At 37.6% G+C, this 461,373-nt stretch carries 319 protein-coding genes, 10 tRNA genes, 4 rRNA genes and 111 pseudogenes (1 of these 444 only partly in view); 206 read left to right on the top strand and 238 right to left on the bottom strand.

Going from position 1 to position 461,373, the window contains the following annotated elements:
• Together BTN50_RS04390 and BTN50_RS12205 are read right to left on the bottom strand one after the other, a co-directional pair.
• On the bottom strand, window positions 1-261 hold the 5' portion of the coding sequence (locus tag BTN50_RS04390) for a co-chaperone GroES (protein WP_096619167.1). It extends 30 nt beyond the left edge of the window; 261 of the gene's 291 nt are visible here — the first part of the coding sequence; the start codon lies at window positions 259-261; its stop codon lies off the left edge, out of view.
• Between the two features lie 724 nt (window positions 262-985).
• The gene (locus BTN50_RS12205; protein ID WP_394336777.1) at window positions 986-1,153 is read right to left on the bottom strand and encodes a transposase; all 168 of its coding nucleotides are present in this window, start codon (window positions 1,151-1,153) and stop codon (window positions 986-988) included.
• 192 nt (window positions 1,154-1,345) lie between these two features.
• On the opposite strand from BTN50_RS12205, the pseudogene BTN50_RS10085 reads away from it, so the two are divergent.
• Window positions 1,346-1,516, top strand: a pseudogene (locus BTN50_RS10085) (IS5/IS1182 family transposase); the annotation flags it as partial.
• A gap of 129 nt (window positions 1,517-1,645) precedes the next feature.
• Entirely contained in the window at window positions 1,646-3,010 is a 1,365-nt protein-coding gene (mnmE, locus tag BTN50_RS04385) for a tRNA uridine-5-carboxymethylaminomethyl(34) synthesis GTPase MnmE (protein WP_096619166.1), read from the top strand.
• Between the two features lie 132 nt (window positions 3,011-3,142).
• On the opposite strand, the pseudogene BTN50_RS09400 reads toward mnmE, so the two are convergent.
• Window positions 3,143-3,314, bottom strand: a pseudogene (locus tag BTN50_RS09400) (IS5/IS1182 family transposase); the annotation flags it as partial.
• Window positions 3,315-3,427: 113 nt separating this feature from the next.
• Here BTN50_RS09400 and BTN50_RS04380 point away from each other — a divergent pair.
• From BTN50_RS04380 to BTN50_RS04320, 14 genes and pseudogenes are all read left to right on the top strand, one after another.
• Window positions 3,428-4,224: pseudogene (locus BTN50_RS04380) on the top strand (IS5 family transposase); the annotation flags it as partial.
• 142 nt (window positions 4,225-4,366) lie between these two features.
• Complete coding sequence (gene mioC / locus BTN50_RS04375; RefSeq protein WP_096619165.1) at window positions 4,367-4,813, top strand: FMN-binding protein MioC; 447 nt, start codon at window positions 4,367-4,369, stop codon at window positions 4,811-4,813.
• A 415-nt stretch (window positions 4,814-5,228) separates the two neighbouring features.
• A complete protein-coding gene (mnmG, locus tag BTN50_RS04370; protein WP_096619164.1) occupies window positions 5,229-7,118 on the top strand; it encodes a tRNA uridine-5-carboxymethylaminomethyl(34) synthesis enzyme MnmG in 1,890 nt (629 codons plus the stop codon).
• Window positions 7,119-8,082: 964 nt separating this feature from the next.
• On the top strand, window positions 8,083-8,265 hold the full coding sequence (locus tag BTN50_RS12200) for a ParB N-terminal domain-containing protein (protein WP_394336741.1): 183 nt from the start codon (window positions 8,083-8,085) through the stop codon (window positions 8,263-8,265).
• A 780-nt stretch (window positions 8,266-9,045) separates the two neighbouring features.
• Complete coding sequence (locus tag BTN50_RS04365; protein ID WP_096619163.1) at window positions 9,046-9,432, top strand: F0F1 ATP synthase subunit I; 387 nt, start codon at window positions 9,046-9,048, stop codon at window positions 9,430-9,432.
• Window positions 9,433-9,440: 8 nt separating this feature from the next.
• Window positions 9,441-10,226, top strand: coding sequence for a F0F1 ATP synthase subunit A (gene atpB / locus BTN50_RS04360; RefSeq protein ID WP_096619162.1), 786 nt, complete (start codon window positions 9,441-9,443; stop codon window positions 10,224-10,226).
• Between the two features lie 70 nt (window positions 10,227-10,296).
• A complete protein-coding gene (gene atpE, locus BTN50_RS04355) occupies window positions 10,297-10,554 on the top strand; it encodes a F0F1 ATP synthase subunit C (RefSeq protein ID WP_096619161.1) in 258 nt (85 codons plus the stop codon).
• Between the two features lie 45 nt (window positions 10,555-10,599).
• Window positions 10,600-11,070, top strand: coding sequence for a F0F1 ATP synthase subunit B (gene atpF, locus BTN50_RS04350; protein ID WP_096619160.1), 471 nt, complete (start codon window positions 10,600-10,602; stop codon window positions 11,068-11,070).
• A gap of 14 nt (window positions 11,071-11,084) precedes the next feature.
• The gene (gene atpH, locus BTN50_RS04345) at window positions 11,085-11,618 is read left to right on the top strand and encodes a F0F1 ATP synthase subunit delta (RefSeq protein ID WP_096619159.1); all 534 of its coding nucleotides are present in this window, start codon (window positions 11,085-11,087) and stop codon (window positions 11,616-11,618) included.
• A 16-nt stretch (window positions 11,619-11,634) separates the two neighbouring features.
• Window positions 11,635-13,176, top strand: a complete 1,542-nt coding sequence (gene atpA, locus BTN50_RS04340) for a F0F1 ATP synthase subunit alpha (RefSeq protein ID WP_096619158.1) — start codon at window positions 11,635-11,637, stop codon at window positions 13,174-13,176.
• Between the two features lie 47 nt (window positions 13,177-13,223).
• On the top strand, window positions 13,224-14,090 hold the full coding sequence (gene atpG / locus BTN50_RS04335; RefSeq protein WP_096619157.1) for a F0F1 ATP synthase subunit gamma: 867 nt from the start codon (window positions 13,224-13,226) through the stop codon (window positions 14,088-14,090).
• Window positions 14,091-14,124: 34 nt separating this feature from the next.
• Entirely contained in the window at window positions 14,125-15,528 is a 1,404-nt protein-coding gene (atpD, locus tag BTN50_RS04330; RefSeq protein ID WP_096619156.1) for a F0F1 ATP synthase subunit beta, read from the top strand.
• A gap of 24 nt (window positions 15,529-15,552) precedes the next feature.
• Complete coding sequence (locus tag BTN50_RS04325; RefSeq protein WP_096619155.1) at window positions 15,553-15,969, top strand: F0F1 ATP synthase subunit epsilon; 417 nt, start codon at window positions 15,553-15,555, stop codon at window positions 15,967-15,969.
• Between the two features lie 1,032 nt (window positions 15,970-17,001).
• Window positions 17,002-17,858, top strand: a pseudogene (locus BTN50_RS04320) (IS5 family transposase).
• 132 nt (window positions 17,859-17,990) lie between these two features.
• Here the strand turns inward: BTN50_RS04320 and BTN50_RS04315 are convergent.
• The 5 genes and pseudogenes from BTN50_RS04315 to BTN50_RS04295 all read right to left on the bottom strand — a co-directional run bounded on the left by BTN50_RS04315 (window position 17,991) and on the right by BTN50_RS04295 (window position 24,034).
• On the bottom strand, window positions 17,991-18,362 hold the full coding sequence (locus BTN50_RS04315; protein ID WP_096619154.1) for a helix-turn-helix transcriptional regulator: 372 nt from the start codon (window positions 18,360-18,362) through the stop codon (window positions 17,991-17,993).
• A gap of 1,198 nt (window positions 18,363-19,560) precedes the next feature.
• A complete protein-coding gene (glyS, locus tag BTN50_RS04310) occupies window positions 19,561-21,642 on the bottom strand; it encodes a glycine--tRNA ligase subunit beta (protein WP_096619153.1) in 2,082 nt (693 codons plus the stop codon).
• A 1-nt stretch (window position 21,643) separates the two neighbouring features.
• Window positions 21,644-22,561 (bottom strand): glycine--tRNA ligase subunit alpha, encoded by a 918-nt coding sequence (gene glyQ, locus BTN50_RS04305; protein WP_096619152.1) that lies wholly within the window; start codon window positions 22,559-22,561, stop codon window positions 21,644-21,646.
• Window positions 22,562-22,683: 122 nt separating this feature from the next.
• On the bottom strand, window positions 22,684-22,944 hold the full coding sequence (ubiK, locus tag BTN50_RS04300) for a ubiquinone biosynthesis accessory factor UbiK (RefSeq protein ID WP_096619151.1): 261 nt from the start codon (window positions 22,942-22,944) through the stop codon (window positions 22,684-22,686).
• A 216-nt stretch (window positions 22,945-23,160) separates the two neighbouring features.
• Window positions 23,161-24,034 (bottom strand): annotated as a pseudogene (locus BTN50_RS04295) (IS5 family transposase).
• Between the two features lie 131 nt (window positions 24,035-24,165).
• On the opposite strand from BTN50_RS04295, the pseudogene BTN50_RS11050 reads away from it, so the two are divergent.
• A pseudogene (locus BTN50_RS11050) lies at window positions 24,166-24,343 on the top strand (IS5/IS1182 family transposase); the annotation flags it as partial.
• A 232-nt stretch (window positions 24,344-24,575) separates the two neighbouring features.
• Here BTN50_RS11050 and rsmD read toward each other — a convergent pair.
• Window positions 24,576-25,211, bottom strand: coding sequence for a 16S rRNA (guanine(966)-N(2))-methyltransferase RsmD (rsmD, locus tag BTN50_RS04290; protein ID WP_096619150.1), 636 nt, complete (start codon window positions 25,209-25,211; stop codon window positions 24,576-24,578).
• A 408-nt stretch (window positions 25,212-25,619) separates the two neighbouring features.
• Between rsmD and ftsY the strand changes: the two are divergent.
• From ftsY to rpoH, 4 genes and pseudogenes are all read left to right on the top strand, one after another.
• A pseudogene (gene ftsY, locus BTN50_RS04285) lies at window positions 25,620-26,543 on the top strand (signal recognition particle-docking protein FtsY); the annotation flags it as partial.
• Between the two features lie 5 nt (window positions 26,544-26,548).
• Entirely contained in the window at window positions 26,549-27,217 is a 669-nt protein-coding gene (gene ftsE / locus BTN50_RS04280; RefSeq protein WP_096619148.1) for a cell division ATP-binding protein FtsE, read from the top strand.
• On the top strand, window positions 27,210-28,118 hold the full coding sequence (gene ftsX / locus BTN50_RS04275; protein WP_096619147.1) for a permease-like cell division protein FtsX: 909 nt from the start codon (window positions 27,210-27,212) through the stop codon (window positions 28,116-28,118). Before ftsE ends, ftsX begins: the two co-directional genes overlap by 8 nt.
• 138 nt (window positions 28,119-28,256) lie before the next feature.
• The gene (rpoH, locus tag BTN50_RS04270) at window positions 28,257-29,114 is read left to right on the top strand and encodes an RNA polymerase sigma factor RpoH (RefSeq protein ID WP_096619146.1); all 858 of its coding nucleotides are present in this window, start codon (window positions 28,257-28,259) and stop codon (window positions 29,112-29,114) included.
• A gap of 363 nt (window positions 29,115-29,477) precedes the next feature.
• On the opposite strand, the gene yihA is transcribed toward rpoH, so the two are convergent.
• On the bottom strand, window positions 29,478-30,113 hold the full coding sequence (yihA, locus tag BTN50_RS04265) for a ribosome biogenesis GTP-binding protein YihA/YsxC (protein WP_096619145.1): 636 nt from the start codon (window positions 30,111-30,113) through the stop codon (window positions 29,478-29,480).
• A gap of 963 nt (window positions 30,114-31,076) precedes the next feature.
• Between yihA and BTN50_RS11045 the strand changes: the two are divergent.
• Window positions 31,077-31,181 (top strand): annotated as a pseudogene (locus tag BTN50_RS11045) (IS5/IS1182 family transposase); the annotation flags it as partial.
• Between the two features lie 56 nt (window positions 31,182-31,237).
• On the opposite strand, the pseudogene BTN50_RS04260 reads toward BTN50_RS11045, so the two are convergent.
• Both BTN50_RS04260 and efp read right to left on the bottom strand, forming a co-directional pair.
• Window positions 31,238-32,156: pseudogene (locus BTN50_RS04260) on the bottom strand (IS5 family transposase).
• A gap of 849 nt (window positions 32,157-33,005) precedes the next feature.
• The gene (gene efp, locus BTN50_RS04255; RefSeq protein WP_096619144.1) at window positions 33,006-33,572 is read right to left on the bottom strand and encodes an elongation factor P; all 567 of its coding nucleotides are present in this window, start codon (window positions 33,570-33,572) and stop codon (window positions 33,006-33,008) included.
• A gap of 34 nt (window positions 33,573-33,606) precedes the next feature.
• Here efp and epmB point away from each other — a divergent pair, with 34 nt between their 5' ends.
• The 3 genes and pseudogenes from epmB to BTN50_RS11040 form a co-directional block, all read left to right on the top strand.
• The gene (epmB, locus tag BTN50_RS04250; RefSeq protein ID WP_096619143.1) at window positions 33,607-34,629 is read left to right on the top strand and encodes an EF-P beta-lysylation protein EpmB; all 1,023 of its coding nucleotides are present in this window, start codon (window positions 33,607-33,609) and stop codon (window positions 34,627-34,629) included.
• Between the two features lie 149 nt (window positions 34,630-34,778).
• Complete coding sequence (gene ilvD / locus BTN50_RS04245; RefSeq protein ID WP_096619142.1) at window positions 34,779-36,620, top strand: dihydroxy-acid dehydratase; 1,842 nt, start codon at window positions 34,779-34,781, stop codon at window positions 36,618-36,620.
• Between the two features lie 128 nt (window positions 36,621-36,748).
• Window positions 36,749-37,065 (top strand): annotated as a pseudogene (locus BTN50_RS11040) (transposase); the annotation flags it as partial.
• A 28-nt stretch (window positions 37,066-37,093) separates the two neighbouring features.
• Here the strand turns inward: BTN50_RS11040 and cysQ are convergent.
• The 3 genes and pseudogenes from cysQ to BTN50_RS11035 form a co-directional block, all read right to left on the bottom strand.
• Window positions 37,094-37,909 (bottom strand): 3'(2'),5'-bisphosphate nucleotidase CysQ, encoded by an 816-nt coding sequence (gene cysQ / locus BTN50_RS04240; RefSeq protein ID WP_096619141.1) that lies wholly within the window; start codon window positions 37,907-37,909, stop codon window positions 37,094-37,096.
• 77 nt (window positions 37,910-37,986) lie between these two features.
• Window positions 37,987-38,538 carry an ADP compounds hydrolase NudE gene (nudE, locus tag BTN50_RS04235; RefSeq protein WP_096619140.1) on the bottom strand — a complete coding sequence of 184 codons (552 nt, stop codon included), beginning with the start codon at window positions 38,536-38,538 and terminating at the stop codon, window positions 37,987-37,989.
• 69 nt (window positions 38,539-38,607) lie between these two features.
• Window positions 38,608-38,774, bottom strand: a pseudogene (locus BTN50_RS11035) (IS5/IS1182 family transposase); the annotation flags it as partial.
• Between the two features lie 89 nt (window positions 38,775-38,863).
• On the opposite strand from BTN50_RS11035, the pseudogene BTN50_RS04230 reads away from it, so the two are divergent.
• A pseudogene (locus BTN50_RS04230) lies at window positions 38,864-39,694 on the top strand (transposase).
• Window positions 39,695-39,769: 75 nt separating this feature from the next.
• On the opposite strand, the gene BTN50_RS04225 reads toward BTN50_RS04230, so the two are convergent.
• From BTN50_RS04225 to BTN50_RS04160, 14 genes and pseudogenes are all read right to left on the bottom strand, one after another.
• The gene (locus BTN50_RS04225; protein ID WP_096619139.1) at window positions 39,770-40,516 is read right to left on the bottom strand and encodes a type II secretion system protein N; all 747 of its coding nucleotides are present in this window, start codon (window positions 40,514-40,516) and stop codon (window positions 39,770-39,772) included.
• A 2-nt stretch (window positions 40,517-40,518) separates the two neighbouring features.
• Window positions 40,519-41,004, bottom strand: coding sequence for a type II secretion system protein M (locus BTN50_RS04220; RefSeq protein WP_096619532.1), 486 nt, complete (start codon window positions 41,002-41,004; stop codon window positions 40,519-40,521).
• On the bottom strand, window positions 41,004-42,209 hold the full coding sequence (gspL, locus tag BTN50_RS04215; RefSeq protein ID WP_096619138.1) for a type II secretion system protein GspL: 1,206 nt from the start codon (window positions 42,207-42,209) through the stop codon (window positions 41,004-41,006). The genes BTN50_RS04220 and gspL overlap by 1 nt, the downstream gene beginning before the upstream one ends.
• The gene (gspK, locus tag BTN50_RS04210; protein ID WP_201260725.1) at window positions 42,202-43,188 is read right to left on the bottom strand and encodes a type II secretion system minor pseudopilin GspK; all 987 of its coding nucleotides are present in this window, start codon (window positions 43,186-43,188) and stop codon (window positions 42,202-42,204) included. The genes gspL and gspK overlap by 8 nt, the downstream gene beginning before the upstream one ends.
• Window positions 43,188-43,874 (bottom strand): type II secretion system minor pseudopilin GspJ, encoded by a 687-nt coding sequence (gspJ, locus tag BTN50_RS04205; protein WP_096619136.1) that lies wholly within the window; start codon window positions 43,872-43,874, stop codon window positions 43,188-43,190. The genes gspK and gspJ overlap by 1 nt, the downstream gene beginning before the upstream one ends.
• Window positions 43,858-44,220 carry a type II secretion system minor pseudopilin GspI gene (gene gspI, locus BTN50_RS04200; RefSeq protein ID WP_096619135.1) on the bottom strand — a complete coding sequence of 121 codons (363 nt, stop codon included), beginning with the start codon at window positions 44,218-44,220 and terminating at the stop codon, window positions 43,858-43,860. The genes gspJ and gspI overlap by 17 nt, the downstream gene beginning before the upstream one ends.
• Entirely contained in the window at window positions 44,217-44,699 is a 483-nt protein-coding gene (locus BTN50_RS04195) for a type II secretion system protein GspH (RefSeq protein WP_223825574.1), read from the bottom strand. The genes gspI and BTN50_RS04195 overlap by 4 nt, the downstream gene beginning before the upstream one ends.
• A gap of 87 nt (window positions 44,700-44,786) precedes the next feature.
• A complete protein-coding gene (gspG, locus tag BTN50_RS04190) occupies window positions 44,787-45,227 on the bottom strand; it encodes a type II secretion system major pseudopilin GspG (RefSeq protein WP_096619133.1) in 441 nt (146 codons plus the stop codon).
• A gap of 44 nt (window positions 45,228-45,271) precedes the next feature.
• The gene (gene gspF / locus BTN50_RS04185; protein ID WP_096619132.1) at window positions 45,272-46,495 is read right to left on the bottom strand and encodes a type II secretion system inner membrane protein GspF; all 1,224 of its coding nucleotides are present in this window, start codon (window positions 46,493-46,495) and stop codon (window positions 45,272-45,274) included.
• Window positions 46,495-48,018 (bottom strand): type II secretion system ATPase GspE, encoded by a 1,524-nt coding sequence (gspE, locus tag BTN50_RS04180; protein WP_096619131.1) that lies wholly within the window; start codon window positions 48,016-48,018, stop codon window positions 46,495-46,497. Before gspE ends, gspF begins: the two co-directional genes overlap by 1 nt.
• A gap of 5 nt (window positions 48,019-48,023) precedes the next feature.
• Window positions 48,024-50,039, bottom strand: coding sequence for a type II secretion system secretin GspD (gene gspD / locus BTN50_RS04175; RefSeq protein WP_096619130.1), 2,016 nt, complete (start codon window positions 50,037-50,039; stop codon window positions 48,024-48,026).
• 20 nt (window positions 50,040-50,059) lie between these two features.
• Window positions 50,060-50,974, bottom strand: a complete 915-nt coding sequence (gene gspC, locus BTN50_RS04170) for a type II secretion system protein GspC (protein ID WP_096619129.1) — start codon at window positions 50,972-50,974, stop codon at window positions 50,060-50,062.
• A gap of 116 nt (window positions 50,975-51,090) precedes the next feature.
• Window positions 51,091-52,016: pseudogene (locus BTN50_RS04165) on the bottom strand (IS5 family transposase).
• A 524-nt stretch (window positions 52,017-52,540) separates the two neighbouring features.
• Window positions 52,541-53,455, bottom strand: a pseudogene (locus BTN50_RS04160) (IS5 family transposase).
• A 262-nt stretch (window positions 53,456-53,717) separates the two neighbouring features.
• Here BTN50_RS04160 and pckA point away from each other — a divergent pair.
• Entirely contained in the window at window positions 53,718-55,349 is a 1,632-nt protein-coding gene (gene pckA, locus BTN50_RS04155; RefSeq protein WP_096619128.1) for a phosphoenolpyruvate carboxykinase (ATP), read from the top strand.
• 817 nt (window positions 55,350-56,166) lie between these two features.
• Here pckA and BTN50_RS04150 read toward each other — a convergent pair.
• The 4 genes and pseudogenes from BTN50_RS04150 to BTN50_RS04135 all read right to left on the bottom strand — a co-directional run.
• Window positions 56,167-56,946: pseudogene (locus BTN50_RS04150) on the bottom strand (IS5 family transposase).
• Between the two features lie 422 nt (window positions 56,947-57,368).
• The gene (gene glpX, locus BTN50_RS04145) at window positions 57,369-58,376 is read right to left on the bottom strand and encodes a class II fructose-bisphosphatase (RefSeq protein ID WP_096619127.1); all 1,008 of its coding nucleotides are present in this window, start codon (window positions 58,374-58,376) and stop codon (window positions 57,369-57,371) included.
• 162 nt (window positions 58,377-58,538) lie between these two features.
• Window positions 58,539-60,044 carry a glycerol kinase GlpK gene (gene glpK, locus BTN50_RS04140; RefSeq protein WP_096619126.1) on the bottom strand — a complete coding sequence of 502 codons (1,506 nt, stop codon included), beginning with the start codon at window positions 60,042-60,044 and terminating at the stop codon, window positions 58,539-58,541.
• Window positions 60,045-60,659: 615 nt separating this feature from the next.
• Window positions 60,660-61,427, bottom strand: a pseudogene (locus BTN50_RS04135) (IS5 family transposase); the annotation flags it as partial.
• A gap of 369 nt (window positions 61,428-61,796) precedes the next feature.
• On the opposite strand from BTN50_RS04135, the gene BTN50_RS10080 reads away from it, so the two are divergent.
• Complete coding sequence (locus BTN50_RS10080; protein WP_161492947.1) at window positions 61,797-61,934, top strand: hypothetical protein; 138 nt, start codon at window positions 61,797-61,799, stop codon at window positions 61,932-61,934.
• Between the two features lie 137 nt (window positions 61,935-62,071).
• Here BTN50_RS10080 and BTN50_RS04130 read toward each other — a convergent pair.
• The 15 genes and pseudogenes from BTN50_RS04130 to BTN50_RS04065 all read right to left on the bottom strand — a co-directional run bounded on the left by BTN50_RS04130 (window position 62,072) and on the right by BTN50_RS04065 (window position 77,657).
• Window positions 62,072-62,881: pseudogene (locus BTN50_RS04130) on the bottom strand (virulence factor BrkB family protein).
• Window positions 62,882-63,109: 228 nt separating this feature from the next.
• On the bottom strand, window positions 63,110-63,250 hold the full coding sequence (locus BTN50_RS11030; RefSeq protein ID WP_235610957.1) for a hypothetical protein: 141 nt from the start codon (window positions 63,248-63,250) through the stop codon (window positions 63,110-63,112).
• A gap of 112 nt (window positions 63,251-63,362) precedes the next feature.
• Complete coding sequence (locus tag BTN50_RS11780; RefSeq protein WP_256386958.1) at window positions 63,363-63,488, bottom strand: hypothetical protein; 126 nt, start codon at window positions 63,486-63,488, stop codon at window positions 63,363-63,365.
• A 920-nt stretch (window positions 63,489-64,408) separates the two neighbouring features.
• Window positions 64,409-65,725 carry an adenylosuccinate synthase gene (locus tag BTN50_RS04120; RefSeq protein WP_096619124.1) on the bottom strand — a complete coding sequence of 439 codons (1,317 nt, stop codon included), beginning with the start codon at window positions 65,723-65,725 and terminating at the stop codon, window positions 64,409-64,411.
• A gap of 165 nt (window positions 65,726-65,890) precedes the next feature.
• Window positions 65,891-66,477, bottom strand: a pseudogene (locus BTN50_RS04115) (transposase).
• Between the two features lie 437 nt (window positions 66,478-66,914).
• Window positions 66,915-67,139, bottom strand: a complete 225-nt coding sequence (locus BTN50_RS04110) for a DUF2065 family protein (RefSeq protein WP_096619123.1) — start codon at window positions 67,137-67,139, stop codon at window positions 66,915-66,917.
• A gap of 72 nt (window positions 67,140-67,211) precedes the next feature.
• On the bottom strand, window positions 67,212-68,099 hold the full coding sequence (hflC, locus tag BTN50_RS04105; protein ID WP_096619122.1) for a protease modulator HflC: 888 nt from the start codon (window positions 68,097-68,099) through the stop codon (window positions 67,212-67,214).
• Between the two features lie 2 nt (window positions 68,100-68,101).
• Window positions 68,102-69,244, bottom strand: a complete 1,143-nt coding sequence (gene hflK, locus BTN50_RS04100; protein WP_096619121.1) for an FtsH protease activity modulator HflK — start codon at window positions 69,242-69,244, stop codon at window positions 68,102-68,104.
• A gap of 36 nt (window positions 69,245-69,280) precedes the next feature.
• A complete protein-coding gene (gene hflX, locus BTN50_RS04095) occupies window positions 69,281-70,588 on the bottom strand; it encodes a ribosome rescue GTPase HflX (RefSeq protein ID WP_096619120.1) in 1,308 nt (435 codons plus the stop codon).
• 26 nt (window positions 70,589-70,614) lie between these two features.
• Window positions 70,615-70,884, bottom strand: a complete 270-nt coding sequence (hfq, locus tag BTN50_RS04090; RefSeq protein ID WP_096619119.1) for an RNA chaperone Hfq — start codon at window positions 70,882-70,884, stop codon at window positions 70,615-70,617.
• 95 nt (window positions 70,885-70,979) lie between these two features.
• Window positions 70,980-71,906 (bottom strand): tRNA (adenosine(37)-N6)-dimethylallyltransferase MiaA, encoded by a 927-nt coding sequence (gene miaA, locus BTN50_RS04085; RefSeq protein WP_096619118.1) that lies wholly within the window; start codon window positions 71,904-71,906, stop codon window positions 70,980-70,982.
• Window positions 71,899-73,875 (bottom strand): DNA mismatch repair endonuclease MutL, encoded by a 1,977-nt coding sequence (mutL, locus tag BTN50_RS04080; protein WP_449240176.1) that lies wholly within the window; start codon window positions 73,873-73,875, stop codon window positions 71,899-71,901. The genes miaA and mutL overlap by 8 nt, the downstream gene beginning before the upstream one ends.
• Before the next feature lie 57 nt (window positions 73,876-73,932).
• A complete protein-coding gene (locus tag BTN50_RS04075) occupies window positions 73,933-75,651 on the bottom strand; it encodes an N-acetylmuramoyl-L-alanine amidase (RefSeq protein WP_096619116.1) in 1,719 nt (572 codons plus the stop codon).
• A 4-nt stretch (window positions 75,652-75,655) separates the two neighbouring features.
• Window positions 75,656-76,123, bottom strand: a complete 468-nt coding sequence (gene tsaE / locus BTN50_RS04070) for a tRNA (adenosine(37)-N6)-threonylcarbamoyltransferase complex ATPase subunit type 1 TsaE (protein ID WP_096619115.1) — start codon at window positions 76,121-76,123, stop codon at window positions 75,656-75,658.
• Window positions 76,116-77,657: an NAD(P)H-hydrate dehydratase gene (locus BTN50_RS04065; RefSeq protein WP_096619114.1), complete on the bottom strand. Its 1,542-nt coding sequence runs from the start codon at window positions 77,655-77,657 to the stop codon at window positions 76,116-76,118. Before BTN50_RS04065 ends, tsaE begins: the two co-directional genes overlap by 8 nt.
• 305 nt (window positions 77,658-77,962) lie before the next feature.
• Between BTN50_RS04065 and BTN50_RS04060 the strand changes: the two are divergent.
• Window positions 77,963-78,811, top strand: a pseudogene (locus BTN50_RS04060) (IS5 family transposase).
• Window positions 78,812-78,968: 157 nt separating this feature from the next.
• Here BTN50_RS04060 and glnA read toward each other — a convergent pair.
• Window positions 78,969-80,378 carry a glutamate--ammonia ligase gene (gene glnA, locus BTN50_RS04055; protein WP_096619113.1) on the bottom strand — a complete coding sequence of 470 codons (1,410 nt, stop codon included), beginning with the start codon at window positions 80,376-80,378 and terminating at the stop codon, window positions 78,969-78,971.
• Between the two features lie 575 nt (window positions 80,379-80,953).
• Between glnA and typA the strand changes: the two genes are divergently transcribed.
• Complete coding sequence (typA, locus tag BTN50_RS04050) at window positions 80,954-82,792, top strand: translational GTPase TypA (protein ID WP_096619112.1); 1,839 nt, start codon at window positions 80,954-80,956, stop codon at window positions 82,790-82,792.
• A gap of 240 nt (window positions 82,793-83,032) precedes the next feature.
• Here typA and BTN50_RS10075 read toward each other — a convergent pair whose 3' ends face one another.
• Both BTN50_RS10075 and nfuA read right to left on the bottom strand, forming a co-directional pair.
• The gene (locus BTN50_RS10075; protein ID WP_161492946.1) at window positions 83,033-83,170 is read right to left on the bottom strand and encodes a hypothetical protein; all 138 of its coding nucleotides are present in this window, start codon (window positions 83,168-83,170) and stop codon (window positions 83,033-83,035) included.
• Between the two features lie 1,007 nt (window positions 83,171-84,177).
• On the bottom strand, window positions 84,178-84,762 hold the full coding sequence (gene nfuA / locus BTN50_RS04045) for a Fe-S biogenesis protein NfuA (RefSeq protein ID WP_096619111.1): 585 nt from the start codon (window positions 84,760-84,762) through the stop codon (window positions 84,178-84,180).
• 484 nt (window positions 84,763-85,246) lie between these two features.
• On the opposite strand from nfuA, the pseudogene BTN50_RS04040 reads away from it, so the two are divergent.
• The 4 genes and pseudogenes from BTN50_RS04040 to BTN50_RS12195 all read left to right on the top strand — a co-directional run.
• A pseudogene (locus BTN50_RS04040) lies at window positions 85,247-85,873 on the top strand (transposase).
• Window positions 85,874-86,394: 521 nt separating this feature from the next.
• Window positions 86,395-87,857 (top strand): annotated as a pseudogene (gene aspA / locus BTN50_RS04035) (aspartate ammonia-lyase).
• A 209-nt stretch (window positions 87,858-88,066) separates the two neighbouring features.
• Window positions 88,067-89,374 (top strand): anaerobic C4-dicarboxylate transporter, encoded by a 1,308-nt coding sequence (locus BTN50_RS04030; RefSeq protein ID WP_096619110.1) that lies wholly within the window; start codon window positions 88,067-88,069, stop codon window positions 89,372-89,374.
• 60 nt (window positions 89,375-89,434) lie between these two features.
• Window positions 89,435-89,983, top strand: a pseudogene (locus BTN50_RS12195) (transposase); the annotation flags it as partial.
• Between the two features lie 644 nt (window positions 89,984-90,627).
• Here the strand turns inward: BTN50_RS12195 and ilvC are convergent.
• Together ilvC and BTN50_RS10070 are read right to left on the bottom strand one after the other, a co-directional pair.
• On the bottom strand, window positions 90,628-92,112 hold the full coding sequence (ilvC, locus tag BTN50_RS04015) for a ketol-acid reductoisomerase (protein WP_096619108.1): 1,485 nt from the start codon (window positions 92,110-92,112) through the stop codon (window positions 90,628-90,630).
• A 429-nt stretch (window positions 92,113-92,541) separates the two neighbouring features.
• On the bottom strand, window positions 92,542-92,682 hold the full coding sequence (locus tag BTN50_RS10070) for a hypothetical protein (RefSeq protein WP_161492945.1): 141 nt from the start codon (window positions 92,680-92,682) through the stop codon (window positions 92,542-92,544).
• A 1,397-nt stretch (window positions 92,683-94,079) separates the two neighbouring features.
• Here BTN50_RS10070 and ubiA point away from each other — a divergent pair.
• The 3 genes from ubiA (at window position 94,080) to BTN50_RS03995 (ending at window position 100,289) form a co-directional block, all read left to right on the top strand.
• On the top strand, window positions 94,080-94,940 hold the full coding sequence (gene ubiA, locus BTN50_RS04005) for a 4-hydroxybenzoate octaprenyltransferase (protein WP_096619107.1): 861 nt from the start codon (window positions 94,080-94,082) through the stop codon (window positions 94,938-94,940).
• A gap of 550 nt (window positions 94,941-95,490) precedes the next feature.
• Window positions 95,491-97,035 (top strand): 16S ribosomal RNA (locus BTN50_RS04000).
• A 363-nt stretch (window positions 97,036-97,398) separates the two neighbouring features.
• Window positions 97,399-100,289 (top strand): 23S ribosomal RNA (locus tag BTN50_RS03995).
• Between the two features lie 845 nt (window positions 100,290-101,134).
• On the opposite strand, the gene ffh is transcribed toward BTN50_RS03995, so the two are convergent.
• The 3 genes and pseudogenes from ffh to BTN50_RS12185 all read right to left on the bottom strand — a co-directional run bounded on the left by ffh (window position 101,135) and on the right by BTN50_RS12185 (window position 103,431).
• Window positions 101,135-102,499 carry a signal recognition particle protein gene (gene ffh / locus BTN50_RS03990; protein WP_096619106.1) on the bottom strand — a complete coding sequence of 455 codons (1,365 nt, stop codon included), beginning with the start codon at window positions 102,497-102,499 and terminating at the stop codon, window positions 101,135-101,137.
• 522 nt (window positions 102,500-103,021) lie between these two features.
• Window positions 103,022-103,249 (bottom strand): annotated as a pseudogene (locus BTN50_RS12190) (IS5/IS1182 family transposase); the annotation flags it as partial.
• Window positions 103,250-103,260: 11 nt separating this feature from the next.
• A complete protein-coding gene (locus tag BTN50_RS12185; protein WP_394336740.1) occupies window positions 103,261-103,431 on the bottom strand; it encodes a hypothetical protein in 171 nt (56 codons plus the stop codon).
• Window positions 103,432-103,974: 543 nt separating this feature from the next.
• Here BTN50_RS12185 and BTN50_RS03980 point away from each other — a divergent pair.
• The 4 genes and pseudogenes from BTN50_RS03980 to BTN50_RS11025 form a co-directional block, all read left to right on the top strand.
• Entirely contained in the window at window positions 103,975-104,472 is a 498-nt protein-coding gene (locus BTN50_RS03980) for a hypothetical protein (RefSeq protein ID WP_235610956.1), read from the top strand.
• A 387-nt stretch (window positions 104,473-104,859) separates the two neighbouring features.
• On the top strand, window positions 104,860-106,134 hold the full coding sequence (locus BTN50_RS03975; protein WP_096619105.1) for an HlyC/CorC family transporter: 1,275 nt from the start codon (window positions 104,860-104,862) through the stop codon (window positions 106,132-106,134).
• A 2,545-nt stretch (window positions 106,135-108,679) separates the two neighbouring features.
• Window positions 108,680-109,399 (top strand): two-component system response regulator ArcA, encoded by a 720-nt coding sequence (gene arcA / locus BTN50_RS03970; protein ID WP_096619104.1) that lies wholly within the window; start codon window positions 108,680-108,682, stop codon window positions 109,397-109,399.
• Between the two features lie 863 nt (window positions 109,400-110,262).
• Window positions 110,263-110,927, top strand: a pseudogene (locus tag BTN50_RS11025) (transposase); the annotation flags it as partial.
• A 93-nt stretch (window positions 110,928-111,020) separates the two neighbouring features.
• On the opposite strand, the gene BTN50_RS03960 reads toward BTN50_RS11025, so the two are convergent.
• From BTN50_RS03960 to BTN50_RS11020, 8 genes and pseudogenes are all read right to left on the bottom strand, one after another.
• Window positions 111,021-111,683, bottom strand: a complete 663-nt coding sequence (locus BTN50_RS03960; RefSeq protein ID WP_096619102.1) for a sugar transferase — start codon at window positions 111,681-111,683, stop codon at window positions 111,021-111,023.
• A gap of 44 nt (window positions 111,684-111,727) precedes the next feature.
• A complete protein-coding gene (locus tag BTN50_RS03955; RefSeq protein ID WP_096619101.1) occupies window positions 111,728-112,903 on the bottom strand; it encodes a glycosyltransferase family 2 protein in 1,176 nt (391 codons plus the stop codon).
• 3 nt (window positions 112,904-112,906) lie between these two features.
• Window positions 112,907-113,974, bottom strand: a complete 1,068-nt coding sequence (locus BTN50_RS03950; protein WP_161492943.1) for a glycosyltransferase — start codon at window positions 113,972-113,974, stop codon at window positions 112,907-112,909.
• Window positions 113,975-114,131: 157 nt separating this feature from the next.
• Complete coding sequence (locus BTN50_RS03945; RefSeq protein ID WP_096619100.1) at window positions 114,132-116,492, bottom strand: hypothetical protein; 2,361 nt, start codon at window positions 116,490-116,492, stop codon at window positions 114,132-114,134.
• Between the two features lie 51 nt (window positions 116,493-116,543).
• The gene (locus tag BTN50_RS03940; RefSeq protein ID WP_096619529.1) at window positions 116,544-118,040 is read right to left on the bottom strand and encodes a GumC family protein; all 1,497 of its coding nucleotides are present in this window, start codon (window positions 118,038-118,040) and stop codon (window positions 116,544-116,546) included.
• Window positions 118,037-119,161: a glycosyltransferase family protein gene (locus tag BTN50_RS03935; RefSeq protein WP_096619099.1), complete on the bottom strand. Its 1,125-nt coding sequence runs from the start codon at window positions 119,159-119,161 to the stop codon at window positions 118,037-118,039. The genes BTN50_RS03940 and BTN50_RS03935 overlap by 4 nt, the downstream gene beginning before the upstream one ends.
• On the bottom strand, window positions 119,158-119,880 hold the full coding sequence (locus BTN50_RS03930) for an acyltransferase (RefSeq protein WP_096619098.1): 723 nt from the start codon (window positions 119,878-119,880) through the stop codon (window positions 119,158-119,160). Before BTN50_RS03930 ends, BTN50_RS03935 begins: the two co-directional genes overlap by 4 nt.
• 469 nt (window positions 119,881-120,349) lie before the next feature.
• Window positions 120,350-120,509 (bottom strand): annotated as a pseudogene (locus BTN50_RS11020) (IS5/IS1182 family transposase); the annotation flags it as partial.
• An 87-nt stretch (window positions 120,510-120,596) separates the two neighbouring features.
• Here BTN50_RS11020 and BTN50_RS03925 point away from each other — a divergent pair.
• Window positions 120,597-121,379, top strand: a pseudogene (locus tag BTN50_RS03925) (transposase).
• A gap of 73 nt (window positions 121,380-121,452) precedes the next feature.
• On the opposite strand, the gene BTN50_RS03920 reads toward BTN50_RS03925, so the two are convergent.
• From BTN50_RS03920 to nfo, 8 genes and pseudogenes are all read right to left on the bottom strand, one after another.
• Window positions 121,453-123,963, bottom strand: coding sequence for a penicillin-binding protein 1A (locus BTN50_RS03920; protein ID WP_096619097.1), 2,511 nt, complete (start codon window positions 123,961-123,963; stop codon window positions 121,453-121,455).
• Window positions 123,964-124,644: 681 nt separating this feature from the next.
• Window positions 124,645-124,878: a transposase gene (locus tag BTN50_RS12180; RefSeq protein ID WP_263363293.1), complete on the bottom strand. Its 234-nt coding sequence runs from the start codon at window positions 124,876-124,878 to the stop codon at window positions 124,645-124,647.
• 87 nt (window positions 124,879-124,965) lie between these two features.
• Entirely contained in the window at window positions 124,966-125,187 is a 222-nt protein-coding gene (locus tag BTN50_RS12175) for a transposase (RefSeq protein ID WP_263363294.1), read from the bottom strand.
• 490 nt (window positions 125,188-125,677) lie between these two features.
• Entirely contained in the window at window positions 125,678-126,697 is a 1,020-nt protein-coding gene (locus tag BTN50_RS03910) for an extracellular solute-binding protein (protein ID WP_096619096.1), read from the bottom strand.
• 420 nt (window positions 126,698-127,117) lie between these two features.
• Window positions 127,118-127,615: pseudogene (locus BTN50_RS03905) on the bottom strand (transposase); the annotation flags it as partial.
• Between the two features lie 516 nt (window positions 127,616-128,131).
• Window positions 128,132-128,764, bottom strand: a complete 633-nt coding sequence (locus tag BTN50_RS03900) for a flavin prenyltransferase UbiX (protein ID WP_096619095.1) — start codon at window positions 128,762-128,764, stop codon at window positions 128,132-128,134.
• A gap of 378 nt (window positions 128,765-129,142) precedes the next feature.
• The gene (ung, locus tag BTN50_RS03895) at window positions 129,143-129,829 is read right to left on the bottom strand and encodes a uracil-DNA glycosylase (protein ID WP_096619094.1); all 687 of its coding nucleotides are present in this window, start codon (window positions 129,827-129,829) and stop codon (window positions 129,143-129,145) included.
• A gap of 71 nt (window positions 129,830-129,900) precedes the next feature.
• Entirely contained in the window at window positions 129,901-130,752 is an 852-nt protein-coding gene (nfo, locus tag BTN50_RS03890) for a deoxyribonuclease IV (protein WP_096619093.1), read from the bottom strand.
• Between the two features lie 207 nt (window positions 130,753-130,959).
• On the opposite strand from nfo, the pseudogene BTN50_RS03885 reads away from it, so the two are divergent.
• From BTN50_RS03885 to BTN50_RS03875, 3 genes and pseudogenes are all read left to right on the top strand, one after another.
• Window positions 130,960-131,847: pseudogene (locus tag BTN50_RS03885) on the top strand (IS5 family transposase).
• 432 nt (window positions 131,848-132,279) lie between these two features.
• Complete coding sequence (gene tldD / locus BTN50_RS03880; protein WP_096619092.1) at window positions 132,280-133,731, top strand: metalloprotease TldD; 1,452 nt, start codon at window positions 132,280-132,282, stop codon at window positions 133,729-133,731.
• Window positions 133,732-133,881: 150 nt separating this feature from the next.
• Window positions 133,882-134,753 (top strand): annotated as a pseudogene (locus BTN50_RS03875) (IS5 family transposase).
• 84 nt (window positions 134,754-134,837) lie between these two features.
• Here the strand turns inward: BTN50_RS03875 and BTN50_RS03870 are convergent.
• From BTN50_RS03870 to BTN50_RS12170, 10 genes and pseudogenes are all read right to left on the bottom strand, one after another.
• Window positions 134,838-135,314: pseudogene (locus BTN50_RS03870) on the bottom strand (transcriptional regulator ArgR); the annotation flags it as partial.
• Between the two features lie 294 nt (window positions 135,315-135,608).
• A complete protein-coding gene (gene can, locus BTN50_RS03865) occupies window positions 135,609-136,259 on the bottom strand; it encodes a carbonate dehydratase (RefSeq protein ID WP_096619091.1) in 651 nt (216 codons plus the stop codon).
• Between the two features lie 66 nt (window positions 136,260-136,325).
• Window positions 136,326-137,147, bottom strand: a pseudogene (locus tag BTN50_RS03860) (IS5 family transposase).
• Window positions 137,148-137,593: 446 nt separating this feature from the next.
• A complete protein-coding gene (locus tag BTN50_RS03855) occupies window positions 137,594-138,208 on the bottom strand; it encodes a TIGR04211 family SH3 domain-containing protein (protein WP_096619090.1) in 615 nt (204 codons plus the stop codon).
• A gap of 168 nt (window positions 138,209-138,376) precedes the next feature.
• Window positions 138,377-139,248: pseudogene (locus BTN50_RS03850) on the bottom strand (IS5 family transposase).
• A gap of 337 nt (window positions 139,249-139,585) precedes the next feature.
• Window positions 139,586-140,095, bottom strand: a complete 510-nt coding sequence (gene crr, locus BTN50_RS03845; RefSeq protein ID WP_096619089.1) for a PTS glucose transporter subunit IIA — start codon at window positions 140,093-140,095, stop codon at window positions 139,586-139,588.
• Window positions 140,096-140,135: 40 nt separating this feature from the next.
• A complete protein-coding gene (gene ptsI / locus BTN50_RS03840; RefSeq protein ID WP_096619088.1) occupies window positions 140,136-141,863 on the bottom strand; it encodes a phosphoenolpyruvate-protein phosphotransferase PtsI in 1,728 nt (575 codons plus the stop codon).
• A 54-nt stretch (window positions 141,864-141,917) separates the two neighbouring features.
• Complete coding sequence (locus tag BTN50_RS03835; RefSeq protein WP_096619087.1) at window positions 141,918-142,175, bottom strand: HPr family phosphocarrier protein; 258 nt, start codon at window positions 142,173-142,175, stop codon at window positions 141,918-141,920.
• Window positions 142,176-142,840: 665 nt separating this feature from the next.
• Window positions 142,841-143,706, bottom strand: a pseudogene (locus BTN50_RS03830) (IS5 family transposase).
• A gap of 691 nt (window positions 143,707-144,397) precedes the next feature.
• On the bottom strand, window positions 144,398-144,601 hold the full coding sequence (locus BTN50_RS12170; RefSeq protein ID WP_223823256.1) for a transposase: 204 nt from the start codon (window positions 144,599-144,601) through the stop codon (window positions 144,398-144,400).
• Between the two features lie 381 nt (window positions 144,602-144,982).
• On the opposite strand from BTN50_RS12170, the gene BTN50_RS10065 reads away from it, so the two are divergent.
• The 6 genes and pseudogenes from BTN50_RS10065 (at window position 144,983) to BTN50_RS03795 (ending at window position 150,570) form a co-directional block, all read left to right on the top strand.
• Entirely contained in the window at window positions 144,983-145,129 is a 147-nt protein-coding gene (locus tag BTN50_RS10065; protein ID WP_161492941.1) for a hypothetical protein, read from the top strand.
• Window positions 145,130-145,559: 430 nt separating this feature from the next.
• The gene (locus BTN50_RS03820; RefSeq protein ID WP_096619085.1) at window positions 145,560-146,267 is read left to right on the top strand and encodes a YggS family pyridoxal phosphate-dependent enzyme; all 708 of its coding nucleotides are present in this window, start codon (window positions 145,560-145,562) and stop codon (window positions 146,265-146,267) included.
• Between the two features lie 173 nt (window positions 146,268-146,440).
• Window positions 146,441-146,757: pseudogene (locus tag BTN50_RS12165) on the top strand (transposase).
• 1,548 nt (window positions 146,758-148,305) lie between these two features.
• Complete coding sequence (locus BTN50_RS03805; RefSeq protein WP_096619082.1) at window positions 148,306-148,512, top strand: hypothetical protein; 207 nt, start codon at window positions 148,306-148,308, stop codon at window positions 148,510-148,512.
• A gap of 79 nt (window positions 148,513-148,591) precedes the next feature.
• Window positions 148,592-149,498: pseudogene (locus BTN50_RS03800) on the top strand (IS5 family transposase).
• Between the two features lie 502 nt (window positions 149,499-150,000).
• A complete protein-coding gene (locus BTN50_RS03795) occupies window positions 150,001-150,570 on the top strand; it encodes a YggT family protein (protein ID WP_096619081.1) in 570 nt (189 codons plus the stop codon).
• 100 nt (window positions 150,571-150,670) lie between these two features.
• Here the strand turns inward: BTN50_RS03795 and BTN50_RS03790 are convergent.
• Window positions 150,671-151,542, bottom strand: a pseudogene (locus tag BTN50_RS03790) (IS5 family transposase).
• 567 nt (window positions 151,543-152,109) lie between these two features.
• On the opposite strand from BTN50_RS03790, the pseudogene BTN50_RS12160 reads away from it, so the two are divergent.
• The 3 genes and pseudogenes from BTN50_RS12160 to BTN50_RS09395 form a co-directional block, all read left to right on the top strand.
• A pseudogene (locus tag BTN50_RS12160) lies at window positions 152,110-152,452 on the top strand (transposase); the annotation flags it as partial.
• A 456-nt stretch (window positions 152,453-152,908) separates the two neighbouring features.
• Window positions 152,909-154,696, top strand: a complete 1,788-nt coding sequence (locus tag BTN50_RS03780) for an aminopeptidase P family protein (RefSeq protein ID WP_096619080.1) — start codon at window positions 152,909-152,911, stop codon at window positions 154,694-154,696.
• Window positions 154,697-154,947: 251 nt separating this feature from the next.
• Window positions 154,948-155,747 (top strand): annotated as a pseudogene (locus tag BTN50_RS09395) (transposase).
• A gap of 47 nt (window positions 155,748-155,794) precedes the next feature.
• Here the strand turns inward: BTN50_RS09395 and hemG are convergent.
• The 6 genes and pseudogenes from hemG to BTN50_RS03755 all read right to left on the bottom strand — a co-directional run bounded on the left by hemG (window position 155,795) and on the right by BTN50_RS03755 (window position 163,423).
• Complete coding sequence (gene hemG / locus BTN50_RS03775; protein ID WP_096619079.1) at window positions 155,795-156,319, bottom strand: menaquinone-dependent protoporphyrinogen IX dehydrogenase; 525 nt, start codon at window positions 156,317-156,319, stop codon at window positions 155,795-155,797.
• Between the two features lie 39 nt (window positions 156,320-156,358).
• Complete coding sequence (locus BTN50_RS03770) at window positions 156,359-157,816, bottom strand: TrkH family potassium uptake protein (RefSeq protein WP_096619078.1); 1,458 nt, start codon at window positions 157,814-157,816, stop codon at window positions 156,359-156,361.
• Window positions 157,817-158,541: 725 nt separating this feature from the next.
• A pseudogene (locus tag BTN50_RS03765) lies at window positions 158,542-159,313 on the bottom strand (transposase).
• A gap of 421 nt (window positions 159,314-159,734) precedes the next feature.
• Window positions 159,735-162,530, bottom strand: coding sequence for a DNA polymerase I (gene polA / locus BTN50_RS03760; protein WP_096619077.1), 2,796 nt, complete (start codon window positions 162,528-162,530; stop codon window positions 159,735-159,737).
• Window positions 162,531-162,784: 254 nt separating this feature from the next.
• Window positions 162,785-162,958, bottom strand: a complete 174-nt coding sequence (locus BTN50_RS10060; protein ID WP_161492939.1) for a hypothetical protein — start codon at window positions 162,956-162,958, stop codon at window positions 162,785-162,787.
• A gap of 15 nt (window positions 162,959-162,973) precedes the next feature.
• On the bottom strand, window positions 162,974-163,423 hold the full coding sequence (locus tag BTN50_RS03755; RefSeq protein ID WP_096619076.1) for a transposase: 450 nt from the start codon (window positions 163,421-163,423) through the stop codon (window positions 162,974-162,976).
• 48 nt (window positions 163,424-163,471) lie between these two features.
• Between BTN50_RS03755 and BTN50_RS10055 the strand changes: the two genes are divergently transcribed.
• On the top strand, window positions 163,472-163,615 hold the full coding sequence (locus BTN50_RS10055) for a hypothetical protein (protein ID WP_161492938.1): 144 nt from the start codon (window positions 163,472-163,474) through the stop codon (window positions 163,613-163,615).
• A gap of 276 nt (window positions 163,616-163,891) precedes the next feature.
• Window positions 163,892-164,431, top strand: a complete 540-nt coding sequence (locus BTN50_RS03750; protein WP_096619075.1) for a hypothetical protein — start codon at window positions 163,892-163,894, stop codon at window positions 164,429-164,431.
• Here BTN50_RS03750 and BTN50_RS03745 read toward each other — a convergent pair.
• Window positions 164,400-165,234: pseudogene (locus tag BTN50_RS03745) on the bottom strand (transposase). The gene BTN50_RS03750 and the pseudogene BTN50_RS03745 sit on opposite strands and share 32 nt — an antisense overlap.
• Window positions 165,235-165,749: 515 nt before the next feature.
• Here BTN50_RS03745 and mutM point away from each other — a divergent pair.
• Window positions 165,750-166,562 carry a bifunctional DNA-formamidopyrimidine glycosylase/DNA-(apurinic or apyrimidinic site) lyase gene (mutM, locus tag BTN50_RS03740; protein WP_096619074.1) on the top strand — a complete coding sequence of 271 codons (813 nt, stop codon included), beginning with the start codon at window positions 165,750-165,752 and terminating at the stop codon, window positions 166,560-166,562.
• 146 nt (window positions 166,563-166,708) lie between these two features.
• On the opposite strand, the pseudogene BTN50_RS10390 reads toward mutM, so the two are convergent.
• Window positions 166,709-167,618, bottom strand: a pseudogene (locus BTN50_RS10390) (IS5 family transposase).
• Window positions 167,619-167,791: 173 nt separating this feature from the next.
• Here BTN50_RS10390 and waaA point away from each other — a divergent pair.
• On the top strand, window positions 167,792-169,051 hold the full coding sequence (waaA, locus tag BTN50_RS03735) for a lipid IV(A) 3-deoxy-D-manno-octulosonic acid transferase (RefSeq protein ID WP_096619073.1): 1,260 nt from the start codon (window positions 167,792-167,794) through the stop codon (window positions 169,049-169,051).
• 817 nt (window positions 169,052-169,868) lie between these two features.
• On the opposite strand, the gene BTN50_RS03730 is transcribed toward waaA, so the two are convergent.
• Window positions 169,869-170,576 (bottom strand): 3-deoxy-D-manno-octulosonic acid kinase, encoded by a 708-nt coding sequence (locus BTN50_RS03730; protein WP_096619072.1) that lies wholly within the window; start codon window positions 170,574-170,576, stop codon window positions 169,869-169,871.
• A gap of 133 nt (window positions 170,577-170,709) precedes the next feature.
• On the opposite strand from BTN50_RS03730, the gene BTN50_RS03725 reads away from it, so the two are divergent.
• The 3 genes and pseudogenes from BTN50_RS03725 (at window position 170,710) to BTN50_RS03715 (ending at window position 173,571) form a co-directional block, all read left to right on the top strand.
• Complete coding sequence (locus BTN50_RS03725; RefSeq protein ID WP_096619071.1) at window positions 170,710-171,780, top strand: glycosyltransferase family 9 protein; 1,071 nt, start codon at window positions 170,710-170,712, stop codon at window positions 171,778-171,780.
• Window positions 171,781-171,833: 53 nt separating this feature from the next.
• A pseudogene (locus BTN50_RS03720) lies at window positions 171,834-172,720 on the top strand (IS5 family transposase).
• Between the two features lie 68 nt (window positions 172,721-172,788).
• Complete coding sequence (locus BTN50_RS03715) at window positions 172,789-173,571, top strand: glycosyltransferase family 2 protein (protein ID WP_096619070.1); 783 nt, start codon at window positions 172,789-172,791, stop codon at window positions 173,569-173,571.
• On the opposite strand, the gene BTN50_RS03710 is transcribed toward BTN50_RS03715, so the two are convergent.
• Window positions 173,568-174,608, bottom strand: a complete 1,041-nt coding sequence (locus tag BTN50_RS03710) for a glycosyltransferase family 9 protein (protein ID WP_096619069.1) — start codon at window positions 174,606-174,608, stop codon at window positions 173,568-173,570. The two genes, BTN50_RS03715 and BTN50_RS03710, sit on opposite strands and share 4 nt — an antisense overlap.
• Before the next feature lie 546 nt (window positions 174,609-175,154).
• Between BTN50_RS03710 and BTN50_RS03705 the strand changes: the two are divergent.
• Window positions 175,155-176,024, top strand: a pseudogene (locus tag BTN50_RS03705) (IS5 family transposase).
• Window positions 176,025-176,076: 52 nt separating this feature from the next.
• On the opposite strand, the pseudogene BTN50_RS09385 reads toward BTN50_RS03705, so the two are convergent.
• The 3 genes and pseudogenes from BTN50_RS09385 to rpmB all read right to left on the bottom strand — a co-directional run.
• Window positions 176,077-176,235 (bottom strand): annotated as a pseudogene (locus BTN50_RS09385) (transposase); the annotation flags it as partial.
• 628 nt (window positions 176,236-176,863) lie between these two features.
• Window positions 176,864-177,031 carry a 50S ribosomal protein L33 gene (gene rpmG, locus BTN50_RS03700; protein WP_096619068.1) on the bottom strand — a complete coding sequence of 56 codons (168 nt, stop codon included), beginning with the start codon at window positions 177,029-177,031 and terminating at the stop codon, window positions 176,864-176,866.
• Window positions 177,032-177,042: 11 nt separating this feature from the next.
• Window positions 177,043-177,279 (bottom strand): 50S ribosomal protein L28, encoded by a 237-nt coding sequence (rpmB, locus tag BTN50_RS03695; protein ID WP_096619067.1) that lies wholly within the window; start codon window positions 177,277-177,279, stop codon window positions 177,043-177,045.
• 914 nt (window positions 177,280-178,193) lie between these two features.
• Here rpmB and coaBC point away from each other — a divergent pair.
• Both coaBC and dut read left to right on the top strand, forming a co-directional pair.
• A complete protein-coding gene (coaBC, locus tag BTN50_RS03690; protein WP_096619066.1) occupies window positions 178,194-179,420 on the top strand; it encodes a bifunctional phosphopantothenoylcysteine decarboxylase/phosphopantothenate--cysteine ligase CoaBC in 1,227 nt (408 codons plus the stop codon).
• Window positions 179,421-179,440: 20 nt separating this feature from the next.
• The gene (dut, locus tag BTN50_RS03685) at window positions 179,441-179,896 is read left to right on the top strand and encodes a dUTP diphosphatase (protein ID WP_096619065.1); all 456 of its coding nucleotides are present in this window, start codon (window positions 179,441-179,443) and stop codon (window positions 179,894-179,896) included.
• Window positions 179,897-180,475: 579 nt separating this feature from the next.
• Here the strand turns inward: dut and BTN50_RS12155 are convergent.
• Both BTN50_RS12155 and BTN50_RS12150 read right to left on the bottom strand, forming a co-directional pair.
• The gene (locus tag BTN50_RS12155) at window positions 180,476-180,640 is read right to left on the bottom strand and encodes a hypothetical protein (RefSeq protein ID WP_394336739.1); all 165 of its coding nucleotides are present in this window, start codon (window positions 180,638-180,640) and stop codon (window positions 180,476-180,478) included.
• A gap of 219 nt (window positions 180,641-180,859) precedes the next feature.
• Window positions 180,860-181,075: pseudogene (locus BTN50_RS12150) on the bottom strand (transposase); the annotation flags it as partial.
• A gap of 717 nt (window positions 181,076-181,792) precedes the next feature.
• Between BTN50_RS12150 and BTN50_RS03675 the strand changes: the two are divergent.
• Window positions 181,793-182,968 carry a glycosyltransferase family 4 protein gene (locus BTN50_RS03675; RefSeq protein ID WP_096619064.1) on the top strand — a complete coding sequence of 392 codons (1,176 nt, stop codon included), beginning with the start codon at window positions 181,793-181,795 and terminating at the stop codon, window positions 182,966-182,968.
• Window positions 182,969-183,050: 82 nt separating this feature from the next.
• Here BTN50_RS03675 and BTN50_RS03670 read toward each other — a convergent pair.
• Both BTN50_RS03670 and uvrD read right to left on the bottom strand, forming a co-directional pair.
• Window positions 183,051-183,945: pseudogene (locus tag BTN50_RS03670) on the bottom strand (IS5 family transposase); the annotation flags it as partial.
• 640 nt (window positions 183,946-184,585) lie between these two features.
• The gene (gene uvrD / locus BTN50_RS03665; RefSeq protein WP_096619063.1) at window positions 184,586-186,763 is read right to left on the bottom strand and encodes a DNA helicase II; all 2,178 of its coding nucleotides are present in this window, start codon (window positions 186,761-186,763) and stop codon (window positions 184,586-184,588) included.
• A gap of 746 nt (window positions 186,764-187,509) precedes the next feature.
• On the opposite strand from uvrD, the gene BTN50_RS12145 reads away from it, so the two are divergent.
• Window positions 187,510-187,665, top strand: a complete 156-nt coding sequence (locus tag BTN50_RS12145) for a transposase (protein ID WP_096619062.1) — start codon at window positions 187,510-187,512, stop codon at window positions 187,663-187,665.
• 930 nt (window positions 187,666-188,595) lie between these two features.
• Here BTN50_RS12145 and BTN50_RS09380 read toward each other — a convergent pair.
• Window positions 188,596-189,474: pseudogene (locus BTN50_RS09380) on the bottom strand (IS5 family transposase).
• A gap of 136 nt (window positions 189,475-189,610) precedes the next feature.
• Between BTN50_RS09380 and BTN50_RS10050 the strand changes: the two are divergent.
• The 4 genes from BTN50_RS10050 (at window position 189,611) to rrf (BTN50_RS03640) (ending at window position 191,300) form a co-directional block, all read left to right on the top strand.
• Window positions 189,611-189,751: a hypothetical protein gene (locus BTN50_RS10050; RefSeq protein WP_161492937.1), complete on the top strand. Its 141-nt coding sequence runs from the start codon at window positions 189,611-189,613 to the stop codon at window positions 189,749-189,751.
• A gap of 934 nt (window positions 189,752-190,685) precedes the next feature.
• Window positions 190,686-190,762, top strand: a tRNA-Ile gene (locus tag BTN50_RS03650).
• A gap of 45 nt (window positions 190,763-190,807) precedes the next feature.
• Window positions 190,808-190,883: transfer RNA gene (locus tag BTN50_RS03645), tRNA-Ala, on the top strand.
• Window positions 190,884-191,184: 301 nt separating this feature from the next.
• Window positions 191,185-191,300, top strand: a 5S ribosomal RNA gene (gene rrf / locus BTN50_RS03640).
• Between the two features lie 1,370 nt (window positions 191,301-192,670).
• Here the strand turns inward: rrf (BTN50_RS03640) and accC are convergent.
• The 3 genes from accC to aroQ are packed head-to-tail and all read right to left on the bottom strand — an operon-like array spanning window position 192,671 to window position 194,945.
• Entirely contained in the window at window positions 192,671-194,017 is a 1,347-nt protein-coding gene (gene accC / locus BTN50_RS03635) for an acetyl-CoA carboxylase biotin carboxylase subunit (protein WP_096619060.1), read from the bottom strand.
• Between the two features lie 12 nt (window positions 194,018-194,029).
• Complete coding sequence (accB, locus tag BTN50_RS03630) at window positions 194,030-194,464, bottom strand: acetyl-CoA carboxylase biotin carboxyl carrier protein (protein ID WP_096619059.1); 435 nt, start codon at window positions 194,462-194,464, stop codon at window positions 194,030-194,032.
• Window positions 194,465-194,489: 25 nt separating this feature from the next.
• Window positions 194,490-194,945 carry a type II 3-dehydroquinate dehydratase gene (gene aroQ, locus BTN50_RS03625; RefSeq protein ID WP_096619058.1) on the bottom strand — a complete coding sequence of 152 codons (456 nt, stop codon included), beginning with the start codon at window positions 194,943-194,945 and terminating at the stop codon, window positions 194,490-194,492.
• A 689-nt stretch (window positions 194,946-195,634) separates the two neighbouring features.
• Here aroQ and hemE point away from each other — a divergent pair.
• Window positions 195,635-196,696: pseudogene (gene hemE, locus BTN50_RS03620) on the top strand (uroporphyrinogen decarboxylase); the annotation flags it as partial.
• Window positions 196,697-196,980: 284 nt separating this feature from the next.
• On the opposite strand, the gene spoT reads toward hemE, so the two are convergent.
• From spoT to BTN50_RS03600, 4 genes are all read right to left on the bottom strand, one after another.
• Window positions 196,981-199,086 carry a bifunctional GTP diphosphokinase/guanosine-3',5'-bis pyrophosphate 3'-pyrophosphohydrolase gene (gene spoT, locus BTN50_RS03615; RefSeq protein WP_096619056.1) on the bottom strand — a complete coding sequence of 702 codons (2,106 nt, stop codon included), beginning with the start codon at window positions 199,084-199,086 and terminating at the stop codon, window positions 196,981-196,983.
• Window positions 199,087-199,108: 22 nt separating this feature from the next.
• Window positions 199,109-199,384 (bottom strand): DNA-directed RNA polymerase subunit omega, encoded by a 276-nt coding sequence (rpoZ, locus tag BTN50_RS03610; protein ID WP_096619055.1) that lies wholly within the window; start codon window positions 199,382-199,384, stop codon window positions 199,109-199,111.
• Window positions 199,385-199,423: 39 nt separating this feature from the next.
• Window positions 199,424-200,047 (bottom strand): guanylate kinase, encoded by a 624-nt coding sequence (gene gmk / locus BTN50_RS03605; protein ID WP_096619054.1) that lies wholly within the window; start codon window positions 200,045-200,047, stop codon window positions 199,424-199,426.
• 998 nt (window positions 200,048-201,045) lie between these two features.
• On the bottom strand, window positions 201,046-201,909 hold the full coding sequence (locus tag BTN50_RS03600; RefSeq protein WP_096619053.1) for a YicC/YloC family endoribonuclease: 864 nt from the start codon (window positions 201,907-201,909) through the stop codon (window positions 201,046-201,048).
• Window positions 201,910-202,086: 177 nt separating this feature from the next.
• On the opposite strand from BTN50_RS03600, the gene rph reads away from it, so the two are divergent.
• Window positions 202,087-202,803 (top strand): ribonuclease PH, encoded by a 717-nt coding sequence (gene rph, locus BTN50_RS03595; RefSeq protein WP_096619052.1) that lies wholly within the window; start codon window positions 202,087-202,089, stop codon window positions 202,801-202,803.
• Window positions 202,804-202,934: 131 nt separating this feature from the next.
• Window positions 202,935-203,576 (top strand): orotate phosphoribosyltransferase, encoded by a 642-nt coding sequence (gene pyrE / locus BTN50_RS03590; protein ID WP_096619051.1) that lies wholly within the window; start codon window positions 202,935-202,937, stop codon window positions 203,574-203,576.
• Window positions 203,577-203,631: 55 nt separating this feature from the next.
• Here the strand turns inward: pyrE and BTN50_RS03585 are convergent.
• Window positions 203,632-204,512, bottom strand: a pseudogene (locus BTN50_RS03585) (IS5 family transposase).
• A 719-nt stretch (window positions 204,513-205,231) separates the two neighbouring features.
• Between BTN50_RS03585 and crp the strand changes: the two are divergent.
• Window positions 205,232-205,864, top strand: a complete 633-nt coding sequence (crp, locus tag BTN50_RS03580) for a cAMP-activated global transcriptional regulator CRP (protein ID WP_096619050.1) — start codon at window positions 205,232-205,234, stop codon at window positions 205,862-205,864.
• A gap of 562 nt (window positions 205,865-206,426) precedes the next feature.
• Entirely contained in the window at window positions 206,427-206,936 is a 510-nt protein-coding gene (coaD, locus tag BTN50_RS03575) for a pantetheine-phosphate adenylyltransferase (RefSeq protein ID WP_096619049.1), read from the top strand.
• Window positions 206,937-207,261: 325 nt separating this feature from the next.
• Here coaD and BTN50_RS12140 read toward each other — a convergent pair whose 3' ends face one another.
• On the bottom strand, window positions 207,262-207,402 hold the full coding sequence (locus BTN50_RS12140; RefSeq protein ID WP_394336738.1) for a hypothetical protein: 141 nt from the start codon (window positions 207,400-207,402) through the stop codon (window positions 207,262-207,264).
• 224 nt (window positions 207,403-207,626) lie between these two features.
• On the opposite strand from BTN50_RS12140, the gene BTN50_RS10045 reads away from it, so the two are divergent.
• Window positions 207,627-207,770 (top strand): hypothetical protein, encoded by a 144-nt coding sequence (locus BTN50_RS10045; RefSeq protein ID WP_161492936.1) that lies wholly within the window; start codon window positions 207,627-207,629, stop codon window positions 207,768-207,770.
• 279 nt (window positions 207,771-208,049) lie between these two features.
• Here the strand turns inward: BTN50_RS10045 and tyrS are convergent, their stop codons facing one another.
• Window positions 208,050-209,237 carry a tyrosine--tRNA ligase gene (gene tyrS / locus BTN50_RS03565; RefSeq protein ID WP_096619048.1) on the bottom strand — a complete coding sequence of 396 codons (1,188 nt, stop codon included), beginning with the start codon at window positions 209,235-209,237 and terminating at the stop codon, window positions 208,050-208,052.
• A gap of 594 nt (window positions 209,238-209,831) precedes the next feature.
• Window positions 209,832-210,112 (bottom strand): annotated as a pseudogene (locus tag BTN50_RS03560) (IS5/IS1182 family transposase); the annotation flags it as partial.
• 156 nt (window positions 210,113-210,268) lie between these two features.
• Between BTN50_RS03560 and BTN50_RS03555 the strand changes: the two are divergent.
• On the top strand, window positions 210,269-210,463 hold the full coding sequence (locus BTN50_RS03555) for a hypothetical protein (RefSeq protein WP_096619047.1): 195 nt from the start codon (window positions 210,269-210,271) through the stop codon (window positions 210,461-210,463).
• A 787-nt stretch (window positions 210,464-211,250) separates the two neighbouring features.
• Here the strand turns inward: BTN50_RS03555 and motX are convergent.
• Together motX and BTN50_RS10385 are read right to left on the bottom strand one after the other, a co-directional pair.
• Window positions 211,251-211,871 (bottom strand): flagellar protein MotX, encoded by a 621-nt coding sequence (gene motX / locus BTN50_RS03550; RefSeq protein ID WP_096619046.1) that lies wholly within the window; start codon window positions 211,869-211,871, stop codon window positions 211,251-211,253.
• Between the two features lie 214 nt (window positions 211,872-212,085).
• A pseudogene (locus tag BTN50_RS10385) lies at window positions 212,086-212,953 on the bottom strand (IS5 family transposase).
• A 666-nt stretch (window positions 212,954-213,619) separates the two neighbouring features.
• On the opposite strand from BTN50_RS10385, the gene BTN50_RS10040 reads away from it, so the two are divergent.
• Window positions 213,620-213,766 (top strand): hypothetical protein, encoded by a 147-nt coding sequence (locus BTN50_RS10040; RefSeq protein WP_161492935.1) that lies wholly within the window; start codon window positions 213,620-213,622, stop codon window positions 213,764-213,766.
• Between the two features lie 47 nt (window positions 213,767-213,813).
• Here the strand turns inward: BTN50_RS10040 and BTN50_RS10035 are convergent, their stop codons facing one another.
• Window positions 213,814-213,960, bottom strand: a complete 147-nt coding sequence (locus BTN50_RS10035; protein ID WP_161492934.1) for a hypothetical protein — start codon at window positions 213,958-213,960, stop codon at window positions 213,814-213,816.
• A gap of 160 nt (window positions 213,961-214,120) precedes the next feature.
• On the opposite strand from BTN50_RS10035, the pseudogene BTN50_RS03540 reads away from it, so the two are divergent.
• The 3 genes and pseudogenes from BTN50_RS03540 (at window position 214,121) to BTN50_RS03530 (ending at window position 217,700) form a co-directional block, all read left to right on the top strand.
• Window positions 214,121-214,908: pseudogene (locus BTN50_RS03540) on the top strand (transposase).
• 421 nt (window positions 214,909-215,329) lie between these two features.
• The gene (gene zipA / locus BTN50_RS03535) at window positions 215,330-216,346 is read left to right on the top strand and encodes a cell division protein ZipA (RefSeq protein WP_096619045.1); all 1,017 of its coding nucleotides are present in this window, start codon (window positions 215,330-215,332) and stop codon (window positions 216,344-216,346) included.
• Between the two features lie 536 nt (window positions 216,347-216,882).
• A pseudogene (locus tag BTN50_RS03530) lies at window positions 216,883-217,700 on the top strand (transposase).
• 53 nt (window positions 217,701-217,753) lie between these two features.
• On the opposite strand, the gene hmpA reads toward BTN50_RS03530, so the two are convergent.
• A complete protein-coding gene (hmpA, locus tag BTN50_RS03525; RefSeq protein WP_096619044.1) occupies window positions 217,754-218,935 on the bottom strand; it encodes an NO-inducible flavohemoprotein in 1,182 nt (393 codons plus the stop codon).
• A gap of 452 nt (window positions 218,936-219,387) precedes the next feature.
• Window positions 219,388-219,531 carry a hypothetical protein gene (locus BTN50_RS10030; protein ID WP_161492933.1) on the bottom strand — a complete coding sequence of 48 codons (144 nt, stop codon included), beginning with the start codon at window positions 219,529-219,531 and terminating at the stop codon, window positions 219,388-219,390.
• A gap of 291 nt (window positions 219,532-219,822) precedes the next feature.
• Here BTN50_RS10030 and BTN50_RS09375 point away from each other — a divergent pair.
• A pseudogene (locus tag BTN50_RS09375) lies at window positions 219,823-220,417 on the top strand (IS5 family transposase); the annotation flags it as partial.
• Between the two features lie 172 nt (window positions 220,418-220,589).
• Here the strand turns inward: BTN50_RS09375 and BTN50_RS11000 are convergent.
• Window positions 220,590-221,111 (bottom strand): annotated as a pseudogene (locus BTN50_RS11000) (transposase); the annotation flags it as partial.
• 679 nt (window positions 221,112-221,790) lie between these two features.
• Between BTN50_RS11000 and rnr the strand changes: the two are divergent.
• Window positions 221,791-224,310, top strand: a complete 2,520-nt coding sequence (gene rnr, locus BTN50_RS03510; RefSeq protein ID WP_096619043.1) for a ribonuclease R — start codon at window positions 221,791-221,793, stop codon at window positions 224,308-224,310.
• Window positions 224,311-224,313: 3 nt separating this feature from the next.
• Window positions 224,314-225,051 (top strand): 23S rRNA (guanosine(2251)-2'-O)-methyltransferase RlmB, encoded by a 738-nt coding sequence (rlmB, locus tag BTN50_RS03505; protein ID WP_096619042.1) that lies wholly within the window; start codon window positions 224,314-224,316, stop codon window positions 225,049-225,051.
• Between the two features lie 485 nt (window positions 225,052-225,536).
• On the opposite strand, the gene BTN50_RS10995 is transcribed toward rlmB, so the two are convergent.
• From BTN50_RS10995 to BTN50_RS11680, 3 genes are all read right to left on the bottom strand, one after another.
• Complete coding sequence (locus BTN50_RS10995) at window positions 225,537-225,896, bottom strand: 3-hydroxyacyl-CoA dehydrogenase family protein (RefSeq protein ID WP_223823234.1); 360 nt, start codon at window positions 225,894-225,896, stop codon at window positions 225,537-225,539.
• Between the two features lie 147 nt (window positions 225,897-226,043).
• Window positions 226,044-226,238 (bottom strand): 3-hydroxyacyl-CoA dehydrogenase NAD-binding domain-containing protein, encoded by a 195-nt coding sequence (locus BTN50_RS11685; protein WP_250645021.1) that lies wholly within the window; start codon window positions 226,236-226,238, stop codon window positions 226,044-226,046.
• A 16-nt stretch (window positions 226,239-226,254) separates the two neighbouring features.
• Window positions 226,255-226,365 carry a hypothetical protein gene (locus BTN50_RS11680; protein WP_250645022.1) on the bottom strand — a complete coding sequence of 37 codons (111 nt, stop codon included), beginning with the start codon at window positions 226,363-226,365 and terminating at the stop codon, window positions 226,255-226,257.
• Window positions 226,366-227,818: 1,453 nt separating this feature from the next.
• On the opposite strand from BTN50_RS11680, the gene BTN50_RS12135 reads away from it, so the two are divergent.
• Entirely contained in the window at window positions 227,819-227,995 is a 177-nt protein-coding gene (locus BTN50_RS12135; protein WP_161492932.1) for a transposase, read from the top strand.
• Between the two features lie 223 nt (window positions 227,996-228,218).
• Here the strand turns inward: BTN50_RS12135 and BTN50_RS03490 are convergent.
• The 5 genes and pseudogenes from BTN50_RS03490 to BTN50_RS12125 form a co-directional block, all read right to left on the bottom strand.
• Window positions 228,219-228,792: pseudogene (locus BTN50_RS03490) on the bottom strand (transposase).
• 322 nt (window positions 228,793-229,114) lie between these two features.
• Window positions 229,115-229,306 carry a hypothetical protein gene (locus BTN50_RS03485; RefSeq protein ID WP_096619040.1) on the bottom strand — a complete coding sequence of 64 codons (192 nt, stop codon included), beginning with the start codon at window positions 229,304-229,306 and terminating at the stop codon, window positions 229,115-229,117.
• Between the two features lie 301 nt (window positions 229,307-229,607).
• Window positions 229,608-230,096, bottom strand: a complete 489-nt coding sequence (locus BTN50_RS03480) for a Tex family protein (protein ID WP_256386984.1) — start codon at window positions 230,094-230,096, stop codon at window positions 229,608-229,610.
• A 447-nt stretch (window positions 230,097-230,543) separates the two neighbouring features.
• A pseudogene (locus BTN50_RS12130) lies at window positions 230,544-230,714 on the bottom strand (hypothetical protein); the annotation flags it as partial.
• Window positions 230,715-231,511: 797 nt separating this feature from the next.
• Entirely contained in the window at window positions 231,512-231,613 is a 102-nt protein-coding gene (locus tag BTN50_RS12125) for a hypothetical protein (RefSeq protein ID WP_118779924.1), read from the bottom strand.
• 490 nt (window positions 231,614-232,103) lie between these two features.
• Here BTN50_RS12125 and ompR point away from each other — a divergent pair, with 490 nt between their 5' ends.
• The 5 genes and pseudogenes from ompR (at window position 232,104) to astA (ending at window position 237,058) form a co-directional block, all read left to right on the top strand.
• On the top strand, window positions 232,104-232,820 hold the full coding sequence (ompR, locus tag BTN50_RS03475) for an osmolarity response regulator transcription factor OmpR (protein ID WP_096619038.1): 717 nt from the start codon (window positions 232,104-232,106) through the stop codon (window positions 232,818-232,820).
• Between the two features lie 297 nt (window positions 232,821-233,117).
• Window positions 233,118-233,311 (top strand): annotated as a pseudogene (locus BTN50_RS10980) (transposase); the annotation flags it as partial.
• A 474-nt stretch (window positions 233,312-233,785) separates the two neighbouring features.
• Complete coding sequence (locus BTN50_RS03465; protein ID WP_096619036.1) at window positions 233,786-235,003, top strand: aspartate aminotransferase family protein; 1,218 nt, start codon at window positions 233,786-233,788, stop codon at window positions 235,001-235,003.
• Between the two features lie 155 nt (window positions 235,004-235,158).
• Window positions 235,159-235,941, top strand: a pseudogene (locus BTN50_RS03460) (transposase).
• A 100-nt stretch (window positions 235,942-236,041) separates the two neighbouring features.
• Window positions 236,042-237,058, top strand: a complete 1,017-nt coding sequence (gene astA, locus BTN50_RS03455) for an arginine N-succinyltransferase (RefSeq protein WP_096619035.1) — start codon at window positions 236,042-236,044, stop codon at window positions 237,056-237,058.
• A gap of 1,896 nt (window positions 237,059-238,954) precedes the next feature.
• Here astA and BTN50_RS03450 read toward each other — a convergent pair.
• The 4 genes from BTN50_RS03450 to BTN50_RS03435 form a co-directional block, all read right to left on the bottom strand.
• A tRNA-Asp gene (locus tag BTN50_RS03450) sits at window positions 238,955-239,031 on the bottom strand.
• A gap of 106 nt (window positions 239,032-239,137) precedes the next feature.
• Window positions 239,138-239,252 (bottom strand): 5S ribosomal RNA (gene rrf / locus BTN50_RS03445).
• A 757-nt stretch (window positions 239,253-240,009) separates the two neighbouring features.
• Window positions 240,010-240,085, bottom strand: a tRNA-Lys gene (locus BTN50_RS03440).
• Window positions 240,086-240,087: 2 nt separating this feature from the next.
• Window positions 240,088-240,163: transfer RNA gene (locus BTN50_RS03435), tRNA-Glu, on the bottom strand.
• Window positions 240,164-241,964: 1,801 nt separating this feature from the next.
• On the opposite strand from BTN50_RS03435, the pseudogene BTN50_RS03425 reads away from it, so the two are divergent.
• The 6 genes and pseudogenes from BTN50_RS03425 (at window position 241,965) to BTN50_RS03400 (ending at window position 248,270) form a co-directional block, all read left to right on the top strand.
• Window positions 241,965-242,839, top strand: a pseudogene (locus BTN50_RS03425) (IS5 family transposase).
• Between the two features lie 351 nt (window positions 242,840-243,190).
• On the top strand, window positions 243,191-243,703 hold the full coding sequence (gene def, locus BTN50_RS03420; RefSeq protein ID WP_096619034.1) for a peptide deformylase: 513 nt from the start codon (window positions 243,191-243,193) through the stop codon (window positions 243,701-243,703).
• A gap of 7 nt (window positions 243,704-243,710) precedes the next feature.
• The gene (gene fmt, locus BTN50_RS03415) at window positions 243,711-244,667 is read left to right on the top strand and encodes a methionyl-tRNA formyltransferase (protein WP_096619033.1); all 957 of its coding nucleotides are present in this window, start codon (window positions 243,711-243,713) and stop codon (window positions 244,665-244,667) included.
• Window positions 244,668-244,763: 96 nt separating this feature from the next.
• Window positions 244,764-246,044: a 16S rRNA (cytosine(967)-C(5))-methyltransferase RsmB gene (gene rsmB, locus BTN50_RS03410; RefSeq protein WP_096619032.1), complete on the top strand. Its 1,281-nt coding sequence runs from the start codon at window positions 244,764-244,766 to the stop codon at window positions 246,042-246,044.
• An 84-nt stretch (window positions 246,045-246,128) separates the two neighbouring features.
• Complete coding sequence (trkA, locus tag BTN50_RS03405) at window positions 246,129-247,508, top strand: Trk system potassium transporter TrkA (RefSeq protein WP_096619031.1); 1,380 nt, start codon at window positions 246,129-246,131, stop codon at window positions 247,506-247,508.
• Between the two features lie 161 nt (window positions 247,509-247,669).
• Window positions 247,670-248,270 (top strand): annotated as a pseudogene (locus BTN50_RS03400) (transposase).
• Between the two features lie 71 nt (window positions 248,271-248,341).
• Here BTN50_RS03400 and glmS read toward each other — a convergent pair.
• A complete protein-coding gene (glmS, locus tag BTN50_RS03395) occupies window positions 248,342-250,177 on the bottom strand; it encodes a glutamine--fructose-6-phosphate transaminase (isomerizing) (protein ID WP_096619030.1) in 1,836 nt (611 codons plus the stop codon).
• A 653-nt stretch (window positions 250,178-250,830) separates the two neighbouring features.
• Between glmS and BTN50_RS03390 the strand changes: the two are divergent.
• Window positions 250,831-251,383, top strand: a pseudogene (locus BTN50_RS03390) (transposase); the annotation flags it as partial.
• 294 nt (window positions 251,384-251,677) lie between these two features.
• Here the strand turns inward: BTN50_RS03390 and BTN50_RS03385 are convergent.
• From BTN50_RS03385 to BTN50_RS03350, 8 genes and pseudogenes are all read right to left on the bottom strand, one after another.
• A tRNA-Leu gene (locus BTN50_RS03385) sits at window positions 251,678-251,764 on the bottom strand.
• Window positions 251,765-251,846: 82 nt separating this feature from the next.
• Window positions 251,847-251,923 (bottom strand) — tRNA-Met (locus BTN50_RS03380).
• 10 nt (window positions 251,924-251,933) lie between these two features.
• Window positions 251,934-252,008: transfer RNA gene (locus tag BTN50_RS03375), tRNA-Gln, on the bottom strand.
• Between the two features lie 36 nt (window positions 252,009-252,044).
• Window positions 252,045-252,129, bottom strand: a tRNA-Leu gene (locus tag BTN50_RS03370).
• 357 nt (window positions 252,130-252,486) lie between these two features.
• Window positions 252,487-253,256, bottom strand: a pseudogene (locus tag BTN50_RS03365) (transposase).
• Between the two features lie 145 nt (window positions 253,257-253,401).
• Window positions 253,402-254,763 (bottom strand): bifunctional UDP-N-acetylglucosamine diphosphorylase/glucosamine-1-phosphate N-acetyltransferase GlmU, encoded by a 1,362-nt coding sequence (gene glmU / locus BTN50_RS03360; protein WP_096619029.1) that lies wholly within the window; start codon window positions 254,761-254,763, stop codon window positions 253,402-253,404.
• A 187-nt stretch (window positions 254,764-254,950) separates the two neighbouring features.
• Complete coding sequence (gene hemF / locus BTN50_RS03355) at window positions 254,951-255,868, bottom strand: oxygen-dependent coproporphyrinogen oxidase (protein ID WP_096619028.1); 918 nt, start codon at window positions 255,866-255,868, stop codon at window positions 254,951-254,953.
• A gap of 30 nt (window positions 255,869-255,898) precedes the next feature.
• On the bottom strand, window positions 255,899-256,456 hold the full coding sequence (locus tag BTN50_RS03350; RefSeq protein ID WP_096619027.1) for a Sua5/YciO/YrdC/YwlC family protein: 558 nt from the start codon (window positions 256,454-256,456) through the stop codon (window positions 255,899-255,901).
• A 1,262-nt stretch (window positions 256,457-257,718) separates the two neighbouring features.
• Between BTN50_RS03350 and BTN50_RS12120 the strand changes: the two genes are divergently transcribed.
• Entirely contained in the window at window positions 257,719-257,802 is an 84-nt protein-coding gene (locus BTN50_RS12120) for a hypothetical protein (RefSeq protein ID WP_394336776.1), read from the top strand.
• A 1,164-nt stretch (window positions 257,803-258,966) separates the two neighbouring features.
• Here the strand turns inward: BTN50_RS12120 and BTN50_RS03340 are convergent.
• The 10 genes and pseudogenes from BTN50_RS03340 to BTN50_RS03300 form a co-directional block, all read right to left on the bottom strand.
• Window positions 258,967-259,443, bottom strand: a complete 477-nt coding sequence (locus BTN50_RS03340; RefSeq protein WP_096619026.1) for a DUF494 family protein — start codon at window positions 259,441-259,443, stop codon at window positions 258,967-258,969.
• Between the two features lie 31 nt (window positions 259,444-259,474).
• Complete coding sequence (locus BTN50_RS03335; protein ID WP_096619025.1) at window positions 259,475-260,113, bottom strand: transposase; 639 nt, start codon at window positions 260,111-260,113, stop codon at window positions 259,475-259,477.
• A gap of 16 nt (window positions 260,114-260,129) precedes the next feature.
• Window positions 260,130-260,438, bottom strand: a complete 309-nt coding sequence (locus tag BTN50_RS03330; RefSeq protein WP_150137198.1) for a hypothetical protein — start codon at window positions 260,436-260,438, stop codon at window positions 260,130-260,132.
• A gap of 437 nt (window positions 260,439-260,875) precedes the next feature.
• Window positions 260,876-261,505 (bottom strand): aminodeoxychorismate synthase component II, encoded by a 630-nt coding sequence (locus BTN50_RS03325; protein ID WP_190319693.1) that lies wholly within the window; start codon window positions 261,503-261,505, stop codon window positions 260,876-260,878.
• Between the two features lie 156 nt (window positions 261,506-261,661).
• A pseudogene (locus tag BTN50_RS03320) lies at window positions 261,662-262,555 on the bottom strand (transposase).
• 1,443 nt (window positions 262,556-263,998) lie between these two features.
• Window positions 263,999-264,665 (bottom strand): annotated as a pseudogene (locus BTN50_RS03315) (hypothetical protein).
• Window positions 264,666-264,905: 240 nt separating this feature from the next.
• Entirely contained in the window at window positions 264,906-266,048 is a 1,143-nt protein-coding gene (gene mltC, locus BTN50_RS03310; RefSeq protein ID WP_096619023.1) for a membrane-bound lytic murein transglycosylase MltC, read from the bottom strand.
• A 187-nt stretch (window positions 266,049-266,235) separates the two neighbouring features.
• Window positions 266,236-266,508, bottom strand: coding sequence for an oxidative damage protection protein (locus BTN50_RS03305; protein WP_096619022.1), 273 nt, complete (start codon window positions 266,506-266,508; stop codon window positions 266,236-266,238).
• Between the two features lie 474 nt (window positions 266,509-266,982).
• The gene (locus BTN50_RS10025) at window positions 266,983-267,144 is read right to left on the bottom strand and encodes a hypothetical protein (protein WP_161492931.1); all 162 of its coding nucleotides are present in this window, start codon (window positions 267,142-267,144) and stop codon (window positions 266,983-266,985) included.
• A gap of 45 nt (window positions 267,145-267,189) precedes the next feature.
• A pseudogene (locus tag BTN50_RS03300) lies at window positions 267,190-267,468 on the bottom strand (transposase); the annotation flags it as partial.
• A 1,454-nt stretch (window positions 267,469-268,922) separates the two neighbouring features.
• Here BTN50_RS03300 and BTN50_RS12115 point away from each other — a divergent pair.
• On the top strand, window positions 268,923-269,027 hold the full coding sequence (locus BTN50_RS12115) for a hypothetical protein (RefSeq protein ID WP_096619020.1): 105 nt from the start codon (window positions 268,923-268,925) through the stop codon (window positions 269,025-269,027).
• 435 nt (window positions 269,028-269,462) lie between these two features.
• Here BTN50_RS12115 and tatA read toward each other — a convergent pair.
• The 7 genes and pseudogenes from tatA to BTN50_RS03255 all read right to left on the bottom strand — a co-directional run.
• A pseudogene (gene tatA, locus BTN50_RS12110) lies at window positions 269,463-269,693 on the bottom strand (twin-arginine translocase TatA/TatE family subunit).
• A gap of 109 nt (window positions 269,694-269,802) precedes the next feature.
• On the bottom strand, window positions 269,803-271,437 hold the full coding sequence (ubiB, locus tag BTN50_RS03280) for a ubiquinone biosynthesis regulatory protein kinase UbiB (protein WP_096619017.1): 1,635 nt from the start codon (window positions 271,435-271,437) through the stop codon (window positions 269,803-269,805).
• Window positions 271,434-272,087, bottom strand: a complete 654-nt coding sequence (locus BTN50_RS03275) for a ubiquinone biosynthesis accessory factor UbiJ (RefSeq protein WP_096619016.1) — start codon at window positions 272,085-272,087, stop codon at window positions 271,434-271,436. Before BTN50_RS03275 ends, ubiB begins: the two co-directional genes overlap by 4 nt.
• A gap of 9 nt (window positions 272,088-272,096) precedes the next feature.
• The gene (gene ubiE, locus BTN50_RS03270; RefSeq protein ID WP_096619015.1) at window positions 272,097-272,876 is read right to left on the bottom strand and encodes a bifunctional demethylmenaquinone methyltransferase/2-methoxy-6-polyprenyl-1,4-benzoquinol methylase UbiE; all 780 of its coding nucleotides are present in this window, start codon (window positions 272,874-272,876) and stop codon (window positions 272,097-272,099) included.
• Between the two features lie 66 nt (window positions 272,877-272,942).
• Entirely contained in the window at window positions 272,943-273,572 is a 630-nt protein-coding gene (locus BTN50_RS10965) for a transposase (RefSeq protein ID WP_235610987.1), read from the bottom strand.
• A gap of 482 nt (window positions 273,573-274,054) precedes the next feature.
• Window positions 274,055-275,563, bottom strand: coding sequence for a DNA recombination protein RmuC (gene rmuC, locus BTN50_RS03260; protein ID WP_096619014.1), 1,509 nt, complete (start codon window positions 275,561-275,563; stop codon window positions 274,055-274,057).
• A gap of 124 nt (window positions 275,564-275,687) precedes the next feature.
• Window positions 275,688-276,017: pseudogene (locus BTN50_RS03255) on the bottom strand (transposase); the annotation flags it as partial.
• A gap of 121 nt (window positions 276,018-276,138) precedes the next feature.
• Here BTN50_RS03255 and BTN50_RS10020 point away from each other — a divergent pair.
• Window positions 276,139-276,291 (top strand): hypothetical protein, encoded by a 153-nt coding sequence (locus tag BTN50_RS10020; protein WP_161492929.1) that lies wholly within the window; start codon window positions 276,139-276,141, stop codon window positions 276,289-276,291.
• Window positions 276,292-276,561: 270 nt separating this feature from the next.
• On the opposite strand, the gene cyaY is transcribed toward BTN50_RS10020, so the two are convergent.
• The gene (gene cyaY, locus BTN50_RS03250; protein WP_096619012.1) at window positions 276,562-276,873 is read right to left on the bottom strand and encodes an iron donor protein CyaY; all 312 of its coding nucleotides are present in this window, start codon (window positions 276,871-276,873) and stop codon (window positions 276,562-276,564) included.
• A 74-nt stretch (window positions 276,874-276,947) separates the two neighbouring features.
• On the opposite strand from cyaY, the gene lptM reads away from it, so the two are divergent.
• From lptM to trmB, 4 genes and pseudogenes are all read left to right on the top strand, one after another.
• Complete coding sequence (lptM, locus tag BTN50_RS09365) at window positions 276,948-277,085, top strand: LPS translocon maturation chaperone LptM (protein WP_118779914.1); 138 nt, start codon at window positions 276,948-276,950, stop codon at window positions 277,083-277,085.
• A 375-nt stretch (window positions 277,086-277,460) separates the two neighbouring features.
• On the top strand, window positions 277,461-277,712 hold the full coding sequence (locus BTN50_RS03245; RefSeq protein ID WP_096619011.1) for a type III PLP-dependent enzyme domain-containing protein: 252 nt from the start codon (window positions 277,461-277,463) through the stop codon (window positions 277,710-277,712).
• 296 nt (window positions 277,713-278,008) lie between these two features.
• Complete coding sequence (dapF, locus tag BTN50_RS03240; protein ID WP_096619010.1) at window positions 278,009-278,839, top strand: diaminopimelate epimerase; 831 nt, start codon at window positions 278,009-278,011, stop codon at window positions 278,837-278,839.
• Between the two features lie 722 nt (window positions 278,840-279,561).
• A pseudogene (gene trmB / locus BTN50_RS03235) lies at window positions 279,562-280,277 on the top strand (tRNA (guanosine(46)-N7)-methyltransferase TrmB).
• 51 nt (window positions 280,278-280,328) lie between these two features.
• On the opposite strand, the pseudogene BTN50_RS03230 reads toward trmB, so the two are convergent.
• Window positions 280,329-281,180 (bottom strand): annotated as a pseudogene (locus BTN50_RS03230) (IS5 family transposase).
• 190 nt (window positions 281,181-281,370) lie between these two features.
• Here BTN50_RS03230 and glsB point away from each other — a divergent pair.
• Window positions 281,371-282,291, top strand: a complete 921-nt coding sequence (gene glsB / locus BTN50_RS03225) for a glutaminase B (protein WP_096619009.1) — start codon at window positions 281,371-281,373, stop codon at window positions 282,289-282,291.
• 44 nt (window positions 282,292-282,335) lie between these two features.
• Here glsB and BTN50_RS03220 read toward each other — a convergent pair.
• A pseudogene (locus BTN50_RS03220) lies at window positions 282,336-283,241 on the bottom strand (IS5 family transposase).
• A 509-nt stretch (window positions 283,242-283,750) separates the two neighbouring features.
• On the opposite strand from BTN50_RS03220, the gene rsd reads away from it, so the two are divergent.
• The gene (gene rsd, locus BTN50_RS03215) at window positions 283,751-284,233 is read left to right on the top strand and encodes a sigma D regulator (protein WP_096619008.1); all 483 of its coding nucleotides are present in this window, start codon (window positions 283,751-283,753) and stop codon (window positions 284,231-284,233) included.
• Window positions 284,234-284,489: 256 nt separating this feature from the next.
• Here the strand turns inward: rsd and pmbA are convergent, their stop codons facing one another.
• Window positions 284,490-285,830 (bottom strand): metalloprotease PmbA, encoded by a 1,341-nt coding sequence (gene pmbA / locus BTN50_RS03210; RefSeq protein WP_096619007.1) that lies wholly within the window; start codon window positions 285,828-285,830, stop codon window positions 284,490-284,492.
• Window positions 285,831-286,232: 402 nt separating this feature from the next.
• Here pmbA and BTN50_RS10955 point away from each other — a divergent pair.
• From BTN50_RS10955 to BTN50_RS03195, 3 genes and pseudogenes are all read left to right on the top strand, one after another.
• Window positions 286,233-286,921: pseudogene (locus BTN50_RS10955) on the top strand (IS5 family transposase); the annotation flags it as partial.
• 93 nt (window positions 286,922-287,014) lie between these two features.
• Window positions 287,015-287,563 (top strand): ribosome biogenesis factor YjgA, encoded by a 549-nt coding sequence (yjgA, locus tag BTN50_RS03200; RefSeq protein WP_096619005.1) that lies wholly within the window; start codon window positions 287,015-287,017, stop codon window positions 287,561-287,563.
• 293 nt (window positions 287,564-287,856) lie between these two features.
• Window positions 287,857-288,716 (top strand): annotated as a pseudogene (locus tag BTN50_RS03195) (IS5 family transposase).
• Between the two features lie 857 nt (window positions 288,717-289,573).
• Here BTN50_RS03195 and fbaA read toward each other — a convergent pair.
• From fbaA to BTN50_RS12105, 3 genes are all read right to left on the bottom strand, one after another.
• Entirely contained in the window at window positions 289,574-290,650 is a 1,077-nt protein-coding gene (gene fbaA, locus BTN50_RS03190) for a class II fructose-bisphosphate aldolase (RefSeq protein WP_096619004.1), read from the bottom strand.
• A gap of 222 nt (window positions 290,651-290,872) precedes the next feature.
• Window positions 290,873-292,036 (bottom strand): phosphoglycerate kinase, encoded by a 1,164-nt coding sequence (locus BTN50_RS03185; RefSeq protein ID WP_096619003.1) that lies wholly within the window; start codon window positions 292,034-292,036, stop codon window positions 290,873-290,875.
• 879 nt (window positions 292,037-292,915) lie between these two features.
• Complete coding sequence (locus BTN50_RS12105; RefSeq protein WP_394336775.1) at window positions 292,916-293,116, bottom strand: hypothetical protein; 201 nt, start codon at window positions 293,114-293,116, stop codon at window positions 292,916-292,918.
• Between the two features lie 408 nt (window positions 293,117-293,524).
• On the opposite strand from BTN50_RS12105, the gene BTN50_RS03170 reads away from it, so the two are divergent.
• A complete protein-coding gene (locus BTN50_RS03170; protein ID WP_096619001.1) occupies window positions 293,525-294,793 on the top strand; it encodes a cation:proton antiporter in 1,269 nt (422 codons plus the stop codon).
• Window positions 294,794-295,141: 348 nt separating this feature from the next.
• Here BTN50_RS03170 and BTN50_RS12100 read toward each other — a convergent pair.
• Window positions 295,142-295,261: pseudogene (locus tag BTN50_RS12100) on the bottom strand (IS5/IS1182 family transposase); the annotation flags it as partial.
• A 55-nt stretch (window positions 295,262-295,316) separates the two neighbouring features.
• Complete coding sequence (locus BTN50_RS10015) at window positions 295,317-295,457, bottom strand: hypothetical protein (RefSeq protein WP_161492927.1); 141 nt, start codon at window positions 295,455-295,457, stop codon at window positions 295,317-295,319.
• 423 nt (window positions 295,458-295,880) lie between these two features.
• On the opposite strand from BTN50_RS10015, the gene BTN50_RS12095 reads away from it, so the two are divergent.
• The gene (locus BTN50_RS12095) at window positions 295,881-296,057 is read left to right on the top strand and encodes a hypothetical protein (RefSeq protein ID WP_161492926.1); all 177 of its coding nucleotides are present in this window, start codon (window positions 295,881-295,883) and stop codon (window positions 296,055-296,057) included.
• A 171-nt stretch (window positions 296,058-296,228) separates the two neighbouring features.
• On the opposite strand, the gene BTN50_RS03165 is transcribed toward BTN50_RS12095, so the two are convergent.
• The gene (locus tag BTN50_RS03165) at window positions 296,229-297,098 is read right to left on the bottom strand and encodes a phosphoribulokinase (RefSeq protein ID WP_096619000.1); all 870 of its coding nucleotides are present in this window, start codon (window positions 297,096-297,098) and stop codon (window positions 296,229-296,231) included.
• Window positions 297,099-297,887: 789 nt separating this feature from the next.
• On the opposite strand from BTN50_RS03165, the pseudogene BTN50_RS03160 reads away from it, so the two are divergent.
• Window positions 297,888-298,533: pseudogene (locus BTN50_RS03160) on the top strand (transposase).
• Between the two features lie 687 nt (window positions 298,534-299,220).
• Here BTN50_RS03160 and rplS read toward each other — a convergent pair.
• From rplS to rpsP, 4 genes are read right to left on the bottom strand one after another with little or no spacing between them, the layout of a single operon-like run.
• Window positions 299,221-299,574 carry a 50S ribosomal protein L19 gene (gene rplS / locus BTN50_RS03155; protein WP_096618999.1) on the bottom strand — a complete coding sequence of 118 codons (354 nt, stop codon included), beginning with the start codon at window positions 299,572-299,574 and terminating at the stop codon, window positions 299,221-299,223.
• Window positions 299,575-299,610: 36 nt separating this feature from the next.
• Window positions 299,611-300,357 carry a tRNA (guanosine(37)-N1)-methyltransferase TrmD gene (gene trmD, locus BTN50_RS03150; protein WP_096618998.1) on the bottom strand — a complete coding sequence of 249 codons (747 nt, stop codon included), beginning with the start codon at window positions 300,355-300,357 and terminating at the stop codon, window positions 299,611-299,613.
• A gap of 37 nt (window positions 300,358-300,394) precedes the next feature.
• Window positions 300,395-300,922 carry a ribosome maturation factor RimM gene (gene rimM / locus BTN50_RS03145; RefSeq protein WP_096618997.1) on the bottom strand — a complete coding sequence of 176 codons (528 nt, stop codon included), beginning with the start codon at window positions 300,920-300,922 and terminating at the stop codon, window positions 300,395-300,397.
• Between the two features lie 32 nt (window positions 300,923-300,954).
• Window positions 300,955-301,203, bottom strand: coding sequence for a 30S ribosomal protein S16 (rpsP, locus tag BTN50_RS03140; RefSeq protein ID WP_096618996.1), 249 nt, complete (start codon window positions 301,201-301,203; stop codon window positions 300,955-300,957).
• A gap of 430 nt (window positions 301,204-301,633) precedes the next feature.
• Between rpsP and BTN50_RS03135 the strand changes: the two are divergent.
• Window positions 301,634-302,426, top strand: a pseudogene (locus BTN50_RS03135) (transposase).
• 182 nt (window positions 302,427-302,608) lie between these two features.
• On the opposite strand, the gene BTN50_RS12090 reads toward BTN50_RS03135, so the two are convergent.
• The 6 genes and pseudogenes from BTN50_RS12090 to hemC form a co-directional block, all read right to left on the bottom strand.
• Window positions 302,609-302,695: an OapA N-terminal domain-containing protein gene (locus tag BTN50_RS12090; protein ID WP_223823260.1), complete on the bottom strand. Its 87-nt coding sequence runs from the start codon at window positions 302,693-302,695 to the stop codon at window positions 302,609-302,611.
• 233 nt (window positions 302,696-302,928) lie between these two features.
• Window positions 302,929-303,851 (bottom strand): annotated as a pseudogene (locus tag BTN50_RS03125) (IS5 family transposase).
• Window positions 303,852-303,929: 78 nt separating this feature from the next.
• Window positions 303,930-305,129: a heme biosynthesis protein HemY gene (locus tag BTN50_RS03120; protein WP_096618994.1), complete on the bottom strand. Its 1,200-nt coding sequence runs from the start codon at window positions 305,127-305,129 to the stop codon at window positions 303,930-303,932.
• 5 nt (window positions 305,130-305,134) lie between these two features.
• Entirely contained in the window at window positions 305,135-306,352 is a 1,218-nt protein-coding gene (locus BTN50_RS03115; RefSeq protein WP_096618993.1) for a uroporphyrinogen-III C-methyltransferase, read from the bottom strand.
• Entirely contained in the window at window positions 306,336-307,109 is a 774-nt protein-coding gene (locus BTN50_RS03110; protein ID WP_096618992.1) for a uroporphyrinogen-III synthase, read from the bottom strand. Before BTN50_RS03110 ends, BTN50_RS03115 begins: the two co-directional genes overlap by 17 nt.
• The gene (gene hemC, locus BTN50_RS03105; protein ID WP_096618991.1) at window positions 307,106-308,041 is read right to left on the bottom strand and encodes a hydroxymethylbilane synthase; all 936 of its coding nucleotides are present in this window, start codon (window positions 308,039-308,041) and stop codon (window positions 307,106-307,108) included. Before hemC ends, BTN50_RS03110 begins: the two co-directional genes overlap by 4 nt.
• 222 nt (window positions 308,042-308,263) lie before the next feature.
• Between hemC and BTN50_RS12085 the strand changes: the two are divergent.
• Window positions 308,264-308,463, top strand: a pseudogene (locus BTN50_RS12085) (transposase); the annotation flags it as partial.
• A 951-nt stretch (window positions 308,464-309,414) separates the two neighbouring features.
• On the top strand, window positions 309,415-311,976 hold the full coding sequence (locus BTN50_RS03095) for a class I adenylate cyclase (protein WP_096618990.1): 2,562 nt from the start codon (window positions 309,415-309,417) through the stop codon (window positions 311,974-311,976).
• Window positions 311,977-312,148: 172 nt separating this feature from the next.
• Here BTN50_RS03095 and BTN50_RS03090 read toward each other — a convergent pair.
• The 6 genes and pseudogenes from BTN50_RS03090 to BTN50_RS03065 form a co-directional block, all read right to left on the bottom strand.
• Window positions 312,149-313,052 (bottom strand): annotated as a pseudogene (locus BTN50_RS03090) (IS5 family transposase).
• 421 nt (window positions 313,053-313,473) lie between these two features.
• The gene (gene panC / locus BTN50_RS03085) at window positions 313,474-314,352 is read right to left on the bottom strand and encodes a pantoate--beta-alanine ligase (RefSeq protein ID WP_096618989.1); all 879 of its coding nucleotides are present in this window, start codon (window positions 314,350-314,352) and stop codon (window positions 313,474-313,476) included.
• A gap of 14 nt (window positions 314,353-314,366) precedes the next feature.
• Window positions 314,367-315,161: a 3-methyl-2-oxobutanoate hydroxymethyltransferase gene (gene panB / locus BTN50_RS03080; RefSeq protein ID WP_096618988.1), complete on the bottom strand. Its 795-nt coding sequence runs from the start codon at window positions 315,159-315,161 to the stop codon at window positions 314,367-314,369.
• Between the two features lie 50 nt (window positions 315,162-315,211).
• A complete protein-coding gene (folK, locus tag BTN50_RS03075; RefSeq protein WP_096618987.1) occupies window positions 315,212-315,694 on the bottom strand; it encodes a 2-amino-4-hydroxy-6-hydroxymethyldihydropteridine diphosphokinase in 483 nt (160 codons plus the stop codon).
• 3 nt (window positions 315,695-315,697) lie between these two features.
• Complete coding sequence (pcnB, locus tag BTN50_RS03070) at window positions 315,698-317,056, bottom strand: polynucleotide adenylyltransferase PcnB (RefSeq protein ID WP_096618986.1); 1,359 nt, start codon at window positions 317,054-317,056, stop codon at window positions 315,698-315,700.
• Between the two features lie 184 nt (window positions 317,057-317,240).
• Window positions 317,241-318,140 (bottom strand): annotated as a pseudogene (locus BTN50_RS03065) (IS5 family transposase).
• Between the two features lie 55 nt (window positions 318,141-318,195).
• Between BTN50_RS03065 and BTN50_RS10940 the strand changes: the two are divergent.
• Window positions 318,196-318,365, top strand: a pseudogene (locus BTN50_RS10940) (IS5/IS1182 family transposase); the annotation flags it as partial.
• Window positions 318,366-318,592: 227 nt separating this feature from the next.
• Here BTN50_RS10940 and BTN50_RS09715 read toward each other — a convergent pair.
• From BTN50_RS09715 to BTN50_RS03055, 3 genes and pseudogenes are all read right to left on the bottom strand, one after another.
• On the bottom strand, window positions 318,593-318,781 hold the full coding sequence (locus tag BTN50_RS09715) for a hypothetical protein (RefSeq protein WP_150137204.1): 189 nt from the start codon (window positions 318,779-318,781) through the stop codon (window positions 318,593-318,595).
• A gap of 68 nt (window positions 318,782-318,849) precedes the next feature.
• Window positions 318,850-319,299 carry an RNA polymerase-binding protein DksA gene (gene dksA / locus BTN50_RS03060; protein ID WP_096618985.1) on the bottom strand — a complete coding sequence of 150 codons (450 nt, stop codon included), beginning with the start codon at window positions 319,297-319,299 and terminating at the stop codon, window positions 318,850-318,852.
• A gap of 238 nt (window positions 319,300-319,537) precedes the next feature.
• Window positions 319,538-320,394 (bottom strand): annotated as a pseudogene (locus tag BTN50_RS03055) (IS5 family transposase).
• Window positions 320,395-320,567: 173 nt separating this feature from the next.
• Between BTN50_RS03055 and BTN50_RS12080 the strand changes: the two are divergent.
• Window positions 320,568-320,693: pseudogene (locus BTN50_RS12080) on the top strand (IS5/IS1182 family transposase); the annotation flags it as partial.
• A gap of 68 nt (window positions 320,694-320,761) precedes the next feature.
• Here BTN50_RS12080 and rnhA read toward each other — a convergent pair.
• Complete coding sequence (rnhA, locus tag BTN50_RS03050) at window positions 320,762-321,229, bottom strand: ribonuclease HI (protein ID WP_096618984.1); 468 nt, start codon at window positions 321,227-321,229, stop codon at window positions 320,762-320,764.
• A 51-nt stretch (window positions 321,230-321,280) separates the two neighbouring features.
• Between rnhA and dnaQ the strand changes: the two genes are divergently transcribed.
• The 3 genes and pseudogenes from dnaQ to BTN50_RS03035 all read left to right on the top strand — a co-directional run.
• Window positions 321,281-322,012 carry a DNA polymerase III subunit epsilon gene (dnaQ, locus tag BTN50_RS03045; protein WP_096618983.1) on the top strand — a complete coding sequence of 244 codons (732 nt, stop codon included), beginning with the start codon at window positions 321,281-321,283 and terminating at the stop codon, window positions 322,010-322,012.
• Window position 322,013: 1 nt separating this feature from the next.
• Window positions 322,014-323,273, top strand: a complete 1,260-nt coding sequence (locus tag BTN50_RS03040; RefSeq protein WP_096618982.1) for a TIGR03503 family protein — start codon at window positions 322,014-322,016, stop codon at window positions 323,271-323,273.
• A 35-nt stretch (window positions 323,274-323,308) separates the two neighbouring features.
• Window positions 323,309-324,070 (top strand): annotated as a pseudogene (locus BTN50_RS03035) (transposase); the annotation flags it as partial.
• Between the two features lie 247 nt (window positions 324,071-324,317).
• Here the strand turns inward: BTN50_RS03035 and BTN50_RS03030 are convergent.
• Window positions 324,318-325,205 (bottom strand): peptidoglycan DD-metalloendopeptidase family protein, encoded by an 888-nt coding sequence (locus tag BTN50_RS03030; RefSeq protein ID WP_235610986.1) that lies wholly within the window; start codon window positions 325,203-325,205, stop codon window positions 324,318-324,320.
• A gap of 263 nt (window positions 325,206-325,468) precedes the next feature.
• Window positions 325,469-327,007, bottom strand: coding sequence for a 2,3-bisphosphoglycerate-independent phosphoglycerate mutase (gene gpmM / locus BTN50_RS03025; RefSeq protein ID WP_096618981.1), 1,539 nt, complete (start codon window positions 327,005-327,007; stop codon window positions 325,469-325,471).
• A gap of 437 nt (window positions 327,008-327,444) precedes the next feature.
• Between gpmM and BTN50_RS03020 the strand changes: the two genes are divergently transcribed.
• From BTN50_RS03020 to gpsA, 3 genes are all read left to right on the top strand, one after another.
• Entirely contained in the window at window positions 327,445-327,885 is a 441-nt protein-coding gene (locus BTN50_RS03020) for a rhodanese-like domain-containing protein (RefSeq protein ID WP_096618980.1), read from the top strand.
• Between the two features lie 99 nt (window positions 327,886-327,984).
• The gene (gene secB / locus BTN50_RS03015; protein ID WP_096618979.1) at window positions 327,985-328,449 is read left to right on the top strand and encodes a protein-export chaperone SecB; all 465 of its coding nucleotides are present in this window, start codon (window positions 327,985-327,987) and stop codon (window positions 328,447-328,449) included.
• 25 nt (window positions 328,450-328,474) lie between these two features.
• A complete protein-coding gene (gene gpsA, locus BTN50_RS03010; protein WP_096618978.1) occupies window positions 328,475-329,494 on the top strand; it encodes an NAD(P)H-dependent glycerol-3-phosphate dehydrogenase in 1,020 nt (339 codons plus the stop codon).
• Between the two features lie 122 nt (window positions 329,495-329,616).
• Here gpsA and BTN50_RS03005 read toward each other — a convergent pair.
• Window positions 329,617-330,449 (bottom strand): annotated as a pseudogene (locus BTN50_RS03005) (IS5 family transposase).
• 986 nt (window positions 330,450-331,435) lie between these two features.
• Between BTN50_RS03005 and BTN50_RS12075 the strand changes: the two are divergent.
• On the top strand, window positions 331,436-331,636 hold the full coding sequence (locus BTN50_RS12075) for a transposase (RefSeq protein WP_223823239.1): 201 nt from the start codon (window positions 331,436-331,438) through the stop codon (window positions 331,634-331,636).
• A 965-nt stretch (window positions 331,637-332,601) separates the two neighbouring features.
• Here the strand turns inward: BTN50_RS12075 and purN are convergent.
• The 3 genes from purN to BTN50_RS09710 all read right to left on the bottom strand — a co-directional run bounded on the left by purN (window position 332,602) and on the right by BTN50_RS09710 (window position 334,615).
• Window positions 332,602-333,237 (bottom strand): phosphoribosylglycinamide formyltransferase, encoded by a 636-nt coding sequence (gene purN / locus BTN50_RS02995; protein WP_096618977.1) that lies wholly within the window; start codon window positions 333,235-333,237, stop codon window positions 332,602-332,604.
• The gene (purM, locus tag BTN50_RS02990) at window positions 333,237-334,283 is read right to left on the bottom strand and encodes a phosphoribosylformylglycinamidine cyclo-ligase (RefSeq protein WP_096618976.1); all 1,047 of its coding nucleotides are present in this window, start codon (window positions 334,281-334,283) and stop codon (window positions 333,237-333,239) included. The genes purN and purM overlap by 1 nt, the downstream gene beginning before the upstream one ends.
• Window positions 334,284-334,408: 125 nt before the next feature.
• Window positions 334,409-334,615, bottom strand: coding sequence for a hypothetical protein (locus tag BTN50_RS09710; protein WP_150137208.1), 207 nt, complete (start codon window positions 334,613-334,615; stop codon window positions 334,409-334,411).
• A 270-nt stretch (window positions 334,616-334,885) separates the two neighbouring features.
• Between BTN50_RS09710 and upp the strand changes: the two genes are divergently transcribed.
• Entirely contained in the window at window positions 334,886-335,512 is a 627-nt protein-coding gene (upp, locus tag BTN50_RS02985; protein ID WP_096618975.1) for a uracil phosphoribosyltransferase, read from the top strand.
• A gap of 692 nt (window positions 335,513-336,204) precedes the next feature.
• On the opposite strand, the gene BTN50_RS02980 is transcribed toward upp, so the two are convergent.
• From BTN50_RS02980 to BTN50_RS09350, 3 genes and pseudogenes are all read right to left on the bottom strand, one after another.
• Window positions 336,205-336,948 carry a ferredoxin--NADP reductase gene (locus BTN50_RS02980; RefSeq protein WP_096618974.1) on the bottom strand — a complete coding sequence of 248 codons (744 nt, stop codon included), beginning with the start codon at window positions 336,946-336,948 and terminating at the stop codon, window positions 336,205-336,207.
• Between the two features lie 1,115 nt (window positions 336,949-338,063).
• Window positions 338,064-338,246, bottom strand: a complete 183-nt coding sequence (locus BTN50_RS09705; RefSeq protein ID WP_150137209.1) for a hypothetical protein — start codon at window positions 338,244-338,246, stop codon at window positions 338,064-338,066.
• A gap of 108 nt (window positions 338,247-338,354) precedes the next feature.
• Window positions 338,355-338,621: pseudogene (locus BTN50_RS09350) on the bottom strand (transposase); the annotation flags it as partial.
• Between the two features lie 704 nt (window positions 338,622-339,325).
• Between BTN50_RS09350 and BTN50_RS02970 the strand changes: the two are divergent.
• From BTN50_RS02970 to BTN50_RS02765, 44 genes and pseudogenes are all read left to right on the top strand, one after another.
• Window positions 339,326-340,187, top strand: a pseudogene (locus BTN50_RS02970) (IS5 family transposase).
• A 224-nt stretch (window positions 340,188-340,411) separates the two neighbouring features.
• On the top strand, window positions 340,412-342,346 hold the full coding sequence (gene thrS / locus BTN50_RS02965) for a threonine--tRNA ligase (protein ID WP_096618973.1): 1,935 nt from the start codon (window positions 340,412-340,414) through the stop codon (window positions 342,344-342,346).
• A 3-nt stretch (window positions 342,347-342,349) separates the two neighbouring features.
• Entirely contained in the window at window positions 342,350-342,895 is a 546-nt protein-coding gene (gene infC, locus BTN50_RS02960) for a translation initiation factor IF-3 (protein WP_096618972.1), read from the top strand.
• 117 nt (window positions 342,896-343,012) lie between these two features.
• Window positions 343,013-343,207, top strand: coding sequence for a 50S ribosomal protein L35 (gene rpmI / locus BTN50_RS02955; RefSeq protein ID WP_096618971.1), 195 nt, complete (start codon window positions 343,013-343,015; stop codon window positions 343,205-343,207).
• A gap of 41 nt (window positions 343,208-343,248) precedes the next feature.
• Complete coding sequence (gene rplT / locus BTN50_RS02950; RefSeq protein ID WP_096618970.1) at window positions 343,249-343,602, top strand: 50S ribosomal protein L20; 354 nt, start codon at window positions 343,249-343,251, stop codon at window positions 343,600-343,602.
• Between the two features lie 694 nt (window positions 343,603-344,296).
• Window positions 344,297-345,187 (top strand): annotated as a pseudogene (locus BTN50_RS02945) (IS5 family transposase).
• A gap of 225 nt (window positions 345,188-345,412) precedes the next feature.
• A complete protein-coding gene (locus BTN50_RS02940) occupies window positions 345,413-346,546 on the top strand; it encodes a flagellin (protein ID WP_096618969.1) in 1,134 nt (377 codons plus the stop codon).
• Between the two features lie 68 nt (window positions 346,547-346,614).
• Entirely contained in the window at window positions 346,615-347,037 is a 423-nt protein-coding gene (locus tag BTN50_RS02935; protein ID WP_096618968.1) for a flagellar protein FlaG, read from the top strand.
• A 14-nt stretch (window positions 347,038-347,051) separates the two neighbouring features.
• Window positions 347,052-348,419 (top strand): flagellar filament capping protein FliD, encoded by a 1,368-nt coding sequence (gene fliD / locus BTN50_RS02930; protein WP_096618967.1) that lies wholly within the window; start codon window positions 347,052-347,054, stop codon window positions 348,417-348,419.
• 107 nt (window positions 348,420-348,526) lie between these two features.
• Window positions 348,527-348,724: a hypothetical protein gene (locus tag BTN50_RS02925; protein WP_223823240.1), complete on the top strand. Its 198-nt coding sequence runs from the start codon at window positions 348,527-348,529 to the stop codon at window positions 348,722-348,724.
• 12 nt (window positions 348,725-348,736) lie between these two features.
• Window positions 348,737-349,141 carry a flagellar export chaperone FliS gene (fliS, locus tag BTN50_RS02920; RefSeq protein ID WP_096618966.1) on the top strand — a complete coding sequence of 135 codons (405 nt, stop codon included), beginning with the start codon at window positions 348,737-348,739 and terminating at the stop codon, window positions 349,139-349,141.
• Window positions 349,142-349,315: 174 nt separating this feature from the next.
• The gene (locus tag BTN50_RS02915; protein ID WP_096618965.1) at window positions 349,316-350,788 is read left to right on the top strand and encodes a sigma-54 dependent transcriptional regulator; all 1,473 of its coding nucleotides are present in this window, start codon (window positions 349,316-349,318) and stop codon (window positions 350,786-350,788) included.
• Window positions 350,789-350,951: 163 nt separating this feature from the next.
• A complete protein-coding gene (locus BTN50_RS02910; protein WP_096618964.1) occupies window positions 350,952-351,980 on the top strand; it encodes a sensor histidine kinase in 1,029 nt (342 codons plus the stop codon).
• Window positions 351,980-353,431 carry a sigma-54-dependent transcriptional regulator gene (locus BTN50_RS02905; RefSeq protein WP_096618963.1) on the top strand — a complete coding sequence of 484 codons (1,452 nt, stop codon included), beginning with the start codon at window positions 351,980-351,982 and terminating at the stop codon, window positions 353,429-353,431. Before BTN50_RS02910 ends, BTN50_RS02905 begins: the two co-directional genes overlap by 1 nt.
• A 130-nt stretch (window positions 353,432-353,561) precedes the next feature.
• On the top strand, window positions 353,562-353,873 hold the full coding sequence (gene fliE, locus BTN50_RS02900) for a flagellar hook-basal body complex protein FliE (RefSeq protein ID WP_096618962.1): 312 nt from the start codon (window positions 353,562-353,564) through the stop codon (window positions 353,871-353,873).
• 15 nt (window positions 353,874-353,888) lie between these two features.
• Window positions 353,889-355,649: a flagellar basal-body MS-ring/collar protein FliF gene (gene fliF / locus BTN50_RS02895; RefSeq protein ID WP_096618961.1), complete on the top strand. Its 1,761-nt coding sequence runs from the start codon at window positions 353,889-353,891 to the stop codon at window positions 355,647-355,649.
• Window positions 355,649-356,689, top strand: a complete 1,041-nt coding sequence (gene fliG / locus BTN50_RS02890) for a flagellar motor switch protein FliG (protein ID WP_096618960.1) — start codon at window positions 355,649-355,651, stop codon at window positions 356,687-356,689. The genes fliF and fliG overlap by 1 nt, the downstream gene beginning before the upstream one ends.
• A gap of 134 nt (window positions 356,690-356,823) precedes the next feature.
• On the top strand, window positions 356,824-357,780 hold the full coding sequence (locus tag BTN50_RS02885; RefSeq protein ID WP_096619524.1) for a flagellar assembly protein FliH: 957 nt from the start codon (window positions 356,824-356,826) through the stop codon (window positions 357,778-357,780).
• A gap of 107 nt (window positions 357,781-357,887) precedes the next feature.
• Window positions 357,888-359,207: a FliI/YscN family ATPase gene (locus BTN50_RS02880; RefSeq protein WP_096619523.1), complete on the top strand. Its 1,320-nt coding sequence runs from the start codon at window positions 357,888-357,890 to the stop codon at window positions 359,205-359,207.
• Between the two features lie 7 nt (window positions 359,208-359,214).
• On the top strand, window positions 359,215-359,664 hold the full coding sequence (fliJ, locus tag BTN50_RS02875) for a flagellar export protein FliJ (RefSeq protein ID WP_096618959.1): 450 nt from the start codon (window positions 359,215-359,217) through the stop codon (window positions 359,662-359,664).
• Window positions 359,665-359,754: 90 nt separating this feature from the next.
• Window positions 359,755-361,704: a flagellar hook-length control protein FliK gene (locus BTN50_RS02870; RefSeq protein ID WP_096618958.1), complete on the top strand. Its 1,950-nt coding sequence runs from the start codon at window positions 359,755-359,757 to the stop codon at window positions 361,702-361,704.
• A gap of 71 nt (window positions 361,705-361,775) precedes the next feature.
• Complete coding sequence (locus tag BTN50_RS02865; protein WP_096618957.1) at window positions 361,776-362,267, top strand: flagellar basal body-associated FliL family protein; 492 nt, start codon at window positions 361,776-361,778, stop codon at window positions 362,265-362,267.
• Between the two features lie 7 nt (window positions 362,268-362,274).
• Window positions 362,275-363,327 (top strand): flagellar motor switch protein FliM, encoded by a 1,053-nt coding sequence (gene fliM, locus BTN50_RS02860; RefSeq protein ID WP_096618956.1) that lies wholly within the window; start codon window positions 362,275-362,277, stop codon window positions 363,325-363,327.
• A 20-nt stretch (window positions 363,328-363,347) separates the two neighbouring features.
• On the top strand, window positions 363,348-363,737 hold the full coding sequence (fliN, locus tag BTN50_RS02855) for a flagellar motor switch protein FliN (RefSeq protein ID WP_096618955.1): 390 nt from the start codon (window positions 363,348-363,350) through the stop codon (window positions 363,735-363,737).
• 229 nt (window positions 363,738-363,966) lie between these two features.
• Window positions 363,967-364,253: pseudogene (locus tag BTN50_RS12070) on the top strand (transposase); the annotation flags it as partial.
• Between the two features lie 288 nt (window positions 364,254-364,541).
• Window positions 364,542-364,907 (top strand): flagellar biosynthetic protein FliO, encoded by a 366-nt coding sequence (gene fliO / locus BTN50_RS02845; RefSeq protein WP_096618953.1) that lies wholly within the window; start codon window positions 364,542-364,544, stop codon window positions 364,905-364,907.
• Between the two features lie 33 nt (window positions 364,908-364,940).
• A complete protein-coding gene (gene fliP / locus BTN50_RS02840; RefSeq protein WP_096618952.1) occupies window positions 364,941-365,786 on the top strand; it encodes a flagellar type III secretion system pore protein FliP in 846 nt (281 codons plus the stop codon).
• A gap of 9 nt (window positions 365,787-365,795) precedes the next feature.
• Complete coding sequence (fliQ, locus tag BTN50_RS02835; protein WP_096618951.1) at window positions 365,796-366,065, top strand: flagellar biosynthesis protein FliQ; 270 nt, start codon at window positions 365,796-365,798, stop codon at window positions 366,063-366,065.
• Window positions 366,066-366,078: 13 nt separating this feature from the next.
• On the top strand, window positions 366,079-366,888 hold the full coding sequence (gene fliR / locus BTN50_RS02830) for a flagellar biosynthetic protein FliR (RefSeq protein ID WP_096618950.1): 810 nt from the start codon (window positions 366,079-366,081) through the stop codon (window positions 366,886-366,888).
• Window positions 366,875-368,008 (top strand): flagellar biosynthesis protein FlhB, encoded by a 1,134-nt coding sequence (gene flhB, locus BTN50_RS02825; RefSeq protein ID WP_096618949.1) that lies wholly within the window; start codon window positions 366,875-366,877, stop codon window positions 368,006-368,008. The genes fliR and flhB overlap by 14 nt, the downstream gene beginning before the upstream one ends.
• 110 nt (window positions 368,009-368,118) lie before the next feature.
• A complete protein-coding gene (gene flhA / locus BTN50_RS02820) occupies window positions 368,119-370,221 on the top strand; it encodes a flagellar biosynthesis protein FlhA (protein ID WP_096618948.1) in 2,103 nt (700 codons plus the stop codon).
• A gap of 32 nt (window positions 370,222-370,253) precedes the next feature.
• Window positions 370,254-371,900 (top strand): flagellar biosynthesis protein FlhF, encoded by a 1,647-nt coding sequence (gene flhF, locus BTN50_RS02815; protein ID WP_096618947.1) that lies wholly within the window; start codon window positions 370,254-370,256, stop codon window positions 371,898-371,900.
• Window positions 371,893-372,780, top strand: coding sequence for a MinD/ParA family protein (locus tag BTN50_RS02810; RefSeq protein ID WP_096618946.1), 888 nt, complete (start codon window positions 371,893-371,895; stop codon window positions 372,778-372,780). The genes flhF and BTN50_RS02810 overlap by 8 nt, the downstream gene beginning before the upstream one ends.
• On the top strand, window positions 372,773-373,495 hold the full coding sequence (locus BTN50_RS02805; RefSeq protein WP_190319696.1) for an RNA polymerase sigma factor FliA: 723 nt from the start codon (window positions 372,773-372,775) through the stop codon (window positions 373,493-373,495). The genes BTN50_RS02810 and BTN50_RS02805 overlap by 8 nt, the downstream gene beginning before the upstream one ends.
• Before the next feature lie 49 nt (window positions 373,496-373,544).
• Window positions 373,545-373,913, top strand: coding sequence for a chemotaxis response regulator CheY (locus tag BTN50_RS02800; protein ID WP_096618945.1), 369 nt, complete (start codon window positions 373,545-373,547; stop codon window positions 373,911-373,913).
• 627 nt (window positions 373,914-374,540) lie between these two features.
• Window positions 374,541-376,559 carry a chemotaxis protein CheA gene (locus BTN50_RS02795; protein WP_096618944.1) on the top strand — a complete coding sequence of 673 codons (2,019 nt, stop codon included), beginning with the start codon at window positions 374,541-374,543 and terminating at the stop codon, window positions 376,557-376,559.
• Window positions 376,560-376,574: 15 nt separating this feature from the next.
• On the top strand, window positions 376,575-377,723 hold the full coding sequence (locus BTN50_RS02790) for a protein-glutamate methylesterase/protein-glutamine glutaminase (RefSeq protein WP_096618943.1): 1,149 nt from the start codon (window positions 376,575-376,577) through the stop codon (window positions 377,721-377,723).
• A 9-nt stretch (window positions 377,724-377,732) separates the two neighbouring features.
• Window positions 377,733-378,512 (top strand): ParA family protein, encoded by a 780-nt coding sequence (locus tag BTN50_RS02785; RefSeq protein WP_096618942.1) that lies wholly within the window; start codon window positions 377,733-377,735, stop codon window positions 378,510-378,512.
• Window positions 378,502-378,639 carry a hypothetical protein gene (locus BTN50_RS10005; protein WP_161492924.1) on the top strand — a complete coding sequence of 46 codons (138 nt, stop codon included), beginning with the start codon at window positions 378,502-378,504 and terminating at the stop codon, window positions 378,637-378,639. The genes BTN50_RS02785 and BTN50_RS10005 overlap by 11 nt, the downstream gene beginning before the upstream one ends.
• Window positions 378,640-378,674: 35 nt before the next feature.
• Window positions 378,675-378,938 carry a hypothetical protein gene (locus BTN50_RS02780; RefSeq protein WP_096618941.1) on the top strand — a complete coding sequence of 88 codons (264 nt, stop codon included), beginning with the start codon at window positions 378,675-378,677 and terminating at the stop codon, window positions 378,936-378,938.
• A 249-nt stretch (window positions 378,939-379,187) separates the two neighbouring features.
• Window positions 379,188-379,445, top strand: a complete 258-nt coding sequence (locus BTN50_RS09700) for a hypothetical protein (RefSeq protein WP_150137214.1) — start codon at window positions 379,188-379,190, stop codon at window positions 379,443-379,445.
• Window positions 379,446-379,643: 198 nt separating this feature from the next.
• Entirely contained in the window at window positions 379,644-380,132 is a 489-nt protein-coding gene (locus BTN50_RS02775; RefSeq protein WP_096618940.1) for a chemotaxis protein CheW, read from the top strand.
• Window positions 380,132-380,557, top strand: a complete 426-nt coding sequence (locus tag BTN50_RS02770) for a DUF2802 domain-containing protein (protein WP_096618939.1) — start codon at window positions 380,132-380,134, stop codon at window positions 380,555-380,557. The genes BTN50_RS02775 and BTN50_RS02770 overlap by 1 nt, the downstream gene beginning before the upstream one ends.
• Window positions 380,558-381,399: 842 nt before the next feature.
• Window positions 381,400-381,606 carry a hypothetical protein gene (locus BTN50_RS02765; RefSeq protein WP_096618938.1) on the top strand — a complete coding sequence of 69 codons (207 nt, stop codon included), beginning with the start codon at window positions 381,400-381,402 and terminating at the stop codon, window positions 381,604-381,606.
• Window positions 381,607-383,023: 1,417 nt separating this feature from the next.
• Here BTN50_RS02765 and BTN50_RS12065 read toward each other — a convergent pair.
• The 10 genes and pseudogenes from BTN50_RS12065 to BTN50_RS02725 form a co-directional block, all read right to left on the bottom strand.
• Entirely contained in the window at window positions 383,024-383,116 is a 93-nt protein-coding gene (locus tag BTN50_RS12065) for a CheR family methyltransferase (protein WP_096618937.1), read from the bottom strand.
• Window positions 383,117-383,185: 69 nt separating this feature from the next.
• Window positions 383,186-383,770 carry a hypothetical protein gene (locus BTN50_RS02750; protein WP_096618936.1) on the bottom strand — a complete coding sequence of 195 codons (585 nt, stop codon included), beginning with the start codon at window positions 383,768-383,770 and terminating at the stop codon, window positions 383,186-383,188.
• Window positions 383,771-384,039: 269 nt separating this feature from the next.
• A pseudogene (locus tag BTN50_RS02745) lies at window positions 384,040-384,447 on the bottom strand (chemotaxis protein CheW).
• Between the two features lie 189 nt (window positions 384,448-384,636).
• Entirely contained in the window at window positions 384,637-385,041 is a 405-nt protein-coding gene (locus BTN50_RS02740; RefSeq protein ID WP_235610984.1) for a chemotaxis protein CheW, read from the bottom strand.
• A gap of 167 nt (window positions 385,042-385,208) precedes the next feature.
• The gene (locus BTN50_RS10915; RefSeq protein WP_223823243.1) at window positions 385,209-385,361 is read right to left on the bottom strand and encodes a hypothetical protein; all 153 of its coding nucleotides are present in this window, start codon (window positions 385,359-385,361) and stop codon (window positions 385,209-385,211) included.
• Window positions 385,362-385,536: 175 nt separating this feature from the next.
• On the bottom strand, window positions 385,537-385,869 hold the full coding sequence (locus tag BTN50_RS10910) for an ATP-binding protein (protein ID WP_223823244.1): 333 nt from the start codon (window positions 385,867-385,869) through the stop codon (window positions 385,537-385,539).
• Window positions 385,870-386,142: 273 nt separating this feature from the next.
• A complete protein-coding gene (locus BTN50_RS10905; RefSeq protein WP_235610983.1) occupies window positions 386,143-386,430 on the bottom strand; it encodes a hypothetical protein in 288 nt (95 codons plus the stop codon).
• Between the two features lie 249 nt (window positions 386,431-386,679).
• Window positions 386,680-386,913: a hypothetical protein gene (locus tag BTN50_RS09340; protein ID WP_235610993.1), complete on the bottom strand. Its 234-nt coding sequence runs from the start codon at window positions 386,911-386,913 to the stop codon at window positions 386,680-386,682.
• A 161-nt stretch (window positions 386,914-387,074) separates the two neighbouring features.
• A pseudogene (locus tag BTN50_RS02730) lies at window positions 387,075-387,368 on the bottom strand (response regulator).
• Between the two features lie 64 nt (window positions 387,369-387,432).
• On the bottom strand, window positions 387,433-387,624 hold the full coding sequence (locus tag BTN50_RS02725) for a hypothetical protein (RefSeq protein ID WP_235610982.1): 192 nt from the start codon (window positions 387,622-387,624) through the stop codon (window positions 387,433-387,435).
• A gap of 514 nt (window positions 387,625-388,138) precedes the next feature.
• Between BTN50_RS02725 and BTN50_RS10900 the strand changes: the two are divergent.
• Window positions 388,139-388,727, top strand: a pseudogene (locus BTN50_RS10900) (IS5 family transposase); the annotation flags it as partial.
• Window positions 388,728-388,874: 147 nt separating this feature from the next.
• Here the strand turns inward: BTN50_RS10900 and BTN50_RS02715 are convergent.
• A pseudogene (locus BTN50_RS02715) lies at window positions 388,875-389,688 on the bottom strand (IS5 family transposase).
• A 389-nt stretch (window positions 389,689-390,077) separates the two neighbouring features.
• Here BTN50_RS02715 and BTN50_RS02710 point away from each other — a divergent pair.
• A tRNA-Phe gene (locus BTN50_RS02710) sits at window positions 390,078-390,153 on the top strand.
• Between the two features lie 438 nt (window positions 390,154-390,591).
• On the opposite strand, the gene BTN50_RS10000 is transcribed toward BTN50_RS02710, so the two are convergent.
• Window positions 390,592-390,732 (bottom strand): hypothetical protein, encoded by a 141-nt coding sequence (locus tag BTN50_RS10000; RefSeq protein ID WP_161492922.1) that lies wholly within the window; start codon window positions 390,730-390,732, stop codon window positions 390,592-390,594.
• A gap of 160 nt (window positions 390,733-390,892) precedes the next feature.
• On the opposite strand from BTN50_RS10000, the pseudogene BTN50_RS02700 reads away from it, so the two are divergent.
• Both BTN50_RS02700 and BTN50_RS02695 read left to right on the top strand, forming a co-directional pair.
• A pseudogene (locus BTN50_RS02700) lies at window positions 390,893-391,761 on the top strand (IS5 family transposase).
• Between the two features lie 402 nt (window positions 391,762-392,163).
• A complete protein-coding gene (locus tag BTN50_RS02695; RefSeq protein ID WP_096619521.1) occupies window positions 392,164-393,024 on the top strand; it encodes a PA4780 family RIO1-like protein kinase in 861 nt (286 codons plus the stop codon).
• Window positions 393,025-394,177: 1,153 nt separating this feature from the next.
• Here the strand turns inward: BTN50_RS02695 and BTN50_RS02690 are convergent.
• Entirely contained in the window at window positions 394,178-395,590 is a 1,413-nt protein-coding gene (locus tag BTN50_RS02690) for an alanine/glycine:cation symporter family protein (protein ID WP_096618933.1), read from the bottom strand.
• 433 nt (window positions 395,591-396,023) lie between these two features.
• On the opposite strand from BTN50_RS02690, the pseudogene BTN50_RS02685 reads away from it, so the two are divergent.
• Window positions 396,024-396,871, top strand: a pseudogene (locus tag BTN50_RS02685) (IS5 family transposase).
• 524 nt (window positions 396,872-397,395) lie between these two features.
• On the opposite strand, the gene cysS reads toward BTN50_RS02685, so the two are convergent.
• The 3 genes and pseudogenes from cysS to BTN50_RS02665 all read right to left on the bottom strand — a co-directional run bounded on the left by cysS (window position 397,396) and on the right by BTN50_RS02665 (window position 402,179).
• Window positions 397,396-398,781: a cysteine--tRNA ligase gene (gene cysS / locus BTN50_RS02680; RefSeq protein ID WP_096618932.1), complete on the bottom strand. Its 1,386-nt coding sequence runs from the start codon at window positions 398,779-398,781 to the stop codon at window positions 397,396-397,398.
• Window positions 398,782-398,985: 204 nt separating this feature from the next.
• A pseudogene (locus BTN50_RS02670) lies at window positions 398,986-399,844 on the bottom strand (transposase).
• Between the two features lie 220 nt (window positions 399,845-400,064).
• A complete protein-coding gene (locus BTN50_RS02665; protein WP_096618930.1) occupies window positions 400,065-402,179 on the bottom strand; it encodes a tetratricopeptide repeat protein in 2,115 nt (704 codons plus the stop codon).
• Window positions 402,180-402,988: 809 nt separating this feature from the next.
• On the opposite strand from BTN50_RS02665, the gene BTN50_RS12060 reads away from it, so the two are divergent.
• Window positions 402,989-403,123 carry a hypothetical protein gene (locus tag BTN50_RS12060; protein ID WP_394336769.1) on the top strand — a complete coding sequence of 45 codons (135 nt, stop codon included), beginning with the start codon at window positions 402,989-402,991 and terminating at the stop codon, window positions 403,121-403,123.
• 1,677 nt (window positions 403,124-404,800) lie between these two features.
• Window positions 404,801-405,943, top strand: coding sequence for a flagellin (locus tag BTN50_RS02655; protein ID WP_096618929.1), 1,143 nt, complete (start codon window positions 404,801-404,803; stop codon window positions 405,941-405,943).
• Between the two features lie 255 nt (window positions 405,944-406,198).
• On the opposite strand, the pseudogene BTN50_RS10895 reads toward BTN50_RS02655, so the two are convergent.
• Window positions 406,199-406,522 (bottom strand): annotated as a pseudogene (locus BTN50_RS10895) (IS5/IS1182 family transposase); the annotation flags it as partial.
• Between the two features lie 205 nt (window positions 406,523-406,727).
• On the opposite strand from BTN50_RS10895, the gene BTN50_RS09995 reads away from it, so the two are divergent.
• A complete protein-coding gene (locus BTN50_RS09995; RefSeq protein ID WP_161492921.1) occupies window positions 406,728-406,868 on the top strand; it encodes a hypothetical protein in 141 nt (46 codons plus the stop codon).
• 300 nt (window positions 406,869-407,168) lie between these two features.
• On the opposite strand, the gene BTN50_RS12055 is transcribed toward BTN50_RS09995, so the two are convergent.
• Complete coding sequence (locus BTN50_RS12055; RefSeq protein WP_161492920.1) at window positions 407,169-407,489, bottom strand: DUF520 family protein; 321 nt, start codon at window positions 407,487-407,489, stop codon at window positions 407,169-407,171.
• A gap of 16 nt (window positions 407,490-407,505) precedes the next feature.
• Window positions 407,506-408,597, bottom strand: coding sequence for a 3-deoxy-7-phosphoheptulonate synthase (locus BTN50_RS02645; protein WP_096618927.1), 1,092 nt, complete (start codon window positions 408,595-408,597; stop codon window positions 407,506-407,508).
• A gap of 113 nt (window positions 408,598-408,710) precedes the next feature.
• Between BTN50_RS02645 and BTN50_RS12050 the strand changes: the two are divergent.
• A pseudogene (locus BTN50_RS12050) lies at window positions 408,711-408,833 on the top strand (hypothetical protein); the annotation flags it as partial.
• A gap of 817 nt (window positions 408,834-409,650) precedes the next feature.
• A complete protein-coding gene (locus tag BTN50_RS02640; RefSeq protein WP_096618926.1) occupies window positions 409,651-410,007 on the top strand; it encodes an outer membrane protein assembly factor BamE in 357 nt (118 codons plus the stop codon).
• A gap of 267 nt (window positions 410,008-410,274) precedes the next feature.
• On the opposite strand, the pseudogene BTN50_RS02635 reads toward BTN50_RS02640, so the two are convergent.
• The 3 genes and pseudogenes from BTN50_RS02635 to BTN50_RS09990 form a co-directional block, all read right to left on the bottom strand.
• Window positions 410,275-411,133 (bottom strand): annotated as a pseudogene (locus tag BTN50_RS02635) (transposase).
• Window positions 411,134-411,356: 223 nt separating this feature from the next.
• Complete coding sequence (gene fldA / locus BTN50_RS02630) at window positions 411,357-411,884, bottom strand: flavodoxin FldA (RefSeq protein ID WP_096618925.1); 528 nt, start codon at window positions 411,882-411,884, stop codon at window positions 411,357-411,359.
• Between the two features lie 724 nt (window positions 411,885-412,608).
• Complete coding sequence (locus tag BTN50_RS09990) at window positions 412,609-412,749, bottom strand: hypothetical protein (protein WP_161492919.1); 141 nt, start codon at window positions 412,747-412,749, stop codon at window positions 412,609-412,611.
• A 1,221-nt stretch (window positions 412,750-413,970) separates the two neighbouring features.
• Between BTN50_RS09990 and fabB the strand changes: the two genes are divergently transcribed.
• Window positions 413,971-415,185: a beta-ketoacyl-ACP synthase I gene (gene fabB, locus BTN50_RS02625; RefSeq protein WP_096618924.1), complete on the top strand. Its 1,215-nt coding sequence runs from the start codon at window positions 413,971-413,973 to the stop codon at window positions 415,183-415,185.
• A gap of 287 nt (window positions 415,186-415,472) precedes the next feature.
• Here the strand turns inward: fabB and BTN50_RS02620 are convergent.
• Window positions 415,473-416,283: pseudogene (locus tag BTN50_RS02620) on the bottom strand (IS5 family transposase).
• A gap of 225 nt (window positions 416,284-416,508) precedes the next feature.
• A complete protein-coding gene (locus BTN50_RS02615) occupies window positions 416,509-417,537 on the bottom strand; it encodes a porin (protein WP_096618923.1) in 1,029 nt (342 codons plus the stop codon).
• Between the two features lie 856 nt (window positions 417,538-418,393).
• On the opposite strand from BTN50_RS02615, the gene priC reads away from it, so the two are divergent.
• The 7 genes and pseudogenes from priC (at window position 418,394) to adk (ending at window position 427,941) form a co-directional block, all read left to right on the top strand.
• The gene (gene priC, locus BTN50_RS02610) at window positions 418,394-418,942 is read left to right on the top strand and encodes a primosomal replication protein PriC (protein ID WP_096618922.1); all 549 of its coding nucleotides are present in this window, start codon (window positions 418,394-418,396) and stop codon (window positions 418,940-418,942) included.
• Between the two features lie 505 nt (window positions 418,943-419,447).
• Window positions 419,448-420,212 (top strand): annotated as a pseudogene (locus BTN50_RS10885) (IS5 family transposase); the annotation flags it as partial.
• A 672-nt stretch (window positions 420,213-420,884) separates the two neighbouring features.
• Window positions 420,885-421,022, top strand: coding sequence for a hypothetical protein (locus BTN50_RS09970; RefSeq protein WP_161492915.1), 138 nt, complete (start codon window positions 420,885-420,887; stop codon window positions 421,020-421,022).
• A gap of 707 nt (window positions 421,023-421,729) precedes the next feature.
• Window positions 421,730-424,006, top strand: coding sequence for a formate C-acetyltransferase (pflB, locus tag BTN50_RS02600; protein ID WP_096618920.1), 2,277 nt, complete (start codon window positions 421,730-421,732; stop codon window positions 424,004-424,006).
• Between the two features lie 259 nt (window positions 424,007-424,265).
• Window positions 424,266-424,568 (top strand): annotated as a pseudogene (locus BTN50_RS02595) (transposase); the annotation flags it as partial.
• Window positions 424,569-425,243: 675 nt separating this feature from the next.
• Window positions 425,244-427,151, top strand: coding sequence for a molecular chaperone HtpG (gene htpG / locus BTN50_RS02590; protein WP_096618919.1), 1,908 nt, complete (start codon window positions 425,244-425,246; stop codon window positions 427,149-427,151).
• Between the two features lie 130 nt (window positions 427,152-427,281).
• Entirely contained in the window at window positions 427,282-427,941 is a 660-nt protein-coding gene (gene adk, locus BTN50_RS02585; protein WP_096618918.1) for an adenylate kinase, read from the top strand.
• Window positions 427,942-428,003: 62 nt separating this feature from the next.
• On the opposite strand, the pseudogene BTN50_RS02580 reads toward adk, so the two are convergent.
• A pseudogene (locus tag BTN50_RS02580) lies at window positions 428,004-428,739 on the bottom strand (transposase).
• 414 nt (window positions 428,740-429,153) lie between these two features.
• On the opposite strand from BTN50_RS02580, the gene BTN50_RS02575 reads away from it, so the two are divergent.
• The 3 genes from BTN50_RS02575 (at window position 429,154) to BTN50_RS02565 (ending at window position 431,473) form a co-directional block, all read left to right on the top strand.
• Window positions 429,154-429,894, top strand: a complete 741-nt coding sequence (locus BTN50_RS02575; RefSeq protein ID WP_096618917.1) for a hypothetical protein — start codon at window positions 429,154-429,156, stop codon at window positions 429,892-429,894.
• Window positions 429,895-429,896: 2 nt separating this feature from the next.
• Window positions 429,897-430,712 carry a hypothetical protein gene (locus BTN50_RS02570; protein WP_096618916.1) on the top strand — a complete coding sequence of 272 codons (816 nt, stop codon included), beginning with the start codon at window positions 429,897-429,899 and terminating at the stop codon, window positions 430,710-430,712.
• A 179-nt stretch (window positions 430,713-430,891) separates the two neighbouring features.
• Entirely contained in the window at window positions 430,892-431,473 is a 582-nt protein-coding gene (locus tag BTN50_RS02565; protein ID WP_150137221.1) for a hypothetical protein, read from the top strand.
• A gap of 299 nt (window positions 431,474-431,772) precedes the next feature.
• On the opposite strand, the pseudogene BTN50_RS02560 reads toward BTN50_RS02565, so the two are convergent.
• From BTN50_RS02560 to BTN50_RS12045, 3 genes and pseudogenes are all read right to left on the bottom strand, one after another.
• A pseudogene (locus tag BTN50_RS02560) lies at window positions 431,773-432,723 on the bottom strand (IS5 family transposase); the annotation flags it as partial.
• Between the two features lie 158 nt (window positions 432,724-432,881).
• Entirely contained in the window at window positions 432,882-433,412 is a 531-nt protein-coding gene (gene ssb, locus BTN50_RS02555; protein ID WP_096618914.1) for a single-stranded DNA-binding protein, read from the bottom strand.
• Between the two features lie 436 nt (window positions 433,413-433,848).
• Window positions 433,849-433,995, bottom strand: coding sequence for a hypothetical protein (locus tag BTN50_RS12045; protein ID WP_394336768.1), 147 nt, complete (start codon window positions 433,993-433,995; stop codon window positions 433,849-433,851).
• Window positions 433,996-434,824: 829 nt separating this feature from the next.
• Here BTN50_RS12045 and BTN50_RS10880 point away from each other — a divergent pair.
• From BTN50_RS10880 to BTN50_RS10870, 3 genes are all read left to right on the top strand, one after another.
• Window positions 434,825-434,962, top strand: coding sequence for a hypothetical protein (locus BTN50_RS10880; RefSeq protein ID WP_223823248.1), 138 nt, complete (start codon window positions 434,825-434,827; stop codon window positions 434,960-434,962).
• Entirely contained in the window at window positions 434,943-435,116 is a 174-nt protein-coding gene (locus tag BTN50_RS10875) for a hypothetical protein (protein WP_235610981.1), read from the top strand. The genes BTN50_RS10880 and BTN50_RS10875 overlap by 20 nt, the downstream gene beginning before the upstream one ends.
• 77 nt (window positions 435,117-435,193) lie before the next feature.
• A complete protein-coding gene (locus tag BTN50_RS10870; RefSeq protein WP_235610980.1) occupies window positions 435,194-435,427 on the top strand; it encodes a response regulator transcription factor in 234 nt (77 codons plus the stop codon).
• A 518-nt stretch (window positions 435,428-435,945) separates the two neighbouring features.
• Here BTN50_RS10870 and BTN50_RS09965 read toward each other — a convergent pair.
• Together BTN50_RS09965 and BTN50_RS02540 are read right to left on the bottom strand one after the other, a co-directional pair.
• Window positions 435,946-436,095 carry a hypothetical protein gene (locus tag BTN50_RS09965; RefSeq protein WP_161492914.1) on the bottom strand — a complete coding sequence of 50 codons (150 nt, stop codon included), beginning with the start codon at window positions 436,093-436,095 and terminating at the stop codon, window positions 435,946-435,948.
• A gap of 60 nt (window positions 436,096-436,155) precedes the next feature.
• A pseudogene (locus BTN50_RS02540) lies at window positions 436,156-436,416 on the bottom strand (transposase); the annotation flags it as partial.
• Window positions 436,417-436,541: 125 nt separating this feature from the next.
• Between BTN50_RS02540 and BTN50_RS10865 the strand changes: the two are divergent.
• From BTN50_RS10865 to BTN50_RS02515, 5 genes and pseudogenes are all read left to right on the top strand, one after another.
• Window positions 436,542-436,957 (top strand): annotated as a pseudogene (locus tag BTN50_RS10865) (IS5/IS1182 family transposase); the annotation flags it as partial.
• Between the two features lie 192 nt (window positions 436,958-437,149).
• On the top strand, window positions 437,150-437,881 hold the full coding sequence (gene pdxJ / locus BTN50_RS02530) for a pyridoxine 5'-phosphate synthase (protein ID WP_096618911.1): 732 nt from the start codon (window positions 437,150-437,152) through the stop codon (window positions 437,879-437,881).
• Window positions 437,881-438,261 (top strand): holo-ACP synthase, encoded by a 381-nt coding sequence (gene acpS / locus BTN50_RS02525; RefSeq protein ID WP_096618910.1) that lies wholly within the window; start codon window positions 437,881-437,883, stop codon window positions 438,259-438,261. The genes pdxJ and acpS overlap by 1 nt, the downstream gene beginning before the upstream one ends.
• A 635-nt stretch (window positions 438,262-438,896) precedes the next feature.
• A pseudogene (locus tag BTN50_RS02520) lies at window positions 438,897-439,752 on the top strand (IS5 family transposase).
• A gap of 366 nt (window positions 439,753-440,118) precedes the next feature.
• A pseudogene (locus BTN50_RS02515) lies at window positions 440,119-441,325 on the top strand (ROK family protein).
• A 404-nt stretch (window positions 441,326-441,729) separates the two neighbouring features.
• On the opposite strand, the pseudogene BTN50_RS02510 reads toward BTN50_RS02515, so the two are convergent.
• A pseudogene (locus tag BTN50_RS02510) lies at window positions 441,730-442,618 on the bottom strand (IS5 family transposase).
• A 111-nt stretch (window positions 442,619-442,729) separates the two neighbouring features.
• Between BTN50_RS02510 and BTN50_RS09955 the strand changes: the two are divergent.
• Entirely contained in the window at window positions 442,730-442,873 is a 144-nt protein-coding gene (locus BTN50_RS09955; protein ID WP_161492912.1) for a hypothetical protein, read from the top strand.
• A 366-nt stretch (window positions 442,874-443,239) separates the two neighbouring features.
• Window positions 443,240-443,530, top strand: coding sequence for a hypothetical protein (locus BTN50_RS09695; RefSeq protein WP_151897950.1), 291 nt, complete (start codon window positions 443,240-443,242; stop codon window positions 443,528-443,530).
• Between the two features lie 364 nt (window positions 443,531-443,894).
• Here the strand turns inward: BTN50_RS09695 and purF are convergent, their stop codons facing one another.
• The 4 genes from purF to folC form a co-directional block, all read right to left on the bottom strand.
• Window positions 443,895-445,409: an amidophosphoribosyltransferase gene (gene purF, locus BTN50_RS02500; RefSeq protein ID WP_096618908.1), complete on the bottom strand. Its 1,515-nt coding sequence runs from the start codon at window positions 445,407-445,409 to the stop codon at window positions 443,895-443,897.
• 17 nt (window positions 445,410-445,426) lie between these two features.
• The gene (locus BTN50_RS02495) at window positions 445,427-445,915 is read right to left on the bottom strand and encodes a CvpA family protein (protein WP_096618907.1); all 489 of its coding nucleotides are present in this window, start codon (window positions 445,913-445,915) and stop codon (window positions 445,427-445,429) included.
• Between the two features lie 61 nt (window positions 445,916-445,976).
• On the bottom strand, window positions 445,977-446,525 hold the full coding sequence (locus BTN50_RS02490) for an SPOR domain-containing protein (RefSeq protein ID WP_096618906.1): 549 nt from the start codon (window positions 446,523-446,525) through the stop codon (window positions 445,977-445,979).
• 2 nt (window positions 446,526-446,527) lie between these two features.
• Window positions 446,528-447,796, bottom strand: a complete 1,269-nt coding sequence (gene folC, locus BTN50_RS02485; protein WP_096618905.1) for a bifunctional tetrahydrofolate synthase/dihydrofolate synthase — start codon at window positions 447,794-447,796, stop codon at window positions 446,528-446,530.
• Between the two features lie 414 nt (window positions 447,797-448,210).
• On the opposite strand from folC, the gene BTN50_RS12040 reads away from it, so the two are divergent.
• Window positions 448,211-448,348, top strand: coding sequence for a hypothetical protein (locus BTN50_RS12040; protein WP_394336767.1), 138 nt, complete (start codon window positions 448,211-448,213; stop codon window positions 448,346-448,348).
• A gap of 536 nt (window positions 448,349-448,884) precedes the next feature.
• Here BTN50_RS12040 and BTN50_RS02475 read toward each other — a convergent pair.
• The 8 genes and pseudogenes from BTN50_RS02475 to BTN50_RS12030 all read right to left on the bottom strand — a co-directional run.
• Entirely contained in the window at window positions 448,885-449,637 is a 753-nt protein-coding gene (locus tag BTN50_RS02475) for a glycosyltransferase family 2 protein (RefSeq protein WP_096618904.1), read from the bottom strand.
• Window positions 449,637-449,975, bottom strand: a complete 339-nt coding sequence (locus tag BTN50_RS02470) for a cupin domain-containing protein (RefSeq protein WP_201260738.1) — start codon at window positions 449,973-449,975, stop codon at window positions 449,637-449,639. The genes BTN50_RS02475 and BTN50_RS02470 overlap by 1 nt, the downstream gene beginning before the upstream one ends.
• Window positions 449,953-451,047 (bottom strand): nuclear transport factor 2 family protein, encoded by a 1,095-nt coding sequence (locus tag BTN50_RS02465; protein WP_096618903.1) that lies wholly within the window; start codon window positions 451,045-451,047, stop codon window positions 449,953-449,955. Before BTN50_RS02465 ends, BTN50_RS02470 begins: the two co-directional genes overlap by 23 nt.
• Entirely contained in the window at window positions 451,040-451,675 is a 636-nt protein-coding gene (locus tag BTN50_RS02460) for an HAD family hydrolase (protein WP_096618902.1), read from the bottom strand. The genes BTN50_RS02465 and BTN50_RS02460 overlap by 8 nt, the downstream gene beginning before the upstream one ends.
• The gene (locus BTN50_RS10860; protein ID WP_235610978.1) at window positions 451,665-451,970 is read right to left on the bottom strand and encodes a PI-PLC domain-containing protein; all 306 of its coding nucleotides are present in this window, start codon (window positions 451,968-451,970) and stop codon (window positions 451,665-451,667) included. Before BTN50_RS10860 ends, BTN50_RS02460 begins: the two co-directional genes overlap by 11 nt.
• 47 nt (window positions 451,971-452,017) lie before the next feature.
• Entirely contained in the window at window positions 452,018-452,302 is a 285-nt protein-coding gene (locus tag BTN50_RS10855; RefSeq protein ID WP_235610977.1) for a PI-PLC domain-containing protein, read from the bottom strand.
• 197 nt (window positions 452,303-452,499) lie between these two features.
• The gene (locus BTN50_RS12035; protein ID WP_161492911.1) at window positions 452,500-452,778 is read right to left on the bottom strand and encodes a hypothetical protein; all 279 of its coding nucleotides are present in this window, start codon (window positions 452,776-452,778) and stop codon (window positions 452,500-452,502) included.
• A gap of 53 nt (window positions 452,779-452,831) precedes the next feature.
• Window positions 452,832-453,011 (bottom strand): annotated as a pseudogene (locus BTN50_RS12030) (hypothetical protein); the annotation flags it as partial.
• A 554-nt stretch (window positions 453,012-453,565) separates the two neighbouring features.
• Between BTN50_RS12030 and BTN50_RS02445 the strand changes: the two are divergent.
• The 5 genes and pseudogenes from BTN50_RS02445 (at window position 453,566) to truA (ending at window position 460,979) form a co-directional block, all read left to right on the top strand.
• Window positions 453,566-454,651: a 4-phosphoerythronate dehydrogenase gene (locus BTN50_RS02445; protein WP_096618901.1), complete on the top strand. Its 1,086-nt coding sequence runs from the start codon at window positions 453,566-453,568 to the stop codon at window positions 454,649-454,651.
• 56 nt (window positions 454,652-454,707) lie between these two features.
• Complete coding sequence (locus tag BTN50_RS02440; protein ID WP_096618900.1) at window positions 454,708-455,733, top strand: aspartate-semialdehyde dehydrogenase; 1,026 nt, start codon at window positions 454,708-454,710, stop codon at window positions 455,731-455,733.
• Window positions 455,734-455,922: 189 nt separating this feature from the next.
• The gene (locus BTN50_RS02435; RefSeq protein WP_394336766.1) at window positions 455,923-458,844 is read left to right on the top strand and encodes a FimV/HubP family polar landmark protein; all 2,922 of its coding nucleotides are present in this window, start codon (window positions 455,923-455,925) and stop codon (window positions 458,842-458,844) included.
• 225 nt (window positions 458,845-459,069) lie between these two features.
• Window positions 459,070-459,988 (top strand): annotated as a pseudogene (locus tag BTN50_RS02430) (IS5 family transposase).
• A 205-nt stretch (window positions 459,989-460,193) separates the two neighbouring features.
• Window positions 460,194-460,979 (top strand): tRNA pseudouridine(38-40) synthase TruA, encoded by a 786-nt coding sequence (gene truA, locus BTN50_RS02425; RefSeq protein ID WP_096618898.1) that lies wholly within the window; start codon window positions 460,194-460,196, stop codon window positions 460,977-460,979.
• Window positions 460,980-461,373 lie beyond the last annotated feature (394 nt).

Genomic DNA, 461,373 nt, shown 5'->3' with positions numbered 1-461,373 from the left:
AGACAGGATCAAGACTTCTTTACCATCTATTTTCTCAACCTTAGTGCTATAGCCTTCAGAAAAAATAACAGTGTCGCCAACTTTTACATCCAAAGGTTGTACGTTACCGTTTTCGAGGATACGGCCTTTACCAGCCGCGAGCACCATGCCTCGAGTAGACTTCTCAGCAGCAGAACCCGTTAAGACAATGCCACCAGCAGATTTTGATTCAACTTCTTTACGTTCAACGATTACCCGATCATGTAGTGGACGAATGTTCATTGGTCGTCTCCTGAATTAATGTAATGATCCATTTATGGAATTAAAAAAAGAAACTACAAGGTTTGTGGCTTTGTGGTTCCCAAAGTACCTCTTAAGTGGGGATGGGTTATCTCAATCCCAAGGGGGAGAGTACAAAAAAAATTTTTTTTACACAACTTTTTTTACGTCATCACATTCTGTTGATTAGGATAGCTCTGCTTTTGTAATAACAAAATATTTTAATAAAATTTTCTGTTTCGTTTTCTTATCTTTATATGAAAGAGAAAAATTGTCAGAATGCGATAAAAAAAGAAGTTCTATTTCCTAAATTGAGTTCAGATAGCCAATCCAATATGGGTGACTATTAAATGAGTACTTTCGTTTTCAGCCTTCCTAGTTTTGTCAGCTTATTTAATTCTTTTATTATGAGATAAGCTTTGCTAATCTGAGCATTATGATCTCTTAAGCTCAATGTTCCTCCAGGTAGTCTTTCAACGCGAATATTACCATCTCTACTCTAATAGAAAATATTTATGGAAACCATACTTCGTTTTTCAATACTTATTTGAACCATATAACTTCTGGTAACCGACCGTTACATGGCATATATAACTTCGTTTTCAAACAGTTACTCCTTTTCTTGGTAGTATGGTTGGAACCGCTCATTTAATACGAACGAGTTTTAAATTCGTCTAAATATTTCATTCACTGTCCACAAGTCTCTTTGAACAAATCAGATAGCGTTTCACCAACAAGTCACATTTGATGCGCTAAATTCAACCATAATGATTGCATGCGTATTGAAACCTATCGCTAAATGTAACTTGCACCAAACTCGCCACTTCCCATCAGCACAATGCTTTTTTACTTTCCATCCACTTGCACCATAGACTTTAAACCTTGTAACATCAATGGTTAAGTACTGAATGATTTTTTAAAAAATACAGAATATTAGTAAGCCACGATTCATAAAAGCTTAATTATACTGCTTCCAGTTATTATTCTGTGGTTAAGTTTGCTCATAGACCTGAATATTTAAATGAGCCTAACTGTTTCAGGGTATTAATTGAAAATTTAGTTCCCTTATTTAGGAAATAAAGCCTGTTACCATAAACGTTCCCTAGCAGAGACAGCAATGGTTCGAGTTAAAAAAACTCCTGGGAGGGAATTAAGCCTAAGGGAGCACACAACTCAAATTAGCGAAACCTACTCCATAATAAAAGCGCTAAATAAACTGACAGGACTGAGTATGCCTAACACGAAAGCGATTGTCTAATAGTAAATCATATTAGGATTTACTATCTAAATTAGAATGAGGAAACCAAGTCAAATGGTATTGAAACCTCTATTTTAGTGAAGTTTAGGTATACACTATCAACAATTTAAATCAGCAGGTTTAAGCACCATGCGTTATACAGACACTATCACCGCACACGCAACACCAGCAGGACGTGGCAGTATTAGTATTATTCGCGTTTCTGGACAAAAAGCTAAAGACGTCGCTATAGCTGTTACAGGACGAGAACTAACCATTCGTCGCGCTGAATATCTTCCCTTTAACGATGAACGAGGTAAAGCAATCGATCAAGGTATTGCTCTTTATTTTCAAGCACCCAACTCATTCACTGGTGAAGATGTACTCGAACTTCAAGGTCACGGTGGCCCCGTCATTATGGACATGCTGATTAAGCGTATCGTCAGTATTGAAGGTGTTCGTACAGCCAAGCCAGGTGAATTTTCAGAACGCGCATTCCTTAATGATAAACTAGATTTAACGCAAGCTGAAGCCATTGCAGATTTGATTAATGCAAGCTCAGAGCAGGCAGCTAAAAGCGCCCTTCAAAGTTTACAAGGTGCATTCTCTCGAAAAATAAATTATTTGGTTGAATCACTAATTAACTTGCGAGTTTATGTCGAAGCTGCGATCGATTTCCCTGATGAAGAAATCGACTTCTTGTCTTGTGGAAAAATTGCAACGGATTTAAATTGCATTATTACTTCACTTAATTCAGTACGTAAAGAGGCAAATCAAGGATCCATAATGCGAGAAGGCATGAAAGTTGTCATAGCAGGACGTCCTAATACAGGAAAATCCAGCTTACTCAATGCATTATCAGGCAAAGAAAGTGCAATTGTGACCAACATAGCTGGTACAACGCGAGACATATTGAGTGAAGATATCCACATTGACGGAATGCCGCTACATATCATAGATACAGCTGGTCTACGTGATGCATTAGATGAAATCGAACGCATTGGTATAGAAAGGGCGTGGGATGAAATTGCTCAGGCTGACCGTGTGCTCTTCATGGTTGATGGCACGACAACCGATGCGACTTCTCCAAAAAAAATTTGGCCAGAATTTATTGACCGTCTACCACCGAACGTAGGCATGACTGTCATTCGTAATAAAGCGGATCTAACAGGCGAAAAGCTTGGTATCTGCCATGAAAATGAATTTACACTCATTCGGTTAAGCGCCAAATCAGGAGCTGGAATCGACGCCCTACGTGAACACTTAAAAGCATGCATGGGCTTTTCAGGAGCAACTGAAGGGCGCTTTATGGCACGTCGGCGTCACCTAACAGCATTAGATGCAGCTTTCATGCATCTAGACATAGGTCGCTACCAACTCTCAGAGTATATGACAGGAGAAATTTTGGCGGAAGAACTTAGAATTGCACAACAACACCTCAATGAAATAACAGGTGAATTCAGCTCCGCTGATCTTCTCGGTAGAATCTTCAGCTCTTTCTGTATAGGCAAATGATTTAACTGGGCCATTTATTCAAAAAGTTGATTATTGTTTAAAGATAATACTTTCGCCATTAAATGACTTCATTTTACTAGGCTTTATTTTTTTAATTTGAGTTCAGATAGCAAATCACCACATGGTTTACCATTAGACAATCACTTTCGTTTTAGGCATACCTAATCTGATCAGTTTATTTAACGTTTTTATCATGGCGTATGTTTCACTAATCTGAGTAGCATGCTCCCTTAAACTCAATGTCCTTCCCAGGAATTTTTTAACTCGAACCATTGCTGTTCTCTGCTAAAAAATGTTTATGGTAACAGGCTTTGTTTCCTAAATCAGGGCACTAAATTTCTACCAACACTCTAAACTGTTAGGCTCATTGAAATATTCAGGTCTATGAACAATCTTCGCTATGAAACAACTAAGAAGGGTAACCATGGGAGACCTAGTTTATTTAGCGACTTAGCCATTACGACGGCCCTCGTGGCTAAATGCGTATTTTCAATGCAATTGAAAAGTTTACAAGGATTCATTAATTCTATGTTCAAACCTGTTCAACTACCATTATCATACCCTCACTATTCATACATTAGCAAGCTAGCAAAAACAGTTAGCATCGTGTTCAAGAAGAAGAATAAAGGCAGCATCCAGCACTTAACCATTGATTCTATGGGGCTCAAAATCTACGATGAAGGGGAATAGAAAGTAACAAAGCATGGTACTGACGGGAAACAGTGAGTCTGACACAAGTTACATTTAAAGATAGATATAAATACGTATGAAATCATTGCTGTTGAGTTAAGTGCATCAAATGGAACTGATGGTAAGGTGCTACCTAACGTACTTCAATAGACTCGCCAAAAAATCAATGAAATATCAGCCGATGGTGCTTATAACACCAGATAATGCTACGCAACCGTTCGTATTAAACGAGCGATTCCACTCATCCCACCAAGAAAAGAGCCACTTTTGGGGAACAAGGTCATCTGCGTAATTTAGCTGTCAGTGATCAGAAATTATACGGTTACAATCAGCATTGAAAAACAAGATATGATTACCATAAATGTTCCCTATCATAGACGACAATGTTTCGAGCTAAAAAACTACTGAGAGAGACATTAAGCCTAAGAAATAACAATACCTTCATTGACGAAATCTATCCAATTATAAAAACATTAGATAAGCTGACCGGGCTATATATATCTAACATGAAAGCGATCGTTTAATACTTGATCATATTGAAGTTAACTATCTGAGTTCGAATGAGGCAACAAAATCATGAATATGACAAGACAAGTGAGCTTGACTTGTCATTGCACTCCCGCCAATATTATTCTCCATTACTAGAAAGAATAAGCAAACAATGCTATGAACTTAATTACCTTACTAACAGGAAGCACTTCAGGGGGGACCGAATATATTGGTGATTACTTAGCTAATTTACTCACCCGTAATGGTCATGATGTTAATATCACCAATATGGGTGAACTGTCAGATATCCTTTATGCAAAAAGGCTTCTTCTAGTGACATCAACCCATGGAGCAGGAGACTATCCAGAAAGCATTGCGCCGCTAATGGATAAATTAGAATACCAATCTCCAGACTTAAGTCACCTACACTTTGCCGTAATTGCTATCGGTGATTCAAGCTACGATACCTTTTGCGGGGCGGGTAAGCGCGCTGATAAATTACTTGAAAAGTTAGGTGGTCAACGTGATATTAAGCATTTAGAAATAGATGTTCTTGCTTATGAATTACCAGAAGAACTTGCTGAAGTCTGGTTATCCAGGTGGGAAAAGACATTTAATAAATAAGCTTTCACAATTTATTTCCTTTTTATTCAAATTAAAGCCTCAAAATAAAACTTATATATTGTGGATAACTATAGATATAAACAGTGATTAACCTATAGTTATTCTGGTAATAACTTTGATTATAATATCTCCTTGTGTATAAAAAGCTATTTTAATCTCAGGATTTACCAACGTTAATCCAAACAAACACACAAGAAATGATCATTACTAAACAAATGATCATATTGAATATTTAATAGTTATACATAAAGATCATATAGATTAATAAAAGATCTAATAAAAGATCTATTAATATTAAAAATAACTACATTATAATCTCCGAATATACTTTTAGTTCTCTCACTGTTTAAAAAATGATAAGATTATTTTCTTTGCTAATTTAATTAATCAATATTCTTTTTCTAGAGGTCATACGATGTTTTACCCAGACCACTTTGATGTTATTATTGTTGGTGGTGGTCATGCAGGTACGGAAGCCGCGCTTGCTGCAGCACGGATGGGACAAGAAACCCTTCTGCTAACACATAACATAGATACATTAGGACAAATGTCATGTAATCCTGCCATTGGTGGAATTGGAAAAGGACATCTGGTGAAAGAAGTCGATGCACTGGGTGGCCTAATGGCACAAGCTATAGATAAAAGTGGGATTCAATTTCGTACGCTAAATGCTTCTAAAGGTCCAGCTGTAAGAGCTACTCGCGCACAAGCTGACAGAATGCTGTATAAAACCGCAATTCGTAAAACCCTAGAAAATCAAAAAAATCTCTTTTTATTTCAACAAAATGTTATTGATTTGATCATTGAACAAGATAATGTGACAGGTGTTATTACGGAAATGGGTGTAAAATTTCACACAACATCTCTGGTATTAACAGTTGGTACTTTTCTTAATGGAAAAATTCACATTGGCTTCAAAACTTACTCCGGAGGTCGCGCAGGTGATCCACCATCAACAGCGCTAGCTAATCGTTTGCGAGAATTACCATTTCGTGTGAATCGCCTAAAAACAGGTACCCCCCCACGTATTGATGCTCGAACTGTTGACTTTAGCGTTATGCAAATACAACAAGGTGATAATCCATGCCCTGTTTTTTCATTCATGGGAAACACATCTGACCATCCGGACCAAATACCTTGTTACATTACCTACACTAATGAAAAAACACATGATATAATCCGAAAAAATTTCAATCGTAGCCCAATGTATACTGGTATAATTGCAGGTATAGGTCCACGCTACTGCCCATCTATTGAAGACAAAGTAATGCGCTTTGCCGACAAAAAGCAACATCAAATTTTTGTTGAGCCTGAAGGTCTGACAACAAATGAACTTTATCCAAACGGAATCTCAACGAGTTTACCGTTTGATGTTCAAATGGAAATTATTCATTCAATATCTGGATTTGAAAATGCACGAGTGATTCGCTCTGGTTATGCTATTGAGTATGATTTCTTCGATCCTCGTGATCTCAAGCAAACTTTTGAAACTAAATACATCAGAGGTCTATTTTTTGCTGGCCAAATTAATGGTACTACCGGATACGAAGAAGCAGCAGCGCAAGGTTTATTAGCTGGAGTTAATGCGGCGTTGTTCTCACAAGGTAAAGATGGCTGGTGTCCACGTAGAGATCAAGCTTATATAGCTGTATTAATTGACGATTTATCAACTATGGGTACTAAAGAACCATACCGTATGTTTACCTCACGTGCTGAATATCGTTTGTTATTGCGTGAAGATAATGCAGATCTTCGTCTTACTGCAATTGGCCGTGAGCTAGCATTAGTTGATGACACACGTTGGGCTCGTTTTAACGAAAAGCTCGAAAATATTGAGCAAGAAACACAACGCCTTCGTAGTACTTTGATTAGTCCAACATCCAAGCATGTAGAATATATCAATTCAATTTTAAAAAGGCCATTAATGCGAGAAACAAGCGGTGAAGATCTTCTGCGTCGTCCTGAAGTGACATATGATCAATTAGTTGCACAACCTGCGTTTTCACCTGCTCATAGCGATAAGCAAGCGCGCGAACAAGTAGAAATTAAGCTGAAGTATGCGGGTTACATTGACCGTCAAAAAAGTGAAATTGAGAAATCTATTCGTCATGCTAATATTTTATTACCGCTTAAATTAGAATACCATAAAATCAAGGGTTTATCAAATGAATCCGTGGCTAAACTGCAAGATGTTCGCCCAGAAACCATTGGTAAGGCTTCTCGTATTTCAGGTGTTACGCCTGCAGCTATCTCGATTCTTTTAGTACACTTGAAAAAACAAGGCATGCTGACAAAAAAAGCCTAATAGGTTGCGCAACAGCAACAATGTTTTGACAACACATTGAATAAGTAGAAATTAATATCTCTATGTATAAGCGAACCCAATTAATTGACTAATGTGAAACACTATACAAATAGGGAAAAACTTATAACTTAATGTTCATCAGGGTCCACAAACATTAATACAACACATAATGGATAATATGATAATTAACTAACTTATTTAAGGAGTAACTTTCATTGATGTAAGGACAGGTTCAAGTCTAGCGAAGATTATACTTGCAATTATTAATTATTATAAATGGTTCATCTTAATGAAAAACTTAGGTAAGCGTGTTCATTTTATTCAGTAGGTTATTTTTAAGCTTACTATTGATAATAGTTACACCAGTGCATAATTACATTATGGAAAAGTTTACAAAAAAATACAGTTATGCAGCGCAGTAGTAAATGTTCGTGAAAACTATGATTTTATTTTATTGATTGCTACCAACTCTATACTTCTACCTGTGTGGTGCGAATATTTTGTCTTAGAAAGTCTCACAGTATTAATGGATACTATTAGTAAGTTTATTAGCGTAGTGAATGTCACTTCCATGTGGAAGGCTTATTAAAACTAGATATGATCTATGAAATAGATTAGCAACGGAAGTGTCTGATCAAATTCAGTAATATTTTGGAGATAAAGTGTATCGTACTCTTATCCCAGGTAATATTCACTTCACTTCGCAAAAGTGCTTAGGCATGGTAAAATTGCTATGTCTTATGATAAGTATTCTAGTGACGCTAAAGCATATTTGGCATTGGTGAAAAAAATTCTTCATCGTGAAGAACAGATGATGCTTACTTAAAACACTGCTAACACTTCTGAAGGAATAAACCGAATGTTTCAAAACATGGATTGGGCAAAGTACTCGATGTTTTTCTTGTGATAAACGCAAAAGCACAAGAGTATGAGTATATACATATAAAACGCCAGTAAGCCATTAATGACAATGAACTGCAACAACCTTACTTTTACGATTTTAAGACCTAGTAGTTATCAATTTGTATCATATATGAATACAGATGCATTAAATGAGCTTGCGGAGTTAATTTATGCACAAGGCATTATTCAATCACTAGTTTTGCAGCAAACTTGTACGCAGCAATATGAAATTATAGTAGGTTAGCGTTGTTGAAGAGTATCCAAATTAGCTGATTTATCTTACGTATCTTGTTTAATTAGAGTATATAATGACCTAGCAGCTAATGTGACAGCTCTTGTTAGAGAATATGTAACGTGCAGCTCTCAATGCAATGGAAGAGGCAGAAGCTCTCAACCGATTAGTACATAATTTCACATTTACTCACCAACTGTTGGTTAAAACATTAAAAAAATTCGTATCGTAATCAGTAATTTATTGAAATTAAAGAGTTTAAAAAGTAGTATTAAAAATTTATTGCTTGGTTGCCAGCTGGAAATAGATTATTTTATGCTTTTTTTTAAAAAATGAGGCGTAAATTGAAGTTGCTATATTGGCCACGAATAAAAATTTAACCGTGAGGCAGCTCAAAGCTCTCTATGAAAAAATGCAAATATTAGATAAAGAATGTGTATCTCAATTAAGTTTTGCACAGTTTTTAACTGTGCAAGATAGACTCGTAGAAAAGCTAGGTACTACGGAGATTATTTCATAAAATGGAAATGACAATAGAAAATAAGTGAGTAATTTCAGTCAAAGTAACAATCTATGTAGATTTTTTATAATCTTTGGTAAAAATTATGAGATCATGTGTTGAATGTTAAAAATATATTTTGGGTTACTATAATAAGATTACTATGTTGTAAAAATTAACCTAAATTTTTGAAGTGATGAATGAAAGTACATTCAAAAAGTAATTCATAAAAATTTTTAAACTTACCTGGCATAACCAAGATACTTTACGCAAAGGATTCGAGGAATTAATACATGGTATCGACGCTCACGCAATCTGGTCGCAATTTTGCTAAAAAATTGCTTCTGTTACAGGTGCGCGTTGTGTTAGTAACAGCAATTTTAATGGTGACTATTGTCAATATCAAATGGGGAATTTCTGTACTCATAGGCGGTGGCATTTTTGTAATAGCTAACGCAGCTTTTGCAGTGTGGGTATTTTTATTTAGTGGAGCAAGAGCTGCAAAACTCATTATGGTATCTTTTTATAGCGGTGAAATATTTAAAATTGTTTTAACTATTATTTTATTTTGTGTTGTTTATTTGTATGCAGAGGTAGAGCTTGTTCCCCTCAAACTAGCCTATTTACTAATACTTGGAGTGAACATCTTTGCGCCAATTTTATTCACTAATAATAAATAGGAAGAATTATGGCTGCACCAGGTGAAACGCTAACGCCCTCGAGTTATATTGTTCATCATCTTCTAAATTTATCAGTGGGAGAAGGATTCTGGATGGTTCATATTGATAGCCTCTTTTTTTCTGTCCTGATTGGTATTGCTTTTTTATGGTTTTTCAGCTCAGTCGCAAAAAAAGCAACCACAGAAGTTCCTGGCATGATTCAATGTGTGGTTGAAATCATAGTTGAATTCATCGATAGGAATGTCCGTGAAACATTTAAAGGTAATAATCCACTGATTGCACCTTTAGCTTTAACCATTTTCGTGTGGATATTTTTAATGAATATGATGGATTTAATCCCTATCGATTTTATTCCTCATTTTGCAAGTTTGGCTGGCATTCCTTATCTTAAAGTGGTGCCAACTGCTGACGTGAATATTACCCTGGCAATGGCGTTAGGAGTATTTTTTTTAATAATTTATTATAGCCTTAAAATTAAAGGTATAAGAGGTTTTACTAAAGAATTGGCTCTGCATCCGTTTAATCACTGGAGCATGATCCCTTTTAACTTATTACTAGAAGTAGCATCACTACTTGCTAAACCTATCTCCCTTGGTATGCGTTTATTCGGTAATATGTTTGCTGGTGAAGTGGTGTTTATTCTTATTGCAGCATTATTACCGTGGTGGGCACAATGGTTAGGTTCAGTACCATGGGCAATATTCCACATTCTAGTCATTACGATTCAAGCGTTTGTATTTATGATGCTGACTATTGTGTACCTGTCTCAGGCACACGAAGTTCCAGAGCATTAATTATTTTAAAAATACTTTATATGTTAAACTTTAAGGCTATTTAGCAAACAATAAAAAACTGGAGATAGTGATGGAAATTTTATTAAGTTTTTCTGCAATTGCGGTAGGCATCATTGTAGGTCTTGCTTCTCTAGGTACTGCGATTGGTTTTGCACTGCTTGGCGGTAAATTTCTTGAAGGTGCTGCGCGTCAACCTGAAATGGCTTCAATGTTACAAGTTAAGATGTTTATAATTGCGGGGTTGCTGGATGCGGTTCCAATGATTGGTATTGTTATTGCGCTACTGTTTACTTTTGCAAATCCATTTGTAGGTCAATTAACTGGTTAATTTATCTTAATAGATCCTGTCGTTAACTCGTGAGGAATTCCGGTTATGAATATAAATGCAACTTTATTTGGTCAGGCAATTGTATTTTTCATTTTTGTTTGGTTCTGCATGAAGTATATATGGCCACCATTGACGCAAACAATTGAAAAGCGTCAGGAACTAATAACTGATGGTCTTGTGGCCGCTAAACGTGCTGTGAAGGAGTTAGATTTGGCTAAAGCTAATGCTTCTGATCAATTGAAAGAAGCAAAGCATATTGCTGCTGCAATCATTGAGCAGGCTAATAAACGTAAAGTTCAAATTTTGAATGAAGCTCATACTTCAGCTATAGCTGAACGTGACAATATCCTTTATCAAGGTAAGGCCGAGTTGGCAGCTGAACGTAATCATATACGTGATCATTTACGTAAGCAGGTTGCATATCTAGCTGTTATTGCGGCTGAAAAAATTTTGAAGCGTTCAATAGATGCAAATGCTCATCGAGATATTTTTGAAAAAATTACTACAAAACTGTAAAAAAAGGGGTAAATATGTCTGAACTGACTACTATTGCTCGTCCTTATGCTAAAGCGGTCTTCGATCTTGCAGTATACAAAGGTGAGTTAGACAAATGGTCAGAAATGCTTGCCTTTGCAGCCGCAGTTGCCAGCAACGAAACCATCATTCATTACATCAGTAGCATGCATTCAGCGAAAAAGGATGCAGAAATATTTATTTTCGTATGCGGTGAACAGCTCAATGAGTCTGGCCAAAACCTGATAAAAGTAATGGCTATCAATGGTCGCTTAAACGCGTTGCCAAATGTGTATACCCAGTTTAAAACGTTACGTTATGAACATGATAATCAAATGGATGTTGATGTGCTCTCTGCGATTGCGCTAGATCAAACACAATTAGATATTATCATAAACAAGCTAGAAATACGCCTTGAACGACAAGTGCAGTTGCACTGTAGTATAGATGAAACCTTGATTGCAGGGGTTATTATTCGAGCTGAAAACCTAGTTATTGATAACTCGGTAAGCGGATATATCCGCAGATTGAACAATGCATTGCAGTCTTAATGTAGGCAATTTTAGTATGCAACTTAATTCCACGGAAATTAGTAATTTAATTAAAGAACGTATTGAAAAATTCAACGTTATTAGTGAAGCTCGTAACGAAGGTACTATCGTGTCAGTCAGTGACGGTATTATTCATATCCATGGCCTTGACGATGCTATGCAAGGAGAAATGATTGAACTACCGGACAACCGCTATGCGTTAGCACTTAATCTGGAGCGTGATTCGATAGGTGCCGTTGTCATGGGACCTTATGCTGACCTTCAGGAAGGCATGAAAGTGACTGGCACCGGTTGCATTTTAAAAGTTCCAGTCGGTCCAGCTTTACTTGGACGTGTGGTTAATACTTTGGGTGAACCCATTGACGGTAAAGGTTCAATTGATACTGAGTTTTTTTCTCCAGTTGAAGTTATTGCTCCAGGTGTTATTGCGCGTCAATCTGTTAATAAACCCGTTCAAACTGGTTACAAATCAGTTGATGCGATGATTCCTATTGGCCGTGGTCAGCGTGAATTAATAATTGGTGACCGTCAAACAGGTAAAACTGCATTAGCAATTGATACTATTATCAACCAAAAAAAGTCTGGTATATACTCTATTTATGTTGCCATAGGGCAAAAAGCTTCGACTATTTTTAACGTAGTTCGTAAACTTAAAGAACACGATGCACTGAAGAATACGATTGTTGTTGTTGCATCTGCTTCAGAAGCAGCAGCCCTTCAATATTTGGCGCCTTACTCTGGCTGTTCCATGGGTGAGTATTTTCGTGATCGTGGTGAAGACGCGTTGATTGTTTATGATGATCTTTCTAAACAAGCTGTTGCTTATCGTCAGATCTCATTGTTGCTACGTCGTCCACCAGGCCGTGAAGCATATCCAGGCGATGTTTTTTATCTTCACTCTCGTTTGCTTGAACGTGCTGCGCATGTGAATATAGATTACGTTGAAAAATTCACCAATGGTGAGGTAAAAGGTAAAACTGGTTCTCTAACTGCGCTACCAATCATTGAGACCCAAGCTGGTGATGTCTCTGCATTTGTGCCAACTAACGTGATTTCAATAACTGATGGTCAAATTTTTTTGCAGTCTGAACTGTTCAGTGCTGGTATTCGCCCTGCTGTTGATCCAGGGATTTCAGTGTCACGCGTAGGTGGCTCCGCTCAAACTAAAATTATGAAGAAACTTTCAGGAGGTATTCGTACTGCACTGGCTCAATACCGTGAACTTGCTGCATTCGCTCAATTTTCATCAGACCTTGACGATGCAACAAAAAAGCAACTAAATCATGGTCAAAAAGTGACTGAGCTAATGAAGCAAAAACAATATGCACCCATGTCTGTTTTTAAACAATCGATGGTCATTTTTGCCGCAGAAAAAGGTTATTTAATTGACGTTGCAATTGATAAAATTAGCGCTTTTGAAGCTGCTCTGTTGTCATACGCTAAGTCCCAACACGCTGAACTTGTAGCCGAAATAGACGAAACTGGTGATTTCAACAGTGAAATCGTCGCTAAGCTGACTAAGCTTATGGAAAATTTTAAAACAACCCAAATCTGGTAATGCGTAAGAAAACTGCTGTAATGGACTTTTAAAAACGGAGAGTCATGATGGCCGGAATAAGAGAAATTCGTAATAAAATTGGAAGTATAAAAAACACGCAAAAGATCACTAAAGCAATGGAAATGGTTGCTGCATCCAAGATGCGTCGTTCGCAAAATGCCATGGAAGCATCACGTCCATATGCTGTTACAATGCGTAAAGTGATTGGTCATATTACCCTTGGTAAACTTGAGTACCGTCATCCATATCTGACAGAAAGGCAAGCTAAACGAGTCGGTTATATTATTGTGTCATCCGACCGTGGTTTGTGTGGAGGTTTGAATATTAATATATTCAAAAAGGCTATTCAAGATATGCAACGTTGGAATCAACAAGGCATTAAAATTGATATGGCACTGGTTGGTGCTAAAGCTGCGGCATTTTTTAATAACTATGGTGGTAAAGTTTCAGCACAAACATCTGGTTTTGGGGATCGTTCATGTTTGGAAGACATAATCGGAACGGTTGGAATTATGTTGAAAAAATACGATAAAGATCAACTAGATCGCTTATATCTAGTATACAACCAGTTTGTAAACACCATGAGTCAAGAACCAGTAGTAGAGCAACTGTTACCTTTACCTAAATCGAAAGATGAAGAGATGCAGCGCAACCATTCTTGGGATTATATTTATGAGCCAGAACCAGAACCTTTGTTGGATACTTTATTGGTGCGTTATGTTGAATCACAAGTATACCAAGGTGTGGTAGAGAATCTGGCTTGCGAACAATCTGCACGGATGGTGGCGATGAAGTCTGCGACTGATAATGCTGGAGATTTTATTGATAATCTACAACAGGTGTATAATAAAGCTCGTCAGATGGCAATTACTCAAGAACTTTCGGAAATTATTTCCGGTGCAGCTGCAGTGTAGGTAGAGATTTACAAACTAGTTTAAAGGAATTACGATGACTACAGGTAAGATCATACAGATCATCGGTGCAGTCGTTGACGTAGAATTTCCGCAGTATTCGGTACCTCAGATATACGATGTTCTTGAAGTTAAACGTGAAAGTGACTGTTTGGTACTGGAAGTACAGCAACAACTTGGTGGTGGTGTAGTACGTACCATTGCTATGGGGTCATCAGATGGTTTGCGCCGTGGATTGATTGTAAAAAATACTGGTAAATGTATTGAAGTACCCGTAGGTACTGCGACATTGGGACGGATTATGAACGTTCTGGGTGATGCAATTGATGGGCGTGGTAAGATAGGTGAACAAGAGCGTTATGCTATTCATCGCCCTGCACCCAGTTATAAAGATCAAGCGAGTTCAACTGAATTGCTGGAAACTGGTGTTAAGGTTATCGATCTGATTTGTCCATTTGCCAAAGGTGGTAAAATAGGTCTTTTTGGTGGTGCTGGTGTAGGTAAAACCGTCAATATGATGGAACTTATCAACAATATAGCCCTTCAACATTCTGGTTTGTCTGTATTTGCCGGTGTTGGTGAGCGCACTCGTGAAGGCAACGATTTTTATTATGAAATGCAGGAAGCTGGTGTTGTTAACGTTGAGAAGCCTGCGGAATCAAAAGTAGCCATGGTTTACGGTCAAATGAATGAGCCGCCTGGTAACCGTTTGCGGGTTGCACTCACTGGTCTAACTATGGCTGAGCATTTTCGTGACGAAGGTCGTGATGTACTATTATTTATAGATAATATTTATCGATACACACTTGCGGGTACTGAAGTCTCTGCACTATTAGGACGTATGCCATCAGCGGTAGGTTATCAGCCTACGTTAGCTGAAGAAATGGGTGTATTGCAAGAACGTATTACATCAACTAGTTCTGGTTCTATTACGTCAGTTCAGGCTGTATACGTACCGGCAGATGATTTGACTGATCCATCACCTGCTACAACATTTGCTCATTTGGATGCAACGGTTGTATTATCACGTAACATTGCATCACTAGGTTTGTATCCTGCGATCGACCCATTGGATTCAACTTCTCGCCATCTTGATCCTCTTATTATTGGTCAAGAGCATTATGATGTAGCTCGTGACGTTCAGTCAGTTCTGCAGCGTTATAAAGAACTAAAAGACATCATTGCTATTTTAGGTATGGATGAACTGTCAGAAGCAGATAAGATTGTAGTATCACGTGCGCGTAAAATTGAACGTTTTTTGACTCAGCCTTATCATGTAGCTGAAGTTTTTACAGGTCAATCAGGTGTTTACGTTCCATTGAAAGAAACCATTATTGGCTTTAAAAGTCTTATGAATGGAGAGTATGACGATATCCCTGAACAGGCATTCCTGTATTGTGGTGGAATTAAAAAAGTACTTGAAAAAGCAAAAAATTTGTAATGATTATTAGGAGTTGGAGGAGACATGGCTGCTATAACTTTTCATCTGGATGTAGTAAGCGCAGAGAAACAATTGTTTTCTGGACGTGCTGAAGCTATTCAGGTAACTGGTAGTGAAGGTGAGCTAGGTATACTTCCTAATCATACTCCGCTACTGACCGCAATTGCACCAGGCATGATCCGCATTACTAAACAGCAGGGACATGAAGAGGTTATTTATCTTTCTGGTGGTATGCTAGAAGTGCAACCTAGCACGGTCACCGTACTGACAGATACTGCAATCCGTGGTGTTGATTTGGATCAAGCGAAAGCAGAAGAAGCTAAGCGCTGTGCTGAAGAGCATATCCTCAATAAACATGATGATATAGACTTTACTCAGGCATCTAATGATTTGGCAAAAGCAATTGCTCAGCTACGAATTATTAAGATAATGAAAAAATAATATAAATTGCATAGGTAAACTTAGAATAAAATTTAATGATTGATGCTGCTAATTTTACATGATGGCACGATTCTAGATAAACGCTATAATAGGTTTCAACACTATGGAAGAAGATTGCTGATATATTAAATTTTACAATGAAAAATTACTGCTGACTGTTGCTAAAATTATTATATTAATGATTTTTAGAAAGATATTCTTAAAGTGAATGAAGCGACTATGAAGTAAAGTGAGTTTCTTCATGAGCAGGTTGTTTGGTTAGTTTTAAAAATTGGGTTATTTTGTAATTGCTCAACTTCAAGTATCGGCAATTAACTTGAGTTAATTTTGCCTGATGCCAAAGATGAACAGGCTCTATTTTAAGAATAAGTAGCCTCATCAATAGACAAAAAACTAATAGTTGAGCTTATCGTGTGCTACATCTCAAAGGTAAGGAATATTAATCATAGATCCAGTACAACCGTGGAGGTTTAAGAAAAAGTTATTATCGGATCTGTCATTAAAATTCATACCTCTGATTAGATACCTGAGTGTTCATTGAATGGATTAATTAAATTTTTTCAGCTGTATGTATCCTACGAAAAGATTTACAGTCCTTGAACGGCTTTGTTGCTTAATTCGAGTTCAGATAGCAAATTGCAACATGATGTGCTGTTACACTATTGCTTGTTTTTTTAGACATACTTGGCTTTGTAAGCTTATTTAATGCTTTTCTCATTGCATAGATTTAGTTAATTTGAATATCGTAATTTCTTAGGCGTAATGTTTTTCCCAATAGTTTTTAACTTGAAACATTGTCGTATTTGGTAGAGCACTTTTATGATAACTGTACTTTATTTTTCAAGGCTAATTTAAGTCGTGTAACTTCTGATAACTGCTTGCTAAATTATGCGGATGATTGACTGTATTTCCTAAATAAAGAAACTAAATGATTAATCTGCGCTTTAAACAACTAGGTTCACTTAAATATTTAAGTCTAAGAATAAGTTTTGCTACAAAACAACTAACCGAAAACAGTATAATTAAGCTTTAATCAATTGTAGTTCACTAACATTCTGGATTGATGAAGAAGCCATTCACTTATGGAACCAAACTAAGTAAGCCAATAATGGGAAACCTAGTGTATTTAACAACTTAGTTATTATAATGCCTCTTATGGTCAAAGGTGTATTTTCAATATTATTAATAAGTCTGCAAGGATGTATTAATTCTGTTTTTTAAACTTGCTTAACTGCCGTTGTCATGCTTTCGCTATCCATGTGTCAGCAAGCGAGTTAAAATAATGAACATCACATTCAATACGAAGACTAGAGGAACCATCCAGCACTTATCTATTAATTAGACAAGACTAAAAAGTCCGCGGTGAAAGTTAATGGCAAGTAAAAAAGTATGGCATTTATGGGAAGCGGGGAGTATGGATAAGTTACATTTAGCAATAGACATAAATATGCACGCAATCATTGCTGCTGGGCTAGGGTTATCAAATGTGATTGATGGTGCAGTGCTACCTAACTTGCTCAAACAGACTAACCAAAAAAGTAATGAAATATAATGCGATCGTGCTTGCGATGCTAGACAGTGTTACGCAATCATTCGTATTAAACGAACGGTTCCACTCATCCCACCAAGAAAAGGTTTTATTTTTGGGGAGCGAGATTATTTGCGTAATTGAGCGATTAATTACTAAGAATTATATCATTCAAATTATCGTTGCAAAACGAAGTATGGTTCCCATAAAGATTCCCTATTAGGAACGGTAATATTTTAAGTTAAAAAACTACTTGAAAAAACAGTGAATCGGAGGGATTACAATGCCCAAATTAACGTAATTTTCACTATGAAATAAGCTTACAGGGCTCAGTATGCCTAAAACGGAAGCACTAGTTTAATAGTGAATCATGTGGGGATTTGCTCTCTGAACGTGCATTAGGAAACAAAGGGCAAGATTTATCATAAAAATTCATAAAATAACTGTTTTGAAAGATAAAGTATAACTTTAGCCCTACTGAATAAGTAAGTGCTTAACTTCTTTGAGCATATTTTGAATAATTAACTAAAAAAGAAGCCATGTTTACGCTTTGATTTAAGATGGCTATACGTGCTTCATGAGGCAGTTTAGAAAAATACTCTAGTAGTCGATTGACATCCTGCTTATATTGTACATCATGTAATGTTACGCCTCTATCGCCATAAACAAACCATACCAATGGGCGTTCTGTTATTTCGGCAATTTCAGATAAAATACGAATACGTGGTTCAGTTTTACCGGTTTCGATATCTAAATATGTTTGACGCGCTACTTCTAGCAATTTCGCCATATTCACCTGAGTAATCCTTTTCCACTCACGCGCTTCTTTAATACGTTGTGCTACCTGTGATTTTGAATCGATCATATTTCACCTTTACTCCCTACGATATATAGTTTTAGTGATGTTTTTGCTGATTTAGCTATAATGTGCACAATACACGCCAATTGCTTCGACAGGATATAATAGAAGTAAAATCAATAAAGTATATAAATAAAATAGCGTAGTATTGATCTTTCTAGAGGACATATCTAATTATTACTGCAAAATAATTTGCACAATGCAAAATATAAATTTTTTGTACATTGCAAATAGCAACTGTAAAAAATATTTATTGTTTTATGGTGATTATTTTAATCACTGTGGACATTAAATATTATTTTTATTCATTTAAAAAGTAATGAAAATTTGAAATTATTAAACTTGAATACACATATATAATATATCAGGCAAGAATAAAGGAGCAAATTATTGAGTTTTTTTATTAATAATATGAGTGTATATGATTTCTTTCGAGTGTTATGTATCAACGTTCTATAACGTTGTCTTGATTTTTGTACAGGAAGCAATAAAAGTCTTTGAAGTAAATAAGCATGGCTCTTCATGGGTGCTAAGTAATTTATTTCTGTATTTAAGTTCAAATCAAAAAATTTTTTTATTGTATAAATGACTATTGCTCTCACTTAACTGCAATATATGTAAGTGATCCAGCATTTCTGCAGTCAGTATTGTATCATCAGTGCATAAGGTTGGTTCTTGTCAAAATTACAAGTGGTGAATTAACCTAATATTTCATGCGTATAGCTTTTATGTGCAATCAACTTGAAAATATTAGAGTGATCGTTTGAATATGAATATATTTGCGCTGGTTATTTGAACTCAAATTAGGAAATAAAATTCATAACAACAGCAGTTGATCAAAAGTAAAAATAGAATTGATACATCTTTGCCGGCTGCGCAACTGTATTACCAAAACTCGTTTGACCAGGAGAGTGATCGTAATGGCTAACTCATTACATAAATAAAATTTTATACGATTATTCTGCTGCATTTAATTTTATAACTGAATAACTTATTAATTGATTCATAGTGTTAACTAACTGTGATTACTTAAAACTTGATTATACAAATTTTGGTTCGCTGTATTGTAGTGGAACTTACTCAGGAACCTAAATATTTAAGTGAATTTAGCTGTTCTATAGAGTATCGACGGATGATGTGCATGTTCCACGTGAAATAAAATTATGAAAAATAAAGAAAGTTTCATCAATGCGAGTAATTAAGATTATTTATGAAGCAGAGAAATATCTGCAACGTTCAAAAACTGGCTATGTAATATATTGAGTAATGCTAAACGGTTAGCTTTAAGTGCTTCATCATCCGTCATGACCATAACGTTCTTGAAAAAAATATCGACTGGTTCATAAAGATCTGCTAATTGCGTCAATGCGGTTTTATAATCGCTAACAGCAAACAATGGAACTAAGTTATTAACTAAAGCAATCACTTTATTTGCTAGTACTTTTTCTGCGTCTTCAACCAAAAGGGTTGTATCAATAGTAACTGGTAGTTGGCCTTTAAATTTATTAAGTATATTTCCTACACGTTTGTTAGCAGCAGCTAATGAATTTGCTGTATCAAGTGAACGAAAATAAGTCACTGCCTTAATACGTTGATCTAAGTCAGCTGGTTGAGTTAAGTGACGTGCAAGCACCGCCTGAATAACATCTATACTGTATCCTTTATCTTGGTACCACGCCCGAAAACGACCTAACATGAATTGAATAACATCTGTTACTACGTTATTATTAGTCAAGCGGCTAGTGCCATCTTTAAGGGTAAAAAAAGATTTAGATTTAGGAATCAAATCTGCTAGATCTAAGTCATAACCGTATTCTATGATAATACGTAGTACACCTAGTGATGCGCGGCGCAGTGCGAATGGATCGGAACCTTTTGGTGCTTCGCCAATGCCAAAAAGTCCAACTATAGTATCAATTTTATCCGCCAGTGCTATAGCTGAAGAGATCCCGTGACTTGGTAGACTATCGCCCGCAAAACGAGGCATGTATTGCTCGTTAAGAGCAATTGCTACTTCTTCTGCTTCGCCATCATGGCGTGCATAGTGCATGCCCATACTGCCTTGAGTTTCAGTAAACTCAAAGACCATAGAAGTCATTAAATCACACTTTGCTAATAGACCTGCACGTTTTACTTTTTTTATGTCAGTGCCGATTTTGTCTGCAATGTAGCCAGCAAGCTCAGTAATACGGTCTGTTTTGTTTTTGAGGGTACCAAGATCTTTTTGAAAAATAGCGGTTTCTAGTTGTGGAAGAAAATTTATTAAAGGGAACGTACGATCAGTATTGAAGAAAAATTCCGCATCTGCTAAACGAGGACGAATGACCTTCTCGTTACCTTCGATAATATGTTTAGGCTCTTTTGATTCGATATTAGAGACAAAAATAAAATTTGGTAGAAGTTGTTTGTTTTCTCTGTAAACAGGAAAGTATTTTTGGTCCCTTTTCATAGTATAAACTAAGGCTTCTGTTGGAATTTTTAAAAATTTTTCTTCGAAGGTTCCGGTTAACACTACTGGCCATTCAACTAAGGAAGTGACTTCTTCTACTAAATCGTCGTCTAAGTCAGCTATGCCGCCAATCAACTCTGCTGCTTTTTTAGCGCCAGTAAGAATGATGGCTTTACGTGCCTCGTAATCTGCTATAACTTTGCCGCGTTCTTCTAAAATGGCTGGATATTGATCTGCATTATCGATGGTGAATTCTGCTTCACCCATAAAGCGGTGACCACGAATGATCCGTGATGATGATACACTCATGATGGTGCCTTCAATTAACTCGTCACCCATCAAAATAGTAAGTGTTTTTACCGGACGGATGAATTGGGTGTCTTTATCACCCCAACGCATAGGTTTAGCTATTGGCAGGGTAGTCAGTGCTTTGTCAGCCAGTGCTACAATGATATCATTTGCATTTTGACCTTTAACTTCATGTTTATAAAAAAGCCGTTCTCCTTTATTTGTTACTATACGGTTAGCTTGTTCAAGAGTAATACCATTACTATGTGCCCAGCTTTGAGCTGCTTTTGTTGGATTACCATTAGCATTAAATGCCACTGCGATAGCTGGTCCATATTTATCAATCAGCTTATTGGCTTGTTGTTCAGCAAGCTCTGCAACTTTTAATGCAAGACGTCGAGGTGTTGCATACCAAGTAATTTCTTTATGCATTAATTTAGCATTTTTTAATTCTTTTTCAAAGTTCGCAGAAAATGCTTCAGCAAAAGTGCGAAGTCGTATTGGTGGCAATTCTTCTGTGCCTAATTCAATCAAAAAATTTTTTACCATTTTACTTATTTTCACCCTTTTTTAGCATCGGAAAGCCTAATGTTTCTCGAGAAGTATAATAGACTTTTGCAACTGCTTTAGTTAAATTACTAATACGCAGGATGTAACGTTGACGCTCAGTCATTGAGATAGCTTTACGTGCGTCTAGTAGATTGAATGTATGACTTGCTTTTAAAATACGTTCATAAGCTGGTAGTGGGAGTGGCTTTTCAAGAGCAAGAAGATGCCAACATTCTTTCTCACACTGCTCAAAATAAATAAATAAAAAATTTATATCAGCATGTTCAAAGTTATAAGTGGATTGGTCGGCTTCATTTTGGTGGAAAATGTCTCCATAGGTTATTTTACCTAATGGACCATCTGACCACACTAAGTCATATACAGAATCAACGCTTTGAATGTACATAGCAAGACGTTCAATACCGTAAGTGATCTCTCCGGTAACTGGCTTACACTCAAGACCACCAACCTGTTGGAAGTATGTTAATTGTGTTATTTCCATTCCGTTTAACCAAATTTCCCAACCTAGACCCCAGGCGGCTAATGTTGGGTTCTCCCAGTTATCTTCAACGAATCGAACATCATGCACCTCTAGATCAATGCACAATACACGTAATGAATCAAGATACAGTTCCTGAATATTGTCTGGAGACGGCTTCATTATGGTTTGAAACTGATAGTAATGTTGAAGGCGGTTCGGATTTTTGCCATATCGACCATCAGTTGGACGGCGTGAAGGTTGAACATAAGCTGCAGCAATTGGCTCAGGGCCAATTGCACGTAAACAAGTCATTGGATGAGAGGTGCCAGCACCTACTTCCATGTCGAGAGGTTGCACTATGGTACAACCTTGCTTGGCCCAGTAATCCTGCAGCGCGAGGATCATGCCCTGAAAAGTTTTTACATTAAATTTCTGCATCATTAGGTTCGCGCGATCTATGGATGGGAAATCACATATAGATTATAACGCGTTAGCTGTACGATAAACAGTATTGCTTTAGTAAGACTCTTAAATTTTAAGTAGTTGAAATACCATATTCATTAAAAATTAGATTTATTATTTATATTTTTTTCCAATTCAGCAAATTTAAGTGCCATTTCGTTCAGTTTTTGACGAGTACAAAAAAGAACTTGTGTATGAATATCAAATTCTTCGCGGCTTACTACATCCAGTTTTGTTAATTGAGATTGGATTACTTCACGAACTTTTTGATCCACATCATTTCCTAGGTCTTTTACTGATTGCGGCATGCACTCCTGAATTTGCTTAACAACTTGTTCTAGCTTCTTTGGATCGAACATGCGCATCTCCTTATCTTCATGATGTGATTCTCAACAGTCTGCAGATTATTGTGAAAATACTATTGTGATAGTATTTGATAAAAAATTCACCAAAATAATACGGGTTATTTTAAGTTGATGGTCAAGACTAACTGTAAATAAATTTATTTTTATAATATTTCACCGGCTTTATTGCTTCATTTGAGTTCAAATAATAAATTTCAACGCAATTCACGATTAAATTCTTTCTGTTATTGTAGATAGGCTGAGATCTGTCAGCTTATTTAATGCTTTTATCTTGGCGTAAATTTCGTCAATCTGTGCGCTATAATCTCTTAGGTTAAATTTTCCTCTGAATAGTTGTTTCGCTCAAAATATTGCTGTTTTTGACAAAGAATTTTTATGATAGCCATACTTTATTTTCCAATGCTGATCTGAACCTTATAGCTTCTGATTATTGACCGCTAATTTACACGGATGACCTCGTTCCCAAAAAGTTGTTCCTTCACTTGGTGGAATGCGTGAAACCGCTCGTTTAATATAAACGGTTTCGTAGCATGCTCTGGTGTCATAAGTACCATCGGCTAATATTTCATTAGTTTTGCGAAGAGTCTATTTGCATAATTTAGATAGCATTTCACTGTCAGTCATATTTGATGCACTTAATTCAGTAGCAATGACTTCATGCGCATTTATATCTACTTCTACATGTCATTGCTCCGGGTTCATTGTTTCCTCATCAGCACTATGCTTTTTACTTTCCATTTTTCTTCACTGTAGACTTTGAACCCCGTAGAATCAATGGCTAAATGCTGGATGCTTTCTTTATTCTTCATTCTTCGTCTTGAACGAGACGTTAGCTGTTTTGGCTCGCTTGCGAATGAATAAATAATCGTGAGGGCATGCCAATGGCAATTAAATAAATTTTACAATAGGATTAATGAATCCTTGCAGACCTCTCAATGGTATTAAAATATGCATTTAACCATGCGGCCATTGGAATGGCTAAATTGCGAAATAAACGAGGTCTCCCACGTTTACCTGGCTTAGTTTAATTCCATAGCGGAATGACTTTTTCATTAATCCAGAGTGTTAGTGAGCCACGATTGATGAAAGCTGATTATACTTTTTCTATTTAGTTGTTTTGTAGCAAAGATTTTTTATAAACCTGAATATTTAAGTGAGCCTAATTGTTTAGAATGTTGAGTGAAAATTTAGTTCTCTTTTTGAGGAAATAAAGCCGGTTACTACAAATATTTTTTAGCAGAGAAAGCAATGGTTCGAGTTAAAAAAACTACTGGGAGGGACATTGAGCCTAAGGGATCACACAACTCAGATTAATGAAACTTACAGCATGATAAAAGCGTTAAATAAGCTGACAAGGCTAAATATGCCTAATACTAAAGGGATTATCTTATAGCTCATCATATTGGAATTTACTCTCTGAACTAGAATTAAAAAATATGATTATGGATTAAAAATTTTGCATCGTATATAGTGTGGTCATAAATTTTAAAAAATATAGAATCTACAATGCTACACAAATATAGATAGAGCTATATTTGCAATGTCCATAAGTGGATTACATATATTGATGATCAATATTAATCAAATGGATTCAATATAGACTTGTGTTCATAATATGAATGCTATCATTTCTCTTTTCTTTGATATAATCGAAAATTTACTTGTCCGGCGTATTTTTCTTGAAGCATCTCCCAATGCATTGGTACATTAATGTTACTAAGTTCTTTTTCCGCTTCAACATAAATTAATGCATTTTGACTTAGCCAACCGTTCTGCTCTAATTGTGAAATAGCATCGTTGAGTAGCTTTTTTCTAAATGGCGGATCAATAAACGTCACATTAAAAGCTTGGCCTGGCTGTGATAAATAAGTCAGCGCATCAGTATTCAAAACCATGGCATTATCTGCTTTTAACGTGTTGATATTTAATTTTATTTGTTCAGCAGCCTCTGTGTTTAGTTCTAAGAGGGTGACATGCTCTGCATTGCGAGACAAAGCTTCCAAACCTAGGCCACCACTACCGGCAAATACATCCAAACACTTCGCTTGATAGAGATTGGTTGCCAGCCAGTTAAACACTGTTTCCTTTATACGATTAGTTGTGGGTCGTAGGCCTTCAATATTTTTTACAGGCAGTTTGCGACCTCGCCATTTACCACTAATTATACGAATAAAACCGGAGCCATTACCGACTGACAGTGATGAATTTTTACATGTTCTCGTGTTCCGTGTTGCAAAATTTTTAGGATTACGTATGACCATAAAATTTTGGTCCGTTAAAAGGTGTTAGTATATGTTGATTAGGTAACGATCAGTGTCTCCTCTGCAATTTATAAGTTAGCTACTTAATGGTTAATAATTAATGATACCGGCTACTTTCGTTGATATCACTCTGCTTTAAAAAATGCATTAATACTTAATGATCGCCCTGCATTTATATACGTGGTATGAATCGTCTTTTATTAGTTCACTATGATTGTGTTGATTGTACCAACTATACTATAGGATTTGTCAATGGTAGAAAAAAAGAAACGTGAATTTATGTTCTGGCTGTGTTCCGGTGGCAAGAAAAATGACCAAGAAAAACAGCTTCAAGTAGAGAAAGATGCTCGTTTAGAAACTGAAGATGTGTCGACTAAAGCAGTAAAAATAGAACAAAAAAAACAAAAAAAAGAAAGTTTTTTGGTACGTTTGAAGAGTGGTCTTCAAAAAACCAAGCTCAATATTGGTACGAGTTTCTTTCGTTTATGTAGTGGCAAAAAAATTGATGATACTCTGTTTCAAGAACTGGAAGAACAACTGCTTATTGCAGACGTTGGTATGGATACCACCACTCAAATAATCAGAAGCCTAATTGTTAAAACAAAGAATCATGATCTTAAAAATGGTGCAATTTTATACGGTTTACTTAAGCAGGAAATGAAAGAGATCTTAAGTACAGTTGAAAAACCATTAAAAGCGCAGTGTAGTAATGACCCATTTGTTATTTTGATAGTTGGCGTTAATGGTGTAGGTAAAACTACGACCATCGGTAAGTTGGCAAAACAATTCCAGCAACAAGGTAAATCCGTGATGTTGGCTGCAGGTGATACTTTCCGTGCAGCTGCAGTAGAGCAGCTCCAAGTGTGGGGCGATCGTAATAATATTCCTGTTATTGCTCAACATACTGGAGCAGACAGTGCCTCTGTTATCTATGATGCAATTGAGGCAGCAAAAGCACGAAAGATTAATGTCGTGATTGCAGATACTGCTGGTCGTTTGCAAAATAAAGTGAATTTAATGGAAGAATTGGGAAAAATTGTTCGCGTGATGAAGAAGCTCGATCCGAATGCACCGCATGAAACTATGCTGATTATTGACGCAGGCACGGGTCAGAATGCCATTAGTCAAACCCGTTTGTTTAATGACATAGCACCTTTGTCTGGTATTACCTTAACTAAGCTTGATGGTACAGCGAAAGGAGGGATAATTTTTGCGGTGGCCAAGCAGTTTAATATTCCACTGCGTTACATTGGGGTGGGAGAAGAGATTGACGATTTAAGCCCCTTCGTAGCTGCAGACTTTATAGAAGCTCTATTCAGTCAGGAGGATTGACCAGCATGATTCAATTTCAGCAGGTAAGCAAAGTTTACAGTGGTGGGCAGCAAGCATTACAAAAAGTAAACTTTCATCTACCAAAAGGTGATATGGCGTTTCTGACTGGTCATTCAGGTGCTGGGAAAAGTACTTTGCTGAAGTTGCTCTGTGCAATAGAACGACCAAATGATGGGCAAATTTTGTTTAATGGTCACGATATCACCAAAATGAATCGTAAAGAAATACCTTTTTTACGCCGCCACATTGGAATAATTTTTCAAGATTATCAACTTTTGACGGATCGCAGTGTGTTTGACAATGTGGCTTTGCCACTTCGCATAGAGCAAGCCGATGAATTTCATGTAAAAAAGCGTGTATCGGTAGCGCTAGATAGAGTAGGTATACTCGATAAAATTGCATGCTTTCCGACTCAACTATCTGGCGGTGAACAGCAGAGAGTTGGCATTGCTCGTGCGGTAGTGAACCAGCCACAAGTACTGCTTTCAGATGAGTCATCAGGTAACTGTGATATCACATTGTCGGCACAAATTATGGAGTTATTCTGTCAGTTTAATCAGGCTGGGGTAACAGTATTAATGGCCACAAACGATACATCTTTGCTGTATCGCTATGACATGCGTCGTTTTGATTTGAATGGCGGACATTTATTTGAGGTGCCTCTACATGACTAACTTCATTGCGTTACACAAGCAGCAGGGTGGTCAAGCATTTCGCGATCTACTCAACAGGCCTTTGGGTAATATGCTTACGGTGTTGGCACTTGCATTTTCACTCGCGCTACCAACGACATTATTTATGCTGGTCAAAAATGTCATGATGATGGCTGAAGCATGGCGAGTTCAAAACCAACTCACTGTGTATATGAACCAAGATGCTTCTGATTCGGCCATTGACTCGTTCTATAATAAGCTCTCGCAATGGGAAGGTATTGACAGTGCGGCATTTATTTCTCCTGATGAAGGTCTTACTCAACTGAAGCAAATTCAAGGGTTAGATGAAGCCATCAGTTTATTAGACAGCAATCCGTTGCCTTCGGTCATTGTGGTAACTGCAACTAATGATGATGTAGTTCTTACTAGAGTGCTTGCCGCTAAGCTTCTTGCTGAATCATTAGTGGAGGAAGTCCGTTTCGATAGCGATTGGTTGCAACGTATGGTAGCGATTAAATCCTTGGTGTTAACCTTAACTTTGGTATTTGCTAGTTTAATGTTAATAGGGGTATTTTTGATCATTGGTAATACTCTGCGTTTGCAGGTGTTGAACCAAAAAGCGGTAATTCAAGTCTTAAAGCTAGTTGGCGCAACGGATAGTTACATAATTCGACCTTATTTGTACACTGGCGTATGGTTGGCACTTGCAGGTGCATTGGTTGCTTGGGTGGTGACACTAATCAATGGCCTGCTTTTAAACACGGTGGTGACAAAATTAGCTACATTGTATAATAGTAGTTTTTGCTTATACGGTTTGCGGATGGATGAAAGTCTTATTTTATTGATGGTCACTGGTTTTATAGGATTATTTGCCGCGCGATTGGCAGTAAGCAAATATTTACGTGAGATTGAACCCATATAAAAATTGAAATTTTAGAAATAATAGTAGTTACAATAGTAACGTTATTCTACTGGAGTTGGAATTTTGTTGATTTTAAGTAGAGTATGATAAAGTTGAAACTGGTTCATATATATTCGATATATTTGGGAAGAAATGAGAATGATAACTGAGTCGTATGCAATAGTCCCGATCTCAAAGGATAGCCTAGATAGCTACCTACAACAGGTAAATAGTTATCCAATGTTATCACCTGATGAAGAACGTGTGTTTGCAGAACGACTTCATTACGCTGGAGATCTGAATGCGGCGAAAAGTCTCATTCTTTCTCATCTGAGATTTGTTGTTCATATTGCTCGTGGTTATGCTGGCTATGGTTTACCTGTTGCTGACTTAGTACAAGAAGGTAATATTGGATTGATGAAGGCGGTTAAACGTTTCAATCCAGAAGTGGGTGTTCGTTTAGTGTCTTTTGCCGTGCATTGGGTCAAAGCAGAAATTCATGAATATGTTCTACGTAACTGGCGTATTGTGAAAGTTGCTACCACTAAGGCGCAGCGTAAATTATTTTTCAACCTGCGTAAGGCAAAAAAGCGTCTTGGTTGGTTTAATGCAGAAGAAGTTAAAATGGTTGCCGAACACCTTGGTGTAGGTACTGCAGAAGTGCGGGAAATGGAAAGTCGTCTTGCAGCGCAAGATGCAGGCTTTGATGTCGGCAATGATGACGATGATCGTGAAGGATCTGTAGCACCAGTCTTCTATCTGGAAGATAAAGCGTCAGATGTCGCTATGAATCTAGAGTCTGCAAACTGGGAACATCATGCTAACCATAGACTTTCGAATGCGATATTAGGGTTAGACGAGCGAAGCCAGTATATAATTCGTTCTCGTTGGCTAGATGACAATAAAGTGACTTTACAAGCGCTTGCGGAATATTATGACGTATCAGCTGAACGTATTCGTCAGTTGGAAAAAAATGCAATGCGTAAGTTGAAAGAAGCAGTAGGTGACATTTTTTAAGCGTAATTCTGCATTTGCTATTGAGCAAGTTTAAAAACAGGATTCATGAATCGTTGAAGATCACTCAATGGTATTGAAAATAATCATTTAACCATGAGGACCGCCGTAATGGCTAAGTTTTTAAATAAACGAAGTCTCCCATGATTACCCAGCTTAGTTTAATTTTATGGCTAAATAGCCTTTTCATGACCTCAAAAAATTAGCGAGCTATGATTGATTAAAGCTTGATTATGCTGTATTTTATTAGTTGTGTTGTAGTGAAACTTATGCATAGACTCTGAATATTTGAGTGAACTTAGCTGTTTAGAGCGTGAATTTATAATGAATTACTTTGATTTAGGAAGCCAAACTAAACAAAGTCTCTTATTTTACGTCTGTATTAACACTGTTTTCATGGTATGGGGAATACCAGCCATTAAGTTTTTTGAAAAGTTTATTTACCCCAATGCCTTTTAGTGATGAATAGAGCTCGACTTCAACATCACCACCAAAGTCTTTAGAGGCTTCACGTACTTTAACCAACTTCGCCTTATATGCACCTTTTTTTAACTTGTCGCATTTAGTTAGCAAGACAAGTACAGGTAACTTGCTATTTACTGCCCAAAAAATTAATTGCTGATCGAGATCTTTAAGTGGGTGACGAATGTCCATTAACACTACCAAGCCTTTGAGTTGATCACGTTTTTGCAAATATTTTCCCAGTGATTGTTGCCATTTTAACTTTACTTTCAAAGGTACTTGAGCGAAACCATATCCAGGTAAGTCAACGATGTGAAATCCCTCATCCACTTTAAAAAGGTTAATTAATTGTGTACGGCCAGGTGTTTTACTCACCTTTACCAGACTCTTATGATCGCATAGCCTATTAATAGAGCTTGATTTGCCAGCGTTCGATCTGCCAGCAAAGGCAATTTCGATCCCGGTATCAGTAGGCAGGGCGTGTATGTCAGGTGCACTGGTAATAAAGTGGGTGTTACGATAGTTAAGTGCAAAATTCACTGTTAACTCCGTTTTGACTGTATGTAGTTAACTGATTATTTTTATATGAAATAATGTAGAATAATCATGCTTAGTTTTGACTCGATAATAATACCATTATGACATGCGTGTATATCGTGATATTGACTTTGTTTCCTAAATGAGAGAATTAAATTATTAATCTACTCTCTAAACAGCTATGTTCACTTAAATATTTAAGTTTATAAGCAAGCTTCGCTACACAAGAACTAACTGAAAGTAATATAATCAAACTCTAATTAAGTGTGGTTAATTAACATTCTGAATTGATGAAAAAGTTATTAAGCTATGGAATTAAACTAAGCAGGATAATCATAAAAAATTCGTTTATTTCGTAGTTGAGCCATTGATCTTATGGGGTCAACAGTCTACGATGACGGCGAATAAAAAATAAAAAAGCGTGACACTAATGGTATATGGTGAGTTTAGCGCAAGTTACATTTAGCGGTAGATATAAATGCAAATGAAATAATTGTAGCTGAGTGAAACGCATCAAATTATTACTGACGGTAGCAGTGCTACTTACCTTGCTCAAACAGACTTGGCTGAACATTAATGAAGTATCATGCTTTTCGCTTATGACACCACTTTTGCCTTTTAATTCAAGTTTAGATAGCAAATCTTAACATGATTTACTATTAGGCATTCTCTTTTGTGTTAGATATACTTAATCGTTATTAACGTATGTAATGCTTTTATCATGATGCAAGTTTCGCTAATCTGAGCTGTATGTTCCCTTAGGCTAAATGTCTTTACCGGTAATTCTTTAACTAAAAACAGTGCTGTTTCTGCTAAAAAATATTGATGGTAATCAGCTTTATTTTCTAAATTAGGGAGCTAAATTTTTAAGCAACACTCTAAACAGCTAGATTCACTGAAATATTCAGGTCTATGTAGAGACTTCGCTACAAAACAATTAATTAAAAACAGTGTAATCAATCTTTAATCAATAGTGGTTCACTAACATTCTGGATTGATGCAGAAATTATTCAGCTATGGAATCAAACTAAGCAGGTCAATAATGAAAGACCTCGTTTATGTGGCGACTTAACCAGGATTTATTGGCTAATTCGAGTTCAGAGAGCAAATACTAATATGATTAACGATTAAACAAGCGCTTTTATTTTAGGTATACTTAATCTGGTCAGCTTATGTAATGCTTTGATCATAGCGTAAGTTTCGCTAATTTAGGCATTGTGATCTCTTAAGCTCAATGTTCATCTAAAAATTTTTTAATTCGAAACCTTGCCCGCCTCTGATAGGGCAACGTTTATGGTAGTTATACCTAGTTTTTCAATGTTGATTGGAATCGTATAATTTCTGGTAGCTGACCGATAAATTACGTGAATGACAGTGTTACTAAAAAGTGCTTCTTTTCTTGGTGGGGTGAGTGGAACCGCTCGCTTAATCCGCATGGTTTCGTAACATGGTCTGATGTCGTAAGTATTATAGGTTGGTATTTCATTCATTTTTTGACAGATCTGTTTCAGCAAGTTAGTAGTACTTTACCGTCAGTCACATTTGATGCATTTAACGCAGCAGCAATAATTGCATGTGTATTTATATCTATCGCTAAATGTAACTGGCGCCAGACTAGCCGTTTCCCATCAGTGCCATGCTTTTTTATTTTCCATTCTCTTTCACCGTAGATTTTGAGCTCTGCAGACTTAATGGCTAAGTGCTGGATGGTTTCTTTATTTTCGTTTTGAACGTGACGTTAACCATTTTGGTTTGCTTGCTAATGCATGAATAGTGAGGGTATGACAACGACAGTTGAGCAAGCTGGCAAACAAAATTAATGAATGCTTGCTGACCTCTCAGTGACATTAAAAATATGCATGTCACCATGAAAGCTGTCGTCATGACTAAGTTACTAAATAAATGAGGTCTGCCCTAATTACCTCGCTTAGTTTGATGCAATAGCTGAATGGCTTCTTCATAAATCCAGACTATTAGTTAGCTACGATTAACTAAAGCTTCATTATGCTGGTTCCAATTAGTTGTTTTGTAGAGAAGCTTGTTCATAGGTTTGAATATTTAAGCCAGCCTAGCTGTTTAGAGCGTAGATTAATGACTTAGTTCCCTGATTTAGGAAGCAAAATTTACAATATCAGACAATGCTACGAACCCGTCCGTATTAAATGAGATGATCCGCGTAATTTAATGGTCAGTTACAAGTAGTTAGATGGTTCAAATCAGCATTGGAAAATGAAGTATTATTACCATAAACATTACCTACCAAAGACGTCAATGTTTCGAGTCAAAAAAATTACTGGGAAGGACAGAGGACCTAAAGGAACACACAATTCAGATTAACGAAACCTAAGCCATGATCAAGGCATTAAATAAGCTAACAGAGCTAAATGTACCCTACAACTAAAGCGAGTCTCTAATAATTAATCATTTTGAAATTTGTTATCTGAATTTGAAGTAGGAAACCAAGTACTATGTTTAATAGGATATAGTGGTCCATGAGCCCGTTAAAAATGCAAGTAGTAATAAAGAAAGTTGTCGCGGTGGTGAGCTGACGTGGCAAACATTAGGTTCATGTAGTACGTTAATTGTTATTGGAAGGTAATACTCGCGTTTAATTTAATGAAGACGTAACTGTAAGGTAAGTATTATTGTTGACCTTACCTGTGCACAGGTAGAGTTTAGGCTCGTTATCACCGGCAAAAATGAGATGATATTGCACGGTATTAATGTAAAAAATTTTCAGCTTACACAGCGTACACAAACAACAGAGAAAGAAGAAATGATTGGGGAATGTGAGCCGAAGATTTCCTGCGTAGCTAATAGATAAAACGTATCCCCCCTTTTTCCACCCTAAGAATAAAAAAGGCCATCAATATGGCCTTTTTTATTGTTGCATAATTACTTTACGCGGCTTACGTATTCTCCAGAACGAGTATCTACTTTGATTACTTCGCCAACCTGGATGAATAGAGGAACACGAACCACAGCCCCGGTGACCAGAATTGCAGGCTTACCGCCAGTACCTGCTGTATCACCTCTGAGACCAGGATCAGTTGTTATAATTTTCAGTTCAACAAAGTTTGGTGGGGTAACTGCTATTGGATTACCGTTCCATAGTGTCAAAGTGCAACGATCGTTTTCTTTCAACCACTTAATATTATCGCCAACAGCTTTTTCATCAGCATCAATTTGTTCAAAAGATTCTGCGTCCATGAAGTGCCAGAATGCGCCATCAGAATACAAGTAATCTAACGCGCACTCCATAACGTCAGCAGCTTCCACTGTTTCACCCGATTTGAAAGTCTTCTCCAGAACTTTGCCTGAAAGTAACTTACGAATTTTAATGCGATTGAAAGCTTGGCCTTTACCAGGCTTAACAAATTCGTTTTCGATAATGACACAAGGCTCATTATCAAGCATAATTTTCATTCCACCATGGAACTCATTAGTGCTAAAAAATGCCATATTTATCCTCTTAACATCAGCGAAGTTATCATAAATGTCGTACATAATAACTCGAGACACCTCGTCTGTTGAGCAAAACTGGCTTAAAGAGTTGGGAAATTCTGTCTCAGATCCTAGAATGCTTCTACAACAACTTGATATAGAACCTTCGCAATGGACGTCCGGTTTTTCTGCTCAAGTCTTATTTGCACAACGTGTGCCACAGAGTTTTATCGATAGAATGGAAAAAGGAAATCCTAATGACCCACTGCTGCGCCAAGTACTACCCGTGGTAAACGAGTTTGAAAACACGAAGAATTTCAGCACAGATCCGCTCGAGGAGCAAAGTAATTCACTTGCGGGTCTACTACACAAATACAAAAATAGGGTGCTCATCATAGTGAAAGGTGGTTGCGCTATTAACTGTCGTTATTGTTTTCGTCGTCACTTTCCTTATCAATATAATAAAGGGAATAAAAAAATTTGGCGCGAAGCAATCAATTACTTACATAAACATCTCGAGATAGATGAAGTTATCCTCTCTGGCGGTGACCCGTTGATGGCAAAAGACCATGAGCTTGAATGGCTAATAGATGCTATCGAAGAAGTATCACATGTAACCCGCCTTCGTATACATAGCCGCTTACCTGTCGTCATACCTTCACGTGTGACGTCAGCACTTATTCACATACTAGGTTCTTCGAGATTGAATGTCGTACTGGTGACTCATATCAACCATGCTAATGAAATTAATGAAGAGTTGAGGGGGGCAATGGCAAAACTCAAACAAATAGATGTCACGCTACTAAACCAAAGTGTGCTGCTTCGTGGCATCAATGATTCCGTAGATGCGTTGAAAAAATTAAGTAATACTTTATTTGATGCGGGCATCCTGCCTTATTACTTGCATGTCTTGGATAAGGTAAAAGGTGCAGCACATTTTTTGGTGGAAGATGAAGAAGCTAGAGTCTTAATGGCTAGATTGATACAAGAAGTTTCTGGGTATGTTGTCCCTCGATTAATGCGTGAAATTGGCGGCAGAAACAGTAAAACCCCATTAGACTTACATTTAGAATAAGTAGCACAAAAATAACATATATTCTTAATTATCTTATGTAGTTCCCTAAATCAAGAAACTAAATTATTGATTTACGTTCTAAATAACCAGGCTCACTTAAATATTCCAGTCTATGGATAAGCCAAATACACTGTATTGAAGGATAAAAAATGCCTAAATACCGTTCAGCCACCACTACTCATGGCCGTAATATGGCTGGAGCGCGTGCTCTTTGGCGTGCAACAGGTGTTAAAGATGAAGATTTTGGTAAACCAATCATAGCAGTGGTTAATTCATTCACTCAATTCGTTCCAGGTCATATTCACTTAAAAGATATAGGCCAATTGGTTGCACGAGTGATTGAAAAAACGGGAGGTATTGCAAAAGAATTCAATACCATAGCGGTTGATGATGGTATTGCTATGGGTCATGGAGGCATGCTGTACAGCCTACCTTCACGTGAACTCATTGCCGATTCTGTTGAATATATGATAAATGCACACTGTGTCGATGCCATGGTATGCATCTCAAACTGCGATAAAATAACCCCTGGCATGCTGATGGCAGCCATGCGTATTAATATTCCTGTAATCTTTGCGTCTGGCGGACCAATGGAAGCAGGTAAAATAAAACTTTCCGATCAAATTTTAAAATTGGATCTGGTTGATGCCATTATCCAAGGCGCGAATGCCAAAGTTTCTGATGAGCAAAGCAAGCAAATTGAACGTTCAGCATGTCCAACCTGTGGTTCATGCTCAGGTATGTTTACCGCGAATTCCATGAATTGTTTGACCGAAGCACTTGGTCTTAGTCTACCTGGCAATGGTTCAATGTTGGCCACTCATGTCGACCGCGAAAAGCTATTTTTTAAAGCAGGCCAACTTATTGTTGAATTAACGAAGCGTTATTATGAACAAAATGATGTTTCTGCCTTACCACGTAATATTGCCAGTAGATTATCTTTCGAGAATGCCACAGCGGTAGATATTGCTATGGGAGGGTCGAGTAATACGGTTTTGCACTTAATAGCTGCAGCTCAAGAAGGTGAAATTAATTTTAATATGCATGATATTGATCGCATATCTCGTCGCGTTCCTTATCTCTGTAAAGTGTCACCATCGACTCAGCAATACCACATGGAGGATGTACACCGAGCTGGCGGTATTATCGGTATCTTGGGCGAATTAGCGCGAGCACACCTTCTGCATACCAATGTTCCTACTGTATTAGGTCAACCCATGGCAGACACCATTATACAATACGACATAATGGTGACTGAAGATGAAGATGTACAAACTTTTTTTCGTGCGGGTCCAGCTGGTATTCGTACGACCAAAGCTTTTTCACAAAACTGTCGCTGGGATACACTAGATAAGGACCGTAAAAATGGTTGTATCCGTACACGTGAAAATGCCTTTAGCCAAGATGGCGGTCTGGCTGTTTTAAGTGGCAACCTTGCTCTAAATGGCTGTATAGTTAAAACTGCTGGTGTTGACACAGATAGCCTTGTTTTCCACGGTCCAGCACATGTGTTTGAGGCTCAAGAAGATGCCGTCGATGGAATTTTGTCTGGTGCAGTAAGAACTGGCGAAGTAGTGGTTATTCGCTTTGAAGGCCCTAAAGGAGGTCCTGGTATGCAGGAAATGTTATACCCTACCACTTACCTCAAATCCATGGGATTAGGTAAAGCCTGTGCATTGATCACTGATGGTCGTTTTTCTGGTGGAACCAGTGGTTTATCTATTGGTCATATTTCACCAGAAGCGGCTAGTGGTGGTATTATTGGTTTAGTTCAACAAGGAGACATCATTATCATTGACATCCCTAACCGTTCGATTGTATTAAAAGTGGATGACGAAGAACTTGCTATGCGTCGTATTCAGGCTGATATACGAGGTTGGAAACCTGTTTCACGTGAGCGTGTCGTATCCCTCGCCCTGAAAGCGTATGCTAGCTTGGCCACCAGTGCAGACAAAGGCGCTGTACGTGATAAAAGCAAGTTAAAGGATTAATTTTGACACAGACCCACAAGCTGCAAGAGCACATTTCACTCAGCAATACTAAGTATTTATGCAAAATATTACGCGTATTTTACAGGGGTTGGGTAATACAATTCAACTGAAGCTATAAGATCATCACCCAGTACTTAGCCATTGATTCTACGGGGCTCAGAACCTACGGTGAAGGCAGATTACAAGTAAAAAAGCATGCCACTGGTAGGAAATGATGAGTTTGGTGTAAATTATCTTTAGTGGTAGATATAAATACGCATACAATTATTGCTGCTAAGTTAAGTGTATTAAATGTGACTGATGCTGAGTGTTACTTAACTTGCTCAAACAGACCCGCCTCCAAACCAATGAAATATCAGCTGATAATGTTTACGACATCAGACAATATTACGAAGCTATTTTTATTAAACAAGCGGTTCCACTTATCCCACCAAGAAAAGGAGCAATATTGAGAATAAGATTATTCGTACAATTTAGAGTTCTAAACGTACAATCTCTTGCCACGGCAAACTAGTATCACCTAAGACTATAAAATTTGGGTTTTTGAGAGAATCACGTTCGTTGTATGATAGTGGCGATAAAGTCATATCGAGAATGCATCCACCAGACTCTTCTACAATGCATTGCGTTGCTGCTGTGTCCCACTCACCTGTGGGGCCTAAACTGAGGTAGCAATCTACTGTGCCTTCAGCAACCAAGCATGATTTAAGAGCAGCAGAGCCCAGAGGCACTAAATCGTACTCTCGTCTAGGGTCTAAACGTTCTGTAATCGCACTAATGTCCTGTCGCCGGCTAATCGCAATGGAAAATGACAACATTGTATCACTGTGTTTAAGGGTGGACAGGCGAATTTTTTCACTTGTGGCTATTATCTTCCAAGCTCCATGTCCTTTTGTTGCATAATACAATACACCAGATACGGGGCCATAAATAACGCCCATCACAGGCCTATTATTTTCCACTAATGCAATAATTGTTGCAAAATCACCACTTCCTGCAATGAACTCTTGCGTACCATCAAGTGGATCAACCAGCCAATAACGCTGCCATTGCTTACGCAAATAAAATGGTACGCTTGTGTCCTCTTCTGAAAGTACTGGAATATTAGGAGTTAATATCGATAATCTTTTTATCATCAGCTTATGTGCTGCTATATCGGCACTGGTTACGGGTGTATTATCACTCTTTACTGTTTTTGTAAAATGCCCTTGCTGGTAAATATTTAAAATAACTTGACCCGATTCGTGGGCAATTTCAATTACGGATTTCAGCAGCTCTGATAGCTTCACGTAATGCTCCTTTAGGGCCTTCACACCAGTACTGCTTTTAATACCACAAGGTTGCTGCAGAAACACTAATAGTGCGATTAGCCGGAAAGCTGTTTAAATGCCAGAAGTAAAGCTGCAATACTACGGGCTTCCCTAAAATCAAGGTGAGACAGTAATGCTTCAGTATTATGAACTGGCCAACGTATTAATTCCAGTGGCTCGGGTTCATCGCCTTTGAGTTTATCTGAATACAAATCCTTCGCGAGAAAGAGTGTCATTTTGCTCGAAAAATACGATGGAGCCAATACTATTTCCTTTAACTGAATAAAGTGGTTAGCACCAAATCCTATTTCTTCTTTTAACTCTCGATTTGCTGCTTCTAAGGCGGTCTCACTCAGATCGATCAAGCCTTTTGGAAAGCCTAGTTCATAGCGCTCCGTTCCGGCAGCATATTCACGAATCAAGATAAGATCATTATTCTCAGCTACTGGTACGATCATCACAGCATGCCTGCCACTTGGCTTCATTCGCTCATAGGTGTATTCAACGCCGTTACTAAAGCGAAGATCTAGTGATTCAATTTGAAATAAACGCGATTTGGCAACAACTTTCGCATCCAAAATTTCAGGAAGCGTGAGTTTTTTCGTCATTTCTCTCTCCTATAAAAGGACTTTGTTTTATAATGCAAGTTTAAATAAAAATTCCAACACTATGAATTATTAGACAATCGCTTCCGTGTTAGGCATACCTAGTTCTATCAACTTATTTAACATTTTTATCATTGCATAAGTTTCGCATATCAGGGCATTGTAATCCTTGAGGCTCAATATTCATCTGAATAATTCTTTGACCCTAACCATTGCGCCTCTGCTAGGGAACGCTTATGTTATGGAAGTTAGCTTTATTTCCTAAGTTAGGAACCTAAATTTTTAATCAACACTCGAAACAGCTAGGTTAACTGAAACATTCAGGTCTATGAATAAGCTTCGTTACAAAAGAACTAACTGGAAGCAGTATAATCACGTTTTAATCAATAGTGGTTTACTAACATTTTGGATTAATAAATAAGGCATCCAGATATGGAATTAAGTTAAATCAGGTAATAATGGGAAGCCTAGTTTATTTAGCTACTTAACTATTGTGACGGTTCTCATAGTTAAGCATGTGTTCTTAATGCTCATTGAGATGTCTGGAAAGATGAATTAATTTTAGTGTTAAAATTACTTAATTGCCATTCTCATGCCCTCATTATTCATGCATTAGCAAGTCAGCTAAAATAGTTAACGCCACATTCAAGATGAAGACGAAAGGAACTATCAAGCACTTACTCATTGATTCTACGGGCTAACAGTCTAGAATGAAGACAAATCGTGAGTTAAAATAGCAGAGCACTGATGGGACACAGTGAGTCTAGCACAAGTTACATTTAGTGGTAGATATAAATACGCATGAAATCATTCCTGCTGTGTTAAGTACATCAAATATGACTGCCGGTAAAGTGCTACCTAACCTGCTCCAATAGACCTGCCGAAGAATTAATGCAATATTAGGCGATGGTACTGATGACACCAAACAAGGTTATGAAACCATCGTGTTAAAGGAATGTTTTATGAGGGAACGATATTATCCGCGGAATGTAGCGGTTAATTACCATAAACGTTCCATAGTAAAGACGGTAATATTTTTAATCCAAAACTCCTCGGAGGAACATTGGGCTTAAGGGATCATCATGCTCAGGTTAGTGCAATCTACGTAATAATAAAGGTGTTAAATAAGCTAACTGGACTAGGTATGTCTAATATGTAATCGATTATTCAATAGTGAATAATGTTGAGATTTGCTATTTGAACTTGAATCAGAAAATAAAGCCTTACATAGGCATTAATAACTAGTATTCAGTTTATAACGACCTTCATTGTCCAGTTGTCCAAGCCAGCTGAGCTGACTTTTAATACCTTCTGGTAATTCCTCACCAGGGATAAACCAGCCATTAATGCTATAATGTTGGTCCGGATTAAATACTACATTGAACTTTGTTCGCAATGCTCCAGATTCATTGTCACTCGCGATGACTAAATGGCCCTCATTGCAGGAAAGTTTAGCGGCAATAAGTCCATAATCTACCTCGCTCAAAGGTGTAATAATATTACTTTGTGACCATACTAAACGGCCATCTAAGGTATCGCAAAATGCTTTTTTGAATGTGTAATTACGTATTGCTAAGTCAAATTGGCCAGATAAGTTCACAGGCAGTGTATAAGGTACATAAGGTTGAATAAATGTCGCGGGCACAGATAAAAATAAATTACTAACATAAAGCCCATTGATTTCATAGCCTACATTACCGCAGCCAGATAACCCAGGTAAGCCTGATAGACACAGTGATACACCAGCATTTCCTATTAACACAGACAGCCAATTAAACGTCCAGTGTAGGTTTCCAAAGGACTGGCTTTGCCAACGAAATTCTTGTACGGTACCATTCCATACTGTTCCCGATATGCTATGAAATTCTAATCCTGGTATTTGCGGTATGTAGCGGAGTGCAAAATTGGCAGGAATGTGCGCAATGACGCTAATTAATAACACGAGAACAAACACTACACTGATATGACCCTTGTCTTTCACAATTATCTTCGCCCTAATTGGAGCCCTTTCACTTCTACCACTCCATCCATATCTGCTTTGCTAAGATTGAGAGATTTCACTTGAATATCGTGCGATGTTGCGAGGAAATTTAGCCATATAAGTAAGGTATTAAATGGTATAGGTTTCAACCAAACTTGCAATTCATCTTGTTGAGATTGTAGCCGAATGATTTCCAAGTCGTAGCGCTTTACACTGGCGGTCACTGCTTGGTTCAACGACAATGCCATCACTTGAGCATTGTTTCCTGTTGCGGCCCGTAACGTCGTAATTTCAGTTGCTTTTGCAGTCACCCACGTAAGCAATATTTTTTCACTTGATAATCGTTGCTGCGCCTGCTCAGTACGGTTTTGTAATGGGCTAATAATGCTCCAATAAAACGCACCTAATAGCAGCGCACCGCTTGTTGTATTCAGCAATAGCTGTTCGCGACGAGACAATCTTTGCCAGTAGGCTAATATTGCTTTCATCATGGTGCCACCTTCAATACAAACTCGCCTGTCACATTTTCCTGCTCTCGGCTTGTTTGGCCAACTTCGGTTTCGTATTTAGTGGCAAGCATCTCTCTTAATTTATCCAAATCACCGAAATTTTTTCCCCGTGCCTTGAAGTATAATGTCCCCAATTTTTGATCGTAACGTATCGAGTCTAGTAGAATACCAGAGATACTTTTCAATGATAGCCCTAATTCAGAGAGCCACATAATAAATCCCATCTGTTCGCTGCTTCTAGACAAACGGCTGGTTTCATTGTTCATTAAATGACGAAGGTAACTAACCGTTGGAATGCGTTGGTTATTAGGAAGCACTGAACGTAATGTAGCTTCACTTTGTGTGCGGTATTGGTCTGCCAATGCTTCTATTTGGTAAATATCAGCAACTTTTTCTAGACCAAGCACGGATATTAATATGCCCGCAGTAAATGCCACATTACGCCAAAGCTTAAGGTGTTTATAAAATTGATTTTGAGGTTTATAGCGGCCAGTCAATAACGAATAATGACTTTGGCTTGCTCCTTGTGCTAGCATTAAAATAATCAAGTCTGACGGTACAAAGCGCCAATTTTCAGGGGCATCCTTGAGCAACTCGGAATAGCAAACCACAGGCATGACTTGCTGCGTTTTACTGTTTGACGCTGTTGCACTTTGCAGCCAAATAGGTAACCACATTGCTTCAGCCGCACAGCCCTGCATTAAGCCAACACGTACAATCCAGCGATTATTAAAAAAGGCTACACTATATGCATCATCATGTTGCGGTAAGCATAGACAATCCGGCACCAAACATTTTAGGGATATACCGACCTCAAACAGATTGGTTAGCCAGCGTTGGATAATACGTTGCTCGATAACAGCAACGTGAGCCTGCGTCCCTGTTTTGCCTAACAAAGTGACATGTACTTGATCGATATCCTGTGCTAAATCGTCCTCAAGTAAATAAGGGAGGACAGTTTCTAATTGCCGTTCACTACCAGAAGGAATAGCTACAGAAACTAGGGTTAATGCAGCACTATCTGCCAATGCCATGACTTCACGGTCCTTGGCATACTCTACTAATTGTTTTAAACGTTCAGCTTCTCCAGATGCAAGTATATTTTTTTGATTTGGCGACCATACCAACCACGGTATTGTTTCCTGCGGATCACTGTTAAGCCTTATTGTTAGTATTTCATGCATTGATTCCTCCAAAACGGCGGCGGATAACTGTGACCGTGCCATTATCATCTCTTATCAATAGTGCGCGCATTCGCAACGTTGCACTGTCAATGGTAATCATGGTGTCTAATTCAAAAAAGCGACTGTGAACAGCGAAAAAATTTTGAACACGTTTTCTGTCTTCTTTCTTAATGTTACTAAGGATAGGTTCATCCATAAAGCTTACGATATTTTTCCATCCATGAATAGCATTTCGTTCATTAATCAACCGTTTAGCTTTGTGATTATTTAAATTTGGATAAAAAATAGCGCTTAGTATTGGTGCATCCATTTCAGTCAAAGTATTAACGTTTATGAGTAGAGCATTGCTTGGTATAGCGCACAAAAATGGACTGACCTTTTCAAATATTTCTTGTGAAACACCATTAATAGCACGCCACTCTGATATATCCGCAATAAAATTATTTGGAGTAATGTGGGCGAGAGAACGAGTTTCATATTCGCTGTCTTCAACACCTAAAGGTGATTGTACATTCGTATTGGTATCAATGTATTCCCACGTTGATGCCGCTGCAGTTTCCGCTTCAAAGCTATTAATGCCTTGCGATTCAATTAACTGCTGCAGCACCGTGACTAACAGTGGATTTGTATCATTTTTCTGGGGTTTAATGTCCCGTAACCCATTTAGATTGAAGCAAGCCTGACGGTCAGATATACTACTGGTTGCTTGTCCGTCATCTAACTGATAAATTTTATTTTGTACTGTCCAAGGTAGGTGGAGCGTTACTGTTTCTTTATTCTTAATGTTTTTGGCAATGCTGTAACGGGCAAGGGACTCGACTGACCAGGCATACCAATAAGCCTGTTGATAATGGAGAAAGTTCTCAGTACGGTGGAAGTTCATGAACATCCTACTAGACATACTCACCGCAACCGTGGTCATCAACGCCATCATGAGCAAAACTATCAATAACGCAACCCCTAGTTGAGAACGTCTCATTATTGTCTTTTAACCACAGGTGTATTAGATAACACCTGACTTGGCAGTAGATAGATCCGAGTAAAATCACCATAATGATCAGTTCTTAACGTTACACGAATAGCTTCCGGCAGGGCATGGGGAGTATTCCAATGTGTTTGCCACCTTGCATCATCAAACACTTCAAATTGTAAATTTGTCACGTCTTCCATTAATGTTATAAATGCAGGTTCTGTTGAAGAACTATCATCGGCAAACATCCAACGGATGCGTTCTAGTTTCTTGTTTTGTAAGCGATAACCGACTTTTACCACTTCTCCTCGAGGAAGCAATTGCTGTGGATTAGCCCAACCTCCTCTGACAAAACGAATGCCGGCAGCTTCCGAATTCAATAAATTATCACCCATTTCAAGTAAAATTTCGTCGGATTCATTACCACCGTTGCGATAGTAGCGTGCGAGTATCTGGCGAAAATCGCTGTCCATAATCACTATGCTACGTTGCAGAGCGATCAATGCATCACTTACTTTTTTAGTTTGTTGATTAGCGGCGTTCACGTTATGGAAAATTTGGTTAGCTGATATGCTTAACATGGCAAAAATCATTAATGCCAACATCACTTCTACCAGCGTGAAGCCATGAATTTTCCACCGTTTCGGGAGTCTAAATTTTTTAGCTCGTCGATCTATATTAATCGGCTGGAACATACATTTTAACTGATACAATAGAGTTACGTTTATCTTCATGTTGCCAAACAATAAGCTCTACTACTTTTAATGTATGATCTGTCGTAATAGTGGGTTGTACCGTCCAATACCATGTACGACCTGCCAATTTGGACTTACCATTTGTAACAGATGTTGGCACTTTTTCTTCAAGCACAAGCAGTGCCAGTTGGTTATTAGCAACCATGGATGCAAAAATTTTTTCTTCTAATACTTTAAGTGTATTCATGTACTGACTTGTCGAATTAAGCACAGTCATAGCAGCAACAGCAAACACCGCCATGGCAATAAGTACTTCGATCAGAGTAAAGCCATGCGCTTTTTTCACATTGTATCCTCATTAAGCGCTGTTAACTCAAAGATTGCGATATCATTACCTGTCACTTGCCATAAACGTTTTTTATTAGTTAAAAAAGTTAGCGTAAAAGGAATAATTTCTCCATTACCCATTAAAATCACTTGAGGTGACTTAGGTTTAAGTTTGTCTTTTTTTTCGTTAGTAAATAATTTTAAATTAAACAGGTTTTCACGGTTGAATAAGCGATTTCCTTCAGTCACAAACCCCGTGACTTCCCAATGTAGCTCAACGCCTTTTGGCATCGTTACTGCATAGGCATAACGTCTATTCGAGACCAGTACCCAATTATCTAGCGTCAATTCATGCAAAGCATAATGATCATTATCAAAATGCAGACCAAAAGTTTGACCCGTTAACAATGCTTGCTCGGTCCACAACTTAACTAACTGATAGAAGCGCAATGCTTCTTCTTTTGCCTCATCATTGCGATTTTGAAGTAGATTAGGCACTACAATCACCGTACTGGTTGCTATTAGAAGTAGTACTAATAAAATTTCCAGTAAAGTAAACCCAGCTGAATATTTTTTCATGATTAGTTATCGAATGTCCATCATGTTCCAGTTACCAATATCTTGATTGATGCCTCCCCCGCCTTCTTGGTGATCCGCACCTAAAGTAAAAATATCAATGATGCTATGCTCACCAGGATTCAGGAATTGGTAATCATTACCCCATGGATCTTGTGGAAGTCGTTTGATGTAACCACCTTCGCGATAGCTGATCGGCTTTGGTGAGCTATGTGGTTTTTTTATTAAGGCCTCTAATCCTTGGTCTGTGGTTGGGTGAACACTGTTATCTAATTTATACATATCGAGGGCTTGTTCAAGCACGCTAATATCCGTGATCGCTTTTTGTTGATCAGCTTTATCTTTGTTACCCAGCAGGTTTGGTATAACTAAACTTGCAAGCACGCCCAAAATAACGATAACAACCATGATTTCTAGTAAGGTAAAACCTTGTTGACGATGACGTTGCATGCTCTATCTCTCTTGACTATGCTGCTAAGCAGCGGATGTTATGATTAAATGCTAATAATATTATTAAGCTGGATAATGGGCATCAATGTTGCCACGACGATAAAAAGAACTATGCCTGCCATACCAATAATCAACAGCGGACCGAAAATACCAAGCGCAATATTAACCTGTGCTTCAAAATCTCGATCTTGATTATCTGCTGCCCGTGTGAGCATTTGTTCAAGTTCACCACTGCGTTCACCACTGGCAATCATATGCAGTATCATGGGCGGGAATAGTTGGGACTTTTCTAAAGATACACGAAGGCTTGAGCCTTGGCGCACTCTGTCTGATGCTTCTAATACTTTTATTTGCATCCAGGTATTAGTCATGACATTCGTCGCTACTTTCATGCCATCTAGCAATGGAATTGCACTAGATGTACAAATTGATAAGGTGCGTGCAAACCGTGAAATGTTTAAGCCTCGAGTAACACGTCCTATAACGGGTATGCTTAACATCCGATGATCCCAATCTAGCTTATGCTGTTCGTTTTTCAATAACGCCTGCGTAAGAACAATAAGACCAATAAAAGCCGCTAAAACAAGCAGACCCCAACTGGTGATAAAATGACTCGTGTTCAGCAGGACTTGCGTAATTACCGGCAGTTCAGAACCTGTGCGGAGAAACTGTCCAACAATGTCTGGCACCACAGTGGCTAATAAGAAAGCAACAATTGTAACAGCTGCAACTGTTAGTACAATGGGGTAAACCATCGATTGGATTAATTTACTTTTGACCTGCTGACGGTTTTCAACGAAATCAGCCAAATGTGTAAGAACGGGTCCTAAATGTCCTGATTGTTCACCAGCCGTAACCATGGCGCGAAAAAGCTGATCAAATACTTGCGGATAGTCACTCAAGCTATCCGACAAAGTATAACCTTCAATAATACGTGCTCTAACACTCATCAGGACATTTTTTAATCGCTGCTTATCGGTCTGTTCTGCCACGGCTTTAATGCATTCCTCTAGCGGCATAGCAGCGTGTACTAAGGTTGCAAGTTGACGCGTGATCAGCGCTAATTCATTGGTACTGATTACGCGTTGAAAACGTACTGATTGTGTTCGTTGGTGCTGTTGTTCTCTTTCACGGGTTTGAATGATATCAACTGGAACCAATGTTTTTTCGCGCAACATTTGTCGCGCTAAGCGTGCCGTATCCGCTTCGATCACGCCTTTAACAGTACGACCTTTCGTGTTTAATGCTTTGTATTCAAATGCTACCATTAGTCCTCCCGCGTAACCCGAAGAACTTCTTCAAGTGTTGTTTGCCCTTGTTTAACTTTAATTAGGCCATCGGCACGAATACTTGGAGAATGTTGACGGATGTAGCGTTCAATCATTTGTTCACCTTCTTCACTGTGGATAAGTGCTTGCACATGAGTATTAACCACCAACAACTCATGAATACCAGTACGACCGTGGTAGCCTTTGCTATTACATTGAACACACCCTTTAGGACGATAGAGTATTAAAGGTTCATTTTCAGACGCCCCAAGCCATGATTTACTCGGAGCATCAGCTTCATAGGGCTCTTTGCAGTTTTGGCATAAGGTTCTCACAAGACGTTGTGCGAGTACGCCCAGTAAGGAGGAAGAAACAAGGAACGGTTCAATACCCATATCACGCAGACGCGTGACCGCACCAATCGCAGTATTAGTGTGCAGTGTTGATAACACCAAGTGACCCGTTAATGATGCTTGAATTGCAATTTGTGCAGTTTCTAAGTCACGGATTTCACCGATCATTACTATATCAGGATCTTGACGCAAAATAGCTCTGAATCCACGAGCAAAAGTCATATCGACCTTAGTATTTACTTGCATTTGGCCAATGCCATTGATATTAAATTCGATAGGGTCTTCAATCGTTAAAATATTTTGTTCAGTATTGTTTAATTCTGTTAAACCAGCGTATAAGGTAGTTGATTTACCGGAACCAGTAGGACCTGTAACCAGTAATATCCCATGAGGGCGCTTGATAAGCACTTGAAAATTATTTTGCACTGTTCGAGTCATACCCAGGCTTGCAAGGTTGAGGTGCGTGGTATTTTTATCCAGCAGACGTAATACCACACGCTCACCATGTGATGATGGCATGGTAGAGACACGAACATCCACGGCTCTACCTCCAATTTTCAAAGAGATGCGTCCATCTTGAGGTATGCGCTTTTCGGCAATATCAAGACGTGCCATTACTTTGATACGAGATACTAATAATGGCGCTAATTTACGGTTTGGACTCAACACTTCACGTAATACACCATCGACACGAAAACGAATTGTCAGAGTTTGTTCAAACGTCTCGACATGAATATCCGATGCCGTTTCTTTGATGGCTTCGCCTAGCATGGCATTAATTAGCTTAATTATTGGGGCATCATCTTCTGATTCTAATAAATCTTCGCTTTGTGGCAGCTCTTCTGCTAATGCAAAGAAATCATCATTATTTGCACCAATGTCTTCCATCAATTGTTGAGCTTCTGAAGAATTGCGCTGATAAAGCTGTGTGAGTTTGAGATCGAAGTCTTGAGTACGTAGTTGGATAGGAGTAAACGTTTGTCCCAAGACTCGACGTACTTCCATTAATATTTCAGGTTTTGGATGATTTCGGTAGTATAGCAACCAACCATTCTCTGTGCGTTCTACAACGACACCATGACGTTTAGCAAAACCAAAAGGTAAGCGTGTTGCCATCATAGTCACCATTTGCTCTACGGCATCATCTGATACTACGGGCAGCTCATTCATGTGGCTTACCTCAGTGTCGAGATGATAGCTCGCACTTCAGCTGGCATCGCCAGATCTGCACCAAATTCAGGCAATACGGGAGGTGTTATACCTGGCATCAATTTCACTTCTTCTTGAGCACGATAAATTTGCTCTGCTCGGATGTAATTGTATTTACGTTGAGTAATTCCATCGGCCGTCAGGCCTGTACGAATAATGGTTGGCTTAATGAACAACATTAGATTACGCCTTGTTTTATCTGAAGAGGTTGATTTAAATAAATGACCAAGGATTGGAATATCCCCTAAAATTGGTATTTTATACTCCCTTTCATTAGTTTGTTCATCGATTAAACCACTTAAGACAATCATTTGTTTATCCGCAGCTAAGATTGATGTCATCAGCTGGCGCTTACTAAAGCGAATATCCACAGCACCACTGGCACCCATTACATTCGAAATTTCTTGTTCAATGTTGAGTTGAATAGAGTCTCCTTCATTAATCTGTGGTGTTATTTTTAGCTTGATGCCCACATCTTTACGCTCAACCGTCTGGAATGGATTCTTGTGATTGGCACCGGTCAATGAACCTGTAACGACGGGCACTTCTTCACCCACAATAAATGATGCTTCTTCATTATCTAGTACCATCAAACTAGGAGAAGCAAGAATATTAGAATTACTATTCGATGATACAGCAGTGATAAGTGTAATCCAATCACCAAACATCACTCCGGCAGCTAAACCACTTATCTCGCCAAGCACTGTAGAAATAGCAGTCGGATCACCAGATTTTGTGATCGGTACAGATACTAATTGATTGTTGTTATCAAAGTGCGACCCAGTGATTATGGCATTTTTTGCTTCCTTTTGTGCTGCCAAGTACTTGGTGATCGGTACACCAGTGTTACCAAACTGCATTCCACCACGACCCAAAGACCCCCACTGAACACCAAGATTTGCACCGTCACTGTCAGAAATTTCAACTATCATGGCTTCAATAAGCACTTGCGCACGACGAATATCAAGTTGTGAGATAATTTTTTCTATCGTTCGCATGATGTCTTGAGGAGCCGTGATAACCAGTGCATTGGTGCCTTTATGAGCAGAAATTTGTACATTTTTATCTACTTGTGTTCCTGACGTTTTTTGACCTCTTTGCTTTTCTGCAATCAGGTTATCAGATACACCTTTAAGTACATCCACGATGTTTTCTGCTTTTGCATATCGTAGATAAATAACTTGATTATTGCCAGTGGTCGCCATTTCACGATCAAGCTGAGAGATCAGTTTACGAACACGTTTGCGCACATGCGGCTCACCTGAAATAAGAATGGCATTCATGCGTTCATCTGCAACAAAACTTGGCTGCAATAAAACAGGTGTATTTTTGCCGTTTGCTTTCCTATGTAAGCTGTCAACAATGCGTACCATTTCAGAGGCTGAAGCGTATTTCAGTATTATAATCTCAACTTTAGTGTTACCAACTTGATCAACCAGTTCAATGATTTCTGCTAGTCGGTTTACCACTGCAGCACGACCTGTGATCATAATGACATTCGCGGGGTCATAATGAACAACATTACCTGCTCCAGCGTTATCAATTAGTTGGCGTAATAATGGGGATAGTTCACGTACGGTAACATTTTTCACCGGAATCACACGAGTGATAACTGCATCACCTCTGATTTTATTATCTCCAACTAAAGGAACCGCAGCCTGTTTCGCATCTTTGTCACGGATAACCTTGAGAATACCGTTTTCCATTTCAACAACGGCAAAACCGTAAACTTCTAACACATTGAGAAAAAACTGATAATACTGTTTATCATTGAGCACGTCATAACTACGCACATGAACCTTACCCCGCACGGTAGGATCAACAATGATGGTTTTTTCAAGATTCCTGCCTACGCTATAAATGAATTCTTGGATGTCAGTCCCTTTAAAATTAGCACTGAATTCGGCTGTCCACGCTCCCATGCTTTGCATTGCTAGTACGCCGGTAATTAGCCACGTTTTATGCTTCTTCCATGTACCCACTTTGTTCTCCGTTTTCAGGCCTATTCGAGGCTGATATAAATGTCGTGCAACTGACCTTCACGCTTAACAGTAAGACTAATCTCTGATACATGAGACAAACTTAGCCAAATACGGTTCATTTCTGCTGGGTTAGTAAGGTCTGCACCATTAAGATTGACGGCAATATCTCCCGATTGCAGTCCTGCTTCTTGAAACAAGCGACTATCGTTTCCCGGATCAATACGGTAACCAATCAGTCCATATTGATTGCGCTCTTGTGACCAGGTGATGTATTTCAAAAGTGCCTGAGGATCATTCATGATTTCTGCTTTTACATTACTAAGATCCGGTTGCCCTGTGTTTTGTTTAACCGATACTGCCTCTTTTCTATGTGTAGCAGGATTAGTCTGTTCTGCTGGATTGTAATCCAAACCATTAAGCATCAATGTTTCATCACGACCATTATTACGTAGAATCACATGATTGCTTTGTACCTGATGCAAAATTATATTCGTCTCCTCAATCGTTTCACCAATACCATAAATTTTTTGCACACTTCGATTAGCAATCACTGCCAAACCATGCTCTGGCTCTGAACTCGTGACGACTCCAACCAAGGTGAAATGAAGACGTGTCTGGGGTGCATCAATGATTGGCTTAAATTTTGTTTCACCAAGTGTCGCTTCTTTACTGAAACGTCCAAAAAAGTGTTGATTGATGATTTGCTCTATTTGATGCGAGGGCACAACATGTCCTACCGACCACTGGTCGGAAGATGACAATGGAATTGAATTAGCCGGAGGTATTACCCAAAACCACACTAAGCGTCCAAGCGTCCAGGCGAGCAGAAGCAGCAAAACATACGTAAACCATTTTGTCGCAATCGTAGGTGTGTTTTTTCCTAATAGTGGTGACATCCATATAACTAAGTGTTTCATACCGAAATTTGCAAACATGCTTTCCCTATCGCTTTAACAGTAGTATTACATTAGCAACAAATATGCTGACTATTTTTAGTGCTTGGATGGGCTTTGTTTCCTGATTTGAGTGCAGACAGTAACTCCCAAAATGATTAGCGATTAAACAATACTTTTGTTTTAGGCATCCTTAGTCTGCTTAGTTTATTTAAAGCTTTTATCACGGCGCAAGTTTCGCCAGTTTGAGCATTATGATCTCTTAAGTTCAATGCCTTTCTAATTAGTTTCTTGACTCGTAACATTACCGTCTCTGATAGGGAATATTTATGGTAACCATCCCTCGCTTTCCAATACTCATTTGAACCGTATAATTTCTGGTAACTGACCGCTAACTTAAGTGTATAATTCCGTTTCCAAAAAGGTGCTCCTTTTCTTGGTGGGATGAGTGGAACCGTTCATTTAATACGAAGGGTTTCGTAATATTATCTGGTGCCACCAGTACCATCAGCTAATATTATCATTGATTTTGGGAGGGTCTGTTTGAGCAAGTGGGGTAGTACTTTACCGGCAGTCACATTTGATGTACTTAACTCAGCAGCAATTATTTCATGCGTATTTATACCTACCGCTAAATGTAACTTGCGCCAGACTCGCCGTTTCCCATCAGTACCATGCTTTGTTACTTTCAATTTTTCTTCACCGTAGACTTTGGGTCAGATTGAAGCCAAGGTTAAGTGTGTATGCTTTCATTATTCTTCGTTTTGTATGTGACGTTAACCGTTTTGTCTGGCTTACTCATGCATGAATAGTGAGGACATGATAATGGCAGTTGAACAAGTTTGAAAATAAAATTAATGAATCCTTGCAGATCTCCCAATTGTATTGAAAATACGCATTTAACTATGAGGGCCGTCGTAATGGCTAAGTCGCTAAATCAACGGGATCTTCTATTATTACCTTGTTTAGTTTGATTCCAGAGCTGAGTAAATTTTTCATCAATCCAGAACGTTCGGGAGCCAGGATAGATTAAAGCTTGGTTATACTGCTCCCAGTTAGTTGTTTTGTAGCGAAGATTGTTCATAGCCCTACATATTTAAGTGAGTCTCACTGTTTAGAGTGTAGATTGAAAAATTAGTTTCCTTATATTAGGAAATAAAGCCGGTTATCTTAAGCGTTTCCTAGCAAAGAAAGTAATGGTTCGAGTCAAAAGATTACTGGTAGGGACATTGAATCTAAGGAATCACACAGCTTAAATTAGTGGAACCGATGCCATGATAAAAGCCTTAAATAAGCTGGCAAGACTAAATATGCCTAACACGAAAGTGATTGTCTAATAGTGAATCATGTAAAAATTTGCTATCTGAACTTGCATTAGTCAACAAAACCGCCTGAATACAAGAATCATTAGTATGGCGCAATAATCTACTTTTTTTCAGGTAATTACTGATAATATGAAGACTCTTTTGACGGATACTTTTATCCTGACTTGAAAGCTAAACGGGTTAACACCATATATGATACTGATCGAAGTATGATAAGTGTAGTCATTTAAAAGCTTTGTTTCCTAATTTGAGTTTAGATAGCTAATCTCCACAGGATTCACTGTTAGACAATCATTTTCGTGTTAGGTATACCTAATTTTTCAGTTTATGTAACACTTTTATCATGGCATCGGTTTCACTAATCTGAGTGGTGTGATGCCTTTGGTTCAAGGTTCCTATCGATAAATTTTTTGACTCGTACCATTGCTGTCTCTGCTAGCGAACGTTGATGGTAACCATATCTCATTTTCTAATGCTAATTTGAACTGTATAATCTTTAGTAACTGGCTGCTAAATTATGTGGGTGACCTTCTTCCCCAAAAGTTACTCTTTTCTTAGTAGGATGGGTAGAACCGCTCGTGTAATACGAAGGGTTTTATAATATTATCTGGTACCGTAAACACCATCGGCTAATATTTCATTGATTGTTTGGAGGGTCTGTTTGAGTAAGCTAGGTAGTACTTCCTCGTCAGTCATATTTGATGTACTTAACGCAGCAGCATGATTTCATGCGTATTGATATCTACCGCTAAATGTAACTTGAGTCAGACTCTCCGTTTTCCATCAGGGGGCATATTTATTTATTGTTTATTCATTTTCACCGTAGACTTTGAGCTCCGAAGAATCAAGGGCTAAGTGCTGGATGGTTCCTTTAGTCTTCGCCTTGAATGTAACGTTAATTGTTTTGGCTCGTTTGCTCATGCATGACAACGAAAGTTGAATATATTTGAAATGGAATTAATGAATTTTACAGAGCTCCTAATGGCATTGAGAATATGCATTTAACCATGAGGACCGTCGTAATATTTAAGCTGTTAAATATACGAAGCCTCCTATGATTACCATGCTTAGTTTGATTCCATAGCTGAATAGCTTCTTCATCAAATTAAAATGTTAGTGAACTACAATTGATTAAAACTTGATTATATTGCTTCCAGTCAGTTGTTTTGTAGCTAAGCTTATCTATAGACCTGAACATTTAAGTAAATCTAGCTGTTTAGAGCGTAGGTTTATAATTGAATTCCCTGATTTAGGAAACAAAGATAGCTGATTATATATAGCAACCGATATTGTATGACGCAATACATTAACAAGATAATTATATAGCCAGTATAAATTAGTTAAGAGTATTAGATTCCCTTAATTAGTTTCTGGTTGTTATTTGAATGAATTCTCTAAATTACTTAATTTAGGTTGCTAATATGGATGATAGTTAAAAACATTTGACTCAAGGGGCATCTATGACTGTTATGAACGTCGAAAGAAAGGTTATAAGTAATGTTGATTTGTCAAAACACGGACTACATAATGTTAAAGGCGTAATCCGTAACCCAAGTTACGAGCAACTTTTTACTGAAGAAACTAGAACTGAACTGCAGGGATATGAGAAAGGTATTGTTACTGAATTAGGTGCAGTATCAGTCGATACTGGTATTTTTACTGGTCGTTCTCCGAAAGACAAATATATTGTTCGCGATGCCACTACCGAAAATACCATATGGTGGTCGGATCAAGGGGCCAATGATAATAAAGCGATTGGTCTCAATGTTTGGGACGATCTTAAAGCCCTTGTTATTAATCAATTGTCTGACAAACGTTTGTTTGTTATTGATGGATATTGTGGCGCAAATCCTGATACTCGCTTATGTATTCGCGTTATCACTGAAGTTGCCTGGCAAGCACACTTCGTTAAAAATATGTTTATCCGCCCAATTAAAGAAGAACTGAAAAATTTTGAGCCTGATTTTGTAATAATGAATGGCGCTAAGTGCATTAACGAGAAGTGGGCAGAGCATGGTTTAAACTCTGAAAACTTTACTGTATTTAACTTAACTGAAAAAATGCAACTGATCGGTGGTACTTGGTACGGCGGAGAAATGAAGAAAGGCATGTTCACAATGATGAACTATTTTTTACCTTTGCAAAACATTGCTTCAATGCACTGTTCTGCAAATATGGATAAGAAAGGCAATGTAACGATTTTCTTTGGCCTTTCAGGCACAGGGAAAACCAGCCTATCCATAGATCCTAAGCGTCAGCTGATTGGTGATGATGAACACGGTTGGGATGATAACGGTGTCTTCAACTTTGAAGGTGGTTGTTATGCTAAGACCATTAAACTGTCGAAAGCAGTAGAACCTGATATTTATAATGCGATTCGCCGTGATGCTTTACTAGAAAATGTGACAATTCGTAATGATCATTCAATTGATTTTGATGATAGTTCGAAGACAGAAAATGCCCGTGTTTCTTACCCAATCTACCACATTGAAAACATTGTTCAACCGGTGTCTAAAGCCGGCCATGCCAACAAAGTGATTTTCCTATCGGCTGATGCATTCGGTGTTTTGCCTCTCGTGTCTAAATTAACATCAGAACAAATTAAGTACCACTTTTTATCTGGTTTTACTGCTAAACTTGCAGGTACTGAATGCGGTATCACTGAACCAACGCCCATTTTTTCAGCATGTTTTGGAAAAGCATTTTTAGCGCTGCACCCAACTAAATACGCAGAAGTTTTGGTTAAGAGAATGGAAGCGGTGAGTGCGGAAGCGTATTTAGTCAATACTGGCTGGAATGGTACGGGCAATCGTATTTCCATTAAAGATACTCGCAGCATAGTCAATGCGATCCTTGATGGTTGTATCGAAAAAGCGGAAACTAAGGTTATTCCAATTTTCAACCTTGAAGTACCGACTAATCTTCCCGGTGTAGATTCCAGTATTCTGGATCCTCGTGATACCTATGTGGATCCCCTACAATGGGTCAGTAAAGCTGAAGATCTGGCTCACCGCTTCATTAATAACTTTGTGGAGTATACTGATAATGCGGAAGGCCAAGCATTAGTTAAAGCTGGTCCACAATTTGATTAAATCAGCCACTCAAGCAAAAGCTCCAATTCGTGACGTTTTTTTAAATTTCTTTCCTAAATCAGGGTGTTCAGTCAGTAATCTATATTTTCAATAATTAGGTCCACTTAAATACTTAGGTCTATGGATCAGCTTTGCTACAAAATAACTAACTGGAAATAATGCCATCAAGCTCTAATCAATCATAACTCACTGATATTCATGGATCCATGAAGAAGTCATTCAGCTATGGAATCAGACTAAGTGGGGGGCAATAGTGGGAGACCTCGTTTATTTAACAACTAAGACATTATAATGGCTCGTGTAATTCAACGCGTATTTTAATGTTATAAAGAAGTTTGCAAAAATTCATTAATTTTATCTGCAAACTTGCTCAATTTCTGTTGTCATGCCCTCATTATTAATGCCTTAGCAAACGATCCAAAACAGTTAAGATTGTATTCGATACAAATACTAAAAGTACAGCTGAATGCATTATACTTAATCTATTTGCTTATTCCCTTTAAAAATTTTTATTGATATAGATAATAATCTGATAAATCAGGCAGTAAGTGAAAACGCAGAAGGACTTAATTTGGATAATTTTTGGGTTATGGACAGAAGGCTGTTGGAGCCCCTATTTTTTAGCTTCGCAGACTGTTCGTAATTTTTGAGATAATGTAGAACCGTTGTTTCATGGATACATAGAGTTTGATGAATAATGACTGTACTCCAATCTTCTGATGTGCAGAATACTGTTTTTATGCGATCATACACTAGACTATTAAGAGCTTTATCGTGCTGGCTGTTAAATTTTTATTTGAGACATGCTTAGCCGGATCTACTTATTTAACGCTTTTATTATTGAGTCTGTTTCATTAAGGGGAGCATTTCTATCTCTGAAACTCAATGTTCTTCCTAGTAGTCTTTTGACTCGAAACATCACTGTGTTTAATAGAGGACTGTGTATGGTAATTGACCGCTAAATGACGCGGATAACCTCGTTCTCAAAAGTTGCTCCTTTTCTTGGTGGGATGAGTGGAACCGCTCGTTTCATACGAACGATCTCGTAATATTATTTGGTGCCGTAAGCACCATGGGCTAATATTGTATTAATTTTTTGTCGGATCTGTATGAGCCAGTTAAGTAGTACTTCACCGTAAGTTGCATTAGATGCACAGAACGCAGCAGCAATAATTGCATGCATATTTATATCTACCTCTAAATGTAACGTGTACCAGACTTGCCATTTTTCACCGGTGACCTGCTATTTGATTTACTATTCGTCTTCACCGTAAACTTTAAGTCCCGTAGAATCAATAGCTGAGTGCTGGATAGTTCCTTTACTTTTTACTTTGAACGTCATGTTAATTGTTTTAACTTGTTTATTAATGCATGAATAATTAGAGCATAACAATGGTAGTTGAACAAGTTTAAAAACAGAATTAAGCAATTCGTACAGACCTATCAATAGTATTAAAAATAAGCATTTCACCATGAGCGCCGTCGTAATAACTAAGTTGCTAAATACAAAGGTTTCCTTATAATTACTCTGCTTAGTTTTATTTCATGGGTGAATGGCCTCTTTATTAATTCAGAATGTTAGTGCACCATGATTGATTAAAGCTTGATTATACTACTTTCCGTTAGTTATTTTGTAGCGAAGCTTGTTCATAGACTTAAATATTTAAGTGAATCTAGCTGTTGAGAATATAGATTGAAAATTTTGTTCCCTCATTTAGTAAATAAAGCTGGTTACCATAAACGTTTCCTAGCAGCGACAGTAATGGTTCGAATTAAAAATTACTGGGAGGGACGTTAGGCTTAAGGGATCACAATGCTCCGACTAGTGAAACGTATGTAATGATAAAAGCATTAAATAAGATGATAGAGCGAGGTATTCCTAACATGAAAGCGATTGTCTAATAGTTTATCATGTTGGGATTCGCTATCTGAACTTGAGTTAGGAAACAAAACGGCTCATTGTCTATGTTATTACTGTATGTAGAATGGCTCAGCTATCGCATGATCTGTTTGCTATCATTATAAAATAATTTTTTTTACAGCGTCGTCTTTACGATCGAGATAGTGAATAGATTTGATACGACGGATGGTGCGGCATTTACCACGGATTAATAGGGTTTCTGTGGTAGCAATGTTACCCTTGCGTGTGATGCCTTCAAGCAGATCTCCTTTAGTGATACCAGTTGCAGAAAAAATAATATTATCGCTACTGGCCATGTCTTCCATTGTTAAACGAACATTCGTGATGATGCCCATTTCTGTGCAGCGTGCTATTTCAACTGTACCCATCCTGCGATTATCTTGATTATCTTCTTTTACCTCGTGGCGAGGAATTAAACGACCATTCATGTCTCCGCCCAGTGCACGAATAGCTGCCGCTGACACAATACCTTCAGGTGAGCCACCAATTCCATACATAACGTCGACTTCATTGTCAGGTATACAGGTCAAAATAGACGCAGCTACGTCACCATCTGGAATAGCGAATACTTTTATGCCCATCTTCTGCATGTCATGAATGGTGTCATCGTGACGCGGTTTAGCCAATGTAGTCACCACTAATTCATCCAGTTTTTTACCCAGTGCTTTGGCAATATTCATCAAATTATCATGTAACGATAGGTTTAGATTGATTACTCCTTTTGCTTCTGGTCCGACACATAGTTTTTCCATATACATATCAGGTGCTTTTAAAAAACTGCCTTTTTCGGCTGCTGCTAACACAGCCAGTGCATTCGATTGACCCATTGCGATCATGCGTGTGCCTTCGATTGGATCAACCGCAATATCAACGGCATCACCACCAAGACCAATTTTTTCACCAATGAAAAGCATCGGTGCTTCATCGATCTCTCCTTCACCAATAATAACTTCACCTGCGATGTCGGTTTTATTTAGAAGAATGCGCATTACTTCTACTGCAGCACCATCAGCAGCGTTTTTATTTCCGCGGCCAAGCCATTTATAGCCTGCCAGTGCAGCCCCCTCTGTGACGCGTAAAAAAGCCATCGCTAAATCGAGTTTCATCTGCTCTCCAGTATTCTTATATGAAATTGGGAGCTACTTACGCCTTTTTCTTACTCCTATTAGGTTTGACGGTTCAAGTAGCTGAAAAACTTGGAGTACATTCTATCATAAGCAAGAGAAAAAATTTACGTTTTGGGAGTTATAAGTATCATGAGCCGGTTCTTAATAGTCTGCCCAACCCTTTGAACATTCAACGGCACGTTGCCAACCCCGGTGGCGGCGCTCTCGTTTCCCATCGTCGTCACAGGGTGTGAAACGGCGATCTAGTTGTGCTTTATTTTTCAGCTCGTCAATGCTTCCCCAAAACCCTACGGCGAGACCGGCTAGGTAGGCAGAGCCTAATGCGGTGACTTCTGTTACTTTAGGACGTTGCACCTCTGTATTCAGCACATCAGATTGAAATTGCATTAAAAAATTATTTGTTACTGCCCCACCATCTACTTTCAGGAAACCCAGTCGAATATCGGAGTCAGCTTCCATGGAAGTGAGCACGTCTAGTGATTGATAAGCAATGCTTTCTAATGTAGCACGAATTATGTGATTAGCGTTTACGTCACGAGTAATACCTACAATGGTACCACGAGCATAGGGGTCCCAGTGTGGTGCGCCTAATCCGGTAAACGCAGGCACAACATAGACACCGTTGCTTGTGTCAACTTTTGTTGCAAAGTATTCAGAGTCGTGAGTATTGCTGATGAGTTTCATTTCATCACGTAGCCATTGAATGGAAGCTCCTCCCATAAATACCGCGCCTTCGAGAGCATAAACCACCTCTCCTTTCGGGCCGCAGGCCAGGGTAGTGAGCAATCCATTGCAGGATTTAACTTTTTTTTTACCTGTGTTCATCAGTAAAAAACAGCCGGTGCCATAGGTATTTTTGGCTTGCCCTGCTTCAACACACATTTGACCAAATAACGCTGCTTGTTGGTCCCCTGCGATACCTGCAATAGGAATATCTGTCCCACCTTCGCCGCCAATATTGGTCTGTCCATACACCGCCGTAGAGGACTTTACTTCTGGCATCATTGAAACTGGAATATCAAGTACCTTGAGCATTTTGCTGTCCCATTCAAGGGTGTTGATGTTGAACAACATAGTGCGGCTGGCATTTGTGTAATCGGTGACGTGAACACGCCCTTGAGTCATCTTCCAAATTAACCATGTATCTACCGTACCAAATAGGAGGTCGCCTTTTTCAGCAAGCTCGTGTGCCCCTTCAACATGTTCAAGTATCCATTTTACTTTGGTACCTGAAAAATAAGGGTCCACAAGAAGGCCGGTGTTTTCACAAATGTAATCCTCATACCCATCTAATTTTAATTGTTCGCAAATTGCTGCGGTTCGGCGGCATTGCCATACGATGGCGTTATAAATGGGTTTCCCTGTATGGCGATTCCACACAATTGTTGTTTCGCGTTGGTTGGTGATCCCAATGGCAGCGATTTCGTCTGAGCGAATGCCGCATTTAGCGAGCGCTTCGACCAATGTGGAACTTTGTGTGGCCCATATTTCGAGAGGATCGTGTTCTACCCAGCCTGATTGAGGGTAAATTTGCCTGAATGTGCGTTGTGCGGTAGTCACTATATTGGCGTTATGGTCGAGGACCATCGCACGTGAGCTTGTAGTTCCTTGGTCTAAGGCTACGATATATTGTGGTTCTGTGCTCATAGAGCATCCCCCCCCTTTCTGTACTATACTCAATCTACTTGAATACGTAGGTTTGAGTACTTGAAACGTATCATTTAGGGACATCAAAGAGCCTATACTTTCTGGAAAAGTCCCAGTAAAAAAAGTATTCCATACCTCTTTGGATAATATTTATTTTTAAAGTAGATGTTGTTTTTAGACTATTTAGTCATCACCTGGCATATTCGCTTTATTGGGTTGAAATGTGGGCTATAATGAGGAAATTATGAAGCTTAATATTGAAAATAAATGCTGCATATTTAGTAAAGTCATTTCAATGGTATTTAGCGCCATCGAGAACGTATGGAACTGACGGGGTAACTTTCATGATTTACATAAAATGAACAATATTTTCATTGTTTATTGTATTATAGTTGCTAACTACGGTCCTCGCAATACCGCGAAAATTTTGGATGTCAGAAAGCTTAAAATAACTATAGCTATCTGTAGTTTCGAGGGCTTAATCGTCCCTTGGCATATTCATACGTCATTTTTGTTGCTTAGGTTGGATGCACAGCATTAATAAATAGAATCGATGCATTCTTGAATTCTATTTCCTAATTCGAGTTCAGATAGCAAATCCTAACATGACAATGATTAAACAATGGCTTTTATTTTAGACATCCCTAGCTCTATTATCTTATTTAACGCTTTTATCATAGCTTAAGTTGCGCTAATCTGAGCATTATGATCTCTTAAACTCAATGTCCCTTTAAGTAGTTTTTTAACTTGAAACATTCCTGCCTTTGATAGAGAACGTTTATGGTAACCATACCTCGTTTTTCAATGCTGATTGGAACTATATAACTTCTGGTAACTAATCGTTCAATTATGTGGATGATTCCGTTCCCAAAAAGTTATTCGTTTTTTTGGTGGTATGAGTATGAGTGGAACCGTTCGTTTAATCCGAACAGTTTTGTAATATTGTTTGGTGTCGTAAGCACAATCGGCTGATATTTCGTTGATTCCTCGGCCGGTCTGTTTAAGTAGGCTAAGCAGTATTTCACCGTCAGTCATACTTGGTGCACTTAACTCAGCGGTAATGATTTCATGCGCATTTATATCTACTGCTAAATGTAACTTTTGCCAGACTCGCCGTTTCCTATCAGCACGATGCTTTGTTACTTTCAATTCTTCTTCACTGTAGACTTTTAACCACGTAAAAGCTAAAGCTAAGCGCTGTATGTTTTCTTTGTTCTTCGTTTTGTTCGTGACGTTAACCGTTTTGCCTAGCTTGCTTATGCATGAATAGTTAGGACATAACAATAGCATTTGAGCAAGCTTGAAAACAGAATGAATGAATTTTTGTAAACTTTTCAATAGTGTTGAAAATACGCATTTAACCATGAGGGCCGTCATAATGGCTTTCATGGACAGCGGTGAGTCTAGCTCAAGTTTATATTTAGCGGTAGATATCAATACACATGAAATCATTGCCGCTGAGTGAAGTGCATCAAATGTGACTGAAGGTGCGGTGCTATCTAATTTGCTCAAATAGGCTCATCGAAGAATAAATGAAATACCAGGCGATGGAACTGATGAAGCTAGATAATGTTACGCAATCGTTCGTATTAAATGAGCGGCTCTTATTTTTTTACCAAGAAAAGGAGTAGCTTTTTGGAAACGAAGTCACTCGCGTAGTTTAGCAGTCCGTTATCAATAATTATAAGGTTCATACCAGCACTGCAAAATGAGGTATGGTTACAAAAAACGTTCCCCCCATTAAAGACGGTAATGCTTCGAGTCAAAAAAATTACAGGAAGGGACATTGAGCCTAAGGTAGCACAAGGCTCAGATTGGCGAACACTACGAATAATAAAAGTGTTAAGTAAGCTGCTAGTAGCTTTAGGCATGCTTAAAACAAATGTCTAATAGCTCATTATGTTGGGATTTGCTATTTGAACTAAAATTAAGGAATATAGTCCTCTACAATTAAATTATTATTATCATCCCAACGACATCACCATAGATAACAATATGTGCTTTACTGACCCGCAGGGGTAGCGTGGTCATATCAGTATCTCTTGTATCATCTTAATTATCAAGTAGTTGCTTTTTTGGTGCGGTTTCGAGTTGCCATAATTTTTTTCACCGAGCGTTGCCGTCACCTCTGCGCCCAACAGCACAATGCACCAACTTAGATAGATCCAAATAAACAACAGTGGCACAACAGCTAATACGCTGTATATTAACTCATAAGAAGAAAATTTTGTTATATACATTGTAAAGCCTTGCTTACTGAACTCAAATAATACACTGGCGGTGAGTGAGCCAGCTAATGCATGTCATAGTACTATGCGACGATTAGGCACCAAAGTGTAAAGCCCGAAAAAAGCAATAGCGGTTAAAATAAAAGGAAAAGTACAAAATAATGATGGTATCCACACTTCATTGCCTTCTATCTGCAATATATTCAGTGAACTCAAATAAGTACTCACACCAAAACTGGCGCCTATCAATGCTGGAAAAAGCGTCAGTATCATCCAGTAAATTGAAAATAACATTACTAATGTACGTTTATGCTTTACGCGCCAAATATAATTAAGGCTCTTGTCGATGGTAGAAATCAGCATCAATGCCACAACAAATAAAAACACAATTCCTACAGTCGTCATTGCCCTTGCATTGGCTACAAATGTTTCTAAATGCCGTTCAAATGCAACGCTAGAAGCAGGCACAAAATTATGAAGCACAAACGATTTAATCGTAGCAGCTGTCTCTTCAAAGCTAGGAAAGATTGATAGAGTGGACAGTACTACCGCAATAAGAGGGACCAATGAGAATAAAGTGATATAGGCCATATAACCTGCATTTACCATTAACTGATCGTGACTGAGTCGCAAAATCAAGTGTTTGGTGAAGGCTAATAAAATCTGCCTTACTTTAGATAATGAACACTTCAGTTGTTTTACTAATTCCATCATTTTAGTATAATAATTTTATTATTTAAAAATTTAATCATACACGAATACGTAAAGACATGTAGCTTGCGTCTGGCTTTGTTTATTAATGCGAGTTTAGATAACAAATTCCCGCATGATTTACTATTAGACAATCGCTTTCATGCTAGGCATATCTAGTCTTGTCAACTTATTTAAAGCTTTTATCATGGTGTAGGTTCCGCTAATCTGAGCATTGTGAGCCCTAAGATTCAATATTCCTCTGAGTAGTTTGTTTACGCAAACCATTGCCGTCTCTGCTAGAGCATGTTTATGATAACTATACTTCATTTTTTAATGTTGATTGAACTCGTATTACTTTTAATAACTGACCGTTAAATTACGCTGATTATTTTATTGCCTAAAAGTTGCTCCTTTTCTTGTGGAGTGATTGGAACAACTCGTTTAATCCGAACGGTTTCGTAATATTGTCTGGTGTTGTAAGCACTATATTCTGATATTGCATTGATTCTTCACCGCCAGTCACATTTGATGCATTTAACTTAGTAGTAATGATTTCATGTGTATTTACATCTTCCGTTAAATGTAACTGGCGCGAGGTTCGCTATTCCCATCAAAACCATGTCTTTTTACATTTTATTAGCATGCATTGTAGACGTTGAGACTCGTAGAATCAATTGTTAAGTGCTGGATGGGGTTCCTTTAGTCTTAGTCTCGAACATGATGCTAGTCATTTTTGCTCGCTTGCGAATGCATGACAACGGCAGTTGGGCAAGTTTGCAAACAAAATTAATGAATTTTTTGTTAGACCTTTCAATGGCCTTAAAATATATCTTTAGCGGTGAGGATCGTGGTAATAATTCCGCAGATAAATAAACGGATTTTTCATGATTCGCTTGCTTAGTCTGATTCCATAGCTGAATGACTTTATCAGCAAGCTAAAATGTTAGTGAGTTATGATTGGTTAAAATTTGATTATACTGGATCAAGTGAATTATTTGGTAACGAAGCTTATTCATAGATCTGAATATTGAAGTGAGTCTAGCTGTTTAGAGCGCAGATTGATAATTTAACTCTCTAATTTAGGAAATCAAGCCAATATATCAGTATTATCCAAGTAATAAAGCTTAAGTAATACTAAAATAGATTATTTTGTGATGGCATTAGTGGACCAGTTTTTTACTGTTATTGCTCCGCAAAAACTATGAATAGAATAATTTTACAGTGATTCTATGCCTCAAATCAACGGCATAGCCTGCTCAGTAAAAAAATATTATTTATGTACTGAGGTGTGCATTCAGTTTGCTTCATAACTTCTTTGAACCATTTTAAGGCGAATATATTTCGCGTAAGCATCAGTATAGTAATGTTGACAACATTCAACAGTCATATGTAATTTTTTTAAAATTAAAACATAAAAATTGGTCTTAACTGTGTTGGAACTGATTAAGACTGAAAAGGATGAACTTTAATAATAGTTTCATTGCGATCAGGTCCCGTTGAAACAATATCAATCGGCACACCAGTCAGCGCTTCGATACGTGCGATGTAATCAAGCGATGCTTGTGGCAGTTCTTCAATAGCCGTGGCACCGCATGTTTTTTCGCTCCAACCTGAAACAATTTCATAAATTGGGGCAATATTTTCATATTCGTCAGCCGCCATTGGCGAAACATTCAGAACAGTGTCGTCCGCTTTCAGATAACCAGTACAGATCTTGATTTCTTCTAGACCGTCCAGAACGTCCATTTTAGTCAGGCAAAAACCAGAGATAGAATTAATCTGAATGGCACGACGCATAGCAACTGCATCAAACCAACCTGTACGGCGCAGACGTCCGGTAGTCGCACCAAACTCGTTACCAACCGTACCTAAATGCTTACCAACTGGATCTTGCTTGTCCTGACCATCATATAGTTCAGTCGGGAAAGGGCCAGAACCTACACGGGTGCAGTATGCTTTAGCGATACCTAAGATGTAACCTAAGTGGCGAGGACCAAAACCAGAGCCTGAAGCAACACCACCAGCTGTTGTGTTAGAAGAAGTTACATACGGGTAGGTGCCATGGTCAATATCAAGTAGTGTGCCTTGAGCACCTTCAAATATAATTTTATCGCCACGTTTACGTGCATCATCCAGCTCTTGGGTTACGTCTATAACCATGTTGGTAAGAATATGGGCTTGTTCCATAATCTTTGCAAGTATCTCTTCATATTTCACCGGTTCTACTTTGTAGAAATGTTCCAACTGAAAATTGTGGAACACCATAACTTCTTTAAGCTTCTCAGCAAACGTTTTTTTATCAAAAAGATCACCAATACGGAGACCTCGACGAGCAACTTTATCTTCGTAAGCAGGCCCAATACCACGACCAGTAGTACCAATAGCTTTCTTGCCACGTGCAGTTTCACGTGCAACATCAAGCGCAATGTGATAAGGAAGAATTAATGGACAAGCTTCTGACAAAAACAGGCGTTCACGGACTGGAATACCGCGTTCTTCTAGATCGTTCATTTCTGTTATCAGTGCGTCAGAAGACAAAACAACACCATTACCAATGATACATTTAACATTGTTACGTAGAATGCCAGAAGGAATCAAATGTAACACGGTTTTTTCACCGTCAATAACTAAAGTGTGACCAGCATTATGACCACCTTGGTAGCGGACTACATAATGTGCATTTTCAGTTAGAAGATCAACAATTTTACCTTTACCTTCGTCACCCCACTGGGTACCAAGAACAACTACATTATTACTCATTTTTTCCAGTCAGTTGCTGATTAAAATGGAATTTTAGCACCTTCATTTAAGCTATGCAGTTATTTTTTAACCATTGTCAGTGGTCATGTATTCAATGGATTGAACGTAGTATTTTATACACATTTTGTGAGCTCTGTTTCCTAATTTGAGCTCAGAGAGCAAATTTCAGCATGATTCACTATGAGACGAGTGTTTTGTTTTAGGCATATCTAGTCCGATTAGCTTATTTAACGCTTGCATTATTGCGCAAGTTAAATGTTCCTCCAAGTAGTTTTTGGACTCAAAACATTGCAGTTTTTGATAGAGAACGTTTATGATAATCATACTTCGTTCTCCAATCAGCATTACTTTTTTTTGGTGGTATGAGTGGAACAGCTCGTTTAATACGAACGGTTTCATAACACTGTTTAGTATTGTAAACACTATTGCTGATATTTTATTGATTTTTCGGTGGGTATGTTTGAGTAAGCTAGGTAGTACTTCACCGTCAATCACATTTGAGGCACTGAACTCAGCAGTAATGATTTCATGCGTATTTATATCTACCGCTAAATGTAGCTTGCACCAGACTTGTCGTTTCCCATCAGTACCATGCTTTTTTACTTTTCATTTTTCTTTACCGTAGATTTTGAGAGCCGTCGTAATGGCTAAGTTGCTAAATAAACGAGATCTCCCATGAATACCCTGCTTGTGTGATTCCATAGCTAAATAGCTCCCTCATCAATCCAGGATGTTAGTGAGCCACGATTGATTAAAACTTAATTATACTACTTTCAGTCAGTTGTTTTGTAGCGAAGCTTGTTCATAGACCTGAATGTTGAAGTGAGCCTAAGCGTTTAGAATACTGATTGAGAATCTAGTTCCGTTATTTAAAAAATAACGCCGGTTGCCATGAACGTTTCCTAGCAAAGACGGCAACGGTTCGAATAAAAAAAATTACTCAGAGTCACATTGAACCAAGGGATTACACAACTCATAATATAAGCGTTAAATGAGCGGATAGAGCTAGGAATACTTAACACGAAAGCGATTGTTTCATAGTAAATCATGTTGAGATCTGCTATCTGAACTTGCATTAGGAAACAATACTAATGCGTAATTAAACTTTTGGTATATGCATTGAATGTAAGTATTATTTTTGAAGCGTGAGTAAGCCATCTAAACATGATTTCATCGTAAACATTAATATTCAGTTGTTACAAAGTTTTGAGCTTGTAATTGACTTAGATGGCCACATTATATATGCAATGATGGCACCAGACACGACTAAACATTCTCCAATTCGCATTAATGTAGCATTAGGTAGCTGACTCATCTCACTTACCAGTGTGCTCCATTTTTCAGGGATCAACATTGGTCCTAATCCCTTCACTACCAGAACTAAGCCTAACGCCAGCAATATTTCGTTGCTCATGTTTAATCTCAATTTATTCAAGATAAAAAAGACAAGACACTTGAGGCCTTGTCTTTTTTATAAAACTACAAATTAATTAATACTGCTGTGTGGTTCTTTCATATAACGGAAGAATTCACTATTCGGGTCAATTACCATAATGTCACTTTTATTGTTGAAACTATTTTCATAAGCTTGCAAAGAACGCAAAAAATTGTAAAATTCAGGCTTTTTACTGTATGTACCCGCATAAATACGAGCTACCTCCGCATCAGCTTCACCACGTGTTACACGGGCTGTTTTTCCCGCCTCTGCCAATATTGTCGCAACTTCCAATTCAGCCTGAGCACGGATAATTTCTGCTTTTTCACGACCTTGTGCACGATGTCGACGAGCAACAGTTTCCCGCTCCGCACGCATACGTGCATAGATAGAATCACTTATTTTATCAGGTAAATTGAGTTTTTTAATACGAAGATCAATCACTTCGATACCAATATCGCTGGCACCTGATTGAACTTCATTCAAAACATCATTCATTACCTGTTCACGTTTTTCTGAAATAATTTCTTTGATTGTTTTTGAACCAATTTCAGCACGTAGACCATCTGACACTTTACGTTGCAGCAAAGCTTCTGCCGTCATACGATTGCCACCGCCTGTTGACAGGTAATATTGACCAAAATTTTTAATACGCCACTTCACGTAAGAATCAATGATAACGTCTTTTTTTTCTGACGTGACGAAACGATCTGATTGGTCATCCATCGTCTGAATACGTGCATCTAGCAGTTTCACACTGTCAAACAGAGGCACTTTGAACTTTAGGCCAGGATCATAAATATGAGCTGTATCGTTATTAAATTTTAGAATTCTACCGAATCTAATAACAATACCTTTTTCGCCTTCGTCTACAACGAAAACAGACGTTAAGCCAACCACGCTTGCAACGATAATAAGAGAAATTAATAATTTACGCATAATTAGTATCTCCCCTTCCGTGGCTCTTGGCGAGGCGAAGCCGTGCCTGGTATGATTGTGGAGTTTTCAATTTGAATGCCGTAGTCTGAGGCATTAGTATCAGTCGTTGAATGTTTAGGAGGCACTTGATTCATTAATTTATCCAAAGGTAAATAAAGTAAATTACTACTACCTTCCTTAAAATCAATCAATACTTTACTGGTGTTACCAAATACCTTTTCCATCGTTTCTAGATAGAGACGCTTACGTGTTATTTCAGGCGCCGCTTGGTACTCCGGCAATAGTTTTTCGAATTGAGCAACATCACCTTCAGCACGATTAACAGTTGTTTGTTGATAACCTAGAGCCTCTTTTTTTAGACGTTCAGCACGGCCTGTTGCTTTTGGCAAAACATCATTCTGATATGCTTCTGCTTCTTTGATAAAACGCTCTTCATCTTCACGGGCTTTGATTGCGTCATCAAATGCTTCTTGGACTTGTTCTGGTGCCCGTGCACCCTGTAAGTTCACATCGACAACCAACAGACCCATATGATAACGATCAATAATGCGGTTAATTTCAACCTGAGTGCGTTCACGAATTTGTTGGCGACCCGTAGTGAGGATTTCATCCATTACAGCGTCACCAATAACAGCACGCAATGCAGAATCAGTCGCCTGACGCAGGCTATCATCCGCATTTGTTACCGAATACAGATATTCACTTGGATTAGCAACGCGATACTGTACGTCCATATCAACGCTAACTACGTTCTCGTCTTTGGTCAGCATTTCACCAGAGCTCCGTAGAGAACGAATAGCTTCCACATTGACGGCTGTGACTTTATCAATAAAATTTGGTTTCCAGTTTAAACCGGGTGATACAATACGATTATACTCACCCAAACGCAATACAACACCGCGTTCAGCTTCACCAATAATATAAAAGCCGGTAACACCCCAAATTATCACACCAATAAGAAGAATCAATCCAATAACATTATAGTTACTAAAAAAGGGACCTTTACCTCCCAATAAGCTGTTTAGCTTGTGACTCAATTTATCAAATACCTCATCTAAATCAGGTGGTCCTTGAGCACGACCACCGCGATTACCCCAAGGGTCTTTGCCCTGACCGCCGTTATTTCTTGGTTCATTCCATGCCATGAGAACACTCCATCAATGTAATATGATGATAGTTGGTTATACTGTAACAGTCTGCTCGTTGACGATAAAGTCACCTAACTTACTGCCTTCCCGTTTTTTTAGCCTCATCCAATGAGTCTGAGGTAACCGCACATCTACCAGTAAACTTCCATCAGATTCGTATTTTTCATATATGATACATTGTAACTGGCAGAATTCACTGTATATTTTGCCAATGGTTGCGGGTGGAACACGTAAGCGATAGCTTGCCATTGTCCCCGCTAGTCTTTCGGTCAGCGCTTCAAAAAGAAGATCTATGCCTAGATTTGCAAGTGCTGACACCCAAACAATACGCGGAATACCTTCATGATCACGCTCAATGCGAGGGTATGTATTCCCTATACTATCAATTTTGTTCATTATGAGCAAAGTTGGTACTTCACTAGCCTGAATTTCCTCTAAAATAACATTAACTGCCTTAATATTACCTCGAACATTTTCGTTACTTGCATCAATTACATGCAGCAATAGTGTTGCTTCTTGTATTTCCTGAAGTGTAGCTTGAAATGCTGCGACTAAGTCATGCGGCAAATGACGAATAAATCCGACGGTATCCGCCATAATAGTTTTCCCAACATTTTTTACTTCAATTTCACGTAGCGTAGGGTCTAATGTTGCAAACAATTGGTCTGCAACATAAACACCAGCTTTGGTAATACGGTTAAAGAGGGTCGATTTACCTGAATTAGTGTAACCTACCAATGAAACCGTTGGTACCTCAGCACGGGTTCGTGCTCGACGCGCCTGCTCACGTTGTTTCACGACTTTATGAAGTCTACGTGAAATAACCTTCATACGCTCACGTAATAAACGACGATCCGTTTCAAGCTGACTTTCGCCAGGACCGCGTAAACCAATCCCGCCTTTTTGACGTTCAAGGTGCGTCCAGCCACGAATCAATCGTGTCGACAGGTGACGAAGCTGAGCAAGTTCAACTTGTAACTTACCTTCGTGAGTTCTGGCTCGTTGGGCAAAGATGCCTAAAATCAAATCTGTACGACTTAATACGCGACATTGTACCAAACGCTCTAAGTTTCGTTCTTGCGCAGGCGATAGCGAATGATTGAAAATGACTATTTCAGCATCGAGCATTCGGACTGTATCTGCAATTTCGAGGGCTTTACCTTCACCAATGAAGTATTTGGCATGCGGAGACTGACGGCGGCCTATTACTGTTTGCAGCTTTGTCATACTAGCAGACAATACTAACATTTCAAATTCGCTAAGATCTTCCCATTCATCTTCTTGGGTGAAGTTGATGTGAACTAAAATAGCCTGTTCACCGGCTTCGTAACAGTCAAACAAGAGCTCAACTCCTCACTAAAGGCTGGTTATTCCTCAATTTTATTTTGTGTACGGTCGTTCTGATAACGTTCGTTAGTCGTATCGTAATGATTTACCGAGCGAGCTGGTACGACTGTAGATATAGCGTGTTTATAAATCATTTGATTCACGACATTTTTGAGCAGTATCACGAATTGGTCAAATGACTCAATCTGGCCTTGAAGTTTGATACCGTTAACAAGATATATTGAGACAGGTACGCGTTCACGCCGTAGTGCATTCAGAAATGGATCTTGTAGCGATTGCCCCTTAGCCATGTTTAATTTCCTTTAGTAGTTCGTAGTTGTATATTGCAAAACAAGATCAATAACATTGCCTACAATAATTCAAGTATAGCTTGGTCCATCAGTGATTAGCCCAAACACTTTGTGACTGTTTGTAACGATAGCAGAGCTTTATCACTCTCAAGCCATGTCAATTGATCCCAGCCCTTCAACCAAGTAATTTGGCGTTTGGCCAACTGCTGAGTAGCATACACTCCACGATAAACGACATCACCCAATGAACTTCTACCTAATAGATAGTCCCACATCTGACGATAACCTATGCATCGCATTGATGGCATATCTGAGTGCAGATTGCCTCGTTCAAAAAGTGCACGCACTTCATCTTCAAAACCGGCGTCTATCATTTTTTGAAAACGAAGCTTAATCTGCCGATGCTGTTTTCTCCTCTCTCTAGGGATTATAGCAAACTGGTGAACCTCGTATGGCAATGGGTCACTTTGGATTTGAGTTAATTCAGTGATAGTCTTACCCGAAATACGAAACACTTCCAGCGCTCTCGATAATCTTTGAAAATCATTAGGGTGGATTCTGATTCCTGATGCAGGGTCGAGACGACAAAGCTCATAATGTAATGTGTGCCATCCATTCGTTTGAGCTTCCTGCGCTATTTCAGCTCGGATTACAGGATCTGCTGCTGGTAAAGGTGACAGGCCTTTCAATAATGCGTTGAAGTAAAACATTGTACCACCAACTAAAAGTGGAACTCTTCCTCTAGCAACAATCTCTGCCATTTCCCGTACGCCGTCTTTACGAAAATCATCGACAGAGTAAACCTCGGAAGGATCCCGAATATCAATTAGACGGTGTGGTGCTAAAGCTAATTCTTTTGTTGTTGGTTTCGCCGTACCAATATTCATATCACGGTAGATAAGCGCACTGTCCACACTAATGATGTCTACTGGACATTGCTGTCTCAAAGCAATTGCTAAATCAGTTTTACCCGATGCAGTTGGGCCCATTAAAAATATTGCTTTAGGCAGCGCATTACTCATGCTGGAAGGCTGCTATTGCGGTTGCTATATCTACCGGACGTAACAACTTTGGATAATGCTCTGCCAGCTCTCCTTGCCAGTAATGTTCCAGTTCGGTGATCAATGTAACAGCTTGCGGCAATCCATAGTCATCACTGCTTTGTGTCACTTTCTCCGCCAACCATGTAGCTAAATTATAGGTAAAAAACGGAGTTTGGTGGTTTAGTTGCTGCAATAAGAAGCCCAATAATTCTGGAATAAGCGTCTGGAGATTATGTGTGCACAGTGCCTGACACATAGCCATCACCATCAATTGGCTTTCTGATTTTTGACGCAAAACAATGCCAAATTGTTGTAATAAAGGGTTATATTCCGACAACAAAGTAAACTCTTGAGGTGTTGTGGGTATTACCTGTGGAATTAATAAAGGTTGTGCTTTTAGACCTGGTGAGTTTATACCAATACGCATTTGTCCAAAAGCATGCAAATATGTTGCAGCATTTAAATCCAGTAAGACAATCTCTTCAGCGCGCTGAAGTAACAAATAACAAGAGTTAACAATAGCTAATGCTTTACCTAGTTCATTGTCCGCGTAACCAACAGGTACAGTTTTAAATGAAGTTTTGGCTGGTACTGCAGTACTTTCATTCGCCATCGGCGCATGAGGTATTTTTGTGAAATTTTTATTGATGTGTTGTGTAGACTCTGAAAAAGTAGACTGTTTTTTAAGCATGGGAAATCGTCCACCACTGCTGACTGAAAAAGCATTGAATTGGCGCTTATAACTGCTGCTCATTGTTGCACCTGGTTGTGAATACCATTCAGTACGATCTGCTTGTCCTAAATCGGACATTTCAGAGCTTTCATTGATATTGGATGACATACCCGATGAAATGGCAATATTTGAGGCGCATAAAGGTGCGGATACGACTTCTTCTATTACTGCAACATTTGAATTATATTCAATAAATGCAAATTCATGGCTCTGACATGTGTTATTTATTTTCGTAGAATCTACTATATTAGATAGCGGCGTATACGATGCCATTACTTGTTGCAAAGCATCAGACACTGCTTGGTAGATAAAGTCATGCACTAAACGTGCTTGATGGAAACGTATTTCATGCTTAGCCGGATGCACATTCACATCTATCTGATGCGGATCAATATTAATATACAACACATACGCAGCACATTGATTGGACTTTAATATTGTTTCATAACTTTGACGAATTGCATGATTAATGAGTTTGTCTTTCATCATACGCTGGTTAACAAAGCAATGCTGTATGTCGTTTTGTGCTCTCGCACCTTCTGGCGTGCAAATCCAACCATGCAAAGATAAACCATTATGCTCCAGACTAACTTGCGCAGCTGTTTTAATAAATTGAGTTCCACATACTGCCGCCAACCGACGCTCACGTTGAGTATTATTCAATGCCGCACAGTATCGCCTGATCACCGTACCATTATGGCGTAATGTAATTGCCACATCAAAGTGACTTAATGAAATACGTTTAAGTAGTTGATTAATATGGCCAAATTCAGTTTTATTGGCACGAAGAAATTGACGCCGGGCTGGCGTATTGAAAAATAAATCAACTACTTCAACCGTTGAACCAACGGGGTGTGCTGCAGGTTTAAGTCGGACTGACATGTCACGCCCCTCTGCATACACAGACCAAGCTGTAGTTTGTTCTTCGGTACGAGAAATTAACGTTAAACGAGACACTGAGCTGATACTGGCTAGTGCTTCGCCACGAAAACCAAGGCTTATGATTGCTTCTAGATCATCAAGACAAGTGATCTTAGAGGTTGCATGACGACTAAGTGCCAGTTCAAGTTCATCTTGTTTTATGCCGCAACCATTATCGCGAATGCGAATTAGTTTGCTGCCACCATTTTCAATATCAACATCAATGCGCGTTGCACCAGCGTCTATACTGTTTTCGACCAATTCTTTGACGACAGAAACTGGTCGTTCAACCATCTCACCTGCAGCAATCTGGTTTGCTAGCCGTATTGGTAGTATCTGGATTGCCATGGCTTAACTCTCAGGAATTATTAATTTTTGACCAATTACCAATTTATCTGAACACAAGCTATTTATTTTACGGATGCTCTTAACTGTCACGCCATAATTACTAGCAATTTTACCTAAATATTCGCCACGTTTCACTTGGTGATTTGTACCTTTGTGTCGTCTTCTAACAATTTGTAATTTTTGCCCAATAGTGAGCTCATCTGTTCGGAGTCTGTTGACACTTCTAATACTGGATACAGTCACACAATAATTGGCGGCTATCTTACCAAGGTATTCTCCTCTCGTCACTTTATGCACAAGCATCAACATTTTCGATGGAGCAGAAAAAATAAATTTGGGTTTCTTTTTTGAGAATGTTTCGGATGATAACGTTGATGCCGGTGTACGCACATTGATGTCAGGCACCATCAATATTTGACCGAGGTTAAGTAAATTAGATTTTAGTCCATTTGCCGTCTTAATTATTGATATCGAACTATTATATTTTTTTGCAATCACGAACAATGACTGCCCAGACGCAACTTTGTGTTTAATCCAGTTTTTACTGACTGCCATCAAAGTGCCGACAGGTGGAAAATCCTCGAAATACGTCAACACACCGTTAAAGACTGCATTTGCAATTTTTTGTTGGTGATTTAAATGCATTAATAGCGTTTCTTCTTGTGGGTTAGTGATAAAACCTGCCTCCACCAGTAAGGAAGGAATATCTGGTGATTTCAATACCGCGAGACTTGCATGCCCAGGACTTGACTTATGAAGCTTGGTTACATGCCCCATTTCCTTCAATATCTGAACGGCTACATCATGCCCTACTTTTTGCGAGTTACTGAATTGTAGATTCAGTACTGCTCGACTTAAATACTCATCGGAAGTGTTATCTAACAATGCGCCGCCGCCTAATAAGTTTGATTGTTCTTCGTGCTTTTCAAGCCAGCGACCAATTTCACTGTTTGCGCGACGACGAGACAACACCCATACTGATGCACCTCGAGGCTGAGGTTTGTGGAAACCGTCTGCATGTACAGAAATAAGCAGATGTGCTCCATGCTTTCGTGCAATTTCAGAACGTTTATGTAAATCAAGGAAGTAATCACCATTTCTCGTCATTACCGCTTTCATACCAGGAACCGCATTAATCTTATTCGCCAAGAGACGCGAAATGGATAAAGTCACGTATTTTTCGTATGTATGACGAGGTCCCACTGCGCCTGGATCATTACCACCGTGGCCAGGATCAATAGCAATAAGTATATCGTCAGTACCAAATGGCAGTGCAATTTGTGCTTTGATTATTTTAGGTTTATTTCGCTTTATAATATTTTCAAGTAATTTATTTGGTAAATCAAACACAAGCCTATATCCATATGCTCCAGCAGGTTTTAACATAAAGGCACGAGGTTGGATTTGCTCTTTTAATTCAAAGACTAAACGTAATGTACTTTGAATGGGAGGATTACTCTTGCGGACGCGATTCAATATTGCGCTATTTTGAACCTCCATGGGTAATTTAATTTTTGACGCTGTGTCTTTAAGATCAATAATAAGACGATTAGGTTTGGTAAGTGTGAAATAGGAAAATTTTGGCTGGTTTGTCATATCAATAACTATCCGAGTTTCATCAGGTGCAGGCCAAACACGAATATTTTCAAGCGCATTGGCCCATGTAGTGGGGGTTATGCCCAGCCAACACAATAGTCCTATCAGCATTCCTAGCCAATGCATATTGCTAATTCCACTTGAGTCTTTCAATCAACTCATAACCAGCATGAGTCTTGGTTTTAACTTGCACCGCTCGCTGTTTGCCGTCGTACTTTAATGTAATATTTAGATCTGGTTCTGGGAGTAAATCCTTGCCTTTTTCCGGCCATTCAACTAAACATAATGCATCTGGTGTAAAGTAGTCTCTAATTCCTATGAATTCAAGTTCTTCAGGATTATCAAGCCTATACAAATCAAAATGATAAATTTGCCATGCAAACAATTGATAAGACTCAACCAAAGTATATGTAGGGCTCTTTACTTGACCGGAATGACCGAAAAATTGAATAAAGCCTCTTGAAAACGTGGTTTTACCAGCACCAAGATCACCGTGAAGGTACAGAGTTGTGCGCGCGAAGCATGATGCTGCAATTGCGGCGCCGAAAGCTACAGTTGCCTGCTCATTGGAAAGCTTAGTGTTAAAAATATTAGCCATGTTTCTCACTACTCTTTTGTTTGGGAGTTATTTTTTCACAGTTCGACATTTGTTCGATATTTTTTCCCAACACAGGAAGTAGGTCACTAGCAATTAGGCCACGAACACCAGACTGTTCAACGACAATATCTGCTGCATGACTGTGCAGAAAAGTACCAAAAATTGCTGCATGTGCAATGTGTTTTGTTTGAAAAATGAGGGCTGCAATCACGCCAGCTAATACATCACCCATTCCTCCAGATGCCATTCCTAGATTACCAGCTCTAATAACAGTAAAAATATTACCATCGTAAACAATTGTGCCTGCACCTTTAAGCACAACGACACCACCATATCGATTTTGTAACTCTTTGATAGCAGTAAATCTATCTTGTTCAATCGTATGCACACACACATTCAAGAGTTTTGCTGCCTCACCTGGGTGCGGTGTTAACACCCAATTTTCATATCGATGTGGATATTTCGCTAAAAAGTGCAACGCATCTGCATCTAATACCATGGGTAGCTTCGTAGCTAGAGCACTATTAAATAACTGACGGGCCCAACACGAACGGCCTAAACCTGGACCAAGAGCAATGGTATCAGCCCACATGAGCATGCGTTCAAGTGCTTCAGTTCCCTGACTGCGCTTCCAAAAACACGTCATTAATTCAGGTTGGCGTACGAGTATGCCGATCAAATTTGACTCTGATGTTAATAAAGATACTAATCCTGCACCACTTCTCAGTGCTGCTTGTCCACACAACAAAATGGCACCACCCATGCCTTTTTGCCCACCAATACAAAGCAATCGTCCCATAGCGCCTTTATTAGAAGAACGTGACTGAATAGGATTAAGAAATTTCGCCTGACTACTTTGTAGTAATGTGGCGGAAGCAGAAGTTTTAAATGTAAAAACATCATTGATTCCTAATCCATTAAAGATAATATCTCCTGTGTAATCTGCAGCTTTTCCAGTGAAAAGTCCCTGTTTCAATGCAACAAAACAGATAGTCACATCAGCAACAATAGCATTACCAAATACATTTCCTGTATCAGCGCATAATCCTGAAGGTACGTCGATTGATAAACACGGCACATTCAGTGCATTCACCACATTAATGGTCTTTTCAAAGCTACCTTTGATTGAACGATTTAACCCGGTGCCAAAGATCGCATCGACAACAACATCAGGAGGATCATTAATATTAAGCATGCTATCCACATGTCCGCCGGCCTGTTCAAATGCCATTTTGGCCGCTAGTACATCGCCACGTAATAAACATAGATCAACCACGGAGTAGAGTTGAACACGCAAGCCATTTTTTTTTGCTAATTTCGCAATAACATAGCCATCACCACCGTTATTACCGCCACCACAACAAACAAGAATGCAAGTTGCTTCAGGCCAACGTTTCCGCAACAATTGATATGCAACAAAACCAGCACGCTCCATCAAAATGTGCATACTGACACCAAGCTCCTCTATGATCTTGCGTTCCCCGTCCCTTACTTGAGCCGATCGGTAAAGCATAGGTGGTAAATTTGACATCATCTGCAGCTATCCCAATTTAATACTTGAATCTTATACTTAATTTTTAATCTTCATCATTGATTAATGCTAACTTTCTTAAACTATCAGGCTTTAAGAACATGAACTACATCTGTAGCACATTAGTATTACTAATGTTGATCCTAGTCAACATACAGCACAATGACAGCCCTGGACGGTTTTGTCTCCTAAGTCAGTGCACCTAATGATTAATCTACATCTTAAACAGCCATCTTCACTAAATTATCAAACTTAGAGAGAAGCTTAGCTATAAAGCAACCAACTGGAAGTAGTATCATCAAGCTTGAATCCATAATGGCTCACTAGCATTTTGGATTGATGAAGAAGCCATGTAGCTATGGAATTAAACTAAATAGAGTAATCATGGTAGAGCTCATTGATTTAGTGATTGAGCCATTACGACGGCTCTCATGATTAAACATGTATTTTTAATGCCATTGAGAGGTCTGTAGGGATTCATTAATTCTGTTTTCAAGCTTGTTTAACTGCCGTTGTTATGTCCTCATCATTCATGCATTAACAGACGACCCCAAACGGTTAACGTCACGTTTCAGGCGAAGAATAAATGGACTACGTCGTACTTAAGCATTGGTTTTACAGAATTAAAAATTTATGGTAAAGATAAATGGTAAGTAAAAAAAAGCATTTCACTGATGAAAAATGGTGAGTCTGACGTCAGTTATATTTAGCGGTAGATATAAATACGTATGAAATCATTTTTGCTGAATTAAGTGCATCAAATATGATTAGCGATGAAGTGCTGTCTAACTTGGTAAAACAGGTTCTTCAAAGAATTAATGAAATATTAGGTGAGGGTGCTTACGACACCATTCGTATTAAACGAGCGGTTTCACTTATCCCACGGAGAAAAAAAGTAACTTTTAGATCTAGGTTATCTGCGTAATTTAGCAGTTAGTTACCAGCAGTTATACAGCTTAAATCAGTATTAAAAAATAAAATATGGTTAGTATAAACGTTCACTATCAGAGACGACAATGTTTTGAATCAAAAACTTTCCTGGGGAGACATTGAGCCTAAGGGATGACAATGTTTAGGATAGAGAAACCTACTCCATAGTAAAGGCATTAAATCAGTTGATAGGACTAGGTATGCCTAAAACGCAAGCTATTGTTTAACCGTGAATTATGTTGGTATTTACTATTTGAACTCGAATGAGGCAACCGATCCGTCTTGAAGTATAAAATATATATTTTATACGCATGCTTATTTATAACAATAGAAAAGGGCTCGTACGTAAAGCGAGCCCTGTAAATTGATATGAAATTGAATGGATTAGACAGAGTAGTAAAGTTCAAATTCTAGTGGGTGTGTGGTCATGTTTATTTTCTTAACATCCTGCAATTTCAATGCAATATAAGAAGTGATGAAATTGTCGGAGAATACGCCGCCTGAAGTTAGGAATTCACGATCTTCGTTAAGTGCTTTTAATGCCATTTCTAGTGATTCAGCAACTTTTGGAATTTCTGCTGCTTCTTCTGCGGGAAGATCATATAAATCTTTGTCCATTGCATCGCCAGGGTGAATTTTATTCTTAATACCATCAAGGCCAGCCATGAGCAACGATGCAAATGCTAAGTATGGGTTTGCTGCTGGATCGGGGAATCGTGCCTCTATGCGACATGCTTTAGAATTTGGGACCACAGGGATACGGATAGCAGCAGAGCGGTTACGTGCAGAATATGCAAGCATAACTGGCGCTTCGAAACCTGGGACAAGACGCTTGTATGAGTTCGTTGACGGATTAGCAAATGCATTAATCGCACGTGCGTGTTTGATGATCCCCCCAATGTAGCAGATGGCTATTTCTGAGAGGCCACCATACTTATTGCCAGCAAAGAGGTTTTGATTATTTTTTGATAGTGATTGATGAACATGCATACCAGATCCATTATCGCCAACTAATGGCTTAGGCATAAAAGTTGCTGTTTTACCGAATGCGTGCGCTACATTATGAACAACGTACTTGTAGATTTGTATTTCATCTGCTTTTGACGTTAGGGTGTTGCAACGCGTTGCAATTTCGTTTTGACCAGCAGTTGCTACTTCATGGTGGTGAGCTTCAACAACTAACCCCATTTTTTCCATGATTAAACTCATTGCCGATCGGATGTCTTGTGATGAGTCAACTGGTGCTACTGGGAAGTACCCACCTTTAACACTAGGACGGTGACCTTTATTACCGCCTTCGAAAGTAGAACTGCTATTCCAGCTCGCTTCTACATCATCAATTTGATAGAAAGAACCTGACATACTTGTTGAAAATTTAACGTCATCAAATAGGAAGAACTCTGGCTCTGGACCAACAAGTATAGTGTCTGCAATCCCAGTAGAACGCATATAGTCTTCAGCGCGTTTCGCTATTGAACGTGGGTCACGATCATAGCCTTGCATAGTTGCGGGCTCAAGAATGTCACAACGAAGATTCAATGTAATGACTTCAGTAAACGGGTCCAGTATAGCAGTCGATGTGTCAGGCATCATGACCATATCGGATTCGTTAATGCCTTTCCAGCCTGCTACAGATGAACCATCAAACATTTTTCCGTCTTCAAAGAAATCAGAGTCAACTTGATGTGCTGAGATTGAAATATGCTGTTCTTTACCTTTGGTATCGGTAAAACGTAGATCAATAAACTTTACTTCGTGCTCTTGAATTAAGGCAAGTACATTTTCTACTGACATGTGATTAAATCTCCGGTGTTATTATTTTATAAATTGGCTAAACTATACACTTCATTCAGACAAAGATTAATTCTGCCTGCTATTAAATAAATGCAAAGTATGTCAAATTAAAAATTTTTAGTAATATTAAATTTTATGTTAAATAAACCACAAAATAATGGTTATTATTGAATAATATTGGTCCGTATTCACACCAAGTTGATGTGATAAAAATGGCGTATCTAATTCTGTCATTCAGCAGCGGTTGCGTCATGTTGTCAATCAATGTTCGAGGCAAACAATAGAGTGATGCTGAAGCTGTGATCTTGCTCGTAAAGCTAAAGCATGGTGCTATTTAGTACCGAGCCAGTCGTGATCAGTGTAAAGATAGAAAAAGTGGCTATCTTGAAGGGAGTGAAATTGTGCCATCGCTAAGCTGTAATGAGTATAAATTAGTTACAGGTCACATTGTTGAAGTGTTTTGAATAAAAATCTGTTAAATTACGGTCGTTTTTTTAATCAAGTGGCGATGAATTCTTTTAGCAATATAGCTATTGGGCTTTGGCGGCACATCTTTTGTGAGTGAAAGAAAACCCATGTGTACGTTACAAATAGCTAAATTGAGAAATATTGCGATTATTGCGCATGTTGACCACGGAAAAACTACCTTGGTTGATAAACTGCTGCAGCAATCTGGCACCTTGGAAACCCGTGGTGTGCACAAAGAGCGTGTTATGGACTCGAACGACATCGAGAAAGAACGTGGTATTACTATTTTGGCGAAAAACACCGCTATTAATTGGAATGACTATCGCATTAACATCGTAGATACTCCAGGACATGCTGATTTTGGTGGTGAAGTTGAGCGTATTATGTCGATGGTTGATTCTGTTCTGCTAATCGTTGATGCTGTTGATGGCCCAATGCCACAAACTCGTTTTGTAACGAAAAAAGCATTTGCTCATGGTCTGAAGCCAATCGTTGTTATCAATAAAGTTGACCGCTCAGGCGCACGTCCTGATTGGGTAATTGATCAGGTATTTGATCTATTCGATAATCTAGGAGCTAGTGATGAGCAGCTAGATTTTCAAGTTATTTATGCATCAGCACTAAACGGCTGGGCAACACTGAAAGAAGGAGAAATTGGTGACAATATGGAGCCATTGTTCCAAGCGGTGGTTGACAACGTTACAGCTCCGGTAGTTGATGCGTATGGTTCAACACAGATGCAAATTTCTCAGTTGGATTACAGTTCATACGTAGGTGTAATTGGTATTGGTCGTGTAACTCGTGGTTTAGTTAAACCTAACCAACAAGTTATTATTATTAGCGCTGATGGAACAACTCGTAATGGTAAAATAGGCACTATTCTTGGTTACTTTGGCCTTGAGCGTCATAATATAAATCAAGCAAACGCGGGTGATATCGTTGCAATTACAGGTTTGGGTGAGTTGAAAATTTCTGACACCATATGTGATGTGACCGCAGTTGAAGCTCTTATTCCTTTGTCCGTTGATGAACCAACCATAACAATGACTTTTCAGGTAAATACTTCTCCATTTGCAGGTAAAGAAGGTAAGTACGTAACGTCACGTAACATCCTTGAGCGTTTGCAAAAAGAATTGGTTCACAATGTTGCATTACGCGTTGAAAAAACTGGTGATCTAGATCGTTTCCGTGTGTCAGGTCGTGGTGAACTTCACCTATCTATCCTCATTGAAAACATGCGGCGTGAAGGCTTCGAACTGGCGGTATCTCGCCCTGAAATTATCGTCAAAGAAGAAGACGGTCAGAAAATGGAACCGTTTGAAACTGTAACTATCGATGTGGAGGAAGAAAATCAAGGAGGTGTGATGGAGAGAATTGGTTTGCGTAAAGGCGAACTAACCAACATGACGACTGATGGTAAAGGCCGTGTACGTATGGACTTCATGATGCCTTCACGTGGCTTGATCGGTTTCCAAACAGAGTTCTTAACGTTAACGTCAGGTTCTGGCCTGATCTACCATACGTTTGATCACTATGGGCCAATGAAATCTGGTATTATTGGTCAGCGTAAAAATGGCGTGCTGATTTCTAATGCAACAGGTAAAGCATTGACTTACGCACTGTTTAATTTACAAGAACGTGGTCGTTTATTCTCTGAACATGCTGATGAAGTATATGAAGGCCAAGTTATTGGTATCCATAATCGTTCTAATGATCTGACAGTAAATTGTTTGAAAGGTAAGCAGCTGACCAATGTACGTGCGTCTGGTACTGATGAAGCTCAAACGCTTTCGCCTGCTATTAAATATACTCTTGAGCAAGCGTTGGAATTCATTGATGACGATGAATTGGTAGAAGTAACACCAGAAAGCATTCGTATTCGTAAAAAATTACTTACTGAACATGACCGTAAGCGTGCAAACCGCAGCGATACTCAACTAACTTAAAGATGCAGGCGTGAGCACCTGAAACTTAGCATTGATTTTGAAAGTTCCAAGACCTGCAAGTTTGGAAAAATTTACAGCAAAAATTATGCAATAGTCTCTTTGAAACAGCGTTCATGGTTGAAGTGAACGTTGTTTGTAAGTAGTTATTCATCATATTCCATAGCTGATCTATCGAGTTAAAATTTGGCTGGGGCTTTATTACCTCATTCAAGTCCAGAGAACAAATTCCCCCCACATTCACTATTGGACAATCGTTTTCGTGTCAGGGAGACCTAGTTCTGTCAGCTTATTTAATGTTTTTATCATGGCATCGTTTCGTTGAACTGAGTTGTGTGCTTCCTTAGGATCAATGTCTCTCCCAGTAGTTTTTTGACTCAAAACATTGCCGCTTCTGCTAGGGAACGTTTATGGTAACCGGCTTTACTTTCTAAATCAGAGAACTACATGCGCAATGAAGACTCTAAACAGCTAGGTTCACTTAAATATTCGGATCTGTGAATAAATTTCGTTACAAAACTATTAACTGGAAGCAACCTAAGCAAGGTAATTATGAAAGATTATATGCTTTAGCAAACAAGCAAAATAATTAACGCCACGCTCAAGACGACAAATAAAGGAACTATCCAGCACTAGCCATTCATATTACGAGGCTAAAAATTTATGGTGAAGGCTAATTGCAAGTAAAAAAGCATGGTACTGATGAAAAACAGCGAGTCTAGTGCAAGTTACATTAAACTGTAAATGTGAATGCACATGAAATCCTTACTACTGAGTTACATGCATTAAATTTAACGGACGGTGAAGTGTTATCTAACTTACTCAAATAAAATCGCTGAAAAATCAATGAAAAATCAGCCGATAGTGCTTACGAATCAGACAATGTTACGAAACAGTTCGTATTAAACGAGCGGTTTCACTCATTTCACCAAGAAAAGGAACCACTTTTGGGGAAGTTGTTATTGCGCTAATTTAGCGGCCAGTCACTAGCAGTTATACGGTTCAAATTAGTATTGGAAAACGAGATATAGTTACCATAAACGCTTCTTATCAGAGTAGGGTAATATTTTGAATTAAAAAGCTCCTAGTAGGAACAATGAGTTTAAGGGAGCGTAATGCTCAGGCTAGCGAAATTTACGTGTGATAAAAGCGTTAAATCAGCTGATAGGACTAGGTCTGCTTAAAACGAAAGCGAGCGTCTAATAGTTAATCATTTTTGGATTAGCAATCTGAATTCGAATTAGGCAATAAAGTTTCAAAGAGCCTGTATTTTTAAGTTGATTAAGCATGTTATTCTGCTCATATAGTAAAAATTTTTAATACGCTTTTAATTGGGTGCTATACAATATTTAATCAAAAGGTTTCTCTTAGTAGCGATTGCTTTACTATTAATAGTATGAGTGTTTACCTGCAGCATGTTCAGTCAAGTCGTGAACGGCCGTCAATTCACCGTTGAACTCTTCGAGTAGTTGTTTTTCAATGCCATTCTTTAGGGTCACATCAACCATTGAACAACCGTTACAGCCACCACCAAATTGGATTACAGCGATCCCTTCTTCAGAGATCTCGAGTAGGTTAATATTCCCGCCATGGCTAGCAAGGTGAGGGTTAATTTGTGTTTGGATCATGTATTCAACGCGTTCCATCAATGATGCATTATCGGATACTGTACGTATTTTTGCATTTGGTGCTTTGAGGCTTAACTGTGAACCCATTTTATCTGTAACAAAATCAATTTCTGCATCTTCTAAAAATGGAATACTTAGTTCGTCAATGTACGCAAGGAAACCGTTAAAAAACAGTTCAGTGTCGCTTTCTTCTATTGTATCGTGTGGGCAGTAAGACACGCCACATTCTGCATTTTGCGTACCTGGATTCACCACGAATACGCGGATATTAGTACCTTCCGGTTGCTGAGCCAGTAACTTAATAAAATGATTGCGTGCATTAGCTGTAATTAAAAGTTTAGACATAATTTTTACCTGAATAACCTTGTTTGATAAGAATAGTTTACTCTTTCTTGTTTGCACTATCACTCTCAATATACTCAACCAACTTTAAGATACAAGTGAGAACATTTGAAGCTAGTCATTATTCTGGAAGCTGTGTTCCTAATTTTAGTGGAGATAGCAAAACCTGATATAATTATGATTAAATAATTATTTTGTGTTAGACCTACTTTAGCTCAGTCAGCTTGTTTAGTGCTTTTATTATGGTGTAGGTTTCACTAAGCCGAGTTGGGTGATTCCTTAGGCTTAATGTTCTTACAAGTTATTTTTTGACTCAAACCATTGCCGCCTTTACTAGGAAATGGTTATGATAACTGCCTTTATTCCCTAAATAAGAGAACTAAATTTTTAATCGACACTCTAAACAGTTAGGCTTCCTTTAATATTCAGGTCTATGAATAATCTTTGCTACAAAACAACTAACTGAAAGTAGTGTAATCAAACTGTAATCAATCGTGACTAACTAACATTTTGGATTGATGCGAAAGCTATTCGACTATGGAATCACACTAAGCAGGATAATCATAGGAAACCTCATTTATTGAGCGGCTTAGCCATTACGATGTCCTCATGGTTAAACGCATATTTTTAATGCCATTGAGAGGTCTGCAAGGATTCATTGATTTTGTTTTTAAATTTACTTAACTGCTATGATTATACTCTCACACTTTATGCATTAGAAACGAGTTAAAATGGTTAACGTCACCGTTCAAGATTAAAAATAAAGGAAGCATTCAGTGCTGAGCCATGGATTGTACGAGGCTCAAAGTCTATGGTGCAGGAGAATGGTAAGTAAAATAGCATGGTACTAATGGAAAACAGCGAGTCTGCCGAAAAATTAATGAAATGTTAGTCAATGGTGCCTACGACATCAGACAGTGTTATGAAACCATTCATATTAAACGAACCTTTCCTATTAGAGACTGCAATGTTTAGAGTTAAAAACCTCTCAGGAGGAATATTGAGCTTAAGAGATTGCAATGTTCAAATTAGTGAAACTTACTCCATAGCAAAAGTATTAAATAAGCTGACCGGACTAGGTATGCCTAAAATACAAGCGTTGTTTAAGAGTTAATCATATTGAAATTTGCTATCTAAGCGTAAATTAGGAAATAAATCCTTCCAGTTAATAAACTTCATGAGCATATCTCAGCTGGAAAGTTCGACAACATTGCATACAATGGTAGTATTGGTGCTTACCTTTACTGATCCTGTACATTTTAACTATACTTATTGGTCGACAAAACAGCATTTAATATTAGTGATAGTCACAATAATAACGCCGCAAAATACAGTCTATTACACTAAGTTCAATTGTGAAAATACATGACCATTTTTAACTGTAGCAATACATGCCAACATGAGAAACTTTCTAAAAGGAATATACTACGATCAAAATGACATAATAATGCAATTCAATGCACTTCGTTTCGAGTGGTGATCTCACGCATGTTTTTGCTGCAATAGACGAGTTAAATTCTTCATGTAAAATGGATGCAGTAAATGACTTACTCAGCCAATCATCTCTGATGAATAAACTCTACAGTAAAGTTTATGGCTAAAGAATAATAAGTTATAAGTTCATTAGGCTAACTCATGTGTCAAACGATTTATGTTGAGAATAATTTGACTGAATCTCTTTTTACTACACGCATCGCAGAAGATCTACTTGGCGCGCGCCACGTCCCTGCTGGTGAATACTACGATATTCATACGTAACGTGCTGTCGAAAACTTTAACATTTTACGTACAAGGATCTCGGATGTATCAGAGTTTGTTCGCGACATGGTTTTCACCAAAAAAGCGACTGCGAGGGCAAATAAAGAATTGAGTGTGATACCTGCTGATGTGGGCGAATACATGATTAAAGCATGTGATTTGATCTTAGACACAGGGAAATGCATGGATCAGTTTCCATCTGATATTTACCAAGATGGTGCAGGTACTTCAGTCAACATGAATACGAACGAAGTTATCACTAATTTTGCTTTTGAACTAATGGAGAAAGAGGAAGGTGATTACAATGCAGTTAATCCAAATGACCATGTCAATAAAAGTCAATCTACCAACTGCGCATATCCAACTGGTTTCCGTGTGGCCGTATATAACAGCATTCTTATATTGATGAAGTCTATTCAATATTTACAAAACGAATTTAATAGTAAGTCCAATGAATTCAAAACGGTATTAAAAATGGGCCGTACTCAATTGGAAGACGTAGTACCAATGACCGTAGGTCAAGAGTTTTTCGCGTTCGCCGCTCTTTTAAAAAAAGAAATGAAAAATTTAAAATATACAGCTGAGCTTTTGCTTGAAGTAAATTTAGGTGCGACAGCTATCGGCACCGATTTGAACGCTGTTACTGGCTATCAGCAACTAGCCGTTAAACATTTGGCGGAGATAACAGGTCTTAATTGTACTCCCGCTGAAGATTTAATTGAAGCTACTTCTGACTGTGGTGCATACGTGATGGTTCACAGTGCACTGAAGCATCTAGCTATGAAATTATCGAAGATCTCCAATGATCTTTGGCTGCTGTCTTCAGGTCCTCGCTCTGGTTTGAACGAAATACACTTGCCGGAAATGCAAGCGGACTCTTCAATAATGCTAGCTAAAATTAACCCAGTAATACCCGAAGTCATAAATTAAGTGTGTTGTAAAGTATTCGGCAACGATACCACGGTGACATTCGCAGCAGCAGCGGGGCAGCTTCAGTTGAACGTAATGGAGCCAGTGATTGATCAAGCATTATTTGAAGCTATCGAAATACTATCAAATGCTTGCGTAAACTTTGGCGAGAAATGTGTAAGCGACATCACAGTGAATAAAGAAGTGTGCGAGAACTACGTTTATAATTCTATCGGTATCGTAACTTATTTGAATCCGTTCATCGGTCACCATGAGGGTGACATTGTCGGTAAAATTTGTGCTGCAACAGGCAAACGCGTCTGTGATGTTGTCTTGGAGCATGGGCTATTTACCGTGTAACAACTTGATGATATTTTTCTGTTAAGAATTTAATGAATCTGCAGTATAAAGCCAAGTTTTATAATTTATAAACTTACAATGGGTATCATCTGTCAATATCCATTTTTTATGATAGCTATTAAATGTAGTTACTTTTAAGTACTAGACATTATCCTTTAAAATAAGATAATTAACGCATGGTATGACGTCAATACACTTGAATACAATGAGATGCTTGTTGTCGGATATAAAAAAGTGACTCCATTTATTTTTACGTTTAACATTGACATAGGAGCGGTCCATGATAGCAGTGGAGTTATTCGTTGTGCTTGCTTTCATATTTTTAGGAGCACGTATTGGTGGCATTGGTATCGGCTTGGCCGGTGGTGCTGGTGTTATTGTTCTGTCGTTATTTCTTGGTATGCCTACCAGGCAAAGTTATATTCCTATCGACGTTATTTTGATTATTATGTCTGTGATCACTGCTATTTCCGCTATGCAGGTGGCGGGAGGTATGGATTGGTTAGTTGAACTAGCTGAAAATTTTCTTCGTAAAAATCCAAAACATATTACCTTTTACGCACCAATTGTGACCTATATGATGGTCATCATGGCAGGTACTGGACACACAGCATTTTTAACACTACCTGTTATCGCTAAAGTAGCAAAAGAACAAGGGGTGCGTCCTTCTCGTCCACTTTCTATTGCTGTTGTTGCTTCTCAAATTGCCATAACCGCATCACCAATTTCAGCAGCAGTAGTCTTCTTCTCCGGCATTCTTGAACCAATGGGTGTGGGTTATCTCACTTTTATTGCAATCTGTATCCCAACTACTTTTATGGCATGTATGGCTGGTGCGTTTGTTGCAAATTTTATGGGCTGCGAACTAAAGGAAGATCCGGTTTACCAAGAGCGACTAGCAAAAGGCCTGATTTACATTCAAGGCATCACCAAGCTAGAAATTGCACCAAGTGCGAAAAAAGCAACTTTTATTTTTTTTATTGCAATAGTATTAGTCGTTGGTTACGCTGCTGTAATTTCAAGTTCTATTGGTTTAGTTGAAAACCCAATGCTTGGTCGCAATGAAGCTATCATGACTTTTATGCTGGCAGCCGCGACAGCAATAGTGTTCACTACGGGAATTGATGCATCAAAAATTGCAACAACGGCAACATTTCGCTCAGGTATGACCGCATGTATTTGTGTTTTAGGTGTGGCATGGTTGGGATCAACTTTCGTTAATGGCCACGTAGAAGACATTAAAGAAGTTGCTGGCACTTTGCTGGCGAACTACCCATGGCTGCTGGCTATTATCTTATTTTTTTCCTCTATATTACTTTACTCACAAGGCGCAACCACTATAGCTCTGATGCCGGTAGCATTAGCAATAGGTGTGGCTCCGTTAACGGCAATCGCATCTTTTGCAGCCGTGAGTGCGTTATTTGTTCTGCCAACTTACCCAACGCTACTGGCAGCAATAGAAATGGATGACACAGGTTCAACTCGAATTGGTAACTTTGTATTCAATCATCCATTTATTGTACCCGGTGTGGTGACTATTTCAACATCTGTTGCTCTGGGCTTCATAGTTGGAAAGTTAATCCTGTAACTTATTTTATTCTTTAAATCATGGAACTTAATTATTAATTTATGTTCTTAACAGCTAAGTTCACTAACATTCTGGATTGATGAAACAGTTATTCAGCTATGGAATCAAATAAAGTCGGGTAGTCGTGAGAGCCTATGTTTATTTAGTGATTTAATAATTATAACGGTTCTTATTGTTAAACAAATATTTTCAATTCTACTAGAAAGGTCGGCAAAAATTCATTAATTTTATTTGTGCATTTGTCATTATTATGCCTTCATTACTCATGTATTAGTAAGCTAACCAAAGTGATTAATGTCGTGTTTAAAACTGAAACTAAAGGGACCATTCAACATTTAGCCATTGATGTTATGGGGGCTTAAAGTCTACGGTGAAGGCAATTGAAAGTAAAAAACATGCAACTGATGCAAAACTTCGAGCATGGCTTACGTTACATTTAGTGGTAGATATAAATACGCATGAAATAGTTGCTGCTGAGTTAAGTGCATCAAATATGGCTGACGGTAAAGTCCTACCTAACTTTCTCAAACAGATTGATCGAACAATTAATGAAATATTAGTTGATAGTACTTTTAGGATACCAAAAAATGTTACAAGTCAAACAATTTTTTAGAGGAACATTGAGCTTAAGAGATCATAATAATTAAATTAGCGAAAGTTACGTCATAATAAGAGCGTTAAATAAGCTGATAGAATTGGTATGCCTAAAATAAAAGCGATTGCTTAATTGTTAATTATATTAGGATTAGTTGTTTAAACTGGAATTAGGAAATAAAGCCATCCAGAATGTTAGTAAGCCATAATCAATTAAAGTTTGATTATACTGTTTTCAGTGATTTTTTTGTAGCGAAGATGGTTCATAGATGTGAATATTTAAGTAAGCCTCGTTGTTTAGAGCGTAGATTGTTAATTTTTTCTCTGATTTATGAAATCATACCCCTATAAGATGATGAAATATATTCACTAGTTATGGTTACCGAGATGCTGGAGCAATCAAGAGTGTCAATATCACCAGAGTGCTTAGAAAAAAATTATTAAACAATAGGCTTGAAGACGATTGGAAATTTTTTTACTTTATTGAAGATAATAACGTATCTTGAATACAGTTTCCAGCGGACTCTTGAGTTGATTCAAAAGCTTGAAGCACATATCAAGGACCATAACACTGATAGATTTTTTGACTAAAATATTCAACTGCAATGGGATTGTTTGATAAAGTAAAATTATGTGTATTTCACTGAAGTATTAGGAGATTACTCGTTTCCAATAATAGGTTTCATGCCAGCCATGTAATTACGAAGTTTGTGACCAATCAATTCAAGTGGATGGCTTCTAAGTGTTTTATTCACCGCAATTAATGTTGCGTTATCAGCATCATTACCTGCGTTACCTAAACCTTTGCCTATAACATCAGTGTCAATATCTGGCATGAATTTCTCCCTCAACAATACCTTCGCAACATTTGTAAATACATAGCTACCATACTCTGCAGTATCAGAAATAACTCTATTCATTTCATATAAACGCTTACGCGAAATAGTGTTCGCAAGAAACGGTAATTCATGTAGTGCTTCGTAGTATACAGATTCTGCAATAATGCCTGATGCTGTCATTGTTTCGAACGCTAGCTCAATACTCGCACGAATCATTGCTACCATCAAGATACCGTTATCAAAGTATTCTTGCTCAGTAATTTTTACATCAGACTCAGGGTATTGCTCAAATGCCGTACCTGCCATTTCTTCACGCCAACCTAATAGTTCAACATCATTATTTACCCAATCAGCCATCATGATTGATGAAAAATGACCAGAAATGATGTTGTCCATATGTTTATTATACAGTGGTCGCATTAGATCTTTCAAATCTTCTGATAATTTGAACGCAGTAATCTTCGCTAGATTAGAAAGACGATCCATCATATGCGTAATGCCACCATATTTAAGTGCTTCGGTGATGGTTTTCCAACCAAATTGGAGTAATTTACCTGCATAATCAGGCTCAATACCATTAGCAACCATTTTTTCATAGCACACGATAGAACTAGCTTGTAGCATGCCACACAGAACGGTTTGTTCACCCATTAGATCCGATTTAACTTCTGCTACAAATGAAGATTCAAGTACGCCAGCACGGTGCCCACCCGTTGCAACAACCCAAGCTTTCGCAATTTTATGACCTTCACCTTGAGGATCATTTTCTGGGTGAACCGCCATCAATGTAGGCACACCAAAACCACGTTTATATTCTGCACGTACTTCAGTACCAGGACATTTAGGTGCAACCATCACAACAGTGATGTCTTTACGAATCTCCATGCCTTCTTCAACGATGTTAAACCCATGTGAATACCCTAGTGCAGCACCTTTTTTCATCAAAGGCATGATAGTGCTAACAACGCTAGTATGTTGTTTGTCTGGTGTAAGATTAATAACGAGATCAGCTTGAGGAATTAAATTTGCGTAATTATCTGCGTTAAAACCATTTTTTTGAGTATTTTTGTAAGACTGACGCTGCTCGTCAATTGCAGTCTGGCGTAACGCGTAACACACATCTAGCCCTGAGTCACGCATATTCAAACCTTGGTTTAAACCTTGCATTCCACAACCAATAATAACCACTTTTTTACCTTTTAAGTGATTTGTTTTGTTGGTAAATTCCGCTTTATCCATAAAACGGCAAACACCTAGTTGAGCAAGTTGCTCACGCAAGTTCAACGTATTGAAATAGTTATACATGTCGAAGACTCCATAAAATTTTTCATTAAGCAATGCGCACATAATAAAATGACGCATCAAACTGAATTTATAATAGATTAGGTCTAAGATTACTTAATGTGATATATTTATAATAGATGATTGAAAATCATATAATATAGTAATTTTATTTCCTAATTCAAGTTCAGATAGCTGATTCGAATATAATGAAAAATTAATACTTATCAGCTTATTTAATGCTTTTATCATTTTGCAAGTTTCTCCCATCTGGACATCATTATTTTTTAGGTTTAATATTCCTCTAAGCAGTTTTTTGACTCGAATCCTTGCCGTTTTTAATAGGGACTGTTTATGATGACTATGCTATGTTTCCCCTTGCTAATTTGAACTGTATAATTTTTGGTAGCGGACTGCTAAATTGCACGTATGATGTCGTTTCCATAAATCAGCTTATTTTCTCCGTGGGATGAATAGAAATACTCGCTTAATACGAACAGTATTCATAATACAGTCTTGTGTGGCAAGCACTATCACTTGATATTTCATTAATTTTTCAACTGATTTGTCTGCGTGAATTAGGTAGTACTGCACCGTACATCATATTTGACTCACTTAATTCAACAGTAACAGTTGTATGTGGATTTATACCTATCGTTAAATGTAACTGATACTTGACCCGATGTTTCCCGTCCGTGCTATGCTTTTTTATGTGCTGCGGAGCTAAAAGTACAGTACAGGTGTATAGTACGGCTTTGCTTCCTGAATAAGGGAACTGAATGATTAATCTACGCTCTAAACAGTTAGGTTACATAAACATTTAAGTATATCGACAAGCTTCGCTACAAAATCACCACTTAGAAACAGTATGATCAAACTTTGATTAAACGTGGAAGATCTTCGTTTATTTAATGACTAAGCTATTACAACGACTTTCATGGTCAAACTAGTATCTTCAATGTTGTTGAGAGGTCTGCAAGGGTTCATTAATTCTGTTTTTTTAAATTTTTGTAGCTGTCAGCGTGATGTCTTTACTATTCATGCATTAGCATGTGAGCCTAAACGGTTAATATTGCGTTTAAAACGAAATAAAAGGAATTCGTCCGACACTTAACAACTAATGCTATGACGTAGGCGAATGGGCAACAAAAAAATGACATGGACTGAAAACGTTAAATTTAGAGGTAGATATAAATCTAGATCTGTATGCAATTATTGTTGTTGAATTAAGTTCATCGAATGTGACTGATTGTGAAATACTGCCTCACTTATTCAAAGAGACCCCCCCTACATAATCAATAGAATATTCGTCGACAGTACTTACGACACAAAGCCGTATTATGAATCGTTTGTATTAAACGAGTGGTTCCACTTATATAACCAAGAAATAACGAAGCTTTCTGGGAACGAGATTATCCGAGTAATGTAACGATTAGTAATCAACAATTATATGATTCAAATAAACATTTGAAAATAAAGTATGACTACCATAAACGTTTTTTATCAAAAATAGCAATATTTAGAGTCACAAAACTATTCGAAGAAACATTGAATCTAAGAGATTGCAATGTTTAAATTAGTGAAATATACGCAATAATAAAAATGTTCAATAAGATGACTGGGCTCAGTATACCTAAAACGCAAGCGCTCATCTAATAGTGAAGTATTTCGGGATCTGCCGTCTGAACTTGGATAAGAGAACAAAGCTTGTTTTAGGCAACAATGTTCCTTGATTATGCGCACGAACCTTGGTGTAGGTGTCGACACTAACAAAACAAAAAGAAGTGATTGCGCAACTAGGTGAAGTGTCATTGGTACCACATGTGTTTCCTTGAGCTAATGTGCGTCAGGATGTTATCGAAGTGGTTATGGTTGACAACTATGGAGAAGTCCTATTGCTGCGTAGCTCTTATCTATGGGTGAATAATGACCCTATGTAGGTGTCTAAATTATTTGTACCTTACGCTTAAATGTATCAGGAGAGCGATGAAATGGATGTGGTTAAAGCTAAGGCATATTGGCGGCTCACCAGAATGGATCGGCCCATTGGTAGTTTCTTGTTGCTTTGGCCTACAATGTGGGCGTTATTTCTCGCTGCTGATGGTATGCCTGACCTGAAAGTGCTGGTGGTATTTATTTTTGGTGTTGTGATGATGCGAGCTGCAGGTTGCGTCATCAATGATCTTGCAGACCGCAATTTAGATGGTCATGTAAAACGAACGAAAACGCGTCCATTACCATCTGGTTTGATTACACCTAAAGAAGCGTTGGCCTTGTTTATTTTTTTAGTACTTGGCGCTTTTATTCTGGTGTTAACTTTAGATGCGCTAACAATACAATTATCAGTTGTTGCTTTATTGCTTGCTTCTGTTTACCCTTTTATGAAACGTTTTACTCACATGCCTCAGTTAGTGTTGGGCATGTCGTTTGGCTGGGCGATACCCATGGGTTTTGCTGCACAAGCAGGAGAACTCCCGCCTGTTGCTTGGATGCTGTTTCTCGCGAATGTCCTATGGACTCTGACGTATGACACTTTGTATGCTATGGTTGATCGTGATGATGACATAAAAATAGGTATTAAATCTTCAGCCATTTTGTTTGGTAAATACGATAAGGTCGCCATAGGTGTATTACAATTACTTACAGTGCTTGTATTGGTGTTTATCGGGCATTTAATGCAATTATCGACATTGTATTATTCGTTTTTGTTGGCAACATCAGTATTGTTTGTTTATCAACAATGGCTAGCACGAGACCGAGATCGTGATGCGTGTTTGAAAGCGTTCTTGAATAATAACTATGTAGGTATATTGGTGTTTACGGGCATCGTAGTGGGTGTATTAATCAAGTAAGGTATTTGGGTTGTACTGTTTGAATGCTTAGTAAAATAAAAATGGTGTAAATTCTGGTATGGATAGGAACCTATCTATCAGATACACGTAATGACTCCACAGAAATAAAAAATTTTACAATACGTTTAATATGGAAAACAACGTTAAAATAATTTCAAATATTGCTTGACGTATATGTTTGAATCCATATAATGACAACTTGATTTTAAGAAATCATTATTATGTTGCAAGTAAAAAGTTGTGAAATTTTTAAATAATAAAAAATTTTCTTGACTTCATTGTACAGCAGTATAAAATGCGTACTTACTTAACTAAGAAGGAAGTATTGAAGCAATTATTTTTTATAATCATGTATTACTGTTCTTTAATAATTTAATCTATGCAATTTGTGTGGGCACTCGTACTTAATATATATATATAGTGTACTGAGTGACCCAAGATAATAAATTTCTTTTGAGATGATTTATCAATAAAGTCAATATAAATTTACCTTAGGGTAAAGATAATCAGTAGTCATTAATTATTTGTTACTTATTAGTAATAAAAATTATAATTGAAGAGTTTGATCATGGCTCAGATTGAATGCTGGCGGCAGGCCTAACACATGCAAGTTGAGCGGTAACATTTTAAGAGCTTGCTCTTGAAGATGACGAGCAGCGAACGGGTGAGTAATGGCTGGGAACTTGCCCTGATGTGGGGGATAACAGTTGGAAACGACTGCTAATACCGCATAAAGTCTTCGGACCAAAGAGGAGGCTTATTAAACTTCTTGCGTCAGGATAGGCCCAGTTGAGATTAGCTAATTGGTGAGGTAATGGCTCACGAAGGTTACGATCTCTAGCTGGTCTGAGAGGATGATCAGCCACACTGGAACTGAGACACGGTCCAGACTCCTACGGGAGGCAGCAGTGGGGAATATTGCACAATGGGCGCAAGCCTGATGCAGCCATGCCGCGTGTGTGAAGAAGGCCTTCGGGTTGTAAAGCACTTTCAGCAGTGAGGAAGATAATATAATTAATACTTATATTATTTGACGTTAGCTGCAGAAGAAGGACCGGCTAACTCCGTGCCAGCAGCCGCGGTAATACGGAGGGTCCGAGCATTAATCGGAATTACTGGGCGTAAAGCGCATGCAGGCGGTTTGTTAAGCAAGATGTGAAAGCCCTGGGCTTAACCTGGGAACTGCATTTTGAACTGGCAAACTAGAGTTTTGTAGAGGTGGGTAGAATTTCAGGTGTAGCGGTGAAATGCGTAGAGATCTGAAGGAATACCAGTGGCGAAGGCGGCCCTCTGGACAAAAACTGACGCTCAGATGCGAAAGCGTGGGGAGCAAACAGGATTAGATACCCTGGTAGTCCACGCTGTAAACGATGTCTACTTGGAGGTTGTAGTCTTGAACTGTGGCTTTCGGAGCTAACGTGTTAAGTAGACCGCCTGGGGAGTACGGTCGCAAGATTAAAACTCAAATGAATTGACGGGGGCCCGCACAAGCGGTGGAGCATGTGGTTTAATTCGATGCAACGCGAAGAACCTTACCTACTTTTGACATCCACAGTAACTAAAAGAAATTTTAGTTTGCCTTCGGGAACTGTGAGACAGGTGCTGCATGGCTGTCGTCAGCTCGTGTTGTGAAATGTTGGGTTAAGTCCCGCAACGAGCGCAACCCTTATCCTTGTTTGCCAGTGAGTTATGTCGGGAACTTCAGGGAGACTGCCGGTGATAAACCGGAGGAAGGTGGGGACGACGTCAAGTCATCATGGCCCTTACGAGTAGGGCTACACACGTGCTACAATGGCATATACAGAGAGTAGCAAGGCAGCGATGTGGAGCGAATCTCAAAAAGTATGTCGTAGTCCGGATCGGAGTCTGCAACTCGACTCCGTGAAGTCGGAATCGCTAGTAATCGTGGATCAGAATGCCACGGTGAATACGTTCCCGGGCCTTGTACACACCGCCCGTCACACCATGGGAGTGGGCTGCACCAGAAGTAGATAGCTTAACCTTCGGGAGGGCGTTTACCACGGTGTGGTTCATGACTGGGGTGAAGTCGTAACAAGGTAGCCCTAGGGGAACCTGGGGCTGGATCACCTCCTTAACGATATTATTAATGCAAGTGTCCACACAAATTGTATAGGTTTAAGTAGTGAAATTGTAATAAACTTTAATAAGTAGTGCATGATTAATTTATGTATAAAATACTATTTTTTAAAAATGTTCTTTAATAATTTGGAAAGCTGACTAGTAGATTTATTTCTTACTTTTTTACTCGGAATGTAAAGAAATAAAAATTCTTAACATATTAATAATAAGTTAACACAAAATACATTCATATGTTTTCAGTTTCATCGAAAGATGAATATATTTGAGTTCAGCGAAAAACAACTCATTATTATGAGTTTGTTCTTTAATGAGAACACTTTGGTTGTTTATTCATACGAGAGACCTCTTGGGGTTGTATGGTTAAGTGACTAAGCGTATATGGTGGATGCCTTGGCAGTCAGAGGCGATGAAGGACGTAATTACTTGCGATAAGCGTAGATAAGGTAGTTGTAACCATTTGAGTCTACGATTTCCGAATGGGGAAACCCACGTGCATAAGTACGTATCATGGCGTGAATACATAGCGGCATGAAGCAAACTCGGGGAACTGAAACATCTAAGTACCCGAAGGAAAAGAAATCAATTGAGATTCCGGCAGTAGCGGCGAGCGACCCCGGACTAGCCCTTAAGTAGTTTAAGCATTAGTGGAATAGCCTGGAAAGGCTAGCGATACAAGGTGATAGCCCCGTACACGACGATGCCTTTACTGTGAAAACGAGTAAAACGGGACACGTGATATCCTGTTTGAACATGGGGGGACCATCCTCTAAGGCTAAATACTCCTGACTGACCGATAGTGAACTAGTACCGTGAGGGAAAGGCGAAAAGAACCCCTGTGAGGGGAGTGAAATAGAACCTGAAACCGTATACGTACAAGCAGTAGGAGCCCTTTTATGGGTGACTGCGTACCTTTTGTATAATGGGTCAGCGACTTACTTTTAGTAGCAAGGTTAACCATATAGGGGAGCCGTAGGGAAACCGAGTCTTAACTGGGCGTTATAGTTGCTAGGAGTAGACCCGAAACCGAGTGATCTAGCCATGGGCAGGTTGAAGATTGAGTAACATCAACTGGAGGACCGAACCGACTAATGTTGAAAAATTAGCGGATGACTTGTGGCTAGGGGTGAAAGGCCAATCAAACTCGGAGATAGCTGGTTCTCCCCGAAATCTATTTAGGTAGAGCCTCGGACGAATACTACTGGGGGTAGAGCACTGTTAGGGCTAGGGGGTCATCCCGACTTATCAAACCTTTGCAAACTCCGAATACCAGTAAGTACTATCCGGGAGACACACGGCGGGTGCTAACGTCCGTCGTGGAAAGGGAAACAACCCAGACCGCCAGCTAAGGTCCCTAAGTTATTACTAAGTGGGAAACGATGTGGGAAGGCTTAGACAGCCAGGATGTTGGCTTAGAAGCAGCCATCATTTAAAGAAAGCGTAATAGCTCACTGGTTGAGTCGGCCTGCGCGGAAGATGTAACGGGGCTAAGTAATGCACCGAAGCTGCGGCAATATGCTTAGGTATATTGGGTAGGGGAGCGTTCTGTAAGCCGTTGAAGGTGATCTGTAAGGATTTCTGGAGGTATCAGAAGTGCGAATGCTGACATAAGTAACGATAAAGGGAGTGAAAAACTCCCTCGCCGGAAAACCAAGGGTTCCTGTCCGACGTTAATCGGGGCAGGGTAAGTCGACCCCTAAGGCGAGGCTGATAAGCGTAGTCGATGGGAAACGGGTTAATATTCCCGTACTACTTATAACTGCGATGGGGGGGACGGAGAAGGCTAGGTGAGCTTGGCGTTGGTTGTCCAAGTTTAAGTGTGTAGGTGGGTGTCTTAGGCAAATCCGAGATACTTTTAACACTGAGGCACGATATCGAACCATTAAGGTGGTGAAGTCATTGATGCCATGCTTCCTGGAAAAGCCTCTAAGCTTCAGGTTATAAGAAATCGTACCCCAAACCGACACAGGTGGTTAGGTAGAGAATACTAAGGCGCTTAAGAGAACTCGGGTGAAGGAACTAGGCAAAATGGTACCGTAACTTCGGGAGAAGGTACGCTTCTGTTGGTAACGTTTCTTGCGAACAGAGCTGACGGAAGTCGAAGATACCAGGTGGCTGCAACTGTTTACTAAAAACACAGCACTGTGCAAAATCGAAAGATGACGTATACGGTGTGACGCCTGCCCGGTGCCGGAAGGTTAATTAATGGGGTTATCTTCGGAGAAGCTCTTGATCGAAGCCCCGGTAAACGGCGGCCGTAACTATAACGGTCCTAAGGTAGCGAAATTCCTTGTCGGGTAAGTTCCGACCTGCACGAATGGCGTAATGATGGCCACACTGTCTCCACCCGAGACTTAGTGAAATTGAAATCGCAGTGAAGATGCTGTGTACCCGCGGCTAGACGGAAAGACCCCGTGAACCTTTACTATAGCTTGGCACTGAATATTGACCCTATATGTGTAGGATAGGTGGGAGCCTTTGAAGCATTGTCGTTAGATGGTGTGGAGGCACTGTTGAAATACCACCCTTGTATGTTTAATGTTCTAACGTTGACCCCTTATCGGGGTTGCGGACAGTGTCTGGTGGGTAGTTTGACTGGGGCGGTCTCCTCCTAAAGAGTAACGGAGGAGTACGAAGGTGGGCTAATCACGGTCGGACATCGTGAGGTTAGTGCAATGGCATAAGCCCGCTTGACTGCGAGAATGACAATTCGAGCAGGTGCGAAAGCAGGTCATAGTGATCCGGTGGTTCTGAATGGAAGGGCCATCGCTCAACGGATAAAAGGTACTCCGGGGATAACAGGCTAATACCGCCCAAGAGTTCATATCGACGGCGGTGTTTGGCACCTCGATGTCGGCTCATCACATCCTGGGGCTGAAGCTGGTCCCAAGGGTATGGCTGTTCGCCATTTAAAGTGGTACGCGAGCTGGGTTTAGAACGTCGTGAGACAGTTCGGTCCCTATCTGTCGTGGGCGTTGAATGATTGAGAGGAGCTGCTCCTAGTACGAGAGGACCGGAGTGGACGAACCTCTGGTGTTCGGGTTGTCACGCCAGTGGCATTGCCTGGTAGCTAAGTTCGGAATTGATAAGCGCTGAAAGCATCTAAGCGCGAAGCGAGCCTCAAGATGAGTCATTCCTAGACCTTAAAGGTCTCTAAAGGGTTGTTGAAGACTACGACGTTGATAGGCAGGGTGTGTAAGTGCTGCGAAGTATTGAGCTAACCTGTACTAATTACCCGTGAGACTTAATCATACAACACCCAAGGGGTTTTAGTGGACTTAAAAAAATAGTGAATGTATGTTGTAAAACTAGTTAGTGTTTCTTAAATTAGGACTTTATTAAAATTATATAAAGAGCGTATATATTATTCAATTATAACGTATAATAGAATAGTTTGAATTTATATTTTATGTAAAAAACATTAGGAACATAATGTTTTTTACATAATAACTATATAATGTAGTAATATCTTTTCAAAATATTTCATTGTGATAAGTTATTTTATTTTTTATTGTTAGTAAGCTAAGTTATAGAGTTTTTGAAAGAATGTTTTTAACATTTGTTACAGTTTTATTTATATTATAAGCCATAAGGTGAACTATTTTTCACTCTGGTGTATAGTGTAAAATTTATGTTACGTAAAAGCTAACGATTATTATTTAACTGCAGGATATACGTATGGTAAAGTAGATAATTAAGTATAATTATAATTAATATTAGATTATTCATAAATCTTATTATTTATTTTTTTCATGAACAATATAAGTTAAAGTAATATTTGCATGAGTAACATAAAAATAATTTAATTTATTAAAAATTAAGGACTTTAATACTCTTAGATATATGTGCTTTATTTTTAAATTTAAGTTTAGATAGTAAATTTTAATATAATTAATGATTAAATAATGATGTAAATTTTGTTAATTTGAATATTATGACCTCTTAGGTTCAATATCCTTCCAAATAAATTTTTAGCTCAAACCATAAAATACTTCGTATTATAAAATGAAGTTCTCTCCTAGTTAATCATGGTGAAATTTATTATCTGAATTCTAATTAGAATAATTAAGCCTCTCTTACCCGTTAGTGTAGATTCATTAACGGGGAAACAAAGTACCTCTATTGCTTATACTACGCATATTACGCATCATTGTCTTCAAGCCACTTTTTTGCATTTTTTGCATTATTTTTTGTATTTGGGCGAATTTTTTAAGTAAACGGTTTACATCTTGAACTTGTGTACCAGAACCTGCAGCAATACGTTTTTTACGCGAACTTTTAATGAGCTCAGGATGAGAACGTTCTTTAGCAGTCATTGAGTCAATAATAGCTTCCATCTGAACAAGCATTCTATCATCAAGTTGATCTTTTATATTTTTAGAAAGGTTAGAAATATCAGGCAGCTTGTCAAGCACATTCATCATGCCGCCCATGTTCTTCATCTGTTGAAGTTGGTCTCGAAAATCTTGCAAGTTAAAGCCTTTTTTTTCTTTAAATTTTTTCGTCAATTGTTCTGCTTTATATTTATCTACATTACGTTCAAGATTTTCAATAAGTGACAGTACATCACCCATTCCAAGAATTCGGCTCGCAATCCTCTCCGGATGAAATGGTTCTAATGCATCTGTTTTTTCACCCACTCCAAAAAATTTAATGGGCTTGCCTGTTATATAACGAATTGACAGTGCACTACCACCACGTGCATCACCGTCAACCTTGGTTAGGATTATACCAGTGAGTGGCAGAACATCATTGAATGCTTTTGCTGTGTTGGCAGCATCTTGACCAGTCATTGAATCTACAACAAACAGGGTTTCAACTGGATTGATTGCTGCATGAAAATTTTTAATCTCGTTCATCATTACTTCATCGACATGCAGGCGACCTGCAGTATCCACGATAACTACATCATAAAATTTTAGCTTTCCGTGTGCCAATGCATTTTTTACAATATCAAGTGGCTTCTGAGCAGTGCTAGATGGAAAGAAGTGAATACCGACTTCTGATGCGAGTGTTTCCAATTGTTTAATTGCCGCAGGGCGGTAAATGTCAGCAGACACAACCAATACTTTCTTTTTTTGACGCTCTTTAAGCATCCTACCTAGTTTACCAACACTAGTTGTTTTGCCCGCACCTTGCAAACCAGCCATTAAAATAACCGCAGGTGGTTGCGCAGCAAGATCTAATTCTGTGTTAGACTCCCCCATTACACGGACAAGTTCAGATCGAATAATTGTGATGAATGTTTGGCCAGGAGTCATATTTTTTGATATTTCAATGCCCACTGCATTTTTTTTTACACGCTTAATGAATTCTCGCACAACAGGAAGTGCAACATCGGCTTCCAGTAATGCCATACGTACTTCACGTAACGTGTCTGCAATATTCTCTTCTGTAAGACGGCCCCGACCACTGATATTTTTCAGCAGGCGTGATAAACGGTTTGTTAAATTATCAAACATGTCATAGTTGCTCCCTACGTGATGGTGCCACAACTCTAAAATCTGCAGATTAAGTGGCAATAAACATAAAATTATAATTATAATTATAATTATAACGTATTATCACTCTACTTATATGATGCCTCCACTAATATATTCGTAATTGCTGAAAGTTCTTTATTTTTTAATTATTCAGAATCAGGTTGTAGATAGTAATTTATATTCAGTTAATGATTTTATTTCCTCATTTGAGTTCAGATAGCAAATATTTACATAGTGCATAACTAAAGAATTGCTTTCGTTTTGGGTATACTTAGCCCTGTCAACGTGTGGAACGCTCTTGCCATGACGTAGATTTCGCTAATCTGAGTATTATGATCCCTTAAGCTCAATGTACCTTCAAGTGGTTTCTTGGCTCGAAATATTATCTGCTCTGATAGGCAATAATTATTATAATTACATCTTGTTTTTCAATGCTTATTTGAAACGTATAACTGCTGATAACCGAGCATTAAATTACGCGGAAAACCATATTTTTAAAAATTACTCCTCTTTTTGTGGGACGAGTGGAACCGATCGTTTAACACGAATGGTGTCGTAAGCACTATGGCCTGATGTTGAATTAATTCTGCGGTGGATCTGTTTGAGTAAATGAGGTAACACTACACCACCCGTCACATTTGATGCACTTAACTCAGCGGCAATGATTTCATGCATATTTATATGTATCGTTAAATGCAACTTGCACCAGATGTATCGTTTCCCATTAGTGCCATGCTTTTTTACTTATCATTCGTCTTCACCGTAGACTTCAAGCCTCGTGGAATTAATGGCAAGTACTGGATGCTGCTTTTATTCTTGGTTTTGAGTGTGGCGTTAACTGTTTTGGCTCGTTTGCTCATGTATGAATCGTGAGGGCATGACAATGGCATTGAAAATATACATTTAACCATGAGGGCCTTCGCAATGGTCAAATAGCTAAATAAACGATGTCCCTCATGATTACCCTGTTTCCAGTTAGTTATTTTGTGGCAAAGCTCGCTTATATTACTTGAGTACTTAAGTGAACCTAACTGTTTAAAGCATAGATTAATAATTGAGTTTCTTAGTTAAGGGAACAAAGTTGCATACATTTGCACGAAAGTATTACTTTTAAGTTATAATCAATGATTGAATAGATGATCGACAGTAATATTATCATCTTCGTTAGCAGTGATACTGACGATCTATCCTTCGCCATACTTATAAAATAAAAAAAATAATTGTGAGTACTTCTTTTATCTTCAATGCACATTTACTCAGTTCAGCTGATATAATACGTTATGCACATGTTGCTAATACATCAAGTACCGTAGGAGTTAGTTGCCTGCAGAGTGAGGAAAATATTGACTTGCGTAAGGGCATGTCCGCAAGATTAAACGCCTTCAATAATGATTCTGAGTCTGGACAAGTATACTCGATGTTTTAATTTTTAAGTAAATAATGCTGAAAAATTCATGTATATTCTAATTGTTATTACTGCTTCCCTGCTTTATTTTGCAGTGTTTTCACAGATTATCCCTGATTTGTTTGGCTCTAACAATATTCCTGCTAGGTTCATTTTTTTTAGTGCATGCGGTGCACTGGGGTTTCATGTCTATTTGCTCATTGATTTAATTTTTCCAGTAAGCGGGCAAAACCTCCGTATTTTACATGTAGCTTCGTTCATTAGCTTCATCATTGCAGCAGTAACTACTGAATTAATGTCCAGAATACGGATGTTGGTATTGTCACCCATTGTATATAGCTTTTCAGCAATAACTTTCACAGCAGCAGCAAAAATATTTGGTATATTCGTTACATATTTTGTAGCCAACCCGCAGGTCTTCATTCATATATTTTCAGTTTCATTGTTTTATGCCACATTAATGATTGCAACATTATTTTTTACCCGATTGGTATGGCTTGACCATCAATTAAAAAAACTCGTCATGAATCAAAATTTACCCCCTTGAATGGTTGTTGAACAATTAATTGTTCAACAACCATTCTTACTGGTGAGGTATTACTTACGTTGACGTTAGTGATCGATACCGTATTCGTAAACGATATAATAGCCAATGTAAAAAATATAAAACCGTTTTGTCAGTTATGGTATGAGGTGTTTATAACAGCATTACTGTGGGGGACATTACCAGTCAGGATGGTGAGGTAGATGCGTTCTTTGGAACAGCATTATCGATGCATGATCGTTTATGTTTGTCTACTTTGGCAGTCGCTTTGTGCGTAAAAATGATAATTGCTCCCGTGACTGCCAGAATGAATCATTATCTTTGAACGTGATAGTCTGTATAATTTTTGCTCTTAATGAGAGTTGAACATAATAAGAAGGAAATTATAGTTTGGACGACATATCGACGGGAACGCTCGTGTCCCTATTGGTATTGCTCATCGTCATTTCAGCTTACTTTTCCGGTTCTGAAACTGGGATGATGGCGTTAAACTGTTACCGACTGAGACACCTTGCAAATCAAGGTCACAAAGGTGCTAGGCGTGTGGAGAAATTATTAAATCGTCCAGATAGATTGATTGGCCTTATTTTAATTGGGAATAACCTCGTTAATATATTGGCCTCTTCAATTGCCACCATCTTAGGTATGCGTTTATATGGCGATGCTGGTATGGCAATTGCAACAGGTGGTCTCACTTTAATCATTCTTGTGTTTGCAGAGGTCATCCCCAAGACGTTAGCAGCGATTTATCCAGAGCGTGTTTCGTATACGAGTAGCATACTTCTTAATATTTTAATGATGCTACTTTATCCATTAGTGTGGTTAATAAATGGGATAACAAATGGTTTTCTCCGTTTGGTTGGCATTACAGCCATCCACGATGGAAAAAACCACCTCAGTTCAGAAGAATTACGAACAGTGGTAAATGAAGCTGGCAGTTTGATTCCTCGCCGACACCAAGATATGTTGATTTCTATCCTTGAACTTGAGAAAATAACTGTTAATGACATCATGGTGCCGCGTAATGAGATTACAGGCATTAATATCAATGATGATTGGAAAGCGATCATGCGCCAACTGACCCATGCTCCACATGGTCGCATGGCACTTTATCGCGATAACATTGATGAAGTAGTAGGGATGCTACGTGTAAGAGAAGCCTATCGTATGATGGTTGCGAATGAATTTAATAAAAAGCATTTGTTACGTGCAGCTGATGAAGTTTATTACATTCCAGAAGGAACACCACTTAATGTACAAATACTTAAATTTCAACGTAACAAAGAACGTATTGGTCTTATTGTGGATGAATATGGTGACATAATTGGTTTGGTAACATTAGAAGATATACTAGAAGAAATCATCGGTGAGTTTACTACATCATTGTCGCCGAGTCTAGCTAAAGAAATTATCACTCTACCAGATGGTAGCTATATAGTGGACGGTAGTGTAAACATCCGGGATTTGAATAAAAGTTTAAATTGGACGTTACCAACAGATGGTCCCCGTACTTTAAACGGGCTGATTCTGGAGCATCTTGAAGACATTCCAAACTGCGAAGTCAGCATTGAGGTAGAAGGTCACCAAATGAAAATTATAGGTGTTGCTGAAAACATGATTAAACAAGTAAAAATTCTTCCTATCCCCAAAAATATTCATACTTAATATTTTTTTGTCGCTCAATTATAATTGGGTGCATCCTCCTCTTACCAATCTATTTCCACCAAAATTGCATTTATTAATGTATCATTATTCCTATGGGACAACTGTTGTATTGAATTTCTAGTTTTTCTATGCAATCAATTATTATTGAAATAAGGATTCGTTTTTTAATGCAAGTTCAGATAGCATATGCTAAAATGATTGACGATTTGATGATTGTTTGAGTTTTAGGTATTCTTGGTTCTATCAGTTTATTTTACACTTTTATTATTGCGTAGACTTTTTTAATCTGGGCATTGAAATTTTTTAGGCTTAATTCTTCTCAGAGTAGTTTTTGAGCCGAAATATAACCTATTAAAGATAGGTTATATTTATAATAATTAAGCGTAGCTCACGAATACTATGGATTAATGCAGAAGCTATTTTGCCTGCATTGTAGAACTGTTAGTTCCGTAAAATCAATGGTTAAGTGCTGGATAATTTTTTGAGTCATCATCTTGAATTCGATGTTAATCATTTTGACTCGCTTACTAATGCATGGATAGCAAGAAAATGATAATGGCAGTTGAGCAAATTTACAAACAAAAATAATGAATTTTAACATCTGCTGGATGGCACTAAAATTGCTTATTTTACTATGAATAACTATATGAATGATTCAGTCACAAAACAAATGAAATCTTTCACAATTACTTTATTTAGTTTTATTCCATAGGCACGATTGATTAAAGCTTTATTATACTCCTTCCAGTTAGTTTTTTGTAACGAAGCTTATTCATAAGCCTGAACATTTAAGTGAACCTAGATGTTTAGAACGTAGATTAATCATTTAGTTTTCTGCCTCAGGAATCACAGCCTATCCCACTAAAAAATGAATAATTTTGGGGGACTGAAGTATGGTTACTAAAAACATTTTTATTAAAAATTGCAATGTTTCGAGTCCAAAAACTTCTCGGAGGAACATGGAGCCTAAGGGATTATAATACCTGTATTGATAAATTATGGCATGATAAAAATTTTACATAAGCTGACCGGGCTAGGTATGCCTATAATGAAAGCTATCGTTTAATAGTTTATTACGTTTAAGTTTACTATCTGCACTTGAATTAGTAAATAAAATTTTTCACCGTATAGTTCAAGTTTTCATTCGATGGTACGGCAATAGAAGGTGATTAATCAGAAGTTTCAGATGCTTCAGACTGCATCAAATTGATTAGGTATATATCAACAGAAATCTACAAAAATATTTATGTCAATTACTATTTATTACAACCCACATTATTCAAAAAGTAAAAAATTTTAGGCTTATTGACCATACGCAGCATAGAATTAAATATTATTGTTTATTTAAATAACCCTCCTGTAGCAGAAACGTTTTCTTCTCGGCCCGGAACGTGAAATTATGATGTACCACGAAAAATGATGCGAACGAATGGTGAGTTATATAAAAACTTGAAGTTAGATGATGCCCTCGTAGCTGACAAATAATTGCTTCAAACAATCACTGATAATTCAAAATTACTTGAACGTCTAAGTGTTGTTACGAACGGAAAAGCTGCAATGTGCTGTCCTCCCGAAAAAGTGCTCTACATTTTTTAAGCATGGATTAACGTTTATTGACTTAGATTTAAATTCTTTATTACAGGGGGCTTTGTTTCCTAATTCGAGCTCAGATAGTAGACTCCAGAATGATGCACTATTACACGATTATTTTCTTTGTAGGCATACCTAACCTGGCTAGCCTATTTAACACTTTTATTATAGCTTAAGTTGCGTTAACCTGAGTACTGCGATCTCTTAAGCTGAATGTTCCTCCGAGGAGCTTTTTGACTCGAAGCATTGCAGTCTTTTATAAGGAATATTTATGGTAACTATACTTCATTTTCAAAAGTTATTTCTTTCCTCGGTGAGATGGGGGCTTTGTTCCCTGATTCAGGCAAAAAAATTCGAGTATGCAACTATAAATTATATAACTATTGTCCATTTTTTAGCACACTGAAAAAGTTATCTAGTCATTCCTCAGTCCAGTATAATTTATGAGGATGTGGAGCTTCACCGCAGTAACTTTGTTAAAGATGCAGCATTCATATTCGATTTTGCAAAATGACTTTTCAGAAATTATAGTTTTTTGACGTCCCGTATAAAGAACACGTTTTAGGGTGTGCAAATCTACATTTTCAAATTAATTGAGTATAATATTTTATGAAATTACCGAATGTCAGACTATTTTAGCTGATATTAATGTATTTCAATAAAAATTAAAAAAGTAACATTAGTTACTTACTAATTATTGTTAGTATGCTGCTAAATAAATATGATTAACATCATTCGTAGGATGTATTGACTAAAATAATTTAACCAATAGCATGCAGCGTAAACTTTGGCTTATGTGAAAACCTTTTATCAAGGATGGCGTTTGTATCAGAGGAGTATACTTCAAGAGTTCAAATAAATTTTTGATTTACTTTCTGTCTGTAATTTTTTTCATAGACCTGACCTGTTCTGTGATTGTAAATACCAAATTTTTTAAAGAAATTAGGTGACGTCAATGCAAAATCCTCACATTTTGATTGTAGAAGACGAACACGTAACTCGTAGCGTGCTGAAAAACATTTTTGAAGCGGAAGGTTACATTGTGCTGGAAGCCAATGATGGCGAGGAAATGCACCAAGTACTTTTGAATAATCAAGTAAACTTGGTGATCATGGACATTAATCTTCCGGGTAAAAACGGCTTACTATTAGCACGTGAATTACGTAAACAAGGTGATATGGCTTTAATGTTTCTGACTGGTCGTGATAGCGAAGTAGACAAGATCTTAGGATTGGAAATTGGTGCTGACGATTACATCACAAAACCATTTAACCCGCGTGAACTGACTATTCGTGCGCGTAACTTATTAACCCGTGCGATGAGTCAAGGTGTGTCGCCAAAAAACAAATTTTCAGTGGAGCGCTATGTATTCAATGGTTGGGTACTGGATATAAACAGTCGTTCCTTGATTAGCCCAGGCAAAGAGCAATTCAAACTTCCACGATCTGAGTTTCGTGTGCTGCTGCATTTTTGTGAAAACCCTGGCAAAATTCAAACTCGCACTAATTTATTTCAAAAAATGACTGGTCGTGATTTGAAGTCACATGACCGCACAGTTGACGTAACGATTCGTCGTATCCGTAAACACTTTGAATCTTGTGGCGATACGCCAGAAATCATTGCAACTATCCATGGTGAAGGCTACCGTTTTTGTGGCAAACTAGGTGAAATTTAATCATCTCAGACTAAATAATACTGACTTAAACGTTCTGAATTACAGTAATTCTGATCGTTTTCAAATGAAGGAATGCTTTTAAAAAAATGCATAATAGGTTGCAAGACTGTTGAGACCTATTGTTTACCTCAATAATTTACAGCCGAAACCAAAGTTGCTCAATTTGATTGATTGTTATACGATATCTGTTTTTCCATGGGTCATGCACTGAAGTAAGCTCGTCCGATAACTTTTAAATATCTAAAATAATTAGCTTAAATTCTTCTAATCAAACGTCTCTTAGTTCAGACAGGTAGCAATTGAGAACGTCACTACAATGCTTGCCGGTGGCATGGCTGCTTGTGGATCTCAATAATTTGAACCGCCCATAAAAAGGCTGTGCCTAACGGTAAAGTAAAGTAAGAGCAAAGTGGAAATGGTGGAGTTTACATAAGTTTGGACATTCGCATCTAAATGGTTAATTTAGGGAATTCATTAATGAGGTAACGGCAAATAAAATGGATATAAAGATTCTGTAGTCTCTATACGGTAATGTATTCAACCATTTGACTGCAATTTGAAGATAATATAGATTTGTTTCCTAATTCGAGTTTAGATAGTAGATTTCAACATGACTAACTATTAGATAATTGTTTTCGTGTTAGATATGCCTAGTCTTATCAGCTTATTTAATGCTTTTATCATTGTGTAGGTTTCACGAACCTGAGTTTTTTGACTGAAGCTATTGCTGTCTCTGCTAGGGAATGTTTATGGTAATAAGCCTTAATTCTTTCAATAAGAGAACTAAATTTTCAATTGATTGTAAACAGTTAGGTTCACTTAAATATTCAGGTCTATGAATAATTTTGCTACAAAAAAACCACTGGAAACGGCATAATCAAATTAAACAAAATAATTATGGAAGAGTGCGTTTGTTTAGTGGCTTAGCCATTACGACGGCCCTCATGATTACATGCGCATTTTCAATGTTATTAAGAGGTCTGCAAGAATTCATTAATTCTGTTTTCACATTTATTCAACTCCATTCTCATGCTCTCGCTATTCATGCATTAGCAAACAAGCTAAAATAGTTAACGTCACGTTCCACACAAAAAATAAAGAAAGCATCAATACTTAACTATTGATTCTACGGGCTAAAAATTTACGGTGAAGTGCTATCTAGCTTACTCAAACAAACCAGCTTAAAAATGAATGAAATATTAGCTGATGGTGCTCACGACACCTGATAATGTTACGAAACCGTTCGTATTAAACGAGCGGTTCTACTCATGCCACCCAAAAAAGGGAAAATTTTTTGGGAATGAGGTCATCTGTATTATTTAGCGGTCAGTTGCCAGAAATGACACGGTTCAAATCAGCATCAAAAAATGAAATATGGTTACCATAAACGTTCTCTTTTCGAGACGGCAATGGCTCTAGTCAAAAATTTACTTGGAGGCAAATTGAGCTTAGGAGATCATAATGCTGAGATTAGCGAAACTTATGCCATGAAAAAAAGTTAAATAAGCTGACAGCTCATAGTCTTTAAGGTCGTACTACACCGCAGTTTCATGGATGTGTAGAGCTTGAAAGATTATAGTTGTATTCCAACCTTATGGAGCAAATAGCATGCTTTATACGGTTACTGTCCACTTCCTGTCAGCATCACCAACATGGTTTTGAATATGATATAACAATCCATCTGAAGCCAGGCTTTGGTGGATGATAGGGACAGTGCATAAGAGTGATCATAACTGACTTTAGAACGAACATCTTCAATGCAGGTATCGTAGCCCTGATTTATTTGTGCAAGGCCAGTGATTCCAGGCGTAACAAAATATGTGCGGTCAGCAAAATAAGGAATTTCGTTTTCTAGTTTTTGATAGAAACCTGGCCGTTCAGGACGAGGACCAATTAAAGACATGTCTCCACGCAGCACATTGAAAAATTGTGGTAGTTCATCCAAGCGGGTTTTACGAAGGAAGTGGCCGACACGAGTAATGCGTGAGTCTCGGTCAGTCGCCCATGTCGCTCCAGTTTTACTTTCAGCATTCGTGCACATAGTGCGAAATTTTATGATGCGGAAAATGGTGCTTATTTTTGGCGTTAATCGACCAATGCGTATTTGGTAGAAGAAAATAGAGCCTGGGCTATCAAGTTTGATTACAATGGCTACCAGTGGAAAAATAGGAAGTGTTAGCCCAAGCCCAATAAGGGTTAGTATAATGTCAAAAGTACGTTTAGCTTTAGCTGTTGTTGGATTAATATTACTATGAGTGTTGGGTTGTAAAATTTGTATATTCATTGTTTATTTCTCAATAGAGTCTATACAGTTGAGCAAAAATATTGCTAACGCCAGGATTTAGGACTGACAATGTATTTAAGAGTCCCAATCATATTGGCGGCATGACCGGAAACTAAGTAACAAAGAGTTACGATTAAGGTGTTCTTCGGCGCTACGTTTAGCATGGTAATTGCGGCAACAACTGCATAAATAAACAATTGAACTGCTGTGCCAATGGCGAATAATATATGATATTGTGCCAACCACATCCATCCCCCTAAAGCAATCAGCATGAAAAATGGCATTACAACGCGAAGTGCTTTACCTGATGCAAATGTGAATGCCACGCCTCCGTATTTTGGGTTTAGTAGTGCCGTCAAACGGATCAGTTGTTGATAATTGCCTGCACCGATGCGGATGCGGCGATTAAAATCTTGGTTAGCATTCGTGGGTTCTAGTTCTATTGCATTAATTGTGTCATCACTATTGACGCGATAACCCTGAACCATAATGCTCATTGGCAGCACGAAATCATCATTGATGGTATCTGCAGCCAGTGGTGCGAAAAGACGGCGTCGTATTAAATACAGAGCTCCATGCGCTCCTAATGTTGCTCCCATTTTGGCTTCCCGGTGTTGCAGTGTATTTTGGTAGTCCCAGTATTTTTTTTCGCCGTTGGTAGGTGATAACAAGTGATAGCAGCTGTTTACCACGCCTACGCTCAGATTTTCGAAGTGTTTGGATGCAATTAAAAGTGCATCAATTGAAATGAGAGATGATATGTCACTCATGGCGACAATATCTTCGTGTACTAAAGACATAGACTTATTAATAATGGATACTTTGCCTTCATTAATGGCGTATTCAACGACGGTTATGTCAAGATGTTTACAAGCATCTTCTTTGCCTGTTTGTCTTGTGATTTGTGCTGTATCATCTGAACAGCCATCACAGACGACGATTACACGTAATTTGTTGTTTGGGTAATCCACGCTAGCGAGATTACGTATTTTATCTGCTATCCATTGCGCCTCGTTATAAGCTGGCATCAGTATGGCAATGGTAGGTAGAATATTATCTGCTTTTGTGTTTCTGTAGCCACGAATAGGAGGTATTAACCCTTCATGTGTTGAAAAAAAACAGTACACTAGTATCTTCAGCAATAGGGGGTAGCCAAGGTGATGGTAAATTACCAATAAAGTACTGATGGCTATAAACCAAAAAATTAAGGGATTCTCCATGTTTTACCCCTCTACCAGGGCATCGTAAGCACTCGCCATTGTGCGAATGTCAGCCATTGAAGTAACAAATTGACGTGGGCTTATAGCCAAGCATTGATTAAATAGAAGTGAAATCTTTGTTGCCATATTTTCAGCATCACCTGCTTTTAACACGACGCCTGTCCGTGGGCACAGTGTTTCTGTGGCGCCACCAACGTTGGTAACGGCGGTAGGGATACCACACGCTTGTGCTTCAAGAGGTGCAAGTGGGTAGCCTTCATTGAAGGATGGTAAGCAAAATAGATCGAGCGCTTGGTAGAAGCGAGGCATGTTATCAATATAGCCTAAAAAACGAACACGTTCAGCTACGTTGAGATTACTAGCTAGTTCGCGTAATTTATTTTCAAGTGAGCCTATTCCTGCGATAGCAAGGTAGGTACTTAATGGTAAGTACATCATGGCTTCAATTAATATGCGATGGCCTTTAACGTCTTCTAAACGACCGCTTGTACCAATGAGTTTCATATCCTGTGGTAAGTTTAGACAGTCGCGAGCTTTGTTTTTATCACCAGGTGAATACAAGTCGATGTCTACACCGTTTTTAATCACTTGAATATTAGACGTTCCAGACATGGCATTTACTGCGTTAGCAACGATATCTGCGTCTGCAACTAATTTAGGTGTTGTAATCATGCTGATGACTTTGTGTAATAATTGATGTCGCTTGTCGCTGTAATGCCATGCATCATGTTCAGTATGGATGAGTGATGCCCCAGCTAAACGTGAAGCTATACCTGCATAGAAATATGGGCCAATGTGGTGAGTGTGTATAATATCTGCGCTTAGTTCAACAAATAGTTTGTTTAATCGACGTATCAAAGACAGTGAAAAACCTTCAGATTTATTGAGAAAAATTAGTTTATTTTGTAATGTATTAAGACGAGGCCATGCTTTAATTGCTTTCGATTTATTACCTTCTAAGCTAATTATTTTCATACATTTTTTATAATTAGAAAATCGCATTAATTCAAGAGCCATTACTTCAATTCCACCCGGTTTTAAGTGTTGTACTACTTGAATGATTGTTTTCATTGAAGCCTTTAATATTTAGGTAGATGCTTGAAGCAAAGCAGAAGGTGTGCCAAAATTTTTATGTAATTAATTAATTGATATTAAAAGAATAAATTTAGATGCAATTTAGCAATTATGTATTTTTTCATTTTGAGAGTCTATCTGAGCAATTTTTTCGTTAATCTACTAAATTGATGATTTGTTGCCTCCACTGAGAAAGGAGAGAATCATCGATGTCTCGCATTGCATTCCATGTGCTAGGGATCTCATGACGTAGTTGGTTCAGTAGAACTTTGGCATTACTGTTCGAATTTGCTTTCTGTTGTAACCAAAGCATCCAGCGATGATCGACAATGCCATTCATGATGTCATAAAGCAGTATATTTATATCTGGTTCCTGTGGACATGGGTTTTCTGAAGGATACAAAAATTGCACATCAAATTCGCGTCCATCGGTTGGATCAAAAGGGTCAGCAGTAGGCATGCGGCCGTGCCATTGGATAAATCCATCGGCTTGAGTTTGCCAAAGGTAGAACCCAGCAGCAGCTCGAGGGTTAGGCATGTTGTATAGCCATACTTTAAGGTTTTGATCTTGTGCGTCTTGAATGTCCTTTTTATTCGCTCCATAACCGTCATTAATGAGGATCATATCGAACATAGGAAGGTATGCTTTGTCGGCAGAGTGGTTTAAGTGTCCGGCTAGTTTGGCTGTTGGTGCGAACAGAGTAAAGTATCGGTGGATGCTTTTAAATAAATCAGTGTTACCCGGATTGCTGGGTTCATCGGCAATTGACCAGTATGGCATATTTTGCAATTTTTGTTTGTATTCTGCCTCTATTTCAGCAACAATATTAGCGGCATTACCTGCTCCTAATCTTTGACTAAGCCGTTTAGCTGATGTATACGCCATGGAATCTACAAAACCCAGCTTATTGAGTTCGCCTGATAATCTATTAAATTTAATACGTTTTTCATCATCACTTGGTGTTGGGTAGGGAGGAGATATTCCTGTTAAACCTAATTTACGTAAAAAACGAAGGTCACATATCATTGCTTGGTCACCTAGCATCTCCAATTCTTTAAACCAGCCGAAATGGACAGGTTTTTCTAAATAAATACCAATAGGTTTCGTGAGTTCTGGGAGTACAGCGTCAACCACATTAATGTGAAAAGGAAGGGTAAAATTTTTGCCTGGTATCATTATGCGCATCTCACCTTTATATAAACCCTTTGCGAGGCCTTGAGGTAAATCAAAACGAACAACTAATTGGCGGGGCATGGCTACACCTTTGTTCGCTGGCATTAATCCATGCCGCAAATATGTGTCGTGTGCTTCTAATAGTGTGGATGCAAGGTGCGTGCGGGTCAGCTGCCATTGACTCCAGTGCCAATGTGCCGGAATTGAGTGGTTGTTTAGGGTGGGTTGACTGAGCATAATCATGGGTGCACCAGGGAGATTGCCTTGTTCGAACTCGAATATGGCGGTAACAGAGGTGCCAGGTGCAGCTTGTAATTTGGCGTTCTCTATGGTTAAGCTTGGTTGACCAGTAGGCCATTTTTTCCAGTTTGCGATTGCCCAATTTTTTTCCCACCATGCCTTACGTTGACGCGTGAGTATGTCAAGGATCAGTGCATTTTTGCTGGGAATAGCCAGAATGGCACTGATAAATTGCGCATCCGTGGAATCACCGTATAGGCGCAGAATAATGGGGGTACCATCACTATAAATATCAAATGTAACACGGTCACTTTCTCTTTTACCGAAAAGCTCCCAACTACTGCTAGCTGGGGTAGCTTCAATATCTCGACGCCCAAGATAAATACGCTGTATCCATTCACTTGGTGTCAGGTCTTTCACGTAAATACGTTTTCCGTTTGCGTAAATTTTTCGTTTAAGCGGGTGAGGAAGGTATTCCCATTCCCCTGCATCTCTGAGCCACAAGGTGATTTGCCAATTACCTATAGGCAAAGGGAGGCTGGCAGTCTCAATTCCACGGATTCCATCGCAGGTCAGACTGTCAGCCGCTTGCATTTTTGCACTACGGTCCACTGGTGTCATGTTTTTCCCTGAAAGAAGACCCATATTGATGGTGAGTGGTTTAAACCCAGGCCAGATAGCGCTTTCGGCTGGACCAAGATCCCACGCATAGACATTTTTGCCTAATGGCTCCGGGATTTTAACTTGCACAGAGATAAGGGTAAAACCTGGTGTTATTTCTCCAGGAAAGAGAATGATTTGCTCAAGAGTATCGAGTTTTAGTTGGCGCCCACTGGGTGTTCTTAAACTGGCGAATGACACTTGCAGCTCAAACTTTCCTTTTGGAATAACTCTCTCTATATTAGCGCGGTCAGCATATCCTGGGTCTTGGCTATCATCAGCTCGAATTACCAGTATGACGTCTGAGTTTGAGAAATTTGTACCTTGAATAATTAACAGGCTACTTTCAGACACTATGCTTAGCTCGGACTTATTAATACGAATTTTGGGATATGCTGGTGCAGTAAACATCAGTAATAGAAGTAGTAGCCAATATTTCACAGATGATGTACCTGGTTATTTAAATGTGATTATATAGGAGCATGTATTTTTTTATTTAATGGCAATATGTTTATTTCCATTAAATATAGTGTTTGTAATATTTGGGGATGGTATGAGTACGTTTCTAAACTCAGGTATACGCGTCAAAACTGGGGCGCTAGTAATTTTTTCTAAGGTTGAAATTCTACGAATAGTTGTGTCTGTTAGCTCAAGAAGCATGGACACTCCACAGCCAAGAAATATACCGCCAATTAAACCCGCGACAGTAAAGATCGTCAGAGGCATGTTACTGGGCGTAGCTGGTGAAAATGGAAGGTCTATGACTTTGATACGTTTGTCTTGCTCGAACACGCTCAGTGAGCTGGTTAGTCTAGCCATTTCATAGCGTTCAAGCAATTCATTAAATAGTTCACGTTTCACATCTAAATCACGCTCTAGTTTTTTAATTTTTTGCTCTTTTATTCCTGATTTACTAGTTTTGACTTCAAGTTCAATGATCATGTTTCTTAGGCTAGATGTTTCTTCTTCGAGCATTGCTACTGTGCTACGTGCGAGTTGTAGATTTTCAAGTTGAGAAATTAATAGTGGTTGATGGGACTCGCCCTCTGTTGCCATGGTAGTGCTGCTCGCGATGGCCCAAAGCTGGTCGGCATTTACAGTTTGCGAAGTATTGGATAATAACTGCGAACGTTGTTCCTCTAAACGACGTAGATTGCGCATTGAGTTTTTTACAAGGCTATGCTGGTCAGTATAGCGTGCTTTGAGTAGTACCAACTCACTGCGTATTTTTACGATCTGCTCTTCAATTTTACCAAGTATGGGGTTGGTGGTGGAAAGTTGTTGGTCAAGGCCACCCAGCCCACGTTGTGCACCAGCTTTTTCGGCTTCCTTTTCAGATAAGCGTTGCTTTAAAGCTTCAATACGGGAGAGGTTTGCCAATTGAAGTGCTGGGAGCCCATCAGAGTTAAGGCTCTTAAATTTTGATAGTACAGTTTCTGCTTTATTGAGGTCTTCACGACGGAACTTAATGTGTTCGGATAAAAAGTAACTGGAGTCTTTCATGGAAGAACGTTCGGGAGCGAGTAATTCTTCGATGACATGTTGACTGACAATCTCTAACGTTTCTTTCATCCCTTCGGATTGATTAAATTGGAAATCGATACGAATAACATCTCTGCCAATGGTAGACATGGATAACCCGTTTGAAAGGGTTTCAATGGTTTCATCAATTAGCTTAAGTTCCGACTCTTCGGTGATCAGTTTTCGATCTAATGCAACTTTACCGAGAATATGGCGGCTATGTAATAAAGTTTGAAGTCCATTAAAGCGTTCTTTCATCATAGAGGATACTGCGAGATCTTCTAAAAATGGATTCATGTTGGCAGTTTCTTGAATAAGCATACTGGTATGAGAATTAAATTGTTTCGGGCTGAGTAAACCGATAGCAATGCCAATTAAAGGCAATATAATGATAGGCAGCATAATGACATAGCGTCGACGCCATGCACCATCAAGTAAAATGAGAAACTTATACGTTAGCGAGTTCATAAGGTACTCAGCCATCTCTCTAGCTCTTTTGCTCTGGCTGCCCATGTATGAGACTTAACAGCATTTTGTTGTGCTTCATTGCGGCGTTTGAATTGTGCTTTTATTAGCGCTTGAATCATTTCGTGTGGAGTTTTCACCTTGGATACAAAATCAGAGTAACTTTTTAGTGCAGGGAAAGGTGTGCTGATTACGGGTATGCCGGTTGCGAGGTATTCTCTAAGTTTCAACGGATTACATGCATTAATTTGTGCATTATCTGTGAATGGTAACAAGCTTGCTGTCCAGTGTTGGCTGTAAGTTGGTAGTAAATGATGAGGACGAGAGCCAAGCAGTATCACGTTGTTATGTTCCTTGAGTGCGACAGCGCGCTTACATATTTGGCCGATAAAGACGAAGCCCCAATTTGGTAATGCAGAAATAACAGCATCTAACAAACTGTAGTTTAACCATTCGGATAATGAGCCATAAAATCCCGCAATGGGACGTTGGCTGTAAGGCATATCTCCAGCGCGTAGTACAGGTGTGGAAAATAATTTGTAATCAACACCATGTGGCAATAAATGTGTGCGCGATTTAGGGAAACGATTAAACAATATTTCGCTAGATGCTAAAATGAGGTCAGCTTTTTCAATCAGTTCTACTTCACGTTTCGTGACTGTGTCATGATCGACGCCGACCAGTGATGAAAAATCATCACAGCAGTAATACACTAAAGATTTTGCGCCTAATTTGTTAGCCATATCTACAGCAGTAGGAATTGATGTCCATAGAATAGGGTTGTGTAGTTTTGTTTGCTTAATGATGGGTAACAATTGTTTCGTCAACCAATTTGCTGCTAACTTACGGCTGTATTGTGCTCTTGGTGCGGGCAATGTGGTTGGATTGACCACTGTAATATTGTGGGGTGTGTTGGTTATTTGAACAGAGGCATCAATGACAGTGGGTACTATTAATTTATACCATGCACGTTTTATATCATGGAAAGACAAGCGTGGTTGGCGTAAACCAATAGAATTAATCCAAATCACTTTACGTTGCGGCGCAAGATGTTGGATGAGATGCTGGGTGCTGGAAGGTAGTCCTCCCCAGTCTTCTCCAAAAACAATCAGATCTCTATTCATCTCTTCTGTTCCTCGGTTGTTAATGTGCGGAGTATTTTTGCAGGTATACCGCCAGCTATTACAAAAGGAGGTAAATCAGAGGTCACCACACTACCAGCAGCAATAATCGTACCTTGTCCTATTGTGACACCAGCCAAAACGGATACACCTGTTGCAAGCCATACGTCACGTTCCAAAATAATGTCACCAACTTGGCTATCCAACTCAGGCAATCCTGCAGCGCGATCTGAAGCGTTCATAGGATGACCGGGGTATCCCGCAAGAAAAGTACAACCAGCGATGCGCACGTTATCATAGATTATAATTTTGGTGCCGACAGCAATGGTAGTTTGCCATCCTATATCTACATTGTTTCCCACTGTTAGCAATGGGCATGCGGAGCTAGTTGACCTTCCCGATAAGGTCGTTTGACCAGATACGCGACAGTTATCACCAAATTTTAAGGAAATAGATCCACTGACAAAAGGCATGCCGCCATAAAGATAAAAGCCTTTACCAATGTGATTGATGCGACCTTTAAAAATAGGTGTCCACCATAATACACGTGTGAGGGTAGTCCAAAATTTCATAATGGTGATTGTGGCAGCATAAAGTGGAGATGTGATGATTTTTGGCGCTGGTACACTTATTTGAATCATGAGCTGCAGGATTTTAAAAAGACTACGAGCGACTGGATTGGAACTATGTTTAATCCATTGGTGGGTTGTTTGCATGTTCATAGAATTATTTCAATACTATGAACTAATGTGCACAATGAAAATTCAACCGTAAAAACTACACACATGGTATTCTCCTTCTTATTCTTTTGAGTGATAGTCAGCCGTCAATGCAATCAATAAGAAGCATAAAATGGACCACATTTTTTTATTATGGAATCATACTGTTATGGTGGATACTACTTTTTGCGTACTGTCTTTTTTCAGAATGACTTGTAAAATGAATACATTGCTTGGAGTTTGGTTTCCTAAATTAGGCCAATCAATTATTAATCTGCGCTCTAAATAGCTAAGTCACTCAAATAGTCATGTCTATAGACAAATTTAATTGCAAAACAGTCAACTGGCAGTAGTATAATTAAGCTTTAATTAAATAGCAGTTCACTGACATTTTGAATTGATAAAAAAGTTATTCAGTTAAATTTTGTTTCCTAATTCTAGTTTAGATAGCCAAACTCAGCGTGATTCACTATTAGATAATCGTTTTCGTTTTAGGCATACTGAGGCCTGTCAGCTTATTTAACGCTTTTGCCATGCCATGAATTTCGTCTTAGGCTCAATGTCACTCCCAGTAATTATTTGACTTAAACCATTGCCGTCTTTGTTAGGGAAGATTTATGGTAACCGACTTTATTGCCAAAATTAGGAAATTAATATTCAGGTTTATGAACAAACTTAGTTACAAAACAATTAACTAGGAGCAATATAATCAAGTTTTAATCAATTGTGGCTTACTAGCATTGTGGATTGGTGAAAAAATAATTCAGCCATGGAATTAAACGAAGCTGGGTAATGATGGTAGTCCTCGTTTATTTTCGGCTTGGCAATTGCGACGGTTCCCATGGTTACGTGCGTATTGTTAATGCCATTGATAGGTCTACAAGGATTCATTAATTTTGTTTTCAAACTTATTCAACTGCCGTTGTCATGCTCTCATTATTTATGTATTCACAAGCGAACCAATATGGATAATGTCACGGTCAAGACAAAAAATAAAAGGAGCACTGAATACTTACTCATTGACTTTACAGGCTAAAAGCCTACGGTGAAGGAACATGAAAAGTAAAAAAGGCATGGTACTGATGGAAAATTGAGAGTTTGGCGAAAGTCACATGTAGCGATAGACGTAAACACGTATAAGATCATTGCTACCGAGTTACATTCATCAAATGTAGCCGATGGGGCTTACGAGACTGTTCGTATTAAGCGAACGGTTCCACTGATCTTTCCAAGAAAGGAGTAATTTTTAGGAGCGAGGCTATCCGCGTGATTTAGCGGTCAGTTACCAGCCTCTATACGTTTAAATGAATATTGTAAAATAAGGTATGGTTACCATAAACGTCTTCTATTAAAAAACGGTCATATTTTGTGTAAAAAAACTATTCAGAAGAACATTGAATCTAAGGGATTATCATGCCCAAATTAGTGAAACCTACGTCATAATAAAAATTTTAAATAAACTGATAGAACCAGGTATGCCTAAAAGAAAAGCGGCCGTTTAATAGTGCATCATGTTGGGATTTGCTATCTGAACTTTAGTAAGGAAATAAAGTCCGTTTTTGCTTGCTTAAAACGTTAAAATAACTCTTCACCTTCACTTTCGTAGATATTGCCATGACTAGACGCTGCAGACACGTACTCTGTTGGTTCTGTGCCTTGTTCAAAATACTCAAACATAGCGCTACCATCTGCTTTACGGGTAAGCAGACCAGTATGTCTGTCGATGCGTACCTGCACGATGCCAGATGGAATTTCTTTGCGTTGTTCAGGCACATGAGCAATCGCATTTATCATAAAGTCGATCCATGCTGGTTGAGCTGTTTTAGCTCCTGATTCTGCACCCGAAATTTGAATTTTTTTTAAGTTAGTATTGTTTGATGTTCGACCTAAATTGCGAGCGTTATTATCAAAACCTACCCAAACAGTGGCGACTAAGCCTGGCGCAAAACCTGAATACCATGCATCTTTTGAATCATTAGTGGTACCTGTTTTACCGCCTATATCGCGACGATTTAGTGGCTTTTGCGCACGCCAACCCGTGCCATTCCAACCTGTGCCATTGCGCCAACTACCGCCACCCCAAATGTTTGCTTGAAGCATTTCGCGGACAAGGAAAGCATTTTGCTCGCTAATCACTTGTGGGGCGAGTTGAGATGTGTTTGCTATGTCATCGGTTTGATCGAGTAGATTCTCTTCCTCTTGTAGATTCGAAGAGTTGCGTTTGTTTATGTGAACGTTACAATTGTTTTTGCAGATACTTTTAGGTTTAGCTTTATGTAATTCTTTACCGAAGGGGTTTTCGACCTTACTGATGTAATATGGTTTAATGTAATAACCGCCGTTAATAAATATACTGAAGCCTTGTGCGACTTCGATTGGTGTTAAGCTACCAGCTCCTAAGGCAAGAGCTTCTGACCGTGGAAGATTGGCTCTGTTGAATCCAAATTTGGTTAAAAAATTGATGGTTTTATTCAAACCAATACGACGTAGTACACGTACTGCCATGACATTTTTGGATTGTGCTAAACCAATACGAAGACGTGTCGGACCGTCATATATTGGTGGAGAATTTTTTGGACGCCATGCCGTACCTTGGCTTGAATCCCAACGGTTGATAGGTGCGTCATTTATGAGGGTTGCGAGCGTCATACCTTGGTCGATGGCTACCGAGTAGATAAAAGGTTTAATCCCAGAACCCACCTGACGAATAGATTGCGTGACGCGGTTGAATTTACTGTGAGCAAAATTAAATCCACCGACTAATGCTTGCACAGCACCATCTTTTGGAGAAATGGCAACCATTGCAGTATTTGCAGCTGGCATTTGGCTTAGATGCCATTCTTGGTTTACGTATTGCACCCAAATTTGTTCACCAGCACTTAGGATATCGCTCGCGCGTTGTGGTGCACTACCTTGGAGCGTATCTGTCACATAGCGACGAGCCCATTTGATGCCATCCCAAGAGAGTATTATATTCTTATTATTTTGAAGTTTTACTTTAGCAGTTTTATCTGTAACTGTCATGACTACTGCGGGTTTTAACTCACCATAACTTGGTTGATTCTTTAGATGAACTTCAATCTTTATTGTATCCCATGCAATGCTATTTTTGTCCCATAAGATTGCGACGGCTCCACGATAGCCATGACGCTGATCGTAAGACAATAAATTTGAAATTGCGACATGTTGTGCTAAATTTTGTAAGCGTGAATCAATGGTAGTGTACACCTTCATACCAGATTTATACACATTGTCACCATATTGTGCAACTGCCCATGCACGAGCGAGCTCGGCAACGTAAGGAGCATTCAATTCTATTTTAGGTTCGTGATAACTAGCTACGATATTTTTGTTTTTTGTTTGTTCGTATTCTGAATGCGTAATGTAACCTTCAGTTAGCATGCGTCCAAGGACGACATTACGTCGATTGGTAGCACGTTCAATAGAATATAATGGGTTCATGGTTGACGGGGCTTTTGGCATTCCTGCTAGGGTAGCGATTTCGCTCAGTGTCAGCTTATCGAGGTCTTTGCCGAAGTAAACACGCGCTGCTGCACCAAAGCCATACGAGCGGTATCCCAAGAAGATTTGATTGACATATAGCTCCATTATCTCTTGTTTAGATAATAATGTTTCGATATGGATTGCAATAAATATTTCTTTTATTTTACGCATTATTTTCTTTTCGTTAGAAAGAAAGAAATTCCGCGCAAGTTGTTGCGTGATGGTACTGGCGCCTTGTTTTACAGATCCAGACATTATGACAACTAAAGCAGCTCGAATGATACCGATTGGATCGATACCTGAATGCTCATAAAAACGATGGTCTTCAGTTGCGATCAGTGCTTCAATTAAATTTTGAGGAATTTGATCATACATAATAGGAATTCTTCGTTTTTCACCAAATTGAGAAATTAGTTTTCCATCAATACTATAAATCTGCATTGGTGTTTGGAGCTCAATATCTTTTAAAGTCGCCACATCTGGCAGCTCTAGTTTTACGAAGAAGTAGAACCCGAAAACTGTACCCAATCCAAGTAACATACAAATGAATGCAAGGATAATCAGTCGCTTAATAAACTTCACTAGATATGCTCCATTACGTTTTTTGTCGGGCTGGTCAATAGATTACTATCTGCAGTATAAAGATAACTGTCTAAAAAATAATAAACCTGCGGAGAGAACTTGCAAAAAAATTACTTGATGCTGACTTTTAAGCAGGTATATATTTCAAATATTAGGTCAATCTACTGTACGTGGCATGGTGTTTGGCAACTCTTTATAAAAGCCGCACTTATTTCAATACGAGTCAATTGCTTCCAATGGAGTGAATGAGCCTTATAATCGTGTTTCTCATCCTCTAACGGAGTCATGTATATGTCGTACACATTGAAGATGCTTGATTTTCAAATAATTCAGCTTTTATTCCCTAATTTAAGTTTAAATAACAAATTTCAACATGATTAACTATTAGACCATTGTTTTTGTTTGCAGCATACCTAGCTTTGTCAGCTGATTTAATGTTTTTGTCGTGGTATTGATTGCCCTAATCTGAACATTTTGATCCTGCAGGCTCAATGTTCTGCCGAGGAGTTTTGTGATTCAAAACATTGCAGTCTTTGACAAGGAACGTTCATGGTAATCATACCTCGTTTTTTAATGTGTATTTCAGCCGTGTAACTTCTGATAGCTGACCGCTAAATTATGCGGATGATTACGTTCCTCAGAAGGTATTCTTCTTCTTAGTGGGATGAGTGAGCCGTTCGTTTAATGCGCACTCACTGCTTCGTAACATTGTATGGTGTCGTAAGCACCATCGCCTGGTCTTGCATGGATTCTGCGGTGAGTCTGTTTGAATAAGTGAGGTAGCACTTCATCATTAGTCACATTTGATGCACTTAATTCAGCAGCAATCATCTCATGGGTGTTTATATCTGTTGCTAAATGTAACTTGCACCAGACACATTGTTTCCCATCAGTGCTATGTTTTTTACTTGCTATTTGTTCGCACCGTAGATTATTAGCTCCGTGGAATCAATGGATAAGTGCTGGATGGTTCCTTTATTCTTCGTTTGAACGTGATATTAATTATTTTGACTTGCTTACTGATGCATGAATAGTGAAGACATGACAACGGCAAGTGAACAAATTTGAAGCTGAACTAATGAATACTTGCAGATCTCTCAATAGAATTGAAAATACGCGTCTAACCATGAGGGCTGTCGTAATAGCTAAGTCATTAAATAAACGAGGTCTCCCATTATTACCTGGCTTAGTTTGATTCCATAGCTGAATAGATTCTCCATTAATCCTGAATGTTAGTAAGTCGCTATTAATTAAAGCGTGATTATACCTCTTCTAGTTAATTGTTGTGTAGTGAAGCTTGTCTATGAACTTGAATGTTGAAATGGGTCTAGCTGTTTAAAGCGCATATTGCTTATTCGTTCCCTCATTTAAAAAATCAAGTGGGTTACTATAAATGTTTTTTAGCAAAAATAGGAATGGTTCGAATGAAAAAACTACTGGGAGGGATATTGAGCCTAAGGAATCACACTGATCAGATTAGTGCGAAATCTACGCCATGACAAAAGCGTTAAATAAACTGACAGGGATAAGTACGTCTTAAACTAAAGCAATCATCTAGTAGTTCATCATGCTAAAATGTATTATCTGAACTCAAATTGAGAGATACAATTTTGTATTATGATGACATACTAGGCGATAATATCGTATCATTTAGTATAAGGAGGAAGATTATTTCCCCCTAAACCTAATTTGAATATTTAAAAAATACAGAGAATTATAAGTCGAATTCAACTTCATCAAGAAGCTTCATGGCTTTTGTGTGATTTTTTGCAATGGCTGTTAGTGGCAGTTGATCCGCAGTATGCTGACCCCAAGAAGCGACCAAATCAGAACGTTTGATACCGGACTTCACTGGCTCTTCAAAGTTAACTTCTGCATACATTTTCTGCGCTATATTTGACGTCAAAAATTCCATCAATTTTCGTGCATTTTCTTTATTTGGGGCATATTTGGCCATTGCCATGCCGCTAATATTCACATGCGTACCATTAGCTTTTTGACCTGGATAATTCAGGTAAACACTGTTAGCCCAATTTTTTTGGTTATTATCGTTCAGCATTTTACCTAAATAGTAACTATTTCCTAGCGAAATATCACAAAGTCCTTCTGAAATAGCTTGAACTTGACCTCGGTCATTCCCCTGAGGTTTACGCGCAAGGTTTGCTTTTACACTTTTCAGCCACATTTTTGCCTCTGCTTCACCATGATTTGCAATGATAGAAGAGATTAGTGACACATTGTACGCGTGTTTACCAGGGCGGGTACAAATTCTTCCCTTCCATTCAGGCTTTGCAAGATCCATGTAGTCAAACTCTTCTCCCAGTCTACCCACACGCTCACGTGATGAGTAAAGTACGCGAGAACGAGTCGTTAGAGCAAACCAAAGGTCATTACTATCGCGATATTGTGCGGGAATATTTTTTTTAATGATGTCATTATCAATTGGCTGAACCAAGTCTTTATTCACTAGTTCGATCAGGCGAGATATATCAACCGTCAGCAGTACGTCCGCTGGGCTGTATTTACCTTCTTGCTCAACCTTTTCAGCTAACCCACTATTGGCGAACTTAATGTTTACCTCAATGCCAGTTTCTTTAGTGAATTCATTTAACAGCGGTTTAATTAAAAATGGTTGACGGTAGGAGTATACATTCACTTTTTCCGCTGAATTTGTAGCGTTACTAGCACCCACAAATCCAAGCACCAATATAGATGCTAACAATAATTTTTTCATTTTTTCTCCTGGATAGACCGAAATTATATTAAGAACGCTTATTAGCGTATATATTGCAAGAATGTATACAATAATACTGATTGTGTGCATAAGATAAAAGGCCTGCATCATGATGGTACAGGGCTATTAAGCCTTATATTTTGTAACAGTTTATTTCAAACTTTAACTATTAGGTACTTACAAACGGAGAATAAGTATTTACGAGGCTTTTTTCTTAATTCGAGTTCAAGTAATAAATTTCAGTTGAATGAACTGTTGGCTTATTTAACGCATGTATCATGACGTATGTTTCACCAATTTGAGCATTATAATCTTTGATAGGAGACGTTAAAAGTAATCATATTTTGTTTTAATTTTAACTATTTAGTAACATTGTCTGGTGTCGCAAGCACCCTAGGCTGATATTTCATTGATTTTTCAGCGGATCTGTTTGAGTGAGTTAGGTAGCACTTCACCGTTAGTCACATTTGATGCACTTAACTTAGCAGCAATGATTTCATGAATATTTATATTTGCTGCTAAATGTAACTTGTGTCAGATAGGTCATTTCTCATCAGCACGATGCTTTTTAACTTTTCATTCTCCTTTACCGTGGACCTTAAACCCCGTAGGATCAATGACTATGTGAAGGATATTTTCTTTATTCTGCGCCTTGAACGTAATGTTAGCTGCTTTGGCTCGCTTGCTAATGCTTGAATAGCGATGGCGTGACAATGGTAGTTGCGCAAGTTTGAAAACAGAATTAAGGAATCCTTGTAGACCTCTCAGTGGTGTTGAAAATAAGCATTTAACCATGAGGACCGTCGTAATGGTTAAGTCGCTCAATAAACGAGGTCTACCATGATTATCCTGCTTAGTTTGATTTCATAACTGAATAGCTTCTTCATCAATTTAAAATTTTAGTGAGATACTATTGATTAAAGATTGATTATACTGCTTTCAGTTAGTTGTTTTGTAACTAAGCTTGTTCATAGACCTGAATATTGAAGTGAGCCTAACTATTTAGAATATTGATTGAAAATTTAGTTTTCTTATTTAGGAATTAAAGAAGGTTACTATAAACGTTTCTTAGCAGAGACAGTAATAGTTCGAGTCAAAAAACTATTGGGAGGGACATTGAGTCTAGGAGATGACACAACTTAGATTAGCGAAACCACGCCATGATACACTCATTAAATAAGCTGACAGGACTAAGTATGCTTAATATGAAAGCGATTATTTAATCATTAATCATGTTGGGATGAGCTGTCTGAGCTCGAGTTAGGAAACAAAGCAGATAAAAATGGTATTCGATATTAACGGTAGTCACAATAATCACTCCTTAAAAAACGGTACACTACGCCAAATATATTAAATGTATGACCTCATAGTATATCTGACTCAAAATGGGCTATGTTAAAAGTATGTGATTTATAAATATGTAAAATTTATTAATCACTTACGTTGATCATATCCCCAGCGTGGTACCAATTTTTGTTCAATACCAAGATGATCTAAAATACGTGCGACCATGAAATTCACTAGATCATCAATCGTTTGTGGCTGATAATAAAAACCCGGTGCAGCTGGCATAATAGTGACTCCCATAGTTGATAGCTTCAGCATATTTTCTAAATGTAACGTCGAAAATGGCGTTTCACGTACTACCAACAACAGTTGACCACGTTCCTTTAACACCACATCAGCCGCACGTTCAGCGAGGTTATCCGATATTCCATTTGCAATTGCCGCAAGCGATCCCGTAGAACAAGGGCACACTACCATTCTCCTTGGAGCCGCCGAACCGGATGCGACGGGCGACAACCAATCTTCTTTTCCACATACAATGAGTTGCTTAGTTGACACATTCAGATGTTTTGTTAGTGTCTCTTTGGCTGTATCGGAGTCCGAGGACAGTGTTAAGGCATGCTCAGTCGCAAGCACCATGCGCGCAGCAGAAGAGATAAGAAGAAATACTTCATACTCTGCTGCCAACAAATATTTCAACAAACGAACACCATAAGGTGCGCCAGACGCGCCGCTCCAAGCTAACGTTATACGTCTATTATTTTTTACGTTACTAGTCATTATGCTCCAAAGTACGATTGTTTAATGCATTGTGTAGCTTAACGTAAATATTGCTAAAATTCTTCTTACACATGACTCGCATAATACCCCCGTACTAGTATTGTGAACAATACCCATGATTAATGCATCTATGTTAATTAAAGTACTGAACAGGCTCTTTATACGCATCGAAAACTTCTTTTATTAACTAGCTTTAGTTTCTTAAGTTAGGAAATCAAGCAGCGTTTACACGACCTTTTGTAGCACACGCATGATACAAAATGAAAAAATTATGCGGCACTATTTATTAAATAGCAGTTAAAAAAATCAGCAACCTATTTTACCCATTGCTGGTTTTGCATGGTGGTTACATTACTCAATTAATAGTAAAAATACCGCCTAGTCTTTGATAACTGGCACTAACTGCCAATCGATCGGCGTTTTATTCATCTCTGATAGGAGTTGATTGGTTTGCGAGAAATGACCGCAACCAAAAAAACCTCTATGCGCAGAAAGAGGTGATGGGTGCGACGCTTCAAGGATATGATGACGCTGATAATTAATCATGCGGCTTTTTTGACGGGCATGCGCTCCCCATAGTAAGAACACTACCCCGTTGGTGTATGCATTTACTGTTTCAATCATGTGGTCTGTAAATATCTCCCAACCTAGATGTGCATGAGAGTGTGCGTTGCCTTGCTCAACGGTTAATACCGTATTGAGTAATAATATACCTTGGTCTGTCCAGTGTTTTAGATAACCATGACTAGGAATTGTAAAGCCATCGATATCCTGTGTTAATTCTTTGTAGATATTCATCAAAGATGGAGGGATTTTAACACCAGGCAGAACGGAAAAACATAGACCATGTGCTTGACCAGAAACGTGATAAGGGTCTTGTCCTAAAATGACCACTTTCAGAGCACTCAACTTAGTAAAATGAAATGCGTTAAATACGTCGCACTCAGGTGGATAAACTACCGTACCTTGCTTACGTGCATTGGCCACATAAGTCATGATCTGTTGAAAGTAATGCTGCTTTTCTTCTTGAGCAATAACGTCATGCCAAGTCATTACTTGTATCATCTATTTGTCACCTTTTCTTCTTTTCGCATGAACCATGTCACAGGATGACATGACTTTGTACTAATCAAGAATCACATTGGCATAGTTTCAAACTGACGTAGGAGTCGAATTTCATCCATCCATTGTTCTGGCTTTGTAGTTTCCAAAATAAGTGGTATCCCATTAAAACGTTCATCCTGCATTAACACTTCAAAACATGCCAATCCAATTTCGCCTTCACCTAATGCCTGATGGCGGTCAACACGGCTACCAAGTACTGTTTTTGCGTCGTTCAAATGCATGCCTCGAAGAAATTTAAAACCAATGATATCACCAAACGCATTAAAGGTAGCTTCTGCGGCAGAATGCGTGCGTAAATCATACCCTGCGGCAAACGCATGACAGGTATCAATACAGACACCAACACGTTGTTTGTCGTCAACATGAGAAATAATCATGGAGATTTGTTCAAATGACCAACCTAAATTAGTGCCTTGACCCGCTGTGTTCTCGATCACGGTTACCACGTTAGGCACAGCCTTATGTGCTATATTAATTGACTCTGAAATCAATGATAAGCCATCTGCTACACTTATTTTTTTCAAGTGACTACCTGGATGGAAATTTAACAGTGGTAAACCTAATTGTTCACAGCGTTGCATCTCGTCAATGAATGCATTACGAGATTTTTTCAATTTATCTGCTTCCGGGGTGGCCAGATTAATTAGATAGGAATCATGTGGCAAAATTGCTTCAGATACAAAACCAAGGGCTTTGCAATTTGCTTTAAACGCTAAAACTGTGTTGGTTTTTAGTGGTTTGGCTTGCCATTGACGCTGATTTTTAGTAAATAATGCAAATGCATTAGCTCCAATTACGGCTGCGTTCACAGGTGTTTTATCAACACCACCAGCCGCAGAAACATGCGCTCCGATATATTTCATTTTTTCTCGCTCGTTTCATGCACAAATCAATTGAACATAAGTAATGAATAACATTTTAAGTGATAGCGTTCACGATTAACAGTGGCTCGTTATTCATTTTCATTCTTTAAACTACGGTAGTTTATTTATCTGAGTGCGATGTATTTATAGTGATAAGATCCTAAATCTACGCTCTAAATAATTAAGTTGACTTAAATATTCAAGTCTATTGATAAGCTTTGCTACAAAACAATTAACTTGAAGCAGCATAAGCAAACTGTAATCAATCATGGTTCATTAATATATTATGGATTGGTGAAGAAGTCATTTAGCCATGAAATTAAACTAAGCAAAGTAATCATGGGAGATCTCGTTTATCTAGCGACTTAGCCATTACGATGGTTCTCATGGTTAAACACATATTTTTAATGCCATTGAGAGGTTTATAAGGGTTCATTAATTCTGCTTTTAAACTTGTGCAACTGCTATTATCATGTTCTCATTATTTATGCATTAGCAAGCGAGTCAAGATGGTTAATGTCGCGTTTAAGCTGAGAACTAAAAAATAATCCGGTACTTGATTATGGATTCTACAGCGCAGGCCAATAGTAAGTAAAAAAGTATGAAACTGACGGTAAACGGCGAGTTTGGTACAAGTTACATTTAGCTGTAGATACAAAGACGCATGAAATCATTGCTGTGGAGTTAAGTATCTTTAATGTGCCTGACAGTTAAGTGCTATCTAACTTGTTCAAACAGGCCATCTTAAGACTCCATGCAATATCAGGTGATGGTGCTTATAGTATAAAAGTATATTACTAAATTAATCGTCTAAAACGAAGGATTTCACTCATTTCACCAAGAGAAGGGTAGCGGTTTGGAGACGCGGTTATTCAAGCGCTGAAGTGGCCAGTTGCTTAAATTTATATGGTTCTAATATGCATTGGAAACGAAGTATAGTGATCATAAACATCTTAACAGAAAAAGTAATGTTCTGCGCTAAAAAATTATTTGGAGGGACATGATTCTAAAGAATTATAATGCCAAGATTGGTGAAACCTACACTATGTGATAAAAGTATTACAAAAGCTGACAGGATTAGGCTGCTTAAAATAAAAGTAAGTGCCTAATAGTGAATCATGCTGAAATTAATTTTGTTCCCTAAGTTAGAGAACAAAGCTTAACTTTAATCAAAGTGATGAGTAAAATACATAAGGACGTTGTACTTTAAATTCAAGCTGTTGAAACTGAGTGCTTATCGCAGTGTAATGTGGCAACAACTAAGATGAATGTGGAACCTATAGATATTCGATGATTATTGCTCCATAGGAGGCAAGAGTCGAGTGGACTATGAAAATAAATTGGTAATGCATGTCTGATATATACCTTACCAGCCATCGTTAAATTGGAACCAAAATATTGGTATCACAGTACGTTTAGTTGCAATGCATGCCGAAATAGCGCAATCTTATTTTATTATTGATCCCGCTGCAGTGAGCTGAATGCTCGGGATGTCTATGATTTTCAGAGTTAAAGAGCAGCCAACACATGAGTCTGGAACATGTCGAAGAAATGATGCTGCACCTGTCGGGTGTTAGTAAGAGTCAACTTGGTGAAACACTAGAACATCTAACAACAAGAAATATCGATTACGGGGATGTTTACTTCCAGTCATGCTGGCATGAATCGCTTGTGCTTGAAGACAGCATAATTAAAGATAGCTCGTTTAATATTGACAGTGGTGTTGGTGTGCGTGCTATCAGTGGTGAGAAAACAGGTTTTGCTTATTCAAACCAAATTAATGCTGATGCGTTAATGCAGAGTACCACAGCAGCAAGTAGTATCGCAGACAAGGGTGGAATACTTAAAGTGCCTGCGTTTATAACGCGTCAATATCCAACTATTTATCATGCCATTGACCCGCTTCAAAGTATGAACAGAGAAGATAAAATGGCATTGCTTCAGGAAGTCGATGCTTATATTAGGGCTAAAGAACCATTAATCCAAGAAGTGTCTATCAGCATCAGTGGGGTGTATGAACAAGTGCTTATTGCCGCAACAGACGGCACTTATGCAGCAGATATACGTCCATTGGTACGGTTATCTATTAGTGTTTTGGTGGAGAAAGATGGCAGTCGTGAACGTGGTTCTTCCGGTGGTGGTGGCCGTTTTGATTATCAGTATTTTTTGATTGAAGAAAATAGTAAGATGATTGCACTAAACTATGCTGATGAAGCAGTTCGTCAGGCGTTGGTGAATCTTAATGCGAAAGGTGCGCCAGCAGGCTCAATGCCTGTGGTACTGGGAGCAGGCTGGCCGGGTGTATTGCTTCACGAGGCGGTCGGTCACGGCTTAGAAGGTGACTATAATCGTAAAAAGTCTTCAGTCTTCTCTGGTCAAATAGGCCAGCAAGTGACATCGCCGCTTTGTACTATTGTGGATGATGGTACGCTGCAGGGCCGTCGTGGTTCATTAAACATAGATGATGAAGGTGTGCCAGGTCAATACAATACATTGATTAAAAACGGTATTTTGAAAAGTTACATGCAAGATAAGCACAATGCATATTTAATGGGTGTTGCACCAACTGGGAATGGTCGCCGTGAATCTTATGCGCATTTACCTATGCCTCGTATGACTAATACATATATGTTGTCTGGTCAGAGTACCCCAAAAGATATTATTGGCAGTGTTGAATATGGCTTGTATGCATCTAATTTAGGTGGTGGTCAGGTTGATATTACCTCCGGAAAGTTTGTGTTTTCAACTAGTGAAGCCTATTTGATTGAAAATGGTAAAGTGACAAGACCAGTTAAAGGCGCAACCTTGATCGGTAGCGGAATGGAAGCCATGCAGCAAATATCAATGGTTGGCAATGATTTAGCAATGGACCGTGGTGTTGGCGTGTGTGGAAAAGCAGGTCAAAGTATTGCAGTGGGTGTGGGGCAGCCTACATTGAAGCTGGACTTAATGACTGTTGGTGGTACGGAGTCAATGTAAAGATAAAAAAAGCAGTGTTTATAATAGTAAAAGGTCGAAATTCTCTTTAGTGCGTACGCAACTTTCGTTGATTATGAACTTATGATCTTACAAATGGCTTTGTTTCCTAAATTATCAATCTATGCTCTAAACAGATAGATATTTAGATCTATGAACAAGCTTTGTTACCAAATAACCAACTGGAAACACCATAATCAAACTTTAATTAATAGTGACTCACTAACATTATGGATGGATGCAGAAGGTCATCTAGCTATGAAATCAAACTAAGCAGAGTAATGATGAAAGACTTTGTTTATTTGGCGACTTAGCCATTACGACGGTCTTTATGGTTAAATGTATACTTTTAATGTTATCTAGAGGTCTGCAAAAATTCATTAATTCTATTTTCAAATTTGTTCACTGCTGTTGTTATGTCCTCATGATTTATGCATGAACAAGCGAACGAAAACGTTTAACATCGCGTTCCAAATAAAGACTCAAGGAACCATACGGTACCGAAGATTGATTATACAGACTCAAAGTTCTACGGTGAAGGAAAACAGCAAGTAAAGAAGCATGGTATTGATGGAAAACGACGAGTATGGCGCATGTTACATTTAGCAGTCGATATACATATAGATGAAATGATTGCTACTGAGTTAAGTGCATCAAATGTGACTGACGGTGCAGTGCTACCTCATTTGCGTAAACATACTCGCCAGATCAGCAAGGAAATATCATACGGTGGTGCTTATGATACCAGACACTGTTACGAAACCGTTTGAATTAAACGAGTGGTTTTACTCATGTCACCAAGAAAAAGAGCAACTTGTTGGGAATAAGATAAGTTGCTTAATTGAACGGTTAGCTACTAGCAGTTATATGGTTTAAATAAGCATTGTAAAACGAGGCATAGTTGTCATAAACGTCCCTTATTAAAGACGGCAATCTTTTTAGTTAAAAAACTACTGGGAGGGATATTGGGCTTAAGGGATTAGAATGGCTAAGTTAGAGAAACTGATGTCGTGATAAAACCGTGAAATAAGCTGACATGGTTAGGGATATCTAATACGAAAGCGATTGTTTAATAGTGAATCATGTTGAAGTTTGCAACGTGACTCGAATTAAGAAATAAAGCTGGAGGATGTAAATGACATGTTAGCGGGTGTAGTCTCGAATAGGTTGCCTACAGTATGAAAAAGATCTTCAGTGGTGATTACGCTCGTTGGCGTGATGAAAAATGTATAATTTCCTGCAACGATACCCATAATACCTTCAGCTTTTCCTAAAGAATCGAGTAGACGAGCGATTAATTATGTTGCATCTGAGCCAGTATTAACGACAACAAGAGTTTCATTGTAATCAATGTTTATCACTAGTTCTTTAAGTGAGCTGTTGATGATCGGTACATTGAGTTCTATAGGTAGACAGTAATCTATGTTCGTTTTTGCATTACGTGTACGTACTGCTCCAAATTTAGTAAAAATACGTAAAATTTTCGACTGATTAATGTTTTCAAAGCTTTGTGCTTTTAATACATCAATAATTTCACCCTGAGCACTAAATTTTCCTTCTTTTAAAATTGCTTTAAAGGTTTTTACTCATTGATCTTATTTATCTGAATTACGCATATTTTATATTTTCTAGCGCTGGGATGGTGTATTTTTGCACAGTTATTCAGTCTGGAGTAACAAAAATCAGTAGTAAAGAGCCTTGTTTCCTAATCTGAATCCCGATAGTAAAGTACAACTTGCATTAAAAAATAAAACTTAAAAAATATTAGCATACTAAAAATCAACTAAAATGCATGATAAAGAGATTGGCACATTCATTGAACACACAATCTAACTATACTATTTACTATCATCTTAATTTCGCTTATAATCATATTAAGGTTAGTTGCTAAGCATTATTTGTGCCATTACCGATGAATAACCAGCTTCTAACATTTCTAAATTGTTTGCTGTGATGCCTAAGTCTTTTAATATACCGTCATTAATATCGTAAAACCACCCATGAATTTGAATATCCTGTCCTCGTCCCCACGCATCACGTAAAATTATGGAATTTCCTAAATTATATACTTGTTCAGCCACATTTATCTCGCACAGCAAGTTGCCTTGTTCCTCCAAACTCAATGTACTGAGATGACGATTGTGTTTATGATAAAGAGTACGAATGTGAAGAAGCCAATTATTGACGAGCTCAAGTTCTAAATTTTCAATAGAAGCATGTACACCACCACAACGATAGTGGCCGCATATTATGATGTGCTTGACTCTGAGTATGTCGACGGCGTATTGTATGACTGATAGGCAATTTAAATCAGTGTGAATAACTTGATTTGCTACGTTGCGGTGAACAAAAAGTTCTCCCGAATTAAGCCCAGTTAAACGCTCTGCTGGAACCCGACTGTCTGAGCAGCCAATCCAAAGATATTCAGGATGCTGAGCTTTGGCGAGTTCAGAGAAATAGGCTGAATTATTTTTTTTTATAGTCTTTGACCATTTTAGGTTATTTACAAAAAGCTGTTTTATCTGTGTCATTACTCCCTCCAATAGGTTCTATTCTCTAATTTGAGTTCAGATAGCAAGTCTTAACAAGGCTAGTTATTAGATACTCACTGTTGTTTTAACCACACTTAGCCTTCTAAGTTTATTTAAGACTGCTATCATGGGGTAGGTTTCACTCATCTAAGCGTTGTGATGCCTTAGGCTCAATGCCGCTTTGAGTGGCTTTTTTACTCAAAACATTGCCGTCTCTGGTAGGAAGTGTGTATGGTAACTATACTTCGTTTTTCAATGCTGGTTAGAACCGCTCGTTTAATGCGAATGGTCTCGTAACATTGTATGGTGTCGTAAGTCCTATTGGCTGATATTTTATTTATTTTTCAGCGAGTCTGTTTGAGCAAGTTAGGTAGAACTTCACCGTCAGTCACATTTAACGCACTGAACTCAGCAGCAATGACTTTATGCGTATTTATCTTTATGCTAAATGTAGCTTACGTCAAACTAGTTATTTTCCATTAGATCTATATTTTTTTACTTTCCATTCGCCTGCACCATAGATTTTGAGGCCTGTAGAATTAACGGCTAAGTGCTGTATGGTTCCTTTATTCTTCATTTTGAATGTGAAGTTAATCTTTTTGGATCGCTTGCTAATGTATGAATATTGAGAGCATGACAACAGCAGTGGAGCAAGTTTAATAATAAAAATTATGAATCCTTACGGACTTCTCAATAGCATTGAAAATATGCATTTCACCATCTAATGACTAAGTCGCTAAATAAATGAGGTCTTTCATGATGACTCTGTTTAGTTTAGTGCCATAGCTGAATGGCTTCTTTATCCGTTTAGAAGGTTAGTAAACCACGATTAATTAAAGCTTGATTATACTGCTTCCAGTTAGTTGTTTTGTAGCTAAGCTTCTTCATAGACCTGAATATTTAAGTTAACCTAGCTGCTTAGAGTGTCGATTGAAAATTGAGTTTCCTGATTTAAAAAATAAAGCTATATATCATAAACGTTCTTTAGTAGAAACAGCAATAGTTTGAGTCCAAAATTACTTGGAGGTGCATTAAACCTAAGGGATCACATTGCTCACATTAGCGAAATCTACGCCACAATAGAAGTGTTAAATAAGCTGACATAGCTAGGTATGATTAAAATAATTGCCGAATAGTTCATAATGCTAGGATTTGCTACCTAAACTCTAATTAAAAAAAAAGCCTCAGATCAACGGAAATGCATAACGAAATTATTAGTATATCCATTGAGCGTGAGTATTATTTTTGCAAGACAATGATCAATTTATGGAATACATGACCGTTTTAAAATTAAAAAGTTGCGTTAATTAACTTTTTTTAGTTTTAGGTAATGCTCATGTCCAATCATTATTGCGTTTTTTATGATGTGGAATTAAATGCGAAAGAATTAGACCGAGCAATAAACCACCACCCGCAACGATTGCGCCATACGTAAACCAGCTCATGAGTAAATTATCCTTCTGCGTATCAATACGTGCATGTAATGCACGAATTTCACTCTGTGCATTTATCAGCTTGTGGTGGAGGTCATTAGTGTATATTTCGAGCTTTTTAAGCTGCGCATTACGTTGGTCCAGAGATTCAATTAAACTTTTGGTTTTTATTTTTGAATTATCCTTCGCATTTGCGAGCATTAATTTTACTTGTGCTAGTTCTTTTTCAAGCGAAGGTATACGTATTTTTAGACCTGGCTGGCGGGATACATGTTTATTGCTGACCCAACCTTTACGTCCGCGTTCATCGATAACTTGTGTATAATCCGCATTAGCATCTCTATCTACAATCGTAATTTTTGTGCCCGCGTTGATACTGCCGATAATACGGAACTGTGTACCTGGACCTGAATGCATGTAGGTGAATAATTCATCGGAGATGTAGTTATCCTGTGCATTTGCAGTTGGGGTAGAAAGCATTAATATCATTGTTAGGGTAAAAAAAAGTTGTTTCACGGTTTATTCCTTTGGCTGGTTGCGAATATCTAGTTGTAATAAAGATTAAAAAATTTTGTTCCTCAGATACAGCAAAAGGGAGACATCACCTTAAGGCCATTCATTTAAAAGCGAACGGTATTGTTTCCTAATTTGAGTTCAAATAGTGAACCCTAACATGATTAACTATCAAACAATCGCTTTCGTGTTAGGCATACCTAGCCCGGTTAGCGTATTTAACGCTTTTATCATAGCGTAGGTTTTGCCAATTTGAGCATTGTGATCTCTTAATCTCAATGTTCCTCTGAGTAGTTTTGTGATTTTTAACATTGCGGTCTCTGTTAGGGAACGTTTATAGTAACCATATTTTATTTTTCAATATTGATTTGAATCGTATAACTTCGGGTAACTAATTGCTAAATTACACGTATGATTTCGTTCTTCAAAAGTTGTTTCTTTTCTTGGTGGGATGAGAGGATTCGCTCATGTAATACGAATAGTTACGTAACATTATCTAGCGTCGTAAGCACCATTGCCTGATACTTCATAGATTCTGCGGTGGGTTTGTTTGAGTAAGTTAGGTAGTATTTCACCATAAGACACATTGAATAAACTTAATTGGGCAGCAATGATTTCATGCGTCTTTGTATCTAGAACTAAATGTAATTTACGCTAAACTCAATGTCGCCTATCAACGTTATGCTTTTTTATTTTTCATTTTCCTTCACCGTAGCCTTTTAGGTTCGTAGAATCAATGGCTAAGTGTTGGATGGCTCCTTTGATTTTCATCTTGAACGTGACGTAAACCGTTTAAGCTCGCATGTTAACGTATGGATAATAAGAGCATGACAACGGCAATTGAGTAAACTGGAAAACATAACTATTGAAGTCTGCATACAGCTCACCGGTATTTAAAGTACGTGTTTAATCGCGATTACCGTGCTTAGTTTTACTCCATAACTAAGTTGTTTTTTCATCAATCGAGAATGTTAGTGAGCCACGGTTGATTAACGCTTGATTACACTGCCCCAGTTAGTTGCTTTGTAGCGAAGATTACTCATAAACCTGAATATTGAAGTTAGCCTAACTGTTTGGAATATTAATTAAAAATTTAGTTCTCTTATGTAAAAAATAAAGTGGGTTACTATAAACGTTTCTTAGCAAATACAGCTATGATTCGAGTAAAAAAACTACTGGTAGGGGTATTACGCCTAAGGTAAATTTAGTAAAATCTGTGCCATGATAAAAATATTGAATAAGTCTAGTAAGATTAGGTATGCCTAACGCGAAAGCGATTATTTAATAGTGAATAATGTTAGTATTTGCTATTAACTGAAATTCAACCGTAGGTAACAAAAAACGCAGCCAAAGCCACGCTTTTTTCATACAGAAAGAATATTACTTTTTGATGCGCAGTACTGGTGTTACGCCAACAGTGACAAGACCAGAAAACTTATGCAGCTCTTTAATTTCATCCATATTTGAGATAATAACAGGCGTTAGGGTAGATTTAGCTTTTTTTTCTAGCATTGCTAGATCGAACTCTATGATAGTGTCACCTGCTTTAACGGTTTGGGCTTCTTCAGCGATACGTTTGAAACCTTCACTTTTCAATTCAATAGTGTCGATACCGAAGTGAACAAACATCTCGATGCCATCATCAGATTCGATAGAGAATGCGTGGTTAGTTTCAAAAATTTTACCAATAGTACCGTTAACAGGTGCAACCATTTTGTCGCCAGTTGGTTTGATAGCGATGCCATCACCAACAATTTTTTCAGCAAAAACGACGTCGGGCACGTCTTCGAGATTTACGATTTCACCAGACAATGGTGCAACTATTTCAATGACATTCGCATCGCTGCTGTCATCAGAAACCAACTTCTTCAGTTTGTTAAATAGACCCATAGTGTGTGCTCCTAAGCGTTATTAATACGTTGCTGCTATATTAGCAGACAGTTCTCCTTGCAATGAATTTTTCCACATGTTCAGTGATTTCCGCAGCTGTAGGCATTGTGAGTGCTTCTTCTGCCATGGCTTGAACATCAGCAAAGTTAGCATTACGAATAATTTTTTTTATGCGTGGGATAGAGATGCCACTCATACTGAATTCATCCAGACCCATACCCATTAGCAATAAAGTTGCACGCTCATCGCCTGCTAGTTCACCACACATGCCAGTCCATTTCCCTTCGTTGTGCGAAGCATCAATAACATGTTTTATAACAGTAAGTACTGCTGGAGATAATGGATTGTATAGATGAGAGATCATCTCATTGCCACGGTCAACCGCAAGAGTATATTGGGTCAGGTCATTTGTACCAATGCTAAAGAACTCCACTTCTTTTGCTAAGTGGTTAGCAATCGCTGCTGCTGCTGGTGTCTCAACCATTACACCGATCTCGATGTTTTCGTCAAACGCTAAACCTTCCGCCTGAAGTTCACTTTTGTATTCTTTGATGGCTGCTTTCAGCTCCCGTATTTCTTCTACAGAGATGATCATAGGAAACATCATACGAAGTTTGCTGTGAGCAGATGCGCGAAGCATTGCACGAAGTTGAGCACGTAGAATGTCACGACGATCCAAACTGATGCGAATTGCACGCCAACCTAAAAAGGGATTCATTTCTGTTGGCAAGTCCATATACGGCAAATTTTTGTCACCACCGATATCCATAGTACGGATAATCACTGGGTGGCCTTTCATTGCCAAAGCAACGTCTTTATATGCTTTGTACTGCTCTTCTTCAGTAGGCAGTGCATTTCGGTCCATGAACAGGAATTCAGTTCGATAAAGACCAATGCCTTCGCCACCGTTGCGGTTAATACCATCACAATCTTTTACAGTGCCAATGTTGCCGCAAACTTCTACATGATGATCATCAAGAGTAGTAGCAGGCAGCTCTTTTAGTTTTGCTAGCTCTTCTTTCTCCGCGATAAATGTGTCACGGATCTTTTGGAATTCAATCAGTTCGTTTGCACTTGGGTTGATAATAATTTTATTATTAATTGCATCAAGAACTAGCATGTCACCATTTTCTACACGCGAAGTAATGTCGATAGTGCCAATAATAGCAGGCAGTTCTAGTGAGCGTGCCATAATAGATGTGTGAGATGTGCGACCACCAATGTTGGTGATGAAGCCTAGAACGTAATCTAGATTAATTTGCGCAGTCACAGACGGTGTTAAATCGTTAGCAACCAAAATTACTTCTTCACTGATAGTACTTAGAGACTCAATGTTGAGACTTAAAGCATTCTTGACAAAGCGTGAACTGATGTCGCGAATGTCAGTTGCGCGTTCTTTGAGGTATTCGTCATCTAGAGATTCTAGAGTCATTGCTTGTTCTTCGAGTACGCTATAGATAGCATAATCAGGAGAAGCATTGTTGTCTTTAATGAAAGCTATGATTTCTTTTTCTAGCTCCTCATCTTCCAATAACATTATATAGCCTTCAAAGATAGCTTCTTTTTCTTTACCGAAAGTAATGAGAGCCTCTGCTTTAATGGCTTCAAGCTGTTGTTTAGATTTTTCACGTGCATCGTACAGGCGCTGAATTGCCGCATCCCGCTGATCCACTGGAAGTGGGTTTTTATTGATTACGATGTCGTCTTCTTGAAGTAGTAGCGCTTTACCGAATGCAATACCTGGAGATGCCAGAATACCTGAAGTCATAGCTTTACCTTACGTTGATCAATTTTAAGAGCTGATGGATAGAGCAAAGCTAGATTATTTTAATTCATCCATCAGTTTCACTAGGTAATCAACAGCTTCTTGAGCTTGTGCACCATCAGCTTTAATCGTGACTACAGTACCTTTAGTCAGGCCTAGAGTTTGAAGTTTGAATAAGCTAGTTGCGCTAGCTTCTTTACTGCCACATTTAACAGTAATTTTTGCATCGAAGCTTTTTGCCTCCTTAACAAACTGAGCTGCAGGACGAGTATGCAGACCATTCTCAGCAGTGATTTTTACTTGCTTTTGATACATGATTTACTCCGATACATGATTTATTTAAGTTTATATATTAAATTTGTGGATAGCTTAAACTGAATGATCTGTTTTGGCTATCAGTGGACGTTAAACTAAGCTGAACTATGTATAAGACATAAATTAAATGTTAAAATCGTGATCTGCTTATTTGAAAAAACTATAGATTGCATAAAGATTTGAGTATGAATAACAATAGACACTGTTTGTTGTAGATGTCGTATACTTCTGATAAATTTTTTTCGAGATGGGAAAAATACTTAATTTTTTTGTGTCAAATAAAGAAACAAGTCTTTTCTCTTTCCTATTAGCGAAGTGATAATGATAGTAATAGTTTTCCATTAAGCATGACATCGAGACTTCAAAATCTATTACGCAAATTTGATTTATCATTATCTCATCAACTGATTTTATGAATGAACTTTGAATCTGTATAAGTACTCGTTTATTAAATTTAGTTTTCTTGATGCTCGGTTGCTTTGGTTGCAAGGTATGCTCTATGAGCTGGGCCGGCTTTATTTTCTGAATCAGGGACTTAAATTACCAATCTATGCTTCAAGCCGCTGTGTTCACTTAAATGTTTAGCGATTTAGATATCACGATCATTTTCATGAGTTTTACTTTCTGATTTGAGTTCAGACAGCAAATCCAAAGATCATTAATTATTAGACGCTCACTTCTGTTGTATGCATAGCTAGCCCAGTTAGCTTATGTAGTGCTTTTATTATGGCTCAAGTTTCGCTAATCTGAGGATTGTGATCTTTGAAACTCAACGTCCCTCCAAGTATTTTGTTGACTTGAAACATTGCCGTCTCTGATAGGGAACTTTTATGGTAACCATACCTCATGTTCCAATGCTCCTTAGAACTGTATAATTTTTGGTAATTGACCGCTAAATTACGCGGATGATCTCGTGTTTAAAAAACTACCCCTTTTGTGGCGGGATGAGTGGAGCCGCTTGTTTAATACGAATGGTTTCGTAACATTGCCTGGTATTGTAAGCACCATTAGGTGATATCTCATTGATTTTCGGTGGGCCTGCTTGAACAAGTCAGGCAGCACGTGACCGCCAGCCACATTTGATGCGCTTAACCCAGCGGTAATGATTTCATGCATATTTATATCTTCCGCTAAATGTAATTTTTGCCAAACTCGCTGTTTTCCATTAGTACCATGCTTTTTTACTTTCTATTTTCCTTTACCGTAGGCTTTGAGCCTACGTAGAATGAATGACTAAGTACTGTATGGCTTCTTTATTTTTTGTTTTGAACATGACGTTAATTGTTTTGGCTTGCTTGTTAATGCATGAATAGTGAGGGCATGACAATAGTAGTTGAGTCAGTTTAACAACAAAATTATGGGTTCTTTGCAGACCCCTCAATGGCATTGAAAATACGCATTTAACTATGAGGGCCGTCGCAATGTCTAAGTCGCTCAATAAACGAAATCTCCTATTATTATCCTGTTTAGTTGGATTCTATAGCTAAATAGCTTCTTCATTAATCAAGAATATTCTTGAGCTATGTTTGATAAAAGCTTGATTATACTACTCTTAGTTAGTTGTTTTGCCGCAAAATTATTCATAAACTTGAATATTTAAGTGAGCCTAACTGTTTAGAGTGTTGATTGAAAATTTAGTCCTTTATTTAGGCAATAAAGCTGATTACCATAAACGTTTTTTAGCAGAGATAGCCATGATTTAAATCAAAAACTATTCAGAGGAACATTGGAGCCTCAGTGATTACAATGCCCAAATTGACGTAAACTAAGGCATGATACAAACGTTAAATAAGCTGACTGGGCTAGATATACCTAAAACGAAAGTGCTCGTCTAATAGTGAATTATGTGGCATTGGATATCTGAACTTAAATTAGGAAACAAAGCCTAATGAGTTGTTAAATTATGCGAATGATCTCGTTCTCCAAAAGTTATTCCTTTTCTTGGCGGGATGATTGAAACAACTCGTTTAATCTGAATGGTTTCGTAACTTTGTCTGGTGTCGTAAGTACTACCGCTTTATATTCCATTGATTTTTCGATAAATTTATTTGAACAAGTAAGATAGCATTTTATGGTCAGTCAGATTTGATGCACTGAACTTAGCCATAATGATTGCATGCGTGTTTATATCTACCATGAAATGTCACTTGCACCAAATCAGCTATTTTCCATCAATACCATGTTTTTTACTTTATATTTGCCTTTATCGTAGGCTTTTAGCTTCATAAAATCAATGGTTCAGTGCGGGATGGTCTTTTAGTTTTCGCCCTGAGCGAGACACTAGTCGTTTTGACTCGCTTGTTTATGCATGAATAATGAGGAAATGACCATGCCAGTAGAGCCAGTTTGTAAACAGAATTAATAAATCCGTGCAGACCACTTATAGGTATTGACAATATACGTTTGATAATTAGAGCCGTCGTAATAATTCAGTTGTTAAATAAATGAAGTTTACCATGACTATTTAGCTTGGTTTGATTCCATAACTGAATGTCTTCTTCATGGATCCCGAATATTAGTGAGTTATGATTGCTTAAAACTTAATTATATTGTTTCCAGTTGGTTATTTGGTAGTGAAACTTGTTCATATACTTGAATATTTAAGTGAACCTAGCTGTTTAGAACATAGATTTATAATTTAGTCATTTGATTTAGGAAATAAAGCTCGTTCAAGACGTAAATTAAAGGAATAATCCTGCACTTAGCCATTGGCTCTGCGAAGATAAAAGTTTACAGTGAAGACGAATGGTAAATAAAAAAAGTATGGCACTGATGAAAAATAGTGGGTTTGGTGCAAGTTACATTGAGTGGTAAATATAGATATGCATGAGATCATTGCTGCTGAGTTAAGTGCATCAAATGTTATTGACAGTGAAGTGCTATCTAACTTGTTTAAACAGACTTGCCGAAAAATTAATAAACTATTAGGAGACGGTGTTTACGACATCAGATAATGTTACAAAATTATTCGCATCAAACGAATGGTTCCAATCATCCCACCAAGAAAAGGAGCAACTTTTAGGAGTTAGATTATTCATGTAATTTAGCGGTCAGCTACCAGTAGCTATATGGTTCAAATTCACACTGAAAAATGAGGCATGGTTGCCATAAGCATTCCCTATCAGAGATGGCAATGTTTCGAGTCAAAAACCTACTGGTAGAGATATTGAGGTTAAGGGCGCATAATGTTCAGATTATCGAAAGCTCCTCCCAAGATAAAAACGTTAACATAAGCTGGCCGGGCTAGGCATTCTTCAAACGAATGTGATCGCTTAATTGTTAATCATGTTGGGATTTGCTATTTGAACTTGGATTAGACAACAATGCTATTACAGTCTAGTAATTTAGTAATATTCATTTATTTATATCTTTGAAAAATTAATCATGTGTAGTATCAAACAAAATTTAGAAAAAGTTATCAAACAAATAGACAGCGCAACACAAAAATGTGGAAAAAAATTATCTGATGTGCAACTTATTGCGGTAAGTAAAACCAGACCTCTCAATGCAATTGCTGATGCAGCAGCAGCAGGCCATCGCCAATTTGGTGAAAACTACGTTAAAGAAGGGGTAGATAAAATAACTTATTTCAGAGAACAATATCTCAACCTTGAATGGCATTTTATTGGACTAATACAGTCTAATAAAACCCGTATAGTAGCTGAAAATTTCGATTGGGTTCACTCAGTTAGACACAGTAAATTCGCCCGTCGATTGAGCGAACAACGCCCAGATTATATGCCCCCTTTGCAGTTATTAATTCAAGTGAATACCAGTGGTGAATCTTCTAAATCTGGCATTGAATTTTATGATGTCAAAGAACTGGCGGATGAAATAGATCAGCTACCTAACCTAGAGCTTCGTGGGTTGATGTGTATTCCACAGCCAGAAAATAATCATGATAGTCAACTCACCGCGTTTGCGCCACTTTCTCAATTATTTAAAGAAATGAAGGCATCACGTGCGCGTTTTGATACGCTGTCAATGGGTATGAGTGGAGATATAGATGCCGCCATAGCATCAGGTAGCACAATGGTGAGAGTTGGTACCGCTATTTTTGGTGCGAGAAACTATGCTACACACAAATACTAAGAATAACTACATAGTACGATTATCTTATCTATATCAATAGGGTGTAGATTTATGGAGTAATGTACGATGATTTTGTTTCCCAAATCAGGGAACTAAACTATTAATTTATGCTCTAAACAGGTAGGTTTACTATTATTCTAGATTGATGAAAAATTATTTAACAATGGAATCAAGTGAAGTCGGGTAATAATGGGAGGCCTCATTTGTTTAACGACGTAGCCATTACGATGGCTCTCATGGTGAAATGCGTATTTTCAATGTCGTTGCGAGGTTTGCAAGGAGCCATTAATGCTGTTTTAAAGTTGCTCAACTACCATTGTTATGCCCTCACTGTTCATGCATTAGCAAGCGAATTAAAACGATTAACGTTACGTTCGAGACGAATAATAAAGGAAGCATCCAGCACTTAGCTATTGATGCTACGGGACTCCAAGTCTACGGTGAAGGTAAATGGAAAGCAAAAAAGTACGGTACTGATAGAAAACTGTGAGTTTGACGCACATTATATTTGGCGATAGAGATAAATACGCATGAAATCATTGCTGCTGAGTTAAGCACACCAAATATGACTGACGGTGAAGTGCGACCTAACTTACTCAAACAGATCCGCTAAAAAATTAATGAAATATTAGTCGGTGGTGTGTATGACATCGTTCGTATCAAACGCTTGGTTCCACTCATACCTCCAAGAAATGAAGCATCTTTTGGAGAATAGGGTATGGTTGCCATAAACGTTTCCTATTAGAAGTAGCAATGCTTAGAGATAAAAATTTTTTCGAAGGACACTGAGCCTAAGGGATCGCAATGCTTAGGTTAGCGAAATCTCCGCTGTATAAAAACGTTAAATAAGTTGACTGGGCTAGGTATCCCTAATACGAAAGTGATTGACAAAAATTAATCAGTTAGGATGTGCTAACTGCACTTGGATTAGGAAACAAAACTATGTGCAATCGTTTTTATTGGTGCATATAATATGCGTGCTCTATCATTACCAGTTTGATAGCATTAGGTAACTTCGCGGCAGACATTACGGCAGTAAATTTAACACCAAAAAAATGCTTTTTTTATAATACCTCTGGCATTAACACCAATGAGGATACAATTGAAATCGTAAATAGTGCTAACGTCGAGGTGCTAGGTGTGAATCAATAAGATATGGTTGAACTGCTTGTAGCTCTAAAAAACATTAATTGGCATTATAAACTGTTCATATCTATTACCGCGGGCATTTTCGTTGCATATTTGTGTGAAATGACCGTAGCACTATTTAACCTTATTCGTGTGATGCCAAATACATTTCCATTGGTCAGAAAAAACTGAGATTAATGGTATTATAGCTACAGCTTGTACCTCGCAAATGTATTACTTCCTTATCATGAAAGTAATACAAGCGGAAGCAAAACATTAAAATTTTACAAAAGCTACTGTTTATGGACGAGTTCAATAAAATGCATTCGGGAGTAGCTAAAATGATGATTGACAACTTAGACATAGAACTAGCAACTTTAAGAAACTTTGTTTCCTAAATTAGGGGATTCAATGATTAAGTTTCGTTTTAAACAGCTAGGTTCACTTAAATATTCAGGTCTATGGGTAAGCTTTGCTACAACACAACTAACTGGAAAGAGTATAATCAAGCTTTAATTAATTGTGGTTCACTAGCATTGAATTAATGAAGAACCATTCAGCTATATATAATTGTGTAAGACAACATTTATTTGGTGACTTAGTAATAACGATAATGTCTGTAATCAAACGAGGGTAAACAATGTTACTGAGAAGTCTGTAAGGATCAATTAGTTTTATTTTCAAACTTGTTGAACTATCGTTATCATACTTTAACCCTCTATAACATTGTCAAGTAAGTCAAAACGGTGAATGCCGCATTCAAAGTAAGACTAAAGGAACCGTCCAGCACTTAGCCATTGGTTCTACGAGGTTGCAAGTGTACTGTGAAGGTGAATGACAAGTAAAAAAGCATGGGACTGACGGGAGACGTTGAATCTGGCACAAGTTATATGTAGTAGTATATATAAACATGCATGACATTATTATTGCTGAGTTAAGTGTACTAAATCTGACTGGTGGTGAAGTGTTACCTAATTTGCTCAAAGAGACCAGCCGAAAAGTGAATAAAATATCAGGAGATGGAGTTTACGACACCCGTCAGTCTTATGAAATAATTCGTATTAAACGAGCAGTTTCACTCATTCCGCTAAGAACAAAAGCAATTTTTGGGGCATGAAGGCTTTATTTTTTAAGTTAAGGAATTTAATTAGTAATTTACGTTCTAAACAGCTAGGCTCACCTGAATATTTAGGTCTATGAATAATCTGCATTACAAAACAACCAACTGGAAGCAGTATAATCAAGCTCTAATTAATCGTGGTTCATTAACATTTGTGATTGATGCAGAGGCCATTCAGTTATGGAATCAAACTAAGCCGGTTAATAGTGGAAGATCTCGTTTATTTAGCGATTTAGCCATTACGACGGCTCTTATAGTTAAACGCGTATTTTCAATGCTATTGAGAGGTCTTATAGGATTAGTTGATTCAGTTTTCAACCTTTTTCAATTGTTATTGTTATTGTTATGCCTTCATTATTTATGCATGAGCAAGCGAGCCAAAACGGTAAACGTCGTGTTCAAGACGAAGAATAGAGGAAGCATACAGCACTTAGCCCTTGATTATACGGGGTTCAAAATCTATGGCGAAGGTGAATAAAAGTGAAAAAGTATGGTACTGACGGTAAACTACGAGTCTGGCGCAAGTACATATAGCGGGAGATATAAATGCGCATAAAATTATTACTGCTAAGTTAGGTTCATCAAATGAAATTAGCAGCGAAATGTTACTTAACTAGATCCACTCAAGAAGCAATGAAATATCAGGGATGGCGCTTACGGCGGCAGATAATATTACGAAACCGTTCGGATCAAATGAGCTGTTCTATTAAGTTCACTAAAAAAAATTTTTTTGGAATGAATCCGTCTGCGTAATTTAGCGGTCAGTTACTAAAAGTTATATGGTTTAAATAAGTATAAAAAATGAGGTATGATTACCATAAGCGTTCCCTGTTAGGTACGACAATGTTTCGAGTCAAAGAACTATTTGGAGGGCATTTAGTTTAAGGGATTACAATGTTCAGATTGACGAAGTTTAGACAATAATAAAAAAGTTAAAACAGTTGACAGGGCTAGGGATACTTCAAATAAAAGCAAGCGTCTAATAGTAAATCATGCTGAAACTTGCTATCTGAACTAGAATTAGGGAAAAAAGCTGGAACGAAGTGATCCGCATAATTTAGCTGTCAATAACTAAAAATTATACAGTATAAATAGTATTGGAGAATGAAGCATAATTACTATGCATGTTCCTTATTAGAGGCAGTGAGGTTTTGAGTCACAAAATTACTCGGAGGGACATGGATCCTAAGAGATTGCAATGTCTCGAGTGACGAAATTTCAGTAATAATTAAAGTGTTAAACAAGAAGATAGGGCGATGTATGCCTAAATTAAAAGCGATTGTCTGATAGTGAATTGAATTGAGATTTGCTATCTCAATTCGAGTTAAGAAACAAAACCATCGTACGTAAAAAGCGACGTTAAAATGCAACAATTACTTAAATTTTAAGCATTATTTAATCATAATCCACTATCAAAAAAATCGTAAAAGTCATGCAAACCACGTTACACGTGCGAAAAATTCAATTTTATTTTAGGGCAACTCTATGAATTCAATGAACTTCCTTGTATCAACACTATTTGATCTTTATATTATGGTGGTGTTACTGCGAGTTTGGTTGCAATGGGCACGCGCAGATTTTTATAATCCATTTAGTCAGTTTGTGGTGAAAGCAACACAACCTGTGGTTGCACAGCTTCGTCGTATGATTCCATCTATTGCTACCTTCGACCTTGCAACAGTTGTGTTTGCTTTTGTGCTGTGCGTAGTAAAGTTTTTTGTATTGCAATTGGTTGTGTCAGGAGGGCTTCCTCTGCTTAATGTCAGTTACCTGCTGATAGGTTTCATTGCATTAAGTAAAGCCGCTGGTAGTCTACTGTTCTGGGTCTTGATTTTGCGTGCAATTCTTAGTTGGGTAAGCCAAGGTCATAATCCCATTGAGTTTATTATGATCCAACTAACTGAGCCATTGGTAGCGCCGATACGTCGTGTACTACCATCATTTGGTGGATTAGACTTGAGCGTACTAGTATTGTTTGTTGTTCTGCAGTTTCTCAATTTTTTAATTGGTGATTTACTTAGCCCATACTTTGGTAATTTGTGGTTTGTATTGTAATTGATGTTTTGAACGGTACGTCCTGTTTGGTTAGCAAATGGGGCTTAAATTCATTTTGTCTCCTCATTCGAGTTTAGATAACAAACCCAAACATTATTAACTATTGGGCAATAGCTTTTGTTTTAGGTATATCTAGTTTTACCAGCTTATTTAATGCTTTAATCGTCGCATAAGTTGCGCTAATCTGAGTGTTATGATTTCTTAAATTTAATGTCCTTTCGAGGAGTTTTGTGATTAAAAATATTGCTGTCTCTGATAGAGAACGTTCATGGTAATCATACCTAGTTTTCCAATACTGATCTGAACAGTATAACTGTTGGTAACTGAGTGCTAAATTACGTAGATGAGCTCGTTTCCAAAAATTGTTTTTTTGATGGGATGAGTGAACGTGCTCGTTTAATCCGAATGGTTCCGCAATATTATCTGGTATGCTAAGCACTACCGTCAGATATTTCATTGATGCTTCGGCGAGTATGTTTGATAAAATTAGATAGCACTTCATCAGTAGTTACATTTGATGAACATAACTTAGTAGTAATGATTTCATAAGTATTTAGATCTGCTGCTATATACAACTTGCGCTAGACTTGACGTTTCCTATCAGTGGCATACATTTTTACTTCTCATGTATCTGCACCGTAAATTTTTAGTTCTGTAAAAATCAATGGCTAAGTACTGGAAGATTCTGTTAGTTTTAGTCTTAGTCTTGCATGCGACGTTGCCCATTTTAACTTGTTTGCTAATGTATTAATAGTGAGGGCATGACAACAGTAATTGAGCAAGTTTGAAAACAGAATTAATAAATTTTTGCAGAGTTATAAAGGGCATTGAAAATATGCGTTTAATCATGATAGCCATCGTAATGTTTAGGTTACTAAATCAATGAGGCCTCTCACGATTGCCAAGTTTAGTACGATGTCATAACTGAATGGCTTCTTCATCAATCTAAAATATTAGTGAACTACGATTAATTAAAACTTAATTATATTATTTCTAACTGGTTATTTAAAGCGTAGATTAATAATGGAGTTCCCTTATGTCTTTAATAAATTAATTATGATCTGAAGGAACTTTGTTTGCTAATTCAAGTTCAGTTAATAAATTACCAATGGTTAACTATTAAATGCTTGCTTAGGTTTCGTCAATCTAAATATTTTAATTTCTTAGGTTTCATGTCCCTTCGAGTAGTTTTTGACTCGGAATATTACCGTTTTAGATAGGGAATTTTCATAGTAATTATACCTCGTTTTCCAATGCTCATTTGAACTGTATAATTTTTGGTAATTAACCGTTAAATGACGCGGATAATATCGATCCTCAAAAGGTCCTCCCTTTTTTGATGAAATGTGTGGAACTACACATTTAATACGAACGACTTCGCAACACGTCCTTGTGTCATAAGCACTATTGCCTGATATTCTACTGGCTTTTTTTTTAGTTAGGGAATTCAATTATTCATTTTCGTTCTAAACAGCTCAGTTTACTTAAATATTCAAGTCTATGGATAAGCTTTGCTACAAAAGAACTAACTGAAATTAGTATAATCAAGCTTTAAGCCATTGTGGTTCACTAACATTCTGGATTGATGAAGAAGCTATTCAGCATGGAATCAAACTAAGTAGGGTCATTAAGTAAGACTCATTTATTTAGTCATTGAGACAGCCCTATGGTTAAATGCATATTTTTAATGCCAGTGAGAGGTTTGCAAGGATTAATTAATTCTGTTTTCAAATTCGCTCAACTACCATTGTAATGCTCTTACTATTCATTCATTAGCAAGCGAGCCAAAACGGTTAATATCACGTAAAAGACGAAGAATAAAGGAAGCATACAGCACTTAGTCCTTGATTCTATGGGACTCAAAATCTACGGTGAAGAAGAATGAAGTCATCTGCGTAATTTAGAGGCCAGTTGTCAGAAGTATATGGCTTCAAGCAGTATTGAAAAATGAAGTATGATTACCATAAATGTTCTCTATCAGAGACGGCAATATTTTGAATCAAAAAACTACTTGTAGGAGTATTGAGTTGCAGAGATCATAATGCTTAGATTAACGAGATTTAAGCTATGATAAAAGCATTAAATAAGTCGACCAGGTTAAGTGTGCTTAAAACAAAATCGATTGTTTAATAGTGAATCATGTTGGGATTTCCTATCTGAACTCGAATTAGGAAACAAAGCCCTAATAAATGCAGAATCGTCGATTATTTTACGATGACTCCATATGACAGGAATTGTAGCCGTAGAGAAAAATGCATAGGATAGGAGCATTGAAATCATTTAACTTAATTATATTAAAATGTTACGATTAATCAAACTGGTGATAAGAGGATGAAATATGCATGCCACTATTACTGAACGTGTTGATGCTCTGCGACGTTGGTTAGATGATAAAGCACTGGACGCTTTGATCATTCCGCACGAAGATGAATTTCTTGGAGAATACATTCCATCCCACAATGAACGCCTCCACTGGGCAACAGGATTTACAGGTTCAGCTGGTGTCGCAGTGATCACACGTGATAAGGCGGCTGTTTTCGTTGATGGCCGCTACCAGGCTCAAGTGCGTAAACAAGTCCCAGCAGGTACATTTGAATATCGACATTTAATCGATGCGTCTGTTCTTCAATGGTTGCTCGAAATATTACCAGCAGGAAGTAAAATTGCTGTTGACGCAAAATTGCATAGTGTAAGCTGGTTAGCTCAGGCAGAAAAAACTGTTGCAGATACACTAATCTTAACTTGCATTGACAGCAATCCAATAGATATACTCTGGCGTGATCGTCCGGCGCCATTATTAACTCAAGCGAAATTGATGGGTAACGAATTGGTTGGTCAAAGTAGTGAATCTAAACGTCAACAAATTGGTCAAGCCATTGCTAAAACGGGGGCAGATGTTGCGCTCTTAAGTCAACTTGACAGTATTTGTTGGCTACTCAATATTCGTGGTGACGATGTACCGCATCTACCAGTATTGCTTTCAACTGCGCTTGTCGAATCAAACGGTAATGTCCACTTTTTCATTGATTTATTACGTTTACCTGCTGTATTTTTAAACCACATAGGTAATGGAGTTTTCGTGCGACCACCAGGCTCAATAGCTGCATCATTGGCTGCAATGACAGGTCAAACTGTATTAGTTGATCCGCAAACCAGTAACGCATGGACGAGCCAAGTATTGAATCAAAATAACATTAATATAGTGCATGCTGTTGACCCATGTTTATTGCCAAAAGCTATCAAAAACAGTACTGAAATCTCTGGTATAAAAGCTAGCCACATTCGTGATGGTGCCGCTGTTAGCCGTTTTTTAGCATGGTTAGATGCACAAGTTACAGCGGGCATTCTTCCAAATGAAGCAAAGCTTTCTGACAAGATCTATAGTTTCCGTACATTGGATGAGACGTTTGTCGGCTTAAGTTTTGACACCATTTCTGCCGCAGGCGAAAATGCCGCTATGTGTCACTATAACCACCTCAATCAGCCTAAATCTAGTGAGCTTGAGTGGAATAATGTGTATTTAGTGGATTCTGGTGGTCAATACTTAGGTGGCACTACCGATATAACCCGTACCATTGCAATTGGTGATTGCAATGATACCGTTAAAATTGCGTTTACTTTAGTGCTGAAAGGCCATATTGCGTTAGGTGCTGCACGTTTTCCGAAAGGTACTTGTGGCAATCAATTGGATGTGCTTGCTCGTCAGTACTTATGGGCGCATGGGTTCGACTATGATCATGGAACAGGCCATGGTGTGGGTCATTTTTTGAGCGTTCATGAAGGCCCTCAGTCCATTGCAAAAGCGTCTAATACTATTCCTTTACTTCCAGGAATGGTGCTGTCTAATGAACCGGGTTATTATTGCGCAGATTCATTTGGTATTCGTATCGAAAATTTGGAACTAGTGGTAGAAGTGCCAACTCAGGGTGATGTGGCAATGATGGGCTTTGAGTCTTTAACGCGCGTCCCAATTGATCGTCGTTTAATCAATACATCTCTGTTGACAAGCAGTGAAATTGCTTGGTGGAATGATTACCACCACAAAGTGTGGCAAGACGTAAGTCCATTACTACAAGGTGATGATTTAGTGTGGCTTGAGCAAGCTACAACATCTTTGTCATGTTAATTTTCGCTACAAGAGAAAGATCCCTAGAGAGCTTTTTTTGTTAAATTAGTTTTAATTACGCAGAGTACCAGTGATGACAATCTTTCCAAATTACGTCTAAGTTAGCTTCTTTAACGGCTAATGGCTGTGTTTCTCCAATTAAGGCACTAAATTATCAAGCTATGTTCTGAACAGTTAACTTTATTTAAATATTTAGAGTTATGATCAAACCAGATTATCAAATAACTAATAAAAAGCAGTATCAGTAAGCTATTCAGCTATGGCATCAAACTGAGCCGTATAGTCATGGTAGATCTTGTTTATTTAGCGGTTTAGCCATGACAACGGTTTTCATGGGCAACTGCGTATTTTTAATGTTATTGAGAGGCCTGTGCAAGGATTCGTTAATTTCATTTTTAAACTTGTTCAATTGGCGTTATTATGCTCTCGTTACTTATGCCTTATTAAGTGAGCCAAAACGGTTAATATCGCACTCAAGACGAAGACTAAAGGAGCTATCCAGTACTTAGTTATTGATACTACAGGGGCTCAACTTTATGGAAAAGGCAAATTAAAGTAAAAAAGCATGGCTATAATGGGAAACAGTGAGCAAATTCTTGCTGCTGAGTTAAGTGCACCAAATGTAACTGGCGGTGAAGTGCTACATAACTTACTCAAACTGACCCGTAAAAAAATCAATGATATATTAACTGATGGTGCTTACGATATTAGATAGTATTACGAAATTGTTCGAATTAAACGAGTAGTTTCACTTATCCCACGACAAAAAAGGCGTACGTTTTTAAAACGTGATTATCCGCATAATTTAACGGTTAGTTATTAAAAATTATACGGTTCAAATTAGATTGGAAAAATGAGGTATGGTTATCATAAACGTTTCTTATTAGAGACGGCAATGTTTTGGATCACAAAATCCCTTGGAGGAACATTCAGCTTAAGAAAGCATAACGCTTAGATTAGAGAAACCTACGCTATGATAAAAGCATTAAATAAGCTGGTAGGACTAGGTATGTCTAAAATAAAAGATTATTTCATTGTTGACTATGTTTGAGATGTGCTATCTGAACTCGAATTAGGAAAGAGAATCTTGATATAATGCTAAAGTGCACTGAAGTTTATGGAAAGTTGCTTCACGCGGTCCCAGTTTGTGTATTCAACTTCCTTTGTTCTGTCGGTTTCACCACCTGTTATCTTCATAATGAATTGAATCATAACTTGATCAACGAATCTATAGCGCGGATAGTAGAGGGCACCTGCAAAGACATCTAGAAGCTTTGGTTTCCAAGGTGAAAGGGACAGGAACTTCTTCATATAGAAGTTTGTTTCAGGCGTATCTTTTTCTAGTTTTCTAGCAGTTAAATTTACGCAAAAAAATGCTGCTTGTGATTTATTTAATGCAGAGAGATTATTTTTTATAAATTTATATAATTTTTTATTCAGATGTCCATAGTGAATTGAGGATCCAATCATGATTGCATCGTATAATGTAAAGTTAATTTCTGGCATACTATGTAAGTTTATAAACTCACATTGATGAGTCTTTGCCAATTCATGTTCTATATAACGAAGGATCTTAACTGTCTGGCCTTCACGGCTTGAATGAAGCAAAAGTATTTTTTTCATAAGTGATCCTTATATAGATGTGATGAGTACGTTAATAGACTAGCTTCGCCAGAAAGTTGGAGTGCACAAGACCAACAACGTAAATACCTCAAGACGACCAAATAGCATAGACACTATTAAGACCCATTTTGCTCCGTCATTAATATCACCAAAGTGAGCCGCCACTTCTCCTAATCCAGGCCCCAGATTATTAAGAGTTGATGCCACCGCAGAAAACGCAGTTAGTTCATCAATCCCTGTTGCAATCAATGCCAACATGCAGAGTACAAATACTAACGCATAGGCCGAGAAGAATCCCCACACAGCATCAATAACTTGTTGTGGTAATGCTTTATTCCCGATTTTGATTATATATACCGCACGTGGGTGTACCAAACGCTTCAATTCTCGCGAACCTTGTAGTGATAGCAGTAGTATTCTAATCACTTTCATACCACCACCTGTTGAACCTGCACATCCGCCTATAAAAGAGGAAAACAGCAGTAGCACTGGTAAAAACAGTGGCCATTCAAAAAAACCTGTCGTCGTGTAACCTGCAGTTGTACTGATAGAAACAGTTTGAAATATAGCTTGGTTAAATGTTTCGAACTTAGAATTATAGACATTATGGCTCATGAGTATCCAAAATACAATTACCAATAAAATCACTTGAATCAGCACAAACGCCCGAAATTCAGGGTCCTTAAAATAGTAACCAGGATGCAACTTACCACTCGAAAACGCCGCAAAGTGCAGTGAAAAGTTGCATGCTGATATAAAGAGGCAACAAACTGTAATGAGATTAATAATCGAACTATTGAAATAGCCCATGCTTGCATCATGTGTGGAAAACCCTCCAATAGCTACCGTTGAAAAGCTATGACTTATTGCGTCAAAAACAGACATGTCAGCCAACCAATAGGCAAATGCACAGGAAAGTGTTAATGCTAGATAGATGTACCACAGTGCTTTTGCTGTTTCCGCAATACGCGGTGTCATTTTACTATCCTTAACTGGCCCAGGAATTTCAGCTCGATACAACTGCATACCACCGATACCTAACACGGGCAGGATTGCGACAGCAAGCACTATTATCCCCATCCCCCCAAACCATTGAAGAAGTTGACGATAGAACAAGACTGCTTTTGGTAGATCGTCAAGTCCCATCATCACCGTTGCACCAGTCGTTGTAAGTCCAGAAAATGATTCAAAAAAAGCATCAGTAACTGACATTGAAAGCTGCTCAGAGAGCATAAATGGTATCGATCCAGAACTACCAATCACGGTCCAGAACAAAACGACAATGAGAAAGCCATCTCTGGCTTTAAGTTCGTGACGATAACTACGATTCGGAAACCACAGCACGCCTCCGCCTGCAAGTAACAGAATAAAAGTCAGAACAAAAGGGAACCCCTCACCGTCTCGATAAATAAACGCCACCACTGCTGGTGCCAGCATGGTGATACTGAATAATGCCAGAAGCAGCCCGACGATTCGGATAATTGATCGAAATTGCATAGCCTGAGACGGCTCAATCCTCGTATTCAAGCGTTAAGCCTGAACCATTAATTATTATCTTGCACGATATCGCTTGCCTGATCGCGAGTACGATTTGCTATATCACTAGCAATCTAACCAGCACTTCGTGCATCCACTTCCACTGCCATCAACACATTATGGCTGAATCCAGCATTAACCTGAACCGCGTTATGGGATTTCAATATTGATTCTATTAAGCCAATATGCGAACATTATGAACTTAATTAGCGTTTGTTGAATCCTTCCATTCTATGCTTTTACTAAGCCGTCTGTATCCAATTGGATGCCATTATTGTAACTTGTTATCATAGCAGTAATCGAACCAACTCTGCTGCTTGTAAGCTGAACAAGTATTAGCTTATTGGATTTGTAAGATACTACGCGTCATTATTTAAGAAAGACTTTGTGTCCTCTTCGAAAATGACTAATGCAGCCGATATTCAAAAAGAGGGATACTCATTTCATGGTTATATGTTTTATAAGTGGGTTGTAATTTAAAGGTAATACTCACATTCAATGAAGATATCACTCATGTTGCTCTGCATTTTTATTAATTTTGAATACCTAATTATTTTTGGATTGAATTGTCTCAAACTAATGTAGAGGATAACATTTTTCCTCTTAATGAGCTGCGTACTTAGTTTCCTAATGTTAGTTAAGGTCACAGCTTTCAATGTAATTCATTACTAAACGATGGTTTTTATTTAATACACACCTAGCTTTGTAAGCTTATTGATGCTTTTATCATGGCGTAAGTTCGTTAATATGGACATTATAATCCTTTAGGCTTAACGTTCCTATGAGTAATGTTTTGATTTAAACCTGCTGTTCTGACAGGGAACGTTTATAGAACGACACTTTATTTCCAAAAAATTGCTTTTTTGGGTGGGATAAGTGGAATCGCTCGCTTAGTATGAACAGTTTCGTAATGTTGTCTGGTGTCGTAAGCACGATCGCTTGATATTTTATTGATTTTCAGTGGGTTTACTTGAGTCAGTTAGGTAGTACTTTACTGTTAGTCACATTTGATGAACTGAATTCAGTAGTAATGATTTCATGCGCAGTTATATCTACCACGAAGTGTAATTTGCGCCAGATTAGATATTTTCCGTTTGCACCATGCTTTTTCACTGGCTATCCTTCTTCACTGTAGATTTTGAGCTCGTAGAATAAATGGTACAGTGCGGGATGATTTTTTTAATCTTAGTCTTGAACTCGACATTAGCCGCTTGGGCTCGCTTGTGAATTCATGCATAGCGATGGCATGACAATGGCAGTTGAGGAAATGTGAAAATAAAATTAATGGTTTTTGCAGACCTCTCAATGGTATTAAAAATCTGCATTTGACCATGATAACTGTTGTAATAGCTAAGTTGCTAAATAAATAACATTTCTTTTATGATTACCCAGCTTAGTTTAATTCCATAGTGAAAGGGATGTTGCATCAATTCAAAGTATTAATGAGGCATAATTGATTAAAGCTTCATTATACTGATTTCAATTAGTTGTTGTGTAGTGAAGCTGGTCTATAGAGCTGAATATTTAAATGAATTTAGCTGCTTAGAACGTAGGTTAATAATTTAGTGCCATGATGTAGGAAACAAAGCATCGTAAAGACGATAGTGTTCCGAATCGAAGATTATTCGGAGGGATATTGAGACTAAGGGATCATCATCCTACATTTACTAAACCTACACAAAGATAAAAGCGTTAAATAAGCTGGCAGGGAGAGGTATGCTTAAAATAAAAGCTAACAACTAATAGTTGATTATTTTAAAATTTGTTGTCTGAACTCACATTAGGAACTAAAGCTACTTGTATAATTTATTATGTAATTTCGAATTTTTAAAAAATCGAATACTTTTAATTATTATGAGTATATTATAAAAAAGTTAACTTAATGCTTACATGAGTCCCAGTTTTTTCCGCTACCAGGCTCAGCAATTAATGGAATATCCAATATCGCCACAGATTCCATGAGTCTGCAGATCTGCGCTTTCACTTCTGCCAGATGTTCAGTATCGACTTCCAATACCAATTCATCATGTACTTGCATGATTAATGCAACACGTCCTTCCGGTTGTTGTTGAATCCAACGGTCGACAAAAATCATAGCACGTTTAATGATATCAGCAGCTGTTCCCTGCATTGGTGCATTGATTGCAGCACGCTCAGCTGCTTTACGACGCAAATTATTGCTCGAATTAATGTCAGGCAAATACACACGACGACCAAAGATAGTTTCAACGTATCCTTGTTCTGAAGCTTGAATGCGTGTCTTTTCCATGTATTGCAGAACATTAGGATAACGCTCGAAGTAGCGTTCCATATATTGCTGAGCTGCACCACGTGGAATTTTTAACTGTTTCGCCAGACCCATTGCACTCATCCCGTAAATCAAACCAAAATTTATCGATTTTGCATGACGGCGCATTTCTAATGTAACGTCATTAATATCAATTTTCATTACTTCAGCTGCAGTTGTACTATGGATATCTTTTCCATTACGGAATGCATCAATCAGCGCTTCATCACCAGATAAGTGTGCCATGATTCGAAGTTCAATCTGAGAATAATCAACAGCCAGAATAGTTTTGCCTTGCGGAGCAATGAACGCTTGGCGAATACGACGGCCCTCTTTATTACGAATAGGAATATTCTGTAAATTTGGATTGGTTGAAGCTAAACGTCCTGTCGCCGTTGCTGCTTGGTTATACGAAGTATGCACGCGCTTTGTCGCAGGATTGACTACTTTCGGTAACTTATCCGTGTACGTTGATTTCAACTTTGCCAAACCACGATATTCCAAAATACATTTCGGTATGGGGTAAGTCAAAGCTAACTTTTGCAGCACCTCTGCATTCGTTGATGGTGTACCTGACGATGTCTTTTTAATAACAGGCATATCCATTTTTTCAAACAGAATAACTTGAAGTTGCTTAGGAGAGTTCAAGTTGAATTTTTCACCAGCCAGCTTAAAAATTTCTGTTTCCAGAATTTTAAGGCGTGCTGTGATTTCCAACGATTGTTTGGCTAGCATCCTGCTGTCAACCAAGACACCATGACGTTCAATGCGTGAAAGCACTGGCACCAGTGGCATTTCATATTGTTCAAAAATGATTTTTAAATTATTATTACTATTAATATGCTGCAGCAATGCAAGATGTAAATGCAAAATAATATCTGTATATTCAGCAACATATTCAGTAGCTTGCTCTAGTTTAATCTGATTTAAGGTCAGTTGTTTTTTGCCTTTACCTGCAATTTCTTTAAAGCTAATGCAGGTATGCTGTAAATAACGCATTGATAGGCTGTATATGTCATGACGACCTGCAACACTATTATATACATATGATTCCAGCATGGTATCAAATGCAATACCCTTCAGATTGATGTCATACTGCGTCAGTATACTTGCATCATATTTTAGGTTTTGACCTACTTTCAGTGCGCTCGCATCTTCCAACCAGCTTTTCATTTCAGCCAGGACCCAATCACGATCTAGCTGTTTAGGTACACCCAGGTAATCGTGAGCCACAGGAACATAAGCTGCAACACCAGGTGCAATCGCGAAAGACAAACCAACTAAATTTGCTTTCATATAGTCGAGATTATCTGTTTCAGTATCAAATGCAACAACATCTGTTGAACGTAATTTATTCATCCACGTATGAAAGTCTTCTTCCATTAAAATGGTATTATATTTACTGCAGTTAATGGCTGTGACTTCAAAATTAGTACTGTTAGCTTTTGCTTTTTTTGGTGCGTTACCCATCGTTATGTGATCTGTAACTACATCTATACCTGTGTTACTACTTTGTGCTTCTGCCAACCAGCGTGTAAAATTTAGTTCAGTGAACAGCTCCACCAGTTTGTTGTTATCTGGCGTGTCGTTGATTAATTTTTTTGGATGAGTAAAAAATTCGTAATCTAGTTTGATTGTTGCTAACGCATAAGAAAGGTAGACTTGCTCACGATTATTTTCGAGCTTTTTGGCTATAGTTTTAGAACCACGGAACCCAAGATCCGCAATCTTATCTAGGTTATTGTAAAGTTTATTCAAACCACCGATACCTGTGATCAATGCCGTTGCTATTTTATCACCAATACCTGGCACACCAGGAATGTTATCGACTGTATCGCCCATCAATGCCAAGTAATCTACAATGTGTTTTGGACCAAAACCATACTTATTATATACACCTTGCAGGTTCATAATAATATTAGTCATGGTGTTGATTAAATTAATGTTTTTGTCTACTAGTTGTGTCATATCTTTATCACTAGTACTGATCAGGATAGACATGTCTGCAGCAGAACCCTGAGTTGCCAAGGTTCCAATTACGTCATCGGCTTCAATACCCTCGATCATTATCATAGGGAAACCCATGGCTTTTATGATCTGATGTAGTGGCACAATTTGACCGCGTAGATCGTCAGGCATTTGAGGTCGGTGTGCTTTATATGCAGAATACATATCGTCTCGAAATGTTTTCCCTTGAGCATCAAAAATTACCGTTACATTGGATTGTGGATACTGCTTAACTAAACTGCGTAACATGTTAATAACACCATACACTGCTCCTGTTGGTTCACCTTTCGTATTGGTGAGCTTTGGAAATGCGTAGTATGCGCGGTAAAGATAGGAAGAGCCGTCGACCAAAATCAACGGAGTTTTAAAATTCACAACCATAGCTATTGAAGTTAACCGGAAAATAATGGGTAGGTAAGGATGCCACGTCTAGAGAGCTCTGTTAACCTGCGATTGAGATATATTTTAAAATTTTTATAACATGCTGGATTGTAGCGACATTTTATCAGTATGACTGTCGAAAAATTACACTTAAAATGTTAAGATGCATTGTGGTTGAATGGTTTGTAATCATAGTCTAGACTAGATCTTGTCCCTTAAAATTATTCCTTCTGGGGTGGGATGAGTAGAGTCGTTTATTTAATACGAATGATTTTGTAACATTGTTTGGTGTCGTCAATACTGTAGCCTGATATCACATTGATTCTTCGGTGGGTCTGTTTGAGCAAGTAAGGTAGAACTTCACCGTCAGTCATATTTAATGTACTTAACTCAGCAGTAATGATTTTATGTGTATTTATATTTATCATTAAATGTTACTTGCACTAAATTACCCGTTTCTCATCAGTGTTATATTCTTTGTACTTTCCATTCGCTTCATCGTAAATTTTGAACCCTGTAGAATCAATAGCTAAGTGCTGAATGGTTCGGTTATTAGTCGTCTTGAACATGATGTTAATCGTTTTTGCTCGCTTGCTCATGCATTCATAGTGAGAGTATAGTAACGATAGTCGGGTCAATTTAAAAACAAAATGCATGAATCCTTGAAGCTCTCTCAACAACATTGAAAATACGCATTTAATCATTAGGACCGTTGTAATGGCTAAGTATCTAAATAAACGAAGTTTTCTGTGATTACTCTGTGTAGTTTGATTCCATAACTGAGTGGCTTCTTCATCAATCCAGAATGTTAGTGCGCGATGATTGATTAAAGTTTGATGATACTGCTTCCAGTCAACTGTTTGGAGTATTGATTGAAAATTTAGTTTTCTCATTTAGGAAATAAAGCCGGTTACCATAAAGGTTATCTAGTAGAGACCGCAATGGTTCGCATCAAAAGACTACTGAGTGGCATATTGAGTCTAAGGGAGCACACAACTCTGATTAGCGAAACCAACGGCATGATAAAAGCGCTAAATAAGCTGACAAAATTAGGTATCCTTAACACGAAAGTGAATAGCCAATAGTGAATCATACTGGAATTTGCTATTGCACTCAAATTAGGAAACAAAGCCCGTAGATCTAGGAAACCATGAGTATTTTTTGATAAAAAAGAAATTTCACCATAGAGTCCTGTGCTAAAGAAAACAATGGAATACCCGACGAAAACAGTGGATAAAAAAATCACTTGCTTTTAAGTGAGCAACTTTAAATTTAGGTGACATTTTGTATATTTGTACATCAGTCAGTTCGAAATATACACTGTTAATATCATGTAATAGAATAAGAATGGACGGATCATAATGGGAAGATTTTCCCGCCGCACGTTTAATAATTTTCTGATCGTGGGCCCTTTAATATTCATCGGAATAATGCACTTACCCGACTATATCAAAGAACAATTGACTGCAAATAATTTGGCACAAAATGCCGCTGTACTGTTTTCGGATGGAGTGATTGCGCTAATACCAGAAGACATATCAGTCACAGCTTTGCGTTTTCCAACATTTACATTAACACAAGGCTTTCCATGGGAAACCGATTTTCCACTAAATATTTCCGCGACTGAATTGGCCAATCGTTGGCTGCATATCTCTGGTACTGAAATTAGCGGTGAAATATATGAACAGTTGAAAAGAGATCTTGGCTCACCGTCAACTTTAGTGGTGGGCTTGGGGGAAGAGTTAAAACCTTATCGGTTAACGTTCTATGAATTACCTCAGTTTTGGCTTATGCAAAACTGGGAAAGTCGTTGGCTTGCTGTATCGGTTGAGTCACACTACTTGTTTCCTTTCACTAAGACTCAGTTTCCTAATTCAAACTCAAACTCAGATAGCAAATGACATTTATTTTAGGTAAACTGAATCTGGTAAGCTTATTTAATGCTTTTAACTTGGCATAGGTTTTGCTAATCTGAGCATTATCATCCCTTAAGCTCAATGTCTTTCCTAGTCGTTGTTTGATTAAAAACATTGCTGCCTCTGCTAGAGAACGTTTATGGTAACTATATTTTATTTTTCAATACTGATTTGAACCATATAATTGTTGGTAAATGATTGCTAAATTACACGGGTGACTTCGTTCTCCCAAAGTTGCTCCTTTTCTTAGTGGTATGAGCACCATTGCATGATACTTCATTAATTCTGCGACGGATCTGTTTAAGTAAATTAGGTAGTATTTTATCGTTAGTGACATTTGATACGCTGAACTTAGTAACAATTATTTTATGCGTATTCATATCTATTGCTAAATGTTACTTGCACCAGACTTGCTGTGTCCCATTAGTGCTATGTTTTTTTACTTTTCATTTGCCTTCACCGTAGATTTTGAGCTCGATCGTATCAATGGTTAAGTGCTTGATGGTGCTTTTAATCTTCATCTTGAACGTAATATTCACTGTTTGATCTTGTTTGTTAACCCATGAATAGTGAGGGCATGACAATGGCAATTGAGCAAATGTCTAAACAGGATTAATGAATCCTGGCAGACTTCCCAATGGTATTACAAATAGGCATTTAACCATGAAAACTATCGTAATGGCTAAGTCACTAAATAAAAAAGATTTTTTACAATTATTAAGCTTAGTTTGATTCCAGAACTGTATGGCTGCTTCATCAATCTAAAGTGTCATCGAGCCACGATTAATTAAAGCTTGATTATATTACTTTTAGTTAGTTCTTTTGTAGCGAAGCGGCTCCATAGACCTAAATATTTAAGTGAACCTAGTTGTTGAAAGCGTAGATTAATCATTAAGTTCTTTAATTTGGGAAATAAGGCTTAATTTAGCGGTCAGTTATCAGCATTCATGCGTCTCAAATCAGCACTGCAAATTGAGATATAGTTACTATAAACGTTTTGTGTCAGAGATGGCAATGTTTCAAGCTAACAACTATTGGAAGGGACCTTGAGCTTAAGAGATTACAATGCTCACACTAAAGAAACCAACGCGATAATAAAAGCGTTAAATAAGTTAAGAGGATTAAGTACGCCTCAAATGATAGCAATTGTCTAAGAATAAATAATGTTGAGATTTGCTATCTGAGCTTGAACTAGGAAATAAAGTCCTGTAACTTTGCTACAAATAGTAAATTTTTTAATGTTTAAAATATATAATAGGTTTCAGGTGTTTAAGTCTGCATTTTCTGACCGATTGAGCATAGTATGCCAGAATTACCCGAAGTAGAAGTGAGCCGCATGGGAATAAAACCGCATGCGGTAGGGAAAAAAATTACTCAACTTAATGTGAGACAACCTAAGTTACGTTGGGTAGTGCCTGCAAAATTGTATGATATTGAAGGTCAAATTATTCGTTCGGTGAAGCGCCGAGCTAAGTATTTGATTTTAAAAACTGACGTAGGATATGCGCTAATTCATTTAGGTATGTCGGGTAGTTTGTGTATTGTTTCTGAAGGGACTATGCCTGCTAAACATGATCATATTGACCTACATTTAAGTTCTGGTCAAATGATCCGCTATAATGATCCGCGCCGTTTTGGTGCTTGGTTATGGCAGCCAAATAATGGTTCAGAGCACCCTGTTTTAGACAAGCTTGGCCCAGAACCACTAACGGCTGATTTTACAGGGGAGTATTTGTTTGAAAAAAGCTGTAATAAGCGAACGACAATTAAACAATTCATTATGAATAATGCTGTAGTGGTTGGTGTGGGAAACATATATGCTAATGAATCTCTGTTTATGTCTAACATTCATCCCAAACGTCCAGCAGGTCACTTAACACGAGAAGAAGCCGCCCGTTTTGTAGCAAATATAAAGTCGGTGCTTCTTGCAGCGATTGAGCAAGGTGGCACTACACTCAAAAATTTTACGCAAGTCGATGGAAAGTTAGGCTATTTTACACAAAAATTGCAGGTCTATGGTAAGCAAGGTAAGCCTTGTTCCATATGTGGTATAAAGCTTGAAAGTGCTAAAATAGGGCAGCGTAATACGGTATTTTGTTCAGCGTGTCAAGTGTGATATATTTGCAATTATTAAGGGTACTTTATTCCTCAATTTTTAGGATCATACTATAGAATATGAATGTTTTTTAATCAATAGCTAAAAGTAAAAACTTAGAATAATATAATTCGTGTTGGTTGAGTGTATGAGAATGGGATTGTCCACTAATTCAAGTTCAGAAAATAAATTTTTACATGATTAGCTATGAGGCGCTTCACTTTCATTTCAGGCATATCTAACCCTGTCAGTTTATTTCATGTTTTGTCATGGAATAGGTTTAGCTAACTTGAAGACTATGATCCCTTAAATTCAATGTTTCTTCCAGTATTCTTTTGGCTCTAAACATTGTCGTTTTTAATAAGGAACGTTTCTGGTAACTATACTTAGTTTTTCAATGTTGATTGAAACTGTATAACTGTTGGTAACTGACTGCTAAATTACGTGGATAACCTCATTTCTCAAAAATGCTCTTTTTTGATTGAAATGAGAGGAACAGTTCGTGTAACACGAACTGTTTCATAATACTTTATGGTGTGTCGTAAGCATTATCGCTTGATATTTCATTGATTCTTCGGCGTGCCTGTTTGGGCAAGCTAAGTAGAAGTTAACTTTTAGTCACATTTGATGCACGTAACTCAGCAAAAATTATTGATGCGTATTTATATCTACCACTAAATGTAATTTACGCCAAATTCGCAGTTTTTCATCAACACCATGTGTTTTACTTCTTATTTTCCTATACCGTAGATTTTGAGTCTTATAGAAACAATGGCTAAATATTAGATAGATCCTTTAGTTTCCGTTTGGAATGTGATGTTAACCGTTTTAGCTCGCTTGCTAATGCATGAATAGTGTCGGTATGACAACGACAGTTGAACAAATTTAAAAAAAATTAATGAATCCTTACCGACTTCTCTATGGCATTGAAAATACGCATTTAACCATGAGGCCTGTCGCAATGACTAAGTTGTTAAATAAATGAGGATCTCTCATGATTATTTGGCTTAGTTTAATTGTGCAGCTGAATGGTTTCTTCATCAACCCAAAATGTCAGTGACCATGACTGATTAAAATTTGATTATACTACTTCCAGTTAGTTGTTTTGTAGTGAGGTTTATTTATAGATCTAAATGTTTAAGTGAGCTTAGCCGTTTAGAGTGTAAGTTGGTAATTTAGTTCTCTGATTTGGGAAACAAAATCACTCTTTGTTGTAAATTAGCTTTAAATTGTTCAAACAAGGTTTTTGTGTGCGCTTTCTTTATACTTTTTTATTGATTATTGCAGCTCCTTTCCTCCTTTTTGGGCTTTTCCGTACAAAATATGGAAAGCTTAGAGTTGGAAAGCGATGGCTTGAATATTTTGGCATAATGCCTTCACTCAATGTCGTGAGTCCGTTTTGGATACATGCAGTCTCTGTTGGTGAAGTTATTGCCGCTAAACCAATTATTTATGCGCTTCGCGAAAAATATCCAGATTCTTTGATTCTAATCACCACCACTACAGCAACTGGAGCGGCGATTGCCTGTAAACTTGGTAACGGAACTAAACATTGCTACATGCCGATTGATTTCACATTCGCGATTAATGGTTTTCTTAAGCGCATCAACCCTAAAATTATGCTGATTATGGAAACGGAATTATGGCCTAACACCTTAAATGCTGTTAAAAAAGCCGGTATTCCAATAATCGTGATAAATGCACGATTATCAGAACGATCAATGCGTGGCTATCGATGGGTGCAACCCTTTTTCCATCTCTTTGCTAAGAATATAGACCATATTCTCTGTCAATTCGAAGATGATGCGGATCGCTTTGTGCAGCTCGGAATGGATGAGCAGCACATTTCAGTCTCAGGGTCTGTTAAATTTGATGCGCCTATATTTGATACGATGTGCGTGCGTGTTTTCGAACTTAAGCAGCAAATCAAGCAACGACCCGTCTGGATAGCTGCAAGTACGCACGCTGGAGAAGACGATATTTTGCTTGATTCTCACCAAGCAGTACTATCTAAAAAATCAGATGCTTTAATGATTTTGGTCCCAAGACACCCAGAGCGTTTTAGTGATGTCGCAAAATTGATCGAGCAAAAAGGTATGTCACTATCGCGTCACAGCCAAGACCACGTTATTGATGATAATACACAAGTATATCTTGGTGATACTATGGGAGATATGATGACTTTACTTGCTACGTCAACTGTGAGTTTCATGGGAGGGAGTCTGGTGGGTGATAAGCTCGGAGGGCATAATTTACTTGAACCAGCCTTGCTGGCTAAACCTCAAATTATTGGTCCAAGCTATTATAATTTTCAAGTGATCGCTGATCAATTAATAGATGCTGGTGCATGCGTAGTCAAGGCAGACGCTTCAGCTATTGCAGAAGCATTATTGGCATTTTTCAATGATCCAGAAAAATGCCGAAAGTCGGGTGCAGCTGGCTTATCAATTGTTGAAAAAAATCGTCGGGCGCTTACCAATACACTCACGACGATTGCACGTTGGATATAAGAGCAGTATAGTGCGGAAAATTTTATTTTTTAATTCTAGTTCAAATAGGGAGAGTCCTAAACATCATTCATTATGAGACGTTCGCTATTTGAACTCGAATTAGGTAATAAATTCAGTAGGATGAGCGGAATTGCTTTCTTAATACGAATAGTTTCGTAACACAGTTTGGTGTCTCGTAAGCATCAATATCTAATATTTTTTTGATTTTTTTGGTGGGTCTGCTTGAGTAAGTAATGCAACAGTAATCTCATGCGTATTTGTATCTATCACTAAATGTAGCTTATACTAGACTTTACATTTTCCATCAGCTCATATTCTTTACTTTTTATTTGCCTTTATTGTAGACTTTAAGCTCCGTAGAATTAATGGCTAAGTGCTGTATGGTGCCTCTAGTTATAACCTTGAACGTGATATGAATCACCTTGAATCACTCATTAATGAACGAATAATGAGGGCATGACAATGGTCGTTAAGCGAGCTTGAAAACAAAATTAATGAATTTTGCAGCCATATTAACGTCATTGATAATGTTCGCCTGACCATGGGAGCCGTCATAATGGTTAAACCGTTAAATGAGCGAGATCTTCGACGGTTGCCCGGTTTAGTTTAATTGCATAGCAAAATGACTTTTGGATCAATTCAGGATGTTAATAAGCCACGATTCATTTAAGTTTGATTACACTGCGTCCGATGGGTTGCTTTGTAACTAAGTTTACCCATAGCTCTAAATATTTGAATGAACCCTACTATTTATAGCATAGATTGGTAGTGCAGTTCCATAATTTAGGAAAGAAAGTCGTGCGTAAGTAGTACCCTATTAATTCATAATTTCATAGCCTTGCATGAGTGCTTTCCAATCAGATTCTTGCCAATTAATTTGTCGTTTACTCCGCTCTTTTCGAAAGGAACGAAGCAAACGCCTGAGATTTGAAGCCTTCCAATGCTCGCCATTTTTTTTACCGCATTTATCAAAGTCTATCAGCCAACATTTACTGTTAGCACCAAGTAAAATATTGTGGATATTCAAATCAGCGTGACAAACGCTAGCATCGTGAAGTTTTCTAATTAGTACGCCAATCCGGCAGTAATATTCGGTATTAAGGGCTGATTCCATTAGCACAGTAACTAAATTTTTTACATTATCTACTTTTTCCATGAGTAAGTCAGCCTGATAGGTCAATCCAGCGCGCATGGCTCGTGCTGCTAATGGACGAGGTACTGAAATGCCTTTTTCTTGCAAGAGATTTAACAGTTTAAATTCTTGAGCCGAACGGGTATCTTCCCAGCCTGTAAAAAAGTAGTTATCTAGAACCAACTTACCCAACAACCCTCCACGATAATAATGACGAAGGGCCGCTGGAATAGTATTAGTCTGTACAAACCACGTGGTACCCCGCCCAGTCGTTGAACCAATGACTGCATTGCGTTGCTGCCAGAACTTGATGTCAAAACATTGTTTAGGATCTTCACTAAGCCAAGTTTTATTATACCAAATGTGAGTAGCATTATTAATTAATAGGTCCACGTCGTCCCTCTTTTAGTGCTGCACTCCATCGTACTGTGGTTTCCATATTCCTAACCATTGAGATACGGTCATATTTTACATTACATATTGATAACTGCATAATTACAATAATTAAAATCACATAAGCGTTATTATGTCTTTATTCTCAGTCCCACCACAATCACTTTGTATTTTACGCCTTTCTGCAATTGGCGATGTATGCAATGCCATTGCAGCAGTGCAAGCGATTCGAGCACAATGGCACACGACTCAAGTCATCTGGATAGCAGGCAAAGTTGAAGCTGCAATGCTGACACCATTATTACCCGATATTACCGTAATTGCTTTTGATAAGAAGCAAGGCCTCAAAGGGATGCAAGCGGTCTGGAAGGCATTGAAAGGACAACGCTTTGATGCACTACTTCATATGCAAAATTCAATTCGAGCTAGTATTTTATCTGTGGGCATAAAGACAACGTATAGACTAGGTTTTGATAAAACCCGTGCTAGTGAGTTGCAGCAGTGGTTTACCAATGTAAAAGTACCGTCGCCAACTTCGCCCCATGTGTTAGATGGTTTTATGGCGTTTACTGAAACCTTGGGACTGGAGCCTCAGACTCCAACATGGACACTTTCCCTCCCAGAAAGCGACATCATATGGGCAAAAGATCAGTTAACCTCTAAACCCAGTCTAATTGTTGCGCCTACGGCCAGTCAAGTTTTTAAAAATTGGACTGTGGAAGGCTACACGGGAGTCATTGAGCATGCAATCGGCAAAGGGTTTAATATAATTTTAGCGGGTTCTCCTAACAAAATTGAAATTGAGTTAGGCCAAGTAATCGAAAGTAAGTTTCCACACGCCATAACTAATTTAATTGGCAAAACAACGCTGTTGCAATTACTCGCATTAGAGAAAGAAGCATCACTAGTATTAGCATTAGATAGCGGTCCAGCACACTTAGCAAATGCTGTGCACACTCCAGTTATTGGTTTATATACTCACCATAATCCTGACCGCACCGGCCCTTATAATTGGCGTCAGTATGTGGTCAGTACTTATGAGGATGCAATCAAAGACGAAAAAAGCCAAGCAGTAAGAGACATGTCTTGGCGTATGCGCGTGAAAAATAATACTGCCATGCAAAGAATAACTGTTGATGAGGTAATTTCTCGCTTTGATGAAGTAATCCAAAAAGAGGCTTTACTTTTTAAACTAGGGAACTAAATTATCAATTTTTCTCTAAATAGCTAAGCTCACTTAGATATTCAGGTCTATGGATGAGCTTCGCTGCAAAAAAATTAACTGGAAGTAGTATAATCCAGAGTGGCTCACTGGCACTCTGGATTGATGCATAAGTTATTCAGCTATGGAATCAAACTAAGCAGGGTAATTATGGGAGACCTAGTTTATTTAGAGCGACTTAGTCATGATGATGGCCTTCATGGTTAAACTCGTATTTTCAATACCATTGAGAGGTCCGCAAGGATTCATTAATTCTGCTTTTAAATTTGCTCAATTGTCGTTGTTATGGTCGCAATATTAATGCATTAGCAAGCAAGCCCCAATGGTTAACGTCACGTTCAAAGCGAAGGATAAAGAAACCATCCAACACTTAGTCATTGATCCTACGGTAAAGGCTAATGTAAAGTAAAAAAAATATTGCACTGATGGAAAACAGTGAGTCTGGCGCAATTTACATTTAGCGGTAGAGATAAATACGTATGCAACTATTACTGTTGAGTTAAGTGAGTCAGATGTAACTGTCGGTAAAGTCCTACCTAACTTGCTCAAACAGACCTGCCGAAGAATCAATGAAATATCATATGATAGTGCTTACAACACTGGACAATGTTACGAAACCGTTCGTATTAAACGAGTGGTTCCATTCATTCATGAAGAAAAGGAGCAACTTATTGGGAACGAGGCTATCCGTGCCATTTAGCGATCAGTTACCAGTAGTTATACAGTTCAAGTAGGCATTGCAAAAGAAAGTATGGTTACCATAAACGTTCTCTATCAGAGGCGGCAATGTTTCGAGCCCAAAGACTTCTCGAAGGGACATTGAGCTTCAGAGATCACAATGCTCAAATTAAAAATCTACACTCTGATAAAAGCGTTAAATAAGTTGACAGGGCTAGGTATGCCTAAAATAAATGTCTCATAGTGAATCATGTGGAATTTATTATTTGAACTCAAATTAGGAAACAAAGCTCAAAAAAAGGAAATTAGTTAATGAATCAGAGCAAACAACGCGCATCCATTAGCGCCATTATCATCACCAAAAACGAAGAACAAATTTTACCCAAATGTTTAGCATCTCTCGATTGGTTTGATGAAATTATCGTAGTGGACTCAGGAAGTACCGACAATACGATAGTTATTGCGGAACAAGCAGGAGCAAACGTTTATGTAAGCACAAAATGGGCTGGATTTGGTAAGCAAAAGCAATTAGCTCAACATTATGCAACCAAAGAGTGGATTCTAGCTATTGATGCCGATGAAGTCATCAGTGAGTCTCTCAAAAATAGTATTTTAGAAGTACTTGCAGCGCCTCCAGAGAGAACTATTTTTAGTTTATGGCGTACAACCTGGGTGTTCGGACGATTCCTAAAATACTCGGGTTGGTACGATAAAATTATTCGCTTTTATCCACGGAAATTCACTGGTTATAATGATGCAGTAGTGCATGAAAAGATCATTGAACCGAAAGGCAGCCAAAAACAAATTTTAGACGGTGACATGTTACATTACCCATACCGAGATCTTCACCAGTACCTTGAAAAATCAGCTTTTTATGCAAAATCTTGGGCTGATGTATGCCACGCTCAAGGGAAGAAAAGCAGTATAATCCAAGGTATCATACATGCGACTAGCTGTTTTTTGAAGATGTATATATTGAAATGTGGCTTTCTTGACGGTAAGGAAGGTTTTTTAATTGCTGTGCTTTCTGCGCACTCTACTTTTGTGAAATATGCAGACCTTTGGATTCGTAAAAATGATCGCTTAGCAAACTAAGAAAACGGAATTACGCGGGCAATGAACGACATGACATCGGGTAAAATTTTTTCGATATTAATATTAAACATGTCCGATCTGATGTCTTTACTTATTGGTGGAGCAAAGGCAAGATGATGACCATGACTATTGATAGACTGCCATCGTAGAGGTGTTGCACTGCGTTTTGCAGAAAAAAAACCAATGGTGGGCACATCAACTGTTGCCGCAATATGTAATGGTCCTGTTGAACTAGCAATGAATGCACTCGCACAGGCAATGGACCGCGTAAAATCTTGCAGGCCATCATTTTTGTCATATACCACTGACGGCAGACCATGATTATTCAGCAATTTCTGAAGTTCCGCTGCTTTTTGTTCTTCACCAGGCCCAGCAGTTAATACCACCTCCAACGGTTTTGGATTACACATGCCAATCACTAAATTAGAATATTGGATTAAAGACAAGTTATTTGCCGAACCCCCATTCCCTGCGTGCACATATAACCATGGTTTATTTTCGTCGAGATCTAGTAAAACCGAAAGTTTAGTACGTTGTTTAGCCAAGACTTCCGTACTAAATCGTAAATATGGCGCCGTTGGTTCAATAGGTTGTATGTTCTGCTTTTCGAGGAATACTCGAATAAGATCAAGGTTGTATTGATATTCAGGTTTTTCTGATTTAGAACGGTGCTGTGTTACGCGATGGTTATATAGAAATTGAAATATCTTAGTGGCAGGAGCTAAACGAAAAGGAATTTCGGCCTTCCACACCAAGGTTGCATTGTGAGCATTTAAAAAAAAACAGATTACCGCATCAAAATGATGTGAATTGATTTTTTTTATTAATGTTTTTTGATTTAACTGATCTGCATTTTTTTCACAATCTACCAATATCCTGTCAATTGATGGACACAATACTGCTAGTGCTTTGGTGTATGACGGTATTAATGCAGTAATTTCAGCATCTGGCATCGATTGCTTCAACATAGCAAACGCAGGCCAAGCCAACATAAAATCACCAATTTTATCATTCCGAATAACAAGAATTTTTTTCATTATGTGTTCCAGTTTATGATTATTCGTATAGGTTATACTGCATAGTATTGATTAAAGTGGCACACAATAATTTGGTTAACGTATGTAACTAACTGATTATGCTTTAAAATTAATATTAATATTTAATGAACGCACCAATCTCTTTATCGTGTATTTGCATTAATTTTGAAAATTATACATGTAATATGTTATATACAGTTCAATTAATTGACACATGATGGGAAAGCGAATGAAAAGTAAAGTAAGAGAGCATGATACTGATTGTAAATGATAAGTTTGATGTAAGTTACATCTAGCAGTCAATATAAATTTACATGAAATTAGTGGCTAAGAGCTGGATAATTTCTTTATTCTGTGTTTTGAACGCTACGTTAACCGTTTCGGTTCGCTTATTCATGCATGACTAATGAGAGCATGACAAAGTTTTATTTTTTAATAAAGAAACCCAATTACTAATTTATGCTTTAAATAGCTAGGATCATACTAGTATTCAGGCCTATGAATAAGTTTCGTTACCAAATAATTAACTGGAAGTAGTATAATCAAATTTTAATCAGTCATGGTTTATTAACATTGTGGATGAATGAAGAAGTCATTCAACTGTGTAATCAAACTCAGCAGGATAATCATGGGAACCCACGTTTATTTAGCGACTTAGCTATTACGACAGCACTTATAGTTAAACGCGCATTATTCATGCCATTGAGAGGTCCGCAAGGATTAATTAATTTTGTTTTCAAACTTGTTCAACTGCCTGCCGTGGCCATGCCCTCACTATTCATGCGTTAGTAAACAAACGAAAACGGGTAACATTTCGTTCAATAACGAATATTATAGGAAGCATCCAGTTCTTAACCATGGATTTTACGGGGCTTACAGTATACGGTGAAGGAGAATCAAAGTAAAAAACATGATATTGGTGGAAAATTATGAGTTTGGCGTCAGTTACATTTAGCGGTAGATATAAACACGCATGAAATCATTGTCCTGAGTTAAATACGTCGAATGTGACTGACGGTTAAGTGCTACTTAATTTGCTTAAATAGACACACTGAAAAATCAATGAAATACTAGCCGATGGTGCTTACGAAATGAGATAATGTTACGAGACTGTTCGTATTAAACGAACGATTTTTATTCGTCTTACTAAAAAAGGAGCAACTTTCTGGAAATGAGGTCATCTGCGCCATTTAGCGGTCAGTTGTTAAGAGTTATACGATTTAAATATGCATGGAAAAGTGAGGAATAGTAACCATAAATGTTATTTATCAAAGTGGGCAATGTGTCGAGTCAAAACTCCTTGGAGGAACATTGAACTTATGGGATTACCATGCTCAGATTAGTGAGACTTGCTCCATGATAAAAGCGTTAAAGAAGCTGATCGAGCTAGGCATGCCTAAAAAAGCAATTGATTAATCGTTAATTATGCTGAAATTTGCTATCTGAATTTGAATTAAAAAACAAAGCCTAATGGCATTGAAAATATGCGTTTGATCATGAGTGCTGTCGTAATGGCTAAGTTGTGAAATAAACGAGACGATCCATGATTACTTTGCTGAGTTTGATTCCATAGCTGAATAATTTTTGCATTAATCTAGAATATTAGTGAGGCAAGATTGATTAAAATTTAATTATACTGCTTTCAGTTGGTTATCTTGTAGCGGAGCTTGTTCATAAATTTAAATATTCAAGTAAAATTAGGTGCTTACAGTGTGGATTGATTTAGTTTCCTGATCTAGGAAACTAAATCAATAAGAACAGAACTTAACATTTAGGGTAAGAGTAATCAGCATAACTCTGTCGCAAAAGATGGTATCTTACGTTAAGTTCCATTGATGGAATTCATGTCCCACTTGGCTAAAGGCATACTGTTTGATTAGCAAAAAGATTTGAAGAGGGAACGTATGAACTCTGCACTTCGTTTTTCTTCCTCGTGATGATCTTACTGGTTGCTCAAAGGAATAGTTCCTTCTTATCATCAGGAGAACACTGCTCGAAGTAACCTAATGATGAAAACTAATCATTAGTCTGCTCAGCAGGAGGATAGCATTTATGTGCTGAAGTACATTCAGTTTGCTTAAAAATATTTTCAAACCACTTGAAGAAGATTTATTTTAAAAGAACGTGAATATGGTGGTTTTAGTAAAACTTAGTAGTAGGATACAATCCTGTTCAAAACTACAAAAAATAATAATAGGTTACAACAATACTGAGACCTATCATGATCGCTCTTTAAGATCAGAAGTTGAAACGTATTATTTAATTTTAGCTTCCTTATATATTACGTGCTGGCGAATAACTGGATCAAATTTTTTGATTTCAAATTTGATTGACATGTTACGTTTGTTTTTATCAGTGGTATAGAAGTGACCTGTACCAGCAGATGATACTAAACGAATTTTTTCACGAATGCTTTTAGCCATTTTAGATCCTCTTAAACGTTCCCACCACGAGCACGAATGTCTGTAAGAATCACATCAATGCCTTTCTTATCGATGATGCGCATACCTTTAGGGGTTAGGCGCAGTTTAATGAAGCGGCTTTCGCTTTCTACCCAAAAACGATGAGTTTGTAAATTTGGTAAAAAACGACGCTTGGTGGCGTTACGTGCGTGAGAACGGTTATTACCCGTCATAGGACGCTTGCCAGTTACTTGGCATACTCGAGACATAAATGTTTCTCCAAATTGGTTTTAGCTCACTATTAACCTTGTTCACTAGTTCTATAGGAATAGAGTTTACCTCTAGATCAAGATTATTATGAGGTTGCATATTATACTAATTACGATTCCATTGCTCAAGTCCCAAGCAGATCCTTTTTGTTATTTTTTTTAATTATTTTAGCCATTTTGACTAGCTTTGCTTCCTAAATGAAAAAACTCAAGTGGTGATTTACGTTCTAAACAGTTAGGCTTACTGAAATATTTAGTTCTATTGGCTCGCTTCGTCATAAAATAATTAATTGAATGCAATATAATTAATCTGTAACTAATCGTTATTCACTGATATGTTGGATTGATGCAGAGACCATTTAGTTGTGGAATTAAATCAAGTAAGGCTATTGGGGGGAGACCTTATTTATTCAGCGGCTTAACCATTACACTGGTTCTTCTGGTTAAACAGTATTGTCAATTCCGTTCAGAGATCTGCAAGGATTCATTAATTCTGCTTTCAAACTTATCGAATGACCATTGTATGCCCTCATCCTTCATGCATTAGTAAGTCAGGAAAAACAGCTACCCTTGTATTTAAGACATTTTGTTTCCTCATTCGAGTTCCGATAACAAATCCAAACATGATTTACTATGAGATAATTGCTGTTATGTTAGGCATACCTAGTTCTGCTAGCTTATTTAACACTTTTACTATTTCGCAGGCTTTGTTAATTTTGGTATTGTAATACTTTAGGCTCAATAGCATTCAGAGGCGCTTCTTAAACAAGACTATAATAGTCAACGATGTTGGAACTTACTGTCGGAACTCTAATTAAGAAACAAAACGCTTTTTATAATCAATAGCGCCTGAAAAGTAATTAACGCTTATTTGTGATATCTTAAAGTGTATTTATTCATTGGCTTATTTGGTTATGATTCAGACAAGCTTACAATCTTTATCTGGAAAACGCATTGTGCTTGGTATTGGTGGTGGTATAGCCGCCTATAAGTGTGCAGATCTTTCCCGTCGTCTTATCGAACGTGGAGCGCAAATACGTGTAGTAATGACGCATGCAGCAAAAAAATTTATAACTCCGTTGACCATGCAGGCCGTATCAGGACATCCAGTGTTAAAAAGTTTGCTTGATCTTGGAGCAGAAACAGCAATGGACCATATTGAAATCGCTAAATGGGCTGATTTCGTATTACTGGCCCCTGCAACTGCAGATTTAATAGCTCGTATTGCTGCTGGTATGGGCAACGACTTACTCACCACTATTTATTTAGCAACTGATGCGCCCGTTGCATTTGCACCCGGAATGAATCAGCAAATGTATCGCGCTATTGCTACTCAAGAGAATATTGCGACACTTTCTCGTCGTGGTCACCCTATCTGGGGCCCTGCTAGCGGCAAACAAGCGTGCGGCGATATAGGTATTGGTCGTATGCTTGAGCCACTCCAATTAGTTGCATTGATTGAAAATTACTTTATAGATACTGATCTATCGGGTCTTTCTTTATTGATCACTGCTGGGCCAACACGTGAAGCTATCGATCCCGTACGTTATCTATCAAACCACAGCTCAGGAAAAATGGGTTATGCGATTGCAGAGGCGGCATCAAAACGTGGAGCAAGAGTCACACTTGTAAGTGGTCCTGTAAATTTGCCGACACCTGCCAATGTTAACCGCATTAATGTACAAAGTGCAGAAGAAATGCATGTAGTCGTTCAGCAACATGCAGGCGTGCATCAAATTTTCGTCGCATGTGCCGCAGTAGCGGATTTCAAGCCTGCTACCATGGCAAACCAAAAAATGAAAAAAAAAGATGGTCATGATGAAATAACATTATCTCTTACAAAAAACCCCGATATTCTTGCCTCAGTCGCAGCCATGACTGATAATAGACCATTTACAGTAGGTTTTGCAGCAGAAACACAAGATGTCGAGCAATATGCACGCGATAAACTTGCGAAAAAAAATCTTAACTTGATCTGCGCTAATGATGTTTCGCAGCAGGAGCAAGGTTGTGACAGTGATCAAAATACATTGCATTTATACTGGCCTAATGGAGACAAGATATTGCCACTAGCAAGTAAAGTAAATATTGGCCATCAGTTAGTTGGTGAAATTGTATTGCTATTTCACGGGGATAAATGAGAACTCAGTGGAACCTTATTATGAAAAAAATTAACCTTAAAATTCTTGACTCACGCGTTGGTACAGAATTTCCACTGCCAGTTTATGCGACTGAAGGATCTGCAGGCTTAGATTTGCGTGCATGTTTAGATGAACCTATGACTTTAGAGCCAAATCAAACACAACGGATCCCAACAGGCTTTGCCATGCATATTGGTGACCCGTCATTAGCTGGAATGATTCTTCCACGTTCTGGTCTTGGCCATAAGTATGGAATTGTTTTGGGGAACCTTGTGGGTTTGATCGATTCGGATTACCAAGGTGAATTGATGGTGTCTTGCTGGAACCGTAGTAAAGAAACTTTTGTTATTGAATCTGGTGAGCGGATTGCTCAGATGGTTTTTGTGTTTGTTATGCAAACAGAATTCAACATTGTTGAAAATTTTGATGTAACTGAACGTGGTGCCGGAGGATTTGGGCATTCAGGTACTAATTAATAGTGTCAACTTAGTAAAAAAATAACAAAAACGTCACTGAACCGTGGCGTTTTTTGTGTGTTATTCATATTTTTATTATTGGCCAGAGGCAAAAACTAGGCGAAGGTACGCCATTGAGGTAGACGCGACATAGCCGAGATTTGAACTAAGAGCCCGTTGATAACAACAAAGACGCTATCTATTCATGATTAACTAAAAAAAGCATAATTGCTACATTGCTACGAAAATTTTTTTAAACTTTAGCATAAATGCTGAAATTGACTCAAGGCAGTTAACGTATTATTATCAGTAAGTTTGCTACACAAGTGGGTGTGCCCGAGGTAGTGCTTTATCACTATTTTCAAGTAAAGCCGATTTGTTTCCTAATTCAAGTTTAGATAGCAAATCCTAACATGATTAAATAATCACTTTTGTGTTCGACGCATCTAGCTTTCGATCAGCTTATTTTAGTGCTTTTATCATAACGTAAGTTTCGCTCAATAAAAATTATAATTTTTTAAGCTCAACGTTCCTCCGAAAGATTTTTTGACTCGATACATTGCCATTTTGATAGGATACATTTATTATGGTAATTATACCTCATTTTTCAATGCTGATTGGAACTGTATAACTTCTGGTAACTGCTCGTTTAATCCGAACAGTTTCGTAACATTGGGCACCGTAAGCACTATTGGCTAATATTTCATTAATTTTGCGGCGGGGGGTCTGTTTGAGTAAGTTAGGTAGCACTTTACCGTGAGTCACATTTGATGCACTGAATTAAGCAGCAATGATTTAATGCACATTTATATCTATCGTTAAATGTAACTTGCGTCAAATTTACTGTTTCTTATCAGTGCTATACTTTTTTACTTCTTATTTTCCTCTATCGTAAATTTTGAGCTTGATAAAATCAATAGTCCAGTGTTGGGTGGTTCATTTGCTCTTCGCCTTGAACTGACGTTAATCGTTTTGGTTTGCTTGCTACTGCATGGATAGTGAGGGCATAGCAATGACCGTTGAGCAAGTTTGCAAACAAAATGAATTAATTAATCCTTGCAAATTTTTCAATGGCATTGTAAATACGCATTTAATCATGAGGGTCGTCGTCATGGCTAAGTCGTTAAATAAACTAGATCTTCCATTATTACTCGGCTTAGTTTGATTCCATAGCTGAATAGCTTCGTTATTAATCTGGAATGTTAGTGAGCCTAGCTATTTAGAGTGTTGATTGAAAATTTAGCTCCATGGTTTAGGAAATAAAGCCAGTTATTGTAAGTATTTTTAATGAAGATAACAATGATTTAAATCAAAAAACTACTCGAAAGAATATTAAGCCTAAAGGATTGCACAACTCATATTAGTGAAACCTACGCTATGATAAAAGCATTAAATAAGCTGATAAGACTAGGCATGCTTAACACGAAAGTGGTTGTCTAATAGTGAGTAATGTTGGGATTTGTCATTGAAACTCGAATTAGGAAACAAAGCCTTGTAACCTCGTTTCCTCTGTATATGCAAGAAGTGGTGCTTGTTTGCAAAATAGATAAATAATATTTTTTGTGGGTAATAAAAAACCTGGCTAACTATGGAATGCCTGGAAACCTAGATAAAAAATTATTGCTCACGTCTTTCGTTGTCGCAAAAAAACATTTAATGTACTTTGCGATCGTTTATCTATATTTAAAATTGTTTTGCGGTGTATACAATATCTCTTGCAGATAATAAACACATTGTTGACCAGTGCTATACGCAATGACTGAAAACATAATGTGGCCCTATGCACCCGCCTGAAATAACTCATTGAATGCATGAGTAAAAATTTCACATGCAATGATAAATTACGGACATTTACTCGCTAAATTTACGCTTATCTTGAGTATCATTAACCATAACGCAATACATTGGAAAGACAACATGGAGTACACAGAAGTTACCAGCTACCTCCACAATATTAGCAACGATTATAAGCCTGCTATTTTGCATATTTGTCTTTCTACTGGCTGTGGTGGGTTAGAAATGTATCCTTCACGCGTGGGTGGGCAATTCCTGCAAAAGGGTTATTGCGTGTTTGGTTTGGCATCAAAAAATTCTCGTGTTGCAAAATTTATGAAAAATGCGGGTATGAATGTTTTTACAGTGAAAAATAAATTTCAGCTATTTGGCCCCAAACTATTTGAGCTTACCAGATGGCTGCAAAAAAATAAGATTAAAATTATTCATAGTCACAAGTCTGGAGACATACTGATTTCCATGTTGTTGAGCTTGTTCACGACACGGTTCAGTGTTTTTACAGAACATATAGGCGTAAAACATTCAAAAAAAGATGTCTACCACCGATTAGTGTATCGTCACATTAATCAGGTGCTATCTGTTAGTAATGAGACTTATCAACGTAATATGAATACGCTTCCTGTGTCAAAAACTAATATTCAATGTTTATGGTTAGGTACTCACATTGATGCTCGAGATATTTCTACCCCTTCAATTAATCACAAACTGAAAAGTGAACTTAATCTATCTAAAGACACCATGTTGATTGGTACTGTTGGTCGCATTTGCAAAGGTAAAGGCCAAAGTGAATTGTTGACTGCATTCGAGCTTATTGCAGATGAGTACCCAAATGCGCATTTAATCCTGATAGGTGGTTTGCTTGAAGATGAAGGGGCAGATGTTGGTTTTTCGTTAATATTGCAATCTCAAGCAGTAGCATCTGCACATACTGCACGTATTCATTTTGTTGGTTACCGTCTAGATGTATCTGAGCTACTAGATGAAATCCAAATTGTATGCTTACCATACTATAATGAAGCCTTCGGATTAACGGCCATTGAAGCTATGTCGCAGCGATGTGCCATTGTAGCAGCTAATACTGGTGCATTGCCGGAGATTCTAGGAGATACGGGAGTGTACTGTGACCCACAAAGCTCACTGTCTATTGCAATAGGATTAAAACAATATTTAAGTATGCCTGCCCTCATTCATAAAAACGCCACAAACGGTTATTTGCGAGTTACGAAGCATTTTTCGATGCAAGGACATGTTGACAAATTAGAAAGCATTTATTTAAATGGCGTGGCACAACTTGTATGATTCAAGAAGTGATATATACTTATAATGAGGTTCTATTTTTTAATTTAAGTTCAGGTAGTAAACTCAAAATGCTTAATGATGAAACAATTATTTTTACTTTAGGTATACCGCGTTTGTCAGCTTATCTACCACGTTCATTATGGCGTAAGTTTCGCTAATCTGAGCAGTATGATCTCTTAAGCTGAATGTCCCTCCCAGTAATGTTTTGATTTGACACATTGTCGTTTTTCATTGGAAACGTTTATGGTAATTATATTTCATATTTTCAATATTGATTTGAATCGTATAGCTTCTGGTAATTGATCGTTAAATTATGCGGATGACCTTTTTTTGCGGGATGAGAAGAACCGTTTGTTTAATATGAACGGTTTCGTAACATTGTCTAGTGTCGTAAACATTATCGGCTGATATTTTATTGATTTTTCGGCTGGTCTGTTTGAGTAAATTAGGTCGTACTTCACCGTTAGTTACATTTGATGCACTTAACTCAGCAGAACTGATTTCATGCGTATTTATATCTATCACTAAATGTAATTTACGCCAGACTCGCCGCTTTCCATCAGCACTATGCTTTTTTATTTGCTATTCTTCTTCATCGTAGATTTTGAACCCCGCAAAATCAATGAGTAAGTGCTGGATGTTTCCTTTATCCTTCGTCTTGAACGGTGACATTAATCGTTTTGGCTTGCTTGCTAATGTATGAGTCGTTCGGGCATCACAATGGCAGTTGAATAAGTTTGAAAAGAAAATTAATGAATTATTATAAATTTTTTATGGCATTGAAAATATCTATTTAATGATGAAGGTCATTGTAATGACTACGTGGCTAAATAAACGAGGTTTTCTACGATCACTTTTTTTAGTTTGATTTATAGCTGAATAGTTTTTTCAGTAATACAAAATGTTAGTGAGCCCTGATTGATTAAAGCTTGATTATACTGCTTCCAATTAGCTGTTTTGTGGCGGAGATTCTTAATAGACCTGAATATTTAAGTGAGCTTAACTGTTTAGAACATTGATTAAAAATTGAGCTACCTAACTTAGTAAATAAAGCCGATTGTCATAAACGTTCTCTAGCAGAGAAAGCAATGGTTTGAGTCAAAGCGTTACTCAAAAGTATATTGAACCTAAGGAATCACACAACTCATATTAATAAAACCGTTGCCATGATAAAAGTGTTAAATAAGCTAATTGAGTAGATATTTCTAAAATAAAAGTAATTATTTAATAGTGAATTATGTTGAAATTTACTATTTGAACTCTAATTAGAAACCAAGGCCTGTTTGAAAATGCGTAGGTTGTGACTAATCTGTAGATTGGACGGAGTAACACAGTTAGCTCCTGTTGGCCTTATCTGGATGTGAGTGAGATAAGGCTTTTTTGATATGTAGTGCAGGTTACATAACATGTAATCGGTGAATAAAGTCTTCAGTGTATTGAGGTTGAATTGTGCTACAATGTATACGCCCTGGGGGTCTTAAAGAAAGGAGGACGAGCAACTCACTGTTTAACTCACAGTCTGGTCTGAGGAAAAGATATTTTAATCACTTTGCTAGCAAATCTTATGCATGAAAAAAAGAGAAGAGAATCGTCTCTTTTCTTATCGCTGTCGTTAGTTTACATTGCTTTAAGCTTGGCATATTGCGTCACTAACCACTTAATGCCTGCACTGTTAAAGGCTACTTGCACGCGGCTTTGGTTACCACTGCCTTCAAAATTAATGATGGTTCCTTCACCAAATTTAGGATGCTGAACGCGTTGACTCAATGCAAATCCAGTTTGGTTAAAATTAGACTGTTTTTGTATTTGCGAAAAACGACCAGTTGCCGCAGCAGGACGAGATACCTGTACTCGCATGCGTACTTCTTCCACACACTCTTCAGGTAGCTCACGAATGAATCGAGAGGCCTTATGAAACATAGTTTTACCATACATGCGACGTGTTTCTGTGTGAGTGATAAAAAGTTTTTTCATTGCGCGCGTCATACCTACGTAGCAAAGCCGACGCTCTTCTTCCAAGCGCCCATTTTCTGCCGATAACATTTGTCTAGGGAACATGCCTTCCTCAACACCGACCATAAACACCAGTGGAAATTCTAGACCTTTGGCACTGTGCAGAGTCATCAATTGCACTGCGTCGTCAAATTCATCAGCCTGCCATTCGCCCGCTTCAAGTACTGCATGAGATAAAAATGCCGATAATGTCGACATAGTTTCTTTTACCTCTTCAGGTACTTCATACTGGCGTGTTGCAGTCACCAGTTCTTCCAAATTATCGATTCGTGCTTGGGCTTTTTCACCTTTTTCTGCTTCGTACATCGCACGTAAGCCTGTGTTTTTAATCATATAATCTGTTTGCTGGAACAAGGCCATTTCACAAGTATCATTTTCAAGCGTATTCACTAGTTCGATGAAACGTCGCAATGAATGTGCCGTGCGTCCAGCTAGTACTTGTTCTTCTAATAACTGTACACTGGTTTCCCACATAGTCGCTCCGCGATCACGGGCTGCCAAACGAATGGTTTCTAACGTTCTATCACCTAAACCTCTTGTTGGGGTATTAACCACGCGTTCGAAGGCTGCATCATCCAAACGATTTGCCATTAAGCGAAGATATGCCAGAGAATCTTTGATTTCTTGACGTTCGAAAAACCGCATACCGCCGTAAATACGGTACAACAAACCAGCTTGAATTAGCGCTTCCTCGAGAATACGCGATTGAGCGTTATTACGGTACAACATGGCGCAATCGTTCAGTGTGCCACCATAATTTTGCCATGATTTGATTTTGCCCACAATAAAACGCGCTTCATCCAACTCGTTAAACGCACAGTATACTGAAATAAGTTCTCCTTCTGAACCGTCTGTCCATAGGCTTTTACCCATTCGTTCGGTATTATTTTCAATTAGATGATTCGATGCTTTTAGAATGTTGCCTGTAGAACGGTAATTTTGCTCTAAACGAATAGTTTTTACTTCTGTGAAATCATGGATAAAACGTTGAATGTTCTCTATTTGTGCACCACGCCAACCGTAAATTGACTGGTCGTCATCACCAACAATCATCACGTTTGCTTGAGTACCGACCATCATGCGTAACCATGCGTATTGGATATTGTTAGTATCTTGGAACTCGTCAACTAGGATATGCTTAAAACGCTTTTGATAATATTCACGAATATGCGCTTTATCTCGCAGCAATTCATGGCATCGGAGCAACAATTCGGAGAAATCGACTAATCCTGCACGATTGCATGCTTCTTGATATGCGCTATAAATATTCTGCCATGTTTTATCAATAGAGTCGAATTGAGAATCAATGTGTTGTGGGCGTAAACCTTCATCTTTCTTGGTATTGATATACCACGATGCCTGACGTACAGGCCATGATTTTTCATCGAGATTTCGTGCTTTGATTAATCGGCGTAACAGACGTTGTTGGTCATCCGAATCCAAAATTTGAAAATCTTGTGGCAAGTTGGCATCCAAATGATGTGTACGCAGAATACGGTGACACAATCCGTGGAAGGTACCACACCATAAATTCGACGCGGTACCGTGCATCAGACGCTCGATGCGGCCTCGCATTTCTGCCGCAGCTTTATTGGTGAAGGTCACAGCTAGCACAGAGAACGGAGCTGATAGCTCCTCTTGCATCAACCAGGCAATGCGATGAACAAGAACCAGCGTTTTACCACTCCCTGCACCTGCTAAAATCAGATAGTTACCGAGCGGAGCAGCTACGGCTTCGCATTGTTTATCATTAAGACCGTCTATGAGATGGGATACGTCCATTTTTCATTCAATTATTATTTATATATTATTTGAGGATTATATACCTAAATACAGCTGAGTTATTCATTTTTAGCTAAGTTTATGAGGTAAACGCGGACTCAAGATTTATTTTTTTCGCCCGAATAACGCAAAATAATCAGCAACATCTATGCTTAATTAACTGAAAAATACGGAATTAAACATCTTAAACTTGTTATTTGTTTTGGATGTCAAAGAGTATGTAAATTTTAGGAGAATCACTGTAAAAATTATTTAAGTGCTTGTGTTTTGAGCATACCGAGTCTGTGCAGCTTATTTAATGTTTTTAGAATTGTGCAGACTTCGTTACAATGGGCATTGTAATCCTTCAGGTTCAATTATTCCTTCCAGGAGTTTTTTGACTTGAAACAGTGTTATCCCTGCTAGGGAACGTTGATGGTCACCATACGTCGTTTGCCAATGCTGATTTGAACCGTATAATTTTTGGTAACTGACCGCTACATGACGCGGATGATCTCGTTTTCAAAAAGTTGTTCCTCTTCTTAGTGAAATCAGTGGAACCGCTTGTTTAATAAAAACTATTGATCTTATTTCGACTTTGTTTTCTACATCATGAAACTAAATTATTAAGCTACGTTCTAAACAGCTAGGATCACTTAAATGTTAAGGTCTATAAACAAATTTTCTTACAAAACAACTAATTAAATATAGTATAATTAAGCTTTAATCAATCGTAACTAGCTAATATTCTGAATTGATAAGAAGCTATTCAGCTATGGAATCAAACTAAGCAGAGTAATCATGGGAGATCTCGTTTATTTAGCAACTTAGCTATTACGATGGCCCTAATGGTTAATAACGTATTTTCAATACTAATGAGAAGTCTGCAAGGAGTCATTAATTTTCTTTTCAAATTTGTTTAACTGCTGTTGTTATGTCCTCATGATTCATGGAGGAGCAGGCGAACCAAAACGAAGAGTAAAAAAATTGTCCAGCACTCATCCATTGACTCTGCGGGGCTTAAAGTTTATGGTGAAAGTGGATGAAAAGTAAAAAATATGGTACTGCTGAAAAATGGTGAGCTTTGTTCAAGTTACATTTAGCAGTAGATATATAGATGTGTGAAATAATTGCTGCAGAGTTCAGTGAATTAAATGTGACTGATGGTGAGGTACTATCTAGTATACTCAAACAGACTCATTAAAAAATTAATAAAATATTAATTGATGGTGTTTATGATACCAGATAATGTTACAAAATCGTGCATATTAAACGAGTTATTTTACTTGTCTTACCAAAAAAAAGAAACCATGTTTGGAGACGAGGTAATCTGCGTAATTTAGCGGTTAGTTACCAGAAGTCAGATGGTTCAAATCAGCCTTGGAAAAGAAGTGTGTTTACCATAAGCGTTCCCTATTAAAAGCAGTAATGTTTTGAATCAAAAAATTACGTGGAGTTGATAATTTTTTCCACAGTTGATAGTTTGATCATGATCTTAATCACAACCAATTTTTCTTATAATTAACTACATAAAACAAAAGGTATTAATTTTAATTATTTTAATAATTAAACAAATAATTTATAGGTTAAAAATAAATATCCACACACTTATCCACCGTATGTTGTGTTTTATATAAATCCACGATTAACTTTGTTTGTATTGTTACATGACTGTTTATTTATCATCATTCATATTCACTATATTAAATTTAAATTTGAGCCATAGAGAGGAAGATATTGAAATTCTATACTGAAAATGCATGTCATTTCTTTGATGAAGTCACTCCGATAACATTCTGCTGGCTCTGTTTCTTAATTCAAGTTCAGATAGTGAATCATGTTAGGATTCATTATTAGATAATCGTTTTCGTTATAGGCATACCTAGTCTTGCCAGCTTATTTAACGCTTTTATCATGGTATAAGTCTCGCTAATATGAGTATTATGATCTCTTAAATGCAATGCCTTTCTGAGTAATTTTTGGACTCGGAACATTGCAGTTTTTGATAGAGAATGCTTATGGTAAACATACCTCTTTTCCAAGGCTGATTTGAACCATTTGACTTCTGCTAACTGACCGCTAAATTACTCGTCTCGTCTTCAAACATTGCTTCTTTATTGGTGGTATGAGTGGAACCGCCCGTTTAATGTGCATGGTTTTGTGACATTATCTGGTGCCGCTAGCACTATCGGCTAATATTTCATTGATTTTTCGGTGGGTCTGTCTGAGTAAGCTAGATAGCCTTTCACCGTCAGTCATATTTAATGCACTTAACTCAGCAGCAATGAATTCATGCGTATGTTTATCTACTACTAAATGTAACTTCCACCAAACTAGCCGTTTCCCATCAATGTCATACTTTGTTTACTACCATTATCCTTCACCGTGCACTATGAGTCCTGTAGAATCCATGACTAAGTGCTAGGTCTTTTCTTTATTCTTTATATTGAATGAAACGTTAACCGTTTTGGTTTGCTTGCTAGTGCATGAATCGTGATGGCATGACAATGGCAGTTGAGCAAGTTTGAAAGCAGAATTAATGAATCTTGCAGACCTTTTCGTGGCATTAAAAATACGCATTGAACCATGCAGACCGTCGTAATGGCTAAAGCGCCAAATAAACGCAGTCTTCCATGATGACCCTGCTTAGTTTGATTCCATAGCTGAATGGCTTTTTTACCAATCCAAAATGTTAGTGAGCGACGATTGATGAAAGCTTTATTATACTGCATTCAGTTAGTTGTTTTGTAGGGAAGCTTGTTCATAGACTTTAATATTTAAGTGAGTCTAATTATTTAGAGTGTTGATTGAAAATTTCGTTCCTTGATTTAGGCAATCAAGCCGGTTACTATAATAGCAGGGACAGCAATGGTTCGAGTCAAAAAACTACTGGTAGGAAGATTGAGTCTACGGGATCACATAACTCAGACTAGTGAAATTGACGTCATAGTGAAAACGTTCAATAAGTTGACAAGACTAAGTATGCCTAACATGAAAGCGATTGTCTAATAGTGAATCATGTTGTAATTTGCTACCTGAACTCAAATTAGACAATAAAGCCACTTTAATAGGAAGTTCAGTGTTGATCGTGGTTAAAAGGAGTTACCATGACATTTTAAAGGTTGTGAAAGCAACGCTGCAAATATTATAATTTTTTTCTTGACTTGATTGCGAAACAATGGATAATGTATCTCTAGTAGTAAGAATGATCCTTCTATAGTCATGTTCTTTAATAATATAATTTTTATTAATAGTTATCTATTGTAAATAAAAAAATTGATTAAAAATTTATTATATGGTTAATGTAGCTTTATTTTGAAACAAAATTTATGCAATACACAATAGTATTACCTTCTGGCAACAATAAACTTATAATTAAATAGCTTTTATATGATGGCGAACTTAATACGCGCAAATTAAGTTATAGATATACGAGTAGTAACTTACTTAAATAATAATTATTAGTTAATCAGATATAATAAAATAAAAAAAGTTGAGAGAAATTTTAGTTTATTATTTTGTAGTTTAAGATAAATTAATACATGAATACCATTCAATTCATGTGTTACACTATCGTTAAGTTCTTAAACGAGTACAAACCTTCTTCTTATTTAGCAGTGGATAATATCAAAAACTGCAGAGGGACTGTCACTATCATTAGTTAACTGAAGTTAAGATAAAATTTTGTTAAATTGTTGCATTATTGTATAATTTTAAAAAAACATGCCTTAGCCTAGCTGCCTAGCTCAAAGCCTATAAAAATAATTAATTTATATTGAAACTTAGCATGTATAATCAGTCACAATATAAGGTGGACTATTCTAAAATAAATAACTTAACTTATGAATAAACGTTTACCTCAGTATAGATAGCTTATAGTTATATTATTTCCGTAAAATACTATTAATGTATATTGTTTAGATTAAAAAACTAAAGACTTAGTGGGTCTGTAGCTCAGGCGGTTAGAGCGTACCCCTGATAAGGGTGAGGTCGGTGGTTCAAGTCCACTCAGACCCACCAACATTGTTTTCTAGATAATGTTGGCTATTACTAAGTACTGATGATGGGGTTATAGCTCAGCTGGGAGAGCGCCTGCCTTGCACGCAGGAGGTCTGCGGTTCGATCCCGCATAGCTCCACCACTTCTTCAGTATCTTCATAAAGTGAATGTATTCTACAGAAATAATATTATTTAGTAATTAAGTTTAGAATTAATAAGCATAGAAAGTATTTAAATGCTAAGTAAGCTTTGAATAAATCATCCCTATGATAACGTAAATAGATATTAAAATTGATTACGTATGAGTTTTACTCATACAATATCTAAAAAATTTAAGCATACACAAAAATAGTCTATGTGTGTTTTACTAATAAGCTGAACTAGGGAGACGAACATCATCGTATCCAAAGTGAAAATTAATGAGTGAAATACTACAAAATTTGCTTGGCAACTATAGCGTTATGGACCCACCTGATTCCATGCCGAACTCAGAAGTGAAACGTAACAGCGCTGATGGTAGTGTGGGGTTTCCCCATGTGAGAGTAAGACATTGCCAGGCTCTAAATTATAAATATATGTATGAATAAACATGTATTGAATGAATATCCAGCAATAGTTCAGTTGATTAAGATACAGGCTTTTTATATTATTGGTTGAAGTCCTTTTTGTTTTGCTTTTTGTTAAGAAGCCTCGCTAGTAATAGTGCGGCTCTTTGTCTCCATGAAAACCCCGGCGTTTATTTTCATGGCTTTATTTCTTCATTTTAATTCAGATAGCAAAACCTTATATGATTAACTATTAGATGATTATTGTCTGTTTCAGACATATTGAATTTAGTCAATTTATTTAACGTTTTTACTATTGCATAGGTTTAGTTAAGCTGAGCATTGTAATCCCTTCGGCTCAATGGTTCCCCCCCTGCATAGTTTTTGATTCTAAACAAAGCTAAAACGATAGTAACAAATGAATCCTTGAAGACAGCTCAATTGTATTGAAAATAGTCGTCTGACTATGAGAATCGTTGTAATGGTTCATTCGCTAAATACACGAGGTCTTCTATGCTTACCTTTCTTCATTTCATTCCATATCTGAATGGCTTTTGCATTAATCCAAAATATTAGTGAGCCATGATTGATTATATAATTTTCAGTTGGTTGTTTGGTAGTAAAGTTTATTCCTAGGCCTAAATGTTTAAGTTCACCTAGTGGTTTAGAGAATAGATTAATAATTAAGTTCCTTCATTTATGGAATAGAGTCGAAATTTGCTACAAAGATTTATTAATTCTTTTTTAGGTTTGCTTAATTGCTATACTCATATCTTTCAGGCATTAGCAAATGGACCAAAACGGTTAACTTCATGTTTAAGATTAAGACTAAAAAAACTATTTAGCACTTGGATATTAATGTTATCAGGCTAAAAATTTACGGTGAAGGTGAATGACAAGTAAGAAGATGTTACACTCACGTGTAAGTGCTCCCTAATTTGTTTAAATAGACTCGCCGAAGAATCAATGAAATATCAGGCGATGGGGCTTACATAATATAAAACAATGTTACGAAACCATTCGTATTAAACGAACTATTTCATGCATCTTACCAAGGAAATAATTTTTTAGGAGCGGTTTTATCTGTGTAATTTGAGCGATCAATTGCTAGAAATTATACAGTTTAAATCAGCATTGGAAAATGAAATATGATTATTATAAATGCACGTTTATTAAAAGCGATCATATTGTGATTTAAAAAACTACTTGGAGGAATATTGAGTCTCAGAAATGACAATAGCCAGATTGGTAAAATCTATGCAGTAATTAAGGAGTTACATAAGCTGATTAGGCTAGGTAAGCCTAAAATAAACGTGATCGTCTAATGGTGAATCATGTTATAGTTTTACTATCTGAATTAAGCTCAATCAATAGTATACATGACCTACTTGTGCATACCTAGTTTCTTTTCTAAGTAGTGGATATTCGTACCACCGTGTTGGAAGTTTTCGTCGGTCATGATTTTTAGCTGCAGTGAAATGTTGGTTTTGATTCCATCGATAATCATTTCGCTTAGAGCATTGCACATACGAGCAATTGCCACTCCGCGATTTTCACCGAAACAAATCAATTTACCGATCATTGAATCATAGTGTGATGGAACCGTGTAACCAGAATAAATGTGTGATTCCCAACGCACACCCATGCCACCTGGTGCATGGAAGCGGTCGATTTTACCTGGACAAGGGAGAAAGCACTCTGGATCTTCTGCATTGATGCGACACTCGATTGCATGGCCATGAATTTGGATATCATCTTGTGTAAATGACAATGGTTGGCCAGCTGCAATACGCAATTGTTCTTTGATTAAATCAACGCCAGTGATCATTTCGGTGACTGGATGTTCAACCTGAATACGAGTGTTCATTTCAATGAAGTAAAATTCTCCATTTTCATAGAGGAACTCAAACGTACCTGCACCGCGATAACCGATTTTAATACATGCTCGGCAACAACGTTCACCGATGTACATCCGCATCTCTGTTGTCATATGTGGTGCTGGGGCTTCTTCAACCACTTTCTGGTGTCGACGTTGCATGGAACAGTCACGCTCACCAAGATGGATTGCACTACCTTGACCATCTGCAAGTACCTGAACTTCAATGTGACGTGGGTTTTCAAGAAATTTCTCCATGTAAATAACGTCATTATTAAAAGCAGCTTTTGCTTCAGCGCGAGTCATCGCAATGGATTCTATCAGTTCAACTTCTGAGTGAACAACGCGCATACCACGACCACCACCACCACCCGAAGCTTTAATGATAACAGGGTAGCCGATGTGTTTGGTAACAAATTTGTTTTGTATTTCATCATCATTTAGTGGACCATTAGAACCAGGTACGCAAGGGATGCCAGCTTTTTTCATGGCATTGATGGCTGAAACTTTGTCACCCATCATGCGAATAGTTTCAGCGTTCGGTCCAACAAAAATAAAGCCTGATTGTTCGACTTGTTCTGCAAAATCGGCATTTTCTGATAAAAAGCCATAACCCGGGTGAATCGCAACAGCACCTGTGACCTCCGCTGCACTGATAATGCGCGGGATGTTTAGGTAGCTTTCACTGCTTGATGCAGGACCAATACAGACTGTTTCGTCTGCTAACAGCACGTGTTTGAGTTCACGATCTGCCGTTGAATGAATTGCAACGGTTTTAATGCCTAATTCTTTGCATGTACGCAAAATACGTAGTGCAATCTCACCGCGGTTAGCGATAACAATTTTGTCTAGCATAGCAGTCCTCGGTTATTCGATAATGATCAATGCTTCGTCGAATTCAACGGTTTGGCCGTCTTCAACCAGAATAGCTTGCACCACGCCTGATTTATCGGATTGAATCTGATTCATCATTTTCATTGCTTCAATGATGCAAAGAGTGTCACCCACGTTTACTTGTTGTCCTACTTCAATGAATGATTTTGATTGTGGGCTGGGAGAGCGGTAAAAAGTCCCCACCATGGGAGACAGTACTGTGTGACTAGAGACTTTAACTGGTACTGCAGTTTCAACGGTGGCTTGAGCAATAACTGCTGCTGGTGCGGTCATGTATTGAATTGGTGGTGTTAATGGAGCAATGGCACGTCTGATGCATACTGACTCCTCACCTGCTGAAATTTGTAATTCTGCAATGCCTGACTCTTCAACCAGGTCAATAAGTTTCTTGATCTTACGAATATCCATGGTGTCTTATCTCTTCAAAATTAGTTTAGTTAGCATCTGATTGTAGGCGACGAGAAGCTGCCATCAGAGCAAATTCATATCCGTCTGTTCCTAACCCACAGATAATTCCAATGGCTTTGTCTGATAGGTATGAGTGATGACGGAAAGATTCACGTGCATATACATTGGACAAATGAACCTCAATAAATGGAATGCCCACAGACAGCATGGTATCTCTTAGTGTCACACTAGTGTGAGCTAATGCGGCAGGATTAATGATGATGAAATCAACGTTGCCCATGGCCAGATGTATGGTATCGATGAGGACATGCTCGGAGTTGGATTGCACATGATTAAGCTGAATATTGAGTTGTGTTGCTTGCATTGTCAGATCTTCTACAATGCACTTCAATGTTTGTTGTCCGTAGTACCTAGACTCTCGAACTCCTAACATGTTTAGGTTAGGGCCATTAATGAGTAAAACTTTACGTTTTGGCATCATATGAATCACTGTGTTCCTGTTCCTGTTCCTGATTGCTGCTATCTTCTTATTTTGAGTGCTGAATCATACACTAAAAACACAAGTATAGAGCAATCACTGCAAATGGCAGCAAAATACTTATTGAATCAGATTAAATTTAATATTTAAAATATAGGTCATGCGATTATGAAAAAATTTCAGAGCAATAGTTCACTATTTAACTATGCGTATTAATAAAAGAGCTATGTTTCCATAACTGAATGGTTGCTTCACCCATTCAGAATGTCAATGAGCCGCGATTGATTAAAGCTTTATTATCTTTTTTGTAGTCGGTTGTGTTGCCATGCCGTTTTTCTATAAACATAAAGATTTAAGTGAACCTGGTTGTTTAGAGTGTAGGTAAATGATTTAGTTACCTGATTGATGACATGAAACTTTAAAACCAACGGAAATGCACGACAAAGTGAACGATACATTTCTTGAACGTGTGTATTAGCTTTGAGTTACATTGGATTCATTGAATGTCATGAACATTATATAGGTAGTCCTTGTAGACTTTTCTTATTAAGCCGCATGTTTAACATGTCATTACACTTTTGACAATTGACTGTTGTTATTTTAGGATATATATAATTATCTTCCAAAAATATCACTTTTGTTACGACCTGAGAATGATACAATAACCCTACTCTAATTTCAGGCTGTAGATGATGATAAAATTAAAAAATAATTGCTACTTGCGCGCTTTGTTGAAAGAGTCGGTTGAATACACGCCGGTATGGATGATGCGTCAGGCTGGTCGTTATTTACCTGAATATAAAGCAATACGAGCGGAAGCTGGCGATTTCATGTCATTATGTAAGAATGCAGAATTGGCATGCGAAGTGACTCTTCAACCGCTACGTCGCTTTAATCTTGATGCAGCTATTTTATTTTCAGACATCCTAACTATTCCCGATGCGATGGGACTTGGTCTATATTTTAAAACTGGAGAAGGTCCTAAGTTTGAGAGGCCTATTACTTGTAAGGCAGACGTGGATAAAATTGGTATCCCTGATCCAGAAGATGCGCTGCAGTACGTGATGAATACTGTACGCACTATTCGTAAAAATTTGGAAGGTCAGGTGCCATTGATTGGTTTCTCTGGTAGTCCTTGGACATTGGCTACTTATATGGTGGAAGGCGGTAGCTCTAAAGCATTCACTAAAATTAAAAAGATGATGTATACTGATTCTCAGACGCTTCACCTTTTATTGGATAAATTAGCCGATAGTGTGATCGAGTACTTGAATGCCCAAATTAAAGCTGGCGCACAAGCTTTGATAGTATTTGATACATGGGGTGGCGTGCTAACACCGCGTGGTTACAATGATTTATCGCTGCAATACATGCATAAAATTATTGATGGTTTGACTCGTGAAAACGAAGGTCACTGTGTACCAGTCACTTTGTTTACTAAAAACGGCAGTATGTGGTTAGAAAAAATTGCAGCGACAGGTTGTGATGGTGTAGGTCTAGATTGGACAATTGACATTGCAGAAGCTAAGTGTCGTATAGGTGATAAAGTTGCGCTACAAGGCAATATGGATCCATCTATATTATATGCATCACCCGAGCTTATTTGTCAGGAAGTAGGTACAATTCTTGAAGGGTTTGGGACGGATAATGGTCATGTATTTAACCTTGGCCATGGTATTCACCTTGATGTTTCACTTGAAAACGTAGGTGTGTTTGTTGATGCTGTGCATGAGCTTTCTAGGCCATACCACAAGCGAAGTTATGCTGATTCATCAATGGATAGAATGTGCTGTCCATCAAACCTAAGGGATTACAATACCCAGACTGGAAAACCTACGTAATGATAAAAGCGTTAAATAAACTGACAAGTTTGGATATGCCCAAAATACAAACTTTCGTTTAACAGTGAATCATATTGGGATTTGCTATCTGAGCGTGAATTAGAAAACAAAGCCTCAATTATGGAATGTTTTATTCATATATAAAAAACCGTTCATGGAAAGCAGATATTATGATTCTTATTTACCGGAATAAGACCTTAATTTTTCTGTCGGCTGACTTTCACTATGTTTGGCATCACGCGGATACGACGCATAATGTTAGCTAAATGTACACGGTTCTTCGTTGTTAACTTAACATAAATGGTGTATAAACGACCATCACGTTCTTTGGTGGTTAAACCTTGGATATTGGAACCTGTTGATGTGATAGTATTGGTTAGATTAGCTAACGCACCTTGGTGATTAAGCATGTCTACGCGAAGGCCAGTTGCAAATTCTTGATTAATATCATTGTCCCACTCAACCGGCATGTATTTATCAAGCTCCTGACGGTAACCGCGGATATTAGCACATTCTTCTCGATGAATAACTAAGCCTTTACCCGGGCTGACATGCGCGATCACTGGATCGCCAGGAATAGGACGACAACAATTGGCGTAAGTTAGCAAAATGCCATCGCTGCCACGAATTGGCAAACTACCACCTTGTTGTTCTAGGCTATCAACATTACCTAAAAGACGTTTAGCAATCACCACGCTCATCAGTTCACCAAGACCAATTGCAGCAAGAAGATTATCTATTGTTTCAAGTTTTAAGTCTTTCAAAACTTTGTTAATATTTGATATATGAACGTCTTGAATATTCACGCTACCTAGTGCGTGATGCAAGAGACGACGACCAAGAATAACAGATTCTTCACGATGTCTGGTTTTTAAAACCTGACGTATTTTAGTACGTGCGCGTGATGTCACGACATAATTTAACCACGCTGCATTGGGACGTGTTCCTGGTGCAGTAATAATTTCAATAGCCTGACCATTTTTTAGCGGTTGGCTTAGTGGGTAAGATTGGCGGTTTACACGGGCACCAACGCACGAGTGACCTACATCGGTATGTACGGCATAGGCGAAGTCGACTGCTGTTGCACCAACGGGTAATTCAATAATGCGGCCTTTTGGTGTAAAAACAAATAATTCATCAGGAAATAAGTCAGATTTAACGTTTTCAATAAACTCGAAAGAGTTGCCAGCACTTTGTTGAAGCTCAAGTAAACTTTGCATCCAACGCCGTGCGCGAATTTGCGCTGTTGTACCACCTTGGATGTTATCAATACCATCTTTATAAGCCCAATGTGCAGCGATACCTGTGTCAGCCATCTGATCCATGTCTGTTGTACGAATCTGTACTTCTACGGGTACACCGTGTGGACCAATCATTGAGGTATGCAATGATTGATAACCGTTAGCTTTTGGTACGGCTATGTAGTCTTTCATACGACCTGGTCGAGGCTTATACAGATTGTGCATTTGTCCAAGTGCACGATAGCAGGTATCTAAATCGTTGACAATCACGCGAAAAGCATACAAATCCATGATAGTGTGAAAGCGCTGCTCTTTATTTTTCATCTTATTGTAGATGGAATAAAGATTTTTTTCGCGGCCTAATACTGATGCTTTGATGCCGGCATCTTCGAGGCGACCTTCAATTTCAGCATGGATTTTCTGGATCATAGCTTTACGATTGCCACGTGCTTGCACAATCACTTTTTTCAATACGCGGTAGCGCGTTGGGTATAAAGCTTCGAAGCCAAGTTCTTCAAGCTCAACTTTGATGTTATGGATACCGAGACGATGTGCCAGAGGGGAAAAAATTTCTAGTGTTTCGCGTGCGATGCGACGACGTTTATCAGGGCGCAGAGCACCCAGTGTACGCATGTTGTGCGTGCGGTCAGCCAATTTGATAAAAATTCCCCGTATGTCACGGGCCATCGCCATGATCATTTTGCGGAAGTTCTCCGCTTGAGCTTCTTTTCGATCGCGAAATTTGAGCTTATCAAGTTTGGATACGCCGTCAACAAGATCGGCGACGTTGTTCCCAAAGCGTTGCTGCAAGTCTTCTTTCGTTATCTTGGTATCTTCAATTACATCATGAAGCAAGGCGGCCATTAATGTTTCGTGATCGAGACGCATTTCAGCAAGAATGCATGCGACAGTAATTGGATGAATTATATAAGGCTCGCCACTAGAGCGACTTTGTCCTTCGTGGGCGTCACGCGCAACCAAATACGCTTGCCGGAGTGCTTCTAAGTGCAACTTCGGCAAGTACTGTGCAGCCACTTTTTTCAGGCTATCAAAAAGATACAAATGGCCTGCTTCCTGAAGTCAATTAGCGAAGTAAGCCTGAAATCGTATTAACAGCAGCCATCTCAGCAACTACTTGCTCCTTTTGCTCTTGGCGCTCATAAGCATCTAGAATATTTTTTGTAATTAGACCTTCTTCGATTTCGCGCAAAGAAACAACAGTTTGCTTATCATTCTCTTCCTGAATCAGTGCGTCTTTACCACCAGTTTGCATTTGGCGTGCGCGACGAGCTGCGACCAACACTAAATCGAAACGGTTACCAATTTTTTCAACAGCGTCTTGAACGGTTACACGAGCCATGAAGCACTCCAATAAGTAAAAAATTATACAGACAAGATGTTATTGTGCCAGTAATCTGTCTAGCATGTCATGATATTTTCTAGTTTGCTTGTTTTGGGTCATTCGCTCAGCATGAAGAATGACTTTCATATCCATTAATGCAACGTTGAAATCATCATTCACAATAACGTAATCGTATTCATTATAGTGTGAAATTTCAGAACAGGCTTCTGCCATGCGTTTTGCGATCACTTCATCAGCATCTTGACCGCGTGCATTTAGGCGATGTTCCAGCTCTTCTCTGCTTGGAGGCAAAATAAAGATGCTTTTTGCATGTGGCATTTTTTTGCGAATTTGTTGAGCACCTTGCCAATCAATATCGAGAAAAATATCGATACCTTTTGCGAGCATTCCTTCAATCCATAGACGTGATGTGCCGTAAAAATTGTCAAAAACTTTTGCATATTCCAAAAACGCATCTTGTTTAATCAGCTCTTTAAATTCACTCACAGGCACGAAATGGTAATGAATACCGTTTTCTTCACCTTTGCGGGGAGCTCGAGTGGTGTGAGAAACGGATACTTGCACGTCGTAACATGAGTTATCTTTTAATAGTGCTGAAATCAGGCTTGATTTACCTGCACCACTAGGGGCTGAAATAATATAAAGCGTACCTTGGCTCATGGTTTTGATCACTGTCAGGTTAAAGGGAGTTGTTTCCCAATTCGAGCTCAGATCGAAAATTTCAGTATAGTCAACTATTAGCCGAGGGCTTGCATTCTAAGTATACTTAGTTTTGTCAGCTTATTTACACTTTTATCATTGTGTAGGTTATTTTGCTAATCTGGATATTGTAATTTTGTAGGTTTGCTCTTTATGCTAAACAGCGTTTTGACGCAGGACATAACAGTTTCTGATAGGGAACGTTTATGGCAATCATACCTCGTTGCCCATATTGATTTTAACTGTGTAATTTTTGGTAGTAACCGCTAAATTATGCGTATGTACTCGTTCCCTCCAAAAGCTGCGTCCTCGCTTAGTGGCATGTTTTTTTACTTGTTATTTGTCTTTACCGTAAACTTTCAGCCCCCTAGAACTAATGGCTAAGTACTTGATTATTATTTGCTGTTTTCTTTTGTTTGATGAATCGTGTTCCGTCCCATATTGTCCTAAGTAACTTCTATAATTGCTAGTGTAATTGCTTTTTGTTAATGTCCGAGTGTTGGAGTATTTTAAGAAGCAGAGTGACTAATTAAACGAAGACAATTGTATGCCTATAATCTTCGTTTCCAACGCGATGTTAGCCTTTTTTGTTTACTTGTTAATGCATGAATAATGAGGGCATAGCAACTGCAGTTGAGTAAAAATAAAAACAGAATTAATGCATCTTTATAAATTTTTCAAGGGCGTTGAAAATATTCGTTTGACCATGAAAGTCGTCATAATAACTAAGTCTATCAATTAATGAAGTTCGTTCATAAACCTAAATATTTAAATGAATTTTACTGTTTAGATTATGTATTTGTTATTTAGTTTTTTGCTTTAGGAGATAAAACCGATTAAAGGACACCAGACTATCAAGGATTGCGTAAAATTCACATCTTCCTTCTCAGGATAACCTAAAAATTGAAGAAATTTTAGTCAATCAATGATCAATTGGACTCTAGAAATAGGAGTTATGATTACTCGATATTCTGAATTTGTTCTCGCATTTGTTCGATCAATACTTTCAGCTCAACACCAGATGCAGTGATTTCAGTGCTGATTGATTTAGATGTTAACGTATTTGATTCGCGGTTGAACTCTTGCATCATGAAATCTAAACGCCGGCCACAAGAGCCGCCTTTTTTTAAAATTTTGGTAGTCTCTGATATGTGAAAGTCCAGACGATCCAATTCTTCTGTAACATCAGTTTTTTGTGCTAGTAGGATGATCTCCTGTTCGATGCGACTTGAATCTAACTCAATTTTTGCATCCTGCAGTTTGCTGATAAGACGTTCACGTTGCCAATTGATAACTTCTGACATTTTAGTTCGCACTTTTATAATTTCAGCATTAATCGAGTTCAAACGCTGCTCAATTAAGGCTTTCATGTTATCGCCTTCGCTTGCGCGTGCAGCAGTGAAATTGTTAATAACTTCGTTAAAGCCTGCTAATAATGCTTTGTTTACGATATCCATATCTTGTTCTAATGCTTGCATTACTCCAGGCCACCGCAAAACTTGGAATGGACCGATGTGCCCTTCACCAGATATCTCTCTGATCCGCTTAGCAGCGTGAATTACTTGTTTCGCTAATTTTTCGTTGATTTTGAGTTCTGTGTTAGCGGATGCCGTAGCTTCAAAACACAGATTACATTCAACCTTACCGCGAGCAAAACGTTGGCGGAAACGCTCACGGATGATAGGTTCAAGACTACGGAACTGCTCTGGCATTCGAATACAGGTTTCTAGATAGCGTTGGTTTACCGAGCGAATTTCCCAAACGGCAGAGCCCCATGTATCCTTAATTTCCTGATGAGCATAGGCTGTCATACTATGAATCATTGAAGTTTACTCTTTTATTAAAGTTGTTCTGAGTATACTCAGTTGTTGTAAGCATGTGTAAGCAACTCATCTTGAAAATGATGAAAAATGTAACTGGTGCTTAATGTTAGCGTGTATGAGCTAAAATCGCTATGATTAAGGCAATGAAATTTAGTAGTTTATAATAGGTGAAAATTTATGCGTCCTAGCGGCAGAGAAGTTGGTCAAATTCGTCCAGTGGTCATGACACGTAATTTTACCACGTATGCAGAAGGTTCTGTGCTGGTGGAATTTGGTGACACTAAAGTTATCTGCACCGCAACCGTTGAAGATGGTGTACCATACTTCTTGAAAGGCAAAAGTCAAGGCTGGATCACGGCTGAATATAGTATGCTACCTCGTGCGACCAATATCCGTAATCGTCGTGAAGCGGTGAATGGCAAGCAAAGTGGTCGCACAATGGAAATTCAACGTCTTATCGCGCGCAGCCTACGTGCAGCGGTAAATCTTGATCAACTGAGTGATTTCACGATTACTGTTGACTGTGATGTTATTCAAGCGGATGGTGGCACACGCACAGCGTCTATTTCCGGTGCTAGCGTGGCAATGGCTGATGCTCTGAATACATTAGCTGCTGATGGCAAACTGAACGCTAACCCCATGAAAGGTCATGTTGCTGCAGTATCTGTGGGCATTTATAAAGGCACGCCAATTTGTGATCTTGATTATCTAGAAGATTCAACTGCAACAACAGATATGAACGTTGTAATGTTGGAAGATGGTCGCATGATTGAAGTGCAAGGAACCGCAGAAAGCGAACCGTTCTCCGCAGAAGAATTGAATGCTATGTTGTCATTGGCCACTAAGGGCATTAAAGACATCATTGTTATTCAAAAAAAATCACTAGCAGATTAGTGAAAAAAAGCATTTCTATTAGCGGCTTTCTTAAATAAATTTTGGTAAAAGTAGGTCTAAAGTGTTAAATGACATTCTACACCTCCGAAATATTAGCATATAAGCCGTTTTTTAGTGCGATAGGAGAGGAAATGAAGGCTTATCAACATCAATTCATTGAGTTCGCATTGAAAAAACATGTTTTAAAGTTTAGTAAATTTACTTTGAAGTCTGGCCGTAGAAGTCCGTACTTCTTTAATGCTACTCTGTTTAATACGGGACGAGATTTGGCACGCCTAAGCCGTTTCTATGCAGCGGCATTGGTGGACGCGAATATTGATTATGATCTTTTGTTTGGTCCTGCTTACAAAGGTATTCCTATTGTAGCAACAACTGCGGTAGCGTTGGCTGAGCATTATAATATTGATATACCTTATTGCTTTAATCGAAAGGAAAAAAAAGATCACGGTGAAGGCGGACATTTTGTTGGGAGTGCACTTGAAGGCCAAGTGATGTTGGTTGATGATGTGATTACAGCAGGAACTACAATTCGGGAGTCAATGGAAATTATTCAAGCAAATGGTGCGGATTTAGCTGGTGTACTTATTGCTATTGACCGCCAAGAGCGGGGCAAAGGTAAACTTTCTGCGATTCAAGAAGTGGAGCGGGACTTCGATTGCAAAGTGATTTCTATCATTAGTCTCGGTGATCTAGTAACGTATCTTGCAGCGAGAGGTGATAATCTAGAACAACTGGCAGCAGTGAAAACATATCGAGCAGAATACGGTATTTGATATTCTTTCCTGTAATGATGCATTAGACGATCACGTTTATTTTAGGCATACCTAATTATGTCAGTTTATTTAACGTTTTATTATGATCTAGGTTTTACTAACGTGGGTACTGTGATTTCTTAAGCTCAATGTTCTTCCGAATACTTTTTTGACTCGGAATATTGCCGTCTCTGCTAAAAAATATTTATGATAACTATACCGCGTTTTTTAATGCTGATTTGAATCGTATAACTGCTAGTAACTGACCGTTAAATTGCGCGGATAACCTGTTTTTTAAAAGTTGCACTTTTTTTGATGGTATGAGTGGAACCGCTCGTTTAATACGAACGGTTTCGTAACATTATCTGGTGTCGTAGGCGCCATCGGCTGATATTTGGTTATTGATTGTTGGGTCTATTTGAGTAAGTTGGGTAGTACTTCACCGTCAGTCATACTTAATGCACTTAACTTAGCAGCAATAATTTCATGTATTTTATATCTACAGTTCAATGTAACTTACGCCAGACTTGCCGTTTCCCATTAGTGATATGCTTTTTTATTTGTCATTCGCCGCCACTGTAAATTTTGGGCCCTATAAAATGAATAATTGAGTACTGGATGGTGTCTTTAGTCTTAGCCTTGAACGCGTGGGTTAACCATTTTGACCCGCTTTTTAATGCATGAATAGTGAGATATGACAACTGCAGTTAAGCAAAGCAAAAACAGAACTAATAAATACTTACAGACCTCTCAATAGCATTGAAAATGCGCGTTTAACCATGAAAGTCGTCGTAATGATACGTTGCTAAATAAACGAAATTTTTTATAATTACCCAGCTTAGTTTGATTCCATAGTTGAATCACTTCTTCATCAATCCAAAAAATTAGTTAACCCTTATTGGTTCAAGCTTGATTATACTGCTTGCAATTAGTTGTTGTGTAACGAAGCTTATTTATAGACCTGAATATTTAAGTTAGCTTAGCTATTGTTTGGGCATAGATAAAAAATTTAGTTCCCTGATTGAGGAAGCCAAGCTCAAGAAAAGACATAGCTTTTGAAGAACTAGGTTATCTGCGTAATGTAGCGGCCAATTACCAGAAGTTGTACGGTTCAAGTAAGCATTGAAAAGCGAGGTATGGTAATCATAAATGCTCTCTATCAGAGATGGTGAGGTGTTGAGTTCAAAAATTACTGGGAGGGATATTGAACCTAAGATATTAAAGTGCTTAAATTAACGAAATTTACACCATGATTAAAGCGTTACATAAGCTGACAGGGCTAGGTATGTCCCAAATAAAAGTCATCATCTCATAGTTAATTATATTGGGGTACGCTATCTGAATCCACATTAAGAACCAGAGTGACTATTATTTGATGATAACCTGAATTAGGCAACCAAAAATATTTCATTTTCGTTCTATTTGATACGTGCGCACATATTGTTTCTCTACTTACTTTCAAGGGCGTGAGCTTGTTCACGATTTTAGACTTTTATTAAAGAGAAAGTTTATATTAAAAGCAAGAAATTATTCAGAAAAAGGGATAAACTTAATGACTAAATAGAGAACTTATAGCTTAATTGCTAATACTTTATGTGATCCCACGGACTTGTGCCCCGCAGGACGGTGGGCTAAGGAAGACTCATCAGGCAACAACTGTAGAGGAAATGAGATATATGGTTTCAGGAAAACTTCAAACAGACCCGACACTAGAGTGGTTCCTTTCACACTGTCACATCCATAAGTATCCTTCTAAAAGTACACTTATTCATGCTGGTGAAAAAGCTGAGACACTATATTACATTGTTAAAGGCTCTGTGGCTGTACTTATTAAGGACGAAGAAGGTAAAGAAATGATTCTCTCTTATTTAAATCAGGGAGATTTTATTGGCGAACTAGGCCTATTCGAAGAAGATCAAGAGCGTACAGCGTGGGTTCGTGCTAAAGCACCGTGCGAAGTCGCTGAAATTTCATTCAAAAAATTCCGCCAGCTGATTCAAGTGAATCCTGAAATTTTGATGCGTTTATCTGCTCAGATGGCCCATCGTCTTCAGATTACTAGCCAAAAAGTGGGTGACTTGGCATTTTTGGACGTAACAGGCCGTATTGCACAGACTTTACTAAATTTAGCAAAACAACCAGACGCAATGACACACCCGGATGGTATGCAAATCAAGATTACGCGTCAGGAAATTGGTCAAATTGTGGGTTGTTCACGCGAAACCGTTGGTCGCATCTTGAAGATGTTGGAAGAACAGAATTTGATCTCTGCGCACGGTAAAACCATCGTAGTATACGGTACTAGATAATTTACTATTAATCATAAAAAAGCCACCTGCACGATTAGCCTACCAGCTTCCGGACGAGTGGCTTTTTCTTGATTATACTGTTTCCAGTTAGTCACTTTATAACTAAAATTGATAATTCAGTTACTAGCAGTTATACGATTCAAATTAGCATTGCACAATGAGATATAGTAACCATAAATGTTCTCTATCAGAGACGGCAATATTTAGAGTTAACAAATTCCTGGGAAGGACATTCAACCTAAGGGATTACACTGGTTAGATTAAAAAACTTATGCCATAATAAAAGTATTAAATAAGCTAATAAAGTTAAGTTGCTTAAAAACGCAAATAATCATCTAATAGTTAATATGATTGAGATTTATTATTGAAATTTTAACTAGGAAACAAAGTCTGTACAAAAAGTGCTAGAATGACCTTCTTACTGTGATTTTGCCAGAGATTACAAGGTCTTTGACGTCCCGAATAAATAATAAATTTTATATGCTCAAACAGGAATTTTTAAGTGCATTGAGTATACCGTTGTATTTTGGTAGCATGTCATTAGTTTAGATAATTACAGGAAATGCCTGTGAGCAAAAAAGTGATGACCCGAGTAATTTACCCTGGTACTTTTGATCCAATTACCAATGGTCATACAGAGATCTTAGGGCGAGCGGCATCTATATTTGATGAAGTGGTTGTTGGTATTGCAGTAAATCTAAGTAAAAAACCATTATTTGAACTCGATGAGCGTGTTGCCTTGGCTAAAGAAGTAACTAAACACATTGATAACGTCACTGTTGTTGGCTTTTCTGGCTTGTTAATTGATTTTGCTAAACAATATAATGCCAATATTTTAGTACGCGGCCTGCGTGCTGTCTCGGATTTTGAATACGAATGCCAGTTGGCCAACCTGAACCATTGTTTGATGCCGGAACTTGTAAGCATTTTTTTAATGCCGTCAGAAAAAAATTCGTTCATTTCTTCGACGCTTGTAAAAGAAGTGGCGCTTCATGGCGGGAATACCAGCGAATTTGTTCATCCCTCAATACTCAAAGCAATGAGCTACCACATTAAAAAAGCCAGTTATTAGCGGGCCTTGAGTGGCTTTATTTCCTAATTCAAGTCCAGATAGCAAATTTTAATCTTATTAACTATTAGATGATCCTTTGCGTTTTAGGTATTAGACCTAGTCTTGCCAGCTTATTTAACGCTTTTATCAGGGCATAGATTTCGCTGATCTGAGGATTGTGATCTCTTAAGATTAATGCCCTGCCGAGTAGTTTTGTGATTTAAACCATTGCCGGCTTTGATAGGAAACGTTTATGGTAACCATATCTGTTTTTCAATGCTGATTGGAATCATATAACTTCTGGTAATTAACAGTTAAATTATGCAAATGACCTGGCTTTCCAAAGTTATTCTTTTCTTAGTGGGGTGAGTGGAACTGCTTGTTTAATGCTAACAATTTCGTAACATTGCCTGGTGCTGTAAGCATCACCGACTGCTAAATGTAACTTGTGCCAGACACGCCGGTTTCTAGCATTATCCTGCTTCATTTGATTCCACAGCCGAATAGCTTCTTCATCAATCTAAAATATTAGTGAGCCATGGCTGATTAAAACTTGATTATACTGTTTCCAGTTAATTATTTTACAGTCGAGATTATTCATAGATCTGAATATTGAAGTAAGCCTAACTGTTTAGAATATTGACTAAAAATTTAGTTCCTTATTGAGGGAATAAAGCTAATTACTATATGCGTTCCCTAGCAGCGACAGCAATGGTTCGAGTCAAAAAATTACTGAGAGGAACATTGAGTCTAAGGGAGTACAAGGCTAAGGCTAGTGAAACCTACGCCCTGATGAAAGTATTAAATAAAATGACAGAGTTAAGTATACTTAAAATGCAACTGATCATCGAATAGTTAATAAGGTTTGAACTTGTTATTTGAACTCAAATGAAGAAATAAAGTTGGTTTTGCATCTTAATTTTGGTGACGTTTGAATTAGCTGATAGACACAGGGTTGAGAATCTATTAATTATCATTAATTGGAGACGTCAATGAGTCGGCGATCTATGTAAAAGTCACAACGAAAATATTTTAATTATATTGTTGAATGGTTTGTTCTTCAATGTGCTGTAAATATGTGGAAAAAAAGGCGCTAATATGCGCCTTTTCTTTTTTTAGCGACTTAACAGCACATTATGCCAGCGTGATACGAGCAAACTTGTGTTTACCTACTTGATAGACTGCTGTGCCTGTCGTAGGAATTAGTTTTATATCTTCGATTTTTTTGCCGTTAATCTTTACTGCGCCTTGGCGAACCATACGCATGGCATCTGAAGTGGAGCGGACCAAAGCAGTATCTTTCAGAAGGTTAGTAATCGCTACACCTTGTTTAAATGAAAACTGCGCCATCTCATTTGGTAGTACACCTTTTTGGAAGCGATTAATGAATGCTACTTCTGCAGTTTCTGCATCTGCTTCGGAATGGAAGCGTGCGATTATTTCTTTTGCCAACATGATTTTTATATCGCGTGGATTCTTACCACTTTGGATGTCGACTTTAAATTGCACAATATCTTCCAGTGGACGAAATGACAATAATGTATAGTAATTCCACATAACATCATCAGAAACTGACATAATTTTGCCAAATATCTCATTGGGTACGTCATTAATGCTAATATAATTGTGCGCAGATTTAGACATTTTTTTAACGCCGTCTAAACCAACCAGTAATGGCATAGTAATTACAACCTGCGGAGGTTGATTATTTTGCTTCTGCAGGTCGCGTCCCATCAAAAGGTTGAATTTTTGATCAGTACCGCCTAGTTCCACATCTGCTTTAAGCTCAACAGAGTCATAACCTTGCAATAACGGATAAATGAATTCATGAATAGCGATAGGTTGGTTGTTTCTGTAACGCTTTTTAAAATCGTCCCGTTCAAGCATGCGTGCAATCGTTGAGCTAGCAGCCAAACGGATCATGCCATCAGTACCAAGCTTACTTAGCCAACTTGAGTTGAATTTAATACATGTTTTAGCAGGATCCAAAATTTTGAAAATCTGGTTTTTGTAGGTTTCAGCATTACTCAAAACCTGCTCACGTGTCAGCGTTGGGCGCGTCGAACTCTTACCACTTGGGTCTCCAATCATTGCGGTATAGTCACCGATCAGACAGATTACTTCATGACCCAACTTTTGAAACATACGCAATTTATTTATGATCACAGTGTGACCTAGGTGAATATCTGGTGCTGTTGGATCCGCGCCCCACTTAATACGAAGTGGATGATTCCCTTTCAGTTTTGCAATCAATTCTGCTTCAGGAATTAATTCCTCCACATTACGTTGTATTTCGACTAGCGTAGTTTCAATGCTCGCCATAGCTTATTGCTCCCACAGAATCAGCAATTTTCCGTAAAGCAACATACTACTTGAATATTGACGGTTTTTAAAAGCAATTAACTTTATATATGAGGTGACATTTTAAGTGTATATTTTAGTAAAGTGTAACAATGATAGCAAATTAAAGATGACTTGACAAAAATGTAATATTTTTAAACTCATTATGCATTCAATAGATTGTTTTGTATGTAAAACATATATTTTTTTGATGGGTATTATAATACGTTATTAATGTAAAATATGATTTTGTCAGTACACAATAACGGTTTTCAAGCATAGTATTGCTGGCTTTATTTTTTCACTCAGGGAACTAAATTATTAATCTACGCTCTAAACAGTTAGGTTCCATTTGACATTCAGGTTTATTGACAAGCTTCGCTACAAAACAATCAACAGGAAGAAGTATAATGAAGCTTTAATTAATTGTGCCCATTAATATTTTGGGTTAATGACGAAGCCATCCTGCTATGGAATTAAGCTAAGCCGGGTAATCGTGAGAGCCCTGATTTATTTAGCGACTTGACTTTATTTTTTAATTTAAATTCAGATAATAAATCCTAATATAATTAACGATTAAATAATTGCTTTTATTTTAGGTATACTTAACTCGGTCAGTTTAATATAATGCTTTTATTGTAACGTAAGTTTCGTTAATCTGAGCATTGTGATCTCTTAAGCTCAATGTCCCTCCGAGTAGTTTGTTAACTTGAATCATTGCTGTCTCTGATAGGGAACGTTTATGGTAACCATACCTTATTTTTAATGCAATTTGAACCGTATAACGTCGGATAACTGACCGCAAAATTACGCGTATGGTCGTGTTCCCCAAAAGTTGCTTTTTTCGTGGGATGAATGAACCACTCGTTTAATCCAACTGGTTACGTAGATTGTTTGTTATCGTATGCGGGGTAATCATTCAGAAACTTAGTTGATTTAGTAACTAAATTATTACGACGGTTTTTATGGTTACATACGCATTTTTAATGCCATTGAGAAGTCTGTAAAAATTCATGAATGCTGTTTTCAAATTTGCTCAACTGCGATTGTCATGCCTTCACTATTTATGCATGAGCACACGAGTCAAAATGGCTAATGTAGCGCTTAAGACGAAGATTAAAGGAATCATCCTGCACTTAGCCAGTGCTGCTGAGTTAAATGCATCAGATGTAACTGCCAGCGAAGTGCTACTTAACTTGCTCAAATAGACTCGCCCAAGAATCGATGGAATATAAGGCGATGGATCTGACGTGACCATATAATATTACGAATCCGTTCGGATTAAGTAAGTGATTTTACTCATCTTACTAAGAACAGGAGTAACTTTTGGGAAACTAAGTCAGCCGCGTAATTTAACGGTTAGTTACCGGAAGTTATACAGTTTTAAGTAGCCTTGGAAAATGAAGTATGGTTACCATAAATGTCCCCTATTAAATACGAGAATGTTTCGAATTAAAAAATTATTTTATGAGGGACATTAAGCCTTATGAATTATAATGCCTATATTGGCGAAGCCTACGCCATGATGTAAGCATTAAATGATCTGATAGGACTAAGCATGCCTAAAAGGTAAGCGATCGTCTAATAGCTTATGATATTGGAGTGTGCGATCTGATCTTAGGTTAGGAAATAAAACGAAACAAAGTCGCTGAATGGCTTCTTCATTAATTTAGAATGTTAGTGAGCCCGATTGATTAAAGCTCGATTATACTGTTTCTAGCTGGTTGCTTTGTAGTGAAGCTTGTTCATAGACCTAAATATTCAAGTGAACCTAACCGTTTAGAGCGTAGATTGATAATTTGATTCCCTGATTTAAAAAATCAAGCTGGTTTAATGTGCCTCCAAGCAGCTTTTTAACTTGAAATAAAGCCGTTATTAATTTACATCACGAGCATCCAGTGAGGGGGCACTTTTAAAGAGCCTTCGCATGCTGACTACCTTTAAACTGAAAGTAAACAAAATGCCATGTCAGTGCGGAGCTTTCATTAAAGGATGTTACCAAAATGTATCATGTCGCTTTGCACGTGCAATAACGTTGCGAGGCATTTTATTTTCGAGAGATTTACGTAGCATGGTGACTTTTTGGTGAGTAGAACTGTCAGTTGTAATGGTTTGATAGAGCCAGCGGTATGCGTCTTCATAATCAAGTGGGCTACCATAATCCGCCACTAATAATTCCGCTAACTGTAATTTTGCGCGCGTATTACCTAAAGAGGCTGCTTCGCGTAAATAAAATATTGCTCGTTCTGTATCTTGTTGTACTAACGTACCCCGTGAGTAATATCGACCTAATTGTTCTAATGCGGCTGGTAAACCTTGTTGAGCAGCGAGCTGCATGTAATACACTCCCTGCGCCGCATCTCTCTCTACACACACGCCCCATGCTAACATATCGCCATATAAAAATTGGTAAGATGGTGATTCAATACGAATAACACGCGCTTCGATATCTTGTAACAACTGGCATTCATCTGCTTTCACCTTTTTAAGGTGACTGTTGGTTTCAAACAACCGGAAGAGTTGGGAATTTTCATATACAGGCAATGCAGGACCAATGTCTGCTTTCGTTGCAGAACTGGCTAACATGATGGATATAAATAAGATTCTCAGTTCCATGCATTCCTACTATATGAACGTACCTGGATGCAATTGCATTGTTTTGCCTAAATTATATCGACAATCCAATCCATAACTTTACTTTTTTTTGGTCATGTGCTTAATCGATTAAACTGAATGTAATACGCCATTTTTATGAAGTGATTATGACGGTTACTGCTGGGTTTTATTTCCTAATTCGTGTTTAGATAGAATATTCCAACAGGATGAATTGTTAGAGAATTACTTGCGTGTTAGGCATACTTAGTCCTGTTGACATTATTTTATGCATTTATCATGGCGTAGGTTTCGCTAATATGAGCATTGTGATGCCTTAGGTTCAGTGTTCCTTCTAATAATCTTTTGACTCGAAACGTTGCTGTTTTTGATAGGGAACGTTTATGGTAAGCATACGTTATTTTTTAATGCTGATTGGGACCGTATAAAGGCTGGTAATTAACAGTTAAATTATGCGAATGACTTCGTTCTCCAAATGCGTTTCTTTTCTTGGTGGGATGAGTGAAACCGCTCTTTTAATACGAACGGTTTCGTAACATTATTCGGTGTTGTAAGCTCTATCATCTGAATTCTACGGCGGGCTGTTTGAGTAAGTAAGTAAGGTAGCGTTATACCGGCAGTTACATTTGATGCACTTAACTCAGTAGCAATGATTTCATGTGTATGTATATTTATCGCTAAATGTAACTTACACCAGACTTGCCTTTTGTATTCGTACTATGTTTTCTTATTTTTTATTTACTGAAACTGTAGACTTTGAACTAGGTAGCACCAACCGCTAAGTGCTGTACGGTTCCTTTATTCTTTATTTTGAACGCAACATTAGCTATTTTAGTACGCTTGTTAATGTATGAATAGTGGGGGCATAACAACACTGGTTGAGCAAGGTTAAAAAGCAGAATTAATGAGGCATTACAAATCTTTCAATGGCATTGAAAATACGCATTGAGCCATTAAAACCATCGTAATAACTCAGCTACTAAATAAATGAGGTTTACCCTATGATTACCCCGCTTAGTTTGATTCCATAGCTGAATAGTTTCTTCATCAATGCCTAATACTAGTGAATCACAATTGATAAAAATTAAATTATACTACCTTTAATTAGTTGTGTTTTAACGAAACTTATTCATAAACCTGAATATTTAAGTGAGGCTAGTGGCCTAGAGCATCGATTGAAGTTTAATGTTTTAGTTTAGGAAACAAAGCTGGTTATCATAAATGTTCCCTAGCAGAGACAGCCATAGCTTGAGTAAACAAATTACTGAGAAGACATTAATCCTAAGGGATCAGAATGTCAAATTAGCTAAATCTATGCCATTATAAATGATAAATAAGCTGATAGAACTGTGTATGTTTAACACAAAAACGATCGTTTAATAGTGAATCATATTGGGATTTGTTATCTGAACTTGGATTATGAAACAAAGCGTAACAGCATTCAAAATGCGTGTTTAACCATGAAAGTCATGATAATGGTTAAGTAGCTAAATACATGAGGTCTTCTATGATTATTTTGCAAAAATTCATGAGATCTGCTTTTAAATTTGCTCAACTGTTATTGTCATGGCCCTCATTATTTATGTCTTAACAAACGAGCCAAGAAGGTTAACGTTGCGTTTAAGACAAAACTAAAGGAGCCATCCAGCATTTAGCAATTGATTCTCTGGAGCTCAAAGTTTACGATGCAAGCTAATGGAAAGAAAAAAAGTATGGACTAAAAGTGGAGAGCTTGGCGTAAGTAACATGTAGTGTTAGATATAAATTTGTATGGAATTATTGCTATTGAGTTGAGTGTACCAGATGTGACTGTCGATGAAGTGTTACCACACTTACGCAAACAGCCCACCAGTAGAATCAATGAAATATCAGATAATGGAGCTTACAATACCAGATAATGGGCTGTGTTTCCTAACTCGAGTTCAGATAGCAAATTTCAACAAGGTTAACGATTGATAACTACTTTTATTTTCAGCATACCTAACACTGTCAGTTTATGTAATACTTTTATTATGACGTAGGTTTCTTTGATCTGAGTTGTGTGATTTCTTAGGCCCAATGTCTCTACCAGTAATTTTTTGGCTCTAATCATTGCTACCTCTGCTAGGGTACGTTTATAATAACTTCCTTTATTTTTTCGATCAGAAACCTAAATTTTTAATCTATAGCTGTTAAACAGCTAGGCTCGCGTAAATATTCAAGTTTATGAATAAGTTTCACTAAAATACAACTACGGAACGCAGTATAATCCTATTTTTATCAATCGTGTCTCACTAATATTTTCGATCGATGGGAAGGCTCTTTGGCTATGAAATTAAACTAAGCATGGTAATTATGGAAGACTCTGTTTACTTAGCGATTTCATCAGCACGGCGGCTTTCATGGTTAAATGCGTATTTTCAATACCACTGAGCGGTCCGCAAGAATTCGTTAATTCTATTTGTAAACTTGTTTCACTACCGTTGTCATGTCTTCGCTATTCATGCATTAACAAACGAGCCCAAACGGTTAATGTAACGTTCAAGACGAAGAATAAAGGAAGTATCTAGCATTTAGCCATTGATTCTACGGGACTCAAAGTCTACTGTGAAGAAAAATCAAAAGTAAAAAAAGCATGGTACTGATGGAAAATGATGATTCTGATGCAAGTTACATTTAGCAGTCGATACAAATATGTATAAAATCATTGCTGCTGAGTTCAGTATATCAAATGTGACTGACGGTGAAGTGTTATCTAACTTGCTCAAACAAGCTGACCGAAAAATTAATGAAACATCAGCTGATGGTGCTTATACGATGCCAGACAATGTTGCGAAACCGTTCTCATTAAACGAGCAGTTTCAACCAGTCATGGAAAACGAGGTATGGTTAGCATAAATGTTTTTTGTCATAGAAGGTAATGTTTCGAGTCAAAAAATGACTTGGAGGGACATGGAGCTTAAGAAATGACAATATCTAAGTTAGAGAAACTTGCGCTATGATAAAAGCAATACATAAGCTAACTGGGCTAGGCATGCCTAAAATGCAAGCCATTATCTAATAGTTCATCATATTGAGATTTGCTATCTGAACTCGAATCATATAACACAGCCCGTGAAAACTATCGTAGTGGCTAAGTCTCTAAATAAACGCAGTCTTCCATGATTAACCTGCTTAGTTTGATTCCATAGCTGAATGACTTCTTCATCAACTCAGAATTTGAGTGAACCTAGTCGTTTTGAGCATAGATCAATAATTGACTTTCCTGCTTTAGAAAATAAAATAAATTGAACGGATCACAAGTCAGATAGAACCGACACTTTTTTATTGCTCTTATGGGTTTGAGCGTTAACTTTTATATGCTTTTTGGTACAGTAATCAGCAAAATGTGTGTACGGTATTGTCAAAGCGAGTTTTTTAATGTTTATATGAAAACTTGACTTATGATTATTAGTCGTTAATTAAATAAATACTGAGATTAAATAATGCAGGAATTGCGCCTTGTATTGATTATTTTGGGAGTGGTAGCGATTGCTGCACTTCTGTTGCATGGTCTATGGACCAGTAGGAAAGAAAAGCCAATTACATTTAGTGAAAAGCCTATTGGTAAGTTGACAGGCAAAGATGATACTGATCTTGATCAGCATAATATTGGCTCTGTTAGGATTGTTAAATCTGGTGATACCGAGCCAAAAACTGCTAGAAAAGAACCGGGCCTTAGTTTTGATAATAAGCCTCATATAGATCCTTTATTTGCACATAAGAATGGTAAGCCATTAACGGCATGTAATGAAGCGCCAAATTACGCTTTTATTGAATCAACTTTAAATAAAGTAAAATCATTTGATCTGCCTGTACCATCTACTTTAGACAATAACACTGCTCCTGAGTCAGCGAGGTTGGTTAAGCCTGTGCTTACAAAAGCAAAAGTTAAATCTAATAAAGCTTCAAATGATTTTTACCAAGCGGCATCTATGCATGATGAAAATGTTGTTGATGTGGGTACGAAGAAAGAATATGCGTCAAAACTATCGAATGCCATGAATTTGCAGGAGGAGCTTATCGTTGAAGACGTTCAGCCACAATTGCAGGTGTTAAACATTAATGTTCAAGCTGGTAACAATCAAGAATTTGATGGTACTAAACTTATTAATTGTCTGGAACAGCATGGTTTGTTTTACGGTAAAATGGAAATATTCCATCGCCATATGGATTTGTCTGAAACAGGTAAAGTACTCTTTAGTGCCGCTAACATGTTTGATCCAGGTAGTTTTCCTGTTGCTACTATTCATCAGTTCACAACGGCTGGTATCTCACTTTTTATGACATTACCTTGTTATGGTGAAGCTGAGCAAAATTTCAAGTTGATGCTTCAAACCGCACAGCAAGTTGCAGATGAGTTAGGTGGGCTGGTGACCGATGATCGTCGCAACATGATGACTCCGCAACGTTTAGACGCATATAAAAAAATAATTCAGCAATTTTATTCACATGTATGAATGAGAGAGAATACTAGATAAAATGTTCGATCAAGTGTTTTTTGGCTAAAAAATAGGCAGAGCGCATGGTAAAAATATACTTATAATTTTTTAATGCCGTATTAACTAGAAGTGTTAGTCTGTCTAGCGTCAGCGTTGAATAAAGCTGTTCAGCTCTACTCAATGCCACTCAGAGTAATATTCCAAGATATTAAGTCTAACATTTAACTATCTACTGAACATTTGAGCAACTTAGCTTTGCTTCCTACTTCACGTTCAGATAACAAATTCCAACATGATGTACTATTCAACAATCGCTTTCGTGTTAATAATACCTAGCATTATCAGCTTATTTAACACTTTTATCATGACGTAAGTGTCGCTAACTTAAGCAGTGTAATGTCTTAGGCTCAAGGTCCCTTCCAGTAGTTTTTTGACTCGTCCATTGCTGTTTCTGTGATAGAAGGTTTATAGTAACCGATTTTATTTCCTAAATTATGAAGCCGAATTTTCAATTAACATTTTAAACAGTTAAACTCACTTAAATGTTCAAGTTGATGAATAAGTTTCGCTACAAAATAACTAACTCGAAACAGTATAATCAAGCTTTAATCAATTGTGGCTCACTAACATTCTGGATTGATGAAAAAACTATTCAGCTATGGAATCAAATTAAGCAGGGTAATCATGGAAGGTCTCGTTTATTTAACGACTTAACGATTGTGACGGCCCTCATGGTTATATTCATATTTTCAAAACTTTTGAAAGGTCGGTAAGGATTAATTAAATTTGCTTAACTGCCGTTATCATACCTTCATTATTTATGCGTTAGCAAGCTAGCTAAAACGGTTAACGCCAGCCATTGCTTCTACTGCTCTGAAAGTCTACGGTGATGGTGAATGGCAAGCAAAAAAGCATGATATGAACGATAAATGTAGAGTCTGGCGCAAGTTACATGTAGCAGTAGATGTCAATATGCATGAAATCATTATTGCTGAACAAAGTTTATTAAATGCGACTGATGGTAAAGTGCTACCTAACTTACTCAAACAAACCTGTTTAAGAATCAATAAAGTATCAGGCAATGCTATTCATTTTACCAAAAAAAGGATAACTTTTGCGGAATGAAGCCATCCACGTCATTTAACGGTCAGTTACCAGAAAAGTATACGATTCAAATCAGCGCTGGAAAATGAAGCACGTTGTCATAAACCTGTCCTTATCAGAGACAGTAATGTTTCGAGTTAAAAAATTATTTGAAGGAACATTGAGCCTAAGGGATTACAATTGCCAGATTAGCCCAACATATGCAATAATAAAAATATTAAATAAGCTGGTAGGGTCAAATATGCCTAACATGAAAGTGATCGTTTAATAGTTTATCATGTTGGGACTTGATATCTGAACTCGAATTATGTAACATGGTCATTAATTAATCATTTTGTGTGGGCCGAAGCATTCGTAGTGAATGTTATCTTTAGTAATGCCGGCGCAGACGAGCTGTTGTACGGTAGCTTGCATAAAATTAATTGGACCGCAAAGATAAAATTGACGCGCAGGATGACTTGTTAATCCTTCAACAAGGCTAAGATCAATAAAGCCATAATAATCAAAATTTTTATCACTAATTAATGGTTTATTATACCAAATACCGCGTTTCACACGAGGGTTTTGTTGAATCAGATGGTTAATATCATCACCAAAAGCATGATGTTGACTATTTTCGGCGGCATGAAGCCAGTGAATATCGGCATCATGCGTGTTTACAATGCTTTCAAGCATAGATAACATAGGTGTTAAGCCTATGCCACCAGAGATCAATGCAATAGGAGTTTTTTTGTTCACATCCAAGAAAAAATCACCACTTGGTGGAGCCAGCTTGACTGTATCACCAACATTAAGATGATTATGTAGGTAACGCGACACGATTCCCTGAGGATGACGTTTAACGGAAATACGATATGTCTTGATATTAGGTGCACTAGACAAGCTATATTGGCGAATTTCTTGGTATTCAAATTGTTCAGGATGAAGATAGATACCGATGTATTGCCCCGGTTTGTAGCAAGTGACAGGTTTATCATCTATTGGTGCAAAAATAAAACTAGTGATTAGGTCGCTTTCTTTAATTTTGCTGACTAGCATAAATTGACGAGTACCACGCCAACCACCATCTGTGCTTTCTACTTCTCGATATATCTCTTCTTCGCGATTAATAAATATCTGCGCGAGGACATGATAGGCTTCAGTCCAGGCATTAAGCACAGTTTGTTCTGATGATAGCATTTCAGCAATAGAAGCAAGTAAATTTTCTCCTACAATAGCATACATAGTTGGTGTTATGTTGAAGTTTGTGTGTTTTTGTGCAATTTTTTCAACGATAGGTAGCAAAACCTCTAGGTTGTCAATATGGGCCGCATAGCTGTAAACCGCATGAAATAATGCTTCATGTTGGGCACGCGTGAATTGATTACTCATATTAAAAATATCTTTAAGTTCAGGGTGATGTAAGAACATACGTTCATAAAAGTGAGCGGCTAGTGCGGGGCCTATTCTAGCAATTAAAGGTGCAGTCGACTTAACAATCTCTATGGTTTGTGAACTTAACATATTAATCTCTTTGTAAGGTTATTCCTAAACTACGCATTATAAGCTGTATTTAAGGTGTATTTAAGGTGTATTTGTACATTACCTGCAAATATTTTTGTTACCATGAAAACATCGTTTTTTCATGCAAATGCAGATAGCAAACCCAAAAATAATAAACTATCAGGCATTAGTTTTCGTGCTGGGCATACCTAGTGCTGTCAGCTGATTTAATACTTTGATCATTGAGTAGATATCCTTAATTTGAACATTGTGATCCCTTAAGTTCAATGTTCCTTTGAATAGTTTTTTGATTCAAAATATTGCCTTCTTTGATAGGGAAGGTTGATGGTAACCATATCTCGTTTTCTAATGCTGATTTGCATCGCATAACTTCAAGTAACTAACCTGTTACATTGCACGGATGACCTGTTCTCAAAAAGTTGTTTTTTTCTTGGTAAGATGATTAGACCCACTCATTTAAGACGAATGGTTTTGTAACATTGCCTGGTGTCGTCAGTACCATCGGATGATATGCCATTGATTCTGTGGCGAGTCTGTTTGAGCAAGTTAGGTAGGATTTCACTGGCTTTGTTTCCTAATTCGAGTTCAAAGGGCAAATCCTGACATGATTACTATGAAAGAATTGCTTCGTGTTATGCACACCTAATCCTGTCAGCTTATTTAACGCTTTTATTATGGTTGAGGTTACGCTAATCTGAGCAGTGTCATTCTTTAAAGTTAAAGTTCTTTCCAGCAGTTTCTGATTCGAACTATTATTGTTTGTGTTGGGGAACGTTTATTATCATCCGCTTTATTTTTTAAATCAGAGAACTTAAATTTTAATTAATACTCTAAATATTTAGGTTCACTCAAATACTTAGTACTATGAACAAGCTGCGTTAAAAACAATTCACTGGAAGCAGAAGAATCAAGCTTTCATTAACCATAGCTCATTAACATTCTGAGTTGATGAAGAAGTTATTTAGCTATAAATTAAACTAAGTAGGATAATCATGGGAGACCTCATTTATTTAATGACTTAGCCATTACGACGACTTTCATGGTTAAATGCGTATTCTCAATGTCATGGAGAGGTCTGCAAGGATTCATTAAATGTATTTTCAAACTTACTTAATTGTCGTTGCCATGTTCTCACTACTATGCATTAGCAAACGAATCAAAATGATTAACGTCGTGTTCAAGGCGGAGAATAAAGGGACCATCCAGTATTTAATCATTGATTCTATGAAGCTAAAAGTCTAGGGTGAAGGCGAATGGCAAGTAGGAAGGCATGGCACTGATGGGAAATGGCGAGTCTGACGCAAATTACCTTTAGCGTTAGATATAAATGTGCATGAAATCATTGCTGATGAGTTAAGTGCACCAAATGTGGCAAACGGTAAAATACTACTTAACTTGCTTAAATAGACCTGCCAAAAAATTAATGAAATATTAATCGGTGGTGCTTACGATATCAAACAATGTTACGAATTAAAAAATTTTTAGAAGGCACAGTGAGCTTAAGAGATTACAATGCCTAGATTAATAAAATTTACGCTATGATAAAGGCGTTAAATAAGCTGGACTTTACTAAGTATGCCTAAAGTAAAAACAATTATTTAATCATTAATCATGTTGAAATTGGCTATCTGAATTAAAATTAAGAAACAAAGCCGACTTTCTTATCAGTCACATGTGATGCATTTAACTCATCAGCAATGATCTCATGTGTATTTATATCTACCGCTAAATGTAACTGGCGTTAGACTTCTTGTTTCCCATCAGCGGCATGCTTTTTTACTAGCTATTCGCCCTCACCGTAGACTTTTAGCTCCATAGAATCAATGGTTCAGTGCAGGATAGTTCCTTTAATTTTCATTTTGAACGCAATGTTAACCGTTTCAGTTTGCTTGCTAAGATATGAATAATGAAGGCATGACGGTGGTAGCTTGTAAGTTTACAAATAAAATTAATGCATCCTTGCAGACTTTTTAAAGGCCTTGAAAATACGCGTTTAACCATGAAAGCCGTGTAATGGCTAAGTAGCTAAATAAATGAGGCATCTCATGATTATTTTGCTTAGTTTAATTTCATAACTGAATGGCTTTTTCATCAATCCAGAGTGTTAGTGAGTCACGATCGGTTAAATTTGATTGTACTGTTTCCAGTGAGTTGTTGTGTAGCAAAATTTTTTCATAGACCTGAATGCTTAAGTGAGCCTAACTGTTTAGAGCATAGATTGATAACTTAGTTCCCTGATTTAGGAAACAAAGCTCAGTTCAGGGTATAATCTTGCGGAGGAAGTCTGGCGGAGAAAGTCTGGGAATATACCATTAACTAGTGGTATAGACCTTGGCTTTGGTGTGTTTATGTATGTGTCTATGCTGCCACCTGAAGAGTTAACCAGTATTATTGTAGTCACGGAAAATATGGTATGTCCCAAAATCATATGGTGAAAATTATTCAATGTATAAGTAAGGCAGGTTATGTAGAAACCGATCGTGGAAAAATGGCGGAATATGGTTAGGTAAGTCAGTCGGATCAATTATCATCAACACAGTGATAATAGCTCTTGAACCTTTGTACATTGTTAATGGAAGTGAGAATTAGTTGCATATTATCTCAGGCTGTTATCAACGTGGATGCGATGGGTGCGTCCCTTGCTGAGCTAGACAGACATTTTACGATATGGTGATAGGTAATAATGACTTGCATCGCCTTCTTATCCTCATTAGCCTGGTTTAACTAGTTCTATTGGTATCGTATTGTTACATGGTATTTTGGAGCAAAATATTTTAAGTAATTCCGCTGGACACCCATTTTCATTTATTTAAAGCGATATACTTGCTATTAAGTGTCGCTAACGAGAATCTTATATGTCTCAGGACAAAAATCAATACGGCAATGATCCACACTTGGTTCGTGAAGCAGAAAAATATGATAATCCAGTACCAAGTCGCGAGTATTTGTTGGACGTTATTAAAGGTTTCAGCACACCAGTGAATCGCGACCAACTGTTTGAAGTTTTGGGTATGCGTACGGAAGAAGAATACGAAGGTCTTCGTCGTCGTCTTCGTGCTATGGAACGTGATGGCCAACTTATTTTTACTCGTCGGCAGTGTTATGCTTTGCCAGAACGCCTGGATTTAGTGAAAGGTACTGTCATTGGTCATCGTGATGGTTTTGGCTTTTTACGCCCTGAAGGCAAAGGTAACCGTGAAGATTGGTTGTTGCCGCACCATCAAATGAAAAGTGTTATGCATGGTGATTTCATTCTTGCACAACCTGCTGGCATTGATAAGCGTGGTCGTAAAGAAGCGCGTGTTGTGCGTGTTCTGGAAGAACGTAAAGGACAAATTGTTGGTCGGTTTTTTTTAAAAAATAACAATGGCTATGTCGTACCTGATGATTCGCGTTTGAGTCAAGATATTATTGTTTTTAAGGAAAATCGTAATGGTGCACGTATGGGTAATGTTGTTGTTGTTGATGTTTTTCAACGGCCTACACGTCAACAGAATGCGATGGGTCATATTGTTGCAGTGCTGGGAGAAAATATGGCGCCAGGTATGGAAATTGAAATTGCACTCCGTACTCATGATATTCCCAATGTGTGGTCTCATGATATCGAGAAGCAAATAAAAGTATTCGCAGAGTCTGTGCCTGAAGAAGCAAAAAAAAGTCATGTTGATTTGCGTGATCTGCCATTGGTCACTATTGATGGTGAAGACGCTCGTGATTTTGATGATGCAGTTTTTTGCGAAAAGAAAAAATCAGGTGGTTGGCGTTTGTGGGTTGCGATCGCAGACGTCAGTTATTATGTCCGTCCAGACTCAGCTCTCGATAAAGAAGCCGTTAATCGTGGTAACTCAGTGTATTTTCCATCACAAGTTATTCCTATGCTGCCTGAAGTGCTATCTAATGGTCTGTGTTCATTGAACCCACAAGTCGATCGTTTGTGTGTGGTCTGTGAAATGACGATTTCTGAAACAGGTAATCTCTCTGGATATAAGCACTACGAAGCAGTCATGAATTCTCATGCCCGTCTAACTTACACCAAAGTGGCTCAAGTGTTGAATGGTAATGAAGAGCTCCGAAATCGTTATATATCTTTAGTGCCGCACCTTGAAGAACTCAACAGCATGTATAAAGTGTTAAGAGGTTCACGCGAACAACGTGGTGCAATTGAGTTTGAAACGATTGAAACTAAGTTTTTATTCAATGCAATGCGTAAAATTGAACGTATTGTGCCGGTTGAGCGCAATGATGCGCATAAAATTATCGAAGAGTGCATGATTTTGGCGAATGTCGCGTCTGCACGTTTTATTGAAAAACATAAAGAAGCGGCATTGTATCGTGTGCACGAAGCACCAAGTGAAGAGCGCCTTATAAGTTTCAAAAATTTTTTGTGTGAGATAGGTCTTTCGTTGAATGGTGGTTTGTCACCTTCGTTGACGGATTACGCGCAGTTAGCTAATTTAATTCAAAACCGCCCTGATAAGGAGTTGATCCAAACTATGTTGCTCCGCTCAATGAAACAAGCAGTGTATCAAGCTAAGAACCAAGGTCACTTTGGCCTAGCTCTGAAACAATACGCGCATTTTACATCACCCATTCGTCGCTATCCTGACTTATTGTTGCACCGTGCGATTAAATACTTAATTTCCAAACAAGGTGGACAGAACACAGATCGCTGGACTCCAACTGGCGGCTATCATTATTTTTTCGATGAAATGGATGCGATGGGTGTGCAGTGTTCGATGACTGAGCGTCGTGCTGATGATGCCACCCGTGATGTGTCTGACTGGCTTAAGTGTGAATACATGCAAGATCACGTTGGCGATATCATGAATGGTACAATCGCAAACGTGACCGGTTTCGGTTTTTTTGTGCGCTTGAACGAGCTTCATATTGATGGTCTTGTACACATCTCAAACTTAGATAATGACTATTATAATTATGACATCGTAGGTCAAAAGCTGGTGGGTGAGAGCTCTGGTCGTGTATTTCAGCTTGGCGATCAAGTGAAGGTTAAAGTGCTCTCCGTTAACCTTGATGAAAGAATGATTGATTTTGAAATTGAGGGCACTATTCGTAAACCTCGAGGTGTTGGGAAAACGGTACGTCAAAGTGCCAAAAAAAATCGTATAAAGTTTGGTACAAAACCAAAAGAAAGTAAAGATCATTCATCGGTTTGTCAGCAGTTGAATAGCAGTTCAATCCGACAAATAGGTGATAGTAAAGCGTCTATAAGCACAGAAAAAAACCATCGTAAAGGTAATGCTATGAACAAAGAGGATGCAGGAAACTCTGTAAAGAGAAAGAGCAGATGCGAGAAGGTGCGTAAGCAACAAATGCAGCGAAATAAATCCACCCAAGCAGGTAATTCAAAGAAGTAATCCATGAGTAATGAAATAATTTATGGCATTCATGCCGTTAAAGCTGCATTAATCAACAAGCCAGAATTTTTTATTGAAGTTTATGTTAGTAAAGACCGTGAAGACGAACGTCTAATGCCAATACTGAATGAATTGGCTGAACTTGGCATTACCACGTATGAAATGGGACGCAAGGCGCTGGATCACAAGGCTCAATGTGCATCGCATCAGGGCTTGATTGCCCGTGTTAAGGTTGGGCGCAAGTACAATGAAAATGACATTAATTTAATCTTAGGTAGGCAAAAAAACCCATTATTGCTAGTGCTAGATGGTGTTACTGACCCACACAATCTTGGTGCATGTTTGCGTAATGCTGATGCGGCAGGTGCGTGCGCGATTATCGTACCGAAAGACCGTACTGCCCCGCTAAGCGCAATAGTACGTAAAGTGGCTGTAGGTGCAGCAGACGTGGTGCCTCTAGTTCGTGTAACCAATCTTGTTCGAACTATGCGTGCGTTACAGGAAGAAGGCGTATGGCTCGTTGGTACTGCGGGCGAAGCCACGCATGATATTTATCAAAGTAAAATGGCAGGTCCTCTGGCCATCGTGATGGGTGCAGAGGGGCATGGGATGCGTCGTTTAACACGTGAAAATTGTGACGAATTAATTAGCATTCCAATGATGGGTAACGTTTTAAGTTTAAATGTATCTGTAGCTTCTGGTATCTGTCTGTTTGAAGCTGTTCGCCAACGTCGTGGTTAGATATTGCATGTGGATGATGTAAATGTGAGCGTAAAATTTTTTCTTTTTAATGTCAATTTTGGTGAGTTAATGCCGTAAAATAGTAAAAAATTTGTATGCTTTATTTTTAAATCAGGAACCTAAATAATCAAGCTATGCTCTAAACAGCTAGGTCCCTTAGATCTATGGGCAATTTTAGCCGCAAAAAAACCAACTAAAAGCTGTATAATTAAACTTTAATCAACAGTGGTTTAGTGATATTTCTGATTGATACTGCTTGCTATCTGAACTCTACTTAAGAAGTAAAACCGGCTGTTGTTGAACATCGAAATAGCTTGTGTCATTAAAGGCCTTATCACACAGACCCTGAGGTACGTAATATATAGCACCAAGGTTGATTAATTTATTTGTTATTTGTACATAATTTGTTAATTTAATGGTATCTAAATAGTGGAAAACATCACGACGGAATGGAGGGAACCCAAAACTATAAATCAAGGCCATATCTACTTTTTGTGGGGTTGCGATAATGCCTTTTTTAAGCAACGGGCCATTCCGTTAATTATGGGTACCATCATGCGGTCTATTGTGATGGCTTCGTTATAGTTTGCGCGGCTGTCAACGATAGACGTTAGTAAAATTTCTACATCGTCATCCATGCCTTTTTTTGGCTTGCCTTTGTGATCTATCGAGTAACGGTAGAAGCTTAACCCACTCTTCTGACTAAAACGTTTGTTATTGAACATGACGTTTATGCAATAATGATAATTCTTTGCCATACGCTTAGGAAAAGCTCCAGCTATTACTGTTTGTGCATGATGTGCGGTATCAATGTCAACAAAATTTAATAGATAAGCTGGACCCATTGGCTAGCCAAAATTTTTTTCATTGCTTGATCTATGCTCTTAAAGCTAGCCCCATTATGAAGTAGTAAGTTAAAGCCTGCGACATAAAGGAAAAATATCTGATTAACAAAAAACCAGGACAATCATTGGCGACAATTGGGTACTTGCCTATTTTATTCGCGTAAAAAAATTTGAAAAAATTGTTTCTTCTGATGTGTCTTTATCTCGAATAACATCAACCAATGGTATGCGATGCACTGGGTTGCAAAAATGCATACCACAGAAGCTGATTGAACGCTTCAATGGCTTCGCCGGCAAATCGTTAGGAATGGTTGAAGTATTTGAAGTGAATATTATTTTCACTTATTAAACCTTCAATTTATCCCAACATGGTGACTTTAACTTGCAAATTTTTAACAATTGCTTCGATGATAACATCAGCTTGTGTGATACCTGCGTAATGCACATTTGGTGTGATAAAGGCAAATATTTTTGTTATTTTAGTACTTTTGTTCAGTAGTTTAGATGCCTTTTCATGCTTATTCTTAGCGAAGCTGGGTTGATATCTTTCATTAAAACAGGAACGCTATGACTTGCCGATTGGTAAAAGATATCTACGTCCATAATACCAGTGTTAAGTACTGCAACATGTTTAATTTTTTACTTTTTTGATGCTTTTTTAGCTTTGAATTTTAGGTATTGATCGTTAAGGCAGAGGTCTACAAATACTTGCGTGACTGGCTATTTTACGAGATAAAAGGAGTCTTCATTTGTAATTAATAATGCTTCTTCTCTAGCAGCATAAGACGCTTCTTCAAGTGTTAGAATAGAAGCTATTGGTGCTAGGTATGTTTATCTGTAATTTGTGTCACCATGGCTTTAGCTTTGGTAAAACTTCTTGTTGCTTCTGTGTTATTCGGTTGAAAGGGGGCTTTTTTTGGTTACGATGTTTTGTCAATCAAATTTTCCTGCGATTGCTTGTTGTGCGAGTTGAATAACTACATCACTCAGATCTTTATCTGCAGTGATGAGTTCCATCACAGTATCAGAATAAATAAGGCGTGGCATTCTAACTGTACGACCGAAACCAGAGATAATCTTTCATTTAGTTTCCGGAAGATCGGTATGGGCTGTGGAATTAGCAGTACGGAAACCTGTTGAGAAGATGCATTCACAACCACTGCCAAGCGAATAGGCAGAGATTACCGAAATAATAGGGGAAGGGAGGTCTTCAATTTTTAAAAAGACTGCATTTGCATCCTTTATTCACTAAGTCATCCTTCTGTAAGACGAAAAAATATAGCTAAAAACTTAGTGATATTAGCTTTTACAATGAATTGTTGATTTTGTTAGGGTCAGTAATACAGCGCATACGTTTGCTTTTGATTCGATTGCTATAAATGTATCAGCTAAGTTTTTTTTAGTGTTGCATGATTGAATTTATTAAAAAATTTAGTCGTCTAAGTTGAGTTTTGCGAGACCATCTCCCAGATAACTTACGGATAGAGTGTTATCTTGATAAATAATATTATATCTCCGTATTGGTACGTCTATGTTTGGGGGTTGGTTTTTCGTGTGCAGAGATCAGTGTAGTAAGATCTGCATCGATTGGTTTAAGTTGAACTAATTGAAAGGTAACAATAATATTAAATGATTATTTAAACTTAGTATTTGACCTATCTTTCATTGTCTGTGGGTACGTACCGTGTAGCCAGGATTTATTTTCTGAATAATGGACCTAAATGATCAAGCTATGTTTTTTTAAACAGCGAGGTTAACTTAACTATTTAGATTTATGAATAAGCTTCGCAATAAAGCAACTAATTGGAACCGGTATAATAATGGAAGACCTCGTTTAGTTAGTAATTGAGCCATTGCGACGGATCTTATGGCATATGTATGTTTTAATGTCTTTGAGAGGTCTGTAAAGATTCATTAATTGTGTGTTTAAATTTACTCAACTGCCGTTGTCATACCCTTACTATTCATGCATTAGTAAACGAGTCAAAATGGTTAGCATTGCATTTAAGACGAAAACTAAAGGAACTATCCAGCATTTAGCCATTGATACTACTGAGCTCAAAGCATACGATGGAGGCGAAATGGTAAGCAAAACATGACACTGATGGGAACCGATGAGTGTCGAGGTGACATTTATTGGTAGATATAAATACGTATGCAATGATTGCTGCTAAGTTCAGTGCATTAAATACGATTTATGGTGAAATACTACTTAGTTTGCTCAGTTTTGTTTCCTAATTATAGTTCAGATAGCCAATTTTAATATAATTAATGATTAAACACCCGTTTTTGTTTGAGACATACCTAGCCCGGCAACTTACTTCACACTTTGATTATGGCGTAAGTCTCATTAATCTGAGCATTATTCTCTCTTAAGCGCACTATCCCTCCCAGTAGTTTTTTGATTCGAAATATTGCTGTCTTTGATAGGGAACGTTTATGGTAACTATCCTTCGTTTTTTTATGCTGATTGGAACCGTATAATTTTTGGTAACTGACCGCTAAATGTAACTGGCGACAGACTCTTCTTTTTCCATCAGTACCATATTTTTTGCTTTTTAGTTACCTTTATTATAAATTTTGAACCCGACAGACTGAATGGTTAAGTGCTGGATACTTCCTTTACTCTTTGTCTTGAACGTGATGTTAACCATTTTGGATTACTTGCTAATGCACGAATAGTGACAGTATACCAATGGTAGTTGAATAAGTTTGAAAGCAGAATGAATGAATTGTTGTAGACATCACAATGGCATTAAAAACACGCGTTTAACCATGGGGAGCCGCTGTAATGACTCAGTTACTAAATAAACGAGGTCTTCTATTAGTATCCGGCCTGATTCCAGAGTTAAATAGCTTCTTCATCAATCCAGAATGTTAGTGAGCTATGATTGATTCAAGTCTGATTATACTGCTTCCAGTTAGTTACTTTGTAGCGAAGATTGTTCATAGACCTGATTGTTTAGAGCTTTGATTCAAAATTTAGTTCTCTTATTTTAAAAATAAAGCCGATTATCCTAAGCTTTTCCTAGCAGCAACAGCAATCATTCAAGTCAAAACCTATTGGGGGACATTGAGTCTAAGGGAGCACGTAGCTAAGATTAATGAAACCTATGGCATGATAAAAGCGTTATATAAGATGATAAGACTAGGCATGCCTCACACGAAAGTGATTGTCTAACAGTGAATCATGCTGGGATTTGCTATCTGAACTTGAATTAAAAAACAAAGCCTATTGATAGTGTGATATACTTACGTATCAAATTATGTTCACCACTTTGTGTTTTAATTGCTTCATCCACTTTTACTACTTCACGTAAGTCTAAAATAAATTCATCAGATAGGTCAAAGATATGCACCAAACCGTCTTGATAAACACCAATATCGACACATGCTCCAAATGTAATCACAGTTGGTCACAGTGTCTTCTAGCACTAGGTCGGGAATTAAGTCTTTCACTGCGTTAACATTGGCTGCAAAGGTAATGGTATGAAATTATGGATGCTGACTTCGTTTAAAATGGGCTAATTTTGTCAGAATATTAGTCACAGCTGGAATTTTAAAAAGTTCTGTAAGTATAATTAGATGCTTTTAAGCTGTGTATGAAGTCATAGTTGCTAATCATATCACCACAGGATAGGCTTCTGAGTGAACGCATGAATCGCTTAACTAATTTTACCGTTAATAATGCGCAGGAGACTTGCGTGTTATTTATAAGCTTTTTGGGCCTAAGCGAAGTATTTTAAATAAGATTTTACGGCCGCCAAACTGGCGGTGTGCACCATGAAATTCGATAATATTGGTTATAGCAGTGATAAAAAATTTTGTAACTAGAGTTAGTAATGCTGCAGAGACGCTATTAATGTCAATATTAACGATACTTACACAATCTTTTACAGCAGCATCTAAACATTTCGCAAGTTGTTTTTGGTTAATGTTATGTTGATATTGGCCCATATCAATTGATTTCGGATTAAGTGCCACTAACTTTGCAAGTACATTTTGAAGACGATGAGCAATGAATACTGCTTTACGAAGTGACACATCTAGTCCAAGTAATTTGGTCACAGCTAGTTTTGACACAGAATAGATGAAAGTTTCAGCTTCACTTACAATCATAGTTAGAATTTTGTTATTAGTACTCTTTAGTATATCCACCACACAGGCATCCGTTTTACGTGATTCTATTTTTTCATCGATACTATTACGATTTACGAGGATCTGGTAATAGTATTTGACGGTAGTTGTGGGTAAATGGTGGCAGTATCTAAAAGTTAAAAGTTAAAAGTTAAAAGTTAAAAGTTAAAAGTTTACATGTGTTATGAACGATAGCTCCTTTATAGCCAGCATGTAAACTTGAGTCAATACCTAACGTGCAGCGAGAGCTAGCAGGTCTGCTATTAATAAATCTTTTAGGTGCTTGGTAAATATATCCATTGCGTGGGTTACCTATTAATTCAGTGCCTATGTGCATTAAGATTTTAATGTGCCATGCGAAACTTACTATTTGCTTACGCTAATTATCTGCTGGAGTAGTAGCAAGCATAATGTCGCAGCCATTATAGATAATGTTTGTACAGTATGAAGCAGTCAATCTTTTATTTTTTAAAGGCTTGCATTCAATGCTAGTTGAAAAATATCTTTGTTTCAACCGTGGAATATGGCTAATGTACGGTATAATGGGACGTGAGCCAGTCGTGCATCATGTTTGCAGTAGTCTTTAAATTTTATGCTCTTATGCTCTTGGCTTGGGATAATACAGGCTTGAAGTTCTGCGTTCTGAATTAAATAATAATGAATTTTAGGCAGTAAGAAAGCATCTGTGACGAATTATTCTATCAAGATAGCACGAACACCATTAAGTACAGTCTTGTTATTAACGAATTGTTTTGCGACGTCGATATAAGTCATTGCTTCTACGTCAAAATTGTTTTTAGGGTATTTATAACAACTGTGCTTAAAAATTTATACCCGCTGCAATGGCTCTTAGCCCTTTGGTGCACCGCTTTTTCTTGTAAGGAAAATAAAATTTTTAGCCAATTTTTTGTATTGGTACTGAAAATGTTTTTTTGAGTAGATTGTTCAATTCACATTGATCTTCAATTGACTTAAGAATAACCTAATAATATTTTTTAGCTCACGTATATAACTAAGTCGTGATTTCAAATTACGTAATTGGGTATCATCTCGTCATGGTAGTGAGAAATGAACAGCATAGTCTTGCCATCATTCATTAGAGCAACCGCTGCAATCATTTTCGTGCCGCATATATTTAGTTCACTAGTAACCTATTAATAAATTAAAGTAGTCATTACGTTCCTTTGAAAGTCACTCCTGCGGACAGCAGGATGAAAATTCGTCTTATTGATAGTGGATGGTATGGATGTGCCAAATCAGGTGACCTTTTATTGTTGACACAATGGCTGTATTATTAATTTTTTTGTATTCATATGTGAGACATATTGGGCTGTCAATTGATGTGTAGTCTTTGTGACTATATGTTTTATTTAGGTCAACAATGTGGAATTTGTATGTCTTGTCTTCATCGTTTGTAATGCTTACTTAGGTTTTGAAGAAAATTTCATCATTTCGCTGGGGGTGGTAATCGACAACTGTTAGTCTTCGATATGCTTACATAAGTAGTGAATTAAACGGTCTATTTCACGGAGAATATGCTTATTATAAGCATAGTTTGCGTTTTCTGAGCGATCACCAATATTAGTTGTTTAAGATATAATTTTGGTGATCTTGTGGCATCACCTTCTTTAAAAAAATAGCATTTTTATTTTAGCTTTTATAACATTTTTTAATGATGAAATGGATTTTGTCTATAACATTATTCACTGTCTTATTTGCCATATTGGTAAGATGCCTTTTATACACCCAAACATCGTTGAATTGAGAGGTTAAGGCGTTTATGTTGACTAGTACCGAATTACAAAAAAATAGCACCAAATTAAATCATTTACAGTCACGTAAAAAACTGCATGAACTGACATTGAGAGAGTGTAAGAGTTTATATTTCTAACAATTAGTAATAATTTTTTCTCTCTACCATGTCGAGCACTGATGTTTCATAGATTTGTCAGAAGATACAATTATTGATACATTTCAGACATTATGGGCTCGTTACTCTTTGCTTGTTATATGGAAGGGCTAGTCCGTGATATTGGATATAACACTACCATCAAATAAGAAAGGTACGTCATGCAAGATAATTACAAGATCCTGATTATTGATGATGATATGCGTTTACGTGCATTGCTCGAACGTTATTTATCTGAGCAAGGTTTTCAGATTCGTAGTGTAGCTAATGCAGAACAAATGGATCGGATATTATCTCGAGAAAATTTTCATTTGATGGTGCTAGATTTAATGTTGCCTGGTGAAGATGGCCTGTCAATTTGCCGTCGTTTACGTCAAGCAAACAACAAATTACCTATCCTGATGCTGACAGCTAAGGATGATGAAATCGATCGTATTGTTGGGTTAGAAGTTGGTGCTGATGATTATTTGCCAAAACCATTTAACCCGCGCGAATTATTGGCACGTATTCGTGCGGTACTGCGCCGTCAAACCATTGAGACACCTGGCGCACCGTCTAGCGAACAGATAGTAGTCGTGTTTGGTCAATTTAAACTGAATTTAGGTACCCGCGAAATGTTTCACAGTGATGAGCCACTATCGTTGACGTCAGGTGAATTTTCGGTACTAAAAGCGTTGGTGACTAACGCACGTGAACCTATGTCTCGTGATAAGTTAATGGATATGGCGCGTGGGCGTGAATATTCAGCTATGGAGCGTTCTATTGATGTGCAAATTTCACGCCTTAGACGAATGATTGAAAAAAATCCAAGTAAGCCACGTTATATTCAAACTGTATGGGGTGTGGGTTATGTATTTGTACCTGATGAGGAGACATAATTCATGCTTTTTTTTCATGGAGCAATTGCATACGTACTTTCGTGGGTGCTGGCTGGCCTCTTAATGACCAGCCAGCTTTTTTTATCTGACCACTTTTAATTATATTTTACTGCCAGGTAACAAGCCGTTCAATAAAATTTTGGTTCACACAATATTGAATAGACTGGTTTTATCTCATCAATTCGGGAACTAAATTATTAATTGATGTTCTAAATAGCTAGGTTCACTTAAATATCTAAGTCTGTGAATAAGCTGTCCTATAAAACAACTAACTGAAAGCAATATAATTAAGTTGCAATTAATAGTGATTCACTAACATTTTGGATTGATGAAGAAGTTATTCAGCTATGGAATGAGATTAAGCAGGTAGTTATGTAAGATCTCGTTTATTTAACGACTTAGCCATTACGATGGCTCTCATGGTTAAACGAGTATTTTTAATGCCATTGGGAGATCTGCAAGGATTCATTAACGCTGCTTGTAAACTAACTTAGCTGCCATTGTCATGCCCTTACTATTCATGAATTAGCAAGCGAACCAAAATGGCTTTGTTTTCTCATTCAAGTTCAGGTAATAAATTTCAACATGATTAGCGATTAAACAATCGCCTTTATTTTAGACATGCAACTAAGATTAGTGAAACCTGCGGTATTATAAAAGCGTTAAATAAATTGATAGGACTAGGTATTTTTAACATGAAAGAGATTGTCTAATAGTAAATAATGTTGAAATTTGCTATTTAAACTCGAATTAGGAACCAATGCTCTTGTTTGCTGAAAAAACGGTATTCAACATTAAGGTTAGCAACAATAATCACTCCAAAAAATGGATATATTACGCTGGGTTCAATTTAATGAACACATAACCATCTTGATCACTAATGACATTAAAATTATCTGCTAATGATGTGGTTACCGAAATATAAATACTATGTTTATAACAAAATTAACAGAAGGCTATGAGCAATGATAACCGAGTATAAAGTAAATCGTAAACTGTTCGATGAAGTGATGGTGCCATGTTATGCACCCATGACTATGATTCCAGACAAAGGAAAAGGATCACGTATCTGGGATCAAGAAGGAAATGAATATATTGATTTTGCTGGTGGTATTGCTGTGAGTTGCTTGGGACATTGTCATCCGGTGATGGTTAAGGCATTGAAAGAACAATCAAAAAAATTATGGCATTTAAGCAATGTAATGACGAATGCACCGGCGCTGCGTTTGGCCAAAAAATTGACAGAAGTTAGCTTTGCTGAACGTGTATTTTTTACTAATTCTGGCGCCGAAGCGAATGAAGCCGCGTTGAAGCTTGCTCGCCGTTGGGCTGTGGATGTTTATGGTCCTGAAAAAAATGAAATTATTGCTTTTACTCAAGGGTTTCATGGTCGTACATTTTTTACTGTTACTGTAGGTGGTCAAGAGGCATATTCTGATGGATTTGGCCCTAAGCCAGGTAACGTTATCCATGTGCCATACAATGATCTAGATGCGCTTGCAACAGTGATGTCTGATAAGACTTGCACTATCATAATGGAAATCTTACAAAGTGAAGGCGGTATTATCCCATCAAATCCTGTGTTTTTACAAGGTGCACGTGAGTTATGTAATAAGAATAATGCACTGTTAATTTTTGATGAAGTGCAAACTGGTAATGGTCGTACTGGTACTTTTTATGCTTACGAACAAACTGGTATTGTACCTGATATTCTGAGTACTGCAAAATCTCTTGGAGGTGGCTTTCCGATTGGCGCAATGTTGACAAGAGGAGCACTAGCAGCACACATGAAGGTTGGTACTCATGGATCAACCTACGGTGGCAACCCGTTGGCATGTGCGGTAGCCGAAGCTGTTGTTGATGAAGTGAGTAAACCTGAAGTTCTCATGGGTGTGAAAGAGCGTGAAAATTGGTTCCGTGAAGGGCTTGAAACGCTCAATGTAAAATACAATATGTTTAGTGAAATTCGAGGTCAAGGCTTATTAATTGGTGCTGTATTAAATGATGCATGGAAAGGCCGTGCGCGGGACGTTGTGAGTGCTGCAGGTGACGAAGGTTTGTTAGTGCTAGTGGCAGGGATAGATGTTGTTCGTTTTACACCTTCTTTAGTGATCACCAGAGAAGAGGTTGAGGAAGGCTTAGCGCGTCTCGATCATATACTTGCAAAGCTGGTTTCCGTGTAAGCTGTCCCGATTGTGACGACGCATGGCTTTGTTCCTAAATTAGAGAATTAACTTATCAATCTACGCTCTAAACAGTTAAATTCACTTAAATATTTAGGTCAAGGAAGAAGCTTCGTGACAAAATAATTAACTGAAAGCAGTATAATCAAGCTTTAATTAATAGTAGTTTATTAACATTCTGGATGAATGTAGTTTCTATTCAACTATGGACTTAAATTAAAGGAAATAATCGTAGGAGATTTCATTTATTTAGTGATGGTCATTACGATGATTTTTATAGTTGAACGTGTATTTTCAGTGTCATTGAAAAAATTTGTAAGAGTTTATTAATTCTGTTTGCAAATTTACTTAACTGCGATCGTTATGTTCTCATTATTCATGCATTGGCAAGCGAGCCAACATGGTTAACGTTACGCTCAAGACAAAGAATAAAGGAAGTATCCAACACTGAGTCATTGATTCTACGGTCTGAAAATCTACAGCTAAGGAGCGTGAAAAGTAAAAAAGCATGATACTGATGGAAAACGGTAAGTATCACGCAAGTTATATTTAACGATAGATATAAATACGTATTAAATCATTGCTGCTAAGTTAAGCGTATCAAATGTGACTGACGGTGAAGTGCTACCTAGTTTAACTCGAATATACCCGCCGAAAATTTAATGAAATATCAGCCAATGGTACTTATGACACCGTTTGCATTAAACGAGTGGTTCTACTCATCCACGGCAGAAAAGGAATAATTTTTGCAAAATGAGATATGGTTGCCATAAACGTTCCCTATTAGAGACGGCAATGTTTTGAGTTAAAAATTATTGAGAGGAACATTGAGCTTAAAAAATTATGCTGCTCAGATGAGCGAAACTTGCGGCATAATAAAGACATTAAATAAGCTGATGACAGGGCTAGGTATGCATAAAACAAAAGCGGTTGTTTAATTGTTATTTATTTTAAAATTTGTGATTTAAACGTGAATGAGGAAACAAAACTGCGTTGCATTAAACGCTACGAAAGTTTACTGCATCAGGAGGGAATAGGATGCTAGTAGTACGCCCAATAAAGGACTCTGACTTTGATGTATTGATGTTGTGTGCTGAGGAATCTGGGACTGGCTTCACTTCGTTACCTGTTAACTATGAATTGCTCCGTGACCGCATCAATCATTCGATTGATAGCTTTGCTCGAAATGCGATATCGCCGGGAACAGAAAGCTACTTGATGGTGGCTGAAGATACTATAACTGGTGAAATTGCAGGAACGACCGGCATTGAAGCCGCTATTGGGTTAGAAAATTTTTTTTATAGCTATCATATTAGTAAAGTCATGCATTATTCTCATCGTCTGAATGTTCATAACATTGTTGAAGTACTAACTTTCGTGAATAACTACATAGGAGCAACGAAAATTTGTACCTTGTTTTTACGTCCGAGGTTTAGAGGTGGTTTGCATGGGCGTTTATTATCAAAATGTCGCTTTTTAATGTTTGCTCAGTTTCCCGACAAGTTCTCTGACATTATTTTCGCTGAAATGCGTGGTGTCTCAGATAACGAAGGTCATTCCCCTTTTTGGGCGTGGTTGCAAGCAAACTTTTTTTCTATAGAATTTACATTGGCGGATTATCTTACTGGTATTGGTCAAAAAGATTTTATTGCTGATTTGATGCCTAAGCTACCTATTTATGTCAATTTATTGAGCGATGAAGCCCGAGAAGTGATTGGCCAGGTACATGAAAAAACACGTCCTGCCTTGCGATTACTACAAAAAGAAGGCTTTGCATGCCGTGGATATATTGATATTTTTGATGCCGGTCCAACCGTAGAGTGTATGCGTCAAAATATCGATTCTATTCGTCGTTCTTTTACGGCAAGAGTCAAAATTGCCGAACACAACAGCGCACAAGACTACCTTATTTGCAATAATGATTTTCAATTATTCCGTGCGATAGAGACTCAACCTGGTGTTGATCAAAAGCGAAATGAAGTTCTGATTAAACAAGAAGTAGCCAATGCATTGCTTGTCAGTGAGGGTGACATTGTGCGACTGGTTGCGGTCTGAAATAAACATAATTCGTGGCGGTGGTGGGAGTAACTAATGACATAATGGATTAATAATCAGGTTATTATCGGTGACGAAAATATAGTCACAACATAGCAAGTTGAAACAACTGTTTAGTCCGTGCATCATGTCTTTCTGAGTTGAAAAGTACTGTTTTTTGAATATCAGGCATTGATTGAAGTATTTACGTGAACAAGCAAAGAAAACAGTGAATATATCGCGAAAATAATAACAGAAGAAACAGGTAAACCTCTTTAAAAAAGACGAATTGAATCAGAGACTATTGTGGATAACATAGCAATTTTATTGCGAGCGCATAAAGAACGAACTGGATAACGAAGCAAAAATGTTGCTGGTATACACTCTATTTTGTCATCGTTTTTTTTGGTATGAGGATGGTCCTTGGTCTTTATAATTTTTTTGAGCATCTTTCAAATGGACATATTATTTTTGTCTTATTAATGAGAAATAAGGCGGTACTAGAAATAGGAGGTAATAATTTTTGGCTATTTTTGAATAATTTGATCAAATAGCTGTAAGTATATAGCATTATTTACTATTAGACAATTGTTTTTATTGTAGGTATGTGTAACGCTATTAGCGTATTTTATAGTTTTATCATTTGATAGATTTCACTAATCTGAGTATTGTGCTCCCTTATAGAGGTTCAATGTCACTCCTAGGAATTTGTTAATTAGCAATGGCTTTGTGCCTGAACCAGGGAATTAGCTTATCAATCTACGTTCTAAACAGTTAGACTCATTTAAATATTTTGATTTATGGATAAGTTTCACTATAAAGTAATCATAACTGGAAGCAGTATAATCAGGCTCAGTTAGGTAATTGTGGGAGATCTTATTTGTTTAGCGACTTGCTATTACGATGCCTTTCATGATCTAAAAGTTATTTTGAATGCCATTGAAAGATTTCATTAATTTTATTTTAAACTAGTTTATAATTGCCGTTATCATGCCCTTCCTATTCATGCATTAGCAAGCGAGCTAATAACAGTTAACGCCGCGTTCAAGATGAAAATTAAAGACACCACATCGTGTTTAGCCATTGACTCTATGGGGCTAAAAGTCTATGGTGAAGATAGAATAATAAGTAAAAAATCCAGCAATAAAGTTTAGTACGAGTCACATTTAATGGTATTTATAAATACGGTAAAAACATTCCTCTTGAGATAAGTGCACCACATGTGACTGATGGTGAAGTCTTACCTCATTTGCTCAAATAGTCCAACCGAAGAATCAAGGAAATATTAAGCAATAATGTTTGCGAAACCAGATAGTGTAAAAAAACTGCGCGAAGTAAACGAACAGTTTCATTCATTCCGCTAAAAAAAACAGCTTCTTGGGAGTGAAAGTACCCGCTAAATTAAGCAATTATTTATCGTAAATGATACGGCTCAAGTAAGCCTAGAAAAAATTACATTTTGTAGAAGAGCTTGGTCAGTATATTTAAGTTAAAAATTTTAATAACATTACCCATCACAATCACTTCATACAAATGAGTATACTACACTAAATGTAATCCCTTGAATATATGATCCATGCGTAAGACTTGAAAAATGATGGAACTTCCTTTCTACCAACTCTCCAGGGAAAATTTATTAAGCCTGTATTTAATTAACCAAAAACATATTTTAATTGAATATTATCGGCATAATAGTTGTATTTATTATATAGTGGACTTATTGGTTAGACTCAACCGTGGATTTGTTTAAATCAAAATAGCCAAACACCAGCATCTTTTTACAACGTTGTGAAGCCGTTCCATAGGTCTATATTTTGTCGAAACGAATGCTTTAAAAGCTTGATCTGAGTTACAGCATTGAATGCTATACTCGATAGGCATAAAAAAGCCTATAATATTAGTTGAACTTTTTATAAATGGCGGAGCGGACGGGACTCGAACCCGCGACCCCCGGCGTGACAGGCCAGTATTCTAACCAGCTGAACTACCGCTCCACATGAACATGAGTATCTCCATTCTATATTATTACTATCGTTCAGAACGAAAATTTATTTTTCTATGATCTTCATCATTTTATTAAAAGATGATGCTAAATTAGAAGCTTGATGATGTCCTACTCTCACATGGAGAAATCCACACTACCATCGGCGCTGTTACGTTTCACTACTGAGTTCGGCATGGAATCAGGTGGGTCCATAACGCTATGGTCGTCAAGCAAATTTTGTTATTGTATCGTGTCTTTGACTTTACTCTAGATGTATTACCGGTTTTTTCACTCGGTTATATAATAGCAAAATATAAAAATTTATTACAAATTTAACTTGTATATCAGCATACACTTATTATTTTGTCTTGAGTTTACTATAATTCTACAAACATTACATGGTTAAACTTAAAAAAATTAGTATAGGCCAGTTTAAGACTTACACATTTCATCTCTTATATCATGGTCTTGAATAACCTTTAAAAACTATTCAGATTCAGATATCAAATTTTGCAGTTTATATTAGCTCGTAGGTGAAAAATGTTATTTGATTAGACGTTCCTTATATATGTTGAGTCTATAGAGACTGCCCCATGAACTATTTTTACATCTATTCAAAAGAGTGCATGCACACTAACCGAACGCCTATGTTTCATAGCTATCTTACACATGTAGGCTCAATATTCAAGCTAAGCTACGTTATAAAAACCTAAATGGTATTTTTTTCATATAAATTAAATTTTTCTCTCACTAATTTAGAGGAGTAAATTTATTAATACTATCGGTTTTGTAAATTATTAAAGCATAATGTCATATTTTTCCTTACGGAAAATTACATTCACTTCTTAAAGACATTTCATAAATGTGTTTAAGAAGTGAATTATAGCAGGTTGAAAGTATATTTCCTGTGTTTAAGAGACCCCTTACCCGATTAAATTCAGTGCTACAATTATAAAAATATAAATAATTTATCTTCTTGTGAAGAGAATGGTGGGTCGTGCAGGATTCGAACCTGCGACCAATTGATTAAAAGTCAACTGCTCTACCAACTGAGCTAACGACCCGATGGTGTCCCATAGGGGAGTCGAACCCCTGTTACTGCCGTGAAAGGGCGGTGTCCTAGGCCTCTAGACGAATGGGACACGCAGTTGTTAGCAAACGAATTACTAACGCATTCAAGTTCTTGAACTTCTCCACTCTATTACTGTTCAATCTATATAAATTCTGTGAATACCTGAATCAATAGTATTGTTAAGGAAGTGCCCAGCTTTAGGTTACCTTGCTATAGTTTCAGTTCTAGTTATGTCCTCCGTAGTAAACGTCCTTCTTAAGGTTAAGTTATTTACTTATGAGGCAATGTACTCCTATGGTGTAATTGTCAGTGTGTACAAAGTTTTGTAACGTGTTTCCTGTAGCACACTGATCTACGATTACTAGTGGTTACTATCTCATGACATCGCATGCATTTAATTTGGACTACAATATACTTTTTTGAGATGTATCCTATATTATAGGATATGTGTAGTCTTACTACTGCTAATCGGGTGTCATCCTTACATTTTTTCCAACTTATTTGCCGGTAGTTTTTCTGAAGTTATCGATATAACTAGCGGGCAAATAAGAATACGAGTTACGCTCGTTATGGAATGTACAATAATATTGTACAGCATGAAATGACGAAACCATGCTGTACTCGTTTCACGGTTTCTGACGGTCTACTCCATGCGTTAGCTTCGAAAACTAAAATTGAAGATTACTTTCGCATCTGATCGTTAGTTCTTACCTAAAGGGTAAGCTTTTCCTACCATCAGTATTTCTTAAGAGTTTTATGAATTTTTACACTATACATGAAACGCTACTTTTTTGCAAAATGCTAGCTTACTAATTCAAAATATTGCTCTAAATTCAGCCTGGGGACTTTTCACATCTTTGCTGAACAAACCGTCTGCATGTGTTTTGTGTTCATTAACTTTAATTAATGTTCGAACCTTCCGTATTATCCATGGTTGCTGCAATGGAGTGAGCTAGCCCTTCTTCTGCAGATAACGTCAAATAATATTAAATATTAATCATACTATTTTTCCACTGTTAGAAGTATATTGTGCAATATGCTTTACTGCTACTACTCAATAAAAATTTAAATTCTATTTTAGTTTTAGTTTAACTAATTCATCTTTATCAAATGAACTAATTTACATTGGGTCTATTCTTAACGTAAAATATTTAAAAATTATTTTTTATTCTAATGGTAAGTGTTTAGTTATTAATAATTTATTTGCTATTCGTCATTAGTAAATGAAAGCTCCTAAAATCTTACCGTTACACTTGCATGTGTTAGGCCTGTTGTAGCGCTTAATCTTAGTTATAATTCAACTCTTCAAATAAATTTAAATTTTATTATAAAGAAAAGGTTAAGTTTATATTTAATTATTTTTTCCTATGTAATAAAATCACATTGACCGTATTGATGCGCTTACTCTGACGAATCTAGTTATCTTATGTTGCACTGTCTACTGATAAATATTATGTCTATTGAAAAATACAAGTACTTACACAAATTATATAAGCTAAATTATTAAAGAACACTAATACAAAATAAATTATTTATATGATTAAAAAATGAATTTTACACGATTAAGTTGTGAAGTCAATAAAAATTTTAAAATTTTCTGCATTGCTTGCGTAACTTTCATGATATTTTACTATAATCGACATTAAAAGTTTTCATTGTTATAAAATAGTAAATGAATATTTTACTGACTAAAATATATCCGTCCAGAGGCTTTGTTTCCCAATCCGAGTTTAGATAAATTTTATCTCTTAAATGAGTGGACTAAATTAGTAACCTACACTTGAAGCATAGCTAGACTAACTTAAATATTTGGATCTATGAACAAGTTTCGCTACAAAACAACTGACTGGAAGCAGTATAGTTAAGTTTTAATTAATAGTGGTTCACTAATGTTCTGGTTTGATGAAAAAGTCATTTAGTTATGGAATCAAACTAAATGGGGGGGTCATCATGGAAGGCCTCATGTAGTTAGCGACTTACCTATTATGACGGTTCTCGTGGCTAGATGCGTATTTGTAATGCCATTAAAAAATCTGTAAGGATTCATTAATTTTCTGTTCAAACATGCTGAACTGATGCTGTTATGCCCTCATCATTCACGCATTAGTAAGTAAACTAAAACAGTTAATGTCGCGTTCAAGCAGAAGATAAAAGGAACCATCCACTGCTTAATCATTGATTTTACCGAGTTAAAAATTTACAGTAAAGAAGAGAGGGAAAGTAAAAAAGCATTGGACTGACGATAAACGTCGAGTTTGATGAAAGTTATATTTGGGGATAAATATAACTACGCATGAAATAATTGCTGCTGAGTTAAGTGCATAAAATGTGACCTATGGTGCAGTTCCACTTCACTTACTCAAATAGACCCGCTGAAGAATTAATAAAACATTGGGCGATGGTGCTTACGACTCTAGACGATGTTACGGGACGAGTTGTCTTAAACGAGCAGTTTCACTCATCTCATCAAGAAAAAGAGCAACTTTTTGGGAATGAGGTTATCTGTGTAATTTAGCGGTTAGTTACCAGAAGTTATATGGTTCAAATTAGCATTGGGAAATGAGGTATAATTACCATAAACGTTCCTTATTAAAGGCGACAATGTTTCGAGTTAAAGGATTCCTAAGGGGGAACATTGAGCCTAAGGGATTATATTGCTCAGATTAGTGAAACTTACGTTATGGTAAAAGAGCTAAACACGTTAACAGGGCTAGGTATGCTTAAAATGAAAACGCTTGCCTATTAGTTAATCATGTTAAAGTTTGCTATCTGAACTAGAATTGAGAAATACAGTCATGATTAATTAAAGCTTGATTAGACTTTTTTTAGTTAATTTATTGTGTAGCGAAACTTGTCTATAGACCTAAATACTGTAGGTGAACCTAGTTGTTTAGATCGTAGGTTGATGATTGAGTTCCCTGATGTAGGAAATAATACTCAGATCCATCAAATGAAGTATGATCAGCTTTTAAAATATTCTTTGTTTCCAAAAGTATGCTTTCTATTTTGATGCTGTCATTTGATTTGCAAAATGTCTAAAATTAGCCCAATCATTGAGGCTGGATATGGCACAAAGCAACCTATTTAAGAGACATTTATGAGTCTATTGCAGGTTTTGACCTTCCCGGACGATCGCTTACGCACCGTGGCGAAGCCAGTAGAAAGCATAACACTAGAACTTCAAAAAGTTATCAATGACATGCTTGAAACAATGTATGAAAAAGAAGGTATTGGCCTTGCGGCGACGCAAGTCGATATTCACGAACGTATCGTTGTAATGGATATTTCTGACTATCGGAATGAATCTATAGTGCTGATTAATCCTGTCATTCTAGATAAACGAGGAGAAGATGGTATTGAGGAAGGTTGCTTATCTATACCAGGCGTTCGCGCATTGGTATCTCGTGCATCAGAAGTGACGGTGACAGCGCTTGATCGCCATGGCAAAGAGTTTCAATTTGATGCTGATAATCTGCTAGCAATCTGTGTTCAACACGAACTTGATCATTTAAAAGGTAAATTATTTGTCGATTATCTGTCACCATTGAAGCAACAACGTATCAAACAAAAGTTCGAAAAAATAAAACGCACTAACGGAAGAACCAACTGAGGTTTTCTTGAACCAATCATTACGTATTATATTTGCTGGTACGCCGAATTTTGCTGCTCGGCATTTAGTAGCATTATTATCTTCACATCATAACGTGGTCGCGGTATATACGCTGCCTGATCGTCATGCAAATCGGGGGAAGAAATTAACAGTTAGTCCCGTAAAAATGTTGGCAATAGAAAAAAATATTCCAGTTTATCAGCCTACGAGTTTGAAATCTAAAGACGCACAACAAACATTAGCCGCTATTGAAGCCGACATCATGGTTGTTGTAGCTTACAGTTTGATTATGCCAACGGAAGTATTAAAAATACCTCGATTAGGTTGTATTAACGCTCATGGTTCCATTCTTCCGCGTTGGCGTGGTGCAGCACCCATTCAGCGTGCTATCTGGGCGGGAGATGTAGAAACAGGAGTTACTATCATGCAGATGGACGAAGGCCTTGATACTGGCAACATGCTAAGAATAGCAACCCTCAGTATTGAAGAGAAAGAGACTAGTGCTACGCTTTATGAACGGTTGGCTGAATTAGGGCCAAATATACTGATTGATTGTTTAAATGATATTGCAAGTGGCCGCTCTTTAGCTGAAAAACAAAATGATGCACTTGCAAACTACGCGAAAAAACTCAGCAAAAAAGAAGCTTTGGTGGATTGGACGCTAAGTGCTGTTGAAATTGAACGTTGTATTCGTGCTTTTAATCCATGGCCAATGAGTTATTTTTTTGTGACTGTACATGGTGTTGAACATAACATTAAAGTGTGGAATGCAGAAGCCGAACCAGGAAAGAGTGATTATGCACCGGGTATTATTTTGTCTGCTGATAAAACAGGTATTCGTATTGTAACTGGTAATGGCATATTACGTCTCACTTCAATTCAGCCACCTAGTAAAAAAGAAATGAGTGCAGCGGATATTTTGAATTCCCGACGAGAATGGTTTGTACCTGGTAATACTCTATAATTTGGAAACGAGCTTGCTAGTTTTTGCTAGTGGCTCGTAATAAGTTTTTTGTAGGTAAGTTTTGAATTATGAGCACTCCCTGACGCAGGTACCTTTATGAATGTAAGAGCTGTTGCCGCACAGGTTATCTATCAAGTGGTAGATCAAGGGCAATCATTAACTGTAGTACTACCATCAGCTCAACAAAAAATTTTACCACGAGATGGCGCACTATTGCAAGAGATCTGCTACGGTGTACTTCGTTGGCTTCCTCGCCTTGAATCCATCACTCAAAGTTTGATGAATAAACCACTGAAAGGTAAACAACGTGTATTCCACCACTTGATTTTAGTTGGTCTATACCAAATGGCCTTCATGCGCATTCCACTATATGCTATTGTTGCTGAAACAGTTAATGCGACCAAAGTATTAAAAAAACCTCAGCTGCATGGTTTGGTTAATGCAGTCTTGCGCAGTTATCAGCGCAACCAAAAAATTTTAGATACCGCTGCGGTAACCCATGCTTCAGGTAAATACAATCACCCAGACTGGTTGTTGGCATTACTGCAGAACGCTTACCCAACACAGTGGGAACAAGTGGTTGAAGCCAACCATGCAAAAGCACCCATGTGGCTACGCATAAATCGCGTTCACAACACACGTGATAGTTATCGAACTCTTCTAACTGCAAATGGCACAGAGACTTACACTCACTCGGAAGCTAACGATGCACTCATGCTTGCTTCTCCGTGTGGTGTCTTAGAACTTCCTGGCTTTGCTGATGGTTTAGTTTCTGTGCAGGATGCCGCCGCACAGCTTGCAATTAACTACCTTAATCCACAATCAGGTGAATTAATTTTGGATTGTTGTGCAGCTCCGGGCGGAAAAACATGCCATATATTAGAGCACCAAAACGGCGTCAAAGTGATTGCGATGGATGTTGATTCGACTCGTTTGACTCGTATAAAAGAAAATTTAACCCGTTTAAAACTTAAAGCTCAGGTTATTTGTGGCGATGCTCGCTATCCAACTGATTGTTGGCATGGCGAACAATTTGATCGCATTTTGCTTGATGCACCGTGTTCAGCAACTGGCATTATCCGCCGTCACCCGGATATCAAATGGCTACGTTGTGCTGATGACATTACACGACTAGTATCACTTCAATCTGAAATTTTAGATGCAATGTGGGCACAGTTAAAACCTGGTGGCACGCTGGTGTATGCGACGTGCTCAATTGCGCCACAAGAAAATGGAGAACAAATTGCCGCATTTCTTGCACGCACAAATAATGCCACTCTTAAAATAGGTACACCAGACGCACCAGGACGCCAAATTATTTCTGGACAAGAAAACATGGATGGTTTTTACTACGCCACAATCAGCAAAACTTTATAATTTACGATTTTTTATTAAATATAAAAAAATCATTTTGCTGTTAATTATAGCAAGTCAAAATATATTGAGGGTCATACAAGCGTTATGAAAATCATTATTTTGGGGGCTGGGCAGGTCGGCGGGACATTGGCAGAAAATTTAGTTGGTGAAAATAATGATATTACTATCGTAGATAAGAATCCCGAGCGCCTCAGAGAACTACAAGATAAATATGATTTGAGGGTAGTTCAAGGCTATGCAAGTCACCCGGGCACACTGCTAACAGCAGGCGCAAAGGACGCTGATATGTTAGTTGCTGTCACCAACTTTGATGAGACCAATATGATTGCTTGCCAAGTGGCCTTTACCCTGTATAATACTCCTAATCGTATCGCACGAATCCGAAGCCCTGCATACCTTGCTACCAAAGAACAATTATTTCAAGTCAATGCTTGCCCAGTAGATCACCTTATCGCCCCAGAAGAATTAGTGACGCGTTACATTCATCGTTTGATCGAATATCCTGGTGCATTACAGGTAGTGAACTTTGCCGATAATAAAGTCGGCCTAGTGGCAGTAAAAGCATATTATGGTGGCCCGCTGGTCGGAAACGCTCTCTCAGCTCTTCGTGAACATATGCCGCATATTGATACCCGTGTTGCCGCTATTTTCCGTCATGACCGTCCGATACGTCCACAGGGCACAACTATCATTGAAGCAGATGATGAAGTGTTCTTTGTTGCAGCCAGTAATCACATTCGCTCTGTAATGAGTGAACTACAACGTCTTGAAAAACCATATAATCATATAATGATTGTTGGTGGTGGTAATATTGGTGCTGCCTTAGCAAGAAGCCTTGAGTGTGCATACAGCGTCAAATTGATTGAACGCAACCCAAAGCGTGCAGAATATCTATCAGAAATTTTAGAAAATACAATTGTATTCTGTGGTGATGCCGCCGATCAGGAGCTATTGAGCGAAGAGCAGATCGATCAGATGGATGTTTTTATTGCGGTAACTAATGAAGATGAAGCCAATATTATGTCAGCCATGTTGGCAAAACGCCTTGGTGCTAAGAAGGTGATGGTGCTTATCCAGCGTGGCTCTTATGTTGACTTGGTACAAGGCGGTGTTATTGATATCGCAATATCACCACAACAAGCAACAATTTCAGCGTTGCTAACGCACGTACGTAAAGCTGATATTGTTAACGTATCATCTCTCCGTCGTGGTGCAGCTGAAGCCATTGAAGCCATTGCACACGGAGATGCTAGTAATTCTAAAGTAGTTGGGCGTGCTATAGGTGAGATAAAGCTACCACCAGGCACAACAATTGGGGCAATAGTTAGGGAAGAGGAAGTTCTAATTGCACATGATAAAATTATTATACAACAAGATGATCACGTGGTGATGTTCTTGGTAGATAAAAAATATATCCCAGATGTAGAGCGACTATTTCAACCAAGTCCTTTTTTTTTTAAATAATCCATATCATATGACTGATCTAAAATGTATATGACTTATTATTAAGCTGGTATTATTTATACTTGATCTACGATTTGAACAATTAAGTTTACTTAAAAATATGGGTTCATGGAAAAGTTTAGCTATTAAACAACCAACTGAAAAAAATATAATTAAGTTTAATCAATAGTGGCTCACTAATATTCTGTATTGATGAAGAAGCCACTCAGTTATGAAATCACATTAAGCAGGGTAAACATGGGAGACCTTACTTGTGTAGTGACTTAGCCATTATTACGGTTTTTAGAGTTAAATATGTATTTTCAATGCCATTGAGAGGTCTGCAAGGATTCATTAATTCTATGTTAAAATTTGCTCAACTGCCGTTGTAATGTGCTTACTATTCATGCATTAATCAGCTAAAATGTTTAATATTATGTTCAAAATGAAGACAAAAGAAATCATACAGTATTTAACCATTAATTCTACGGAGTTAAAAGTCTACGGTGAAAGCGAATGGAAGTGAAAAGCATGGCATTGATGGGACAGGGAGAGTCAACCGCGTAATTGAGCAGTCAGTGATCAGGAGCTATACGGTTCAAATAAGCATTGGAAAGTGAGGTATGGTTACTATAAGCGTTCTCTATTAGAGACGGTAATATTTTGAATTAAAAAACTCCTCGGAAGAACATTGCGCGTAAGAGATTATAATGCTCAGATTAATAAACCTCTTCCACAATAAAAGCGTTAAGTAAGCTGATAAGACTAAGGTGCCTAAAATAAAAATGATTATCTAACAGTGAATTATGTTTGGATTTGCTATCTGCATTTGAATCAGGAGATAATCATTTCATTTACTCAACTGTTACAGCTTTCGCTAAATTACGTGGTTGATCAACATCTGTCCCTTTGATCAGGGCTACATGATAAGATAACAGTTGCATAGAAATAATATAGAAAATAGGTGCACATATTTCTTCAACATGTGGCATTGTAATAATGGTCATACCTTGACTTGCTTGGAACCCAGCAGACTCATCCGCGAAGACATATAATTGACCACCGCGCGCACGCACTTCTTCAATATTCGATTTCAGTTTCTCTAGCAGCTCATTGTTAGGCGCGATTACAATAACAGGCATGTTTGCATCAATAAGGGCTAAAGGCCCATGCTTTAATTCTCCTGCGGCATAAGCTTCAGCATGAATATATGAAATTTCTTTAAGCTTCAATGAAGCTTCAATTGCTATAGGATAAAATTCCCCTCGTCCCAAGAATAATGCATGCTGCTTATCGGCAAATCCTTCAGCCAATACTTCAATTCGTTTATCAAACATCAGTGCTTGCTCAATGTGTGCAGGCAAGAGATGCAACGCTCTTATGATTTCGGCTTCTTTTTTTGCACTCACAGTACCTTTTTGTTTTCCTAGTGCCGTTACCATTATCAGCAATACTGTGAGCTGTGTCGTAAACGCCTTAGTAGATGCAACACTTATTTCGGTGCCAGCACGCGTCATTATGGCGATATCAGACTCACGCACTAATGAAGAACCAGCAGCATTACATACTGTCATCGTCGCCATAAAACCGCGCTTTTTCGCTAATCGAAGTGCTGCAAGCGTGTCTGCGGTTTCTCCCGATTGCGAAAGCGTGATGAGTAAACTGTTTGAGCGAGTAACGAAAGTTCGGTAGCGAAACTCCGATGCAATTTCGACATCGCAACTTACGCCAGCAGTAGACTCAAACCAATAACGCGCGACCATACCAGCATTATAAGAGGTGCCACAGGCAATGATTTGAATGTGTTCGGCTTTTTGAAAAATTTTTTTTGCACCGTGACCTAAGCTTTCGATCAATACAGAATTAGCATTGATTCGACCTTCAAGAGTACTTATAATCGCTTTTGGTTGTTCAAAAATTTCTTTTTGCATGTAATGGCGGTAAGGGCCTTTATCAGCTGCATCATGCTTAACCGTCGATTCTTGGACGTTTCGCTCAACCAGCATCCCCTCGACATCGTGAATATAAATATTACGACGAGTAATCTCAGCAATATCCCCTTCTTCTAAAAAAAGAAAACGACGAGTAACATGTAAAAGAGCAAGTTGATCAGAAGCAAAAAAATTTTCACCGATACCTAAACCAATTACTAATGGGCTACCTGAACGAGCAGCAATCAAGCGTTCAGGATCACGTCGATCCAACACAACAGTACCATAAGCACCTTCTAGTTGTTTAATCGTCCGCTGGAAGGCTTCAAGTAATGAATCACCTTGCGCTAATTCCCAATGAACAAGATGCGCAATAACTTCAGAATCAGTTTTAGACGTAAAAATATAGCCTCGTTGAACAAGGGTATTATGGAGGGATTCATGATTTTCAATAATGCCATTATGAACAACAGCAATATGTTCACCAGATATGTGCGGGTGAGCATTATTTTCACTCGGTTCACCATGTGTGGCCCACCGAGTATGAGCTATGCCAGTACCACCAGTTATAGGCTGTGCGTCTAGTGCATCTGATAATACCTGCACTTTTCCTAAGCTGCGTAAACGATTGAGTTGATGCTGATCATTAATAACTGCTAAGCCTGCAGAATCATAACCACGATATTCTAATCGACGTAAACCTTCAATTAAAATTTCCGCCACATCTCTTTGCGCCACCGCGCCAACAATTCCGCACATAAATTTCTCCGTATTTAATTGAGAGTATTGAACACCTCTATGCCTATTTTGTAATAATAAGTTTTGTGGCACTGTGGATATCATTATTGGTGATAAATAGTGTAATTTTTTGTTAAAGTAATTCGTAAGTATGAATTTTCCATTCGATCTTCCTTGACTCAATCATTACAATCACTCCTCAAAATACTTCAGCTATTACTTGGCTAAGTCCAATAAGCTAATTTAAAGTTATTGCCCTCGATTTACATCCAGGCTACCCGTCCAGCAAAGAATCGATAAAAATCATATGCACACAATGCTTGTTTTGCTATTTTTTCCTGAAATGCTTAGAAGTTTGTATCCCAAGTGCCTCTTATTTTCAATAATGTAGACTCGCTTTTAGATAGCTTGCGCAATATTAAGAAAGTTAGTGATCATAATTACGCTGCATTTTTGATGTAGTGACAGAATAACAGCGAGTATTATTGAACTATACTCAACCACAATACAATTATGGTCCTAAATATGATTTACTGCCATTTGATAAGCGACTTTTACTCCGTGTTAATTGTGCAGTAAGTTTAATATCATTATGATAAAAAATAACTTTAGTATCTAAATTAGGGGGCTTAAATTATCATGCAACTAACTGAGGGTAATATAATTAAACTTGAATTAATCTTGGTTTACTAACACTGTGGTTAATGAAAAAGTCATTCAGCGATGGAGTCAAACTAAGCAAGGTAATCGTGGAGACCCTCATTTATCTAGCAACGTAATAATTACGACGGTTTTCATGGTTAAGCGTGTATTTTCAATGTCATTGAGAGGTCTGCTAAGATTTATGAATTATGTTTTCAAACTGGCTCTTCTGCCGTTGTCATGTCATTATTATTCATACATTAGTAAGTGCGCCAAAACGTTTAATGTCGCGTTCAAGACGAAAACTAAAGAAATGATTCAGCACTTAGCCATTGATTCTACGGGGAAGATGAATAAAAAGTAAAAAAATATAGTCCAGATGGTAAACGTAGAATATAGCGTAAGTTATATTTAGCGATCAGTTACCAGCAATTATACGGTTCAAATTAGCATTATGAAATGAGGTATAGTTACAATAACCGTTTCCTATCAAAAACGGTAATGTTTAGAGTTAAAAAGCTATTCGGAAGAACATTGAGTCTAAGGGATTGTAATGCTCTGGTTGGTGAAATCTATGCAATAATAAAAGGATTAAATAAACTTATAGGAGAGGAATACCTAAAATACAAGCACTTATCTAATAGTGAATTATGTTTAAGCTTGCTGTCTAAACCAAAATTTAAAAAACAAAGTCAAAAAAGATAACAAAACATATAAACACAAAGCTTGATGCCATAAACCTATTTTTTGTATGGTACGGAAGGAAAAATTTAAATTTTTATAGTATATGACACCAGAACCTAAACTTAACGTAACTATTAAGTGTATTTCTTCTGTATGTTTTTAACATTAATGTTATGAAAGCGAAGTAAATAAAGTTGGTGCGGAGGAAGGGACTTGAACCCTCACATCCGTTAGGATATTAGCACCTGAAGCTAACGCGTCTACCAATTCCGCCACCACCGCAAATTTTTTTCAAGTAAAGGTCTTTGCTGTTAGACACTTGATAGTGTGTCTATATGTTTAAAGTAGAAGGCTTTGAAATAAGTGGTGGCTACAACGGGATTCGAACCCGTGACCCCATCATTATGAGTAATGTGCTCTAACCATCTGAGCTACGTAGCCAAATAAAATATGGCTGGGATACCTGGATTCGAACCAGGGAATGGCGGCATCAAAAGCCGCTGCCTTACCGCTTGGCGATATCCCAACAGTAATCATGCAGTGAAGCATGATTCCTAAATAATGGTGCGGAAGGAGAGACTTGAACTCTCACACCATGCGGTGCCAGAACCTAAATCTGGTGCGTCTACCAATTTCGCCACTTCCGCAAACTAAGTTTTATAGTCACTTAAAATAAAGATAATACGTGTAAAAATTTTTAACTTATAACCGCCTAATGCGTAGCCAAATATTCTATTCTGCTAAGCTATACTCACATCGTTAATAAGGAGTACTTATATTTACATATAGATGCCTAATATTACAAGATGACTATCCTACTACTTGACTATGCTTGAATAGAATCGCGTATAATATGGCGGATTCAGAAGGTCGTCAACCCTCTATTTCTAGTTTGTTAGCTATTCAATTATTTCCATGCAAAAACAGCTCGTTTACGATGTTTTCAAATGCTTTAAGTTTTGTTTCCTAACTCGAGTTCAAATAACTAATTTCAACATGAATAACTATTTTGTGTATGTTTTCATTTTTAGCTCACTTAACTCTACCAGCTTATCCAACGCTTGTATCATGGCATAGGTTGCACCAATTTGGGCATGGCAAGCCCTTAGGCTTAATGTGCCTTCAAGGAGTTTCATTACTCGAATCATTGGGGTTTTTGATAGGAAATGGTCATGGTAATCATACCTCATTTTATAATGCTAATTTAAATTGTACTACTGCTGGAAAAGAACTGCTAAATTACGCGGATAAGATCGTTCTCAAATAGTTGCTTTTTTTGATGACATGAGTAGCATTGCTCGTCTAATATGATTGGTTTCATAACATTGCCTAATATTTCATGGGTTCTCCGGTGAATATGTTTGAGTAAGTTAGGTAGCACTGCACCGTTAGTCACATTTAATGAGCTTAACTTAGCAGCAATGATTTCATGTGTATTTATACATTTTACTAAATGAACTCACGCCAAACTAGCCGTTCGTCATTACCGTAAACTTTGAGCCCTGTAAAATCAATGGTTAAGCACTGGATGGTTCCTTTATTAAAAGTATAAATAGTGAGGGCATGACAATGGCAATTGAGCAAGTTTAAAGCAGAGTTCATGAACCTTGATAGATCTCTAAACGATACTGAAAATACTCGTTTGACCATGAGGCCAGTCGCAATGGCTAAGTCGCTAAATAACGGAGGTCTCCTACGATTTGCTCTACTCAGTTTGACCAAACATCTGAATAATTTTTTCATTAATCTAAAATATTAGTGGACTACGATTCATTAAAGTCTGATTATATTACTGTAAGTTTGTTGTTTTATAGTTATAGTTGTATAGAAACCTAAATTTCAAATGCACCTCTTTGTTTAGAGAGTAAATTGGTCAGTTAGAGATCTGATTTAGAAAATAAAACCATGATTTAATGAAATTATTTTATTTTAACTGGTCGTTTCCAACCCTCTAACGTGCGAGATTTTGCACGGCGAATAACCAATTGACCTTCTTCAACATTACTTGTCAATGTTGTACCGGCACCAATGGTTGCGCCTTTTTTGATAGTAATAGGTGCAATCAATTGACTGTTAGAACCAACAAACACATCATCTTCAATGATGGTCTTATGTTTATTTGCACCATCGTAATTACACGTAATAGCACCAGCACCTATATTCACTCGATCACCAATTTCTGCATCGCCAATATATGCTAAGTGATTCGCTTTAGAACCATTACCTAACCGAGCATTTTTAATTTCAACAAAATTACCTACGTGAGAGTCTCTCACCAGTTCCGCACCAGAGCGTAAGCGGGCGAATGGACCTACAGTACAATCTTTACCAATAGAAGTACTTTCAATAATGCTATAAGGGTGCACAACCGTATTATCGTCAATTTCGCAGTCCTTCAATATACAACCCGCACCAATCATTACGTTGTCACCAATCTTCACTGTCCCTTCAATAACCACATTGGCGTCGATTTCGACATCTATACCACATTGGACTTGGCCTCGAAGATCAAAACGGGAAGGGTCACGCAACATGACACCACTTTTGAGTAACTTTTCAGCTTTTTTTTCTTGAAATGCACGCTCTAAACGTGCAAGTTGAATACGGTTATTAACACCTTCAACTTCAATAGTCCTTTCAGGCTGTACTGTTGCTACTGTACGATTTTCATTGTGCGCAATGTTAATCACATCAGTAAGGTAATATTCGCCTTGTGTATTCTCATTATTAAGCGCTGATAACCACCGTCTCAAATCACCACCTGTTGCTACCATTATACCAGTATTGATCTCCTTAATGAGTTTTTGCTCTTGGGAGGCCTCTTTTTCTTCGACAATAGCAACTATAGAACCATTAAGACGAACAATGCGACCGTAACCAGATGGTTCATTCAATACCACTGTTAGCAACGCAATGCCGCCATCAGGTTGGGCGTCTAGAAGATTCTTAATAGTCTGTTCACTTATCAGAGGAACATCACCATAAAGAATAAGTACCTGTTCTTTATCAGCAAACTTACTTGCTACTTGGTTAACTGCATGTCCCGTGCCTAGTTGTTCCGCTTGAAGCACCCAATTGACTGGTTCGTGGGCAAACATTGTCTTCATGCCTTCACCGCCATGACCATAAACCAAATGCAGTTGTTGCGACCTCAATGAGTAGCAAGTGTCAATTATATGCTTAATCATCGGTTTGCCTGCAAGTGCATGAAGCACTTTAGGCATGTTTGAGTACATGCGAGTGCCTTTGCCCGCAGCTAGAATGACAACACTAAAATTCATGAGATGAAGCGTCCTTAATTTTTAATATTGATGACAATTTTATGCCGCGTGTTTTACCGATTGAGTGAGATAAATGTTATCCAAATAATGAATTATGATGGGATTTACTATTTGAGTTTGAGTTAGGCAACAAAGCCTGTGTAATATTAAATTACAATGATACATTCATCCGTCTACGGAATTAGCCTCACCAATCCCTTGGCATTAAATAACTTTTATAAAGTTCAGCTTCCGGTGAATTAGCTTCCGGTTCAAAAGCATATTCCCATCTAACTAATGGTGGTATAGACATAAAAATTGATTCTGTTCGCCCGCCACTTTGTAGCCCAAACAGTGTGCCACGATCATACAACAAGTTAAACTCTACATAACGACCACGGCGATAAAGCTGGAACTGACGCTCACGCTCACTGTATTTTGTTGCCTTTCGTTTTTGCACGATAGGTTGATAGGCATCCAGGAAGCCTTCACCAACAGCTTTTATATAACTAAAAGATGCGTCAAAACCCCAGCTATTCAGATCATCAAAGAAAAGACCTCCGATACCACGCGTTTCATTACGATGAGGTAAGAAAAAATAACGATCGCACCAAGCCTTATGCTCTGTATAAACGGACTCACCAAATGGTCTGCAAATTGTTTTTGCTGTATTATGCCAATAAAGGCAATCTTCTTCGACAGGGTAAAATGGTGTTAGGTCAAAACCGCCACCAAACCACCATACAGGTGCTTCATCTTTTTTTTCGGTAATGAAGAAGCGTACATTGGCATGAGATGTAGGAATATGCGGATTTTTTGGATGAATCACTAGAGACACGCCCATGGCTTCAAAATTGTGCCCCGCTAGTTCAGAGCGATGTACGGTTGCAGAGGCAGGCATCTTGTTACCAAACCAGTGAGAAAAGTTAACGCCAGCTTGCTCAAACACAGAACCTTCGCGCAATATACGGCTACGGCCACCGCTACCAGCTTCGAGTTTCCATGCATCTTCAACAAAGTTTCCGTCGTCATCTTCTTGAGATAACGCGTCGCAAATACGATCTTGAAGTGTAAGGAAAAAACATTTTACGGCATCTTTATCAATGGGTTGAGTGTAAGTTTGCACAGTAGTTCCTTCCAAATTAAACAATTATATTTAATCTTCTCGAAGCACTTTACCAGAACACGCGTCCCGGATCTTGGTTGGCTTATTAAGGCCACCAATTTTACCATTTAAAATATAAGTAATTTTATTACCAAATTGAATGTTGACTTCCCTTTGAACTCGACACGGCTCTTTGCCACTGAGGTTGGCGCTAGTCGAGATGATAGGTTTGCCAAATGCCATACAAAGCGCTTTAACATCTGGATGGTTAGACACACGTACAGCAACCGTATCAAATTGTCCAGTAACCCAATCTGTGATTTTTTTGCCTGCTGGTATTACCCATGTAACCGGGCCAGGCCAACTAGAGAATATATCGGCTTTTATTGTTTTGTTTAAATTGTCAATATTAATATACCCGTCTAATTGTGTGGACTGTGCTGCGATAAGGATTAATCCTTTCGCTTTATCGCGCTTTTTGATGGCAAGTAAAGTTTGAATAGCCGTTATGTTATCAGGATCACACCCAACACCAAAAACACCCTCAGTTGGGTATCCAATGACTTCACCACGCAAAAGTGCAGCAACACACTGCTCAACACTGGCCAATATTCCCCTTTAAAAATTTTTATTCGGCATACCATACTCAACTTACGTTTTAAACAGTTGGATGCACTTAAATATTTAAGTTTATGAGTCAAATGAGTTAGCAAACGACCAGCAGAAAGTATTATAATTGAATTGTAATCAATCGTATGTTACTGATATTTTGAATTAATGAGGCCTAGTGTCCTCATTTGAGTTCAGATAGTAAGTCCCAACTTGATTAACTATTAGACAATCGCTTTCGTATTAGGTATAACTATCTTAGTCAGCATATTTAACGCTTTTATTATTGTGGAACTTTCGTTAATTTGGGTATTTTAATGCCTTAGGCTCAATGTTTTTTTCAAGCAATTTTTTAATTTTGAACATTAATACGGATTTGAATCGTATAATTTTTGGTAACTGACTGTTAGATTTCACGGGTAACCTCGTTTCTGAAAAACTACTCCCTTACTTCGTAAGATAAGGGGAACTACTCGTTTAATACGATCAGTACTGCTTCACTTTCTTAGGTCGTAAACATCATCACCTGATATTGCATTGATTCTTCATTGGGTCTGTTTGAGTAAGCTAGGCAGTACTTCATCGCTAGTGACATTTGATGAATCTAACTCAAAAATAATGATCTCATGCGTATTTATACATTTACCACCAAATACAACTTGTACTATATTCGATGTTTACTGTCAGTGCCATGTTTTTTTACTTGCTACTAGTTTTCACCGTAGGCTTTGAGCCTTGTAGAATCAATGAATAAGTATTGAATGGTTGCTTCATTAATACAGTATGTTAATAAGCTATAATGGATTAAAATTTGTCCATAGTCCTTAATATTTAAGTGCACTTAGCTGTTTAGAGCGTAGATTGGTAATTTAGTTCCTAATTCAAGTTTAAATAGCTAATCCCCGTATGATTTACTATTAGACAATTGCTTTAGTGTTAGGTACACCTAATTTTGTCAGCTTATTTAACGCTTTTATTATGGCGTCGGTTTTACTAACCTGAGTTGTGTGATTTCTTAGGCTCAATGTTCCTTTTAGTAGTTTATTAATTAAAACGATTGCTGTTTCTGCTAGGGAACATTTATGGTAATTGGCTTTATTTTTTTAATAAGGGAACTAAATTTCCAAGCAACACTTTAAACAGTGAGGCTCACTTAAATATTCAGGTTTATGAATAATTTTCGCTATAAAACAACTAACTGGAATCAAATGAAGTAGGATAATCATGGGAGGTCTCGTTTATTTAGTGACTTAGCTATTACGATGGCCCTGATGGTTAAATGCGTATTTTCAATGCCATTAAGAAGTCTGCAAGAATTCATTAATTCTGTTTTTAAACTTGTTTAACTGCTGTTGTTATGCCCTCACTATTTATGTATTAGAAAGCGAGCAAAAATGGTTAACGTTTCGTTCAAAACGAAGAATAAAAACAGCATCTGATACTGAGCCATTAACTCTATGGGGCTCAAAGTCTACTGCGGAGAAAAATGGCGAGTCTGGTGCAGGTTACATTTAGTGATAGATATTAATACGCATGAAGTCATTGCTGTTGAGTTAAGTGCACCAAATGCGACTGGCGGTGAAATGTTACCTATAAAATATTAGCTGATGGTGCTTACGACACCAGATAATGTTGCGTAACCGTTTGCATTAAACGAGCGGTTTCACTCATTCTACCAATAACAAGAGGAATTCTTTGGACACGAGGTCAGCTGTGTAATTTAGTGGTCAGCTACTAGAAGTTATATGGTTCAAATTAGCATCGGAAAATGAGGTATGGTTCCCATAAACGTTCCCTACTAGAAACGGCAACGTTTCGAGTTAAAAAATCACTAGGAGTAAGATTGAAATTAAAAGATCATAATATTTAGATTAGCAAAATTTACGTCATGATAAAAGCGTTAAATAAGCTGATAGGACTAGATGTGTTTAAAACAACAGTGATTGTTTAATTGTTAATCATGTTGGGACGGGCTATCTGAACTCGAATTAGGAAATAAAGTCAATTATACACTTAATGCTAAACTGTTTATGTTAATATTTGTTACAATAAAGTATTTCTACATACTTCACATTGACTGTTGATGAGTTTGAATAATCAATTGTGAATTGGCACTTAGAAGAAATTTGGTACGGATAAAAAGTTTCTTTAACCGTGATTTATTTTCGTAGAATTGTATTCTATACGCTCAGGATAGACGAATAATTGATAAACATGTCCAATTAAAATTGTTACCGTATTAATTCATTGTTACATTCAGGATAATGTAACCTTCAGCTCTTTAACAATGTGTCCACTTTTATGATTCAAGAAGATTGTACACTTACACACAGGGTGGCTTGTGTGATTTTTTGACAGAGTGCATATTTACTGTAATTAATAATAAGAGTTCTATAATATAGAAAGCAGTATTCTATTTGCTTAAGTGTATGTTTATACGCGCTAAAAAGCAATTTATTTATTTTTTTAATTAAAGCTGTATTACCTTAAACAGACGAAAATAGTCAATCTTAATGCAGAAATTCATTTTCTGAAGTGCAGTAAAGTAACTTTTCCATCTGATTATATGCGTATTCATTGTTAGGTATATTAAATAATACGATTAAGACTATCCATTTAAGGTCGTTTAATATAAGTTCTTGGGTTTCTAATGCCATCACATGATCAATAACCATTTCACGTGTTTCCGGATTCAATACGTTGGTTTGTTCTAATAACATGAGAAAACCACGACTTTCTGTATCTAAGCGTTCCATCTCCTTTGACGTGAAAATACGTACCGAAGTGAGCATGTTTCCCGTCACATATGGAGTTTTATTATCTTCTTGCAAGAGCGCTAGTTTTTCGAGCCAATCTATTGTTTTATATATATCTTCTTGATGAAAACCTGCTTGAAGAAGTTCATCAGTCAATTCATTATGATCTACTATTAACGCTACATCGCTATGGATGTAAATTTCAAATAGATATATTAGGATATTTATCATGGCTAGCCTCTCCTCGTTTTAATATATTCGATTAACTTGAAGATGCAGGCTTGAAAACCTGAAACTTATTATTTATTTGGAGCGTTAAAAGTTTTATAATTTTTAAAAAAAGCACAGTAAAAAAGTCTTCTATGATCTTATTGAAACAACGTTTGCTTTTAAAGTAAACGTTGTTTTTTGATTTTTTATTAATCACCGTCCAGAGTCGTTTTATTAAATTGATATTTAAGCTATAAGAAGGAAGGTAGTGAAGCTGAATATTAAAAATAAATGCTGTATTTTTGACGAAATTATTTTGATGATATCTGGTTCTATTAAAAACCATATGGAGCTGATAAGTTAATGAAAAATTTTTTCTTAATTTACTGAAAAAATAGGCAATGTTTTTGCTATCGGTTGTCTCATGCTGACTAACTATGATACCTGCAATGTTGTTAAGATCAGGGATGTCAATAATGCTGAGATGATTATTGATTCCAGTTGTTGTGAGGACTGTGTTTTGCCCTTTGTGTATCCATTTATGTATGATTTTTATTGCTTGTATTGAGTGAGTGGCATTAAGTAATAACATGGATACATCCTTGATGTTAGCGCCTTTCAATGTATCATTGCGACGGATAAAATCCTCTTGCGCTCTGGCATCAAGTTTGTGTGAAGTCCCTTTTAGCATCGTATAACCTAAAGTTTTATTTATAATAAAGCCACTTATTCATACCTACTACCGTGTATTGCACCCAAAACTGCTTATCAACATAGACAATAATTTGATAGGTATGGTGGTAAATAATCTTGTTGAAGTGTTTATTAAGGACTATTATCACGGTAGTGACAAGAAGACTATCTAAATTACTATTTTCAGGTTGTAGTTGCTTAGACTGTTCGTGATTTTTGAGGTGACGTAAACCCGTTGTTTCATGGATACGTAGAGCTTGAAAAATCATGGCTATATTCCAACCTCCGGATGTAAGAAGTACCACGTTTATGTGGTCACACACGAGACTATCACAAGTCTTATCGTGTTAAATCTTGAGTTTTAATTTTTGACCATCGGTTAAAAAATTTTTATGCTCTATAGCATGAGCTTGAATTATTAAAAAATCAAGCACCTTCAATGCGTATTAGTGTATCATTACCAGGAGCGACAGATATAATTTCTTGTAACGTGAATTTGCATAACTTTATTATTATTTCATGAACGGATTGATCACAGATCTCTGCAGGCTCCTGGACACATAGTATCTCATTTTCTACGTTAGCCAAGCGTGAAAAAAATGGTAAATTTTCTTAGCATTATTGCTTAATCCGAGTTCAGATAGCACAGTCCGTCATGATTAACTATTAAATTATTGTGTTCGTTTGAGGCATACTTACCCCCCCTTAGTTAATACTCACTCCCATCTGAGTAATAACGCATAAATGCTAACTAAGTGGATTACTTTTCGTTGGGAATTAGTGGATTAATGTTGACTGTTGCTGGCATATAACAGCTTACAGACAAAAAATTAGCAAGCAGTTGATGCCCTTGTTCAGTCAGGATACTTTCTGGGTGGAATTGCACGCCTTCTAGCGGTAAATAGTGATGGCGAATGCCCATGATTTCATCAAACTCACCGTTACACGCTGTCCATGCCGTGATGTCAAAATCATGAGACAAGGATTCGTGATCAACCACTAGAGAATGATAACGTGTGACCGTTAAAGGGTTATTGAGGCCATAAAATACTCCCTCATTAGTGTGCTCTACAGAACAAATTTTTCCATGCATTACCTGACGTGCTCGTACAATGTTCGCACCAAATACTTGTGCTAATGCCTGATGACCTAAACATACGCCAAGAATTGGCAGTTTTTTGGCAAAATGCTGAATGGCAGCAAGAGATAAACCTGCATCATTTGGTGTACAAGGACCAGGCGAAATGACGAGATGAGTCGGTGCTTTAGCTTCAATATCGGCAAGGGAAATTGTATTATTACGGTGAACTTCTACTTTCGCGCCCAATTGACAAAAATATTGATACAAGTTGTAGGTGAAAGAATCGTAGTTATCAATAATTAACAGCACAAATATTCCTATCACGTTATTCTCATAGCACGTCAATGAGAATAGAAATGAATGCTATCACAGCAAGTTCTTAACTGCACTACATTACGCGGTTAACACTCGTCAATAGGCAAGGTAAGGGTTGGTTAAAGTTAGGCTTTGTTTTCTAATTAGAGTTTAAATAACAAATTTCAACATGATTGACGAGTAAACAATTGCTTTCGTTTTAGACATAGCTAGTCCTGCTAGCTTATTTGATTTTTTCCTCATGGCGTAAGTGTTTCTAATGTGAGTATTGTGATCTCTTAAGCTCAACGTTCCTTGGAGTAGTGTTTCAACTCGAAACATTGCCGTTTCTGACAGGGAACGTTTATAATAACGCTACTTCATTTATTAATGCATATTTGAGCCGTATAACTTCTGGTAACGGATTATTAAATTACGTGGATGGTCTTGTTCCTAAAAAGTTGTTCTTTTCCTGATGAAATGAGTGGAACCACCCATTCAATACGAATAGTTGCGTAATATTGTCTGGTGTCGTAAGCACATAGAGTGATGTTTATTAATTTTTCAATGGATCTGTTTGAGCAAGTTAAGTAGCATTTTATCGTCAAGTACATTTGATACGTTTAACTTAGCAGAAATAATTTTATGCGTATTTGTATTTATCTCTAAATGTAATTTGTACCAAATCCGTCGTTTCCCACTAGCACTATGTTTTTTTACTTTCCATTCTTCTTCACTGTAGATTTTGAGTCCTGTAAAATTAATGGCTAAGTGCTGGATGTTTCTTTTATTTTCGTCTTGAACGTGACGTTAACCGTTTTGGTTCGCATTGCTAATGCATGAATAGTAAGAGCATGATAATGGCATTGAAAATACGCATTTAACCATGAGGGTCGCCATAATGGTTAAGTCGCTAAATAAATAAAATTTTTCATGGTTACCCTGATTGGTTTTATTTCACAGCTGAATAGTTTCTTTATTAATCCAGAATCTTAGTGAGCCATGATTGAGTAAAGTTTGATTATACTGCTTTCAATTAGTTGTTTTGTAGTGAAGATTGCTCATAGACCTGAATATTTTCATGAGCCTAATTGTTGAGAGTATTGCTTGAAAAATTGAGCTTCCTTATATAGGAAATAAAGCCGGTTACCATAAACGTTTTTTAGCAGAGGCAGCAATCTTTCTAATTAAATAACTATGAGAAGTGATATTGAACCTCAGGGATTACAATATTCAGATTAGCGAAGCCTATGCTATGTTAACATTTACTATCTGAACTCGTATTAGGAAACAAAACTTTAAAGTTTTTGAAGCCCATCATAATGTAGACTTGTTAGTTTTTCATAATTGTTATCACTTAAATGAGTTAAATGTGGGTCAACCATAGCGCCTTTCTCTTCAGTTAACACATCAATGTTGTTGTACATTGTCTGCTCTGAGCTGCTAAAAATTTTTTTATCGCATAGTCTAGTAATTCAACAGCAGTAACAAAACGATATTCTTCAAAATTTTATAATATTATATTTCTTGACAAACAAAATTATTTTAATGCGTATTATTGCACGTTACCAACATCACTGACATTGCTGTAACATCTTGAATGATTTTTAAAAATAGTAAAATATTAATGCATGCTGTTATCGTATGGCCACCACTATTACTCTCAAAATTTTTACCATATACAGTTGAGTATGTGAGCCTTATATTATTTGCTTTAGCTTTTGCCAGACACCTACTTCAACGTTAACTATTCACCGCACTGTACAATGCGAAGCGCACCAATTTCAAGGCCATTATTGTACAGAGCGCCCACAGCAATAATTTCACTCATCACCAGCTAATAAAATTTATGCATACTTGGCGAGGTGCTTCGCCAATCAAATATTCTAACATGATTTTTTACCAATTCAGATAACATGGGTTGATGAGGCAATTTTTAGCCTTTTTTTTAAATTTTTCATTTCATTTGGTATTCATATAATGCTGATACGATAACAAGAGGGTTGTGATTAACTGTGCGTTCCTGTTTCAAAAACTGATACTCTTCGGAGCCATGCATGGCATCAATGATATTGAGTATAATCAAATCCGATTTTTATCGTATGCTAAGTTCAATTACTCATTAATTATTTCTAGGGACTTTATTTTTCCAAATGAAAGAACTAAATTATCAGTTTACACTGCTAAACAGCCAGATGTACTTAAATATTCAGGTCTATAAATGAGCTTAAGTACAAAATAACTAACTGAACACAACATAATAAAGCTTTAATCAATGGTGGCTCACTAACATTCTGGATTGATAAAGAAGCCATGTAGCCATGAAATTACACTAAGTAGAGTAATGATGGAAGATCTCATTCATTTTATTTTTAAATTTACTCGATTGCCATTGTCATGCCCTTACTATGCATGCATTAGCAAACGAGTCAATATGGTAAATATCGTGTTCAAAATGGTTGTTTTTTTAATCCGAGTGCAGATAGCAGCCCCTAACATAGTTCATTATTAGATAATTGTTTTAATGTTAGGTATAGCTAGCCCTGTCAGCTTATGTAACGTTTTTATCATGGCGTAAGTTTCACTAATCTGGGCATTATGATTCCTTAGGCTCAATGTTTTTCAAAGTAGTTTTTTAATTGGAATCATTGCTGCTTTTTATATGAAACGTGTATGATAATTACACTTCGTGTTTCAATGCCGATTTGAAACGTATAATTGTTGATAACTGACCGCTAAATTATGCAAATGATATCGATTTTTAAAAATTGTTTTTTGGGGGGAGGCATGAGTGGAATCGCTCGTTTAATATGCATGTTTTTTTAATATTGTTTGGTGCCGTCAACACTATTGCCTGATATTTTATTAATTTTTTAGTAAATTTGTTTGAACAAGTTAGGTAGCACTTCACTGTCAATTACATTTGACGAATTTAATTCCGCAGCAATGCTCTCATGCGTATTTATAGTTATCGCTAAATGTCACTTACGCCAGATTTATCGTCTCCCATAAATGCCATGCTTTTTAATTCTCCTTCACCGTAGATTGCTAGTCCTGTAGAAGCAATAGCTAAGCTGCTAAATAAACGAAGTATCCCATAATTACCCTGCTTAGTTTGATTCCATAGCTGAATGGCTTTTTTATAAATTGAGAATGTTAGTGAGTCATGATTGATTAAAGCTTACTTGTACTTCTTCCGGTTAGCTGTTTTGTAGCTAAATTTGCCCGTAGATCCGCATGTTTAAGCAAACCTATCTGTTTAGAGCGTAGATTGAAAAAAACTGAGTTCTTTTATGTAGGAACAAAGTCGATCATAATAGTAAGTACTTTATACGCAAAATAATCTATGAAATACATAACTGTGTTTTGTTTCTTTGCATTGAGAGTACTTTACTGTAAAAAAGTCACCGTAATTCTATGGTAAAGTATGAAATTTTTTTTGGTATGTAATGACCTTTTGTAGGTAACGTCGAGATTCCGATGAGGGGTGCTTATTTGTCAGCGCCCAATACACTTGGTTAGGCTTTAGCCTGTTAAGGTTGTGAATTGCTCGTTTTTGATCGTAGCGATGGAAAGTTTTAAGTACATTCCCAGTGCCGCCGTTATATGCAGAAACCATGCTGTAGTATTTTGATTGTGGATTTAGTACATCTTTCAAATAATGATTTTTTAGTATGTAGAAATAGGCGGTTCCAGTGTCAATGTTACTTGCAGGGTCAAATAAATATTCTGGTGAAGGAATACCAGAACGTTTTTTTATAAACTTAAAAACATCTCGTCCTGCTGTTTGCGGCACCACCTGCATCAAACCATATGCGTTGGCTCGACTAACAGCATAGGGGTTAAAGCTGCTTTCTGTTTTGATGATTGTGTAAATAAGTTCTTCTGAAATACCATATCGACGTGAAGATTGATAGATTAAATCAGCATATTGATACTGACGTTTATTTGAATGATCCGATACCATCGGAAGCTCAACATAGAATATATTTTGTAAGCGTAATGATTTGATTTTGATTTTTTTGTTAATTAAATAATCAGCATAGCGATTTGCGCGCCATTCCCATGAAATTTCTTGTCCATCCTGATCTAGCACTTGTCCCTGCAAAAAAGGGCGACCTTCAAGTGTAATATCTGCTGCAGAATATAAGTCAACGGCTGTTGGGTTATTTGGAGTAAGCAAAGTTGTTACAATGGCTTGTTTTAAATGCTGTTGTGGATGCGTGGTTGCGACGGTTTCTATTGTAACTAAGCCGTTTGTGAAATCTACACGTGCTCTACTTTGATAGTTGTCTGTGTATTTGACGTAGTCGCGTTTGCCTGTAATTAATATATTGTTTTTCCCCCAACGCATGGCAATATCGTCATAAAAGCCATTAATTAGCTTATCAAGCACCACAGTGTCTTTTTCAAACTGATCTGATAATGGTGCCAAATTTTTAGCAAAGCGACTGGTAGATGCATAGTTAACATCATAAATGGACTCAATCATTTCACGTGTACACCCGAAGGATAAGAATGTTAGTACCAGTAGAGTTGATAAGTAGTGTCGTCTCATGAAGTATCATTTATGAGTAATAGAGTAATAGAGTAATAGAGTAATAGAGTAATAGAGTAAACGTGAATACGATACTAAAACAAAAGGTAGTAAAACAAAAAATAAAAAAGGCATTTTAACTAAAAAAATTAGATGTCCTTTTTACAAAGCAATGTGGCTAATATATCATGTATCTTTGACTTGCAATTTACAGTGATGGTGGAATGTAGCCATCAATTATAGTGTCTTGACCTTCAAACAAAAATTTTATCATCATTGTTTCCAAGAATTTGCGATGTTCAGAATCCATCATATTAAGTTTTTTTTCATTAATTAGCATGGTTTGTTTATTCTGCCAAATGGTCCATGCTTCTTTTGAAATGTTGTTGAAAATACGCTTACCAATATCACCTGGATACAATTGAAAATCAAGGCCTTCACCTTCCTTCTTTAGCCATTCGCAAAAAATAATTCGGCTCATTTTTTAGTTCCTTAATTACATTATTCGATTGTAGCCTAATGATTCACTTTTTTATAGGTGCGGCGAACCCAACTGTTACTTAATGACCTGAATTATACCAGAAATTGTCATTACTTTTCATCTTTTGTGCGGTAATTCTTTGTTTTTTAATCTGAATTTAGATGGCAAATCTCAACATGATTAACTATGATATGCTCGCTTTTGTTATAGGTATACATAGTCCTATTGGTTTATTTTATGCTTTTATCATGCCTTATGTTTTGCTAATGTGAGCATTGTAGTCTCTTAGGCTAAATGTCTCTCCAAAAGTTTGTGATTTGAAATATTGCTGTTTTTGACAAGGAACATTTATGGTAACTATACTTCGTTTTTTAATGCTGATTTGAACCGCATAATTGCTGGTAACTGACCACTAAATTACGTGGATGAACTCGTTCCCAATAAGTTGCTCTTTTTTTGTGGGACGCGTGGAATCTATCGTTTAATACGAATGGTTTGGTAACATTGTCTGGTGTTGTAAACTCCAGCGCTTGATATTTTATTGATTCTACGACGGGTCTGTTTGAGTAAATTAAGTAGCGCTTTATCTTCAGTCATATTTGATACACTTAACTCAGTAGTAATGATTGCATGCATATATATATTATTTACCGTTAGATGTCATTTGTGTCAGGCTCACTATTTACTATCAGCGGCATGTTTTTTTACTTCCATTCGTCTCCACCGTAGACTTTGATCTCCTGTAGAGTTAATGACTAAGTGCTGTATGATTTCTCTAGTTTTGGTCTTGAATGTGATGTGAGCCATCTTGGCTCGCTTGCTAATGCATGAATAATGAGGACATGACAACGGGAGTTGAACAAATTTGAATACAGATTTAATGAATTCTTGCAAGCCTTTTAATAGCATTGCAAACACGTGTTTAATCATAAAAAACATCGTAATGATTAAGTTGCTAAATGGCTTTATTTTTTGAATGATGGAACTAAATTTTTGAACAACACTTTAAACAGCCAGACTAAATTAAATGTTCAGATTTATGAACAAGTTTCGCTACAAAAAAGCTAACTTGAAGTAGTGTAATCAAGCTTTAATCAATCGTGGCTCACTAATGTTCTGAATTAATGAAGGAGTTATTTAACTATGTAATCAAACCACGCATGGTAATCATGGGAGATCTAGTTGATTGGGTGATTTAGCTATTACGACAGTTTTCATGGTTAAACGCACATTGTCAACGTCATTGAAAGGTCTGTAATAATTCATTAATTCTGTTTTCAAAATTACTCAAACTTACTGTACTGCACTGTCATGCCTCTACTATTCACGCATTAGCAAGCAAAGCCAAAAAAGTTAACGTAACGTTAAAAAAACTAAGATTCCAGGAATGATACAGCACTTAGTTATTGTTTCTAAGTTAAATGTATCAAATGCGACTGACGGTGAAGTGTTACCTCACTTGCTTAAACAGACTCCCGCTGCAGAATCAATGATACATTAGACGATGAAGCTGATGATACCCAACAATATTACGGTACTACTCGTATTAAACGAGCGGCACGATTCATCACATCAAGGAAAAAACAATTTTTGAAGCGTAATTATTTGCGTAATTTAGCTGTCCGTTACCAGAAGTTATATGGTTTCAGACAGCATTGTAAAACGAAATATATTAACTATAAATGCTCCCTATCAGAGACAGGAATGTTTTGAATTAAAAAATTACTTGGAGAGGCATTAAGCCTAAGGGATGATAATGCTCAGGTTTACTAAACCTACGGTATGATATAAACATTAAATAAGCTGAAAGTGCCAAGTGCGCCTAAAAAGAAAGCAATTGTTAATAGTACATTACATTGGGATTTGCTATTTGAATTCGAATTAGGAAAGAAAGTCGTAAACAAGTGCAGTTTAAAAGTACATAATGACTATGATGGACACTCACGTTACCATTGTAAGCAATGCTGTCGAACCTTTTTGCTTGAATATCTTTACAACATTTGTTAATAATAATAAAAAAGTGCGTATTGTTGAACTGCTATGAATACTGGCATTATTCATAGCAGTTCAAGTGTTACATATCAGTATTAAGATGGTTATTCGTGTTTTAAAAACCTCAAGTTTTGCTGCGTAATCACGCTTACTTTTGACGTGTAGACTATTGTGCTTATCTGTGAAAGGGGGTGAGTAATGGTCTTGCGTGGATAAAAAATAAAAATCTTTTGACTTTGGCGTGCATAGAAATCTGGATTAACGCAAGTAATTTCATTTACTTCTTAATTGTTCAGCCATATCAAAATTGCTTTTGTGATGTACGATTGATTTTAATGTATACGACCTCTCTGTTAGAGAATAGAAATTTTTTGGGCAGCATTATACGCAACATATTGAGAAGTATAATTTGAACCTGCCGCATGCGATTGAATCAATCTAATAAAAAAGCGATCTGGTATTCAACATCAACAGAAATCCATGACAGAATGATTGGTACATTCATCGGATGTGAATATTATATTTAAATCACGATCACTTATTGAATATATGCTTATATGCGTAATAAACTGTAGCCATATGAGATGCTTGTTATTCAGTTTTATTCTTACTTGAGCCAGGAGTATTATCCGTTTTTGAACTGACGATATGAGCGCTTATGTTCTTATCGCCATAAAAACGTTGCACACCTTCCGCTCTTTCTTTTAGGTCACCAATAGACTGCTGTGGATCTAATGATTAATCTTTCATTTTTATCTGCTCAACTTTTTTAGATTGTTTTTTTGCTCTTGTATTCTAAGCTCATGTTCAAACGTACCACGCATAGAATCTGTTATCCACCGCACTGAACTCATCCAAAGAAACATATTACGAAGAACAGGTGGAAATTTTTCAGAACCAACTACTACCAAACCGATAACTATGCTAAGAATCAGTTTCCAAAAACTAATGCCAAACAAAACTCAAACATGCTCTTTGTTTTTTGTTTTATTTTTTTGAGTCATGTGATCTTTCTCTTTCTGTTTTCTATGACTAGAATCAACATCTTATTTTTTATCGGTAGTCATAACTTTTTTAAAATCTTTAATCGCTAAACCTAAATTTCTCCTTATATTGCGCAATTTTTTAGTGCCGAATAAAAGTACAACAATTACCACAACAATCAACAGTTGCCAAATACTCATACTACCCATACTAATGCCCTTTGCATCATGTGGAATAAAAAAGTAACATGAATTTACTGGCTTAATGTATTAATATATTTAATGTACTCTAATTTACCTGACATTAAGAGTAATGCTCTCATTTGTTAAATGTACGCCATGCAAATAACCAACTGCACAATGATGTGACACCTGCAACCTGAGAAAAAATCTCCGCTTGATTATTATACAGTATGGCAGAGGTAATCAGCAGTGTAGCACCCATTCCTAGTAAAAAATATGCGCGGTTATACTGCTTACGTGCGAATATAAATTTTTTATAAATGGCTTCGATACGCTGATTTGCCTGCTGTTTTTGTTTTAGACTGTTGTAAATAAGCTCCGGTAGCTCTGGCAATTTTTCAGTCCAAAATGGTGCTTTTCTCTTAATTGCATTTAATATTGCTTTCTGGCCAAGCTGATGCGCCATCCACTCTTCGAGAAAAGGTTTAGCGGTATCCCATAGATCCAACTGTGGGTAGAGTTGACGGCCCAAGCCTTCAACATAAAGCAATGTTTTTTGGAGTAAAATTAATTGTGGTTGTACTTCCATATTGAATCGACGTGCCGTATTAAACAGGTTTAACAACACATAACCAAATGAAATTTTACATAGCGGTTTCTCAAAAATAGGTTCGCACACAGTCCGAATTGCAAATTCAAATTCATCGACATCTGTCTCATGCGGCACCCAACCAGAGTCAACATGTAATTCAGCTACTTTGCGATAGTCACGGTTGAAAAATGCTAAAAAATTTTTCGCTAAGTAGCGTTTATCTTCTTGGTTCAAAGTGCCCACAATACCGCAGTCTAATCCAATCCATTGTGGATCTTCAGGATGCTCATAAGCAACAAGCACATTTCCAGGATGCATATCTGCATGAAAAAAACTGTCACGAAAGACCTGAGTAAAAAAAATTTTCACACCGCGTTCGGCAAGCAGTTTTAAATTTATACCGTTTTGTCTTAATTTATCAAGATCTGAAACCTGAATCCCATAAATACGCTCGGAAACCATTAAATTGGTACGGCAATAATCACTAAATATTTCTGGTACATATAGTATGTGATCATTTTCAAAGTTACGCCGCAGTTGAATACTGTTCGCTGCTTCGCGCATTAAGTTAAGTTCCCCGATTAGCGTTTTTTCATAGTTATATATGATTTTAATAGGTTTTAGGCGACGCACTTCAGGCAAAAATTTAGCGGCAATACGAGCAATACAATACATTAATTTAATATCAGCTTGAATAACCGGAAAAATATCAGGACGAATAACCTTGAGTACTATTTCGCGACCATTTTCTTTTAATGTTGCGGTATGCACTTGCGCAATAGATGCTGAGGCCAATGGCGTTTCATTAAAATCATCAAACCAAATTTCTAATGGTCCTCCTAGCGCTTGTTCTATTTGTGCTCTTGCTAATTTTCCATCAAATGGGGCAACGTGGTCTTGCAGCATAGCTAGCTGATCAAAAATCGTAGGCGGGAACAAATCATGACGCGTCGACAGCATTTGTCCAAATTTAATCCACACTGGCCCTAATGCTTGCAACGCTAACCTCAATCGCTCACCAAGTACTTTGTCTTCATGACGATTTTTAAGCCAGAACAGCATTTTTCGTATTAAATGAGGCGCACTGGTTAATGGCCGGTTTGATAATAATTCATCAAGTCCATAGTTGAGCTGTACTTTGATAATCTGATAAATGCGTTTAATTTCATTTGGTGTCATGCATCCTCCGTGAAATGAGAGATTGATGCTTGCTGACTATGTCTTTTTAATGACTTTTTAAAAGTTTCAAAGCATGTTTGTAAATGCAACGTATGACTTTGCACTTCATCAACTTGGTTAGCAAAATGTGCCATTTCCAATGCTCCAGGTGCTAAACGCCATTCTTCAGTCACCAGCTCTGACGCATAGTTTTGCTGACGACGGAGCATGTTTTTCAACAAAGCAATACTTTGTTGCACAAAACGTGCTAAAGTATATGCTACTATATCACCAGTATAGTGTGACAACCATTCCGTAACATCAGGATTGAAACTATTAAGCAAACCATAAAAATGATAGGCTATGTCGATATCACCGTCCAATTGCAATTTATCTTGCGTGATAAGTTTAGTCAGATTCGCTTTGTCTTTTAGTTGAGGGATAATTGATACTCTAAGCGCTAATTTACAATCAATCTTGCCGTCAAAGGCTGTCAATACATGAATTTGTTGACTAAAAACGAAGATTAATTGTTTATTAATGTCGGTTAGCATAACACGTAGCACCTTGCCTTTTAAACGCGCTAAATGATTTTGATTGTTGGTATCTGGTCGAATCAAGGTATTGAGGCTGATTTCAACAACGGCGGTTACTAATAGATCAAGTGGCATAGCAGTACCTTAAAATTTATAGCCTCGGTGTAAGGCAACAATGCCACCGGTTAAGTTAAAATATTTGGTTTGTTCAAATCCTGCATCTTCCATCATATCCTTTAAAGTCTCTTGGTCAGGGTGCATGCGTATAGACTCCGCTAAGTAGCGATAACTTTCACTATTATTTGCAATGATTTTACCTATCTTCGGCAGCACATGAAAAGAATACGCGTCATAAATTTTAGAAAGGGGTGCAATAACAGGTTTAGAAAATTCTAACACCAACAGACGGCCACCCAGCTTTAACACGCGATACATAGAACGCAGTGCACTGTTTTGATCGGTAACATTGCGAAGGCCAAATCCTATAGTTATGCAATCAAAACAATCATCAGGGAACGGCAATTCTTCTGCGTTGGCTTGAACGTAAGTGACGTTACCAACGATACCGAGATTGCGTAGTTTATCGCGTCCTACGTTTAGCATTGAGTTATTAATGTCAGCTAGAATGACTTGTCCTGTACCGCCCACGATACGTGAAAATTTTGCAGTTAGATCGCCAGTCCCACCGGCTAAGTCTAATACATGTTGACCCGGTCGAGCACCACTACAATTAATCGTGAAACGTTTCCAAATTCGGTGCATACCCATTGACATAATATCATTCATCAAGTCATACTTTGCGGATACATTATGAAAAACATCAGCAACTTTGTTGATTTTGTCTTCTTGAGCCACCGTTTGAAAGCCAAAGTGAGTGGTATTTTTATTTTTGTCTTGCGTCACACCTTGTGTCGTATCTATCATTGTAAACTCCTGAAAAATTTTTGGCGTAATATAAGAGGTGCCTATAATTTTATTGTATATACTGGATCATCTTAAAGATACAAGCTTGAATACCTGATACTTATCATGGATTTTGGGTGTTAAAAAGCCTGTTATCTCTGGAAATATTTTAGTAAAAATTTGCTCTATAATTTTTTTAAAATAATATTTACTTTTGGAATAAATATTGTTTCTTGACTGTTTGTTCATCACCCGCAATAGCCGTTCAATCAGGTTGAGCTTTGGGTTATAAGGAGGAAAGTAGTGAAGCTCAATGTTCCGAGTAAATGCTGCATTTTGTATGATAGAATTATAGTGATATCCTGTTCCATTTAGAATAATATGGTGTGGATGAGCTGATGGATTATATTCTCTTAGTGCGTCGAAAGAAAGGTCACTGTTTATTATTTCATATTCGTTGATTACAATACCAACAATATCACGAAGATCTAGGGCGTCAATAAAATTAAAATGACTACGGCTCTCTGTCGTGTCGAGGACTTTATTTTGTCCTGTGTGTATTAAGCCTTGTGTTATTTTGTCGTCTGTATTGAATGAATGGCATCTGTGAATATCATGGATGCATCTTTGATACAAGCGGCTTTCAATGCATCGCAGTACGAGAATCCCTTTCGGTATCTTATAATTGAGCGCATTATGGCTAAGCCAATTGCTCATTCACACTACCGTATATTTCACCCCCCCAAATTAGCCATCAACATAAGTAATAATTTGATAGGTATGGCAGTGAATGAATTTATTGAGATATCTAATAAGGATCATTTTGTTACCTGTAAAAGAGTAGCGGGTTGAATTACCATTATCAGGTTTCAACTTCGTAGATTTTTCGCAATCTTTGAAGTGAGATAGGACTATTCTTTCATGGGTACGTAGAGCTTGATATATCATGACAGTATTCTAACTTTTGGTTCTAAGAAGTACCACATTTATATGTGTCAGATACTCGACTATCACGCGTTTTATCCTGCTGGATTTTTAATCTTTATTTTTGACTATTGGTTAAAGAAGTTTGCATAGTTTATTGCATGATCTTAAAATATATCAAGCACATTAAATGCTTATAAGTATAGTATATTGTATACTCACAACAGTGAAAAGTAGCTAATGCGGATGATAGCAGATCACGTTTAATTTTGTGATTATGGCATGGCGGATGTATTATCAATCTCTTCTGAAGCATTCCTGTTCAATATCGTCGGATTGATCTCTCGTTTTGTTTCAACTCCTAATGATCTAAAACCTTCAGCCTGACGTAATATATTACCGCGGCCTGTAGAAAGCTTGTTTAATGCTCCTTGGTAGCTATTAGAAGCTTTATCTAATGCACTGCCCAACATTTCCATGTCTACAACAAATAATCGAATTTTATTATAGAGTTTCGCAGCTTTATCTGCGATTAAGTGAGCATTTTTATTTTGGTGCTCATATCGCCAAAGGTTGTTAATGGTACGTAGCGCCACTAGTAAAGTCGTTGGACTAACTAACATTATGTTATGATCGAGCGCTTCACGGATCAACGAAGGTTCTGCTACAATCATAATTTGAAATGCTGGCTCAACGGGTATAAACATTAACACATAGTCTAGACTATGAATACCATGTAAGTGATGATAATCTTTCCGACCAAGCTCACGAATGTGTCCACGAATTGATGCCACATGCTCACGCAACGCACTGTCTTTGTCCATAGATGTTTCTGCATGATAATAGCGCTCATAAGCCACCAGCGCCATTTTTGCATCAATCACGACATCTTTCCCGTGTGGTAAATGCACTATAACGTCGGGCTGATAGCGCTTACCTTGTTCGTTTTCAAGACTGACCTGCGCTTGGTATTCGTGCCCTTCGCGTAGCCCTGATTCTTTCAATACGCGTGCTAGTATGATCTCCCCCCAGTTGCCTTGTTGCTTGTTGTCGCCTTTCAGAGCTTGAGTTAGGTTCACTGCTTCTCGAGTCATGTCTTTGTTCAATTTTTGCAAACTTTCAATTTCATGGATTAGCGTATGACGTTCTTTGGCCTGCTCACCAAAACTATCCGATACTTGCTTATGAAAGCCTTCTATCTGGCTTTTTAATGGCCCTAAGAGGGAGTTTAAACTTTGACGGTTTTGTTCATCAACAGTTTTGGTTTTATGATCAAAAACTTTGTTAGCAAGACTTTCAAATTGCACGTGAAGCCGCTCTTCCGCACCTTCTAATATACGAATTTTCGCATCAGCAGCTTCTAATTGTGCTTGAGTTCGTGTTTGTTGCTCACGAAGTGATAGCTCTAAAGCCGATTTATGGTTACGAAGTGTTTCTACGATAATGACCAAACGTTCTTTTTCAAGGCGTAACACTTCCATCTGACACAGCTTTTCTGCGGTAGCGGAAAGTTTTCCATATTGATTACGAAGTTCATTGTTCAGTCGATCATGCTCTAAGTTCATACCATCTAGCTCATATTTCAGAGTACGAGTTTTTAATTGTAAATGTTCAATAACAGCCTGACTCACCTTGCTATCTGCATCACTTTTCTGAGTCATGAAATCATGCAAATTTTTTTGAGCCATGCGGTGAAATAACATGCCAAGTAATATAATTATACTTGCTCCTGCCCCTGCTGCTATCCAGAGTATTCCGTCTGAAAGTAGGCTTTCAATCTGCATATTAATAACCTTTTGATTCCACTTTATTACTCGTAATGAAGGCTAATAAGATACTGAATAAATGTCCAGCTTTTATAATGTCTACATATTTATATCTTTCACTATATATAACATAAGCCTTTTATTCTCCTTCACCGTAGACTTTGAGCCCCGCAAAATCAATGGCTAAGTGCTCGGTGGTTCCTTTATTCTTCATTTTGAGCGTAACGTGAACCTTTTTGGTTTGCTTATCAATGCATGAACAACAAGGGCACAACAACGGGAGTTGAGCACGTTTGCAAACAAAACTAAGGAATCCTTGTAGACTTCTCAATGGCATTGGAAATACGCATTTAACCATGAAAGTCGTCATAATGGTTAAGTCGTTACATAAACGAGGTCTTCCATGATTACTCTGCTTAGTTTTATTTCACAGCTGGATAACTTCTTCATCAATCCAAAATGTTAGTGAGCTTAGTTGTTTAGAATATTGATTGAAAATTTAGTTCCTGATTTAGGACATAAAGCTCGTTACCATAAACGTTTCCTAGCAGAGACAACAATGATTTGAGTCAAAAAAATTACTGAGAGGGGTATTGAGCTTAAGGAAGCATATAACTCAGATTAGTGAACCCTACACCATGATAAAAGCGTTATATAAGCTGACAAGACTAGATGTGCCTACACGAAAGCGATCGTCTAATAGTAAATCATCAAGTTTGCATATACTTACAAAGCTTATCAGTTAAGTATAAAAAGCGTATTAGTAAACTTACTATGCGCAATACCGATATTAATATGATTGTTGTGTTTTAAAAATCTCGAATTACGCTGTGTAACTATGTTCCTTTTTGATGTGGAGAACTTGATGCTTATTTACGTTACTTGATTTAGGAGATAAAGCCGATAAAATACTAAAAATTAACGAAAATGCATGACAAAGTCATGGGTACATTCATTGCAGTAAATATTATTTTTAAGCTGCAATAAATTTATTGAATACATGATTTGATGGTGTCTTACCAGCTCACTTCTTTGTCAGCATGCTTACTGCACTCTTGTTTCACAATGTCCATGAACTCAGTACCAGTCTTGCTGCATAGCCACTTATTGTTGGTATAAGTAAAGTGAAAACCACCAAATTTTGATGCTAACCAAATTTCAGAGATTGCTTCCTGACGATTGATAATGATTTGGCTGCGGTCTTTAAAATCAATACTTAATACATTTTCGGATATTTCATAATCGATATCTGCACCGCTCTCGTCGATACCTGCTTCAATGGTTATCCATTGAGCATCAACTAGTTCGTGATATTGACTTGCATTCATTCCATTCCGCCCTATTGCTTTTCAGTGTATTGATGAGATTATAGGTGACATTATCTTTAGGAGCACTAACATAAATGATGCGAACTACCCTGAAATTCTTTGTGTTGGCAGTTATCACGCTATTGTCAGCCTGTGGCCAACAAGGCCCACTTTACTATCCAGAATACACACCTGCGCAGAATAGCATGCCTACAAATCTGAATAACATGTAGGATACAAGACTTCAGAATATCAGTCAGACATAACTCAATTTAGACAGGGAAGGATAATGTTGGACTGTTTTAAATATGAAAAGGAGGATCAGTTGTGGGCAAATAGTAATCTAAGTGTGTTGAATGTACTCATTCATTTAGGCTCTAGCTTTTGCATTGCGTTGCTTGGTACACTTCCACTGGTTTAAAAGGCAATAAATTTAGCATTGCGTTTAGTTATGCTTGTGCTGTGTATATCTAAGCAAATAGTCTACCAAATTTTAACGTGCGTAGCATTGATTACCAAACTAGGTCTCAGTTAACCGATCTTGCTCCCTTCATTGAGTCAACGGATCGTTTGTTAGCCTTATTTTATCAATTAGAAGAAGTGGTATAATGATTGCGCATCTTAATATGGATAGTAGTCTTGGTATTGTCTATCGTGATGAAAAACCGTCAGAACCGTCTAGTTATACAAAATGTTGCTCGAACTACCAAGGAATTGAATTGCTATTTGAATCACGTTGTACGATTACCGGTATCTTGCCTACGCATATTGAGTTTTTTAAATATCATGAAGAAAATTTAGTAATTATTAATGTAACAATGAATAATTTACTCCGCCTTGCACTTTACCAAGTTTGGTAAGACATAATATTTTTTATATTTCGCTCGGATGATACTAAGACCTATGACTAGATTCGTCTTATCAGTGAAACGAGTGATTATCTAAAAAAAACAGAATGTTAAATATTCAACTGGATGCTTTATTAGCAGTACTTTCATTCGGGACGTATGGATTTGTGATGTCTTCGAACTACAACACCAGTAGTGGAGCAGCGGGAGTGATAATAAATCATTACACTGCCTATGGTGCGCGTAAGCATGAATCACTTGAGTCATAATAGTAATTAAAGCCAGTCTTGCTTAGATAAAGGATTAGGATGCAGATACAATTTTCAAAAATGCATGGTCTCGGCAACGATTTTATGGTCGTTGATTGCGTGACCCAAAATGTGTATTTTTCGCCAGAACTGATTCGCCGTCTATCGGACAGGAGCACCGGTATTGGTTTCGACCAATTGTTGATTATAGAGCCTCCGTATGATCCCGTGAGTGATTTTCACTATCGAATTTTCAATGCTGACAGCAGTGAAGTAGAACAGTGTGGCAATGGTGCCTGCTGTTTTGCTCGCTTTGTTAAAATGAAAGGTTTAACCAATAAGCATCAAATCAATGTCAGTACGAAATCTGGCAAAATGGTACTAAAAATTAATAAAAATGATGCAGTGACGGCGAATATGAGTGAACCAATCTGGGTGCCGATAAAAATTCCATTCCGTGCACACACGGAAGAAAAAGCCTACATCTTACGTGTCAACGATAAAATTTTATTGGTTGGTGCGGTTAGCATGGGTAACCCACATTGTGTAACAGTTGTTGATGATGTTAATACTGCTGACGTGGAAACCATTGGCCCACTGGTTGAATCACACCAGCGGTTTCCTGAGCGGGTGAACGCTGGTTTCATGCAGGTCGTGTCGCGTAACAAAATTCGATTGCGCGTCTATGAGCGTGGAGCAGGTGAAACTCAGGCATGTGGAAGTGGCGCGTGTGCAGCCGTGGCAATCGGTATTATCCAAGGGCTTCTGGATGAATCCGTAAATGTGTTTCTGCCTGGAGGTGCGCTTCACATACGTTGGTGTGGTGCTGGTCATCCACTTTTTATGTCGGGTCCAGCTTCTCATGTATATGATGGCCAAATAACAATATGAAGACGTTTTTCTAAATTCGAAGTGCTATTAGCATAAGGATTTATTAGTGACATAGTGGTTAGCTGTTTGAAAGATAGATAATAGTTCTTCCTCCGCCACCAGAAGTTATTGGTGCAATTGTGTGTTCCGCATGCTGAACGTGGTGCCGTGTCTTTGGCAACAAGCCAGTTTAGCTGGTTATGCTAGTGTATAGTGGACCTAGTTTTGTTTCTTAATTCGCGTTCAGATAGCAAACCCCAATATGATTCGTTATTAAACAATCATTTTTGTTTTAGGCGTACCTAGTGCGATTAGTTTATGTAACGTATGTATCATGGCGCAAGTCTCACTAATCTGACAGAGTTAGGCATGCCTACAAAGAATGCAATAGCCTAATAGTTAATTATATTGGCATCTACTACCTGAATTGGAATTAAGAAACAAAGCTCATGGCGACCATAATTTTACATACGGCACAGGATAAGTCCATAACATCAATAATTGGTGTTAAAAACTCGCCATTATAACTTATTATTTTCTATGTAATTTTGTGTAGATTGCAAGCGTAAGTGTATAGCAACCAAATTCTGTCTATAAATACAGAATTTCATCAAGATCAGCTGTGGGATTATTTCAGGGAAGATACAAATCGTCATGTGTTTAGGTTTACACAGAGGCGTAATCTTTGGGTGATGTGTGATCCGCTTAATTTTTATGCATTACAGTGTTGCAGGCATAACAGCATGACTGAAGTCACCAAAATCGAATTAATCAAAGGCGTCAAAATTATTCATAAAATCAGAAGCTTTGTACGTCAAAAAGGTCGTCTAACCAAAGGCCAAGAACGTGCACTGAATGACTGTTGGCCAATAATGGGCATTAATTTTGAAGAAAAACAATTAAATTGGACTCAAATCTTTGAAAATAATAATTCGGTTATTGTTGAAATTGGTTTTGGGATGGGTGCATAGCTTGTTGACATGACAAAGAATACGCCTGAAAAAAAATTTCATCGGCATTGAAGTGTATAGTCTAGGCTGGGGCCTGTTTGATGGCCACACGTGATGCTAATGTAATCAATTTGCGTATAATGTGTCACGATGCGGTTGAAGTGTTCGAAAGAATTCTGCCAGTGACAAATTTGCAAGCGATACAATTGTTCTTCCCTGATCCATGGCAAAAAACACGTCATCACAAGCGTCGTATTGTACAGTCAGCATTTGTTCAGGTGCTGCGTGGTAAGCTTAAAATTGGTGGCATCTTTCACATGGTTACCGATTGGAAAAACTGTGCTGAACATATGGTCGGAGTGGTGAATGTAGCGTATGGTGATAAAAATGCAGTAACTAGTGGTACATATATTCCTCGTCCAGAAGATCGTCCATTGACTAAATTTGAAGCACATGGATACCGTTTGGGGCACGGAGTATGGGATATAAAATACGTTCGTATAGAATAAATTTTATTTCGTAATTCGAGTTCAGATAGCAAATCTTAATATGATTAACTATTAGACGATCATTTTGGTCTTAGGCATATTGAATCCTGTTAGCTTACGTAATACTTTAATTATTACGATGGCTTCGCTCACTTTAGTATTGTAATCCCTTAATCCCAATGTTGCTCCTATCAGTTTTGTAGCCCCAAACATTACTGTTTCTGATAGGGAACGTTTATGGCAACTATATCTTGTTTTTTTATGTTTATTTGGACTATATAATTGTTGGTGACTAACCGCTACATTACGCGGATAACTTTATTCCCCGAAAGTTATTTCTCTTCTTCGTAGGATGAGTGGAATAGCTCGTTTCATACGAATGGTTACGTTACGCTGCTTGGTGTCATAAGCATTATTGGCTGACATTTTTATTGATTGTTCGGTGGGTCTGTTTGAGCAAGTTAGGTAACACGTCACCATCAGCCACATTGAATGCGCTTAATTCAGCAGTAATGGTTTTATGTAAATTTATCTCTGCTGTTAAATATAACTTGACCACACTCGACGTTTACTGCCAGTACCATGCTTTTTTATTTACCCTTATCCTTCATCGTAGACTGTGGGTCCTGTAGAATCAATGATTAAGTGCGGTTCCTTGATGCTTATTCTTGAACGTGACATAAACCCTTGTGGCTCGCTTGCCAATGCATAAATAGTGATGCTATGACAACAGCAGTGGAACTAGTTTAAAAAACAGAATTAACGATTCCTTACAGACCTCATAATGGAATTGAAATAGGTCTTTGAACATTAGAGCCGTCATAGTGGCTAAGTCGCTAAATAAATATGGTTGCCTTGCTTAGCTTGATTCCATAGCTGAATAGCTTTTTTATCAATCTAAAATATGAGTGAGCTACGATCAATTAAAACTTGATTATACTACTGTCAGTTGGTTGTTTTGTAGCTAAACTTGTTCGTAGACCTGAATACTTAAGTTATCCTAGCTGTTTAGAGCATAGATGGAAGATTTAGTTCCTTTAGCAACATAGTAAATGTGTTACAGGAAACAATCTAAAGTCAATTTTATGTTAATTTTTCTCCGTTGGAGAGCAGGATGAAACTAAGCCCAGAAATTTTGAACAACATTTTAGATGAAGTCCGTCTGTTAATAGGGCAAGGTCGTGTTGCCAATTATATTCCAGCACTTAAGAATGTGCCGGCAGATAAATTGGGTATAGCAGTGTGTTACAATGACGGAGAAATTATCACGGCAGGCGATGCGTCTGAGGCATTTTCTGTTCAATCTATTTCCAAAGTGCTAAGTTTGACACTAGCATTACAAAATTACCAACCCATTGAAATTTGGCAGCGGGTTGGCAAAGAACCATCCGGTCAAGCCTTTAACTCAATGATTCAATTAGAAATGGAATATGGGATCCCTCGTAATCCGTTTATTAATCCTGGTGCGCTGGTGGTGTGTGATATGCTACATAGCCGATTGTCTGCTCCACGTCAGCGCATGCTTGAATTTGTTCGTATGCTGTCTGGCAACTCTCATCTTTGGTATGACAAAACTGTAGCAACGTCAGAAATGGATCATGGCGATCGCAATGCATCTATCGCATATCTTATGCGTGCATTTGGTAACTTCAATAATGCTGTAATGCCTGTTTTATCTAATTATTTTCATTACTGCGCACTCCGTATGAACTGTATAGATCTAGCGAAAACATTTAATTATCTGGCAAATAAAGGACTTTCTTTAGGTGCAGGCAAAACAATCCTTAGCCAAACGCAGAGTAAGCAAGTGAATGCGTTACTTGCAACATGTGGGTTGTACGATGGTGCAGGAGAATTTGCATACCGAGTTGGGATGCCGGGTAAGTCTGGAGTAGGTGGTGGAATCATAGCAATTGTGCCTGGTGAAATGTCCATTTGTGTTTGGTCGCCTGAATTGGATTCTTCTGGTAACTCTCTTGCAGGGACAGCAGCATTAGAACTATTAGCCAAACGTGTCGGACGTTCAATATTTTAGAGCATGTTGGAACTTTGTTCCTGGGTTAGGTAAGGCTTTGTTTCTTAATCCGAGTTGAGATAGTCAATTGCAACAAAATTAACCATTGGATGCTCATTTTCCTTTGAGGCATCTCCTAGCCCCTTCAGCTTATTTAATACTTTTATTATGGTGTAGGTTTCACCAATCTGGGCATGGTAATCTCTTAGGCTCAATGTTCCTCCTAGTAGTTTTTTGACTTGAAACACTGGCGTCTCTGATAAGGAACATTTATGGCAACAATGCCTCATTTTTAATGCTAATTGGAACAGTATAACTTATGGTAATTGACCGCTAAATCACACGAATAACCTCGTTCTCAACTAGTTGTTCTTTTTTTGTGGAATGAGTGGAACCGTTTATTTAATAGGGACGGTTTCGGAACATTGTCTGGTATCGTAAGCACCATTGGCTAATATTTCATTGATTCTGAGGCGAGTCTGTTTGAGCAAGTTAGGTAGCACTTCACCGTTAGTCACATTTGATGCACTTAACTTAGCAACAATACTTCCATGTATATTTACATCTACCGTTAAATACAACTTGCGTCAGACTAGCCATTTTCCATCAGTGCTATGTTTTTTTACTTTTCATTTGTCTTCACCATAGACTTTGAGTCCTTTAAAATTAATGGATAAGTGCTGAATATTCCCTTGATTCTTCGTCTTGAACGTGATGTTAACCGTTTTGGCTCATTTTTTAATGCATGAATAGTAAGGGTATGACAATGGTAGGTGAGCAAGTTTGCAAACAGAATTGATTAACTCTTACAGGCCTCTCAATGGCATTGAAAATACGTATTTAATCATGAGGGCTGCCGTCATGGCTAAGTTGTTAAATAAAGGAGGTCTTCCATGATTATCCTGCTTAGTTTGATTTCATAGTTAAATGGCTATTTCATCAATCCAGAATGTTAGTGAGCCACGATTGATTAAAGCTTGATTATACTGCTTTCAGTTAGTTGTCTTGTAGCGAAGCTTGTGCATAGGCGAGAATATTGAAGTTAGCCTAGCTGTTGAGAGTCTTGATTGCAAATTGAGTCACATGATTTAAGCAATAAATCCGGTTACCATAAATCTTCTTTAGTGGAGACAGCAATGGTTTGAGTTAAAAAGCTACTGGTAAAGACATTGAGCCTCAGGGAGCACACCACTCAGATTAGCGAACCCTACGCCAGGATCAAAGCGTTAAGTAAGCTGACCGGTTTAGGTATGTTTAACACGAAAGCGATTGTCTAATAGTGAATAATCTTGGAATTTACTACCTGAACTTGAATTAAGAAACAAAGCCATTAGACATAACAATACTTCTACCCTTGATAAGCGAGACGAATACTGGCACTCTAAATTTAAGTAACTGGATATTAGTAAATTAATGGCCTGAAAGATATGGCTGAATCTGAGTAAAGTGCTCAACTGCGCTGATCATGAGGAACGTAGTCATGCTCAATAAATTAGAACAAGCACAGCAGCCATGGGAAGGTTACAGTGACGTAATTGACTACTGGTTGACTCTAAGAAAGCAACTACTTGTGGAGTATTCTAAGGTAGCCGGGTTGTTAGGTGACAGTAAAAAATCTTTGCCTACAGAAAAAAAATTAAAACAATTCTGTGGATCATTAGTGGATTATATTTCTGCGGGGCATTTCAAAATTTATAGCATGATCATGGAACGTTGGAAATCTACCGGTTTTTCTTCTAACACAGAGATTGATTTATTATATGCGCGCATTGTCGAAACTACTGAACCTTTGTTGAACTTCAATGATAAATACAATGACTTAGTACTCGATGAAGATAATTTTTCTGGATTTGATAGTGAAATATCTGTTGTTGGTGAACTTATTGAGTTTAGATTTGCGCAGGAAGACATGCTAATGCAGTTGATTGTTGACAGTTTGTATATTTCTTCAGAGCTTAGTTAACAAAGTCAGAAAAGGCATAAAACCTCCATGAAAATAAGGGTTAATAAAGCCACTAGTTTTTAGGTAAGTGGTTTTAAGGCTCACTTCTGACTTTCTGTGTCCAGAATATCAAAAAATGGAAGTTTAGTAATTTTTTAGAGTGACATAATATTAGGTCTTTAGCGCTGCAGCTAGGAAACGATCGGATACGCTTTCATTAGCTTAGTAGGCTAAGTAGTTGTGGTCTGTGGTAAGAACCAGAAATCGAAGGACGACGCTATGCTCCGCCGATTTTAATCGATTCAATTAATATAGAACCAGTCTGAATCTGGCAACGGCATTCAGTATCTGTACCAACCGCAATAATCTGCTTAAACATATCCGTTAAATTACCTGCAATGGTAATTTCGCTCACTGGGTATTTAAGTTCACCATTTTCAACCCAAAAACCCGCAGCACCACGTGAATAATCACCCGTAACGATATTTACACCTTGACCCATTAATTCAGTCACCAACAAGCCAGTGTTGAGACATTTCAACATCTGCTCATAAGATTGCCCTGTATTACCAATAAACCAATTATGAATACCACCAGCATGACCAGTCGGCTCCATACCAAGCTTACGTGCTGCATAGCTCGTGACAAGATAAGTCTGTAGCTCACCGTTTTTAATAATATCGAGGTTACGAGTAATCAAACCTTCATGATCAAACGGTAAACTTGCTATGCCCTTTAGGATGTGAGGACGCTCATATATTTGAAACCACTTAGGCAAAATTTGATGGCCAAGCTTATTTAAAAGAAAGGAAGATTTACGGTATAGGTTCGAACCGCTGATACCCATAACTAAATGACCAAGTAATCCAGTAGCAATATCCGCCGAAAACATAACAGGAGCGTAACAGGTACTGACACGACGTGATCCCATACGAGCAATAGTACGTTTAGCAGCCTGAATACCCACTTTTTCAGGAGTCCAAAGATCTAGTTTGTCTCTCGCCACAGTATAGCTGTAATCTCGCTCCATACCTTTGCTATCTTTTGCAATCACGCTGCAGCTGAGATTGTGACAACTTGAAGCATAACTTCCCAACATGCCATGGCTATTCCCATAAATTCGAACACCATAGTGACTATCATAACTAGCGCCATGATTAAATTTAATTCGTTTATCGTAGCCTAATGCAGCGCGCTCAGCAGCAATTGCTTTTTTTGCTGCATGACCAGGCTCTGACTCATCAGGGTAAAATAGATCCAATTCTGGGTAATCGTACGCCATCAGTTTGGCAGGTGCGGGACCAGAAAAAGGATCTTCAGATGTATAATTTGCTATATCTAATGCTGCTGCAACTGTCTGTGTAATTGCTTTTTTTGATAAATCAGACGTAGATGCACTGCCTTTACATTGACCGCGATACACTGTGATCTCCAGCATACCATCACTATTAAATTCAACACTTTCTACTTCACACATGTGTGTAGCTACGCTAATACCCGTGGTTTTAGTGATTGTCACTTCTGCAGTATCAGCTTTTTTGCATGCCATCTCTAATGCGTAATTTACTGCAACTTCAAGTTCAGTTCGTTGCAGAGCCACCTGTTCTTTCACGTTCATAAAGTTTTCGATTATTGTGTATTGTGCTATAAGCATACCACTCGTAGAGAAGAGAATACTTAAAAAACGCCCGCATAATTCGATATTCTTGGTAAGGCTTTGCTTCCTAATTCGAGTTCATATAGCAAATCCCCACATGATTCACTATTAGACAATCGCTTTCGTGTTAGATATACCTAGTCTTGTCAGTTTATTTAACGCTTTTATTATGGCATCGGTTTCATTAATCTGAGTTGTGTGCTGTCTGAGGCTCAATGTCTCTACCAGTAGTTTTCGACTCGAGCCATTGCTGTGTTTGCTAGGGAACGTTTATGGTAACCGGCTTTATTTCCTAAATAAAGGAGCTAAATGTTCAATTAACACTTCAAACAGGCAGGTCCACTTCAATGTTCATGTTTATAAATAATTTTTATCACAAAACAACTAACTGAAAGCAGTATAATTAAGCTTTTAATCAATCGTAATTCACTAATATTCTGGATTAATGAAGAAGCTATTTAGCTATGGAATCAAACATAAGTACGGTAATCATGGGAGATCTCTTTTATTTAGTGATTGAGCTATTATGACGGTCCTCATGGTTCAATGCGTATTCTCAACGCCATTGAGAAGTCTGCAAGAATTAATTAAGTCTATTTTCAAGCTTATTCAACTGTCATTGTCATGTCCTCACTATTCATGCATTAGCAAGCGAGTCAAAACGGTTAACGTTACGTTCAAGACTAAGAAGAAAGAACGTATCCAGCACTTAGCTATTGATTTTACTGGGCTCGAAGTTTAGGGCAAAGGCAAATGGAAATTAAAAAAGTATGGTACTAATGGAAAACGGCGAGTCTGGAGTAAGTTGCATTTAGCAGTAGATATAAATCTGCATGAAATCATTGTTGCTGAGTTAAGTGCATTAAATGTGACTGACGGTAAAGCGTTACGTACATTTACTCAAATAGACGCGCCAAAAAATTAATGAAATATCAGCCTATGGTGCTTACGATACCAGACCATGCTGTGAAACCGTTCGTATTAAACGAGCGGTTCTACTCATACCACCAAGAAAAGAAGCAATTTTTTGGAAACGAAATTATCCGCGCAATTAAAAGTATGAAGAGAACATTGAGCTTAAGAAATCACAATTTTCAGATTAGGAAACAAAGCTAATTAAGTAACAAACAACCTTAGGAAAGATTATGAGCCGTAAAAACAAACGTGAACCTTGGGAAGATAAAGATGAAATCATCTGGGTAAGCCGCTCCGAGATGAAACGTGACATGAAAGCATTGCAAAAGTTAGGTGCGCAATTGGTAGATCTTAAGCCAGCTATTTTGGCTAAATTTCCCTTGGAAGAAAATCTTCGCATTGCAATTGTAGATGCGCAGCACTTTAAAAAAGAAGCAAGGCGTCGTCAACTGCAATTCATTGGTAAAATCATGCGAACGGCTGACCTAAAGTCAATTCAAGTTGCATTTCATTTGTTGAATAATAAGCATGGCCAACAATCAATAGAACTGCAAAAATTAGGAAAGCTACGTGATCGTTTGATAACAGAAGGTGATAAAGTTATTAACGATGTGGTAAAACAATACGCATCTACTAATCGTCAAAAGCTGCGTCAACTTGTTCGTCAAGCGAAGAAAGAGCTCGAAGCCAATAAATTTTCTAAAGCATCGAAAGAAATTTTTCATATGCTGAGAATACTTAAAACGGAAAGCGAAGAACAATCATCTTTTCGCTCATAACTATTGTATTTCCCAAGTTGAGTTTAGATAGTAAGCTTCAATATAATTAGCTATGAAAGAACTATTTTATGTTAAGTATGATTAGCCTTATTGGTTTACTTAACGCTTTTATTATTGTGCAAGCTGTATTAATTGATCATATATCAATTATTATTTTCACACATTATGCGCGCGTGTAATGAATGTATCTATAATGTTGTCATATATTTTCGTTGATTTTGAATAAATTTTATTCTCTAAATTAGGGAACTACATTGTTAATCTCAGCTTGTAGAAGCTAAGTTCGCTTAAATATTCAGGTTTCAATTAATCGTGGCTCGTTAATATTTCGGGTTGATGAAGAAGCTATTTAGCTATGGAATCAAACTAAGCAGAGTGATCATGGGAGACCTCGTTTATTTAGCGATTTAGCCATTATGATCACCTTCATGGTTAAATGCATATTTTCAATGCCTTTGAGAGGTCTGCAAGGGTTAATGAATTTTATTTTTAAACTTGCTCAACTGGCATTGTTATGCCTCACTGTTCATGCATTAGCAAGCAAGTTAAAATAGTTCATGCCACGTTCACGACGCAGAGCAAATGAAGGATCTAGCACTTATCCGTTGATTATACAGGGCTAAAAATCTACGGTGAAGGAGAATGGAAAGTAAAAAAAGTATGGCACGGACGGAAAACAGCGAGTCTATCGTAAGCTACATTTAGAGGTAGATATAAATACGAATGAAATTATTACTGCTGGGTTAAGTGCATCAAATGTGACTAACGACGATGAAGTGCTATCTAACTTGCTCAAGCAGACCCACTCAAAGCATTAAATAGCGGCCGAGAGTGCTTACGACACCGTTCGTATTAAACGAACGGTCCATTTAGCTCGCCAAGAAAAGGAGTAACTTTTTGTAAACAAGATCATTCATGTCATTTAGAGGTTAGTTACCAGAAGTTATATGGTTCAAATCAGCCTTGGAAAACGAGCTATGATTGCCATAAATGACCCTTATAAGAAATGGCGATGTTTCGAGTCAAAAAACTTTTTGAAAAAATATTGAGTTTAAGAGATCATAATGGTCAGGTTAGTGAAACTTACGGCATGCTAAAAGCATTAAATCAGTTGATCGAGTTAAGTGAGCCTAAAATAAAAGTGATTATGTAATCATTGATCATGCTAGGATTTGCTATCTGAATTCTAATTAGGAAACAAAGCCAATAAATATTATATAATATATTATGCTCTCGATAACATGAGTAATAATTTGGCTCAGTTTTTACTTGTTTAACAAACCTAATGATCAGTAAGTATAATAATCATAGCTGTCTGTTAATATCTTAGTATTATATACTCAATTAAAATATGATGAAGGCTTGAGTGCTTGTAATTCATAATTATTGCAAAAATTTAGGCATAATAAAGAAAATGGGTGTATGCTTATAATGAAGAATAGAGTCCTCTTGTTCTTCAGCATTGTACTTGTATGGAGTCTTTTTTGGCATTTTATAATTGAACGTATTATGATGAAGCGGTTTGTTCATTTTAACTTCCACGTATTTCCTCCTCAGAATAGCTTATGAATATAGGCAACAATTTGATAGATGAGTGGTAAGTAAATTCGTAGAGGTGTCCTATGAGGGTTATTGTCTAGGCGGTAGAAAGGTGATTGTTTGAATTACGACTTGCAGATTTTAGCTTTTCAGATTGCTACATCAACTTTAAAGTGACATAAAATTATTATTTTATGGATACGTAGAGTTGGGTAAGCTAGAGTAGTATACTGATTATTAACTCAGAGATTAATGCTAGCAAACTTATTGATACAGTTGTAAAATTTTTAACAGTTTAAATAATACTTTACTTAGTTATCTCTGCTCTCATTGTATTGATTATACGAGCCAATATATTTTATTATAAATGATTTCAAGTATTAGTTTCAGCATATAACTCAATTTCCGTTACGAAAGAACTCATTAATTTGTCAGATTGAAAAAATTTATAATTCGTTTTTAAAAACTAAACTACAGAACATCAATTGCGTTTAAGTCAAAAAATGCTTTTTTTAAACGAGTTACCATTGAGGTTTGACCAGCACGTAGCCATACTCGTGGATCGTAATATTTTTTATTTGGTGAAGCGTTGCCTGTTGGGTTACCAATTTGACCTTGCAGGTAATCAAAATTCTCTGCATAGTAAGTACGAATACCGTTCCACGTTGCCCACTGAGTATCCGTATCAATGTTCATTTTGATAACACCATAACTTATAGACTCTTGAATTTCTCCTTCAGAAGAACCAGAACCACCATGGAATACGAAGTTCAACGAGTTCGGAGCGAGACCAAATTTCTTAGCACAGTAAGTTTGAGAGTCACGCAGAATAATAGGAGTTAATACAACGTTACCCACTTGGTAAACACCGTGTACATTGCCGAAAGATGCAGCAATCGTAAAACGTGGGCTGATTTTGATCAATTTTTCGTATGCATATGCAACGTCTTCTGGAGATGTATAAAGCGCAGATGCATCTATATTGGAATGATCAATGCCATCTTCTTCGCCACCAGTACAACCTAGTTCGATTTCTAATGTCATCCCCATCTTTTCCATGCGAGTAAGGTATTCAGTACATATTTTAATGTTTTCTTCGAGTGATTCCTCAGACAGATCAATCATGTGTGAAGAAAATAGCGGTTTACCTGTTTCTTTGAAATGCGTTTCTCCAGCATCTAATAAGCCGTTGATCCATGGCAGCAATTTCTTAGCAGCATGGTCAGTGTGCAGAATAACTGGAACACCGTATGCAGCAGCAATGATGTGAACGTATTTCGCACCAGCAACAGCACCAAGGATTTGTGCAGATTGGCCTTCTAGTTGAACGTGTTTACCCACAAAAAAGCCTGCACCACCGTTAGAAAATTGAATAATAACTGGGGCTTTAACTGTAGATGCGGCTTCTAGAACACCATTAATTGAGTCTGTGTTTACTACGTTTACCGCTGGAAGAGCGAATTTATTCGCTTTTGCAATTTCAAACACTTTCTGTACGTCCTCACCAGAGATAACCCCAGGTTTTACAAAATCAAAAATTTTAGACATAATAATAATCCCATTTACTCTGTAGTCTTTGAATGGCTTAGTGTCGAGCTGGGTATCTCCCCACTAACTTAGCTCAATCACAAATATTTACGATCAAGACTACACATTATACCCAAACGTTACACCAAACACATTAAAATTTAGGTTTGGTCTCTACACTTTTATGTCCATCACAAGTAAAGATGCAACCAAAAGCAAGTGTAACATTCCTTGTGTTTCATATTATGCTTTTGCACGCGCTTCTAGCATTGCAACAACTGGTAGTACTTTACCTTCAACAAATTCAAGGAAAGCACCACCACCAGTTGAGATATAAGATACATCTGCTTTAATACCAAATTTGTCGATAGCTGCTAGAGTGTCACCACCCCCAGCTACAGAAAAACCTTCAGATGCAGCAATCGCGTCAGAAATACTCTTAGTACCAGCTTCAAAATTTTTGAATTCGAAGACGCCTATGGGACCGTTCCAAAGAATTGTTTTTGCGGTTGCGATGATTTCAGTAAGCGCTGCAGTTGATTGAGGACCAAGGTCAAAAATAATATCGTCATCTTGAACGTCAGAAACGTGCTTGATTTCAGCTTCCGCGTTTGCATCCAAGGCTTTGGCACATGCAACGTCAGTAGCAACTGGAATTGCGCACTTTTTCATTAATTTTTTAGCTGTTTCAACCAGATCTGCTTCGTACAGTGATTTGCCAATATTATGACCTGCAGCTGCAATGAACGTGTTTGAGATGCCACCACCAACAACTAATTGATCAGCGATTCTAGATAATGACTCAAGAATAGTTAGTTTGGTAGAAACTTTTGAGCCACCAACGATAGCCACTAATGGACGCGCGGGATTATTCATTGCTTTATCGAGTGCTTCAAGCTCAGCCACAAGTAGAGAACCAGCACATGCGATTGGAGCAAATACGCCTACACCATAGGTAGATGCTTGAGCTCGGTGAGCAGTGCCGAATGCATCCATCACAAAAATATCACACAATGCAGCGTATCGCTTCGACAACTGATCTTCATTCTTTTTCTCGCCTTTATTAAAGCGAACATTTTCAAGAATAACTAATTCACCCGAGTTTAATTCTAGGCCATCCAAATAATTTTTTACGAGTTTAACGTTGCAATCAAGCGCGTCATTTAAATAGTTAACGACAGGCTGTAGCGAAAATTCTTCTGTGTACTCACCCTCAGTTGGACGACCAAGGTGAGAAGTAACCATTATCTTCGCACCAGCTTCTAGGCATAATTTGATAGTTGGAAGAGATGCTAAAATACGAGCATCAGAAGTTATTTTACCTCCTTTTACTGGGACGTTTAAGTCAGCACGAATAAATATGCGTTTGCCTGATAAGTCTAGATCGGTCATTTTGATTACAGACATTATGGTCCTTCCTCCTTAAGTTACGAAAAGTAAAAATTTTACAGCGATTTTCAATGCTTTAAAAGTCGTTGTTTAAGCATTCTAACCACTGGACCTGATCCCAGGGCTAATGAAGCATTAAACACCCGGTTAGTAAAGCCTCATTCGTTATTACAGTACACTAATACTTTTATCAGATTATGGTTACGAACTCATGTCTGTGAATCATTAACAATGATATTGTTGTGGTCATGGTTAAAATAAATTGAAATGAATGGATTTTCGGTATAGTAATGATACTGTTTAATGTACGCTGATTAGCATCTTCGAATGATCGATTTACGTTATTAACTTTCACTTTTGTGGGCTCTGTTCCCTAATTTAAGTTCAGATAGCATATTTTAACAAAATGTACTATTAAACAATCACTTTTGTTTTAGGCATACCTAGCCCTGTTAGTTTATTTAATGTTTTTTATTATGGCGTCAGTCTCACTAATCTGAGTAATGTGATCTCTTAGGCTCAATGTTACTCTGAAAAGTTTTTGACTTGAAATAGTGCCATCTTTGATAGAGAAGGTTTACGTTAACCATACCTTCTTTTTTTATACTGCTTTATATTGTATAACTTATGGTAACTTGAGCGCTATATTGTGTAGATGACCTTATTCTTAGAAAACTGAGCCCTATCTGGTGAGATGAGTGAAACAGCTTGTTTAATATGAATAGCTTTATAATATTTTTTTGTGCCGCAACAACTATTTCTTTATATCTTATTGATTATTAGACGGATCTGGTGGAGCGGGTTCAGTATTACTGCGCAGCCAGTCATATTCAATGAACTTAACTCAGTAGCAATAATGGCATGCATATTTATATTTACTACTAGATGTAATTTGCGTCAAATTCTAAGTTTCCCGTCAGTGCAAGGCTGTGTTACTTTCAATGCGTCTCTCTTGTAGACTGTTAAACTCGTAGAATAAATGTTCAAGTACTGTATAGTTCCTTTATTCTTCGTCTTGAACGTGACGTTAACCATTCTGACTCGCTTGCTAATGCATGAATAGCAAGGGCATGGCAATGGTAGTTGAGCACTATTAATTAAACCTTGAGTATACTGCTTCCAGTTAGTTGTTTTGTAGTTAAGCTTGTTTATAGGCCTGGATATTTAAGTTAACCTCTCTGTTTAGAGTGTTGATTGAAAATTTAGTTCTCTTATTTAGGAAATAAAACCACTCTGAAGAATTGCCCATACTGCGATCGATAATTAAAATATTTTCAGTCAACAGTTTCCCTAATACATTCTTACTACTCACATTCATAAATTCCTTTTGATCTTGCTCTATATTGGCATAGTATCATAGCCCAATTGGGAGTCTAGACGTCTATTACGAGTCGACATCTGGCAGATACCTAAAATGCACAGATTTATTATAGTTTTTTTTTGCATATAGACTTATATTCCGTAACAAATTTTTTGAATTGTAAATTCTTTAACATGGGTTCATGAATGACCGTCTATACAACGTTTTGCTTTCTCGCTGCTGCAGCAATGATTATTGCTTTTATTAATAGCAAAATTGGACAAATACAAACAACCATAGCCCTCACGGCTGGTGCTCTAATATTTTCTTTAGGTGTTGTAATATCAGGCCAAAACAACTGGTTTGACCTGAAAAATTTTGCAGAGAAAACACTAAATGAAGTTCATTTTGATGATTTTCTTTTGAAAGGTGTACTTGGTTTTTTGTTATTTGCTGGCGGGTTAGGCATAAAATTACCGAACCTTAAAGATCAAAAATGGGAAATAACCATACTTGCCTTTGGTGCAACGCTGATATCGACGTTATTCATTGGCGGAGCGACATGGCTATTTTTCCAACTTATTAATATACAATTTAACGTTATATACTGCTTGTTATTTGGTGCACTTATCTCACCGACAGATCCTATTGCAGTGATGGCTATCGTCAAAAAATTAAACGCACCAAAACGCATATCTACTCAGATTGAAGGGGAATCATTATTCAATGATGGTTTTGGTTTAGTTATTTTTATCACTTTATTCACTGCGGCTTTCGGCACTGAAGCGCCAACCATTATGGGTGTTATCACACTCTTCTTGCACGAAGCTATTGGTGGCATTTTTTATGGTTTTTTTCTTGGACTTTTCGTTCATTATATGATATGCAATACTAATGAACGTTCAATGGAACTATTGTTCACCTTAGGAATTCCAACCGCAGGTTATGTGTTTGCAAGTTTAATCGGCGTGTCAGGTCCTTTAGCTATGGTTATTGCAGGTATCATGATTGGTAATTGGACTCGTTATATTGGTTTTTCAAAAGAAAGTGAAGATCATTTAGACTATTTTTGGGAACTAGTTGATGAATTCCTAAATGGAGTTCTTTTCTTACTCATCGGATTGAGCATGTTGACCTTTAGCTTCCACAAGGAAGACTGGATTATTATGGCTTTCGCTATTCCTCTTGTTCTCATCGCTCGTTATATTAGCGTCAAATTATGTTACGTAGGTTTCAATCGTTATCGAGACTATAATCCGCATTCGGTGCGTATCTTGACATGGGGAGGATTACGTGGTGGTTTAGCGATTGCCATGGCAATGGCTATTCCTACAGGCTATATGATTCTACCAGAAAAAAACATTGACGTACGCGAGGTCATCTTGGTGATGACGTATGCCGTGGTAGTTTTTTCTATACTCGTGCAAGCATCAACCATCACTAAGATGATTGAAAAAGCAAAAGTTGCAGAGTGAGACATGAACATTAAGCCTAGCTCATGAGCAAATAAGGATAACATTATTGAAACGATGCCTAAGAATGGGCTTTATTTTTTACTTTGAGTTCAGATAGTAAGTTTCAACATAATTAATAATTAGCCAATTATTTTTGTTTTAGGCATGCTTAGTCTTGTCGATTTATTTTGTGCTTTTATCATGACGCCTGTTTCGCTAATCTGAGTATTGTAATCTCTTATCTTCTATGTTTCTTCAAGTAGTTTCTTGACTCATAACATTGCCTGGTGCCGTAAGTACTATCGCGGATATTTCATTGATTCGGTGGTGTGGTGTTAGAGCAAGTTAGGTAGCCCTTTACGGTAGACTCTTAGTCTTCGTTTTAAACGAGACGTTAACCCTTTTGGTTCTCTTACTAATGCATGAGTAGTGAGAATATGACAATAGTAGTTGAGTAAATGTGAAGACATAATTAATGAGTCCTACAGACTGGCTTTGTTTTTTTGATTTGAACTCAGATAGTAAATTTCAGCATGACTCACTATTAGACAATCACTTTCGTGTTAGGTATGGCTAGTCTTACCAGCTTATTTAACGCTTTTATCATGGCATCGGTTTCACTAATCTGAGTTGTGTGATTCCTTAGGTTCAATGTCCCTCCCAGCAGTTTTTTGGCTTGAACCATTCCTGCCTTGCTAGGTAATATTTATGGTAATTGGCTTGCTTTTCTAAATAAAAAACTAAGTTTTAAATGAATACTCAAACAGTTAGGCTTGCCTAAATATTTAGGCTTATGAATAATTTTTGCTGTAAAATAACTAACTAGAAGCAGTGTAATCAAGCGTGGTTCGCTAACATCGTGAATTGATGAAAAAGCAATTCAGTTATGAAATTAAATTAAGCAGAGTAATTATGGAAGACCTCGTTTATTTAGTGACTTAGTCATTGATCTTATGGGGCTCAAAGTCTACGGTGAAGGAAAATAGAAAGTAAAAACGCATGGCACTGATGAAAAGCGGGGGAAGTCTAGCGTAAGTTACATTTAGCGGTAGATATAACACGGATGAAATCATTGCAGCTCAGCTAAGTGTATAAAATATGACTACCGGTGAAGTGCTACTTAACTTGCTCAAACAGACCCTTTATAGAATTCATGAAATATCAGCTAATGATGCTTATGATACGAGACAAAGTTACGAAACCGTTCGGATTAAATGAGCTGCTTCACTTATTCCACCAAGAAAAGGAGCAATTTCTTTGGAAGGAGATCATCCGCGTAATTTAGTGCTAAGTCACCAGTAATTATGCGGTTCAAACAAAAATGATCATTTAATAGTGAATTATATTGAGATTCTGCTATTTTAACTTAAATTAAGATATTACATTATCATTAAGACTGTTGTTTGTCACGAATCAATTTACTTGTCACTGATGTTATATAATGTTAAATTTATTATTAACTGGTTTTGCTGGTCTCAATAAGTTGTTGTATTAGTGGGCGCGTAATTATCTCCATAGCAAAGTTCATTTTACCGCCTGGTACCACAATGGTGTTATGCTTTGACATGAAAGATCCCTGGATCATGGAAAGTAGATATGGAAAGCGAACCTTTTTGACGTCGCGAAAGTGAATTATCACAAAACTTTCATCTAAACTAGGAACAGTTGTAGTGTTAAGCGGGTTGGAAGTGTCCACGGTTGGCACACGTTGGAAATTAATGTGTGTTCGACTAAATTGAGGTGTTATATAATGCAAGTAATCAGCCATTGATTGTACAATGGAGTTCATGACATCTTCACGTGAATGTCCTCTATCATGCGTGTCACGGACAAATTTTTGAATCCATTCCAGATTTACAATAGGGGCCATGCCGATCAGTAAATCAACATACTGAGCAACATTAACGTGACCATTCACAATTCCCCCGTGAAGACCCTCGTAGAACATGGTATTTGTGTTCTCTGGCAAATCTTGCCATGCTGTGAATGTGCCAGGCATTTGGTTATATGGTGCTGCCTCGTCAAAAGTATGTAGATAACGGCGAAATTTACCTGTACCGTGTTCAGCATATTCACGGAATAAGGCTTCAAGCATTGGCAGATGATTGGCTTGCAACCCGAAATAGCTGATATAGCGACTTTGTTCACAAGCTTTTCGAATTTCAACGTCCATTTCTGGACGAGTGAAGCGGTGAAAACTGTCACCTTCCACCCATGCTGACTTTATACTGAGCATGTTAAATAACTTCCGAAAAGCATCGGAAGTTGTTGTCGTTCCGGCGCCGGATGAACCGGTGACTGCAATAATAGGATGTTTTACAGACATGATAAGCCCTAAAAAATTTACGAAGATGTCAAATAATTAACAGGGTGTTGGGCTTAGGTCAAGCAAGTGCTATGGCTGAATGATTTGGTTAGTTTGATATCGACGCTTGCATAATACTATCTGGTGTCGTGAGCATCATAAACTGATATATTATGGATTTTTCGACTAGTTTGTTTGAGCAAGTTAGGTAGTACTTAATGGTAAGTCATATTCGATGAATTTAACTCAGCAGTAATGCTCTTGTGCGTGTTTATAGATGCCACTCAATGTAACTTGCGCTAGATTCACTGTTTCCTTTCAGTGCCATTCTTTTCTTTACTTTTTATTCATTTTTATCATAGGCTTTGAGCCCTATAAAATCAATGGCCACGTACTGGATAGTTCCTTTATGTTTCGCCTTGAACGTGACGTTAACCGTTTTGGTTTGATTGCTAATGCATGAATAGTTAGGTCATGACAATGGCAGTTGAGCAAGTTTGAAAACAGAATTAATGAATCTTTGTAGACTTCTCAATGGGATTTAAAATACGCATTTAAAGGATTTTATTTCCTAATTTAAATTCAAAAAATAAATTTTTACATGATTAATTATTAGATAATCACTTTCATGCCAGGCATACCTAGTCTTGTTGGCTCTACTATGGAATCTTTATGATAATTGGTTCTATGTCCTAAATAAAACTAAATTTTCAACCAATACTCTAAACAGTTAGACTTACTTAAACATTCATGTTTATAAAAAATATTCGCTGCAAAAAAACTAACTGTAAATAGTATAATCAAGTTTTCATCAATAGTGGTTCACTAATATCCTGGATTGATTAAGAAGCTATTAAACTATGGAATCAAACTAAGCAGGGTAATCATGGAAGATTTCGTTTATTTAGTGACTTAGCCATTGCGATGGTCCTAATGATTAAATGCGTATTTTCAATGTCATTGAAGAGTTTGCAAGAATTAATTAATTCTGTTTTCAAATTTATTCAACTGCAATTGTTATGCCATCACGATTCATGTATTAGCAAGCGAGCCAAAACGGTTAGCTTCATGTTCAAGACGAAGAATAAAGGGAAGTATTCAACACGTAGCCATTGATTCTACGGGGCGTACAGTCTCTTATGAAGGCGAATAAAAAGTAAAAAAGCATAGTACTGATGGGAAAATCGATGCAACATTCGCTGATGGAGCTTACAACACCAGACAATGTTACGAAACCGTTCGTATTAAACGAACGGTTCAATCAGCACTGTAAAATGGAGTATGGTTACTATAAACATTCCCTGTTAAAAACGGCACTGTTTCGAGTTAACAACTACTTGGAAGGACAGTGAGCTGAAGAGATTATAATGCTCAGATTAACGAAACTTATGTCCTGATAAAAGTATTACATAATTTGATAGGGATAAGTATGTTTCAAACAAAAGCAATTATTTAATTGTTAACCATGGTAGGATTTGTTGTCTGAACTCTAATTAGGAGATAAAATCGTTCACAGATTTAATCATAATGCTGCACGTCGTTGTAAAATACACTACATGCTCTTCTAATATATCAGCTGCTTGGTTATGCCTGCTTTCTGAATTTTTTAAAGCACAATGTAAAGTCAGGCATACTTTTCATTTTGCTTACTGTTTCTGCATGGCAAAAGTCACGAGAAAACTTGATGCCTACGCAGGTTTCGTGGAATGGTTAAGTAATATGATTTTGTTTAAATTGGAGTGATTTTTTAGAAGCTTTTGAGCTGCTGATTTTGGTGCGGTAGGCTATCTCCTGTCTTGATAGGTCACAGTTATATTTGAGGAACAATATATTTTATCTATACTCTCTGTGTTGTTATTGTCACTTTTTGACTTCATATTAATAAAGAGAGAGCTTAATAATTTCTGAATAACCGAATAGTAATTCCAAAATCCGTGAAAAAATGAAAGTCTCTTCTAGAGATGGTGTTTAATTTAAAACGGAACAGATACCTGAATAAATATGACATTAATGTCCGGATCGCTCTGGAATATACAAGAGGTCAGACTAAACAGTAGAGTTTTTTTTAAAACTCAGATATTTTTAAATTGGCCTCAATAGTAAGCTCTTAGTTATTCCATAAAGGAAATAGACGATGAAGCAATTATTTTTTAGCTAGACGCTCTTTAATTCGAGCTGCTTTACCAGAACGCTCACGCAGGTAGTATAATTTAGCACGACGTACTGCACCGTGTCGTTTGACAGTGATACTGTCAATAACTGGAGAGTGAATTTGGAATACACGCTCAACGCCTTCGCCATTAGATACTTTTCGTACGGTGAAGGCAGAATGTAGACCACGATTACGTTTGGCGATTATAATACCTTCGTAAGCCTGAAGACGTGAACGTTCACCTTCTTTTACTTTAACCTGAACAACAACGGTGTCACCCACTTTGATTTCAGGAAGATTTTGTTTAAGTTGTTTTTCTTCAAGTTTTTTTATTATATTACTCATTTGCTATACCGTAGAATAAACTGATATTAAGTATGTTTAGGTACTTGCTCTTTGTTCATGAATAAACGCAGCAAGCAGTAATTTTTGTTCGTCAGTCAAAGTTAAATTTTTCAAAAGTTCTGGTCTTCTAAGCCAAGTTCGCCCGAGTGATTGTTGCAGTCGCCAGCGACGGATATTCTGATGATTACCAGATTTAAGTACCGCAGGTACATACCATCCATCCACTACTTCAGGTCGAGTGTAGTGTGAACAATCTAACAATCCATTTGTAAAAGAGTCTTCTGCTGCTGATGCGAAGTTTCCTAGTACACCCGGAACAAGCCGAGCAACTGCGTCGATCAACACCATCGCAGGTAACTCACCTCCACTGAGTACAAAATCACCGATAGATAATTCTTCATCGACTTCGGTTTGTATAATCCGTTCATCTATCCCTTCATAGCGTCCACAAATAAGAATTAACGTCTCATTTTTTGCCAGCTTCTCAATGCCAGTTTGCTCAAGTTTTTTGCCTTGAGGCGATAGGTAAATTACTTTCACCTTACCTTTGACGGCGTTCTTGGCTGTATGAAGAGCGTCACGTAAAGGTTGTACCATCATCAACATGCCCGGACCGCCACCATATGGACGATCATCAACTGTCCGGTGTTTATCGTGAGTATAATCACGCGGATTCCACGTTTCTACTTCGAGTAAGCCTTTCCTAATCGCTTGACCAGTTACCCCAAAGTTAGTAATAGCGCAGAACATTTCAGGGAAGAGGCTGATGATACCAACCCACATATTCCTTCTCCCATCACTTTAATTATTATCGGAGAGTTTAAAATCTAGGATCCCAGTCGACTTCAATCCGTTGAGTGGAGCGCTCAATCATCTTAACGACTTGTCCATCAAGAAACGGTATTAGTCTTTCTTTCTTGCCAAAAGTATCTTCTACGTTCGCAATAATGACCAGCACGTCGTTAGAGCCTGTTGCTAGAATATTAGTAACCTTACCAAGATTGTACCCCTGTGAAGTGAATACGTTCATACCGAACAACTCACGCCAATAGAACTCTTCATCTGACAACGAAGGTAATGTGTCTGCATTAATTGCTATTTCAGCATTCGTTATGGTTTGTGCATCTTCACGTACGTCAACTCCTACCAATTTGCTAACCCAATTTTTACCGTGACATTTCCAGCTTTCGACTTGAAAATTTTGCCATTCTTTACGTACCTTAATAAACCAAGGTTTGTAGTCAAAAATGCTTCCAGCATTTTCAGTGTAAGAAAAAATTTTCAGCCACCCATGGATACCATGAGAAGCACCTAGCTTACCTACTATTACTTTTTCTTGCTTATGCATGTCTTTTTCTTTAAATCAGTAATACTGATTAATTATGTTATTTTCGCTGCGTCTTTGATTAATCGTGCTACGCGGTTAGAAACAGATGCACCTTCATTAATCCAATGTTTGACGCGAGGCAGATCTAAACGCAGCGTCTCTTCTTGGCCCTGTGCAATAGGATTGAAAAAACCTACTTTTTCGATGAAACGACCGTCACGTGCTACACGGCTGTCAGCAACAACAATTTGATAAAATGGACGCTTTTTAGCGCCGTGACGTGCCAAACGAATGGTTACCATATTATCCTCGATTACATTACCACATTAAATTAGTCCATAGTACTACGGAATCTAATGCCAAAATAAAGCCTTGAAATTCTACGCTTTTTATAATCGAATGCAACTGCTTTAGTTAAAAAATCACTATCGGCTATAAGTATTTAATCATTTAGCAAATTTTTATAGTTGTAGTCTTCTTCATTTAAAGGGATAATTATATAATGAATCTAAATTGCGCATATAAAAGGTCGTGTCTGAGGTGAGTGAAATAAGCGCAAAATAGAACTATAATACTTTTCATGAGTTGGAGTATGTAGCAACTTTGTTTCCTAGATTAGGTAACTAAATTATCAATCTATGCTCTAAATAGCTAGGCTAACTTAAATATTTAGGTTTACGAAAAAACTTTACTACAAAAATAAGCAAATAGAAGTAGTATAATTAAGTTTTAATTAATTCTGGCTTACTAATAGACTGGATTAATAAAGAAGCCATTCAGACATGGAATTAAACTAAGCAAAGTAATTGTAGAAGGTCTTGTTTATTTAGCGACTTATCTAGTACGACGGCTTTCATGGTTAAATGCATATTCTAATGCCCTTGAAAAGTCTGCAAGGATTAATCAATTCTGTTTGCAATTTGTACAACTGCCATTGTCATACCCTCATTCACACATTAGCAAACGAGCCAAAACGGTTAATGTTGCATTCAAGATAAAAACTAAGGGAATCTTCTTAGCATTGAAATATTTAGTCTATAGGATTAAAAGCTCACGGTGAAGGTAAGTAGAAGTACAAAAGTATGGCGCTGATAGAAAATGGTGAATCTGGTTTAGTTACATTTAGCATAGATATAAATATGCATGAAATTATTGCTGCTGAGTCAAGTACATCAAATATGACTAACGACGCGAACGACACAAGATAGTGTTGCGAAACCTTTTCTATTACATAAACGATTCCATGCATTCCATCAAAAAAAATAATTTTTTAGGAATGAGGGCATCTGTGTCATTTAAGCGTTAGTTACCAGAAATTATACGGATCAAATCAACATTAGAACATGGGTATGGTTACCATAAACATTTTCTACTAATGATAGCAATGTTTTGAATTAAAGAACTACTGGGAGGGATATTGAGTCTCAAGGATTATACAATTTAGATTAGCGAAGTCTACGCCATGATAAAAGCGTCAAATAGGTTGACAGGACTAGGTATGCCTAACAAGGAAGCAATGGTTTAATAGTGAATTCTATTGTTAAAATGATCCTCTTTGGTGCGATATTGGCAGCATTGATGTCGCTTGCAATGTGTATCTATCGAAATCAATATTTTTTGAAGCACCTTAGCCATCTATTTAAAGCTGGATAAATACCTACTTTCATTAATATTTTATGCTGTTGTCAATGTTTCATCACTCTAAGATTAGAGTAGTAGCATAATCAGTATCCCTATCAACACTAAAATTCCTATGCGATGCGGTTTTGGCAATATTTCCCAATACAGAGTCATCCGCAGCATATATAATTTAAACGCTGCTAATGCTTGTCTTGTAGCAGCTTTCACGGTCTCGCTAAGAGGCAATGCAACTGATTGTCTCTTTGTAGATTTTTTTTGTAAAATCATAATCTCTTCCAATTTCTCCATTAGGTATTTGAGTAATGCCTGAATCTATCTGCATAGTAAAAATAAGTTAGGCTTTGTTTCCTAATACGAGTTCAAATAGTAAATTTCAACATGATTCATTATCGAACACTGGCTTTCGTGCTAGGAATGTCTAGCCCTATTAGCTTATGTAATGCTTTTATCATGGCGTCGGTTTCGCTAGTTTGAGTATTGTGATTTCTGAAGCTCAATGCCCTTTCGAATAATTTTTTGACTTGAAACATGGCCGTCTCTGATATGGAACATTGATGGTAACCATTCCTCGTTTTTCAATGCTGATTTAAACCGTATAATTTCTGGTAACTAGTTGTTAAATTACTTGGATGGCTTCGTTTTTAAAAAGTTGTTCCTTTTCTTGGTGGAATGAGTGAAACTGTTCGTTCAATACGAAAGGTTTCGTAATATTGTCTGGTATCGTGAGCACCATTGGCTGATATTTCATTGATTTTGCAGTGGTCTGTTTGAGCAAGTTAGGTAGCGCTTCACAGTCAGTCACATTAGATGCACTGAACTCAGTAGTAATCATTTTAGGTGTGTTGATATCTATTCCTAAATATAATTTGTGCTAAATTTGCCGTTTTTCATCCGCACCATATTTCTTTTATTTTCTATCCATCTTCACCGTAGACTTCGAGCCCTGTAAAATCAATGTCGAAGTGCTAGATGGTTCCTTTATTCTTTGCCTTGAACTTGACGTTAACTGTTTTGGTTTGCTTCCTAAGGCATGAATAATGAGGGTATGATAACGGCAGTTGAATAAATTTGAAAACAGAATTAATGCATCTTTGCAGACTCTTTAAGAGCATTGAAAATACTCGTTTGATCATGAAAACTATCGTAATTGGTCAGTTGCTAAATAAACGAGGTATCTACGATAACCTTGTTTAGTTTAATTATATAGCTGCATGGCTTTTTGAGCAATCCAAAATATTAGTGAGTCACGATTGATTGAAACTGAATCATACTGTTCCCAGTTAGTTATTTTGTAGTGAAGCTCGTTCAGAGACCTGAATATTTCAGTTAACCTAACTGTTGAGAATGTAGGTTAATAATGGAATTCCCTGATTTAGGAGACAAAGGCCTATGAAGGCGACAATGGTGAAACGGGCAGAGCTAATTTCAAGGCTTCACGTGATACACTGTTTGCAATGCTTGATTCATTCAATTTCTCTAGCGTATCGACTAACCATGCGTAATCTGTCACGTCAGGACGAGCAGCTAATGCTCGCTCGAAATGTTGACGAGCATCTGTCCATTTTCCTTCTCGAAAATAGAGCTGACCAAGAATGCTGTGAATAACAGGGTTGTTTTCGTTATATCTAAGCAAATCTTGTAGCTTAAAAATTACGGGATGATAATCAGGTAGAGAGAGCTTAGGCACTAGACTAATCAGTTTTTCATCTGGCTGTTTTTTGAGATTTTTACGTAAAATTGCATAAGCCTCTGAGTCTGCATGGCGTGCGATAAGTTCTTTGATTAAACAGGTAATTAAGGGTGTTTGTTGACGTGTTACACGTGATAAACTATGCCAGTGTGCTAACAAACCATCACTGCCTTTTTGGGCAGCAATATAAGCCATTAAACCGCACTCAGCATTTATCTCTAGACTATGTGCTTCTTTTTTTGTGATTGCTTTGACACGTTTAAGTGCTGGTAATAGTCGCAGTAACGCTTGCCAATCTTGCAGTTGTAAGTAGCTATCTTTTAATAGTGAAAGTAGAATGGCATTGTGAGGATGTTCGTCAATTAGTTCCTGTAGGCTGGCGAGAGCTTCTTCGTATTGCCCTTGACGGTATTGTAGTTTAACGCGCGTAAGAGTCGTTGCTAGATGGTCTGAATCAAAGGTGGCGGCTTGCTGTAAATAGCAATCACGGCTTTCCACATCCCCTCTACCTTGCGCCGATTCTGCCGCTGCTAAGTAATTTATCAAAGGTGCATCACTATGTGATGCGCCTTTGATAACCAGTTTCTCAGCTTGTTTCCAGTCTCCTTCTAATAATTTCATTAAGCCATCATTAGTCAGTTTACGTGCTTTTTTGTACTTACGACTAGAGACCCAGTTTTGAACTGAGTATGATAGCGTAAACAGTTTACGCAATACAAATTCAAACCAGAACAGTACTATTAGTAACGAGAATACGAGAAAGATTAGTGTGGTAAAACTCATCTCAACGGTTTGATTCGCTACGGAGAACAGGACATAGCCTTGGTTACCTGCTAGATCTGAACCGAAAATTATGCCTGTTACCAGTGAAATAAGTAGTAAAAAAATTTTTATCATTGGCTTTACTCCTCGGTTAGTTGTGTCTCTGTAGAGCTGTTTTCAGCTGGCAATGGTGGCAAATAGCGTCGTAGGCGATCAGCCAATATTTCACTGATCATTTTTTGACTGTGCAGAACTTTAGGATAATTCACCGAGATAGTTTGTTCACCTAAGTGTGTTAGAGTTGTTAAAAAAGCTGCTGTCAATTTTATATCTTGATTGTAAAAACGCTCAACCCATGCTTTTGCTGTATTAATTGATTCAGAATAAAGGTGACTGTTTTCACGGTACACGGCAGTAATAGCCTGATCGAGTTTTGTTTTTAAATTTTCTTGTAAATAAAAAGTTTGTGCAGATGTTAACAAAGGTACAATATTGCCATCACGTTTGTGGTAAGTAATGAATTGACTAACGAAATTATTTATAGATATTTTGAAATTTTGTGCCCAATCATTTACGTCCGTTGAGACTGTTTGCAGTCCTACTGCTGCGGCCTTAGGCATATTTATTAAAGGTAGTTTGTCCACTTCTTGTTGAAGGCTATTGAGGCGTAGCACAATACCATCGCGATCAATATGCTTAACGGTTTTAAGTTGCATGATGTCTTTCGTTATGGCTTGACGGATTGACGTTAAAGATGGGTCATTAAGTGTTGCAATTCTCTGATCTGCGGTTTCCATCAAGATTATTGCAGTTAATACATCGTGCAGGAGCCATAATTGATGGCCTGCTTGGTTCACTAAATGTTCCGCTTCGGCTAATAACCAGTCATTAGGTTGACGACCTTGCATGTCAGCTAAAGCGAATTGAAGACTGAGGATTGTTTGATTCTGCTGGTTAATCAGCACTTGTGTGTTTTGAGTTACACTTTGCAGCGCATTTTGATTCTGTTGTTTGTTATCAGTTAATGTAGTTTTTAATGCTTCCACCTGCGTTGTTAGTGCAAAAATCTCACCACTGTATTGTTTGGAATGCTGATAATTGTAATAATAAAGGCCGACATTGAGCATGATTGCCAAAATAAGGGCAACCGTCGTGAGTTTATTGCCAATGTGTTTTTCTGTTTGAGTTGGTTTTGTTGATTTAGAAGCAGAGCATGAAGAAGCTTTGCCGGATGAGGTTGAGGCATTAAACGATTTCTTGGCTGTTGTGCTCGACACAGCTATCGGCTCCTTGTCTATTGAGGATGCTGGCGGTGATGTGTCTTTATCTGTACCTAATGTTTTATTCTTGTCTGTCATAAGAATGTCTCGAGTTATTCATCTTGCATAAAATGTGAAATATCGTGCTATTAGAGGCACTATTTACACAAATAATATTATGAAAACCAAGGTCAATTGCTTGATTATAAATCCGTTTGCTAGGCACCAGTATATGGCATTGGCGCAACCATTGCTGGTTACACTCTGAGATTGTCTGGCACAAAAATGTTAGTTGCCCGCCACTGGTTATAACAAGGGTATCGATGTTTTGCTTTCTCCATTGACTGGCAAGAAATGATAAATTGTCACTTTGCCAGTGTCTTTGATACGCTTCAAGATAGTGGATGTGAGCACCATTTGATTGAAGCGTATCACCTAATAATGCTCGTCCACCATTGCCACGTAAGATCAGCACTGACAAAGAATTAGGATCGGAAAATAGTGGCATACTTAAAATGCTTTCGCTATCTTCTAGGGGCGGTTGATATGCGTGCACATCACTTTCTTCTTGCCACGTGATTGCGGTCTTTTTACCTATCGCCACGTAATGCAAATCAATGCGCCAAGATATCTTGAGGTCGCGTAAATAGCTTATGGCGTAAACTACCGCACGAGGGCTTATAGCTACAACAATGCTACTTTTAGGAAGAGCTTGTAATGTTGCAGAAAGGGTGGGTAAATCTCGGCCCTCAGAAAAAGACAATAAAGGCGCGGGTTGTGCCTTTATGCCTGCTTGGTTGAGAGAATTAACTAGTTCAAAGCATGAAGGAGCGGGTCTAACAATCAGTACAATCATATTTCGGCCTGATAAAATTTTTTTAAAATCGTACGCGCACCTGCTTCGAGTAACTGTTCTGCAAGGCATGTTCCAAGTTCTTCCGCTTTTTCTAGTGGGCCAGTGACTTCACCATGAATGATTTCGCTGCCATCAGGTTCACCAACAAATGCGCGGAGGTAAAGTTGATTAGCTTGTACGATCGCATAACTACCAATAGGTACCTGACAGCCACCTTGAAGACGATTATTCATAGCACGTTCACACAACACACGGTAAGTTGTAGTGGCATCAGACAATGGCTCTAGTAAAGTACGAATGCGTTTGTCATTTAAGCGGCATTCAATACCAACTGCGCCCTGACCAACCGCGGGCAACATTTCTTCAGGCTCGATTGCTGTGCGAATGCGGTCATGTAGGTTCAAACGTTTTAAACCTGCGGCTGCAAGGATGATAGCGTCGTATTCGCCGTTATCCAATTTAGTCAGACGAGTTCCTACGTTGCCCCGTAAATTTTTGATGACAAGATCGGGGCGCATTTGACGCAGCTGGCACTGACGACGTAAGCTGGACGTCCCGATAACTGCGCCTTGGGGCAAATCACTAATATTCGCATAGATATTTGAAATAAATGCATCACGTGGGTCACCCCGTTCGCAAATAGTGACGAGACCTAAACCTTTAGGAAACTCTACGGGTACATCTTTCATTGAGTGCACTGCGATGTCAGCATAACCGTCTAGCATGGCTTGCTCAAGCTCTTTTACGAATAATCCTTTACCACCGATTGTAGCCAATGGAGTATCAAGGATAATGTCACCCTTGGTGACTACGGGGACTAATGCAACCACCAAATCACTATGAGTTGATTTCAGTGCGGTTTTTACATGTTTCGCCTGCCAGAGTGCGAGAGGGCTTTGTCGTGTTGCTATACGAATAGGCATTGAGTTCATTATTGTATCCAATTGTATCTATTAAGTTAATCGTATCATCGATTCTCAATACTGGATAATCGCAGATTATAGCGATGTGTAAAACGTATGGAGTCAAGTTGTGTTTCCTCAATCAGGAAACTTAATTGTCAACCTACGTTTGAAACCGCTAGGTTTATCTAAAGATTTAAGTATATGGATAAGTTTTGCTACAAAATAACTAATTGAAAGCAGCATACTCAAATTTTAATCAACCGTGGCTCACTAACACTCTGGATTGATGAAGAAGCTATTCGGCGATGGCATTAAATTAAGAAGAGTAATTATGAGATACCTCGTTTATTGAGTGATTGAACCATTATAATGGCTCTCATGGTCAACCATATATTATCAATGCTATTGAGAGGCTGCAAAGATTTATTAATTCTGTTTTTAAACGTGCTTAACTATTGTTGCCATGCGGCTTTGTTTTTGATTCCAGTGCAAATAGTAAATCCCAACATAATGAACAATCAGATGAACGCTTTTATTTTAGATATCTCTAGTCCTGCTAGCTTATTAACGTTTGTGTCATTGCTGATGTGTCACCAATCTAAGTATTATCATCTACTAGACTCAATGTCATCCCCCAGTGGTTTTTTAACTCGAAACATAGCTGTCTCTGATATGGAACATGTACAGGAACCAGTCCTCGTTTTCCAAAGTTAATTTGAACCGCCCATTTAATACGACCAGATAATGTGACGAAACTGGCTGTATTAAATGAGCGATTTAAATCATTCCACTAAGAAAAGGAGCAATTTTTTGAAAACGAGATTATCTGCTTAATTTAGTAGTCAGTTACCAGAAGTTATACAGTTCAAACCAACACTGGAAAAGGAGGACTGGTTCCTGTGCATGTTCCATATCAGAGACGGCTATGTTTCAAACTAAGAAACCTATTAGAGGAACATTGAGCCTAAGGAATTACAATGTCCAAATTGGTGACATTTCCGTAATGATGAAAGGGTTAAATAAGTTGACTGAGTTAGGCATGCTTAAAATGAAAGTGAGTATCTAATAATTAATTGTGTTGAGGTTGGCTATTTGAACTCAAATTAAGAAAGAAAACCGCACAATGAGGTAGTATGGGCTATGCTTGTGTGATGAAGATCTGTTTTTTGAATCTGATTCATAAGTGAATACTATATAACTTATTTTTTTGATTAAATTTTAAACAAAAAGTATTTATTTCATTATTTTGTTCATAAAATGAACGATACTATAAAAAATAATACGTTTTGTTTGCTTTACGTTCCAAAAAAAACTGTTAAATTGCTCACGTTTTTATCCATGGGTACCGATGTTATTAGTTATCGGTTTAGCTACGTTGACTTGGATGTCGGCAACTTTGGATGTTTATCTTGCAAAACTATGTTGATCGGCAAATAGAGCGCCTTAATTCTTCCAACCACGTAAGGTTGGAACGCGCACGAAGTGCTATGCATTCGCAGGCCATGAATGTGTTTGATGTATTGCCTGTCTTGCTGCACTTTAACCATCCGGCCATGTCTGGTTATTTGGAGCCCAATGTCATCCATGGAATTTCTAACTTTTCGCTTTCTGACTTTCAACGCCGTTTTGTCAACGAATGTTCGTTAGCGATTGATAGTTCTGCTCCTGAAAAAAACGAGTCTTCCGATTGTCCTATCAAAGGTCTGTTTTCCATGGGCAGTACTGCGTCGATGGGTCAAAGCCTGTCTAGCGATCTTGATATTTGGGTTTGTGTCCAGCAATGGGTAAGTGCAGACCAACGGGCAATGCTCGATAGTAAGTGTGCACTAATTTCTGATTGGGCTATGACTCAAGGCATTGAAGTTAACTTCTTTGTAATGTGTGAACAGCGTTTTCGCCAAAATTTAGCACAAAAAATGACCTCTGATAACTGTGGGTCTAGTCAACATTACCTTTTACTTGATGAGTTTTACCGTTCAGCTCTTCATTTAGCCGGCCAGCAGTTACTGTGGTATCTGGTACCACCAGAAATGGAAGATTGCTATGAAGCTTATACTGGAAAGATGATCACCAGCGGTGCAATTTGTCGTGACGACTGGATAGATTTCGGCGGACTACCATCTATTCCTGCTGAAGAGTACTTTGGTTCAAGTTTATGGCAGCTCTATAAAAGCATAGATTCACCTTATAAATCTGTTCTTAAAGCTATTTTGCTTGAAGCTTACTCATGGGAATACCCAAAAACACAGTTTTTAAGCGTGGATAGGAAACGTCATTTCTTCTCTGGTATGGTGGATGCCTATCAATCTGATGCCTACTATTTAATGTTAAAAAAAGTAACGCGCTATTTAGAGTGTATCAATGACTTCCGTCGTTTAGATTTGGTGCGTCGTTGTTTCTATTTAAAAACTCATGAAAAGTTGACTCAGGAGTCGGAATCTGGCTCTGTGCCTTGGCGTCGTGAAGTGCTTTGCATGCTAGTTCATGAATGGGGTTGGAGCCAAGATTATGTTGCGCATTTGGATAATTGCCGTAATTGGAAAGTTGAAGAAGTTAAAGAAGCGCACAATGAGTTGCTCGAAGCACTTATGTTGAGTTATCAAAATTTGATTTGTTTTGCGCGTCATAATGACATTACTTCTGCTATTAGTCCAGAAGATATTAGTATTCTGGCGCGTAAGCTTTATGCTGCGTTTGAGGTATTGCCGGGTAAAGTGACATTACTTAACCCACAATTGTCTCTAGATTTGCATGAGCCTAACTTGACGTTGATCCAGGTGCTAGAAAATCGGACTAACCCTGCGGGATGGTACTTGTATAAGCAATCGTTGAAGCCTGAGGCCATCATTGGTTGCTCTCCGCTTGAGCATAACAGTTATCTATCGAAGTTGGTGGCGTGGGCGTATTTTAATGGCCTGCTGACGGTGTCAACGTGTCTGCATTCGGTGGTGCGTTCCAGCAATATTGATACTAATAAATTATATCAATTTGTGAATGATATGCGTAATACCTTTCCGGTTCGCCGCCCTAACCCATCATTGCAAGCATTATCAAGTCCATGCGAAATTCATAAATTGGCGCTGTTTATAAATCTTGATCAAGATCCAACCTTTGAACTGAAACAATCTATAACACGGTTTGATTTTAAAAATACTAATATTTTTAGTTACGGGTCTGAACAGCAATGTTTAGTAGGGAGTATTGATTTAGTTTACCGTAACAGTTGGAACGAAGTGCGAACCCTGAATTTCAAGGGTCAAAATGCTATGTTGGATTTGCTAAGAGCCTTGTTAGGTAAAATGCATCAAGATGCGATTCCTCCAGAATCGGTCGATGTATTTTGTTATGCTGGTAAAATGCGTGGATTGATCCGTAATTTAGTGTATCAGCTGGTAGCTGAATGCATAGATATACGTTTGAAACCTGTCGATCATGAAACATGCCGTCGCTTTAAAGCTATTTGTATTGCAAATCAAACCTTCGGACTTTTTTTTGAACGTCGAGGTGTTTCGGTGCAAAAACTAGAGAATTCGGTTGATTTCTATCGTTCTATTTCCACCAATAAAATTCATGGTTCACCAATTATTGTGTTAGATAAAGACGGAGAGATACATCCTCCAGAAGTGGTTGATGCCTATGCGAGCGAGGGATTAATTCAATTTTTCTTTGAAGATTGTAATCAAGGATTCAATGTTTACGTGCTAGATGAGAATAATCGAGTGGAGGTCTATCGCCAGTTCAGTGGCGTTAAAGATGAGATGGTACAAAGTGTGAATCGCTTTTATACTTCATCCCAAGCTAAAGTATTTTTTACCGGACAAGTCGTGAACTTCAATTTACCTCAATTTTATGATATTGTGTATCATGATAATGGTAAAGCGCAGGTTATTCCTTATAAAAGTGGCCCTTGGCAACGCAACACGAATACCGGTACCGAAATAACACAGTATGCGTCTCGCTAAATTTTATAGTGTTACACTGGTAAGCATAGAAGATGCTTAATTTCTTCATAATTAGGGTCACACGATAGACTATAAAAAATTTTTAAGCTGAAAGTCAAAGACATAAATTTGACGTCCAGTAGGCTTTGTTTATAATGCAAGTTCAGATAACAAATCCCAATACTATTAACTTTTAGATGCTTACTTGCGTTTCAGGCATACTTAGCCTGGTTAGCTTATTGAATGCTTTTATCCTGGCGTAGAGTTCGTCAATCTGAGCATGGTAATTTCCTGGATTTAATGTTCCTCCGAGTAGTTTTTTGATTCAAAACATTGTTGTTTTTGATAGGAACCATTTATGGTAACTATACTTTGTTTTCCAATGCTGACTTGAATCGTATAATTTTGGTCACTGGTTGCTAAATTACACGGATGATCTTTTGCCTAAGGAGTTGTTCCTTTTTTTGGTGGGATGAATGGCACCACTTATGTAATACAACCGGTTTCGTAGTATTGTCTGGTATTTTAAGCACTCTCGCCTGATATTTCATTGACTTTGCCGTGTGCTTGTTTAAGTAAATTAAATAGCACTTCACCGTCAGTCATATTTGACGTATTTAATTTAGCAGCAATCATTACATACGCATTTACATCTACCGCTAAATGTAACTTGCACCAGACTCGCCGTTTACCATTAATGCCTTATTTTGTACTTTTTATTCATCTTCACCGTGACTTTTAGTCCTGTAGAATAAATAGGTTAATGCTGGATCGTTCCTTTAATTTTCGTTTTGACTGCGACGTTAACCGTTTTGTCTCGCTTATTAATACGCGTATAGTGAGAATATGACAACGGCAGTTGAACAAGTGTGAAAACATAGTTCATTAATTCTTGCAGATCTCTCAATGGCATTGAAGATATGCGTTTAACTATCAAAGTCATCGTAATGAGATCCCTCACGATTATCCTGCTTAGTTTGATTTAGTAGCTACATGGGTTCTTCTTCAATCCAGTATATTAGTGAGTTATAATTTATTAAAGCTTGATTATATTGCTCATAATGAGTTGTTTTGTATTGAGGCTTATCTGTAGACAGGAATATTTAAGTGAACCTAGTTGTTTAGAGCATAGGTTAATAACTGAGTTTCCTTATTTAGGAAATAAAGCCGGTTACCATAAACGTTTCCTAGCAGAGACAACAATGGTTTGAATCAAAAAAATGACTGGTAGGGACAGTGAGTCTAATCGATTATAATGCTTAGATTGATGAAAGCTACATAATCATCAAAGCGTGAAATAACCTGATAAGTTTCAGTATGTTTAAAACGCAAGTAATCATTAAATAATGAATTGTGTTGTAGTTTACTATTTAAATTTGAATTTGAATGAGGAAATAAAATTATAAAGAAACTTTACTTTGAGAGAGCATTGAAATCAAGTCTTGCAAGTTTATGAACTATAATATTCAACTTAATAGAATTATTCTCCATAGAGTGTTCTATTGAAGTGTTTGAAATTTATTCTTTCTTGTCATCAGTCATAGGAATAGTATATTCGACGATTAAGTTATCGATAAGACGTACTTGACCAAGAATAGTTGAGGCAAGGATCACGGCTTTCGTCGTCTGATCTGTGACTGGCTGTAATGTAATTGCATCACGAATAAAAATTGCATCCGGTTCTAGACCTGCTGCACGTAACTGGTCATTACCATCCAACACTAACTCACTGTAGTTATTACGACCACTACGCATTTGGCTGCTAATCCAACGCAGTGTTTTGGCAAGTACTGGCGCACGTTGGCGTTCATCAACAGTTAAACGAGAATTACGACTACTTATGGCGAGACCATCCATTTCACGTACGGTTTGTACGCCAATGATACTAATTGGTAGCGCCAAATCGAAAACCATTTTGTTTATCACTGCAAGCTGTTGAAAGTCTTTTTCACCAAACAAAGCAACGTCTGGTTGAATTATGTTAAATAACTTACTAATAATAGTAGCAACGCCATTAAAATGATTCGGGCGTGATGCACCTTCAAGAATGTTAGAAAGGCTTGGAACGCTAACAAATACGTGGTTGTCTATGCCTTGAGGGTACATAATATCTATACTTGGTGTGAAAACAACCGCAACACCTTCCATGTTCAGTTTGCTAATGTCCTCATCAATGGTACGAGGGTAAGCTGCTAAATCATCAGGATTATTGAATTGCATTGGATTGACGAAAATACTAACAACAACTACATTGGCGTTTTCGAGTGCTTTTTTGATAAGAGCCAGATGACCATCGTGAAGGTGTCCCATAGTAGGAACGAACGCAATACGTTGCCCCTCATGACGCCATTGAAGGATTTGGTCTCGTACTGAGGCAATTTCAGCGATTACTTGCATATTTTCAGCATTCCTTAATTAAATGTCTGTTCATGGCTTGGGAATTCACCTGTTTCAACTTCTTTAATATAGAGAGAAATGGCCTGACGTAAGTCACCTGTTTTTGAAAGATAATTTTTTGAAAAACTAGGAATATAGTTGGTTGAAATCCCAAACAGATCATGCATAACAAGAACTTGGCCATCAGTAGCGTTACCGGCACCAATACCAATTACAGGAACACGAACAGTATCTGTGATGCGTGCTGCTAGTGCTTTAGGCACACATTCAAGAAGAATAATTTGCGCGCCAGCCATTTCAAGCGCTAATGCATCTTGCACTATCTTTTCAGCTTGCTCATCACTCCGACCTTGTACTTTAAAACCACCAAATATATTAACTGATTGTGGTGTCAGACCAAGGTGAACGCACACAGGTACGGCCCGTTGCACAAGCATAGTGATGGTTGGAGCTAGCCAGCATCCAGCTTCAATTTTCACCATATTAGCACCTGCTTTCATTAGTTCTACTGCATTATTACAAGCTTGCTCAGGTGTGGCGCAAGTCATAAATGGCATGTCGGCTATAAGAAGGCAATTGGGACTGCCAGCACGGACACTGCGAGTATGATATGCCATTTCTTCTAGTGATACTGAAAGCGTATTGTTTTTACCTTGCAGTACCATACCTAAAGAGTCGCCCACCACTAACAATGGTATTTCTTGTTGTTCAAAAAGCTTCGCAAAACTCGCGTCATATGCAGTTACTGAAGCAAATTTACGTCCTTCCTTCTTCCATGCCATTAAGGTATTAATAGTCACTTTTTTCATCTTATTACCTAAAGTTTACTGGTTATTTGAAAGGCACCTTCGCCTTGTGATCACACGAGAACGGTAAGTTCATCTTTATCTATTACAGCTACTAAATTGGTGATTATACTCCCATCTGGTAATTGCAAACCCGGGGCAATTTCGGCGAGAGGGCAAAGCACGAATCCGCGTACTTTCATCCCGTAGTGTGGAACGATTAACCGTTCACTTTTTATTTGCAGATTACCAAAGAGAAGTATGTCTAAATCCAAGATTCTTGAATCCCAGCGTGCTTCTTTACGTTCTCGACCAAATTCTAGCTCAATACGTTGAGTTTGATCAAGAAGATCTAACGGTTCGAGTAATGTATTAATCATTGCAACAGCATTGACGTAATCCGGCTGCTCATAAGCTCCCATTGGTTTGCTGCTGTACAAAGAAGAGCAGCAAATAAACTGTGTACCCGGGAGGTGTTTTAAAGCTTCAATGGCTAGTTTAACCTTCATTACCGGATTTTCCAGATTACTTCCAATTGCTAGATATACACATTGCATTCGTTAATTATGATTCGGTTGTGTCTTATGTTTGCATGATTTAATTTTATGGCAACGACGTACTTTGTTGGTAGAATGTTCTTTATTGAGTACGTGTACCATATAGTTGCGATCATCACTATCTGCCTTTTCAAATGCATCCCACCATAGGGCGAGTTCTTTAAGCTGTCCACTTTCTACTTGGGCACGCATTTCAAGGAAGTCAAACGCAACTCGAAATTTTGGCTGTTCCAGTAGTTTGTATGCTTGGGTGCCCGAGCAAAGGCTTAAACGAAGCTGTAATTGCCACATGTCTCGGATCATTGCCGTAAAGCGGCGAGGAATTGCAGTGTATTTCACTTGTTCATATAGGATATCATTGGCTGCTATCATAAAAGCATCATAGTAACTAAGATCACTGTTAAAAGCAATGCTTTCTGCTCGCGTTTCTACCGGATACCACAGCATGGCTGCGTACATAAATGCAGTGTTAATACGCTGTTCGCTTACAACACCTTTATCTGTGGACTTAAACACGAGCGCCATCATTTGTTCACACTTACTGCTGTGATCTTTCGTGCAGTGTTCTTTAAAACTTGGGAATAGCGGCAAAAATAAATTGTATTTACGCAACATGGCATAAGTTGCGTATCCGTGGCCTGATTGAAGTAGTTTTAAACTTTCTTCGAATAGACGCGCTGATGGAATTTCTTGCAGTAGATGTGAAAGTGCCGGGATCGGTGCTGCTGTTGTTGTATTTATCTTCATGTTGAGTTTGGCGGCAAAGCGGATGGCTCGCAGCATACGTACCGGATCTTCACGATAACGTGTTTCTGGATCGCCAATCAATCGGATTACTCGATTTTTAAGGTCTTCTACACCACCAGCATAATCACGGACGGAGAAATCATTAATATTATAATATAGTGTATTGACGGTGAAGTCACGACGCTGTGCATCTTCATCGATAGAACCATACACATTATCATGCAGTAGCATGCCATCGGTGGATTGGTTCGTGTTCTTTTTATTTTTATCACCCGGATGGTGACCACGAAATGTTGCTACTTCAATCACGTCACGGCCAAATAGAATATGTGCTAAACGGAATCGGCGCCCGACCAAACGGCAGTTACAGAAAAGATCATTCACTTCGTCAGGCGTTGCATCGGTTGCGATATCAAAGTCTTTTGGTTGTATCTCCAACAGTAGATCGCGAACACCTCCACCAACAAGGTATGCCTCATAGCCTGCTTTATTCAGGCGATATAAAACCTTCAGCGCATTTTGACTGATACCTTTTCTTGATATACCGTGCTCTTGACGAGGAATAATTTCTAACTTAAGGTCATCGATATTGCGTATTTTATTATTACGATTCAGTACCTTGCGGTAAAAGCTGGTAACTTGATTAAAGATAATTCACCCCATTTTTGATAGGTCGTAGTATAATAACGACAGCATATGATATAGTATGTCCCTATATTTTAAAAAGATGTAATAATTTCCGTTGCTGTAGACTGACTCTTAATCTGCTAATGCTTCACGCTTCAAGTGGCTTTCTTTTCTAATTCGAGTTTAGATAGCCAATCTCAACATGTTTTATGATGAAACAGTCGCTTTTTATATTAGACATACTTAACCAGGTTAACTTATTTAACACTTTTATTATGGCGTAAGTCTAGTCAATCTGAGCATTATGCTCTCTTAAGTTCAATGTTCCTCCAAGTAGTTTTCTTACTCGAAACATTGCTGTCTCTATGAGGGAACGTTTCTGGTAATCATACCTGGTTTGTCAATGCTGGTTGGAATCATGTAACTTCTGGTAACTTATCGTTAAATTACGCGGATGACCTCGCTTTTAAAAAATTGCTCTTTTTCTTGGTGGTATGAGTGGAACCGTTCGTTTAATCCGAACAGTTTTTGTAACATTATCTGGTGTCATAAGCACCATTAACTGAGATTTTATTGATTTTTCGACGGACTTGTTTGAGTAAGTCAGTAGCACTTCACCATCAGTCATATTTGATGCACTTAGCTCAGCAGTAATAATTTCATGCGTATTTATATTTACCGCTAAATATAACCTATGCCAGGCATGTCGTTTCCCATTAGTACCATGCTTTTTTACTTTTCATTCTCCTTTGCCGTAGATTTTGAGCCCTGTAAAATCAATCGTTAAGTGCTGTATGCTTCCTTTACTCTTCTTGAACATGATGTTAATCGTTTTAGTTCGCTTGCTAATGTATGAATAGGGAGGACATGACAAGGGCAGTTGAACAAGTTTGAAAACAGAATTAATTAACCATTGCAGACCTCTCAATAGCATTGAAAATATGCATTTTATAATGAGGATCATTGTAATGGCTAAGCCGCTAAATAAACGAGGTCTTCCGTAATTACTCTGCTTAGTGTAATTTCATAGCTGAATAGCTTTTTTAGTAATCCAAAATGTTAGTGAGCCCAACTGTTTAGAGTGTTGATTAAAAACTTAGTTTCCTTATTTAGGAAATAAAGTCGACTACCATAAACGTTCCCTTGCAGAGACAGCAATGCTTCGAGTAAAAAATTACTTGGGGGGGAAATTGAGTCTAAGGGATCACATGACTTAAATTAGTGAAACCGACGCTATGATAAAATACTAAATAAGTTGAGAAGACTAGGTATGCCTAATACGAAAGCGATTGTCTAATAATAAATGATATGGGGATTTGCTATCTGTACTAAAATTAAAAAAACGCTTGTAATATAAGTAGTACTGTTTCTATACGGTCACGTCTTCTACCATTACAACTCAATTGAGTTAGGCTTCTAATTTTTATGTTTGACTGTCAGTTAAAAAAGTTTTATTACCTATAGTCTGATTATACAGATTAATAAATTAAGTATCTTCAATGATTAGGAGTATATATGGATAAATTATTTACCTATACATGTCCGTACATGAAGATCACTACCTAGTGCAACAACTAAGTTATTTAAATGCAGTGGACCGGAAGGAGAAGAAGCAAGTTGCCCAATATATTGCGTTTGAGCATAACTAAAATTTATATTTATACGCTTTTCTATAAAGTGAAATTGAATATTAAAAGCTGCTCTAGCAATCAATAGTGAGATCTATAAATAAAGCAAAAAGGGAGCTTGAACTCCCTTTTTGCTTTATTTACTAAAAAGTCTTAGCCAGCCATTTGCTTTTCTTTGATTTCTGCTAGCGTTTTACAGTCAATGCAAAGGTCGGCAGTAGGGCGAGCTTCAAGACGACGCACGCCAATCTCGATATCACAAGAATCGCAGAAGCCGAAATCATCGTCTTCTAAACGTTGAAGCGTTCTCGCAATTTTTTTAATCAGTTTACGTTCACGGTCACGATTACGTAGCTCAAGGCTAAATTCTTCTTCTTGAGCGGCGCGATCAACAGGATCTGGAAAATTTGCTGCTTCATCCTGCATGTGATGAACAGTGCGGTCAACTTCTTCACGTAGTTGACTACGCCATGCATGAAGGATTTTACGAAAATGATCAACTTGAAGATCATTCATGTATTTTTCGCCAACTTTTTCTTGGTATGGTTCTAACCCGGCGGTAGCCAGGATGCCCAGCGATTTTTTAATTTTGCTTTCTGGCATGTAAGCGTTCTCCTCAATACATCCTGACCTGCTAGGTCAAAAGAAGGCAGTATCTATATCAGAAACCTAAATACGAGGCAATCTTTGTTTTCGTATTGTGTTACTCGAGTGTGAACATGTCTGCACTTTTTCTTAGTTTAGGTAAAATAGAACCTTATTTTTATGTACCTGTGGATTGGTGACTGCATCATTTGATTGCATAGTATTTTCACACTGGATCAAGCTACATCTATATGCATTACTGTAGAAATTTTGAGGATACTAAAATGAAACACCATGTACTATAAGTACTATGTAAAAAAGCATTGTGATCTCTTAAGCTCAATGTCCCTCCTAGGAATTTTTTGATTTGAAACATTATCGTCTCTGATAGGGAGCGTTTATGGCAACCATACCTTGTTTTCCAATGCTAATTTGAACCGTATAACTTCTGGTAACTGACAGCAAATTACGCGGATGATCTTGTTTCCCCAAAGTTGCTCTTTTTCTTGGTAGGATGAGTGGGATCGCTTGTTTAATATGAGCGGTTTCGTAATATTGTCTGGCGTCTTAATAAGCATTATGGATTGATATTTCATTGATTTTTCGGTGGGTCTGTTTGAACAAGTTAGATAGCACTTTACCGTCAATTACATTTGATGCACTTCACTCAGCAATAATAGTTTCATGCACATTTATATCTACCGCTAAATGTAACTTGCGCCAGACTTGCCGTTTTTCATTAGTACCATGCTTTTTGACCTTCCATTATCTTTCACCATAGACTTTGAGTCCCGTAGCATCAATGGCTAAGTACTTGATGCTTCCTTTATTTCTCGTCTTGAACGTGACGTTAGCTGTTTTGGCTCGTTTACTAATGCATGAAGAGTGAGAGCATAGCAACGGTAGTTGAGCAACTTTAAAAAAACAGAGTTAATGAATGTTTGCAGATCTCTCAATGGCATTGAAAATACGTATTTAACCATGAGGGCCGTCGTAATGGTTAAGTCGCTAAATAAACGAGGTCTCCCACATTCAGAATGTTAGTGAACCACAATTCATTAAAACTTTATTATACTGCTTTCGGTTAGTTGTTTTGTAGCGAAGATTTTTCATAGACCTGAATATTCAAATGAGCCTAACTATTTAGCGTGTTGACTAAAAATTCAGGTCTTTTCTTTAAAAAATAAAACCGGTTGTCATAAACGTTACCTAGCAGAAATAGTAATGGTTCGAGTCAAATGATTACCTAGCATCGCTTGATTCTATAGCTAAACAGTTTCTTCATTAAACTTCTGGGAGGGACATTGAACCTAAAGGATCATGTAATTCAGATTAATGAAATTTACGCCATGGCAAAAACGTTAAATAAGCTGACCGGGCTAGGTATGCCTAACATGAAAGCGATTGTCTGATAGTGAATCATCTTGGGATGCGCTATCTGAATTCAAATTAAGAAACAAAGCCTACCTAATAGGCAAGATTACTCGTTTGGCAGATAGCCATTATCAGGCTGAATAGGGTTTTCAGCAGCAGTGCGAGCTAGTTCATCGCATCGTTCATTTTCTGGGTGACCAGAATGACCTTTAATCCATTGCCAATAAATAGTATGCTGTTTGACTTCTGTGTCTAAACGCTTCCATAAATCTGCGTTTTTAACGAGTGTATTGTTAGTCGTTTTCCATCCTCGATTTTTCCAGTTATGGATCCATTGTGTAATGCCTAGCCGAACGTATTGACTATCTGTTGTAAGAGTAACATTACAGGGTTCTTTTAGACAGGTGAGTCCCACAATAGCGGCTAGCAGTTCCATACGATTATTGGTCGTAAGACTGAAGCCTTCACTAAGCACTTTTTCATGTTCTTTGTAACGCATTACAACTCCATATCCGCCTGGACCAGGATTACCGAAACAAGAACCATCCGTAAAAACTTCTACTTGCTTGACCATATTTGTTAGTATCTATTTAATTTAATCATTAAGTGTTACACAAATAATGCAATGAATGCTAATTATAATAAAATAATCGTTCTCGATACAGAAACTACGGGCATCAACCGTGAAGGCGGTCCTGTTAATGTAGGGCATAAAATTATTGAAATTGGAGCAGTAGAGATTGTAAATCGTAAACTAACGGGTAACTATTTTCATGTGTATATTAAACCAGATCGTAAGATAGATCTTAAAGCAATTGCTGTTCATGGTATTACGGATATATTTTTGGTTGATAAGCCGAAATATTCGGTTATCCATAAAGAGTTTCTTGAGTTTATTAAAGGCACTGAGTTGGTTGCACACAATGCACCCTTCGACGTCAGCTTTATAGACGGAGAATTCCAGGCGCTTGATCCTAAAATTGGTAAAATTGAAGATTACTGCAGGATTACCGATACCCTTGCAATGGCAAAACAGATATTTCCTGGTCAGAAAAATAATTTGGATATTCTCTGCGAACGTTATGGTATAGATAACTCTCATCGAACCATGCACGGTGCTTTGCTTGATGCCAAAATATTAGCTGATGTTTATTTGTTAATGACAGGCGGACAAACTACATTGGCATTCAGCGGTACTGATAAAAACGAGCAAGATGGGGGGGAAATTAGGCGTGTAGAAATAGGAACAAAAGGACTAAAGATTATCCATGCATCAGCCGATGAACTGATTGAGCATAATTCTCAGTTAGATATAATTGAAAAAAAAGGTAGCTGCTTGTGGGGCAACGGGAGATGATATGAGAACAAAGTGGGCATGGTTTTTGCTTATTTTGCTGATAGTATGTAACCCTTCAGTCGCGAATACATCCGATCGTGATATTCGATTATTAAATAATCGTTTTAGAGTTGATTCCACGATCTCTCAAGTTGCTTTTATTATTTACCGCAAGCAATCGAGTCATCCCGTTGTGCTTATCCAGCCAGATGGAACGAAACTTTATGCTTGGCGACATCCAAAAAATGTGTCTTGGCACCAAGAATCTGATAGGGACATCGTGTCAGTGCTTGCCCCCATGCCTGGACCTTGGCAGGCTATCGGAAAGGTGACTCCTGAAAATAAAATTCGTATCCTTTCTGAACTGAATATGAAGGTTAATAGCTTCCCTGCGCGCTTATATCAAGGGGAAACGATTAAATTCACAGCACAGCTAATGCAGGCTGATAGCCCATTAAATTTTCATGATTTTTTGAATAGCGTTGAGTTAACGGTTACCTTTACAGAGTTGATTGACGGTATTAATGATATTCCTGTTGATCAGAGACCACAAGAAAGACTTCTTGGGAAGTTTAAAGATACTGGAACAGAACTTGATGAAGTGGCTGGAGATGGCATCTTTACCGTTAAATTACCAATTAATGTTCAACCTGGTAAATATCATGCCCGAGTGGCGTCAGGCAATAATATTTTTTTGCGCACGCTTGAACAAGAAGTGTTTGTGTATCCAACACCACTGATGGCGACGTTTAAACAGAGTAAACAAAAAGCCTTACCTCATAATTTTTTTGTAGAATCAGATGCTGCAAGTATTGAGCCAGGCACCATTGCAATGCATGTTGAATTTTTAGATACTAACGGTAAACTTTCAGTTTATCAAGGTCAGGCAATAAAAGAGTATACGCGAATGACTGTTGATATTGATAATTTTGATGTATCTGGAAGGCATAAGTGGCATGCGTGGCTTTATGGAACGGATAAGCTATTAGGACGTCCTCTTGTTTTTGCATTACCAGAACAAACATTTGTGGTGGCTGACTACGAAGCCATAGAGAAAGCTACCTTTGAGCGTGAAGTGCGAGAAATTGAACGAGCACAAGAAGAAGAGAAGCGGCTTGCTACTCAAAGGAGAGAAAATCGCACAATAGTGCTGATTACTATTATTGTAGGAAATATTTTTGTATTAGCATTAGCGCTATTGACGTGGTTTATTAACCATAAAGTTAAAGCGAATAAATTGGCAATTGAAATAAAAAATGAGCTTAAAACGTCTTCACCATAAGAATAAGCAGCGTGATTACTTGATATAAAAAAATTATGGCTTTTTTTGTGCGGATACTCAAGCAAACTTTAATCAATCGTGACTTACTAGATATTCTCGGTTGATGGAGAAGTCATGCAGCTATGGTATGAAACTAAGCAGGGTAACCATGGGAGACTTCGTTTATTTAGCGATTTAGCCATTACGAGGGTCCTCATTATTAAATGTGTATTTTCAATGTTATGAAAGATCAGCAAGAATTCATTCGCTCTGTTTTCAAACTTGCTTAACTGTCTTTGTCATGCTCTCACTCTTCATGCATGAGCAAACGAGCCAAAACGGTAACGTCATGTTCAAGACAAAAAATGAAGGAAGCATACAGCATTTAGCCATTGATTTTACTGGCTCAAAGTCCACGGGAAGATAAATAAAAAGTAAAAAAGCATGGTACTGATGGGAAATGGCGAATCTGGTGCAAGTTATATTTAGTGGTAGGTATAAATGCGCATGAAACCATTGCAGCTGAGTGACGCGCATCAAATGTGACGGACGGTGCAGTGCTACCTAACTTATTCAAACAAACCTGCTGAAAAATCAATGAAACATCAGCTTATGGTGCATACTACACTAGGTAATTTTATGGAAACGAGGTTATCCGCGTAATTTGGCGGGTTAGTTACTGAAAGTTATATGATGCTAATAAGCATTGGAAAGCGAAGTATAGTTACCATAAACATTATCTATCAGAGACGGCAACGTGTCGAGCTAAAAAACTACTTGGAGGGACATTGAGCTTAAGAGAGTATAATTCTCAGATTAGCTAAACCGACGCCATAATAAAAGCGTTAAAAAAGTTAGTAGGGCTAAGTATGTGTAACAAGAAAGCTATTATCTAATAGTGAATCATGTGAAATTTATTTTTTGAACTCAAATTAGAAAAGAAAGCTGACTTTAAGCACTATTGTTTTATAATGATTAATTGATCGAATACATAACCTCTAAGGTCAGTAGTGGAAGAGTAGGACGATGACAGTGATCACCTTTTGCACCTGTATTCAGCGGCATTTACTGAACTAACCAGAGGCTGGGATTGGTAGCATTACCCTGGCGCCGAATTTCGAAATAGAGGCCCATATTTGTTTGCCCGCCACTATTGCCGATCAGGGCAATAGGGTCACCTGCTTTCACTGTTTCCCCTATATTTTTCAACAATGCTTGATTATAGCCATAGAAACTCATGTCACCTTTACCGTGGTCAATTACCAGCATTAAGCCATAGCCACGTAACCAGTTAGAAAGCACCACTATACCATCGTGGGTGGCGTTGACTGTGGTTCCTTTTTCCGCAGCAACTACCATGCCATTCCAGTGTAGTTCTCCTGTTTGTGCGCTACCAAAACTATGTAGTACTTTGCCTTTAACTGGCCAATGGAGTTTACCTTTGTATTCACCCAAACCATTCATTTTTATGTTGGCTTGTTCGGCAGCTTTATCTAGTTCTACTTTAAGGCGATCTGCGTTGCTGCGAAGTTCAGATAAATAGTTTTTATTACTGCGTATTTTGCGTTGAACCGCATTGATCATTTTATGTTGTGCGTTTTGTCGTTTTTCAAGTGTAGTTATGTTAGTTTTTAGTGTGTTTAGTAGTACCGTTTGTTTTTGTTTTTGCTGATCGAGAATATGGCGCTTTAATTGCAACGTTGTGTTTGTTGTGACTAGTATATTTGTTGCATCAGTCCTGGCTTTGGAAAGATGTTCTGCGTATACTACCATACGGTCAAGATTGTAGCTGTCTTTACCATTTAAAAATGTATTAATTTGGTTATTTTTGCCTTGGTGATATTGGCTGTTTAGAAGTTCTTTTAATAATTCAATTTGGCCGAGTTTAAGTTGCTTAAGATGCTGACTTGCTTCGTTAAGTGTGGCAATTTCGTTTGTAAGTGCTCTTAACATGAAAGATACAGTATGAACTTTAGTCGCGAGTACGCTTATTAATTGTTTTTGTTTTTTTAGGTTAATTTGAAATCTGCTTAATTTTTTGTTGCTGATGTTAAGTTCCTGCGTTTGATGAAAAATTTCGTCTTTTATGCTAAATAATTGTCTATCATCAGCTAAGGTTATTCCATTTAAAAAATGGTATAATAAAACACCAGTGTATAATGCACTGGTGTTAATGTGAAAGGTGAGCCGTTTGACTATTGCTCGCATAAGCTGCATTATTTTAAATTAAACAATAGTTTACCCGTCATGTCTGATGGGATTGAGGTATCTGTTAGTGCCAACATGGTGGGTGCTAGGTCAGAAAGTTTACCACCGTCAACCAGTTTCAGATCTTTGTCACCTACATAGATTAAAGGGACAGGTAGGTTGGTGTGTGCTGTATGAATATCACCCGTTTCAGGGTTAACCATCATTTCAGCGTTGCCGTGGTCAGCAGTGATCAGCAGTTGGCCACCAATTTCTTTGATTGCTTCCACCACACGACTAATACAATAGTCAATCGTTTCACAAGATTTAACTGCTGCATCATATATACCCGTATGGCCAACCATGTCGCCATTTGGGTAGTTACAGATAATCTGGTCGAACTTACCGCCCTTAATAGCAGCAACCAACTGGTCAGTCAGCTCTTTAGAACTCATTTCAGGCTGCATATCATACGTAGCTACTTTTGGCGAAGCAATCAATGAGCGTTCTTCACCTTCGAAAACATCTTCAACGCCACCATTAAAGAAAAAGGTCACGTGCGCATACTTTTCCGTTTCAGAGATACGTAGTTGTGTTTTGCCTTTTTTTGATAGCCATTCACCTAGAGTATTCACAAGGTTAACTGATGAGTACGCGCAAGCAGCATCAATATCAACTGCGTATTCAGTTAGCATCACGAAATTAGATAGTGTAACTATTTTTGAACGGGTAAAGCCGTTGAAAATAGGCAGAAACGCACGCGTGATTTGGCGAGCACGATCAGCACGAAAATTCATAAAAATCAGGCTATCACCGTCGTTAATAGATGCAACAGGTTGGCCCTCAACGCGTATTTCAGATGCTTTAACAAACTCGTCGCTTTCTTCGCGAGCATATGCAGCTTCGAGTGCTTTGACTGATGACGCATAAGTAAATGCACTTTTTGGTTGAGTTAGCAGGTCGTAAGCTTGCTCTATTCGATCCCAGTTGTTATCGCGATCCATTGCATAGTAACGTCCAATAATAGATGCAATGCGACCTTTACCTAATTTTTTAAATAATTCATCAAAATAAATTAAAGAATTTCGTGCGCTACGTGGTGGTGTGTCACGACCGTCTAAAAAACAGTGAAGGTACACATGTTCAGCACCACGTTGAACGGCCATTTTTACCATTGCGACTATGTGGTCTTCATGACTATGTACACCCCCTGATGATATCAAACCCATGATGTGAACCACTTTGTCTGCTTGTACTGCTTTATCAATAACACTAGTTAGTACAGCGTTGTTAAAAAATTCTCCATCAGTAATATCTTTGGTAATTTTTGTTAAGTTTTGGTAAACTATGCGACCGGCACCTATGTTAGTGTGACCAACTTCTGAGTTGCCCATTTGACCGTCTGGTAGACCAACATCCATGCCTGATGCAGAGATTAAAGTGCTGTTACTTATCATCAACTCATCAATAGTTGGTGTGTTTGCGTTAGCAATGGCATTGTTGTTATTATCTTCTCGATAACCCCATCCATCTAGGATAACAAGTACCAAAGGCTTCTTAGCAGGCATACAGTATCCTCTTTAATATTAAATTCAATGTTTAAAATAAAAAAAGTAATTAACGTAACTTTACTATATTTTATTGGTTGAACAGTAAGCAAATATTTTGATATGGTCATTAAATAAATGTTGTGCTAGCAAACGGTTTGTATAGTAAACATGCATTTTAAGTTATTTATGACTATTATCAATAATGCTGATTAAGCATGAAAATGCTAAAAAAATTATAGTAAATAAACGGGTTTTCATTGTTTCTATCTATATTTATGCATGGTAAATATTAGTGCGTTAATCAATAATTAAGGGTGAGTATGATATATTTTGAAAAGTAGACTTTTTTTAAAGTGGTCAGCATGGGCATGGAAATCCAAGACCACGCTGTATTTAGGGACCGGGAAGATTATACTCGGAATCATTTTTTGCCGACATGAATGTAGAAATCAGTTATGCAGCAATTTATTGAATTTGTTCAAAGTGAAATGATTTTGTCACTTGTGTGGGTGGCTCTGGTTGTCACGCTGATTGTGTCAGTTGTTAAACAAAAAACAGCCGCTTATACCATTGTTGCACCCAATGTTGCGACCACATTGGTCAACCGTCAGAATGGTGTGTTTGTTGATATTCGTAGCCGTGATGAATATCGTGCTGGTCATATTGCAGGCGCACTTCATGTTTTAGTAAAAGACATTAAAGAGAATAGCATGAGTGAACTTGAGAAACATAAGTCTGACCCAATTATTGTGGTATGTAAGGCTGGTCAAGTTGCTGTCAAAAACGCGAATATGTTGATAAAATTAGGATTTAAAAATATTAGTATTCTTAAAGATGGTTTGATATCGTGGAATGAAGCTAATCTTCCATTAGTTAAACAGAAAAGAAAAAAGTAACCGTTTAACTGATGACCTATTTGACAGGCAGCCGAGTAAGGCTGCCTGTATTATTTTATAATGTGAGAGCACATTTTTAAATAATAAGGATTTATAACCATGGCTGAAGTAGCAACTAACTCAAAATCACAACAAAATTTTATTATTCAACGTATTTTTCTGAAAGACCTTTCTTTCGAAGCTCCAAACTCTCCTAATGTGTTTAAGCAAGAATGGAATCCAGATGTAAATCTAGACTTAGACACGCAAAGTTGCCAGCTGGGTAAAGATGTTTACGAAGTAGTTTTACGTTTGACCGTAACGGTTAAAAATGCTGAAAAAAATGCGTTTCTGTGTGAAGTTCAGCAAGGTGGTATTTTTACCGTGAATGACATGGAAGAGCCACAATTAGCACATTGTCTAGGTGCATTCTGTCCGAATATATTGTTTCCATACGCTCGGGAGACTATTTCTAATTTGGTAATTAAAGGTGCATTCCCACAACTGAATCTTGCTCCGGTTGACTTTGTTGCATTATTCATGAATTACCTGCAAGAGCAGGCTAATGCAGGCGCAGAAGTTTAATGTAAGTAAATTAAGGTCGACACTGATGACAAACAATGCTCCGAATATAAACGTAGCAATGACCGTATTGGGCGCCGGCTCTTATGGTACGTCTCTCGCAATTTCATTAGCACGTAAGGGAACAAATATAATATTGTGGGGACACGAAGTTGAGCATATGAGACAGCTTAAAATTGATCGTTCTAATGAAGTATTTCTGTCTGGTGTTCCTTTTCCAGATTCATTGATTCTGTGTGCTGATCTTGAAGAAGCAGTACAAGCGACGCGTGATATTTTAGTTGTAGTACCAAGTTATGTATTTGGCTTGGTGTTGGCACAGGTTAGACCCTTCCTTCGTGATGACCAACGTATTTGTTGGGCTACGAAAGGTTTAGAGCCAGAAACAGGTTGTTTGTTACAAGACGTAGCACGAAAGCAATTAGGTGATAATGTGCCGTTAGCAGTATTATCAGGACCAACTTTTGCTAAAGAGCTCGCAGCGGGCATGCCGACTGCTATTGCTGTGGCATCACCTAATGCGGAGTTTTTAGCCGATTTGCAAGAAAAAATCCATTGTAGTCGTACGTTTCGTGTGTATGGTAATAATGATTTTATTGGTATGCAGCTTGGTGGTGCAGTCAAAAATATTATTGCTATTGGTGCTGGTATGTCTGATGGCATTGGCTTTGGTGCAAATGCACGTACTGCATTGATCACTCGTGGCCTTGCTGAACTTACTAGATTGGGTATGAAACTTGGAGCTGAACGAGAAACGTTCATGGGTATGGCTGGTTTGGGTGATTTAGTTCTTACGTGTACTGATAATCAATCTCGTAACCGTCGTTTTGGTTTTGCCTTGGGACAAGGCAAAAGTATTGAAGAAGCAAAGATTTCAATTGGTCAAGTTGTAGAAGGCTGTCGTAACACCAAAGAAGTCCGTATGCTTGCTGAGCGCATGGGGGTTGAAATGCCTATCGTAGAGCAAATTTACCATGTGTTATATAAAGGCAAAGCTGCTAAATTGGCTGCGCAAGATTTATTGGCACGCCAACGAACATCTGAATAGAGCATGCACTACTGTATGAAGTGGCTTTATTTCCTGATTCGAGTTTAACTAGTAAATTTCAATATAATTAACTATTAGACTTTTGCTGTCATTTTAGACATAGCTAGCTCGGTTAGCTTATTTCATTCTTTTATCTTGTTGTAGGTTTATCCAATTCGGGTATTATAGCCCTTTAAGTGCAAGGTTCCCCCGAATAATTTTTGACTCGAAAGACTATTGTTTTTGATAGGCTATATCTATGGTAATTTACCTCATTTTTCTACTCATTGGAACTATATAATGGCTGGTAACAGACTATAAAATGATGCGAATAATCTCGTTTTGAAAAATTATTTTTTTGGGTAGGACGAATGGAATCTTCCGTTTAATGTGAGCGGTTTTGTAATACTGTCTGGTGTCATCAGCACCATGGCCTAATATTTAATTCATTATTGCAGCAGGGCAGTTTGAGCAAGTTAGGTAGCATTATACCATCAGTCATGTGTGATGCACTTAACTCAGCAGCAATGATTTCATGTGAATTTATATCTACCGCTAGACGTAACTTGTGTCAAATTCAACGTTAACCGTCAGGACCATGCTTTTTGGCTTGCTATTCTCCGTAACCGTATACTTAGAGCTCCGTATAATCAATGGCTAAGTGCTGGATAGTTCTTTTATTTTTTGTTTTGAACATGACGTTAACTATTGTGGTTCGTTTGCTAATGCATGCATAGTGAGGTCATGGCAACGGCAGTTGAATAAATTTGAAAACAGGATTAATGAATCCTTGCAGACCTCTCAATGGCATTAAAAATATGCCTTTAACCATGAGGGCCGTCGTAATGGCCAAGTCATTAAATACACGAGGTTTTTCGTGATTACCTTGTTTAGTTGGATCCCACAGCTGAATGGCTTATTCATCAAACAAAAATATTATTGAGCTATGATTGATTAAGGCTCGATGATACAGCATTCAGTTAGTTCTTTTTTAGCGAAGTTTGTTCATAGACCTGAATATTTTAGCGATCCTAACTGTTTTAAGTATTGGTTTAAAAAATAAAGCTGTGATTAATTTTTGATTTTAGGCATACTTTTAAAGTATTTTCTTATTTTTTAAATGATAACTATCATTATTTCACTGTAATGCATTTTAATTGTGCAGTAAACAATCCGACATCAATGTCTTCATTGTGACATCATCAACAAATAAAACTGAACATTGTCAAAATGATAAGCTGCTGGTTAAAATAAGGCTGTTCTGTTTATAATACATAATTATTACACTGAATAATAAATTAATTTTTTACGACTTAAGTAAGCTTCATATGCCCAATTATTTTTTTTGTTAAATTATTTCAAGTGTGCACGGAATATTACGTGGAGTATAGGGTTTGCTAACGATTGTGTATTCTCTGGCATAATATCGCGGCTTTGTTGCCTAATTCGAGTGCAGACATTAAATTTCAATATGATTCATGATTCATGATTAAACAATCGCTTGCGTGTTGGGCAGACTTCATTTTTTTAATCCAAGTTGTGTAATCCCTTAGGATTCATGTTCCTCCAAATAGTTTTTTGACTCGAGCTAGTACTCTCTTTGCTAAGTAATGGTTATGGTAACCGGTTTTATTTCTTAAATAAGGGAGCTAAATTTTCAATCAGTGCTTGAAACAGTTAAGTTTACTTAAATACTCAGGTCTATGAGCAATCTGCGCTACAAAACAACTCACCGGGAGCAGCATGATAAAGCTTTAATCAATCGTGGATGATTAACATGTAGGATTGATGAAGAAGTTATTCAGTTATGGGATTAAACTAAGTAGAGTAATCATGGGAGAGCTAGTTTATTTCGCGACTTACGCATTACGGCTGCTCTTATGGTTAAAGGTATATTTTTAATGCTATTGAGAGGTATGCAATGATTCATTTATTCTGTTTGTTACACTTATTTAATTACCATTGCTATGTCCTCATTATTCATGCATCAGCAAGCGAGCTAAAACGGTTAACGCCACGTTCAAGATGAAGCATGAAGGAAGCATCCAGCATTTAATCATAGATCTTACGGGGTTCAAAGCCTACGGTGAAATAGAATGTAAAGTAAAAAGCATGGTACTGGTGGGAAATGGCGAGTCTGGCGTAAGTAACATTTTGCGGTAGATATAAATACGTATGTAAGTATTGCTGCTGAGTTAAGTGGATTAAATGTGATAACAGTCAAATGTTGCCTAAGTTGCTTAAAGAGATCCGTCTGAAAATCAATAAAATATTAGCTGATTATGCTGATAACACTAGACAATATTACGAATTTTTTGTATTAAGCTTGCGGTTCCACTTATTCAACAAGAAAAGGAGCAACGTTCTGGGAACAATATCGTCCGCGTAATTTAGCAGTCAGTGACCAGAAGTTATACGGTTCCAATCAGCATTGTAAAATGAGAATATGGTTACCATAAGCGTTCTTAATTAAAGACAGCAATGCTTAGGGTTCAAAAATTACTGGGAGGGATATTGAGTGTAAGAAATAATAATGTTCAGGTTAGCGAAATTTATGCATGATAAAAGCGATTGTTTAATTGTCAATCATGTTGAAATTTACTGTCTGAATTTGAATTAAAAAACAAAGCCAAATATCGTACACACTAAGATCACTCATATACCATAATATAATATTAAATATAGATAACCTATAGAGCATGTAACAATTAAATTAAGTTGAATAATTTTGGTTTTGGTCGTAGACCTCTGAAATAACTTTACTATAAATTCATATGTTTAACATATTGTTTAACGATGTTTATTCTACCATGAATAATTACTTTAATAATTTTTTCTGGATTATCCATCAAGTTCCGTTTAGTCAATAAACTTTGTTTGATACAGAGGTTATTGTTGACTCACAGGAAGAAGTAAAAATTAATGATGTAGTGATATAATTTTTTACCAGCAACTAACCTCAGTCACAAAATGTAGCCTAGTGAATGCTTCGTATTTCACTTGAGTGAAGTAATTACCTTTCATTTAGTAAAATCACCTGTACGTTTAATTAAAAAGACAGATGATTTTTACAAAATTAGAAATTAAAAAGGGTTTCAAAATGCATTTTTATTTGGCAAAGTCTCACTTTAATCAGCCGCGTAACCAGATTCACTAAGTATTTGGTTATCAAGTAATGCTTTTCCATTTTTCATTTTTAAGCGGTCTAGACAGAACCACTTAACTATCAATGGACAGATGCTGCGCTCTTGTTCTTGAACACGCTCAAAAATAGTATCTGCATCATCTTCTATGAAAATTGGCACTTTAGCTTGAATAATAACAGGACCGCTATCTAGTTCTTCAGTCACAAAGTGAATAGATGCGCCATGTTCGTTATCACCTGCATCAATTGCCCGCTGGTGGGTATTTAAACCTGAATATTTTGGCAGCAAAGAAGGGTGTATATTAATCATTTTACCGTGGTAATGCCGAACGAATTCAGGCGTTAAGATGCGCATAAAACCTGCAAGTATAATTAGATCAGGTTGATATACATCAATAGCTATCATTAATTTACCATCATATTCATCACGTTTAGTTATACCTTTGCTTGGTACAATTAAAGTATCGATATCCGCTTCTTTTGCTCGAATTAACCCATATGCATTTTCTTTGTTAGCTATTACCGCAACAAGATTAATACCATGTTTGCCATGGCATTTATCAATGATGGCTTGCAGGTTAGAGCCGTTTCCAGAAACTAGCACAACTACATTTTTCATTATAAGCCTTTAATTTCAACCTGTTCTTCATTAGTTTCAGCATCTGCAATCGTACCGATCAACCAAACATTCTCGCCTTCGTTATTAAGAAGATCGATTGATTGTTTTGCTTGCTCTGCTGGTAGAATAATGACTAAACCAATACCGCAGTTGAAAGTACGGTACATTTCGTGTTGGGTAACATTACCTTTTTCTTGTAACCATTTAAAAATAGCTGGCCATTCCCAGCTATTTTCATTGATAATAGCTTTTGTGCTCTTAGGTAAAACTCTAGGGATATTTTCCCAAAAGCCACCGCCAGTGATGTGAGCAATAGCATGGACTTCGCAGGTCTCTAGCATCTTTAATATTGGTTTCACGTAAATTCGAGTAGGTTCCAGAAGGTGCTCACTTAAAAATTTACCTTCTAGTTCAGAAGATATATTGGCTTCTGATACTTCAATTATTTTACGCACCAAACTGTAACCGTTTGAGTGAGGTCCAGATGATGAAACTGCAATGATTGCATCACCAACACTTACCTTGGTGCCGTCAATGATATTTTCTTTTTCAACAACTCCAACACAAAACCCAGCAATGTCGTAGTCTTCATCTTTGTATATACCTGACATTTCTGCAGTTTCACCACCGATCAGTGAGCATCCAGACATGATGCAACCTTCACCAATACCAGTAACCACGTCAACTGCAATATCAACATTGAGTTTTCCAGTTGCGTAGTAATCAAGGAAAAATAGAGGTTCTGCACCTTGAACGAGTAAGTCATTCACACACATAGCAACCAAATCAATGCCAATAGTGTGATGTGTTTTAAGGTCTATAGCCAAACGCAACTTAGTACCTACCCCATCAGTACTCGATACCAGAACTGGTTGTTTGTATTTAGTTGGTAATTTACACAGTGCGCTAAATCCACCGATACTCCCCATGACTTCAGGGCGAAGAGAGCGTTTTACGACACCTTTGATACGGGCAACGAGCTCATTACCTGCGTCAATATCAACACCTGCATCTTTGTAACTAAGAAAAGACGTATTACTACTCACTGGAGCTCCTTACCAAGTTTATGGACTAAAAGCTTGTCTACTTTAACAGTGTCATAACAAAAAAGAAACGTTTGCGTCAGCGGGTTTGGATGAGACAATCGCAACTAGATGAGCATACTATTCAGTTATTTTTCTTGGTGGCATGAGTGGAACTGCTCGTTTAATATGAATGGTTTCGTAACATTGTTTGGTGTTGTAAGCACTACCGGCTGAGACTGTATTGATTTTTCAGCAGGTCTGTGTGAAGAAGTCAAGTAGAACTTCACCGTAATAACATCTGATATACTTAACTCAGCAGCAATGATTTCATACGCATTTATATCTACTAACAAATATAATTGACGCCAGATTTGCTATTTTCCATCAGCACCATGCTTTTTTACTTTCTATTTTCCTTCATTGTAGATGTTCAGCTCTGCTGAATAAATGGCTAAGTGCTTTAAGCTTCCGTTAATTGTCGCTTTGAACGAGACATTAACTGCTTTGGCTCGCTGGCTAGTGCATTAATAGTGGGTGCATGATAATGGCAGTTGCGTAAATTTGAAAACAAATTTAATGAAGCCTGTGTATAATGTGTGAATATATTTTTGCAAGGGTTTGTCATGAAAGTCGTTGAGGTTATGCATCCACTGGTAAAACACAAAATTGGTTTGATGCGAGAAGGTGACATCAGCACCAAACGTTTTCGTGAGTTAGCGAACGAAGTAGGTAGTTTGCTGACCTACGAAGCAACCTTTGATTTTGAAACTGAACAAGTAACAATTGAGGGGTGGAATGGTCCAGTAGAAGTTGATCAAATTAAAGGTAAAAAAGTCACTGTTGTACCAATATTGCGTGCAGGACTAGGCATGATGGATGGTGTTCTGGAGCATATACCAAGTGCCCGCATTAGTGTTGTAGGCATTTACCGCGACGAAGAAACACTTGAGCCAGTGCCTTATTTTCACAAATTAGCTAGCAACATTAATGAGCGCATGGCGTTGGTGATTGACCCCATGCTAGCTACCGGTGGTTCAATGATTGCGACTGTTGATCTCTTAAAAGAGAATGGTTGTTTCAACATTAAAATATTGGTACTGGTTGCTGCGCCGGAAGGTGTTACTGCTCTTGAAAAATTTCACCCCGATGTAGAGCTTTACACTGCAGCAATTGATAAAAATCTGAATGATAAAGGCTATATTATTCCAGGCTTAGGAGATGCTGGTGATAAAATTTTTGGTACAAAATAAAATTTAATCATCATCCGCACCATACTGTTGTTTCCTAATTTGAGTTCAGATAAACTTTATTTTCTAAATTAGTAAACTAAATTACCAATCTATGCTTTAAACAATTAGACTCATTTAAATACTCAATTTTTTGATTTAGGAAACAAAACCAGGCAACTGAACAAGTTTAAAGACAAAATTAATGAATTCGTGAAGACTTCTCAATAGCATTGAACAATATGTATTTAACCATGAGTACTGTCGTAATGGCTCAGTTGCTAAATAAATGAGTTCTCCCATGATTGGCCTGTTTAGTTTTATTTTATAGCTGAATGGCTTCTTCACTAATCCAGAATGCTAGTGAGCCATAATTGATTAAAGTTTGATTATATTGCTTCCAGTTAGCCACTTAGAGTGTTAATTGAAGAGTGAGTTCCATGATTTAGAAAAAGCTAGTTACTATAAAAGCTTTTTAGTATAGAAAGCAATGGTTCGAATTAAAAAACTACTGAGGGGGGGACATTGAACTTAAAGGATTAGAATACCAGGTTAGCGAAACCTTCACGATGATAAAAGTATTAAATAAGTTGAGAAGACTAGGTATGCTTAATACGAAAGCAATTGTTTAATGGAAGGTATTCATGATTGAATAGCTCAAGTAGCAGATATATCGTAGTAGTGTCACCTCTGGTTGAATAATTCATGAAGCGTGATTACCAATATTGCTCAGTGGTGATTTGCCCTGGTTTACGACGTAAGTTTTTTGTTAACCCTTTTTGTTCAAGTAGTTCTCGTACATCTTTGATCATGCTAGGGTTACCACACAGCATAATTTGGCTTTGTTCTGGTGACAACTTTAAACCAATAATGCGTTCTAACATGCCATCTTCAAGTGCGTGAGTAATGCGTCCAGATAATGCACTAGCATTGGGCTCTTGGCTTACAAATGGTTGTACAATAATTTGGTCACTGTGTTGTTGTTTTAATGAATTAATTTTAGATTGATAGCTGAGATCAGCAGAAAAACGAACGGCATGTATGAGTACTATTTTACGAAAGCGTGGCCACACTTTATTTTGCTGTAAAATTGATAAGAAAGGTCCGAGTGCGGTACCTGTAGACAGCATCCAAAGATGTTCACCATCAGGAATTTCATCAAGCGTAAAACAACCAGTCGTATCTTTGGTGATCATTACTGAATCGCCCGCTTCTAGTGCGTGTAGTGCGGGAGAGAGCAATCCATCTGTCACACGTGTCACATAAATTTCTAGATACTTACCGTCAGGAGGGTTTACGTAAGAGTAGGCGCGTTGGATAAGCTTTCCGTTGATTTCTAAACCAAGTTTAGTGAATTGTCCGGCAATAAACGGATCAACATCAGCATCAAGTACAAGGCTAAACAGATTTTTATTCCAGCGGCGATTTGCAATGACTTTCGCTTTGATCCAAGTAGCCATATACACTCCTTACTGATTGCTTGGTATACTCATATTTAAAAATGTAAGTTTATAGCGGCAATTTTTTGCGCGTATTGGGAAGCCTCTTATGGCTATCTAGCCTATATTATCATTATTTATTTTATTGATTATATTTTATAAATATACATTCGTTAATCTATAATAACATGATTTTCATGTGATACATGATATTTTTTTACTGAGTAGAGTTTAAAATAGGACAATAGTTTTTTATCAATCATAAGTTGCCACTTGTTTTTTTGTACTTCAACTATATATTCTTCATTACTCTCTAAAATATACCAAAGTTTCAAGTTTATCTTTTAAATTATAGTAATTTTTGAGTGGATTTATTACCTACTTGAGTCATGTATGGCATAGGTATTTTTCGTATAAAATTTTTCATTTTCCATAGTGTCCACTATGTCCATCCAATGCTTTTGAACTGCATATGTTTGCTAGGCTTTGTTTCCTAATTTGAATTCAGATAGCAAATCCCAACGTGATCCACTATTAAACAATTGCTTGTGTTTTTATCATACTAAGCTTGGTCAGATTATTTGACGCTTTTATCATGGGGTAAGTCTCGTTAATTTGAGCATGATGAATTCTTAAGCTCAATGTCCTTCCAGTTAGTTGTTTTGTGGCGCAGATTGTTAATAGACCTGAATATTTAAGTGAGCCTAACTATTTAGAGTGTTGACTGAAAATCTAGTTCTTTTATTTAGGAAATAAAGCCGGTTACCGCAAACGTTCCCTAGCAGGGACAGTAATGGTTCGAGCCTAAAAACTACTAGTAGGGACATTGAGTTTAAGAAATCACATAACTCAGATTAGTAAAACCGTCGCTATGATAAAAGCGTTAAATGAGTTGATAAAATGAAGTATGCCTAAGACGAAAGAGATTGTTTAATAGTGAATCATGTGGAGATTCGCCGTCTGAACTAGAATGAGGAACAAAGCCACCTAGGCATTGTAAGCCCTTCGGTTCAACGTTTTTTCAAAAATTTTTTAACTTTAAATATTGCAGTCTTTGCTAGGGAACGTTTATGGTAATCATACCTCGTTTTTCGATGCTGCTTGAAACCGTATAATTTTGGTAACTGATCACTAAATTACGCGGATGACCTCGTTCCCCGACAGTTGCTCTTTTTTGGATGAGATGCGTGGAACCGCACGTTTAATTTGAACGGTTTCGTAATATTGTTTGATGTTACAAGCATTATCGGTTGATATTTTATTAATTTTTCAGCAGGTCTGTTTGAGCAAGTTAGTTCGTACTGTACCATCAGTGACATTTAAAGCACTTAACTCAGTAGCAATGATTTATGTATATTTATATCTATTACTAAATGTAATTTGTGTCAGACTCGTCGTTGCCCATCAGTACCATGTTTTTTTACTGTCTATTCATCTTCATCGTGAACTTTGAGCACTGTAGAATCTATGGTTAAGTGCTGGATGTTTCCTTTATTTTTTTTGAACGTGATGTTAACCATTGTAGTTCGCTTGCTAATGCATGAATAATGAGGGCATGACAATGGCAGTTGAGTAAATTTAAAAACAGGATTAATGAATCTTTGCAGATCTTTCAATGGTATTGAAAATACGTATTCAACCATGAAGGTCGTCGTAATGGTTGAGTCGCTAAATATATGAGGTCTCCCATGATCACCCTGCTTAGCTTGACTTCATAGTTGAATAGTTTTTCATCAGTCCAGAATGTTAGCTAGCTACGATTGATGAAAACTTGATTATACTGCTTCCAGTTAGTTGTTTTGTAGCAAAGATTGTCATGGACCTGAATATTAAAGTGAGCCTAATTGTTTAGATTGTGGATTGAAAATTTAGTTCCATTATTTGGAAAATAAAGCCGGTTATTATCAACGTCCCTTAGCAGAGGTAGCAATGGTTCTAGTCAAAAAATGACTGGGAGAGACAGCGAGCTTAAGGGATCACGCCATTCATATTAGTGAAATAAAGCCCATTGCGTTCAAGACAGAAGCCTAAAGGAATTATCCTGCTCTTAGCCATTGCTTCTACAGGACTAAAAATTTACGGTAAAGACGAGTAGACAGTAAAAAAGCATGACACAGACGCTAAACTGCTTGTCTGGAACAAGTTATATATAGCGGTAAATATAAATATACATGAAATCATTGCTGTTGGGTTAAATTCATCAAGTATGACTGAAGATTGACATACTATCTAACTTGCTCAAAAAGACCTGCCGAAGAATCAATGAAACATAATGATTTTTAATAATGGAACTAGATTATTAATCTGTACTCTAAACAGCTAAGCTCACTTAAATATTTAAGTCTATGAATAAATTTTACTGTAAAATAACAAACTAAAGCAGTATAATTAAGCTTTAATTAATCGTAATTCCTAATATTCTGGATTGATGAAGAAGCGATTCACCTATGGCATTAAACTAATCAGGATAATCATGGGAGACCTAGTTTATTTAGCTACTTATCCATTACTCATGGTGAAACACGTATTTCCAATGGCATCGAGAGGTTAGTAAGGATTTATTAATTCTGTTTTCAAATGTGCTCAACTGCCATTGTTATGTCCCCACTATTCATACATTAGCAAGCGAGCCAAAAGGCCAATGTCACGTTTGAGATGAAGAATAAAGGAAGCATCCAGCACTTAGTAATGGATTTTAAGGTGCTCAAAATCTACGGTGAAGGCGAATGGACAGTAAAAAAGCATGGTACTAATGGGAAACGGTAAATCTGACGTAAGTCACATTTAGCGATAGATATAAAAACGCAAGAAATCATTGCTGCTTAGCTAAATGCCTTAAATGTAACTGACGGTGAAGTGCTACCTAACTTGTTCAAACAGATTTGTCGAAAAAGCAATGAAATATTGGTCGATGGTGCTTATGACATCAGACAATGTTACGAAACCATTCGTATTAAACGAGCGGTTTCATTCATTTCATCAAAAAAAGAGCAACTTTTTAAAAAACAAAGTTATCCGTGTACTTTAGCGGTCAGTTACCAAAAATTATACGGTTTCAATCGGCATTAAAAAACGAAATATGGCAACCGTAAACGCGTTCCCTATTAAAAACAACAATATTTTGAACAAAAAAATTACTGGAAGGAGGGACATTCAGCTTAAGAGATTATAAGGCTCAGATTATCGAAAATTCCGCCATGATAAAAGCGTTAAATCAGCTGATTAAGCTAAATATATGGAAAATAAAAGCGATAGTTTAATCGTTAATTATGTTAGGATTTGCTAGCTTAACTCAAACCAGGAAACAAAGCCACATGAAGTGGCAATTTATTTTTGATTCTTGTGCATTGAATTTTATTTATATACAAAATGAATATGTGAAGAACTTATTTAACACCATCTTATTTATAACTAATTTTATTAAAAAATAAAATCATAATATGTGCTACCGCATGTGTGGCATTACTGTACATAGGATAATTAAATGCCTGTAATTACTCTTACAGACGGTAGTCAACGTTCTTTTGACAACCCAGTTTCCACTCTTAATGTTGCTCTAGATATTGGGGCTGGTCTTGCAAAAGCTTGTATTGCAGGTCGTGTTAACAATCAACGTGTTGATGCATGTGATTTGATTGCACAAGATGCGAATCTGAAAATCATTACTGCAACAGATGCAGATGGCTTGGAAATTATCCGCCACTCATGTGCTCACTTGTTAGGTCATGCAATTAAACAGTTATTTCCAGATGCAAAAATGGCGATTGGTCCAACTATTGACAGCGGTTTCTACTATGACGTTGATCTTGAGCGATCTATTACGCAAGAAGATCTTGATGCGATTGAAAAGCGCATGAAAGAGCTAACTAAAACTAAATATCCAGTGGTTAAGAAAAATGTAAGTTGGCAAAATGCATGTGATGTATTCGCAGCACGTGGTGAAACTTACAAGCTTGAAATTCTTAACGAAAATATTTCTCGAGATGATTGTCCTGGCCTTTACTACCATGAAGAGTATGTTGATATGTGTTGTGGCCCGCACGTGCCGAACATGAGCTTCTGCCAGAACTTTAAGATTCTAAGTGTTGCTGGCGCCTATTGGCGAGGTAACAGTAATAATAAAATGCTTCAACGTATTTATGGTGCAGCATTTCGAAATAAGAAGGAACTTAAAGCGTACCTTATTCGTTTGGAAGAAGCAGAAAAACGTGATCATCGTAAACTTGGTAAGCAGCTTGCTCTGTATCATATGCAGCAAGAAGCGCCTGGTATGGTATTCTGGCATCACAAGGGCTGGATTATATTTCGTGAGTTGGAAATGTTGATTCGCGAGAAATTGGTTGAGTATGAATATCAGGAAGTGAAAGGTCCACTGATGATGGATCGCATTCTCTGGGAACGCTCAGGTCATTGGGATAAATATGCTGATTACATGTTTACGACACAATCAGAAAGTCGTGAATATGCATTGAAACCAATGAATTGCCCAGGTCACGTACAAATCTTTAACCAAGGTTTGAAATCTTATCGCGATTTGCCGCTTCGTATGGCGGAATTTGGTAGCTGTCACCGTGATGAACCATCAGGCGCATTACATGGCTTGATGCGTGTTCGTGGATTCACACAGGATGATGCACATATTTTTTGTACTTTTCAACAAACTAAAAAAGAAATAATTTATTGTATTTCAATGATTTATGATATATATAAAATTTTTGGTTTCAATAAAATTATTGTGCATTTATCTACGCGTCCTGAGATGCGAGTTGGTTCAGATGAAATGTGGAATCGTGCAGAAACCGCATTGGTTGAAGCACTTGATTCCATGAGCATTAAATTTGACATTTTGAATGGAGAAGGAGCCTTCTATGGACCAAAGATTGAATTTACACTGCGTGATTGTTTGGATCGTGCATGGCAGTGTGGTACTGTGCAACTTGATTTCGCTTTGCCTGAGCGTTTAGGCGCAACGTACATTGGCGAAGACAATGAGCGCCATACTCCAGTGATGATTCACCGAGCTATTTTAGGTTCACTAGAACGTTTCATCGGTATTTTGATTGAAGAATATGCTGGTTATTTCCCGAGTTGGTTGACTCCTTTGCAGGCTGTGGTGATGAATATCACCAGCAATCAGGCTGATTATGCTCAGAGTATAGCGAAAAAACTTCAAAAAGCAGGATTTAGAGCGTCAGCGGACTTGAGAAATGAGAAGATTGGCTTTAAAATTCGAGAACATACTATACAGCGTGTACCTTATATGCTTGTCTGTGGTAACCAAGAGATAGAAGCAGGCAAAGCAACAGTACGTGTACGTACGCGCAGAGGTAAAGATTTGGGTAAATTAACAATTGAAGAATTTGCTTCTCTGCTCGAGAATGAAATTCGCACCCGAACGCTCAATATTTTGGAGGAATAAGGTATTAAAGGCGCAAAAAAAACCCCAGCAAAACAAAATGCTCATCGTTTAAATGACGAAATTATTGGTGTACGTGAAGTGCGTTTAACTGATTTTGACGGTGAAGCTGTTGGTGTTGTTTCGATTGTAGAAGCTATGAGAATAGCTGAAAAAGCGGGAGTAGATTTAGTTGAAATCAGTCCTAATGCCGAACCACCAGTTTGTCGTGTGATGGACTATGGTAAGTTCATTTACGAAAAGAGTAAAGCTGCGAAAGAGCAGAAAAAAAATCAAAAAGTTATTCAGGTTAAGGAAATTAAATTCCGTCCTGGTACTGATATTGGAGACTATCAGGTAAAACTACGTAACCTGATTCGCTTTATTGAAGAAGGCAATAAGGTCAAAGTCACTATCCGATTCCGTGGGCGCGAAATGGCGCATCAACAGATCGGTGTTGACGTTCTAAATCGTTTGAAGGCAGACACTATTGATATTTGTTTAGTAGAAAGTTTTCCAACGCGAATCGAAGGTCGTCAAATGGTCATGATTCTTGCCCCTAAAAAGAAGTAATTTTGGCATACAAGTAATGTAATAGATTATGCACTTTTTTATTTTAAACAGCGTGTAACCTTTTCATTCGCCTGATTATGTTGTTATTAACATGGAAACAATGCGGAATTCTTCATTATGCCTAAGATGAAATCAAACAAAGGTGCGGCTAAGCGCTTCAAAAAAACTGCTGGTGGTTTTAAGTTCAAGCACGCAACTAAACGCCACATTCTAACTAAGCGTTCTACTAAGAATAAACGTCAACTGCGTTTATATGCAATTTTATCGAAGTGCGAAGTTGCAGCAGTTATTCGCATGCTTCCATATGCATAATTTTTCTTAGTGTATTAACGATTTAGTTTAGGAGATAATTCATGGCTCGCGTGAAACGTGGTGTACGATCTCGTGTACGTCACAAGAAAGTTTTAAAACAAGCTAAAGGTTATTATGGGGCACGTTCACGTGTTTATGGTGTGGCTTTTCAGGCTATTACTAAAGCTGGTCAATATGCTTACCGGGACCGTCGTCAGAAGAAACGTCAATTTCGTCAACTGTGGATTGTTCGCATCAATGCTGCGGCACATCAAAATGGTATGCCTTATAGTCGTTTCATCAATGGTCTAAAGAAAGCATCAATTGAAATAGATCGTAAGATCTTAGCTGATATCGCAGTATTTGATAAAAGAACATTCTCTATGCTTGTTGAAAAAGCAAAAGCTGCTCTGTAATTAATTCTAAAATAGAATTAGCAAGAAAAGAGAGCTTAAGTTTAAAGCCATTCACTTGAAAGTGAGTGGCTTTTTAATCTTTATTTTAACAGGTATTCCATTATTTAGCTTAATATAACTATATAATATAGCTAATTTTTACCATGACTAGATAATATTATTATTTTCTATTTTTACATCATATTCTTAAATACTTTTGGCACTATTTCTATGTTTCGTCTGTCAGTTCATATGCCAAAAATTCACACTTCACATAGCTTTGTTTTCTAAATTATGGAACCAAATTGTTAACCTATGTTCTAAACAGTTAGGATTATTTAAATATTCAGATCTATGAAGAAGCTTCATTACCAAACAACCAACTGGAAACAAACTAAGCGGAGTAATCATGGGCTTTGTTTCTTAATGTGAGTCAGATAGCAAATCCCCACATGATTCACTATTAGACAATCGCTCTCGTGTTAGGCACACCAAGTGGTGTCAGTTTATTTAACGCTTTTATCATGGCGTCGATTTTACTAGTATGAGCTGTGTGATTCCTTAGGCTTAATATCTATCTAAGTAATTTGCTAATTCGAATCATTGCTGTCTTTGCTAGGGAACGTGTATGGTGACTGTTTTTATCTCCTAAACAAGGGAACTAAATTTTCAATGAGCACTCTAAGCAGTTAGGCTCACTCAAATATTCAGGTCTATGAACAATCTACGCCACAAAACAGCTAACTGGAAGCAGTGTAATACAGTGTTAATCAATCGTGGCTTACTAATATTCTGAATTGATGAAGAAGCCATTCAGCTATGGAATCCAACTAAGCTGGGTAATTATGGAAGACCTCGTTTATCTGGAGACTTAGCTATTACGACGGCCCTCATGGTTAAATGAATATTTTCAGTGTTATTAAGAGGTCGAAAAGGATTAATTAATTTTATTTTTAGACTTGTTCAGCTGCTATTGTCATGCCCTCACTATTCATGAATTAGCAAGCAAATTAAAACGGTTAACGTCATGTTGAAGACGAAGAATAAAGGAAGTATACAGCACAGAGCCATTGATTTTATGGGGCTCAAAAGCTACGGTGACGGCGCATGGGAAGTAAAAAAAGCATAGCACTTATGGGAAACGGAGAGTTTGGCAAGTTACATCTAGTGGTAGATATAAAGACGCGTGGAATTATTGCTGCTGAGTTAAGTGCGTCAAATATGACTGATGGTGAAGTGCTACCTAACTTTTTCAAATAGACCTCCCTAAGAATCAATGCAAGGTTAGGCGGTGGTGCTTATATTAAATAAGCAGTTCCATTCATCCCTCCTAAGTAAAGAAGAAACTTGTGAAAAAGCGAAGCCATTCGTATAACTTAGCGGTCAGTTATCAGCAATTATATGGTTTAAAGCAGCATTATAAGGCGAAATATTATTACTATAAACGTTATCTAGCAGAGACAAAAATGGTTCCAGTTAAAAACTACTGGTAGGAACGTTGAGCCTAAGAAATCACGGCACTTAGATTAATGAAACTGACGCCATGATAAAAGCGTTCAATAAGCTGATAAGGCTAGGTATGCCTACAACGAAAACGATTGTCTAATAGTGGAACATGTTGGGATTTGCTATCTGAATTTTAATGAGGAAACAAAGCATAGCAACATGACACTATGGTCATTTGTTGGATGGTCCTGAGTGTTATACAAACAGGGAAAAAAGTGTAAAGGTTTGTGAAACGGCGCCGTTACATGGGTTAAGAGAGATTTAGTACTGGTTTTCCCTATATAGTTGGCCGAAAGCTGGGCTTAGTCCTAAATGGAGAATAGTTATGGCTATTACAGTAAACACTAACGTTCCAGCAATGACTGCTCAGCGTTATTTAAACCGTTCCACTGACTCACTAAATGCATCTATGGAGCGTTTATCGTCAGGTTATCGTATCAATAGTGCAAAGGATGATGCAGCAGGTCTGCAAATATCTAACCGTTTGATTTCACAAAGTCGTGGGTTAGATGTTGCTGTTCGTAATGCCAATGATGGCATCTCACTGGCGCAAACTGCTGAAGGTGCAATGGAAGAATCCGCTAATATTCTACAGCGTATGCGTGATCTGTCCCTGCAATCAGCTAATGGTGCAAATGGAACTGAAGAGCGTAAAGCAATTCAAGAAGAAGTTGTTGCATTACAAGATGAACTAAACCGTATTGCAGAAACGACCTCTTTTGGTGGTACGAAACTGCTGAACGGCACTTTTGGAACTAAGTCATTCCAAGTTGGTGCGAATGCGGGTGAAATGGTTATGATGGAACTCAAAAATATCCGTGCCGATGAAGCGATGATGGGAGGGGCAACCTTTACCTCTTCAGTAGGTGTTTCAATAGCTGATTGGACCGCAACAGGCGGTGTGTCAATGAATATGACTATCACCAATGCTGACGGCGGTACAACGTCAATTAGTGTTTCTGCGAAAGCGGGTGACGACGTGGAAGAAATTGCAACTTATATTAACGGTCAAGCAGATAGTAAAATTAATGCATCTGTGACTGAGAATGGTGAACTGCAAGTCGTAGCTGCATCAGGTGCAGATGTTACTTTTGAAGGTGTTTTAGCAACGTCTTTAGGGATGGTTGAAGCGATAAAAACTAACGAAACAGTTAAAGATATTGATGTTGGTACCATGGGGGGGGCACAGAAAGCAGTGGGTCTTGTGGACAACGCGATACAATATATTAATTCTCACCGTGCAGAGCTGGGTGCGAAGCAAAACCGTTTAAGCCATACGATTGCTAACCTGAATAATGTGAATGAAAACGTCAGTGCATCTAATAGCCGTATTCGTGATGTAGATTTTGCGAAGGAAACTACGCAGTTTACTAAATCTCAAATTTTGCAGCAGTCTGGTACGTCTATACTTGCACAAGCAAAGCAAGCTCCATCAGCAGCATTAAGCTTGTTAGGATAATAGAGATGTAGCCAGTATGATGGTGAGCTTGCTTTTCACTAGTATTAGCTAACAGGAGGTGAACAGCAATGGACATAACATCCGTTTCTTTAACATCCCTGTCTCATGTGTCCCCACAGTCCGGCAGTCAAATGGATAATAGCAAAAAGCCAATGGGAGAGACTCAGCTCAAAACCACACACCAACATCCGTCGATTGCTAATGTTGAGAAGTTCCCTAAGCGTCCAGTAGGGCAAGTCTATCAATTTAAAGATTTGCGTGAAATTCAGCAGGAACAGCTTGAAACATTGGTAGCACGACTGGATGAGTTTGTGTCTACCTTTAATAAAGGCTTGTCGTTTCGTCTCGATGAGGACTCTGGAAAAAGCGTCGTTATTGTTTATGAAATGAGTAGCGGCGATATAATTAGGCAGATTCCAGAGAAGGAAATGTTAGAGCTAGCACAGCAACTGTCTCTGCATGCGAGGGGGCTAGTGGAAGTAAAGGTATAACCGAGGAAAAGAATATGGGTCTGAGTGCAACTGGTCTTGGCAGTGGAATGAACATTAATTCTATGGTCAACAAAATTATTGATGCTGAGCGTGCGCCTAAACAGGAGCGCATTATGAGCCGTATGAATGATGTTGAAACCCACATTAGTGCCTATGGTAGACTTAAAGATTCTCTTGATACGATGCAAGATTTAATGTCTAACTTTCGTCGTAAAAATACTTTTACAGCTAGGAATACTACTTCCGATAATTCGGAGGCCGTTTCTGTTTTTGCAGATCACCAAGCCGTTACTGGCGTTTATTCGATTGATATACGGCAACTGGCTCAACCTCATAAACTGGTTTCGGGCGGGTTAGACTCTGACAATGACTTTGGCGCAGGACGTTTGGTTATACGGCTCGATGGTCACTCAATGACCATTGATATTGACGAAGATAGCAGTTCCCTGCTTGACATTGTTCGCGCCATTAATAACCATCCATCTAATCCTGGTGTAACAACATCAGTGATCAATGATGATACTGGAGCACGTTTAATCTTAGGTAGTGGTAAAACAGGAGCTGACAATTATATCTCCGTAGCAGTGAATGCTGCACTAACCAGCCCACTGCAAAATTTAGTGTATAATCACCTCAATGATTTTAATGCCATGAATGAAATACAGGCACCTAAAGACGCACGTATTTTGATTGATGGGTTGGCATCAGTATCTAATGACACCAATTTGTTTGCAGATGCGATTCAAGGTGTCAGTCTAAATGTTTCTCAAGTTACTACCTCTAAAGATGGACCAGTAACAATAGTCATTGATGAAGACCGCGAAGCAGTGAAAGCATTGCTTGAGCACTTTATTGAAGCTTACAATATTTTTTATCAAACTACTAAACTGTTGTCTAAGTACGATCCAGAAAGCCAGCAGGGTGGACCACTGGTGGGAGATAGTATTGTACGTTCTGTAACCAGCCAGATGCGAAATTTATTTTCTACTCCTATTGACGGAGCATCCGACTCAATCAGAACGCTGAGTGAACTGGGTATTTCAACAACTACGGAAGGTCGGTTAAAAATTAATCACAGTCTGTTAGATAAGCAACTGTTAAGTAATTTTTTGGCTTTGGAAGGTTTTTTTGGAGGTCATGATGGGTTTGCAAAGAAGGTAGAGGATACAATCCATTCTTTCACTGGTGTCACCGGTACTATTCGTAACCGTGAAAGTAGTTTAAATAATCAACGAGTACGCTTGCGTGATGAGCAAGATACATTAAATCGTCGTATGACAGATATTGAAAATCGAACATTAAAACAATTTTCCACTATGGATAACGCGATGGCAGAAATGCAATCACAGTTTTCAGCAATGACGAACATGATACCTGGGTAAGGTAAACATTGATATCAGTATATTTGTCCCAATTAGAAACGATAGATGAACATGTACTGAATGTGTTAACAACAAATCCAGTTGATGCTAATAAAATGGTACGATTATTGAACAAAAGAAAACAATGTTTGGCAAGTATTGCGGTGCTGCCGGAATTACCGGAAAAAATAACTTGGTCGATTGCATTAAAAAGAACTAAGCAAATAGTTATCCTGATAAAAGAACATCGAGATAATGCTGCAGCTCAAGCCAATCGTATTATTACAGGACATAGGTCAGTACAAGTGTATAAAAAATTTGAGTAGGTGAGGAATATTATGAGAGGGTCACTTCAGGCCTACAAAAAAGTTTCCATTAACAGCCAGTTAAGTTCAGCATCACCACATAAAGTGATCCAGATGCTGATGGCTGGGGCAATCGAGCGTTTGATTCAAGGTAAAGCTGCGATGCTGCAGGGTAATATTCCTACTAAAGGAGAACGCTTAGGTAAAGCACTGGATATTATTATTAGCCTTAGAACATGCCTCTCAAAGGATGAGGGTGGTAAAATTGCCTCCAATCTTGATGCACTTTATTACTATATGATCCATCAGATTTCAGAAGCTAATCTAAATAATTTGGACGTACCCATTGATGATGTCATAGGTATATTGCGCGAGATTAAATCAGCTTGGGATCAAATACCCGTTGAGTATCACAATATTACTCAAACAGAAGTATAAAACCTCACCATTTTCACTACAATATTATTGGTGGTGATATTGAAGTGACAGACTTACTGTGTCTTCAGTTGCCTTAGAGTAATCAATAATTACAATAGATGGATTATTTTATTGTTACCGTTAATATATACGCGTTGATAATAAAGATGGTTTTGGTGCAGATATATCTCACACATACAAGGTTTAGCGAAAATACTTATTATCGAGGACGATGAAAAATTTTGTCACGATTTTGGCGTTATTTTGGAGTTTATTGGTGAGCAATACCTGTTATGTTCAACCAACGAGCTTAATGAAATGCATTGGAAACAAGCAGAAGGAGCTTGCTTTTTAGGCAATATTCATTCATCCCAGCGTTTGTCGCAGGTTTTGGATAATTTGACTATTAATAACCATATCCCGGTTATTGCGCTTTCAAAACATAAAAATAATTTGTATGGCTTACCTAATTTTGTTGGTGAATTAGCATTGCCTTTAAACTATCTACAATTAGCAGATGCATTGCGTCATTGTCAGGAATTTTTAGGTAAGCATGCGATTAACATTCCGCAATTTAGCCGTAAAAATACGTTATTTCGTAGTATGATTGGACGCAATAATGCTATTAGTTATGTTAGACATCTTATTGAGCAGGTCGCTGGAACAGAAGCCAGCGTTTTGATTCTTGGTGAATCTGGCACAGGCAAGGAAGTTGTAGCACGTAATATTCATTACCATTCCCTTCGTGGTAATGGACCATTTATGCCTGTTAATTGTGGTGCAATTCCTTCAGAGTTACTGGAAAGTGAACTCTTTGGTCATGAAAAGGGTGCTTTTACTGGCGCAATATCTACCCGTAAAGGCCGCTTTGAACTCGCTGAAGGTGGTACATTGTTCCTTGATGAAATTGGAGATATGCCACAATTAATGCAGGTTAAGTTATTGCGTGTGCTTCAAGAGCATAGTTTTGAACGTGTGGGTGGTAATAGAACTATTCAAGTTAACGTACGTGTCGTTGCCGCAACACATCGCAATTTGGATGCTATGATTGAGGCGGGGTCGTTTCGAGAGGACTTGTTCTATCGCTTGAATGTATTTCCAATTGAGATGCCAGCATTACGCGATCGAATTGAGGATATTCCATTGTTAATTCAAGAGCTTATGAGGCGTTTAGAAGCAGAAGGTAGCAATCAAATACACCTCACACCTCGCGCGATTACATCATTGATGGAACACGAATGGGCGGGTAATATTCGTGAGCTAGCCAATTTAATTGAGCGTTTAGTTATTCTGTATCCTTCCCAAATGGTTGATGTGAACCATTTACCTAAAAAGTATCGTTACAGTGATATTCCGGAATTTCAGCGTGAAGCTAACTGTTCTCTTGAAGACAATGAAGCGCTTGAGCGTGATGCATTAAGTACTGTATTTGCGATGGACATGGCAAGTGAAGAGCAACCGAGCTTTGGTTCCACGCCCTCAGGTCTTCCTCCTGAGGGTGTTAATCTCAAAGCAATGCTGGCTGACTTAGAAATTGACATGATTTGTCAAGCATTAGAAGCGCAAGCGGGTATCGTTGCCCGTGCTGCTGATATGTTAGGTATGCGACGTACAACGTTAGTTGAAAAAATGAAAAAATACGGACTGAATAAAGGAAAAATTTTCTAATTTACCATCATGTTAATGTAGTACTTTTAAAGTAAAGTCAATTTTTTGACTCTATTTTTTATGATTTAGAACATAACACATTGAATAATAATAGATAATAATTGGTGTAATATCTGCATAGTAGCATTGATAATGAAGAATTTAGAGTTGAATGTATAGGATCATGGAAGCCAAAAATTCACCATTTGGAACCGTTGACCAACAAGTACTCAATGTAATGCCAGCAGGTATCATCCTTTTAGATCCCTATGGGCGTGTGGCTGAAGCGAATCCAGAAGCACATCGCTTACTGGGTGAACCGTTGGAGCAGATACGCTGGGTGGACGTTATTTATCGCGCATTTTTTCCACGCGAAGATGACGGTCATGAAATATCTTTAAGAGATGGTCGACGTGTTAAGCTTGCAATCTCCGCATCTGATTCAGGACAGATAATTTTGCTTACTGATATGACAGAAACGCGTTTACTTCAATCTTGTTTTAGTGATCTTCAGCGACTTTCTTCGCTGGGTCAAATGGTAGCGTCCTTAGCACATCAAGTGCGTACGCCTCTCTCTAGTGCGTTGTTATATGCCGCCAATTTAGCAGCGCCAAATATTAATGAACATACCCGCAAGCATTTTCAAGTCAAGCTGATAGATCGGCTTCATGATCTCGAAAAGCAAGTAAATAATATGTTGTTATTTGCTAAAGGTGGAGATAATAAGGTAACTAATCTCTTCACGATTGAACATTTACTGAATGAATTTGAACCTATGGTGGAGGCTGCAGTGAATAGCCAAAACGTGAAGTTTGAAATCAATTGTGATAATGAGTCTCTTTTATTACTTGGTAATGCTCATGCGTTGGCAAGTGCATTATCGAACCTTGTCATTAATGCGATTCAAGTAGCAGAAAATGAGTGTAAAATCGTAGTTGATACACGAACAACCAATGGCCATATGTTTTTATCTGTTTCCGATAATGGCCCCGGTATCCAAAAAGAGTTGCAAAATAAAATTATCGAACCATTCTTTACAACTCGTCAGCAGGGTACAGGTCTTGGTCTTGCCATTGTACAAATGGTTTGTCATGCCCACAAAGGCAGGATGACCCTTCACTCGCAACCGGGCCAAGGTGCCTGCTTTACGCTCTGCTTACCTTTGGCAGAAAACAGTAATGTAGCGTATCAAAAAATATCAGGAACAGCTTAATGAATCAAAGTAAAGTACTAATTGTTGAAGATGATGAAGGGCTGCGAGAAGCTTTAGTGGATACATTAACATTAGCTGGCTTCCAGTGGTTAGTAGCTGATAGTGCGGAACAAGCCTTGTTGCTTCTTAAAAAGGAATCTGTTGATATTGTTGTGTCAGACGTTCAAATGGCGGGTATGAATGGTTTAGACTTATTGCGAAATCTGAAGTTTAATCATCCGAGGCTTCCTGTTTTGCTTATGACAGCATACGCTAACATTGAAGATGCAGTATCAGCCATGAAAAAAGGTGCCATTGACTATATGGCGAAGCCATTTGCTCCTGAAGTGTTGCTAAATATGATCAGTCGTTATGCACCGGTTACAACCGATATGAGCAAAGCGATTGTGGCTGATCCTAAAAGTTTGGCGCTTATGGCATTGGCTGATAAAGTAGCAAAAACTGATGCTAACGTAATGATTCTTGGCCCAAGTGGTTCTGGTAAAGAAATAATGGCGCGTCATATTCACTGCCAATCTACTCGTATTAACGGCCCGTTCATTGCCATCAATTGTGCTGCTATTCCTGAAAATATGCTGGAAGCAACGTTGTTTGGTTATGAAAAAGGTGCATTTACTGGGGCGGTGCAAGCTTGCCCTGGGAAATTCGAACAAGCGCAAGGTGGTACTATTTTGCTGGATGAGATCAGTGAAATGAGTGTATCTTTACAGGCAAAATTATTGCGTGTTCTGCAAGAACGTGAAGTAGAAAGGCTAGGCAGTCGTAAAAGCATTAAACTCAATGTCCGCGTATTAGCAACTAGTAACCGTGATTTACGGGAGTATATTGAAAAAGGTTACTTTCGTGAAGATTTATATTACCGCCTTAATGTATTTCCTATCTCATGGTTGCCATTATCTGATCGTCAAGGAGATATTATTCCGTTAGCAGAACATCTGCTTCAACGCCATTGTAGTAAAATGAGTGATGCTGTGCCAATACTTCAAAAGAAAGCAGCAGAAAAGCTTTTGACTTATAGGTGGCCTGGTAATGTGCGCGAATTAGATAATGTCATGCAACGTGCGCTTATTCTCTGTAAAAAAAACTATATTCAGGCATGTGACATTTTACTGGAAGGTATTGATTGGCAAGATGCAGAAAGTTTGCAATCTCTTGTCGCTTCCTCATCGCGTGCTGAGGCTCAGTCGAAACCGTCACTAAACTTAGCGTTTCGAACATCGAGCTTGACTGATATAGCTGAAGACGTTATTACATTTGATGCGTTGAAGCCAGTAATAGGTACATATGATAGCTTGGATGGTGAGTTAAGAGAGCAGGAGTTTGCGATTATTTTAAAAACGATTCGGGCATGTGGAGGGCGCAGAAAAGACGTAGCTGAGCGCTTAGGTATTAGGCCGCGTACGTTGCGTTATAAATTAGCAAAGATGCGTAATGCAGGTATTAATATTTAACTGTAAGGCAATGCTTTTAAAGGTATGAGCAGCTTACATTATGGTTTAATCATTGCACAGTTATTAACCAAAATACATTAATAGTTTTATCTTGCGTGAGTTGCTAAAATTTTGACAGCGAGGATAATCAATGAAAATTTTTCCTATGCAGCAAGGAATGCAAACGATAGCATTGGAAGCACAAAATGTAAGCCGTCAGGCTACTGGTCAGCAAGTGAGTCAAGACTTTGCTGAATTATTATCGTCTGCTATCAAAAAAGTCAATGGGCTCCAAAAAACGTCAAGCGAGTTAGCAGCACGTTTTGATCAAGGAGACCTCAGTGTTAGCCTTTCTAATGTAATGATTGCGCGTAATAAATCTAGTATTGCATTTGAAGCAACGGTGCAAACCCGCAATAAGTTGGTTGATGCGTACAAAGAATTGATGAATATGCAGATATAAAGTAGGAACTGAATCGTGGCGGGAGAAGGTGAAAACAAAGAGTTAGCCTTAGCTGATGGTGGATCAGAACTACCAGCTTCAGCGGACGTGAGTGCATCACTGCACAATCCAGATTCCATGGAGCGAAACGTTTCGCCTGCCTCTAGTCCTCTCGGCGGCATTGATATTGCACGTCAATTGATACTTGTGGCTGCGATTGCCATTTGTGTTGTGTTAATTGCTTTGCTTTTCGTTTGGGTTCAAGAACCAGAAATGAGACCGCTAGGCATGTATGAAACTGATGAACTGATTCTTGTACTGGATTATCTTGACCAACAAAACATTGACTACAGATTAGAAGGCAACACAATTCATGTGTCCGCCAAGGAATACTCCATGATTAAATTAAATTTGAGTCGTGTAGGTTTGAATTCAGCTCGAGAGGCCGGTGATAATATCTTGCTTCAAGACATGGGGTTTGGCGTATCTCAGCAGCTTGAACGCGAACGTCTTAAACTCAGCCGTGAACGTCAGCTTGCTGCTGCAATTGAAAAAATTCGTAGCGTTAGCAAAGCTCGTGTTTTACTGGCTATGCCAAAACAAAGTGTCTTTATTCGGCATAATCAAGAAGCGACAGCAACGGTATTCTTAACCGTGCGTGGAACAACTATCCTTGGTCAGGAAGAAGTTGATTCAATTGTCGATATGGTCGCTTCTGCCGTATCGAGCTTAAAACCATTGCGTATCACTGTTACTGATCAGCATGGTCGTCTTTTAAGTTCAGGCAGTGAAAGTGCAATAACTTCTCGGCATCGCAAAGAATATGAGCTTGAACGCAAGCAAGAGCAAATACTACGAGAGAAGATTGACTCTATCTTAATACCGGTTCTAGGCTTAGGTAATTTCACGTCGCAGGTTGATGTGACAATGGACTTTAGTGCAGTAGAAGAAACACGCAAGCATTTTGACCCTATGACCCCAGCAACACGCAGTGAACATACATATGAAAATTATAATAATAGTAATTTTGTTGCAGGAATTCCTGGTGCATTGAGTAATCAACCACCTGTAGATTCTGCGATTCCTGAGAATATTAAAGACCTGAAGAATGATAGTGTCGGCGATAAGGGATCACTCAACCGTGAAGTTACGAGAAATTTTGAACTTGATACTACCATTAGTCACCGCCGGGCGCAGACAGGTGTTGTGTCTCGTCAGACGGTATCCGTTGCTATCAATTACTTAGAATCCTTTAATGCAGAGTCTGGAAAAATGGTACGAATACCTATTGGTGAGGACGAGCTTGATAAAATTAGGCGTCTTCTTATCGGTGGTGTGGGTTATTCAGACATACGTGGGGATGTACTTGAAGTGATTTCAATGCCATTTATTATCCCAGAGGTTGAGGCCTTGGGCAATGTGCCTATTTACGAACATCCAAATTTCAATGATTGGATACGCTGGTTGGCAGCATCTCTGGTCTTTATCGTGGTAATTTTAGTTTTAATTCGTCCAGCGTTGTCAAAATTACTTTATTTGAACAAAGATAATGACAGTATGCTGGGACCAAATGGTGAAATGTTGGGACCTGATGGATTGCCACTGAATCCTGATGATGATATTGGTTTGATTGGCTCAGATCTGGATGGGTCAAGCAGCCTCTCAATGAGATCATCTAACCTTAATCTCCCAGACCTTCATAAGGATGAAGACTTGCTTAAGGCCATCCGAGCTTTAGTTACGAATGAACCTGATCTTGCTGCTCAGGTTGTGAAAAGTTGGGTGAATAAAGGTTAATGGCTAATGAAGATAAAAACGAATCAAGAACAAGCTATGATGTGTCGCAATTGTCTGGGTTTGATAAAGCTGCCATTTTACTCCTTAGTTTAACAGAGCAAGACGCTGCAAGTATCATTCGGCATTTAGAACCCAAACAGGTTCAGAAAGTCGGTGGAGTGATGACGCAAATGCAGGATCTTAATCAAGATATGGTGGGGGCTGTTCATCGTAAATTTATTGAAGATATTCAGCAGTTTACCGCTATAGGTATGGGCAGTGAAGATTTCGTACGGAATGCACTTGTAGCAGCATTGGGTGAAGATAAAGCTACACATCTTGTTGATCAAATGCTTTTGGGGAGCGGATCAAAAGGATTAGACTCGCTTAAATGGATGGATCCACGTCAGGTTGCATCAATTATTATTAATGAACATCCTCAAATTCAAACTATTGTTCTTTCCTACTTGGAACCAGAACAATCCGCAGACATCCTCACGCAGTTTGCAGAACGAAATGCACTTGATTTAGTTATGCGAATTGCAAACCTTGAAGAAGTTCAACCTGCTGCACTTCACGAATTGAATGAAATTATGGAGAAACAGTTTGCGGGTCAAGCAGGTGCACAAGCGGCAAAAATTGGTGGCTTGAAGGCAGCTGCAAATATCATGAATTATATGGATAATACGCTTGAATCTGCATTAATGGAACAAATTGAAAAGAACGATGAAGAAATGGCATTGCAAATTCAGGATCTCATGTTTGTATTTGATAATCTTTCTGAAGTAGATGACCGAGGAATTCAAGCAATTCTTAAGGATATTCCCCAAGAGGTACTGCAGAAAGCTCTTAAGGGTGCAGAAGAAGGATTGCGGAACAAAATTTTTCGCAATATGTCGAAACGTGCATCAGAAATGTTACAAGAAGACTTAGAAGCCATGGGGCCAATCCGTGTGACTGATGTAGAAGCCGCACAAAAAGAAATTTTATCTATTGCACGTCGTTTGTCTGATGCTGGTGACATAATGCTCAGTAATGGTGGTGCAGACGAATTTTTGTAATCTTAGTCGGCTGTTTATGTCTACGCTAAGGCTTATTCTGAAATAGTTACGTACCATGTGTGTGGATAGGACTATCCTTCTATGCACATCTTGGTATTGAAGCATATTTTAACGTTATAAATGAAGGGTTTGGTATGAGCATTGATCGTCGTAGAGGTTATATTCGTGTCACTGAGCAACCTGATAGTATTTTTGAACGTTGGTCGCTCCCTGCCTATGAACTCAATAATGCGTCACCCAAGGAAACAGCCTTAAACTATGACCCAAGCTGGGAGGCACCAAAAGTAGCGGAAGAGCCGGTGGAGTCTGAAATTGACTTCAAAATGCTTAGGCCTGATGCTCTCGAGCATATTCGTCATTCTGCTTATGAAGAAGGCAAGAAAGAAGGGTATGATAAAGGTTTTACTGAAGGCCGTGAAGCTGGGTTTAAAGAAGGCAAAATAGCGGGTTTGGATACTGGACAAAAAGAAGGTTTGGAGCAAGGTCTGTTAGAAGGTCAGCTGCTCGTTGAGAACCGTTGTCAGCATCTTGACGCTATTCTTGAAAAAATTACCTTTCCACTGGTGCAGGTTGATCATCAAGTTTATCAACAGGTGTTGGAAATAGTAATACAGTTAACAAAAACGGCAATTCAAACAGAAGTGGTGACTAATCCCAACGTTATTTTAGCCACATTACAAAAATCTATTACAGCACTACCAATGTCTGGACGTCAAGCTATTATATACCTTCATCCTGAAGATATCGAAGTGGTGACTAATGTGCACAGTGCTGAATCAATAAAAGATTATCAATGGAAATTCATTCCAAAACCATCAATAAACCGTGGTGATATTCAAATTTTTTGTGGTGATTCTATTGTGGATTACCGCATGAAAGATCGAATTCAGCAGTTGCTTAGTCGTTTTGCTAGTCAGAACATAACACGTGAACTTGATTGTTCTGAAGGTGGAGATGGTGTTGATATACTTCGTACGATTGATATTGACTCGCTGTCAAGTAACTGTGATGATCATGAAGTAAATATGCATGCTGAAGACAGTTCCCAAGAGCAATCAAAATCAAAAAATAACCCAAAAATTGAGATTTAAAATTTGATGAATTTAAAAAAATAATGTTTCTAACATAATGGAAGAAAGTACGGGATTAGCGAACCGTGATCAAAAAACATTCTCCATGGGCGAAGTAGGAGAAGATGGTGGTTAGCCTGTTTGAACGTTTAAATAATTTAAAATTTGATAGCTTAGTTGCGCATCCTATTGCCTCTGGAAAACTGGTTCGTGTTGTTGGGTTGACCTTAGAAGCCGTAGGCTGCCGGGCATCTATTGGCAGCTTATGTAGTGTTGAAACCCTCCATGGAAGTATTGAAGCAGAAGTTATTGGGTTCTCGGATGATACTTTGTATTTAATGCCAAACGAGCAAATCTCAGGCGTAGTATCGGGTGCTAGCGTTATACCTATTTCTGAAGAACAAGGTATTCCAGTGGGTAGGGAGTTACTTGGCCGAGTTATGAATGGTGTTGGTCGTCCTCTTGATGGCTTGGGCGACATTTTTACTGGCCAAACGGCCCCTTTAATACCTTCAACAAACAATCTACTTACAAGAAAACCAATTAATTCTCCACTTGATGTGGGCATTAAAGCCATTAATGGTTTGTTGACCGTGGGTAAGGGCCAACGTATCGGTCTGTTCGCGGGTTCTGGTGTTGGTAAATCGGTTACACTGGGCATGATGACACGAGGTACCACAGCGCAGGTGGTGGTGGTGGGTTTGATTGGTGAGCGTGGACGAGAAGTGAAAGAATTCATTGATGACATTTTAAGTGCGGAAGATCGTGCACGTTCGGTAGTGGTTGCTGCGCCTGCAGATTCCTCGCCATTGATGCGCTTAAAAGGGTGCCAAACGATGATGACACTTGCCGAGTACTTTCGCGATCAGGGATTGGATGTTCTGTTACTGATGGATTCATTGACGCGTTTTGCGCAAGCGCAACGTGAGATCGCTTTGTCTGTAGGCGAACCACCAGCTACGAAGGGATATCCGCCATCAGTGTTTGCAAAGTTACCGGCATTGGTTGAACGTGCGGGCAATGGTAGCAATGTGCAAGGTTCTATTACTGCTTTTTTTACTGTTTTAACCGAAGGCGATGATCTTCAAGACCCTATTGCGGATGCAGCTCGTGCGATTCTTGATGGTCATATTGTATTATCACGTGAGATGGCTGATGCGGGACATTTTCCCGCAATAGATGTTGAGCGTTCAGTCAGTCGTGTTATGCCAAACATTGTAAATGATGAGCACATGTTGATGTCACGTACTGTACGGCAAATATTATCCGTATGTAGGAAAAATCAGGAATTGGTATCGATTGGTGCGTATAAAGCAGGGACTGATCAGGGTATTGACCAAGCATTTACTTTGCAGCCCCGCCTTGATGAGTATCTTCAGCAGGGCATGAAAGATGTGGTGCCTTATGACATGTGCATCAATATGCTGCGTGCAATGTTGCAGGAGTAATTAGACCATGTCTTATAATGCAATGGCTTTGTTATTAAAACAGGCAAAATTTTTAGAACACAAAGCACATTTGGCGTTAGTGTTAGCGCAACAAGAGTCGCGAGGGTATTGCGCGCAGCTAGAACAAATTGAACAATACCGTTTGGATTATTCTCGTCAAATGACTGAACGGGGTACGCAAGGACTAAGTGCGAACAGTTTTAGTTATTTAAACCGTTTTATTTTTCAATTAGATGAAACGCTGGCAAAGCAACGCCAAGCTGCTATTAATTTTGAAGATAATATTGAACGTTGCCAAGAGTATTGGCAACAGTGTAGACAAGAAACGAGATCGCTAGATTGGTTAATTAAAAAACGGCAAAAATATGCAAAAATTCACGCTGAAAAACTTGAACAAAAACAAATGGATGAATTTGCTGCCTTAAGTTTTATTCGACAGCAACGTAGTCTTTATTAAACTGGCCCGATGATTGCTACATTTGGAAATGATCTGTTGGCATGCAGTAATGTTGACCGATCACAATGAAATACTTGCAGCGGGATAATTATGAATCAAACTAACTTCTTATTTTCCAATATAACCTCAAAACAAGCTTCTTTCGCTGAGATAAAAAGCACCTTGTTGCCTGATGTATTAAGTACTGAAGGGAAAACTTTTTTTACTCAGCTAGCCCAATTGGCGTCTGGTTATAGAGAAGCGCATGTATATGGTTCAATCAAAAGCATTGAGCGTAGCAATAAGATGGCAGACGTCGATGTTAGCAGTGATGTATTTTTGAAAAATAGCTCTTTATCCGCCGATGGCGAAGATATTGCCAGGAAAGGGATGGATAACCTTATTCCAGAGAGTATGGACGTCGAAGACGTTTCTAACGTAACACAGTTGAGGTCAGCAAATGATGCAGTTTTGTTATCCATGAAGATAGGTCAAATATCCGATATTAATGAATTATCAATGAGGCAAGTTCAAGCCAAGCAGGATGGTGAAGCTTTGTTATTACGCCTCGATGAGGCTAATGCTGTGCTGCAAATCGATACACGCAATGTCGATATTAGCTCAGAGCTAACATTAAAATTAGATACTAACGCCAGTGCCAAAGAAGATAAAGGGTTACCGTTCACTCCTATTGAAAGTGGTCCCTTCATAATGACGCCGTATAAAAATATCGAGTTAACATCAGCATTAGAGTGGGTATTCCTAGTTCCAGAACAGGCCGGTGTAATAAACATATTGTCTTTTGACGGTCCTAAAGTAGAAGTGATGTCTGAGACTGAACTTGCCTTACTTGCTCAAGTATCTAACATGGCGATTGCAGAATATCAGGTGAGAGAAGAAACAAATGCTTCGTTTTTCTTAGTGCAAACCAACAGTGAAAATAACGATAAAATGCTGGTAACGCCTATTTTTTTGATAAAACAAATTGCTCCAAATTTCATTAAGGCATCGTCAAAACAACATGCTTTGACGTCAAGTAATTTATCGTCAACAACACTTGAAGCATTGCAATTATACCAAATGTTATCTGGTGCTGTTGATGCTGCAATGAACACAGATGCACAAACAGAAACAGCGGCCAATTCTGGTGGGCAAAGTAAGATAGGCAATGAAATATTAATGCTAATGCAAAATACAAAACAAAATGTGATTAACTCAACGGTTGAAGGCAATGTATTGCCCTCGTCTAATGCATTAATATCACATGGCTTAATGGAGCAATCTCAAGCTTACATGACCCAATCAGCATCAGTTGCTAATGTGGCGATGATCCCGCAAGTACAGCAACAACCCATACTGCTAACTTCTGCTAATGCAATTTCAGTGGTACCTGTTGGAACGGAAGCTGACTTTCAGTTGCCTCAGTCAAGAGCTAGTGTAGCGGTACTAGAAGCGGCAGCAATACAAGCATTGAGTAAGGCTGGAAAGTCTAGTTTAGAGACAGAGCCTGTTAGTTTTATACAGCAACTAGCGTTTAGTTTTGGTAATCAAAGGCCAATAATAGCCTCCAAATTAGATATTGTTACAGCACAAACAGCGTTACAAATGAACCAAAATCAAATTGAAGCAGCGAATGCACTTTCTGAGCGGATCAATGCTATGTTATTGAAAAATTGCAAGCATATTGATATTCGTTTGGACCCGCCAGAGCTGGGTAGTATGCAAATCAAATTATCAATGAACCGTGACCAAACATCTGTTCAATTTATCGTGGCAAATCAGCAAGCACATGATTTAATTGAGCAATCTATGCCGCGTTTGCGAGACATGTTGCAACAGCAGGGATTACAGCTAACTCAGTCATCGGTTCAGCAACAAGACGCTGGTGGTGGTCGCCAGACATTTAGGGGGAATCAAACATCACAAGGTGATGGTCAAGGCGAGCCGAAAAAAGAATTATTACTTTATCGTGGTGATGCGGAACAAGATACAGAACTCAATGTTATTAAACATAACGGGTATGTGAACGTATCAAAAGAACGTGTTGACTATTATGTGTAATGCAGCGCTTTTGCGCTTTATGTGTATAGACTGAAACTTGATAATTAATTGACTCAATGCTGGGGTGCTTTATGGATAAAGAAGATATCAACGAAGATGCCGGCAATGGTAACAAGAAACTCATCATTATTGTTGTCACATTATTTTTATTGGGTGGTGGTGCTGTTTTTTTTCTCTTTCCTGATGATGGAGAGTCAGTTTCACAAAATGATATTTTTATTAAAGAGCTAGATCCAGCTAGCCTTCAAGCAATTTATGTCACTTTGCCGCAGCCGTTCGTCTTTAATGTAACGGGTGACATGCAACAACGATTGGTTCAGGTGCAAGTACAGTTGGTGGTGCGTGGTGAAAGGAACGAGGTGTTGGCGAAACATAATTTACCCTTAGTGAAGCATAGCCTTCTTACTACATTTTGGGCTGCAACCGTTGAACAATTGCGTACGCCACATGGTCGATTGGAAGTACGCAAACAAGCCGTTGATACAGTAAAGTCAGCGCTGGAAAAAGTCACCGGCAAAACTGTGGTTGAACAGGTATTGTTTACTGGCTTTGTAATGCAATAGGTGCAATGTGACCGATCTACTGAGCCAAGACGAAATTGATGCGCTCCTTCATGGCGTAGATGATATCGTAGATGATGAACTAGAGGCTGGTAGTGGGGATATAGCCTCAGCATCTAATTTTGATTTTTCCTTACAAGATCATATTGTTCGTGGGCGTATGCCCACTCTGGAACTAATTAATGAGCGATTTGTACGCCATATGCGCATTAGCTTATTTAACATGCTACGTAAAACTGCAGAAGTGTCAATTAATGGCGTACAAATGGTGAAGTTTGGTGAATACCAAAATACTTTATTTGTACCTACTAGTTTGAACATGATGCGTTTCCGTCCCCTTAAAGGGACGGGTTTAATCACTATGGAAGCGAGACTAGTTTTTATTTTAGTGGAAAATTTTTTTGGTGGTGATGGGCGTTTTCATGCTCGAATCGAAGGCCGTGAGTTTACTCCGACAGAACGACGCATTATTCAAATGTTGCTTAAGCTAATATTTGAAGACTATAAAGATGCGTGGGCGCCGGTGATGAAGGTTGAATTTGAGTACCTTGATTCTGAAGTGAACCCAGCCATGGCTAATATCGTGAGTCCAACTGAAGTGATTGTGGTGAGTTCATTCCACATTGAACTTGATGGTGGTGGTGGTGATTTTCATATCGTTATGCCCTATTCAATGGTCGAACCAATTCGAGAGTTACTGGATGCTGGTATCCAAAGTGATAAGATGGATACTGATCTTCGTTGGTCAAAAGCTCTGCAAGACGAAGTGATGGATGTGGAAGTCGAGCTTACGGCAAAACTCTTGGAAATATCACTGTCTTTGCGAGATCTAATGGAGTTGGGAGTCGGTGATGTAATTCCGGTGGAAATGCCTGATGCATGTACTGTTTACATTGAAGATCTACCAACATTCCGCGGTAAAATGGGGCAAGCAAATAATAATTTTGCTATTAAAATATCAAAAAAATTAAAACGTCCAGAGGTACAAAGAAGTGATATTGCACAGATAGAAAATAATTTTTTTAAGCTAAAGAACCATGGCTTTGAAGACAAAAATGAATAACGATATATGTGGTAATAATCATGAGTGATGTAGAAGATGATTGGGCTGAAGCACTTGCTGAGCAAACTGTAGTTGAAAATGGTGATGATATTCAAACAGCGGCATTAGATGAACTGGTGAATGACGTATCTTCCATAAATTCAGATGAACAGCGTAAACTAGATGCCATTCTTGATATTCCTGTCACCATATCTATGGAAGTGGGGCGTACGAATATTAATATTCGTAATCTGCTCCAGTTAAATCAAGGATCAGTGGTTGAATTGGATCGTCTTGCTGGCGAATCACTTGACCTGTTGGTTAATGGTACACTGATAGCACACGGTGAAGTTGTTGTGGTGAATGATAAGTTTGGCATTCGTTTAACGGATGTGATTAGCCAGACTGAACGCATTAAAAAACTCAGATAATTTAATATTTATGCAAATAAAAACGTGCTTATAAATTTAATACTTTGCCCCCTTTCAAACTGTCTTTATTGCCTAATTTGAACATTATGATTTTTTAGGGCTTTGTCTTTTAAATTAGGAAACTAAATTATAAAGCTACGCTCTAAACCACTGGTTCAGTTAAATGTTCAAGTCTATGAACAAGTTTCACTACAAAGCAGCTAACTGTAAGTAATATAATTAAGCTTTAATCAATCATGGCTCGCTAACATTCTTGATGGATGAAAAGGCCGTTCAGCTATGGGATCAAATTAAGCAAGGTAATCCTGGAAGACTTCGCCTATTGAGCGACTTAGCCATTACGGCGGTTCTTATGATCAAATGCATATTTTAATGCCATTGAGAGGTATGGAAGAATGCATTGATGCTGTTTTTAAACGTGTTTAACTGCCGTTATCATGCTCTTACTATTTATGCATTAGCAAGCGAGCTAAAACGGTTAATGTTACGTTCAAAACGAAAAATAAGGGAACCATCTAGCACTTAGTCATTAATCTCACCAAGAAGAGGAATAATTTTTTTGGAACGAGATCACCCGTGTAATTTAGCGGTGAGTTACTAGCAGTTATACGGTTTAAATCAGCATTGAAAAACTAAGTATGGTTACCATAAACGTTCCCTATCAAAAATGGTAATGTTTCGAGTCAAAAAACTGTCCAGAGGAACCTTGTACTAAAATGCAAAAATTATCTTTTTATACGTGTGCTTGTTTCGGCCTTAATCTTGCTTAAATATTTTTAAAATTTAAGTGGAATTAGAGGATTCATGATATTGATGCTACTGGCAGTATTTGGATCACTGTTTGCTTCCGCTGCATTTGCAGCGTCAACATCTCATGTGAACTTTACAACAATGTTAGCTGCATTATTGGCGGTTATTAGCCTTATTTTTACTGTGGCTTGGTTATTTAAACGTATGAAAATACCCATATTAATGGGCGCAAAACCGGGATTGAAAGTGATCAGTCAGCTTCCACTAGGCCAAAAAGGACGCGTGATTGTTCTTGATGTTAATGGAGAGCAGGTCTTGATAGGTGTGACGGTACACCAAATAACGTTACTTAAAACTTTAGATACGCGGACGAAAAATGATGAATCTGCATCGAAAGCACCTAACCTCGACAGCGCATGATCGTCTCAACTTAAGAATATTTTGAAAAAAATGATGTATGTTAAATTCATTACTACTATTTTTTTGTTGCTTTGCTGTTTTTTAATGATGCCACTTGCTTATGCAAGAGCCGAGCTCACACTTATACCTACACTATCTTCTGAAACAGCCACTGAAAATTTCACCAATAACGATGGTGCAGAGTCAATGATGCAAGGCATAAATGGTAGTGGTATCCCAGCACTAACAATGACAGTTAATCCCGATGGCACTAAAGATTATTCGGTGACGCTGCAAATCCTAGCATTAATGACTGCACTGGGTTTTTTGCCAGCTATCGTCATTTTGATGACGTCATTCACCCGTATCGTGGTGGTGATGTCAATTTTACGACAAGCGATGGGATTACAACAGACACCATCTAATCAGATCATTATTGGTGTTTCTTTGTTTTTAACCTTTTTTGTCATGTCACCAGTGATAGATAGAGTGAATATCTCAGCGGTACAACCATATATCAATGCAAAGATAACGGCGCAAGAAGCATTTGATCGTGTGCAAGTGCCTGTGCGTGAATTCATGTTAAAGCAAACACGCGTTCAAGATTTGGAAACATTTGTGGATATGTCTGGTTCTGATGTCACCGTTCCAGAATTGGTGCCTATGTCAGTGTTGATTCCCGCATTTATTACGTCAGAACTAAAAACCGCATTCCAAATTGGCTTCATGTTATTTTTACCTTTCTTAATTATTGATTTGGTAGTGGCATCTGTATTGATGGCGATGGGTATGATGATGCTATCACCCATGATTGTGTCATTGCCTTTCAAACTCATGCTCTTTGTGCTGGTAGATGGGTGGAACCTCATTTTATCGACACTCGTAGGTAGTTTTGGGTAGGAATATATTATGGCCCCAGAAGTGTTTGTTGAGCTGTTTCAAGATGCATTGTATCTGATCATCATTATGGTTTGTGTCATTATCATTCCAGGGCTTATTATAGGTTTGGTGGTTGCAGTTTTCCAAGCCGCAACCTCAATCAACGAACAGACGTTAAGTTTCTTGCCACGTTTGATCGCGACATTGCTTACTTTGATGCTGTTTGGGCATTGGATAACACATATGTTAATGGAGTATTTTTTACGACTGATGGGAGAGATCCCATATCTACTTTACTGACGAGCTAAATGCTATGGAATACCCAGTAAACATTATTCTCGATTGGATGACACAGTTTTTATGGCCAATGACGCGTATTTCATCAATGATGATGACGGTGACGTTTTTTGGTGCAAAATTTGTCCCAGTTCGTGTTCGATTATATCTGTCACTGGCTATTACTTTTGCAGTTATGCCGTCCATCTCTAGTGTGCGTGATGAAGTAGAACTCGTTTCATTGGGTGGCTTTCTGGTGCTGGCACAGCAAATATTGATTGGTGTAGCCATGGGGACTGTCACGCAATTTATCATTCAAACATTTATTCTGTTAGGACAGATTATTGGCATGCAATCAAGCCTAGGTTTTGCGTCGATGGTAGACCCAGTTAACGGTCAGAATACGCCGTTACTTGGTCAGCTTTTTATGTTTGTTGCAATTATGATTTTCCTTTCTACTGACGGACACCTTCAAATGCTTAATTTGGTGGTCATGAGTTTCCAAACCCTTCCAATAGGTGAATCTTTGGAAAGTACTGATTTTCATGCGCTGGTGAATTGCTTCGGCATTATGTTTAGTGTGGGTATTGGTATGGCATTAGCGGGTATTATTGCCCTACTCACTGTAAACTTGTCCTTTGGTATTATGACTCGTGTTGCACCACAACTAAATATTCTCTCCATCGGCTTCTCTTTTGCTTTGCTAGTGGGTCTTTTGAGCTGCTGGTACATGCTAAGCGGTATCGTGCTTCACTACTTGAAACACTGGGATACGGGATTAAACGTTATTTGTGATTTGATTAGACTGGATTGCGCTAACGGAAGAGGTACTAATGATGGAAAATGATGGTCAAGAACGCACAGAGGACGCTACACCACGAAGACGGGAGAAAGCTCGGGAGAAAGGCCAGCTTCCTCGTTCACGAGAACTTGCGTCAGTTTCAGTACTGATTTTAGGAGTGGTGGCATTAATGTGGTTAGGTGGTGGTCTTGGCGAGACATTGCTCGAAGTTATGAGAAAATTTTTTACTTTAACGAAAGAAGATATTTTTGATGTTACTTCATTAGGGATTATTATCTATGGTGTCATTTTTGACGTAGCATCACCACTTGTCATAATTTTAGTAGTAATATTCATAGCTGGTCTTATTGGCACTCTGGCATTGGGTGGCGCGTCATTTTCTTGGGAAGCAGCAAGACCGAAACTGTCTAAAATAAACCCGCTTCAAGGTCTCAAGCGCATGTTTAGTAAGCAGAGCATAGTTGAGTTAATTAAATCGATACTCAAGGTTGCGATGGTATCAAGTGTAGCATCTTATCTTATATGGGTGAATATTGAAAAATTTTTTCAACTCAATATTGAGACCTTTCCAGTTAATCTCTACCACGCACTAGATCTTTTGCTGCACTTTATTCTATTAATCAGTTGCTCTTTGTTGGTTGTTGTTGCGACTGATGTACCTTTTCAAATTTGGCAACACAATAATCAATTGAAGATGACCAAGCAGGCGATTAAAGACGAATATAAAGATACGGAAGGTAAGCCCGAAGTTAAAGGTCGAATTCGTATGTTACAACGAGAGATGGCACAGCGTCGAATGATGGGGGAAGTTGCTTCTGCCGATGTAATAATCACCAACCCCGAGCATTATTCAGTCGCACTACGTTATGACAAAAAAATTGATAAGGCGCCGATTATGGTAGCGAAAGGGTCAAATCTTCTTGCACTTAAAATCCGAGAAATTGCTGAAGAATACGATATTATCATTGTTCCTGCTCCACCACTTGCGCGTGCTGTGTATTACAGCACTGAGCTTGAACAATACATACCAGATGGACTTTTCGCTGCAATAGCACAATTGCTTGCATATGTTTTTCAGTTAAAACAGTACAAAAAAGGGCGAGGACGTAAACCTAAGACGCTTATAGAAGAACAAATGCCAATTCCAATAAAATTACAATGCTGATTAGTTGCAATACATGTACTTCGCCAACTTACTGACGTAAAAAACGAAAAATGCGGTTCGTTTATTGCTAGATTACTAACAATAATTTAGCCTGACACGACAGACCCTACATGAAGTTATATTTGTCATTCTACAACAAGCTGCGAAATACAATCCCGTTTAAGGTGAAAGCGATACCAGCTATCGGCGCACCAATCTTGGTATTGTCAACATTAACAATGCTCATTTTGCCCGTTCCAGCGTTTTTGCTTGACATGTTTTTTTCTTTCAATATTGCTTTGTCTCTTGTCGTACTTTTGGTGACCATTTATATTCGAAGACCTCTTGATTTCGCTGCATTTCCAACTATCCTCCTTATTACTACACTCTTGCGTTTGGCACTGAACGTAGCATCTACTCGTGTCGTTTTACTTCATGGCCATGAAGGCCCTGGTGCTGCAGGTCAGGTCATTGATACTTTTGGTTCTGTCGTTATCGGTGGTAACTATGCGGTGGGTCTGGTTATTTTTCTTATTCTGATGATTATCAACTTTATGGTTGTAACCAAAGGTGCAGGACGTATTTCAGAAGTAAGTGCTCGTTTTACCTTAGATGCATTACCGGGTAAACAAATGGCGATTGATGCTGACTTGAATGCGGGCTTAATTAACCAAGATCAAGCGCGTACTCGCCGCCAAGAAGTGACCAAAGAAGCTGATTTTTACGGCTCTATGGATGGTGCATCAAAATTCGTAAAAGGGGATGCCATTGCAGGTATCCTGATCTTTGCCATTAATATTATCGGTGGTTTCTCCATTGGTATTATGGAACATGACGTTAGCTTCTCTAAAGCAATCAACATTTATATTTTGCTCACTATTGGTGATGGTTTGGTTGCTCAAATTCCATCCTTATTATTATCCATTGGTGCCGCAATCATAGTAACGCGCCAGAATATTGATGAAGACATGGGACAACAACTGGTGTATCAGTTGGTAGATAACCCTAAAGCATTGATTATTGCGACTGGTATTCTTGCAGTGATGGGTATTGTGCCTGGTATGCCGCATGTTCCTTTTCTTGGTTTAGCACTGATTTGTGGTGGTTTCGCGTATTGGAAAGTGAAGCAACAAACAAATGCAAAAATGTTAGCACTTAAAAAACCAAGGCAAGAACTTATCGCATCTCAACCTACAGAGTTGTCATGGGATGATGTTCAACCTGTGGATGTAATTGGTTTAGAAGTTGGGTATCGCTTGATTCCTATGGTTGACAGCGACCAAGGTGGAGAGTTACTTGACCGTGTTAAAGGTGTGCGTAAAAAACTGTCACAAGATTTTGGGTTCTTGATTCCTCCGGTCCACATTCGAGATAACCTTGAATTATCACCAAATAGTTATTGCATCACTTTGATGGGTGTCACAGTGGGTGACGCAGAGATTCATCCTGATAAGGATCTGGCGATTAATCCTGGTCAAGTTTTGGGTCCTATCTCAGGTGAGCCAACTATTGACCCGGCGTTTGGTTTAGATGCGGTTTGGATTGGTAAATCGCAACGTGAACATGCTCAGGCATTGGGTTATACAGTTGTAGATTCAGCGACTGTATTGGCGACACACCTGAGTCAAATGTTGATGCATAATGCAGAACGTTTGCTTGGACACGAGGAAGTACAAAGCCTTATTGAATTATTGGCTAAGCAAGCCCCACGCTTAGTAGAAGGGCTTATTCCCGATCTTATATCGTTAAGTGTTGTAGTAAAAGTGATGCAAAATTTACTTAATGAAATGATTCCTATTCGCGATGTCAGAACAATTATACAAACACTTTCTGAGTACGCGCCGAAGAGTCAAGATCCTGACATTTTAACTGCAGCTGTACGTATTGCACTTAAACGTTTGATTGTACAAGATATCAACGGTATAGCGGATGAACTTCCTGTTATCACATTAGTTCCTGAGTTGGAACAAATATTGCATAAAACTATGCAAGTGTCAGGAGGAGAATCCACTGGTATAGAACCTGGATTAGCAGAACGTTTGCAGCAAAGTTTGTCAGAAGCAACTCAACAGCAAGAATTACAAGGCGAACCTGCTGTATTGTTAACGTCAGGTGTTTTACGCTCCACCTTAGTGCGGTTTGTAAAAAATACAATTCCGACACTACACGTGCTTTCGTATCAAGAAGTGCCGGATGAGAAACAAATAAGAATTGTGAGAGCGGTTGGTAACTGATGGATAAACATCAGTAAATCAGGACAACGATTTTGAAGATAAAACGATTTTTTACTAAAGATATGCGAACGGCGTTAACCGAAGTAAAAGAAGCTTTGGGGGTAGATGCGGTTATTATGTCGAATAAAAAAGTAACAGGTGGGGTTGAAATTGTGGCGGCAGTTGATACTGAAACTCCAGTTCGCGATGTACGCAAGGAAGCCACGCGTACGCAAATAGCACAGGGTATGGGGCGCGGTGCTCAACAAACTAATCACTTTGCAGATGACAGAGTACATGCTCGTCGTGATATCAGTAAAAAAACGAGTAGGAAACCTCTGAAGAGTGAGTTAAGTAGTAAGTTTTCGAATCTCTTAGATCGTTATCAGTCTCAGTTGCCTGGGGATTATCATAGAAATGAACCTGTACCAAAAATGGACTCTCTTACTGCATTACTTGTCCGCCAAAACGAAGCACGCCATCGTCAAAATGAATCAATGAATGGTGCTCAACTTGCACGTTTGTCGAAAGGGAATAATGGATTATCAAGCTACTACGATTCTCAGCAAAGATATGGTATAGCACAGGGGTTAAACAATAGTTCTAGTGCGAAGCAACCAGCTAAGAAGCAAAAATTAGATTGCCTTTATCGCCAAAAACATAACGAAGCCAATCGTCGAAATAGTAGTGGTGGTGAAAGATGCGAAAATAATTGTGATAACACCCGTATTGAATCCCATAAAGACGTGAATCATCAACCTGATGAAATGGAAGCGATACGTAAAGAGATGGCAACTATTCGTAGTCTGCTAGAGCACCAATTATCGGGTTTGATGTGGCAGGAGGTGGAGCGTAAGGAGCCCCTGCGCGCCATGTTGATTAAACGTTTGGGAAAAATGGGTATTTCTCCAGTTTTGGCAGATCAGCTTGCTGGATACATTCCTGAAGATACGCCTCCTAATGAAGCATGGCCTGAACTACTGGGTTTAGTCGCAGATCAAGTGATTACCTCTGACGAAAATTTGTTGGAAACTGGTGGCGTGATTGCGTTATTAGGACCGACAGGTGTTGGAAAAACTACCACTATCGCAAAATTAGCATCTCGGGCGGCAATGGATTGCGGCCCTGAGGACATTGCCTTAGTAACGACAGATACATTTAGGATTGGTGCGCATGAGCAACTGGCGACATACGGAAAAATATTAAGATGTCCCGTAAAAGTTGCTAAGGATGCTACAACATTAGCCGATGTGCTGTATCAGTTACGTCATCGACGACTGATCCTATTGGATACTGCAGGAATGAGTCAACGGGATCTCAGGCTATCGGAACAGTTAGATTCGCTGATTCAAAGTCGTGGTTCGCATATACGAAGCTTACTTGTGTTACCAGCGACATCACAACGATGTGTATTACAAGAAACGATTGACCATTTTCGGCGTATCCCGTTATTGGGCTGTGTACTCACCAAGTTGGATGAATCCCTTAGTCTTGGGGAATTACTTAGCGTAACCATTGAGAATGCCCTTCCAGTAGCCTATCTGGCGGATGGGCAACGAGTTCCAGAAGATATTCATCAAGTCAGTAGTAGATATTTGGTGAATAAAGCCAGTGAACTCATGGCTCAAGGTTCAGAACAGCAAAATAATTTTTGGAGTCATGATGTACCAGAGTCGAATGCGGCGGACTTTTATGATTGAGAAAACCATGCATGATCAAGCAAGCGGCCTCCGCCGCCTAACAAATTCGACTCGCACTAAAGTCATTACTGTTACCGGAGGTAAGGGTGGTATTGGTAAAACAAATATTACATTGGGTGTAGCCGCTTCGATGGCAAAGCAAGGAAAGAGAATCATGGTCTTGGATGCTGATTTAGGTCTGGCAAATGTTGATGTACTTCTTGGCCTTCGAGTAGGGAGAAACCTTAGCCATGTAATGCAAGGTGTGTGTGATCTTAAGGATATTATTGTTGAAGGTCCTCACGGTATGCGTATTATTCCGGCATCTTCAGGTATGCGAGGTATGACAGAGCTTTCTATGGCACAGCATGCGGGTTTAATCCGAGCTTTTGGCACCTTGGAAGAAGAAATTGATGTACTTATGGTTGATACCGCCGCAGGTATTTCAGACATGGTGCTTAGTTTTTCACGTGCAGCGCAAAATGTTGTGATTGTCGTGTGTGATGAACCAACTTCAATAACAGATGCCTATGCTTTAATAAAACTTTTAAGTAGGGAACATGGCGTAGCTCGCTTTAAAGTTGTGGCTAATATGGTGCGTAGTTACCGTGAAGGAAGAGATCTTTTTACAAAATTAACGCGAGTAACAGAAAGATTTTTAAATGCTAATTTAGAATTAGTAGCGTGTGTTCCATTAGATGAACGTGTGCGTCAGTCGGTTAAGAAGCAAGAAGTGGTTGTCGATGCGTTCCCAAGCTCACCTGCTGCATTGGCGCTTAATGCACTAGCAAATAAAGCGCTGACCTGGCCAGTACCAAGAAATCCAGGTGGGCATTTGGAATTTTTTGTAGAGCAACTGTTCGTTAAAAACGAAACAAAAGGGGATTATCTTAGTGAATAGAACGCTCACTTATAGCAGAACAGGTGCATCCCCTGAGAAAGTGATTGCGAAGTATTCTACGTTAGTGATACGCATTGCTCATCACTTAGTTGCGCGTTTGCCACCAAACATTCAGGTAGAAGATTTGGTACAAGCCGGCATGATTGGTTTGTTAGAAGCACAACAAAAGTATGACCCGTCAAAAGGCGCAAGTTTTAAAACCTACGCTGGCATTCGAATTCGTGGTTCAATGCTAGATGACATTCGTAAAGGGGATTGGGTACCTCGTTCAGTTCACAGGAATAACCGTCAAATCAGCGAGATGATAGCATACCTAGCAGGAGAACTAAGTCGTGAGCCGAACGACAAAGAAATTGCGGAACATTTGGGCATGAGTCTTGATCAGTATCACAGTGCATTAAACGATATAAATGCGGGACGTTTAATTGGTATGGAGGATTTGGGTGTTTCAGAAGATGCTTTTGTCATTGATAGTCACCGAGAAGAAAATCTTCCTTTTCAGGAGGTTGTAGATGAGAGTTTTAAGGTGCATTTAGCCAAAGCTATTACGACACTTCCCGCAAGAGATGCATTGGTACTTTCTCTTTATTACGATGAGGAACTGAACCTTAAAGAGATAGGTGTAATTATTGGGGTTAGTGAATCCCGAGTTTGTCAGATACAAAATCAGGCAATGCAGCGGTTACAGACCAAGCTATCCACTTGGTCAAAGTAAGTTTTGACAATAATAAGGGATCTCACTGGAGGCAGTTTTGAATACAGAGATGAAAATTCTCATTGTTGATGATTTCTCAACAATGCGCCGTATCGTTAAAAATCTTCTTCGTGATCTGGGTTTCAACAATACTGTTGAAGCCGATGACGGTTTAACAGCATTGCCAATTCTTAAAAAAGGTAGTATTGAATTTGTCGTTACTGATTGGAATATGCCAGGCATGCAAGGTATTGATTTACTTAAAAATATTCGTACTGATGGCGCTCTCAAGCACCTTCCGGTGCTGATGATTACTGCAGAAGCCAAACGAGAACAAATTATTGAAGCTGTTCAAGCAGGTATAAATGGCTATATTGTGAAACCATTTACTGCGGTCACGTTAAAAGAGAAGCTGGACAAAATTTTTAAGCGTATGTAATTGATTTCTTTGTTAAGTGAAGAATTATTAACACGATGATAACACTCGATCAAACTAAAGCATTGGTCAATTTATTTGAAGAAATTGATCAAGAAAGTACGAATGAATTACTGGCTAATAGATTAGTCATGATTGTAATTTGCTCTTCCACGAGGTAGGTAAATTGACTAGGTAGTTACATGATGCTTTACCTCACTTTAAATAAATTTTAAAAATGTCGTGTTCTGATTAGTTCTCAGTGGCACAGCCTTATATAAGGGAGAATTGACTTTGTTAACTTCAAAAATTTGCGTCACCCATTAGATGGTTTATTAACGTAGGTGGCAGGAGACAAAACCAAACTGCATGGTCAATTAACCGAAATTTTATAGCGTTAAATTTAACGAGGCAGATTACTTGATGTGTGCTTAAATTAGTACCAAAAATTGAAAGTAATGGCTAAAAATTTTAACCATATTTGGTTTGGAGGACGAGCAAAACAAACGAAAAGATATAGTACAAACTATTGATGTCGAATCTGAAAGTCTGGCTATTACTACTAAGGAACAGCGCTAAGATAATCATGCGGTGCAGAATCAGGACGATGTAAACTACTTGCTTTCTAGCCTAGGCCTTTAGGGGTGTATGATGAGCTTTGAAATGGATGAAGAAATACTGCAAGATTTTTTGATCGAAGCTGGTGAAATTTTGGAACTATTGTCTGAACAGCTAGTTGATCTGGAAAAATTTCCTGAAGATCGAGAACTACTTAACGCTATTTTTAGGGGATTCCACACAGTTAAAGGGGGTGCAGGATTTTTATCGCTTACAGAGCTGGTAGATACCTGTCACGGTGCGGAAAATATTTTTGATAATCTTAGAAATGGTGGTCGAAAATTAACACCTGAGGTAATGGATATCATCCTTCAAGCGCTTGACACTGTTAATGAGCAGTTTGCATGTGTACAACAAAGACAACAGGCAACAGCAGCAGATTTAACATTGCTGCGCGCGCTACATACATACAGTAGGCCTGCAGTTGAAGATAAAGTTATTGAAGAAACGACTGGGCTAAAATTAGAACCAGAAGCTATCTCGAAAGTACCATTTTACGGTGATAATGCAATTGCGGGTGACTCTACTGATGAAATTACTGATGATGAATTTGATCGGTTGCTTGACGAATTGCATGGTTCAGGTAAAAGCCCTCTGATAAATAGTAATGCAACTTCACCACCATTATCCTCTCCAGACACATCGGTCAAAAGCTCAAGCGGTGATGACATGACTGATGATGATTTCGAAAATCTCCTTAATATACTGCATGGTAATAGTCCTATAGAGGACAAGTCAAAAGAGAATACCCATGAAGATCCCTCCCCAGTACCAAAAGTTGAACTTAAACCTGCGCCACCACCACAGAAACTAGCACCATCGGCTCAACCACCATCAGTAGCAGCGAAGCCACCAGTGAAAGCAGAAGAGCGAAAGATACCAGTACCTCAAATGGAACAAACTGTACGTGTTAATACATCGACCTTAGATAAGATCATGAATATGGTCGGTGAATTGGTACTTGTGCGTAACCGTTTGGTTAGTCTTAGCGCCAGCAGTGATAATGAAAACATGGTGAAAGCGGTGACGAATCTTGATGTTGTAACTGCTGATTTGCAAGGCGCCGTAATGCAAACACGCATGCAACCAATCAAAAAAGTGTTTGGTCGTTTTCCACGAGTTATACGTGATTTGGCACGTAATTTGAATAAAGATATCGTGTTAAAAATGCGTGGAGAAGAAACAGATTTAGATAAAAACTTAGTGGAGGCACTTGCAGACCCCATGGTCCATTTAGTTCGAAACTCAGTTGACCACGGTATTGAAATGCCGGATGCACGGGAAAAAAAGAGTAAGTCACGGGTAGGTACTGTTACTCTGGCTGCGTCGCAAGAGGGTAACCATATTTTATTAACGATTGAAGATGATGGTGGTGGTATGGATACTAAAATACTCCGTGGTATTGCAGTCGATCGTGGTGTTATGGATGCTGATGCGGCTGCGCGTTTGACTGATATTGAATCATTTAACCTTATATTTGCTCCAGGATTCTCTACTAAAGCTGAAATTTCAGATATATCTGGACGTGGTGTTGGTATGGATGTAGTCAAAACAGCTATCTCTCAACTTAACGGCACAATCTCTATTGATTCAGTGTTGGGTAAAGGTACTATCATTTCAATAAAAGTACCGCTGACGTTAGCGATCTTGCCAACATTGATGGTGGGGATAGGAAATAGTCCTTACGCATTTCCTCTATCAAATGTGAATGAAATTATTAGCTTAGATCTGGCAAAAACGAATACAGTTGATAGTCAGTTGACATTAATTGTGCGCGACAAAGTAATTCCTCTATTTTACTTGCAAGATTGGTTATGTCAAACACGAATAGCAAACAGGAAAATAGGGCATGTAGTCATTGTTCAGATAGGGCAGCAACCCATTGCATTTGTGGTTGATTCATTGATAGGGCAAGAAGAGGTGGTTATCAAACCATTGGATGAGTTGTTGCAGGGTACACCTGGGATAGCGGGTGCAACAATCACCAGCGATGGTCATATTGCTTTGATTTTGGATGTGCCTAATTTGCTTAAGCGTTATTCTAGGCAATAATAACAAAGGAATAATATGATAATGACAGTATTGGTCGCGGATGACTCAAATTTTTTTCGCCGGCGAGTGAGTGAGATAATCAATAGCGACTCACGTCTCAAAGTCATCGGCTGCGCTGCTAATGGCAAAGAAGCAGTGGAGAAAGCTACGCAATTGAAACCCGATGTTATTATAATGGATATTGAAATGCCAGTGATGGATGGAATCACTGCTGTCCGTAAAATTATGAAGTTTAATCCAACACCAATATTGATGTTTTCATCACTAACGCATGATGGTGCTAAGGCAACACTTGATGCGTTGGATGCCGGTGCGCTTGATTTCCTGCCTAAGAGATTTGAAGATATTGCGCGTAACCGAGATGAAGCTATTGGCCTTCTTCAACAACGCGTAAGTGAAATTGCACGCAAAAAAGTATGGATGCGCCGACAAGTACTAATAGCTCGGCCTTCACAGAAGACTGCGGCTGCAAGTACGAGACATTCATTAACGCGAGCATTTGCTGGGTCTTCTGACACAGCTACCATAGCTTCAGCACCTATGGCAAAGCCAGTGACATCAGCTTCGCAATTTAAAGCGAGTGGCAAACGTTATCAGTTGGTTGCTATTGGAACGTCAACAGGGGGACCAGTTGCTCTGCAAAAGGTACTTTGTGTGTTGCCAGTACATTTTCCTGTTCCTATTTTGCTGATTCAGCATATGCCATCGACTTTTACCGCTGCTTTTGCTCAGCGTTTAAATGGCTTATGTAAACTTTCCATAAAAGAAGCGCAAAATGGCGACGCATTGCAAGCAGGTACTGCCTACCTTGCTCCTGGTGGTATGCAGATGATGCTAAATAGTCATTTTGGGGCAGTGAGCATTAAAATTATTGATGGTGGTGATTGCATGAATTATAAACCTTGTATTGATATAACCTTTGGGTCAGCAGCTAATGCATACGGTGATAAAGTACTATCAATGATACTGACCGGCATGGGAACGGATGGTCGTAATGGTGCAAGACTGTTAAAGCAAGAAGGCTCAACAATCTGGGCCCAAGATGAAAAGAGCTGTGTTGTTTACGGCATGCCACGAGCAGTCTCAAAGGCCGGAATTTCTTCTGAAGACCTTCCTCTTGATCGGATTTCTGAACGCATACTCGTCGAGTTCAACTTGGTATAAGGAGTGGTAGTGATAGTCTGGAGCATTGCAAACCAGAAAGGAGGCGTTGGAAAAACAACCGCAGCGATAACTCTTGCAGGGCTTCTCAGTGAAAAGAATAAGCGAGTTTTATTAATTGATACCGATCCACATGCGTCGTTGACTACTTATTTGAACTATGATTCAGACACGTTACCTCGGTCTCTATTTGATCTCTTTCAACTGCAGACTATCAATAGTGATACGGTGAAACCGCTTATTCTCAACACAGAGTATAAAAATCTCGATTTATTACCTTCTCATATGTCATTGGCAACGCTAGATCGTGCAATGAGTAACCGAAGTGGTATGGGGTTGATGCTTAAGAAGACATTGGGCTGCCTAGAAAAGGAATACGATTATTCATTGATCGATTGTCCACCTATTTTAGGTGTAATGATGGTAAATGCACTTGCAGCAAGTAACCGTATTCTTATTCCTGTTCAAACTGAATTCCTTGCCATGAAAGGACTTGAACGAATGATTCGTACGCTCCAAATCATGCAAAAATCACGTAAGTCAATTTTTAAAGTATGTATTGTACCGACGATGTATGATAAGCGTACTCGTGCTTCTCTTGAAACACTGCAGGAGCTAAAAATACGTTATTCAGGTCAAATATGGGCATCAGCGGTACCAATTGATGCCAAATTTTGTGATGCGAGCTTAAAACATATGCCACCTTCGTATTACGTAAAAAATTGTCGTGGAGTTTTTGCATATAAAAGGTTGCTCTCTTATCTGGAGAGATTGGAGCAGGATGAAAGATAAAAAAATTTTATTTAGCGTTCAAACGCTGGATGCTGATTTTGATGTGCTGCTAGACTATGTGAGTGTCTTGTCAGATAACGTTGATACGGCACTGTTTCTAGTTGTTGACACTGAACGGCGTATTTGACAGGTTCCATTGATATTGATACAGCAGGAAGATCAATGGCACAACTACAGATGAAAGTCGTCGAAAACCCAAAGAAACGTGAAAGTATGGTGTTAATGCAGAAAGCGCACGATTTCTTTCATGTCGGAAAGCTATTAAGCCAAGTAAAGCTAAGTGATGGCATGGTGGATGATGTTGAAGAACCTAGTGATATTGAAAAGCTTATCAATATTGGGTTGGTACCTAAGATTAATCTAAATGTAGTTAAAGATACAGACGTAATGGAGGCGGTTGAAGCATATACTAATGTATTAGTGTGAACACAAGATGAGATGATTTTTGTTAATGTGTAGTCTTCGATTTTTATTTAGTCTGGGATGTATGTACTAACATTTATATAAATACTGAGTAACTGTTTTTTCTGACGATTCGGTAATGGAAGAGGTGGTAATATCTGTTCCAATGAAGACAATGCAGAGCGCGACAGTGATGTAGCTTTACATACCAATACTCATCACATTGATAATGAATTACCATGAAAAAATATCGCATTTGAGGATGTGTTTTAAGTGTTATGCGTTGAGGCGGTGGGTGTGATTTGTGCTGTGTTATTGACGGAGCTAGGTGGCATTCACCAATTGAAAGAGTGCAATAACTTTATCGGTCGTTCCGATTGGTATTTGAGGCTTCAGATTGAACATAACCAACGATTGGATATTGTTGACACCATCATATGTGTGATGCCGGGAAAAATAACAAATAAGAGTCATCGAAGGAACTATAATTATATTATAGTTTTGAGTAATAGTGAGTGGTGCTTAGCTTGAAGTACTTTATTTGGGACTGAGTCACTTAAAAGTAAGCAAGTGCAGTGGTGTAAACAAGCGGGTAAATAATCTTGGTTGGTTGGATTAGCCAAAGAAAAGATGTGTGCATTGCTCCATGTCCAAATTTTAATCACCATGCTTAATTATGATATTGATGCCAATGCGGTGATGTAGCGGAGCACATTAGAAGGAAAATAGATGTCTCAGGTCGTTGAAGTTCAAAAAAACAATGTGAATGATGCAATCCTGCAGTGGGTGACTTTTCAGCTGGAAGATGAAACTTACGGCATTAATGTCATGCAAGTTCGGGAAGTTTTACGTTATACCGAAATCGCTCCCGTTCCAGGAGCACCAAACTATGTTCTTGGTATTATTAATCTACGAGGTAACGTTTTAACAGTTATCGACACGCGGTCACGTTTTGGTCTGATACAGGGTGATATTTCTAATAACACGCGTGTTATTGTGATAGAAGCTGAATCGCAAGTGATCGGTATCATGGTTGATAGTGTTGCAGAAGTCATTTATTTGCGCGTCTCTGAAATTGATACCCCACCAAGTGTGGGTACTGACGAAAGTGCCAAATTCATTCAAGGTGTTAGCAACCGTAATGGTAACTTATTAATTTTGGTTGACTTGAATAAATTACTTTCAGATGAAGAGTGGTCAGATATGGCTATGCTTTGATGCTTAATATTGTGTCGTACTGGTTGCTACTCGGTATTTCAGTCGTCATCGGGTTAATAATACTTTTACTGCTTCGCAGAGAAAAAAAAGCAAGGGTCAATTTGGAAGTTAAGTTTCAAGCGATGGAATTAATTTATAAAAATACTCGTCAACAGCATGAAAGCTTAATAAAACAGTTCAATGAATTACGGGCAGGATCTATTGGTATGAGCCAGAAGCTTGCTGAACTGTCTCAACATTTTGACGATATGGTTGAGAAGCAAAATGAATTGGAAATGCGCGACCTTGATGGTCGACTTTATAGTCGAGCAAGCAAAATGGTAGAGTTAGGTGCTGATATTCATGAGTTAATGGAAGAGTGTGACCTTCCAAAAGCTGAAGCTGAACTTCTGTTCAGAATACGGAAGCAGAAATTAGTTTGCTGAACCGTAAGTTTTAGTATAGTATTGTATGTTTCGTTTACATTTATCGAAAATAATACGCGATAAGAGAATATAATAGCGATTGAACGGACTGATTAATAAAAGTACCTGACATATAAAAAATTTCTCTGCCTATGCTTCCTTAACTTTAAGATGCAGACCTAACCACTTCAAACTCAACATTTACGCGGGGTGTCAAAAAGCTTGCAATCCTTAAAATTATTCATTCATCACTCCCAGATCCGCTCTATTTAGTTAAAATTTGGCCATGAGGATAAAGTAGAGATGCTTAATATTGAGAATGAATTCTACATTTTTAATGAAGTCGTTCCGGTGATATACAGTTTCCTCTAGGACAATGTGAAGATAATGGGTTGATTAGTGATTCTCTCTGAATTTGCCGAAAAAACGGATAATATATTTTCTTTTTTTGCCTCATACTAGAGCTTTATTTTTAAATGTAAGTTTATATAGTAAAGTCCAATACGATTAGCGATTAAATAATTGCTTTTATTTTAAGCATGCCAAGCCTAGTCAACTTATTTAATACTGTCATTGTGGTGTAGGTTTTGCCAAGAAATCAAACTAAAAAGGGTAGTAATATGAGACTACATTTATTTAGTTACTGAGCCATTACAACGGCTTTCATGATCAAACGCGCATTGTCAATATCACTGAAAGGTCTATAATGATTCATTAGTTTTGCTTTCAAACTTGCTCCAATGCCGTTATTATACTTCCACTATTTATGTATTAGTAACCGAGCCTAAACTATTAATGCCGCGTTCAAGACGGCGACGAAAGAACCATCTAACATTTAGCTATTGACTTTACGGTGAAAGCGAATGAAAAGTAAGAAAGCATGCACTAATGGGAAACGACGAGTCGGAAGCCAGTTATATTTAGCAGTGGATATAAATACGCATGAAATCATTGCGGCTGCGTTAAATTCATTAAATGCGATTGCCGGCGAAATGCTACCTAGCTTGCTCAAACAGACTCGCCTAAGAATCAATGAAATATTAAAAAGTAGTGCGTACGGCGCCAGATAATGTTACGAACCGTTCGTATTAAACGAGCGGTTCCTTTTGTCTCACCGATAAAAAAGCAATTTTTTAAAAAGAAATGACCTGCGTAATCTAGCGGTCAGTTACTAGAAGTTATACAGTTTAAATTAGTATTGAAAAACGAGATATAGTTGCCATAAATGTTCCTCAGCAAAACGGTAATGTTTCGAGTCAAAGAACTACTGGGAGGAACATTGAGTCTAAGGGATTATAATTTTAAATTAGTGAAACCGACTCCATGATAAAAGCGTTAAATCAGCTTAGAGGGTTAATGATGTCTAACACGCAGGTCTTTGTCTAATCATTCATTATGTTGGAATTTGCTACTTGAACTCAAATTAGGAAAGAAAGCCGCTTTTTTATGAAAATAGTTCTGTATTTCCTGCATTATTTCGTTTAATTTTATTAATCAGATCATGTTTATAATTATTTTCTTCTTTTGTCATAATGATACATTAATTACCTATCTTTTTCAGTTATGCCTTACCGGCTATCGGATTAAAGACCACTTTACGTGAATACTTATTTCTTCAATCTTCACTCGCTAAAGTTATCTCTTCACTCATGATATATGCACGAATAAAAAAACTGTTCTTGTCACCAATACTTGCATGTTGGCCTATCATAATTTCACCACCAAGCAATTTTGCTGTTAGTGAACTTTTAAGTGTACTTTGTTGAATTCATGTATTAAACAGGAATTCCATTGCGTAGTTACCGTAGCGTGTAGCATTAGAGCACTACTGCGTAGGATTCCATCTTTCGATACTATCGGTCTCGCCACACATATGCTGAGATACACGAATCTAAACCTGTAGATATCAGCTCTCGCTCTGAGGTTATATGCACTTCACTCAGTTGTATTTTTATCATTATTCTCTGTTTATCTGAGTGATAGAAACGTTTTCCCTCCCGTGCTGATAAGACAGTTTTTTTAGCTCCAGAATTCTATGGATACAAAGACTATATAATTTTTTAAATATCGTTTACATACGCCTATGACTTATAAAACATGGTCTGACCAAGGTTGTCAAATCTGCCTTTTATTCCACGGATATTTCCTGAATGATCAATAAAAAATAAACCTTCATTATTGAGTATTTTTTCAAAATTGATAAATGAGTTATTGTTGCACTTTTTGCAAAATAAATCAGTACATTACGACAAAAATCACATTAAATTGATTCTGATGTTTCCAGGGAACAATGAGGTTTAGTTGCTTAAAATGAATATGATCTTGCAGCAATGGTTTGACTTATAATAATTTTTGCTTCGATCCTTTCCCACGAATAAACCCATTATGTAAAAGAGATTCAGGTATAATCCTTATTGATTCAATATTATAAGTGCCATGTCTTGCTACATTAAAAACTTGGCTATTCAAATCAGTAGCGAGGATCTTTCAGTTATACTGAGGAGACAGTAAACTGGCAGCCGCCAACATGAATGCAATAGTATACGGCTCTTCTCCTGTAGAACAACTGGCTAACCACATTCGAATATAATATTTTTTCCAATCAACTTGTCTACAGAGAAAGTGGGAAAGTGATTTCGTAACTGATCTTCATAGCAGGATTGAGAAAGAAAATACTATCATTTTATGAACTATCATAAAGTTAGTTGTCATCCTTTCAACAGTAGAAGCTAAACGCCCAACTTTCTTGTCATTATCACGAAGCTCTGTCACATCACGCCATTCAAGGTTGCTACTAATGTAATTACTTTTTACATCAATGATGGCCGTTACATTCAATTCGATGGTGAGCTCTGCAATATTAATATCCGTTTTATACGGAAGATTTAAAGGGATGAATAAGAGCTGGTATTGGTGCGTTGGATTTTTGTGGAATGCATCAATCCATTGTTTTATTAACCAGTCTTGAGTTGTATGGAACCCAAACCAAACCTTCCGAAATGACTCTTGATATTTACCAAACAGAGTTACCATTTCTTCGTTAATATAAGTAATTTTGAAATCGCGATCAATGAAAATTATAGCTGTAAGAGATTCAGTGATATCTCCCCATTCAAGCGTATTTTCACCGTGGTCACCTTTAATATCTATGATAGTACTTACAAGGGGCCGGAGTGAAACATTAGCTACTTTAACAGTGGTTTCATACGAAAGAATGGTAGCATTAGACAACATCTAGCGTTGAGGGGCTGGATTCGCAAAAAATAAATCAATATAAATTTCTTTAACCCATTTTTTTTAGTACGGAAATTCGGCTATTTGGAGCGACATAAAACTTCATGCTTCTTCAGTAATTCTACCGATTTTTTGTTAGCATAAAAGATCTTAAAATTATTATCCACGATCATAAAGGTAGTTTGGGTGGTGTCAAGTGCAGACACAATATACGCTTTCAATTCTTACTCTTCTTGTGTGTTTTCAGTGACAGTTATCTTATTTTTATTTCACCTGAACATAATCTTAATCCTTGCCAGCCAACGACGGCTGCGCAATTTTATGTAACGCATTAAAATTAAACAATTTGTTAATTGGATTAGTACCGCATGCTCTCTATTGACAGACGCGATACCTGCAACAAACTGTTCGTTAATTTCCATATAGTATGGTACTGATTTAATTTGTTCCGCTGATAATTGATATACTTCAGTTCTAGCATCAACAACGATACCCAACGATTGTCCTTTTTTATGACGGACGATTACCACAACTGTTAGACCGTCCAGCATAGCTAGCATCATACTAAAGTGTGGTCAGAAATCAGCGATAGATGTGTACTCACCACGCAACTCAAGAGAACCAAGGAGATAGTTTTCACTATTTGGTAGTTTTTTTGCATATGATGATCTACGTATCTCTCTGACATGTAGGATATCAATACCCTATTCCTCGTCATCTATCAAAAAAGAAGAAACGCTTTTTACTTCGTCCGACATGTATTTTTCCTAATGCATAAGGCTTTCAATGTTGAGTAATGAGTCGACATCGAGGAAGCTTCTGACTTGAAAATTTACATTTAGCAGATCACTGACAAATGGCGTTACTTAGAAATTTTTCATCGGTGAGTTCAGATTATTGTCACCCATATCTATTACGTCAGATATGGCGTAAATAATGATACCCAATATACGCTCACCAGCCACTTCGCCTGCTTTCAAAATTAAAACAACCGTGGTTGGCAGATATTCTACCTGACCTATGTCAAACCTCACTCGAAGATCCATAATAGACACGATCATACCTTGCAGATTAATGACACCCAGAATAAATTTGGGTGCCAGCGGGATGATTGTAGGTCGCTCCCACATTCGAATTTTTTTCACTGCTTTGATATCAACATCATAAAATTCATGGGCTAAGTCAAAACCCAGGAAAGGAGATCCTTTTAATTTACTTTCACCTACCATTAATCCTACAGTCACGGTGGCAGGACTTGTTATGGTTTTCACCTATGCGCAATATGTTTATTTGTATCTTCTAAGTGACCTAGGAAACGAGCCATTAGCCCTTGAACATCCAAGATAAGCGGCATTGATCCATCGCCTAAAATAGTGGGTCCTAAAATGCCAGTTATGAAGGTAGAATTTGATGCTAGGCTTTTAATGACAACTTGTTGTTAACCCAACACTTCATCGAAAAGTAACTCAATGCGGTTACCACCTGCTTCTACGAGACAGAGTAATGGTTTATTTAATGCTCTCGCTTTGCCTAACATAAACTCTTCTTTGAGACGAAGAATAGGAATGTTTTTATCACGAACACGATACAATTCAATCCTCCTATCGCAACTTTTACTCGTTTAGATTCAATTTGGATTGATTCAATGATCGAAATAAGTGGCACCATTAAAACTTGATGCAAAAGCTTGACTAACTGCCCATCCAAAATGGCTAATATGAGCGGTAAACTAATGCGGAATATACTTCCAACATTTGTTTCTGAGTTTACCTCAATGTGACCACCAAGTCTTCTATGTTTCGTTTTACCACATCCATTCCTACACTGCGCCCAGATACATCAGACACTTGCTCTGCCGTTGAAAGTTTAGGTAAAAAAATCAAGTTATAGACCTGATCATCTAACAAATAATCCCAAGATATATCAGGGTGAAGTAAACCTTTTTCGATAGTTTGTTTCCATACTCTCTTTTTATCTAACCCAGCGCCATGATTCATCACTTCAATTAGAATAGAGCCCCCCTGGTGAAACGCAGTAAAAAAATTTTCTTGTTTCTGGCTTTCCTTTTTGCAAGCGCAATTCAGGTTCTTCCAAGCCATGATCTACAATATTTTTTATAAGGTGTACGAGGGGGGATCTCTGATACGTTCAAATATGATTTTATCAAGCTCAGTTTGTTCACCTTTACTCTCAAGATCAATATTTTTTTCAAGCTGAGTTGACAAAGCACGAAGAAAACGAGGAAAACGATTAAATGCAAAACTAATGGGTCACATACGAATATTAAAGATATTTTTTTACAATGCTTTGGTGTTTTGAAGGAGTTAATCTAGCCCTGCTTGTAAACAAATTAGTTTATTTTTAAAAAATTTTTATCTTAGTTCTGTTGACATACATTGAGTGATAATTAATTCAGCAACCAATTCAATGAATTTGTCAATTTTATTGATTACAACACGAATTGAAGATACTTCATTTGCCTTTGATGGTTTTGATTTTGCATGTACTCTACTTGTGACTTTATGAACTGATAATATGTCTGGCGATGTATCACTAGCCGCAACGGCTAGTGATACATCATGGAGATAGGTTTCGTTATCTTGATAGTACGTTTCAACACAGGACGTGTCATTTCCAATGTATATTACTTTTCTATCCATTCAAAAATTTTTTCAACTAGGTGTTTTTTAAGCAAACTATCAACTATTATCCGCCACTTTAAATAGTATATGTCTGGTTCAAATTTGCTGAAAGTAGACAATGCATCAAAAAGACATTTCACGATACAATGTACACTGAGCTCAAATAATTTTCGTAAAAACCAAACAGGATCATTGCCTGCAAAAAACATATTCCTGTTCAGTTTAAAATTAATAATCCAATTACCCTTGCCATTAATATCATCCGATTCAACAATACTTTCTTTTGACGGCTATTACATCACGTTTTATATGATTAAAACTAGAATCAGTTCCATAAACCACCAACATACTGTTGATGCAGTTGCCTCCTTTAAGTAGCAGATCAATCGTATCGATATCAAGAATGCGCTGTCCTTTTCTCGCTTCATCAAGAAGTGTTTCTATAACATGGATAAACTGACTAATTCCATGAAAAGTAAATGTTGCACCTCCGCCCTTGATTGAGTGTGCAGCTCGAAAAATCGAATGAAAAATTTGAAAAGATACTTCACTATTAGAATTAAGTGTGAGCAGTTCACGTTCAAAAATTTTTGCGTAGTTAGTTCATGTCCAAAGCCATAATATTCTTCTTAGCCAAATATTGAGATGACCAGTTGCAAGGTTTACAGAAGAGTATTTGGATTGAAAGGTTTAACGATCCAGCCAGTTACGTCAGAGGACTTATCTATGCTCTTCTTCTCCGCAGACGTTTCTGTGGTAAGTATGAGGATCGGTGTAAACTTATATTGCGGAATAGCACGAACTTGCTGAATTAGTTCCAAGCCATCGATATGGGGTATATTGATGTCAGATATAATCACGTCATAGTTTCCGGATTTAGCTTTTAAGATGGCCTCTGCACTATTATTAGCCGTTTATACTTGATAGTCTGCTTCTTTGAGTGTGTGACTTACCATCTGACGAATTAAAACTGAATCGTCCACAGCTAAAATTTTTCGTAGACTGTCACTACATAAAAATTTATTCAATAAAACCGCTTAAGCCTAATTGTTTAACTAATCCCCCCCAACGTTTTGCCGCATTCATTAATGCACTAGACGCGCCTTGCCATTGCCAATGAATAGTTTGATTGTGATAAATAATCCTAGCGGCGAGTATGAGTTGTAACTCTGGAGCATCAACACGTGATATTGCGCTTCCATTAATAAGCAAACTGTCTGATTATTCTAGCTCAACGTGCAAATATTTTTTAATATTTATTACTTTCGTAATATCCCATTGTTCTCCCAATGCAAAATTTATGGAAAAATTTTTAGTCATCAAATTTAATAATGCGACATTTTGGGAGGATATCCCCAGATACGCATTAAGGCTTTGTTTCCTCATTTGGGCTTAGATAGCAAATCCCTTCATGATCAACTATTAGATAATAGCTGTCTTATTAGGTATACTTAGTTTTATCAGCTTATGTAATGCTTTTACCATGGTATAAGTTTCGCTAATCTGAGTTGTGTGACGGCTTAGGATTGGTGTCTCTCCTAGTAGTTTTTGACTCGAACTATTGCCGTTTTGGTTAGGGAACGTTTATGGTAATCGGCTTTATTTTCTAAATCATGAACTAAATTTTTAAGTAATATTTAAAGCAGTTAGGCTGACTGAAACATTCAGGTCTATAAATAATTTTTGCTAAAAAACAACTAACTGGGAGCAGTATAATCAAGCTTTAATTAATCGTGGGCTCACTAATATTTTGGATTGATGAAGAAGCTATTCCGCTATGGAATCAAATTAAGCAGAGTAATCATGGGAGAGCTCGTTTATTTAGTAACGCAACTATTACGGGGGCCCTCACGGTTAAATGCGTATTTTTAATGCCATGGAGAAGTCTGCAAGGATTCATTAATTTTATTTTTAAATTCATTCAACTGCTATTATTATGCCATGATTATTCATGCATTAGCAAGCGAACTAAAACGGTTGATGTCACGTGCAAGACGAAGAATAAAGGAAGCATTTAGAACTTAACCATTAATTCTATGGGGCTCAAAGTCTACGGTGAAGGATAATAAAAAGTAAAAAAGCATGGTACTGATGGGAAACGAAAAATTTGACGCAAATTACATTTAGTGGCAGATATAAATACGCATGCAATTATCGCTGCTCAGTAGAATACATCAAATGTGACTGACGGTGAGTGCTACCTAACTTACTCAAACAGACCATCGAAAATTAATGAAATATAAGTTGATGGTGCTTACAACATCAAACAATTTTACGCAGCCGTTAGCATTAAGCGAGCGGTTCCACGCATAAAATAAAGAAAAGGAGCAACTTTTTGGAGCTTTATTTCCTAATTCGAGTTCAGATAGCCAATCCCAACATCATTAATGATTAAACAATTATTTTATTTTAGGCATACCTAGTCCGGTCAGTTTATGTAACGTTTTTATCATGGCGCACATTTAACTAATCTGAGCATCATGATCTTTTAAGCTCAATGCCCCTCTTAGTAGTTGTTTTACTTTAAACATTGTCGTCTCTGTTGTGGAACGTTTATGGTAACCATACCTTATTTTTTAATGTTGATTGGAACCGCATAACTTTTGATAACTGACCGCTAAATTACACGGATGACCTCGCGTCCAAAAAGCACTTTTTTTGGTAGGATGAATGAAACTGCTCATTTAACACGAGCGGTTACGTAATATTACCTGGTGTCGTAAGCACTATCGACTTATATTTTATTAATTTCTCGACGGGTCTGTTTGAGTAAGTTAGATAGCACTCACTGTCAGTCATATTTGATGTATTCTATTGAGCAGCGATAATTGCATTCGTATTGATATCTACCGTTAAATGTAACTTGCACCAGGCTCTCGGCTTCGCATCAGTGCCATTTTGCACCGTAGACTTTGAGCCCCGTAGAATCACTGGCTAAATGCTTGATGCTTCCTTTATTCTTCATCTTGAACGTGGCGTTAACCCTTTTGGCTTGTTTGTTAATGCATGAACAGTGAGGGTATGACAACGACAGTTGAGCAAGTTTAAAAACAGGATTAATGAATCCTTGCAGACCTCTTCATGGTATTGAAAATACGCATTTAACCATGAGGGCCATCGTAATGGCTAAGTCGCTAAATAACGAAATTTTTCATTATTACTCTGCTTCGTTTGATTTCATAGCGGAGTAGCTTTTTTATCAATCCAAAATATTAGTGAGGCCTGATTGATTAAAGCTTGATGATACTGCTTCCAGTTAGTTGTTTTGTAGCTCAGATGTTCATAGATCTGAATATTGAAGTGAGCCTAACTGTTTAGAGTGTTGATTGAAAATTTAGTTCCCTGCTTTAAAAAATAAAACCGGTTACCAGAAACGTTCCCTAGCAGAGAAGCAATAGTTTGAGTCAAAAAATTGCTGGGAGGGACATTGGGCCTAAGGAATCACACAACTTAGATTAGTGAGATTAACGCCATGGTAAAAGCACTAAATAAGCCAACAGAGCTAAGTATGCCTAAAGCGAAAGAAATTGCTTAATAGTTCATCATGTTGGGATTTGTCATCTGTACTCGAATTAGTAAACAAAGCCTAAAAAAGCAGCAATTAGACATTTATGTAATAATTTATTTTGACAAAAAACTGCCTCTCCTATCTAATAGGACCTGTTGCCTTGATAGCTCAGTCGGTAGAGCAGGGGACTGAAAATCCCCGTGTCGGTGGTTCAATTCCGCCTCGAGGCACCATCTTTGCTAACATTTTGCTTAAAAATGTATTGTATACTTAATAGATTGACTGTAATTTAAAAGGAATACTATGTTCAATTAATATTTTAACGATTTTATCGTGTATTTTCGTTGATCTTTAATATGTATAAGCAATTGAACGTTTGTTTTTCATAATAACTGAATTAGTAAATAATAATTTTTTTGAACCGTAGTTCCCAAACAGACTAAAGCTAGAAAAAGATATTTTATGGCCTATGTAAATCCTGATTTGTTTACCTCATAAATAAGTACGGCTTCTTGCACGTCAAGTGAAAGCATAGTGATACAGCGAAACTCTTAGTTTTTTAAAACGTGAACAAGTATATTACTACTAACGGCTAGCTCTTAATATAAGTTATAGATACAAGTATTATTCATTATTTTAGTTTAGATAGTAAATTCAAGCATGATGAACTATCATGCGCTTGCTTTTATTTTAGACATATCTAGCCTAGTCAGTTTACTTAAGAATTTTATAATGGCGTAAGCTGCGTTAATCTGAGCATTATGATCTCTTAGTCTCAATGTCCCTTCCAATAGTTTTTTAACTCGAACCATTGCTGTCTTTACTGGCCAGAATTTATGGTAATCAGTTGTATTTCCTAAGTTAGGGAACTTAAATTTCAATTAACACTGCTAAGCAACTAGGCTCATTTCAATATTCAGGTTTATGAATAAACTTTGCTGCAAAATAACTAACTGGAAGCAGTATAATTAAATTTTAATCAAGTATGGCTTACTAATATTCCGAATTGATGAAGAAGTTATTCAGTTATAAAATCAAACTAAGTAGAACAATCCGGTCAGTATTTATTTATTTGGTGATTTAGCCATTACAATGATCTTCATGGTTAAATGCATGTTTTCAAAACCATTGAGAGATTTGCGGTAACTCATTAATTATATCTTTAAACTTGTTCAACTGCCGTTATCATATCTTTACTATTAATGCATTAGCAAGTGCACCAAAATGGTTAACTTTACGTTTAAAACGAAAAATAAAGGAATAATTTAGCACCTGCCATTGATGCTCCGGGGCTCAAAGTCTACGGTGAAGGCGAATGGAAGTAAAAAAGCATGGCACTGATGGGAAACAACGAACCTGGCAGAAGTTACATTTAGCGATAGATATAAATATGCATCAAATGATTGCTACTGAGTTAAGTTTATCGAACGTTATGGACGGCGAAATATTACTTTATTTACTCGAACAGACCCTCCTAAAAATTAATGAAATACCAGGCCATGAAGCTTACGATGCCAAACAATATTATGAAACCGTTCGTATTAAACGAGCGGTTTCATTCATCCTACCAAGAAGAAGAGCAATTTTTTGGAAACAAGGTCATCCGCGTCACTTAGCGGTTAGTTACAAGTAGTTATACGCCTCAAATCAGCATTGGAAAATGAGACATAGTTACTATAAACGTTATCTATCAGAGACGGTAATGTTTCGTGTTAAAAATTACTAGAAGAGCATTGAGCCTAAGGAATCATAATGCTGAGATGAGCGCAATCTACGCCATAGTAAAAGCTTTAAATAAGCTGACAGAGCTAAGTATGCTTAACACGAAAGCGATTCTTTAATAGTTAATCATATTGAAATTTATTATCTAAATTTGAATTAGGAAACAAAGCCTATACATTCAACACTTTCCAAGTTATTCTGAAGTATAAAAGGTTATAATGAGTGACAAGATAATAAAAAAGGAACCTTATATTTATTATTTAAATAGCAGAGTATAGTAGTTTTTATGACGTATACTTAAGTAATCTAAAGTTAGCTGAGTTCTGGACCTTGAAAAAAATGAGGCATATTACAATGATTCATTGTATTGGAAGAAGGTGAGAATTGGAAGTTTAACTGCGTGTATGTTTCTTTACTTATATCCTGCGTCCAACTATTGTGCGAGTCACTAGTGCTGTCTCTATGCATGCAGATAGTAGTGATAAGGGGGTTTAAACAAATTATCCATGTATGAAGGTGAAATGAAGATACCGGCTAGATTATTACCATTGGTTGAAGATGGCATGGTTGAAGAAGTAATTTCTCAGCTTATGAGTGGTAAAGAAGCATCTGTTTATGTTGTTTCTAGTGGCGGAAATATTTGTTGTGCTAAAGTATATAAAGAGATTGACCAACGTAGTTTTAAACAGGCTGTAGCGTATCGTGAAGGACGTAAAGTGCGTGATAGTCGGAGAGCTCGTGCCATGTCAAAAGGATCAAAATTTGGTCGTGATGAGCAAGAAAAAATATGGCAGGAGACAGAAATAGATTCTTTGTATGCGCTATCTGCTGCGGGTGTTCGTGTACCGAAACCTTATGGTTGCTTTGATGGCGTTTTATTAATGGAACTGGTGACGGATAATGAAGGGTTAGTTGCACCTCGTCTGAACGATGTGAACTTAACACGTGGACAAGCATTACGTGACCACGATATAATCATAAAAAATGTAACTCGTATGTTGTGTGCGGGTATTATTCATGGTGATTTATCGGAATTTAATGTACTCGTTGATCATTTGGGTCCCGTCATTATTGATCTTCCTCAAGCCGTGGATGCGTCTGCTAACAATAATGCCAAATGGATGCTAGAGCGTGATGTGAACAACATGACAAATTATTATGGTCAGTTTGCTCCAGAATTAATTGGTACTGAATACGCTAAAGAAATGTGGGCATTGTATGAAACCGGTAATTTGAAGCCAAATACCGAATTGGCAGGTATATACATTGATGATGGTGAAGATCCTGATGTTGACGCCTTGATGGCAGAAATTAACGCGGTGATGGAAGAAGCTAAATTGCGTAAAGAGCGTCGTTTAGAAGCAGAAGCTGATCAAGAGTAATGATAGGTTTTGTTTTTTGAATCAGAAAATTAGACTAGTAATTTACGCTTTAAACAATTAGGTTCACTTAAGTATTCAGGTATGAATAAATTTCGCTACAAAATCACTAACTGAAAACAGTATAATCAAGCTTTAGTCAATAATGACTTATTAACATTCTGAATTGATGAAGCAGTTATTCAGTTATGGAATTAAACGATGCAGGATAGTCATGGAAGACCTTATTTATTTAATAATTTAGTCATGACTATAATTTTTATGGTTAAATTTGTTCAATTGACGTTGTAATATTCTCTTCAAACGAGCGCAAAAGGCTAACGTTGAGTTCAAGGTGAAGGCTAAAAACCATCCAGCGTATAGCCATTTATACTACAGGCTTCAAAATCTACAACGAAGGCGAATAGAATAGGAAGTAAAAAATATGGTATTGATGAAAAATGGAGAGTTTGGCGAAAGTTACATGTAGTGGTAGATTAGATATAAATACGTATGAAATCATTATTGTTGAATGCAGTGCATAAAATATGACTTACTGTGAAGTGCTGCCTAATTGACACAAATAGAGTGGCCTAAAAATTAATGACATATTAGTTGATAGAGCTTACGACACCTGAGAATATTATGGAATCGTTTGGAGTAAGCAAGCGACTCTACTTATTCCATCAAAAAAATTTTTTGAAAATAAGATTATTCGCACAATTTAGTAATCAATTACCAGAGATTATACAGTGCAAACCAGCGTTGTAAAATGAAGTATTATTACCATAACATAAGTATTCCCTATTAAATACGACTATATCTTGAATCAAAAAGCTACTAGCATAAAAACATTTAGCCTAAGGGATCACAATGCTTAGATTAGCAGAACTTGTACTATGATAAAAGCACTAAATAAGCTGATAGGGTTAAGTATGCCTTAAATATGCCCCAAATACCAGCTCTTATCTAAGCACTAATCATATTGAAATTTGCTACATGAACTCATCTTAGTAAACAAAGCCCATCACAGCTTGAATAGAGACGTCAGTATTATTGAAAATACGGTGAAATACGAGGTTATTCATTGATTATGCCTTTGTAAGTAATATTTTTAAATTAATAAAGAAGGGGCCATGTAACTCCTTCTTTTTATAGATAATAATAAAAATTATATTTACCAAACATCTTTATCTATTTGTTTATCTAACTGAGGAAATTTTTTACGGTCAAACATTGGTATTTTACCATCTTTACGCTGTTGCTCATAGTCTCTTAATAGTGCTAAAGCAATTTCTGAGAGTGCTAAGATAGCTACCAAGTTTACGAATGCCATCATGCCCATAGATAAGTCTGCCATAATCCAAATAGTTGGTATGTCTATAACGGTACCAATAAAAACCATCGCTAACATAGCAGTGCGGTAAATATTAATCGCAATCTTACTCTTGAAGATGTACTCGATGTTTGATTCACCGTATGAGTAGTTTGCAATCAGAGATGTGAACGCAAATAGTAAGATAGCAATTGCAATAAACGGAGAACCCCAATTACCTACCTCATGATCAAGAGCTGCTTGCGTTAATTCAATGCCTGTCACGCCGTTTGATGTATCTAGTATACCAGAAAATAGGATAATAGATGCGGTTGCGGTGCATATAATCATGGTGTCAATGAAAACACTTAGCATTTGAACATAGCCTTGAGCTGCAGGGTGATTTGTGGTTGCAGTTGCAGCTGCGTTTGGCGCTGCACCCATACCTGCTTCGTTTGAAAATAATCCGCGTTTAATACCTTGCATCATTGCTGCACCGAGAGCACCACCTGCCGCTTGTTCAAAACCAAGCGCACTGTTAATTATTGTAGCAAAAATTTCAGGTATGATGGTAATGTTAATGGCAATAATGTAAACAGCAACGACTAGATACCCAATTGCCATAAATGGCACAATTAGCTCCGCAACACGAGCAACGGAACGCATGCCACCGAAAATAATAGGAGCAACGGCTATGGCAAGAATAATTCCTACCCATGTGTTGTCGGTGCCAAATGCGATGTGCATTGCTGCTGCAATTGAATTTGATTGTACACTATTAAACACTAAGCCAAATGCTAGAACTAGGCATATAGCAAACAGTATACCCATCCAGCGTTGACCTAAGCCTTTTTCAATGTAATACGCAGGACCACCACGGAAGGTGTTATCCTTGTGGTTAATTTTGTAAACTTGAGCTAATGCTGACTCTGCGAAGCTTGTAGCCATACCAACAAATGCTGTTACCCACATCCAAAACACAGCACCAGGGCCACCTATGTAAATAGCAACGGCCACTCCTGCTAGGTTACCTATGCCTATGCGTGCTGCAAGGCTGGTACTAAATGCTTGAAAAGAAGAGATACCTCCCTTAGCACCTTTACGGCTGTCTTTGATGAGGGAGAACATGTGCCCAAATGAACGAATCTGGAGGAAACCAGTACGGATGGTGAAATACAATCCCGTGCCAAGCAAAAGGTAAATGAGTACATTTTCCCATAATAACACATTTCCAGTATTGATAAAGGAAATGAATAGATCTTTTAATTCCATCATAATAAATTCTACTGTCGTGAAAAAAGGAGAGGCAGCGAATAACAAAGGAGAAAATAAAAAATTTATAACTTCCTGTCTAGTTCGGTACCTCGGGCAGTAATTGCCTTTATGGTGCTTCCTTGCAGAGATTTATGGTCAGCATTCGTGCTTGGATAGTTTGCTACACTACCTTCAATTCCGTTTGAAAATGCTTTTCAGAACCAGTTTTCGTAGGTTACAAGTTGATATAAATGCTACCAAAACGACAAAATGATACTTCAATTTCTGAGTCTAAGCATCTTAAAATTTCACAATTTATTTAAATTTACGATAGATTAATTGGTAAAAAGATAATGAGTACACATCAATAAAGTTTTTTTCCTAAATTAGAGCACTCAGTTATCAATTTTCGCTCTAAACAACTAGGTTCACTCAAATATTTAGGTCTATTAACATGCCTTACTACAAAATAACAAATTGGAAAGAGTATAATCAGACTTTAATTAATCGTAACTCACTAATATTTTTGATTGCTAAAAAAATCATTTTGCTATGAAATCAAACGAAGAAAGATAAGCATAAGAGACCTCGTTTATTTAACGACTTAACCATTACTATGATTTTCATGGTCAAATGCGTGCTTTCAATGCCATTGAGAAGTCTATAAGGATTTATTCGCTCTGTTTTTTTAACTTCTTCAACAGCCGTTGTCATGCCATTATTATTTATGCATTAGCAAGCGAGCTAAAATAGTTAACGTTGCGTCCAAGACGAAGGCTAAAGGAACCATCTAGCGCTTAACCATTGATTCTGTGGGGCTCACAGTCTACGATGAAGGCTAATAGAAAGTAAAAAAGCATGGTACGGACTGAAAATATCAAGTTTGATGCAAGTTACATTTAGTGGTAGGTATAAATACACATGAAATCAGTGCTGTTGAGTGAAGTATATCAAATGTGATTGACGGTGAAGTGCTACCTAACTTATCCAAAAGACCCGCCGAAAAATCAATGAAGTATCAACGGATGGTATTTATGACATCGTTCGTATTAAATGAGTGGCTCCACTCACCCTATCAAGAAAAGGAGCAACTTTTTGAGAACGAGGTCATCTGCGTAATTTAGTGGTCGGTTACCACAAGCGTTCCCTATCAAAGACGGTAATGTACGCACCAAAAAATTACTGAGAGAAACATTGAGCCTAAGAGATCATAATGTTCAGATTAGCTAAATCTACGCAATGATAAAAGTATTAAATAAGCTGATTGGGTTAGGTATGTCTAAAATGCAAGCGAGTATCTAATAGTGGATCATGTTGGGATTTGCAATTAGAACTCGCATTAGAGAACAAAGCCAGTTTTGAGTATTGATTACTTTTGAATCACTCTATTCCATGATGGATCATGTATACAATGAACTGAGTTGAACTTACTTCTATTGAGTTGTTGTGTAGCGAAGCTTGTCCATAGACTTGAATATTTAAGTGAACCTAGCTGTGTAGAGCGTAGATTAATAATTTAATGCCTTGATCTAGTAAATAAAGCCCTTAAAACCAGTCACACATCCAGCTCTGCAGGACAATGTTGTTTATGCATCAGAAGATATTTTAGTCTGTTTTATGGCCTCTTCAATTTATTCTAGGGAGGTTTGGAGTTGAAAAAGTATTAATATGGTGGGTTTAGAAATTTAGTAGTAACTTGTAATTATTAAAAATTGGTTTGAATAGTGCTGAAGTTTGCTATCAAGCTTTCTTAGAAGCATCCTATTACTTAAAATAATTGGTCTTAAGTACTTGTTTCCCTTTAGTTGGTTACAAAAAAATAAAAGCTATTTACGACGCCAAATTGTACCAGTGGTATTATCTTCCAGTTCAATATACATAGCCGTTAACGTATCACGTGCAGCATCTGCTGCTATCCAATTTTGATTGGCACGTGCGTCATTGCGTATTTTGATTAACGCATTGATTTGTATAATTTCGTCAGCATTACTTTGTGTATTGCCTTGTAAAAATGCTTCTGGAGCTTGATTTAACAAACCAAGTACATCTGTCAACTCTCGCATACGGGCACCCAATTTAGCTGCTTTTACTGCATTTTTTGATTTTAAGCTATTAATTTTTTTCACCATATCGAACAAAACTGAATATGCCTTAGGGGTATTGAAATCATCATCCATTGCCTCTTTGAAACGTTTAATAAATATCTTTCCGCCTTCAGGGGCAACCGAAACATCAAGACCGCGTAATGCCGTATAAAGGCGCTCAACTGCTGAATGCGCTTGTTTCAGGTTATCTTCACTGTAATTTAGCTGACTACGATAATGTGCAGACATTAAGAAGTAACGCACGGTTTCAGCATTGTAGTGTATTAATACATCACGGATGGTAAAAAAATTATCTAAAGATTTTGACATCTTCTCATGGTCAATGATTACCATACCACTATGCATCCATGTATTCACATACGGGGTATCGTGTGCACAGCATGATTGTGCGATTTCATTTTCATGGTGTGGAAAAATTAAATCTGAACCACCGCCATGAATATCAAAGTGATTGCCTAAGATAGCGGAGTTCATTGCGGAGCACTCAATGTGCCAACCAGGACGGCCCGCGCCCCAAGGTGATTTCCACGTTGGTTCTCCAGGCTTAAACATTTTCCAAAGTACAAAATCCAATGAACTCTTCTTTACTTCTGTAACGTTACCGCTTCCACCAGCTTGTAACTGATCTAGATTTTGGTGGGATAATTTACTGTAGGCGTTAAATTTTGTGACTTCAAACAGCACATCGCCATTTGATGCAACATATGCGAAGCCTCGTTCAATTAGACGCTCTATTAGGGCAATAATTTCATTGATATATTGTGTTGCACGCGGTTCAATATCTGGCCGTTTGATGTTCAATGCGTCAAAATCAGTGTGCATCTCGCTAATTAAACGCTTTGTAAGAGACCCACAAGTTTCTCCATTTTCAACTGCACGTTTGATGATCTTATCATCAATATCAGTGATATTACGCACAAATGTCAGGTCATAGCCTGAATAACGTAGGTAACGTGAGATAACATCAAATGATACAAAGGTACGACCGTGGCCAATGTGACACAAATCATAAACTGTCACCCCACAAACATACATACCAATCTTGTTTGGTAAAATTGGCTTGAATTCTTCTTTTTTCTTAGTAAGGGAGTTGTAGATTCTCAACATGTTTATCGGATTACCCCATGACAACTATTAACGAAATAATAAAGTTATATGTTATGCTCAATGTATTTAAAAATATAGATTTGATCATTTGCAACACGGTATTTGTTCGAGATATTAAAGAAGCAATAATTTTTGAAAAAATCACAGTGAAAAAGGCTTTATTTCCTAATTTTAGTTCAGACGGCATCTTAACATAATGAACTATTAGACGAGTGCTTTTGTTTTAGGCATCTTAAACCCAGGTAGCTTATTTAACGCCTTTATTGTGCATAAATTTAACCAATTGAGCATTGTAATCCTTCAAAATTAATGTTTTTTCCAGTAGTTCTTTGACTCGAAGTAAGGCTATTTTTTATATGGAACACTTATAACAATTACACCTCATGTTACAATATTGATTTAAACTGTATAATTTTTGGTAACTGACCGCTAAATTATGCAGATGCTCTTGTTTTCAATAAATTATTTTTGGGGGGGCTTAATGGAACCACTCGCTTAATATGAAGGGTTTCGTAAAATTGCTTGATGTTGTAAGCACTATTGCCTGATATTTAATTGATTTTCCGGCGAGTCTTTTTGAATGAATGAGGTAGTATTTCACCGTTAATTATGTTTGATGTATTTAACTTAGCAGTAATAATTTCATGAGCATTTATATTTATCGCTAAATGTAATTTGTATTGGACGTGCCGTTTCCCATCAGTGCCAGGTTTTTTTTATTTTTTTATTTCCCTTTACATAGACTCTAAGTCCCGTAGAATCAATGGTTAAGTACCGGACGGTTTTTGTAATCTTCTCTTGAACGCAATGTTAATCATTTTGGCTCACTTGCTAATGTATGAATAGTGGTAGCATGGTAACGGCAGTTGAGTAAATTTGAAAATAAGAGTAGTAAATTTTTGCAGACCTCTCAATGACATTGAAAATATGCGTTTAACCATGAGAGCCGTTACAAGAGTTAAGTAGTTAAATAAATGAGGTCTCTTATGATCACCTTACTAGTTTGATTCTATAGTTGAATGGCTTCTTCATCAATCGAGGATATTAGTGGGCTACGATTGATTAAAGTTTGATGATACTGTTCCTAGTCAGTTGTTTTGTAGCGAAGCTTATGTATAGACTTCAGTATTTAAGTTAGCCTAGTTATTTAGAGTGTAGATTAATAATGTAGTCTCCTGACATGGGAAACAAAATTAGTTGTGTATTTTGGCATAAACAATATTTAACGTCACCATACTATGACGAGCATCATAAAAGATTATATAAAATACATGAAAAAGAAGCTACTGAATATCCAATCTTAGATTGGTCTGTACATGTTTAGCGATGGATTGGAGTAATGGATATTTGTTTTCCATCATTGGTGGATAAAAATAGCCATATTCGTTGGGACAATAGCTTGCTTGAGGCTCGTCAAATATAGAATCAGCCATTCCAGCAAAGAAAACGTGACAAGGTGTTCCAATTGCTGAAGTTAAACGGTGTACTGCTGTACCAGCAGTAATTACCGCATCCAAGGCGTTAATTACTGCTGCAGTGTTATCAAAATCATCATGAAGATTGAGTCCTTCAAGCTGAACTACATTAATGTCAGAAAGTTTATTAATTTTTTTCAGCTCTTTTGTACAATCACCATATTGCAGGTTAATAAACACGGTATTCTGAAATTGTTTTAGTAAATACGCTACTTCCTCAGCAACAAGATAGTGCATGTTTCTAGTGGCAGCTGTTAGCCCACTTCTCCAACAAAGACCAATCAGTTTTACGTTTTGGTTTTTGGCTCGTAGAGCATCTAGGTGAGTTTTCCATTGTTGTTTTAAATCCTGAGGGATCTTAAGGTATTTAGATTGATATATATGACGGCCATAATTTTTAAAACACAGTGCTGCCAGACTGCCGCCTGATATCCAACTTGTGATATTTGGAAGCACATGAGCTGGAATGATAATGTCTGTGTTGTCAATGCGTTTAATTGGTATTATTATTGCTTCTGGATAAGCATTTTTTAAGATATTAGATAGGCGAGGGTCGCACGCAACGTAAGCTTTTTGGCAGTTATTCAATATTAATTTAAGGTTGTGAAAATAGAAAATCTCGTCACCGATGCCTTGTTCTGGCATAACCAAAACAATGTCATCTCTCGGGCTAGTGAGATCCCATTGCGGTAATGTACCGTTGTATCGCAAGCGACGACCACAGGTGATACCAAGTTCATTAGTACGATAAAATTGTGCCCATTCCCCTAATGTGCGATACACAAAGCTAATATTAAATCCGACTTCGATGTCATCAGGAAACCGCGAAAGATAATCTTCCAATAACTTCTTTGCATTAACGGAATCACCTTTGTACCAAAGCACTTCGGCGAGGTAGATGGAAAGAATATCCTTGTTTTCATCGTTGGCAATAGCAGCCGCTAATTCAATGTGTTTTTGACATTCAATGATGGCTGTTCGTGTAAAATTATATCGAGTTTTTAGTAAGTTAAAACTATTGGTTGCTAGCCGATAGTGCAAGTCAATATCATTTGGCTGTTGCTTAATAGCGCCTAGAGCGATCCGGTATGCTTCTAACCAGTTTTGTTCTTTTTCATAATTTTGTATAAGAAGACGACTTAGAATGATCTCATCTGGCCAGCATTTTAATCCATCAATGCAATGCTTACGTGCAGCTTGATATTGTTCCAATTTAATATAGCAGTGGATGAGCAAGATCACAATGTCCTTTACAGGATTTACCTCATTATAGCCTCGCAGCAGAAACTGCAGGGCTGAGCCATAATTTTTTTCCGCTAGTTGTAACTTAGCGAGTCCGATCAGCGCTTGAGGAATGTCACCAGCTACGCTTAACAAGGCATGATAAAGTGATTTAGCTTGTTCTTGGTTACCTGAGCTTACCATTTGCTCGATAAGTTTGAGAGTTTGTATGATTTCTGCATTTATTGCCTGAAATTTTTGGTTTTGAATTTTTGCAATTTTTTTGGCCGCACAACGACTATCTCTTAATTTGCCGATTACTGCGGTAAGTTGTTGTTGTAAAAGTAGTAATTCTGTATGATGTGGAGTGAAAATAAGTAAATTATTAACGATCTTTAGGGCGTCCTTATTCATGCCTTGTTGTGCTAATATATTGGCTTTATCGAATAAAAGAGAGGAGTTGTTTGGTTCAACAAGCAGTGCTTTATTTAGTTTTCGAATAGCTTCCTGCCATGAACCATTCTCTGCATCTAGGACTGACAAGACCTGTAAAGCTGGGATGTTGTCTGGTGCAATATTTAAAATCTGTTCGAAGACTTTCCTTGCTTCATACTTTTTTTTATTTTGATATAAAGAAACACCATGTTCGAACGCTTTCTTTAGCGTGATAGTACCATGATTAGTTTGAAAGATATCGCTCATATTTATTCCATATAGTAGTAAGCGTGAGGCATATATACTTGATTAACTCGAAAGTACAGGTTTGAGAGTCTAAAATAATGATTACTTCAAAACTGTTTACTCATCAGCTTACATGACCGCATTATTCAGTTAATATTATAGGCTATAAAGAAAACAGCAATGTAGAGCTTTATTTCCGAGTTCGAATTCAGATAGCAAATTTCAAGATGATTAACTATTAGACAATAACTTTCGCTAATTTGAGCTGTGTAATCACTTAGGGACTTTATTTCTTAAATTAGGAAACTAAATTATCAATCTACTCTACGCGCTAAAGAGCTAAACTTACTTAAATATTCAAGTATAAGAACAAGCTTTGCTATAAAATGACTAACTGAAGATAGTGTAATTAAGTATTAATTAATTGTAGTTTACTAACGTTATGATTGATAAAAAAGCTATTCAGCTATGAAATCAAATGAAATGGGATAATCATGAGGTACCGTGTGTATTTAGCGACTCCGCCATTACGTCAACTTTCATGGTTAAAAATGCACTTTCAATGCTATTGAAAAATTTATAAAAATTCATTAATTCTATTTTTCAATTTACTCAACTGTCGTTGTCATGCTCTTATTATCAATGCATTAGTAAGCAAGGCAAAACGGTGAACGTTGCGTTCAAGGCAGAAATTAAAGGAGCCATAACACACTGAGTCCTTGATTCTACGGGACTCACAATCTACGGTGGAGGCGAATGGAAAACAAAAAAGCGTGGCACTGCTGGAAAACAGCGAATCTGACGCAAGTTATATTTAGCGGTAGATATAAATGTGTATAAAAATCATTGCTGCTGAGCTAAACGCATCAAATGTGACTGACGGTAAGGTACTATCTAATTTGTTCAAACCGACCTGCCGCAGAATCAACAAAATATCATACGATGGAGCTCAAGATAGCAGATAATTTGACGAAATCATTCGTATAATTTAGTGGCTAATCACTAGGAATCATACAGCTCAAATCAGCATTAAAAAAAAGGTGTGGTTACCATAAACGTTGCTTATCAAAGACGGGAACATTTCGAGTCAAACATTACTCGGAGGAAGATTGAATTTAAGAGATCATGATGTTCGTATTAATGAGACTTGCGCCATAATAAAAGCGTTAGATAAGCTAACCTCGTTAGGTATATCTAAAACAAAAGCGAGTGTTTAATAGTGAATCATGTTGAAATTTGTTATCTGAACTCGAATTAAGAAAAAAAGCTTTTTTAACGCATAATTTTAGTCATTTCAACATTATTTATTCCATGATTAATTAGAATGTTAAATATGTTATCCTACACTACTGACGCTTATTTTGCTCAATGTCATCTCGAAAAAAATATGAGCATTATCTTCACAGGCTGTTTTCGTTACGTAATGAAACTGTTGCGCATGCGTAAAGCTGCCTTCATCAAAAATCCAAAATTTTTTCTTTGGTTTATTATTTATCCATTTATGTTATGTTTGCTCTCGTATTGCACGTTTGTGTAAAAATGAGTTAATAGTGTGAAATTCGGTGCCAGATTCTATTCTGCTTGCAGTTTTTTGCAGTTTTACCAGTCGAAACCATACTTTTTAGGACATATCTAGCTCTCTTAATCATTTGCTTAAATTTTTTTGCATGAAGATTTTACTAGTGCCGGCAAGACCATTACCACATGTAACTTGATTGCGTGTTGATAGTGCTAAAGTCAATGCTTCTGTTTGTTCTTTAGTGAAACCATGACTGAATCCTTGCTCCTTTGCGCATTGTTCAATAAGCTCGATATAAAATTAAATCTGACGTTTTTACACAATGATTTGAGAGTACCTAAACCGCCGTGATAAATGTTTATAATTCCTATTTCAACGTCTAACGTTTTGATTGTGACAAAATAGTGAACCTTACTCGTTAACGGAAGTGAAATTGGAGTCAAAAAACTACATCGCCTTTTTTAGCTTCATTAACGATTTTTCATCCTCGTCTTGCGTGTTGTTGCCTAACGCATGCTAATATGTAAACTATAAAAATTTTAGTTCTTATGTGCCGTTTCGAACTGACTAAAGTGATTAATAGAGATTATTAATGCTTGTTTAGCGTGCTCGATATGTTCAAAGTTTAGTTGAATATACTCTCCATAATTTCGTTATATTATGTGTTCAGGTTTATGAGTTGACTTTCATTTCATGGTTGCGAGTAAATAAACAGCGAGTTCCATTTACTTGCCACCGTGCAAATTTATTTTGATAGCGATTCTTTCGGCGGTTTTACGCCGTTTATAGTTTGCTCTCTGAACTAAAATTGAGAAATTGAACAATTTGTTGGATGAATAGCGTTTTACAAAAAATGTATTAGGGGGAAGCAGCTTGCCGTTTTCAAAATGTATACAGTGAAAATTCTACCATTTAGGAAATATCATATAATGAAATTATATTTAACAACGTTTAAATTATAATTTTTTATAATTGGCAGGGAAATTGTAAGTGATACATATGTAGGATTAATGTTTATTGATACTTCCCCTAATAACGATTTAAAGTTGGTCTAGCTTAGAGATTGGATTTAAGTCGCAGATAGGCTGTTTCATGAATTACGTGAAAGTCAAAGGAGAGCAAAATGGGTGTCACAGTCAACACCAACATGTCTGCGATGACTGCGCAGCATTACCTGAATAAGTCAACAAATGATCTCAATACATCGATGGAACGCTTGTCATCTGGTAGTCGAATCAATAGCGCCAAAGATGATGCTGCTGGTTTGCAGATATCCAATAGGCTCCTTGCTCAAACCCGTGGTTTAGATGTTGCTATGCGTAATGCGCATGATGGCATTTCTATTGCCCAAACCGCTGAAGGTGCGATGCAAGAGTCCACTAATATTCTTCAGCGAATGCGAGATCTATCTTTGCAATCAGCCAATGGTACTAATGGTGGTGTGGAGCGAATTGCAATTCAAAAAGAAGTATCAGCATTACAAGATGAGTTGAATCGCATCGCTGAAACAACGACATTTGGGGGTCGTCGACTGTTGAATGGTTCGTTTGGTGAAGCTGCATTTCAAATTGGTTCTGGCTCTGGTGAAGCTATCATCATGGGGCTTAGTAGTATTCGTGTTGACGACTATCGTATGGGCGGAACAGAGTTCATCGCAACGTCAGGTAAGTCTGCTGGTTGGGAGGTATCTTCCGCCGCCGCAACATTAACTATGGCCTTTATGACCAAATCCGGCAATACAATTAATTTGGTAATTGACACGAAAACTGGTGATGACATTGAAGAGGTTGCAACATTTATTAATGGTCAATCTGATGAAATGATTACAGCATCAGTAGATGATGATGGGCAACTTCAGATATTTATTGCGGGAAAAAAGTTAGCTGGTAATGTTACTTTTGGTGGTTCTCTTGCAACGTCTCTAGGCTTGGCTACTAGTACAGGAAACGCGGTTACCGCAAAAGATATTGATGTCAGCAATGTTGGTAGCGCACAGATGGCTGTCGGTATTGTGGACTCCGCAATAGAATATATTGATAGCCAACGAGCTGCTATAGGTGCAAAGCAAAACCGCTTAAGTTATACTATTAGTAACTTATCGAATATTCAAGAAAATGTATCTGCATCTCGTAGTCGTATTCGTGATACTGATTTTGCTAAAGAAACAACGAAACTTACCAAAGGACACATTCTTCAGCAAGCAAGTACTTCGATTTTGGCACAGGCCAAACAGATGCCTCAAGCTGCATTAAACTTGCTTCAGTAGTGAATACTGGCTTTGTTTCCTCAATCATAGAATGCAATTATTAATCTACGCTTTAAACAGCTAGGTTTACTTAAATATTTAGGTCTACGGACAAATGTTGCTACAAAACAACTAATGGGAAGCAATATAATTAAGTTTTGATTAATAGTGACTCCTAGCCTGTTGGACTTATGGAGAATTCACTGAGCTATGGAATTAAACTAAACAGGCTAATCGTAAGTGACCTCATGTATTTAGCGATTTAGTCATTGCGACGGCTCTCATGGTTGAATGCATATTTATATCTACTGCTAAATGTAATTTACGCCAGACCTGCCGGTTTCCATCAGTGCCATGCTTTTTTTACTTGCCATTCACTTTTACTGTAGACTATGAGCCCCCATAAAGTTAATGGCTAAGTGCTAGATGGCTCTTATAATCTTCGTCTTGGTTTGCTTGCTAATGCATGATAACGGCAAAATTAATGAATCTTTCCTGACCTCTCCATGGCATTGAAAATATGCCTTTAACCATGAGAGCCATCTTAATGGCTAAGTAGCTAGATAAATGAGGTCTCCTATGATTACTCGGTTTGGTTTGATTCTATAGCTGAAAGGCTTTTTCAGCAATTCAAAATGTTAGTGAGTCACGATTGATTAAAGCTTGATCATATTACTTTCAGTTGGTTGTTTATATACCTGAATGTTTAAGTTAGCCTACTTGTTGAGAATGTTGATGGATAATTTAGTTTTCTAGTCTAGAAAATAAAGCTGACTATAATAAACGTTTTTTGACAGAGGCAGAAATGCCTAGAGTTAAAAAACTACTGGGAGGGACATTGAGCCTAAGCGATCATACTGCTCAAATTAGTGAAACTTACACCATGATAAAAGTGTTAAATAAGTTGACAAAACTCAGCATGTCTAGCATGAAAGCGCTTGTCTAATAATGAATCATGTTTGGGGTATGCTATCTGAACTTGAACTAGGAAACAAAATTATATGCATTTAATATGAATATTACTTGCAGATTACAATAAATCAACCGAAAAATAGTAACCTACTATCAGTTTTTTTGACAATAGATTAGCCGCAAAATTTTTAAACTGGAATGGCTAACCCAAGCCGCTTAATGCACGTGCAAATTTTGTCCATGCTTGTAAATTGTCAAGATGTTTACCAGTGATACAAACTTGTTCGTCTTTAATTTACGCTTGAATCTTGGTTGTAAATCTTTTTGATCTGTTTTATTTGTTTTTTAGCAGTATTGAATTTGATACCCTTTTGAAGGGAACATCTTTGAAATAAATTTTGTACGTGTGAAAGGAGTCTTTTGTTTCCATTGAATAGGCATCAATACTGTATTTTGCAAGATTACTACGTAATATATCAAGTATTTGATTGATCTGAAAGTTTGATTTTGTAGATATTTTACTATTGTTTACTGAGTTTGAAATTTGCAGTAACGCGGTAAAATGGAAACGTGTAGTCAATTTATGCTTTGTGCTATCAACGGGATTGTTTAGTTCGACGGTATCAATCTTAGATATAATATCAAAAGAAGACATCATACTATCCTGATATTTATTTAAAAAAATAAAATAACTTAACTAGTTTTAATTTATTACGTTGAGTCACTGCATTTGCTAACATGTCGAGCATGTTAGAAGTGTCAGTCCAGCTTAAGCAAGGATCGGTTATGGATTTGCCGTACGTAAGAGAATCTACGCTGTTTTTATTAACGGTTTGATTACCTTCTTCAATAAAGCTTTCCGCCATGATCCCAGCTATACGTGTGTCACCATCTACTAGCTGGTGACAAATATTTTTTGCGACATTTATTTGTTGCTTATACTGTTTTTCACAGTTTGCGTGACTAAAATCGACAATAAGTTTAGGCACTAGATCAAAACTAATTAAATTGTTAGCAACGTGACTGATGTTTTCACGTGTATAGTTTGGCTGATGACCACCACGCAAAATGACATGCCCATATGGATTACCACTGGTGCGGTAGATTGTCATCACACCTTGCTTGTTTGGTGAGCAAAATAGATGGGAGGTTTGGCTTGAGCGAATGGCATCAATGGCAATTTTAATGTTGCCATCGGTACCATTTTTAAACCCGACGGGGCAGGACAGCGCAGATGCCATCTCACGATGAATCTGAGATTCAGTTGTACGAGCACCAATTGCACCCCAAGTCACAAGATTTGCAATATATTGACCTATAATCATATTAAGAAATTCCGTTGCTGTTGGCATACCTAGAGAATTGACATCTAATAAAAATTTACGGGCCTTAAACAATCCTTTTCGTAAATGACAACTACCATCTAGATCCGGATCATTAATCATGCCTTGCCAGCCTACAACAGTTCGTGGTTTCTCAAAATAAGTGCGCATTACTATGTGGAGGGTGTTTTTATGTTGCCCTGCTTTTTCCTTTAGCTTATTTGCATAGTCAAAGCCGGCCTCGGGATCATGAATAGAGCATGGACCGACAATCACGAGCAGACGATTGCTTCTGCCTGCAAGTATATCTTTTACTTGTTGACGTGATTCTGCAATATGTTTGGCGATGTTGTCAGTTAATGGATAGGCGTTTTCCACTTCTGCAGGTGTTGGCAAGATGTCAATAGGTTGCGTTCTTAATTCATCTGTTTTGATTGGCATAGGCACAATCTTCCTTACTTCAAAGTTGTTATGAAGGCAGTAAGATAACAAAAATTTACATAGTTAAAAGTGGGTAAGTGATTCTTCTCAACTAACTTGAATATACCTATAAAGCATGTCGGTTTGGTATAAAAGCTCACATTGTTGAACTTACTATGAATAATGCTAGTATGCGCGATTTGATTTTAGTGTTATATATAAGTATTAATGCGGATGAGCTTTGTGCCCCAAATTAGGGAACGAAATTATCAATTTATGCTCTAAACAATCAGGCTCGCTTAAATATTCAGATCTATGGACAATCTTTGCTACAAAATAATCAACTGGAAGTAGTATGATCAAATTTTAATTAATCGTGGCTCACAAATATTTGAGGTTGATGAAAAAGCCATTCAACTATGCAATCAGACTAAGTTGAGTAATCGTGGAGACTTAGTTTATTTAACAACTTGACCACTGATGCTACGGAGCTAAAAATCAATGATGCAGTAAATGACAAGTCAAAAAGCATGGCGCTAATGGAGAAGTGCTAATTAACTTGCTTAAACAGGCTTGTAAAAAATTGATGAAATATCAGGCGATGGTGTTTACGACCTAAAACAATGTTATGAAATCATCCACGTAATTTAACGGTCAGTTATCAGAAGTGGTATAATTTAAATTATCAGTACAAAACAAGGTATGATTATCATAAATATTCCCTATTAAAAAAGGTAATGTTGCGAATCAACAAACTACTTCGAAGAAGTATGGAGCCTAAGGAATTACAATGCCTAAATTGAAAAAAACCTACGTAATACTAAACGCGTTAAATAAGTTAACAGAGTTAAGTATGTCTAAAATAAGAGCAATTGTTTAATAGTTCATTATGTTGAATTTTTATATGACTTGAATTAGAAAACTAAGTCACGGCTTAAATTGGCTCGCTTATTAAGTTAAGGCAATAAATTTTTTAGAAATACGGTTAGCCTGATAAGTTCAAGCAAGATATTTTTACTTCTCGCATCAGCTTGTTTATCATTTATACCTCTTTTGAAAGTGAAGTAAGAAGTTATGCGTTGGAAAAACATCACTGTGGTGTTATTTACATTGATTAGCCTCTTCGGCTGTTCCTTGACTCATAAATTAGTTTATCGTATAGATGTTAATCAGGGAAATTATATCGACCAAAAAGCAGTTGAAAAACTTAAATTTGGCATGTCTAGAGAACAGGTAATGTTTTTACTTGGGTCTCTAATGTTGGTGGAATCAGGTTATCCTAATACATGGTATTTCATTCAATGGCAAAAATCTGGCTATGAAGAGCCTAAGCAAAAAGAAATCATCTTGTATTTTGATAATAACAATCAACTCATTAGCATGAAGGGTGATTATCAACCAAAAAGCAACTTTTTCGAAGTAATTCGCTAACTCTTCCAAATAAAAACTCTGCTAAGTGGAATTACCCATGAAGTTGAAGGTTTGGTTAAAAAACGTGAAAGGTTTGCTTTCGATATTTTTTAATTCACTCCTCGACATTTTTAAAACTATACGATAATACATTGCTGTCTGTAAGAAGGCAAAAATATTTTAGCGATTGCATTATTTAAGTAATGCATTCAATAAAGTAGTGAAGCTTTATTCAAAGTTTTGTTTCTTAATGTTAATTCAGATAAGGGATCCCAATATGGTTAACTGTTAGACAAGCATTTTCGTTTTAGCCATGCTCAGCCCTATCAGTTTATTTAATGTTTTTACCATGGTATAGGTGTCGTTAATTTGAACATTATGATTTCTTAGGCCCAATGTTCCTTCGGAAAATTTTTGTTTTGAAACCTTGCTGTCTTTGCTAGGAAACGTTTATGGTAACCATGCTTCGTTCCCCCAATGCTAATTTGAATTGTATAATTTTGATGAGATAAGTGGAACTGCTCGTTTCATGTGAACGGTTTAGTAAAATTGTCTGGTCCATAAGCACTATCACCTGATATTGCATTGATTCTGCGGTGGATTTATTTGAACAAGTTAGGTAGTACTGCACCCGTTAGTTACATTGAGTGCACTTAACTCAGCAGCAATAGTTTCATGCGTATTTATATTTACCGCTAAATGTAACTCACGCCAAACTTGCTGTTTTCCATCAGTGCTATATTTTTGGCGCTTCATTTTTCTGCACTGTAAATTTTTAGCTTTGCGAAATAAATATTAAGTGCGGGATGGTTATTTTGTTTTTTGCTTTGAAGGGGACGTTAATCGTTTTGGTTCACTTGCTAATGTATGAATAATGAGGGCATGACAACGGTAGTTGAGCTGGTTTAAAAACAGAATTAATGAATACTTGCAGATCTGTTAGCAGTATTGAAAATACGTGCTTTATTATGAAAGCTGTTGTAATGGCGCAAACGCAAGATAAACGAGATTTTTCACTATTCTCTTGCTTAGTTCAATTTCATAGCTGAATGGTTTCTGTATCGCCCCAAAACGTTAGTGAGTCTCGATTGATGCAAGTTTTATTATACTGCTTCCATTTGGTTGTTTGGTTGCATCGCTTGTCCATAGGCCTGAGTATTTAAGTGGACCTAGTTACTGAAGACGTAAATTATAATTAACTTTTTTGATTTAGGAAATAAAGCTGAGTTTCACTCATACTGCAATGTTGGGATTGGTTATTTGAACTCGAATTAATCAATAAAATCTGGAGAATAATTAATGATGGTAAGAATAAAGAGTAACGTATAAAAAACGCGCTATGGGCGCATTTTTAAAAAGGAAATGTACACTTAACCTTCAAACTTAGCCAAACACATTTCTTTGTAAATTTGTTTGACCCAGCTTTCAACACGTTGAGCAGTCAGCTCTGGTTGGCGGTCTTCGTCGATGCACAGACCGATAAAATTGTTGTCATCAACGAGAGCTTTTGATGCTTCAAACTTATATCCTTCTGTTGGCCAGTGGCCAAGAATGATGCCACCTTTAATTTTAACGATGTCACGTACAGTGCTAATTGCATCACAGAAGTACTCTGTGTAATCTTCTTGATCACCACAGCCAAAAATAGCAACTAGCTTAGTAGAAAAATTTATTTGCTCAAGTTCAGAAAAAAAATCATCCCAATCACACTGTGCTTCACCATAATACCATGTAGGAATGCCAAACAGCAGAAGGTCAAAGTTATCGATGTCTTCTTTACTGCTCATTGCGATATCCTGAACGTGGACCAGTTGTTTACCTAGTTGTTTTTGAATCATCTTCGCGATAGCTTCAGTGTTACCTGTATCGCTACCAAAGAAGAGACCTACGCTTGCCATAATAGAGATCACCTATTTTTTGTTAAGTGGAGTGCCATTCAGACAACCCCCAAAATATTAAATATGGAAAAAATTATACCTTATTATTGTCAGGAACGTTATTATTCTTAATTTAAGTTAGCAATTGAGTGCTCAGGTTTACTCCTGATTCCTTCCAAAATACTTGGATGATTCTTTTGGTAATAAAATTTTTATATTTTAGAAAAAACCCTACTTAAACGGTGGTACATTTCCTTCCTGAAGTATGTTCTTGGTTGCTATGTTGACAAAAAAAGTAACTGCTGCTAGTAACAGGTTAGTTTCATTTTTCCTTGCAGCTCAAAATGTTCGTGCAGCATGCCCGTTTTCGTTCGGGACTATTATTCGTCCGTACTATACTTAATCAACCTAAATATCTAGGCTTGAGTTCCTAAAATTTATTATGCATTTGGTATTTTAAATAATCTGCATCTTTGCGAGAGTTACCGTGAAACATTATTTAATAGCTTCTTTGAAATAACGTTTACTTTTGAAGTGAATGTTATTTTTTGACTCGTCATGTATCACCTATCATAACCGCTATATTGAGTTTATCTTTGAACTATAAGGAGAAAAGCAGTGAAGATCAATATTGAGAATAAATGCTACATCTTTGACGAACCTATTTCGATGATGTCCATTTCACCGCGAACAGGCTTTGTTTCCTAATTCGAGTGCAGATAACAAATCCTAACATGAGGAACTATTAGATGCTCGCTTTCATTTTAGGCATACTGAACTCTGTCAGCTTCTTTAATACTTTTATTATTGCGTAGATTTTGCCAATGTGGGCATGACGATCCCTTAGGCTCAATGTCCCTCTGAGTCGCTTTCTGACTTGGAACAAAATTAATGAGAGCCATTACGACGGCTCTCATGGTTAAACGCAGATTTTGAATGCCATTGGGAGGTCTTCAATGATTCATTAATTCTGTTTTCAAACTTGTTTAACTGTCGTTATTGTGCCTTTATTATTAACACATTAGCAAGCGAACCAAAACGGTTAATGTTGCATTCAAGATGAAGACTAAAGGAGCCAGCTAGCACTTAGCCATTGATTTTACGGGGGTTCACAGTCTACGGTGAAGGCGGAGGGTAAGTAAAAAAAGTATGGCACTGATGAAAAACGACGAGTCTGACATAAGTTATATGTAGAAGTAGCTATAAATACGCATGAAATTATTACTGCTGAGTTACGTGTATCAAATGTGACTGAGGGTGCGTGCTATCTAACTTGCTTAAATAGATTCACTGTAAAATTAATGGAATATCAGGTGATAGTACTTATGAGACCAGATAATATTACGAGCTCGTTCGCACTAAACAAGCAATTTCACTCATCCCACCAAGAAAAAGAATAATTTTTTTGGACATGAGGTTATCCGCGTAATTTAGCGATCAGTTACTAAAAGTCATAAAATTTAAATAAGCAATGAGAAATGAGATATGGTTACAATAAAGGTTTTTTATCATAGACGGTAATGGTTCGAGTTAAAAAACTTTTCAGAGGAACATTGAGTCTAAGGGATCACAATGTTTAGATCAATGAAACTTATGCAATGGCAAAATTTTAAAGAAAATGACCGGGTTAAGTGTGCCTACAATAAAAGCAATTGTCTAATAGTGCATCATGTTGGGATTTGCTATCTTCCCCCCTGAATTAGGAAACAAAGTCCTATCTAGTTAATTACATAATTGACTACTTTTTAGCAATTTAAAATATTAGTAAGCTACGATTGATTAAATCTTGATTGCACTGCTTCCAGTGATTCTTTTGTAGAGGAGCTTGTGCATATACCTAAACATTTAAGTAAACCGAGCTGTTTAAAACGTAAATTAATAATTGAGTTCTTTAATGTAGGAAACAAAATCGGTTTAATAGCGGAATATGAACACTGTTCAGTTTTAAGCATAAATGACGACATGCTGAATGCTATGCATTTAAGCTGTGCCATGAGTGATTATTATAAACGAGTCCCTTAACGTAGCTTAGGTGCAATGAAAGCGGACCACTTATTCACTTTAAAACCGCTATTATCGATGCGAATTTGAAGTGTAGGGAAAAATAATGAAACGAGCCGTAATTACAGGTATGGGCATTGTTTCCAGCATCGGTAACAACGCTAAAGAAGTGCTGGAGTCATTGAAAATGGGTCAATCAGGGATTAGTTTTTCCCAGCAGTTCGCGGACATGAAACTACGGAGTCATGTTTGGGGCGATTTGAAACTGAATCCAGTGAATCATATTAATCGCAAAAAATTTCGGTTTATGGGTGATGCAGCAGGTTTCGCTTATCTTTCTATGGAGCAAGCAATTGCAGATGCAGGTTTCACTGAAGTTCAGGTTTCTAGTGATCGTACAGGCTTGGTAGCTGGTTCAGGCGGCGCATCTTCAATCAACCAAGTGGTTGCAGTGGACACGTTACGCGAAAAAGGCGTTAAGCGCATTGGTCCTTACATGGTGCCTCGTACCATGTCTTCGACAGTATCTGCGTGCTTGGCGACACCTTTTAAAATTCGTGGCGTGAATTACACTATGAGCTCCGCATGTGCGACATCAGCACATTGTATTGGCCACGCAGTAGAGCTTATTCAATTGGGTAAGCAAGACGTAGTTTTTGCTGGTGGTGGTGAAGAACTCGATTGGTCATTGACTATGATGTTTGATGCCATGGGTGCATTATCAACCAAAAAAAATAATAATCCAGAAAGAGCATCCCGCACCTATGACGTAGACCGCGATGGATTCGTTATTTCAGGTGGTGGGGGTATGTTGGTTATAGAAGAACTTGAACATGCACTTGTGCGTGGAGGAAAAATTTACGGTGAAGTTGTAGGCTACGGTGCCACATCTGATGGCTATGACATGGTAGCTCCCTCTGGTGAAGGTGCAATCCGTTGCATGAGGATGGCGATGAAAGACCTTACTGATAACATTGATTACATTAATACTCACGGAACATCGACACCAGTAGGTGATGTGAAAGAACTTGGTGCAATTCAAGAAGTGTTTGGCAACAACAGTCCAGCCATTTCTGCGACCAAAGCAATGACAGGTCATGCACTGGGTGCTGCTGGCGTTCACGAAGCAATTTATTCGACGTTGATGCTAACAAATAACTTCGTAGCACCAAGCATCAATATTGACAATTTAGAGCCAGCAGCTGAAGGTCTAGATATTGTGACTGAAATGCGCGAACAAGAATTAAAGACAGTTATGTCAAATAGTTTCGGTTTTGGTGGTACAAACGCAACGTTAGTAATTAAGAGATACGAAGAGTGAGCGGCGATAGCCGCACTCTTTATTTGCAATAAATAAAATATTTCGAAGGTGTTAGTTTTATACTTGAAATTATTGAATGTACTTATGTATTAATGACTCATGGTTGCTAACTAATATTACCTATGTCGTTGAAAAGTCCAGAAGGATCGATGCATCATGATCCAGTGAGCCAAAATAATTTATGTTGTGGTCAAGATGCATATTAAAGAACTCATCCAGCACTTAGCAATTAATTGGCTTCATTTCCTAATTGGAGTTTAGATAGCAAATCCCAATATGATTCACTATTAGATAATCGCTTTTGTTTTAGGCATACCTAGCCAGGTTAGCTTATTTAACGCTTTTATTATGGCGTAGGTTTAGTTAATTTGAGCATTGTAATTTTTTAGGTTTAATGCTCTTCTGAGTAATTATTTACTCGAACCATTGATGTTTCTAATAGGGAACGTTTAAGGTAATTATACCTCATTTTGTTATGCTATTTGAACTGCATAACTTCTGGTAACTGACCGCTAAATTACGCGGATGACCGTGTTTTCAACAAGTTATACCTTTTTGGTGGGATGAGAGGAACAGTTCGTTTAATTTAAATAGTTTCGTAAAATTGTCTGGTGTTATCAGTACCATTGCCTTATGCTCCATTCATTCTTCGGTGGATCTGTTTAAAAAGTTAGGTAGTACTTCTCACCCGTTAGTCATATTTGATGCACTTAACTCAGCAATAATGTTTCCTATGAGTGCCATGTTTTTTTACTTTCCTTTTTCCCTTATCGTAGATTTTGAGCCTCGTAGAATCAATGACTAAGTGCTGGATGGTTCTTTTAGTTTTTGTCTTGAACGCGACGGTAACCGTTTGGGTGCGTTTGCTAGTGCATGAATAATGAGAGTATGACAACGACAATGGAGCAAGTTAGAAAACAGAGTTAATTAATCCTTGCCGACCTCTTGATGGCATTAAAAATGCGCGTTTAGCCATGAGGATGTCGTAATGCCTAAGTCGCTAAATAAATGAGGTTTCCCATGATTACCCGACTTAGTTTGACTCCAGAGCTGAATAGCTTCTTTATCACTGCAAAAGATTAGTGAGCCACGATTAATTGAAGCTTAATTTTATAGCTTTCAGTTGGTTACTTTATAGCGAAGCTTATTCATAGGCCTGAATATTTAAGTGAACCTAACTGCTTAAAGCGTACATTGATAATTTAGTTTCCTGATTGAGGAAATAAAGCTAATTTAACTAGTAATATTATATACTTTATATTAGACATAAACATAAAGCCGCCAAAATGGCGGCTGATTTGGACATTACAATTTAATAATGCATTAAAATGTAACTCTCATTCCAACTCCATAACCAATGTCAGTATCTTGAGTTACGCCTCCTTTCTTAAGGTGAGCTGTACCTATCTCTGCAAAAACTTTAGTATTATCGTGTATCTTATAAGTTACGTTAGTATATAAGTTATTGCCGTTATACTTTTCGTAGCTGCCTACTGTGTGGCTATCCATTATGTCGTAACCTAAACCGACTGAAATTCGCTCATCCATTTTATAAGTACTAGAAAGTTGCCATAGGTTCATGTGATTATGATTAGATTTAGCGTTGCTGTTTTCATACCTAACTTGACCATAACTTGCAGACGCGTCAAACTTACCTAATTTATAATCAGTTTCTAAGTTAAATCCAGAAACATTTTGTAGCGCTGTACCAGTGGGTGCAAACTCAGATGATTTTATTTTTTCACCATTGAACACGTACACACGAGCATCTAGAGCATCAACACGCATACCAACACGACCGCCGACAACCTCACGACCATTTTTATCTCTATTCACATTATTATCTAAATCAACGTTTGCACCAGCATAAAATCTACCATTATCGTAAACCCACTTGATGACCTGCGCGCCGGATTCGTGAAGAAAATCAACTTGCTTTTTACCTAGTCCGTATGCTTTTGAGTTACCAGCCTTGTCAGCAAGCATAACTTGGCGACCAAAAGTTAATGTACCATAATTGCTACCAAAACCAACATACAACTGGTTATTTTCAACGTTACCTTTATCTAGGGTATCGCCTTTAAATTTAAAGCCCATACCCGCTACAACATTCAAGCTGTCGGTAACGACATGAGAAGTTGCTAGGAGGAATTCGGCCTTGTCAATCTTCAAGTACGGGTCTTGTCCGGCAGTATTCTTAGCACGCCCATCATACTTATTCATGTATTGAGCTCCTGCTTTACCAGAAAGATTTACAACTACACCATTAGCATCGTACAAGCTAAAGGTTGCGTTTGCTGCACCAGCTGTCATTAAAGCTGGGACTGCCAAAGCTAGAATTGTTTTCTTCATGTTAATCCACTGCCTTTTTTTATTAGTATGGAATTCCTATTCCAGGATTCCTTTATGGTTGCATCCGTTACAACAACGAAGCAATAAATACGCTTAAATATCTAAGATATCGTGCAGAACAATCTAAATTCTGTCAACTTAATACAGATCAACAATAAAAAATAAAAATGCTTTCCAATACATATAGATAGAAAGTAACGCTTAAGTGAGGTCGCAGCATATAAATCACATTGTCAGATTTAGACAAACTGAGTTGCAGATTAAAAACAGAATTTAAAGCCACAAATAGAATAATTGCATTATATATTCAGCATATATGACTATAAATAAGTAATTTATATTGTAAATGGCATATCATGCAATTTTTATAGTGATATTAATCACAAAAATGAAAATTAATAGCCCAATAGTTGAACTTTTTTACATTCTGTATGCGTGATATACTTGGATCTGTACGCAAAAATAAATTTTACTTCTTCATTATGAGTTAGAGTACAAGTCTCTATATGCTGAATTATTAACCTGTTATTTTATGTTAAGTATACCTAACCTTGATAGCTTATTGGATACTTTTATCATAGAGTAGGTTACGCTAACTTAGGCATTGTCATTTCTAGGTTCCGTGTTCTACCAAATAATTTTTTTAATGCGGAACATTACTATCTTTGCTAGGGAATGTTTAGTTTATAGTAAAAATCATATTTAACGCCAATGGTAGTTATAACGATCACCATGAAAAAAAAGAGATGAAATCTTACATATAGAATGCCCTCTTGAATACATGATCATTTAGTTATTATCTTTGTTGTAAAACTTACCGTGAGTGCCTAATTCTAATGTTCAATTAAGAGATATAATGAATTTATCTGAATTAAAAAAACAATTATACGTACTAGGAGTGCATGCTGAGGAGATCGATCATCAATGTGGACAAGCCATACAGCCTTTATTTGATAAGCAACTGTTTGGCAGTCTATTTTATTTTTTGATGCCTTGTGTATCAGAAGCTCTAAGCGTGTTGAAAACATTGGAAAGGGAACCATTAGATAACTTTTTGTCTACAGAACGGGCTGTCTATCTTTGTGAGAAGCTCATGAATCAAATCAGTGCATTACAGCGTGAAGTGGCAATTTTATCTGTTAAAACTAAAAAAAAAGATTCTACAGCAAAAGTTAGTATGTCTATAAGTCAGCTATATCATGATGTTGCTCAACATCAAGGTTGGGAGGTACGGCTTGTAGCCATGATTAAGGATGCTGAAGAAATACTAAAGCATAGGTGCTCATTCACAGAACTAGAACAGGCAAAAAAATATTTGATAGCGTTGGAAAAGAGGCTAGTACGATGTAGTGCAGCGAGACAAAAAATTGAAGCTGAAGTGGCTTATTATGAAAAGAAGAATTAATCTATCATCTATCATCTATCATCTATCATCTATCATCTATCATCTATTATTTTCCTTTACCTTAAGGTCATTAACACTCACGTTAAAAATCACAGTAACCAATTATTTAATAGTCCATTTTAAATAAATTTGATTGATTACAATTTGATTATGCTGCTTTCAGTTAGTTATTTTGTAGCGAAGCTTTTTTATAGACCTGAATATTTAAGTGGGCCTGGCTGTTTAAAGTGTTGATTGAAAATTGGGTTCCATAATTTAGGAAATAAAGCCGATTATCGCAAGTGTTCCTTAGCAGAGACAGCCATGATTCGAGTCAAAAAACTACTCGGAAGAACATTGAGCCTAAGAGATCACACAACTCAGATTAGAGAAATTAACGTCATGATAAAAGCGTTAAATAGCTGATAAAACTAGGTATATCTAACACGAAAGCGATTATTTAATAGTAAATTATGTTGGGATTTGTCATCTGAACTTGAATTAGGAAATAAAATTACAAAGGCACTTAGTTATTACAATGGCTCTTATGGTTAAATGTGTATTTTCAATGCCATTGGTAGGTCTGCAAAAATTTATAAATTCTGTTTTTAAACTTGCTCAACTGCCATTGTCATGCTCTCACTATTCATGAATTAGCAAGCACGCCAAAACGGTTAACGTCATGTTCAATACGCAGACTAAAGAAACCATCCAGCATTTAGCCATTGATTTTACGGGGCTAAAAGTCTATGGTGAAGGAGAATGAAAAGTAAGAAAGCATGGAATGCGTGGAAAACGGCGAGTTTGGTGTAAGTTACATTTAACAGTAGATATAAATACGCATGAAATCATTGCTGCTGAGTTAAGTGCATTAAATGTGACTGACGATGCAGTGCTACCTAATTTTTGCAAATAAACCCACTAAAAATCAATGAAATATCAGCCAATGGTGCTTATGATACCAGATAATACTACGAAACTGTTCGCATTAAACAAACGGTTCACTCATCTCATCAAGGAAAGGAGCAACTTTTGAGGAGTTAGATTATACATATAATTTAGCGGTCAATTACCAGAAGTTACACGGCTCAAATACGCATTGTAAAGCGAGGTATAGTTATCATAAATCTTCCCCCTATCAGAGACGGCAATGTTTCGAGTCACAAAACTACTTGGAGGGACATTGAGCTTACAAGATAACAATGCTCAAATTGGCAAAACTTATGCCATGGTAAAAGTGTTAAGTAAGCTGATCGGGCTGGGGATGCCTAAAATGCAAGCGATTATTTAATTGTTAATAATATTGGGATTTTCCATCTGAATTCAAATTAGGAAACAAAGTCCATTATAAGCTAAATAAATCAATATCTTAAAGCGATTACAGTGTTATTATAATTTTTTATATTGGTCATTCTTACTGGTATTGCGAGTGCGGGTGAGGTGTATTGGGGCTTCGTTAAGTTGATTAATTGTCTTGCTGCCTTTATTTTGGGCATTGTATTAATTTGTGTGCGGAAATGTACTTCTCACATTAACCATTTTGACCACTGTCGTAAACATGAATAACCGTATTACGGAGCTTTCATTCGCACACGATTGGATTATGGTCTATTTTTGGTAGCATGGTTTGTACGTTATTTTTTATTGTCATGATGTGACGTATTGGCTAACATATGGTAATGATGAAACTGAGAACATCAATGTAATGAGGATTACCTAGAATGCATTGCATCGTACCTTTGCTCAGGTTGATTTGAAGCATAGTTTGCAACCGCATGGTGTGTCTGAATGCCATATGTACGTCATTATGGCAAATATTTAATTTTTAAAAATTCAAGACTATGCTATAGATCATGAAAGCCTTCCGATTCGACAGCCAACATGGTAATACTTACGATAGCTAAGTGAATGGTCGTATAAATATGATACTTTTTACAGCCAAAGGTTGGAGATAACCACGATTTTGCAAACGTTACGTAGCCATGAAATAATGATTTTCATTGGACACCTCAGTGAACGCGTTTATCTTGGTACTTGTCAAATTATTGTTGATATTGATGAGTTGTTTGGAGTGAAATACATAGTAGAGGGAATGAAATAAGTGATCTCATGCGTAATGCACGCAGTTATTAAGGTACAGACAGGGATTTAATACAAGTTTCATATCTACAAACAAATTTTAGTTATTGCTATATATGCGTTCAAAGTCTCTTGTACCAAGGGTGTATCTATTTTATTAATTAATGACACTTATTCAATGCAAGCGGTAAAAATAATGCATGAATGGATCTGTAAAGAACAAGATAAAATTTATAAAATGATTTATGCTGTGGTAAGCAAGTTTAAGATAAGAAACAGCGATCAAATTATTTATTTTTTCAGTAAGTCGAGAGAGAGTTATCCATTAACTCATTAGCTCCATATTATTTTTGATATTGATCTTTATTATATTCCTTTTTATAACTGGAATTTCAATCCAATAAGGTAACTATCGAAGATAATTAATGTAAAGTCAAGAAACAACGTTTATTTCAACAGTAAACGTTGTTTTCAAGAAGTTATTGAGCAATTTTTACTGTGATTATTCCAAAAATTACAGGTTATTTAAATTAATTTTATGTGTTTAAGGCGGCGCTTTTAGGTTAATTGAGTACAGTGCAGCTGACTTAGCCGCTCTAACGGTAAGCAACTTCATACTGGCTGATTGCTCTACGTGGCGATCACGGGAGCAGATAATCATTAATTGTACTAAATCAAAACAAGCATATATTTCTCTTTTTTACTGAAGTTAAAATAAGTAGGTACATTATGGTAGAACAATTTACTATAGCGTGGGAAGGCTTCACCGCTGGTGACTGGCAGACGGAAGTTAACGTAAGGGACTTCATTCAAAAAAATTATACTCCGTATGAAGGTGACGAGTGTTTCCTAGTAACTGAAGGTACTGAAGCAACCAACACGCTTTGGAATAAAGTTATGGAAGGCATAAGGCTGGAGAACTCAACGCATGCCCCTGTCGATTTTGATACTTCAATTATTTCTACTATTACAGCTCACGATGCAGGCTACATCATTCAAGATCTTGAAAAAATTGTTGGTTTGCAAACAGACTCTCCACTGAAACGTGCGCTGATTCCTAACGGAGGTGTGCGTATTATTGAAGGTTCTTGCAAAGCGTATGATCGCACGCTAGATCCTATTGTGTCTAAAATTTATTCAGAATATCGTAAGACCCACAACCAAGGCGTTTTCGATATATATACCCCAGATATCATGAACTGTCGTAAGTCTGGTATTCTGACTGGTCTTCCTGATGCATACGGTCGTGGTCGCATTATAGGTGACTACCGTCGTATTGCACTTTATGGTATAGATTTCCTAAGGCAGGACAAAGCTAAGCAATTCCACTCATTGCAAACGAAGTTGGAATCGGGCGATGATCTACAAATGACCATGCAACTACGTGAAGAGATTCAAGAACAATACCGTGCTCTTGGCCAGATCAAAGAAATGGCTAAAAAATATGGCGTAGATATTTCTAGTCCTGCAACTACGGCTCAGGAAGCTGTTCAATGGGTTTACTTCGGCTATTTAGCTGCAGTTAAATCTCAGAACGGTGCTGCAATGTCTCTAGGCCGTGTTTCTACGTTCCTTGATGTGTACATTGAGCGTGACCTCACTAAATGCAAAATCACTGAAGTTGAAGCACAAGAAATAATTGATCACTTCGTTATGAAACTGCGTATGGTTCGTTTTTTGCGTACTCCCGAGTACGATGAACTGTTCTCTGGTGACCCAATCTGGGCAACAGAATCAATTGGGGGCATGGGTTGTGACGGTCGTACTCTGGTAAGTCGCACTAACTTTCGTTTTCTGAATACGTTATACACTATGGGCCCAAGTCCAGAACCAAATATCACTGTTCTTTGGTCTGAAAAACTGCCTCTCAGTTTTAAGAAATTTTGTGCAAAAGTATCTATTGATACGTCTTCTATTCAGTACGAAAACGATGACCTAATGCGTCCAGATTTTGATAACGATGACTATGCTATTGCTTGTTGTGTGTCTCCACAGGTGATAGGTAAACACATGCAGTTCTTCGGTGCACGTGCAAACCTAGCTAAAACATTGCTGTATATGATTAATGGCGGGATTGACGAAAAACTTAAACTACAAGTTGGTCCTAAGCAAGCGCCTATGATGGATGATGTGCTGGATTTTGACAAAGTGTGGAATGGTCTGAACAGTTTTATGGATTGGTTGGCAATGCAATACGTGACCGCACTGAACATTATTCATTACTCACACGATAAGTACAGCTACGAAGCTTCTATGATGGGACTGATGGATCGTGATGTTTACCGGACTATGGCATGTGGTGTTGCTGGTTTATCTGTAGCGGCTGACTCACTGTCTGCGATCAAATATGCAAAAGTTAAGCCTATCCGTGACGAAGACGGCATAGCAATCGATTTTGAAATCGAAGGGGACTATCCGAAGTTTGGTAACAATGACTCACGTGTAGATGATATAGCCTGTCAAATTATTGAAACCTTCATGAACAAAATACGTAAACTGCAGACTTATCGTAACGCGGTACCCACTCAGTCTGTCCTAACTATAACTTCAAATGTGGTGTACGGCAAGAAGACAGGTAACACTCCAGACGGTCGGCGTGCCGGTGCACCATTTGCACCAGGCGCAAACCCAATGCATGGTCGAGACGCGAAAGGTGCTGTAGCATCGTTAACGTCCGTGGGTAAATTACCATTTGCTCACGCAAAAGACGGTATTTCTTATACATTTTCAATCGTGCCTAATGCATTGGGTAAAGATGGTAATACGCAAAAAGCAAATCTTGCTAGCCTTATGGATGGTTACTTCCATCAGGAAGTAGGCATCGAAAGTGGTCAACACTTGAACGTGAATGTTTTGAACCGTGAAACACTGGAAGATGCCATTAAGCATCCAGAAAATTATCCTCAGCTTACTATCCGTGTTTCTGGTTATGCTGTGCGTTTCAATTCTCTGACTGTTGAGCAACAGCAAGATGTTATCGCACGTACATTCACTACAATTTTATAACCTGAGCAATTTATGAAAGGATAACAAATATTTTTAAAATGTTTTTCGTGGGCTAAAATTTAATCCGGATATTGACACTATTAAGTTTTTTATCAGGTGCCATTAAAATAAAAGTTGTAACTAATTACCTTACAATTAGGTCATACTCTTAAACACGCCTTTTTATTCATCATGAAAGGTGTGTTTTTTTTAAGTCTAGCCCATTCATAAAGATTTATTTTTTAAATTAAAAAAACTAAATTATACATATAATTAATTTTTAAGTAATTATGACTTACTAATATTCTGGGTTAATGAAGAAGGGATTTAGCCATGGAATGAAACTAAGCAGGGTAATGGTGGGAGACCGCGTTTATTTAGTGACTTAGGCATTATGATTGCTCTCATGGTTAAATGTGTATTTTCAATGCCACTGGTAGGTCTGCAAAAATTCATAAATTCTATTTTCAAACTTGCTCAACTGCCCTTATCATGCTCTCACTATTCATGAATTAGTAAGCGCGCCAAAACGGTTAACCTCACGTTTAAGATGAAGAACAAAGGAAGCATCCACTTATTCATTTTACTGGGTCAAAAGTCTACGGTGCAGTGCTATCTAATTTACTCGAGCAGACTCCGCCGCAGAAGCATTGAAATATGAGTCGATGCTGTTTGCGACATCGGACAATGTTACGAAATCGTTCGTATTAAATGAGTGGTTCTATTCATCTCCCCAAGACAAGGAGTAATTTTTTAAAAATTGAGATTAGCCGCGTAATTTAGTGGTCAGTTATTAGAAATAATACAGTTCAAAAGGCATTGTAAAACGAATTATGGTTACCATAAACATTCTTAATCATGTTGCAATTTACTATCTGAACTCGAATTAGGAAATAAAGTTTGGTTAAGTCCTCAATAAATGAGGTCTTCCATTATTGCCTTGCTTAGTTTTATTTCATAGCCGAGTAGCCTATTCAGCAATATATAATGTTAGTGAATCACGATTGATTACAGTTTGATTATACAGCTTCTAGTTGGTTATTTTGTAGCGAAGCTTGTCCACAGATCTAAAGATTGAAGTGAACTGAATTGTTTAGACCGTAGACTGACAATTGGGTTCCCTGATTTAGGAAACATAGCCCTCAAGTGTGAAAAATACCTCAAGAAATAAAAAAATCAGTTGAAAGCATTGAAATATACTATCACGCCCTTATTTACAGAGTAACATTAGGATTATTTAAATTTTTTTAGGGCGACAATGAATAATACAGATACTTTACAAAGTAAGGAAACACGTGGTTTTCAGTCTGAAGTTAAGCAATTACTGCATTTAATGATCCATTCACTCTATTCTAACAAAGAAATTTTTTTACGTGAATTGATCTCAAATGCGTCTGATGCCGCTGATAAATTACGTTTTAAAGCATTATCCAATGCAGCACTATATGAAAATGATGGTGATTTGCGTGTTCGGCTTAGTATGAATAAAGAAACTGGTACGTTAACTATTGAAGATAATGGTATTGGCATGACTCGTGATGAGGTGATTGATAACCTTGGGACTATCGCCAAATCAGGTACAGCAGATTTTTTTAAACAACTTTCAGAGGATCAAACTAAAGATAGGCAGTTAATTGGACAGTTTGGTGTTGGTTTTTATTCGGCATTTATTGTAGCAGATAAAGTATCTGTATCAACCCGCGCAGCGGGTGCAAAAAAATTGGATGCAGTGCAATGGGAGTCCGCTGGTGAAGGTGATTACACTATAGAAGGTATTGAAAAAGAAGGACGTGGCACGTCGATAACATTGCATCTTCGTGAAGATAATAAAGAATTTTTTGATGATTGGCGTGTGAAGGAGGTGATTAAAAAATATTCTGATCATATCGGCATTCCAATAGAAATTTGGGTTCAAGAGCACGATGGGGAAGGCAATGAAACTGAACAAGGTAAATGGGAAAAAATAAACAAAGCCCAAGCACTCTGGACGCGTTCAAAATTAGATATTTCTGATGAAGAATATCAAGAATTTTATAAGCATTTGTCGCATGATTATACTGATTCATTACTGTGGAGTCATAATCGTGTAGAAGGTAAGAACGACTACATAAGCTTGCTTTATATTCCGTCAAAAGCACCTTGGGATATGTTTAATCGTGATCATAAACATGGCTTAAAACTATATGTTCAACGCGTATTCATTATGGATGATGCGTCTCAGCTCATGCCAAATTATCTGCGATTTGTGCGGGGCTTGATTGATTCTAACGATTTACCTCTAAACGTATCTCGCGAAATTTTGCAAGACAATAAAGTAACTCAAATTCTGCGTAATGCGTGTACTAAACGTGTGCTGACGATGCTTGAACGTTTGGCTAATAATGATGCTCAAAAATATCATGCATTTTGGAAAGAGTTTGGTTTGGTATTGAAAGAAGGCCCCGCAGAAGACTTTAGTAACCGTGCAAAAATTATGAATTTATTGCGTTTTGCATCGACTCAAACGGATAGTAACGAACAAACGGTGGCATTGGCTGATTATGTTTCTCGCATGAAAGAAGAACAAGATAAAATTTTTTATCTGACAGTAGATACGTATCAAGCAGCTAAAAATAGTCCTCACCTTGAGCAGTTCAAAACGAAAGGCATTGAAGTTATTTTGATGTATGAGCGTATTGATGAATGGTTCATGGGTCACTTGACCGAATTTGACGGGAAAAAGTTTCAAGCAATTACAAAAGCGGATTTGGATCTTAGCAAATTTGAAGATAATAACGAGAAAGAGAAACGTGGAGAAACGCAAAGAGCGTTTGAATCTGTCATTGAAAGAACAAAAGCCTATTTAGGCGATCGTGTTAAGGATGTGCGTATTACATTCAAACTGTCTGATACGCCTGCAGTTGTAGTGACGGATGAATTTGAGATGGGAACACAAATGGCGAAATTACTCGCAGCCGCAGGGCAACAAGAGGTAGAAGTGAAATATATCTTGGAGTTTAATCCAGAACACGCATTGGTTAAGCAAATGGCTGATGAAGCGGATAATGAAGTGTTTGGCCGCTGGGCAGAAATGTTGCTTGGACAAGCAATGCTGGCAGAACGAGGTACAATGAAAGATCCGTCACCGTTTTTAACTGCCATAAATCGACTATTAACTAAAGTATAATAGTATTTAATCTTCGAAAATACACATAATGTAAATCAAATTTAATAATATGATTGAGTTTAGTAGCATTTACGTAACCATGCATGTTGTATTTTTTGTGAAAACGTCAAGTTAAAGAAAGGAAGTGACTATGCGTATTATTCTTTTGGGTGCTCCAGGAGCAGGTAAAGGAACACAAGCGCAATTCATCATGAAGAGATATGGCATCCCACATATCTCTACTGGTGATATGCTTCGTGCAGCGATCAAAGCCGGTACTGAAATGGGTAAAAAGTCGAAGGTAGTTATCGATGCTGGGCAGCTTGTTTCGGACGAAGTCATTATTAGTTTAGTCAAAGAGCGTATTCATCAAGATGACTGTGAAAAAGGATTTTTACTAGATGGTTTCCCACGTACGATTCCACAAGCTAATGGTTTGAAAAATATAGGAGTCATGATTGATTACGTTTTTGAGCTTAATGTTGCTGACAGTGTCATCATTGAGCGTATGAGCGGTCGTCGTGCACACCTCGTATCTGGTCGGACTTACCATGTGGTTTACAACCCACCTCAAGTTGAAGGTAAAGATGATATCACTGGTGAAGACTTGGTTGTTCGTGATGACGACAAAATTGAAACTATTTTGGCACGTCTGGGTGTGTATTATGCCCAAACAGTATCATTGATTACTTATTATAAGAACAAAGCCCAAATGGGTAATATTAACTACTTAACGTTGGATAGTACTAAACCAGTGGCTGAGGTTAGTCAAGATATTGCAAACGCACTGGGGTTAATTGGCAGTAAATGATAATAAAATGGGTTCTGTTTCTTGATCTAAGTTCAGAGCGCAAATCCAGGTATGATGCACTATTAAACGCTCATTATCCTTTTAGGCGTACTTAGTCCTTCCAGCTTATTTAATGCTTTTATCATTGCGTAGGTTTCGCTCATCTGGGCATTGTAATTCCTTAGGCTAAATATTCCTCGGAGTAATTTTCGATTCAAAACGTTGCTGGTAACCATATTTTGTTTCCAAAAAATTGTTCCTTTTCTTGGTGGGATGAGTGGAATCTTTCGTTTAATATGAATGGTTTTGTAAAGCCTGTTTGGTGTCGTAAGCCTCATCATCTGATATTTTATTGATTCTGCATCGAGTTTGTTGAGGTAAGCTAAGTAGCACTTCACCATCAGTGCCATGTTTATTTATGTTTCATTTTACCGCGTAATAAATTTTTAGTTTCGTATAATCAATGGAATAAGTCCTGAATAGTTCCTTTAATTTGCGTTTTAAACACGACGTTAATTGTTGTGGTGTGCTTGCTAATGTATTAATAATAAGGGTATGACAATGACAGTTGAGCAAATTTAAAAGCAGAATTAATGAATTCTTGCAAACTTCTCAACGGCATTGAAAAACCGCACTTAACCATGAGAGCTGTCGTAATGGCTAAATTATTGAATACATGAAATTTTTACGATGAGCTGGCTTAGTATGATTCCGTAGCTGAATGGCTTCTTCGCTAATTGAAAATGTTAGTGAACCACGATTAATTAACGTTTAACTATCTTATTTCCAGTTGGTTGTTTGGTAGTTAAGCTTGTCTATAGACTTGAATATTTACGTGAACCTAGCTGCTTAAAGCGTAGATTAATAATTGAGTTCTTTCATTCAGAAAATAAAAATTCATTCTAGTTTAGATTTTAACTTGATAGTGCGGTTCTGGCAGATGATGAATGAATAGTAATACACAATGTTTCCTGCAATCATAAACATGATTTTAAAGAAGTTATTGAATGATTTTTCAAAAAATAAATATATTTGACGCTCATAACAAATGATAAGTTTCAGGTGCTCAAGCCTGTGTGTCTGTCAGTTGATTGAATATATGTGCAAACCCATGTCTATTCAGTCATATTTAGGATTGAGAGTTAGTGTATACTTAAATTTAGGTTTGTGCTCAATGCTTCTAGGTGGTTGAGTCATCATACTCTTGCAATAAAAAACTTGGTGTGAGTTTAAATGTTTTCGAAGTATGTTAAAAAAACATGGTATTATAAAACCGTTTCAATGGATGAAAAACTGTTGCTTGTTGCTTTGGCAGAACTTTCGGACAGAAACGGCGTATTTATCACCAGCATAAGCGAACTTAAAAGTATGATGTGCGTATCAGAAAGCACTATCGACAATCTTATAGGAAAACTTTCAATTGAACAAATTCTCATTGGAACCAATAAAAGAACAGCTGCTTATCGCTCTGATGGCAAAATTAAAGGAAAATTAAATATAGATATTGACTTGACTTCACAAGAAGCAAATCAGAACAATAAAGGTTATGGAAACAACCAACAACCTGCTCAAAATACGTTTGCACGAACTGAGCAGTTTTCTAACTCTTATCGTTCTCAAATAAAGTCATTGAATACAGCAACGTTAGGAAAGACCATTAATATTCACGAGTTATCACCGACTGTGATTGAAGATTGGGCAAACCTCATTATGTTTAAAAATAGCTATGCTGGTCAAACGAATGTGTGGGCTTCCTTCATTTATCGCATACAAAAAAATCCAAATAAAATGCTGTATTCACAGGATGAACTAATAAGACGACTGCGCTCTCACTTGCATTTTCAGCGGTCTTTACGACAAGGTTTGCGAAGCCCAGATAGCAAATCACAGCGAGTCAAGCGATCTACTATTGATATGTTAGAAGAAAAAATTTTTAACTTCAATTTCAAAGATGATAGCGAAGGAGACCATTAACAATGAATAATCTCACAGATCTTTCAGAAACATTTGAAGCATACTGTCTTAGAACTCAAAAGATGGCTAATTCAGTTGTGCCATCAGTTAATGGCGCTGGCTCATCCATGGTAAACAATGTATCGACAGGTATTCAATCAAGATTCAATTCATTCAATACGTATAATAACGAATCTATTTTCTCGCAAAGAACCCAAAGACTTCTTGAAAATTTCACCGGTTTCGAACAAAAAAAAATTTTAAAATTTTGGTATGATATAATAACCTTTTTTGGGCGAGGACGTGTTCGCTATGACTTTGGTGATGAACCAGATCGTCATCTTATGAGCTTTGCCGCTTCACTAAATGAACATAGCTATGCGCGCCTCATTAATAATCTCGAAGAACGATTGAAAAAAGGACAAGAATGGCCGCCTTCTATTGCTGTTTTTGGCGCCCTAACAAGAACACCGACAGATCGAGAAATACTGGATGCACGCACTAATATTCTCACTCTTGGTCAGCCGATAAGTCGCGTGGAAAAATACATTGCTAAGCGTAAATCAGCGAAGTTAAGAACGTTATCTGAAAAATTCATTACACAAGAATTCAAAATTCTCTATGTGGAAGCATTCGAAGAAGTTATTATCAACAACAGAGACAAAGTGTTAGATAAACACGAGGAGACTATCCAAACCGCAACAGCGGTGGCACCAAAAACAAAAATAGACATGAAAATTGATGAAATGATAACCAATGGCCTTAAACCAAAGGGAAAAATAGGAGAACATCTAGAGAGTATCAATCAGCTCAGAAAGAGTGGCATTCATTCAACCTAAGAGATGAATTAGCCATTTTCATCGCGTTTTACTTCCTTTATATTTTATTACAGGCTGATTAAATGCGCGAGTTCGATGTTCTAAAAAAAAGTAATCGATACTTTATATGCCGTAAAAACTCGGGTTATTGTCATATTATTATTGATAGTAATAGTCATAACCTACCGTTGGGTAAGAGCATGCTCAATGTGGAAGAAATTTCTGATCGTGATATTCATTTCACAAAAGGCAGCGTATTTAGATTGACACTCCCTTTTGAAGAACAAAATAATATTGATATCTGTACGCTTGCAACAGGTCGTAAAAATAACTTCATATACAGACGCTGTTTACAACTTGGCGGTAAATGGGAGCCTATTTTAAATGAATGGGTATTTTCCACTTCTGTTAAAAAAAATGTTGATGCAATACAAGGTATCATTGATTCTGAAAAAAAATACATTGAAGCTACCTTTGAGGAAACGATTAGTTTGACAAACGAAATACTTACTTTGTTTGGTTATCCATTGATTAAAACAGTAACTGCAAGCGGTAAAGTTATACTGCACAATGGCATCAAACTCATGAGTGGTGATTTAGCTTGGTCATCCAGCGGGGAAATAAATAAAAGTATAATTTTAGTAGGCTCGAAATTAAGATTGTTCATTCCTTCATTAATGTTAGATAGCGAATATTTCCATGAAGATTACCTCTGTGTTGTAAACATCAAAAAAAAATGTAAGCCGAAGAAAAGTACAGTGCCAACTTGGAGTAACTTTTAGTTAATTTGAACTAGGTATAAAAAATGAACTAAATGATTAATTTACGCTTTAAACAGCTAGGCTCACTAATTAGAAGCAGTATAATTAAGCTTTAACTAATCGTGGCTAACTAACACTCTGAATTTATAAAGAAGTGATTTAGCTATGGAATTAAATTAAGAGGGATCATAATGGGAGACCTCATTTCGTTAGTGACTTAACTATTACGATGGCTCTCATGGTTAAATGCGTATTTTCAATGCTAGTAAAAATTTGCAAAAATTCAGTAATTATGCTTCAAGCTTGCTTAACTGCCGTTGTTATGCTCTCATTATTTGTGCATCAACAAGCGAGCCGAAATAGCTAACGCCATATTCAAGAGGCTTTGTTTTAAGTATACCTAGCTCAGTCAGCTTATTTAGCGTTTTTATTATGGCGTAGGTTTCGCTAATCTGAGCATTGTAATCTCTTAGACACAATGTTTTTTCCACTCATTTTTAACTCGGAACATTGTCGTCTCTGATAAAACATTTATGATAACTACACTTTATTTTTTAATATTGATTCAAATCGTATAATTTCTGGTAACTGACCGCTAAATTATGATAATGCTCTCGTTCCCAGACAGTTGCTCCTCTTCTTGGTGGGGGAGTTGAATAGCTTATTTAATATGAACTATTTCGTAACATTGTCTGGTGTCGTAAGCATCATCGGATGATGTTTCATTAATGCTTTTGCAGATCAGTTTGAGCAAGTTAGATACTACTTTACCATCAGTTACATTTGATGTACTTAACTCAGCAATAATAATTTAATGCGTATTTATATCTACCGCTAAATGTAACTTGCACTAAACTAGCTATTCCTCATCAGTGCCATGTTTTTTCACTTGTCATTCGCTTTCACTGTAAATTTTGAGCCCAGTAAAATCAATAGCTAAGTGCTGGATGGTTCCTTTATTCTGCGTTTTTAACGTTATATTAACTGTTTTGGCTCGTTTGCTAATGTATACATAGTGAGGGTATAACAATGACAGTTGAGTAAATTTGAAAATAAAATGAATGAACTCTTGCATATTTTTTTATGGCGTTGAAAATACGCATTTGACCATGAGGGCTGTCGAAATAGTTAGATTATTAAATCAACAAGGTCTTCTATAATTATCTTGTTTAGTTTAATTCCATATGGGATAAATTCTTCATCAATCAAGAATGTTAGTGATGCCTGATTGAGCAAAGCTTCATTATACTGCTCCAGTGAGTGGTTTCGTAGCAAGATTGTTCATAGACTTGGGGATTTAAGTGAGCCTAACTGTTTAGAATGTTGATTAAAAATGTAGCTTTCTGATTTAGGAAATCAAGCCTCTAATATTGAGGCTGAATGTTTGCTTCCAGTGTGTGAATACCCTTGATTATTTTTCAAACTATTTTTAAAATGGAATATCATCATCAAAGCTCGGCATGTCATTATATTGTGTTGACTGAGACTGTGGCTGCTGTTGAGGTGCAGACGGTTGTGTAGGTTTTTGCGGGAATGAAGGTTGCTGAGGTTGATCCCAATTATCACTTTGTTTATTTGAGTGGTGTGTCTCAGGAGTGCCTTGACCTATACTACTACCTGTACGGCTATCTAGCATTTGCATTTCATTTGCAATAATTTCAGTTGTGTAGCGGTCTTGGCCATCTTGCCCTTGCCATTTACGCGTTTGCAATCGGCCTTCGAGATACACTTTAGACCCTTTTTTTAGGTACTCATTCACGATTTCAGCCAGACGACGATACATTACTACACGGTGCCATTCAGTAATCTCTTTATTTTCGCCAGTGTGTTTGTCGCGCCACGTTTCTGAAGTCGCAACGGCTAGATTAGCAACTGTATCACCATTTGGTAGATGGCGAACTTCTGGATCATTGCCCAAGTTACCGATTAAAATCACTTTATTTACACCACGACGGGCCATATTTTCTTCCCAAACTTTTTCATTACGGCATTCAATGTATAATTAACACTGAAATAATAATGATAACATAAACCATTCGAATCTTCACAAACTTTATTATTGATTCTGTGCTCACATTCAAAAGTATTGAAAGTCCATTATTGTTTAATTTTAGTACAGATAGCAAATCCCAATATGATGAACTATGAGATAGTTGTTTTTATTTTAGACATGTCTAATCCTGTCAGTTTATTTAACGCTTTTATCATGGTGTAGATTTTGCTGATCTGAATATTGTGAACCCTTAGGCTCAATGTCCCTCCAAGTAGTTTTGACTCGAAACATTGCCGCCTTTGATGGAGAACACTCATGGTAACCATATCTCATTTGCCAACGCTAATTTGATCTGTATAGCTGCTGATAACTGACCGCTAAATAACGTGGATGACCTCGTTCCTCAAAAATTATTCTTTTTTTGTGGGGTTGGTGGAACTGTTCGCTTAATACGAATGGTTTCATAACATTGTCTGATGTCACAAGCACCATCGCGATATTTTATTGAGTCTGTGGAGTGTCCATCGAAGTAAATTAGGTAGCATTCCACCGTCAGTCACATTTAATGCGTGCTTACACCCATTGCTAAATGTAATTTGTGTCAGATTCTACGTTGTCCGTTATTCTTATGCTTCTTTGCTTACCATTCGTTTACACCTTAGAGTTAATGGTTAAGTGAGGGATGGTGCCTGTCGTTTTCGTTTTGAACGAGACGTTCATCATTTTGCCTGGTTTACTATTGTATGAGTAGTGAGGGCATGACAATGGCAGTTGAATGAATTTAAAAATAAAATTAATGAATCTTTACTGACATTGTAAAGACATTGAAAATACTTGTTGCATCATGACAACCATCAGCCATCGCTATTGTTTAATTTCTAAATAAATTAACTCTTTCATTATGATTCTGCTTAGTGTGATTCCATAGCTAAATGTCTTCTTCATAAATTCAAAATGTTAGTGATTCATGAAAGCTTGATTATACTGTTCCAATTGGTTGTTTTGTGATGCAGTTTGTGCATAGACCTGAATGTTTAAGTGACCTGCTTGTTTAGAACGTAGATTAACAATTGAGTTTTTCAGTCCAAAAAACAGAGCCTATTTAATGGATAATTTTGTGTGCATGAAGTCAAAAACATCGAATAACTAAAGGACGGAACGACTAAAACACACAATCTATATTAAACTGTCAAAGAGTCTATGTGAACTACACATATTGTATCGTTTGTCAGGAAGTTCGATGACTAATAGAAAAAACTTCTGACTTGAGCATTAAAGCGCTGCAATTTGTATTGTTTGCAAACTAAGTTTCAATTAAACCACTGTTATACGGTGAAGAAAAAACGCTTCGCACTTATATTAAGTCTTAGGGGGCACACATGCAGATTATTGAAACCACCTTTGATAAAGACACTATTTTATTTGTTTCAGAGCCTAGCATAACAATCAATGTGTTAATTTCTTGTTTGGAAAAAAATAAAAAGCAGCGTAACATTGGTGGAAAAACAAGAAATTAATGATAGACTTGCTACATTGTCAGGCTTGGTTTTAATTGATCTCAGTGTCTTTGAGGGAGATGTGGTAAATTACGTGAAACAACGTCTTGCTCCTTTCAAAGAACAACATGTTTTGCTCTTTTTAATGCTCATGATCTTTCTGCAAAAGAGTTAGCCAGTTGGCCTTTCATTAAAGGTATTTTTAAAAAAGCCGATAACCTTGAACATCTATGCTACGGCATTGAAAAAATATTGTCAGGTGAATACTGGTTACCACGCCAAAAGTTGGCTGAGCTTACTCACTATTACCAGCAAAACAATCATCAAGCAATCGACTACTCCGCAATTTGTTTGACTAATCGCGAAAAACAAATTATTCGCAGACTTGTTACGCGCGCATCAAATAGCGAGATTGCTAACGACCTGTTTGTATCTGAACATACTGTCAAGTCCCACTTATACAATATTTTTAAAAAATTAAGGTGAAGAACCGAGTCCAGGCTATTTTTTGGACAAAAAATCTTTCTGTTATTGCTTTCGACTACCGAGGCTAATTATATCAAGGGTATAGCTCTTATTATCGGTTCATGATGTTAATGTGTTTAAACGACGCGTTAGAATGTATAAATATGCACTCTGTTTCCTAATTTTAGTTCAGAGAGCAAGATCTAACATGATAAACGATTAGATGATAGCTTTTAGCTGAGGCATACTCAGTCCTGTCAATTTATTTAACGCTTTTATCAAAGCGGACCTTTCACTAATCTGAGTATGGTGATTTTGTAGATTTAATAATACCTCGCTCAGTAGTTTCTTAACTCGAATTATTGTCACCTATGATAGGGAACGCTTATGGTAACTATATCTAGCTTCTTAATGTTGATTTGAATCGTATAATTCCTGGTAATTAACTGCTAAATTACACAGATAATCTTGCTTTCAAAAAGTTGCTTCTATTTTAGTGATATGAGTGGAACTGCTCATTTAATACACACAATTTTGTACTATTTAATAGTATTGTACGCTCTATTATCTGATATTTTATTGATTCTGCGGCGGGTCTGTTTGAGCAAGTTAGGTAGCACTTCACCGTCCGTTACATTTGATGTATTTAATTCAGTAGCAATGATTTCATACGTATTTATATTTACCATTAAATGTAACTGACGCCAGATTAGCTATTTTTCATTAGCGCCATGCTTTTTTACTTACAATTAGCCGTCACCGTAAATTTTGAGCCTCGTAGAACTAATGGCTAAGTGCGGAATGGTTCTTTTAGTCTTCGTCTGGCATGTGACGTTAATCGTTTTGGCTCGCTTGCTAATGTATGAATAGTGATGGTATGACAACGGCAGTTGAATAAGTTTAATAACAAAATTAATGAATTTTTGCAGACCTCTTAATGGCATTGCAAATATGCGTTTAACCACGAGAGTCATCGTAATGGCTAAGTTACTAAATAAACGAGGTCTTCCATCATTACCCCGATTAGTTTAATTCCATAGTTGAATGGCTTCTTCATTAATTCAAAATATTAGTGAACCTAACTGTTTAAAACGTAGATTGAAAATTTAGTTCCATAATTTAGGAAAGACAACCGGTAGATATAAATACGCATGAAATCATTATTGCTGAGTTAAGTGCATTAAATGTGACTGACGGCGAAGTGCTGCTTAACTGGCTCAAACAGCCCCGCCGCAAAATCATTCAATATCAGGCTATGGTGCTTGCGACACCAGACAATCTTATGAAACCGTTCGTATTAAACGAGCGGTTCCACTTGCCCCATGAAGACACAGAACAATTTTTGAAAAACGAAATTATTTGCTTAATTTAGCGGTTAGTTACCATAAACGTTCCTTATTAGAAACGGCCATGTTTCGAGTCAAAAAGCTTCTCGGAGGGACATGGAATTTAAGAGAACATAATAATCAAATTAGTGAAATTAACGTTATGATAAAAGCGTTAAATGAGATAACTGGGCTAGGCATGTCTGAATCAATAGAGATCGTCTAATAGTGAATTATGTTGAAAGTTGCTATCTAAATTTGAATTAAAAAACAAAGCCCTAACAACAAAACAATTCTTGATTGCTGAATAGTTAAAAGCGGTTAAGTGCTTTACACGGCTAGCACTCAAACCGTATTTTGTCTCAATGCTTTTCAAAAGTGGAGAGCGACTTTTATTAGGAACAAGGAAATCTACATAATGAATATCATTTATCTGGGTGTAAATATTGATCACATCGCAACGATTCGTAACGTACGTGGTACCAAATACCCTGATCTTGTGCATGCCGCAGAAATTGCAGAACGTGCTGGAGCTGATGGCATTACGGTACACCTACGCGAAGACCGCCGTCATATTAAAGACCGTGATGTTTATATTTTAAAAAACACGTTACAAACCCGTATGAATCTCGAAATGGCTGTGACTGACGAAATGATAAACATCGCTTTAGATGTAAAGCCAACGTATGTATGTTTAGTTCCAGAAAAACGTGAAGAATTAACGACTGAAGGTGGTTTGGATGTTGTGGGCCAGTTGGACAAAGTAAAATCAGCTACAGACACTTTAACAGCTGCTGGTATTAAAGTGTCTTTATTTATTGATGCTGATCGTGCACAAATTAATGCTGTGAAGATTTGTGGTGCGCCGTATATTGAACTTCATACTGGTCATTATGCTGATGCGGAGTCATACGAAGAGATGCAAACTGAGTTAAAAAAAATTGCAGCAATCGCAAGCTATGCGTCGGATAATGGTATTAAAGTGAATGCAGGGCATGGTCTGACGTACCACAATGTGATGTCTATAGCTGCCATCCCTGAAATTTATGAGCTAAACATAGGGCATGCTATCATTAGCCACGCTGTGTTTGAAGGTTTGTCAAAAGCGGTTACTGATATGAAAGCTATAATGCAGGAAGCACGTCATTAATGTCGGTTATCGGTTTGGGCTCAGATATTGTCGAAATTAAAAGATTTTGTGACATTCTCGCGCGAAAGCAAGATGCATTTGCTAAACGTGTATTAACCGATTCAGAGTTGGAAAAGTATAGTAGTACTAAGTTTTCTGCTCGTTATCTCGCGAAGCGATTTGCAGTAAAAGAAGCGGCTTCAAAGGCATTAGGTACTGGGATTGCTTGTGGTATTACTTTTCATGATTTTGAAGTCTCAAATAATGAACTTGGTAAGCCAATCGTGACCTTTTCTGGTATTGCTAAGCAAATGGCGGATGCGCGTGGAGTGAACCAAATTTTGCTTACAATTGCAGATGAAAAGTGCTATGCAGTCGCAATTGTGTTGTTGCAGCAATGAATTTGATAACTATCTATTGAACAGTTTTTCACGTTGAAGCTTCCAGATATTGCATCGTCTTTGATGTCTAAAATGAATGATAAGTCACATATTTTCAAACCTAGATCTTCAGATTAATTGAGTACAGAGTCTATATTCAAAATTTTTTAAAAATTAAGTATGGTACTGATGGTAAATGTTCAATCTGATACAAGTTACATTTAGCAGTAGATACAAATACGTATAAAATCATTGCTGCTCGGTTAAGTGTATCTAATGTGACTCACGTTGAAGTGCTGCCTAACTTATTCAGATAGATCTGCCAAAGAATCAATGAAATATTAGGTGATAGTGCTTACAATAAGTGTTATTTTTTAATGTGAGGTCAGGTAGCAAACCCAAACATTATTAACTATTAGACGCTCGCTCTTATTTTAGATATACTTAGATTTATCAGCTTATTTAATTGTTTTATTATGGCGTAGGATTCGCCAGTATGGGCGTTGTAATCTATTCGGCTTAATGTCTCTCCCAGTAATTATTGAAACGAAACAGTGCTGCCTTTGATAGAGTTTATTTCCTAAATCAGGAATTGAATTCTTAAGCTACGCTGCTAAACCTCAACAAAGTAGAGGAAGTCGTATAACCAATCTTTAATCAATCGTGGCTCACTAATATTCTGGATTGATGAAAAAGTCATTCAGCTATAGAACTAAACTAAGCAGGGTCATCATGGAAGCTCTCGTTTATTTGGCTACCTAGTCATTAGGCCAGTTTTCATGGTTAAACGTATTTTTTAATGTCATTGAGAAAGCCGCAAAATTCATCCATTCCGTTTTTAACTTTGTTCAACTGCTGTTGTCATGCCCGTATTATTCATGCATTAGCAAGTTGATCAAAACAGTTCATGTTGTGTTTAAGATGAAGGATAAAGGAACTATTTAGCACTTAGCTATTTATTTTATGGGGGCTAAAAATTTATGGTACCGACGAATAAAAAGTAAAAAAGGATGACACTGATGGCAAATAGCAAATGGCGACAGTTACATTTAGCAACAAATATAAATCCGCACGAGATCATTGCTGTTGAGTTAAGTCATCAAATGTGACTGACGGTGGAAGACTACCTAATTTGCTCAAATAGACTCGCCGAAAAATTAATGCCATATTAGGCGATGTAGCTTACGATATCAGCCAATATTAAGAAACCGTTCATATTAAACGAGCAGTTCCACTTATTTCACTAAAAAAATAATTTTTTAGGAACGAAGTTATTCACGTGATTTAACGGTCAGTTACCAGAAGTTAAACGGTCCAAATAAGTGTTGAAAAATGAGGTATGGATTTCATAAGTGTTCCATATCAGAGACGGCTATGCTTCGAGTTAAAAACTATTCGGGGGACATCGAACTAAAAAATTACAAAACCTAGATTGGTAAAATTTACGCTATGATAAAAGTGTTAAATAAGCTGATAGGCTTAGGCATGCCTAAAGTAAAAGCAGTAGTTTAATAGCTAATTATCTTGAAATTTGCCGCCTGAACTCAAGTTAGAAAACAAAGCCTTACTGATGTCTCAGAGCCTGCAGGAGTAGACATAGTTAATTTTATTTTTGTAGGTCAAAAAATATATTTCCATGACGATAAATTATAGATAAAAAAAGTACGCTTAGTGGTCCGGCATTGATAACAATTAAAGTAGTACAAGATTCTGTCGAAGGCGACCAGAATGAGTATTTTTTTAGGTAACGAAATCAGTATGGACGATAAGCTAGGAACAGTTCAATCTGGATATGTTGTTAACAGACTATGGTTGATTGTGATTTAGATTTTAAAAAGACTGTCGTTAACGATGAATATACAGGGAACAAGGACATTTATGACTGGTGAACAAATTGGTACCATAGATCTGGTAAAACAACTAAATAGTGCCGCTGTTTATCGTCTTATCGACCAACAAGGTCCTATATCACGCATTCAGATTGCTGACGTGAGTAACCTCTCGCCAGCCAGTGTTACCAAGATAATTCGCCAATTACTTGAGCGTGGCTTGATAAAAGAAGTCGCGCAAGAAGCATCCACAGGTGGGCGACGAGCAATTTCATTGACCACTGAATGTACTCAATTTCATTCAATTGCTGTTCACTTTGGACGAAGTAGAATTACAATTTCTCTTTTTGATTTGTCTAGTCTGCTCCTAGCGAAATATGACGGAGTATTTCAATATCACAATCAAAATTCTTTGGTAGAAGGACTTTTTCATTGTCTTCGTAGCTTTCTGACTGCGCAACACCATATCGTTAAAGAATTGATTGCTGTTGCTATTGTGTTTCTAGGGTTGGTGGATGCTGAATCCGGCATCGTTAAATATATGTCACATATTCCCATCAATAATTCACCACTTAGTACGTAATAAGTTTGGGCTAGCATATTTTACCGGAAATGACATACGAGGTCAAGCACTTGCAGAACATTATTTCGGAGTAAGTAAGCATTACTTAGATACGCTACTTGTCGATATTCATAATGTCGTAGACGCCGGTATTATTGTCAATGGACAGGTATTTTTAGGTTATAATAGTAATGTAGGTGAAATTGATTATATTCAAATTGATCCATTGGGTAAACAATGCCAGTGCGGTAACTTTGGTTGTTTGGGAACTGTTGCATTGAACTTTGCTATCATCGAGCATGCAAAGCAGTTGCTAGAACAAGGCTATGAAAGCAAGTTGAAAGATAAAAAAGATTTTAATGTATCCGATATTTGTCGTGCGGCTAACGTTGGTGATGACCTGGCCTAGCAAGTCTTAGTAAAAGTAGGTAATCATCTTGGTAAAGCCATCGCAATGATAATCAACCTGTTTAACCCTCAGCAAATAGTTATATCTGGTATGATCACTGAAGCATCTAACGTAGTGTTTCCAGTGATCCAACGTTGTGTAGAAAATCAATCGCTAAAAATACTTCATCAAAATCTTTTAATGGTAGCTTCCAGCCTATCCTCTACTCCAACCCTAGGCGCATTTGCATTAGTCAAATACGCTATGTTGAATGGTGCACTATTACAACGACTTCTCAAAGACTAATTTTTTTCACATTCAAAAGTTTATAGTGAGATTATATTGACCTATAAATATAAATTTATAGGCTTTTTAATATCATATAATTTACTCAATTAAACCATTAATTGTTGTAATAAAAGATCATGTATTAAATAAGTTGATTGTAAGATAATATTCAGGTTTACTGAATGTACCAATAGCTTAATTCTGTTTTCTAAATTAGGGAATTAAATGATTAATCTACGTTTTTAACAGTTACATTTACTTATATATTTAAGTCTATGACCAAGCTGGAATCAATTGTGATCCACTAATATTTTGGATTAATGCAGAAGTCATTTTGCGATAGAATTAAACCAAGCTGAGTAATCGTAGAAAAGGATTTGTTTCCTAATTTGAGTTCAGAGAGCAAATTTTAACATGATGCACTATTTAACGGTCACTTTCATTATAAGTATACCTAGCCTGGTCAACTTATGTAATCTTTTTATCATGGCATAGGTTTCGCTAATTTTAGCAGTGTGATCTCTTAGGCTTAATGTGCTTTCAAAAAATTTTTGATTTAAAACATTGCTGTCTCTGCAATAAAATATTTATAGTAACTATACCTTGTTGACTAACGTCAATTTGAACCGTATAACTGCCGGTAATGGACCACTAAATTACGCGGATGATCCATTTTTAAAAATTATTTTTTGGGGTGGGATGAGTGGAACGTTCGTTTAATACGAACGGTTTCGTAACATTGTTTGGTGGAGTAAGTACCATCGCTTAATATTGCATTGATTCTGTGGTGAGTCTGCTTGAGCACGTTGGATAGCAATTCACCGTCAGTTATATTTGATGCACTTAACTCAACAGTAATAATTTCATGTATAGTTATATCTACCCCCTCAATGTAACTGGCGCCAGACTCGCTGTGTTCCATTAATGCCATGCTTGTTAACTTTCATTCGCCTTCACTGCAGACTTTAAACCCTGTAAAATAAATGGCTAAGTGCCTAATAGCTCTTTTAATCTTCGTGTTGAATGTAGCGTTAACTGTTTTGGCATGCTTGCTAATGCATGAATAGTGAGAGCACGACAACGGCAGTTGAGGAAATTTTCCTGCAGACATCTCAATGGTATTGAAAATATGCGCTTAACCATGAGGATCGTCATACTGGCTAAGTCGTTAAATAAATGATATTTCCGATGATTTCCTTGCTTCCAGAGTTGAATTGCTTCTTCATTAATGCAGAACGTTAGTGGGCCATGATTGATTAAAGCTTGATTATATTGTTTCCATTTAGCTGTATTGTAACTATGCTTATGTATAGATTTGAATATTTAAGTGAACCTAGTTGTTTAGAGTGTTCATTGAAAATTGAGTTCTCTGATTTAGGAAATAAAGCCGGCTATCATAAATGTTTCCTAATAGAGACAGCAATGGTTCGAGTCAAAAAATTGCTGGGAAGGAGATTGAGTTTAAGGGAACACAATGTTCAGATTAATGAAGCCTACGGCATGATGAAAGCGTTAAATAAGCTGACAGAACTAGGTATGCTTCACACAAAAGTTATTGTCGAATAGTGAAGTATGTTGGGATTTGCTATCTGAACTCGAATGAGGGAACAAAGTCATTTTCAGTACCATTGAAAGGTCTACAAAAATTTATTAATTTTATTTTTGTAACTTACTCAACTGCCGTTTTCATATTTTCACTATTTATGCATTAGTAAGCATGCCAAAATAGTTAATAGCACGTTTAACACGAAGACTAAAAGAGCCATCCGGCACTTAGCCATGAATTCTACGGGGCTCAAAGTTTACGATGAAGGTGAATAGTAAGTAAAAAAGTATGGCATTGATGGTAAATGGAGAGTCTGGCGCCAGTTACATTTAGCAGCAGATGTAAATATGTATGAAATTATTGCTGCTGAGTGAAGTGTATCAAATGTGATTGGTAGTAAGGTGTTACCTAACTTGCTTCAACAAACCCGTCGTAGAATCAATAAAAGATTAGGCGAGATAGCTTATGACACCATTCGTATTAAACGAATAGTTTCCATAATGCTCTCCCAGAGAAGAAGCAATTTTTTAAAACTAAGTTATTCGCGTAATGAAGTGGTTAGTTACCAGAAATTATATGGTTTAAATCAACATTGTAAAATAAGGTATGATTACCGTAAACGCTCCCTATCAGAGATGGTAATGTTTCAAGTCAAAAAACTATTCAAAGAACATTGAGTTTAAGGGAGCATAATACTCAAATTAGAAAAATTTACGCCATGATGAAAACGTTAAATAAGCTAGCCGTGCTAGGTATGCCTACAATGAAGTTGCTCGTCTAATAGTTAATTATGTAAATTTATTATTTATATTTTAATTAGGAACAAAGTTCTTTCATATGATTGTTACTATTATTAAACATATTTTTCAGAAGTGTGGTTTTATCTATGTAAGTTCAGTTGTAACGTGTGAGTTTAGTCTTGCCATTGTAGTCATCAGAAGGAACATAGGTTTTGGGATGATGTTTGTTTACTGGTTGCAAAAATACAAAAGCATAGTATAAATTATGCTTTGTTATTGTACCGGTACAATAAGTGATAGTTTAACTTTCGTTATAAATATCTAAGTCGGCTAAACTGATTTTTTGTTCACGCACTGTTTTTGCATCGTCTCCACGCAATTTTTCAAGATACTCTAAGTATTCTTGATTAATGTCTTTCGTAACATAGTGACCGCTGAATACTGAGCTTTCAAATTTTTTAATATCAGGATTAACTTCTCGCACAGCATCCTCTAAGTCAGATAGTTCTTGAAAAATAAGACCATCAGCACCAATAATTTTCCCTATTTCATCCACCGCACGACCATGAGCAATCAGTTCATTAACGCTTGGCATGTCAATACCGTAGACATTAGGGAAACGAATTTCTGGTGCCGCTGAGGCCATATATACATGTTTTGCGCCAGCATCACGTGCCATTTCGATAATCTGCTCAGATGTTGTACCACGAATAATAGAGTCATCCACCAGCAATACGGATTTATCTTTAAACTCAGAATGGATCGCGTTAAGTTTGCGGCGTACTGACTGACGACGTTGCTGTTGACCTGGCATGATAAATGTTCTGCCAACATAACGATTTTTAACAAAACCTTGACGATAAGGTTTATCAAGAACACGAGCAATTTCTAAAGCAACGTCGCAAGATGTCTCAGGGATTGGCATAACCACATCAATATCTAAGTCTCCCCAATCACGGCGAATTTTTGCCCCAAGTTTTTTACCCATGTTCACGCGTGCGGCGTAGACTGAAACTTTATCAATAAACGAGTCTGGGCGCGCAAAATATACAAATTCAAATATACACGGTGACAGGGAAGGTGATACTGCACACTGACAAGTAAACAATTGACCATCTAATGTGATATAAATCGCTTCCCCAGGTGCCACATCACGCAAAAAATCAAAACCAACGGCATCAAGTGCGACAGACTCAGACGCTAACATATATTCATTTTGGTCATTTACGAGGCGTTTACCTAAACAAAGTGGACGAATACCATCTGGGTCCCTAAAGCCAACAAGACCATGACCAATGATCATAGCGACCACAGCATACGCACCGATAATCTGCTCATGTACAGACCGCACAGCTGCGAAAAGATTATTTTCTGTTAATGGATGTGACTTTGCGTTATCTATCTGATGGGCGAATACATTAAGCAGAACTTCTGAATCCGAGGTAGTATTGAGGTGACGCCTATCTTGTGTAAAGAGGGATTGACGGAGTATTGTTGCATTGGTGAGGTTACCGTTATGGGCAAGTGTGATGCCATATGGCGAATTCACGTAAAAAGGTTGCGCCTCCGACGCGCTAGAGCTACCTGCAGTGGGATAACGTACATGTCCTATCCCAACAGTTCCTTGCAAGCGCTGCATGTGCTTGAATTGAAAAACATCTTTTACTAAACCATTCGCTTTTCTTAGGCGAAAGCGGTTCTCATCAATAGTTACAATGCCTGCGGCATCTTGGCCTCGGTGTTGAAGTACTGTTAGAGCATCGTAAATCGACTGATTAACCGGAGTGTTACCCACAATTCCAACAATCCCACACATGTTTGTAGTTCCTTGTCCTATATCACTTTAAAAAAGCTGGGGCTTTGCTCTAAGTATGAAATAAACCATTTAATCACCACCCTAAACTCAGGAATTAACTGTGATTGTTTCCATTCGTTAGTGCTAGAAAAACTTGTGAAAACATCAAGGAAAAACAATAGGGCAGCAATTATTAATATGCCACGCATCCCTCCGAAAACTATGCCAAGCACACGATCCGTTCCTGACAAACCTGTTTTTTGGACTAATTGCCCAATAACATAATTAACGATGGCACCAATTATCAGTGTAATAATGAATAATGCAGTAATCGCTGCACTATTTCTAATGATACTTTCCTGAATGTTGGTGAAGTAAGCCGCCAATTGCGAGTAAAAATTACTGGCTACAAAGAAAGCACCAAACCAAATCATTAATGACAGTGCTTCTTTCATCAATCCACGGATCAAGCTAATCAATGCAGAAAAGCTAATCATTCCTATTATGGCGTAGTCAATCCAATTCATATCGTATTCATCTGGGTCATTAGCGTGCATATTAATAAAAAAAATAATGACAAAAATATTTTTAAAGGTTGAGTTGGCTAAACCTAAGCAGCTGACCTTTCAACCCAGTTAAAGTTTCTAAATCTACAGTCATAGCTGCTAGCTTTTCTTTTGATACATTAGGGCGTACTTCAACGCGAATAAGTTCACCTTGTTTCACATCTAAAGGCACTAGCTGTGCGGGGTAGCCTTTGTTGCGTAATTTTGATACTAAATTTTTTGCGTTATTCATGTTCCGAAACGTGCCAAGGCGAATTATCCACGCAGAATTTTGATAATCTTCTGTTGATTTAGATTTCTCAGCAAGTATTCTTACCACTGCAGGGCTAGTTTTTTTTGCATCATTTACAGGTAGATTTACTGTTTCTAGTGATAAAAATGGTTCTACGTCTTCTGGCATTTTAACGAATTCAACCAACAGCTCAGTATTCAATTCATTACGCAGAGGAATTGCTTCGTAATTTTTTTGATAATGTGTTTTTTTACCGTCAAAGACATCGGGAAGTAAGATCACACTGAACAACACTAAAACGAGCGTACCTACTAGACGATGTTGAAATTGGGTTGTCACAATCACTCCCTTTTGGATAAAAAATTAGTGATCTCGCCAACGGTGTAAAAAGAACCAAATACAATGATTATGTCAGACATTCCGTTTGATGCTGCTTCCGCGGCGTAAAAAGCATCTGTAGGTGAATCATAACACATGACACCTTTTGATAAATGGCTAGCGAGTGTGCTAGCTGTGGCTGCACGTGGTTCACTCAATGAAGCTGGATACCATACATTTACGATTGCTTTCATTTCTCTCAGTGTTGCAGCGATATTTTTATCCTGCAACATAGCAACAATAGCATGTACTTTAACACTATTTTTTTGTTTTAGGGCAGCAACTTGTGTTGCTAAGTAAGCTGCTGAATGTGGATTATGAGCCACATCAAGCAGGACAACCGGAAATTTTGAAATAAATTGCATACGTCCTGCAAGTGTTACAGAAGATAGTCCTGCAACAACACACTCATTGGTCACATTTAATTCAGACAAATTTAGTACCATAAGTGCAGTTGCAGCATTTGGTAAAGGCAAGTGTGGAATAGGCAGATTGATGAACTTAAACGTACTACATTGCCAATGCCAAACCTCTCCGTCTTTTTGATAGTCAAACTGGTAACCTACTTGATACAACTGAGCACCAATATCATTGGCATGAGCAGCAACACTTGCAGGTGGTTCTGGTTCACCACATACCGCAGGCTTATTCGCTCGAAAGATGCCCGCCTTTTCAAAACCAATCATTTCAATGTTATCTCCTAGCCAGTCAACATGATCAATTGCTAGACTGGTAATGACAGAGACATCATGGTCAACAATATTCGTCGCGTCTAATCGACCACCGAGGCCCACTTCTAAAATCACGACATCAACATTGTTATCGATAAATAACCAAAGAGCAGCGAGCGTACCGAATTCAAATAAGCTTAGGCTTATATCACCTCTTAACGATTCAATGGCAGCAAATGCTTCCGTGTGTCTTCCGTCATTAAGCTCTTCCCCGCAAATGCGCACTCGCTCATTGTAACGAATAAGATGTGGTGAGCTGTATACACCTGTAGAGTATCCTGCTTGTAGTAAAATTGCCTCAATAATCGCACATGTTGATCCTTTACCGTTGGTGCCTGCAACGGTAATTACCTTAGAAGCAGGCTTGATCAATTTTCCTTTATATGCGACAGCAGCCGCGCGATCCAACCCTAGCGCAATTACACTAGTATGAAGTTTTTTTAAGTAGCGCAACCACACTGAAAGAGGTGACTGCGCATTAGGTAAAGTAGATTCTGGCATCCGTCATCCACTATAGCTTATGATATTTCAATCTTATCAGGCTATGTTTCCTAAATCAGGGAATTGAGTGATGAATTTACATTTTAAACAGCTTGGTTCACTCAAATATTTAGGTCTATGGGTAAGTTTCGCGACAAAATAATCGACTGAAAGCAGTACAGTTAAGTCTTAATCAATCATGGCTCATTAATCTTCTGGATTAATGAAAAAGCCATTCAGCTATGAAATTAAACTAAGCAGAGTCATCGTAGGAGACCTCGTTTATTTAGCTACTTAATCATTACGCATTGCCTTCATGGTCAAACGCGTATTTTTGATCCTGTTGTGAGGTTTGTAAGGACTCATTCTATTTTTAAATTTATATAACTGCAGCTATTATACTCTCATTAATCATGCATTAGCAAGCGAGTCTAAATGGTTAATGTCATGTGCAAGACGAAGAATAAAGAAAGTATCAAGTACTTAGCCATTGATACTATGTGGCTCACAGTTTACGGTAAAGAAGAATTGAAAGCAAAAAAGCATGATATTACTGGGAACAGGCGAGTTTAGTGCAAGTTACATTTAGCGGCAGATATCAACACGCATGAAATTATTGCTGCTGAGCTAAGTGCATTAAACGTGACTAACAGCGAAATGCTACCTAACTTTCTCAAAGAGACCCGTCGAAAAAGCAATGAAATATCAGCTTATGGTGTCTGCGATACCAGACAATGTTACGAAACTATTTGTATTAAATGAGCAGTTTCACTCATCCCACCAAGAAAAGAAGTAATTTTTTGGAAACGAGGTCATACGCGTAATTTAGTGGTTAGTTACCAGAAGTTATACGGTTTAAATCAGCATTGAAAAATGAGGTATGGTTACCATAAAGGTTCCCTATTAGGAAAAGCAATATTTCGAGTTAAAAAATTTTTCGAAGGAATATTGAGCTTAAGAGATCACAATGCTTAGATTGGCTAAATACACGCTGTGATAAAAGCGATTGTTTAATCGTTAATAATGTTGGAATTTATTATCTGAATTCCAATTAAAAAATAAAGGCATTTAGAACGTAAAGCCGTTGTCATTATGGGTCTTAATATAATTTAAAAATTTATTGCTTTATAAGACACATCTAAGCTGAGAAACAGTTTTAAATCAGATGGAATTCCTAGTCCATACATTCCTTCGGCTTCTTTACCAATATTGTAAGTACCTATTGCACCATTATTTTTTGCTAAATAGGTATAAACTGGAGCAACATAGAACTCACCACTACTGCGAAGATCTGCGTGAATCATTTTATCTGCATAGTGACAAAAATCGCTGCCGTGTTTGAAATTGTAGATACCTACTGTTGCTTCGTCTGAAATAACCACTTTTTCTAGAACTTCGATAACAAAACCATAACTGTTAAGTTTTGCATAAGACCACTTTGGATCGTTGGCTTTCATAGTAAGCATTGAACCATCAAGGTTGCGGCATTGCATATCATCTAGATATTCATTGATGTCAATATCGACCCATTGATCAGAATTAGCAATCATAAGTGGCTGATCATTATTGATGAACTCTCGCGCTTTTAGTACCGTTACAGCTGCTCCGTCAGTGATGCCGTCGATCCCGATCACTTCAAAGTTGCTACATGCACGGCTGAAAATATTTTTCAATTTGTATTTTTCTATGTGTTCATTTTGGCACATGAAAATAAATCGGTGTTCAAGCTTAGGAAGTAAGTTATTGATAACAATCTCAATCATGTGCTTGCCACCAACATCGATTAAAGGTTTAGGCAATACGTGTCCCTCCAGAGCAAAACGACTCCCTCTGCCCGCCATTGGAACTACAATATTCAGCACTATTTATTCTCCTCAAGGTATTTATCGTTAAGTACCCCTGGCAATTTAACCACGACAGTTGTGGTATCTTCCAACGTTTCGAAGTCGGTACACGTACCAGGTTCAATGATTACTATCTCACCTTCACTAATAATGAGTTCATTCATTCGCGCTTTCCCAGATACAATGACGGTAATTTCTGTTGCAATTTTATGATAGTGCGAGACTTCTTTGTAACCTTTTTTAAATTTTTGAACGGCGACTTCTACATCTGTTGTGTTGAATAAGGTAGGTTCAAACCCGCCTACAAACCAACCTTTGATAAAATTCTGTAGTTTATAAGTTATCATTTTTTTCATGGAGATATGCATTCATTTTTATCATGAGCCCGTCAGAATTCCATACAATAACATCTGTACCAATAAGTTTTAAACCGTCAATGATTAATTCGAATTCAATTACACTGAAGGCGTTATTGGAGACAATAATATTTTTAGCTTTGAAGCTAATACTTCTGACAGAATTAAAGATACTTTGTATATAAGCAAGAACATTTTGTTTTCCTTTTACTGACTTTGATGGATCTGTAAGCGCAAAATTTTCAGCAAAAAATATTGATATCTGTTCAATGTCTTTGGTATTGAATGCAGTAACATATTGTTCAGTTAGTTGATGCAAACGTTTCGTTTTATTCTTCAATTCGTCATCGATAACAGCTTCATAATGCTCGAGACCATGTGCGTCTGTAATGTGAAAGTAGTCCCAGTTATTGATAGGAATGGCACGTACTACACCTTTTTTAAGAACAATTTCATTCAGAGTAGGAGCAATGTAGAAAAGGCCATTGGTTTTTTCATCTTTTCTAATCATATCTTTCGCAGCTTCAATAAAACCACGTGCAGACTTAAAGAAGTAGAATCCAGCGATAGCATGCCGGCTGATTGGCGATTTTTCAGCAGCTTCATGTACTCTAAAGCTTTTATCAAATTTAACGTAGGACCATTTTGGGTGAATAGCATCAAATGTTAATACTCCTGCATCAACATCCTCAGCTATAAAGTGAGCAATAATACTTTGTAAATCTATATTAAGCACTTGCTCAAAACTAGAAATAATAAGAGGTGCATCCAGATCAAGGTTTTCAATTGCCAAAAGAGAAGAGCAAGCTGCGCCTTGTGTTGATCCATTGATATTACAGATTTCCAAATCAGAGCTTAGTAAACGTAGTACTTTGTTTAATCGATATTTTTCTGATTCCTCTTTTGGTAGAGTAACAACTATTTTTTTATCAATTGTTAAATTCACAAATGGTTCTGCGGCACGTTCAAGGAGGAGTTTTCCACTCACGTCAGTTAAAATTTTTGGGAAAGGAGTGGATTTATCAGTTTCGAAAGTACCTTTTCCGGCTAATGGAATAAGAATGTTAAGCATTTTTTTCGACCTCTTGGATAAAATTTTTTATGTTTTCGAAAGTGACATCATTCACTGTTTCCACTTTTAGAACGTGAGCCTTCGCTGCTTTTGCTGCTTTCAAACCATTCACATGATCTTCAATAATCGCACATTCATTAGGATCTAGACCTAATCGCCGGATAGCTAATTGATAAATTTCAGGGTCAGGTTTACCTTTTGTAACATCTTGGTTTGACAGGTAAAAATCTAAATAAGGGAGAAGGCTTGATTTCTCCATCATAATCTTTACAGTATTTCGAATAGAGTTTGATGCCACAGCCAACCGATAGCCGTCTTCACGTAGTTTAGAAAGCGCATACTGATGGTTAAAAACAGGCTTACATAATTGGTGCGTAATATCCATTGTATATTGCTGCTTCATCTCATTAATAAAGCTATGTAATGATTCTGGTAGTACATGTGTTTTAGATAAAATTTCTAATTTTTGTTTTGTTGAAAGTCCATCAAATGTTACTAAATGATCATATCGATTGATTTCTAAGCCAAAAATAGCCAGCGCCTTATTCAAGGCTTCATAATGCCAATCTTTGGCATCAATCAAAACCCCATCCATATCAAAAATTACTGCTTTTATTTTATGTATCATTAAAGTATTCTCTCGCTATTTCAGGAATGTCAGTACATAGAATTAAATTCTTAGAATCAAGAACAAAGGATGGTAAATAGTAAAGTTTTTTCCATAAAGTTTTATAATCTTTACCATGTAATTCTGGTGACGCCACGGCAATTTTTTTCCCTAAATTTAACAGTTCGGTGAATAAAACTTCATCAACAGTCATATCGCTGAAACTATCGTACCAAATACCTGCGCACTCACCCCAAAGAAGAGTACGAGGTTCATATTCACTATAGCGCGAAAAAGACGTTAACCCTTTTTTCAAGGAAACTATAAGATCTGGAACAGAAGCATCAAAGATAAAATAATTCTCTATTTTTTTTTTTGAAGAATTTGCAGTAATGGCTCTTGTAACCCATCGGATTTGATATTTATTGCTAAGACGCTCTTACATAAAAAACCATTGTAGATATCAAGAACAGCACTAAATAATATTTCTTTACCTGTGGGTATGTCATGGCTGATCACTAACTTTCCATGGCTATCACGTACATCAGTTTCAGTCCCAAAACCTAACGAAAAGGATTTTGTGAAAGCACATTGTGTATTTTTTTTTTCAACTGTTTCCCAGTATCCTCTGTGTGAAATTATTTCCATAAAATATCCTAATGGGCTTTATTTCTAAATTTGAGTTCAGATAGCAGGTCCTAACATGAGTTGCTATTAGACAATCACTGGCGTTTTAGGTGTAACTTAGTCTTGTCAGCTTATTGAACGCTTTTATTATGGCATAGGTCTTGCTATTTTAAGCATTATGTCTTTTTGGCTCAATGTCCCCCCAGTAGTTTTTTAGTTCAAAATATTGTCATCCCTGATAGGGGGACGTTTATGGTAACTATATTTTTTTCAATGTGATTTAAATTGTATAATTGCTGGTAACTGGTCGCTGAATTACGCGGATAACCTCGTTCCCCAAAAGTTGCTCTTTTTCTTTGTGTTATGATTGGAACCATGCGTTTAATACGAACAGTTTCGCAACATTTTTTGGTGTCGTAAGTTCTGTCGCCTAATCTTTCGTTGATTCTTAAGCTGATCTGTTTGAGCAAGTTGGGTAGCACTGCACCGTCAGTCACATTTAGTCCGCTGAACTTAGTAGCAATGATTTCAGGCACATTTATATTTACTACTAAATGTGACTTACGCTAAACTCTCCATTTGCCATTGATGCTATGCTTTTTTGCTTTTTACTTGCCTTCATCGTAGGCTTAGAGCCTTGTAAATCTCTTAATGGTATTGTAAATATACATTTAGCTATGAAAGCTGTCGTGATGGCTGCGTCGCTAAATACACGAGGTCTTTCATGATTATTCTGCTTAGTTTGATTCTATAGCTGAATGACTTATTCATCAATTCAGAATGTTAGTGATCCATAATTAATTAAAGGTTTATTATACTGCTTTCAGTTAGTTGTTTTGTAGGTAAGCTTATTCATAAACTTGAATATTTAAGTTAGCCTAGCTGTTTAAAGCGTAGATTGAAAATTTAGTTTTCTGATTTAGGAAATTACGTCTATCAAAGAAGGTAATATTTTGAGTTAAAAAGCTGCTCGGAGGAACAGTCAGCCTAAGGGATGATGATGCCTAGATTGAAAAATTTACACAATAATAAAAAATGTTCAATAAGCTGATAAGGCTAAGTATGCCTAAGACGAAGTGAGCGTCTAATAGTGAATCATGTGGAGATTTATTATCTGAATTCAAATTAAGAAACAAAGTCGAATCAATGCAGTCGAAGACTGAGTAAAGCCACTTTCTGCCTGTCCAATTTTGGCTTTCATCCGGCTACGAGCGATTCTGTCGCTTTAAGTTTCCGTAAAAAACGTCACAATAGTTAAGATTGCTTAATGCAAGAGAAAAACACGTGAATATTCTGATTGATGAAAATATGCCATACGCGGCAAAATTATTTAGCAAATTTGGGAATGTAACTGCAAAAATGGGCAGAACTTTGACTGCTGAAGACTTAATTGGCGTTGATGCATTGATGATCCGTTCGGTTACTAAGGTTAATCATGCCTTAATAAAAAATGCGAATCGCTTGCGCTTTGTTGGTACCGCCACTACAGGAACAGACCATGTTGATATAAATGTACTTACTGAACGTGGTATTTATTTCACTGCTGCACCGGGTTGTAATAAAGTGGGAGTTGCAGAGTATGTGATCAGTGCACTTCTTGTCTTGAGTCAGCAGCATCATTTTTTGCTGACAGATCGTAAGATTGGTATTATCGGTGCTGGTCAAATTGGCAGCTACTTATCTGATTGCTTAAATGCACTCAATGTTCCTTATCTCTTGAGTGATCCATTCAAGGAAGAAGAACATGATCCCCGTCAATTTAATTCGCTGGAAACGTTATTAGCGGAATGTGATGTCATTACATTGCATACACCTATTACACGCACTGGTGAACACCCAACGTATCACCTCATTAGTCAGCAGGAGTTGGTGGCGCTTAAGCCAAATACCATATTGATCAATGCTGCTCGTGGCCCGGTTATTAATAACAGAGCGCTTAAAACTGCACTTCAAAATAGCCAATTAACCGCGGTGCTTGATGTATTTGAGTTTGAGCCAGAAGTGGATCTGGAACTGTTGCCGTTACTCGCATTTGCAACGCCGCACATTGCAGGATATGGGTTGGAAGGTAAAGTGCGTGGTACAGCTATGATTTACAATTCTTACTGTGAGTTTCTAGGGAATTTTGACGAACGCATTGAGGCATCATCGTTATTGCCTGTAGCACCTATTCCAAGAGTCTCTTTGAATCAACAATGGAATACTGTTGATTTGATGGCATTGTGTCGGCGGGTCTATGACATTCGCCGTGATGACAGTGATTTTCGTTGTGCAATGGCGAATGTTCGTGAACAACGTACAAGCTTTGATCGCTTACGCAAAAATTACTGGAGCAGAAGAGAGTATAGTGAGATTACAACAGCAGACTAAAATGAGTTTGGGATAGAGTCGCTCGTTAAATTAAAGTTTACTGTAGAGGAATGAGCATGGCACAAGAATTTAATGTTGCATACGATGTTGCTATATTAGGTGCGACAGGCGCTGTAGGTCGTACTATTATTGATGTATTGGAAGAACGTAAATTTCCTGTGCGTAATCTACATTTGCTCGCGAGTGAATACAGCGTCGGTAAAACCATCCGTTTTAACGGCAAAAGCATTTGGGTGCGTAATGTGGCAGACTTTGATTGGAGTCAAGTACAGCTTGCGCTTTTTTCTGCAGGTGCCAAATTATCAGATCATTATGCGCCAATGGCTGCTGACGAAGGCGTTATTGTTATTGATAATACATCACGGTTCCGCTATGAGAATGATGTGCCGTTGGTTGTACCTGAAGTGAATCCTGAAGTCATTGCCGATTTTCGTAACCGCAATATTATTGCTAATCCTAACTGTTCAACGATTCAAATGCTAGTGGCATTGAAGCCCATTTATGATGCTGTTGGTATTGCACGTATTAACGTTTCAACCTATCAGTCAGTGTCTGGTTCCGGGGAAAAAGGCATAAATGAGTTAGCAAGTCAAACGGTTAAATTACTAAATAGTCAAGAAGCAGAACCGAGTTTGTATCAAAAACAGATTGCATTTAACTGTTTACCTCATATTGATGAGTTCATGAATAATGGCTACACTAAAGAAGAAATGAAAATGATATGGGAAACTCAAAAAATCTTGGGTGATAATATGGTTGCTGTAAACCCGACATGTGTTCGTGTTCCTGTTTTTTATGGCCATGCTGAAGCTGTGCATGTCGAATGTCAGCAGCCGTTGGATGCCAGTGAAGCGATAGCTTTGCTGTCTAGTGCTGAAGGTATTGAAGTATTTGCGCATGAAGACTATCCGACACAAGTACAAAATGCACTGGGTAAAGATCATGTAATGGTTGGTCGTGTTCGTAATGATATAAGTCACCCAAATGGTTTAAACCTTTGGATTGTTGCAGATAATGTCAGAAAAGGTGCAGCAACTAATAGTGTTCAAATTGCTGAACTTCTTGTTCGCAATTGTCTCTGAAACTGTATGCTACTTAATACTAATAGCTTGTAAAAATAACGCTTGAGTAATCGGCATCAGTAATCTGGTGTTGATTGCTGGATCACAGAACACAGTTTTATTTCCTTACTTTACAGATTTTAGCTGAACTTCCGATATAGTTAATCAATAACTATTAAGTTTATCATTCTGCATAGGATAATGCGGGCAGTGTTTGACGCAAATATTATGAATGTTATGAAGCAAATGCTTTTTTCATCTTTTTCCGAATATCGTCTCTGTAAAGCACTTACTCTATCATATTTATTGATGAGTTTTGTTGCTATATTTTCTGTGCAATCAGCCATCCGCATCATAGGCCCTCCAGAAAAGTTGCCATCGTCTACAACTGTAAAACAACTTTCGCATGTGTCTCAATCAGTAACGAGAGAACGAATCACGGTAGGGCCAACTCGTGATTCTGATACATTATGGTCAATCGCGACCCATTATAAACCCAATAATTCTGTTAGTGTCTATCAAATTTTAGGTGCTATTTTTCGGCTCAACCCTTCAGCATTTGAAAAGTTAAACATGCACGGTTTGATACCAAATAGCATTCTAGTTATGCCAATGTTGGATGAAATGCAGAAGGAAAACAGTGAGGATGTGGCACAACGTCTTCAACTGGACCAAGCACGAAAAGATATAAAGCAAACTTTTAATCTTCGTCCACTGATTGAACAAGTAACTATCCTACCGGTAGATCTTGCAACGCCAGTGCTAAAACTTGCAATGCCTTCTGATGTTGAAAAAAAAGCAAAAATGAAAATAGACAACATGCAGAAAGAAAGCTTGTCAACAGAAGCGAATATTTCTGGTAAAAATGCAGATATGGAGAAACAAGACCCTATGATGTCGCTAAAACCTGACATGGTAAGCGTACAAGATCACATTGATGAGTCAGATCAGCGAATGGGTAAATTAGTTGAAAGTAACCATATTCTTAAAATTCGTCTTGCTGAAGTGCACAATGAACTGTCTGCACTGAAGGAACATATGATGTTCGATAAAGAGCGCACGGATCAGATTAAACAGCTATTGAAAATACAGCGTATGCATCAAGCGCAAATAGAAAATAAGGAACCATCATTCCTAGAATCTTTGATATATAGTCCGCTAATATTGACGATGATTGCGATTATTCCTGCGCTATTAGTAATTGGTACTGTTACATTTATCATAATGCGTCACCGTAGGAATGATGATGTCGAAGAGTCTCATGCCTTAGATTGTGAAGTACTTGCAGACATGAATGTCATGACGGTTCCTGAGATGGACAATGATACCGATCAGTTGGTTTTTGAAGAAGATGAGTCAAAAGTCACTGAAGATACAAATGCTGATGATTCATTTGTCGACGCAAATCTGTTTGATCCTGAGCTAGACGATATTAATCTGGCTGACTCATTGGAGCATTCTGATAAAGTTAATGAATTGAGCTTACCCATTAGCGAAGACTTGAATTCAGATCCTGAGTTTAAGTCTTCGTTAGAGAGTAATTTCGATGCAAGCCCAGAGCTTGGTGTTATAGCCAGTACTGAAGGCGAGATTGAACTTGAAGATATGGAGCATGTTCTTGATGAAATGGTGTCACCTGGAAAAATTGTACTTAGTCCAGATGAAGAACTTGCTGCAATGTGGGAGCAATCACTGGCAGAGGGAAATGATAGTGATGTAGATGACATAGATACGTTGTTGGACGTTGAACAAACTTCGTCATCATCAAATGCTGAGTCGGACCGCAATGAAGAAGAACCTAAGCAGAAAAAAACTGATGAACCTAAAGACATATTAAATGGTGTTTTGAATGCAAAATATTCATTAAAAATTGATGATACTTCAATGCTGGACGATATTAACTATGGTAGGAATGAATCAAAGACCGTCAAAGACAATAGTACTGATGACTTGTCGCTTTCTTCCAATAGTGAGAAGACATGTATTCTTGATGCTGATGTTTTTCTTGAGGACATTTTAGGTAAGGCTCCTGACGATAAAGACGTTAATTTGGGTGATTCAGATGCTCTTCTTGATGAATCCATTGATGCTTTGGATGATATTTTAGATGAGAGCAAGCTTATTAAGCTAGAGAGCCCGCATGATGATGTAGATGCACTTGATACGCTAGTTTCGAATAATCTTGTTGAAGTAGAACCTGCTTTTGATGTATCTGATTTGCATGGACATGATGAAGATGTGGCTCTAATCGATAGTGAATTTGACTCGTCTTTTAATGTTCGTGCAGACCGCAACCATGGAACCGAGGAAGCAGAGTGTCATGACTTTGTAGTAACAGAGTATAATACTTTAGCATTTCAACCAGAGGAGACAATACGTCTTGATGATATTGATGAATTTAGCGAAAATAATGCACTTAATGCTGCGCTTGCAGAGCAGAAAGCTCTTGATAAACTAATACCTGTAGGTAACCATAGCAGAGCTTCTCAGCCATTATCATCTGGTACATTATCAGTGGATATGGATACACTTTTTGAGCTTAAGGATAATGCACATCAAGTGGCTGGTCTCAATATGAATGTGTTATTGTCTGAACCCGTTGACGATGATTCAATGAATTTGGATGAATTTAACATTCAAAATATAGAAATTTCTGAAGACGAAAGCAATATTTGGCAGGTAGAACAGACACTTGAACCAAAACTTGAAAGGGAAGATTGGTTTGCGCAACCTGGAGTGCTTGATGATAATGTTGAAGCAATGAATTTAGATGCTGATCTTGACGGCCTACTGAAAAATGCTGAAACTGAGTCAGTTGCAGAGTCCACGTCAGATAATACGCATATAAGTATCGAAGAACTAATGAAAGGCGATGACTCTCCGCAAGTAAACCCTAATGCTGTGGTTATGAATTTAAATGCTGGATTGGATGAATCATCTAATGCATTCAGCGACATGGAACCTACAGATGGTGATAGTATCAATGAAGCTGCGATTCACATGGATTTAGCGAAGGCGTATTTGAAAATAAACGATATGGATGGAGCACTTCAGTTACTTGAAAAAGTGATGCAAAGTGATAACGCATCATTAAAAGATGAAGCGTACCAAATGATCAAAAATTTAAGTTAACATAGATTGCCAGCTTATTTAACGCTTTTATCATTGTGCAGGTTTCACTGATCTGAGTTGTGTGATTCCTTAAACTTAATGCCCCTCCCAGTAATTTCTTAATTTAAACCATTTCTGTGTTTCTACTATGGAACGTTTATGGTAACCGGTTTTTTTTCTTAAATAAAGAAACTAAATTGCTAATCAACACTCTAAAAAGTAAGGCTCATTTAAATATTCAGGTCTATGTGTAATTTTCGTTATAAAACTACTAACTGAAAGCAGTATCATTAAGCTTTAAGCAATCGTGGCTTACTAATATTCTGAATTGATGAAGAAGCTATTCAGCTATGAATTAAGTTAAGTAGGGTAATCATGGGAGATCTCGTTTATTTAGCGATTTAGTAATTGCGACGGCCCTCATGGTGAAATGCGTATTTTTAATGCTATTGAGAGGTCCGCAAGGATTCATTAATTCTGTTTTTAAACTGGCTTAACTGCCATTGTCATGCCCTCACTATTCATGCATGAGCAAGCAAGCCAAAATGATTAACACCATGTTTAAGGCGAAGAATTAAGGTAGCATCAGTACTTAGTCATTGATTATATGGGACTCAAAGTCTAGGGTGAAGGAAAATAAAAAATAAAAAAGCATGTCACTGATGGGAAACTTCGAGTCTGATGCAAGTTATATTTAGCGGTAGATATAAAGATGCATGAAATAATTGCTGCTGAGTTAAGTGCATCAAATGTGACTGACGGTAAAGTGCCACTGAGCTTACTCAAACAGACCCGCCAAAAAATCAATGAAATATCAGCCGCTGGTGTTTACGACACCAGACAATATTACGAAACCGTTCGTATTAAACGAGCGGTTTCGCTTATACCACCAAAAAAAGGAGCAAATTTTGGGGAACGACGTTATTCGCATAATTTAGCAGTCAGTTACCAAAAATTATGCGGTTCAAATGAGCATTGTAAAATTAGGTATGGTTATCATAAACGTTCCCTATTAAAGAGGGCAATGTTTCGAATCAAAAAACTACTTGGAGGGATATTGAGTTTAAGAGATGATAATGCGCAGATTAGTGAGACTTACTGCATGATAAAAGCGTTAAATAAGCTGACTGGGCTAGATATGTATAAAATAAAAGAGATTGTTTAATCGTTCATCATATTGAAATTTATTATCTGAACTCGAGTTAGGAAACACAGCCATTCAAAATAAATAATATGTCATATGTTTAGAGGGCATGGTTTGGTTTGTCTTACTTACGGTGTTAAATTGTAATGGACGCTGTATATTGACAGCGTTGAGGTATAATACGTAGCTTTAAATTAAAAAAATCAGTCACATAGAGAAATAAAAAATGAAAATTGCTCTGGGTGTGGAATATGATGGTGCGCAGTATCACGGGTGGCAGCGACAGCGAGACGTGTTTAGTGTGCAGGAGTATCTTGATAATGCTTTGACGAAGATTGCAAATCAACCAATTGAATTACAATGTGCAGGTCGCACCGATACTGGTGTGCATGGTACTGGGCAAGTCGTTCATTTTGATGTGAACACCAACCGCTCAATGCGTGCTTGGACCATGGGCGTGAATACTTATTTACCTAATAGTATCGCAGTGCGTTGGGCAAAAGAAGTGCCTGCAGAATTTCATGCACGTTTCTCTGCGACAGCTCGGCGTTATCGTTATATTATTTTCAATCATACGCTACGTCCTGGTATTTTGCGCAAAGGCGTGAGCCATTATCATGGTAATCTCGATGAAACCTTGATGAATGAGGCTGGTCAATACCTTTTAGGTGAACATGATTTTACGTCATTTCGTGCTTCGAAGTGTCAATCAAATACACCTTGGAGAAATATTCACCATTTAAATGTGACTCGGCAAGGTGCTTTTGTAATCATTGATATCAAAGCCAATGCATTTGTTCATCATATGGTGCGTAATATTACTGGAAGCTTAATTAAAATTGGGCTTAAAGAGCAAAAACCAGCATGGGTAAAATGGCTTCTCGAAGCTAAAGATCGCAATGTTGCAGCTGCTACAGCAAAAGCTGATGGGCTGTATTTAGTTGAAGTAGACTACCCAGCTAAGTTTGAAATGCCTCGTTTTCCCTTGGGGCCTTTGTTTCTACCTGATTAATTTTTATTATTAATGTAGGCATTATGGCATCCTAATTATTATATAGCTCACATGATATTATGAGATGTTAAGGTTTTATTTTTTAACTTCAGTTCAGACAGTAAATTTAAACATGATTCACTATTATATAGACCCTCCAGTTGGTTGTTTTGTAGCAAAGTTGCTTATCCATAAACCTGAGTGTTTGAGTGGGTCTAGCTGTTTAGAGCATAGATTGATAATTTAGTTCCCTTATTTAGAAAACACAACCAAGTCTACATCATGATAAAAATATTAAATAAGCTGGGAGGGCTAAATGTACCTACAATGAAAACGAGTATTTTATAGTTCATCATGTTGGGAGCTGCTATCCGAATTCGAATTAGGAAATAGAGCCTAATAAAAAAATAATATC

The sequence above is a fragment of the Candidatus Enterovibrio altilux genome, from assembly GCF_002381345.1.
Classification (GTDB): Bacteria; Pseudomonadota; Gammaproteobacteria; order Enterobacterales; family Vibrionaceae; genus Enterovibrio; species Enterovibrio altilux.
The sequence above is the reverse complement of the archived record's forward strand: the minus strand, read 5'-3'. Positions and strand labels throughout refer to the sequence as shown.

Excerpts from the sequence above, each read along its gene's own strand:
- mnmE (WP_096619166.1), top strand. The coding sequence starts at position 1,646 with ATGCGTTATACAGACACTATCACCGCACACGCAACACCAGCAGGACGT.
- mioC (WP_096619165.1), top strand. The coding sequence starts at position 4,367 with ATGAACTTAATTACCTTACTAACAGGAAGCACTTCAGGGGGGACCGAA.
- mnmG (WP_096619164.1), top strand. The coding sequence starts at position 5,229 with ATGTTTTACCCAGACCACTTTGATGTTATTATTGTTGGTGGTGGTCAT.
- BTN50_RS12200 (WP_394336741.1), top strand. The coding sequence starts at position 8,083 with ATGACAATGAACTGCAACAACCTTACTTTTACGATTTTAAGACCTAGT.
- BTN50_RS04365 (WP_096619163.1), top strand. The coding sequence starts at position 9,046 with ATGGTATCGACGCTCACGCAATCTGGTCGCAATTTTGCTAAAAAATTG.
- atpB (WP_096619162.1), top strand. The coding sequence starts at position 9,441 with ATGGCTGCACCAGGTGAAACGCTAACGCCCTCGAGTTATATTGTTCAT.
- atpE (WP_096619161.1), top strand. The coding sequence starts at position 10,297 with ATGGAAATTTTATTAAGTTTTTCTGCAATTGCGGTAGGCATCATTGTA.
- atpF (WP_096619160.1), top strand. The coding sequence starts at position 10,600 with ATGAATATAAATGCAACTTTATTTGGTCAGGCAATTGTATTTTTCATT.
- atpH (WP_096619159.1), top strand. The coding sequence starts at position 11,085 with ATGTCTGAACTGACTACTATTGCTCGTCCTTATGCTAAAGCGGTCTTC.
- atpA (WP_096619158.1), top strand. The coding sequence starts at position 11,635 with ATGCAACTTAATTCCACGGAAATTAGTAATTTAATTAAAGAACGTATT.
- atpG (WP_096619157.1), top strand. The coding sequence starts at position 13,224 with ATGGCCGGAATAAGAGAAATTCGTAATAAAATTGGAAGTATAAAAAAC.
- atpD (WP_096619156.1), top strand. The coding sequence starts at position 14,125 with ATGACTACAGGTAAGATCATACAGATCATCGGTGCAGTCGTTGACGTA.
- BTN50_RS04325 (WP_096619155.1), top strand. The coding sequence starts at position 15,553 with ATGGCTGCTATAACTTTTCATCTGGATGTAGTAAGCGCAGAGAAACAA.
- BTN50_RS04315 (WP_096619154.1), bottom strand. The coding sequence starts at position 18,362 with ATGATCGATTCAAAATCACAGGTAGCACAACGTATTAAAGAAGCGCGT.
- glyS (WP_096619153.1), bottom strand. The coding sequence starts at position 21,642 with ATGGTAAAAAATTTTTTGATTGAATTAGGCACAGAAGAATTGCCACCA.
- glyQ (WP_096619152.1), bottom strand. The coding sequence starts at position 22,561 with ATGCAGAAATTTAATGTAAAAACTTTTCAGGGCATGATCCTCGCGCTG.
- ubiK (WP_096619151.1), bottom strand. The coding sequence starts at position 22,944 with ATGTTCGATCCAAAGAAGCTAGAACAAGTTGTTAAGCAAATTCAGGAG.
- rsmD (WP_096619150.1), bottom strand. The coding sequence starts at position 25,211 with ATGGTCATACGTAATCCTAAAAATTTTGCAACACGGAACACGAGAACA.
- ftsE (WP_096619148.1), top strand. The coding sequence starts at position 26,549 with ATGATTCAATTTCAGCAGGTAAGCAAAGTTTACAGTGGTGGGCAGCAA.
- ftsX (WP_096619147.1), top strand. The coding sequence starts at position 27,210 with ATGACTAACTTCATTGCGTTACACAAGCAGCAGGGTGGTCAAGCATTT.
- rpoH (WP_096619146.1), top strand. The coding sequence starts at position 28,257 with ATGATAACTGAGTCGTATGCAATAGTCCCGATCTCAAAGGATAGCCTA.
- efp (WP_096619144.1), bottom strand. The coding sequence starts at position 33,572 with ATGGCATTTTTTAGCACTAATGAGTTCCATGGTGGAATGAAAATTATG.
- epmB (WP_096619143.1), top strand. The coding sequence starts at position 33,607 with ATGTCGTACATAATAACTCGAGACACCTCGTCTGTTGAGCAAAACTGG.
- ilvD (WP_096619142.1), top strand. The coding sequence starts at position 34,779 with ATGCCTAAATACCGTTCAGCCACCACTACTCATGGCCGTAATATGGCT.
- nudE (WP_096619140.1), bottom strand. The coding sequence starts at position 38,538 with ATGACGAAAAAACTCACGCTTCCTGAAATTTTGGATGCGAAAGTTGTT.
- BTN50_RS04220 (WP_096619532.1), bottom strand. The coding sequence starts at position 41,004 with ATGAAAGCAATATTAGCCTACTGGCAAAGATTGTCTCGTCGCGAACAG.
- gspL (WP_096619138.1), bottom strand. The coding sequence starts at position 42,209 with ATGCATGAAATACTAACAATAAGGCTTAACAGTGATCCGCAGGAAACA.
- gspK (WP_201260725.1), bottom strand. The coding sequence starts at position 43,188 with ATGAGACGTTCTCAACTAGGGGTTGCGTTATTGATAGTTTTGCTCATG.
- gspJ (WP_096619136.1), bottom strand. The coding sequence starts at position 43,874 with ATGTTCCAGCCGATTAATATAGATCGACGAGCTAAAAAATTTAGACTC.
- gspG (WP_096619133.1), bottom strand. The coding sequence starts at position 45,227 with ATGCAACGTCATCGTCAACAAGGTTTTACCTTACTAGAAATCATGGTT.
- gspF (WP_096619132.1), bottom strand. The coding sequence starts at position 46,495 with ATGGTAGCATTTGAATACAAAGCATTAAACACGAAAGGTCGTACTGTT.
- gspE (WP_096619131.1), bottom strand. The coding sequence starts at position 48,018 with ATGAATGAGCTGCCCGTAGTATCAGATGATGCCGTAGAGCAAATGGTG.
- gspC (WP_096619129.1), bottom strand. The coding sequence starts at position 50,974 with ATGTTTGCAAATTTCGGTATGAAACACTTAGTTATATGGATGTCACCA.
- pckA (WP_096619128.1), top strand. The coding sequence starts at position 53,718 with ATGACTGTTATGAACGTCGAAAGAAAGGTTATAAGTAATGTTGATTTG.
- glpX (WP_096619127.1), bottom strand. The coding sequence starts at position 58,376 with ATGAAACTCGATTTAGCGATGGCTTTTTTACGCGTCACAGAGGGGGCT.
- glpK (WP_096619126.1), bottom strand. The coding sequence starts at position 60,044 with ATGAGCACAGAACCACAATATATCGTAGCCTTAGACCAAGGAACTACA.
- BTN50_RS10080 (WP_161492947.1), top strand. The coding sequence starts at position 61,797 with ATGCTTCGAGTCAAAAAAATTACAGGAAGGGACATTGAGCCTAAGGTA.
- BTN50_RS11030 (WP_235610957.1), bottom strand. The coding sequence starts at position 63,250 with ATGGTTTGCGTAAACAAACTACTCAGAGGAATATTGAATCTTAGGGCT.
- BTN50_RS04120 (WP_096619124.1), bottom strand. The coding sequence starts at position 65,725 with ATGAGTAATAATGTAGTTGTTCTTGGTACCCAGTGGGGTGACGAAGGT.
- BTN50_RS04110 (WP_096619123.1), bottom strand. The coding sequence starts at position 67,139 with ATGAGCAACGAAATATTGCTGGCGTTAGGCTTAGTTCTGGTAGTGAAG.
- hflC (WP_096619122.1), bottom strand. The coding sequence starts at position 68,099 with ATGCGTAAATTATTAATTTCTCTTATTATCGTTGCAAGCGTGGTTGGC.
- hflK (WP_096619121.1), bottom strand. The coding sequence starts at position 69,244 with ATGGCATGGAATGAACCAAGAAATAACGGCGGTCAGGGCAAAGACCCT.
- hfq (WP_096619119.1), bottom strand. The coding sequence starts at position 70,884 with ATGGCTAAGGGGCAATCGCTACAAGATCCATTTCTGAATGCACTACGG.
- miaA (WP_096619118.1), bottom strand. The coding sequence starts at position 71,906 with ATGAGTAATGCGCTGCCTAAAGCAATATTTTTAATGGGCCCAACTGCA.
- mutL (WP_449240176.1), bottom strand. The coding sequence starts at position 73,875 with ATGGTTGAACGACCAGTTTCTGTCGTCAAAGAATTGGTCGAAAACAGT.
- BTN50_RS04075 (WP_096619116.1), bottom strand. The coding sequence starts at position 75,651 with ATGCATTGGCTAGGAATGCTGATAGGACTATTGTGTTGGCTGGGCATA.
- tsaE (WP_096619115.1), bottom strand. The coding sequence starts at position 76,123 with ATGGCTAATATTTTTAACACTAAGCTTTCCAATGAGCAGGCAACTGTA.
- BTN50_RS04065 (WP_096619114.1), bottom strand. The coding sequence starts at position 77,657 with ATGATGTCAAATTTACCACCTATGCTTTACCGATCGGCTCAAGTAAGG.
- glnA (WP_096619113.1), bottom strand. The coding sequence starts at position 80,378 with ATGTCAGTAGAAAATGTACTTGCCTTAATTCAAGAGCACGAAGTAAAG.
- typA (WP_096619112.1), top strand. The coding sequence starts at position 80,954 with ATGTGTACGTTACAAATAGCTAAATTGAGAAATATTGCGATTATTGCG.
- nfuA (WP_096619111.1), bottom strand. The coding sequence starts at position 84,762 with ATGTCTAAACTTTTAATTACAGCTAATGCACGCAATCATTTTATTAAG.
- BTN50_RS04030 (WP_096619110.1), top strand. The coding sequence starts at position 88,067 with ATGATAGCAGTGGAGTTATTCGTTGTGCTTGCTTTCATATTTTTAGGA.
- ilvC (WP_096619108.1), bottom strand. The coding sequence starts at position 92,112 with ATGTATAACTATTTCAATACGTTGAACTTGCGTGAGCAACTTGCTCAA.
- ubiA (WP_096619107.1), top strand. The coding sequence starts at position 94,080 with ATGGATGTGGTTAAAGCTAAGGCATATTGGCGGCTCACCAGAATGGAT.
- ffh (WP_096619106.1), bottom strand. The coding sequence starts at position 102,499 with ATGTTTGATAATTTAACAAACCGTTTATCACGCCTGCTGAAAAATATC.
- BTN50_RS12185 (WP_394336740.1), bottom strand. The coding sequence starts at position 103,431 with ATGGTTAAATGTATATTTTCAATGCCATTGTCATGCCCTCACGATTCA.
- BTN50_RS03980 (WP_235610956.1), top strand. The coding sequence starts at position 103,975 with ATGTATATTCTAATTGTTATTACTGCTTCCCTGCTTTATTTTGCAGTG.
- arcA (WP_096619104.1), top strand. The coding sequence starts at position 108,680 with ATGCAAAATCCTCACATTTTGATTGTAGAAGACGAACACGTAACTCGT.
- BTN50_RS03960 (WP_096619102.1), bottom strand. The coding sequence starts at position 111,683 with ATGAATATACAAATTTTACAACCCAACACTCATAGTAATATTAATCCA.
- BTN50_RS03955 (WP_096619101.1), bottom strand. The coding sequence starts at position 112,903 with ATGGAGAATCCCTTAATTTTTTGGTTTATAGCCATCAGTACTTTATTG.
- BTN50_RS03950 (WP_161492943.1), bottom strand. The coding sequence starts at position 113,974 with ATGAAAACAATCATTCAAGTAGTACAACACTTAAAACCGGGTGGAATT.
- BTN50_RS03940 (WP_096619529.1), bottom strand. The coding sequence starts at position 118,040 with ATGAACTCGCTAACGTATAAGTTTCTCATTTTACTTGATGGTGCATGG.
- BTN50_RS03935 (WP_096619099.1), bottom strand. The coding sequence starts at position 119,161 with ATGAATAGAGATCTGATTGTTTTTGGAGAAGACTGGGGAGGACTACCT.
- BTN50_RS03930 (WP_096619098.1), bottom strand. The coding sequence starts at position 119,880 with ATGAACATGCAAACAACCCACCAATGGATTAAACATAGTTCCAATCCA.
- BTN50_RS03910 (WP_096619096.1), bottom strand. The coding sequence starts at position 126,697 with ATGAAAAAATTATTGTTAGCATCTATATTGGTGCTTGGATTTGTGGGT.
- BTN50_RS03900 (WP_096619095.1), bottom strand. The coding sequence starts at position 128,764 with ATGACTAGTAACGTAAAAAATAATAGACGTATAACGTTAGCTTGGAGC.
- ung (WP_096619094.1), bottom strand. The coding sequence starts at position 129,829 with ATGATACAAGTAATGACTTGGCATGACGTTATTGCTCAAGAAGAAAAG.
- nfo (WP_096619093.1), bottom strand. The coding sequence starts at position 130,752 with ATGAAATATATCGGAGCGCATGTTTCTGCGGCTGGTGGTGTTGATAAA.
- tldD (WP_096619092.1), top strand. The coding sequence starts at position 132,280 with ATGAGTCTGGAACATGTCGAAGAAATGATGCTGCACCTGTCGGGTGTT.
- can (WP_096619091.1), bottom strand. The coding sequence starts at position 136,259 with ATGACACAGATAAAACAGCTTTTTGTAAATAACCTAAAATGGTCAAAG.
- crr (WP_096619089.1), bottom strand. The coding sequence starts at position 140,095 with ATGGGTCTATTTAACAAACTGAAGAAGTTGGTTTCTGATGACAGCAGC.
- ptsI (WP_096619088.1), bottom strand. The coding sequence starts at position 141,863 with ATGACTTCAGGTATTCTGGCATCTCCAGGTATTGCATTCGGTAAAGCG.
- BTN50_RS03835 (WP_096619087.1), bottom strand. The coding sequence starts at position 142,175 with ATGTATCAAAAGCAAGTAAAAATCACTGCTGAGAATGGTCTGCATACT.
- BTN50_RS03820 (WP_096619085.1), top strand. The coding sequence starts at position 145,560 with ATGTGTAGTATCAAACAAAATTTAGAAAAAGTTATCAAACAAATAGAC.
- BTN50_RS03805 (WP_096619082.1), top strand. The coding sequence starts at position 148,306 with ATGCATGACATTATTATTGCTGAGTTAAGTGTACTAAATCTGACTGGT.
- BTN50_RS03795 (WP_096619081.1), top strand. The coding sequence starts at position 150,001 with ATGAATTCAATGAACTTCCTTGTATCAACACTATTTGATCTTTATATT.
- BTN50_RS03780 (WP_096619080.1), top strand. The coding sequence starts at position 152,909 with ATGCATGCCACTATTACTGAACGTGTTGATGCTCTGCGACGTTGGTTA.
- hemG (WP_096619079.1), bottom strand. The coding sequence starts at position 156,319 with ATGAAAAAAATACTTTTGCTTCATTCAAGCCGTGAAGGCCAGACAGTT.
- BTN50_RS03770 (WP_096619078.1), bottom strand. The coding sequence starts at position 157,816 with ATGCAATTTCGATCAATTATCCGAATCGTCGGGCTGCTTCTGGCATTA.
- polA (WP_096619077.1), bottom strand. The coding sequence starts at position 162,530 with ATGGTTGTGAATTTTAAAACTCCGTTGATTTTGGTCGACGGCTCTTCC.
- BTN50_RS10060 (WP_161492939.1), bottom strand. The coding sequence starts at position 162,958 with ATGATAAATATAAATACACATAAAATCATTACTGCTGAGTTAAGTACA.
- BTN50_RS03755 (WP_096619076.1), bottom strand. The coding sequence starts at position 163,423 with ATGAGAAAACTAAATTTTCAATCAATACTCCAAACAGTTGACTGGAAG.
- BTN50_RS10055 (WP_161492938.1), top strand. The coding sequence starts at position 163,472 with ATGGTTCGCATCAAAAGACTACTGAGTGGCATATTGAGTCTAAGGGAG.
- BTN50_RS03750 (WP_096619075.1), top strand. The coding sequence starts at position 163,892 with ATGGGAAGATTTTCCCGCCGCACGTTTAATAATTTTCTGATCGTGGGC.
- mutM (WP_096619074.1), top strand. The coding sequence starts at position 165,750 with ATGCCAGAATTACCCGAAGTAGAAGTGAGCCGCATGGGAATAAAACCG.
- BTN50_RS03725 (WP_096619071.1), top strand. The coding sequence starts at position 170,710 with ATGTCTTTATTCTCAGTCCCACCACAATCACTTTGTATTTTACGCCTT.
- BTN50_RS03715 (WP_096619070.1), top strand. The coding sequence starts at position 172,789 with ATGAATCAGAGCAAACAACGCGCATCCATTAGCGCCATTATCATCACC.
- BTN50_RS03710 (WP_096619069.1), bottom strand. The coding sequence starts at position 174,608 with ATGAAAAAAATTCTTGTTATTCGGAATGATAAAATTGGTGATTTTATG.
- rpmG (WP_096619068.1), bottom strand. The coding sequence starts at position 177,031 with ATGGCTAAAAGCATTCGTGAAAAAATTCGTTTAGTATCATCTGCTGGT.
- rpmB (WP_096619067.1), bottom strand. The coding sequence starts at position 177,279 with ATGTCTCGAGTATGCCAAGTAACTGGCAAGCGTCCTATGACGGGTAAT.
- coaBC (WP_096619066.1), top strand. The coding sequence starts at position 178,194 with ATGATTCAGACAAGCTTACAATCTTTATCTGGAAAACGCATTGTGCTT.
- dut (WP_096619065.1), top strand. The coding sequence starts at position 179,441 with ATGAAAAAAATTAACCTTAAAATTCTTGACTCACGCGTTGGTACAGAA.
- BTN50_RS03675 (WP_096619064.1), top strand. The coding sequence starts at position 181,793 with ATGGAGTACACAGAAGTTACCAGCTACCTCCACAATATTAGCAACGAT.
- uvrD (WP_096619063.1), bottom strand. The coding sequence starts at position 186,763 with ATGGACGTATCCCATCTCATAGACGGTCTTAATGATAAACAATGCGAA.
- BTN50_RS10050 (WP_161492937.1), top strand. The coding sequence starts at position 189,611 with ATGGTTCGAGTCAAAAAACTACTGGTAGGAAGATTGAGTCTACGGGAT.
- accC (WP_096619060.1), bottom strand. The coding sequence starts at position 194,017 with ATGCTAGACAAAATTGTTATCGCTAACCGCGGTGAGATTGCACTACGT.
- accB (WP_096619059.1), bottom strand. The coding sequence starts at position 194,464 with ATGGATATTCGTAAGATCAAGAAACTTATTGACCTGGTTGAAGAGTCA.
- aroQ (WP_096619058.1), bottom strand. The coding sequence starts at position 194,945 with ATGATGCCAAAACGTAAAGTTTTACTCATTAATGGCCCTAACCTAAAC.
- rpoZ (WP_096619055.1), bottom strand. The coding sequence starts at position 199,384 with ATGGCTCGTGTAACCGTTCAAGACGCTGTTGAAAAAATTGGTAACCGT.
- gmk (WP_096619054.1), bottom strand. The coding sequence starts at position 200,047 with ATGAGCCAAGGTACGCTTTATATTATTTCAGCCCCTAGTGGTGCAGGT.
- BTN50_RS03600 (WP_096619053.1), bottom strand. The coding sequence starts at position 201,909 with ATGATTCATAGTATGACAGCCTATGCTCATCAGGAAATTAAGGATACA.
- rph (WP_096619052.1), top strand. The coding sequence starts at position 202,087 with ATGCGTCCTAGCGGCAGAGAAGTTGGTCAAATTCGTCCAGTGGTCATG.
- pyrE (WP_096619051.1), top strand. The coding sequence starts at position 202,935 with ATGAAGGCTTATCAACATCAATTCATTGAGTTCGCATTGAAAAAACAT.
- crp (WP_096619050.1), top strand. The coding sequence starts at position 205,232 with ATGGTTTCAGGAAAACTTCAAACAGACCCGACACTAGAGTGGTTCCTT.
- coaD (WP_096619049.1), top strand. The coding sequence starts at position 206,427 with ATGCCTGTGAGCAAAAAAGTGATGACCCGAGTAATTTACCCTGGTACT.
- BTN50_RS12140 (WP_394336738.1), bottom strand. The coding sequence starts at position 207,402 with ATGAAGCAGGATAATGCTAGAAACCGGCGTGTCTGGCACAAGTTACAT.
- BTN50_RS10045 (WP_161492936.1), top strand. The coding sequence starts at position 207,627 with ATGGTTCGAGTCAAAAAATTACTGAGAGGAACATTGAGTCTAAGGGAG.
- tyrS (WP_096619048.1), bottom strand. The coding sequence starts at position 209,237 with ATGGCGAGCATTGAAACTACGCTAGTCGAAATACAACGTAATGTGGAG.
- BTN50_RS03555 (WP_096619047.1), top strand. The coding sequence starts at position 210,269 with ATGAATGCTGTTTTCAAATTTGCTCAACTGCGATTGTCATGCCTTCAC.
- motX (WP_096619046.1), bottom strand. The coding sequence starts at position 211,871 with ATGGAACTGAGAATCTTATTTATATCCATCATGTTAGCCAGTTCTGCA.
- BTN50_RS10035 (WP_161492934.1), bottom strand. The coding sequence starts at position 213,960 with ATGATTAGAGCCAAAAAATTACTGGTAGAGACATTGGGCCTAAGAAAT.
- hmpA (WP_096619044.1), bottom strand. The coding sequence starts at position 218,935 with ATGTTAAGTTCACAAACCATAGAGATTGTTAAGTCGACTGCACCTTTA.
- rnr (WP_096619043.1), top strand. The coding sequence starts at position 221,791 with ATGTCTCAGGACAAAAATCAATACGGCAATGATCCACACTTGGTTCGT.
- rlmB (WP_096619042.1), top strand. The coding sequence starts at position 224,314 with ATGAGTAATGAAATAATTTATGGCATTCATGCCGTTAAAGCTGCATTA.
- BTN50_RS10995 (WP_223823234.1), bottom strand. The coding sequence starts at position 225,896 with ATGGGTCCAGCTTATCTATTAAATTTTGTTGACATTGATACCGCACAT.
- ompR (WP_096619038.1), top strand. The coding sequence starts at position 232,104 with ATGCAAGATAATTACAAGATCCTGATTATTGATGATGATATGCGTTTA.
- BTN50_RS03465 (WP_096619036.1), top strand. The coding sequence starts at position 233,786 with ATGATAACCGAGTATAAAGTAAATCGTAAACTGTTCGATGAAGTGATG.
- astA (WP_096619035.1), top strand. The coding sequence starts at position 236,042 with ATGCTAGTAGTACGCCCAATAAAGGACTCTGACTTTGATGTATTGATG.
- def (WP_096619034.1), top strand. The coding sequence starts at position 243,191 with ATGAGTCTATTGCAGGTTTTGACCTTCCCGGACGATCGCTTACGCACC.
- rsmB (WP_096619032.1), top strand. The coding sequence starts at position 244,764 with ATGAATGTAAGAGCTGTTGCCGCACAGGTTATCTATCAAGTGGTAGAT.
- trkA (WP_096619031.1), top strand. The coding sequence starts at position 246,129 with ATGAAAATCATTATTTTGGGGGCTGGGCAGGTCGGCGGGACATTGGCA.
- glmS (WP_096619030.1), bottom strand. The coding sequence starts at position 250,177 with ATGTGCGGAATTGTTGGCGCGGTGGCGCAAAGAGATGTGGCGGAAATT.
- glmU (WP_096619029.1), bottom strand. The coding sequence starts at position 254,763 with ATGAATTTTAGTGTTGTCATTCTAGCTGCGGGCAAAGGCACTCGCATG.
- BTN50_RS12120 (WP_394336776.1), top strand. The coding sequence starts at position 257,719 with ATGGCCCTGATGGTTAAATGCGTATTTTCAATGCCATTAAGAAGTCTG.
- BTN50_RS03340 (WP_096619026.1), bottom strand. The coding sequence starts at position 259,443 with ATGATAAATATCCTAATATATCTATTTGAAATTTACATCCATAGCGAT.
- BTN50_RS03335 (WP_096619025.1), bottom strand. The coding sequence starts at position 260,113 with ATGCTAAAAGGGACTTCACACAAACTTGATGCCAGAGCGCAAGAGGAT.
- mltC (WP_096619023.1), bottom strand. The coding sequence starts at position 266,048 with ATGAGACGACACTACTTATCAACTCTACTGGTACTAACATTCTTATCC.
- BTN50_RS03305 (WP_096619022.1), bottom strand. The coding sequence starts at position 266,508 with ATGAGCCGAATTATTTTTTGCGAATGGCTAAAGAAGGAAGGTGAAGGC.
- BTN50_RS10025 (WP_161492931.1), bottom strand. The coding sequence starts at position 267,144 with ATGCATGCAATCATTACTACTGAGTTAAGTGTATCAAATATGACTGAA.
- BTN50_RS12115 (WP_096619020.1), top strand. The coding sequence starts at position 268,923 with ATGCGATTGAATCAATCTAATAAAAAAGCGATCTGGTATTCAACATCA.
- ubiB (WP_096619017.1), bottom strand. The coding sequence starts at position 271,437 with ATGACACCAAATGAAATTAAACGCATTTATCAGATTATCAAAGTACAG.
- BTN50_RS03275 (WP_096619016.1), bottom strand. The coding sequence starts at position 272,087 with ATGCCACTTGATCTATTAGTAACCGCCGTTGTTGAAATCAGCCTCAAT.
- ubiE (WP_096619015.1), bottom strand. The coding sequence starts at position 272,876 with ATGATAGATACGACACAAGGTGTGACGCAAGACAAAAATAAAAATACC.
- BTN50_RS10965 (WP_235610987.1), bottom strand. The coding sequence starts at position 273,572 with ATGAGCAATTGGCTTAGCCATAATGCGCTCAATTATAAGATACCGAAA.
- rmuC (WP_096619014.1), bottom strand. The coding sequence starts at position 275,563 with ATGCAGATTGAAAGCCTACTTTCAGACGGAATACTCTGGATAGCAGCA.
- cyaY (WP_096619012.1), bottom strand. The coding sequence starts at position 276,873 with ATGAATGCAAGTCAATATCACGAACTAGTTGATGCTCAATGGATAACC.
- lptM (WP_118779914.1), top strand. The coding sequence starts at position 276,948 with ATGATGCGAACTACCCTGAAATTCTTTGTGTTGGCAGTTATCACGCTA.
- BTN50_RS03245 (WP_096619011.1), top strand. The coding sequence starts at position 277,461 with ATGATTGCGCATCTTAATATGGATAGTAGTCTTGGTATTGTCTATCGT.
- dapF (WP_096619010.1), top strand. The coding sequence starts at position 278,009 with ATGCAGATACAATTTTCAAAAATGCATGGTCTCGGCAACGATTTTATG.
- glsB (WP_096619009.1), top strand. The coding sequence starts at position 281,371 with ATGAAACTAAGCCCAGAAATTTTGAACAACATTTTAGATGAAGTCCGT.
- rsd (WP_096619008.1), top strand. The coding sequence starts at position 283,751 with ATGCTCAATAAATTAGAACAAGCACAGCAGCCATGGGAAGGTTACAGT.
- pmbA (WP_096619007.1), bottom strand. The coding sequence starts at position 285,830 with ATGAACGTGAAAGAACAGGTGGCTCTGCAACGAACTGAACTTGAAGTT.
- yjgA (WP_096619005.1), top strand. The coding sequence starts at position 287,015 with ATGAGCCGTAAAAACAAACGTGAACCTTGGGAAGATAAAGATGAAATC.
- fbaA (WP_096619004.1), bottom strand. The coding sequence starts at position 290,650 with ATGTCTAAAATTTTTGATTTTGTAAAACCTGGGGTTATCTCTGGTGAG.
- BTN50_RS03185 (WP_096619003.1), bottom strand. The coding sequence starts at position 292,036 with ATGTCTGTAATCAAAATGACCGATCTAGACTTATCAGGCAAACGCATA.
- BTN50_RS03170 (WP_096619001.1), top strand. The coding sequence starts at position 293,525 with ATGACCGTCTATACAACGTTTTGCTTTCTCGCTGCTGCAGCAATGATT.
- BTN50_RS10015 (WP_161492927.1), bottom strand. The coding sequence starts at position 295,457 with ATGGTTCAAGCCAAAAAACTGCTGGGAGGGACATTGAACCTAAGGAAT.
- BTN50_RS03165 (WP_096619000.1), bottom strand. The coding sequence starts at position 297,098 with ATGTCTGTAAAACATCCTATTATTGCAGTCACCGGTTCATCCGGCGCC.
- rplS (WP_096618999.1), bottom strand. The coding sequence starts at position 299,574 with ATGAGTAATATAATAAAAAAACTTGAAGAAAAACAACTTAAACAAAAT.
- trmD (WP_096618998.1), bottom strand. The coding sequence starts at position 300,357 with ATGTGGGTTGGTATCATCAGCCTCTTCCCTGAAATGTTCTGCGCTATT.
- rimM (WP_096618997.1), bottom strand. The coding sequence starts at position 300,922 with ATGCATAAGCAAGAAAAAGTAATAGTAGGTAAGCTAGGTGCTTCTCAT.
- rpsP (WP_096618996.1), bottom strand. The coding sequence starts at position 301,203 with ATGGTAACCATTCGTTTGGCACGTCACGGCGCTAAAAAGCGTCCATTT.
- BTN50_RS12090 (WP_223823260.1), bottom strand. The coding sequence starts at position 302,695 with ATGACTCTGTATTGGGAAATATTGCCAAAACCGCATCGCATAGGAATT.
- BTN50_RS03120 (WP_096618994.1), bottom strand. The coding sequence starts at position 305,129 with ATGATAAAAATTTTTTTACTACTTATTTCACTGGTAACAGGCATAATT.
- BTN50_RS03115 (WP_096618993.1), bottom strand. The coding sequence starts at position 306,352 with ATGACAGACAAGAATAAAACATTAGGTACAGATAAAGACACATCACCG.
- BTN50_RS03110 (WP_096618992.1), bottom strand. The coding sequence starts at position 307,109 with ATGATTGTACTGATTGTTAGACCCGCTCCTTCATGCTTTGAACTAGTT.
- hemC (WP_096618991.1), bottom strand. The coding sequence starts at position 308,041 with ATGAACTCAATGCCTATTCGTATAGCAACACGACAAAGCCCTCTCGCA.
- BTN50_RS03095 (WP_096618990.1), top strand. The coding sequence starts at position 309,415 with ATGTTTATCTTGCAAAACTATGTTGATCGGCAAATAGAGCGCCTTAAT.
- panC (WP_096618989.1), bottom strand. The coding sequence starts at position 314,352 with ATGCAAGTAATCGCTGAAATTGCCTCAGTACGAGACCAAATCCTTCAA.
- panB (WP_096618988.1), bottom strand. The coding sequence starts at position 315,161 with ATGAAAAAAGTGACTATTAATACCTTAATGGCATGGAAGAAGGAAGGA.
- folK (WP_096618987.1), bottom strand. The coding sequence starts at position 315,694 with ATGCAATGTGTATATCTAGCAATTGGAAGTAATCTGGAAAATCCGGTA.
- dksA (WP_096618985.1), bottom strand. The coding sequence starts at position 319,299 with ATGCCAGAAAGCAAAATTAAAAAATCGCTGGGCATCCTGGCTACCGCC.
- rnhA (WP_096618984.1), bottom strand. The coding sequence starts at position 321,229 with ATGGTCAAGCAAGTAGAAGTTTTTACGGATGGTTCTTGTTTCGGTAAT.
- dnaQ (WP_096618983.1), top strand. The coding sequence starts at position 321,281 with ATGAATGCTAATTATAATAAAATAATCGTTCTCGATACAGAAACTACG.
- BTN50_RS03040 (WP_096618982.1), top strand. The coding sequence starts at position 322,014 with ATGAGAACAAAGTGGGCATGGTTTTTGCTTATTTTGCTGATAGTATGT.
- BTN50_RS03030 (WP_235610986.1), bottom strand. The coding sequence starts at position 325,205 with ATGTTAAGAGCACTTACAAACGAAATTGCCACACTTAACGAAGCAAGT.
- gpmM (WP_096618981.1), bottom strand. The coding sequence starts at position 327,007 with ATGCCTGCTAAGAAGCCTTTGGTACTTGTTATCCTAGATGGATGGGGT.
- BTN50_RS03020 (WP_096618980.1), top strand. The coding sequence starts at position 327,445 with ATGCAGCAATTTATTGAATTTGTTCAAAGTGAAATGATTTTGTCACTT.
- secB (WP_096618979.1), top strand. The coding sequence starts at position 327,985 with ATGGCTGAAGTAGCAACTAACTCAAAATCACAACAAAATTTTATTATT.
- gpsA (WP_096618978.1), top strand. The coding sequence starts at position 328,475 with ATGACAAACAATGCTCCGAATATAAACGTAGCAATGACCGTATTGGGC.
- purN (WP_096618977.1), bottom strand. The coding sequence starts at position 333,237 with ATGAAAAATGTAGTTGTGCTAGTTTCTGGAAACGGCTCTAACCTGCAA.
- upp (WP_096618975.1), top strand. The coding sequence starts at position 334,886 with ATGAAAGTCGTTGAGGTTATGCATCCACTGGTAAAACACAAAATTGGT.
- BTN50_RS02980 (WP_096618974.1), bottom strand. The coding sequence starts at position 336,948 with ATGGCTACTTGGATCAAAGCGAAAGTCATTGCAAATCGCCGCTGGAAT.
- BTN50_RS09705 (WP_150137209.1), bottom strand. The coding sequence starts at position 338,246 with ATGTCACTGATGGTACAGTACGAACTAACTTGCTCAAACAGACCTGCT.
- thrS (WP_096618973.1), top strand. The coding sequence starts at position 340,412 with ATGCCTGTAATTACTCTTACAGACGGTAGTCAACGTTCTTTTGACAAC.
- rpmI (WP_096618971.1), top strand. The coding sequence starts at position 343,013 with ATGCCTAAGATGAAATCAAACAAAGGTGCGGCTAAGCGCTTCAAAAAA.
- rplT (WP_096618970.1), top strand. The coding sequence starts at position 343,249 with ATGGCTCGCGTGAAACGTGGTGTACGATCTCGTGTACGTCACAAGAAA.
- BTN50_RS02940 (WP_096618969.1), top strand. The coding sequence starts at position 345,413 with ATGGCTATTACAGTAAACACTAACGTTCCAGCAATGACTGCTCAGCGT.
- BTN50_RS02935 (WP_096618968.1), top strand. The coding sequence starts at position 346,615 with ATGGACATAACATCCGTTTCTTTAACATCCCTGTCTCATGTGTCCCCA.
- fliD (WP_096618967.1), top strand. The coding sequence starts at position 347,052 with ATGGGTCTGAGTGCAACTGGTCTTGGCAGTGGAATGAACATTAATTCT.
- fliS (WP_096618966.1), top strand. The coding sequence starts at position 348,737 with ATGAGAGGGTCACTTCAGGCCTACAAAAAAGTTTCCATTAACAGCCAG.
- BTN50_RS02910 (WP_096618964.1), top strand. The coding sequence starts at position 350,952 with ATGGAAGCCAAAAATTCACCATTTGGAACCGTTGACCAACAAGTACTC.
- BTN50_RS02905 (WP_096618963.1), top strand. The coding sequence starts at position 351,980 with ATGAATCAAAGTAAAGTACTAATTGTTGAAGATGATGAAGGGCTGCGA.
- fliE (WP_096618962.1), top strand. The coding sequence starts at position 353,562 with ATGAAAATTTTTCCTATGCAGCAAGGAATGCAAACGATAGCATTGGAA.
- fliG (WP_096618960.1), top strand. The coding sequence starts at position 355,649 with ATGGCTAATGAAGATAAAAACGAATCAAGAACAAGCTATGATGTGTCG.
- BTN50_RS02885 (WP_096619524.1), top strand. The coding sequence starts at position 356,824 with ATGAGCATTGATCGTCGTAGAGGTTATATTCGTGTCACTGAGCAACCT.
- fliJ (WP_096618959.1), top strand. The coding sequence starts at position 359,215 with ATGTCTTATAATGCAATGGCTTTGTTATTAAAACAGGCAAAATTTTTA.
- BTN50_RS02870 (WP_096618958.1), top strand. The coding sequence starts at position 359,755 with ATGAATCAAACTAACTTCTTATTTTCCAATATAACCTCAAAACAAGCT.
- BTN50_RS02865 (WP_096618957.1), top strand. The coding sequence starts at position 361,776 with ATGGATAAAGAAGATATCAACGAAGATGCCGGCAATGGTAACAAGAAA.
- fliN (WP_096618955.1), top strand. The coding sequence starts at position 363,348 with ATGAGTGATGTAGAAGATGATTGGGCTGAAGCACTTGCTGAGCAAACT.
- fliO (WP_096618953.1), top strand. The coding sequence starts at position 364,542 with ATGATATTGATGCTACTGGCAGTATTTGGATCACTGTTTGCTTCCGCT.
- fliP (WP_096618952.1), top strand. The coding sequence starts at position 364,941 with ATGTATGTTAAATTCATTACTACTATTTTTTTGTTGCTTTGCTGTTTT.
- fliQ (WP_096618951.1), top strand. The coding sequence starts at position 365,796 with ATGGCCCCAGAAGTGTTTGTTGAGCTGTTTCAAGATGCATTGTATCTG.
- fliR (WP_096618950.1), top strand. The coding sequence starts at position 366,079 with ATGGAATACCCAGTAAACATTATTCTCGATTGGATGACACAGTTTTTA.
- flhB (WP_096618949.1), top strand. The coding sequence starts at position 366,875 with ATGATGGAAAATGATGGTCAAGAACGCACAGAGGACGCTACACCACGA.
- flhA (WP_096618948.1), top strand. The coding sequence starts at position 368,119 with ATGAAGTTATATTTGTCATTCTACAACAAGCTGCGAAATACAATCCCG.
- BTN50_RS02810 (WP_096618946.1), top strand. The coding sequence starts at position 371,893 with ATGATTGAGAAAACCATGCATGATCAAGCAAGCGGCCTCCGCCGCCTA.
- BTN50_RS02800 (WP_096618945.1), top strand. The coding sequence starts at position 373,545 with ATGAAAATTCTCATTGTTGATGATTTCTCAACAATGCGCCGTATCGTT.
- BTN50_RS02795 (WP_096618944.1), top strand. The coding sequence starts at position 374,541 with ATGAGCTTTGAAATGGATGAAGAAATACTGCAAGATTTTTTGATCGAA.
- BTN50_RS02790 (WP_096618943.1), top strand. The coding sequence starts at position 376,575 with ATGATAATGACAGTATTGGTCGCGGATGACTCAAATTTTTTTCGCCGG.
- BTN50_RS10005 (WP_161492924.1), top strand. The coding sequence starts at position 378,502 with ATGAAAGATAAAAAAATTTTATTTAGCGTTCAAACGCTGGATGCTGAT.
- BTN50_RS02780 (WP_096618941.1), top strand. The coding sequence starts at position 378,675 with ATGGCACAACTACAGATGAAAGTCGTCGAAAACCCAAAGAAACGTGAA.
- BTN50_RS02775 (WP_096618940.1), top strand. The coding sequence starts at position 379,644 with ATGTCTCAGGTCGTTGAAGTTCAAAAAAACAATGTGAATGATGCAATC.
- BTN50_RS02770 (WP_096618939.1), top strand. The coding sequence starts at position 380,132 with ATGCTTAATATTGTGTCGTACTGGTTGCTACTCGGTATTTCAGTCGTC.
- BTN50_RS02765 (WP_096618938.1), top strand. The coding sequence starts at position 381,400 with ATGAAAAGTAAGAAAGCATGCACTAATGGGAAACGACGAGTCGGAAGC.
- BTN50_RS12065 (WP_096618937.1), bottom strand. The coding sequence starts at position 383,116 with ATGTGGTTAGCCAGTTGTTCTACAGGAGAAGAGCCGTATACTATTGCA.
- BTN50_RS02750 (WP_096618936.1), bottom strand. The coding sequence starts at position 383,770 with ATGTTGTCTAATGCTACCATTCTTTCGTATGAAACCACTGTTAAAGTA.
- BTN50_RS10910 (WP_223823244.1), bottom strand. The coding sequence starts at position 385,869 with ATGGCTTGGAAGAACCTGAATTGCGCTTGCAAAAAGGAAAGCCAGAAA.
- BTN50_RS10905 (WP_235610983.1), bottom strand. The coding sequence starts at position 386,430 with ATGGATAGAAAAGTAATATACATTGGAAATGACACGTCCTGTGTTGAA.
- BTN50_RS10000 (WP_161492922.1), bottom strand. The coding sequence starts at position 390,732 with ATGGTTCGAGTTAAAAAACTATTGGAAGGGACATTGAGACTAAGAGAT.
- BTN50_RS02695 (WP_096619521.1), top strand. The coding sequence starts at position 392,164 with ATGAAGATACCGGCTAGATTATTACCATTGGTTGAAGATGGCATGGTT.
- BTN50_RS02690 (WP_096618933.1), bottom strand. The coding sequence starts at position 395,590 with ATGATGGAATTAAAAGATCTATTCATTTCCTTTATCAATACTGGAAAT.
- cysS (WP_096618932.1), bottom strand. The coding sequence starts at position 398,781 with ATGTTGAGAATCTACAACTCCCTTACTAAGAAAAAAGAAGAATTCAAG.
- BTN50_RS02665 (WP_096618930.1), bottom strand. The coding sequence starts at position 402,179 with ATGAGCGATATCTTTCAAACTAATCATGGTACTATCACGCTAAAGAAA.
- BTN50_RS12060 (WP_394336769.1), top strand. The coding sequence starts at position 402,989 with ATGTGTATAAAAATCATTGCTGCTGAGCTAAACGCATCAAATGTGACT.
- BTN50_RS02655 (WP_096618929.1), top strand. The coding sequence starts at position 404,801 with ATGGGTGTCACAGTCAACACCAACATGTCTGCGATGACTGCGCAGCAT.
- BTN50_RS09995 (WP_161492921.1), top strand. The coding sequence starts at position 406,728 with ATGCCTAGAGTTAAAAAACTACTGGGAGGGACATTGAGCCTAAGCGAT.
- BTN50_RS12055 (WP_161492920.1), bottom strand. The coding sequence starts at position 407,489 with ATGTCTTCTTTTGATATTATATCTAAGATTGATACCGTCGAACTAAAC.
- BTN50_RS02645 (WP_096618927.1), bottom strand. The coding sequence starts at position 408,597 with ATGCCAATCAAAACAGATGAATTAAGAACGCAACCTATTGACATCTTG.
- BTN50_RS02640 (WP_096618926.1), top strand. The coding sequence starts at position 409,651 with ATGCGTTGGAAAAACATCACTGTGGTGTTATTTACATTGATTAGCCTC.
- fldA (WP_096618925.1), bottom strand. The coding sequence starts at position 411,884 with ATGGCAAGCGTAGGTCTCTTCTTTGGTAGCGATACAGGTAACACTGAA.
- fabB (WP_096618924.1), top strand. The coding sequence starts at position 413,971 with ATGAAACGAGCCGTAATTACAGGTATGGGCATTGTTTCCAGCATCGGT.
- BTN50_RS02615 (WP_096618923.1), bottom strand. The coding sequence starts at position 417,537 with ATGAAGAAAACAATTCTAGCTTTGGCAGTCCCAGCTTTAATGACAGCT.
- priC (WP_096618922.1), top strand. The coding sequence starts at position 418,394 with ATGAATTTATCTGAATTAAAAAAACAATTATACGTACTAGGAGTGCAT.
- pflB (WP_096618920.1), top strand. The coding sequence starts at position 421,730 with ATGGTAGAACAATTTACTATAGCGTGGGAAGGCTTCACCGCTGGTGAC.
- htpG (WP_096618919.1), top strand. The coding sequence starts at position 425,244 with ATGAATAATACAGATACTTTACAAAGTAAGGAAACACGTGGTTTTCAG.
- adk (WP_096618918.1), top strand. The coding sequence starts at position 427,282 with ATGCGTATTATTCTTTTGGGTGCTCCAGGAGCAGGTAAAGGAACACAA.
- BTN50_RS02575 (WP_096618917.1), top strand. The coding sequence starts at position 429,154 with ATGTTTTCGAAGTATGTTAAAAAAACATGGTATTATAAAACCGTTTCA.
- BTN50_RS02570 (WP_096618916.1), top strand. The coding sequence starts at position 429,897 with ATGAATAATCTCACAGATCTTTCAGAAACATTTGAAGCATACTGTCTT.
- BTN50_RS02565 (WP_150137221.1), top strand. The coding sequence starts at position 430,892 with ATGCTCAATGTGGAAGAAATTTCTGATCGTGATATTCATTTCACAAAA.
- ssb (WP_096618914.1), bottom strand. The coding sequence starts at position 433,412 with ATGGCCCGTCGTGGTGTAAATAAAGTGATTTTAATCGGTAACTTGGGC.
- BTN50_RS10880 (WP_223823248.1), top strand. The coding sequence starts at position 434,825 with ATGCAGATTATTGAAACCACCTTTGATAAAGACACTATTTTATTTGTT.
- BTN50_RS09965 (WP_161492914.1), bottom strand. The coding sequence starts at position 436,095 with ATGGTAAATATAAATACGTATGAAATCATTGCTACTGAATTAAATACA.
- pdxJ (WP_096618911.1), top strand. The coding sequence starts at position 437,150 with ATGAATATCATTTATCTGGGTGTAAATATTGATCACATCGCAACGATT.
- acpS (WP_096618910.1), top strand. The coding sequence starts at position 437,881 with ATGTCGGTTATCGGTTTGGGCTCAGATATTGTCGAAATTAAAAGATTT.
- BTN50_RS09955 (WP_161492912.1), top strand. The coding sequence starts at position 442,730 with ATGGTTCGAGTCAAAAAATTGCTGGGAAGGAGATTGAGTTTAAGGGAA.
- purF (WP_096618908.1), bottom strand. The coding sequence starts at position 445,409 with ATGTGTGGGATTGTTGGAATTGTGGGTAACACTCCGGTTAATCAGTCG.
- BTN50_RS02495 (WP_096618907.1), bottom strand. The coding sequence starts at position 445,915 with ATGAATTGGATTGACTACGCCATAATAGGAATGATTAGCTTTTCTGCA.
- folC (WP_096618905.1), bottom strand. The coding sequence starts at position 447,796 with ATGCCAGAATCTACTTTACCTAATGCGCAGTCACCTCTTTCAGTGTGG.
- BTN50_RS12040 (WP_394336767.1), top strand. The coding sequence starts at position 448,211 with ATGGTTAATGTCATGTGCAAGACGAAGAATAAAGAAAGTATCAAGTAC.
- BTN50_RS02470 (WP_201260738.1), bottom strand. The coding sequence starts at position 449,975 with ATGAAAAAAATGATAACTTATAAACTACAGAATTTTATCAAAGGTTGG.
- BTN50_RS02465 (WP_096618903.1), bottom strand. The coding sequence starts at position 451,047 with ATGCTTAACATTCTTATTCCATTAGCCGGAAAAGGTACTTTCGAAACT.
- BTN50_RS02460 (WP_096618902.1), bottom strand. The coding sequence starts at position 451,675 with ATGATACATAAAATAAAAGCAGTAATTTTTGATATGGATGGGGTTTTG.
- BTN50_RS10855 (WP_235610977.1), bottom strand. The coding sequence starts at position 452,302 with ATGGAAATAATTTCACACAGAGGATACTGGGAAACAGTTGAAAAAAAA.
- BTN50_RS02440 (WP_096618900.1), top strand. The coding sequence starts at position 454,708 with ATGGCACAAGAATTTAATGTTGCATACGATGTTGCTATATTAGGTGCG.
- truA (WP_096618898.1), top strand. The coding sequence starts at position 460,194 with ATGAAAATTGCTCTGGGTGTGGAATATGATGGTGCGCAGTATCACGGG.